396 protein-coding genes, 6 tRNA genes, 1 other RNA gene, 6 pseudogenes and 2 riboswitches (1 of these 411 cut by a window edge) are annotated in these 461,373 nt (G+C 72.2%); of the genes and pseudogenes, 209 read left to right on the forward strand and 200 right to left on the reverse strand.

Annotation, left to right across the window (positions count from 1 at the left end):
• The 9 genes from CP967_RS23250 to CP967_RS23290 all read left to right on the forward strand — a co-directional run.
• Positions 1-1,024: the 3' portion of a bifunctional cytidylyltransferase/SDR family oxidoreductase gene (locus tag CP967_RS23250; protein WP_150489827.1), read on the forward strand. Its footprint begins 479 nt before the window's first position; only the last 1,024 of its 1,503 coding nucleotides appear in the window; the start codon falls outside the window, past its left edge; the stop codon is at positions 1,022-1,024.
• Between the two features lie 138 nt (positions 1,025-1,162).
• A complete protein-coding gene (locus tag CP967_RS23255; RefSeq protein WP_150489828.1) occupies positions 1,163-3,364 on the forward strand; it encodes a hypothetical protein in 2,202 nt (733 codons plus the stop codon).
• Between the two features lie 278 nt (positions 3,365-3,642).
• Complete coding sequence (locus CP967_RS23260) at positions 3,643-4,863, forward strand: glycosyltransferase family 2 protein (protein ID WP_150489829.1); 1,221 nt, start codon at positions 3,643-3,645, stop codon at positions 4,861-4,863.
• Between the two features lie 218 nt (positions 4,864-5,081).
• The gene (locus CP967_RS23265) at positions 5,082-7,793 is read left to right on the forward strand and encodes a CDP-glycerol glycerophosphotransferase family protein (protein WP_150492002.1); all 2,712 of its coding nucleotides are present in this window, start codon (positions 5,082-5,084) and stop codon (positions 7,791-7,793) included.
• 391 nt (positions 7,794-8,184) lie between these two features.
• Positions 8,185-9,333 carry a glutamate 5-kinase gene (proB, locus tag CP967_RS23270; protein ID WP_150489830.1) on the forward strand — a complete coding sequence of 383 codons (1,149 nt, stop codon included), beginning with the start codon at positions 8,185-8,187 and terminating at the stop codon, positions 9,331-9,333.
• Between the two features lie 120 nt (positions 9,334-9,453).
• Positions 9,454-9,939 (forward strand): hypothetical protein, encoded by a 486-nt coding sequence (locus tag CP967_RS23275; RefSeq protein WP_150489831.1) that lies wholly within the window; start codon positions 9,454-9,456, stop codon positions 9,937-9,939.
• A 370-nt stretch (positions 9,940-10,309) separates the two neighbouring features.
• A complete protein-coding gene (locus CP967_RS23280; RefSeq protein WP_150489832.1) occupies positions 10,310-11,593 on the forward strand; it encodes a glutamate-5-semialdehyde dehydrogenase in 1,284 nt (427 codons plus the stop codon).
• A 111-nt stretch (positions 11,594-11,704) separates the two neighbouring features.
• Positions 11,705-12,301, forward strand: coding sequence for an SCO2584 family spore wall biosynthesis protein (locus CP967_RS23285; RefSeq protein WP_150489833.1), 597 nt, complete (start codon positions 11,705-11,707; stop codon positions 12,299-12,301).
• Positions 12,302-13,005: 704 nt separating this feature from the next.
• Positions 13,006-14,136 carry an SCO2583 family membrane protein gene (locus tag CP967_RS23290; RefSeq protein ID WP_150489834.1) on the forward strand — a complete coding sequence of 377 codons (1,131 nt, stop codon included), beginning with the start codon at positions 13,006-13,008 and terminating at the stop codon, positions 14,134-14,136.
• Here the strand turns inward: CP967_RS23290 and CP967_RS23295 are convergent.
• On the reverse strand, positions 14,066-15,232 hold the full coding sequence (locus CP967_RS23295; RefSeq protein ID WP_150489835.1) for a M48 family metallopeptidase: 1,167 nt from the start codon (positions 15,230-15,232) through the stop codon (positions 14,066-14,068). The genes CP967_RS23290 and CP967_RS23295 overlap by 71 nt on opposite strands.
• A gap of 109 nt (positions 15,233-15,341) precedes the next feature.
• On the opposite strand from CP967_RS23295, the gene CP967_RS34115 reads away from it, so the two are divergent.
• From CP967_RS34115 to CP967_RS23375, 16 genes are all read left to right on the forward strand, one after another.
• A complete protein-coding gene (locus tag CP967_RS34115; RefSeq protein ID WP_167535424.1) occupies positions 15,342-15,494 on the forward strand; it encodes a hypothetical protein in 153 nt (50 codons plus the stop codon).
• Positions 15,495-15,578: 84 nt separating this feature from the next.
• The gene (locus CP967_RS23300; protein ID WP_150489836.1) at positions 15,579-15,740 is read left to right on the forward strand and encodes a hypothetical protein; all 162 of its coding nucleotides are present in this window, start codon (positions 15,579-15,581) and stop codon (positions 15,738-15,740) included.
• 38 nt (positions 15,741-15,778) lie between these two features.
• Positions 15,779-16,396: a nicotinate-nucleotide adenylyltransferase gene (gene nadD / locus CP967_RS23305; protein WP_150489837.1), complete on the forward strand. Its 618-nt coding sequence runs from the start codon at positions 15,779-15,781 to the stop codon at positions 16,394-16,396.
• Positions 16,397-16,415: 19 nt separating this feature from the next.
• Complete coding sequence (locus tag CP967_RS23310) at positions 16,416-18,158, forward strand: LCP family protein (RefSeq protein ID WP_150489838.1); 1,743 nt, start codon at positions 16,416-16,418, stop codon at positions 18,156-18,158.
• 68 nt (positions 18,159-18,226) lie between these two features.
• Complete coding sequence (gene rsfS, locus CP967_RS23315) at positions 18,227-18,658, forward strand: ribosome silencing factor (RefSeq protein WP_150489839.1); 432 nt, start codon at positions 18,227-18,229, stop codon at positions 18,656-18,658.
• The gene (locus CP967_RS23320) at positions 18,655-19,308 is read left to right on the forward strand and encodes a histidine phosphatase family protein (protein ID WP_150492003.1); all 654 of its coding nucleotides are present in this window, start codon (positions 18,655-18,657) and stop codon (positions 19,306-19,308) included. The genes rsfS and CP967_RS23320 overlap by 4 nt, the downstream gene beginning before the upstream one ends.
• Before the next feature lie 212 nt (positions 19,309-19,520).
• Positions 19,521-19,593, forward strand: a tRNA-Ala gene (locus tag CP967_RS23325).
• Between the two features lie 403 nt (positions 19,594-19,996).
• Positions 19,997-20,230 carry a hypothetical protein gene (locus CP967_RS23330; RefSeq protein ID WP_150489840.1) on the forward strand — a complete coding sequence of 78 codons (234 nt, stop codon included), beginning with the start codon at positions 19,997-19,999 and terminating at the stop codon, positions 20,228-20,230.
• 130 nt (positions 20,231-20,360) lie between these two features.
• A tRNA-Ala gene (locus CP967_RS23335) sits at positions 20,361-20,433 on the forward strand.
• 351 nt (positions 20,434-20,784) lie between these two features.
• Positions 20,785-23,652, forward strand: coding sequence for a leucine--tRNA ligase (gene leuS, locus CP967_RS23345; protein ID WP_150489842.1), 2,868 nt, complete (start codon positions 20,785-20,787; stop codon positions 23,650-23,652).
• A 149-nt stretch (positions 23,653-23,801) separates the two neighbouring features.
• Positions 23,802-24,557, forward strand: coding sequence for a hypothetical protein (locus CP967_RS23350; protein WP_150489843.1), 756 nt, complete (start codon positions 23,802-23,804; stop codon positions 24,555-24,557).
• A 214-nt stretch (positions 24,558-24,771) separates the two neighbouring features.
• Entirely contained in the window at positions 24,772-25,617 is an 846-nt protein-coding gene (locus tag CP967_RS23355) for a DegV family protein (protein WP_150489844.1), read from the forward strand.
• Between the two features lie 1,325 nt (positions 25,618-26,942).
• Positions 26,943-27,410, forward strand: coding sequence for a ComEA family DNA-binding protein (locus tag CP967_RS23360; protein ID WP_308436071.1), 468 nt, complete (start codon positions 26,943-26,945; stop codon positions 27,408-27,410).
• Positions 27,411-27,607: 197 nt separating this feature from the next.
• Positions 27,608-30,115 (forward strand): ComEC/Rec2 family competence protein, encoded by a 2,508-nt coding sequence (locus tag CP967_RS23365; protein ID WP_190175022.1) that lies wholly within the window; start codon positions 27,608-27,610, stop codon positions 30,113-30,115.
• 179 nt (positions 30,116-30,294) lie between these two features.
• Positions 30,295-31,089 carry an arylamine N-acetyltransferase family protein gene (locus CP967_RS23370; protein WP_150489846.1) on the forward strand — a complete coding sequence of 265 codons (795 nt, stop codon included), beginning with the start codon at positions 30,295-30,297 and terminating at the stop codon, positions 31,087-31,089.
• Positions 31,090-31,361: 272 nt separating this feature from the next.
• Positions 31,362-32,246, forward strand: coding sequence for a YceI family protein (locus CP967_RS23375; RefSeq protein ID WP_150489847.1), 885 nt, complete (start codon positions 31,362-31,364; stop codon positions 32,244-32,246).
• Between the two features lie 41 nt (positions 32,247-32,287).
• Here the strand turns inward: CP967_RS23375 and CP967_RS23380 are convergent, their stop codons facing one another.
• Complete coding sequence (locus tag CP967_RS23380) at positions 32,288-32,533, reverse strand: hypothetical protein (protein WP_190175005.1); 246 nt, start codon at positions 32,531-32,533, stop codon at positions 32,288-32,290.
• A gap of 223 nt (positions 32,534-32,756) precedes the next feature.
• Between CP967_RS23380 and holA the strand changes: the two genes are divergently transcribed.
• Positions 32,757-33,746 (forward strand): DNA polymerase III subunit delta, encoded by a 990-nt coding sequence (gene holA, locus CP967_RS23385; protein ID WP_150489849.1) that lies wholly within the window; start codon positions 32,757-32,759, stop codon positions 33,744-33,746.
• A gap of 361 nt (positions 33,747-34,107) precedes the next feature.
• Here holA and rpsT read toward each other — a convergent pair whose 3' ends face one another.
• Positions 34,108-34,374 carry a 30S ribosomal protein S20 gene (rpsT, locus tag CP967_RS23390; RefSeq protein WP_150489850.1) on the reverse strand — a complete coding sequence of 89 codons (267 nt, stop codon included), beginning with the start codon at positions 34,372-34,374 and terminating at the stop codon, positions 34,108-34,110.
• Positions 34,375-34,589: 215 nt separating this feature from the next.
• Here rpsT and lepA point away from each other — a divergent pair, with 215 nt between their 5' ends.
• The 4 genes from lepA (at position 34,590) to hemW (ending at position 42,222) form a co-directional block, all read left to right on the forward strand.
• On the forward strand, positions 34,590-36,464 hold the full coding sequence (gene lepA / locus CP967_RS23395) for a translation elongation factor 4 (RefSeq protein ID WP_150489851.1): 1,875 nt from the start codon (positions 34,590-34,592) through the stop codon (positions 36,462-36,464).
• Positions 36,465-36,815: 351 nt separating this feature from the next.
• Positions 36,816-38,705, forward strand: coding sequence for an AMP-dependent synthetase/ligase (locus CP967_RS23400; protein WP_150489852.1), 1,890 nt, complete (start codon positions 36,816-36,818; stop codon positions 38,703-38,705).
• Positions 38,706-38,947: 242 nt separating this feature from the next.
• Positions 38,948-40,978: an ATP-binding SpoIIE family protein phosphatase gene (locus CP967_RS23405; RefSeq protein ID WP_150489853.1), complete on the forward strand. Its 2,031-nt coding sequence runs from the start codon at positions 38,948-38,950 to the stop codon at positions 40,976-40,978.
• Between the two features lie 11 nt (positions 40,979-40,989).
• Positions 40,990-42,222, forward strand: coding sequence for a radical SAM family heme chaperone HemW (gene hemW, locus CP967_RS23410; RefSeq protein ID WP_190175006.1), 1,233 nt, complete (start codon positions 40,990-40,992; stop codon positions 42,220-42,222).
• Between the two features lie 300 nt (positions 42,223-42,522).
• Here hemW and CP967_RS23415 read toward each other — a convergent pair whose 3' ends face one another.
• The 3 genes from CP967_RS23415 to CP967_RS23425 form a co-directional block, all read right to left on the reverse strand.
• Entirely contained in the window at positions 42,523-45,402 is a 2,880-nt protein-coding gene (locus CP967_RS23415) for an ABC transporter substrate-binding protein (protein WP_150489854.1), read from the reverse strand.
• A gap of 189 nt (positions 45,403-45,591) precedes the next feature.
• Positions 45,592-46,410, reverse strand: a complete 819-nt coding sequence (locus CP967_RS23420; protein ID WP_150489855.1) for a DUF3097 domain-containing protein — start codon at positions 46,408-46,410, stop codon at positions 45,592-45,594.
• A 25-nt stretch (positions 46,411-46,435) separates the two neighbouring features.
• Positions 46,436-47,158: an MBL fold metallo-hydrolase gene (locus tag CP967_RS23425; protein WP_150489856.1), complete on the reverse strand. Its 723-nt coding sequence runs from the start codon at positions 47,156-47,158 to the stop codon at positions 46,436-46,438.
• 163 nt (positions 47,159-47,321) lie between these two features.
• On the opposite strand from CP967_RS23425, the gene hrcA reads away from it, so the two are divergent.
• From hrcA to CP967_RS23460, 7 genes are all read left to right on the forward strand, one after another.
• Positions 47,322-48,338: a heat-inducible transcriptional repressor HrcA gene (gene hrcA, locus CP967_RS23430; RefSeq protein WP_150489857.1), complete on the forward strand. Its 1,017-nt coding sequence runs from the start codon at positions 47,322-47,324 to the stop codon at positions 48,336-48,338.
• Complete coding sequence (dnaJ, locus tag CP967_RS23435; RefSeq protein WP_150489858.1) at positions 48,339-49,478, forward strand: molecular chaperone DnaJ; 1,140 nt, start codon at positions 48,339-48,341, stop codon at positions 49,476-49,478. It begins immediately after the preceding gene.
• Positions 49,479-49,644: 166 nt separating this feature from the next.
• Complete coding sequence (locus CP967_RS23440; protein ID WP_150489859.1) at positions 49,645-50,718, forward strand: nitronate monooxygenase; 1,074 nt, start codon at positions 49,645-49,647, stop codon at positions 50,716-50,718.
• Positions 50,715-51,458 carry a 16S rRNA (uracil(1498)-N(3))-methyltransferase gene (locus CP967_RS23445; RefSeq protein WP_150489860.1) on the forward strand — a complete coding sequence of 248 codons (744 nt, stop codon included), beginning with the start codon at positions 50,715-50,717 and terminating at the stop codon, positions 51,456-51,458. Before CP967_RS23440 ends, CP967_RS23445 begins: the two co-directional genes overlap by 4 nt.
• 371 nt (positions 51,459-51,829) lie before the next feature.
• A complete protein-coding gene (locus CP967_RS23450) occupies positions 51,830-52,189 on the forward strand; it encodes a histidine triad nucleotide-binding protein (RefSeq protein WP_150489861.1) in 360 nt (119 codons plus the stop codon).
• 15 nt (positions 52,190-52,204) lie between these two features.
• Positions 52,205-53,116, forward strand: a complete 912-nt coding sequence (locus tag CP967_RS23455) for a ribonuclease Z (RefSeq protein ID WP_150489862.1) — start codon at positions 52,205-52,207, stop codon at positions 53,114-53,116.
• A gap of 17 nt (positions 53,117-53,133) precedes the next feature.
• Positions 53,134-54,126, forward strand: a complete 993-nt coding sequence (locus CP967_RS23460) for an adenosine deaminase (protein WP_150492006.1) — start codon at positions 53,134-53,136, stop codon at positions 54,124-54,126.
• Positions 54,127-54,184: 58 nt separating this feature from the next.
• Here the strand turns inward: CP967_RS23460 and CP967_RS23465 are convergent, their stop codons facing one another.
• Positions 54,185-55,516 carry an MFS transporter gene (locus tag CP967_RS23465; RefSeq protein ID WP_150489863.1) on the reverse strand — a complete coding sequence of 444 codons (1,332 nt, stop codon included), beginning with the start codon at positions 55,514-55,516 and terminating at the stop codon, positions 54,185-54,187.
• 379 nt (positions 55,517-55,895) lie between these two features.
• Between CP967_RS23465 and CP967_RS23470 the strand changes: the two genes are divergently transcribed.
• The 7 genes from CP967_RS23470 to era all read left to right on the forward strand — a co-directional run bounded on the left by CP967_RS23470 (position 55,896) and on the right by era (position 61,880).
• The gene (locus CP967_RS23470) at positions 55,896-57,014 is read left to right on the forward strand and encodes a carbohydrate kinase family protein (RefSeq protein ID WP_150489864.1); all 1,119 of its coding nucleotides are present in this window, start codon (positions 55,896-55,898) and stop codon (positions 57,012-57,014) included.
• Between the two features lie 208 nt (positions 57,015-57,222).
• Entirely contained in the window at positions 57,223-58,245 is a 1,023-nt protein-coding gene (locus CP967_RS23475) for a PhoH family protein (protein WP_150489865.1), read from the forward strand.
• A gap of 12 nt (positions 58,246-58,257) precedes the next feature.
• Positions 58,258-58,755: an rRNA maturation RNase YbeY gene (gene ybeY, locus CP967_RS23480; protein WP_150489866.1), complete on the forward strand. Its 498-nt coding sequence runs from the start codon at positions 58,258-58,260 to the stop codon at positions 58,753-58,755.
• The gene (locus tag CP967_RS23485) at positions 58,752-60,035 is read left to right on the forward strand and encodes a hemolysin family protein (RefSeq protein WP_150489867.1); all 1,284 of its coding nucleotides are present in this window, start codon (positions 58,752-58,754) and stop codon (positions 60,033-60,035) included. The genes ybeY and CP967_RS23485 overlap by 4 nt, the downstream gene beginning before the upstream one ends.
• The gene (locus CP967_RS23490) at positions 60,032-60,385 is read left to right on the forward strand and encodes an MmcQ/YjbR family DNA-binding protein (RefSeq protein WP_150489868.1); all 354 of its coding nucleotides are present in this window, start codon (positions 60,032-60,034) and stop codon (positions 60,383-60,385) included. Before CP967_RS23485 ends, CP967_RS23490 begins: the two co-directional genes overlap by 4 nt.
• Positions 60,386-60,501: 116 nt before the next feature.
• The gene (locus tag CP967_RS23495) at positions 60,502-60,855 is read left to right on the forward strand and encodes a cytidine deaminase (RefSeq protein ID WP_150489869.1); all 354 of its coding nucleotides are present in this window, start codon (positions 60,502-60,504) and stop codon (positions 60,853-60,855) included.
• Positions 60,856-60,905: 50 nt separating this feature from the next.
• Positions 60,906-61,880 (forward strand): GTPase Era, encoded by a 975-nt coding sequence (gene era / locus CP967_RS23500; protein ID WP_373300330.1) that lies wholly within the window; start codon positions 60,906-60,908, stop codon positions 61,878-61,880.
• A 133-nt stretch (positions 61,881-62,013) separates the two neighbouring features.
• Here era and CP967_RS23505 read toward each other — a convergent pair whose 3' ends face one another.
• The gene (locus tag CP967_RS23505; RefSeq protein ID WP_150489871.1) at positions 62,014-62,280 is read right to left on the reverse strand and encodes a protealysin inhibitor emfourin; all 267 of its coding nucleotides are present in this window, start codon (positions 62,278-62,280) and stop codon (positions 62,014-62,016) included.
• Between the two features lie 129 nt (positions 62,281-62,409).
• Positions 62,410-63,486, reverse strand: a complete 1,077-nt coding sequence (locus tag CP967_RS23510; RefSeq protein ID WP_150489872.1) for a M4 family metallopeptidase — start codon at positions 63,484-63,486, stop codon at positions 62,410-62,412.
• A 292-nt stretch (positions 63,487-63,778) separates the two neighbouring features.
• Between CP967_RS23510 and leuA the strand changes: the two genes are divergently transcribed.
• The 4 genes from leuA (at position 63,779) to CP967_RS23530 (ending at position 68,318) form a co-directional block, all read left to right on the forward strand.
• Positions 63,779-65,572 carry a 2-isopropylmalate synthase gene (gene leuA, locus CP967_RS23515; RefSeq protein WP_150489873.1) on the forward strand — a complete coding sequence of 598 codons (1,794 nt, stop codon included), beginning with the start codon at positions 63,779-63,781 and terminating at the stop codon, positions 65,570-65,572.
• Positions 65,573-65,808: 236 nt separating this feature from the next.
• The gene (locus CP967_RS23520; RefSeq protein WP_150489874.1) at positions 65,809-66,507 is read left to right on the forward strand and encodes a TerB family tellurite resistance protein; all 699 of its coding nucleotides are present in this window, start codon (positions 65,809-65,811) and stop codon (positions 66,505-66,507) included.
• Between the two features lie 230 nt (positions 66,508-66,737).
• Complete coding sequence (recO, locus tag CP967_RS23525; protein WP_150489875.1) at positions 66,738-67,484, forward strand: DNA repair protein RecO; 747 nt, start codon at positions 66,738-66,740, stop codon at positions 67,482-67,484.
• A 21-nt stretch (positions 67,485-67,505) separates the two neighbouring features.
• The gene (locus CP967_RS23530; protein WP_150489876.1) at positions 67,506-68,318 is read left to right on the forward strand and encodes an isoprenyl transferase; all 813 of its coding nucleotides are present in this window, start codon (positions 67,506-67,508) and stop codon (positions 68,316-68,318) included.
• An 80-nt stretch (positions 68,319-68,398) separates the two neighbouring features.
• Here the strand turns inward: CP967_RS23530 and CP967_RS23535 are convergent, their stop codons facing one another.
• From CP967_RS23535 to CP967_RS23550, 4 genes are all read right to left on the reverse strand, one after another.
• A complete protein-coding gene (locus CP967_RS23535) occupies positions 68,399-68,836 on the reverse strand; it encodes a Fur family transcriptional regulator (RefSeq protein WP_150489877.1) in 438 nt (145 codons plus the stop codon).
• A gap of 65 nt (positions 68,837-68,901) precedes the next feature.
• A complete protein-coding gene (locus tag CP967_RS23540) occupies positions 68,902-69,798 on the reverse strand; it encodes a metal ABC transporter permease (protein WP_150489878.1) in 897 nt (298 codons plus the stop codon).
• 2 nt (positions 69,799-69,800) lie between these two features.
• Complete coding sequence (locus CP967_RS23545) at positions 69,801-70,541, reverse strand: metal ABC transporter ATP-binding protein (protein WP_190175023.1); 741 nt, start codon at positions 70,539-70,541, stop codon at positions 69,801-69,803.
• A gap of 74 nt (positions 70,542-70,615) precedes the next feature.
• On the reverse strand, positions 70,616-71,620 hold the full coding sequence (locus CP967_RS23550; protein WP_150489880.1) for a metal ABC transporter substrate-binding protein: 1,005 nt from the start codon (positions 71,618-71,620) through the stop codon (positions 70,616-70,618).
• Positions 71,621-71,838: 218 nt separating this feature from the next.
• Between CP967_RS23550 and CP967_RS23555 the strand changes: the two genes are divergently transcribed.
• From CP967_RS23555 to CP967_RS23580, 6 genes are all read left to right on the forward strand, one after another.
• Positions 71,839-73,221, forward strand: a complete 1,383-nt coding sequence (locus tag CP967_RS23555; RefSeq protein WP_150489881.1) for a glycine--tRNA ligase — start codon at positions 71,839-71,841, stop codon at positions 73,219-73,221.
• 281 nt (positions 73,222-73,502) lie between these two features.
• Entirely contained in the window at positions 73,503-73,748 is a 246-nt protein-coding gene (locus CP967_RS23560; RefSeq protein WP_150489882.1) for a DUF6243 family protein, read from the forward strand.
• A 163-nt stretch (positions 73,749-73,911) separates the two neighbouring features.
• On the forward strand, positions 73,912-75,060 hold the full coding sequence (gene dusB, locus CP967_RS23565) for a tRNA dihydrouridine synthase DusB (RefSeq protein ID WP_150489883.1): 1,149 nt from the start codon (positions 73,912-73,914) through the stop codon (positions 75,058-75,060).
• Between the two features lie 607 nt (positions 75,061-75,667).
• The gene (gene ppdK / locus CP967_RS23570) at positions 75,668-78,379 is read left to right on the forward strand and encodes a pyruvate, phosphate dikinase (protein ID WP_150489884.1); all 2,712 of its coding nucleotides are present in this window, start codon (positions 75,668-75,670) and stop codon (positions 78,377-78,379) included.
• 608 nt (positions 78,380-78,987) lie between these two features.
• On the forward strand, positions 78,988-80,004 hold the full coding sequence (locus CP967_RS23575) for an ArsR/SmtB family transcription factor (RefSeq protein ID WP_150489885.1): 1,017 nt from the start codon (positions 78,988-78,990) through the stop codon (positions 80,002-80,004).
• A 188-nt stretch (positions 80,005-80,192) separates the two neighbouring features.
• On the forward strand, positions 80,193-80,609 hold the full coding sequence (locus CP967_RS23580; RefSeq protein WP_190175025.1) for a VOC family protein: 417 nt from the start codon (positions 80,193-80,195) through the stop codon (positions 80,607-80,609).
• Between the two features lie 123 nt (positions 80,610-80,732).
• Here CP967_RS23580 and CP967_RS23585 read toward each other — a convergent pair whose 3' ends face one another.
• The 4 genes from CP967_RS23585 to CP967_RS23600 form a co-directional block, all read right to left on the reverse strand.
• Positions 80,733-81,899 (reverse strand): alkaline phosphatase PhoX, encoded by a 1,167-nt coding sequence (locus tag CP967_RS23585; protein ID WP_150489887.1) that lies wholly within the window; start codon positions 81,897-81,899, stop codon positions 80,733-80,735.
• 218 nt (positions 81,900-82,117) lie between these two features.
• Complete coding sequence (gene nirD / locus CP967_RS23590) at positions 82,118-82,477, reverse strand: nitrite reductase small subunit NirD (protein WP_150489888.1); 360 nt, start codon at positions 82,475-82,477, stop codon at positions 82,118-82,120.
• The gene (nirB, locus tag CP967_RS23595) at positions 82,477-85,062 is read right to left on the reverse strand and encodes a nitrite reductase large subunit NirB (RefSeq protein WP_150489889.1); all 2,586 of its coding nucleotides are present in this window, start codon (positions 85,060-85,062) and stop codon (positions 82,477-82,479) included. The genes nirD and nirB overlap by 1 nt, the downstream gene beginning before the upstream one ends.
• Positions 85,062-86,285: an NAD(P)/FAD-dependent oxidoreductase gene (locus CP967_RS23600; RefSeq protein ID WP_190175007.1), complete on the reverse strand. Its 1,224-nt coding sequence runs from the start codon at positions 86,283-86,285 to the stop codon at positions 85,062-85,064. The genes nirB and CP967_RS23600 overlap by 1 nt, the downstream gene beginning before the upstream one ends.
• Before the next feature lie 138 nt (positions 86,286-86,423).
• On the opposite strand from CP967_RS23600, the gene CP967_RS23605 reads away from it, so the two are divergent.
• Positions 86,424-87,215 (forward strand): sulfite exporter TauE/SafE family protein, encoded by a 792-nt coding sequence (locus CP967_RS23605; protein ID WP_150489890.1) that lies wholly within the window; start codon positions 86,424-86,426, stop codon positions 87,213-87,215.
• Between the two features lie 19 nt (positions 87,216-87,234).
• Here CP967_RS23605 and CP967_RS23610 read toward each other — a convergent pair whose 3' ends face one another.
• The 4 genes from CP967_RS23610 to CP967_RS23625 form a co-directional block, all read right to left on the reverse strand.
• Entirely contained in the window at positions 87,235-87,867 is a 633-nt protein-coding gene (locus tag CP967_RS23610; RefSeq protein ID WP_150489891.1) for a class F sortase, read from the reverse strand.
• A 22-nt stretch (positions 87,868-87,889) separates the two neighbouring features.
• Positions 87,890-88,624, reverse strand: a complete 735-nt coding sequence (locus CP967_RS23615; protein WP_150489892.1) for a hypothetical protein — start codon at positions 88,622-88,624, stop codon at positions 87,890-87,892.
• Positions 88,625-88,957: 333 nt separating this feature from the next.
• Complete coding sequence (locus CP967_RS23620) at positions 88,958-89,434, reverse strand: DUF5990 family protein (RefSeq protein WP_190175008.1); 477 nt, start codon at positions 89,432-89,434, stop codon at positions 88,958-88,960.
• A gap of 54 nt (positions 89,435-89,488) precedes the next feature.
• Complete coding sequence (locus CP967_RS23625) at positions 89,489-90,280, reverse strand: aminotransferase class IV (protein WP_150489894.1); 792 nt, start codon at positions 90,278-90,280, stop codon at positions 89,489-89,491.
• Positions 90,281-90,349: 69 nt separating this feature from the next.
• On the opposite strand from CP967_RS23625, the gene CP967_RS23630 reads away from it, so the two are divergent.
• Entirely contained in the window at positions 90,350-90,940 is a 591-nt protein-coding gene (locus tag CP967_RS23630) for an NADPH-dependent FMN reductase (protein ID WP_150489895.1), read from the forward strand.
• Between the two features lie 51 nt (positions 90,941-90,991).
• Entirely contained in the window at positions 90,992-91,330 is a 339-nt protein-coding gene (gene cutA / locus CP967_RS23635) for a divalent-cation tolerance protein CutA (protein ID WP_150489896.1), read from the forward strand.
• 149 nt (positions 91,331-91,479) lie between these two features.
• Here cutA and CP967_RS23640 read toward each other — a convergent pair whose 3' ends face one another.
• Together CP967_RS23640 and CP967_RS23645 are read right to left on the reverse strand one after the other, a co-directional pair.
• On the reverse strand, positions 91,480-93,558 hold the full coding sequence (locus CP967_RS23640) for a molybdopterin oxidoreductase family protein (protein ID WP_150489897.1): 2,079 nt from the start codon (positions 93,556-93,558) through the stop codon (positions 91,480-91,482).
• Between the two features lie 67 nt (positions 93,559-93,625).
• Positions 93,626-94,333: a SanA/YdcF family protein gene (locus tag CP967_RS23645; RefSeq protein ID WP_308436082.1), complete on the reverse strand. Its 708-nt coding sequence runs from the start codon at positions 94,331-94,333 to the stop codon at positions 93,626-93,628.
• Positions 94,334-94,766: 433 nt separating this feature from the next.
• Here CP967_RS23645 and CP967_RS23650 point away from each other — a divergent pair, with 433 nt between their 5' ends.
• The 5 genes from CP967_RS23650 to CP967_RS23670 all read left to right on the forward strand — a co-directional run bounded on the left by CP967_RS23650 (position 94,767) and on the right by CP967_RS23670 (position 101,915).
• A complete protein-coding gene (locus CP967_RS23650) occupies positions 94,767-95,684 on the forward strand; it encodes a sirohydrochlorin chelatase (RefSeq protein ID WP_150489899.1) in 918 nt (305 codons plus the stop codon).
• Positions 95,685-95,767: 83 nt separating this feature from the next.
• Positions 95,768-97,126 carry a deoxyguanosinetriphosphate triphosphohydrolase gene (locus tag CP967_RS23655; RefSeq protein ID WP_150489900.1) on the forward strand — a complete coding sequence of 453 codons (1,359 nt, stop codon included), beginning with the start codon at positions 95,768-95,770 and terminating at the stop codon, positions 97,124-97,126.
• 140 nt (positions 97,127-97,266) lie between these two features.
• Positions 97,267-98,526, forward strand: coding sequence for an NAD(P)/FAD-dependent oxidoreductase (locus CP967_RS23660; protein WP_150489901.1), 1,260 nt, complete (start codon positions 97,267-97,269; stop codon positions 98,524-98,526).
• Positions 98,527-98,620: 94 nt separating this feature from the next.
• Positions 98,621-100,534 (forward strand): DNA primase, encoded by a 1,914-nt coding sequence (dnaG, locus tag CP967_RS23665; protein ID WP_150489902.1) that lies wholly within the window; start codon positions 98,621-98,623, stop codon positions 100,532-100,534.
• Between the two features lie 250 nt (positions 100,535-100,784).
• Positions 100,785-101,915 (forward strand): RNA polymerase sigma factor, encoded by a 1,131-nt coding sequence (locus CP967_RS23670; protein ID WP_150489903.1) that lies wholly within the window; start codon positions 100,785-100,787, stop codon positions 101,913-101,915.
• Between the two features lie 17 nt (positions 101,916-101,932).
• Here CP967_RS23670 and CP967_RS23675 read toward each other — a convergent pair whose 3' ends face one another.
• The 4 genes from CP967_RS23675 to CP967_RS23690 form a co-directional block, all read right to left on the reverse strand.
• Positions 101,933-103,855 carry an ABC transporter ATP-binding protein gene (locus tag CP967_RS23675; RefSeq protein WP_150489904.1) on the reverse strand — a complete coding sequence of 641 codons (1,923 nt, stop codon included), beginning with the start codon at positions 103,853-103,855 and terminating at the stop codon, positions 101,933-101,935.
• Positions 103,855-105,588 carry an ABC transporter ATP-binding protein gene (locus CP967_RS23680; protein ID WP_150489905.1) on the reverse strand — a complete coding sequence of 578 codons (1,734 nt, stop codon included), beginning with the start codon at positions 105,586-105,588 and terminating at the stop codon, positions 103,855-103,857. The genes CP967_RS23675 and CP967_RS23680 overlap by 1 nt, the downstream gene beginning before the upstream one ends.
• Positions 105,589-105,759: 171 nt before the next feature.
• Positions 105,760-107,205 carry an FGGY family carbohydrate kinase gene (locus tag CP967_RS23685; protein WP_150489906.1) on the reverse strand — a complete coding sequence of 482 codons (1,446 nt, stop codon included), beginning with the start codon at positions 107,203-107,205 and terminating at the stop codon, positions 105,760-105,762.
• Positions 107,206-107,319: 114 nt separating this feature from the next.
• Positions 107,320-107,631 (reverse strand): YtxH domain-containing protein, encoded by a 312-nt coding sequence (locus CP967_RS23690; protein ID WP_150489907.1) that lies wholly within the window; start codon positions 107,629-107,631, stop codon positions 107,320-107,322.
• A gap of 181 nt (positions 107,632-107,812) precedes the next feature.
• On the opposite strand from CP967_RS23690, the gene CP967_RS23695 reads away from it, so the two are divergent.
• From CP967_RS23695 to CP967_RS23705, 3 genes are all read left to right on the forward strand, one after another.
• Positions 107,813-107,885, forward strand: a tRNA-Asn gene (locus CP967_RS23695).
• Between the two features lie 5 nt (positions 107,886-107,890).
• Positions 107,891-107,963 (forward strand) — tRNA-Asn (locus tag CP967_RS23700).
• A 258-nt stretch (positions 107,964-108,221) separates the two neighbouring features.
• A tRNA-Ile gene (locus CP967_RS23705) sits at positions 108,222-108,295 on the forward strand.
• A gap of 233 nt (positions 108,296-108,528) precedes the next feature.
• Here the strand turns inward: CP967_RS23705 and CP967_RS23710 are convergent.
• Both CP967_RS23710 and CP967_RS23715 read right to left on the reverse strand, forming a co-directional pair.
• Entirely contained in the window at positions 108,529-108,792 is a 264-nt protein-coding gene (locus tag CP967_RS23710) for a Txe/YoeB family addiction module toxin (protein ID WP_150489908.1), read from the reverse strand.
• On the reverse strand, positions 108,789-109,079 hold the full coding sequence (locus CP967_RS23715) for a type II toxin-antitoxin system Phd/YefM family antitoxin (protein ID WP_150489909.1): 291 nt from the start codon (positions 109,077-109,079) through the stop codon (positions 108,789-108,791). The genes CP967_RS23710 and CP967_RS23715 overlap by 4 nt, the downstream gene beginning before the upstream one ends.
• A 558-nt stretch (positions 109,080-109,637) precedes the next feature.
• Here CP967_RS23715 and CP967_RS23720 point away from each other — a divergent pair.
• Entirely contained in the window at positions 109,638-110,579 is a 942-nt protein-coding gene (locus tag CP967_RS23720) for a N,N-dimethylformamidase beta subunit family domain-containing protein (RefSeq protein WP_167535426.1), read from the forward strand.
• Here CP967_RS23720 and CP967_RS23725 read toward each other — a convergent pair.
• Positions 110,519-111,712 (reverse strand): phage baseplate protein, encoded by a 1,194-nt coding sequence (locus tag CP967_RS23725; RefSeq protein ID WP_150489911.1) that lies wholly within the window; start codon positions 111,710-111,712, stop codon positions 110,519-110,521. The genes CP967_RS23720 and CP967_RS23725 overlap by 61 nt on opposite strands.
• A gap of 406 nt (positions 111,713-112,118) precedes the next feature.
• Here CP967_RS23725 and CP967_RS23730 point away from each other — a divergent pair, with 406 nt between their 5' ends.
• Positions 112,119-113,384: an MFS transporter gene (locus CP967_RS23730; protein WP_150489912.1), complete on the forward strand. Its 1,266-nt coding sequence runs from the start codon at positions 112,119-112,121 to the stop codon at positions 113,382-113,384.
• Positions 113,385-113,438: 54 nt separating this feature from the next.
• On the opposite strand, the gene CP967_RS23735 is transcribed toward CP967_RS23730, so the two are convergent.
• Positions 113,439-116,228, reverse strand: coding sequence for an AfsR/SARP family transcriptional regulator (locus tag CP967_RS23735; RefSeq protein WP_150489913.1), 2,790 nt, complete (start codon positions 116,226-116,228; stop codon positions 113,439-113,441).
• 142 nt (positions 116,229-116,370) lie between these two features.
• Here CP967_RS23735 and CP967_RS23740 point away from each other — a divergent pair, with 142 nt between their 5' ends.
• Entirely contained in the window at positions 116,371-116,676 is a 306-nt protein-coding gene (locus CP967_RS23740) for a beta-Ig-H3/fasciclin (protein ID WP_150489914.1), read from the forward strand.
• An 18-nt stretch (positions 116,677-116,694) separates the two neighbouring features.
• On the opposite strand, the gene CP967_RS23745 is transcribed toward CP967_RS23740, so the two are convergent.
• From CP967_RS23745 to CP967_RS23755, 3 genes are all read right to left on the reverse strand, one after another.
• Positions 116,695-118,059, reverse strand: a complete 1,365-nt coding sequence (locus tag CP967_RS23745; RefSeq protein WP_150489915.1) for a carboxyl transferase domain-containing protein — start codon at positions 118,057-118,059, stop codon at positions 116,695-116,697.
• A complete protein-coding gene (locus CP967_RS23750; RefSeq protein WP_150489916.1) occupies positions 118,052-119,506 on the reverse strand; it encodes an acyl-CoA synthetase in 1,455 nt (484 codons plus the stop codon). Before CP967_RS23750 ends, CP967_RS23745 begins: the two co-directional genes overlap by 8 nt.
• 75 nt (positions 119,507-119,581) lie before the next feature.
• A complete protein-coding gene (locus CP967_RS23755; RefSeq protein WP_150489917.1) occupies positions 119,582-120,793 on the reverse strand; it encodes an MFS transporter in 1,212 nt (403 codons plus the stop codon).
• Positions 120,794-121,056: 263 nt separating this feature from the next.
• On the opposite strand from CP967_RS23755, the gene CP967_RS23760 reads away from it, so the two are divergent.
• On the forward strand, positions 121,057-121,488 hold the full coding sequence (locus tag CP967_RS23760; RefSeq protein ID WP_150489918.1) for an Lrp/AsnC family transcriptional regulator: 432 nt from the start codon (positions 121,057-121,059) through the stop codon (positions 121,486-121,488).
• On the opposite strand, the gene CP967_RS23765 is transcribed toward CP967_RS23760, so the two are convergent.
• The 3 genes from CP967_RS23765 to CP967_RS23775 all read right to left on the reverse strand — a co-directional run bounded on the left by CP967_RS23765 (position 121,466) and on the right by CP967_RS23775 (position 124,722).
• On the reverse strand, positions 121,466-122,971 hold the full coding sequence (locus CP967_RS23765; RefSeq protein ID WP_150489919.1) for a GAF domain-containing sensor histidine kinase: 1,506 nt from the start codon (positions 122,969-122,971) through the stop codon (positions 121,466-121,468). The genes CP967_RS23760 and CP967_RS23765 overlap by 23 nt on opposite strands.
• Positions 122,972-122,988: 17 nt before the next feature.
• Positions 122,989-124,026 (reverse strand): rod shape-determining protein, encoded by a 1,038-nt coding sequence (locus CP967_RS23770; protein ID WP_150489920.1) that lies wholly within the window; start codon positions 124,024-124,026, stop codon positions 122,989-122,991.
• 258 nt (positions 124,027-124,284) lie between these two features.
• Positions 124,285-124,722 carry a MarR family winged helix-turn-helix transcriptional regulator gene (locus tag CP967_RS23775; RefSeq protein WP_150489921.1) on the reverse strand — a complete coding sequence of 146 codons (438 nt, stop codon included), beginning with the start codon at positions 124,720-124,722 and terminating at the stop codon, positions 124,285-124,287.
• A 154-nt stretch (positions 124,723-124,876) separates the two neighbouring features.
• Between CP967_RS23775 and CP967_RS23780 the strand changes: the two genes are divergently transcribed.
• Together CP967_RS23780 and arfA are read left to right on the forward strand one after the other, a co-directional pair.
• Positions 124,877-125,896: an NADP-dependent oxidoreductase gene (locus CP967_RS23780; RefSeq protein WP_150489922.1), complete on the forward strand. Its 1,020-nt coding sequence runs from the start codon at positions 124,877-124,879 to the stop codon at positions 125,894-125,896.
• A 244-nt stretch (positions 125,897-126,140) separates the two neighbouring features.
• A complete protein-coding gene (gene arfA / locus CP967_RS23785; protein ID WP_150489923.1) occupies positions 126,141-127,658 on the forward strand; it encodes an arabinosylfuranosidase ArfA in 1,518 nt (505 codons plus the stop codon).
• A gap of 90 nt (positions 127,659-127,748) precedes the next feature.
• On the opposite strand, the gene mmsB is transcribed toward arfA, so the two are convergent.
• The 6 genes from mmsB to CP967_RS23815 form a co-directional block, all read right to left on the reverse strand.
• Positions 127,749-128,990 (reverse strand): multiple monosaccharide ABC transporter permease, encoded by a 1,242-nt coding sequence (mmsB, locus tag CP967_RS23790; RefSeq protein WP_150489924.1) that lies wholly within the window; start codon positions 128,988-128,990, stop codon positions 127,749-127,751.
• The gene (mmsA, locus tag CP967_RS23795) at positions 128,987-130,537 is read right to left on the reverse strand and encodes a multiple monosaccharide ABC transporter ATP-binding protein (RefSeq protein ID WP_150492008.1); all 1,551 of its coding nucleotides are present in this window, start codon (positions 130,535-130,537) and stop codon (positions 128,987-128,989) included. The genes mmsB and mmsA overlap by 4 nt, the downstream gene beginning before the upstream one ends.
• A 32-nt stretch (positions 130,538-130,569) precedes the next feature.
• Positions 130,570-131,679, reverse strand: a complete 1,110-nt coding sequence (gene chvE, locus CP967_RS23800; protein WP_150489925.1) for a multiple monosaccharide ABC transporter substrate-binding protein — start codon at positions 131,677-131,679, stop codon at positions 130,570-130,572.
• A 128-nt stretch (positions 131,680-131,807) separates the two neighbouring features.
• Positions 131,808-132,791 (reverse strand): hypothetical protein, encoded by a 984-nt coding sequence (locus CP967_RS23805; RefSeq protein WP_150489926.1) that lies wholly within the window; start codon positions 132,789-132,791, stop codon positions 131,808-131,810.
• An 88-nt stretch (positions 132,792-132,879) separates the two neighbouring features.
• Positions 132,880-133,899, reverse strand: coding sequence for a zinc-dependent alcohol dehydrogenase (locus CP967_RS23810; protein WP_150489927.1), 1,020 nt, complete (start codon positions 133,897-133,899; stop codon positions 132,880-132,882).
• A complete protein-coding gene (locus tag CP967_RS23815) occupies positions 133,896-135,050 on the reverse strand; it encodes a mandelate racemase/muconate lactonizing enzyme family protein (RefSeq protein ID WP_150489928.1) in 1,155 nt (384 codons plus the stop codon). Before CP967_RS23815 ends, CP967_RS23810 begins: the two co-directional genes overlap by 4 nt.
• A gap of 110 nt (positions 135,051-135,160) precedes the next feature.
• Here CP967_RS23815 and CP967_RS23820 point away from each other — a divergent pair, with 110 nt between their 5' ends.
• The gene (locus CP967_RS23820) at positions 135,161-135,964 is read left to right on the forward strand and encodes an EI24 domain-containing protein (RefSeq protein WP_150489929.1); all 804 of its coding nucleotides are present in this window, start codon (positions 135,161-135,163) and stop codon (positions 135,962-135,964) included.
• A 38-nt stretch (positions 135,965-136,002) separates the two neighbouring features.
• Here the strand turns inward: CP967_RS23820 and CP967_RS23825 are convergent, their stop codons facing one another.
• The 3 genes from CP967_RS23825 to CP967_RS23835 form a co-directional block, all read right to left on the reverse strand.
• On the reverse strand, positions 136,003-137,943 hold the full coding sequence (locus CP967_RS23825; RefSeq protein ID WP_150489930.1) for a flavin monoamine oxidase family protein: 1,941 nt from the start codon (positions 137,941-137,943) through the stop codon (positions 136,003-136,005).
• Positions 137,944-138,095: 152 nt separating this feature from the next.
• Positions 138,096-139,088, reverse strand: coding sequence for an aldose epimerase family protein (locus CP967_RS23830; RefSeq protein ID WP_150489931.1), 993 nt, complete (start codon positions 139,086-139,088; stop codon positions 138,096-138,098).
• 11 nt (positions 139,089-139,099) lie between these two features.
• Positions 139,100-140,062 carry a GDSL-type esterase/lipase family protein gene (locus CP967_RS23835; RefSeq protein ID WP_150489932.1) on the reverse strand — a complete coding sequence of 321 codons (963 nt, stop codon included), beginning with the start codon at positions 140,060-140,062 and terminating at the stop codon, positions 139,100-139,102.
• A 352-nt stretch (positions 140,063-140,414) separates the two neighbouring features.
• On the opposite strand from CP967_RS23835, the gene CP967_RS23840 reads away from it, so the two are divergent.
• The gene (locus CP967_RS23840) at positions 140,415-140,909 is read left to right on the forward strand and encodes a DUF3145 domain-containing protein (protein ID WP_150489933.1); all 495 of its coding nucleotides are present in this window, start codon (positions 140,415-140,417) and stop codon (positions 140,907-140,909) included.
• A 42-nt stretch (positions 140,910-140,951) separates the two neighbouring features.
• Here CP967_RS23840 and CP967_RS23845 read toward each other — a convergent pair whose 3' ends face one another.
• From CP967_RS23845 to CP967_RS23870, 6 genes are all read right to left on the reverse strand, one after another.
• Positions 140,952-141,386, reverse strand: a complete 435-nt coding sequence (locus CP967_RS23845) for a VOC family protein (protein WP_150489934.1) — start codon at positions 141,384-141,386, stop codon at positions 140,952-140,954.
• 83 nt (positions 141,387-141,469) lie between these two features.
• A complete protein-coding gene (fabF, locus tag CP967_RS23850; RefSeq protein WP_150489935.1) occupies positions 141,470-142,732 on the reverse strand; it encodes a beta-ketoacyl-ACP synthase II in 1,263 nt (420 codons plus the stop codon).
• A gap of 80 nt (positions 142,733-142,812) precedes the next feature.
• Positions 142,813-143,061: an acyl carrier protein gene (locus CP967_RS23855; RefSeq protein WP_150489936.1), complete on the reverse strand. Its 249-nt coding sequence runs from the start codon at positions 143,059-143,061 to the stop codon at positions 142,813-142,815.
• A 63-nt stretch (positions 143,062-143,124) separates the two neighbouring features.
• Entirely contained in the window at positions 143,125-144,126 is a 1,002-nt protein-coding gene (locus CP967_RS23860) for a ketoacyl-ACP synthase III (RefSeq protein WP_150489937.1), read from the reverse strand.
• 13 nt (positions 144,127-144,139) lie between these two features.
• Positions 144,140-145,054: an ACP S-malonyltransferase gene (locus tag CP967_RS23865; protein WP_150492009.1), complete on the reverse strand. Its 915-nt coding sequence runs from the start codon at positions 145,052-145,054 to the stop codon at positions 144,140-144,142.
• An 89-nt stretch (positions 145,055-145,143) separates the two neighbouring features.
• A complete protein-coding gene (locus CP967_RS23870; protein ID WP_190175009.1) occupies positions 145,144-146,343 on the reverse strand; it encodes a PucR family transcriptional regulator in 1,200 nt (399 codons plus the stop codon).
• A 203-nt stretch (positions 146,344-146,546) separates the two neighbouring features.
• Between CP967_RS23870 and CP967_RS23875 the strand changes: the two genes are divergently transcribed.
• A complete protein-coding gene (locus CP967_RS23875) occupies positions 146,547-147,215 on the forward strand; it encodes a pirin family protein (RefSeq protein WP_150492010.1) in 669 nt (222 codons plus the stop codon).
• A 120-nt stretch (positions 147,216-147,335) separates the two neighbouring features.
• On the opposite strand, the gene CP967_RS23880 is transcribed toward CP967_RS23875, so the two are convergent.
• Positions 147,336-147,740, reverse strand: coding sequence for a hypothetical protein (locus CP967_RS23880; protein ID WP_150489939.1), 405 nt, complete (start codon positions 147,738-147,740; stop codon positions 147,336-147,338).
• 78 nt (positions 147,741-147,818) lie between these two features.
• Positions 147,819-148,994, reverse strand: a complete 1,176-nt coding sequence (locus CP967_RS23885) for a macrolide family glycosyltransferase (protein WP_150489940.1) — start codon at positions 148,992-148,994, stop codon at positions 147,819-147,821.
• A gap of 436 nt (positions 148,995-149,430) precedes the next feature.
• Between CP967_RS23885 and CP967_RS23890 the strand changes: the two genes are divergently transcribed.
• Complete coding sequence (locus tag CP967_RS23890; RefSeq protein ID WP_190175026.1) at positions 149,431-150,666, forward strand: PP2C family protein-serine/threonine phosphatase; 1,236 nt, start codon at positions 149,431-149,433, stop codon at positions 150,664-150,666.
• 47 nt (positions 150,667-150,713) lie between these two features.
• Here the strand turns inward: CP967_RS23890 and CP967_RS23895 are convergent, their stop codons facing one another.
• From CP967_RS23895 to CP967_RS23915, 5 genes and pseudogenes are all read right to left on the reverse strand, one after another.
• Positions 150,714-151,514 (reverse strand): ABC transporter permease, encoded by an 801-nt coding sequence (locus tag CP967_RS23895; protein WP_150489941.1) that lies wholly within the window; start codon positions 151,512-151,514, stop codon positions 150,714-150,716.
• Between the two features lie 5 nt (positions 151,515-151,519).
• Positions 151,520-152,380, reverse strand: a complete 861-nt coding sequence (locus CP967_RS23900) for an ABC transporter permease (RefSeq protein WP_229888233.1) — start codon at positions 152,378-152,380, stop codon at positions 151,520-151,522.
• A complete protein-coding gene (locus CP967_RS23905) occupies positions 152,377-153,348 on the reverse strand; it encodes an ABC transporter ATP-binding protein (protein WP_150489942.1) in 972 nt (323 codons plus the stop codon). The genes CP967_RS23900 and CP967_RS23905 overlap by 4 nt, the downstream gene beginning before the upstream one ends.
• Before the next feature lie 86 nt (positions 153,349-153,434).
• A pseudogene (locus CP967_RS23910) lies at positions 153,435-153,644 on the reverse strand (DUF397 domain-containing protein); the annotation flags it as partial.
• A gap of 166 nt (positions 153,645-153,810) precedes the next feature.
• Positions 153,811-154,635, reverse strand: a complete 825-nt coding sequence (locus CP967_RS23915) for a serine hydrolase domain-containing protein (protein ID WP_150492013.1) — start codon at positions 154,633-154,635, stop codon at positions 153,811-153,813.
• Between the two features lie 90 nt (positions 154,636-154,725).
• On the opposite strand from CP967_RS23915, the gene CP967_RS23920 reads away from it, so the two are divergent.
• Positions 154,726-155,178 (forward strand): MerR family transcriptional regulator, encoded by a 453-nt coding sequence (locus CP967_RS23920; RefSeq protein WP_150489943.1) that lies wholly within the window; start codon positions 154,726-154,728, stop codon positions 155,176-155,178.
• Positions 155,179-155,183: 5 nt separating this feature from the next.
• Entirely contained in the window at positions 155,184-156,206 is a 1,023-nt protein-coding gene (locus tag CP967_RS23925) for an aldo/keto reductase (RefSeq protein ID WP_150489944.1), read from the forward strand.
• 126 nt (positions 156,207-156,332) lie between these two features.
• On the opposite strand, the gene CP967_RS23930 is transcribed toward CP967_RS23925, so the two are convergent.
• The 5 genes from CP967_RS23930 to CP967_RS23950 form a co-directional block, all read right to left on the reverse strand.
• A complete protein-coding gene (locus CP967_RS23930) occupies positions 156,333-157,022 on the reverse strand; it encodes a response regulator (RefSeq protein ID WP_150489945.1) in 690 nt (229 codons plus the stop codon).
• The gene (locus CP967_RS23935) at positions 157,019-158,410 is read right to left on the reverse strand and encodes a sensor histidine kinase (protein WP_190175010.1); all 1,392 of its coding nucleotides are present in this window, start codon (positions 158,408-158,410) and stop codon (positions 157,019-157,021) included. The genes CP967_RS23930 and CP967_RS23935 overlap by 4 nt, the downstream gene beginning before the upstream one ends.
• A gap of 305 nt (positions 158,411-158,715) precedes the next feature.
• Positions 158,716-159,633 carry a DUF4429 domain-containing protein gene (locus CP967_RS23940; protein WP_150489947.1) on the reverse strand — a complete coding sequence of 306 codons (918 nt, stop codon included), beginning with the start codon at positions 159,631-159,633 and terminating at the stop codon, positions 158,716-158,718.
• Between the two features lie 86 nt (positions 159,634-159,719).
• Entirely contained in the window at positions 159,720-160,931 is a 1,212-nt protein-coding gene (locus tag CP967_RS23945; protein ID WP_150489948.1) for an alpha/beta hydrolase, read from the reverse strand.
• A 112-nt stretch (positions 160,932-161,043) separates the two neighbouring features.
• A complete protein-coding gene (locus CP967_RS23950) occupies positions 161,044-161,733 on the reverse strand; it encodes a TetR family transcriptional regulator (protein WP_150489949.1) in 690 nt (229 codons plus the stop codon).
• Between the two features lie 116 nt (positions 161,734-161,849).
• On the opposite strand from CP967_RS23950, the gene CP967_RS23955 reads away from it, so the two are divergent.
• Together CP967_RS23955 and CP967_RS23960 are read left to right on the forward strand one after the other, a co-directional pair.
• A complete protein-coding gene (locus CP967_RS23955; RefSeq protein WP_150489950.1) occupies positions 161,850-163,460 on the forward strand; it encodes an MFS transporter in 1,611 nt (536 codons plus the stop codon).
• A 220-nt stretch (positions 163,461-163,680) separates the two neighbouring features.
• Positions 163,681-164,184, forward strand: coding sequence for a peptidase inhibitor family I36 protein (locus tag CP967_RS23960; protein ID WP_150489951.1), 504 nt, complete (start codon positions 163,681-163,683; stop codon positions 164,182-164,184).
• A gap of 130 nt (positions 164,185-164,314) precedes the next feature.
• On the opposite strand, the gene aceE (CP967_RS23965) is transcribed toward CP967_RS23960, so the two are convergent.
• Entirely contained in the window at positions 164,315-167,056 is a 2,742-nt protein-coding gene (aceE, locus tag CP967_RS23965) for a pyruvate dehydrogenase (acetyl-transferring), homodimeric type (RefSeq protein WP_150489952.1), read from the reverse strand.
• 479 nt (positions 167,057-167,535) lie between these two features.
• Between aceE (CP967_RS23965) and CP967_RS23970 the strand changes: the two genes are divergently transcribed.
• The 6 genes from CP967_RS23970 (at position 167,536) to CP967_RS23995 (ending at position 172,354) form a co-directional block, all read left to right on the forward strand.
• Positions 167,536-167,973 carry a DUF3052 domain-containing protein gene (locus CP967_RS23970; RefSeq protein WP_150489953.1) on the forward strand — a complete coding sequence of 146 codons (438 nt, stop codon included), beginning with the start codon at positions 167,536-167,538 and terminating at the stop codon, positions 167,971-167,973.
• Positions 167,974-168,177: 204 nt separating this feature from the next.
• Positions 168,178-168,636, forward strand: a complete 459-nt coding sequence (locus CP967_RS23975) for a peroxiredoxin (RefSeq protein ID WP_150489954.1) — start codon at positions 168,178-168,180, stop codon at positions 168,634-168,636.
• Positions 168,637-168,942: 306 nt separating this feature from the next.
• Positions 168,943-169,518 (forward strand): TerD family protein, encoded by a 576-nt coding sequence (locus CP967_RS23980; RefSeq protein ID WP_150489955.1) that lies wholly within the window; start codon positions 168,943-168,945, stop codon positions 169,516-169,518.
• Between the two features lie 147 nt (positions 169,519-169,665).
• Complete coding sequence (locus CP967_RS23985; RefSeq protein ID WP_150489956.1) at positions 169,666-170,241, forward strand: TerD family protein; 576 nt, start codon at positions 169,666-169,668, stop codon at positions 170,239-170,241.
• Positions 170,242-170,313: 72 nt separating this feature from the next.
• A complete protein-coding gene (locus CP967_RS23990) occupies positions 170,314-171,462 on the forward strand; it encodes a DUF475 domain-containing protein (protein ID WP_150489957.1) in 1,149 nt (382 codons plus the stop codon).
• Between the two features lie 157 nt (positions 171,463-171,619).
• Positions 171,620-172,354, forward strand: coding sequence for a TerD family protein (locus CP967_RS23995; protein WP_150489958.1), 735 nt, complete (start codon positions 171,620-171,622; stop codon positions 172,352-172,354).
• 40 nt (positions 172,355-172,394) lie between these two features.
• On the opposite strand, the gene CP967_RS24000 is transcribed toward CP967_RS23995, so the two are convergent.
• Positions 172,395-173,216 carry a TerD family protein gene (locus CP967_RS24000; protein ID WP_150489959.1) on the reverse strand — a complete coding sequence of 274 codons (822 nt, stop codon included), beginning with the start codon at positions 173,214-173,216 and terminating at the stop codon, positions 172,395-172,397.
• A gap of 254 nt (positions 173,217-173,470) precedes the next feature.
• Between CP967_RS24000 and CP967_RS24005 the strand changes: the two genes are divergently transcribed.
• From CP967_RS24005 to CP967_RS24020, 4 genes are all read left to right on the forward strand, one after another.
• The gene (locus tag CP967_RS24005) at positions 173,471-174,634 is read left to right on the forward strand and encodes an HpcH/HpaI aldolase/citrate lyase family protein (protein WP_150489960.1); all 1,164 of its coding nucleotides are present in this window, start codon (positions 173,471-173,473) and stop codon (positions 174,632-174,634) included.
• 83 nt (positions 174,635-174,717) lie between these two features.
• Positions 174,718-177,267 carry a phosphoribosyltransferase gene (locus CP967_RS24010; protein ID WP_229888252.1) on the forward strand — a complete coding sequence of 850 codons (2,550 nt, stop codon included), beginning with the start codon at positions 174,718-174,720 and terminating at the stop codon, positions 177,265-177,267.
• A 272-nt stretch (positions 177,268-177,539) separates the two neighbouring features.
• Positions 177,540-178,445 carry an HAD family hydrolase gene (locus CP967_RS24015; protein ID WP_229888253.1) on the forward strand — a complete coding sequence of 302 codons (906 nt, stop codon included), beginning with the start codon at positions 177,540-177,542 and terminating at the stop codon, positions 178,443-178,445.
• A complete protein-coding gene (locus CP967_RS24020; RefSeq protein WP_150489962.1) occupies positions 178,442-179,101 on the forward strand; it encodes an O-methyltransferase in 660 nt (219 codons plus the stop codon). Before CP967_RS24015 ends, CP967_RS24020 begins: the two co-directional genes overlap by 4 nt.
• A gap of 36 nt (positions 179,102-179,137) precedes the next feature.
• Here CP967_RS24020 and CP967_RS24025 read toward each other — a convergent pair whose 3' ends face one another.
• From CP967_RS24025 to CP967_RS24035, 3 genes are all read right to left on the reverse strand, one after another.
• Complete coding sequence (locus CP967_RS24025) at positions 179,138-179,353, reverse strand: FmdB family zinc ribbon protein (RefSeq protein WP_150489963.1); 216 nt, start codon at positions 179,351-179,353, stop codon at positions 179,138-179,140.
• A 327-nt stretch (positions 179,354-179,680) separates the two neighbouring features.
• On the reverse strand, positions 179,681-181,048 hold the full coding sequence (locus CP967_RS24030) for a hypothetical protein (RefSeq protein ID WP_150489964.1): 1,368 nt from the start codon (positions 181,046-181,048) through the stop codon (positions 179,681-179,683).
• Positions 181,049-181,118: 70 nt separating this feature from the next.
• Positions 181,119-181,889, reverse strand: a complete 771-nt coding sequence (locus CP967_RS24035) for a DUF4097 family beta strand repeat-containing protein (protein ID WP_150489965.1) — start codon at positions 181,887-181,889, stop codon at positions 181,119-181,121.
• 181 nt (positions 181,890-182,070) lie between these two features.
• Between CP967_RS24035 and CP967_RS24040 the strand changes: the two genes are divergently transcribed.
• Positions 182,071-182,142, forward strand: a tRNA-Val gene (locus CP967_RS24040).
• 227 nt (positions 182,143-182,369) lie between these two features.
• Positions 182,370-182,636, forward strand: coding sequence for a helix-turn-helix transcriptional regulator (locus tag CP967_RS24045; protein WP_167535427.1), 267 nt, complete (start codon positions 182,370-182,372; stop codon positions 182,634-182,636).
• 41 nt (positions 182,637-182,677) lie between these two features.
• On the opposite strand, the gene CP967_RS34120 is transcribed toward CP967_RS24045, so the two are convergent.
• The 3 genes from CP967_RS34120 to CP967_RS34130 are packed head-to-tail and all read right to left on the reverse strand — an operon-like array spanning position 182,678 to position 183,131.
• The gene (locus CP967_RS34120; RefSeq protein ID WP_167535428.1) at positions 182,678-182,821 is read right to left on the reverse strand and encodes a hypothetical protein; all 144 of its coding nucleotides are present in this window, start codon (positions 182,819-182,821) and stop codon (positions 182,678-182,680) included.
• Positions 182,818-182,979, reverse strand: a complete 162-nt coding sequence (locus tag CP967_RS34125) for a hypothetical protein (RefSeq protein ID WP_167535429.1) — start codon at positions 182,977-182,979, stop codon at positions 182,818-182,820. Before CP967_RS34125 ends, CP967_RS34120 begins: the two co-directional genes overlap by 4 nt.
• Positions 182,976-183,131 carry a hypothetical protein gene (locus CP967_RS34130; RefSeq protein ID WP_167535430.1) on the reverse strand — a complete coding sequence of 52 codons (156 nt, stop codon included), beginning with the start codon at positions 183,129-183,131 and terminating at the stop codon, positions 182,976-182,978. Before CP967_RS34130 ends, CP967_RS34125 begins: the two co-directional genes overlap by 4 nt.
• A 173-nt stretch (positions 183,132-183,304) precedes the next feature.
• Here CP967_RS34130 and CP967_RS24050 point away from each other — a divergent pair, with 173 nt between their 5' ends.
• From CP967_RS24050 to CP967_RS24060, 3 genes are all read left to right on the forward strand, one after another.
• Complete coding sequence (locus tag CP967_RS24050) at positions 183,305-184,549, forward strand: NsdA family TPR-like regulatory protein (RefSeq protein ID WP_167535431.1); 1,245 nt, start codon at positions 183,305-183,307, stop codon at positions 184,547-184,549.
• Positions 184,550-184,557: 8 nt separating this feature from the next.
• Positions 184,558-184,863, forward strand: coding sequence for a 4a-hydroxytetrahydrobiopterin dehydratase (locus CP967_RS24055; RefSeq protein WP_150492015.1), 306 nt, complete (start codon positions 184,558-184,560; stop codon positions 184,861-184,863).
• 68 nt (positions 184,864-184,931) lie between these two features.
• Positions 184,932-185,180: a hypothetical protein gene (locus CP967_RS24060; RefSeq protein WP_150489967.1), complete on the forward strand. Its 249-nt coding sequence runs from the start codon at positions 184,932-184,934 to the stop codon at positions 185,178-185,180.
• A 421-nt stretch (positions 185,181-185,601) separates the two neighbouring features.
• On the opposite strand, the gene CP967_RS24065 is transcribed toward CP967_RS24060, so the two are convergent.
• On the reverse strand, positions 185,602-186,021 hold the full coding sequence (locus CP967_RS24065) for a WYL domain-containing protein (RefSeq protein ID WP_150489968.1): 420 nt from the start codon (positions 186,019-186,021) through the stop codon (positions 185,602-185,604).
• A gap of 112 nt (positions 186,022-186,133) precedes the next feature.
• Between CP967_RS24065 and CP967_RS24070 the strand changes: the two genes are divergently transcribed.
• Complete coding sequence (locus CP967_RS24070) at positions 186,134-186,355, forward strand: hypothetical protein (protein ID WP_150489969.1); 222 nt, start codon at positions 186,134-186,136, stop codon at positions 186,353-186,355.
• Positions 186,356-186,380: 25 nt separating this feature from the next.
• A pseudogene (locus CP967_RS35465) lies at positions 186,381-186,590 on the forward strand (HNH endonuclease); the annotation flags it as partial.
• A gap of 188 nt (positions 186,591-186,778) precedes the next feature.
• Here CP967_RS35465 and CP967_RS24080 read toward each other — a convergent pair.
• Positions 186,779-188,026 (reverse strand): IS701 family transposase, encoded by a 1,248-nt coding sequence (locus tag CP967_RS24080; RefSeq protein ID WP_150489970.1) that lies wholly within the window; start codon positions 188,024-188,026, stop codon positions 186,779-186,781.
• A 120-nt stretch (positions 188,027-188,146) separates the two neighbouring features.
• Here CP967_RS24080 and CP967_RS24085 point away from each other — a divergent pair.
• Both CP967_RS24085 and CP967_RS24090 read left to right on the forward strand, forming a co-directional pair.
• Positions 188,147-189,011, forward strand: a pseudogene (locus tag CP967_RS24085) (IS5 family transposase).
• Positions 189,012-189,073: 62 nt separating this feature from the next.
• Positions 189,074-189,790 carry a VOC family protein gene (locus CP967_RS24090; protein WP_150489971.1) on the forward strand — a complete coding sequence of 239 codons (717 nt, stop codon included), beginning with the start codon at positions 189,074-189,076 and terminating at the stop codon, positions 189,788-189,790.
• Positions 189,791-190,106: 316 nt separating this feature from the next.
• Here the strand turns inward: CP967_RS24090 and CP967_RS24095 are convergent, their stop codons facing one another.
• From CP967_RS24095 to CP967_RS24125, 7 genes are all read right to left on the reverse strand, one after another.
• Positions 190,107-190,943, reverse strand: a complete 837-nt coding sequence (locus CP967_RS24095) for an alpha/beta fold hydrolase (RefSeq protein ID WP_150489972.1) — start codon at positions 190,941-190,943, stop codon at positions 190,107-190,109.
• 245 nt (positions 190,944-191,188) lie between these two features.
• Positions 191,189-191,485 (reverse strand): hypothetical protein, encoded by a 297-nt coding sequence (locus CP967_RS24100; RefSeq protein ID WP_150489973.1) that lies wholly within the window; start codon positions 191,483-191,485, stop codon positions 191,189-191,191.
• 492 nt (positions 191,486-191,977) lie between these two features.
• Positions 191,978-192,445 carry a DUF4240 domain-containing protein gene (locus tag CP967_RS24105; protein ID WP_150492016.1) on the reverse strand — a complete coding sequence of 156 codons (468 nt, stop codon included), beginning with the start codon at positions 192,443-192,445 and terminating at the stop codon, positions 191,978-191,980.
• Between the two features lie 159 nt (positions 192,446-192,604).
• On the reverse strand, positions 192,605-193,939 hold the full coding sequence (locus CP967_RS24110) for a TerD family protein (protein WP_150489974.1): 1,335 nt from the start codon (positions 193,937-193,939) through the stop codon (positions 192,605-192,607).
• Positions 193,940-194,138: 199 nt separating this feature from the next.
• Entirely contained in the window at positions 194,139-196,529 is a 2,391-nt protein-coding gene (locus CP967_RS24115; RefSeq protein ID WP_150489975.1) for an ATP-binding cassette domain-containing protein, read from the reverse strand.
• A gap of 210 nt (positions 196,530-196,739) precedes the next feature.
• Entirely contained in the window at positions 196,740-197,159 is a 420-nt protein-coding gene (locus tag CP967_RS24120; RefSeq protein ID WP_150489976.1) for a VOC family protein, read from the reverse strand.
• A gap of 23 nt (positions 197,160-197,182) precedes the next feature.
• Complete coding sequence (locus CP967_RS24125) at positions 197,183-197,593, reverse strand: helix-turn-helix transcriptional regulator (RefSeq protein ID WP_167535432.1); 411 nt, start codon at positions 197,591-197,593, stop codon at positions 197,183-197,185.
• Between the two features lie 191 nt (positions 197,594-197,784).
• Between CP967_RS24125 and CP967_RS24130 the strand changes: the two genes are divergently transcribed.
• From CP967_RS24130 to CP967_RS24150, 5 genes are all read left to right on the forward strand, one after another.
• On the forward strand, positions 197,785-198,000 hold the full coding sequence (locus CP967_RS24130) for a hypothetical protein (protein WP_150489977.1): 216 nt from the start codon (positions 197,785-197,787) through the stop codon (positions 197,998-198,000).
• 5 nt (positions 198,001-198,005) lie between these two features.
• Positions 198,006-198,350: a DUF8108 domain-containing protein gene (locus CP967_RS24135; protein ID WP_190175012.1), complete on the forward strand. Its 345-nt coding sequence runs from the start codon at positions 198,006-198,008 to the stop codon at positions 198,348-198,350.
• Positions 198,351-198,482: 132 nt separating this feature from the next.
• Positions 198,483-198,911 carry a DUF7144 family membrane protein gene (locus CP967_RS24140; protein WP_150489978.1) on the forward strand — a complete coding sequence of 143 codons (429 nt, stop codon included), beginning with the start codon at positions 198,483-198,485 and terminating at the stop codon, positions 198,909-198,911.
• Between the two features lies 1 nt (position 198,912).
• Positions 198,913-200,316: a DUF1254 domain-containing protein gene (locus tag CP967_RS24145; RefSeq protein ID WP_229888234.1), complete on the forward strand. Its 1,404-nt coding sequence runs from the start codon at positions 198,913-198,915 to the stop codon at positions 200,314-200,316.
• 74 nt (positions 200,317-200,390) lie between these two features.
• On the forward strand, positions 200,391-200,615 hold the full coding sequence (locus CP967_RS24150) for a DUF2277 domain-containing protein (protein WP_150489979.1): 225 nt from the start codon (positions 200,391-200,393) through the stop codon (positions 200,613-200,615).
• A 52-nt stretch (positions 200,616-200,667) separates the two neighbouring features.
• On the opposite strand, the gene CP967_RS24155 is transcribed toward CP967_RS24150, so the two are convergent.
• The 3 genes from CP967_RS24155 to CP967_RS24165 all read right to left on the reverse strand — a co-directional run bounded on the left by CP967_RS24155 (position 200,668) and on the right by CP967_RS24165 (position 203,810).
• Positions 200,668-201,336 (reverse strand): DedA family protein, encoded by a 669-nt coding sequence (locus CP967_RS24155; RefSeq protein WP_150489980.1) that lies wholly within the window; start codon positions 201,334-201,336, stop codon positions 200,668-200,670.
• Between the two features lie 301 nt (positions 201,337-201,637).
• Positions 201,638-202,099 (reverse strand): DoxX family protein, encoded by a 462-nt coding sequence (locus CP967_RS24160; RefSeq protein ID WP_150489981.1) that lies wholly within the window; start codon positions 202,097-202,099, stop codon positions 201,638-201,640.
• Positions 202,100-203,165: 1,066 nt separating this feature from the next.
• Complete coding sequence (locus CP967_RS24165) at positions 203,166-203,810, reverse strand: HNH endonuclease family protein (protein WP_150489982.1); 645 nt, start codon at positions 203,808-203,810, stop codon at positions 203,166-203,168.
• Positions 203,811-204,121: 311 nt separating this feature from the next.
• Here CP967_RS24165 and CP967_RS34805 point away from each other — a divergent pair.
• Positions 204,122-204,337: pseudogene (locus tag CP967_RS34805) on the forward strand (ABC transporter permease); the annotation flags it as partial.
• Positions 204,338-204,634: 297 nt separating this feature from the next.
• Here CP967_RS34805 and CP967_RS24175 read toward each other — a convergent pair.
• Entirely contained in the window at positions 204,635-205,297 is a 663-nt protein-coding gene (locus tag CP967_RS24175) for an HAD-IA family hydrolase (RefSeq protein ID WP_150489983.1), read from the reverse strand.
• A gap of 197 nt (positions 205,298-205,494) precedes the next feature.
• Entirely contained in the window at positions 205,495-205,644 is a 150-nt protein-coding gene (locus tag CP967_RS35265; RefSeq protein WP_341874674.1) for a peptidoglycan-binding domain-containing protein, read from the reverse strand.
• 28 nt (positions 205,645-205,672) lie between these two features.
• On the opposite strand from CP967_RS35265, the gene CP967_RS35270 reads away from it, so the two are divergent.
• Complete coding sequence (locus CP967_RS35270; RefSeq protein WP_341874675.1) at positions 205,673-206,137, forward strand: hypothetical protein; 465 nt, start codon at positions 205,673-205,675, stop codon at positions 206,135-206,137.
• A gap of 572 nt (positions 206,138-206,709) precedes the next feature.
• The gene (locus CP967_RS24185; protein ID WP_150489984.1) at positions 206,710-208,752 is read left to right on the forward strand and encodes an MDR family MFS transporter; all 2,043 of its coding nucleotides are present in this window, start codon (positions 206,710-206,712) and stop codon (positions 208,750-208,752) included.
• Positions 208,753-208,845: 93 nt separating this feature from the next.
• On the opposite strand, the gene CP967_RS24190 is transcribed toward CP967_RS24185, so the two are convergent.
• Both CP967_RS24190 and CP967_RS24195 read right to left on the reverse strand, forming a co-directional pair.
• The gene (locus CP967_RS24190) at positions 208,846-209,322 is read right to left on the reverse strand and encodes a GNAT family N-acetyltransferase (RefSeq protein ID WP_150489985.1); all 477 of its coding nucleotides are present in this window, start codon (positions 209,320-209,322) and stop codon (positions 208,846-208,848) included.
• Between the two features lie 114 nt (positions 209,323-209,436).
• Positions 209,437-210,555: a DUF2330 domain-containing protein gene (locus tag CP967_RS24195; protein ID WP_150489986.1), complete on the reverse strand. Its 1,119-nt coding sequence runs from the start codon at positions 210,553-210,555 to the stop codon at positions 209,437-209,439.
• 252 nt (positions 210,556-210,807) lie between these two features.
• Between CP967_RS24195 and CP967_RS24200 the strand changes: the two genes are divergently transcribed.
• Positions 210,808-212,937, forward strand: a complete 2,130-nt coding sequence (locus CP967_RS24200; protein ID WP_190175013.1) for a bifunctional glycosyltransferase 87/phosphatase PAP2 family protein — start codon at positions 210,808-210,810, stop codon at positions 212,935-212,937.
• Between the two features lie 199 nt (positions 212,938-213,136).
• Here CP967_RS24200 and CP967_RS24205 read toward each other — a convergent pair whose 3' ends face one another.
• The 5 genes from CP967_RS24205 to CP967_RS24225 are packed head-to-tail and all read right to left on the reverse strand — an operon-like array spanning position 213,137 to position 218,838.
• Entirely contained in the window at positions 213,137-213,958 is an 822-nt protein-coding gene (locus CP967_RS24205) for an ECF transporter S component (protein WP_150489987.1), read from the reverse strand.
• Positions 213,955-215,757, reverse strand: coding sequence for an ABC transporter ATP-binding protein (locus CP967_RS24210; RefSeq protein WP_150489988.1), 1,803 nt, complete (start codon positions 215,755-215,757; stop codon positions 213,955-213,957). The genes CP967_RS24205 and CP967_RS24210 overlap by 4 nt, the downstream gene beginning before the upstream one ends.
• On the reverse strand, positions 215,754-216,905 hold the full coding sequence (locus CP967_RS24215; RefSeq protein ID WP_150489989.1) for an energy-coupling factor transporter transmembrane protein EcfT: 1,152 nt from the start codon (positions 216,903-216,905) through the stop codon (positions 215,754-215,756). Before CP967_RS24215 ends, CP967_RS24210 begins: the two co-directional genes overlap by 4 nt.
• Complete coding sequence (locus tag CP967_RS24220; protein WP_150489990.1) at positions 216,902-217,588, reverse strand: SCO2322 family protein; 687 nt, start codon at positions 217,586-217,588, stop codon at positions 216,902-216,904. The genes CP967_RS24215 and CP967_RS24220 overlap by 4 nt, the downstream gene beginning before the upstream one ends.
• On the reverse strand, positions 217,585-218,838 hold the full coding sequence (locus CP967_RS24225; protein WP_150489991.1) for an SCO2321 family membrane protein: 1,254 nt from the start codon (positions 218,836-218,838) through the stop codon (positions 217,585-217,587). The genes CP967_RS24220 and CP967_RS24225 overlap by 4 nt, the downstream gene beginning before the upstream one ends.
• Before the next feature lie 126 nt (positions 218,839-218,964).
• Positions 218,965-219,039, reverse strand: a riboswitch (cobalamin riboswitch).
• A gap of 248 nt (positions 219,040-219,287) precedes the next feature.
• On the opposite strand from CP967_RS24225, the gene CP967_RS24230 reads away from it, so the two are divergent.
• Positions 219,288-219,749, forward strand: coding sequence for a hypothetical protein (locus CP967_RS24230; RefSeq protein WP_229888235.1), 462 nt, complete (start codon positions 219,288-219,290; stop codon positions 219,747-219,749).
• Positions 219,750-219,820: 71 nt separating this feature from the next.
• On the forward strand, positions 219,821-220,165 hold the full coding sequence (locus CP967_RS24235; protein WP_150489992.1) for a hypothetical protein: 345 nt from the start codon (positions 219,821-219,823) through the stop codon (positions 220,163-220,165).
• 53 nt (positions 220,166-220,218) lie between these two features.
• Here the strand turns inward: CP967_RS24235 and CP967_RS24240 are convergent, their stop codons facing one another.
• Positions 220,219-220,842: a TetR family transcriptional regulator gene (locus CP967_RS24240; protein WP_150489993.1), complete on the reverse strand. Its 624-nt coding sequence runs from the start codon at positions 220,840-220,842 to the stop codon at positions 220,219-220,221.
• A gap of 256 nt (positions 220,843-221,098) precedes the next feature.
• Here CP967_RS24240 and CP967_RS24245 point away from each other — a divergent pair, with 256 nt between their 5' ends.
• The 4 genes from CP967_RS24245 (at position 221,099) to CP967_RS24260 (ending at position 225,156) form a co-directional block, all read left to right on the forward strand.
• The gene (locus CP967_RS24245; RefSeq protein WP_150489994.1) at positions 221,099-222,412 is read left to right on the forward strand and encodes a glycosyltransferase family 4 protein; all 1,314 of its coding nucleotides are present in this window, start codon (positions 221,099-221,101) and stop codon (positions 222,410-222,412) included.
• A gap of 70 nt (positions 222,413-222,482) precedes the next feature.
• A complete protein-coding gene (locus CP967_RS24250; protein ID WP_150489995.1) occupies positions 222,483-223,223 on the forward strand; it encodes a class I SAM-dependent methyltransferase in 741 nt (246 codons plus the stop codon).
• Entirely contained in the window at positions 223,220-224,296 is a 1,077-nt protein-coding gene (locus CP967_RS24255) for a prenyltransferase/squalene oxidase repeat-containing protein (RefSeq protein ID WP_150489996.1), read from the forward strand. The genes CP967_RS24250 and CP967_RS24255 overlap by 4 nt, the downstream gene beginning before the upstream one ends.
• Before the next feature lie 77 nt (positions 224,297-224,373).
• Positions 224,374-225,156, forward strand: a complete 783-nt coding sequence (locus CP967_RS24260) for a maleylpyruvate isomerase family mycothiol-dependent enzyme (RefSeq protein ID WP_150489997.1) — start codon at positions 224,374-224,376, stop codon at positions 225,154-225,156.
• A 119-nt stretch (positions 225,157-225,275) separates the two neighbouring features.
• Here the strand turns inward: CP967_RS24260 and CP967_RS24265 are convergent, their stop codons facing one another.
• The 6 genes from CP967_RS24265 to CP967_RS24290 all read right to left on the reverse strand — a co-directional run bounded on the left by CP967_RS24265 (position 225,276) and on the right by CP967_RS24290 (position 231,831).
• Positions 225,276-226,085 (reverse strand): DUF5336 domain-containing protein, encoded by an 810-nt coding sequence (locus CP967_RS24265; protein ID WP_150489998.1) that lies wholly within the window; start codon positions 226,083-226,085, stop codon positions 225,276-225,278.
• A gap of 197 nt (positions 226,086-226,282) precedes the next feature.
• Entirely contained in the window at positions 226,283-227,218 is a 936-nt protein-coding gene (locus tag CP967_RS24270) for an N-acetylmuramoyl-L-alanine amidase (protein ID WP_150489999.1), read from the reverse strand.
• A gap of 105 nt (positions 227,219-227,323) precedes the next feature.
• Entirely contained in the window at positions 227,324-227,980 is a 657-nt protein-coding gene (locus CP967_RS24275; RefSeq protein ID WP_150490000.1) for a class I SAM-dependent methyltransferase, read from the reverse strand.
• Positions 227,981-228,155: 175 nt separating this feature from the next.
• Positions 228,156-229,463, reverse strand: coding sequence for a M20/M25/M40 family metallo-hydrolase (locus tag CP967_RS24280; protein ID WP_150490001.1), 1,308 nt, complete (start codon positions 229,461-229,463; stop codon positions 228,156-228,158).
• Positions 229,460-230,878: a cytosine permease gene (locus tag CP967_RS24285; RefSeq protein WP_229888236.1), complete on the reverse strand. Its 1,419-nt coding sequence runs from the start codon at positions 230,876-230,878 to the stop codon at positions 229,460-229,462. Before CP967_RS24285 ends, CP967_RS24280 begins: the two co-directional genes overlap by 4 nt.
• Positions 230,878-231,831, reverse strand: coding sequence for a DUF1177 domain-containing protein (locus CP967_RS24290; RefSeq protein ID WP_150490002.1), 954 nt, complete (start codon positions 231,829-231,831; stop codon positions 230,878-230,880). Before CP967_RS24290 ends, CP967_RS24285 begins: the two co-directional genes overlap by 1 nt.
• A 142-nt stretch (positions 231,832-231,973) precedes the next feature.
• Here CP967_RS24290 and CP967_RS24295 point away from each other — a divergent pair, with 142 nt between their 5' ends.
• From CP967_RS24295 to CP967_RS24305, 3 genes are all read left to right on the forward strand, one after another.
• Positions 231,974-232,807 carry an IclR family transcriptional regulator gene (locus CP967_RS24295; protein WP_373300332.1) on the forward strand — a complete coding sequence of 278 codons (834 nt, stop codon included), beginning with the start codon at positions 231,974-231,976 and terminating at the stop codon, positions 232,805-232,807.
• A 225-nt stretch (positions 232,808-233,032) separates the two neighbouring features.
• Positions 233,033-233,761: a dipeptidase PepE gene (gene pepE, locus CP967_RS24300; RefSeq protein ID WP_150490004.1), complete on the forward strand. Its 729-nt coding sequence runs from the start codon at positions 233,033-233,035 to the stop codon at positions 233,759-233,761.
• Positions 233,762-233,832: 71 nt separating this feature from the next.
• Positions 233,833-235,344, forward strand: a complete 1,512-nt coding sequence (locus tag CP967_RS24305; RefSeq protein ID WP_229888237.1) for an MFS transporter — start codon at positions 233,833-233,835, stop codon at positions 235,342-235,344.
• Between the two features lie 20 nt (positions 235,345-235,364).
• On the opposite strand, the gene CP967_RS34135 is transcribed toward CP967_RS24305, so the two are convergent.
• Both CP967_RS34135 and CP967_RS34810 read right to left on the reverse strand, forming a co-directional pair.
• Positions 235,365-235,541, reverse strand: coding sequence for a hypothetical protein (locus CP967_RS34135; RefSeq protein WP_167535433.1), 177 nt, complete (start codon positions 235,539-235,541; stop codon positions 235,365-235,367).
• Positions 235,542-235,668: 127 nt separating this feature from the next.
• Positions 235,669-237,168 carry a hypothetical protein gene (locus tag CP967_RS34810; RefSeq protein WP_373300333.1) on the reverse strand — a complete coding sequence of 500 codons (1,500 nt, stop codon included), beginning with the start codon at positions 237,166-237,168 and terminating at the stop codon, positions 235,669-235,671.
• A gap of 564 nt (positions 237,169-237,732) precedes the next feature.
• On the opposite strand from CP967_RS34810, the gene CP967_RS24315 reads away from it, so the two are divergent.
• The 4 genes from CP967_RS24315 to CP967_RS24330 all read left to right on the forward strand — a co-directional run bounded on the left by CP967_RS24315 (position 237,733) and on the right by CP967_RS24330 (position 241,782).
• Positions 237,733-238,770 carry an ABC transporter substrate-binding protein gene (locus CP967_RS24315; protein WP_150490005.1) on the forward strand — a complete coding sequence of 346 codons (1,038 nt, stop codon included), beginning with the start codon at positions 237,733-237,735 and terminating at the stop codon, positions 238,768-238,770.
• Positions 238,771-238,922: 152 nt separating this feature from the next.
• The gene (locus tag CP967_RS24320; protein WP_150490006.1) at positions 238,923-239,759 is read left to right on the forward strand and encodes a Nif3-like dinuclear metal center hexameric protein; all 837 of its coding nucleotides are present in this window, start codon (positions 238,923-238,925) and stop codon (positions 239,757-239,759) included.
• Positions 239,756-240,499, forward strand: a complete 744-nt coding sequence (locus CP967_RS24325) for a zinc ribbon domain-containing protein (RefSeq protein WP_229888255.1) — start codon at positions 239,756-239,758, stop codon at positions 240,497-240,499. Before CP967_RS24320 ends, CP967_RS24325 begins: the two co-directional genes overlap by 4 nt.
• Complete coding sequence (locus tag CP967_RS24330) at positions 240,499-241,782, forward strand: bifunctional RNase H/acid phosphatase (protein ID WP_150490008.1); 1,284 nt, start codon at positions 240,499-240,501, stop codon at positions 241,780-241,782. The genes CP967_RS24325 and CP967_RS24330 overlap by 1 nt, the downstream gene beginning before the upstream one ends.
• A 57-nt stretch (positions 241,783-241,839) precedes the next feature.
• On the opposite strand, the gene eda is transcribed toward CP967_RS24330, so the two are convergent.
• Positions 241,840-242,526: a bifunctional 4-hydroxy-2-oxoglutarate aldolase/2-dehydro-3-deoxy-phosphogluconate aldolase gene (gene eda / locus CP967_RS24335; RefSeq protein ID WP_150490009.1), complete on the reverse strand. Its 687-nt coding sequence runs from the start codon at positions 242,524-242,526 to the stop codon at positions 241,840-241,842.
• A gap of 75 nt (positions 242,527-242,601) precedes the next feature.
• On the reverse strand, positions 242,602-243,402 hold the full coding sequence (yaaA, locus tag CP967_RS24340) for a peroxide stress protein YaaA (RefSeq protein WP_167535435.1): 801 nt from the start codon (positions 243,400-243,402) through the stop codon (positions 242,602-242,604).
• 188 nt (positions 243,403-243,590) lie between these two features.
• On the opposite strand from yaaA, the gene rnpB reads away from it, so the two are divergent.
• From rnpB to CP967_RS24355, 3 genes are all read left to right on the forward strand, one after another.
• Positions 243,591-243,990, forward strand: an RNA gene (gene rnpB / locus CP967_RS24345) — RNase P RNA component class A.
• 374 nt (positions 243,991-244,364) lie between these two features.
• Positions 244,365-245,717 carry a hypothetical protein gene (locus CP967_RS24350; protein ID WP_150490011.1) on the forward strand — a complete coding sequence of 451 codons (1,353 nt, stop codon included), beginning with the start codon at positions 244,365-244,367 and terminating at the stop codon, positions 245,715-245,717.
• Positions 245,718-245,756: 39 nt separating this feature from the next.
• Positions 245,757-247,862 carry an AIPR family protein gene (locus CP967_RS24355; RefSeq protein ID WP_150490012.1) on the forward strand — a complete coding sequence of 702 codons (2,106 nt, stop codon included), beginning with the start codon at positions 245,757-245,759 and terminating at the stop codon, positions 247,860-247,862.
• Between the two features lie 27 nt (positions 247,863-247,889).
• On the opposite strand, the gene CP967_RS24360 is transcribed toward CP967_RS24355, so the two are convergent.
• The 3 genes from CP967_RS24360 to CP967_RS24370 form a co-directional block, all read right to left on the reverse strand.
• Positions 247,890-249,506, reverse strand: coding sequence for a serine/threonine-protein kinase (locus CP967_RS24360; protein WP_150490013.1), 1,617 nt, complete (start codon positions 249,504-249,506; stop codon positions 247,890-247,892).
• A 79-nt stretch (positions 249,507-249,585) separates the two neighbouring features.
• The gene (locus tag CP967_RS24365; protein ID WP_150490014.1) at positions 249,586-249,777 is read right to left on the reverse strand and encodes a hypothetical protein; all 192 of its coding nucleotides are present in this window, start codon (positions 249,775-249,777) and stop codon (positions 249,586-249,588) included.
• Positions 249,778-249,788: 11 nt separating this feature from the next.
• Entirely contained in the window at positions 249,789-250,640 is an 852-nt protein-coding gene (locus CP967_RS24370) for a helix-turn-helix domain-containing protein (RefSeq protein ID WP_150490015.1), read from the reverse strand.
• 242 nt (positions 250,641-250,882) lie between these two features.
• On the opposite strand from CP967_RS24370, the gene CP967_RS24375 reads away from it, so the two are divergent.
• Positions 250,883-251,296, forward strand: a complete 414-nt coding sequence (locus CP967_RS24375; RefSeq protein WP_150490016.1) for an ATP-binding protein — start codon at positions 250,883-250,885, stop codon at positions 251,294-251,296.
• A gap of 44 nt (positions 251,297-251,340) precedes the next feature.
• Here the strand turns inward: CP967_RS24375 and CP967_RS24380 are convergent, their stop codons facing one another.
• From CP967_RS24380 to CP967_RS24395, 4 genes are all read right to left on the reverse strand, one after another.
• Positions 251,341-254,544 (reverse strand): type I restriction endonuclease subunit R, encoded by a 3,204-nt coding sequence (locus tag CP967_RS24380; RefSeq protein ID WP_150490017.1) that lies wholly within the window; start codon positions 254,542-254,544, stop codon positions 251,341-251,343.
• 215 nt (positions 254,545-254,759) lie between these two features.
• Positions 254,760-256,031 carry a restriction endonuclease subunit S gene (locus CP967_RS24385; protein WP_150490018.1) on the reverse strand — a complete coding sequence of 424 codons (1,272 nt, stop codon included), beginning with the start codon at positions 256,029-256,031 and terminating at the stop codon, positions 254,760-254,762.
• Complete coding sequence (locus CP967_RS24390) at positions 256,028-258,124, reverse strand: type I restriction-modification system subunit M (RefSeq protein WP_150490019.1); 2,097 nt, start codon at positions 258,122-258,124, stop codon at positions 256,028-256,030. The genes CP967_RS24385 and CP967_RS24390 overlap by 4 nt, the downstream gene beginning before the upstream one ends.
• A gap of 79 nt (positions 258,125-258,203) precedes the next feature.
• Positions 258,204-260,327 (reverse strand): N-6 DNA methylase, encoded by a 2,124-nt coding sequence (locus CP967_RS24395; protein ID WP_150490020.1) that lies wholly within the window; start codon positions 260,325-260,327, stop codon positions 258,204-258,206.
• A 189-nt stretch (positions 260,328-260,516) separates the two neighbouring features.
• Between CP967_RS24395 and CP967_RS24400 the strand changes: the two genes are divergently transcribed.
• Entirely contained in the window at positions 260,517-262,211 is a 1,695-nt protein-coding gene (locus tag CP967_RS24400; protein WP_150490021.1) for a TIGR04141 family sporadically distributed protein, read from the forward strand.
• A gap of 93 nt (positions 262,212-262,304) precedes the next feature.
• On the opposite strand, the pseudogene CP967_RS35470 reads toward CP967_RS24400, so the two are convergent.
• The 4 genes and pseudogenes from CP967_RS35470 to CP967_RS24415 all read right to left on the reverse strand — a co-directional run.
• Positions 262,305-262,420: pseudogene (locus CP967_RS35470) on the reverse strand (IS630 family transposase); the annotation flags it as partial.
• 222 nt (positions 262,421-262,642) lie between these two features.
• Positions 262,643-263,788, reverse strand: coding sequence for a Fic family protein (locus CP967_RS24405; protein WP_150492024.1), 1,146 nt, complete (start codon positions 263,786-263,788; stop codon positions 262,643-262,645).
• Between the two features lie 443 nt (positions 263,789-264,231).
• A complete protein-coding gene (locus CP967_RS24410) occupies positions 264,232-264,957 on the reverse strand; it encodes a DUF981 domain-containing protein (RefSeq protein ID WP_150490022.1) in 726 nt (241 codons plus the stop codon).
• A gap of 245 nt (positions 264,958-265,202) precedes the next feature.
• Positions 265,203-266,741: an MFS transporter gene (locus CP967_RS24415; protein WP_229888238.1), complete on the reverse strand. Its 1,539-nt coding sequence runs from the start codon at positions 266,739-266,741 to the stop codon at positions 265,203-265,205.
• 210 nt (positions 266,742-266,951) lie between these two features.
• On the opposite strand from CP967_RS24415, the gene CP967_RS24420 reads away from it, so the two are divergent.
• The gene (locus CP967_RS24420; protein WP_150490023.1) at positions 266,952-267,818 is read left to right on the forward strand and encodes an AraC family transcriptional regulator; all 867 of its coding nucleotides are present in this window, start codon (positions 266,952-266,954) and stop codon (positions 267,816-267,818) included.
• A 179-nt stretch (positions 267,819-267,997) separates the two neighbouring features.
• Here the strand turns inward: CP967_RS24420 and CP967_RS24425 are convergent, their stop codons facing one another.
• Positions 267,998-268,588 (reverse strand): TetR/AcrR family transcriptional regulator, encoded by a 591-nt coding sequence (locus tag CP967_RS24425; protein WP_150490025.1) that lies wholly within the window; start codon positions 268,586-268,588, stop codon positions 267,998-268,000.
• A gap of 250 nt (positions 268,589-268,838) precedes the next feature.
• Here CP967_RS24425 and CP967_RS24430 point away from each other — a divergent pair, with 250 nt between their 5' ends.
• Positions 268,839-269,762, forward strand: coding sequence for an alpha/beta hydrolase family protein (locus tag CP967_RS24430; protein ID WP_150490026.1), 924 nt, complete (start codon positions 268,839-268,841; stop codon positions 269,760-269,762).
• Positions 269,763-269,840: 78 nt separating this feature from the next.
• Here the strand turns inward: CP967_RS24430 and CP967_RS24435 are convergent, their stop codons facing one another.
• Positions 269,841-270,638, reverse strand: coding sequence for an SAM-dependent methyltransferase (locus CP967_RS24435; protein ID WP_150490027.1), 798 nt, complete (start codon positions 270,636-270,638; stop codon positions 269,841-269,843).
• A 342-nt stretch (positions 270,639-270,980) separates the two neighbouring features.
• On the opposite strand from CP967_RS24435, the gene CP967_RS24440 reads away from it, so the two are divergent.
• On the forward strand, positions 270,981-273,014 hold the full coding sequence (locus tag CP967_RS24440) for a serine/threonine-protein kinase (RefSeq protein ID WP_150490028.1): 2,034 nt from the start codon (positions 270,981-270,983) through the stop codon (positions 273,012-273,014).
• Positions 273,015-273,073: 59 nt separating this feature from the next.
• Here CP967_RS24440 and CP967_RS24445 read toward each other — a convergent pair whose 3' ends face one another.
• The 4 genes from CP967_RS24445 to CP967_RS24460 all read right to left on the reverse strand — a co-directional run bounded on the left by CP967_RS24445 (position 273,074) and on the right by CP967_RS24460 (position 276,277).
• A complete protein-coding gene (locus CP967_RS24445; RefSeq protein WP_150490029.1) occupies positions 273,074-273,622 on the reverse strand; it encodes a GNAT family N-acetyltransferase in 549 nt (182 codons plus the stop codon).
• Between the two features lie 178 nt (positions 273,623-273,800).
• Complete coding sequence (locus CP967_RS24450; RefSeq protein WP_150490030.1) at positions 273,801-274,655, reverse strand: PhzF family phenazine biosynthesis protein; 855 nt, start codon at positions 274,653-274,655, stop codon at positions 273,801-273,803.
• A gap of 224 nt (positions 274,656-274,879) precedes the next feature.
• Positions 274,880-275,347, reverse strand: coding sequence for a lamin tail domain-containing protein (locus tag CP967_RS24455; RefSeq protein WP_150490031.1), 468 nt, complete (start codon positions 275,345-275,347; stop codon positions 274,880-274,882).
• A 174-nt stretch (positions 275,348-275,521) separates the two neighbouring features.
• Complete coding sequence (locus tag CP967_RS24460; RefSeq protein WP_150490032.1) at positions 275,522-276,277, reverse strand: SDR family oxidoreductase; 756 nt, start codon at positions 276,275-276,277, stop codon at positions 275,522-275,524.
• Positions 276,278-276,448: 171 nt separating this feature from the next.
• Between CP967_RS24460 and CP967_RS24465 the strand changes: the two genes are divergently transcribed.
• The gene (locus tag CP967_RS24465) at positions 276,449-278,131 is read left to right on the forward strand and encodes an alkaline phosphatase D family protein (protein WP_150490033.1); all 1,683 of its coding nucleotides are present in this window, start codon (positions 276,449-276,451) and stop codon (positions 278,129-278,131) included.
• A gap of 86 nt (positions 278,132-278,217) precedes the next feature.
• Here the strand turns inward: CP967_RS24465 and CP967_RS24470 are convergent, their stop codons facing one another.
• On the reverse strand, positions 278,218-279,222 hold the full coding sequence (locus tag CP967_RS24470) for a Gfo/Idh/MocA family protein (protein ID WP_150490034.1): 1,005 nt from the start codon (positions 279,220-279,222) through the stop codon (positions 278,218-278,220).
• Positions 279,223-279,308: 86 nt separating this feature from the next.
• Between CP967_RS24470 and CP967_RS24475 the strand changes: the two genes are divergently transcribed.
• Positions 279,309-280,718, forward strand: a complete 1,410-nt coding sequence (locus CP967_RS24475) for a multidrug effflux MFS transporter (protein WP_150490035.1) — start codon at positions 279,309-279,311, stop codon at positions 280,716-280,718.
• Between the two features lie 195 nt (positions 280,719-280,913).
• Positions 280,914-281,693: a phosphotransferase gene (locus tag CP967_RS24480; protein WP_150490036.1), complete on the forward strand. Its 780-nt coding sequence runs from the start codon at positions 280,914-280,916 to the stop codon at positions 281,691-281,693.
• 81 nt (positions 281,694-281,774) lie between these two features.
• On the opposite strand, the gene CP967_RS24485 is transcribed toward CP967_RS24480, so the two are convergent.
• Entirely contained in the window at positions 281,775-283,097 is a 1,323-nt protein-coding gene (locus tag CP967_RS24485) for a hypothetical protein (RefSeq protein ID WP_150490037.1), read from the reverse strand.
• A 253-nt stretch (positions 283,098-283,350) separates the two neighbouring features.
• On the opposite strand from CP967_RS24485, the gene CP967_RS24490 reads away from it, so the two are divergent.
• Complete coding sequence (locus CP967_RS24490; RefSeq protein ID WP_150490038.1) at positions 283,351-284,370, forward strand: small ribosomal subunit Rsm22 family protein; 1,020 nt, start codon at positions 283,351-283,353, stop codon at positions 284,368-284,370.
• Here CP967_RS24490 and ddaH read toward each other — a convergent pair.
• Positions 284,367-285,272 carry a dimethylargininase gene (gene ddaH / locus CP967_RS24495; protein WP_341874676.1) on the reverse strand — a complete coding sequence of 302 codons (906 nt, stop codon included), beginning with the start codon at positions 285,270-285,272 and terminating at the stop codon, positions 284,367-284,369. The two genes, CP967_RS24490 and ddaH, sit on opposite strands and share 4 nt — an antisense overlap.
• A 321-nt stretch (positions 285,273-285,593) precedes the next feature.
• Here ddaH and CP967_RS24500 point away from each other — a divergent pair, with 321 nt between their 5' ends.
• Together CP967_RS24500 and CP967_RS24505 are read left to right on the forward strand one after the other, a co-directional pair.
• Positions 285,594-286,235, forward strand: coding sequence for a TetR/AcrR family transcriptional regulator (locus CP967_RS24500; protein ID WP_150490039.1), 642 nt, complete (start codon positions 285,594-285,596; stop codon positions 286,233-286,235).
• 141 nt (positions 286,236-286,376) lie between these two features.
• Positions 286,377-287,120: a bifunctional DNA primase/polymerase gene (locus CP967_RS24505; protein WP_150490040.1), complete on the forward strand. Its 744-nt coding sequence runs from the start codon at positions 286,377-286,379 to the stop codon at positions 287,118-287,120.
• A gap of 163 nt (positions 287,121-287,283) precedes the next feature.
• Here CP967_RS24505 and CP967_RS24510 read toward each other — a convergent pair whose 3' ends face one another.
• The 5 genes from CP967_RS24510 to CP967_RS24535 all read right to left on the reverse strand — a co-directional run bounded on the left by CP967_RS24510 (position 287,284) and on the right by CP967_RS24535 (position 293,859).
• Positions 287,284-288,300 carry an SCO2278 family lipoprotein gene (locus CP967_RS24510; protein WP_167535437.1) on the reverse strand — a complete coding sequence of 339 codons (1,017 nt, stop codon included), beginning with the start codon at positions 288,298-288,300 and terminating at the stop codon, positions 287,284-287,286.
• A gap of 186 nt (positions 288,301-288,486) precedes the next feature.
• Positions 288,487-290,499, reverse strand: a complete 2,013-nt coding sequence (locus tag CP967_RS24520; protein WP_229888239.1) for an FG-GAP-like repeat-containing protein — start codon at positions 290,497-290,499, stop codon at positions 288,487-288,489.
• 251 nt (positions 290,500-290,750) lie between these two features.
• Positions 290,751-291,593: a heme ABC transporter ATP-binding protein gene (locus CP967_RS24525; RefSeq protein ID WP_150492028.1), complete on the reverse strand. Its 843-nt coding sequence runs from the start codon at positions 291,591-291,593 to the stop codon at positions 290,751-290,753.
• 2 nt (positions 291,594-291,595) lie between these two features.
• Positions 291,596-292,792, reverse strand: coding sequence for a FecCD family ABC transporter permease (locus CP967_RS24530; RefSeq protein ID WP_373300335.1), 1,197 nt, complete (start codon positions 292,790-292,792; stop codon positions 291,596-291,598).
• Positions 292,789-293,859, reverse strand: a complete 1,071-nt coding sequence (locus CP967_RS24535) for a heme/hemin ABC transporter substrate-binding protein (RefSeq protein ID WP_150490043.1) — start codon at positions 293,857-293,859, stop codon at positions 292,789-292,791. The genes CP967_RS24530 and CP967_RS24535 overlap by 4 nt, the downstream gene beginning before the upstream one ends.
• A gap of 112 nt (positions 293,860-293,971) precedes the next feature.
• Here CP967_RS24535 and CP967_RS24540 point away from each other — a divergent pair, with 112 nt between their 5' ends.
• From CP967_RS24540 to CP967_RS24550, 3 genes are all read left to right on the forward strand, one after another.
• Positions 293,972-295,393, forward strand: a complete 1,422-nt coding sequence (locus CP967_RS24540) for an HtaA domain-containing protein (RefSeq protein WP_150490044.1) — start codon at positions 293,972-293,974, stop codon at positions 295,391-295,393.
• A gap of 82 nt (positions 295,394-295,475) precedes the next feature.
• Positions 295,476-297,107: an HtaA domain-containing protein gene (locus CP967_RS24545; RefSeq protein ID WP_150490045.1), complete on the forward strand. Its 1,632-nt coding sequence runs from the start codon at positions 295,476-295,478 to the stop codon at positions 297,105-297,107.
• A gap of 116 nt (positions 297,108-297,223) precedes the next feature.
• Complete coding sequence (locus CP967_RS24550; protein WP_150492029.1) at positions 297,224-297,904, forward strand: PhzF family phenazine biosynthesis protein; 681 nt, start codon at positions 297,224-297,226, stop codon at positions 297,902-297,904.
• On the opposite strand, the gene CP967_RS24555 is transcribed toward CP967_RS24550, so the two are convergent.
• The gene (locus CP967_RS24555; RefSeq protein WP_150490046.1) at positions 297,894-298,568 is read right to left on the reverse strand and encodes a biliverdin-producing heme oxygenase; all 675 of its coding nucleotides are present in this window, start codon (positions 298,566-298,568) and stop codon (positions 297,894-297,896) included. The genes CP967_RS24550 and CP967_RS24555 overlap by 11 nt on opposite strands.
• A gap of 291 nt (positions 298,569-298,859) precedes the next feature.
• The gene (gene map / locus CP967_RS24560; RefSeq protein ID WP_150490047.1) at positions 298,860-299,717 is read right to left on the reverse strand and encodes a type I methionyl aminopeptidase; all 858 of its coding nucleotides are present in this window, start codon (positions 299,715-299,717) and stop codon (positions 298,860-298,862) included.
• Between the two features lie 58 nt (positions 299,718-299,775).
• Between map and CP967_RS24565 the strand changes: the two genes are divergently transcribed.
• Positions 299,776-300,006 (forward strand): hypothetical protein, encoded by a 231-nt coding sequence (locus CP967_RS24565; RefSeq protein ID WP_150490048.1) that lies wholly within the window; start codon positions 299,776-299,778, stop codon positions 300,004-300,006.
• Positions 300,007-300,190: 184 nt separating this feature from the next.
• Here CP967_RS24565 and CP967_RS24570 read toward each other — a convergent pair whose 3' ends face one another.
• Entirely contained in the window at positions 300,191-300,793 is a 603-nt protein-coding gene (locus tag CP967_RS24570; RefSeq protein WP_150490049.1) for a hypothetical protein, read from the reverse strand.
• 213 nt (positions 300,794-301,006) lie between these two features.
• Here CP967_RS24570 and npdG point away from each other — a divergent pair, with 213 nt between their 5' ends.
• Positions 301,007-301,717 carry an NADPH-dependent F420 reductase gene (gene npdG, locus CP967_RS24575; protein ID WP_150490050.1) on the forward strand — a complete coding sequence of 237 codons (711 nt, stop codon included), beginning with the start codon at positions 301,007-301,009 and terminating at the stop codon, positions 301,715-301,717.
• A gap of 93 nt (positions 301,718-301,810) precedes the next feature.
• On the forward strand, positions 301,811-302,002 hold the full coding sequence (locus tag CP967_RS24580; protein WP_150490051.1) for a hypothetical protein: 192 nt from the start codon (positions 301,811-301,813) through the stop codon (positions 302,000-302,002).
• 142 nt (positions 302,003-302,144) lie between these two features.
• Here the strand turns inward: CP967_RS24580 and CP967_RS24585 are convergent, their stop codons facing one another.
• Positions 302,145-302,954 carry a site-2 protease family protein gene (locus CP967_RS24585; RefSeq protein ID WP_150490052.1) on the reverse strand — a complete coding sequence of 270 codons (810 nt, stop codon included), beginning with the start codon at positions 302,952-302,954 and terminating at the stop codon, positions 302,145-302,147.
• Between the two features lie 394 nt (positions 302,955-303,348).
• Here CP967_RS24585 and CP967_RS24590 point away from each other — a divergent pair, with 394 nt between their 5' ends.
• Complete coding sequence (locus CP967_RS24590) at positions 303,349-303,774, forward strand: hypothetical protein (RefSeq protein WP_150490053.1); 426 nt, start codon at positions 303,349-303,351, stop codon at positions 303,772-303,774.
• A 160-nt stretch (positions 303,775-303,934) separates the two neighbouring features.
• Here CP967_RS24590 and CP967_RS24595 read toward each other — a convergent pair whose 3' ends face one another.
• Together CP967_RS24595 and CP967_RS24600 are read right to left on the reverse strand one after the other, a co-directional pair.
• Entirely contained in the window at positions 303,935-304,138 is a 204-nt protein-coding gene (locus CP967_RS24595; protein WP_150490054.1) for a hypothetical protein, read from the reverse strand.
• Complete coding sequence (locus CP967_RS24600; RefSeq protein ID WP_150490055.1) at positions 304,135-304,317, reverse strand: hypothetical protein; 183 nt, start codon at positions 304,315-304,317, stop codon at positions 304,135-304,137. Before CP967_RS24600 ends, CP967_RS24595 begins: the two co-directional genes overlap by 4 nt.
• A gap of 166 nt (positions 304,318-304,483) precedes the next feature.
• Here CP967_RS24600 and CP967_RS24605 point away from each other — a divergent pair, with 166 nt between their 5' ends.
• From CP967_RS24605 to CP967_RS24615, 3 genes are all read left to right on the forward strand, one after another.
• A complete protein-coding gene (locus tag CP967_RS24605; RefSeq protein ID WP_150490056.1) occupies positions 304,484-305,833 on the forward strand; it encodes an NsdA family TPR-like regulatory protein in 1,350 nt (449 codons plus the stop codon).
• Positions 305,834-305,981: 148 nt separating this feature from the next.
• Entirely contained in the window at positions 305,982-306,344 is a 363-nt protein-coding gene (locus CP967_RS24610; RefSeq protein ID WP_150490057.1) for a YciI family protein, read from the forward strand.
• Positions 306,341-307,594, forward strand: a complete 1,254-nt coding sequence (locus tag CP967_RS24615; RefSeq protein ID WP_150490058.1) for an RNA polymerase sigma factor — start codon at positions 306,341-306,343, stop codon at positions 307,592-307,594. Before CP967_RS24610 ends, CP967_RS24615 begins: the two co-directional genes overlap by 4 nt.
• Before the next feature lie 123 nt (positions 307,595-307,717).
• Here CP967_RS24615 and CP967_RS24620 read toward each other — a convergent pair whose 3' ends face one another.
• Complete coding sequence (locus tag CP967_RS24620) at positions 307,718-308,074, reverse strand: beta/gamma crystallin domain-containing protein (protein WP_150490059.1); 357 nt, start codon at positions 308,072-308,074, stop codon at positions 307,718-307,720.
• A gap of 473 nt (positions 308,075-308,547) precedes the next feature.
• Here CP967_RS24620 and CP967_RS24625 point away from each other — a divergent pair, with 473 nt between their 5' ends.
• The gene (locus tag CP967_RS24625) at positions 308,548-309,030 is read left to right on the forward strand and encodes a hypothetical protein (protein WP_150490060.1); all 483 of its coding nucleotides are present in this window, start codon (positions 308,548-308,550) and stop codon (positions 309,028-309,030) included.
• A 113-nt stretch (positions 309,031-309,143) separates the two neighbouring features.
• Positions 309,144-312,668: an AfsR/SARP family transcriptional regulator gene (locus CP967_RS24630; RefSeq protein ID WP_150490061.1), complete on the forward strand. Its 3,525-nt coding sequence runs from the start codon at positions 309,144-309,146 to the stop codon at positions 312,666-312,668.
• On the opposite strand, the gene CP967_RS24635 is transcribed toward CP967_RS24630, so the two are convergent.
• From CP967_RS24635 to panB, 3 genes are all read right to left on the reverse strand, one after another.
• On the reverse strand, positions 312,669-313,517 hold the full coding sequence (locus CP967_RS24635; RefSeq protein ID WP_150490062.1) for an ABC transporter permease: 849 nt from the start codon (positions 313,515-313,517) through the stop codon (positions 312,669-312,671).
• On the reverse strand, positions 313,514-314,536 hold the full coding sequence (locus tag CP967_RS24640) for an ATP-binding cassette domain-containing protein (RefSeq protein ID WP_150492030.1): 1,023 nt from the start codon (positions 314,534-314,536) through the stop codon (positions 313,514-313,516). Before CP967_RS24640 ends, CP967_RS24635 begins: the two co-directional genes overlap by 4 nt.
• Before the next feature lie 132 nt (positions 314,537-314,668).
• Positions 314,669-315,556, reverse strand: a complete 888-nt coding sequence (gene panB / locus CP967_RS24645; protein WP_150490063.1) for a 3-methyl-2-oxobutanoate hydroxymethyltransferase — start codon at positions 315,554-315,556, stop codon at positions 314,669-314,671.
• Positions 315,557-315,819: 263 nt separating this feature from the next.
• On the opposite strand from panB, the gene CP967_RS24650 reads away from it, so the two are divergent.
• The 3 genes from CP967_RS24650 (at position 315,820) to CP967_RS24660 (ending at position 319,552) form a co-directional block, all read left to right on the forward strand.
• Positions 315,820-317,439 carry an MFS transporter gene (locus tag CP967_RS24650; RefSeq protein ID WP_150490064.1) on the forward strand — a complete coding sequence of 540 codons (1,620 nt, stop codon included), beginning with the start codon at positions 315,820-315,822 and terminating at the stop codon, positions 317,437-317,439.
• Positions 317,440-317,555: 116 nt separating this feature from the next.
• Positions 317,556-318,359 (forward strand): TetR/AcrR family transcriptional regulator, encoded by an 804-nt coding sequence (locus tag CP967_RS24655; protein ID WP_373300336.1) that lies wholly within the window; start codon positions 317,556-317,558, stop codon positions 318,357-318,359.
• A 167-nt stretch (positions 318,360-318,526) separates the two neighbouring features.
• The gene (locus CP967_RS24660) at positions 318,527-319,552 is read left to right on the forward strand and encodes an endonuclease/exonuclease/phosphatase family protein (RefSeq protein ID WP_150490066.1); all 1,026 of its coding nucleotides are present in this window, start codon (positions 318,527-318,529) and stop codon (positions 319,550-319,552) included.
• A gap of 75 nt (positions 319,553-319,627) precedes the next feature.
• On the opposite strand, the gene CP967_RS24665 is transcribed toward CP967_RS24660, so the two are convergent.
• Genes CP967_RS24665 through CP967_RS24675 form a run of 3 tightly spaced genes read right to left on the reverse strand, consistent with a single transcriptional unit; the run spans position 319,628 to position 321,838 of the window.
• Positions 319,628-320,647, reverse strand: a complete 1,020-nt coding sequence (locus CP967_RS24665) for a TIGR03571 family LLM class oxidoreductase (RefSeq protein ID WP_150490067.1) — start codon at positions 320,645-320,647, stop codon at positions 319,628-319,630.
• Positions 320,644-321,279 (reverse strand): pyridoxamine 5'-phosphate oxidase family protein, encoded by a 636-nt coding sequence (locus tag CP967_RS24670; RefSeq protein WP_150490068.1) that lies wholly within the window; start codon positions 321,277-321,279, stop codon positions 320,644-320,646. Before CP967_RS24670 ends, CP967_RS24665 begins: the two co-directional genes overlap by 4 nt.
• Before the next feature lie 7 nt (positions 321,280-321,286).
• Positions 321,287-321,838 carry an HPP family protein gene (locus CP967_RS24675; protein ID WP_150490069.1) on the reverse strand — a complete coding sequence of 184 codons (552 nt, stop codon included), beginning with the start codon at positions 321,836-321,838 and terminating at the stop codon, positions 321,287-321,289.
• 143 nt (positions 321,839-321,981) lie between these two features.
• On the opposite strand from CP967_RS24675, the gene CP967_RS24680 reads away from it, so the two are divergent.
• Positions 321,982-322,635, forward strand: a complete 654-nt coding sequence (locus CP967_RS24680) for a CGNR zinc finger domain-containing protein (RefSeq protein WP_150490070.1) — start codon at positions 321,982-321,984, stop codon at positions 322,633-322,635.
• 27 nt (positions 322,636-322,662) lie between these two features.
• On the opposite strand, the gene CP967_RS24685 is transcribed toward CP967_RS24680, so the two are convergent.
• Together CP967_RS24685 and CP967_RS34815 are read right to left on the reverse strand one after the other, a co-directional pair.
• Entirely contained in the window at positions 322,663-324,063 is a 1,401-nt protein-coding gene (locus CP967_RS24685; protein ID WP_150490071.1) for a vanadium-dependent haloperoxidase, read from the reverse strand.
• A 220-nt stretch (positions 324,064-324,283) separates the two neighbouring features.
• On the reverse strand, positions 324,284-324,922 hold the full coding sequence (locus tag CP967_RS34815) for a CGNR zinc finger domain-containing protein (protein ID WP_229888241.1): 639 nt from the start codon (positions 324,920-324,922) through the stop codon (positions 324,284-324,286).
• 237 nt (positions 324,923-325,159) lie between these two features.
• On the opposite strand from CP967_RS34815, the gene CP967_RS24695 reads away from it, so the two are divergent.
• The 6 genes from CP967_RS24695 to CP967_RS24720 all read left to right on the forward strand — a co-directional run bounded on the left by CP967_RS24695 (position 325,160) and on the right by CP967_RS24720 (position 332,500).
• On the forward strand, positions 325,160-326,077 hold the full coding sequence (locus tag CP967_RS24695) for a LysR family transcriptional regulator (RefSeq protein ID WP_150490072.1): 918 nt from the start codon (positions 325,160-325,162) through the stop codon (positions 326,075-326,077).
• Between the two features lie 216 nt (positions 326,078-326,293).
• On the forward strand, positions 326,294-326,710 hold the full coding sequence (locus CP967_RS24700) for a cupin domain-containing protein (protein ID WP_190175017.1): 417 nt from the start codon (positions 326,294-326,296) through the stop codon (positions 326,708-326,710).
• 192 nt (positions 326,711-326,902) lie between these two features.
• Positions 326,903-327,418 carry a cobalamin B12-binding domain-containing protein gene (locus tag CP967_RS24705; RefSeq protein ID WP_373300337.1) on the forward strand — a complete coding sequence of 172 codons (516 nt, stop codon included), beginning with the start codon at positions 326,903-326,905 and terminating at the stop codon, positions 327,416-327,418.
• A gap of 5 nt (positions 327,419-327,423) precedes the next feature.
• On the forward strand, positions 327,424-328,746 hold the full coding sequence (locus CP967_RS24710) for a methylaspartate mutase (protein WP_150492034.1): 1,323 nt from the start codon (positions 327,424-327,426) through the stop codon (positions 328,744-328,746).
• Positions 328,747-328,787: 41 nt separating this feature from the next.
• The gene (locus CP967_RS24715; protein ID WP_150490073.1) at positions 328,788-330,803 is read left to right on the forward strand and encodes an FAD/NAD(P)-binding protein; all 2,016 of its coding nucleotides are present in this window, start codon (positions 328,788-328,790) and stop codon (positions 330,801-330,803) included.
• A complete protein-coding gene (locus tag CP967_RS24720; protein ID WP_150490074.1) occupies positions 330,800-332,500 on the forward strand; it encodes an AMP-binding protein in 1,701 nt (566 codons plus the stop codon). Before CP967_RS24715 ends, CP967_RS24720 begins: the two co-directional genes overlap by 4 nt.
• Positions 332,501-332,590: 90 nt before the next feature.
• On the opposite strand, the gene CP967_RS24725 is transcribed toward CP967_RS24720, so the two are convergent.
• Positions 332,591-333,166 carry a CGNR zinc finger domain-containing protein gene (locus CP967_RS24725; RefSeq protein ID WP_150490075.1) on the reverse strand — a complete coding sequence of 192 codons (576 nt, stop codon included), beginning with the start codon at positions 333,164-333,166 and terminating at the stop codon, positions 332,591-332,593.
• A gap of 159 nt (positions 333,167-333,325) precedes the next feature.
• Here CP967_RS24725 and CP967_RS24730 point away from each other — a divergent pair, with 159 nt between their 5' ends.
• The 6 genes from CP967_RS24730 to CP967_RS24755 all read left to right on the forward strand — a co-directional run bounded on the left by CP967_RS24730 (position 333,326) and on the right by CP967_RS24755 (position 339,688).
• Positions 333,326-333,781 (forward strand): VOC family protein, encoded by a 456-nt coding sequence (locus CP967_RS24730; RefSeq protein WP_150490076.1) that lies wholly within the window; start codon positions 333,326-333,328, stop codon positions 333,779-333,781.
• Positions 333,782-333,949: 168 nt separating this feature from the next.
• Positions 333,950-334,870, forward strand: coding sequence for a pyridoxamine 5'-phosphate oxidase family protein (locus CP967_RS24735; RefSeq protein WP_150490077.1), 921 nt, complete (start codon positions 333,950-333,952; stop codon positions 334,868-334,870).
• Between the two features lie 145 nt (positions 334,871-335,015).
• Positions 335,016-335,210 (forward strand): ferredoxin, encoded by a 195-nt coding sequence (locus CP967_RS24740; RefSeq protein ID WP_150490078.1) that lies wholly within the window; start codon positions 335,016-335,018, stop codon positions 335,208-335,210.
• Positions 335,207-336,427: an NAD(P)/FAD-dependent oxidoreductase gene (locus tag CP967_RS24745; RefSeq protein ID WP_150490079.1), complete on the forward strand. Its 1,221-nt coding sequence runs from the start codon at positions 335,207-335,209 to the stop codon at positions 336,425-336,427. Before CP967_RS24740 ends, CP967_RS24745 begins: the two co-directional genes overlap by 4 nt.
• Before the next feature lie 549 nt (positions 336,428-336,976).
• Positions 336,977-338,179 carry a Cmx/CmrA family chloramphenicol efflux MFS transporter gene (locus tag CP967_RS24750; protein ID WP_150490080.1) on the forward strand — a complete coding sequence of 401 codons (1,203 nt, stop codon included), beginning with the start codon at positions 336,977-336,979 and terminating at the stop codon, positions 338,177-338,179.
• A 300-nt stretch (positions 338,180-338,479) separates the two neighbouring features.
• Positions 338,480-339,688: an MFS transporter gene (locus CP967_RS24755; RefSeq protein ID WP_150490081.1), complete on the forward strand. Its 1,209-nt coding sequence runs from the start codon at positions 338,480-338,482 to the stop codon at positions 339,686-339,688.
• Between the two features lie 27 nt (positions 339,689-339,715).
• Here CP967_RS24755 and CP967_RS24760 read toward each other — a convergent pair whose 3' ends face one another.
• The 6 genes from CP967_RS24760 to CP967_RS24785 all read right to left on the reverse strand — a co-directional run bounded on the left by CP967_RS24760 (position 339,716) and on the right by CP967_RS24785 (position 346,992).
• Complete coding sequence (locus CP967_RS24760; RefSeq protein ID WP_150490082.1) at positions 339,716-340,915, reverse strand: Rieske 2Fe-2S domain-containing protein; 1,200 nt, start codon at positions 340,913-340,915, stop codon at positions 339,716-339,718.
• Positions 340,916-341,155: 240 nt separating this feature from the next.
• Positions 341,156-342,910, reverse strand: a complete 1,755-nt coding sequence (locus tag CP967_RS24765) for an NAD+ synthase (protein WP_150490083.1) — start codon at positions 342,908-342,910, stop codon at positions 341,156-341,158.
• Between the two features lie 145 nt (positions 342,911-343,055).
• Positions 343,056-344,648, reverse strand: coding sequence for a multicopper oxidase family protein (locus CP967_RS24770; protein ID WP_150490084.1), 1,593 nt, complete (start codon positions 344,646-344,648; stop codon positions 343,056-343,058).
• Between the two features lie 235 nt (positions 344,649-344,883).
• A complete protein-coding gene (locus CP967_RS24775) occupies positions 344,884-345,309 on the reverse strand; it encodes a CBS domain-containing protein (protein ID WP_150490085.1) in 426 nt (141 codons plus the stop codon).
• Positions 345,310-345,613: 304 nt separating this feature from the next.
• The gene (locus tag CP967_RS24780; RefSeq protein ID WP_373300338.1) at positions 345,614-346,312 is read right to left on the reverse strand and encodes a DUF305 domain-containing protein; all 699 of its coding nucleotides are present in this window, start codon (positions 346,310-346,312) and stop codon (positions 345,614-345,616) included.
• On the reverse strand, positions 346,309-346,992 hold the full coding sequence (locus tag CP967_RS24785) for a DUF3105 domain-containing protein (RefSeq protein ID WP_150490086.1): 684 nt from the start codon (positions 346,990-346,992) through the stop codon (positions 346,309-346,311). The genes CP967_RS24780 and CP967_RS24785 overlap by 4 nt, the downstream gene beginning before the upstream one ends.
• 242 nt (positions 346,993-347,234) lie before the next feature.
• Here CP967_RS24785 and glnA (CP967_RS24790) point away from each other — a divergent pair, with 242 nt between their 5' ends.
• Together glnA (CP967_RS24790) and CP967_RS24795 are read left to right on the forward strand one after the other, a co-directional pair.
• Positions 347,235-348,596 (forward strand): type I glutamate--ammonia ligase, encoded by a 1,362-nt coding sequence (gene glnA / locus CP967_RS24790; RefSeq protein WP_150490087.1) that lies wholly within the window; start codon positions 347,235-347,237, stop codon positions 348,594-348,596.
• A 288-nt stretch (positions 348,597-348,884) separates the two neighbouring features.
• On the forward strand, positions 348,885-349,637 hold the full coding sequence (locus tag CP967_RS24795; RefSeq protein ID WP_150490088.1) for a 5-formyltetrahydrofolate cyclo-ligase: 753 nt from the start codon (positions 348,885-348,887) through the stop codon (positions 349,635-349,637).
• A 23-nt stretch (positions 349,638-349,660) separates the two neighbouring features.
• Here CP967_RS24795 and CP967_RS24800 read toward each other — a convergent pair whose 3' ends face one another.
• Positions 349,661-350,110: a hypothetical protein gene (locus tag CP967_RS24800; RefSeq protein WP_150490089.1), complete on the reverse strand. Its 450-nt coding sequence runs from the start codon at positions 350,108-350,110 to the stop codon at positions 349,661-349,663.
• A 128-nt stretch (positions 350,111-350,238) separates the two neighbouring features.
• Positions 350,239-350,763: a GNAT family N-acetyltransferase gene (locus CP967_RS24805; protein ID WP_208838877.1), complete on the reverse strand. Its 525-nt coding sequence runs from the start codon at positions 350,761-350,763 to the stop codon at positions 350,239-350,241.
• Positions 350,764-350,954: 191 nt separating this feature from the next.
• Here CP967_RS24805 and CP967_RS24810 point away from each other — a divergent pair, with 191 nt between their 5' ends.
• Positions 350,955-352,052, forward strand: a complete 1,098-nt coding sequence (locus CP967_RS24810; protein ID WP_150490090.1) for a hypothetical protein — start codon at positions 350,955-350,957, stop codon at positions 352,050-352,052.
• Between the two features lie 18 nt (positions 352,053-352,070).
• On the opposite strand, the gene CP967_RS24815 is transcribed toward CP967_RS24810, so the two are convergent.
• Positions 352,071-352,604 (reverse strand): NUDIX hydrolase, encoded by a 534-nt coding sequence (locus CP967_RS24815; RefSeq protein WP_150490091.1) that lies wholly within the window; start codon positions 352,602-352,604, stop codon positions 352,071-352,073.
• A 125-nt stretch (positions 352,605-352,729) separates the two neighbouring features.
• On the opposite strand from CP967_RS24815, the gene CP967_RS24820 reads away from it, so the two are divergent.
• Positions 352,730-353,974, forward strand: coding sequence for a septum formation family protein (locus tag CP967_RS24820; protein WP_167535438.1), 1,245 nt, complete (start codon positions 352,730-352,732; stop codon positions 353,972-353,974).
• Between the two features lie 106 nt (positions 353,975-354,080).
• Here the strand turns inward: CP967_RS24820 and CP967_RS24825 are convergent, their stop codons facing one another.
• Entirely contained in the window at positions 354,081-354,671 is a 591-nt protein-coding gene (locus CP967_RS24825) for an acyl-CoA-like ligand-binding transcription factor (protein WP_150490092.1), read from the reverse strand.
• Between the two features lie 189 nt (positions 354,672-354,860).
• Here CP967_RS24825 and CP967_RS24830 point away from each other — a divergent pair, with 189 nt between their 5' ends.
• The 4 genes from CP967_RS24830 (at position 354,861) to CP967_RS34145 (ending at position 361,077) form a co-directional block, all read left to right on the forward strand.
• Complete coding sequence (locus CP967_RS24830; RefSeq protein WP_190175029.1) at positions 354,861-356,360, forward strand: MDR family MFS transporter; 1,500 nt, start codon at positions 354,861-354,863, stop codon at positions 356,358-356,360.
• A 254-nt stretch (positions 356,361-356,614) separates the two neighbouring features.
• Positions 356,615-357,508 (forward strand): putative protein N(5)-glutamine methyltransferase, encoded by an 894-nt coding sequence (locus tag CP967_RS24835; protein WP_150490094.1) that lies wholly within the window; start codon positions 356,615-356,617, stop codon positions 357,506-357,508.
• Between the two features lie 191 nt (positions 357,509-357,699).
• Entirely contained in the window at positions 357,700-360,696 is a 2,997-nt protein-coding gene (locus CP967_RS24840) for a bifunctional [glutamine synthetase] adenylyltransferase/[glutamine synthetase]-adenylyl-L-tyrosine phosphorylase (protein WP_150490095.1), read from the forward strand.
• A 243-nt stretch (positions 360,697-360,939) separates the two neighbouring features.
• The gene (locus CP967_RS34145; RefSeq protein WP_167535439.1) at positions 360,940-361,077 is read left to right on the forward strand and encodes a hypothetical protein; all 138 of its coding nucleotides are present in this window, start codon (positions 360,940-360,942) and stop codon (positions 361,075-361,077) included.
• A gap of 145 nt (positions 361,078-361,222) precedes the next feature.
• Here CP967_RS34145 and CP967_RS24845 read toward each other — a convergent pair whose 3' ends face one another.
• A complete protein-coding gene (locus tag CP967_RS24845) occupies positions 361,223-362,287 on the reverse strand; it encodes a phosphatase PAP2 family protein (RefSeq protein ID WP_150490096.1) in 1,065 nt (354 codons plus the stop codon).
• Between the two features lie 190 nt (positions 362,288-362,477).
• Positions 362,478-363,512 (reverse strand): LacI family DNA-binding transcriptional regulator, encoded by a 1,035-nt coding sequence (locus tag CP967_RS24850; RefSeq protein ID WP_150490097.1) that lies wholly within the window; start codon positions 363,510-363,512, stop codon positions 362,478-362,480.
• A gap of 358 nt (positions 363,513-363,870) precedes the next feature.
• Here CP967_RS24850 and CP967_RS24855 point away from each other — a divergent pair, with 358 nt between their 5' ends.
• The 6 genes from CP967_RS24855 to CP967_RS24880 all read left to right on the forward strand — a co-directional run bounded on the left by CP967_RS24855 (position 363,871) and on the right by CP967_RS24880 (position 370,530).
• Positions 363,871-365,145 carry an extracellular solute-binding protein gene (locus CP967_RS24855; RefSeq protein ID WP_150490098.1) on the forward strand — a complete coding sequence of 425 codons (1,275 nt, stop codon included), beginning with the start codon at positions 363,871-363,873 and terminating at the stop codon, positions 365,143-365,145.
• A 20-nt stretch (positions 365,146-365,165) separates the two neighbouring features.
• A complete protein-coding gene (locus CP967_RS24860; RefSeq protein WP_150490099.1) occupies positions 365,166-366,182 on the forward strand; it encodes a carbohydrate ABC transporter permease in 1,017 nt (338 codons plus the stop codon).
• Positions 366,179-367,084, forward strand: coding sequence for a sugar ABC transporter permease (locus CP967_RS24865; protein ID WP_150490100.1), 906 nt, complete (start codon positions 366,179-366,181; stop codon positions 367,082-367,084). Before CP967_RS24860 ends, CP967_RS24865 begins: the two co-directional genes overlap by 4 nt.
• A gap of 105 nt (positions 367,085-367,189) precedes the next feature.
• Positions 367,190-368,866, forward strand: coding sequence for a glycoside hydrolase family 13 protein (locus CP967_RS24870; RefSeq protein WP_150490101.1), 1,677 nt, complete (start codon positions 367,190-367,192; stop codon positions 368,864-368,866).
• Positions 368,851-369,909, forward strand: coding sequence for a LacI family DNA-binding transcriptional regulator (locus CP967_RS24875; RefSeq protein WP_150490102.1), 1,059 nt, complete (start codon positions 368,851-368,853; stop codon positions 369,907-369,909). The genes CP967_RS24870 and CP967_RS24875 overlap by 16 nt, the downstream gene beginning before the upstream one ends.
• Positions 369,910-370,098: 189 nt before the next feature.
• Positions 370,099-370,530, forward strand: coding sequence for a hypothetical protein (locus CP967_RS24880; RefSeq protein WP_150490103.1), 432 nt, complete (start codon positions 370,099-370,101; stop codon positions 370,528-370,530).
• Between the two features lie 43 nt (positions 370,531-370,573).
• Here CP967_RS24880 and CP967_RS24885 read toward each other — a convergent pair whose 3' ends face one another.
• Complete coding sequence (locus CP967_RS24885) at positions 370,574-371,575, reverse strand: GlxA family transcriptional regulator (RefSeq protein ID WP_229888243.1); 1,002 nt, start codon at positions 371,573-371,575, stop codon at positions 370,574-370,576.
• Between the two features lie 187 nt (positions 371,576-371,762).
• Between CP967_RS24885 and CP967_RS24890 the strand changes: the two genes are divergently transcribed.
• On the forward strand, positions 371,763-372,353 hold the full coding sequence (locus CP967_RS24890) for a cysteine hydrolase family protein (protein WP_150490105.1): 591 nt from the start codon (positions 371,763-371,765) through the stop codon (positions 372,351-372,353).
• Positions 372,354-372,446: 93 nt separating this feature from the next.
• Here CP967_RS24890 and CP967_RS24895 read toward each other — a convergent pair whose 3' ends face one another.
• Both CP967_RS24895 and CP967_RS24900 read right to left on the reverse strand, forming a co-directional pair.
• Positions 372,447-373,730, reverse strand: a complete 1,284-nt coding sequence (locus CP967_RS24895; RefSeq protein WP_150490106.1) for a hypothetical protein — start codon at positions 373,728-373,730, stop codon at positions 372,447-372,449.
• Between the two features lie 66 nt (positions 373,731-373,796).
• Positions 373,797-374,306 carry a SigE family RNA polymerase sigma factor gene (locus CP967_RS24900; protein ID WP_150490107.1) on the reverse strand — a complete coding sequence of 170 codons (510 nt, stop codon included), beginning with the start codon at positions 374,304-374,306 and terminating at the stop codon, positions 373,797-373,799.
• Between the two features lie 292 nt (positions 374,307-374,598).
• Here CP967_RS24900 and CP967_RS24905 point away from each other — a divergent pair, with 292 nt between their 5' ends.
• A complete protein-coding gene (locus CP967_RS24905) occupies positions 374,599-375,486 on the forward strand; it encodes a hypothetical protein (RefSeq protein ID WP_150490108.1) in 888 nt (295 codons plus the stop codon).
• Positions 375,487-375,647: 161 nt separating this feature from the next.
• Here the strand turns inward: CP967_RS24905 and CP967_RS24910 are convergent, their stop codons facing one another.
• The gene (locus CP967_RS24910; protein WP_150490109.1) at positions 375,648-376,358 is read right to left on the reverse strand and encodes an SDR family oxidoreductase; all 711 of its coding nucleotides are present in this window, start codon (positions 376,356-376,358) and stop codon (positions 375,648-375,650) included.
• A 167-nt stretch (positions 376,359-376,525) separates the two neighbouring features.
• Here CP967_RS24910 and CP967_RS24915 point away from each other — a divergent pair, with 167 nt between their 5' ends.
• Entirely contained in the window at positions 376,526-376,894 is a 369-nt protein-coding gene (locus CP967_RS24915; RefSeq protein ID WP_150490110.1) for a MerR family transcriptional regulator, read from the forward strand.
• A 147-nt stretch (positions 376,895-377,041) separates the two neighbouring features.
• Here the strand turns inward: CP967_RS24915 and CP967_RS24920 are convergent, their stop codons facing one another.
• Complete coding sequence (locus CP967_RS24920; protein WP_150490111.1) at positions 377,042-378,235, reverse strand: MFS transporter; 1,194 nt, start codon at positions 378,233-378,235, stop codon at positions 377,042-377,044.
• A 110-nt stretch (positions 378,236-378,345) separates the two neighbouring features.
• Between CP967_RS24920 and CP967_RS24925 the strand changes: the two genes are divergently transcribed.
• Positions 378,346-378,903 carry a TetR/AcrR family transcriptional regulator gene (locus CP967_RS24925; protein ID WP_150490112.1) on the forward strand — a complete coding sequence of 186 codons (558 nt, stop codon included), beginning with the start codon at positions 378,346-378,348 and terminating at the stop codon, positions 378,901-378,903.
• Between the two features lie 234 nt (positions 378,904-379,137).
• Here the strand turns inward: CP967_RS24925 and CP967_RS24930 are convergent, their stop codons facing one another.
• Complete coding sequence (locus CP967_RS24930) at positions 379,138-379,968, reverse strand: DUF8017 domain-containing protein (protein WP_150492038.1); 831 nt, start codon at positions 379,966-379,968, stop codon at positions 379,138-379,140.
• A gap of 787 nt (positions 379,969-380,755) precedes the next feature.
• Here CP967_RS24930 and CP967_RS24935 point away from each other — a divergent pair.
• From CP967_RS24935 to CP967_RS24945, 3 genes are all read left to right on the forward strand, one after another.
• Positions 380,756-382,495 carry a carbohydrate-binding module family 20 domain-containing protein gene (locus CP967_RS24935; RefSeq protein WP_150490113.1) on the forward strand — a complete coding sequence of 580 codons (1,740 nt, stop codon included), beginning with the start codon at positions 380,756-380,758 and terminating at the stop codon, positions 382,493-382,495.
• A gap of 98 nt (positions 382,496-382,593) precedes the next feature.
• Entirely contained in the window at positions 382,594-387,906 is a 5,313-nt protein-coding gene (gene pulA / locus CP967_RS24940; protein ID WP_150490114.1) for a pullulanase-type alpha-1,6-glucosidase, read from the forward strand.
• A 210-nt stretch (positions 387,907-388,116) separates the two neighbouring features.
• On the forward strand, positions 388,117-388,467 hold the full coding sequence (locus tag CP967_RS24945; protein WP_150490115.1) for a 5-carboxymethyl-2-hydroxymuconate Delta-isomerase: 351 nt from the start codon (positions 388,117-388,119) through the stop codon (positions 388,465-388,467).
• Here CP967_RS24945 and CP967_RS24950 read toward each other — a convergent pair.
• The 5 genes from CP967_RS24950 to CP967_RS24970 all read right to left on the reverse strand — a co-directional run bounded on the left by CP967_RS24950 (position 388,452) and on the right by CP967_RS24970 (position 393,998).
• Positions 388,452-389,198: a TetR/AcrR family transcriptional regulator gene (locus tag CP967_RS24950; protein ID WP_150490116.1), complete on the reverse strand. Its 747-nt coding sequence runs from the start codon at positions 389,196-389,198 to the stop codon at positions 388,452-388,454. The two genes, CP967_RS24945 and CP967_RS24950, sit on opposite strands and share 16 nt — an antisense overlap.
• Positions 389,199-389,321: 123 nt before the next feature.
• Positions 389,322-391,319: a hypothetical protein gene (locus CP967_RS24955; RefSeq protein WP_150490117.1), complete on the reverse strand. Its 1,998-nt coding sequence runs from the start codon at positions 391,317-391,319 to the stop codon at positions 389,322-389,324.
• Positions 391,320-391,491: 172 nt separating this feature from the next.
• A complete protein-coding gene (locus CP967_RS24960; protein ID WP_150490118.1) occupies positions 391,492-392,028 on the reverse strand; it encodes a hypothetical protein in 537 nt (178 codons plus the stop codon).
• Between the two features lie 66 nt (positions 392,029-392,094).
• On the reverse strand, positions 392,095-392,742 hold the full coding sequence (locus tag CP967_RS24965) for a LuxR C-terminal-related transcriptional regulator (protein ID WP_150490119.1): 648 nt from the start codon (positions 392,740-392,742) through the stop codon (positions 392,095-392,097).
• Entirely contained in the window at positions 392,727-393,998 is a 1,272-nt protein-coding gene (locus CP967_RS24970) for a sensor histidine kinase (protein ID WP_150490120.1), read from the reverse strand. Before CP967_RS24970 ends, CP967_RS24965 begins: the two co-directional genes overlap by 16 nt.
• 297 nt (positions 393,999-394,295) lie before the next feature.
• On the opposite strand from CP967_RS24970, the gene CP967_RS24975 reads away from it, so the two are divergent.
• A complete protein-coding gene (locus tag CP967_RS24975; RefSeq protein WP_150490121.1) occupies positions 394,296-395,057 on the forward strand; it encodes a MerR family transcriptional regulator in 762 nt (253 codons plus the stop codon).
• Positions 395,058-395,166: 109 nt separating this feature from the next.
• Here CP967_RS24975 and CP967_RS24980 read toward each other — a convergent pair whose 3' ends face one another.
• From CP967_RS24980 to CP967_RS24990, 3 genes are all read right to left on the reverse strand, one after another.
• Positions 395,167-395,772, reverse strand: a complete 606-nt coding sequence (locus tag CP967_RS24980) for a winged helix-turn-helix domain-containing protein (protein WP_150490122.1) — start codon at positions 395,770-395,772, stop codon at positions 395,167-395,169.
• A 370-nt stretch (positions 395,773-396,142) separates the two neighbouring features.
• Positions 396,143-397,177: a glutamine synthetase gene (gene glnII, locus CP967_RS24985; protein WP_150490123.1), complete on the reverse strand. Its 1,035-nt coding sequence runs from the start codon at positions 397,175-397,177 to the stop codon at positions 396,143-396,145.
• A gap of 342 nt (positions 397,178-397,519) precedes the next feature.
• A complete protein-coding gene (locus CP967_RS24990; RefSeq protein ID WP_150490124.1) occupies positions 397,520-397,879 on the reverse strand; it encodes an arsenate reductase family protein in 360 nt (119 codons plus the stop codon).
• A 124-nt stretch (positions 397,880-398,003) separates the two neighbouring features.
• On the opposite strand from CP967_RS24990, the gene CP967_RS24995 reads away from it, so the two are divergent.
• Positions 398,004-398,285, forward strand: a complete 282-nt coding sequence (locus CP967_RS24995; protein WP_373300340.1) for a hypothetical protein — start codon at positions 398,004-398,006, stop codon at positions 398,283-398,285.
• A 258-nt stretch (positions 398,286-398,543) separates the two neighbouring features.
• On the opposite strand, the gene CP967_RS25000 is transcribed toward CP967_RS24995, so the two are convergent.
• Positions 398,544-399,182, reverse strand: a complete 639-nt coding sequence (locus tag CP967_RS25000) for a TetR/AcrR family transcriptional regulator (protein WP_150490126.1) — start codon at positions 399,180-399,182, stop codon at positions 398,544-398,546.
• Between the two features lie 121 nt (positions 399,183-399,303).
• Here CP967_RS25000 and CP967_RS25005 point away from each other — a divergent pair, with 121 nt between their 5' ends.
• Positions 399,304-400,128: an SDR family oxidoreductase gene (locus CP967_RS25005; protein ID WP_150490127.1), complete on the forward strand. Its 825-nt coding sequence runs from the start codon at positions 399,304-399,306 to the stop codon at positions 400,126-400,128.
• 117 nt (positions 400,129-400,245) lie between these two features.
• Here CP967_RS25005 and glnA (CP967_RS25010) read toward each other — a convergent pair whose 3' ends face one another.
• Positions 400,246-401,655, reverse strand: a complete 1,410-nt coding sequence (glnA, locus tag CP967_RS25010) for a type I glutamate--ammonia ligase (protein WP_150490128.1) — start codon at positions 401,653-401,655, stop codon at positions 400,246-400,248.
• A gap of 220 nt (positions 401,656-401,875) precedes the next feature.
• Between glnA (CP967_RS25010) and CP967_RS25015 the strand changes: the two genes are divergently transcribed.
• The gene (locus CP967_RS25015) at positions 401,876-402,343 is read left to right on the forward strand and encodes an RDD family protein (protein WP_150490129.1); all 468 of its coding nucleotides are present in this window, start codon (positions 401,876-401,878) and stop codon (positions 402,341-402,343) included.
• A gap of 111 nt (positions 402,344-402,454) precedes the next feature.
• Here CP967_RS25015 and CP967_RS25020 read toward each other — a convergent pair whose 3' ends face one another.
• From CP967_RS25020 to lipB, 4 genes are all read right to left on the reverse strand, one after another.
• Positions 402,455-403,162, reverse strand: coding sequence for a DUF4191 domain-containing protein (locus CP967_RS25020; protein ID WP_150490130.1), 708 nt, complete (start codon positions 403,160-403,162; stop codon positions 402,455-402,457).
• Between the two features lie 30 nt (positions 403,163-403,192).
• Complete coding sequence (locus CP967_RS25025) at positions 403,193-403,393, reverse strand: SCO2195 family GlnR-regulated protein (protein WP_150490131.1); 201 nt, start codon at positions 403,391-403,393, stop codon at positions 403,193-403,195.
• Positions 403,394-403,671: 278 nt separating this feature from the next.
• The gene (lipA, locus tag CP967_RS25030) at positions 403,672-404,652 is read right to left on the reverse strand and encodes a lipoyl synthase (RefSeq protein ID WP_150490132.1); all 981 of its coding nucleotides are present in this window, start codon (positions 404,650-404,652) and stop codon (positions 403,672-403,674) included.
• 168 nt (positions 404,653-404,820) lie between these two features.
• Positions 404,821-405,633, reverse strand: a complete 813-nt coding sequence (lipB, locus tag CP967_RS25035) for a lipoyl(octanoyl) transferase LipB (protein WP_150490133.1) — start codon at positions 405,631-405,633, stop codon at positions 404,821-404,823.
• A 306-nt stretch (positions 405,634-405,939) separates the two neighbouring features.
• On the opposite strand from lipB, the gene CP967_RS25040 reads away from it, so the two are divergent.
• Positions 405,940-407,631 (forward strand): NsdA family TPR-like regulatory protein, encoded by a 1,692-nt coding sequence (locus tag CP967_RS25040; RefSeq protein ID WP_150490134.1) that lies wholly within the window; start codon positions 405,940-405,942, stop codon positions 407,629-407,631.
• A gap of 69 nt (positions 407,632-407,700) precedes the next feature.
• Here the strand turns inward: CP967_RS25040 and CP967_RS25045 are convergent, their stop codons facing one another.
• Together CP967_RS25045 and CP967_RS25050 are read right to left on the reverse strand one after the other, a co-directional pair.
• On the reverse strand, positions 407,701-409,014 hold the full coding sequence (locus CP967_RS25045; RefSeq protein WP_150490135.1) for an NAD(P)/FAD-dependent oxidoreductase: 1,314 nt from the start codon (positions 409,012-409,014) through the stop codon (positions 407,701-407,703).
• A 356-nt stretch (positions 409,015-409,370) separates the two neighbouring features.
• Positions 409,371-410,270 (reverse strand): TIGR01777 family oxidoreductase, encoded by a 900-nt coding sequence (locus tag CP967_RS25050; RefSeq protein ID WP_150490136.1) that lies wholly within the window; start codon positions 410,268-410,270, stop codon positions 409,371-409,373.
• 97 nt (positions 410,271-410,367) lie between these two features.
• On the opposite strand from CP967_RS25050, the gene CP967_RS25055 reads away from it, so the two are divergent.
• Complete coding sequence (locus CP967_RS25055) at positions 410,368-410,895, forward strand: GNAT family N-acetyltransferase (protein ID WP_150490137.1); 528 nt, start codon at positions 410,368-410,370, stop codon at positions 410,893-410,895.
• 228 nt (positions 410,896-411,123) lie between these two features.
• Here the strand turns inward: CP967_RS25055 and CP967_RS25060 are convergent, their stop codons facing one another.
• The 7 genes from CP967_RS25060 to CP967_RS25090 form a co-directional block, all read right to left on the reverse strand.
• Positions 411,124-411,645: a DUF4240 domain-containing protein gene (locus CP967_RS25060; RefSeq protein WP_150490138.1), complete on the reverse strand. Its 522-nt coding sequence runs from the start codon at positions 411,643-411,645 to the stop codon at positions 411,124-411,126.
• Between the two features lie 60 nt (positions 411,646-411,705).
• Positions 411,706-412,680, reverse strand: coding sequence for a helix-turn-helix transcriptional regulator (locus CP967_RS25065; protein ID WP_150490139.1), 975 nt, complete (start codon positions 412,678-412,680; stop codon positions 411,706-411,708).
• Positions 412,681-412,781: 101 nt separating this feature from the next.
• Complete coding sequence (gene aceE, locus CP967_RS25070; protein ID WP_150490140.1) at positions 412,782-415,448, reverse strand: pyruvate dehydrogenase (acetyl-transferring), homodimeric type; 2,667 nt, start codon at positions 415,446-415,448, stop codon at positions 412,782-412,784.
• Between the two features lie 289 nt (positions 415,449-415,737).
• Positions 415,738-416,361 carry a GntR family transcriptional regulator gene (locus CP967_RS25075; protein ID WP_150490141.1) on the reverse strand — a complete coding sequence of 208 codons (624 nt, stop codon included), beginning with the start codon at positions 416,359-416,361 and terminating at the stop codon, positions 415,738-415,740.
• Between the two features lie 188 nt (positions 416,362-416,549).
• Positions 416,550-418,346, reverse strand: a complete 1,797-nt coding sequence (gene sucB, locus CP967_RS25080) for a 2-oxoglutarate dehydrogenase, E2 component, dihydrolipoamide succinyltransferase (RefSeq protein WP_150490142.1) — start codon at positions 418,344-418,346, stop codon at positions 416,550-416,552.
• A gap of 57 nt (positions 418,347-418,403) precedes the next feature.
• Entirely contained in the window at positions 418,404-419,792 is a 1,389-nt protein-coding gene (gene lpdA / locus CP967_RS25085; protein ID WP_150490143.1) for a dihydrolipoyl dehydrogenase, read from the reverse strand.
• A 356-nt stretch (positions 419,793-420,148) separates the two neighbouring features.
• Positions 420,149-421,690, reverse strand: coding sequence for a leucyl aminopeptidase (locus tag CP967_RS25090; RefSeq protein ID WP_150490144.1), 1,542 nt, complete (start codon positions 421,688-421,690; stop codon positions 420,149-420,151).
• 202 nt (positions 421,691-421,892) lie between these two features.
• Between CP967_RS25090 and CP967_RS25095 the strand changes: the two genes are divergently transcribed.
• Positions 421,893-422,747 (forward strand): endo alpha-1,4 polygalactosaminidase, encoded by an 855-nt coding sequence (locus tag CP967_RS25095; protein WP_150490145.1) that lies wholly within the window; start codon positions 421,893-421,895, stop codon positions 422,745-422,747.
• A gap of 20 nt (positions 422,748-422,767) precedes the next feature.
• Here CP967_RS25095 and CP967_RS25100 read toward each other — a convergent pair whose 3' ends face one another.
• Complete coding sequence (locus tag CP967_RS25100; RefSeq protein WP_150490146.1) at positions 422,768-423,547, reverse strand: adenosylcobinamide-GDP ribazoletransferase; 780 nt, start codon at positions 423,545-423,547, stop codon at positions 422,768-422,770.
• Positions 423,548-423,716: 169 nt separating this feature from the next.
• Between CP967_RS25100 and CP967_RS25105 the strand changes: the two genes are divergently transcribed.
• On the forward strand, positions 423,717-424,487 hold the full coding sequence (locus CP967_RS25105) for a hypothetical protein (RefSeq protein WP_150490147.1): 771 nt from the start codon (positions 423,717-423,719) through the stop codon (positions 424,485-424,487).
• A gap of 31 nt (positions 424,488-424,518) precedes the next feature.
• Here CP967_RS25105 and cobT read toward each other — a convergent pair whose 3' ends face one another.
• Both cobT and CP967_RS25115 read right to left on the reverse strand, forming a co-directional pair.
• Positions 424,519-425,640, reverse strand: coding sequence for a nicotinate-nucleotide--dimethylbenzimidazole phosphoribosyltransferase (gene cobT / locus CP967_RS25110; protein WP_150490148.1), 1,122 nt, complete (start codon positions 425,638-425,640; stop codon positions 424,519-424,521).
• Between the two features lie 206 nt (positions 425,641-425,846).
• Complete coding sequence (locus tag CP967_RS25115) at positions 425,847-427,049, reverse strand: bifunctional adenosylcobinamide kinase/adenosylcobinamide-phosphate guanylyltransferase (protein WP_150490149.1); 1,203 nt, start codon at positions 427,047-427,049, stop codon at positions 425,847-425,849.
• 119 nt (positions 427,050-427,168) lie between these two features.
• On the opposite strand from CP967_RS25115, the gene CP967_RS25120 reads away from it, so the two are divergent.
• Positions 427,169-427,372: a hypothetical protein gene (locus CP967_RS25120; protein ID WP_069173098.1), complete on the forward strand. Its 204-nt coding sequence runs from the start codon at positions 427,169-427,171 to the stop codon at positions 427,370-427,372.
• Between the two features lie 86 nt (positions 427,373-427,458).
• On the opposite strand, the gene CP967_RS25125 is transcribed toward CP967_RS25120, so the two are convergent.
• The 3 genes from CP967_RS25125 to CP967_RS25135 all read right to left on the reverse strand — a co-directional run bounded on the left by CP967_RS25125 (position 427,459) and on the right by CP967_RS25135 (position 430,036).
• A complete protein-coding gene (locus CP967_RS25125; RefSeq protein WP_150490150.1) occupies positions 427,459-428,535 on the reverse strand; it encodes a S1C family serine protease in 1,077 nt (358 codons plus the stop codon).
• Positions 428,536-428,642: 107 nt separating this feature from the next.
• A complete protein-coding gene (locus CP967_RS25130) occupies positions 428,643-429,350 on the reverse strand; it encodes a class I SAM-dependent methyltransferase (protein ID WP_229888643.1) in 708 nt (235 codons plus the stop codon).
• Between the two features lie 86 nt (positions 429,351-429,436).
• Positions 429,437-430,036, reverse strand: coding sequence for a DUF3043 domain-containing protein (locus CP967_RS25135; protein WP_150490152.1), 600 nt, complete (start codon positions 430,034-430,036; stop codon positions 429,437-429,439).
• Positions 430,037-430,332: 296 nt separating this feature from the next.
• Here CP967_RS25135 and CP967_RS25140 point away from each other — a divergent pair, with 296 nt between their 5' ends.
• The 5 genes from CP967_RS25140 to CP967_RS25160 all read left to right on the forward strand — a co-directional run bounded on the left by CP967_RS25140 (position 430,333) and on the right by CP967_RS25160 (position 436,855).
• Entirely contained in the window at positions 430,333-431,115 is a 783-nt protein-coding gene (locus CP967_RS25140; protein ID WP_150490153.1) for a PspA/IM30 family protein, read from the forward strand.
• Positions 431,116-431,125: 10 nt separating this feature from the next.
• Positions 431,126-431,404: a PspA-associated protein PspAA gene (pspAA, locus tag CP967_RS25145; RefSeq protein ID WP_150490154.1), complete on the forward strand. Its 279-nt coding sequence runs from the start codon at positions 431,126-431,128 to the stop codon at positions 431,402-431,404.
• 128 nt (positions 431,405-431,532) lie between these two features.
• Positions 431,533-432,849 carry a sensor histidine kinase gene (locus CP967_RS25150; RefSeq protein ID WP_150490155.1) on the forward strand — a complete coding sequence of 439 codons (1,317 nt, stop codon included), beginning with the start codon at positions 431,533-431,535 and terminating at the stop codon, positions 432,847-432,849.
• Positions 432,846-433,541 carry a response regulator gene (locus CP967_RS25155; protein ID WP_150490156.1) on the forward strand — a complete coding sequence of 232 codons (696 nt, stop codon included), beginning with the start codon at positions 432,846-432,848 and terminating at the stop codon, positions 433,539-433,541. The genes CP967_RS25150 and CP967_RS25155 overlap by 4 nt, the downstream gene beginning before the upstream one ends.
• 170 nt (positions 433,542-433,711) lie before the next feature.
• Complete coding sequence (locus CP967_RS25160; RefSeq protein ID WP_150490157.1) at positions 433,712-436,855, forward strand: efflux RND transporter permease subunit; 3,144 nt, start codon at positions 433,712-433,714, stop codon at positions 436,853-436,855.
• 64 nt (positions 436,856-436,919) lie between these two features.
• Here the strand turns inward: CP967_RS25160 and CP967_RS25165 are convergent.
• Positions 436,920-437,124, reverse strand: a pseudogene (locus CP967_RS25165) (DUF397 domain-containing protein).
• 147 nt (positions 437,125-437,271) lie between these two features.
• Here CP967_RS25165 and CP967_RS25170 point away from each other — a divergent pair.
• Positions 437,272-437,580: a hypothetical protein gene (locus tag CP967_RS25170; RefSeq protein ID WP_229888644.1), complete on the forward strand. Its 309-nt coding sequence runs from the start codon at positions 437,272-437,274 to the stop codon at positions 437,578-437,580.
• A gap of 27 nt (positions 437,581-437,607) precedes the next feature.
• Here CP967_RS25170 and CP967_RS25175 read toward each other — a convergent pair whose 3' ends face one another.
• The 3 genes from CP967_RS25175 to nadA all read right to left on the reverse strand — a co-directional run bounded on the left by CP967_RS25175 (position 437,608) and on the right by nadA (position 445,369).
• Positions 437,608-442,641: a tetratricopeptide repeat protein gene (locus CP967_RS25175; protein ID WP_229888645.1), complete on the reverse strand. Its 5,034-nt coding sequence runs from the start codon at positions 442,639-442,641 to the stop codon at positions 437,608-437,610.
• Positions 442,631-444,049: an esterase/lipase family protein gene (locus tag CP967_RS25180; RefSeq protein ID WP_150490158.1), complete on the reverse strand. Its 1,419-nt coding sequence runs from the start codon at positions 444,047-444,049 to the stop codon at positions 442,631-442,633. The genes CP967_RS25175 and CP967_RS25180 overlap by 11 nt, the downstream gene beginning before the upstream one ends.
• Positions 444,050-444,169: 120 nt before the next feature.
• Positions 444,170-445,369 carry a quinolinate synthase NadA gene (gene nadA, locus CP967_RS25185; RefSeq protein ID WP_167535441.1) on the reverse strand — a complete coding sequence of 400 codons (1,200 nt, stop codon included), beginning with the start codon at positions 445,367-445,369 and terminating at the stop codon, positions 444,170-444,172.
• 262 nt (positions 445,370-445,631) lie between these two features.
• Between nadA and CP967_RS25190 the strand changes: the two genes are divergently transcribed.
• The gene (locus CP967_RS25190) at positions 445,632-445,988 is read left to right on the forward strand and encodes an iron-sulfur cluster assembly accessory protein (protein WP_018103583.1); all 357 of its coding nucleotides are present in this window, start codon (positions 445,632-445,634) and stop codon (positions 445,986-445,988) included.
• Positions 445,989-446,060: 72 nt separating this feature from the next.
• Here the strand turns inward: CP967_RS25190 and CP967_RS25195 are convergent, their stop codons facing one another.
• Entirely contained in the window at positions 446,061-447,497 is a 1,437-nt protein-coding gene (locus CP967_RS25195) for a hypothetical protein (protein WP_150490160.1), read from the reverse strand.
• 123 nt (positions 447,498-447,620) lie between these two features.
• Positions 447,621-447,818 (reverse strand): hypothetical protein, encoded by a 198-nt coding sequence (locus CP967_RS25200; RefSeq protein ID WP_150490161.1) that lies wholly within the window; start codon positions 447,816-447,818, stop codon positions 447,621-447,623.
• Between the two features lie 158 nt (positions 447,819-447,976).
• On the opposite strand from CP967_RS25200, the gene CP967_RS25205 reads away from it, so the two are divergent.
• Complete coding sequence (locus CP967_RS25205) at positions 447,977-448,951, forward strand: carbohydrate kinase family protein (protein ID WP_150490162.1); 975 nt, start codon at positions 447,977-447,979, stop codon at positions 448,949-448,951.
• 18 nt (positions 448,952-448,969) lie between these two features.
• On the opposite strand, the gene CP967_RS25210 is transcribed toward CP967_RS25205, so the two are convergent.
• Complete coding sequence (locus CP967_RS25210) at positions 448,970-450,352, reverse strand: cysteine desulfurase/sulfurtransferase TusA family protein (protein ID WP_150490163.1); 1,383 nt, start codon at positions 450,350-450,352, stop codon at positions 448,970-448,972.
• 274 nt (positions 450,353-450,626) lie between these two features.
• On the opposite strand from CP967_RS25210, the gene ctaC reads away from it, so the two are divergent.
• The 4 genes from ctaC (at position 450,627) to CP967_RS25230 (ending at position 455,089) form a co-directional block, all read left to right on the forward strand.
• A complete protein-coding gene (ctaC, locus tag CP967_RS25215; RefSeq protein ID WP_150490164.1) occupies positions 450,627-451,595 on the forward strand; it encodes an aa3-type cytochrome oxidase subunit II in 969 nt (322 codons plus the stop codon).
• Positions 451,592-453,328, forward strand: a complete 1,737-nt coding sequence (gene ctaD, locus CP967_RS25220) for an aa3-type cytochrome oxidase subunit I (RefSeq protein WP_150490165.1) — start codon at positions 451,592-451,594, stop codon at positions 453,326-453,328. Before ctaC ends, ctaD begins: the two co-directional genes overlap by 4 nt.
• Positions 453,325-453,723, forward strand: a complete 399-nt coding sequence (locus CP967_RS25225; protein ID WP_150490166.1) for a cytochrome c oxidase subunit 4 — start codon at positions 453,325-453,327, stop codon at positions 453,721-453,723. Before ctaD ends, CP967_RS25225 begins: the two co-directional genes overlap by 4 nt.
• 112 nt (positions 453,724-453,835) lie before the next feature.
• Positions 453,836-455,089, forward strand: coding sequence for a L,D-transpeptidase (locus CP967_RS25230; protein WP_150490167.1), 1,254 nt, complete (start codon positions 453,836-453,838; stop codon positions 455,087-455,089).
• A gap of 47 nt (positions 455,090-455,136) precedes the next feature.
• On the opposite strand, the gene CP967_RS25235 is transcribed toward CP967_RS25230, so the two are convergent.
• On the reverse strand, positions 455,137-455,538 hold the full coding sequence (locus tag CP967_RS25235; protein ID WP_150490168.1) for a DNA-binding transcriptional response regulator: 402 nt from the start codon (positions 455,536-455,538) through the stop codon (positions 455,137-455,139).
• 187 nt (positions 455,539-455,725) lie between these two features.
• On the opposite strand from CP967_RS25235, the gene ctaE reads away from it, so the two are divergent.
• The 5 genes from ctaE to trpD all read left to right on the forward strand — a co-directional run bounded on the left by ctaE (position 455,726) and on the right by trpD (position 461,083).
• Complete coding sequence (gene ctaE / locus CP967_RS25240) at positions 455,726-456,346, forward strand: aa3-type cytochrome oxidase subunit III (RefSeq protein WP_150490169.1); 621 nt, start codon at positions 455,726-455,728, stop codon at positions 456,344-456,346.
• A 54-nt stretch (positions 456,347-456,400) separates the two neighbouring features.
• Positions 456,401-457,210, forward strand: coding sequence for a cytochrome bc1 complex diheme cytochrome c subunit (qcrC, locus tag CP967_RS25245; RefSeq protein ID WP_150490170.1), 810 nt, complete (start codon positions 456,401-456,403; stop codon positions 457,208-457,210).
• Positions 457,207-458,259, forward strand: a complete 1,053-nt coding sequence (gene qcrA, locus CP967_RS25250) for a cytochrome bc1 complex Rieske iron-sulfur subunit (protein ID WP_150490171.1) — start codon at positions 457,207-457,209, stop codon at positions 458,257-458,259. Before qcrC ends, qcrA begins: the two co-directional genes overlap by 4 nt.
• Entirely contained in the window at positions 458,256-459,893 is a 1,638-nt protein-coding gene (gene qcrB / locus CP967_RS25255) for a cytochrome bc1 complex cytochrome b subunit (RefSeq protein ID WP_150490172.1), read from the forward strand. Before qcrA ends, qcrB begins: the two co-directional genes overlap by 4 nt.
• 125 nt (positions 459,894-460,018) lie before the next feature.
• A complete protein-coding gene (trpD, locus tag CP967_RS25260; RefSeq protein WP_150490173.1) occupies positions 460,019-461,083 on the forward strand; it encodes an anthranilate phosphoribosyltransferase in 1,065 nt (354 codons plus the stop codon).
• 83 nt (positions 461,084-461,166) lie between these two features.
• Positions 461,167-461,284, forward strand: a riboswitch (SAM riboswitch).
• The last annotated feature ends 89 nt before the right edge of the window (positions 461,285-461,373 follow it).

Consider the following 461,373-nt stretch of genomic DNA (forward strand, 5'->3'; position numbering starts at 1 on the left):
GGACGGCGAGTTCATCACCGACGTCCCGGACCGCTCGCGGCTGCGCCGCGGCCAGACCCCGCAGGCGTTCAAGCTCTCCACGATCCGCAAGGCGTACGCGGTCGCGGCCGGCGACCCGAACTTCCAGGCCACCGACGACTGCTCGGTGGTCCTCAAGTACCTCCCCGACGTGCCGATCCACGTGGTCGCGGGCGACGAGTACAACATGAAGGTGACCCAGCCGGTCGACGTCTTCATCACTGACAAGCTCTTCCAGCTGGCCTCCACGGCCGCCCCGCGCCAGGCCGACGAGGCCGCGTACCGCGAACTGCTGTCCGGCAGGACCCTGGTGGTCTTCGGCGGTTCGTACGGCATCGGCGCCGACATCGCGTCGCTCGCCGAGAGCTACGGAGCCACCGTCTACGCGCTGGGCCGCTCCACCACCGGTACCCACGTGGAGAACCCCGAGGACATCGACGACGCGCTCTCCAAGGCGTACGCGGAGACCGGGCGCGTCGACTACGTCATCAACACCGCGGGTGTGCTGCGCATCGGCAAGCTGGCCGAGACCGACAACGCGACCATCCAGGAAGCGCTGAACGTCAACTACCTGGCGCCCGTCCAGATCGCCCGCGCCTCGTACAAGTACCTGGTCGAGACCAAGGGCCAGCTGCTGCTCTACACCTCCAGCAGCTACACCCGCGGCCGCGCCGAGTACAGCCTCTACTCCTCCACCAAGGCCGCCATGGTGAACCTCACCCAGGCGCTCGCGGACGAGTGGGCCGGCGAAGGCATCCGGGTCAACTGCGTGAACCCGGAGCGCACCGCGACCCCGATGCGCACCAAGGCGTTCGGCAAGGAGCCGGAGGGCTCCCTGCTCTCCTCGGAGGCCGTGGCCCGCACCTCGCTGGACGTCCTGCTCTCCGCACTGACCGGCCACGTCATCGACGTGCGGCAGCAGGATCCGACCCGGGACGCCGTCGACGCGTCCGGCTTCGAACAGGCCCTGGCCTCCGTGCTGGACCGTCAGGAAGATGTGTCATAATTCCTGACAAATGAACATCTTTTTACGGGCCTCTGTGATCGCCGGAAAGCGACCGCAGAGGCCCGTATGCGTGAAGCCGCACCTTCACATTTCCCTCAATACGTGAAACAACCGGCACCCCTCTGGAGCAGGTTCCTCGTGATTTCGAAAGCCATTCGCCTGGCCCGTGTGGGCAGCCGGTCAGAACTCGCGGCGGCGGTCCTGATGCTGCTCGGCTACCCGTGCATCATGGTCGCCGCGCTTCTTCCCGGTATCTGGCTCTTCGCGGCGGCCACAGCGGTCACGTACGTCTGCGACTGGTATCTGCACCAGCGCGGCAGCTACCTCGTCAACAGGCTCGGCAAGGTGCGGGCCGGACTGCCGATCCGCTTCCTGCTCCGCCAGCTGATGATCGTCCTGCTGCTGGCCCGGCTGGACCTCGCCGAGGAACCCCTCTTCTTCGTCGCGGTGGCCTGCTTCCTGCTCTTCTACGGCCTCCAGGCCCCGCACGGCGCGCTGACCACCCTGATCCGGCTGCGCCGCACCATGCCGATCGTCACCCGCAACGTGGACCTGCACGCAGTCCGCATCCCCGACGCACCGCCGCAGACCCTGCTGCACCGCTCCGCCGAGAAGATGCTGCACCTCGACATCCCCGCGGTGGCCGGCATCCTGTTCGCGGCCGAGACGGGCCGGAACGTCTTCGGGTACGCCGGCGCCGCCGCGACGCTGGCGCTGGGCATCGCGTACAACGCGCTGCTCCTGCCGTACGTGCGGCGCGGCCGCCTGGTGCCGCCGGCCCCGGTGGTGCTGAAGGCGCTGGACACCTGGCTGCGCGAGTACCAGCCGACCGTGGTGCTCTACTTCTCCGGCTCCAACGAGTCCGCCTACCAGGGCAACATGTGGCTGGAGACCATGGCCGCCGTCGAGGGACGGCCGCTGATCGTGATGCGTGAGCGCAACCTCGTGCCGCAGCTGGCCGAGACGTCCGTGCCGGTGGTGTGCGTCCCCGGCGGGACCCATCTGATGAACATGGACCTGTCCACCGTCCGGGTCTGCCTCTACCCCGCCAACGTCGGCAAGAACATCCACATGCTGCGTGTGCCGACCATGAAGCACGTCTTCATCGGACACGGCGACAGCGACAAGCTGGCCAGTGTCAACCCGTACTCCAAGGTCTACGACGAGGTATGGACGGCGGGCCGGGCCGGCCGCGACCGGTACGCGCTGGCCGACGTCGGCATCCGCGACGAGGACATCGTGGAGGTGGGGCGTCCTCAGCTGGCCCCCATCCAGAGCTGGACCGGGACGACGAGGAACCCCGTCCCCACGGTGCTCTACGCCCCCACCTGGGAGGGCTGGGACGACAACCCCGGCAACACCTCGCTGCTGCTGGCGGGAGAGAACATCGTCCGGCGGCTGCTGGAGGCGGACCGGCCGGTCCGCGTGATCTACAAGCCGCACCCGTTCACCGGCATCCGCAGCGCCCGGGCCAAGGCCGTCGACGCCCGGATCAAGGAAATGATCACCAAGGCCGCCCAGGACCGCGCCGCCGACCCCCGCTGGGCGAAGGAGGCGTCCGCCGCCGCGTCCGGCCGGCAGGCCGCGAAGGCCGAGCTGGCCAGGATCGAGGCCCGGCTGGCCGAGCTGGAACGGTCCGGCCACACGGGCGGCGACGACTCGGAGATCTCGCGCGTCTCGCTCGCCGACCCCGCGCGGCACGCCGAGATCAGCCGCCTGCGCGCCGAGTGGAACGACGCCTACTGGAGCTCCTTCGGCTGGTGGGAGCACCGGACCGTGAGCGGGGCCCAGCCGAAGCTCTACGACTGCTTCAACCAGTCCGACGCGATGGTCTCCGACATCTCCAGCGTGGTGTCCGACTTCATCGCGAGCGGCAAGCCGTACGCCGTCACGGACTCGGCGCAGCTCGGCGCGGAGGAGTTCAAGCGCCAGAACACCGCCGTACGCGCGGCCGTCATCCTGTCCAACAGCGCGGCCGAGCTCGGGCAGCTGCTCGACGCCGTCACCGACCCGGCGGCGGACCCGCTGGCCGGGGCCCGGCGTGAGCTGAAGGGCTACCTGCTGGGTCCCGACGAGCCGACCTCGATGGAGCAGTTCAACGCCGCGGTACGGGCGCTGACCGCCCGGGCCGAGGCGCGCAACGCGGGCGTCGCCCAGCGGGTCGGCGAGCAGGCCGCCCCGCTGCCCGACGCGGAGGCCGCCACCAGCGGCGCGGGAGACGGCGCGGACCAGGCCGTGGCCGCCGCCGCGGAGTCCGCCGACCCCGACGCCCTGACGGGCGCGCCCGGGGCCGACGCCTCCGGCACGGCGATCGGCGCGGGACCCTCCTCGCTGCGCTGACCGGTCCGGCCCCGGGGGCCGCCGCGGCGGCCGGTACCGCTTCCCCCCGGGGAGCGCCGTGCCGGCCGGTATCGCCCCGAGGTCTCCGCGCAGGCCGGTACCGCCCCGGGGTCTCCGCGCAGGCCGGTACCGCTCCCGGCTGGTCCGTCCGACGGCCCGTACACCCCTCCTTCGGGAGGGACGTACGGGCCGTTTCGCGTGTCTTTCCGTACAACGCGCTGTGAATCGTCGTTCCATCGTTCATTCCGAACAACAAGGAAATGACGGACCGGGGAACGATGAGCAGCAGCACACCGGATGTCAGCATCGTCATCGGCGCCTATCAGGCCATGCCTTATCTGAGGCACTGCCTCGCGTCCGTCGAGGCGCAGACGCTCGGAGCCGGGCGGATCGAGATCATCGCCGTGGACGACGGTTCCACCGACGGCACCGGGGAGTACCTGGACGAATTCGCCGCCCGCTCCGCCGTCCGGACACGGGTCGTCCACCAGCCGAATTCCGGCGGCCCCAGCGGTCCGCGCAACGTCGGTCTGGGGCTGGCCCGCGGCCGGTACGTCTTCTTCCTGGACGCCGACGACTACTTCGGCGAGGAGGCCCTGGAACGGATGGTCGCGATGGGTGACCGGGCCGGTACGGACGTCGTCCTCGGGAAGATCACCGGGGTCGACCGGGGCGCCGCGAAATCGATGTGGAAGCAGACCGTCGAACATGCCGACATCTATTTCTCACAGGTCAAATTCACACTGAGCGCCCAGAAACTCTTCCGCCGTGAACTCCTCGTACGGCTCGGGATGACGTTCGACGAGAAACTGAGGACCGGAGAGGACGCCCTCTTCACGATGGAGGCGTACCTGCGGGGCAACGGTGTCTCCGTCGTCGCCGATTACCCCTGCTACTACCTCGTCGGCCGCGACGACGGAAAACACGTGACCAAGAGCGGGAGCTACGAACTCCGCTTCGATTCGGCCCGGGCCCTGATGGACCTCATCGCCGAGTACGTGCCGCCGGGACCCGAACGGGACGCGCTGATGGTGCGGCCGTTCGTCATCACCCTGCTCCCGCAGTTCGGACCCGGACTGCTGAAGCAGTCCGCCACGGTGCGCCGGCGGAAGATGGAACTGGCCGCCCCGCTGATGGAACGGTACTGGACGCGCGGCCTGGCCCTCCGGCTCAAGGTCCAGGAGCGGCTGCGGCTGATCTGCGTCGCCAAGGGGCGGACCGATCTCCTCCTGGACCTGCTGCGGTTCATGAAGGAGGGGCGGCAGCCGGAGATCGTGCGCGGCCGGCGGCCGGCCCGGCTCTTCCTGGCGTACCCGCACTTCGGGGAGGGCCCCGCGCTGCCCGAGTCGGCGTACCGGATGACGGTGGCGGAGTGGGTGGGCGGACGGCGGATCGAGCCGCCCGCGACGATGCGTTCGTCACTCATCGGACGGGCGCTGCGCAAGGCGGGCCGGACGGTCCGGGGCGTCACGCCGGCGCACGGGGCGCGTCGGACCTGACCGGCCCGGCCCCAAAGCCGCCCGGCCGGCGGCGCGGGAGGACGGCCATGAGCCGTGTGAGGGATGTCACGGCTTCCTGTGCGGCAACCGTGAGGCTCTATTATGCGTCTCATTCACGCCCCGTCTTCCAGGGGTTCACCTCCGCAGTCCCTCGGAAAGGCCCTCTCGCTGTGGCGTCCCGAACCGTCGAAACCATTCCTGCCGAGCTCAACCGGCTCATGAAGTACTTCCCGGAGACGCCGGTCGAGGAGCGCCCCGCCTTCCACAGCGCGGCGAAGGAGTTTCTGGCACAGGCCGCCCCGAAACTGATCCGCAAGTTCTCCCCCGTCACCCGGGTCAAATGGCACCTCGCGGCCACCGGGCGGGGGGAGGAGCTCGTCAGACTCCTGGAGTACGAGCGGGCCAACCCGGGGGCGTTCGCCGTCCGGGGCCTGCGGCGGGCCCGTATCGAGCTCCCCGGGATAGCGAGCTCCTCGCTCCCTCCGGCGGTACGCAACTTCACCCGCAGGGAACTCCCGGTCCGCAGCAAGCTGCTCGGCCTGGCCTGGCGCGACGGGCGCCTCGAGGTCCGCGGCTACGCCTACATCCCCAACGTCCCGGCCGCGACCGGCAAACGTTCGCTGCGGGTCGCCGTGCTGCGGCGCCAGGGCAGCCGGAGCACCGTGCCGCTGCGGCTGCGCACGGTGCTGGAGCCGAGGGCCACCGCCGAGGCCAAGAGCGCCCACCACCACTACGACTGGTCCGGCTTCGAGATCGCCGTCGACCCGGCACGGCTCCGGACACGCGGCCAGTGGCAGGCGGGCACCTGGCGCCTGGGCATCGGCATCCCCCGCCCCGGCGGGATGTCGGTGGGCAGCGTCCTCAAGGGCAACTCGGGGGCCACCGGGCACAGCTCGGTCCGGGTCGTCGACGACGGCGTGCGGATCGTCACCGGCTTCGACCGCAACCGGCTGAAGCTCACCGTGGACGTCGTCCCCGCCGAGGTGGAGTCCCAGGAGACCGACGCCGAGGGCCTGACGGTGACCCTGCGCTCCCGCGCGGACGGCAAGAGGCCCACGGCGCTGCGCTTCGACCACGCCGCCACCGAGTACGCCGAGGACTTCCCGCTCCAGGAGAGCGGCGCCGGCGGCGACGGATGGACCCGCTTCACCGGACGGGTGCCGTTCGCCCAGCTGCCCGTCGACGGCGTCGTCCCCGGCAAGGCCCGCTCCTACCGGGTGCTCATCGTGTTCGAGGACGGCAAGACGCGCCGCGCCACGATCTCCCAGAGCCTGCGCACGGGCGTCCAGCCGCTCCCGGGCAGCCTCGAATTCGCGGTGCGCACCGACGGCGCGGGCAACTTCACCCCGCAGATCCGGGTCCCCCAGCCCCTCGTCGACCGGGTCGAGTGGTCCCGGAGCGGCGAACTGCTGCTGGCCGGCACCTACCCGGGGGCCGCCCCCGAGAGGATGAAGTTCGTCCTGCGCCACAGCGGACGCAACGAGGACAAGCCGTTCCCCGTCGAGTTCGAGGACGGGCGGTTCACCGCCCGGGTGACGCCGGACGAGATGCCCGCGTACGACGGCACCCTCTCCCTGCGGGCGGGGCGCTGGCTGCCCTTCCTGCGCGCCAGGGACGAGTGGGACCACCGGCACGACGTCCCCGTGTCGATCCGCCCGGACCTCATCGGGAGCCTGCCGCGCGTCCACCAGGGCGAGAAGCGCACGTACACCGTGGAGCGGATCGACTACGACCGGATCTTCCTGGAGTCCGGCCCGGTCCTGGACCCGGCGCTCCGGGGCGCCTACCGGCAGGCGCGGCTGCGTGAGGAGTTCACCGCCGAGATGCGCAAGCTGCCGCTGCGCGAGGCCGTGCTCTACAACAGCTTCGGCGGCAAGCAGTTCTCCGACTCCCCGCGCGCGGTCTACGAGGAGCTGGTGCGCCGCGGCGCCGAGGTCGAGCACATCGCGATGGTCCACGACCAGCAGGTCATCCTGCCGCCCGGTGTGCGTGGTGTGGAGTGGGCCAGCAAGGAGTGGTACGAGGCGCTGGCCCGCAGCCGCTACATCGTGACCAACGGCGGCATCCGGGAGTGGTTCGTCCGCCGGGAGGGCCAGGTCGTCGTCCAGACCTGGCACGGCACCCCGCTCAAGCGGATCGGCGCCGACCTGCTCGGCACCCCGCAGGCCAACCTCGCGTACATCGGGAGCCTGCCCCAGCGGTCGCGGCAGTACAGCCTGTTCATCACGCCCAACGCCTTCACCACCCCGATCATGACGAACGCCTTCCGGCTGCAGTGCGAGGTGCTGGAGGCCGGGTACCCGCGCAACGACGTGTTCCATGCCCCGGACCGGGTGGAGCGCGCGGCGGCGGTGAAGGAGAAGCTGGGCATCCCCGCGGGCAAGAAGGTCGTCCTCTACGCGCCGACCTGGCGTGACGACCAGCGTTACGGCGGACGGCGCTTCAAGCTGGACAACCGCATCGACGTCGACGAGGCGCGCAAGCGGCTCGGCGACGACCACGTCCTGCTCTACCGCAAGCACCACAAGGTCCTCGACAGCATCCCCGGGGCCGGACAGGGCTTCGTCTGGGACGTCACGTACTACCCGGACATCGCGGACCTCTACCTGATCGCCGACGTGCTCATCACGGACTACTCCTCCGTGCTGTTCGACTTCGCGCACTCGGGCCGGCCGATGCTCTTCTTCACCTACGACCTGGAGCACTACCGGGACACCCTGCGGGGCTTCTACTTCGACTTCACCTCGCGCGCCCCGGGCCCCCTGATCAAGACGTCCGAGGAACTCGTCGACGCCATCCGCAACATCGACGACGTGTCCGCGAAGTACCAGGAGAAGTACGACCGGTTCAAGGCCGACTTCTGCGAACCCTCGGACGGCCTGGCCTCCGCCCGCGTCGTCGACCGGATGCTGACCGTCGGCAAGGACTGAGGGCCCGGGAAGACCGGTGGCCGGCGGCCCGATGGCCTCCGGTCGCCGGTCGGCTGTGGCTGACCGGCCGGGCCGGCGGCTGCGTCCGGCCGGGCCGGTCACAGGGTCCGGGCCGGTGCCGGACCGGCCGCTGCGTCCTGACGCCGTGCCGCGGGGCGCCGTGCCGTGGCCGCCGTGCCGTGGCCGCCGCGCCGCGTGTCGCCGTGTCGTGGTCGCCGTACGGCCGGTGTCCACCGGGCGAAACGGGAGGCGCCAAAGGCGGCCGCTCGCGTACTGTGCTGTGTGCTCGCCGGAGGCCGCCCCGGACCATGAAGCGGCCCGGGGCCCAGGTCACGGCGCCACGCCTGGCCCTCCGGCCGGACAACCGAGTGGCCAGAGTGTGAGGAAGCACGTGTCAGCTGCCAGGCCGGGCGTCACCGACGCCCGCAGGATCGTCGTCAAGGTCGGCTCCTCCTCCCTCACCACCGCGGCCGGCGGCCTCGACGCCGACCGGGTGGACGCCCTCGTCGACGTACTCGCCAAGGTCAGGGACGGCGGGGAGCGGCAGATCGTCCTCGTCTCCAGCGGCGCCATCGCGGCCGGCCTCGCCCCGCTCGGCCTGGTCCGCCGGCCCAACGACCTGGCCCGCCAGCAGGCGGCCGCCAGTGTCGGCCAGGGGCTGCTCGTCGCCCGCTACACGGCCTCCTTCGCCCGGTACGGCGTACGCGTCGGCCAGGTCCTCCTCACCGCCGACGACACCAGCCGGCGGGCCCACTACCGCAACGCCTACAGCACCCTCGACCAGCTCCTGGAGATGGGCGCGCTCCCCGTCGTCAACGAGAACGACACCGTCGCCACCGACGAGATCCGGTTCGGCGACAACGACCGGCTCGCCGCGCTCGTCGCCCACCTCGTCCACGCGGACCTGCTCGTCCTCCTCTCCGACGTCGACGGCCTGTACGACGGCGACCCCAGCTCCCCGGGCACCTCACGCATCGCCGAGGTGAGCGGGCCCGGCGACATCGAGGGCATCACGATCGGCAGCGCCGGGAAGGCGGGCGTCGGCACCGGCGGCATGGTCACCAAGGTCGAGGCGGCCGGAATCGCCACCGCCGCCGGGGTCCCGGTCGTCCTCACCTCCGCCAGCCGGGTCGCGGACGCCTTCGCGGGCCGCGACACCGGAACCTACTTCCACCCCACCGGCCGGCGCTCCGCCGACCGGTTGCTCTGGCTGGCCCACGCCTCCGCCCCGCGGGGCGCCCTCGTCCTCGACGACGGGGCCGTGCGCGCGGTGGTCGACCGCCGCACCTCGCTGCTGCCGGCCGGGATCTGCGGGGTCGAGGGGGAGTTCTCGGCGGGCGACCCGGTGGAACTGCGGAACACCGCCGGTCACGCGGTCGCCCGGGGACTCGTCAACTTCGACGCCAAGGAGATTCCCCAGCTCCTCGGGCGCTCCACCCACGACCTGGCGCGGGAACTCGGTCCCGCCTATGAGCGCGAGGTCGTACACAGGGACGATCTTGTCGTCCTCACGTCCCGGACGGCCCCCCGAAACGGCTGAAAGTCCAGCCTTCGAGCCGAGACCTTCACCAAAACCGCCCCAAGCCGGCCCTGGGACTGGTCAACTTTGTCGTGGGGACACAAGGGGTCAGCTCAGCTACGCATTCACAGGAGGCCGCCGGTGAGACGAGCGCGCTCGGGGGCGCCGCCCCGTGGAACGGGCAGCCGCGCCCTGACCAGCGTCGGGGCCGGAACCGACTTCGTCGGCCCGCGTACCGACCAGATCTTCGAGCAGGAACCGGCGGTGAAGGACGAGCCGCAGAGCCGTTCCAAACTGTGGCACATCACCCTCAGCGTCTCCGGCGGTGAGATTCCGCTGGGTGAGGTCAGGCGAGGGCTCGAACAGCTGGCACACGACCACCCCTTCCTGCTGACCAGCCGGTATGCCAACGACCACGCGGAGATCCGCTACTGGGAAGAGGCCCGCGACCTCCACGACGCCGCCGCCGTGGCGCTGCGGCTGTGGGGGGAGCACCGCTCCAGCGCGGGGCTGCCGCCCTGGGAGATCGTCGGCCTGGAGGTCATCGACCGGGAGACCTACCACCAGCGCGTCGCCGAGGGCTACGGCCCGCCGCCCGCCGCACCGGTCGGCGTACACCCGTACTGACCCGGCGCCCCGCACCGACGTCTTCCCGCACCGGTGCCTCCCCGCACCGGTGCCTCCCCGCACCGGTGTCTCCCCGCACCGGTGTCCTGGGCCGGGCGAGGCGCACCGGTGCGCGCCGGGCGTGTGCTGGGTGTGGGCGCGGGGCATGGGGGCCGGCTGCGGGTGCCGCTGGGGTGACGATGCGGCGCGGGAGCGGGGTGCGGGTTCGCAGCTGGTGGGCGCTGTCCCGGCGCCGGTGGGACGGGCGGAGGCGTGAGGGTGCGGAAGCGCGGGAAGCGCGCGGGATGGGCGGGGTCCGTGCACCGGGACACCTGTCTCGCATCACGAAATACCGGACGGAGAGCCGTCGCCGGAGCACTACCCTGCAGGCATGACCACGCTCTCGCCGTACGACAACCTGTCCCCGGTCGTCCAGGCCGCCTACCGGGCCCGCTCCGCGGCCGCCGAGATCGCGCCACTTCCGCGTGCGGCGAAGGACGACGCCCTCCTGGCGATCGCGGACGCGCTCGAGGTACGCACAGGTGAGATCGTCGCCGCCAACGCCGAGGACGTCGCCCGTGCCCGCGAGGCGGGGACCAGCGAATCCGTCGTGGACCGGCTGACCCTCACGCCGGAGCGGATCCGTGCGGTCGCCGCCGACGTCCGGGACGTGGCGGCGCTGCCCGACCCGGTGGGCGAGGTCGTCCGGGGCTCCACCCTCCCCAACGGCATCGATCTGCGTCAGGTGCGGGTGCCGCTCGGAGTGGTCGGCATCATCTACGAGGCCCGTCCCAACGTCACGGTCGACGCCGCAGCCCTGTGCCTGAAGTCCGGCAACGCCGTACTGCTGCGTGGCTCCTCCTCGGCGTACGCCTCCAATTCCGCGCTGGTACGGGTCCTGCGCGACGCGGTGGGCGGGTCCGGCCTGCCGGCCGATGCGGTGCAACTGGTGCCGGGGGAGAGCCGCGACTCCGTACGCGAACTGATGCGTGCCCGCGGGCTGGTCGACGTACTGATCCCGCGCGGCGGCGCCTCGCTCATCCGGACCGTCGTGGAGGACTCCACCGTCCCCGTGATCGAGACCGGTACGGGCAACTGCCATGTGTACGTGGACGCGCAGACCGACCTCGACATGGCCGTCGGCATCCTGGTCAACTCCAAGGCCCAGCGGCCGAGCGTCTGCAACGCCGCCGAGACCCTCCTGGTCCACAAGGACATCGCCGCGGACTTCCTGCCCCGGGCGCTGGACGCACTGGCCGACGCCGGTGTGACCGTGCACGGCGACGAGCGGGTGCTCGCCTACGCGGAGGGGTCCAAGGCCACCGTGGTGGCGGCGGAGCCGGAGGACTGGGAGACCGAGTACCTCTCGTACGACATCGCGGCCGCGGTGGTGGAATCGCTGGACGCCGCCGTGGCCCACATCCGGCTCTGGTCCTCCGGCCACACCGAGGCGATCGTCACGACCTCCCAGGCGGCGGCCCGCCGGTTCACCCAGTTGGTGGATTCCACGACGGTCGCGGTGAACGCCTCCACGCGCTTCACGGACGGCGGCCAGTTCGGTTTCGGCGCGGAGATCGGCATCTCCACCCAGAAACTGCACGCCCGCGGCCCCATGGGGCTGCCGGAGCTGACGTCGACGAAGTACATCGTCACCGGCGACGGCCACATCCGATAGGCCGCGGGAGGACGGCGGCCACCGGACGGCCCGGGCGGCCCGGGCGGCCTTCTGGTGGCCGAGTTCGCGGACTCCCTGCCCAGAACGTCCCGCCGGGGCTACGCTGATTGCGTGCCGGACGACGTGGGGGGCAGGCCGTTCCCGGACGGCTGGGAGCCCGACGACGACCGCGGGGGCGCGGACGAGGACTTCGCCTCCGTGGTGTTCGACGAGGACTTCGTCCGGTCCGCCGAGATCCACGAACCCACCGCGGTCGAGCGGCTGCTCGCCGCGGCACAGGCGCGCGCCGAGGCGGAGGCGAGCAGAGCCCGCTCCGGTGGCGGCACCATGGACGACGACCTCCACGGCGACGGGCCGGACGGCCTGTACGGCCGTGAGAGGGGTTATGGCGACTCCTTCGACCCCGAGGGTTTCTACGACCCCGACGAGGACGACGACGGCCCGTACGGGCACCATGGCGGGTCCCTGCGGCCCTACCGAGGCACCGCCCACTGGCACCGGCCGGTCGCCTGGCTGCTCGCCGTGCTGATGGGGGTCGGGATGGTCGCGCTGGCGTTCAGCGCCGTCTACCGGGGTGCTTCGGGCAGCAACCGCCCCGAACAGGTCCCGTCGCCGGTGACGAGCGGTGTGGACGGGCCGGGGGCGCCCCCCTCCGCCTCGCTGGGCCACCCCCGCCCGGCCGTCTCCGCCGTTCCCCGCACCCCCTGAGCCTCCGCCCCCTCCGCCCCCGCCGCCGCCCCGGGTATCCGGCGCCCGGAGCCCGGTGTCCGGGCCGAGGCGCCCTGCCCGGACAGATGCGCACTGCCCGCCCGGCCCGAGCCCGCCTGCGCCCCCACCTGCGCGGCGTTTACCGTGAGGTGGATCGACCCACTCTGAAGACATGACCTTTTCCCTCCTTCCGCCGTCGGCGCCGTCGTTCCCGCCGTCGTCGTCACCGTCGGCGGGAAGAGGGGGATGCCTCCCTTTCCGCGCCGGGACGACTCCCCCGACTGCCGTACCCCGGGCCGCCCCTCACCGGGTCCCGGACCCGCTGCCGGGCACCGGGTCCGGCCTCCGGCAGCGGGAACACGGTGGGGCGGGCACCGGCGACGGAGCCGGTGAGCTGTTCCGATGACGCGCTCATGCCGCCTGGTGCCTGCCGCCCGGCGACAGCGACCCGAGCACTACGGGCAACGCCGGTCACCACTGGAGCAACGCCGGTCACTACTGGAGCAGCGCCGGTTACCACCGGAGCAGCGCCGAGCGGCGTCTGATGTCGCAGTGCAGAGTTTTCCTGTGTCGAATGTTCCTCAGTCGCATGTTCCTGTGTCGAACCCGTGACGGACAGTCCGCTCGAAGTCTTCCGGCCGAAGCGGATGCGGAGGTGAATCCCGCGCCCGCTCCCGCCGGGGGCGCGGAGATCGGGAGAAGCCATGACAGGCCGTGGAGAACCGCCGGACGGCCCCCCGGAGAACCCGCCGGGGGGCGAGGACGAGTACCGCTCGCTCGTCTTCGACGAGTCGTTCGTCCGCGCTGCCCGGCTGCAGGAGTTCTCCGCCCAGGAACGGATGGGCGAGCCGGCCCGTGCCGTCCGGTCCGTGCGGAACGTCTCCGGACCGGGCACCCGGCGGCGCTCCAGAGCAGCCGTCGCCCTGGTCGTGCTGATCACCCTCGCGTTCGCCACCGCTGTCTACATCGGCTTCCGCAACCCCTACCGGGCGCCGGCCGTCCGCCACGCCGAACCGCTGCGGACCACCGTGGTCCCCCTGGCGCCCCGGGGAGCCGTCCCGGGCGGGACTCCCGAGGATCTGTTCGCCACCGGCCCGGCGGCATCCCACCGGTCCGGTGCCGCCGGCATCAGCCTGCCCCCGGTGCGGAGGACCGAGAACTTCTCCAACAGCCAGGTCACCGCCGCGCTGAGCACCGTCAAGGACTACCTGGTGGCCTCCTCCGTCGACCCCGACGTACTCACCGGCCGGATGGTCCGCCCGGTCGGACGCCTGCTGGACCCGGACCAGACGGCACAGTTCGACCGGAGCGTGAGCACACCGGCCGACGACGGCGAGCACGCCGCCACCGGCTGGCTGGTCCGCTTCGACCCCGCCGACACCGAGCTGGCCGACACCGACGTCCGGGTGGAGGGCTCCCTGTCCTACGCCGAGACGGGGTCGGACACCCTGGAAGTGGTGTCCGACCACACGTTCACCTACGCCCTGCGGCCCGCCGCCCCCGGCCCCCATCGCGCCGACGACGCCTCACTGTTCACCGTGCGCCGCGAACTGCACTTCGTGGTCGACCGTGAGGACCTCAGGCTGCACCGGCTGGAGGTGCGCAGCGCCTACGTCCAGGCCGGACCGCAGTCCTGTTCCGCCGAGGACGCCGGATCCCTGCGCCCGCTGCTCGCCGGCGAGCGTACGGACAGCAGGGGGCCGGACGGCACCGACCCCTACGCCACGGGCCTGCCCAGGGCGGAACTGTGCGGCACCCTGGCCGTCAGCTCTCCGCCCCAGGGCCCTCCTCCTCCGGGCCCGGACGACGCCACGTCCCCTGGGAACCGTCCGTAGCCTCCGAGGAGCCCGCGGGCCCGCCGCCCTTGCCCCCGGCGGGGCCGGCCCCCCTCGCGCCGCCGTTCCCCCCGCCCGCACCGGTGAACCGGTCGCGCAGCTTGCCGCCCAGGTCGCCCGCCCCGCCGGCGATGTCGCCGACGAGCTTCATCAGCGGATCCTTGCTGGTGCGCACCGTGTCGGCGTAGTGCGACGCGGACTCGCGGAAGGAGCCCGTCACCGAGGTGTCCTTGTCCTCCTCGCGCCTCGGGTAGTGGCCGTCCATGACGCGCTGGTAGTCCCGGGTCTCCGACCACTTCTTCAGCTCGGCGGCCCGCACCGTGGTGAAGGGGTGGGAACGCGGCAGCACATTGAGGATCTTGAGCACGGAGTCCCGCAGATCGCCGCCCTTCTCGTACTCGTCGGCCTGGGCGAGGAAGGCGTCCACGTTCATCTCGTGCAGGTGGTTGCCGCCCGCGATCTTCATCAGACCGCGCATCGACGCCTGCAGATCCTGGCCGACCAGCAGACCCGCCCGGTCCGCGGAGAGCTCCGACTTGCGGAACCACTCACGCAGTGCCGTCACGATCGCCATGATCGCGACATTGCCGAGCGGAATCCACGCCACCTTCACGGCGAGGTTGGTGAGGAAGAGAAGTATCGTCCGGTACACCGCGTGCCCGGAGAGCGCGTGGCCCACCTCGTGCCCCACGACGGCCCGCATCTCCTCCTCGTCGAGCAGCTCCACGAGGCCGGTGGTCACCACGATGATCGGCTCGTCGAGGCCGATGCACATGGCGTTGGGCTGCGGGTCCTGCTTGACGTACATCGGCGGGACCTTCTCCAGGTCCAGGATGTAACAGGCGTCCCGCAGCATGTCGTTGAGGTGCGCGAACTGGGCGTCGCCCACCCGAACCGAATCCGACAGGAACAGCAGCCGGAGGCTGCGCTCGGGGAGCAGGCCGCTCAGGGCCTTGAACACGGTGTCGAACCCGCTGAGCTTGCGCAGGGCCACCAGGGCCGAACGGTCCGCCGGGTGTTCGTAGGCCCGGGAGGAGATCCCCGGGAACCGCCTGCGCTGCCTGCTCGGCACGCTCTCGTGACTGTTGTCGGTCATGGATGCCCCCTGTTCGTACGAGACTCGCTCGTCCCCCTGACAGATGCCAGCGTAGGTGCTGGCGCTACGGTGTGCGGGGGGCTGTGGATAACCATGAGGAGCGCCCGAAATGCCGTACACCGCCGCACTGCTCGCCGCCGTCTCCGAGGAGCAGGGGCCGGGCAGCACCCTCCGGATCGTCCTGGTGGTCTCGATCGTCGGAGCGGCGCTGCTCGCGTGGTTCCTGCTGCGCGGATACCGCAACGACAACGAGAACGACTGAGTCGGCGTGAGCGTGCCCGGGACGCCCGCATACGATGTCCGGGACGTCTTCCTTCCGACTCCCGAGCGATAGGTCCCGCAGAAGATGAGCCTCACGAGCACCGCACAGCAGCTGGTCACCCTTGCTTCCGAAGGCGGTGAAGGCGGCAACCACGAAAGTCTCAGCCCCTACCTCACCGGAGTCGGCGCGTTCGTCGCCCTGATGCTCCTGCTGTGGATCACCACACGCTTCAACCGGGACCGCTGAGGCAGAGGCGAACAGCCGTGCCAGTAGGGTCTGCACGCATGGGAGAGCAGGAAGTGCCTACCGGCCGCGGCAAGCGCAGACTCGGCGTGATGGGCGGGACATTCGACCCGATCCATCATGGACACCTGGTGGCGGCCAGTGAAGTGGCCGCCCAGTTCCATCTCGACGAGGTCGTCTTCGTCCCGACCGGTCAGCCGTGGCAGAAGAGCCACAAGCAGGTGTCCCCGGCCGAGGACCGCTATCTGATGACGGTCATCGCCACCGCGTCCAATCCGCAGTTCTCGGTCAGCCGCAGTGACATCGACCGTGCCGGTCCGACCTACACGATCGATACGCTGCGGGACCTGCGCGAGGTCCACGGAGACGCGGACCTCTTCTTCATCACCGGCGCCGACGCGCTCTCCCAGATCCTCACCTGGCGGGACGCCGAGGAGCTGTTCTCGCTCTCCCACTTCATCGGTGTGACCCGGCCGGGCCACCTGCTGACGGACGACGGGCTGCCCGAGGGCGGGGTCTCGCTCATCGAGGTACCCGCGCTGGCGATCTCGTCCACGGACTGCCGCGCCAGGGTCGCGCAGGGGGAGCCGGTCTGGTATCTGGTGCCGGACGGTGTGGTCCGCTACATCGACAAGCGCCAGTTGTACCGCGGCGAATGAGCCACGGAGAGGGGCACCGGTGAACGACCGACCAAACCCGTACGACCCGTACTACCAGCAGCAGCCGCAGATCATCGGCTACGACGAGTACGGTCAGCCGGTCTACCAGCAGCAGGAGCAGAGCCGGCCGCAGCCGTACGACCCCTACGCCCAGCAGCCGCAGGAGCCCCGGCAGCCGCAGGGCGGGCAGACACAGCACGGCTACGGGGACGCCCAGGGATACGGCTACGACCCGTACGCGGGCACCGGGCAGGGCTACGACCCGTACGCCCAGCAGCAGCCCGTCCCCCCGCCGGCGCAGCAGGGCTACGACTACGGCGACGGCGGTTACGGAACGTACGGGGCGTACGGCCAGAGCACCGGCACACAGCCCGCCGCGGACAGCACGGGGCAGTGGGCGGCCCAGGCCGCGCCCTCCGCCCCGACGGCCGCGCCTTCCGGACCGCGGCCGGACTTCGGACAGACGCCCGAGCCCGTCGTCCCCGAACAGCGCCGCGCCGACCGCGACCACCGGGGTGAGCAGTTCTCCTTCATCGAGGAGCCCGACGAGGACTCCGAAGACGTCATCGACTGGCTCAAGTTCACCGAGAGCCGCAGCGAACGCCGTGAGGAGGCCCGGCGGCGCGGACGCAACAGGCTGGTCGCGCTGATAGTCGTCGCGGCCCTCGTCGTGGTCGGCGGCGCCGGCTACCTGTGGTTCGCGGGCAAGATCCCCGGAATGTCCGGCGAGGACGGGCGTACGGCCACCGCGAACGGGCCGCAACAGCGGGACGTCATTGTCGTCCACCTGCACAACACCAAGAAGGGCGGCACCTCCACGGCGCTGCTCGTCGACAACGCCACCACGAAGCAGGGCACCACCGTCCTGCTCCCCAACTCGCTCGCCCTGGCCGCGGACGACGGCACCACCATCACCCTGGGCGATTCCGTCGACGGTGACGGCTCCACCGGGACCCGCGAAGCCGTCGACACCCTGCTCGGCACCAAGATCACCGGCACCTGGCGGCTCGACACCCCGTATCTGGAGAACCTCGTCGAACTCGTCGGCACCATCGAGGTCGACACCGACACCGACGTGCCCGACACCAAGAAGGGCGCGGCCCCGGTCGTCCGGAAGGGCGAGGCCCAGACGCTGAGCGGGCAGATGGCCGTCGCGTACGCCACCTACCGAGGCCCCGGCGAACCCGAGGCCAAGCAGCTGACGCGCTTCGGAGAGGTCCTGCGCAGCACCCTGCGCAAGATGTCGGAGGACCCCGAGGCCGCCACCGTCACGGTGCAGACCCTCGCGCAGATCCTCGACCCGTCGCTGCCCGAGCAGGACCTGGGAGCCTCGCTGGCGAAGCTCGCCGGCCACGCCAAGGTCGGCGACTACACCACGACGGTGCTGCCGGTACAGGAGGACGGGACCCTCACGGAGAAGGCCGAGGAGACCGTCGTCAAGGAGGTCCTGGGCGGCACCGTCAAGGCCCCGGAACAAGGCGCGGCGGTACGGGTCGGCGTCACGAACGCCACCGGTGTCCCCGGCGTGGGCCCCAAGGCCCGGGTACAGCTGGTCAACGGAGGTTACGCGTTCGTGGACAGCGGGGAGAAGGACACCGTGCCGGCGTCCGAGGTCCGCTACCGCACCGAGGAGGACAAGGCGAAGGCCGTCGAGGTCGCCAAGACGCTCGGCCTCACCGCGGACGCGGCGAAGAAGGGCGAGCTCCCCGCCAACGCCGACGTGTCCGTCGTCCTCGGACAGGACTACAAGATCCCGAAGTAGGCGTCGCCGGGTTGTCGGCGGTCCGTGAGACCCTAGAGGTTGATCTGACCGCCGACGAAAGCCTGCATGTGACCGCCACGGACCGCTCCACCGAGCTCATCAAGACCGCAGCCCAGGCCGCGGCCGACCGGCTCGCGCACGACATCATCGCCTACGACGTCAGCGACGTCCTGTCGATCACCGACGCCTTCCTGCTGGCCTCGGCTCCCAACGACCGCCAGGTCAAGTCGATCGTCGACGAGATCGAGGAGCGGCTGCAGAAGGAACTCGGCGCCAAGCCGGTACGCCGCGAAGGCGACCGCGACGCCCGCTGGATCCTCCTCGACTACGTCGACATCGTCGTCCACGTCCAGCACAGCGAGGAGCGCGTCTTCTACGCCCTCGAACGCCTGTGGAAGGACTGCCCCGAGATCGACCTCCCCGAGGACGCTGTGAAGACCCACGGAAAGGCCGAGGAGCACGCCCGGCTCAACGGCGGCACGGAAGGGGAACAGAGCTGAACGGCAGCAGAGGCGGCAGAGGCCGCAGGATCGTCCTCTGGCGGCACGGCCAGACGGCATGGAACCTGGAACGGCGTTTCCAGGGGTCCACCGACATCGATCTCACCGAGACGGGCGTCAGCCAGGCGCGCAGGGCCGCCCGGCTGCTCGCGTCGTTGAAGCCCGACGCCATCGTCGCCTCCGATCTGCGGCGTGCCGCGGACACGGCGGCCGAGCTGGCCGCCGTCACCGGTCTCGACGTCGTCCATGACGCCGCGCTGCGCGAGACGTACGCGGGTGCCTGGCAAGGGCTCACCCACGAAGAGATCATCGAGCAGTACGGCGAGCAGTACGCCGCGTGGAAGCGCGGTGAACCCGTGCGCCGAGGCGGCGGCGAGCTGGAGACCGAAGTCGCCGACCGGGCCGCACCGGTGGTCCTCGGGCACGCCGACAAGCTGCCCGACGCCGGCACGCTGGTCGTGGTGAGCCACGGCGGCACGATCCGGACGACCATCGGACGTCTGCTCGGGCTGGAGTCCCACCACTGGGAGGGCCTCGGCGGGCTCTCCAACTGCTGCTGGTCCGTGCTCGGCGAGGGCGTACGAGGCTGGCGCCTGCTCGAACACAACGCGGGGACCCTTCCGGAGCCGGTCCTGGGGGACGACACCTAGGGTCTCCCGTCCGGATCGTGCCGGCTCCGTGCGCCCCCACCGGGCCCACGGGCGAGGCGGCACTTCGCGGACGCGGGCCGAGGCCGCCGCCCCGACCCGGTCGGCGCCCGGTCCGGAAACCTCCCCCCGGGGCCGGATTTCACTTTCCGGCTGGTCGCAGGCTAAAGTTCTTCTTGTTCGCAGCGCGGAAACGCGAGAAGCAAGCGAACAGCGGGGCTATAGCTCAGTTGGTAGAGCGCCTGCATGGCATGCAGGAGGTCAGGAGTTCAATTCTCCTTAGCTCCACAGAAGAAGATCCCGTCCCCTATGGGGGCGGGATCTTCGGCGTTCAGGCGGCCTCTGGGAGGAGGCCGGTCCTCCGGCCGCCGGCGCGTCTGCTTCCTGACGGGGCCGGTGCGCTTGTTTCCCGGCGGGGTGGGGAGGCGCAGGTCCGTACCCCGCCCGCGCCGGGCGACTCCTTTCGGACAAAGAGGGGCAGCCCGGCCCGCGAGCAGGCTGACCCTCTTGCGGGCGCATGGCAGAATCGGAACGCCGGAGGGGGCGACGGACCGATCGGGAGGGGGCGCGATGCCTGCGAGCCGCGTGAGAGTCCCGGACCTGCCCGTCCGCCCCTCGACGTCCCCCGGCTCCGCCGCCCCGCAGGAGGGCTCCCGCGTGTGCACCGCCTGCTGTATCCGGAGCTGACGCCATGGGTGCACACAGGCGGAAGTGCGACTGGTGCGGCAGTGGTACGCCCATCGTCCGCGACATGGATCCCGTCAACGCGAAGTACCAGTACTGGTGCGAGGAGTGCGCGCGGGCGCTGATCATAAAAGGCGACCCCATCGAGACCTACCGGGAACTGGAGGGGGAGCCCATCTACGGCAGGCTCCTGGAGGAGCACTGCACCCTCAAGCGCTTCTACTCCTTCGCCACCGCCTGACGCCCGGAACCGGGTTGTCCCCCTGGGGTGTCGGCGACGAAACCGGGACAGACCGGAAACGATTTTTGATGCACCGGGTGGACCGTGTAATGTTCTCGATGTCGCCGGGGGAACGCGGAGACAAAAGCAAGGGGCTATAGCTCAGTTGGTAGAGCGCCTGCATGGCATGCAGGAGGTCAGGAGTTCAATTCTCCTTAGCTCCACAGTGAAGAAGCGGGTCATCCTGAACGGGTGGCCCGCTTCTTTTCGTCGTGGGGCCCCGGGCGCGCACCGGTCCGGCGGGTGGCGGCGAGGACGGTGCCGCCGAGGGTGGTGGCGGCGGAACGCGCGGGCGTGGGGGTGGCCCGTGCGGTACCCTGGCGCCATGCGTGCCGTACGCCTTCTGCTTAGCGAGCCGCGCTGATCACTACCGACCGGTGAGAATGCCTGGTCGGACTCGGCGCGGCGTCCCCTCCTGTGCGAGGGGATTTTTCGTTTCCGTAGACGTGTGTCCGTAAGACGTGTGTCCGTGGACGTGGGCGCCGGCAGATGACGATCGATGGAGCTTGAGGATCATGAGCGAGACGAACACCGCGGCCGAGGTGGCCGCGCCGCACCGCTACACGGCAGCGATGGCCGCCGACATCGAGGCACGCTGGCAGGACTTCTGGGACGCCGAGGGTACGTACGAGGCCCCCAACCCGAGCGGTGATCTGGCGGGCGACCCGGAACTGGTCGCCAAGCCCAAGAAGTTCATCATGGACATGTTCCCGTACCCGTCGGGTTCAGGACTGCACGTCGGTCACCCGCTGGGCTACATCGCCACCGACGTCTACGCCCGCCACCAGCGGATGACCGGGCACAACGTGCTGCACACCCTGGGGTTCGACGCCTTCGGCCTGCCCGCCGAGCAGTACGCCGTGCAGACGGGCACCCACCCGAGGGCCTCGACCGAGGCCAACATGGAGAACATGAAGGCCCAGCTGCGCCGGCTGGGCCTGGGCCACGACAAGCGCCGCTCCTTCGCGACGATCGAAGCGGACTACTACAAGTGGACCCAGTGGATCTTCCTGCAGATCTTCAACTCCTGGTACGACACCGAGGCCGACCGCGCCCGCCCCATCGATGAACTGGTCGCCCAGTTCGAGAGCGGCGAACGCCCCACTCCGGACGGCCGCGACTGGGCCGCGCTGAGCGGGGCCGAACGCGCCGACGTCCTGGGCCGGTACCGCCTGGCGTACGCCTCGGACGCCCCGGTCAACTGGGCGCCCGGTCTGGGCACCGTCCTGGCCAACGAGGAGGTCACGGCCGATGGCCGCTCCGAGCGGGGCAACTTCCCGGTCTTCAAGGCCAAGCTGCGCCAGTGGAACATGCGCATCACCGCCTACGCCGACCGGCTGCTGAACGACCTGGACGGGCTGGACTGGCCGGAGGCCATCAAGCTGCAGCAGCGCAACTGGATCGGCCGGTCCGAGGGCGCGCGCGTCGACTTCCCCGTCGACGGTGCCGGCGACATCACCGTCTTCACCACCCGCCAGGACACGCTGTTCGGTGCCACCTACATGGTGCTGGCGCCCGAGCACGACCTGGTGGAGCGGATCATCCCCGCGGCCTGGCCCGAGGGCACCCACCCGGTGTGGACCGGCGGCCACGCGACCCCGGCCGAGGCGGTCACCGCCTACCGCAAGCAGGCCGCGGCCAAGTCCGACGTGGAACGGCAGGCGGAGGCCAAGGACAAGACCGGTGTCTTCACCGGGGCGTACGCCACCAACCCGGTCAGCGGGGCGAAGGTCCCCGTCTTCATCGCCGACTACGTGCTGATGGGATACGGCACCGGCGCGATCATGGCCGTACCGGCGCACGACGCGCGCGACTTCGCTTTCGCGCGCGCCTTCGAGCTGCCGATGCGCTGTGTCGTCGAGCCGTCGGACGGCCGCGGTACGGATCCCTCGACGTGGGAGGACGCCTTCTCCTCGTACGAGGCGAAGCTGGTCGACTCCGCCAACGACGAGATCTCGCTGAACGGCCTGGGCGTCACCGAGGCCAAGGCCAGGATCACCGCATGGCTGCGGGAACACGGCGTCGGTGAGGGCACCGTCAACTTCCGGCTGCGGGACTGGCTGTTCAGCCGGCAGCGCTACTGGGGCGAGCCCTTCCCGATCGTGTACGACGAGGAGGGCACCGCCCACCCGCTGCCCGAGTCGATGCTGCCGCTGGAGCTGCCCGAGGTCGAGGACTACTCGCCGCGGACCTTCGACCCGGAGGACGCCGAGGCGCAGCCGGAGACCCCGCTGTCCCGCAACGCCGACTGGGTCCATGTCACCCTGGATCTGGGCGACGGGCCGAAGAAGTACCGCCGCGAGACCAACACCATGCCCAACTGGGCGGGCTCCTGCTGGTACGAGCTGCGCTACCTGGACCCGCACAACGACCAGCGGCTGGTGGACCCCGCGATCGAGCGGTACTGGATGGGTCCCCGTGAGGGGCAGCCCACGGGCGGTGTCGACCTGTACGTCGGCGGTGCCGAGCACGCCGTGCTGCATCTGCTGTACGCCCGGTTCTGGTCCAAGGTCCTGTACGACCTGGGGCACATCTCGTCGGCCGAGCCCTTCCACAAGCTGTACAACCAGGGCATGATCCAGGCCTTCGTCTACCGGGACAGCCGCGGGATCGCGGTACCGGCCACCGAGGTCGAGGAGCGGGACGGCGCCTACTACCACCAGGGCGAGAAGGTCAGCCGCGTCCTGGGCAAGATGGGCAAGTCCCTGAAGAACGCGGTGACGCCGGACGAGATCTGCCGTGAGTACGGTGCCGACACCCTGCGGCTGTACGAGATGGCGATGGGTCCCCTGGACGTCTCCCGCCCCTGGGACACGCGCGCGGTGGTGGGCCAGTTCCGGCTGCTGCAGCGGCTGTGGCGCAACATCGTCGACGAGGAGACCGGTGAAGTCACCGTCGTCGACACGGAGCCCGACGAGGAGACGCTGAGGGCACTGCACAAGGCGATCGACGGTGTCGGCCAGGACATGGCCGGAATGCGTTTCAACACGGCCATCGCGAAGGTCACCGAGCTGAACAACCACCTGACCAAGACGGGCGGCCCGCTGCCGAGGCCGGTCGCCGAGCGGCTGGTGCTGCTGGTCGCCCCGCTGGCCCCGCACGTGGCGGAGGAGCTGTGGCGTCGGCTGGGCCACACCGGGTCCGTGGTGCACCAGGACTTCCCGGTCGCCGACCCGGCGTACGTGGTGGACGAGACGGTGACCTGTGTGGTGCAGATCAAGGGCAAGGTGAAGGCGCGCCTGGAGATCTCCCCGTCGATCACCGACGAGGACCTGGAGGCGCTGGCCCTGGCCGACGAGAACGTCGTCGCCGCCCTGGGCGGGGCCCAGATCCGCAAGGTGATCGTGCGGGCGCCGAAGCTGGTCAACATCGTTCCCGCCTGACACGGGCGTCCCGGGCGCGGCCACGGGACGGCAGGGCTTTCCCCTACGGGCAGGTTGGGGGTTCCGGAGGAACCCTCGGCCTGCCCGTTCCGTTTACGGTAGAAGGGCGACCGCACACCGGCAGCCGAGTCGAGACCCGAGGGGCGTCCATGGAAGCCGCGATCCTGATCCTGACGCTGCTGTTCGTCGCGTTCATCGCCCTCGGGGCGTACGCGGGGGTGAAGGCGGTGCGGGCGGCCAAGAGAGGTGTGGACCGCACGATCACCCAGGCCCGCCGTTCCGTGGAGGACACCACGCTTCGGGCCAAGAGCTACGGGCAGGTGGGTGTGCCGGGGGAGCTCGCGCAGTTGCGGCTCGCCCTGCGGACCTCGATGCGGGCCACCCAGGAAGCGCTGAACGCCGGGGTGGCGGATGATCCCTCGCTCCGTGAGTCGCTGGGCCTCTTCGAGCGCCTGAGCGCCCACGGCCGCGAACTCGACAACGCACTTAAGGGCCTGGAGCGGGAACCGGACCGGGCGACGGTGGCCAGGATGCTGCCGAGTCTGAAGGAACGCACCGAACGCATCACGCACTCCGCCGAGTCGTTGCGCTGGGCAGCCCGTGACCGGGCCAGGCAGTTCGCCGCCGACGACCTCGCCGCGCTGAACGCGCAGATCGATGTCGAAGCGGGCGCACTGCGGCACTGGACGACCGAGGACACACCGGCGCCGGCCTGGGAGGCGGCTCCCGGCCCGGAGGAGAGGGGCCGGACGGCAGAGGACGGGGCCGCGACCGGACGAACCGGCGGGAACAGCGGCACTGCCGGGGAGCAGGAGACGGGACCGCAGGCCCTGACACGCTCCGACCCGCGGCAGAAGAACGCCTACCCGTGGCAGAAGTCCGCCCGGCCGGAAACCACGAACTGACCGGGCCGGTGATCGCGGTCCGGCCGGAAGAGTGTGAGCCGGTCCGTGAACAGGGCTGCGGCCCGTCCGGGCCGCAGCCCTGGCACCGCCGGACGCCCCGGGGGCAGAACGCGCCGGGGTACGGGACGTCGGGGGAACGACCGGGCACAACGGAATGGCCGGTGGGCCAGGGCCGGGCTGCCTCGCCCCCGTCCCGGAGGGTAACCTCCGGCTCATGTCCCGCCATGTCGCGATCGTCACCGATTCCACGGCCTACCTGCCGCGCCAGACGATGGAACGGCACGGCATCACCACGGTGCCGCTGACCGTCGTCCTGGGAGACCAGGCACTTGAGGAGGGCACGGAGATCTCGGCCCGGTCGCTCGCCCTGGCCCTGCAGAAGCGCCACTCCGTGACCACCTCCCGGCCGAGCCCCGAGGTCTTTGCCGCCGCCTACCGCGCCGCGGCGGATGCGGGGGCCACCGGCATCGTCTCCCTGCACCTGTCCGCGGAGATCTCCGGCACATACGACGCCGCACGGCTGGCGGCCAAGGACGCGCCGGTGCCGGTACGGGTGGTCGACACCGGAATGGTTGCCATGGCCCTGGGCTTCTGCGCCCTGGCCGCCGTGGAGGTGGCCGAGTCCGGCGGTGGGCCGGACGAGGCGGTCGCCGCGGCGGAGAAGCGGGCCGCGGGCACCTCCGCTTTCTTCTACGTCGACACGCTCGATTACCTGCGGCGCGGTGGACGGATAGGCGCGGCGCAGGCGTTGCTGGGATCCGCGCTCGCCGTGAAGCCGCTTCTGCAGCTGGACGCCGGACGTATCGAACTGCTGGAGAAGGTACGGACGGCGTCCAAGGCGATCGCACGGCTCGAGGAGATCGTCGTCGAGCGGGCCGGAGCGGGCGCCGTGGACATCGCGGTGCATCACCTGGCCGCCTCGGACAGGGCGGACCGCCTTGCCGAGCGGCTGAGGGAGCGGGTGCCCGGCCTGGGGGACCTCCATGTGAGCGAGGTGGGCGCGGTGATCGGTGCGCACACCGGACCCGGACTGCTGGGCGCCGTGGTGTCAGCACGCTGAACTTCACCCCTCCGGAGGGGTGAAGTTATCCACAACTGGCGAGTTATCCACCGGAATTGACGCGGCTCGGTGCGTTTCGGCAGAAGTGTCTAGCGTCGTGAGGCATGACCTTCCGATCAGCTCAGGCACCCAGTCGCGTCCTCGCAGCCCTCAGACCGGAGGACGGCCCCACCCATCGACCGGCTCAGCAGGCAGGCCAGGACAGGCCCGGTCGGGACGCGCGCGTCCGGACGGGAGCGGGCACCGGCCCCGGCGGCAGAGCGGGCACGGGTCCCGGTTCCCGAGGAAGCCGCTTCGGCGGCCGGGGGAACCACAGGCGGACCGGGCGGGGGAGGGACACGGAAGCGGTATCGGCTTCGCGGCACCGTGCGGACGCGTTGATGACGGAGCGGCGAGGGGCCGGGCCAGAAGCGCGGGAGGGAACGACGGCGCCCGGCGGATCCACATCGCTCGGTGGGCCCGTGCCGCTCGGCGGCAGGATGCGGCCCGGGCCGGAGGAAAGGCCCGACGCGCCGGTGCCGCGTGGCGGGGAGCCGGGGCCCGGCGGCGCGGTCCGAGCCGGAGCCAGGGGGCCCGCGGACCCTCGCACCGGTCCGCAGGCCGGTACGGCAGACGGCGGAGGAGGAGCGTGTTCGGGGCGGGGACCGGATAGCGGACCGCTACGGGCCCCGGGGGACGCGAGGCCATCGCGAGCAGAAGCGGTCCGCAGGCCGGGGGCGAGCCGGGAGCAGGCAGGCCCGGTACCAAGGGCGTCAGGGTGTGCGGGGGTGCCCTCTCAGGAGACATCACCCCTACTGGGGCTTCGGGGGACGCGCCGGGTGCCTTCCTGGGCACCGGCCACCCCGCCCGGCCGTGGGCCGGGGCACGGGACCGGGAGACCGGCGGGGGCGCGGATGCCGGGGCCGCCATCCCTCCCCGTCCCGCAGTCCGCTCCGGAGCGCGCTGAACCCCTCACGGTCCGCGTCGAACCACCTGCGGTCTGCGTCGAACCACTTGCGGTCCGCGTCGAACCGCCTGCGGTCCGTGTTGAATCTCTTGCGGTCCGTGCCGCGCGTCCGCCTTGGTGGCAATCGCTGGGGCATGGACTGCGGGACCGGTTACCCCTGTGGATCCAGCTCCGGTGCGGCCTGGAGCCGAAGTCGCTGGCCGCGCTCGCCGTCGTCCTGGTCGTCGCGGCCGTATTCGCGGGGACACACTTCTGGTCGGCCCGCCCTCAGGCGGTCAGAGTCCCGGAGCCGGTGGTGGAGGCGGTGACAGGCCTGGCAGGCGCCTCGGCGCCCGTCGATCTGCCGGCCGGGCCGTCCCCGGCAGCCGTACCGTTCGCCATGGCATCCGCACCCGGTGCGCACATCGTCGTCGACGTGAGCGGCAAGGTGCTCCGGCCGGGGATCCAGGAACTGCCCCCGGGTTCCAGGGTTGCCGACGCCCTGCGCGCCGCCGGAGGTGTACGTGAGGGCGCGGACACCACAGGTCTCAACCGGGCCCGGGTCCTGACGGACGGGGAACAGGTGGTGGTCGGAGTGCCGGGGGCGCAGCCTGCCCAGGCGGGGCCGGCGGGTGGCACCGGAGGTTCCGCAGGAGGGGGCCGTGCCGGTCCGGTGGCGCCGATCAGCCTGAACGCCGCCACCCCGGAACAGCTGGAGACCCTCCCGGGGGTCGGCCCGGTGCTCGCCGGGCACATCATCGACTACCGCACCGAGCACGGCGGTTACCGGTCCGTCGACCAACTCCGTGAGGTCAGCGGCATCGGAGACCGGCGCTTCGCCGAACTGCGCCCGCTGGTCCGGCCGTGACCCGCACCGGGGACCGCGCCCAAAGGCTTCCCGGCACCCCTGTTCCGACCCCTGTCCCCGGGGTTCCTGCGGGTGCGGCCGTCACCGCCGTCCCCTCGGAGCCCGCCGGTTCCGCCGGGGCCACGGCCACTGATGTCCACACGGCACCCAGCCACCGGCCGACGGCTGCTGACCAGCGGTGGGACGAGTCGCTCGACCTGCGGCTCGTCCCACCTGCCCTAGCGGCCTGGGCAGCCGCCGGAACCGCTCTCGACTTCTCGGGCCGGTGGGTGGCGGTGGCGGTCACCCTGTGTGTCTGTGCCGCCCTGGGAATCATGGCAGCGGGGCGAAGGGTGACGTACCGCCGAGGAACGGAAGGAGCCGGGCGGCGGGGCGGTGGCGGACGTATGCGCACGCGATGGGGCGGCACCGTGGTCGCGGCCGCGCTGCTCTGTGGCGCGGCCGGCGCGACCGCCGCCGCGCTCCACGGAGCGGAGGTCCGGAGCGGACCCGTACCGGGGCTGGGCCGGGACTTCGCCCGGGCCGACGTGGAGGTGACGGTCAGGTCCGATCCCCGCAGAACCCGCCCTCAGGTCCGGGGCGACCACAGCGTGCCCGGTTCCCTGCTGCTGGACGCGGACGTCACCCGGATCACCGCCGCCGACGGCTCCGTCACACGGCTGAGCACCCCGGTGCTGGTCATGGTGTCGCCGGGAGGGGCGGCCACCCGGTGGGAGAGGCTGCTGCCCTCCACCGGCCTGCGGATCAGCGGACGGCTGGCACCACCGCGCCACGAGGGTGAGCGCGTGGCGGCCGTGCTCCGCACCGACGCGGACGAACCACCGGAGGTGACCAGGGAACCCACCCGTACACAGCGCCTCGCGGGGAGCCTGCGCGCCGGGCTCCGGGAAGCCGCCAACGGTCTCGACGCCGATGCCCGGGCGCTCCTGCCGGGGCTGGTGGTGGGGGACACCTCTCGGGTGCCGCCCGAACTGCACGACGCCTTCAGGGCCACCGATCTCACGCATCTGCTGGCCGTATCCGGTGCCAACCTGTCGATTCTGCTCTTCCTGCTCATCGGGCCCCCGAGTTCCGCGCTGCGCAGCGAGCGCCGTGGGCTCGCGCCCCGCCTGGGGATCTCCCTGCGTCTGACCGCACTCACCGGCGGCGCCGTCGCTCTCGCCTTCGTGATCGTCTGCAGACCGGAGCCCAGCGTGCTGCGCGCGGCCGCGTGCGGACTGATCACCTTGCTGGCCATCGGCACCGGCCGGCGCAGATCGCTGATTCCCGCCCTGGCCACGGCGGTTCTGCTCCTGGTGCTCCACGACCCGTGGCTGGCCCGGAGTTACGGCTTCCTGCTCTCCGTGCTGGCCACCGGCGCCCTGCTCACTCTCGCCCCGCGGTGGAGCGGTGCCCTGCGGCAGCGCGGGATACCGCCGAAGCTCGCCGAAGTGCTGGCGGCGGCGGGAGCCACCCAGGCGGTCTGCGCACCGGTGGTCGTCGTCCTCGCCTCGCGGGTCAGCCTGGTCGCGATCCCCTGCAACCTGCTGGCGGAGTTCGCGGTCGCGCCCGCCACGGTCCTGGGTTTCGCCGCGCTCGCCGCGGCTCCGGTGTCGATGCCGGCGGCCGAAACCCTGGCCACCGTCGCCGGTTGGCCCGTGGGATGGATCGCGTCGGTCGCCCGTACCGGAGCGGCGCTGCCCGGTGCGGAAGCCGACTGGCCTGGCGGATGGCAGGGGGCCGCGCTGCTGGCCGTCATCACCGCCGTACTGGTGCTCTCGGCGAGCCGGCTCGCCCGGCATCCCTGGATCTGCTCGGCCGCCGCACTCCTCCTGGTCCTGGCCGTGCTCAGACCGGTACCGCTCACCAGGATCATGACCGGCTGGCCGCAGCCCGGCTGGACGTTCGCACTGTGCGACGTGGGACAGGGAGACGCCATGGTGCTCGCCGCCGGTGAGGACGCCGGGGTGGTCGTCGACACGGGACCCGACCCCGAGCCGGTCGACCGCTGCCTGCGCGAGCTCGGCATCACACGTGTACCGCTCCTGCTGCTCACGCACTTCCACGCGGATCACGTGCGGGGACTGCCGGGTGTGCTCCGGGGCAGAGAGGTCGCAGCTATCCGGACGACGGCTCTGCAGGAACCGGCGGACCAGGCGGCGTTCGTACGGAGGACGGCCGCGGCGGCCCATGTCCCGGTCGGGCAGGCCGTGCCGGGGGAGCGCAGGCGTATCGGGTCGCTCGACTGGCAGGTTCTCTGGCCGCCTCCCGCCCCCGCCCCGCCCGTGCCGGGCAGCCCGGTACCCGCTGCTCCCGGTGCCGCTCCCGCGGCCACGGGGACCGCCGCGGAATTCGTGACGGAGGAGCCCAACGACTCCAGCCTCACCCTCCTCGTGAGAACCGGCGGGCTGAGCCTGTTGCTGCTCGGCGACCTGGAGCCGCCGGCCCAGCAGGGACTCCTGCGCGTACACCCGGCATTGCCCCGGGTGGACGTGCTCAAGGTGGCGCACCACGGATCGGCGTACCAGGACGACGCCCTTCTGCACGGTCTCCGGCCCAGGCTCGCGCTCATCAGCTGCGGTGCGGACAACCCGTACGGGCACCCGGCCGCCCGCACGGTCGGGGCGCTCCGGACGGCGGGAGCGAGGGTGCTGCGTACGGACACCGACGGGGCGATCGCGGTGTCCGGAGCGGGTGGCGGGCTGACCGCGGTGGGCCGGTCATGAACGCGGTAGGCACCGACAGGCGGGAACCGGTGAGGCCGGTAGGGAGCGGAGGGGAGCAGGAAGCCGGACTCGGCCATTGTCTCGGTCCTCGGGCTTCGGTCTTCGTCCAGGACCCGGGCCCTCGGACCGAGGACCTGGGACCCATGACACGGAGCCCGCGACCGGGGCAGACTCCGACCATGTTCGACAGTGACTGGGCCGACGCCTACCTGGAACGTATCGGTGCGACCCGCCCCCGCCGGGCGGACGCCGAGGCTCTGTGCGGCCTCCAGTGGCACCACCTGACTACCGTCCCGTTCGAGAACCTGTCGGTTCATCTGGGTGAGGACATCGTCCTGGAGGACGGGAAACTCGTCCACAAGATCGTGACGGATCGCCGGGGCGGCTTCTGCTACGAACTCAACGGTGCCTTCGCCGCACTGCTGCGGGAACTCGGCTTCCGCGTCACGTTCCTGCAGGCACGGGTCTTCGACGACGGCGGACGCCTCGGCATTCCGTACGGCCACATGGCACTCCGGGTGGAGACCGGCGACGGCACGGGCCCATGGCTGGTCGACGTCGGATTCGGCGACCACGCACTCAAGCCCCTCGCGCTGGACGAACGCGGCGAGCAGGAAGACCCGTGCGGAGTGTTCCGTCTCCGGGTGGCTCCGCAGGGGGACCTGGATCTGTCGCGTGACGGCAAGCCGCAGTTCCGCCTGGACCCGCGGCCACGGGAGCAGGCCGACTTCCGGGCCGGTGCCTGGTACCACCGGACCTCCCCCGAATCCCACTTCACCCGCTCGCTGGTCTGCTCGCGGCGCACGGAGGCCGGACGTATGACGCTCAGCGGGCGCACCCTGATCACCACCGTGGGAGACGAGCGCCACGAGAGCCCCCTCGGTACCGACGCGGAGGTGCTGGACGCCTACCGGGACCACTTCGGCCTGCACCTGGCGACCGTGCCCGTGGTCCGCAGGGACCCGAACGCCTGAAGCGCCGGGGCCGCCCGCCCATGGGCAGCGGGCGTACGGGGCGTCGGCCACCCGCCCCGGCACACGGCGTCCCGGCACCCGAACCGCATACAAGCGGAACTATCAATTCGGACCTTCGGTAACACCTCGGTGCAACCCGCGTCCAGCTGCCACGTTTGCCTCGAAGGTTGCAACAGTGATCGAATATCCATTCGTCGGTGGGCCGCTGCTTCGACAAAGACGTTCATCCGTCAGGGGCCCGAGGTGAGAAGTGCCCTGGGGAGTACGTTCAGATGTTCGGTCGTTTGCTAGGTGGTAAGGCGAAATCCGGCGCCGGTTTCAGCAGTGGCGTTCCGGGCCTTCCTGTGCCGAAGACGGCGGGGCTGCTCAGTTGCCGGGTGCTGGACCCCGTGGGCGAACCGGTACGGCAGGCCGAGTTCGTCGTCACCGACGGTATGGGCCGCAAGGTCATCGGTGGAGAGACCGATCCGTTCGGCAGCGTCGTCACCGCGGTGCCGTCCGGTGACTACCGGCTCGCCGTCACCGCCGAGGGCTTCACTCCCTTCCACAGCCCGGCCGTGGTGGCCGAGGGAGGGCATGTCGGCCTCGGGGACGTGACCCTCCAGGTGGCTCACCCGCCGCAGTTGCCGACCCCCGGCGACTGGGAGATCGAGCCGATGCACTCCCAGATCGGCTTCACCGCCCGCCACATCGGTATGGCGCGCATCCACGGCAGGTTCAACACCTTCGCGGGGGCGGTCCGTATCGCCGACCGCATGGAGGACTCCGCCATGCACGTCGTCATCGACGCCGCGTCGATCGACACGAACGTCCAGATGCGCGACGACCACCTGCGTTCGTCGGATTTCCTGGACGTCGGGCGGTACCCGACCCTCGAGTTCTACAGCGACCGGTTCGTCCACCGCGGTGGCCACCGCTGGTCGGTCAGCGGTGCGCTCACCCTGCACGGCGTGAGCCGTACCGTGACGCTGGACACCCGTTACCTGGGCCTCGGCAACGGCCTGGAGGGCGAGGTCAGGGCCGCCTGCCGGGCCACCACGGAACTGCACCGGGAGGACTTCACCCTCACCTGGCAGACCATGCTGGCCCGTGGGATCGCCGCCGTGGGATCCAGCATCGAGATCGACATGGACATCCAGATCGTTCCGAAGGGCTGAGCCCTCGGGGCCTTCCGCGGCCCCCGGACCCGGCGAGCGGCCTACGGGGCCTCCAGCCACCCCTCGTACTCCCCGGCGAACTCGTCGAGAGCGTCCGCGTCCAGCCGTCCGGCCGGGTCCTCGACCACGACCAGCCACTGGGCGTCCTCGGCGTCGTCCTCGCCGGCCAGGGCATCGCGTACGAGCTGGGGCTCCTCGGCGACGCCGAACCGGTCGGCCAGTTCCCCGGCCGCCTCCTGGGCCGAGTCGCGGTCGGGCAGCACCAGCACATGTCTCACATCACTCACCCGCACATTCTCCGGCATGCGGGGTGCCCGTATACCCGGGAGGGCCGTACGCCAGGGAGGCCCGTATGCCCGGGTGGGACTCCCGGGCGGGGAGAGCCGCGGCCGCCGTCGTACGAACGGGTGCCGGGCAGACGGCCGGTCCGGGCAGACGGCCGGCCCGGTTCGGCCGTTCCGGCAGGTGTGCCCGGTTCGTTGTCACCGGTGCGTGGGATGCTGGACGGCGATGGCCACCAGAAGGAATTCCACCGACGATCCGCTCGCCCCCGTCACGCTGGCCGTGGGCCAGGAGGACCTGCTCCTGGACCGTGCCGTGCAGCATGTGGTGGCCGCGGCCCGCGCGTCCGACGCCGACACGGACGTACGCGACCTCACCCCCGACCAGTTGCAGCCCGGCACGCTCGCGGAGCTGACCAGCCCCTCGCTGTTCGCGGAGCGCAAGGTGGTGATCGTCCGCAACTCCCAGGACCTTTCCGCCGACACGGTCAAGGACGTCAAGGCGTACCTCACCGCGCCCGCCGAAGAGATCACTCTGGTGCTTCTGCACGCGGGCGGGGCCAAGGGGAAAGGTCTGCTGGACGCGGTGCGCAAGGCCGGGGCCCGCGAGGTCGCCTGCCCCAGGACGACCAAGCCCGCGGAGCGGCTCACCTTCGTCCGGTCGGAGTTCCGGGCGCTGGGGCGTTCGGCCACCCCGGAAGCGTGCCAGGCGCTCGTGGACTCCATCGGGAGCGACCTGCGCGAACTGGCGAGTGCGGTCTCCCAGCTCGTCGCGGACATCGAGGGGACCATCGACGAAGCCGTCGTCGGGCGTTACTACACGGGCCGTGCGGAGGCGTCCTCGTTCGCCGTCGCCGACCGTGCGGTCGAGGGCCGGGCGGCGGAGGCGCTGGAGGCGTTGCGCTGGTCGCTGTCGACGGGGGTGGCACCCGTGCTCATCACCAGCGCCCTGGCCCAGGGTGTCCGCGCGATCGGCAAGCTGTCCTCGGCCCGTGGAGGCCGGCCGGCGGATCTGGCACGTGAACTCGGCATGCCGCCCTGGAAGATCGACCGGGTGCGCCAGCAGATGCGGGGCTGGACACCCGACGGGGTATCGGTGGCACTGCGGGCCGTCGCGGCTGCCGACGCCGGGGTCAAGGGCGGTGGAGACGATCCGGAGTACGCCCTGGAGAAGGCCGTGGTCGCCGTGGCCCACGCGGCCCGTTCCGGCGGGCGCTGAGCCTGCCGGAGAACCAGCCGAGCGGCAGGAACAGCTGAGCCTGCCGGAACAGCTGAGCCCGTCAGCCGTGCGGGCCTTCAGCGCTCGCCCGCCCGGCACCGGCAGCGGCACCTCGCCGTCCCGCCCCGCCCCGGCATCGCTGATCCCCGCGCCGGTACCGCGAGAACCCCGTACCGCGAGAACCCCGGGCAGCGCGAAGGCCCCGGGCGGTGTCCTGGGGAAGGATGGCCCGGGGCCTTCACGTTCGTACGTTGTGCGCCGCACCCGCGTGGCGAACGCAGGTTCGGTGTGCGGCGCGGGGTGCCGGTCAGGAGCGGGAGAGAGGGCCCGCTGTGTCCTGCCCGGCGTTCACATCACGAGCTCAGCCCTGGAGGGTGGCGACCTTGGCAGCCAGCGCCGACTTCTTGTTGGCGGCGGCGTTCTTGTGGATGACACCCTTCGAGACGGCCTTGTCGAGCGCCCGCGAAGCGTCGCGAGTGGCCACGGAGGCCTTCTCGACGTCACCGGCGGCGACGGCCTCACGGGCCTTGCGGATCGCGGTCTTGAGCGAGGACTTGACGGCCTTGTTGCGCAGGCGCGCCTTCTCGTTCGTCTTGTTCCGCTTGATCTGGGACTTGATGTTCGCCACGAAAGAGCCTTTTCAGGTTCGTTGGATCTTCTAGGTGCGCCGCGCCGCTCCGAGGAGCCACGAGGCACAGCTGCCCACGGTACCAGTGACCCTCCGACCGGCCCAAACCGCTCCCTGCCGCCCAGGCGTGGGACGATGGGGGCTACGTATCGATCCGTCCGACCCGACTTCGACCCGAGACACGGCGTCCGGCGTCTCAAGAATCAGGACCCTGCGTGCCCGCGACTCCTACCAACGTGCCCGAGCCGAGCCGTACCGACCCGGCGCTGATCCGTAACTTCTGCATCATCGCGCACATCGACCACGGCAAGTCGACCCTTGCCGACCGGATGCTCCAGCTGACGGGCGTGGTCGACCAGCGGCAGATGCGTGCTCAGTACCTCGACCGGATGGACATCGAGCGCGAGCGCGGCATCACCATCAAGTCCCAGGCGGTCCGTCTGCCGTGGGCCCCCACCGAGGGGGAGGAGACGGGCAGGACCCACATCCTCAACATGATCGACACCCCGGGCCACGTGGACTTCACCTACGAGGTCTCCCGGTCCCTCGCCGCCTGCGAGGGCACGGTCCTGCTGGTCGACGCCGCCCAGGGCATCGAGGCGCAGACCCTCGCCAACCTCTACCTGGCGATGGAGAACGACCTCACCATCGTCCCGGTGCTGAACAAGATCGACCTGCCCGCCGCCCAGCCCGAGAAGTTCTCCGAGGAGCTGGCCAACCTCATCGGCTGCCAGCCGGAGGACGTGCTGAAGGTCTCGGCGAAGACGGGTGTCGGCGTGGACGCCCTGCTCGACCGGGTCGTCCGTGACATCCCCGCCCCGGTCGGCCGGGCCGACGAGGCCGCCCGCGCGATGATCTTCGACTCGGTGTACGACCCGTACCGCGGTGTCGTCACCTACGTCAGGGTCGTCGACGGCCAGCTCAACAAGCGTGAGCGCATCCGGATGATGTCCACGGGCGCCACGCACGAGCTGCTGGAGATCGGGGTCTCCTCCCCGGAGATGACCCCGGCCGACGGCATCGGCGTCGGCGAGGTCGGCTACATCATCACCGGCGTGAAGGACGTGAGGCAGTCCAAGGTCGGTGACACCATCACCAGCCTCAGCAACGGCGCGACCGAGGCGCTGGGCGGGTACAAGGACCCCAAGCCGATGGTGTTCTCGGGCCTCTACCCCCTCGACGGGTCGGACTACCCCGACCTGCGCGAGGCCCTGGACAAGCTCCAGCTCAACGACGCCGCCCTGGTGTACGAGCCGGAGACCTCGGCCGCCCTCGGCTTCGGCTTCCGTGTGGGCTTCCTCGGACTGCTGCACCTCGACGTGATCCGCGAGCGCCTGGAGCGCGAGTTCGGCCTGGAGCTCATCGCCACCGCCCCCAACGTGGTCTACCGCGTCGAGATGGAGGACGGCACCGAGCACGTCGTCACCAACCCGAGCGAGTTCCCCGAGGGCAAGATCGACAAGGTGCACGAGCCGGTCGTGAGGGCCACGGTCCTGGCGCCCAGCGAGTTCATCGGCGCGATCATGGAGCTCTGCCAGAGCCGGCGCGGCACCCTGCTCGGCATGGACTACCTCTCCGAGGACCGGGTCGAGATCCGCTACACCCTGCCGCTGGCCGAGATCGTCTTCGACTTCTTCGACCAGCTGAAGTCCAAGACCCGGGGCTACGCCTCGCTCGACTACGAGCCCACCGGCGAGCAGGCCGCCCAGCTCGTCAAGGTCGACATCCTGCTCCACGGCGACAAGGTGGACGCGTTCTCCGCGGTCACCCACAAGGACAAGGCGTACGCCTACGGTGTCCGGCTCGTCGCCAAGCTGCAGAAGCTCATCCCCCGGCAGAACTTCGAGGTGCCGATCCAGGCGGCCATCGGCTCCCGGGTCATCGCCCGTGAGACCGTCCGCGCCATCCGCAAGGACGTCCTCGCCAAGTGCTACGGCGGTGACATCTCCCGTAAGCGGAAGCTGCTGGAGAAGCAGAAGGAAGGCAAGAAGCGGATGAAGATGGTCGGCAGCGTCGAGGTGCCGCAGGACGCGTTCATCTCGGTCCTGTCCACCGACGAGTCGGCCGGCGAGGGCAAGGCCAAGAAGTAGCCCGCACCCCGGGCCCGCCGCCCCCGGACCGGCCTCCCGGGCCAGCACCCCCGGGCCGGTGCGGCCGGCCCGGCGCCCCCGGGTCCCGCTCACCCGCCCGGCAGGCCCCCGGGCCGCGCATCCCGCGGCCCGGGGGCCTGCCCGCCGTCCGGGACCCGGCCCGGGGGCCTGTTCGTTATGAAGCGGCGGCCTGTAGCCCCTTACGCCGCAGACCGGTGCGCTCTAGTCTGATCAGCACCCCGTTAGTTACTCGCCAGTTAAGCAAGCAGGCCGAGCGGGAACGCACAGCAGGAAGACAAGCAGCAGCATCGATAAGCCGGTCGTAGCAGCGCCGCAGGCCCGGAGGACGTCGTGAGCGACACACAGACCTTGATCGATAGCCGGCCGCCCTCCGTGGCGACCCTCTTCATCGACCGCGTGGCGGCCACCCCGGACGGTGAGGCGTACCGCTACCCCGTCCCGCCGGCCTCCGGGCAGGGGCCCGACGCGTGGAAGTCGCTCACCTGGGCCGAAGCCGCAACCCGGGTGTACGCCGTCGCGGCCGGTCTGATCTCCCTGGGCGTACGGCCGGAGGAGCGGGTGGCGCTCGCCTCCTCCACCCGGGTCGAGTGGATCCTCGTCGACCTCGGGGTGATGTGCGCGGGTGCCGCGACCACCACGGTCTATCCCTCGACCAACACCGAGGAGTCCGCCTTCATCCTGGCCGACTCCGAGAGCCGTGTCCTGATCGCGGAGGACGCCGCCCAGCTGGCGAAGGCGCGGGAGGCCAGGGCGGAACTCCCGCACCTGCGCCATGTCGTGGTCATCGACCCGGCCGGCGCGGAGCCCGCAAAGGGCGATCCGGAGGGCTGGCTGCTCACGCTCGCCGAGCTGGAGGCGCGGGGCGCCGAGCACCTCGCGAAGAACCCCGACGTGATCACCGAGCGGGTCTCCGCGATCACCTCCGACCAGCTGGCGACACTGATCTACACCTCGGGCACCACCGGCCGCCCCAAGGGCGTACGGCTGCCGCACGACAACTGGTCGTACATGGCCAAGGCGACCGTCGCGACCGGGATGATCAACGCGGACGACGTCCAGTACCTCTGGCTGCCGCTCGCCCACGTCTTCGGCAAGGTCCTCACCTCCGGCCAGATCGAGGTCGGCCATGTGACGGCGGTCGACGGCCGGGTCGACAAGATCATCGAGAACCTGCCGCTCGTCCGGCCGACCTACATGGCCGCCGTCCCCCGGATCTTCGAGAAGGTCTACAACGGGGTCGCCTCCAAGGCGCGGGCCGGCGGCGGCGCCAAGTACAAGATCTTCCAGTGGGCGGCCGGGGTGGGCCGGGAGTACGCGAGGGTCTCCCAGGACAACTTCCGCCGCACCGGCAGGGCGTCCGCCCCGCTCGGCCTCCGGACCAAGCACCGGATCGCGGACGCCCTCGTCTTCGCGAAGATCCGCGAGGCCTTCGGCGGACAGCTCCGCGCCTGCATCTCGGGCTCCGCGGCCCTCGCCCCCGACATCGGCTTCTTCTTCGCCGGCGCGGGCATCAACATCCTGGAGGGCTACGGCCTCACCGAGTCCAGCGCCGCCTCCTTCGTCAACCGCGGCGAGTCCTACCGCACCGGTACCGTCGGCAAGCCGCTGCCCGGCACCGAGGTGCGGATCGCGGACGACGGCGAGATCCTGCTGCGCGGCCCCGGGATCATGGAGGGCTACCACCAGCTGCCGGAGAAGACCGCCGAGGTGCTGGAGCCGGACGGGTGGTTCCACACCGGGGACATCGGCGAGCTCTCCCAGGACGGCTACCTGCGGATCACCGACCGCAAGAAGGACCTCATCAAGACGTCCGGCGGCAAGTACATCGCCCCCGCCGAGGTCGAGGGACAGTTCAAGGCGGTGTGCCCGTTCGTCTCCAACATCCTGGTCCACGGCGCCGACCGGAACTTCTGCACCGCGCTCATCGCACTCGACGAGCCGACCGTCCTCGGCTGGGCGAAGGAGAACGGCCTCGGCGGCAGGTCCTACGCCGAGGTGGTCGCCTCCCCGAAGACCGTCGAGCTGATCGCAGGGTACGTGGAGCGGCTCAACGAGGGCCTGCAGCGCTGGCAGACCATCAAGAAGTTCCGGCTGCTGCCCCGCGACCTGGACATCGAGCACGGCGAGCTGACCCCCAGCCTCAAACTGAAGCGGCCGGTCGTCGAGCGCGAGTACAAGGGCCTCATCGAGGAGATGTACGAGGGTTCGCGCGAGGCGTAACACCGCGCGGCGCGGGCGGCCCGGGGCTTCGGGCACGCACGTCAGGGCCGGGCCGGACGGGGGCGGAGGCACCCGCCGGGTCCGGCCCTTCCCCGTTCCGGGGGAACCTGTTGCGTCACTCGGTGCTTATGGGCGCGCCCGGTCTGTCACTCTGTCTCCCGGGGCCTTTCGTTCGCGGCGCGAGCCGGGCGGAAGGTCCTGAAACGTCAGCGGCGTTTCGCGAGACCGTCAGGAGCCGCACCGTGGGACCCATCCCCTTGCAGCGGGACATCGTGCACCGTCCCGGAAGTACCGTCGCCGGTCAGGGCGACGACCCTCGTTCGGTTGCCCGTACGAGCCTGCCCGGCATCCCGCTGGCCTCCTCCGCGGGCCGCCGGTTCGTCCGGGCCGCCCTGGCCGAGTGGGCCTCGCTCGGCCTGCCGCGCGCCGGGGGCTTCGGCGACCGCGTCGTCGACGACGCGGTGACCGTGGCCAACGAGCTGGTCACCAACGCCGTCGTGCACGCCGGTACGGCGGTCGAACTGCTCCTCCGCCTGGAGGAGGCGTCCGGCGCCGAGCCCGCCGCTCTGGTCCTGGAGATCACCGACCACCACCCAGCCCGTTCGGTACGCGACGAGACGGACGGGCGCCCGGACCCCGCCGAGTACGGCCGGGGGCTCCAGCTCGTCGCCACCCTCGCCGAGTCCTGGGGCATCACCTACCGCACCGGTCTCAAGACGGTGTGGGCCCGCCTCCCCGCCGACGCGTGGGAGAGCCTGCCCGCGGTGCCCCCGCCGGCCGGTGCCCTCACCGGGCCGGCGGCCGGCGCCCCGGCCACCCGCGCACCCGGGGCCGCCACCGGCGGGACGGCGGGGGAGGCCGGGGGAGCGGGGGAGACCGAAGGGGCGCAGGACGGGCGGGACGCCCTGCTGGCCGGGCGCGGGGCGCTCTCCTTCCTGGCCGAGGCGTCCGACCTGCTCGCCGGTCTGCTCGACGAGGAACAGGTGACCGCGACGGCGGGCCGGCTGGTGGTGGACCGGCTCGCCGACTGGTGCGCCGTCTGGCTGGAGAGCGAGGGCGGCGGGCCCGGGGCCGCACCACGGCTCGCCGGGGTCTGGCACCGGGACGCGGAGATCGCCGAGCGGCTGCGCCCGGCGCTGGAGAAGGAACCGTTCCGGTTACCCGCGGGCGTGGGACCCGGCGCCGTCCCCGTGCCGTGGCCCCGGGACGTCCCGGAGGGGCACGCGGGCCCCGGCACCGTCCTCGCGCACGGCATCTCCTCCGGCGGGCGCACCCTCGGCGCCGTCCTCGTCGGCCGGGAGGGCGTCACCCACTTCCCCGGCGAGGTCGCCGCCCTGGTCGCCGACTTCGTACGCCGGGTCGGCCTCGCCGTCGGCGCCGCGCGCGCCTACACCCGGCAGGCCACCATCAGCCGCATCCTCCAGCGCGGCCTGCTGCCCAGCAAGGTCGCCGACATACCCGGTGTGACCAGCGCCCTGGTCTACGAGCCCGGCGACGACGGCGTGGTCGGCGGCGACTTCTACGACCTCTTCCCGTGCCCCGGTGGCCGCTGGTGCTTCGTGCTCGGCGACGTCCAGGGCAGCGGGCCCGAGGCCGCCGTCGTCACCGGGCTGGCCCGGCCCTGGCTGCGGCTGCTCTCCCGGGAGGGCTTCGGCGTCGGCGAGGTCCTGGACCGGCTCAACCGCCTGCTGCTCGACGACGCCATGGAGGCGGCCGAGGCCGCCGCGCTGATGGTCGCCGCCGCGGGCGGACAGCAGCTCCAGGACGGCACCCAGTCCCGCTTCCTCTCCCTGCTCTACGGCGAGATCGTGCCGCTGCCGGGCGGGGGCGTCCGCTGCACCGTCGCCAGTGCCGGACACCCCCTGCCGCTGCTGCTGCGCCCCGACGGCTCCGTACGCCCGGCCGCCGAACCGCAGGTACTGCTCGGGGTCGTCGAGGACGTCGCGTACGAGAGCCAGAGCTTCGGCATGGAGCCCGGCGACAGCCTGCTCTGCGTGACCGACGGGGTGACGGAGCGGCGCTCGGGGCGGCTGATGTTCGACGACGGCGACGGGCTCGCGCACGTCCTGGCCGGCTGTGCGGGACTACGGGCCGACGCGATCGCCGAACGGATCAGGCAGGCCGTCCACGGCTTCGCCGAGCAGCCGCCCGACGACGACCTCGCACTGCTGGTGCTCCAGGTCGGTGAGGCCGGGGACACCCGGACCGGGCCGGCCGGGGGCGGGGGGACGGCCCCGGCCGGGGGCGGGGAGGAAACGTCCGGCGCCGGGTGACAATGGACGGTATGCCTTCCGTACTGCCCGATGGTGAGCCCGTGCCCGACGACGGGGCGTTGCCCCGCCATGCCCTGGAAGGCGCCGCCGGCCGGCCGCTCGGCTTCTACCTGCACGTGCCCTACTGCGCCACCCGCTGCGGGTACTGCGACTTCAACACCTACACGGCGAGCGAGCTGCGGGGTTCCGGCGGCGCACTCGCCTCCCGGGACAACTACGCCGCCCACCTCACCGAGGAGGTGCGCCGGGCCCGCAAGGTCCTCGGTGACGACCCCCGGCAGGTCCGCACGGTCTTCGTCGGCGGCGGTACGCCGACGCTGCTGCCCGCCGCCGACCTGGTCCGGATGCTGGCCGCGATCCGCGAGGAGTTCGGCCTGGCCGAGGACGCGGAGATCACCACCGAGGCCAACCCGGAGTCGGTCGGCCCGGCCTATCTGGAGGCCCTGCGCGAGGGCGGCTTCAACCGGATCTCCTTCGGGATGCAGAGCGCCCGGCAGCACGTCCTGAAGATCCTGGACCGCACCCACACCCCCGGCAGGCCCGAAGCCTGTGTCGCCGAGGCGCGCGCCGCCGGGTTCGACCACGTCAACCTGGACCTGATCTACGGCACGCCGGGCGAGTCCGACGACGACTGGCGGGCCTCCCTGGACGCCGCGATCGGCGCCGGGCCCGACCATGTGTCCGCGTACGCGCTGATCGTCGAGGAGGGCACCCGGCTCGCCCACCGCATCCGGCGCGGCGAGGTCCCGATGACCGACGACGACGTCCACGCCGACCGCTACCTGATCGCCGACGAGGCGATGGCCGCCGCGGGCTTCTCCTGGTACGAGGTGTCGAACTGGGCCCGTACGCCCGAGGGCCGCTGCCTGCACAACGAGCTCTACTGGCGCGGGGCCGACTGGTGGGGCGCGGGCCCGGGGGCGCACAGCCACGTCGGAGGCGTGCGCTGGTGGAACGTCAAGCACCCGGGGGCGTACGCCCAGGCGCTCAGCGAGGGACGCTCGCCCGGGGCCGGCCGCGAGATCCTCACCGAGGAGGACCGGCGGGTGGAGCGCATCCTGCTGGAACTGCGGCTGCGGGACGGGTGCCCGCTGTCCCTGCTCGCGCCCGCCGGGCTCGCGGCGGCGGGCCGGGCGGTGACGGACGGGCTGCTGGAGGCCGGTCCGTTCGGGGAGGGCCGGGCGGTCCTCACCCTGCGCGGGCGGCTGCTGGCCGACGCGGTGGTCCGGGACCTCGTCGACTGACGGCGCACGCCGGAGCACGGACGCGGTGCGGAGCCCCGGCACACGGCTGCGGCCCCTCGCGTCCGGGCCCGCGCACACCGGGCGCACAACGGACGTACGCCGACCCGGCCCGCGCACACCGGACGCACGCCGCCCCCGCCCCGCGTACGCGGGGTGTACGCCGACCCGGCCCAAGGCCCGGCGACCGTAGGCCGACCCGACCCGACCCGGTGAATCCGCGGGCCGCGGTGCCCGCCCGCCGACCCGGCCCGGGGAATCTGCCGGCCACGGCTCACGTGCCACCGGCCACCGCCGCCCGGGTCACTCCACCGGGCACATCGCAGCGGTGAGCTCCACCCGTGAACCCGCCGCACGCCCGCACACGATGTCCGTCCGGGCGTCCGGCCCCGGCAGGGTGACCCGCACGATGTTCAGGCCGTGCACCTTCTGGTCGGCGTACGGGATCGTCCCCCGGAACGTCACGGTCCCGGTCGGCATGTCGTGCAGGGCGACCGAGTACAGCGTGGCCCAGGTCTCCGCCGCGCTCTGCGGCTCGTCGCCGCGGGCCGCCGCCGCGTACAGGGCGGCCGTCGCCTGGTAGGAGATGACCGTCTGGCCCCCGGCGAACAGCTTGTCCTCGTACGCGGGGCGGTCCCCCGGCAGCGGCGGGACCGGCCGCCCGTCCGGGAGGAGGTCCTGGAGGGCCTTGCGCGAGTCCTCGTAGAACGTCCGGCCGCCGCCGCGGTTCATCGGGGCCAGCGAGCCGTGGTAGAGCGTGACGTGCTCGGCCAGCTTGGTGGAGTCGTCGAAGCGGGCCTTGGTCATGTCGTCGCCCGCGAACACGGTGATGTCCTTCTTCGAGCAGCCCTCGATCTGTCCGAGGCCGGACATCAGGGTGTTGACGTCCTCCACCCGGCCGGCGAAGTACAGGGCGTCGGGGACGCGCTCGGCCCCGCATATCTCGTGCAGCGGGGCGTCCAGATCGGCGGAGCCGCCGTCCCGGGCGAGGGAGTAACGGGTGTCCGCCGTCACCGTGAACCCGGCCTCGCGCAGCATCTCCAGGCCCACCCGGCGGTGCTCGGCGGTATAGCGGTCCTTGTCCTCGTTGCCCACCTTCCGGGACAGGACCACCGCCTGCGGGTGGTCGAGGCGCCCGGCGAGCTGTCCGGCTATCAGCCCCAGTGCCTTCGCCTGCTCCTCGTCGGTCGCGGCGAGACCGAAGTAGTTGGAGTACCGCCTCGCCAGGTCGCTGCCGGAGTTGGTGGTGTCCACCAGCGGCAGCCCGGCGCGCTGGAGCATCCCGGTGGCCTCGGCGCTCTGGGTGGTGTTCCGGCCGAGCCCCACCACCCCGACCACCGACGGGTCCCGCTCGGCCACCTCGATGATCTTCTCTACGGCCTCCGTCTGCCGCAGCATGTCCTGGCCCCCGTTGGCCGTCAGGACCCGCAGCTTGACGGAACGGTTCGCCGTCTCGTTGACGAAGCGCTGGTGGAGGTAGACGCCGGTCAGCTCCTCCAGGCCCTTGCGGGTGTCCTCCCGGTTCCTGCCCGTGCCGGTGAGGGGGCCCGCGTAGACGATGGTGACGAAGTCGTCACCGGGGTAGATACCGGCGTTCTGCTCCCTGACCGCCCGTTCGATCCGGTCGAAGGTGACGCCCTCGCCCACCCCTCTCAGCTCCAGGGAGTTGCCCTTCGCGAAGCGCACCTCGGGCACGGTGGCCACCCCCACGCACTCCTCGGCCCCCCGGGGGCCCTCCAGCAGGACCGCGTCCGTGCTGCGGCCGGTCAGCGGACCGTGGCAGTACGTCGCCTTCCAGTGCTCGCTCCACAGGAAGGTCCCCAGCAGCGCCCCGACCAGCGCCAGTGCCACCGTCGTCCGTGACATCACCCACCACGCCCAGGTGCGGTGCACCCGGCGGGTGACCAGCTGGGCGTGGGCGTGCTCGTGGGTCAGCTGCCCGGTGGACAGCGGCAGCCGCAGCACCCACGCCAGCGACACCGCCGCCGCGGGCGCCTGCCCGACGCTCAGCGCGTCGACCCATGCCTCGTAACGGGCGCGCGCCCCCGACCTGGCGCCGCTGTGCGGGGCGGGCTCCGGCGGCAGCGGCGGGGTGTGCCGCATGATCTGCGCGGCCGGCAAGGAGGCCAGGAGCAGCAGCGGGTCCACCTCGCTGCGACGGGAGCGCACGTTGTTGATCGCGTTGATCAGCAGGACGCCGCCGTTGTCCTGGGTGGCGGTGGGCAGCAGCACCACCGGCGGGACCGTGCGCTTGCCGCGCCGCCAGTCCCAGGCGTGCGGCCGGTAGTTGTGCAGCAGGTCCTCCAGCAGGGCCTGCACCCGCAGCTCCAGATGGAACTGGCACGCGTGCGCGTCGCCCGCCCGCGCGTCGGCCACCCGTCCGGCGACCGCCGCCGCCCGCGCCTGGATCACCCGCCACGAGCGGCTCGGTGAGAAGCGCGACCAGCCGTCGGACGGATAACCGGTGCTGGAGGCGGCCAGCGAGGAGGTGGTGGCCAGCCACCGGCTGGCCCGGCGCAGCCACAGCAGCGGCGGGGCCGCCGTGGTGACCAGCCGGGCCACCGCCAGACCGCACAGGGCGCCCACGGCGACCAGGACGGTCAGCAGCCAGCCGATCTCGCCCAGCAGCACACTGAGTACGGCGATGAACACGGCCCCCAGGAAGGTCTCCGGCCGCACCGACGCGATCAGCGAACTCCACCAGGTGCCCGGCCCCGAGGCGGACGCCCGCCAGCGCAGCCGCCGCAGCTCGGCCAGGATGCGCTCGTCGCGGACCCGGGGCGGGAGGCCGCCGGGCAGCGCGGAGGCGGCCTGCTCGATGGCGTCCAGGAGACGGGAGCGGGGGAAGGAGAAGGGCTTGTACTGCGAGCTGCCCCGGGTCTCCCACGGTTCACGGGTCAGCTCCCGCACCAGGGAGAGCGCCGCCTCGTACGGGGTCCCCCCGGACCCGTGGGGCATCTTCACCGGGACCCGGCGCAGCCGGTTCGCCCGGTGGACCAGGTGGACGATCTGCTCGACCCGGCCGTCGATGTCCGCACCGGCCCCCGCGTCGGCGGCCTGGGCGACCACCAGCGGCATCACCGGCCGGTTGACCCGGTACTGGTCGATCAGCTCCTGTACGAGGTGGAAGACGGCGGACGCCGCCTCGTTCTCCGCACTGTCCCGCCACACTTCGCGTGCCATCCGCCCCCTGCCTCCCCGGGGCCCGCGAACAGGATCGGTCCCGCGATCCGGAGGAAGGGCCCCAGCCCGTCCAGCTCCTCAGAAGCTGCCGTCCAACTCCTCGCCTCACCTCTCAATAACCGATGGTGCGCATGTGGCGCAGGCAATCATCCCGATCGGTACCGGATCCTCTTCGACGGACCCGGGACATCACGCAGGAACAGTGACGAAGTCGATCAATTCCTCGACGCGGCCGAGGAGTTGGGGCTCCAGGTCCTTGTAGGAGTGGACCTTGGAAAGAATGTGCCGCCAGGCGGCACCGGTGTTCGGCGGCCACCCCAGCGCCCGGCACACCCCGGTCTTCCAGTCCTGGCCGCGCGGCACCGCCGGCCAGCCGGGAATGCCCACGGAAGCGGGCTTCACGGCCTCCCACACGTCGATGTACGGGTGCCCGACCACCAGCACGTCCGGACCCGTGACCCCGGCCGCGATACGGGACTCCTTGGAACCCGGCACCAGATGGTCGACCAGCACCCCGAGCCGGGCGTCCGGGCCGGGGGCGAACTCGCGGACGACCGCGGGGAGGTCGTCGACACCCTCCAGGTACTCCACCACCACGCCCTCGATGCGCAGGTCGTCGCCCCAGACCCGCTCCACCAGCTCGGCGTCGTGCCGGCCCTCCACGTAGATCCGGCCCGCCCGCGCCACCCGGGCCCGCGCCCCCGGCACCGCCACCGAGCCCGACGCCGTACGGGAGGGGCGGGCCGGGCCGCCCGCCGACGGGCGTACCAGGGTGACCACCTTCCCCTCCAGCAGGAAGCCGCGCGGCTCCAGCGGGAACACCCGGTGCTTGCCGAAACGGTCCTCCAACGTCACCGTCGGCCCCTGGGCCGTCTTCTCGCACCGGATCACCGCACCGCAGAAACCCGTCGTCACCTCCTCGACCACCAGATCGGGCTCGGCGGGCACCTCGGGGGCGGCCGACGGCTTCTTCCACGGAGGGGTCAGATCCGGCTGGTAGCTGCGCATGCGCCGACGATACGACGCGCCCCGGTCACGACACGCCGAACCGCTCGGCCAGCCGGTCCCGCTGGGCCCGCACGAACGCCGCGTCCACCACGGCCCCGTGCCCCGGCACGTACAGCGCGTCCTCACCGCCCAGTTCCAGCAGCCGGTCCAGCGCGGCCGGCCAGCGGCGGGGCACCGCGTCGGGGCCCGCCTGCGGCTCCCCGGACTCCTCGACCAGGTCGCCGCAGAGCACCACCACGGGAGAGCCCGGCACCAGCACCGCCAGGTCGTGGCCGGTGTGCCCCGGGCCCACGTTGGCCAGCAGCACCTGGAGGCCGCCGCCCAGGTCGAGCGTCCACTCGCCGCTCACCTGGTGGCGCGGGACCACCAGCGCGTCGGTCGCCGCCGTGGCCTCGTGCTCGCCCATCCCGTGGCGCACCGCGTCCTCCCGCAGCCGGGCGGCGCCTTCCGCCAGCAGCTCCGCCGTGCCGACCGCCCCGTAGACCTCCGCCCCGGCGAAGGCCGCGGTACCCAGGACATGGTCGAAATGGGGGTGGCTCAGTGCGATGTGCGTCACCCTCCGGCCGAGCAGCCGCTCCGCCTGGGCCCGCAGCTCGGCCCCCTCCCGGAGCGAGGAACCCGTGTCGTGGAGCAGCACCCCCTCCGTCCCGGCGACCAGCGCGGCGGTCGCGTCCCAGACGGGAAGGCGCCTGCGGCCCACACCGTCGCCCAACCGCTCCCAGCCGAGGTCTTCCCAAGAGACGTCCATACGGCGACGCTATCGGGACGGCCCGCGCCCTCCCGCGACGGCGTGGCCGGTCGCCCTTGCCCCCGGACCGCCCCGCCCCCGTACACTGACCGGGGAGTTGTTGGCACTCGCCCGCACAGAGTGCCAGGCAGGCACCGGAGAACCACAGCTGGAGGTGTGCGCGATGCTCAGCGAACGCAGACTCGAGGTACTGCGCGCCATCGTCCAGGACTACGTCGGCACCGAGGAGCCCGTCGGCTCCAAGGCGCTGACCGAGCGGCACAACCTGGGAGTCTCCCCGGCCACCGTCCGCAACGACATGGCCGTGCTGGAGGACGAGGGCTTCATCGCCCAGCCGCACACCAGCGCGGGGCGCATCCCCACGGACAAGGGGTACCGGCTCTTCGTCGACAAGCTGGCGGGCGTCAAGCCCCTGTCGTCGCCGGAGCGCCGCGCGATCCAGAACTTCCTGGCCGGCGCGGTCGACCTGGACGACGTCGTGGGCCGTACGGTCCGGCTGCTGGCGCAGCTGACCCGGCAGGTCGCCGTCGTGCAGTACCCCTCGCTGACGCGTTCGACGGTGCGCCACGTGGAACTGCTCTCGCTGGCCCCCGCCCGGCTGATGCTCGTCCTGATCACGGACACCGGCCGGGTCGAACAGCGTATGATCGACTGTCCTGTTCCGTTCGGCGAGACCTCTCTGGCCGATCTGCGTGCCCGGCTCAACAGCCGGGTCGTGGGGCGCCGCTTCGCGGACGTCCCGCAGCTGGTGCAGGACCTTCCGGAGTCCTTCGAGGCAGAGGACAGGGGGGCCGTGTCCGCGGTCCTGTCCGTCCTCCTCGAAACTCTGGTCGAAGAGACGGAGGAGCGGCTGATGATCGGCGGCACCTCCAACCTCACCCGCTTCGGGCACGACTTCCCTGTGATGATCCGGCCGGTGCTGGAGGCACTGGAGGAGCAGGTCGTGCTGCTGAAGCTGCTGGGTGAGGCCAAGGACTCAGGCATGACCGTACGGATCGGGCACGAGAACGCCCACGAGGGCCTCAACTCCACGTCCGTCGTCGCGGTCGGCTACGGTTCGGGCGACGAGGCAGTCGCCAAACTCGGCGTGGTCGGACCGACCCGCATGGACTACCCCGGAACGATGGGAGCGGTACGCGCAGTGGCACGTTACGTCGGACAGATCCTGGCGGAGTCGTAAGTGGCCACGGACTACTACGCCGTACTCGGCGTGCGCCGCGACGCGTCCCAGGACGAGATCAAGAAGGCATTCCGCAGGCTCGCCCGCGAGCTGCACCCGGATGTCAATCCCGATCCGAAGACCCAGGAGCGGTTCAAGGAGATCAACGCCGCCTACGAGGTGCTGTCGGACCCGCAGAAGAAGCAGGTCTACGACCTCGGCGGCGACCCGCTGTCCGCCTCGGGCGGCGGCGGTGGCGCCGGCGGCTTCGGGGCCGGCGGCTTCGGCAACTTCAGCGACATCATGGACGCCTTCTTCGGCACGGCGTCGCAGCGCGGGCCCCGCTCGCGCACCCGGCGCGGCCAGGACGCCATGATCAGGCTGGAGATCGACCTCAACGAGGCGGCCTTCGGCACGACCAAGGACATCCAGGTCGACACCGCCGTCGTCTGCACCACCTGCAGCGGCGAGGGGGCGGCCCCCGGCACCTCCGCGCAGACCTGTGACATGTGCCGCGGCCGCGGTGAGGTCTCCCAGGTCACCCGGTCCTTCCTCGGCCAGGTCATGACCTCGCGCCCCTGCCCGCAGTGCCAGGGCTTCGGCACGGTCGTGCCCACCCCGTGCCCGGAGTGCGCCGGCGACGGCCGCATCCGCTCGCGGCGCACCCTGACCGTGAAGATCCCCGCGGGTGTCGACAACGGCACCCGGATCCAGCTCGCGGGCGAGGGCGAGGTCGGCCCCGGAGGCGGCCCGGCCGGCGACCTGTACGTCGAGATCCACGAGCTGTCGCACCCGGTGTTCCAGCGCCGCGGCGACGACCTGCACTGCACGGTCACCATCCCGATGACGGCGGCGGCCCTCGGCACCCAGGTGCCGCTGGAGACGCTGGACGGCCTGGAGGAGATCGACATCCGCCCCGGAACCCAGTCCGGGCAGTCGGTCCCCCTGCACGGGCGGGGCATCACCCACCTGCGCGGCGGCGGGCGCGGCGACCTGATCGTGCACGTCGAGGTGACCACCCCGACGAAGCTGGACCCCGAGCAGGAACGCGTACTGCGCGAACTGGCGCAGATGCGCGGCGAGGAGCGGCCCACCGGGCAGTTCCAGCCGGGCCAGCAGGGCCTGTTCTCCCGGCTGAAGGACGCCTTCAACGGCCGCTGACCCCGGTCCCGCCCTTCCCGCGCCGCCCGCCGGTCCCGTACCGGCGGGCGGCGCGGCGCGTTCCGGCGGGGGACGGGCCCGGGGCGGGACCGGGGCGCACCCCGGTACGCCGGGGTGCCTCCGGGCCGCATTCGGTACGCCCCACCGGACGTGGGACGATTCGTCCATGTCCCTGGCGCTGAACGGCCTCTGCCGCTACCCCGTCGTACAGGCCCCGATGGCCGGTGGTGCCTCCGGTCCGCCGCTGGCCGCCGCCGTCTCCGACGCCGGAGGGCTCGGTTTCCTCGCCGCCGGCTACAGGACGGCCGACGGGATGCGCGACGAGATCGGGCGGCTGCGCGGGATGACCGGGCGGCCCTTCGGCGTGAACCTCTTCATGCCGCAGCCCCCGCCCGCCGGCACCGACGCCGTCGAGGCCTACCGCCGGCGGCTCGCGGACGAGGCCGTCCGGTACGGGACCCCGCCCGGCGACCCCGGGGGCGACGGCGACGACGGCTACGAGGCCAAGATCGCGATCCTGCTCGACGACCCCGTGCCCGTGGTCTCCTTCACCTTCGGCTGCCCCGCGCCCGAGGTCCTCGGCGCGCTGGCCGGGGCCGGTACGTTCACCATGGTGACGGTCACCTCGGTCCAGGAGGCCCGCGACGCCCGGCGGGCGGGCGCCCAGGCGGTCTGCGTCCAGGGCACCGAGGCCGGCGGCCACCGCTCCACGCACCGGGACGACCCGCAAGGCGGGCTCACCGGGACCGGGCTCCTCAGCCTCCTCGCCGAGGTCCGCGAGAGCGTCCGGATCCCGGTCGTCGCGGCCGGCGGGCTGATGCGCGGCTCCCAGATCGCCGCGGTGCTGGCCGCCGGGGCCGAGGCCGCGCAGCTGGGGACGGCGTTCCTGCCCTGCCCCGAGTCCGGTGCCCACCCGCTGCACAAACAGGCCCTCACCGACCCGCTGTTCGTGACGACGGCCCTGACCCGGGCCTTCTCCGGCCGCCCCGCACGCGGGCTGGTCAACCGCTTCGTCCGCGAGCACGGGGCCTGCGCCCCGGCCGCCTATCCGCAGGTGCACCGGATGACCGGCCCCCTGCGCAAGGCCGCCGCCCTGGCCGGGGACGCGCAGGGCATGGCCCTGTGGGCGGGCCAGGGCCACCGGATGGCACGCGCGCTGCCCGCCGGTGAACTCGTGGAACTGCTCGTCGCGGAAATGGACGCCGCAGCCGCGGCCGTGAGTGGGAGGAGCGCCCGGTGACCGCACCGGTCTTCGTCGTCGGACAGCTGCCCGGAGGGCCGGAGTTCGTCCTGGACGGCCCGGAAGGGCGGCACGCCGTATCGGTCAAGCGGCTGGCCCCCGGGGAGGAGGTCGTCCTCACCGACGGGCACGGCCGCTGGACCCGGGGCCTGGTCCGCGCGGCCGAGGGGAAGGACCGCCTGGTCGTCGAGGTGGGCCCGGTCCAGGAGGACCCCGCCCCCGAACCCCGCGTCACCGTCGTCCAGGCCCTCCCCAAGGGGGACCGGGGCGAGGTCGCCGTCGAGACGATGACCGAGACCGGGGTCGACGTGATCGTGCCCTGGCAGGCCGCGCGCTGCATCACGCAGTGGAAGGGCGACCGCGGCCTCAAGTCACTCGCCAAGTGGCGCACCACGGCACGCGAGGCCGGCAAGCAGTCGCGCCGGACGCGCTTCCCGGAGGTGACCGGGGCGATGACGACCAAGCAGATCGCAGCCCTGCTGGCCGGGGCGGACTTCGCAGGGGTCCTGCACGAGGACCGCGAGGCCCCGAGCGCCGCGCTCGCCACCGCCGAACTCCCCGCCCGCGGCTCGATCGTGCTGGTCGTGGGCCCGGAGGGCGGTGTCTCCCCGCAGGAGCTCGCCGCCTTCGCCGAAGCCGGCGCCCCGGCCTACCGGCTCGGCCCGAGCGTGCTGCGCACCTCGACCGCGGGGACGGCCGCCGCGGCGCTGCTGATGGGGCGCACGGGCCGCTGGGGCTGACCCCGGCCCGGGTCCCGGGACCCGCCGCGGCTCCCGGGACCCGCCGCAGCCCGCTCCCGGACCCGCCGCGGTCCGTCCCGGGTCCCGCCGGACCCGTCGCAGGCCGCCCTGGATCCCGCCGGGCCCGCCGCGGCCCGCCCCGGGTCCCGCCGGGCCCAGCGACCGGGAGCCCCCGGATCCCGCGGGGCCCGGCACCGGGAGTCCGCCGCGGCCCCCGGACCCCCCCGAGCCCGTCGCGGCCCGCGCCGGGCTCGGGGCGCGGAGCCGGATAGCATGCCGGGGTACCGAGAGCACGCCCACCGGGCGCGTCGCACGCGAGTGCCCCGCACCGCGCGTACGACCGCTCACCACGCGACCGAGGAGGCCGGACCATGGCGGGAGAGCCGCAGACCGACTGCCTGTTCTGCAAGATCGTCACGGGGGACGTCCCGGCGACCGTCGTGCGCGAGAGCGACACCACCGTCGCCTTCCGCGACATAAACCCCCAGGCCCCCACCCATGTCCTGGTCATCCCCAAGGCGCACTACCCGGACGCCGCCTCCCTCGCCGCGGCCGAACCGCTGGTCGCCGCCGACGTGCTGCGCGAGGCCGGACAGATCGCGGTGGAGGAGAAGCTCACCGAGACCGGCTACCGCATCGTGTTCAACACCGGCGCCGGTGCCGGGCAGACCGTCTTCCACGCCCACGCCCACGTCCTCGGCGGCCGCGGCCTGCAGTGGCCCCCCGGCTAGGTCCGGGGCCCTCTCGTGTCCGTACGCGAACTCGTCGTCCTCGGCACCGCCAGCCAGGTCCCGACCCGGCACCGCAACCACAACGGCTACCTGCTGCGCTGGGACGGCGAGGGCATCCTCTTCGACCCCGGTGAGGGCACCCAGCGCCAGATGCTGCGGGCCGGCGTCGCCGCGCACGACATCGACCGGATCTGCGTCACCCACTTCCACGGCGACCACGCCCTGGGCCTCGCCGGGGTGATCCAGCGGATCAACCTGGACCAGGTGCCGCACCCGGTCACCGCCCACTACCCGGCCTCCGGGCAGCGCTTCTTCGACCGGCTGCGGTACGCCACCGCCTACCGGGAGACCGTCGGGCTGGACCGGGTGCCGCTGGACGGCGAGGGCGGCGTCCTCGCCGTCACCGACGCGTACACCCTCCAGGGCCGCAGGCTCTCGCACCCGGTCGAGTCCTACGGCTACCGCCTCACCGAACCCGACCGGCGCCGCATGCTCCCGGCGAAGCTGGCCGGCCACGGCATCACCGGACCCGACGTCGGACGGCTCCAGCGGGAGGGGGAGCTGCGCGGTGTCACACTGGACGAGGTGTCCGAGCACCGGCGCGGGCAGCGGTTCGCGTTCGTCATGGACACCCGGCTCTGCGACGGCGCGTTCGCCCTGGCCGAGGGGTGCGACATGCTGGTCATCGAGTCGACCTTCCTCGACGAGGACGGCCGCCTCGCCGCCGACCACGGACACCTCACCGCCGGCCAGGCGGCCCGGGTGGCAAAGGAGTCCGGCGTACGGCACCTGGTGCTGACGCACTTCTCCCAGCGCTACCACGACCCCGCGGTCTTCGAGGAACAGGCCAGGGCAGCCGGCTTCGAAGGGGAACTGACCATCGCCCGGGACCTGATCACGGTCCCCGTACCCACCCGCCACCAGTGACGAGTTACGAGAACCCCGTGCACCTCCCCAAAGCAGAACTCCACCTCCACATCGAAGGGACCCTCGAACCCGAGCTGGCCTTCACGCTCGCCGCGCGCAACGGCGTCGAACTGCCCTACGCGGACACCGAGCAGCTGCGTACCGCCTACCTCTTCGACGACCTCCAGAGCTTCCTCGACCTGTACTACGCCCTGATGACGGTGCTGCGCACCGAGGACGACTTCACCGAGCTGGCCGACGCCTACCTCGCCCGCGCCGCCGCCCAGGGCGTCCGCCACGCGGAGATCTTCTTCGACCCGCAGGCCCACACGGCCCGCGGCGTGGAGATCGGCACCGTGATCGAGGGACTCGGCAGGGCCCTGGAGGCGTCCGAGGAGAAGCACGGCGTCTCCACCCAGCTGATCATGTGCTTCCTGCGGGACGAGTCCGCCGAATCGGCCCTGGCGACCCTCCGGGCCGCCGAACCGTATCTGCACCGCATCAGCGCCGTCGGCCTCGACTCCGCCGAGGTCGGCCACCCGCCCGCCAAGTTCCGCGAGGTGTACGAGGCGGCCGCGGCCCTCGGCCTGCGCAAGGTCGCCCACGCCGGCGAGGAGGGCCCGCCCGCCTACATCCGCGAGGCCCTGGACGTCCTCGGCGTCGAACGCGTCGACCACGGCCTGCGCTGCATGGAGGACCCGGAACTCGTGGCACGGCTGGTCGCCGACCGGGTGCCGCTGACCCTCTGCCCGCTGTCCAACGTCCGGCTGCGCGCCGTCGGGGTACTGGAGGAGCACCCGCTGCCCGCCATGATGGACGCCGGACTGCTCTGCACGGTCAACTCCGACGACCCGGCCTACTTCGGCGGATACGTCGGTGACACCTTCCACGCCGTCCACGAGGCGCTCGGTCTGGACCGTGAACAGCTGCGCACCCTGGCCCGCAACTCCTTCGAGGCGGCCTTCCTCGACCACGACGAGGAGCGCAGGGCGCGCTACCTCGCCGAGGTCGAGGCCTACGAGTTCGACTGAGCGGCCGTCCGGCGGCCTTCGGGAGGGGCCGGTTCCCGGCCCGGCGGGCGGGCCCCCGCTACGGGCGCCCGCCCTGCCCGGCCCCGCCGGCCGTACGGAACGCGCTCCGCACCAGCCGCCTCCGCCGCAGCGCGGGCACGTCGATCTCCGCGACGGCCTGCTCCGGGGCGCCCAGTTCGGGCACCGCGCCGGGCAGGCTGTTCGTGGTGGCGGCCAGCAGGGCCGCCGGGGCGCCGCCCCGGCGCCGCACCGAACCGGGGACCAGCGGACGGCCGCCGGTGTGCAGGGCGACGGCGGTGACCGGGGCGGCGACCAGCAGGGTGGCCGCGCCCAGGATCAGCCCCATCGCGGTGTAGCCCGCCTGCTGGGACAGCACGCTGCCCAGCACCGGGCCGCAGGCCGTACCGACGGATGACGCGGACCCCGCCAGGACCGCCCAGCGGCCCCGTACGTCCAGCGAGGCCGCCAGCCCGATCAGATAGGACAGGACCACCGGGTAGAAGGCGTTCCAGAGGATCTCGCCGGTCGCGAAGGCGCCGAGGCCGTCCGCCGACGAGCTGAGCACGATGCTCCCCGCGATGACCATCGTCCCGACGCCGATCGGTACCGCGCGGCCGAGCCGGGCGCCCAGCATCCCGGCACCCGCCACCCCGAGCAGTCCGGCGCCGAGCGCCGCGGCGAACACCACGCCGATGGTCACCTCGGACAGCCCCACCTGCTCGACGCCGATACGGCTGCTCACCCCCCACAGGGCGTTCTGCGCCATGGACCACACCAGCATGCCGGCGGCGAGCACCAGGCCCGAGCGCCGGTGCGGCAACCGCCCCCGGGCCGCCGCGGCCGCACCGGCCGGCGTGCCGCCGTCCAGACGCGCGGTGGCCGGCCAGGCCAGCAGGGCGACCAGGGCGATGGAGGCGAACGGGAGCCGGTGCCCCCCGCCGAGGTGGGGGATCGTCAGGTAGAGCACCCCGGCCGTCGCGGAGACGCTCAGCAGCCCCAGGGACGACGTCCGGTGCGGGTCGCGCTGCGCCGCGATGCCCGCCGCCGCGACCGCGGTGGCCGTGCCGGAACCGAGGCCGCCGGCCACCACACCGGCGACCACCAGCGGCACCGAGCCGCTCAGCGCGGCGCAGCCGTACCCCAGCACGGCGAGCACCAGCCCGGCACGCGCCGGTCTGCGCGCCCCGTACCGTTCCACGCGCCCCGCGAGCGCGAAACCGGCCGAGGCCGAGCTCAGCAGCAGGGCGCTGCCGACCAGCCCGGCCTGGGCGGTGGTCAGCCCCAGATAGACGCTGAGGCGGCCGACGACGGTGGGGAGCAGATAGGCGGCGAGGTAACCGGCGGTGAACACGGCGACCAGGGGCCACGCGGCGCGCGGGCGCGAGGACATGGGCGTTCCTGAAGACATGCCTGAGCAGGCAGAAGAAGGCAGGGGAGGGTGAGGCGAAGGAGGCGCAAGCCTGAAGAAGCGGGAAACGCGGCACTCGTCGTCAACGGTCCCGAACGGTGCTCGCGGGCCAATTTGTATCAAGTACGCACAGCGGACGGAAAGACGACTCTATGTGATCTAGATCACAGATTGGTTTAGAGCCGTGACCTCCGGGTAGCTCTCCAGGTTTTCGCAGGTCGGGGAAGGTGTGTCAGGGGACGAGGTGAACCGGTGACCTGGCCGCGGGCCGGGCGCGCACGGGCTTACCGGGCGCTCCGGCGTATCGGGCACACTGGCCGGAATCCGCAGGTTCGTAATCCGCCACGGCAGGAGGCGCACGGTGAGCACAGACAACCCAGGCATCGACCCGCTGCTCGGTCTGCGTGTCCCCGAGGACCCGGCCTGCGACGTCTTCCTCACCGGCACGGTCTTCCTGGACATCATCTTCACCGGCCTGGACAGCGCGCCCGTACGCGGCACCGAGTCCTGGGCCAGGGGCATGGGGTCCAGCCCCGGAGGCGTCGCCAACATGGCCACCGCGCTCGCCCGGCTCGGACTCCACACCTCGCTCGCCGCCGCGTTCGGCGACGACCACTACGGCGAGTACTGCTGGGACGCCCTGGAGCAGGGGGAGGGCATCGACCTGTCCCTCTCGCGGCGGATCCCCGGCTGGCACTCGCCGGTCACCGTCTCCATGGCCTACGAGGGTGAGCGCACGATGGTCTCGCACGGCCACGAGGCCCCGGTCCCCCTGCCCGGCTGCGCCTTCCCCACCCGCCCGCCCCGGGCCCGCGCGGCCGTCGCCTCGCTCACCCCCGGCCGCAGTGAGCCGTGGGTGGCCGCCGCCGCCCGCGACGGCGCCCTGATCTTCGCGGACGTCGGCTGGGACGAGACCGGCCGCTGGGACCTGGACGCCCTGCCCGGCCTCGGCCACTGCCTCGCCTTCCTCCCCAACGCCGAGGAGGCCATGCGCTACACCCGTACCGATTGCCCCCGCGCCGCCGCGCACGCGCTGGCCGAACGGGTCCCGCTCGCCGTCGTCACGCTGGGCGCGGAGGGGGCCTACGCCGTGGACGGGGCCACCGGGGCCGCCGCCTCGGTCCCCGCCATCGCGGTGGAGGCGCTCGATCCCACCGGGGCGGGCGACGTCTTCGTCGCCGGATTCGTCACCGGCACCCTGGCCGACTGGCCCCTGGCCGACCGCATCGCCTTCGCCGGGCTGACCGCCGCCCTCTCGGTGCAGGAGTTCGGCGGCTCGCTCTCGGCCCCCGGCTGGACGGAGATCGCCGGCTGGTGGCAGCAGGTACGCGGCTGCGCCGGCCAGGACCCCGCCGCCCTGGAGCGCTACGCCTTCCTGGACGACCTGCTGCCCGCCGCCGGCCGCGACTGGCCGCTGCGCAGGGCCGTGCCCACCATCGGTTTCGGCCGCGGCGGGGAGGGACTCCCGGCTCCACGGTGAGGGTCCGTGGCGAGCGGCCGTGGCGAGGAGCCGCAGTGAGGGCCCGTGGCGAGCGGCCGTGGCGGGAAGCCGCGCGAGGGATCACGGCCCATCCCGCCCGCAAAACCCCTCGGCCCTGTCGGCAGGTGGTCGTACGCTGGTAGCCGGGAGGCCGTCGAGCGGCGACGGCCCTGCAACAGGAGGTATGCGCAGGCCCGAGGGCCGGCCCATGACTCAGTCATCCACACAGCCACAGGCGCGTGCCCAGATAAAGGTCCCGGCCGCACACCCCATGGTGATGCTCCTCGGGTCGGGGGACTCGCTTCTGCGCGTGATCGAATCGGCGTTCCCGGCCGTCGACATCCATGTCCGGGGCAATGAGATAAGCGCGACTGGAGACGCGGCGGACGTCGCCCTCGTCCAGCGCCTTTTCGACGAGATGGTGCTGGTGCTCCGCACCGGGCTGCCGATGACGGAGGACGCGGTGGAACGCTCGATCGCCATGCTCAGAGCGAGCGGCGAGGGAAACGGCGACGGGGCGGAGACCCCCGCCGAGGTGCTCACCCAGAACATCCTCTCCAACCGCGGACGCACCATCCGCCCCAAGACGCTCAACCAGAAGCGCTACGTCGACGCCATCGACCGGCACACCATCGTCTTCGGCATCGGACCCGCGGGCACCGGCAAGACCTACCTCGCCATGGCCAAGGCGGTCCAGGCCCTCCAGTCCAAGCAGGTCAGCAGGATCATCCTGACCCGGCCCGCCGTCGAGGCGGGGGAGCGGCTCGGCTTCCTGCCCGGCACCCTCTTCGACAAGATCGACCCGTATCTGCGCCCCCTCTACGACGCGCTGCACGACATGCTCGACCCGGACTCCATCCCCCGGCTGATGGCCGCGGGCACCATCGAGGTCGCCCCGCTCGCGTACATGCGCGGACGCACCCTGAACGACGCGTTCATCATCCTCGACGAGGCGCAGAACACCAGCGCCGAGCAGATGAAGATGTTCCTGACCCGCCTCGGCTTCGACTCGAAGATCGTCATCACCGGTGACGTCACCCAGGTCGACCTGCCGAGCGGCACCAAGAGCGGTCTGCGCCAGGTCCAGGAGATCCTCCAGGACGTGGACGACGTGCACTTCTCCCGTCTCACCTCCCAGGATGTGGTCCGGCACAAGCTGGTCGGCCGTATCGTCGACGCGTACGAGAAGTACGACAACGCCAATGGCCCGACCGGCCGCAACGGGAAGTAGTCGCAGCGCACCATGTCGATCGACGTCAACAACGAGTCCGGAACCGAGGTCGACGAGCAGGCGATCCTCGACATCGCCCGCTACGCCCTGGCCCGGATGCGGATCCACCCGCTGTCCGAACTCTCGGTGATCGTGGTGGACGCCGCGGCCATGGAGCAGCTCCACATCCAGTGGATGGACCTCCCGGGTCCGACGGACGTCATGTCCTTCCCGATGGACGAACTGCGTCCGCCGGCCAAGGACGACGAGGAGCCCCCGCAGGGGCTCCTCGGTGACATCGTGCTCTGCCCGGAGGTCGCGGAGAAGCAGGGCGAGGACGCCCCCACCCGGCACTCCATGGACGAGGAACTCCAGCTCCTCACCGTCCACGGGGTGCTGCACCTCCTCGGGTACGACCACGAGGAGCCGGACGAGAAGGCGGAGATGTTCGGCCTGCAGGCGGCCATCGTCGACGGCTGGCGGGGCGAACGCGGACTGACCGGCCCGTCCCCGGCTCCCACGGTCTCGTGAGCATCTCCCTCGTATCCGGGGCGGTCCTGCTGGTCGTCGTGGGCTGGCTGGCCGCCTGCGCCGAGGCCGGCATCGCCCGTACGTCCAGTTTCCGGGCCGCCGAGGCCGTCCGGGCCGGCCGCCGCGGCAGCGCCAAGCTGGAACAGGTCGCCGCCGACCCCACCCGCTACCTCAACGTGGCCCTGCTCGTCCGGGTCGCCTGCGAGATGGCGGCGGGGGTGCTGGTGACCTACGCCTGCCTCCAGGAGCTCCCCGAGACCTGGGAGGCGCTCGCCGTCGCCATGGGGGTGATGGTCCTCGTCAGCTACGTCGCCATCGGTGTCTCCCCGCGTACCATCGGCCGCCAGCACCCGCTGAACACGGCCACCGCGGCCGCGTACGTCCTGCTGCCGCTCGCCAGGATCATGGGACCGGTACCGCAGCTGCTGATCCTCCTCGGCAACGCGCTGACCCCGGGGAAGGGCTTCCGCAAGGGGCCGTTCGCCAGCGAGGCCGAGCTGCGCGCCATGGTCGACCTCGCCGAGCAGGAGTCGCTCATCGAGGACGAGGAACGCCGCATGGTGCACTCGGTCTTCGAGCTCGGCGACACCCTCGTCCGCGAGGTGATGGTGCCCCGCACCGACCTGGTCTGCATCGAGCGCCACAAGACGGTCCGCCAGGCGCTGACCCTCGCCCTGCGCTCCGGTTTCTCACGGATCCCGGTCACCGGGGAGAACGAGGACGACATCGTCGGCATCGTCTACCTCAAGGACCTGGTCCGCAAGACGCACATCAACCGCGACGCGGAGGCCGACCTGGTCTCCACGGCGATGCGCCCCGCCGCCTTCGTCCCCGACACCAAGAACGCCGGTGACCTGCTGCGCGAGATGCAGAAGGACCGCAGCCACGTCGCGGTCGTCATCGACGAGTACGGCGGCACGGCGGGCATCGTCACCATCGAGGACATCCTGGAGGAGATCGTCGGCGAGATCACCGACGAGTACGACCGCGAACTCCCGCCCGTCCAGGAGCTGGAGAACGGCTGCTACCGGGTCACCGCACGGCTGGACATCGGCGACCTCGGAGACCTGTTCGACCTCGACGAGTACGACGACGAGGACGTGGAGACCGTCGGCGGCCTGCTGGCGAAGGCGCTCGGACGGGTCCCGATCGCCGGCGCCTCCGCGGTCGTCGGGCTGCCCGACGGACGCGCCGTCAGACTGACCGCGGAGTCCCCGGCGGGCCGCCGGAACAAGATCGTCACGGTCCTGGTGGAACCGGAGAAGACGGAGCCGTCGTGACCCCTCAGGAACTGCGCTCCCTCTGCCTGGAGTTCAACGGGAGCACCGAGGAGTTCCCCTTCGGCCCGGAGACCTCGGTCTTCAAGGTCCTGGGAAAGATGTTCGCCCTCAGCGCGCTCGACGGCAGCCCGCTGACGGTCAACCTCAAGTGCGACCCGGACGAGGCGGTGCGGTTCCGCGAGAAGTACGAGGCGGTCGCGCCCGGATGGCACATGAACAAGCGCCACTGGAACACCGTCACCGTCTCCGGCCTCCCGGCCCCGGTGCTCCGGGAGATGATCGAGGACAGCTACGACCTGGTGGTCGCGGGACTGCCGAAGGCGGAGCGCCTCCGGCTGGACCGCCCGTAGAGCTCCGGACCGGAAGGGGGCCGGCCCGCGGGGGCCGGCCCCTCTCCCGTCCGCGGCCGACCCGTCCGGGGGCCCCGTCGGCGGACGGGCCGCAGCCGTCTTCGTATGCTCGGCGCATGACTGACACCACCGGGCTCGGCCCCGAGGACCGCAAGATCATCACGCTGGCCCGCAGCGTCCGTGCCCGCAACGGGGTGCCGGAGGGCGCTGCCGTACGCGACGAGACGGGGCGCACCTACGCGGCCGGCACCGTGGCCCTGGAGTCGCTGAAGCTCAGCGCGCTGCAGACCGCGGTCGCCATGGCCGTCGCGAGCGGCGCGACCTCGCTGGAGGCCGCCGCCGTCGTCTCGGCGGCCGAGGACCTCTCCGACCTGGACCGGGCCGCCGTACGCGACCTGGGCGGGGCCGGCACCCCCGTCCTGTTCGCCGGTCCCGACGGGACCCTCCGGGCGACCGTGTCCGCGGGCTGACCGGTGCGGCGGTGCCCTGCTGTGCACCGCCGCTCCCCGGATCGGGGAGAATGGGCGTCATGAGCGCTCGACCGAACAATGAAGCCGCTGCGCGGCAGGCGGAAGACACGGCCTCCCACCGGGCCGGTTTCGCCTGCTTCGTGGGCCGCCCCAACGCGGGCAAGTCCACCCTCACGAACGCTCTGGTCGGCCAGAAGGTGGCGATCACCTCCAACCGGCCCCAGACCACCCGGCACACCGTGCGGGGCATCGTGCACCGCCCGGAAGCCCAGCTGATCCTGGTGGACACCCCCGGTCTCCACAAGCCGCGCACCCTCCTCGGCGAACGGCTCAACGACGTCGTGCGGACCACCTGGGCCGAGGTCGACGTCATCGGTTTCTGCCTGCCCGCCGACCAGAAGCTGGGTCCCGGCGACAAGTTCATCGTCAAGGAACTCGCGGGCATCAAGAAGACGCCGAAGATCGCGATCATCACCAAGACCGACCTGGTCGACTCCAAGACGCTCGCCGAGCAGCTCCTCGCCGTGTCCCGCCTCGGTGAGGAACTCGGCTTCGAGTGGGCGCAGATCGTGCCGGTCTCCGCCGTCCAGGACCGCCAGGTCGGCCTGCTGGCCGACCTCATCGTCCCGTTGCTGCCGAAGAGCCCGCCGCTCTACCCGGAGGGCGACCTCACCGACGAGCCGGAGATGGTCATGGTCGCCGAGCTGATCCGCGAGGCCGCGCTGGAGGGCGTACGGGACGAGCTGCCGCACTCCATCGCGGTGGTCGTCGAGGAGATGCTGCCCCGCGAGGACCGCCCGGCGGACAAACCGCTGCTGGACGTCCACGCCAACATCTACATCGAGCGCCCCAGCCAGAAGGGCATCATCATCGGCCCGAAGGGCAAGCGGCTCAAGGACGTCGGCACCAAGTCGCGCAAGCACATCGAGGCACTGCTGGGCACCCCGGTCTTCCTCGACCTCCATGTGAAGGTCGCGAAGGACTGGCAGCGCGATCCGAAGCAGCTGCGCAAGCTGGGGTTCTGAGGACGGGACCCGCGTACGCCCGGTTCCGGGCCCCGGGTCCCACCTGTCCCGGGCGTCACCGGCCCCCAAGCATGACCGGGCCGCCGGGTGCCACCGGTCCCGGACGTCACCGGAGCCGGCGGCACCCGGGAGCTCAGGCGCCTTCCTTCAGGACCCGGGTGATCAGCGTCCGCTGTGCCTCCGTCAGCCGCGGGTCCGCGCAGTGGACCGTGCGGCCGTCGACCGTGATGCCGTAGCGGAAGCCGTCCGGCACCCCCGCCGGCGGGGCGTCCCGGCCGGCGGCGAGCGCCGCCTCGGCCAGAGCCTCCCACTCCGGGGCGTCGGCCCGCCCCGAGGTGTCGATCTCGCCGTGACGCGCGATACCGGCGAAGCCGCCGGTCCTGCTCACCCTGATGCGCATGTGTACCGGCTCCTGTCTGGCCCGCCCGGACGGGCTTCCCGGGCCGGATCCGCGCGGTCCGCCCGCCCCTCGGGCGTACGGCGGTACCACGCGGACCCGGCCGCACCCACTGCTCTACGCTCTACCCGCTCACCTGGTCGGGACTCCCACCTCCGACCACGCCTTCAGTACCGCCTCCACCTCGTCGCCCTCGCCGAACCTGCTGCGCGCCGCGGCGACCGTCAGCCGGGCGAAGGAGGCGAAGTCCGCGTCCTGGGCCAGCTCACCACCGGTCAGCACGTCGAACCAGATCCGCCCTGCCCGCTCCCACGCGTTGCCGCCGAGCGCCGTGGCGAGCAGGTAGAAGGCGCGGTTGGGGATGCCCGAGTTGATGTGCACCCCGCCGTTGTCCTCGTCGGTCTCGACGTAGTCGTCCATCGAGGCCGGCTGCGGGTCCTTGCCGAGCACGTCGTCGTCGTACGCCGTGCCTGGGGCCTTCATCGAGCGCAGGGCGTCCCCGGTCACCCGGGGGGCCAGCAGACCGGCGCCGATCAGCCAGTCGCCCTGCTCGGCGCTCTGGCCGAGGGAGTACTGCTTGACCAGGGAGCCGAAGACGTCCGACACCGACTCGTTGAGCGCGCCCGGCTGGCCTTCGTAGTCCAGGTTGGCCGTGTACTGGGTCAGGCCGTGGGCGAGTTCGTGGGCGATCACGTCGATGGCGAGGGTGAAGTCGAGGAAGATCTCACCGTCACCGTCCCCGAAGACCATCTGCTCGCCGTCGAAGAACGCGTTGTTGTACTTCTCGTCGTAGTGCACCGAGCCGATGAGCGGCAGACCCTTGCCGTCGATGGAACTGCGGCCGAACTCCGTGAGCAGGAGGTCGAAGGTGGCGCCGAGGCCGGCGTACGCGCGGTTCACGCTGGCGTCCCCGGTGGGCTCGTCGCCCTCGCCGCGGACCTTGTGCCCGGGCAGACCGGTGCCGTGGCGGCAGTCGTACAGGGTGCGCTGCGGCTTGGTGGGGACGGGGTCGGAGGTGCGCGGCGGACGGGGCCGCAGGGCCAGCGCGGTCACCCGCCGGTGCTGGCGGCGGGACCCGTCGGTCTCCAGGGTGCGACGGGCGGGGTCCGCCAGCAGGGGGTCGTCGGTCTGGGACAGCTTGTCGAGGAGGTGGGGCGGGACGATGGTGCAGAAGACGGGCCGGGGCCCGTGGTTCGGTCGAGGCTGCATGTCTTCGACTGTGGCACTCCGTCATCATCGTGTCACCGGTTGCGACGGTGATTGACGAAATAGAGTGATGAGTCACTGTTTTGTCCTCATGCTCGGGTGATCCCGCATACTGATACGGGCCGACGCGTCCGGCCCCCCTCGGTTAATGTGGCCGCATCATGCGTTTCGGGCTGCTTCTCCTTAGCTGCCGCGGCGAGGGCCTGTAGTCGTAGGCCGACCCCCTCCCCGCGGAGTTCGCCGTTGGAGCGACACAGTCGGCCACATCCGCTGGACCTCAGAGGAGCCCTACGCCATGACCGCCGCGCATTCCCCCCGGAACACCCCCGCCCCCGTGGGCGGACCCACCCCGGTCACCAACGCCACCCAGCTGCAGAAGCCTTCCGGGATGCCGGTCCACAAGTACCGCGGTTACGAGAGCGTGGACATCGCCGACCGCACCTGGCCCGACAACCGGATCACCCGGGCGCCGCGCTGGCTGTCCACCGACCTGCGGGACGGCAACCAGGCCCTGATCGACCCGATGTCCCCCGCCCGCAAGCGGGAGATGTTCGATCTGCTCGTACGCATGGGCTACAAGGAGATCGAGGTCGGCTTCCCCTCCTCCGGCGAGACCGACTTCGCGTTCGTGCGCTCCATCATCGAGGAGGGCGCGATCCCCGAGGACGTGACGATCTCCGTCCTGACGCAGGCCCGTGAGGAACTGATCGAGCGGACCGTGGAGTCGCTGCGCGGAGCGCACCGCGCCACCGTCCACCTGTACAACGCCACCGCCCCCACCTTCCGCCGGGTCGTCTTCCGCGGCTCCAAGGAGGAGGTCAAGCAGATCGCCGTGGACGGCACCCGGCTGGTCATGGAGTACGCCGACAAGATCCTGGGCGACGAGACGGTCTTCGGCTACCAGTACAGCCCGGAGATCTTCACCGACACCGAACTGGACTTCGCCCTGGAGGTCTGCGAGGCGGTCTGCGACGTCTGGCAGCCGGAGGAGGGGCGCGAGATCATCCTCAACCTGCCCGCCACCGTGGAGCGTTCGACGCCGTCCACCCACGCGGACCGGTTCGAGTGGATGTCGCGCAACCTGTCCCGCCGCGAGTACGTCTGCCTGTCGGTCCACCCGCACAACGACCGCGGCACCGCCGTCGCCGCCGCCGAACTGGCCATCATGGCGGGCGCCGACCGCATCGAGGGCTGCCTGTTCGGCCAGGGCGAGCGCACCGGCAACGTCGACCTGGTCACCCTGGGCATGAATTTGTTCTCCCAGGGAGTCGACCCGCAGATCGACTTCTCGCAGATCGACGAGATCCGCCGCACCAGCGAGTACTGCAACCAGATGGAGGTCCACCCGCGCCACCCCTACGCGGGCGACCTGGTCTACACCGCCTTCTCCGGCTCCCACCAGGACGCCATCAAGAAGGGCTTCGACGCCATGGAGGCCGACGCGGCCGCCCAGGGCAGGACGGTGGACGAGATCGAGTGGGCGGTGCCCTACCTGCCGATCGACCCGAAGGACGTCGGCCGGTCCTACGAGGCGGTCATCCGGGTCAACTCGCAGTCCGGCAAGGGCGGCATCGCGTACGTCCTGAAGAACGACCACAAGCTGGACCTGCCCCGGCGGATGCAGATCGAGTTCTCCCGGATCATTCAGGCCAAGACCGACGCCGAGGGCGGCGAGGTCACCCCGGCCCAGATCTGGTCGGTCTTCCAGGACGAGTACCTGCCCAGCCCGGACGAGGCCGCGGACCGCTGGGGCCGTGTCCGGATCCGGTCCGGCCAGACGACGACCGGTTCCGACGGCCAGGACACGATCACCGTCGAGGCCACCGTGGACGGCACGGACACCGTGCTCACCGGCACGGGCAACGGTCCGATCTCGGCGTTCTTCGAGGCGCTGCAGGCCATCGGCATCGACGTACGGCTGCTGGACTACACCGAGCACACGATGAGCGAGGGAGCGAGCGCGCAGGCCGCCTCCTACATCGAGTGCGCCATCGACGGCAAGGTGCTGTGGGGGATCGGTATCGACCCCAACACCACCCGGGCCTCGCTGAAGGCGGTCGTCTCCGCGGTCAACCGCGCGACCCGCTGACCTCCCCGGAGGGACATCCGGGACACGGCCCCACGAACAGGGCCGAACCGTCCCGCGCCGCGACCCCGTTCACCCGCCGAGGGTGGGCGGGGTTCGGCCATCTCCGGTGTTTGTGACGGACGGGCTACTGACGCCGTCTCACGCATGTGGCTAACATCACGTCCAACACGGCAACGTTGCCGTGGGGGTACCTCCCGTATCCGGAGGGTCACGGGGGAGTTACGGAGGTGTGCGACGTGCGGTCATCCAGGGGACAACGCGCCACGGGGCCGCGCATGTGCGGCGTCCGCACCGTCTGGGACACCGTCGGCGACGGCGAGTTCTTCTGCCCCGGCTGCGGAGGCGACCGCAACTACCGCCACCTCACCGGCCGCCACCGCTTCACCGTGCTCGGCCTCCCGCTGGTGCCGCGCGGCAGCGCGGGCCCCGTCGTCGAATGCGCCGCCTGCCACGCGCACTTCCCGACCGACGTCCTCGACCACCCGACCACGACCCGCTTCTCCGCCATGCTGAGGGAGGCCGTGCACACCGTCACCCTGGCGGTGCTCGCGGCCGGCGGCACCACCTCGCGCACGGTCCTCCAGGCGGCCGCGGCCGTCGTCCGGGACGCCGGGCTCGACGACTGCACCCAGGAGCAGCTCTACACCATCGTCGAGGTGCTCGCCGCGGACGCCGGGCACGGCGGCACCGACCCGGCCGCCGAGGCGTGCGGAGCGGCCCTCGCCATCGAACTGCACGAGGTGCTGGGGCCGCTCGCCCCGCACCTGGCCGTGCCCGGCAGGGAGAAGCTCCTGCTCCAGGGGGCGAGGATCGCGCTCACCGACGGCCCCTACAGCCAGGCCGAGCGCGAGGTGCTGACCGCGGTGGGCGGCGCGCTCCAGCTCTGTCCGGCCGATACCGCCAAGCTGCTGGAAGCGGCCCGCACGCCCTCCTGAGCCCGCGCACACCCGGCGTACGGGCCGGGGACGCCCCCAGGGGTGGTCCCAGGGTGCTCCGGGGCGCGCACGGCCCCACAGGGCCCGCACGCGCCCTTCTCCGCCCCTGCTGCGGCCCTTCCGTTGCCTCTCCGCAGCCTTCCCGCCGTCGGCGTACGCTCAGGCGGCCCCGCGCGCCCTCGCCCGGCCCGCCCCGGCCGCGCGGTGCGCCGGTACGCGACAATGGACCCATGAGCTTGTTCCGGGACGACGGCGTCGTGCTGCGTACGCAGAAGCTGGGCGAGGCCGACCGGATCATCACGATCCTGACCCGCGGCCACGGGCGGGTGCGCGCCGTCGCCCGTGGGGTGCGCCGCACCAAGTCCAAGTTCGGGGCGCGGCTCGAACCCTTCTCCCATGTGGACGTGCAGTTCTTCGCACGCGGCAGCGAGCTGATCGGCCGCGGTCTGCCCCTGTGCACCCAGAGCGAGACCATCGCCGCGTACGGCGGCGGCATCGTGACCGACTACGGCCGCTACACCGCCGGCACCGCGATGCTGGAGACCGCCGAACGCTTCACCGACCACGAGGGCGAGCCCTCCGTCCAGCAGTACCTGCTGCTCGTCGGCGCCCTGCGCACCCTCTCCCGCGCCGAGCACGCGCCGCACCTCATCCTCGACGCGTTCCTGCTGCGCTCCCTCGCCGTCAACGGCTACGCCCCCAGCTTCGACGCCTGCGCCCGGTGCGGGATGCCCGGGCCGAACCGGTTCTTCTCGGTCGCCTCCGGCGGTGTGGTCTGCGCCGACTGCCGGGTGCCCGGCAGCGTCGTACCCTCGGCGGAGGCCGTCGGGCTGCTGAGCGCGCTGCTCACCGGTGACTGGGAGACGGCCGACGCGTCCGAGGCGCGTCATGTCAGGGAGGGGAGCGGGCTGGTGTCCGCCTATCTGCACTGGCATCTGGAGCGCGGCCTGCGCTCGCTCCGGTACGTAGAGAAGTGACACAGGGAGACGATCAAGTCCATGGCAGTACGCGGGATGCTCGGCGGCCGTAACCGGCGTGAGTACAAGACCCCCGAGCCGCACCCCTCCGGCGCCGTCCCGCCGAGGATCCCCGGCGAGCTGGTGCCCAAGCACGTCGCCGTGGTGATGGACGGCAACGGCCGCTGGGCCAAGGAGCGCGGCCTCCCGCGCACCGAGGGCCACAAGGTCGGCGAGGGCGTCGTCATGGACGTCCTCAAGGGCTGCATCGAGATGGGCGTCAAGAACCTCTCGCTGTACGCCTTCTCGACGGAGAACTGGAAGCGGTCTCCCGAAGAGGTGAAGTTCCTGATGAACTTCAACCGGGACGTGATCCGCCGCCGCCGCGACGAGATGGACGAGCTGGGCATCCGGATCCGCTGGGTCGGGCGCATGCCGAAGCTGTGGAAGTCCGTCGTCCAGGAACTCCAGGTCGCCCAGGAGCAGACCAAGGACAACGACAGGATGACGCTGTACTTCTGCGTCAACTACGGCGGCCGGGCCGAGATCGCCGACGCCGCCCAGCGCATCGCCCAGGACGTCGCGGCCGGGCGGCTGGACCCGTCGAAGGTCAACGAGAAGACCTTCGCGAAGTACATCTACTACCCGGACATGCCGGACGTGGACCTCTTCGTACGCCCCAGCGGCGAGCAGCGCACGTCCAACTACCTGATCTGGCAGAGCGCGTACGCCGAGATGGTCTTCCAGGACGTCCTGTGGCCCGACTTCGACCGCCGGGACCTGTGGCGGGCCTGCCTGGAGTACGCCCAGCGCGACCGCCGCTTCGGCGGGGCGGAAGAGGTCACCGGGACCTGAGCCCGGGGTCCCCGGGGGCCGGCCGCCCCCGGGGACCCCGCCCGAGCGGAGATCAACCGGAAGAAATCACCCGGAAGAAATCACCCGGAAGAGGGAATGGCGCACTCCGCGCAGGTGCCGAAGATCTCGACGGTGTGGGCCACGTTGACATAGCCGTGCTGCGAGGCGATGGACTCCGCCCACTGCTCCACCGCGGGGCCCTCGACCTCGACGGCCTTGCCGCAGACCCGGCACACCAGGTGGTGGTGGTGCTCGCCGGTCGAACAGCGGCGGTAGACCGCCTCGCCGTCCGTGGTGCGCAGCACGTCGACCTCGCCGGCGTCGGCGAGGGACTGCAGGGTCCGGTAGACCGTGGTCAGGCCGACGGAGTCCCCGCGGTGCTTGAGGACGTCATGGAGGTCCTGGGCACTGCGGAACTCGTCCACCTCGTCCAGGGCGGCGGCGACCGCCGCCCGCTGCCGGGTCGAACGGCCGCGCACCGGTGCCGCGTTCGTGCCACTGATCGGCGCCGTCGCCACAGCTGCCTCCTCATGTCGCCCGTACGTATGTCGGGCCATTGTGCCAGCCCGGCCACGCCGCACGGTCATACCCTGACGTCGTCCGCGCCGGGGCGGGCCGCAGGCACCTCCAGGGTGCACCCGGCCGGATCCGCGGCGCGTGCGCGGGCGGCCCGCCGGCGGGCCAGCGGCGCGGCGAGCGCCGTCAGGGCGACGAACGCGGCGATCGCCAGCAGCACGATCGTGGCGCCGGGCGGGACGTCCTGGTAGTAGGAGGTCACGGTGCCCGCCAGGGCGACGGCCGTGCCGATGACGACCGCCACGACGAAGGTCACCTTGAAGGACCTGGCGATCTGCTGCGCGGCGGCGACGGGCACCACCATCAGGGCGCTGACCAGCAGCAGTCCCACGACCCGCATCGCCACGGTGACCGTGACCGCGGCCGTGACGGCGACCAGCAGGTTGAGCAGCCGCACCGGCAGTCCGGTGACCCGGGCGAACTCCTCGTCCTGGCTGACCGCGAACAGCTGGCGCCGCAGTCCGACGGTGACGAGGACGACGAAGGCGGCCAGGACGACGATCGCGGTGACGTCCTCCTCGGAGACGGTCGAGAGCGAACCGAACAGGAACGACGTGAGATTGGCGTTGGAACCGGTGTCGGAGAGGTTGATCAGCATCACCCCGCCCGCCATGCCCCCGTAGAACAGCATGGCCAGCGCGATGTCGCCGCGGGTGCGGCCGTACCAGCGGATCAGTTCCATGACGACCGAACCCGCCACGGCCACCAGGGTGGCCATCCAGACGGGGTTGGCGGACATCAGGAAGCCGAGGCCGACCCCGGTCATGGCGATGTGCCCGATGCCGTCGCCCATCAGGGCCTGGCGGCGCTGCACCAGGTAGATGCCGATGGCCGGCGCGGTGATGCCGACGAGGACGGCCGCGATCAGCGCCCGCTGCATGAAGGGGGGAGAGAGGAATTCCATGATCAGCTCAGCAGTCCGGTCCGGACGGGCTCGGAAGCCGCGTGGGGGTGTACGTGGTCGTGGCCCGGCAGGGCGTGCTGGCCGACGGCCTTGGGCGGCGGACCGTCGTGCAGGACGCAGCCGTCCCGCAGCACGACGGCCCGGTCGATCAGCGGTTCCAGGGGGCCGAGTTCGTGCAGGACGAGCAGCACGGTCGTCCCGGCGGCGACCTGCGCGCGCAGGGTCGCGGCGAGGATCTCCTGGCTGGCCAGGTCGACCCCGGCCATCGGCTCGTCCATGATCAGCAGCTCGGGGGCGGCGGCGAGCGCGCGGGCGATCAGCACCCGCTGGTGCTGGCCGCCGGAGAGGGCGTCCACGGAGTCCTTGGCCCGGTCGGTGAGCCCGACCAGCTCGATGGCCCGGTCGACGGCCTCCCGGTCCGCCCCGCGCGGCAGCCGCAGCTTCGTACGGGAGAGCCGGCCGGAGGAGACCACCTCGTGGATCGTGGCGGGGACCCCGCCGGCCGCGGTGGTGCGCTGCGGTACGTAGCCGACGCGCGCCCACTGCCGGAAGCGGCGCAGCGGGGTGCCGAAGAGTTCCACGCCCCCGCCGGTCAGCGGCACCTGGCCGATGACGGAGCGTACGGCGGTGGACTTGCCGGAGCCGTTGGCGCCGAGCAGGGCCACGACCTCCCCGCGGCGGACGGTGAGGTCCACGCCGCGCAGCACCGGGCGGCCGCCGAGGGCCGCCGTCCCCGCGCGCATGCTGATCACGGCTTCGGGCGTACTGGACTCGGACACGGTCGCCTCCGGTGCGGGGGTTGCGGGCGGGACGGGGGTCACTTCGCGCCGAGCGCCTTCTGCAGCGCGGCCAGGTTGGATTCCATGACCTCCAGGTAGTCAGCGCCCTCGGAGGTGTCCGTGATTCCCTCCAGCGGGTCCAGGACGTCCGTCTCCAGTCCGAGGTCCTTGGCCAGGGTCTTGGCGGTCCTGTCGCTGGCGAGGGTCTCGAAGAAGACCGTGGTGGCCCCGCTCTCCTCCGCGACGCCGTGGATCTCGCTGATCCGGGCGGGGCTGGGCTCGGCCTCGGGGTCGAGCCCGGCGATGCCCTCCTGGGTGAGGCCGTAGCGCTCGGCGAGGTAGCCGAAGGCGGAGTGCGTGGTGATGAAGGTCTTCGTCGCGGTGTCCTTCAGCCCGGCTTCGTACGCCGAGTCGAGCGTGTTCAGCTTGCCGACCAGGGCTTCGGTGTTCGCGCGGTAGTCCGCGGCGTGGTCGGGGTCGGCCTTCTCCAGGGACTTGCCCACGCCCTCGGCGACCTCGGCGTACTTCACCGGGTCCAGCCAGATGTGCGGGTCGGTCCCGCCCTCGTGGCTGTGCTCCTCCTCGGCGTGCTCCTCCTCGGCGTGCTCCTCCTCGGAGTGGCCCTCCTCGCCGTGGCCGTGGTCGTGGCCGCCGACCTCGGCGCCGTGGCTCTCCAGGGTGGTGAGCTCCGCCGCGTCCACGGTGTGCTCGACCCCCGCCTGGTCCACGGCGTCGTCCACGGCGGGCTGGACGCCCTTGAGGAAGAGGATGTAGTCGGCGTCGCTCAGCGAGCCGGTCTGCCGGGGGGAGAGCTCCAGGTCGTGCGGCTCCACGCCCGGCTTCGTCAGGGTGGTGACGGAGACGTGCGATCCGCCTATCTCCTCGGCGAGGAACTGCATCGGGTAGAAGGACGCCACCACGTCCAGCTTGCCGTCGCTCCCGGGGCCGGCCGCGTCGGAGGAGGAGCAGGCGGAGAGCGCGGTGAGACCGAGGGCGGCTGCTCCGGCGACGGCGGTGGCGGGTATCAGACGGCGTACGTTCATGACATCCATTTTCAACAAAACTGGAAACGATTGTCAACAAGACTGATGAGATGACCGGAAGGCCGTTCCCGGGCTCCAGGAGCCCCCACCGATTTGATCCAAGGGGTACGCGCGCCGCTAACCTGAGACATTCGCCCGCACGTCTTCGGAGCAGCTGTTCCCACCGAGGCGCTTCGAGCCGTCCATGTCCGTTTCGCCGTCGCAATGAAGAGAGCACCGTGGCCGCCGACAAGATCGACACCATCGTCAGCCTGAGCAAGCGCCGTGGCTTCGTCTACCCCTGCAGTGAGATCTACGGCGGCCAGAAGGCCGCCTGGGACTACGGGCCGCTGGGCGTCGAGCTGAAGGAGAACCTCAAGCGCCAGTGGTGGCGCTACATGGTCACCTCGCGCGAGGACGTGGTCGGTCTCGACTCGTCGGTCATCCTGGCCCCCGAGGTCTGGGTCGCCTCCGGCCACGTCGCCACCTTCTCCGACCCGCTCACCGAGTGCACCTCCTGCCACAAGCGCTACCGCGCCGACCACCTGGAGGAGGCGTACGAGGAGAAGCACGGCAAGCCGCCGGTCAACGGCCTCGCCGACCTCAACTGCCCCAACTGCGGCAACAAGGGCACCTTCACCGAGCCCAAGCAGTTCTCCGGCCTGCTCTCCACCCACCTCGGCCCGACCCAGGACTCCGGCTCCGTCGCCTACCTGCGCCCGGAGACCGCCCAGGGCATCTTCACCAACTTCGCCCAGGTGAAGACCACGTCGCGCAAGAAGCCGCCGTTCGGCATCGCGCAGATGGGCAAGTCCTTCCGGAACGAGATCACCCCGGGCAACTTCATCTTCCGCACCCGTGAGTTCGAGCAGATGGAGATGGAGTTCTTCGTCAAGCCGGGTGAGGACGAGGAGTGGCAGGAGTACTGGATGCAGCAGCGCTGGAACTGGTACACCGGCCTCGGCCTGCGCGAGGAGAACATGCGGTGGTTCGAGCACCCGCAGGAGAAGCTCTCCCACTACTCCAAGCGCACCGCTGACATCGAGTACCGCTTCCGCTTCGGCGGCAGCGAGTGGGGCGAGCTGGAGGGCGTCGCCAACCGCACCGACTACGACCTCACGGCGCACTCCAAGGCGTCCGGCGCGGACCTCGCCTACTACGACCAGGAGAAGGGCGAGCGCTACACGCCGTACGTCATCGAGCCCGCGGCCGGTGTGGGCCGGGCGATGCTGGCCTTCCTCCTCGACGCCTACAACGAGGACGAGGCCCCCAACGCCAAGGGCGTCATGGAGAAGCGCGCCGTGATGCGCCTCGACCCGCGCCTGGCCCCCGTCAAGGCCGCGGTCCTGCCGCTCTCCCGCAACGCGCAGCTCTCCCCGAAGGCCAAGGGCCTCGCGGCGGACCTGCGGCAGAACTGGAACATCGAGTTCGACGACGCGGGCGCCATCGGCCGCCGCTACCGCCGCCAGGACGAGATCGGCACCCCGTTCTGCATCACCGTCGACTTCGACACCCTGGACGACAACGCCGTCACCGTGCGCGAGCGCGACACCATGAAGCAGGAGCGCGTCTCCCTGGACCAGATCCAGGGTTACCTCGGCTCCCGCCTGCTGGGCTGCTGACGCCGCCCGGCGACCGCCCGTGACGGGGCCCCCGGATCCGCGACCCGCGGCCGGGGGCCCCGCGCGTACCGCCGCCCCGCCGCGGGGGGCGGCGGGAAAACGGGTGGGGGGCGCCCCGCGATCCGGGGTACCTTTCCGTCATGTATTCGTTCTTCCAGATCTACGAGTGAGCGCGCGACGGGCCCGGGGCCGGACCCCCGCCCGTCGGCCGTCGGACCGCTCCTCGTGACCGGTCCCCGATCAGTTCGAACCTCACGTCTCACCACGAATGGGAGAACACCGTGGCCAAGAGCCGCAACAACCTTCTCGGCGTCGGCGGACAGCGCAAGAAGCTGTCCCGCGCGGACCGGCAGGGCGCCGGCCCGGCGCGTGACGCGGACCGCAAGAACGCGGCCGACCAGAAACAGGAACTGCTGCGCAAGATGCGTGAGCGCGCCCAGGGCGCCGCGGCGGACGGCACCGTGACCGACGGGACCGCGGACACCGCGCCCGCCGGAACCCCTGACCAGGGGACCGCGCAGAGCTGACCCCTGCCGCAGGACCGGGGGCCCGGACCACCCGAGGTGGTCCGGGCCCCCGCGCGTCCGGGTCCTGCGCGTTGCGCGTCCGGGTCCTGCACGTCCGGCCCTGTGCGTCCGGGCCCGTACGGTCCCCGGCCGGGCCGTCCCGCGCGTGCGGGACAATAGGTGGATGACCACGCTCGCCCCCGCCTCCGCGCCGCTCAGAATCGGCCCGCACACCGTGCAGCCGCCGGTGGTCCTCGCCCCCATGGCAGGCATCACCAACGCCCCGTTCCGCACCCTGTGCCGTGAGTTCTCCGGGGGCAAGGGGCTGTTCGTCAGCGAGATGATCACCACCCGGGCCCTGGTCGAGCGCAACGAGAAGACGATGCAGCTCATCCACTTCGACGCGAGCGAGACCCCGCGCTCCATCCAGCTCTACGGAGTGGACCCGGTCACCGTCGGCAAGGCGGTCCGGATGATCGTCGAGGAGGACCTCGCCGACCACATCGACCTGAACTTCGGCTGCCCCGTGCCCAAGGTCACCCGCAAGGGCGGCGGCTCCGCGCTCCCGTACAAGAGGCCGCTGCTCCGGGCGATCCTGCGGGAGGCGGTGGCGGCCGCGGGGGACCTGCCCGTCACGATCAAGATGCGCAAGGGCATCGACGACGACCACCTCACCTACCTCGACGCCGGCCGGATCGCCGTCGAGGAGGGCGTCAAGGCGGTCGCCCTGCACGGCAGGACCACCGCCCAGCACTACGGCGGCACCGCCGACTGGGACGCCATCGCCCGGCTCAAGGAGCACGTCCCGGAGATCCCCGTCCTCGGCAACGGGGACATCTGGAACGCGGACGACGCCCGGCGGATGATGCGCGAGACCGGCTGCGACGGTGTGGTCGTCGGCCGCGGCTGCCTGGGCCGCCCCTGGCTCTTCGGCGACCTGGTCGGCGCCTTCGAGGGCACCGGAGCCCGGCAGGCCCCCTCCCTGCGGGAGGTCGCCGCCGTCATGCTGCGCCACGCCACCCTGCTGGGGGAGTGGATCGGCGACGAGAGCCGGGGCGTGATCGACTTCCGCAAGCACGTGGCCTGGTACCTCAAGGGCTTCGCCGTCGGCTCCGAGATGCGCAGGAAGCTCGCCGTCACCTCCTCCCTCGACGAACTGGGCACCCAGCTGGCCGGGCTGGACCTCGACCAGCCCTGGCCGGACGGTGCCGACGGGCCCCGCGGACGTACGTCGGGCAACAACCGGGTGGCGCTCCCGGACGGCTGGCTGAAGGACCCCTACGACTGCGCCGGGGTGGGCGCCGACGCGGAACTGGACACCTCCGGGGGCTGAGATCCGGCCACGGAAGCCGCGGCACGCAGTGCCTGACGACGGCTTGCCCAGACCGGAGAACGGACTCCCTGACGGCCCGCTCATACGAGCGGGCCGTTCGTCGTCTCCTGCCGGAAAGTCGGCCGGATTTCTCTGGTCGCGCTTGGGCGTATGCACGGATCGGGCCCAGCTGGTCGCCCTGGGTGATCAACTGGTGACCGAATGGCGATCCGCCGTCACCCGAGAGGCGTCCGCATAGTGACATCTGAGCGGGAGGGGATGAGTGATTCTCGCCACGCCTGAGGTGTGTGTAGCTCAGATGAGCGCTCTCATGGTTGCTGCATTTCTCAAATGACGGCACTGGGTGCCAAGGTGCTTCGTTTTGATCGATCAAATCAAAAACTACTCTCCGTAAGTGAGAAGAGCCCATCCTGCGCCTCTCCGCATTCATCGCTTCGAGAGGTGAAGGCAGTACGGGTTCCGGTGCGATCGACCCGTCACTTTAGATCTGCTGGCGGATGGGTGGCCGCGCCCTCATGACGCACAAGTGGGCGTACCCGGGTGCCTTCGATATGGGTATGTTCCTCGCCGTCAGGGCAGCCACCGCGTCCTCGAGGAGTCGAGACCCGTGTCGGAAAACAAAGATCCTCAGAAGTTCGTCTACGACTTCACCGAGGGCAACAAGGATCTGAAGGACCTCCTGGGTGGCAAGGGTGCCAACCTCGCGGAGATGACCAATCTCGGTCTTCCGGTCCCTCCGGGTTTCACCATCACCACCGAGGCGTGCAAGGTCTACCTCGACAGCGGTGAGGAGCCGGCCGAGCTGCGTGACGAGGTCGGTGCACACCTCGCGGCGCTCGAGAAGCACATGGGCAAGAAGCTCGGCCAGGCCGACGACCCGCTGCTGGTCTCCGTCCGCTCCGGCGCGAAGTTCTCGATGCCCGGGATGATGGACACCGTCCTCAACATCGGCCTCTCCGACGCCTCGGTTCTCGGCCTCGCCGAGCAGGCCGGCGACGAGCGGTTCGCCTGGGACTCCTACCGGCGCCTCATCCAGATGTTCGGCAAGACCGTCCTCGGGGTCGACGGCGACCTCTTCGAGGAGGCGCTGGAGGCCGCGAAGGAGGCCAAGGGCGTCACCGTCGACGTGGACCTCGACGCGGCCGACCTGAAGAAGCTGGTCGAGCGGTTCAAGAAGATCGTCTCCCGCGACGCCGGGCGCGACTTCCCGCAGGATGCCCGCGAGCAGATGGACCTGGCCATAAGGGCGGTCTTCGACTCGTGGAACACCGACCGTGCCAAGCTCTACCGCCGCCAGGAGCGCATCCCCGGCGACCTCGGCACCGCCGTCAACGTCTGCTCCATGGTCTTCGGCAACCTCGGCCCGGACTCCGGCACCGGCGTCGCCTTCACCCGCGACCCGGCCAGCGGCCACCAGGGCGTCTACGGCGACTACCTGCAGAACGCCCAGGGCGAGGACGTCGTCGCGGGCATCCGCAACACCGTCCCGCTCGCGGACCTGGAGTCGATCGACAAGCAGTCGTACGACCAGCTCATGAAGATCATGGAGACGCTGGAGACCCACTACAAGGATCTCTGCGACATCGAGTTCACCATCGAGCGCGGTCACCTCTGGATGCTCCAGACCCGGGTCGGCAAGCGCACAGCCGGCGCCGCCTTCCGGATCGCCACCCAGCTCGTCGACCAGGGCCTCATCGACGAGGCCGAGGCGCTGCAGCGCGTCAACGGCGCCCAGCTCGCGCAGCTGATGTTCCCGCGCTTCGACGACCGGGCGCAGACCGTGCTGCTGGGCCGCGGCATCGCCGCCTCCCCGGGCGCGGCCGTCGGCAAGGCCGTCTTCGACTCGTACACCGCCGTCAAGTGGTCGCGGTCCGGCGAGAAGGTCATCCTGATCCGCCGCGAGACCAACCCGGACGACCTGGACGGCATGATCGCCGCCGAGGGCATCCTCACCTCGCGCGGCGGCAAGACCTCGCACGCCGCGGTCGTCGCCCGCGGCATGGGCAAGACCTGCGTCTGCGGTGCCGAGGAGATCGAGGTGGACACCAAGCGCCGCCGGCTGACGGTCGGCGACACCGTGGTGGAGGAGGGCGAAACCGTCTCCGTCGACGGCTCCACCGGCAAGGTCTACCTCGGTGAGGTCCCCGTCGTGCCCTCCCCGGTCGTCGAGTACTTCGAGGGCCGGATGCACGCCGGCGCCGACGACGCCGACGAACTGGTCGCCGCCGTGCACCGGATCATGGCCTACGCCGACCGGGTACGCCGGCTGCGCGTACGCGCCAACGCGGACAACGCCGAGGACGCCCTGCGGGCCCGCCGCTTCGGCGCCCAGGGCATCGGCCTGTGCCGCACCGAGCACATGTTCCTCGGTGAGCGCCGCGAGATGGTCGAGAAGCTGATCCTCGCCGACACCGACGCCGAGCGTGAAGCCGCGCTGGAGGCCCTGCTGCCGCTCCAGAAGGCCGACTTCATCGAGCTGTTCGAATCGATGGACGGCCTGCCGGTCACCGTGCGCCTGCTCGACCCGCCGCTGCACGAGTTCCTGCCCGACATCACGGAACTCTCCGTCCGGGTGGCGCTCGCCGAGTCCCGCAAGGACGCCAACGAGAACGACCTGCGCCTGCTCCAGGCCGTGCACAAGCTGCACGAGCAGAACCCGATGCTGGGCCTGCGCGGGGTCCGTCTCGGCCTGGTCATCCCCGGCCTGTTCGCGATGCAGGTCCGGGCGATCGCCGAGGCCGCCGCGCACCGCAAGAACGTCAAGGGCGACCCGCGCGCCGAGATCATGATCCCGCTGGTCGGCACCGTGCAGGAGCTGGAGATCGTCCGGGAGGAGGCCGACCGGGTCGTCGCCGAGGTGGAGGCCGCCACCGGCACCGACCTCAGGCTCACCATCGGCACCATGATCGAACTGCCGCGCGCCGCCCTGACCGCCGGCCAGATCGCCGAGGCCGCGCAGTTCTTCTCCTTCGGTACGAACGACCTCACCCAGACCGTGTGGGGCTTCTCCAGGGACGACGTGGAGGCATCGTTCTTCACCGCCTACCTGGAGAAGGGCATCTTCGGGGTGTCGCCGTTCGAGACGATCGACAAGGACGGCGTCGGTTCGCTGGTGCGCAGCGCCGTGGCCGCCGGCCGGGCCACCCGGCCCGACCTCAAGCTGGGCGTCTGCGGTGAGCACGGGGGCGACCCCGAGTCGGTGCACTTCTTCCACGAGGCGGGCCTGGACTACGTCTCCTGCTCACCCTTCCGGATCCCGGTCGCCCGGCTGGAAGCGGGCCGGGCCGCCGCCCGGTCGACGGGCAGCGACAGCCGCTGACCCCTCCCGGCCCGCGGCCGGCCCGCCGGCCGCGGGCATTCCGGGAGCCCCGCCGGGCCGGACCACCCTCACCGGCCCGGCGGGGCCCCGGACAACCCGGAAGCGGCGGCACCCTGTGCGGGGGTGCCGCCGCTTCGTCGTGGAACGGGGATGCCGCCGCCTCCTCGCGGAAAGCGGGACTTCCGGACCGCTCCGGAGTACGAGAATCTTGTCCGGGGCATGACGAGTTCATGTGACAGGGGCGAGTTCGCGTGACGGGCGGCCGTGTAAAGGGCCGACCGGCCCCGTTTTCTTCGTTGAGTGAGCAAATACCGGGAGGCCGGGACCAGGGTGCGGTCCATGGATCCCCACCCATGGACCGCACCCGGCTTACCCCCGCCGGATGCGGAGCCGCACCGGACGCCACCGCCGCCGAGCGGAGGAAGCCCCCCACGGCCCTCACCCGCTCTTCCGGCAGCGCCGGTAACGCACCCGACGTCGTACAGCTTTTCCCGTGTCGGCCTGGTGGGCGAGACGTTTCAACTCTGGCCGAAACCCCGTGGTGACCTCTTGTGACGGCCCGCATACCCTTTGACGGGGCGATTGCGGTTGCAACAGGTGGGGGTTCGGTGCTGCGCATCCATATGTCCGGGGCGGACCTTTCCCGCGTGCGGATGGCCACCCGGCCGGACGCATTGTGGGAAACGGTTCTCAGCTTTCACCGGCTGAGGGACCGGAGGGGTTCCTCGGTCTTCGGGAAATGGCGTACGGAATCCCGTGCCCGGCTGAATGGCGAAACGCGCCTGCTGTCGGCGATGGTGCCGCTCCACGGTTATTTCCCGGACTTCCTGACACCCGCCGGGGAGGGCTCCGAGCCCTACGGCCTGGACGCCGGGATGGAGGCGCTGCGGGACACCCCCGGTGAGCGCCTGCACGGCGAACTCGCCCTGCTCGCCGCCGGTCCGGCCGGGCAGCGCCGGCGGCCGGACGGCCCGCGGCCGCACCTCGCGCTGCCGGCCGCGCTCGCCGAGGGGCGCGCCGAGCCGCTGGGCCGGCTCATCGGCGCCCTGCGCGCCTACCACCGGGCCGCCGTCGAGCCGTACTGGACGCACATCCGGGCCGCCGTCGAGGCGGACCGGGCGGTGCGGGGGCGTGCCCTGCTGGACGGCGGGGCGCAGGAACTGCTGGCCACCCTGCCCACCTCGATCCGCTGGCGGCCCCCGGTCCTGGAGGCGGACTACCCCGTCGACCGGGACATGCGGCTGGACGGACGCGGTCTGCTCCTCCAGCCCTCGTTCTTCTGCCGCGGCACCCCGGTCGTCTACCGCGACCCGGACCTGCCGCCGGTGCTCGTCTACCCCCTCACCCACCCCGCCGCCCCGGTGTTCGCCGAGCCCGGCCCCTGGCTCGGGCGGCTCGTCGGGCACACCCGCTCCGCGATCCTCCGGGCCGTCGAGGACGGCTGCACGACGAGCGAACTGGCCCGCCGGACAGGGGTGTCCATGGCTTCCGCGAGCCAGCACGCCTGTGTGCTGCGCGAGGCCGGCCTCGTCCTGTCCCTGCGCCACGGCAGCTCGGTGCTGCACACCCTCACCCCGCTGGGCTCCTCCCTGCTCAGGGGCGGCGCGCCGGTGGCAGTGTCCTGAGGCGGTGCCCCGGGGGCGCCTCCCGGGACGGACGGGGGCACGCCGTAAGGGGCGCGCGGAAGCCGGCCCCCTCCGGGCGATGAGTTCCGGGAGCCGGGGCCGTCTACCTCTCAGAGGCGCTCGCGGCGGGTGCCGTGGAGCACACGATGCGCCGGGACGGAAGAGACGGAAGAGTGGGAACCATGACCATGCCCCAGATGATCTTCGTGAACCTGCCGGTCAGGGATCTGGAGGTGTCGAAGAACTTCTTCTCGAAGCTGGGCTACGGCTTCAACCCGAAGTTCAGCGACGAGACCACGGCCTGTCTGGTGATCAGCGACACGATCTTCGCCATGCTCATCACCGAGCCCCGCTTCAAGGACTTCACCAGGAAGGACATCGCCGACGCCTCGAAGACCACCGAGGTCCTTCTCGCGCTGAGCGCCGAGAGCCGGGAGAAGGTCGACGAGCTCACGGACGCGGCGCTCGCCTCCGGCGGCTCCCCGGCCAACGAGACGATGGACATGGGCTTCATGTACGGCCGTTCCTTCCAGGACCCGGACCACCACATCTGGGAGGTCGTCTGGATGGACCCGGAGGCCGCCGAGAACGGCCCGGAGTCCTGAGGACGGGCGGTCCTGACGGACGGCCGTTCCTGACGGACGGACGGACCGGCCGGGTGGCCGGCCGCACGGCCGGACACGGCCCGGCGGGGCTGACGGCCGCCGGGCCGTGTCCGGGGGGTGGGATCAGCTCCGGAAGGGTCCGCTGACCTCGTAGGTGATGCCGCCGGAGGAGCTGCCGCTCGTCCCGCGCTGCGAGGAGAAGTAGAGCCGGCTGCCGTCCGGGGAGAAGGCCGGGCCGGTGATCTCCGAGCCCGACTGCCCGCTGATCCGCAGGAAGGGCGCCACGGTGTCCTCCGGGGTGATCAGGCAGATCTCCATGTTCCCGCCGTCCTCGGCGACGTACAGGTCACCGGAGGCGGCGCGGGTGACGTTGTCGACGCCGGTGAGCGGGGCGCCGCCCCCGGTGACCAGCGAGTCGTCGTAGGCGAGCGAGAGCGACGAGGTGTCCGCGTCGTACGCCCACACCCGGTTGTCGCCCTTGGTGGTGAACCAGCAGGTGCCCGCCGCGTAGAAGCAGCCCTCGCCGCCGTTGAACACCTTGGCGCCGGAAACCTGCCGGCGGGTCGGGGTGGACGAGCCGGCCGGGTCGGGGACCGTCGTCCAGGTCACCGGGCCCGAGGTGCCGGTGCCCGCCACCAGCACCTGGAGCGTGCCGGACGACAGATCGCCCCAGGTGGCGGGGCGGAAGCGGTAGAAGCGGCCGTCCGTCTCGTCCTCGGTCAGATAGACGTAGCCGTGGTCGGGGTCCGCGGCCGCCGCCTCGTGCTTGAACCGGCCCATCGCCGGCCGCCGCACGGCGGCGTCCACACCCCACGGGTCCGTCTCGTACACGAAGCCGCGGCTGACCTCCTCGCAGGAGAGCCAGGTGTTCCAGGGGGTGCGGCCGCCCGCGCAGTTGGTGTTCGTGCCGGACAGGATCCGGTAGGCGGAGGTGACGGTCCCCGAGGAGTCGAAGCGCACCGCGCTCGCCCCGCCGCCGCTGCTCGCGGACACCTCCGCGTTGGAGACGTAGATCCAGCCGCTGCCGTCGGCGAAGGTGGCGCCGCCGTCGGGCGCGCTGTGCCAGGTGTACGAGGTGCCGGCGACGGCCCGCCCCGAGCGGGCGATGATCCTGCTGGTGAAACCGCTCGGCAGCAGGATGCCGTCACTGTTGGCCGCCCGCAGCGCGCCGTAGGGGCCGGCGGCCGGCTGGGCGGGGTCCGCGAAGGCGGCCCCCCGCCACAGGGTGCCGCCGAATGCCGCCGCCGAGCTGCCGATCACCGCTGTGCGCAAGAAGGTCCGACGTTCCACGACCACTCCATGGGTGACGTGAGGGCCCGCCGGCCCGGTCGGTCCGGCGGGGCGAACGTCAGGATAGTAAAGGTACGCAGTTGACGGAGCGTCAACACGACATGAACGGAACGGAGCGGCCGCCTCCAGGAGCGGCCGCCTCCAGGAGCGACCGCCTCCAGGACCGGCCGTCCCGTCACCGGCCGTCCCGTCACCGGCCGTCCCGTCACCGGCCGGTCTCAGTCGGCGCGGACCTCGAAGACCGGCACGGTGACCTCGTCGTCGTCCAGGCAGACGCCCGTCGCCAGGTCGAAGCGCTGCTTGAGCAGCGGCGAGGCGACGAACGGCCGCCCCCCGTCCGAGCCGACCAGCCCGCGGGAGAGGACGTACGCCCCGGTGAACGGGTCCCGGTTGTCGATCGCGTACGCGCGCCCCGCCCGGTCCATGAACAGGGCCACCTGCCGGCCGTCCGGGAGGAGGGCCGCCACCCCCCGGCCCGGGGTCAGCAGCGCGCGGTCGCAGACCGGCAGCCAGCCGTCCCCGGCCGCGAGTTGGATCGTCCCGGTGTCCCGGGCGGTTTCCATCGTCGGGGTCGTCATCAGGAGGGGGTCCCTTCAAGAGTGCGGACGGCGAGCACCGGTCCCGCGAGGATCTCCAGGTCGGGCTTGACCTGGTCACGCTCCGGGACGAACTTCACCGAGGGGTCGGGCACATCGGGGTCGTTGACGAAGGTGACGAAGCGGCGGAGCCGTTCCGGGTCGTTGATGGTCTCGGCCCACTCGTCGCGGTAACCGGAGACGTGGTCGGCCATCAGCCGCTCCAGCTCGTCGCAGATCCCCAGCGAGTCGTGGACGACGACGTCCCGTACGTGCTCCAGGCCGCCCTCGATCCGGTCCAGCCAGGCCGCGGTGCGCTCCAGCCGGTCCGCCGTGCGGATGTAGAACATCAGGAACCGGTCGATGAGCCGCACCAGTTCGGCGTCCGACAGGTCCTGGGCGAGCAGGTCCGCGTGGCGCGGGGTGGCCCCGCCGTTGCCGCCGACGTACAGGTTCCAGCCCTGGGCGGTGGCGATGACCCCGAAGTCCTTGCCGCGGGCCTCCGCGCACTCCCGGGCGCAGCCCGAGACCGCCGACTTGAACTTGTGCGGCGCCCGCAGCCCCCGGTAGCGCAGCTCCAGGTCGATCGCCATCTTCACCGAGTCCTGCACGCCGTAGCGGCACCAGGTCTGCCCCACACAGGACTTCACCGTGCGCAGCGCCTTCCCGTACGCGTGCCCCGACTCGAAGCCCGCGTCCACCAGCCGCGTCCAGATCAGCGGCAGCTGGTCCACCCGGGCGCCGAAGAGGTCGATCCGCTGGCCTCCGGTGATCTTCGTGTAGAGCCCGAAGTCCCGGGCCACCTCGCCTATCACGATCAGCTTCTCCGGGGTGATCTCACCGCCCGGGATGCGCGGCACGACCGAGTACGAGCCGTTGCGCTGGAGGTTGGCCAGGAAGTGGTCGTTGGTGTCCTGGAGCGCGGCCTGCTCGCCGTCCAGGACGTATCCGCTGGCACCGACCGTCGGCGCGAGCGAGGCGATGATCGAGCCGACCGTCGGCTTGCACACCTCGCAGCCCTCACCGCCGCGGGCCTGCTCGCGGCCGTGCGAGTCGAGCAGGGAGGCGTAGGAGGTGACCCCGAGGGTGCGGACGATCTCGTACAGCTCGCTGCGGCTGTAGGAGAAGCAGCCGCACAGCCCCTGGTCCTCCGGCTGCGGCAGCAGCTGCCCGATGACCTTGACGCAGCTGCCGCAGCCCGTGCCGGCCTTGGTGCACTTCTTCACCTCGGGCAGGGTGGTGTGCTCGCAGATCGCGCCCTTGGTGACGTTGTGGCAGGAGCAGATGACCGCCTCGTCCGGCAGCGACGACGGGCCGAGGGTGACCGGGCCGCCCGCGCCGGCCGGCAGCACCAGCTGCTCCGGGGCGACCGGCAGGACCGTCCCCGTCATCGGCCGCAGCGTGCCGTACTGGTCGGCGTCACCGACCAGCACCCCGCCGAGCAGGGTGCCGTCCCGGCCGACCACCAGCTTCTTGTAGACACCCGAGCGGGAGTCCGCGTACACCACGTCGAGGCAGCCCTCGGCGGCGCCGTGCGCGTCACCGAAGGAGGCGACGTCCACGCCCAGCAGCTTCAGCTTCGTGGACAGGTCGGCCCCGGTGAACGAGGCCGTGCTGCCCGCGATCACCTCGGCGGCGGCGAGGGCCATCTCGTACCCCGGGGCCACCAGGCCGTACACCCGGCCGTCCGAGGCCAGCGCGCACTCGCCGATCGCGAAGACGTCCCGGTCCGAGGTGCGGCACTGCTCGTCCACGACGATGCCGCCGCGCGGGCCGACCTCCAGACCGCAGTCGCGGGCCAGCTGGTCGCGGGGCCGCACCCCGGCGGAGAAGACGACGAGGTCCGTGGCGAGCGCCGAACCGTCCGACAGCGCCATCCCGGAGACCCGGCCGTCGTCGCCCGTGGTGACCTCCTGGGTGCCGACGCCGGTGTGGACGGAGAGGCCCATGCCCTCGATGGTGCGCAGCAGCGCCGCACCGCCGCCCTCGTCCACCTGCACCGGCATCAGCCGGGGCGCGAACTCCACGACGTGCGTGTCGAGCCCGAGGCCCTTCAGCGCGCCCGCCGCCTCCAGGCCGAGCAGCCCGCCGCCGACGACCGCGCCGGTTCTCGCGGTCCTCGCGTACTCCTCGATGGCGAGGAGGTCCTCGATGGTGCGGTAGACGAAGCAGCCCTCCGCGTCCTTGCCGGGCACCGGCGGGACGAACGGGTAGGAGCCGGTGGCCAGCACCAGCGTGTCGTACGGGAACGTCCGCCCGGAGCGCGCGGTGACCGTGCGCGCCTCACGGTCGACGCTCTCGGCGGGGTCGCCGACGTACAGCTCGATCCCGTGCCGGTCCATGAAGTCCGGCTCGGCCAGCGCGAGGTCCTCGGGCGTCCTCCCGGAGAAGTACGAGGTCAGCTGGACCCGGTCGTAGGCGGGGCGGGGCTCCTCGCAGAGCACCACGATCCGGGCCGTGCCCGCGGCGGCGGTCAGCCCGCGCTCGGCGAGCGCTTCCAGGAACCGCTGGCCGACCATGCCGTGCCCGACGACCACGATCGTCGGCACGCCCCCGGTGGGGGCGGTCGGGGGAGTGGACACCGGCATCAGAAGCCTCCGTCGTTGGTGAGCAGGTGGAGCAGGGACATGTCGGCGGGGAGCGGGTCGTCGTCCTGCCAGGTACGGGCGAGGGTGCCGACCGCGGCGAGATCACCGAGGAGCACCCCGCCCGCCAGCCGGTCGCCCCGGACGACGACCGTGCGGTACGCGCCCCGGGTGGCGTCGGCCAGCCGGATCACGTCGTCGCCGGGCATCGGGCGGGAGTCGCCGAAGGCGGCCAGGTCGAGCGCGCCGGGGGCGTCCGTGGCGGGGGAGCGCAGCGTCAGCCGGGTCAGGGCCCGGGTGCCGTCGTACCGGGCGGGCCGGCCGGCCAGCACCTCGGCCAGCACGTCGGCCTGCTCGATGGCGGCCTGGGCCAGCCCGTAGACGGTGGAGCGGTGCTCGGCGCAGTCACCGACCGCGTGGATGTACGGGTCCGAGGTGCGCAGCTCGTCGTCGACGAGGACGCCCTTGCGGATCTCCAGCCCGGCGGCCCGCGCCAGCCCCGTACGGGGCCGTACCCCGCAGGCCAGCACCGTCACCTCGGCCGCCAGCTCGTAACCGTCGGCGAGCTCCACGGCCCGCACCGCCGGGGCGGAGCCGTCCGTGCAGCGCAGCCCGCGCACCCGGCACTCGGTGTGCACCTCGACACCGAGGGCCTCCAGATGGCCGCGGAGCAGGCCGGCCGCCTCGGCGTCCAGCTGGCGCTCCATCAGGTGCTCGCCCTGCTGGGCCAGCACCACCTGGGCACCGCACTCGGCCAGCGCACGGGCCGCCGAGACCCCGAGGAGCCCTCCGCCGATGACCACCGCCCGCGTCCCGGGGCGTACGGCCTCGCGCAGGGCGAGGCAGTCGTCCAGGGTGCGGAAGGCGTGGACACCGTCCGGCAGGGTGTGACCGATGCCACGCAGCGGCGGCAGCACCGGGTTGGAGCCGGTGGCCAGCACCAGGTGCCCGTACCCGATGACGCTTCCGTCGTCGCAGTGCACCAGCCGTGCGGCACGGTCGATCCGCACGGCCCGCACCCCGCGCCGCACCTCGGCGGGCGGCAGCGCGATGACGTCCGGCTCGTACCGGCCGGCCAGCACCTCGGCCAGCAGCACCCTGTTGTACGGTGCGTGCCGCTCCTCGCCGACGACGGTGACACCGGGGACCCGGGCGGCGAGCCGCGCGCCCGCCATCCCGGCGCCGATCACCACCACACGCGCCCTGTTCCCGCTCTGTGTCCTCATGACGAAGAGCGTGCGCGGCGGGTGTTACCCGACCGCATCCCTCCTGTTTCCCCGGAGGAACCTTGCGCTCAGCGCACCGGCCCGCGCCGTGTGAGGGTGGCGGCGGGCCGTTTCGGGCGTGGTCGTAAGGTCGCGGACATGCCCGAGACAACACTCACCACCCTCGTCCTGCTGTGCCTGGCCGCAGCCGCGGCGGGCTGGATCGACGCGGTGGTGGGCGGTGGCGGACTCCTCCTGCTGCCGGCCCTGCTGCTCGGCCTGCCGCACGTCCCGGCCGCGCAGGTGCTGGGCACCAACAAGGCGGTCGCCATCGTCGGCACGACGGGAGCGGCCGTCACCTATGTGCGCAGGGCGCCGGTCCAGGTGGCCACCGCCCTGCGCATCGGGCTGATGGCGCTGGCCGGGTCGATGACCGGCGCGTTCTTCGCCGCCGGGATCAGCAGTGAGGTGCTGCGCCCGGTGATCATGGTGGTGCTGCTCGGTGTGGCGGCCTTCGTGCTGGCACGGCCCTCCTTCGGCACCGCGGCGGCGGGCGACGTGACGGGCAAGCGGGTCACCCGGGCCCGGCTGGTCACCGCGACGGTGCTGGTGGGCGGCGGCATCGGCTTCTACGACGGGCTGTTCGGCCCCGGCACGGGCACCTTCCTGGTACTGGCCCTGACGGCCGTGCTCCACCTCGACCTGGTCACCGCGTCCGCCACCGCCAAGATCGTGAACGTCTGCACCAACGGCGGCGCGCTCGCGATGTTCGCCTACCAGGGCACCGTGCTGTGGCAGCTGGCCGCGCTGATGGCCGTATTCAATCTGGCGGGCGGCCTGTTCGGGGCGCGGATGGCGCTCCGCAAGGGCAGCGGCTTCGTCCGCGGGGTGCTGCTGGTCGTGGTCTTCTCCCTGGTCGCCAAACTGGGCTTCGACCAGTGGACGGGCTGACGGTCCGCCCCGGGTGCCCTCAGCGCACCCCGGTGAGATGGGCGTACACCACCACGTTGCCCTGGTAACCGGTCTCCCGGCTGTAGCCGCCGCCGCAGGTGATCAGGCGCAGGGCCGCGTGCCCGGACGGGCCGTAGACCCGCTCGTCGGGGAAGGCGTCGTTGTCGTACACCTCGACCGCGTCGACCGTGAAGACGGCGGTACGGCCGTCCGCGCGGTCGATCTCGGCCCGCGCGCCCTTCTTCAGGGACCCCAGGCCGTAGAAGACGGCGGGACCCTCGGCGTCGTCGACGTGGCCGGCCACGATCGCGGTGCCCTTCGCGCCGGGCGGGGTGCCACCGCCGAACCAGCCCGCCCGGTCGCTCTCCTCGGGTGACGGCGCCTCCAGGCGCCCGTCGGCACCGAGCGCCAGTCGTGTCATGGGCGCGTCCACGCCGATGCGCGGGATGCGGATACGGACGGGCTCGGAGGCGCCCAGCGGCTTCGCGACCGCGGAGCCCGGCCGGGGCCCGGAGGCCGAGGCGAAGGCCTGGGCGGTGGCGGGCTGAGGGGCGACGACCCGGGCCGCCGTGCCGTTCTGGACCAGCCAGATCCCGGACAGCGCGGCGATGCCCGCCAGCCAGGCCCTGGCCCTGAGGGCCGTACGGTCCACGACGTGCTCCTCGCCGTCCGGATCAGACGCGCGTCCGCACGCCGTCCGCGCGGCGGCGGCGCGCCAGCCACACGCCGCCGGCGGCCGCCGCCGCGACGAGGCCGCCTCCCACGGCGAGCTGGACCGTGTCCGGCCCGGTGCTCCCGCCGACCCCCGTGCTGATGTGGCCGGAGGGCCGCTCGGTGGGGGCGGGAGCGGGCCGGGTCACGGGAGGCCGGCGGGGCGGCGTCTCCCCTCCGGCACCGGCACCGGCCGAGGGGACGGGAGCGGGCCGCTCCCCGGGATGTGCGGCCGGATCAGGCCCTGCCCCGGTCCCCGTACCCGCCTCCGCGCCCGGCTCCGTGTCCCACTCCTCGTCGCCCGTGCCCGGGACCCCGGCCGGCGAGTCGGCCTCCACGGCCCACTCCTCGTCCTCCTCCAGGGAGCCGGTGAGCGGGTCGGGGCCGGTGGCCGTGGCCCACGGGTCCTCCTCCGTCCCGGGCCAGGGCTCCGTCCCGGCCCCCGCCACGGAACCGGCCCCCGCCACGGAACCGGCGGCCGGAGCGCTCTCCTCCGCCGGCCCGTCCGGGCAGTCCACGTCGGCGGTCCCCGTACCGCCGGGGGCGCAGCCGTCCGCGTCCGGGGCGGGTGCCGAGGCCGCGAGCCGCGGTCTGCCGGGTCCGTCCGCGTAGGCGGTCGGGGCGGGCGCGAGACCGAGCGCGGCGGCGGTGAGGGCCGCGGCGGCGGTACCGGTCACGAGGCGGGCGGGGCTGCGCATGGGATTCCTCCGGGCAGACGGATGTGTCCTGCCTCTGAGCCAAGGGCCGGCGGCGTGCCGCCGCACGCTGACACCGCATCAGCTTTCACCCGTACGGGCGTTCACGGCGGACCCGCGCGTACGGACCCGCGCAGGTCGCGGCCGGAGCGGGAGCGGCGCGGCCCGGACGGCGCCGAACGAGTGAGGGGCCCCTCGAAGATGTGATGCAGGTCACATGTATGGGGAGCCGGGGGCGGGGCACACGCAAGACACCCCCCCACGGGACGGTTCCCCCGCCGTTCCCATGGCGACCGCCCCCGGCGGCCTACCCCCCCCAGGCCGCCGGGGGCGGTGTCACGCCCCGGCCGCGGCCGGCCCCGGTGTGGCGGACCACTCGATGTCCCCGGGCCGCACCCGGGCACACCGCGGCCGTCCCAGCTCGTCGGTCAGCCGCAGCCGCGCGGTCAGGTGGCCGGTCAGCGCGGCGGCGCTCAGGATGCCGGGGTCGATGTCGGCCAGCATCAGCTTGGCGCGCCGGAACATGCTGAAGACGCCGTCCCCGTCCACGGTGCCCCAGGACAGATAGACGAAGCGCCCGCCCAGCCGGTTCTGGACGTACGGCCCCGACACCACGATGCCGTCGGCGGTGGACACCGCGTCGCACTCCAGGGTCCAGCCGGCCGAGGGGGCGTCGCCGGGGTGCACGCCCAGCAGCTCCCCGGGCCTGTCCTTGCGCTGTACGCCGACGTGGACGCCCGTGCGGCCGGGGAAGCCGGGGCCGGGCGCGCAGTCGCGGCCCGGGAGGTGGGTCGCCTCGATATGGATCTGCATGGTGCCCATGGTGCTGCACGCGAGGCCGCCGCCGGACCGTGCCCGCCGGGCGCCTCAGACGGTACTCGCGGGGGCGGCCCCGTACGCGGCCGCCAGGTCCTCCATCAGGGCCTCGTCGACCTCGAACACGGTGCCGTCGATCCGGTGGACGGGGGCGATGCCCTGGGAGTTGGTGACGAACGCCGCCCGGTAGGCGCCCAGGCCGTCCAGGGTCACCGTCCGCCGGACGAAGGGGCGGCCCGCCGCCGGCCGGTCCTCCAGCAGCGCCATGGTGACGCCGGTCAGTGCCGGGGCGTCCGGCAGGACCACCGAAGTACCGTCCCAGAAGCCGATGCTGGTGACGGCGCCCTCGGTGACCACCCCGCCGGGAGCCGTCAGCAGCGCCTCGTCGAACCCCGCCCTCCTCGCCCGCGCCAGGTGGTACATCTGGCCGAAGTCGCCGGGGCGCTTCAGCTCCGCGGCCGTGCGCGCGTACGGGACGGACATCAGGCCGCGCGGGGCCGAGGGCATCCGCGCGGGTCCGGCCACCGTCACCATCACGGCCGTCCCGGACCTTCCCGGGGGGAGGTAGCCGTGGACGCGGACCGCCGCGTCCACGGCCCCGGCGCCGTCGAGGGCGTGCCCGACCAGGGCGCGCACCCGCTCACCCTCCAGGGGCAGCCCGAACAGCTCGCGGTTCGCCGCGTCCAGCCGTTCCAGGTGCCGTGCGAGACCGCGCACCCGCCGCTTCCTCACCTGGAACGCGGTGAAGTGGCCGTATCCGGCGAAGGCCGGGACCCGCAGGTCGGCCTCGGTGGCGGGGCGGCCGTCCATCTCGACGTACAGCGCCTCGGCGGGGGTCGTCATGCGGTCCACGGTAGTACGCGGAGTTCCGGGCTTGACCTCAACTTTGGTTGAGGGCCGAGGGTGTGGCGCATGGAACTCCACACGCTCACCAGCCCCGCCCACACCTCTGCCGACGCGCCGCTGAAGGTGGCGGTCATCCTCGGCAGCAACCGCGAGGGACGCTTCGGGCCCGTCGTCGCCGACTGGTTCCTCTCCCGGGCCGCCGCCCATCCCGGCATCGAGACCGGCCTGATCGACACCGCCGGAACCGAACCCCCGACCGCCCCCGGCCCCGTGGACCTCACGGACCGGCTGACGGAGGCCGACGCCTTCGTCGTCCTGACCCCGGAGTACAACCACTCCTACCCCGCCCCGCTGAAGCACCTCATCGACCGGCACTTCGCCCCGTGGCAGGCCAAGCCCGTCGCCTTCGTGTCGTACGGCGGGATCAGCGGCGGTCTGCGGGCGGTCGAGCACCTGCGCCAGGTCTTCGCCGAACTGCACGCCGTGACCCTGCGCGACACCGTCTCCTTCCCCAACGCCGGCGCGCTCTTCGACGACCGGGGCAGGCCCAGGGACCCCGCCCCCGTCGACGCCGCCGCCAAGACCCTGCTGGACCAGCTGGTGTGGTGGGGGCTGTCCCTGCGCGAGGCCAGGGCGCGCCGCCCGTACGGCGCCTGACGCCACGGCGGACAATCACCGGGACACCACCGAAGGAGCGAGGAGACCGCGATGACCGACCCCGCATGGCTGACCGTGCTGACCACGACGGACAGCGAGGAGAAGGCCCGCACCCTGGCCCGGGGGGTGGTGGAGGCGCGGCTCGCAGCCTGCGCCCAGGTCTCCGGACCGGTCACCTCGGTCTACCGGTGGCAGGACGCCGTCGAGACCGGCCAGGAATGGCAGGTGCTGTTCAAGACCACGGCCCTGCGCTACGACGAACTGGAGGCCCACCTCCTCCTGGCACACGACTACGACACCCCGGAGATCATCGCCACCCCCGTCGTGCGGGGCAGCAGCCGCTACCTCGCCTGGGTGGCCGCCGAGACGGCGCCCCCGGCCGCCCTCTGACGGACACCGCAGGCACGGGGCGCCGGCACGAGCCCGCCGGGGCGGCCGGGGGAGACCCGCGGGAGGCCGGTGGGAGAGACCTGCGGGAGACCGGTGGGAGGCCGGTGGGAGGCCGGTGGGAGGACCGTGGGGCCCCCGGCCCGGACCGGTCAGCCGGCGGCCTCGACCCGGACCGCGCACACCTTGTACTCGGGCATCCGCGACACCGGGTCCAGGGCCGGGTTGGTCAGCGTGTTGGCACGGCCCTCGCCCGGCCAGTGGAAGGGCATGAACACCGTGTCCTGCCGGATCGCCGTGGTGATCCTGGCCGGGGCCTCGGCCCGGCCGCGCCGCGAGGTCACCGCGACCGGGTCGCCCTCGGACACCCCGAGCCGCTCGGCCAGCCGGGGGTGGAGCTCGACGAACGGCCCCGGGGCCGCCGCGTTGAGCTCCGCCACCCGGCGGGTCTGCGCCCCCGACTGGTAGTGGGACACCACCCGCCCGGTGGTCAGCACCACCGGATAGTCCGCGTCGGTCTCCTCGGCGGCCGGCCGGTGCGTGACCGGTACGAACCGGGCCAGCCCGTCGTCCGTCGCGAACCGCTCCAGGAACAGCCGCGGCGTCCCGGCGTGGTCCTCGTCCGGACACGGCCAGAACACCCCGTCCTCCGCCACGATCCGGGCGTAGCTGATCCCCGCGTAGTCCGCCGGTCCGCCCGCCGACGCCCGCCGCAGCTCGTCGAAGACCTCCTCCGGGTCGGCCGGGAAGCCCTTGCCGTGCCCCAGCAGACCGGCCAGCGCGTGCAGCACCTCCAGGTCGCTGCGGACCCCCGGCGGCGGGGTGAGCGCCTGCCGCCGCAGCAGCACCCGCCCCTCCAGACTGGTCATGGTGCCGGTCTCCTCCGCCCACTGCGTCACCGGCAGCACCACATCGGCCAGTGCCGCGGTCTCCGACAGCACCACGTCGGCCACCACCAGGAAGTCCAGCGACCGCAGCCGCTCCTCGATGTGCCCGGCGCGCGGCGCCGACACCACCGGGTTGGACCCCATCACCAGCAGCGACCTGACGTCCCGCCCTAGGGCGTCCAGCAGTTCGTACGCGCTGCGCCCCGGACCCGGCAGGGAGCCGGGGTCCACCCCCCAGACTTCCGCGACGTGGCGGCGCGCCTCCGGGTCGGTGAGCTTGCGGTACCCGGGCAGCTGGTCGGCCTTCTGCCCGTGCTCCCGGCCGCCCTGGCCGTTGCCCTGCCCGGTCAGGCAGCCGTAACCGGACAGCGGGCGCCCGGCCCGGCCGGTGGCCAGGCAGAAGTTGATCCACGCGCCGACCGTGTCCGTGCCCTTGGCCTGCTGCTCGGGCCCGCGCGCGGTCAGCACCATCCCCTCCCCGGCGCCGCAGAACATCTCCACGGCCTCGCGCAGCAGGGGAACCGGCACCCCGGTCAGCCGTTCCACCAGCTCCGGCCAGTGCGCCATCGCCCCGGCCCTGGCCCCGTCCCAGCCGCTCGTACGCGTCCGGACGAACTCCTCGTCCACCCGCCCCTCCGCCACGACCAGGTGCAGCATCCCGAGCGCCAGGGCGAGATCGGTGCCCGGCCGGGGCGCCAGATGCAGGTCGGCCTGCTCGGCCGTCCTGGTACGGCGCGGGTCGATGACGATCAGCCGGCCGCCGTTCTCCCTCAGCTCCGTCAGGTAGCGCAGCGCGGGCGGCATCGTCTCCGCGAGGTTCGAACCCACCAGGATCACGCACCCGGTACGGGAGACGTCCTCCAGCGGGAAGGGGAGCCCCCGGTCCAGCCCGAAGGCCCGCTGGTGCGCGGCCGCCGCCGACGACATGCAGAAGCGGCCGTTGTAGTCGATCTGCGAGGTGCCGAGCACCACCCGGGCGAACTTCCCGAGCGTGTACGCCTTCTCGTTGGTGAGCCCGCCCCCGCCGAACACCCCCACGGCGTCCGCGCCGTGCTCCGCCCGGGTCCCGCCCAGCCGGCCGGCGACCAGGGCGAGGGCCTCGTCCCAGCCGGCCGGTTCCAGCTTCCCGGTGACCGCGTCGCGTACGAGCGGCTCCGTCAGCCGCGCCCCGGCGGCGAGCACGGCGGGAGCCGTGCGTCCCTTGCCGCACAAGGCGCCCCGGTTGACGGGGAAATCGGTGCGCTCCACGACCTCGGCCACCGCCGCGCCGGCGGCCGGGCGCAGCTTCATCCCGCACTGGAGCGCGCAGTACGGGCAGTGGGTGGGCGTCTCGGTGCTGGCCATGACCCCAGGGTGCGAGCACGGTATTACGGCAGCCGGTGCCCCCGGTTACGCCCCCGGTACACGCGCCTCAGCCCGCGTCCGGAGCGGCGGTGAGGTCCGCCGCGAGCGCCTCGGCCACCCCGGGCTCCCGGGGCCCCAGGAAGTGCGGATCGGGCTCGAACACGGCGTTCAGGAGGGCCTTGCCCGCCGCGAGCACCTCCCGCGCACCGCCGTAGTACCAGGTCGCGTCGTGCACGTCGTCCACCCCGACCCCGTACGCGTCGATCCCGGCGGTCCGGCACAGGGCGACGGCCCGGCGTATGTGGAAGCCCTGGCTGACCAGGACGGCCCGGTCGACCCCGAATATCCTCTTGGCCCGCACACAGGAGTCCCAGGTGTCGAACCCGGCGTAGTCGCTGACGATCCGCCCGTCCGGCACGCCGTGCGCGGTGAGATAGGCACGCATGGCGTCCGGCTCGTCGTACCCCGCCCGGCTGTTGTCCCCGGTGACCAGCACGACCTTCACCCTGCCGTCGTGGTACAGCCCGGCCGCCGCGTCCAGCCTGCGCGCGAGGTACGGCGACGGCCTGCCCTCCCACAGCCCCGCCCCGAACACGACCGCCACCTGGCGGGCCGGCACGTCGGCGACCGTGCGGACCCGCGCGTCGGCCACCGAGTGCTGCCAGGCCGCGGGCGCCAGGGCCAGCGCACACAGGACCATCACCGACTGCACCAGCCGCCGCTGCCCGCGCCGGGTACGCGGCAGCCGGGGCCGGACGGCGCCGAGCGCGCCCACCAGGGCGTGTTTCGGAGGCAGCGCCGTCCGCCCGGAGGACGGGGCTTTCGAAACACGCCCCAGGACCCGCGCCCCGCCGGCCGCGGCACCCGGCCGTCCGGACGGCGCCCCGCCGCGCTCCCGCCACCCCGGCCGCCCCCACAGCCGCATACGGCATCCCCCTCGCTCCGGCCGGCACACACCACCGGCGTCCCCATGGAGGAGGACGACCGGGCGCCCCGAAAGGTTTCCCGGCCCCCCGGCCCCCGCCCCCTGGCCGTGCCCGGCCCCCCGGCCGTGCCCGGCCCCTCCGCGCCCCAACAGGCCGCACCGGTCTTTGCGCGCCGTCGCCCCGGGCCCGCTGACACCCCCGCCCCGCGCCCGGTGAGGCCGCGGAAAACGTCCGTCACCACCGTGAAACGGCCCGGCAACGTCCGCCCGCCACCATCGGCGCATGACGGAGACGGCACCAGAACCCCCGCGCGAGCCCCTGCCCTCCGGCCCCGGGCGCAGTACGGCGTACACCACGGCCCGCGCCGCCGACCGGCCCGGGCCCGCTTCCCGTGACGGAAACCGCAGGCCCGCGCACCGCGTCCGGGCCACCGCCCGGCCCGCCGCCCCCACCCTGGTCGCCGTCGCCCACGGCAGCCGGGACCCGCGGGCCCTCGGCACCGCCCTGGACCTCCTGGACCGGGTACGGGAACTGCGCCCCCGGCTGGACGTCCGGCTCGGCCACATCGAGCTGAACCAGCCCCTGCTGCCCGCCACCCTCGCCGCCGTCGGTAGGGGCGAGGCCGTCCTCGTACCGCTGCTGCTCGGCCGCGGGCACCACGTCCGCCACGACCTGCCCCGGGCCGCCGGCGCCGCGAGCGCCCTGCGCACGAGCGTCGCCGCACCGCTCGGTCCGCACCCGCTGCTCGTCGAGACGCTGTACGAGCGGCTCACCGAGGCCGGCTGGCAGGACACGGACGGCACCCGCCGCGACACCGCCGTGGTGCTCGCCGCCGCCGGATCACGCGACCCCGACTCCGCCGCGGACGCCCGCCGCACCGCCGCGATGCTCTCCGACCGGCTCGGCGGGACACCGGTCGTCCCCGCCTACACCTCCGCCACCGCGCCCGACGTCCCCACCGCGCTGCGGGCCCTCGCCGCCCGGGGCCGCCACCGGGCCGCCGTGGCCGCGTACTTCACCGCACCCGGCCGGTTCGCGACGACGGCCGCCGCCGCCGCGCCGTGGATCGCCGCCGCACCGCTGGGCGCCCACCCGGCGATGGCCCGGCTGGTCCTGCACCGCTACGACCGGGCCCTGTCCGGTGCCGCGCCCGCACGGGCCGCCCGGCCGCACGGGGAACTGCTGAGGGCCGCCCCGTGACCCCCGGCGGAACCGCGCGCGACGACAGCCCCCCGGCCTCCGCCTGAGCGGTCCCGCCGGCCCGGCGGTCTACTGTCGGTGCCATGGACGGTACGCACGAACCCAGGGACACACCGGGCCGCACCGCGCCCGTGCACGGCGGCACGGAACACGGCACCACGCCCTACGGCCCCCGGGACACCGAGCGCTGGGACCCCGAGCCCGACAAGCGGCCCGGCCGCACCGCCTTCCAGCGCGACCGCGCCCGGGTGCTGCACTCCGCCGCCCTGCGCCGGCTCGCGGGCAAGACGCAGGTCGTCGCCCCCGGCACCCGCGGCCGGGCATGGGACGCCAGCCCCCGCACCCGGCTCACCCACTCCCTGGAGTGCGCCCAGGTCGGCCGGGAGCTCGGAGCGGCGCTCGGCTGCGACCCCGACCTGGTCGAGACCGCCTGCCTCTCCCACGACATGGGCCACCCGCCGTTCGGGCACAACGGCGAACAGGCCCTCGACGACTTCGCCTCGGACTGCGGCGGCTTCGAGGGGAACGCCCAGTCGCTGCGCCTGCTGACCCGGATCGAACCGAAGCGGTTCGTCCGCGACCCCCGCGGCGGCGAACTCGTCAGCGTGGGGCTCAACCTGACCCGCGCCGCACTGGACGCCTCCACCAAGTACCCCTGGGCCAGGGGGGAGCGGCCGGGCGATCCGGACTCACCCAAGTTCGGGGTGTACGAGGACGACCTGCCGGTCTTCGAGTGGATCCGCCAGGACGCCCCGCCCGGCCGCACCTGTTTCGAGGCCCAGGTGATGGACTGGTCCGACGACGTGGCGTACTCCGTCCACGACTTCGAGGACGGGCTGCACGCCGGGCACATCGACCCCGCCCGCCTCCTCGCCGACCCCGAGCGCGCCGAGGTCTTCCAGGTCGCGATCGGACGCTACGTCCCCGCCGGCACCGACCCGCAGGAACTCGCCGACGCCCTGGACCGGCTCCTCGCCCAGGAGTGGTGGCCGCACGGCTACGACGGTTCGGCCCTCGCCCAGGCCCGGCTGAAGGACGCCACCAGCCAGCTCATCGGCCGCTTCTGCCAGGCCGCGGAGACCGCCACCCGCCGGGAGCACGGCCCCGGCCCGCTCGCCCGGTACACCGCGGGGCTCGTCGTCCCGCCCGGGGCCCGCGCCGAGTGCGCCGTACTCAAGGCGGTCGCCGACCGCTACGTCATGCAGCGCGCCGAACAGGAGGCCATCCGCGCCGGCCAGCGCGTCGTCATCGCCGAACTGGCCGCCGCGCTCACCGCCCGCGCGCCGTACGGCCTGGAGCCCCAGTTCCGGCTGCTGTTCGACGAGGCGCCCGACGACCGCGCCCGCAAGCGGGTCCTCGTCGACCAGATCGCCGCGCTCACCGACGCCTCCGCCCGGAGCCTGCACCGCACGCTCACCGTCGCCCGGCAGACTGGAACGTGACGGGGACACATGACCACCGGGGTGCTCGCCGAGGACCCCGCATGTGACCCGCCGGGGGCACACCCCCTTTCGCCATCACGCCGCGTGCGGGACGCTCGCACCTGGTGGCGCCGCACAGCACAGCACCGAGGAGGCATCAAGTGGTCGACGCAAACCGGACGTTCGTCATCGTCGGCGGAGGACTGGCAGGAGCGAAGGCGGCCGAGACACTCCGTGCGGAGGGTTTCACGGGCCGGGTGATCCTGATCGGCGACGAGCGCGACCATCCGTACGAACGGCCGCCCCTGTCCAAGGGCTACCTGTCCGGCAAACAGGAACGGGACGGCGTCTTCGTCCACGAGACCCCCTGGTACGCGGGTGCCGACATCGAGCTGCACCTCGGCCAGACGGTCACCTCCCTCGACCGGCACGCCCGCTCCGTCCAGCTCGGCGACAACACCGTCGTCCACTACGACAAGCTGCTGCTGGCCACCGGGGCGGAACCCCGCCGCCTCGACATCCCCGGCACCGGCCTGGCCGGCGTCCACCACCTGCGCCGGCTCGCCCACGCCGACCGGCTGCGGGGCGTGCTGGCCGCGCTCGGCCGCGACAACGGCCACCTGGTGATCGCCGGCGGCGGCTGGATCGGCCTGGAGGTCGCCGCCGCCGCCCGCGGCTACGGCGCCGAGGTCACGGTCGTGGAGCCCTCGGCGACCCCCCTGCACCACGTCATCGGCCCCGAGCTGGGCCAGATCTTCACCGACCTGCACACCGCCCACGGCGTCCGCTTCCACTTCGGCGCCCGGCTCACCGAGATCACCGGCCAGGACGGCCTGGTCCTCGCCGCCCGTACCGACACCGGCGAGGAGCACCCCGCGCACGACGTGCTCGCCGCGATCGGCGCCGCCCCGCGCACCGCGCTCGCCGAGGCCGCCGGGCTGGAGATGGCCGGCCGCGAGCACGGCGGCGGGGTCGCCGTCGACCTCTCCCTGCGCACCTCGGACCCGCACATCTACGCCGCCGGGGACATCGCCTCCCTGGAACACCCGCTCTTCGGCACCCGGCTGCGGGTCGAGCACTGGGCGAACGCCCTGAACAGCGGGCCGGCCGCCGCCCGGGCCATGCTCGGCCAGGACGTCACGTACGACCGGGTCCCGTACTTCTTCTCCGACCAGTACGACCTGGGCCTGGAGTACTCGGGCTGGGCGCCCCCGGGCTCGTACGACCAGGTCGTCATCCGCGGTGACGCGGGCAAGCGGGAGTTCATCGCGTTCTGGCTGAAGGACCGCCGGGTGCTCGCCGGGATGAACGTCAATGTGTGGGACGTCACCGACAGCATCCAGCAGCTGATCCGCAGCCGCCGCGAGACGGACCCGGAGGCCCTCTCCGACCCGTCGGTGCCCCTGGAATCACTGCTCTGAGCCCACCGGGCGGCCCGGGGCTCCCCGGGCCGCCCGGCCCGTCCGCGTACGGCCGGGCGGCCGGGGGACCCCGCGGCGCCCGTAGACTTCACCCGTGGCAGGCAGGATCAATGACGACGACGTGAAGGCGGTCCGGGACGCGGTCCCGATCGACGCCGTCGTCTCCGAGTACCTCCAACTGCGCAACGCCGGCGGCGGCAACCTCAAGGGCCTGTGCCCCTTCCACGACGAGAAGTCCCCGTCCTTCCAGGTCAGCCCGGGCAAGGGTCTCTTCCACTGCTTCGGCTGCCAGGAAGGCGGCGACACGATCGCCTTCGTGATGAAGATCGACCATCTCACCTTCTCCGAGACGGTCGAGCGCCTCGCCGCCAAGGCGGGCATCACCCTGCGCTACGAGGAAGGCGGCTACAACCCCTCCCACCAGCGAGGCGAGCGCATCCGGCTGGTCGAGGCGCACAAGTTCGCCGCCGACTTCTACCGCGAGCAGCTGAACGGCCCCGAGGCGGAGACCGGCCGCCGCTTCCTCGCCGAGCGCGGTTTCGACCAGGACGCCGCCGCCCACTTCGGCGTCGGCTACAGTCCGGCCGGCTGGGACCACCTCACCCGCTACCTGCGCGGCAAGGGCTTCAGCGACAAGGAGCTCATCACCTCCGGCCTCGCCCAGGACGGCCGCCGGGGCCCCGTCGACCGCTTCCGCGGCCGGCTGATGTGGCCGATCAGCGACACCGCCGGGGAGATCGTCGGCTTCGGCGCCCGCAAGCTCCGCGACGACGACAACGGGCCCAAGTACCTCAACACCCCCGAGACCCCGATCTACAAGAAGTCCCAGGTGCTCTACGGCATCGACCTGGCCAAGAAGGACATCGCCAAGGCCAGCAGGGCCGTCGTCGTCGAGGGCTACACCGACGTCATGGCCTGCCACCTCGCCGGGGTCACCACCGCCATCGCCACCTGCGGCACCGCCTTCGGCAACGACCACATCAAGATCCTGCGCCGGCTCCTGATGGACAACGGCAGCGCCCGGGTGATCTTCACCTTCGACGGCGACGCGGCCGGGCAGAAGGCCGCCCTGCGCGCCTTCGAGGACGACCAGAAGTTCGCCGCCGAGACGTACATCGCGATCGCCCCGGACAACATGGACCCCTGCGACCTGCGGCTCGCCAAGGGCGACGACGCGGTCCGCGACCTGGTCGAACCCCGCACCCCGCTCTTCGAGTTCGCCCTCCGGCAGATCGTCGGCCGCTACGACCTGGAGACCCCGGCGGGGCGTGCCGCCGCGCTGGACGAGGCCGCCCAGGTCGTCGCGAAGATCAAGACGCACAGCGTCCAGCGGGAGGTCGCCGTCCAGCTCGCCGGCCTCGTCGGCATCCTCGACCAGGAATTCGTCGTCCACCGCGTCGCCCGGTTCGCCCGCTGGGCCCGTGACCGGGGGGAGCGGGGCGACCGCGGGCCCGCCGGCCGCGCCCCGGGCCGCCGCGCACCGCAGGCCGTCCCCGAGGCCCCGAAGCCCCCGTCCGGCCCCGCGCTCAACCTCCGCAGCCCCGCCCACCGCACCGAGCGGGAGCTGCTCAAACTGGCCCTGCAGAAGCCCGCCCTGGTCTCCCCGGCGTTCGACGCCTACGGGGAGGACGAGTTCACCGCCCCGCCGTACGCGGCGGTCCGCCGGTGCATCGCGGAGGCGGGCGGCGCCGAGCAGGGCCTGGCCGACGCCCGCGAGTACCTGGCGGCCGTCCTGGACGCCGCCCCCGACGACACCGTGCGCAGCCTCGTCACCGAGCTCGCCGTCGAGGTCTTCCACGGCAAGTCCATCGACGAGGCATACGCGGGCGACCACCTGGTCAAGGTCCGCCTGCGCGCCGTCGACCGCCGGATCGGCGACGTGCAGAGCAGCCTCGCCCGCCTCGGCAGCAATGTGGCCCCCGACCACCTGGCCGCCGCGCAGAACGAGGTCTGGGTCCTCCAGCAGTACGCCCAGTCCCTCCGCGGCCACGGCGCCGCCGCGCTCTGAGAGCACCGGCCCGAAGGGCCGCCCGGCGGGTCCCGGGCCCGGCCGCGGACCGCCCGGCGGGTCCCGGCAGCGTCCGGCCCCCTGCCGCGGGCCGCGCGGCACGCCCCCTTCCCAGAAAGTCACCGCACGCCCCTCGTGGCGGGGATGTGCCGTACCCCACACTGAGGGCGGTGCCCGAGTCATCGGAGCGCGGCCGGAGCGGACCCGCCCGTCCCCGCGGTCCGGCAGCGATCACCTGGAGGTCGCCCCCGTGCAGACCCGGACCGTGACGACGACCACAGGTGTGCCGGCGGTCCCCACGCGGAAACCGGCCGCGCACCACCCGGAGACGGCGGACCCGCCGGTGCCGTTACCGGAGGAAGCCGCACCAGAGGAAGCCGCACCGGAGGAAGCGGTACCGGAGGAAGCGGCATTGGCGGAGGCGGTACCGGAGGAGGCGCCGGAGCCGCCCGCCCGGCCGGGCCCCGGCGCACCCTCCTTCGACCCCTTCCGCCAGTACCTGCGCGAGATAGGCAGGATCCCGCTCCTCAGCGCCGCCGAGGAGGTGGAGCTGGCCCGGCGGATCGAAGCGGGACTGTTCGCCGGGGAACGCCTCGCCCGCGCCCCCGGCCCGGACCCCCGGCTCGCCGCCGACCTGGACCGGCTCGTCGTCCAGGGGCGTGCCGCCAAACGCCGGCTCATCGAGGCCAACCTCCGCCTCGTCGTCTCGGTCGCCAAGCGGTACGCGGGCCGCGGACTGACCGTGCTCGACCTCGTCCAGGAAGGCAACGTCGGACTGATCAGGGCCGTCGAGAAGTTCGACTACACCCGGGGCTACAAGTTCTCCACCTACGCCACCTGGTGGATCCGCCAGGCGATGTCCCGCGCCCTCGCCGACCAGGCCCGGACCATACGCGTCCCGGTCCACGTCGTCGAGCAGATCAACCGGGTCGTCCGCGTCCAGCGCCGCCTGCTCCAGGAACGCGGCCGCGAACCCACCGCCGAAGAGGTCGCCGCCCAGCTCGGCCTGACCCCCGGACGCGTCGGGGAGGTCCTGCGCCTCGCCCGGGAGCCCATCTCCCTGCACGCCCCCGTCGGCGAGGAGGACGAGGCCGCCTTCGGCGACCTCATCGAGGACGGCGACACCCCCTCACCCGCCGAGTCGGCGTCCTTCCTGCTGCTGCGCGAACACCTGGAGGCGGTGCTGGTCACCCTCGGCGAACGCGAACGCGAGGTCGTACGGCTGCGCTACGGGCTGCAGGACGGGCGGCCCCGCACCCTGGAGGAGATCGGCCGGATCTTCGGCGTGACACGCGAACGCGTCCGCCAGATCGAGGCCAGGACCCTCACCAGACTGCGGGGCCACGCCCACGCCGGCCAGCTCCGCGGCTACCTGGACTGACCGGTCCCGGAGGCCGGTCAGTCCACCTCCGCGAGCGCCTCGGCGAACTGCGCGGCGTACAGCCGGGCGTACGCGCCCTTCGCCGCCAGCAGCCCGTCGTGCGTGCCCTGCTCGACGATCGACCCGTTCTCCATGACCAGGATCACGTCGGCGTCCCGGATCGTGGAGAGCCGGTGCGCGATCACGAAGCTGGTACGCCCGTGGGCCAGACGCGCCATCGCCTTCTGGATCAGCACCTCGGTACGGGTGTCCACCGAGCTGGTCGCCTCGTCGAGCACCAGGATCACCGGGTCGGACAGGAACGCCCGCGCGATGGTGATCAGCTGCTTCTCACCCGCGCTGACCCCCGACCCCTCGTCGTCGATCACCGTGTCGTAACCGTCCGGCAGGGTACGGACGAACCGGTCGGCGTGGGCCGCCCGGGCCGCCTCCTCGATCTCCTCCCGGGTGACCTCGCGGGCGGAGCCGTAGGCGATGTTCTCCGCGATCGTGCCGCCGAACAGCCAGGTGTCCTGGAGCACCATCCCTATGCCCGACCGGAGTCCGTCGCGCGACATCCGCGACACGTCCACACCGTCCAGCGTGATCCGCCCGCCCGACACCTCGTAGAACCGCATCAGCAGGTTGACCAGCGTCGTCTTCCCCGCCCCGGTGGGCCCGACGATCGCGACGGTCTGTCCCGGCTCCACGCTCAGCGACAGATCCTCGATGAGCGGCTTCTCCGGGTCGTAGCGGAAGGACACCTTCTCCAGCGCGACGCTGCCGCGCAGCTCCCCGGGCCGCTCGGCCGGCACCGGGTCGGGCTCCTGCTCCTCGGCGTCCAGCAGTTCGAAGACCCGCTCGGCCGACGCGACGCCGGACTGGAGCAGATTGGCCATCGACGCGACCTGGGTCAGCGGCATCGAGAACTGCCGCGAGTACTGGATGAACGCCTGCACGTCACCGATCGACAGCGCGCCCGACGCCACCCGCAGCCCGCCGACCACCGCTACCAGCACATAGTTCAGGTTGGACACGAACATCATCAGCGGCTGCATGATCCCGCTGTTGAACTGGGCCTTGAACCCCGCCTCGTACAGCGCCTCGTTCTGCTCGGCGAAGTCCTTCGCGGACTCCTCCTGCCGCCCGAAGACCTTCACCAGGGTGTGGCCGGTGTACATCTCCTCGATGTGGGCGTTCAGCTTGCCCGTGCTCTGCCACTGCGCCACGAACTGCGGCTGCGACCGCTTGCCGACCCGCGCCGCCACCAGGGCGGACAGCGGGATCGTCACCAGCGCCACCAGGGCCAGCAGCGGCGAGATCCAGAACATCATGACCAGGACGCCGACGATGGTCAGCAGGGAGTTGATGAGCTGCCCCATCGTCTGCTGCATCGTCTGCGAGATGTTGTCGATGTCGTTCGTCGCCCGGCTCAGCACCTCTCCGCGCTTCTGCCGGTCGAAGTAGGACAGCGGCAGCCGCGACAGCTTGGTCTGGAGGTCCTCGCGGAGCTGGAAGACGACCCGGTTGATGATCCGGATCGACAGCCGCGTCGCCACCAGCATCAGCAGCCCGGCCCCGACGTACACCAGCAGGACCGCCAGCAGGACGTCGCCCACCGCACCGAAGTCGATGCCCTGGCCCGGCGTGAAGTCCACCCCGCCCAGCATGTCGGCGAGCCCGTCGTCACCCTGCTCGCGCAGACCGCCGACGACCTGCTCCTTCGACGTGCCCTCCGGCGTCTGCCGGCCGACGACCCCGGCGAAGATCAGGTCCGTCGCCGTGCCGAGGATCTTCGGCCCGACCACCGAGAACGCCACGCTCAGCGCTCCCGCCAGCACCATCAGGTACAGCCAGGGCTTCTCCGTGGAGAACCGGCCCAGCAGCCGCTTCCCCGACCCCTTGAAGTCCGCGGACCGCTCGGCGGGTCCCATGGCCATGCGTCCGCCCGGTCCGGCCATCAGGCGGCCTCCGCTTCCGTCAGCTGGGAGAGCACGATCTCCCGGTAGGTGTCGTTGCCGTCCATCAGCTCGTGGTGGGTGCCCGCCCCCACGACCCGGCCCTCGTCCAGGACCAGGATGCGGTCCGCGTCACGGATCGTGGACACGCGCTGCGCCACGATCACCACCGTCGCCCCCGCCGTCTCCCGCGACAGCGCGGAACGCAGGGCCGCGTCCGTCGCGTAGTCCAGCGCCGAGAAGGAGTCGTCGAAGAGGTAGATCTCCGGCCGCTGCACCAGCGTCCGCGCGATCGCGAGCCGCTGCCGCTGCCCGCCGGAGACATTGGTGCCGCCCTGCGAGACCGGCGCGTCCAGGCCGTGCTCCAGGCCCTCGACGAAGTCCCTGGCCTGCGCGACCTCCAGGGCCCGCCACAGCTCCTCGTCGCTCGCGTCCGGGTTGCCGTACCGCAGGTTCGTCGCGACCGTCCCCGCGAACAGGTACGGCTTCTGAGGAACCAGCCCCACCGTTCTCGCCAGCAGCACCGGATCCAGCGTCGTCACGTCCGTACCGCCGACGAGCACCTGCCCGCCCGTCGCGTCGAACAGCCGCGGTACCAGCCCGAGCAGCGTCGACTTCCCGCTGCCCGTCGAACCGATGACCGCGGTGGTCTCACCCGGCCGCGCCACCAGGGAGACCTCGCGCAGCACCGGCTCCTCGGCGCCCGGGTAGCGGAACTCCGCGCCCCGTATCTCCAGATGCCCGTGCGTGCGCAGCCCGGTGACCGGGTCGGCGGGCGGGACCACGCTCGACTCCGTGCCCAGGACCTCCTGGATCCGCTCGGCACACACCTCCGCGCGCGGCACCATCATGAACATGAAGGTGGCCATCATCACCGACATCACGATCTGCATCAGATACGCGATGAACGCGGTCAGCGCGCCGATCTCCATCCCGCCGCTGTCGATGCGGTGCGCACCGAACCAGACGACGGCGACGGACGAGACGTTCACCACCGTCATCACGGTCGGGAACATCAGCGCCATCAGCCGGCCCGTCGACAAGGCGACGTCCGTCAGCTCCGTGTTGGCCCCGCGGAAGCGCTCCTCCTCGTAGCCGTCGCGCACGAACGCGCGGATCACCCGGTTACCGGTGATCTGCTCGCGCAGCACCCGGTTCACCGTGTCGAGCCGCTCCTGCATCGTGCGGAACAGCGGACGCATCCGCTTCACGATCAGGCTCACCGCGACACCGAGCACCGGCACCACCGCCAGCAGCACCGCCGACAGCGGCACGTCCTGGCCGAGCGCCATCACGACACCCCCGACGCACATGATCGGGGCCGACACCATCAGCGTGAACGTCATCAGGACGAGCATCTGGATCTGCTGCACGTCGTTGGTCGTACGGGTGATCAGCGACGGGGCGCCGAACCGTCCGACCTCACGCGCGGAGAAGGCCTGAACCCGGTCGAAGACCGCCGCCCGCACATCACGCCCGAGCGCGGACGCCGTACGGGCGCCGTAGTACACGGCACCGATGTTGCACACGACCTGGAGCACGCTGACGGCGATCATCACACCGCCGAACTCCAGGATGTAGCCCGTGTCCCCCTTCACGACACCGTCGTCGATGATGTCCGCGTTGAGACTGGGCAGATAGAGGCTGGCGCAGGTCTGGAGGAACTGCAGCACCACCAGGAGCAGGATCGGTTTTCTGTACGGGCCCAGAAAGGCCCGCAGGAGTTGTATGAGCACGCTGCGTCTCTCGGAGTCGGCGTAGGGCAGAGGCCGCACCATCCTGCGGTACGCCGCCCCGCGACTTCCAACGCTTTAGCCCAAGCCCTGGTCAAATCGCCCGGGGCTCCTGCCCGCCGCGCGCGCCTTCCGTCCGGACCTCCCGGAGCCCCGGACGGAAGGGGAGCCCGGTCAGCCCGCGGACCCGAACGCCCCCGGGTGGATCTGGTCCCGGGTCGCCGCGTACTGCTGCCGTACGGCCTGACCGACCGCCAGCTCCTCACCCGGCTCCAGCACCTGCGCCGCGGCGCCCCGCCAGGCCGGCGGGGTACGCGGATCGAGGGCGCCCTGCGAGACCCCCAGCGCCCACGCCGCCTGCCGGGCCGCGCCCAGCGCCGCGTACTGGTCGGGCTGCGGTACGACGACCTGCGTGCCGAACACCGAGGGGGCCAGCGCCTGTACGGCGGGCAGCTCGGCCGCCGCGCCCAGCAGGAACACCCGCCGCACCTCCACGCCCCGCCCGCGCAGCACGTCCAGCGCGTCCGTGAGCGAGCAGAGCATCCCCTCGAAAGCGGCCCGCGCCAGGTGCTCGGGCTTCATCGACTCCCGCCGCATCCCGCTCAGCGTCCCCGCCGTGTGCGGCAGGTGCGGGGTGCGCTCACCCTCCAGGTACGGCAGCAGTACGAGCCCGGAGGCGCCCGGCGTCGACTTCAGGGCCAGCGCCGACAGTTCGTCCAGCCCCTCCAGCCCCAGCATCTCCGCGGTGCCGCGCAGGGCGCGTACGGCGTTGGAGACATGGACCACCGGCAGGTGCATCCCGGTCGCGTCGGCGAAGGAGGTGATCATCCCCCGCGGGTCGGCCAGCGCCTCGTGGTGCACGGCCATCACCGAGCCCGAGGCGCCCAGCGACACCACGGCGTCCCCGACGGCCACCCCCAGCCCGAAGGCCGCGGCCATCGTCTCGCCGGTCCCCGCGGAGATCAGCAGCCCCTCGGGCGTCGTCCCGGCGGCCTCGGCCGGGCCGAGCACCTCGGGCAGCGCGGCCTGACGGCCCAGCGCGAGCTCCACCAGGTCGGGCCGGTAGGCGCCCGTCGCCGCCGACCAGTAACCCGTGCCGGACGCGGCACCGCGGTCGGTGGTCCGGCGGGCGGGCCTGCCGAGCAACTGCCACACCAGCCAGTCGTGCGGCTGGAGCACGGCGGCGACGCGCTGCGCGTTCTCCGGCTCGGTCCGGGCCAGCCAGCGCAGCTTCGCCACCGGCTGCGCTGCCTGGGGGACGGCCCCGACGGCCTCGGCCCACGCCTGCCGGCCGCCCAGCCCGTCCACCAGGTCGGCGGCGGCGGCCTGCGCCCGCCGGTCGTTGCCCAGCAGCGCCGGACGGACGAGGTTGCCCTGGTGGTCCAGCGGCACCAGTCCGTGCTGCTGCGCGGACACGCCGATGGCCTGCACGCCCTCCAGGAGTCCCCCGGAGGCCGCCTCACCGAGCGAGAGCAGCCATGCCTGCGGATCCACCTCGGAGGCTTTGGCCTCGACGGGGTGCGCGGCGTATCCCTGCCGCAGCACCGCACCGGTGTCGGTGTCGCAGACGACGATGTGAGTGAAGGCGGATGAACTGTCCAAGCCGGCCACTATGCCCATACACAAGATTCTGCCGCACCGGCGGGCCTCTCCCGCACAGGGTGCCGAAGGACACCCGGTGGAGGAGAGGCCCGCCGGCGCGGCAGCGTCCGGAACGGACCGGCGGCGGGACCCTCAGGTGTTGGTGGTGCCCCAGTCGTCGCTCGCCCCGTGACCGTTGTGCCCGCTGCGCTCGCGCAGCGAACGCACCCGGCCGGAGACCGAGGCGGGGACCTTGTCGCCGACCTTCTCGCTCACCGAGTGGTAGGCCTTGCCCGCGAAGTCCCGGCTGCCCTGCGCCGCGGACTCCGCCGCGTTGCGGACGGCCGGATTCTTGGAGAACCGCTGCGCGGCCTTCTTCAGCTGTTCGTAACGCTCCCGCCCGGCCCGTGTCCCGAGCACGTAGCCCAGGGCCAGTCCGGCGATGAACGTGAGCCGGTACCGCATGGCTGCCACCCTTCCTTCGTGCTGTGCGACGTGTGCTGCCCGCCTACCCGCGGACACCCGAGATCACCCCGGGGGATACCGATTGGCGGAGCACCCCCCTGCTTGCGCTAATGTATGTGTCGCAGCGAACGCGCGCCGCTCGGCACCAGCCAGGCAGGTGCGTATCGCGGCGCAGCAGCAATCCCCTGTAGCTCAATTGGCAGAGCAGCCGGCTGTTAACCGGCAGGTTACTGGTTCGAGTCCAGTCGGGGGAGCGCGATCCCCTGTAGCTCAATTGGCAGAGCATTCGGCTGTTAACCGGAGGGTTACTGGTTCGAGTCCAGTCGGGGGAGCGAGACGGAAGAGGGTCCTTCGGGGCCCTCTTCCGCGTTCTGCGGGCCCGGGACCCTCCCGCGTCCGCCACGGTCCGCACCGGGCGCCCGCCGGGTCGCCGCCGGAACTCTTTCGGGGCAATCCCCGCCCGGCCGGAACCGGGCAGCACGCGGCGCGGTTTTCAAGGTCACGCGAAGCCGGGCACCCGCAGCAAGAGATCGTATGACCGGCTATGCTGCGGCAGACGGCGCGCACACATGTACGCGCCACGCCGAGACGGGGCGGTAGCTCAGCCGGTTAGAGCAGCGGACTCATAATCCGTCGGCCGTGGGTTCGAGTCCCACCCGCCCCACCGAGTGTCCCCAGGCAGAATCGATCTGACCTGGGGAAACGCGGTTTCTGGGGCGTTTTTGCGTGCGGTACCGACCAGCTCTCGTAGCGTGTCAGCGCATTCTCGGCGTCCGACACGACCCCGAGCAGACGGTCGCGCACCGGTCACGTGGATCGTGAGCCCGTGCCTGCGTCCTGCGAAGGCTGACGGGCGCCGTCGAGAGCCGAGGTATGGCCCATGGGTGTGCGCCCGGTTCACCGTTCGTAGTGGAAGCGGCACGCCACCACGTGGATGATGCCGTTCTCATCGATGCGGTACACCAGTCGGTGTTCGGAGTTGATCCGCCGCGACCAGTAGCCGGAGAGGTCGTTCCGCAGCGGTTCGGGCTTGCCGATCCCTTCGTTGCCGCCCCGGTCGATGTCGGCGATCAGCTGGTTGACGCGCTTCAGTATTTTGCGGTCGTTCCCCTGCCACCACAGGTAATCGTTCCAGCTGTCGTCGAGGAACAGCGCCTTCACGCGGCGCCCCGCCCGGCCTCGTCATCGGGATCCGCCAACTCGCGGAGCGCGCCCTGGCCGGCCCGGTCCTGCTCGATGGACCTGCGCAGGCGCTCGGCCATCGCGGGCGACCGCAGCAGGTAGTCGGTCTCTTTCAGTGCCTCGTACTCGGCGAGCGAGACGATGACCATGGGCTCATGGCCGGCCCGGGTGATGACCAGCTCCTCGGCGTCGTTCTCCACCGCGTCGAGGGCGTCGGCGAGGCCCGCGCGTAGCTCGGTGACACTCATCGTCTTCATGATGTACACGATAACGTACAGAGCGGATCGCCGTGCGGTTGATTGCGAACCGCCCCGGTCAGCCATGCAGTTCGGCCTGTCGGCCGGAAGTGAGACTTCCGCTCGGTGCGGTCGGGAGGGGCGTGACCGGACGGACCGGATGAGGCCTCATGTGCTTCTCGGGTCGGTGCGGCGAACGCTGCACCGCAACCTGCTGGAGTCGGATCGAGCGGGATGCGACCGGATGGAAACAGGTTGATCTGCCCGCTTCCGTAAGAAAACCGCAGGTGAGAGGCGTCCCTCTTATGGGGTCGAGTCCCGCCCCACCGAGTGTCCCCAGGCGGAATCGATCTGGCCTGGAGAAACGTGTTCTCCGGGGCACTTGGCGCGCGGCGGGCCCAAGCCTTGCGCGGCTGACCGCCGTCCATCGGCGACACCGCGGGGTCCGCGGGTGGTGCCCGGGGCGGGAGCTGCGGTGCGCCCTCGTTTTTTGTCGCACGGGGCGAGGGCGTGTGCCGGCCGTACGATGATCGCTCGATGCCGTTCGTTCCCGGAGGTCGGCCTGTGCCGGAGCTTTCCCGTCGTACGATGCTGGGCGTCCTCGGTGCGGGGGCCGTCGCCGGAGGGCAGTGGCAGGCAGGCGCCGCCGTCGTTCGTCCGGCGGCCCCGGTGCCCCGCACCGGTGACAACCCCGTCGTGGAGGAGAACCGCGCCGCCGGTTCCGACCAGTGGCTCGGGGGGAGGGCGGAGACCCGCGGCGTGGATCCGGTCCGTCCGCACATCCGGGGAAGGGTCTCCGCGAGTTCCGTGGGACCGGGGGAGTCCATCGGCTTCCACCTCACCTCGCGCGTCCCCCAGGACTGCACCGTCGCCGTCTACCGCTTCGGGTGCTACGCGGGTGCCGGTGCCCGGCATCTGGTGACCAGCGGAGGTTTCCCCGTCGGCCCGAGGACCGGCGGGAAGGCGGCCTGGACGCCGACCGTCCCTCAGGAATGGCTGTCCGGCGTCTTCCTGGGCGTGTTCACCTCTGCCGACGGCTGTCGCGCCTTCACGCCCTTCGTCGTCCGTGAACCCGCGAGACGTTCCGGTCTCCTGTTCGTGCTGCCCTTCACGAGGACGCCCGACCGCCCGTTCCCGGGCCTCGGTCTCCCCGAGGGCTTCGTCCGGGAGACCAGCGCGGCGGGGTGGCTGGAGGAGCGGGGATACGACGTGACGTATGCGACCGAGCAGGACGTCCACGAGGGGCGTGTCGACCTTGCCCGGTACACGGTGGTCGTCCTCGCCGGAACAGGCCGGGACGTCCGCTGGTCCCGCAGGACCCGTGTCGCGGTCGAGCGGGCGAAGCGGGCGGGCACGGAACTCGTCCACCTGCCACAGCCGCTCGCGCTCCACGAGCCCGAGTACCTCGACGAGGAGGTCCGCCGCGCCACGGCGGACCTCCTCGACCGCGCCTTGGGGACAGGCGCTCGTCAGCAGCGCCAGAAGCCGGCGTCGGCGCCGACCCAACTGGTCAGCGCCCGCTCGTCGTAGACGATGACGTTCCCGTCGGTCGTCACCTCGAAGCGGACGGCCATGGTGTCGGCGTCGACGCCGCCGCCGCCCACCACGCCCAGCAGGCGCTGCGTCCGGTTCGGCCGTGCCCGCAGGGGGAGCTGGAACAGCACCTCGCCGTTGCCCCACGGCTTCCCGTCGTTCCTGGACATCGAGAAGTGCAGATGGACCTGGTCACCGGCGAGCCGGTACTGCGGTACGTAGTTGGCGCTGTTCGCCGTGTACGTGGTCTCGTCGTAGGGGACGGCGACCCACGGACCGGTTCCGGGGTGCGGGAACCGGGCGACGTTGATCCGCCGGATGTTGTCGGTGTCGTAGTGGGCGATTCCGAAGGCGAGCGTGGCCTGCGGGTCCCCGGGGCTGTTCGCGAAGACGCATATGCCCTCGGGCTCCGCGTGGGGCAGGGAGCCGAAGGTGGTCAGCGGCTCGGTCTGCAGGATCTCGCCCGACGCCCAGTTCGCGCAGGTCACCAAGGTGTTGGCCTGGCCCTGCTCGCCGTGGAGCGTGTAGAGGTGGTCGCCCAGGCAGGCGTAGCCCTGGAGACTCCTGCCCGTAGCGGTGTACGGCAGCGTCTCCAGCGGTGTGAAGGTGCCTGCCGCGGCGGCGTCCAGGTCGTAACGGTCGAAGCCGCCGACCGCCTCGGTGGAGTTGATGTTGTTGGACTGCCAGCGGTAGACCAGGTGGCGGCGGGTCGGGTCGATGGTCGCGGAGACCCGGTACACCCCTGTCCGCGGGGTGTGGACGGCGGTCGCCGCGGGATCACCCGCGTCGGCGGTCCCTCCGGGGACGTACCGGATGCGGGCGATCGCCGAAGCCCAGTCGCCGTTCGGCATGGCGTCGGTCCAGAGGTACGCGGCTCCGGCGGAGCGCTCGACGCCGATGTTGGCCCCGTGCCCCGCGCGTGCGATCAGCATGCTGTCCTTGAGAGCGCCGTCGGCGGTGAGCCGCGAGACCTGGATCCGGTTCTGGTCGCCCGTGGTGCCGCGCCTCTGGCATATGTACCAGAGCTGCTCGACGGGCTCCCAGAAGAGGGACTGGGTGTAACTGCCCGTGTGCGCGAGGACGGCCCCCGACAGCAGGGCGGGGTGGGAGGGCGAGGCGAGGTTGATCAACGGAGATCTCCCGGGATCGTGAGGAAGAAGGTGAGCCTACGAGGCCGTGCGCCTTCCGCTCGCTCCGCATGCCCCCACCACGGCTGCCGCGACAGGCGCCACCCCGCGGGGAGCGCCGCCCGAAGCCCTTGACGGGGGTCTGGGCCGGCCCCCTCCCGGGCCACGCCGCAGGGGCCCGGAACCGGCACCCGGACCGGCCCGGCCCGGAACCGGTGCTCCGGCCCCGCACCGGCACCCGGACCGGCCCGGAACCGGTGTCCGGAGCCCTGCACCGGTGTCCGGGCCGGTACCGGCGCCCGGAGTCCCGCACCGGCGCCCGGAGTCCCGCACCGGCGCCCGGAGCCCCGCACCGGTACCGCGCACAGGACGGCCGTTCTCGCGGAAGAAGCGGCCGTTACGATCCCCCGTGACCGAAACAGCAAAGAAACGTGTATCCCGCACTCGCATACTCGCCGACCTGACCCCCCTGCGGACCTCGCCCGACTACCGGCGGCTCTGGTTCGGCAACACCGTCTCCTGGGTGGGCCAGGGCATGACCTCCCTGGCCGTCTCCCTCCAGGTGTACGACATCACCGGGTCCGCGTTCTCCGTCGGGCTGATCGGTCTCTGCTCCTTCGTCCCCCTCGTCCTCCTCGGGCTCTACAGCGGTGCGATCGCGGACACCGTGGACCGGCGCAAGCTGGGCCTCTACAGCGCGGCCGGGTCGTTCGTGCTCTCCGTAGCCCTGGCCGCCGTCGCCTTCTCCGGCATCGAGCACGTCGGTCTCCTCTACGCCGTCGTCGCGCTCCAAGCCGTCTGCTTCGCGCTCAACTCCCCGGCCCGCAGCTCGATGATCGCCCGGCTGCTGCCCGCCGAGCAGTTGCCGGCGGCCAACGCCCTCAACGCGATGACCTCCACCACGGGCGGTCTGGTCGGGCCGATGCTCGGCGGCCTCATCGTCGGCTGGTGGGGCTACCGCGCCGCCTACACCGTGGACGCCGTCACCTTCACCGCCTCCCTCTACGCGATGTGGCGGCTGCCGTCGATCCTCCCGGACCGCGCCGGGGGCAAGGAGGCCGGGCGGGCGTCCGTCATGGACGGGCTGCGCTTCCTGGGGACCCGGCCGAACCTCCGGATGACCTTCTTCAGCGACCTCTGTGCCATGGTGCTGGCCCAGCCCCGTGCCCTCTTCCCGGTGGTGGCCGTCCTCTGGTTCGGCGGCGACGCGAAGACGACCGGACTGCTGGTCGCCGCCCCCGCCCTGGGGGCGCTGCTGGGCAGTGTGTTCTCCGGGTGGCTGGGCAGGGTCCGCCGGCACGGGCTCGCCGTGCTGGTCGCCGTCTGCTGCTGGGGCGGTGCCGTCGCCGTGTTCGGGCTGACCCGGCAACTCTGGCCCGGACTGGCCCTGCTGGCGGTCGCCGGGTGCGCGGACTCCATCTCCATGGTCTTCCGCAACACCATGCTCCAGACCGCCGTACCCGACGAGATGCGCGGCCGGCTCCAGGGTGTGTTCATCGTCGTCGTGGCGGGCGGCCCCCGCCTCGGTGACCTGGTCGCGGGCTCCGCGGCTGACCTCGCCTCCCCGGCCGCCGCGGTGACCGGCGGAGGGGTGGCCTGCGTGGTGGCGGTGTGTCTGCTGGCCCTGCGGTGGCGCGGTTTCGCACGGTACGACGCCCTGGACCCGCGGCCCTGAGGGCCACCCGTTCCGGCACGCCCCGGCCGCCCGTGCAGCCCGGCGGAGCCCCGGTCACCCCTCCCGGCCCGGCCCGCCCTCCCGGAGCCGGGCGATCCGTTCCCGTACGGCACCGGCCTCCGGGTCCCGCAGCGTGTCGAAGATCGCCGCGGCGCGGAGCCAGACCTCCTCGGCCCGTGCCGTGTCGCCCGTCGCCGTGAGGGTGTCGCCGAGCCGGGCCAGGGTCTCCGCCTCGTGGTAGCGGTCGGCCGAGGCCCGGAACAGGGCGACCGCCTCGTCGTAGCTGGCGACGGCACGGTCGTACCGGGCCAGGTGGTGGTAGGCGAAACCGAGGCTGTCCAGGGTGGCGGCCTGGCCGTTGCGGTCACCGGCCTGGCGCTGCCGGTCCAGGGCCTGGGAGCAGTGCTCGATGGCCCGCCCGTGATCGCCCTGTACCGCGTACAGCCAGCCGATCGCGTTCAGGGTACGGGCCTCGCCGTCGTGGTTTCCGGCGAGCCGGTGCAGGCGCAGGGCCTCCCTGCCGTGGCGCAGGGCCTCCGCCGGCCGCCCGGCCATGTGACAGAGCTCGACGTAGTTGTGCAGGGTCTGGGCCTGCCCGGTGGCGTCGCCCAGCTCCGCGTACAGCCCGAGGGCGCGGCGGAGCCGGTCCTCCGCGGCCTCCGGGTTGCCGAGCCGGGAGTCGGCGCGGGCGAGCAGACGGCAGGCCATGGCCTGGCCCACCGGGTCGCCGGTCCTCTCGGCGGCGGCGAGCGCGGTCTCCTGGACCGTGCGCTGGTCCTGCCACAGGCCGTGCGGCGCCAGGTAGGCGGTGAGCGCCCAGGCGAGCTGCCAGCTGTACGTCCCGAAGCCGTGTCCCGCGGCCTGGGACACCGTCCGCAGCAGCACCTGGTGCTCGGCGGTGAACCAGGCGAGGGCCGCGCCGGCGTCCTGGGCGTGCCCGCCGCCGTGGGACGGCAGCGGGGCCACGGGCGTGACGGCCGGCCACTGCGGCTGGAGGAGCACGGCGGCGGCGTGCGCACGGTGCAGGTAGTGGTCGTACAGCCGCTCGCGGGCCGCCCGGCGTTCCCGGGGCGGCTCCACGGTCCGGACGAGTTCGGCCGCGTAGGCCCGCAGCAGGTCGTGGAAGAGGTACCGCCCGGGGGCCTGTTCGGTCAGCAGGTGCAGCCGGGTCAGTTCCCGGAGCAGGGGCCGCACCGGGCGTTCCGGGCACCCGGCGAGCGCCGCCGCGGCGTCCGCCGTCAGATCGGGGCCGGGATGCAGCCCGAGCAGGCGGAACAGGCGGGCCGCTTCCTCGGTGAGGGCGTGGCAGGACCAGGACAGGACCCGCCGCGCGTCACCGTCCTCCAGCGCGTCCAGCAGCGCCCCGGCGGGGCGGAGTTCCTCCGCGAAGGCGCGCAGCGGGAAGGAGGGGTGGCCGGCCATCCGGGCGGCGACGACGGCGAGGGCGAGCGGCAGCCGCCCGGTCGCGGCCACGATCTCGGCCGTCGCCGCCGGTTCGGCCTCGACCCGGGGGCCGAGCCGGCGGGCCAGCAGGCCCGTCGACTCCCGCTCGGTCAGCACGTCCAGGGGGAGCGGCCGTGCCCCCTCCGCCGTCACCAGCCCCTGCAGCCGCTCCCGGCTGGTGACGACCACCACGCTGTGCCCGGCGCCGGGCAGCAGCGGCCGTACATGGGCGGAGTCCCGCGCGTTGTCCAGGACGACGAGTACCCGCCGGGAGGCCAGCAGACTGCGGTAGAGCCCGGTACGGGCCTGGACGCCGGGCGGTATCCGGGACCGCGGTACGCCCAGCGCCTCGATGAAGACCTGGAGGGCGTCGGCGGCGGGCAGGGCGCCCTCCTCGTCGTACCCCCGCAGGTTCACATGGAGCTGGCCGTCGGGGAAGCGCCCGGCGGCCCGGTGGGCCCAGTGCAGCACGAGCGCGGTCTTGCCGACACCGGCCATCCCGGAGACGGCGGTGACGGCGGCGGTCGCCGGGCTGGCGTCCTGCCGGCCAGGACAGGAGTCGAGTACCGCGAGCGCGGCCTCCCGCCCGACGAAATCGTTGGTGACGACAGGGAGCTGGCGGGGGACCGCCGGCGCCGGCGCCGGTACCGGTGCCGGGAGCGGGCTCCGGCCGAGGACCTCCTCGTGCAGCCGCCTCAGTTCGGAGCCCGGTTCGAGACCGGTCTCGCGCACCAGCACCTCCCGTGCCCGCCGGTACGTCTCCAGGGCCTCCGCCACGTCCCCGGCCCGGTGCAGGCCCAGCATCAGATGGCCCCAGGCCCGCTGCCGCAGCGGGTGGCGTCCGACCAGCCGCCGCATGAGGGCGACCGCCTCGGGGAAGCGGCCCTCCGCGAGAAGCGCCTGGCCGTAGTCCTCCTCGGCGAGGCACCGGCGCTCCTCCACCCCGCTCGCCCAGCGGACCAGTACGTCCGGCAGCGGCAGTCCCTCCAGGACCGCCCCCCGCCACAGGCCGAGCCCCCCGGCCAGCTCCTCGCAGGCCAGGGCGGAGTCACCGAGCGTCAGGGCCCGGCGGCCACGGGCGGCCGCCGCCTCGAAGAGGTCGACGTCCCGCCGTCCGGGCCCGACCCGGAGCAGATAGCCGCCCCGGGTACGGGGCATCCCCTCCCAGGGCCCGCCGCCGCCCAGCGCGCACCGCAGCCCGCGTACATAGGTCCGCAGGTTCGCCGGGGCGGACACCGGGGGGTCCTCACCCCACAGGGCCGCCTCCAGGACGGCGGCCGGCACCGTCTCGGAGGGGCGGCTGAGGAGGGTCGCCAGCAGCAGCCGCTGCTTGGCCGGGCCCAGGCCGACGGGGTGGCCGGCGCGGGTGACCTCCAGAGGACCGAGAAGACCGAAACGCATGGATACCACCCGTGTCGCCGGGGCGACGGCTCACAACGCCAGTCGTCGAACGCCAAGTTGTACACGCGCTGTGCGTGGATTGTGCGCTGGTCAGCCTAGCCTTCCGCCTGTTGCCAACCACTCTCTCTGCAAGGAGTTCCTGATGCGTATGTCCCGGAGGGCGGCCCAGGCCGCGGTGACCGCGGCGGCTCTCGGCGGTTCCCTGATCATCTCGGCGACACCGGCGGCCGCGGCGACGACGGCGCCCAGCTGCATCGGCCGCATGGTCACGCAGACGACCGACGGCTTCGACGTCCTGCTCACCAACAAGTGCAGCGGCACCCGCGCGGTGAAGGTCGTCGTCTCCCTCGCCCCCGACAGCCCGTGCTACGTCATGTCCAAGGGCACCTCGCACCTGTACGTCTACCACGGCATCCTGGGCAACTACGAACGTACGGTCAACTGCTGACGGCCCTTCCGCCCGGGCTCACGGGGCCGGTTCGCCGGCCGGCCCCACCACCGAGCGGGCCACCCCCAGGTCCACCAGGTCCTGGGGGCGCAGCCGGAGCTGGCCGGCGGTGGCACGGACCTCGTCCGGCCCGCGCTTCAGGATCGCCGCGGCGAGCTCCGGTGCGATCACCGAGAAGTAACTGTCCGCGGTGACATGGGTGTTGCCCGGCGCGGCGAGGGCGAGCGCGCCGCCCGAGCCGCCCTCGCCGATGACCAGGCTGGTCACCGGGACCCGCGCGGACGCCACCGCCGCGAACACCTCGGCGATGGCCGGACCCGCGCCGGCGCGCTCCGCCTCGGCGTCGTTTGCCGCCCCCGGGGTGTCGATCAGGGTGAGTACGGGCAGGCCCAGCCGGTCGGCCAGCCGGATCACCCGTGCCGCGGTGCGGTATCCCGCCGGCCGGGTCGCGGTGCCGCACTGGGCGGCGTACGCCACCGGCCGGCCGTCCCGTATCCCCACCCCGCAGAGCATCCCGGGGTCGGTGCCGCCGCACCGGTCGCCGTGCAGCGGCAGCCGGTCCTCGAAGTAGGCGTCCAGATAGGCCCCGGCCCGCGGCCGTTCCGGGGCGCGGGCCTGTTCCACCGCGTCCCACCCGGTCTCCGGCAGCCCGGCCGGCGACAGGGCGCCCGGCACCGGCGCGGGCCGCGCCGGACCGGTGACGGTGAGCGCGGCCAGCCAGCGGCCCAGCGTCGGGCGCAGCAGCTCCGGCGCCACCACCGCGTCGACCTGGCCCGCCTCGAACTGGCCCTCGGCCGTGTAGGCGTACGGATCCGCGTCCGCCGGCCGCACCCGCGACCCGGCGAAGCCGATCTGGGCCCCCGGCACCGCCAGCACCACATCGGCGCCCGCGCCCAGGGTGGCCCAGCCGCCCCCGGTGGAGGGGTCCCTCAGCACGGCGATCTGCGGCAGCCCGGCCGCCCGCAGCCGCGCCGACGCCCCGGCCACCCGCTGGAGCTGTATCAGGGCGATCATGCCCTCCTGCATCCGGCTGCCGCCGGTCGCCACCAGCGAGACCAGCGGCAGCCGCCGCTCCTCGGCCAGGGCGTACGCGGCCTCCAGCCGGTCCCCGGTCCGCCGGCCCAGGGACCCGCCCAGGAAACCGAATTCGAAGGCGGCCAGCACACAGGCCCGGCCGTCGACCTCGGCCGTGCCGTAGAGGACCGACTCCTCCTCGCCGGTCCGCCCGGCCGCCCGCGCCCGCGAACGGCCGTAACCCTCCCACCCCAGCGGCCCGTCCCCGGTCTCCGGGGCGCCGGGCGGGCGGTGCTCGGTGAAGCGGCCGGTGACCGCGGCGATCGCGGACCGGGCGGGGAGCCGCCCGCCGTCCGGTGCCTCAGACACCGAGCGACCGCTTCATGATCTTGCCCAGCTCGTTGCGGGGCAGCACATCGAGCAGCCGGACCACGCGCGGGCGCTTGTGGGGGGCCAGCAGCCCCGCCACGTGCTCCGCCAGCTCCGCCTCGCCGGGCGGCGACGCGGGATCGTCCGGCACCACCCAGGCGACGATCCGCTCACCCAGGTCCGGGTCCGGTTCGCCGGTGACGGCCGCCTCCCGCACCCCGGGATGCTCCAGCAGCGCGTTCTCGATCTCACCCGCGCCGATCTTGTAGCCGCCGCTCTTGATCAGGTCGGTGGCCTTGCGCCCGACGATCCGCACATAGCCGTCGGGGTCGATGGTGGCCATGTCCCCGGTACGGAAGAAACCGTCCTCGGTGAAGGCGGCGGCCGTGGCGTCGGGCCGGTTGAGGTAACCGGAGAAGAGGTTGGGCCCGCGGACCTGGATCTCGCCGATCGACTCCGGGTCCCGCAGCACGGTGCCGTCCTCCTCGACGAGCCGCAGCTCCACCCCGGCCAGCGGCGGCCCGACCGTCCCGGCGCGCGGTGCGCCGTCCGCCCGGACACCGGTGTTCATCAGGGTCTCGGTCATCCCGTACCGCTCGACGACCCGGCGGCCGGTGGCCGCGGCGATCCGCTCGTGGTCGTGGACCGGCAGCGCCGCCGAACCGGAGACGAGCAGCCGCGCGCCCGCCAGCGCCTCGGCGAGCCGCCCCGGGTCCGGACCGTCCAGCGCCCCGGCCAGGCGGTGGTACATCGTCGGTACGCCGAAGAGCATCGTGCCGCCCGACAGCAGCTCCGCGGCCACCCCCTCCGGGGAGAAGCGCCCGAGGTGGCGCACCGAACCGCCCCGGCGCAGCGGGCCCAGGATCCCCAGGACCAGCCCGTGCACATGGAACAGCGGCAGCGCGTGCACCAGGACGTCCTCGGCGGTCCACCCCCAGGCGTCCTCCAGCGCGTCCAGCGAGGCGGCGACCGCCCGGCGCGGCAGTACCGCGCCCTTCGGGGGGCCCGTCGTGCCCGAGGTGTAGACGACCAGCGCGGGGGCGTCGCCGGCGGGCTCGGCGAAACCGGTGGCACGGGCCCGGACGGAGGGGTTCACATCGAGCCGCTCCACCCCGTCGAAGGCGCCCGGCAGCACGTCGTCCGCCCCGGCCAGCACCGCCGAGGGCGTGCTGTCGGCGAGGATGTGCGCCAGCTCCCGCCCGCCCGTCCGCGGGTTCAGCGGTACGGCGGGCACCCCGGCCAGCAGCGCCGCCACCACGGCGACGACCGTCCGGGGGGTGGGCGTGGCCCAGACCGCCACCCGCCCCCGCCCCGCGATCCGGTGGGCCACGGCGGCCGCGGCCCCGGACAGCTCGTCGTAGGTCAGGGAGTGCCCGTCGAACCGGACGGCCTCCGGGGAGTCCGTCCGGCCGGACATCTCGCGCAGTGCGGGGAGAAGAGAGGTCACCCGCGAAAGCCTAGGCCCTGGGCGGCGGCCTGCCCATGGAGCACCGCTGGAGCCCGCGCCGGGCGGACGCCCGGATCAGGTGTCCGCCCGCACGTTCCGCATCCGGCCGTACGCGTACACACAGCCCGCCAGCGCCAGGTCGGAGAGCAGCATGAAACCGATCGAGTAGGAGTCCTTGGCGCTGTAGATCGCGCCCATCACCAGCGGCGGCACGAAACCGCCGAGGCCGCCCATGGCGCCGACGATGCCGGTCACACTGCCCACCTGGGCCTGCGGGGTCGCCTGGGAGACCAGGGCGAACACGCTGCCGCTCGACAGACCGAGCCCCGCGGCCATGCCGAGCAGCGCGATCGTACCCAGCGGGTCCAGCACCGGATCGAATGCCTGCACGATGGCCATCAGGGCGGCCAGCAGCAGCGCCACCGCCGTGACGAGGGCCGGATGGAACCGGTCCGAGAGCCAGCCGCCGACCGGCCGGAAGACCACCGTGACCAGGGCGAACCCGGCGGCCTTGGTGCCCGCCTCGGTCGGGGACATCTCGTACCAGGTCTTGAGGTACGTCGGCAGGTAGACGCCGAACGCCACGATGCCGCCGAAGCCGATCGCGTACAGCGCCGACAGCTCCCAGGTGACCCGCAGCCGTCCGGCCCGCCCCAGCCGGGTGCCGAGCGACTCGGTGGGCACCTTGCGGTCCGGGCGGTCGGTGATCAGCACCGCGGCCAGCAGCGAATACACCACGAGCGCGCCGGCGACGATCCAGAACGGCAGGTTCTCGTCGTGCTCGGCGATCCGGGGTGTGAAGTAACCGGACAGCGCGACACCGCCCATGCCCATACCGAACACACCGAGCGCCAGGCCCCGTTTGGCCGGGGGGAACCACGAGTTGACGAGCGGGATGCCGATCGCGAAGGTCGTGCCGCCGAGGCCCAGCAGGAAGCCCACCGCGAGCATCGCCCCGTAGGAGTTCTTCGCCGGGATGAGCAGCAGCACCGGGACGACCGTCAGCGCCGACACGAGGGGGAACATCAGCCTGGCGCCGAACCTGTCGGTCAGCGCGCCCGCCGGGATACGGCCCAGGGACCCCACCAGCACGGGGACGGCGACCAGGAGTGACTGCTGGAAGGAGCTCAGCCCGAGCTGTTCCTTGAAGTCCCCCGACAACGGCGAGATCAGGTTCCACGCCCAGAAGGTCAGCGCGAAACCGACCGTCGCCGTGATCAGGTTCCGGTAGGCGGCGGCGGAGTCCGTCCGCCCGGGGGCCGGGGTCTGCTTGCTGGCGGTGTCCACACGGCAAGTCAAGGGGGCACCGGGGGCCGGGGCCCGCCGGATTACTCCATCCGGGCAGCCCCCGCCGGTGACGGGGAGAGGGGTGTTCCACACTCCCGCCGGTGACGGCCGGTGACGGGGAGAGGGACGCTCCACCGCTCCCGCCGGTGACGTGGAGAACGGCGCTCCACCCCCCCCGCCGGTGACCGGGAGAGGGACGCTCCACGCCCCCGCCGCCCCGCGCCCGGCCGCCGGATCCGCCCCCGGCTGCGACAATCGACGACATGGACCGACTGGACAGAGAGATCCTCTCCATCCTCCAGGAGGACGCCAGGATCTCGTACCGCGACCTGGGCGCCCGGGTGGGACTCAGCGCCAACGCGGCCGGCGACCGGGTGCGCCGCCTGCGCCAGGAGGGGGTGATCCGCGGTTTCACGGTGATCCTCGACCCGGCCGCCGACACCCGGTCCGGGCTCGTCGTCTTCATCGACGTCTCACTGCGCCTGGACACCACGGACGAGGAGTTCGAACGCGCGGTGCTCACCCTCCCGGGCATCACCGAGGTCGTGCACGTGACGGGCGGTCACGACTACCTCGTACGGGCCGCCGTCGCCGACACCGGCTCCCTGGACGCGCTGCTGCGCCGGCTGAAGCGGGACGCGGGCGTCGCCCACTCCAACACCCGGGTCGCCCTCAGAGCGGCGCCTGCCAGATGACGGTCGGCGACCGGGTCCCGCTCTCGGTACGCCCGTCGTCGGCGACCACGAGGCGCACCGCGCCCCGCCCCCCGGGCAGTCGCGCCGTCGCGTCCACCTCGACCTCGACGGCTGACACACCGGCCCGCCGCCGTGCGGTGGCCAGCGCCCCGCGCAGCACGGTCAGCAGCTGGTCGGCGACCGGTTCCGGCACCAGCGCGTCCACCGCCCCCGTGAAGTGCACCGACGGCTGGAAACCCAGTGCCGGGGCCGCCGAGCCGGTCTCGCGCAGCACCCGGCTGCGGAAGGAGCCCGGCGCGTCGGAGGGCGGCTGCTGCAGGGTGAAGATCGCGGTCCGTACCTCCTGGATGGTGGAGTCCAGCTCGTCGACGGCCCGGGTGAGCAGCTCCGCGGTCTCCACGTCCCCCGAGGTGTCCTTGCGCAGCGTCGACTCCAGCATCATCTCCGTCGCGAACAGCCGCTGGACCACGAGGTCGTGCAGGTCGCGGGCGATACGGTCCCGGTCCTCGTAGACCGCCAGCTGCTCCCGGTAGTGCTGGGCGTCGGCCATCACCAGGGCCAGCGCCGCCTGGGAGGCGAACTGCGAGGCGAGCTGCCGCTCGGCGGGGGTGTACAGGCGGTCGCCGCGGCGGCGGGGGAGGGCCAGGGTGCCGATGAGCCGGCCGCCGCTCTGCAGCGGCAGCATCATGCTGGGTCCGAACCGGGACCGCACCGGGGTGGTCATCCGGGGGTCGGTCGCCGAGTCGTCGAGGAAGACGCCCTCGCCGCCCAGCAGTTGGACCAGGACCGGTGCGCCGGGCTCGATGACGGTGCCGATCAGGCCCGCCGGGTCGTCGTGGGTGGAGGCGGCGACGATCTCCATCCCGCCGTCCACCGTCGGCTGGAGGATCACCCCGGCCGCCGCCCCGGCCAGCACCCTGGCCTGTTCCGCCACGGTCATCAGCGCGTCCGGTGTGCCCGCGCCGGCCAGCAGCGCCCGGGTCACCGCGGCGGCCCCCTCGATCCAGCGGGCCCGCTGCTTCGCCGCATCGTAGAGATGCGCGCCGCCGATCGCCGCACCGGCCTGCGAGGCCAGCAGCCGCAGCAGTGCCAGATCCGTGTCGGTGAAGTCCCCCGACGCCTTCCCGGTGACACAGAGGCTGCCGAGCACCTCGTCCCGGACCTGGACGGGCGAGCCCGCGAAGGACCGCGCCCGGGGGTGGCCCTCCGGGACCCCGGAGGAGCACGGATGGTCCGTCAGGTCGCGCAGCAGCATCGGGCATCCGTCCTCGGCGAGGGCGCCGACGACCCCGGCGTGCGTCTCGGGCAGGGCGCCGGCCCGCTGCCTCTCGGCCTCGGTCATGCCGGTGGTGAACAGATCGGTGACGCGGCGGCGGTCCGGGGCCAGGAGTGTCAGCGCGCCGTACCGGGCTCCCGACAGCGAGGTGGCGGTGTCCACGATGTGCTGGAGGATGGCCCGCAGTTCGAGGCCGCTCGCGCCCACGGGGTGCCCGGCAGCCCTCAGCCGGCGAGCGGGTTCAGGACCAGCGGCTGGATCTGGCCGTCCAGCATCGCCCCGAGCCCGAGCACCGCGCACACGTCGGGCCGCTCGGCGATGTGCACCGGTACGCCCGTCGCCTCGCGCAGCATCCGGTCCAGGCCGGGCAGCAGGGCGCTGCCGCCGACCATCATGATCCCGGAGTCCGCGATGTCGGCGACCAGGTCCGGCGGGCACTCGCGGAGCACCTTGCCCAGCCCGTCCAGGACCGAGGTCAGCGGGGCGTGGATCGCCTGCCGCACCGCGGCGGTGTCCACCTGCACGGACCGGGCCAGCCCGGTGGCCACGTCCCGGCCGTGGATCTCGGTGACCGCGGGGCCGGAGGGGGTCAGCCCGTTGTCGCTGAGGGCGAGCTGGAGGGGCCGTACGGACTGGCTGGGCAGCACCAGGGCGTGGTGCTGGCGCAGGTACTGGATCACCGCGTGGTCGATGGCCTCGCCGCCGATCGGGATGCGTACGGCCGTCACGATCGCGCCGAGGGAGAGCACGGCGATCTGGGTGGTGGCCGCGCCGCACACCATGATCATCGTCGCGGTGGGCTGCTCCACGGGCATCCCGGAGCCGACGGCCGCCGCGATCAGGGTGTCGACCAGCTCCACACGGCGCGCGCCGAGCCCGACCAGGGTCTCCACGGTGGCCCGCTGGGCCAGTGGGTCGCAGTCGTGCGGGGTGCAGGCGGCGGCCCGCAGCCGGGGCTTGCGGCGCAGCTGGCGGCGGAGTTTGTCACCGAGGAGGTGGCGCAGCATCCGCTGGGCCATGTCGATGTCCACGACGGACCCGCCGGAGACGGGGCGGGCGACCCGGATGTAGCCCGGGGTGCGGCCGGTCATCTGCTCGGCCAGGGCGCCCACCGCGATGAGCGAGCCGGTACGGGTGTTCACGGCGGCGACACTGGGCTCGTCCACGACGAGGCCCAGCCCTTTGACGTACACACGGGTCCTGGCGGCCCCGAGATCGACGGCGACATGGCAACGGCGCAACTGATCGAGACTGACGGTCACGGCGGGTTCTCCCGGAACGGACGGGGCACCGGCAGCAGCCGGCCTTCCTGGCATCGTCGCGCCGGGGCCGGGGCGACGCGCGCCGGGTGAGCCGTCGGGGGGACCCGTATCTGACGGGCCGCCAGATAACGGGAGCGGCCGGGCCGGCGGAGGTGCGCCCGGCGGCCGGGCCGCGTCCGGCGGGCGCGCGGTGTCGTCCGTGCGGGTGGGCGCGGGGGCGGGCCCCGCCCGGGTCGCCCGGTTCCCGGTGCGTCCGGGTCAGGCTTCCCGCTGTGTCCCCAGCATCCGGCGGAGCAGGTCGCGCAGCACGGTCCGCTCCTCCTCGGACAGCTCGGCGAGCGGTTCCCGGGCGAAGCCCAGGGCGTCCCGCAGCTGCCGGGCGGTGCGGTGGCCCTCCTCGGTGGGGGCGGCCAGCTTCACCCTGCGGTCGGCCGGGTCGGGGCGGCGTTCCACCAGGCCGCGCAGCTCCAGCCGGTCGACGATGCCGGTGATGTTGGAGGGCTCGCACTTCAGTGTGCGGGCGACCTTGCGCATCGGCATCGGGTCCACGGAGAGCAGGCTCAGGACCCTGGCCTGCGCGCCGGTCAGGGCGTGGTCGGCGGCGGCGCGGTCGTACTCCTCGTGGTAGCGGGCCACGACCGCGCCGATGAGTTCGATCACATCGAGGGTCAGCGGGTCCGGGTGCGGAGTGGTCATGACACCCAGGATACCGAATTACTTGACAAGGTGAAATATCGATGCGCATGGTTGTTTCAGGTAGTGAAGCATTTGACCTCCCCGCGGGGCCCCCGCCCGCGAGGCGCTCCCGGTAACCGAACCCCCGAACGAGACATCGAGGAGACCCCAGCCCATGTCTGCACTTCCCACGTCCGGCCGTGAATGGCATCTCGTCGCCCGCCCGCACGGCTGGCCGGAGGCATCGGACTTCGCGCTGCGCGAGGTGCCGGTGACCGCTCCCGGTGAGGGCCGTGTCCTCGTCCGCAACCTGTACTTCTCGGTCGACCCCTACATGCGCGGGCGCATGAACGACGTGAAGTCCTACACCCCGCCCTTCAAGCTGGACCACCCCATGGACGGCGGGGCCGTCGGTGAGGTCGTCGCGTCGGAGGCCGAGGGCTTCTCCGTGGGCGACCACGTGCTCCACGGCCTCGGCTGGCGCGAGTACGCGAGCGTCCCCGCCCGGCACGCGGTGAAGGTGGACGCCTCGCTGGCCCCGCTCTCCGCCTACCTCGGTGTGCTCGGCATGACCGGCCTCACCGCCTACGCCGGACTGTTCGAGGTCGCCTCCTTCAAGGAGGGCGACGCCGTCTTCGTCTCCGGCGCCGCCGGGGCGGTCGGCAGCCAGGTCGGCCAGATGGCCAGGATCAAGGGCGCCTCCCGGGTCATCGGCTCCGCCGGGTCCGACGAGAAGGTCGCGCGCCTGGTCGAGGAGTACGGCTTCGACGCCGCCTTCAACTACAAGAACGGCCCCGTCAAGGACCAGCTGGCCGAAGCCGCCCCGGACGGCATCGACGTGTACTTCGACAACGTCGGCGGGGAGCACCTGGAGGCCGCGATCTCCTCGTTCAACGTGCACGGCCGCGCCACCATCTGCGGCATGATCGCCCAGTACAACTCCACCGAGCCCACGCCCGCCCCGCGCAACCTCGCGCTGGTCATCGGCAAGCGGCTGCGCCTGGAGGGCATGCTGGTCGGCGACCACTCGGCGCTCCAGCCGCAGTTCGTCAAGGACGTGGCCGACTGGATCGCCTCCGGCGAGCTGAAGTACGACGAGACGAAGGTCGACGGCATCGAGCACGGCTACGACGCCTTCATGGGCCTGCTGCGCGGCGAGAACACCGGGAAGATGATCGTCTCCCTCGACGCCTGAGCCGCCCCGCGGGGCAAGGCCCCCCGCCCGGCCGGGGCCTCTCCCGTACGGCCGAGGGCCGCACCCCGTGACACCGGGGAGCGGCCCTCGGCCGTTTCCGGGTGAACGGCCGGGCGTGCGGGGGGCATTGACGCCCGCGGAGGTTCGCGTCTACGGTCCGTTCGAAGTTACGAGCAGCATTCGAAATACCGAACGTATGGCGTGTACCTCCACGCCCCGCAGGCAGTCGACCCGTGAGGAAGTCATGACCCGCACCGCGCGCTTCACCCTCGACCCGGCCTTCACCGTCGGTGAGGTGAACCCCAGGCTCTTCGGCTCCTTCGTCGAGCATCTCGGCCGCTGCGTCTACGACGGCATCTACGAACCGGGCCACCCCTCGGCCGACGAGGACGGACTGCGTACGGACGTCCTGGACCTCGTCCGCGAACTCGGGGTCACCGCGATCCGCTACCCCGGCGGGAACTTCGTCTCCGGCTACCGCTGGGAGGACAGCGTGGGGCCGGCCGGGGAGCGGCCCCGCCGGCTCGACCTGGCGTGGCGGTCCACCGAGACCAACCGCTTCGGCCTCTCCGAGTTCATCGGCTTCCTCCGGAAGATCGGCCCGCACGCCGAGCCGATGCTCGCCGTCAACCTCGGCACCCGGGGCGTCCAGGAGGCCATCCGGCTCCAGGAGTACGCCAACCACCCCGGGGGCACCGAACTCTCCGACCGCCGGATCGCGCACGGCGACAAGGACCCCTTCGGGATCTCGCTGTGGTGCCTGGGCAACGAGATGGACGGCCCCTGGCAGACCGGGCACAAGACAGCCGAGGAGTACGGGCGGCTCGCCGCCGAGACCGCGCGCGCCATGCGCCAGATCGACCCGTCCGTCGAACTCGTCGCCTGCGGGTCCTCCAGCCGCGCCATGCCGACCTTCGCGGCGTGGGAGGCGACCGTCCTCGCCGAGACCTACGACCTCGTCGACCACATCTCGCTGCACGCCTACTACGAGGAGACCGACGGCGACCGGGACTCCTTCCTCGCCTCCGCCGTCGACATGGAGTCCTTCATCGAGAGCGTCGTCGCCACCTGCGACCACGTCGGCGCCCGGCTGAAGTCCGACAAGAGGATCAGCCTCTCCTTCGACGAGTGGAACGTCTGGTACCAGGCCCGCTTCCAGCAGGAGGCCGAGGAGAACCCGCTGGACTGGCCGGAGGCCCCGCGCCTGCTGGAGGACAACTACAGCGTCACCGACGCCGTCGTCTTCGGCAGCCTGCTGATCGCCCTGCTGCGGCACGCGGACCGGGTGACCGTGGCCTGCCTCGCCCAGCTGGTCAACGTGATCGCCCCGATCATGACGGAGCCGGGCGGCCCGGCCTGGCGGCAGACCACCTTCTTCCCCTTCGCCCAGGCCGCGCGGTACGGGCGGGGCCAGGTCCTCGACGTACGGGTGGACTCACCCACGTACGGGACGGCGAAGTACGGCGAGACGGACCTGCTGCACGCCACCGCCGTGCGCGACCCGGAGACGGGCGCGGTCACGGTGTTCGCCGTCAACCGCGGCCAGGACGCCGCGCTGCCGCTCGAAGCCGCCCTGGCGGGGCTGGGCCTGGACCGGGTCGCCGAGCACCTGGTCGTCGCGGACGCCGACCCGGAGGCCCGCAACACCCTCGCCGAGCCCGAGCGGGTCGTCCCGCACGCCGCCGAGGGCACCGAGCTGGCCGGCGGCACCCTGAAGGCCGTCCTGGAGCCACTGTCCTGGAACATGATCCGGCTGGTCTGACGGCGACGGGCGGCCGCACGGTGTGCGCGGCCGCCCGTCGTGTGCGGGGCGGTGCTCCGGGAGAGGGCACCGCCCCCGCGCGGCCGGACGTCAGGAACCGCCCTTGCGCTTGTTCCACACGTCGAAGCCGACGGCCGCCAGCAGCACCGCGCCCTTGATGACCTGCTGCCAGTCGGTGCCGATCCCGACGAGGTTCATGCCGTTGTTCAGTACGCCCAGGACCAGACCGCCGATGATCGCGCCGAGGACCGTGCCGACGCCCCCGCTCATCGACGCGCCGCCGATGAACGAGGCGGCGATGGCCTCCAGTTCGAAGTTGAGGCCCGCCTTGGGCGAGGCCGCGTTGAAGCGGGCGGCGAAGACCAGCCCCGCCAGGGCGGCGAGCATGCCCATGTTCAGGAAGACCAGGAAGGTGACCTTCCGGTCCTTCACCCCCGACAGCTTGGCCGCGGGCAGGTTGCCGCCGATGGCGTAGATGTGGCGGCCGATGACCGCGTTGCGCATCAGATAGCCGAACCCGACGACCAGCACACCGAGGATGAGCAGCACGACCGGGGCGCCCTTGTAGCTGGCGAGCAGCAGGGTGACGACCAGGACGGCGGCGACCAGGGCGACCAGCTTGAGCACGAACAGCTTGGCCGGCAGCACCTCCAGGGCGAACTCCTGCTGCCGTGTGCGGTCGCGGACCTCCTGGAGCACCACGAAGGCGATCAGGGCGAAGCCCAGCAGCAGGGTGAGGTTGTGGTAGTTGGTCTCCGGCCCCACCTCGGGCAGGAAGCCGTTGGCGATCTTCTGCAGGTCCTTCGGGAAGGGGCCGAGCGTCTGGCCTTTCAGGAAGATCTCCGTCAGCCCGCGGAAGAGCAGCATGCCCGCGAGGGTCACGATGAACGACGGTATGCCGAGATAGGCGATGAAGAACCCCTGCACCGAGCCCGCGACGGCGCCGATGGCCAGGCACAGGACCACCGCGAGCGGCCAGGGGAGATCGTGCTCGACCATCAGCACGGCGGCCATCGCGCCGATGAACGCGGTCAGCGAGCCGACCGACAGGTCGATGTGGCCCGCGATGATGACGAGCATCATGCCGATCGCGAGGATCAGGATGTAGCTGTTCTGCAGGACCAGGTTGGAGACGTTGCGCGGCAGCAGCAGGTCGCCGTCCGACCACACCGCGAACAGCACCACGATCAGGCCGAGGGCCATCAGCATGCCGTACTGGCGCATGTTGCGGCGCATACCGCCGAGCACCAGCCGGAGCAGGCCGTCGCCCGAGGCCGTGCCGCCGCCGGGCGGCACGGGGGCCGGGGCCTTGTCGGTCACGTCCGTGCTCATCGTGTTACCTCTTTGTCCTTCGTCATCTGGCGCATCAGCGCTTCCTGGGAGGCCTCGGCCCGCGAGAACTCGCCCGTCAGCCGCCCCGCGGCCATCGTGTAGATGCGGTCGCACATGCCGAGCAGCTCCGGCAGTTCGGAGGAGATGAAGACGACCGCCTTGCCCTGGGCCGCCAGCTGGTCGATGACCGTGTAGATCTCGTACTTGGCGCCCACGTCGATCCCGCGTGTGGGCTCGTCCAGGATCAGCACCTCGGGGCCCGCGAAGATCCACTTGCTGAGGACGACCTTCTGCTGGTTGCCGCCGGACAGCTTGCCCACCGGCTCGAAGACGGTCGGCGCCTTGATGTTCATGGACGTGCGGAAGCCCTCGGCGACCCGCCGCTCCTCGTGCTCGTCGACCACGCCCCGCCGGGCGACCTTGCCCAGCGCGGTCAGCGAGATGTTCCGGTTGATGGTGTCGATGAGGTTGAGGCCGTAGTGCTTGCGGTCCTCGGTTGCGTACGCGATGCCGTGCCGTACCGCCTGGGGGACGGTCTTCGTACGGACCTCGGTGCCGTCCCGCAGGACGGTACCGCCCGCGTAACGGCCGTAGGAGCGGCCGAAGACGCTCATCGCCAGCTCGGTGCGGCCGGCGCCCATGAGTCCGGCGATGCCGACGATCTCGCCGCGCCGCACCTCGATCGAGACGTCGTCGACGACCTTGCGCTGCTGGTCGACGGGGTGGTGCACGGTCCAGTTGCGGATCTCCAGGGCGGGCGCAGTGCCCTCCTCGGGGTGGTGGGGGGTCCGCTCGGGGAAGCGGTGCTCCAGGTCGCGGCCCACCATCCCGCTGATGATCCGGTCCTCGGTCGTCTCCGGCGCCTTCACGTCGAGCGTCTCGATGGACCGCCCGTCGCGGATGATCGTGACCGAGTCGGCGACCCGGCGTATCTCGTTCAGCTTGTGCGAGATGATGATCGAGGTGATGCCCTGTTCCTTCAACGAGAGGATCAGGTCGAGGAGTTTGCCGCTGTCCTCGTCGTTGAGCGCCGCCGTCGGCTCGTCGAGGATGAGCAGTTTCACCTTCTTCGACAGCGCCTTGGCGATCTCCACCAGCTGCTGTTTGCCCACGCCGATGTCGGCGACGCGGGTCTCCGGGTGCTCGGCCAGGCCGACCCGGCGCAGCAGTTCGCTCGCGTGCCTGAGGGTGTCGTTCCAGTTGATCAGTCCGCGCGCGGCGTGCTCGTTGCCGAGGAAGATGTTCTCCGCGACGGACAGGTACGGCACCAGCGCCAGCTCCTGGTGGATGATCACGATGCCGTGCTCTTCGCTCGCCCGGATGTCCTTGAACCGGCAGATCCCGTCCTCGAAGAGGACGTCCCCTTCGTAACTGCCGTGCGGGTGCACACCGGAGAGCACCTTCATCAGGGTCGACTTGCCGGCGCCGTTCTCACCGCAGATGGCGTGGACCTCGCCCCGGCGGACGGTCAGGGTGACGTCCGAGAGCGCCGTGACGCCGGGGAAGGTCTTGACGATCGAGCGCATTTCCAGGACGGGTCCCGCCATGGTCGTGCCTTCCAATCCTTGAGGGTGCCCGGTTACTTGAGGTCGTCCGCGGTGTAGTAGCCGCCGTCGACGAGCTCCTTCTCGTAGTTGTTCCTGTCGACGCTGACCGGCTGCAGCAGGAAGGCGGGGACGACCTTGGCACCGTTGTCGTAGGACTCGGTGTCGTTGGTCTCGGGCTCCTTGTCGTTCAGGACCGCGTCGACCATGTCCGAGGCGACCTCGGCGAGCCGCCGCAGGTCCTTGTAGACGGTCTGCGTCTGCTCGCCCGCGATGATCGACTTCACCGAGGCGACCTCGGCGTCCTGCCCGGTGACGACGGGCAGCGGCTTGGCCTTCGTGCCGTAGCCGTCCGACTTCAGGGCGGAGAGGATGCCGATGGAGATGCCGTCGTACGGCGAGAGCACGGCGTCGACCCGGGCGCTGCGGTAGCTGGAGGTCAGCAGGTCGTCCATGCGCTTCTGCGCGGTGCCGCCGTCCCAGCGCAGGGTGGTGACCTGGTTGAGCGCGGTCTGCTTCGACCTGACGACCAGCTTCCCGTCGTCCATGTAGGGCTTGAGCACGTTCATCGCGCCCTGGAAGAAGTACTTGGTGTTGTTGTCGTCGTTGGAACCGGCGAACAGCTCGATGCTGAAGGGGCCCTTCTCGCCGTCCTGGAGACCCAGCTCGTCCACGATGTAGGTGCCCTGCAGCTCGCCGACCTTCTCGTTGTCGAACGAGGCGTAGTAGTCGACGTTCTCCGTGCCGAGGATCAGCCGGTCGTAGGAGATCACCGGGATGTCGGCGTCCTTGGCCTGCTGCAGCACGTTGTCGAGGGACTTGTTGTCGATCGCGGCGATGATCAGGGCGTCCACGCCCTGCGTGATCATGTTCTCGATCTGGGAGACCTGCTGGTCCGGGTCGTCCTCGCCGTAGACGAGCTTCGTCCTGTACCCCTTGGCCTTCAGCTCCTTCTCGACGTTGGCCCCGTCGGAGATCCAGCGTTCGGAGGACTTGGTCGGCATCGCGATGCCGATCGTGGCGTCCTCGGACCCCTTCTTGTCCTCCTCGCTGCCGCCTTCGCTGTTCTGGCCGCAGGCGGTCAGGACGAGGGCGAGGGAGGCGGCGGAGGCCATGGCGGCAAGTGCGGCTCTGCGGTTGCGCATGGTGATCATCCTTGGTGTGGGTCGCGGCTCGGTCCGGGGCGCGGTGGCGCCGAGAAGACTCGACCGAGAACGGGTGTGTGGGATTGTGCGCGGCTGTGTCTTCTTCTGTGGGAGGTGTTTCCGGAACGTTATGAGGAGGTCCGGAAGCGGTTGAGCGGGCCCGGCAGCCGGCTGCCGGGCGCGGCCATGTCCCCGTCCGCCCCGTGGCGGGCGAGCAGGTCCAGCGCGAGCCGGCCGCGCCGCACCCGCTCCCTGGCGGTGGTCAGGGCCAGTTCCCGCAGGTGTCTGCCGTAGGGGTAGATCCCGGGGGCCTTGGCGAGGCCGAACTTCAGGTACAGCGGCGCGCCGCGCCGGATCAGTTCGGCGACCTCGTACATCCGGACGTACCCGCCGAGGTCGTCGGGCGCCTCGATGTAGAGGTCCATCGGCGCGGCGGACACCCTGCGTATCTCGGTGAACTGAGCGAGGGTCAGGTCCGAGGGCACGTTGACCGAGTCGGCGCCGAGCTGCTCGAAGACCGCGTACGAGGCCGGGTTCACCGGACCGATGAGGGCCGACACCTTGAAGGTGGTGTCCGCCGGCAGGTCCCCCCGCTCACGCAGCCGGTGCAGGGTCCACAGCACGCCCTCGTCCGCCACCAGCAGGCATCGCACCCCCAGCGCCGAGGCGCGCAGCGCGTCCTCCACGCACCCGGCCAGGGCGTCGTGCCCCCGGGAGCGCAGCCCGGCGCCCCCGGAGTCGGTACGGACGGACGCCCCGGTGTCCCAGGTGCCGCGCGGACCGGTGAACAGGCAGAGTTCGACGGAGTGTTCGGCGCACCGGGTGACCATCTCGGTGATCTCGGCGTCCGTCAGCATCCAGATGCCGCTGCCCTGGCTGACGCGGTGCACGGGGACCTGGAGCTGGGCGGACTCCTCCAGGACCACGTCGAGGGCCTCCGGCCCCTCCACCGACGGGACCTCGGTACGCCACTTCCCGCCGTCGGGGAAGGCGTGCGGGGAGGCGTCGGCGGGGGAGAGGGGCGCGGCGCCGAGGCCGAGCACGGTGAGCGCGGCCTCGCCGGGCCGGCGGGGCCCCGCGGAGGGAGCGGCAGAGACGGGGGTGTCGGTCACGAGAGGTCCTTCGTGTTCGGTATATCGGACGAGGTTCGGTTGTTGAGTGGTGCCCGGGCGCCGGGCGCCCGCGCCGGACGGCCCGGTCTCAGGGGCGCAGCAGCACCTTCCCGGTCTCCGGGTCACCCGCCCCCACCAGCGCCACGGCCTCGGCGAACCGCTCCAGCGGGAACTCGTGGGTGATCAGCGGGGCCGGGTCGAGCACCCCGGCGGTGAAGGCCCGTACCGCGTAGGTCCAGGCCGCCGACGACGCCCCGAAGACGCCCCGGACGGTGAGCCGGTTCAGCGAGAGGTGCACCGGGTCGATGCCCGCCGCGCCCGGTGCGAACATCCCCGTCAGCACCACCCGCCCGCCGCGCCGGGCCAGCAGGCAGGCGTCGGCCGCCGTGGTGGGCGCCCCGGCCGTCTCCACGACCAGGTCGTAACGCCCGCGCACCTCCTCGGCCTCCCCCGGTCCGCGGGCCTCCGACGCGCCGAACCCCAGGCCGGCGGCGGCACGCCGGCGGCGCGGGTCGATCACGGCCAGCTCGGCGGGGGAGTACGCGGCGAGCAGCTGTACGGCGAGCAGGCCCAGGGTCCCCGCCCCCAGTACGGCGACGCGTTCCCCCGGCTCGGGAGCCCCGGCCCGCACCGCGGCGGCCGTCACCGCGGCGGGCTCCAGCAGGGCGGCGGCCCGCAGGTCCGCGTCGTCGGCGAGCGGGTGCAGCAGCCGGGCCGGGACCACCAGGTGGTCGGCGAACGCCCCCGGCCGGGTGAAGCCCGTCTCGTCGTACCCCGCCGTGCACAGGGAGGTCTCACCCTCACGGCACCGCGCGCACCGCCCGCAGGCCCGGAAGCCCTCGGCGACCGTACGCCGCCCGAGCAGCGCCGGGTCCACGCCCTGCCCGACCGCGTCCACGGTGCCCGACCACTCGTGGCCCGGCACGAGCGGATAGCGCACGAAAGCCGGGTCGCGGTGGCCGTCGTACACCTCGCGGTCGCTCATGCAGATGCCGGCCGCGGCCACCCGGACCCTGACCTCCCCGGGCCCCGGCTCGGGGAGGGGGCCCCGGCCGAGGCGGTGCACACCGGGCCCCTCGACGGTCAGGGAACGGGACAGGGGCGTCACTTCGGCTGCCTCTTCTCCCAGCCTTCCGCCCACAGGTCGAACCGTGCCCGCTGCTGCGGGAACTCGGCCGCGGCGTCCACGTCCAGCTCCACGCCGAGGCCCGGGGCGTGGGAGAGCTCGAAGCAGCCGGTGGCCGGATCGACCTGGGGGGCGCCCTTGACGACCTTCTTGATGCCGGCGTCCGCGAAGTCGTTGAAGTGTTCCAGGATCTTGAAGTTGGGCGTGCAGCCGGCGAGTTGCAGACTCGCCGCGGTGAGCACCGGACCGCCCACGTTGTGCGGGGCGACGAGCGTGTAGTGGGTCTCGGCGGTCGCGGCGAGCTTCCGGGCCTCCAGGATGCCGCCGATGTGGCCGATGTCCGGCTGGATGATGTCGGCGGCCTGCGCCTCGAAGATCTCGCGGAACTCGATCCGGTCGTGGATGCGCTCCCCGGTGGCGATCGGCTGGTCCACCTTCTCCGCGACCCTGGCCAGCGCCTTCAGGTTCTCCGGGGGGACGGGCTCCTCCAGCCAGGCCGGTGCGAACGGCGCCATCTCGCGGGCGATCCGCACCGCCGTCGACGGGCTGAACCGGCCGTGCATCTCCAGCATCAGCTCCGTGTCCGGGCCGATCGCGTCCCGTACCGCCTCGATGAGCGAGACCGCGTACCGGGTCTCGGCCGGGCCGAGTTCCAGGTGCCCGGTCCCGAACGGGTCTATCTTCAGGGCGCGGTAGCCCCGCTCCACCACGGCCCGCGCCGCCCCGTGGTACGCCTCGGGGGTCCGCTCGGTGGTGTACCAGCCGTTGGCGTACGCCTTCACCCGGTCGGTGACCTTCCCGCCGAGCAGTTGCCACACCGGCACCCCGAGGGCCTTGCCCTTGATGTCCCAGCAGGCCATCTCGACGACCGCGACACCGGACATCACGATCTCACCGGCCCGCCCGAAGTCTCCGTACTTCATCCGGCGCACGAGGTCCTCCACCGCGAACGGGTCGGAGCCCTCGATGTGGTTGACGGAGGCTTCCCCGAGGTATCCGAGCAGTGCGTCGGTGTGCCCGAGCATGCGGGTCTCGCCGACCCCGGTGAGACCCTCGTCGGTGTGGACCTGGACATAGGTGAGGTTGCGCCACGGCGTGCCGACGACATGCGTGCTGATTCCGGTGATACGCACGGGAGTTGCCTCTCCACTGTTCGGTATATCGTCACTCGTTCGAAATTCTGGCGAGACGGTAGGACGCGGCCCGGAGCAGTGTCAATGGTTCGCACAAGTACTCTGACGCCATGAGTGATCTCCGGGTGGGAATCGGTTGCCTGTTCAAGGGGCAGCGCTGGGTCTTCGGTCACGGGAAGTGGCTCGGTCTCGGCCTGCTGCCCGGCCTGATCACCCTGATCGTCTACGCCGGCGCGCTGTTCGGACTCGCCTACGGCGCCGACGACCTGGTCTCCTGGGTGACCCCGTTCGCCGACGGCTGGTCCTCGCCCTGGCAGGGCCTGCTGCGCACCACCCTGACCGCCCTGGTCTTCCTGTTCGGCCTGTTCCTCGCGGTCATCACCTTCACCGCGGTGACCCTGCTGGTCGGCCAGCCCTTCTACGAGTCGCTCTCCGAGGAGGTCGACCGAGCCGAGGGCGGCGAGGCCCCCGAGTCCGGACTGCCGTTCTGGCGCGAACTGTGGGTCTCCGCCCGCGACTCCGTCCGCATCCTGGTGCGCGTCGCGTGCTACGGGGTGCTGCTCTTCGCCGCCGGCTTCATCCCGGTCGTCGGGCAGACCGTCGTCCCCGTGATCGGCTTCTGCGTCTCCGGCTACTTCCTCTGCGAGGAGCTGACCGCCGTCGCCCTCCAGCGCCGGGGCATGGTGCTGAAGGACCGCCTCGCCCTGCTGCGCGGCCACCGCGCCGCGGTCCTCGGCTTCGGCGTGCCGCTCTCGCTCGCCTTCCTGGTGCCGTTCGTCGCGGTGTTCCTGATGCCGGGCGCCGTGGCCGGGGCCACGCTGCTGGCGCGCGAGTTCACCGGGGCCCCGGAGCCCGCCCCGACTCCCGCCCCGGAGCCGGCCCCGGAGTCGGCTCCCTCCCTCCGCAAGGACTGAAGAAGGGGCGGCCCGGGGACCCGGACCGCCCCCTCCCGTCAGGCGCGGTGCACCTCCAGCGCCGCCCTGACCGCCGACTCCAGCGCGCCCTCGATCCAGGCGGGCTTGACCGAGGTGTGGCAGCCGGCGAAGTGCAGGGTGCCCTCCGGCGTGCGCACGTCGGGGAAGAGCTCGGTGTGCTGGCCGGGGAGCAGGACGGACGCCTCGCCGTACGCGTACGGGTCGCGCATCCAGGACTGGGTGCGGCCCACGCCCGTGTAGAACACCTCGATCCGCTGCCCGTACACGTCCTGGACCCCGCCCAGGGTGCGCGGGTAGCGCTCGTCGTCGTCCAGCGAATCCCACTTCAGGGCGTCGTCGGCCCAGCTGTACGAGGCGAGGAGCACCCCGCCCCGGCTGCCCTCGACCGGGTGCGAGGGCTGGTACATGAAGCGGTTGGCGTTGTCGGTCACCGAGCCGCCGCCGACGACCCCGGCGGCCTCCGGCTGACTGCGGGCCGTCGCCCGGCACGCGGCGTAGTGCACCCGCTGGCCGGGCGGGATGTGCCCGCCGGGGACGGAGGGGTGGGCGCCCAGCAGCGAACCGTCGGCCGGGGCCTTCCCGAGCCGGTAGGCGTCGTAGAGGCCGGGGCGCACGGCCTCCAGCTCACGCTTCCACTCCGCCTCGTCGAACTCCCACCAGCGGCGGCTGAATTCGAGCAGCACCTTGGTCGCCGCGTCGTAGTGGATCTCGGTGACCGCCCGCCGCTTGCCGTACGAGAGGGCCGGCGTCACCGGGATGTGCCGCAGCCCCGAGAAGGGCACCGTGATGATCGCCCGGTCACCGGTGAAGGTCTCCCGGACGACGGGGCCGCCACGCCCCTCGGAGACCGTCTCGACCTTCACACCGTCCTCCGTACGGCTGATCCGGGTGGCCCGGCGGTCCAGGCGCACCAGGTCCTTCACCGGGGCGTACATGGCGTCGGCCAGCGTCGCGGTGCCGCCGGGGAGTTCGTAGAAGCTGGTGGCCGGGCTGATCAGCGAGGCCCCGATGAAGCTGTGGAGGAAGGCGAGGTGCAGCCGCGAGGTCATGTTCTCGACCGTGCCGATGAGGTCGACGGTGCGTTCGTCCAGCCCGGCGGCCTCGGTCAGGTACCGGAACATCGACCAGTGCCCGTACCGCTGGAGCACTCTCGCCCAGCCCTCGACCAGTGCGCTGCCCTCCTTGCCCTCGATCTCCGCGCGCACGGGCGCGAAGGCGTCCCTGACGATCTGCGAGGCGGGGGTGCTCTCGTAGGCCGCGGGCACACCGAAGGAGCGGTTCACCGCCTGCGGCTTCGCCGCGTAGTCGGCACGGCGGACCCGGACGCCGTTGACGTGGATCCAGGTGCGGTTGGCGGGGCGGCCCCCGGCGTCCACGTCGACCAGGTGGAAACGCCGGCGCTTCAGGCCCAGGCCGTCCATCAGCCCGGTGACCAGCGGATGGCTGTCCGGGATGCGCATCGCCCCGGCCTCGGCGTACTGCTTCGGATCGGCGAACGGCGGCTTCGACCGCTCGTGCCCGCCCGCCCGGAAGGTCTTGATGCGCCCGCCGACCCGGTTGCCGTTGGCCTCGATCACGGTGACGGTGTGACCGGCGTCCCTGAGCAGCCGGGCGGCCGCGAGCCCGGCCGGACCGGCCCCGACGACCAGCACCTTCTTGGCCGCGCCCCCGGACCGCGGCAGCCCCTTCCCCAGCAGGATCTCCCGGTAGGAGGGCACCAGCGGCCGGTCCTGTTCGTCCCGTACGAGGATGGCGCGGGCGACGGTGAGGCAGGCCTCCCAGTCCGCACCGGGCGCGGCGGCGGGAGCGGCGGAGGGGACGGCGGCGGGAACGGCGGCGGCGGGTGCGGCGGCCGGACCGGTCACCGCGAGGGCGGCGGCACCGGCCGTGGCGCCGGCGAGCAGCGAACGGCGGGACGGCGAGGCGGAGGGCGTGGTGACGTCATCGGAATGGATCATGACGGCCACCCTGCTGCGCCACATCGGCCAACACCCTTGCGGGCGCGCCGAATTCACCTGGAATCACCCGCAGGTGTGTACCGCGCCGAAATCCCCGCCGGATCGCCGCGACTGTGCACCGGGACGGCCCGGGGAGGGGCCGGGCGGGCGCGTCAGCGCACCGAGAAGCCGTACACGGTCGTGGACGTGAACTCCTCGCCCGGCCGCAGCACCGTACTCGGGAACGCGGGCCGGTTCGGGGAGTCGGGGAAGTGCTGGGTCTCCAGCGCGATCCCGGCGCACGCCGCGAAGGACCGGCCCCCGAGGTGGTCCCCGGTGTACAGCTGCATCCCCGGCTCCGTCGTCCACACGGTCAGCGCCCGCCCGGACGCGGCGTCGTACAGCTCGGCCACCGGCGCGTCCCCCGGCGCGTCCAGTACGTAGTTGATGTCGTACCCGGGGCCCACCGGCTTCGCCTCCCGGAAGTCGAAGCGGGTCCCGTCCACCGGGGCGGTCTCCCCGGTGGGGATCGACTCCCCGTCCACCGGCGTGATCCGCCCGGCCGCGATCCGCAGCTCGTGGCCCAGCGCGCTGCCGCTGTCCGCGCCGGCCAGGTTCCAGTACGTGTGGTTGGTCAGGTTCACCACGGTCGGGGCGCCGGCCGTCGCCCGGTAGGAGATCCGCAACGCCCCGCCCGGGTCCAGGGTGTAGGCCACCGAGACCGCGAGCCGCCCCGGGAAGCCCTCCTCGCCGTCCTCGGCGACCAGGGACAGCCGCACACCGTCCGGCACCTCCTCGGCGTCCCACACCCGCTTGTCGAAGCCCCGGGGCCCGCCGTGCACCTGGTTGCGGCCCTCGTTGGGCGCGAGGTGGTACCGCTTCCCGTCGAGCTCGAAGGAGGAGCCCGCGATCCGGTTCGCGTACCGCCCGACCAGCGCCCCGAAGTAGGGCCCCGGGTCCGCCTCGTACCCGGCCACGTCCGGCAGCCCGAGCGCGACCCGGGCGGTCCGGCCGTCCCGTCCCGGCACCTCGACGGACTGCACCACGCCGCCGTACGTCAGCACCCGCACCCGGGTGCCGTCGCGCTCCAGGGTCCAGCGCCGCACCGGGGTGCCGTCGGAGCAGGGGGTGAAGTCTTCACTGTGTGTCGCGGTGCCTGTCGTCATGACCGGCGATTTTACGCGGGCGGTCCTGCCGCGGTGACGTTGCGGTAAGCGATTTCTGCCAGCCTGGCCTGTCCGTTCCGGCCCGGGTGGAACCAGTCCCAGCGGCTGAGCTGCTCCCCGGTGAACCGGTAGTCGAACACCGCGTCCCCGTCGTACCGGCAGTGCCGGTCCTTCGCGCAGACGTCCCGCAGCACCCCGTTGAACGCCACCACCCGTTCCCGTACGGCCTCGCGGCGCGCGACGGCCGCCGCCCCCATGTCGTCCGCGTCCTGGAGCATCGAGCGGCAGATGCCCAGCTTCCAGATCTGCTTGCCCAGCGGGTTCTTCCGGCCCGTGGACCAGAGCCGCTTCAGGTCGGGCACGCTCGACACGTAGACCTGCGCCTTCGGCGCCGCGGCGCGCAGCTGACGCAGCGAGACCTCGAAGAAGTGCCGGAAGTCCTCCACCGGGGTCATCAGTTCCACCGAGTCCCGGCACGCGTCGTTGGCGCCGATCATCACCGTGACCAGCTCGGGCCGCTCCTTCGCCGCCAGCGCCATCTGCTCCGGCAGCTGGGCGATCCGCGCCCCGGACACCGCGTGGTTCCAGCTGTGCGAGGCGGCCCTCGACGCGCCCAGGAGCCGGGTCGCCAGGCTGCGCACCCCCTCGTCGGTCCCGGTGGCCCAGGAGACCTCCGGGCAGTCGGCCAGCACCGCGCAGGCGTCGAACCCCGTGGTGATGGAGTCCCCGACGGCCGCGACGGACGCGGGGCTGACGTCCCACGCCGGGGCGGCGGGCGACGGGCCGGGGGAGGCCGCCGCCGTGCTCCCGGAGGAACCGCCGTCCGCGCCCCCGCCGCAGCCGGCCAGCGCGACGGCACCGGCCACGGCCGCCGCCACCACGGACCCGGCGCGACGGGGACGGCGGTGCGGACCCCCGGACGGGCGGCGGGCGGACGGGTCTGCCGGAAGGCGATCCGGCGCACTCCTGGACATCCCTGGTTCCTTCCGGTCGCACCCGTGACTTTGCCCCCGGCAACCCCCGGCAGCCGCAGGTGGCGGGCCGGAGCCCCTCCCGGGTGAACGAGGGGGCCGGGACCGACGGTACGTCACACACCCGGCCCCGGCGCACGGTAGCTTTTCCCCCGTCGAACCAGTGACATCTTCCCGGCCCGTGTACACGAAGGCAGACCACCGGTAAGTTATCTCGTGTCACATATTGTCCCTTTTCAGGAGATTCGCTCCCGATGCTGTGTACTGTTGACGCCCTCGGGAGCCGTCCGGGAAGGGACGGCACGGGCGCGAGGCCGCTGGGGAAGGCGAACCTCGTCCCACACTGGAGGTCCCGGTGACGACACGTGGAGTCCTGTACGTCCACTCCGCACCGCGCGCGCTGTGTCCGCACGTCGAATGGGCGGTGGCGGGCGTGCTCGGCGTGCGGGTGCAGCTCGACTGGGTCAGACAGCCGGCCGCCCCCGGCACCTGGCGCTCCGAATTCTCCTGGCAGGGCCGGGCCGGCACGGGCTCCGAGCTCGCCTCCGCCCTCCGAGGCTGGGACCTGCTGCGCTTCGAGGTGACCGCCGAGCCCTGCGCCACGGCGGAGGGCGAGCGCTACAGCGCCACGCCCGGCCTCGGCATCTTCCACGCCGTCACCGGGATGCACGGCGACATCCTGGTCCCGGAGGACCGGCTGCGGGCGGCGCTCGCCCGCTCGCTCGGCGGCGAGAGCGATCTGGCGGCCGAGGTCGCCAAACTGCTCGGCAAGCCGTGGGACGACGAACTGGAGTCCTTCCGGCACGCGGGCGAGGGCGCGCCGGTGCGGTGGCTCCACCAGGTGGTGTGAGCCCGCACGCCTCGCTCCGCCCCCTGCCGTCCCCGCCGCCTGTCAGGCGGAGGCCGCGCAGACGCAGAACTCGTTGCCCTCCGGGTCGGCCATCAGGACATGGTGGCCGACGAACTTCTCCAGGGTGGCCCCGCCCGCCCGCACCAGGCGTTCGGACTCCGCCTCGATCCGTGCCCATCGCTCGTCGGGACTGCCGTGCCCCGGCACCCGGACGTCGATGTGGAGCCGGTTCTTCGCCGTCTTGGGCTCGGGAACCTTGAGGATGCAGAGGCGCGGGCCGGCGCCGTCGGGATCGCAGAGCCACGCGCCGTCGTCCACGGAGTCCCCCTCCGGCAGTTCGAACTGCGCGCTCCACTCCTCGCGTGTCCGGAAGGGGGCGGGCGGCGGCTCGTCGACGTAGCCCAGGGCCGTTTTCCAGAAGGCGGCAAGGCTCTGCGTGTCCGTGCTGTCGAGCGTCAGATCGATTCTGGCTGCCATGGAGGGACCGTACCGCGTACATGCGGAAGGCCCGCCTCCCCGGGTGGGGGAGGCGGGCCTTCGGGCCGTACGGTGACGCCGGGTCAGACCGAGCGGAACGCCAGCACCACGTTGTGGCCGCCGAAACCGAACGAGTTGTTGATCGCGGCGATCGTCCCCTCCGGCAGGGCGCGCGGGGTGTCGCGCACGATGTCCGCCTCCACCTCCGCGTCGAGGTCGTCGACGTTGATGGTCGGGGGCGCCGTCCGGTGGTGCAGGGCCAGCACCGTGGCCACCGTCTCGATGCCGCCCGCCCCGCCCAGCAGGTGGCCGGTCATCGACTTCGTGGCCGAGATCGCCACATGGTCCAGGTCGTCGCCGAGCACCTTGCGCAGCGCCTTGATCTCCGCCACGTCGCCCTGCGGCGTGGACGTGGCGTGCGCGTTGAGGTGGACGACCTCCGACGGCTTGAGGTCCGTGGAGTCCAGCAGGTTCTGCATGGCGGCGGCGATCCCGCGCCCGGTGGGCTCGGGCTGCGCGATGTGGTGGGCGTCCGCGGACAGGCCCTGGCCCAGCACCTCGCAGTAGACCCGGGCACCGCGGGCGGCGGCGTGCTCCGCCGACTCCAGGATCACGACGCCCGCGCCCTCACCGAGGACGAAGCCGTCCCGTGCGGTGTCGTAGGGACGCGAGGCCTTCTCGGGCTCGTCGTTGCTCTTGGACATCGCCATCATGTTGGCGAACGCGGCGATCGGCAGCGGGTGGATGGCCGCCTCGGTACCACCGGCGACGACCACGTCGGCACGGCCGGTACGGATCATCTCCACGGCGTAACCGATGGCCTCGGCCCCCGACGCGCAGGCGGACACCGGGGTGTGGACACCGGCCTGGGCGTTGACCTCCAGACCGACGTTGGCCGCCGGGCCGTTGGGCATGAGCATGGGAACGGTGTGCGGGGAGACGCGGCGTACGCCCTTCTCCTTCAGCACGTCGTACTGGTCGAGCAGGGTGATCACGCCGCCGATGCCGGAGGCGATGACCGAGCCCAGACGCTCGGGGCGGATGTTCCCGTCCTCACCGGCCTTGCCGGTGAAGCCGGCGTCCGCCCACGCCTCACGGGCCGCGATCAGCGCGAACTGCGCCGAGCGGTCCAGCTTGCGGGCGAGCGGCCGGGGCAGGACGTCGCCCGGGTCGACGGCCGCCAGGGCGGCGATACGTACGGGCAGTTCGGCGAAACGTTCGCCCTCGAGAGGCTTGACGCCGGACCGGCCGGCCATCAGACCTTCCCAGGTCGATGCGGAGTCGCCACCCAGCGGAGTGGTTGCGCCGATACCGGTGACGACCACGGTGCGATTGGTCGGGCTCACTGGAAAATCTTCTCCACGTGTAGAGGGTCGTGAATCAGCGGCGCCACCGCCGGGTGGCGACACACGGATCAGAGCCTGTGTCAGCTCTGGTGCTTCAGGATGTAGTCGGTGGCGTCGCCGACCGTCTTGAGGTTCTTGACGTCCTCGTCGGGGATCTTCACTTCGAAGCGCTCCTCGGCGGCGACGACGACCTCGACCATGGACAGCGAGTCGACGTCCAGGTCGTCGGTGAAGGACTTCTCCAGTTCGACGTCCTCGACCGGGATACCGGCGATCTCGTTGACGATCTCGGCGAGACCGTCGAGGATCTCCTTCTGCGTGGCGGCCATGTTGGCGCTCCTTCGATGGGTTTCTACGGGGTTGAGGCGTACGGGCCGGAAGGTCCGGTGCGCCTAGGGGAGGGTAACGACCGTCGCGGCGTAGACGAGACCCGCCCCGAAGCCGATGACGAGCGCGGTGTCGCCGCTCCTGGCCTGGCCGGTCGCCAGAAGCCGCTCCATGGCGAGCGGAATCGAGGCGGCCGACGTGTTGCCGGTGGTCTCCACGTCACGTGCGACCGTGACGTGCTCCGGCAGCTTGAGCGTCTTCACCATCGAGTCGATGATCCGCATGTTGGCCTGATGCGGGATGAAGACGTCAAGATCCTCCGGGGACACCCCGGCGGCGTCCAGCGCCTGCTGGGCGACCTTCGCCATCTCGAAGACGGCCCAGCGGAAGACCGCCTGGCCCTCCTGCGTGATGGCGGGGAACTTCTCCGGCCGGTCGGTGTGGAAGACGTCCCAGGCCACGGTCTGCTTGATGGTGTCGGACTTGTCGCCCTCCGACCCCCAGACCGTGGGGCCGATGGCCGGCTCCTTGGAGGGGCCGACGACGACCGCGCCCGCGCCGTCACCGAACAGGAAGGCCGTCGCACGGTCCTCCAGGTCGGTCAGGTCGCTGAGCCGCTCGACACCGATGACCAGGACGTACTCCGCCGAACCCTCGACGATCATGCCCTTGGCGAGGGTCAGGCCGTAACCGAAGCCCGCGCAGCCCGCCGAGATGTCGAAGGCGGCGGGCTTGCCCGCGCCGATCTTGTGCGCGATCTCGGTCGCCACGGCCGGGGTCTGCTTGAAGTGCGAGACGGTGGAGACGATGACCCCGCCGATCTGGTCCGGCGTGATCCCGGCGTCCGCGATCGCCTTGCCGGCGGCCTCCACGGACATCGCGGACACGGTCTCCTCGGGGGAGGCCCAGTGACGGGTGGCGATACCGGAGCGGGAGCGGATCCACTCGTCGGACGAGTCGATCGTCTCGAGGATCACCTCGTTGGGCACGACCCGGGTGGGGCGGTACCCGCCGACACCCATGATCCGTGCGTACGGGGCGCCCTTGCTGGGCTTGATCTTCGACATGCTCTCGGGCTCCTTAGGCGTCCGCGTGCTCGGAGACGAGCGCGCGGGCGGCTTCGAGGTCGTCGGGGGTCTTGAGCGCGAGGGTCTTCACACCGGGCAGCGCGCGCTTGGCGAGCCCGACCAGGGTGCCGCCGGGCGCCACCTCGACGAGGGCCGTGACACCGAGCTCCTTGAAGGTCTCCATGCACAGGTCCCAGCGGACCGGGTTGGCGACCTGGCCGACCAGCCGGGAGATGACCTCGGCGCCGTCGGCGACCGTCTTCCCGTCGGCGTTGGACACGTAGGTGACCTTCGGGTCGGCGACCGTCAGCGTGGTGGCCGCTTCCCGCAGCCTCTCCACGGCCGGGGCCATGTGGTGCGTGTGGAACGCGCCGGCGACCTTGAGCTGCACCACGCGGCGCACGCCCTCGGGCATGTCCTCGGCCAGCGCGGCGATCTGCCCGGCCGTGCCGGCGGCGACGATCTGGCCGCCGCCGTTGACGTTCGCCGGGGTCAGCCCCAGCTTCTCCAGGTGCGGGACCGTCACCTCGGGGTCACCGCCGAGGAGCGCGGCCATGCCGGTCTCGGTGACCGCGGCGGCCTCGGCCATGCCGAGCCCCCGGGTGCGTACGAAACGGAGTGCCGCGTCGTCCTCGATCACACCGGCCAGCGCGGCGGCGGTGATCTCGCCGACGCTGTGGCCGGCGACGACGGTGGGCGAGGCGTCCAGGGCCGCGGCCGAGAGGAGACCCGCGGCGACCAGCAGCGGCTGGGCCACCGCCGTGTCGCGGATCTCGTCCGCGTCGGCCTTCGTGCCGTAGTGGGCGAGGTCGAGCCCGATGGCGTCGGACCAGCCGGCGATGCGGTCGGCGGCACCAGGGAGTTCGAGCCAGGGAGTCAGGAAGCCGGGCGTCTGAGCGCCTTGGCCGGGAGCGACGAGTACGAGCACACTCACACTCTCTCTTGGGGACGGCTCCCTACGCCCGTGGGGACAGGGACCAAGAACCGTCAGGGGAATTGTTGGAGTCCGACAAAAGTCTAGGACTGCGGGTCCGCCTCGGCCAAGCGTCCCAGGATGAGGGCGATCCGCAGCGTGAAGGCCGAACGGACGTCGGAAGGGGACCATCCGGTGACGTCGGTCACACGTCGCAGCCGGTAGCGCACGGTATTGGGGTGCACGAACAGCATCCTGGCCGCGCCCTCCAGGCTGCTCGCCTGTTCCAGGTAGACGCTCAGGGTCTCCAGCAGAGCCGAACCGGCTTCCTCCAGCGGTCTGTAGATCTCCTCCACCAACTGATCCCGCGCGGCGGGATCGCCCGCCATCGCGCGCTCCGGGAGGAGATCGTCCGACAGAACCGGCCGCGGGGCGTCCTGCCACGCCGAACACGCCTTGAGTCCGGCCGCCGCGGCCTGCGCGGACCGGGTCGCCGCCAGCAGGTCGGGCACCACCGGACCGGCGACGACGGGACCGGCCGCGTACGGGCCGATCAGCGCCTTCGCGACGTGCAGCGGGTTGTCGCTGCCGCCCGCGATCACCACCAGCCGATGGCCGAGCACCCCGGTCAGCACCTGCAGCTTGGCGTGCCGGGCGGCCCGGCGGATCGCCTCCACCGTCAGCTCGCTGTCCCCGTCCGGTGCCGTGCCGAGGACCACGCAGACGTGCTCGGGGGAGTTCCAGCCGAGGGCCGCCGCCCGGGACACGGCCCCTTCGTCCGCCTCGCCGGAGAGCACCGCGTTCACCACGAGGGACTCCAGCCGGGCGTCCCACGCGCCACGGGCCTCGGCGGCCTGCGCGTACACCTGGGCCGTCGCGAAGGCGATCTCCCGGGCGTACACCAGCAGGGCCTCGCGCAGCACGGACTCGTCGCCGGGCGCCGCGACCTCCTCGATCGCGGTCTCCATGACCTCGATGGTCGTACGGACCATCTCGACGGTCTGGCGCAGCGTGATCGCCCGGGTCAGCTCGCGGGGGGCCGTGCCGAACACGTCGGTGGAGATCGCCTGCGGGGTCTCCGGGTGCCGGAACCACTCGGTGAACGCCGCGATACCGGCCTGGGCGACCAGGCCGATCCAGGACCGGTTCTCGGGTGGCATCGCCCGGTACCAGGGCAGCGTCTCGTCCATGCGGGCGATGGCGTTCGCGGCCAGCCGGCCGGAGGACCGCTCCAGCCGCTTCAGGGTCGCGGCATGGCGGTGGGCGTCGTTCGCAGCGGGCTGCTCAGGATCGGATCGGGGCACGGACACAAGACTGCCTTATCGGGACGACTGCCCGGAGGGGCGGGGCGCCGGGTCGCCCGTCGGGGGGACGGAGGGGCCGGAGGACGCGGGCGGGGGAGGGCGTGGACACGGCGGGAGGCGCCGGAGCACGGCGGGGGCGCGGACACGGCGGGGAGGCGCCGGGGCACGCCGGGGCCCGCGCCGGGGATACGGTAGGGCGTGTGATGGACGTACGCCGCTCCGGCGACCGCTTCCGCGGAGGGGACCCGGCCACCGGTGGCTCCGCGGGCATCGAGACCCTGCACGCCTTCTCCTTCGGGCGGTTCTACGACCCGGACAACCTGCGGTTCGGTCCGGTCATCGCCTGCAACGAGGAACGCCTCGCCCCGGGCGCCGGCTTCGACGAACACCCGCACAGCCACACCGAGATCGTCACCTGGGTCGTGGAGGGCGAACTCACCCACCGCGACTCCACGGGGCACGCCACCGTCGTACGGCCCGGCGACGTCCAGCACCTGAGTGCGGCCGCCGGTGTCCGTCACGTCGAACGCAACGACGGCGACGTCCCGCTGACGTTCGTTCAGATGTGGCTGTCCCCGGTGGAGTCCGGCGGGGAGCCGTCCTACACGCACGTCTCCGGCCTCGCCGACACCACACCGTTCGTCCTCCCGGAGGCCGGTGCGACGCTCCATGTGCGCCGGCAGGCGCGGGGCGGGCGCACGGCGGTGCCGGAGGCGGCGGGGGTGTACGCGCACGTGGTGCGGGGCGAGGTGCTTCTGGGGGGCGAGACGCTGGAGCCGGGGGACTCGGCGCGGATCACCGGTTCCCCGGGGCTGGAACTGGTGGCGCTGACGGACGCCGAGGTGCTGCTCTGGGAGTTCGGGGCGGTCTGAGGACCGTGAGGGCCGGGCCGTCCCCGGTCCCGCCCTGGGAATCGCCCCGGCCCTGGCCCCGGTCCTGTCTCCAGTCCTGACCCGGCCCCGGTTCCGCCCCGTCCCGGCCCCGTGTCCGCCTCAGGACTGTTCCCGGCGGTCCGCGACCGCGTCCAGCTCGCGCATCGCCTGGCTGTGGGCGCTCATCCGGCGGGATACGGTGCCTATGGTGAAGAGCCCCGCGCCGACGGTGGAGACGGGCACCGACAGGCCGAGCAGTGCGACGACCTCCGGCCAGTCACGCTCGTTCTCGCAGTAACTGTGGCGGAGGAGGCCTTCGTTGGCCGTGCCGCCATCGGTGAACAGTCGCGATTCGCACTCCGCCGGGTACTCGTCGCCGGGCTCCCGGTCGACCTCGTACGGCATGAGCACCAGGACCGCGCACCAGACCCACAGGAGTGCGGCCAGGGACAGCAGGACGACGCCCCAGGCGCGGGTGCGGGCGGCCCGCTCGCGGAACTGGACGTCGTAGACAAGTGAGCGCATGGCGGGTGAATCTAGCAACACCCGTACGCCGGGCGGCCCCCGGTACCGCGGCGGCACCGGGGCCCGCCCGGGAGGGCGTCAGCCCAGCGCCGCCTCGATCAGGCCGGCCGCCCTCGTGGTACCGCCCTCGGCCCGTGCCCGGGCCTTGAGCCCGGCCGACCGGCGGGCGACCCCGGGGTCACCGGTCAGTTCCAGCAGAGCGGCCCGCAGGGCCTCGGCGGTGGCGTCCCCGGTGTCCAGGCGGCGGGCCACGCCCAGTTCGACGAGCCGGTCCGCGTTCATGAACTGCTCGGCGCCCTGGGGGACGGCGATCATCGGGAGCCCGGTGTACAGCCCCTCGCTGCTGCCGCCCATCCCGGCATGGGTGACGAAGGCGTCCGCCTGTTCCAGAATCGCCAACTGCGGTACCCAGGAGTGCACTTCGACGTTGGCCGGAAGGGTGCCGAGTTCCCGCGGATCGACGTACTTCCCGATCTGGAGGACGACGTGCCAGCCGGGCAGGTCGCCGAAGGCGGCCAGGCAGCGGCGGTAGAACTCCGGCTGCCGGGTGTACGCCGAACCCAGGGAGACCAGCAGGACGTTCTCCGCGCCGGCGGGGCGCGTCCAGGTCTTCCGGTCCTCGCGCGGACCGAAACACGGACCGACGAAGGTCACCGTGGCGGTGTCGACCCGGTCGGCCTGCGGCTGCATGGCCCGGGGGATGAGGGCCAGGGTGGTGTCGGGGCGCCCGCAGAAAGCGTCCATGTCCGTGGTCGTCGCCCCGCACCCGGCGAGCCAGCGGGTGAACCTCTCCCGGTACGCGTCGGCGCCGGGGAGCCGCCACAGCGGGGCCGCGACCTCCTCGGCGTACCCCTCCCAGCCCACGAACGTCGGGGAGAGCTGGACCAGGGGCCGCCCCTGCGACTCGGCGAGGACACGGGCGGAGTAGGCCCCGATGTCGTACAGGTACAGATCGGCGGGGTCGTCGTCGTAGACGGCGCGGACCTGCGGAAGCCCCTGGACGGCGTCGTCCAGGAAGAGGCCCATCGCGGCGACGGGGTCCTCGGGCCAGTTGTTGCCGGCGACCGGCAGCGTCGAGCGGACGGGCACGAACTCGGCCCCGGTGGCGGTGATCAGCCCGGCCACGGCGGGGTCGTTGGCATAGGTCACCCGGTGGCCGCGGGCCACCAGCTCCCGGATGATCTCGATGCTCGGCAGGACGTGCGAGACGGCCGGGACACCGATCATCGCGATATGGGCACGGCGACGGGACATGGGGGAATCACTCATTTCAGCTCTGCGGCGGATGGCGTGGCGAACCGGTGCGCCGGCCTCCGGGACCGATCCACCGGAGGCGCGCACGGTGCGCGGGACGGAGGCGGGGGCGCTGCCCCCTCCGCGTCAGCCGTAGAGCTGTCTGAACTGCATGCCGGGCACCCTAGTCCGCGTGCCGCCCGCACGCGAGGGGTTTTCGCCCGCCGGGGGGACGCCGAGGGTGTGCGGGCTCCGGGCGCGGGCTCCGGGACCGGAGGAGCCGCGCGGCCCCGGGAGGGTGCCGGGGGCGGGCTGCTCTGGCCGCCCCGGCCGGGTCGCGGGAGACTGGGAGGCGGTGCGGGGGTGACACGTGGGCTCCGGCGGGCGGAGTCCTCCGGCGCACGACAGGACCTGCGAGGTGAGAATCGCGGTGATTCGGGACCGGGACGTGCGGCGGATGCTGGCCGGGCTGCTGGCCGAGAGCCATGTGATGTCCTTCGAGGACCTGCCGGACGGGATCGCGAAACACGCGGCGGCCGCCGGTTTCGCCGAGACCCTCGTCTACCTGGGAGATCTGCAACGGGACGTGCTGCGACTGGTCACGGGCAAGGGCCTGGACGCCGCCCGGGAGCCGGAAGGACACCAGGCGGAGTTCCCGGTGGAGGGCACCGTGGCTGGCCGGGCCTACCAGTACGGCGACATCACCGCCGCGGCCGACAGCTCCGGGCCCGCGTACCGGTGGTGGGTCCCGCTCCTGGACGGGACCGAACGTCTGGGCGTGCTGCACCTGAGGACCGCGACGGACGACCAGGAGACCCGGGAGGCCATGTTCGCGCTCGCGTCCCTGGTGGCGATGCTGGTGGTCGGGGCCCGTGACACCAGCGACTCCCACGCCCGGCTCACCCGGGTGAAGCCGATGAACGTGGCCGCGGAGATGCAGTGGCAGCTGATGCCGCCCCGCACCTATGTGGACGGCCATGTGTCCATCGCCGCGCTGATGGAGCCGGCCTACGAGGTCAGCGGCGACGCCTACGACTACGCCACCGCCGGTGACGTCGTCCACCTGTCCCTGTTCGACGCGATGGGGCACGACACCGCCGCCGGCCTGACGGCCAACCTGGCCGTGGGCGCCTGCCGCAACCACCGCCGCCAGGGCACCGGCCTCGCCGATCTCGGCGACGCGATCGAGAGGGTCCTCCTCGGACAGTTCCGCGGCGACCGCTACGCGACCGGCGTCCTCGCCGAACTGGACGTCACGACCGGCGTGCTCACCTGGACCAACCGGGCCCACCTGCCGCCGGTCGTGATCCGCGGCGGACGCTGGACCACGCTCCTGGCCTGCCCTCCGGCCCATCCGATGGGCAGCGACCTGGCGCTGCCGACCACCGTGTGCCGCGAACAGCTGCAACCCGGGGACCGCATCGTCCTCTACACCGACGGCATCACCGAGGCCCGGAACGCGGCCGGCGAGGAGTTCGGGGAGACCGCCTTCCTCGACTTCCTCATCCGCCACCACTCCGACGAACTGCCCGCCGCCGAGACCCTGCGCCGTCTCATGCGCACCCTGCTGGCCCACCACGAGGGCCGTTTCCAGGACGACGCCACCATCCTGCTGTGCGAGTGGTTCGGCCCCACCAACCGCTCCACCCGGAGTGTCGCCGCGGTGGCCGGCCTGCCCCGGACAGAGGTGTGACCGCAGGCGCGGTCACACCGTCCGCCGGGAACGCGGGTCCCCGCCCCTCAGTGCCCGCTGCTCTCGTAGTGGCGGGCCTGGCGCTCCCAGAAGCGGTACGCGGCGTACATCAGCAGGACGCCGATGCCCGGAGCGCCCCAGGCCAGCCAGGCGGGCACCGAGAGTTCCTGCTCGCGGTCCAGCAGCACCGCCGCCGGCAGATAGGCGACGAACGCCAGCGGGAAGACGAAGGTCAGCCCGAAACCGGCGACCGGCCCGAAGATCTTCAGCGGGTAGTTGCCGAAGTCGCTGAAGATCATGTCGATGGCGAACTTGATGGGGGAGACCCGCTTCATCCTGAACACCAGTGCGGAAGCGGCGAGTTGCAGCGAACCTTCCACCAGCGCGCCGCCCACGACCGCCAGCAGGAGGAAGCCGGCCGCGCCCGGTGACCAGTCGACCGGCGCGGAGGCCGAGGCGATGGACAGCAGGACCACCCCGCCCGCCAGGTCGCCGAGCGAGCTCAGCCGCACCCGGCGGGTGAGGAGCTGGACCAGCGGCGGTACCGGGCGGACGAGATAGCGGTCGTACTCGCCCTCCACGACGACCTCGTCGACGTGGACCAGCTGGTGGCCCGGCAGCAGCCACAGGCCGTGGGCGGTGAGCCGCAGCCCGTAGAGGAAAGCGATCTCCCCCAGACCCCAGCCGCCGACCTGCCCGAAGCGGTCCAGGACCGCCCAGATGAAGGCCAGTCCGACGCCCTGGTAGAACAGGCCGCCGATGATGTTGACGAACAGGTTCCCCCGGTACTGGAACTCGGCACGGAACGCCGCGCCGGCCAGCAGCAGATAGACACGCAGACCTCGCACCGCGCTCACCCGCCCTGCGACATGACGCGGTGCCGGGCACGCGACCAGACGAACGCGGCCAGAGCGCCGAGGACGGCGATCCACGCCAGCTGGACCCCGAGGGCGACGGCGATGCCGGCCCCCTCGACCTGGCCCAGGTAGACGGCGGCCGGGGTGTACGCCGTGGCCTGGAAGGGCAGCCACTGCGCGACGGCCTTCACCGGCCCCGGCATGAAGAACAGCGGGACCAGGGCCCCGGAGAAGAACTGCGCGACGAAGCGGTAGGCCATCAGGGCGCCGCTCACCTCCAGGGTCCAGAAGGAGACCATGCCGAGCAGCAGCCCGAGCAGCTGGTTCACGAGCACCGCGCCGGCCAGCGCCACGGGGTAGGCGAACCCGGCGGCCGTCGAGGCGGGCGCCTGGCCCGCGCCGATCAGCAGGGCGAACGGCAGCGCCACCACCAGGACCGGCAGCGCGGCCGAGGCCCACCCGAGCTGCCCGGCGAGCATCTGCCCCGGGAACCCGACCGGCCGCAGCAGGTCCACCGCGACCTTGCCCTCACGTACCCGCTGGTCGATGGGCGAGGACCGCCACGGGCTGACCAGCTGGTACTGGAGGGTGGTCAGCGTCGCGTACGCCGTCATGGTGCCGAGGCCGAGGCCGTCCACCTCCGCGCGGCCGTCGTAGAACGCCCGCCAGACCACGGTCAGCAGATAGATCTGCAGCAGCATCATCACGAACGACGACAGATAGGCCGTGCGGTAGGTCAGTGCGGCACGGAACTCCATCCGGGCGCACGCGAGATGGGCCTTCAGCCTCGACCTGGACGGATACCGCGCGGCGGTGTCGGCCCCGGTCGTCGCGGCGGCCGCGGGCGGGGCGCTCACGGGCGGTCCGCGTAGATCCGGTGGATGACGCTCTCCAGCTCGGGCTCCACGAGCGACAGGTCGGTCACCCGGTGCTCCGCCAGCACGGAGGCCACCAGTTCGGCGGGCGGCGTACGGACGGGGTCGAAGCGCAGCCACACCTTGCCGCCCTCGCGGCGGACGACCTCCGCGCCCTCGACGCTCTCCAGCCCGTCGGTCTGCACGACGAGTTCGCGGTGCGGGGCGTAGCGGGTCTTCAACTCGTCCACGGTGCCGTCGTAGGCGACCTTGCCGTGGTCGATGAGGACGATCCGGTCGCACAGCTCCTCGACGTCGTCCAGGTCGTGGGTGGTGAGGACGACCGTGGTGCCCAGCTCGCGGTTCAGCTCCCCGACGAAGGCGCGTATCCGCTCCTTGGCGATGACGTCGAGCCCGACGGTCGGCTCGTCCAGGTAGAGGATGCTCGGGTCGTAGAGCATCGCGGCGGCCAGGTCGCCGCGCATCCGCTGGCCCAGCGACAGCTGCCGCACCGGGGTGTCGAGGAAGGAGCCGAGATCCAGCACCTCGGTGAACTGCCGCTGTTTCCGCTCGAACCGGTCCGCCGGCACGTCGTAGAGCCGGCCGATCAGCCACAGCGAGTCACGCAGCGGCAGGTCCCACCAGAGCTGGCTGCGCTGCCCGAAGACCACGCCTATCCGGCGGGCGTTACGGGACCGGTCCCGCCAGGGCGTGGCCCCGGCGACCCGGACGGTGCCGGAGGTGGGCACCAGGATGCCGGTGAGCATCTTGATGGTGGTGGACTTCCCGGCGCCGTTCGGGCCGAGATAACCCACCATCTCGCCCTGCTCCACCTGGAAACTCACACCGTCCACGGCGCGCTTGACGGTCTGCTCGCGGGTCAGCAGCGTACGGAGGCCCGCGAACGCGCCCTCCTGCCGCTTGGGTCTGCGGAACTCCTTGACGAGGTCTGCCACCTCGATGACGGGCATGTGCGCCTCTCCTGGACCTGGACGGGCCCCGAGGGGCGCGATTGATCAGAGAGTGTGCACAGGGCGGCTTGGTCTAGTCCAATCAATTACGGTGAGACGTAACGGAGTCGGGGCCCGGACGGCCCCCGGCGGAGCCCGTCCACGAAGGCGTGCCAGGCGCCCGCGCCCACGACGAACACGGGTCCGGCCGGGTTCTCGCTGTCGCTGTCGCTGTCGCTGTCGCTGTCGCTGTCGCGGACGGGGGCGGAGCAGCCGTCGGCGGCCTCGACGCGGTCGCCGCCGGTGCTGCCGCCGCAGGAGGACTTCCGCGCCTGCCCGCCGTCGTCTCGGGGCGTGGACCCGACGACGGCGGGCGGGGGGCGCTGAGCGCCGCGGCCGTCACCGACCGCTGGGGGCGGGCCCCCGGGCCGGCGGTCCGGGCAGGTCGGTGCGGTCCGAGTGCCCGGCCGACGGCAAGGGGGATCAGCGGGACGACGCGGCCAGCTCCGCCAGTACCGCGTCGGTGAACGGCGTCCAGACCTCGGCCGCCCACGGGCCGAAGTCCCGGTCGGTCAGGGCCACACAGGCCGCGCCCGCCGCCGGGTCCACCCAGAGGAAGGTGCCGGACTGGCCGAAGTGGCCGAAGGTCGCCGGGGAGGAGTTCAGACCGGTCCAGTGCGGTGACTTGGAGTCACGGATCTCGAAGCCGAGGCCCCAGTCGTTGGGGTTCTGGTGGCCGTAGCCCGGGAGCACGCCCTTGAGGCCGGGGTGGACGACGCTCTGGGCCTCCAGCACCGTGCGCGGGTCCAGGATGCGCGGGGCCTGGAGCTCGGTGGCGAAGCGGACCAGGTCGTCCACCGTGGAGACGCCGTCCTTGGCGGGGGAGCCGTCCACCGTGGTCGATGCCATGCCCAGCGGCTCCAGGACGGCCTGGCGCACGTACTCCGGGAACGGGATGCCGGTGGCCTTCGTGATGTGGTCGCCCAGCACCTCGAAACCGGCGTTGGAGTAGAGGCGGCGGGTGCCGGCCGGGGCCGTGACCCGGTGTTCGTCGAAGGCGAGACCGCTGGTGTGGGCGAGCAGGTGGCGGACCGTGGAGCCCTCCGGGCCGGCCGGCTCGTCCAGCTCCACCGCCCCCTCCTCGTACGCCACCAGCGCCGCGTACGCCGCCAGCGGCTTGGTGACCGAGGCGAGCGGGAAACGGTGTGCGGTCGGGCCGTGGGTGCCGGCCACGGTTCCGTCGGCGCGCACGACGGCGGCCGAGGCGGTGGGGACGGGCCAGTTCTCGATCATTGCCAGGCTCTGCATGCTCTGCATGGGAACGAGCTTACGGCCGCCCGGAGGGCCCTCCCGGCCCTGCTTGCTTCGAGTGCACTCGAAGGTTCTAGCGTGGAGGGCATGACGGTGATGGAGAGCACTTCCGCACGGACCGAGACCCGAGCCGACCCGAAGGCGCATCCCCGCCCGGACGGCGCGGACCGCTACACCATCAGCGAGGTGGCCGCCCTCACCGGCCTCACCGCCCACACTCTGCGGTGGTACGAGCGGATCGGGCTGATGCCGCACGTGGACCGCTCCCACACGGGCCAGCGCCGCTTCACCAACCGGGACCTGGACTGGCTGGCCTTCGTCGGCAAGCTCCGGCTGACCGGGATGCCGGTCGCCGACATGGTCCGGTACGCCGAACTGCTGCGCGAGGGCGAGCACACCTTCGAGGAGCGGCAGGAACTGCTGGAGGCGACCCGGCGCGATGTGAGGACGCGGATCGCGGAACTCCAGGACACCCTCGCCGTACTCGACTTCAAGATCGATTTCTATGCGGGCGCCCGTCCGGCGCCGGAAAAGGCGTGACGAACATGAGTGCAGGGACCGAGAAGACCGCGACCACGGAGCTCGGGAAGGGCGGCCCCCGGGTCGGCGTCCAGGGCCTCGGGTGCATGGGCATCAGCGAGTTCTACGGGGACACCGACGAGGCCGCCGCCCGGGACACCCTGGAAGCGGCCCTGGAGGCCGGTGTCACCCTCTTCGACACCGCCGACATCTACGGGAGCGGCGCCAACGAGACCTTCCTCGCGCCGTTCGTCGCGGCGCACCGCGACGAGATCACGCTGGCCACCAAGTTCGGCATCGTACGGAGCGAGGAGGACCCGGGCTACCGGGGGATCGGCAACGACCCGGCCTACATCAGGCAGGCCGTCGAGGCCAGCCTGCGGCGGCTGGGCACCGACGTCATCGACCTCTACTACATGCACCGGCGCGACCCGCTCGTCCCGCTCGCCGAGTCCGTGGGCGCCATGGCCGAGCTGGTCCGGCAGGGCAAGGTGCGGCAGCTCGGGCTGAGCGAGGTGACCGGGGCCGAGCTGCGCGAGGCGCACGCGGTGCACCCGATCGCGGCGCTGCAGTCGGAGTGGTCGCTGTTCAGCCGGGACGTGGAGCGCAGCGCGGCGCCCGCGGCAGCCGAGCTCGGGGTGACGGTGGTGCCGTACTCGCCGCTCGGCCGGGGCTTTCTGACCGGGGCGTTCGCCGACGCGTCCAAGGACCTGGGACCGGGCGACTTCCGGGTGCACCAGCCGCGGTTCACCGGCGAGAACGCGCGGACCAACGCGGCGCTGCTGGAGCCCGTCCACACGGTCGCCGCCGCTCACGGGGCGAGTGCCGCCCAGGTCGCGCTGGCCTGGGTGCACCAGCGGGCGCAGGTGCACGGGCTGTCCGTGGTGCCCATCCCGGGGACCCGGAAGCGCGGCCGTCTGCTGGAGAACGTCGCGGCGGCCCGGCTCACGCTGAGCGCGGCCGAGCTGGAGCTGCTGGAGCCGATCGCCGGGCAGGTGGCCGGGGACCGGTACCCGGACATGAGCAGCACGGCGACCGCGCGGGAGTGAGCCGCGGGCCCGCCGGCCTGCCCGCGGGCCGGGGCCGGGCCTCCGGGCCGGGCCTGCTCGGCGGGCCGGGGCGTCCGGGACCTCCTCCCGGGCGCCCTGCCGGGGAGCCCTGCCCGCCCGGAGGCCCTACCCCTCCGCGTCCCCCGGTGTCACCAGCCCCGACTCGTACGCGAAGATCACCGCCTGGGCCCGGTCCCGCAGGTCCACCTTGGCGAGTATCCGTGAGACATGGGTCTTCACCGTCTGCTCCGCCACCACCAGCCGTCCCGCGATCTCCTGGTTGGACAGCCCCCGGGCCACCAGCTCCAGCACCTCCGTCTCGCGGGGCGTCAGACCCTTCAGCCGCCGGGCCGGGCCGCCCCGGAACGCCCCGGACGGCCGCTGGCGCGCGAAGTCCGCGATCAGGCGCCGGGTCACCGACGGCGCGAGCAGCGCGTCACCCGCCGCCACGACGCGTACCGCGGCGATCAGGTCGGCGGGCGGGGCGTCCTTGAGCAGGAAGCCCGACGCGCCCACGCGCAGCGCCTCGTACACGTAGTCGTCCACGTCGAAGGTGGTGAGCATCAGCACCTTCGGGAGGTGGCCGGACCCCGCCGGAGGGGCCAGCAGCTCACGGGCCGCCGCCAGCCCGTCCATCTCCGGCATCCGGACGTCCATCAGGACCACGTCCGGGCGCCGGTCGCGGCTGACCTCGACGCCCCGCCGCCCGTCCGGCGCCTCACCCACCACCTCGATGTCGCTCTGCGCCGACAGCAGCGCGGCGAACCCCGCACGGACCATGGCCTGGTCGTCGACGATGATCACGCGGATGGTCAAGAGTCCTCCGGGGCGAGGGGATCCGACGAGAGGTGACGGAGCGTCAGCGGTAGTCTCGCGGCCACCCGGAACCCCCCGTCCGGCAGTGGACCGGTGTCCAGCGTGCCGCCCGTCAACCGTACGCGTTCCCGCATCCCGACCAGCCCGTGCCCCGTGCCGGCCGAGGACTCCACCGGCGAAACGGGCTCGTTCGCCCGGTCGTTGACCACCACCACCGTCAGATGGTCCTCGTCCGCCGACACGGAGACCCGGGTACGCGCCCCCGGGGCGTGCCGCACCACATTGGCCAGCGCCTCCTGCACGATGCGGTACGCCGACAGGTCCACCGGCTGCGGTACGCCGCCCCGGGCGGCGGCCCCGGCCGCTTCCGGGGTGACCGACAGCTCCGCCGGCAGCCCCGCCCGCACCGTCGTCTCCACCAGCTGCCCCAGCCGGTCCAGACCCGGCTGGGGCGCGCGCTCGCCCGCCGTGTTCTCGCTGCGCAGCACCGAGAGCAGCAGCCGCATCTCCGTCAGGGACTGCCGGGCGTTCGCCGCGATCGTCCCGAACTCCTCGCGTGCCTCGTCGGGGAGCCCGGCGATCCGGTACGGCGCCGAGTCCGCCTGCACCGTGATCACCGACATGTGGTGCGCCACCACGTCGTGCAGCTCCCGGGCGATCCTGGTCCGCTCCTCCAGCAGGGTCCGCCGGGCGCGTTCCGCCTCGCTGATCGTCTCCTGCTCGACCAGTCTGCGCTGGGTCTCGCCCCGTTCCCGTACCGTCGCCGTGATCACCAGGACCACCGCGCCCAGCACCGGCAGCAGCACCGCGCCACCGTTGCCCCGGCCCGGGGCGACCAGGGTCAGCAGCAGGCCCGCCAGCCCCGTCGTCAGCCAGACGGCGAGCAGGGTACGGCGGGTCTCCCGCAGTCCGAGGGCGAGCAGCACGAAGAGCTGGGCGACGAGGACCGGAGGCGTCCAGGGCCAGAGAGAGGGGGCGGGGCCCGCCGGGGGCGTCCACGGCCCGGCCACGGTCTCGCTCGCCGTCAGCAGCACCAGCGCGCCCACGACATCAGCGCCGAAGATGATCCACCAGGCCTGCAACGGCCGGTGCGCCAGCATCAGCAGCGGCCCCGCCTGCGCGAGGGCGAGCAGGAACGCGAGGCCGTCCGCCAGGCGGTACTCCGTACGCAGGACCTGGTACGTCACCGGCAGGAACAGGGCGCAGAGCAGGACCACGGCCGCGTACGGCAGCAGGCGCTGCCACCGCCGCGGTGCCTCGGCCCAGAGCGGCGTCGGCGGGTGGGACGGATGGGACAGGGCATGGGTGAGCGCGCGTACCTGGCGGCGCGTGGCGCTCAGCAGGCCGTCGGCGGGTGGGGCGGACCCCGTGGCGGGAGAAGAGGGCATGGCCCGGTCAGAGTAGGCGGCGCCCCGGGGCGGTGGCGTCATACCGGGGTCCCGATCCCGGGCCGCCCGCCCCCTACCCCGGTACGGGGGGCGAGGCGACGGCGAGGGCGTGCGGGACCGGGACGGCGCCGGGAGCGGGACGGCGGCGGGACGCTGGCGGGCGGTGCCCCGGTGCCCGGGCGGGCGCCGAGCGTACGGTGCTGGGCGGGGCGGGGCGGGGCGGGGCGGGGCCGCGCCGCACGTACGGTGCCGGGGCGGGGCCGCGCCGAGCGTGCGGTGCCGGGTCAGGGCCGTGCCCGTGGTCCCTACAGCTCCGCCAGCAGTTCCGCCTTCTTGGCGCCGTACTCCGCGTCCGTCACCAGTCCCGCCCGGTGCAGCTCCCCGAGGTGCCGTATCCGCTCGGCGACCGCCGCCGGGTCGTGGGCCGCGCCGCCCACCGGGACCACAGCGGGTGCCTGAGGGGCCGGGTGGGTGCGGCGTACCGACTCCAGGACCGCCGCGGCGAAGGGCAGCGACTCGTGCACCGGCCCGTAGCCCAGACCGAACAGCACGGTCGCCGGATCCTGGTCGGCCTGGACCCGCGGCGGCCCGGCCGGCTGCGGCCCGGACGGGCTGCCGGGGCCGCCGGGCCCGTCGGCTTCCGCGGCACGCGGAACCAGCCGCAGATAGCCCTCCGCCGCCTCCGGCGAGCGCCACTCCACGCCGCTCAGCTCCGCCACCGGGAACGTCTGGTCCCCTGCTTTCCACTTGGCGCTGGACGCCCCCGTCCACGACCACCGGAAGGAGACCCGCGACCCGTCGAAGCCCGCCCGGCCGTCGTACGCCTTGAACCGCAGCGGCGCCTCGGGGGCCGCCACCAGGAACCGGTCGGCGGGCAGGGAGGCATCGGGCCCGAGGACCGACCGCAGCGCGTCCGCGCAGGAACCGGCGAGGGCCTCCCGGTCGGCGGGCAGGACCAGCCGGTAGGGGTCCGCCCCCTCCTTCAGCTGCCCGGCGGCCGCCTCCAGCAGCGGGTCGGCACCCGGTCTCGGCACCGCGTGCAGCACCACCGTGCCCCGCTTGCCCGGGAACAGCCGCACCGAGGCCAACGCCGCATACGGAATGCGGCGTTCACGCAGACTCTGGAAAAGTCTGGGCGTGCGGATCCCCCGTTCGAAGCGGATGAGCACGGAGTCCGAATCGAACTCCCAGGTGGCATGATTTCCGGCCAGCACATCACCCATGCGGCTCATCGTATGGGGCACGCGCCCTCACGTCTCCCCTCGGTACGGGCATTCCCGGCTCGGCTTTCCGCAGTGATCTACGCGCGTCAGGCTCTCGCGTCCTCGGGGATCTCGCGGTGGCACGCCTGGTCGGTACTCGCGCAGCTGACCGTGTCGTAGGCGCCCACGCCGATGGCCGCGAAGTTGCTGAGACTCTCGGTGCCCGGCTCGAAATAACCGCTGTGACCGATCGCGCCGTCCGCCGACACGATCCGCGCGCCGAATTCCGGATCGACCGGATCGGCACCGTGTCCGAGCCCGCCGACCTCCATGTTCGGTACGTCCTCGATCCAGTCGCCGCTGTCCCGCATGGCCCACACCCGGGCCCGGGTGTCCAGCCCGGCGGCACTGTCCGCCCGCATACCGGGGCTCCCCGCGACCGCGATGTCCGACACCCGGTCCGGCAGCCCCCGCGCCGCCAGACCGCACAGCACCGAGCCGTAACTGTGGCAGAACAGGGAGACGGCCGACGCGCCCGGCAGCGCGCCCAGCAGCGCGTTCAGCCGCACCGCGCCGTTCGCCGCCAGACCGCCCAGGGCCGCGTCCACCCCGAGACCGGCGGGCGCGGTGTAGTCGGCCCACGCGATCACCGCGGTACGGGCACCGGGCAGGGCCTCGCGCTCGGCGCCGTACAGGGAACGCGCCATGCCGACCGGCGCGGCGTTCCGCTTGTGGCCGGCGCGTTCCAGCGTCAGCAGATTCGTGTCGACCCCCGGGACGACGACGGACACCCGCTCCGCACGGTCGAGGTCCCCGAAGACCTCGGCCACGCGCCCCCGGCCCGACGGGTCGAAGGCGAGGATCTGCCGGTCCTTCGCGAGCAGCGACCGGAAGCGTTCCAGCCGCAGCAGGGCCTGATGGCGGCCGTCCGGCGAGAGTCTTCCGTCCGTGGTCCGCCGGCGCTCCTCCCGTTCGGCCCGCGACAGGGCGTGCCGGTTGGCCCGGTAGCGCAGCATCACCGGGGCGCCGTTCATATTGCCCACCACCAGCGGGTACTTGTCGGCGAGAGCCACCTGCTGCCTGGCGGTGAGTGTCGCGAAGAAGCGGGCCAGCCGGTACGCCGGGGCGTCCGTCGCCGGCAGCGCGTGACCGGCGATCCGGTCCCGCGCCCAGGCGGCGAACGCGATCTCCCGCGGCGCGTCGGCGTGTTGCCGCCGCACGGCGGTCCAGCCGGTGGTCGCCAGCATCACGAACACGACGGCGAGGGCCAGCACCGCACGCCACGCGGAGAGTGTGGGGGAGGAGTCGAAGGAAGTCACTGCGCCCCACCCTAGGACGCGCCCGCCGGACCCCGGGGGAGGGGTGACGCAGATCACCCGGGTGCGGGGACCGGAAGGTCTCCGGGCCGGGTACGGCGCGCGGGCCCGCGGCTCAGAGGTCCCGGCGGTCGGTACGCCAGGAGCAGACCAGGGCCGGCCGCAGCAGATCCAGGTGGAGTTCGGTGAGTTCGCGCAGCGCGTCCGCGCCCGCGTCGGGGCGGCGGCCCCAGAGCTGTCCGGTCAGCCGCATCACCCCGGCGAACGCGGCCACCGCGACACGCGGACGCGGGTCGGCCTCGACGTCCAGGCCCTCACGCTCCGCGATGAGCAGGGCCGTCCGGCGCTCCAGTTCGACGCTGCGCCGCATGTGCGCGGCGATCAGCGAGGGCGTCGACTCGATCATCCGGTAGGTGCGCAGCTGGAGTTCGGCGCCGACGCCGGACCCGACGGGGCCCGCCTCGCTCTTCCAGGACTCCAGGGCGGCCCGGCGCAGGGCCTCGAACGGGGCCTCGGCGGGCGGGCGTCGGCGCAGCTCCCCCAGGAAGCGCGATTCCACCGCGTCCTGCACGGCGAAGGCGGCGGCCTCCTTGTTGGCGAAGTACCGGAAAAAGGTGCGCTGGGAGACCTCGACGGCCTCGACGATCTCGTCGACGGTGGTCCGGTCGTAGCCCTGGGAGTCGAAGAGGCCGAGAGCGGTGTGCAGCAGTGCCTCACGGGTGCGCTGCTTCCTGCGTTCGCGCAGCCCGGCAGGGGGCGCCGGGGGTCCGCACGGGGGTCCCCCGGGTGTCTGCCTGCGTGTCACGTACCGGACCTCTTCCTGCCACTTCTTCCTGCTCAGCCTACCTGTGAGCTACGTGACAGTTACTGTCATGTGAATTGGTTTGTTAACTGTCAGAAGCTGTCACTACTGTCACCGATATGACTAGTCAGACCACTGTCGAGAAGGCGCCGCGGGAGCCTGAAGACACCCTTGCCCCCGCCCCGGCGAAAGGGCTGCGCGGCCACCCCTGGCTGACGCTGTTCGCCGTCGCCATCGGCGTCATGATGGTGGCGCTCGACGGCACGATCGTCGCGATCGCCAACCCCGCCATCCAGCAGGACCTCAACGCCTCGCTGGCCGACGTCCAGTGGATCACCAACGGCTACATGCTGGCGCTGGCGGTCTCGCTGATCACCGCGGGCAAGCTGGGCGACCGCTTCGGCCACCGCCAGACCTTCCTGATAGGCATAGCCGGGTTCGCCGCGGCCTCGGCGGCCATCGGCTTCTCCGACAGCGTCGCCCTGGTCATCGTCTTCCGTGTGCTCCAGGGCCTCTTCGGCGCCCTGCTGATGCCGGCGGCACTCGGTCTGCTGCGGGCCACCTTCCCCGCCGAGAAGCTGAACATGGCGATCGGCATCTGGGGCATGGTGATCGGTGCCTCGACCGCGGGCGGCCCGATCCTCGGCGGTGTGCTCGTCGAGCACGTCAGCTGGCAGTCCGTCTTCTTCATCAATGTGCCCGTCGGCGTGATCGCCCTGCTCTTCGGCCTGGTGATCCTCAAGGACCACCGTGCGGAGAACGCCCCGAAGTCCTTCGACATCGGGGGCATCGTGCTGCTGTCGCAGGCGATGTTCTGTCTGATCTGGTCGCTGATCAAGGGCTCCGAGTGGGGCTGGGGCGACGTGAAGACGCTGGGCTTCCTCGGCGCGGCGCTCGTCCTCTTCGTCGTGTTCGCCCTCTCCCAGAAGAACGTCCGCGAACCGCTGATCCCGCTGGCCATGTTCCGCTCCGTGGCACTGTCGGCCGGCGTGGTGCTGATGGTGCTGATGGCCTTCGCCTTCATGGGCGGCCTGTTCTTCGTCACCTTCTACCTGCAGAACGTCCACGGCATGAGCCCGGTCGACAGCGGTCTGCACCTGCTGCCGCTGACCGCGATGATGATCGTCGGCTCGCCGCTCGCGGGAGCCGCGATCACCAGGTTCGGGCCCAGGGTGCCGCTGGTCGGCGGCATGGCCTGCGTCGCCGTCGCCATGTTCGGCATGTCCCAGCTGGCCGTCGGCACCGGGACCCTGACCATGTCGCTCTGGTTCGCGCTGCTCGGCTTCGGTCTGGCACCGGTCATGGTCGGCGCCACCGAGGTCATCGTCGGCAACGCCCCGATGGAGCTCTCCGGGGTCGCGGGCGGCCTCCAGCAGGCCGCGATGCAGGTCGGCGGCAGCCTCGGTACGGCCGTCCTGGGCGCGGTCATGGCGACCCGCGTCGACGCGGACCTCGCCGACAACTGGAAGGCCGCCGAACTCCCGCCGGTGGACGAGGCCCAGCTGGACCAGGCGTCCTCGGCCATCGAGGTCGGCATGCCGCCGGTCGCGCCGGGCACCCCGACGGAGATCGCCGTCAAGATCACGGATGTCGCGCATGACACCTTCGTGTCAGGGATGAGCTTCGCGTTCATGACAGCAGGTGCGGTCGCGGTGGTCGCCGCACTGGTCGCCATGCTGACCAAGCGCGGCGAGAACGCGCAGGCCGGCATGGGTGCGGGACACATCTGACCCTCCGGCCGCCACAGGCGTACGCCGGGCGTGAACCGCTGCACCCTGTGCGCCCCGGCGTCAACATCACACATACGACAGCCCCGCCGGACCCGTCCGGCGGGGCTGTCCCCTATCAGGGTGGTCCCTCACCGCACCCCTTCCAGGTCCACGTTCGCGCAGGTCAGAGTGCGGATACCGCGGGCCGCCCGGTCCGCTCGACCACGGGGGTTGACCCACCATGCGTACGACCGTCCTCGCCGCCGTCCTGGCGGCCACCGCGATCCTCCCGGCCACCGCGCTCGCCCCGGCCCACGACGCGTCGGCCGGCACCACGTCCGCCGTCCGGGAACCGGCCCACCCCGGGGCCCACCGCGCCGGCCCGGTCCGGCCCGGCGGATCCGCCGGGCTCCCCGGGCCCGCCGGACGGGCGCGCCCGGGGCAGCCGGCCGCGCCGAGGGGACTCGCGCCCTGCGGGGCGGGGCAGCTCTGCCTCTGGCCGAAGCCCGACTTCGCCGGGGCCGTGCAGACCCACGAGCTGTCCGCCGTGGACATCGAGAGCTGCGTCCCCCTCGCCTCCGGCTCCGCCGCCCAGGCCCTCGTCAACCGCACGGGCCGCCCCGTCACCACCTACCAGTCGGCCGAGTGCGGTGAGACCGGGGAGTTCGAGACCTACCCCGGCGGCGGTACCTGGGTGCCCCGCTCGCCGTACACGGTGAGGGCCTTCAAGATCTGGGAGAACTGACCGGCAGGCCCCGGCACCGTCCGGCCCTCCGGGGGGCGCCCCGGCCCTTCTGGACGTACCGCCCCCGGATACGCCGGAGGGCGGCGGGACCGTGAAGTCCCGCCGCCCTCCGTCCCCTGCCGGGAAAGCCCTATGCGTCGCCGCCGGCCGGGCCGGGGTCGGCCGCGGCCACGTCCAGCAGCTCGTAGCGGTCGACCGCCGTCTTCAGCGCGGAACGGTCGATCTTCCCCTCCTTCGCCAGCTCCGTGAGGACCGCGAGCACGATCGACTGCGCGTCGATGTGGAAGAAGCGGCGGGCCGCCCCCCGCGTGTCGGCGAAACCGAAACCGTCCGCACCCAGCGACTGGTAGGTGCCGGGCACCCAGCGCGCGATCTGGTCGGGTACCGAACGCATCCAGTCCGAGACCGCCACGAACGGGCCCCCGGCACCGGACAGCTTCCGCGTCACGTACGGGACGCGCTGCTCCTCCTCCGGGTGCAGCAGGTTGTACCGCTCGACGTCCACGGCGTCCCGGCGCAGCTCGTTCCAGGAGGTCGCCGACCAGACGTCCGCCTTCACGTCCCACTCGTCGGCGAGGATCCGCTGCGCCTCGACGGCCCACGGCACCGCCACGCCCGACGCCAGGATCTGCGCGGGGATCTGCCCCCGCTCACCGGCGCTGTAGCGGTACACGCCCTTGAGGATGCCCTCGACGTCCACGTCGGACGGCTCGGCGGGGTGCTGGATCGGCTCGTTGTAGACGGTGAGGTAGTAGAAGACGTCCTCGTTCTCCTCGGGCGTCCCGCCGTACATCCGGCGCAGACCGTCCTTGACGATGTGCGCGATCTCGTACCCGAACGCCGGGTCGTACGCGACGCAGCCCGGGTTGGTCGACGCCAGCAGCTGCGAGTGGCCGTCCGCGTGCTGAAGGCCCTCACCGGTCAGCGTCGTACGGCCGGCGGTCGCGCCCAGCACGAAACCACGGGCCAGCTGGTCGGCCATCTGCCAGAACTGGTCACCGGTGCGCTGGAAACCGAACATCGAGTAGAAGACGTACACCGGGATCAGCGGCTCACCATGCGTGGCGTACGCCGAACCCGCGGCGATCAGCGAGGCGGTGCAGCCCGCCTCGGAGATGCCGTCGTGCAGCATCTGCCCGGTCGGGGACTCCTTGTAGGTGAGCAGCAGCTCGCGGTCCACCGACTCGTACTGCTGGCCGAGCGGATTGTAGATCTTCGCGCTCGGGAAGAACGCGTCCATACCGAAGGTGCGGTACTCGTCAGGCGCGATCAGCACGAAACGCTTGCCGATCTCCTTGTCCCGCATGAGGTCCTTCAGGACACGGACGAACGCCATGGTCGTGGCGATCGACTGCTGCCCGGTCCCCTTCTTCGCAGCCGCGTACGCCTTGTCGTCCGGCAGCGGAAGCGGCTTCGCACGCACCACCCGGGTCGGGACGTAACCGCCCAGGCCCTTGCGGCGGTCGTGCATGTACTGGATCTCCTCCGAGTCACGGCCCGGGTGGTAGTACGGCGGGGCGCCGCCCTCCAGCTCCTTGTCGGTGATCGGGAGGTGCAGCCGGTCACGGAAGCGCTTGAGGTCCTCGACCGTCAGCTTCTTCATCTGGTGGGTCGCGTTGCGGCCCTCGAAGTTGGGGCCGAGCGTCCAGCCCTTGACCGTCTGGGCCAGGATCACCGTCGGCTGGCCCTTGTGGGCCTTGGCCGCCGCGTAGGCCGCGTAGACCTTGCGGTGGTCGTGCCCGCCGCGGCCCAGGTGCAGGATCTGGTCGTCGGACATGTCCTTGACCATCTCGCGCAGCCGCGGGTCGTCACCGAAGAAGTGCTCGCGGATGTACGCCCCGGTCTCGGTGGCGTACGTCTGGAACTGGCCGTCCGGTGTGGTGTTCAGCTTGTTGACCAGGATGCCCGTGCGGTCCTGGGCGAGCAGCGGGTCCCAGGTGCGGTCCCAGACCAGCTTGATCACGTTCCAGCCGGCGCCGCGGAACTGCGACTCCAGCTCCTGGATGATCTTGCCGTTGCCGCGTACCGGGCCGTCGAGGCGCTGGAGGTTGCAGTTGACCACGAAGGTCAGGTTGTCCAGGCCCTCACGGGCCGCGATGGAGAGCTGGCCCAGCGACTCCGGCTCGTCCATCTCGCCGTCACCGAGGTAGGCCCACACATGGGAGGCGGAGGTGTCGGCGATGCCGCGCGCCTCCATGTAGCGGTTCATCCGCGCCTGGTAGATCGCGCCGAGCGGACCGAGGCCCATCGAGACCGTCGGGAACTCCCAGAAGTCCGGCATCAGCCGCGGGTGCGGATAGCTGGACAGGCCGTTCGGCGCCTTCGACTTCTCCTGGCGGAAGGCGTCCAGCTGCGCCTCGCTCAGCCGGTCCAGCAGGAAGGCGCGGGCGTAGATACCGGGGGAGGCGTGCCCCTGGAAGAAGATCTGGTCGCCGCCGAGGCCGTCGTCCTTGCCCCGGAAGAAGTGGTTGAAGCCCACGTCGTACAGCGAGGCGGAGGAGGCGAAGGTCGCGATGTGGCCGCCGACGCCGATCCCGGGACGCTGGGCGCGCGAGACCATCACGGCAGCGTTCCAGCGGGTCGCGTTGAGGATCTTGCGCTCGATCTCCTCGTCGCCGGGGAAGAACGGCTCGTCCTTCGTGGCGATCGTGTTCACGTAGTCCGTGCTGCGCATCTCCGGCACGGCGACGCGCTTCTCCCGCGCGCGCTCGATGAGCCGGAGCATCAGGTAGCGGGCCCGCTCACGGCCTCGCTCGTCGACGGCGGCGTCGAGGGAGTCGAGCCATTCCTGGGTCTCTTCAGGATCGAAGTCCGGGACCTGGCTCGGAAGGCCGCCAATGATGATCGGGTTGCGATCGGATCCGGAAGCCACGCTGTTCCTTCGCTGTTCGGTGCTGCACTTCGGGGCCTGGTACGGGGAACGTTCCCCCCGGATGGCTGCTGTACGCCGCCTCCATCGTGTACCGCGAGATCTCAAACGTCATCTCTACTGTGGGGTAACACAAGGTTCCCGCCGGGTCCGTCCGGGCAGGGATTCCGGCGGCGCGCGGGCGGTCCGGCCCAAAACGCAACCATACGCCCAAGTCGTCCAAGCGCTCCCAAAGGCCGTTCGACTCCGAATGCCGGGCCGAAACGGCATAAGCTGAGGGAGGACGTAAAAGGATCCGGGTACCGTCCGGGTCCGCAGGGGACATGCCGGAAGTTGCGGTGACGTGGCAGGGAACGTCACCGTTTAGGCGGTCTCGTACGCCGGGTACTTGCGCGATTCGCCGTGCCCGTGTGGACTACGGCCAACGCCCCGCGCACGCGCGTGGCTGAAGCATTTTCCGAAACATGATCAGGAGGCAACCCGTGAGCGCGACCGCGGACCACGCGGAGGAACGGACCAACACGGCCGCAAGGCTTGGGTTCGAGCCCGGACAGGTGGTCCAGGAGATCGGCTACGACGACGACGTCGAGCAGGAGCTCCGTGAGGGCATTGAGGCCACAATCGGCCAGGATCTCGTCGACGAGGACTACGACGACGTCGCTGACGTCGTCCTGCTCTGGTTCCGTGACGAGGACGGCGACCTTACGGACGCGCTGGTGGATGCCATTGGCCTGATCGAGGACGGCGGGGCGGTCTGGCTCATGACGCCCAAGACCGGCCGTGACGGATACGTCGAGCCGAGCGACATCAACGAGGCTGCCCAGACAGCTGGTCTCGCCCAGACCAAGAGCATCAGTGCCGGCAAGGACTGGACGGGCAGCCGTCTGGTCACGCCCAAGGGCGCGAAAGCCAAGCGCTGAACTGCTTCATCACGACCGAAGGCCCCCGGGTGGCACCACCCGGGGGCCTTCGTCGTACCCGGCGGGGGCCCGGAGGACTCCGCGCGGAAGCCCGGAGGACTCCGCGCGGGGCGGTGCGGGGACCCGGATCGCGCTGCGTAGGCTGGGCGTCACCCGGGCGGCCCAGGCCGGGTCAGTGACGACGTTGCGAAGGGAAGCTCTCTCATGGCGATCGAGGCCGGCACGAAGGCTCCGGATTTCGAACTCAAGGACAACCACGGCCGGACGGTGAAGCTCTCCGACTTCCGCGGTGAGAAGAACGTGGTCCTGCTCTTCTACCCGTTCGCCTTCACCGGCGTGTGCACCGGAGAGCTCTGTGCGCTCCGTGACGAGCTGCCGAAGTTCGAGAACGACGACACCCAGCTGCTCGCCGTCTCCAACGACTCCATCCACAGCCTGCGCGTCTTCGCCGAGCAGGAGGGGCTGGAGTACCCGCTGCTGTCGGACTTCTGGCCGCACGGCGAGACCTCGCGCGCGTACGGCGTCTTCGACGAGGACAAGGGCTGCGCGGTGCGCGGCACCTTCGTCATCGACAAGGAGGGCGTGGTCCGCTGGACGGTCGTCAACGGCCTGCCCGACGCGCGCGACCTGAACGACTACATCAAGGCCCTCGACTCGCTCTGACGGCCGGGCGGCCCCTCGGCCGGAGCCCGGCGACCCCCGGCCCCGGCCCCGGGGTCCGCGGGGCCGGGCCCGCACCGGGCCCGGGAGTTCAGGCGGCCGGATCCGCGAGTCCTGGCGGCCGGATCCGGAGGTCCTGCGGCCGGATCCGGAGGTCCCCGGTACCGGATACGGTAATTCGCCGGTGGCACCCGGCCAAAAGCCTGTTTTGGCCGGGAACCGGTCACTAGGATCCAATCGTTGATCCGATGCCAACGCACGACGGGGGCGCTGGTGTCTGCCGGCCCTCTCAACACTCTTGGAGGACTCGTGGGAGTCAGCCTCAGCAAGGGCGGCAACGTCTCGCTGACCAAGGCCGCGCCGAACCTGACCGCGGTCATCGTCGGTCTGGGCTGGGATGCCCGGACGACCACCGGCGGTGACTTCGACCTCGACGCCAGCGCGCTGCTGACGAACGCCGAGGGCAAGGTCGGCAGCGACGGTAATTTCGTCTTCTTCAACAACCTCAAGAGCCCCGACGGTTCCGTCGAGCACACCGGTGACAACCTCACCGGTGAGGGCGAAGGGGACGACGAGGTCATCAAGGTCAACCTCTCGGCCGTCCCGGCCGACGTCGACAAGATCGTCTTCCCGGTCTCGATCTACGAGGCCGAGTCCCGCCAGCAGAGCTTCGGCCAGGTGCGCAACGCGTACATCCGCGTGGTGAACCAGGCGGACAACAGCGAGCTGGCGCGCTACGACCTCAGCGAGGACGCCTCGACGGAGACCGCCATGGTCTTCGGCGAGCTCTACCGCAACGGCGCGGAGTGGAAGTTCCGTGCCATCGGCCAGGGGTATGCATCGGGTCTGCGCGGCATCGCGCAGGACTTCGGCGTCAACGTCTGAGCCGCACACCCGGGGCCCGCGGGCCCCGACCGCACCACCGCGTCCGGCGCCGCACCTCGTGCGGCGCCGGACGCGCTCGGCGGAGCCCCCGCGCCACCGGTGCCGGGCGTCCGTACGACCGAATCATCGACTCGGGGAGGACACAGCATGGGCGTCACACTCGCCAAGGGAGGCAATGTCTCCCTCTCCAAGGCCGCACCGAATCTCACCCAGGTGCTGGTGGGGCTCGGCTGGGACGCGCGATCCACGACCGGAGCGGACTTCGACCTCGACGCCAGCGCGCTGCTGTGCCAGTCGGGACGGGTCCTGGGGGACGAGTGGTTCGTGTTCTACAACAACCTCACCAGCCCCGACGGTTCGGTCGAGCACACCGGTGACAACCTCACCGGTGAGGGTGACGGCGACGACGAATCGGTCATCGTGAACCTCAACCAGGTCCCGGCCCACTGCGACAAGATCATTTTCCCGGTCTCGATCCATGAGGCCGACAACCGCGGTCAGACATTCGGACAGGTCAGCAATGCCTTCATCCGCGTGGTGAATCAGGCCGACGGTCAGGAACTCGCGCGGTACGACCTGAGCGAGGACGCGTCGACCGAGACGGCGATGATCTTCGGCGAGCTCTACCGCTATGGCGGGGAGTGGAAATTCCGTGCGGTGGGCCAGGGGTACGCGTCCGGGCTGCGCGGCATCGCTCTAGACTTCGGGGTCAACGTTTCGTAAAACCGCGCACGGGCGCGGGGGAGCCCCTTACACAACCAGGGGAGACCCGTTACATACACGATGGGGTAGCCAGTGCTTCTGAAAACCTTCGGCTGGTCGTTCGCGGTGACCGCGCTCGGCCTGGTCGCAGCGGTGTTCTACGGGGGGTGGCAGGCTTTCGGGGTGGTCGCGATCCTGTCGGTCCTGGAGATCTCGCTGTCCTTCGACAACGCGGTGATCAACGCCGGAATCCTGAAGAAGATGAATGCCTTCTGGCAGAAGATCTTCCTCACGATCGGTGTGCTCATCGCGGTCTTCGGTATGCGGCTGGTCTTCCCTGTCGTGATCGTGGCCATCAGCGCCCAGCTCGGCCCGATCGAGGCCGTCGACCTGTCGTTCAACGACCCCGACAGGTACAAGGAACTGGTGACGGACGCGCATCCGTCCATCGCCGCCTTCGGCGGGATGTTCCTGCTGATGATCTTCCTCGACTTCATCTTCGAGGACCGGGACATCCAGTGGCTGCGCTGGATCGAGCGTCCGCTCGCCAAGCTGGGCAAGGTCGACATGCTGTCGGTCTGCGTCGCGCTGATCGTCCTGCTGATCGCCTCGATGACGGTCGCCACGCACGCGCACCAGCACGGGGGCGGTCACGCCGACAAGGCGGAGACGGTCCTGCTCTCCGGTATCGCGGGTCTGATCACCTACCTCGTCGTCGGCGGTCTCTCCGGATTCTTCGAGAACAAGCTGGAAGAGGAGGAGGAGCGCGAACAGGAGGCCGAGGAAGAGGCCAAGAAGGCCGGCAAGCCGGTCTCCGGGGTCCTGCTGGCCGGCAAGGCCGCGTTCTTCATGTTCCTCTACCTCGAAGTCCTCGACGCCTCCTTCTCGTTCGACGGTGTCATCGGCGCCTTCGCCATCACCAACGAGATCGTGCTGATGGCCCTCGGCCTCGGTATCGGCGCCATGTACGTCCGTTCGCTCACCGTGTACCTGGTCCGCCAGGGCACCCTGGACGACTACGTCTACCTGGAGCACGGCGCGCACTACGCGATCGGCGCGCTCGCCGTCATCCTGATGATCACCATCCAGTACGAGATCAACGAACTCATCACCGGTTCCGTGGGTGTGGTGCTGATCGGCTGGTCCTTCTGGTCCTCGGTCCGTCGGAACAAGGCCCTCGCCGCCGCCGGCGGCGAGGGCGGCAGCGGCGATTCCAAGGCAGAGGTGTCCTCCGGGGTGTGACCCGGCCAGGATTGCGGAACGCTCTTTCTGCGGGGCGGCCCACGAGGCGGTTCTCCGGGGAAACCCGGACCCGGCCCGATGGTCCGCCCCGCGGTGTCGTGTGCGGGGTGTGTGCCGGGCCGGGAAGCGGCCCGGCGGAATCATGTGGGGGGTTGGGATGGGCTTCTGGGACGGCCTGATGCCGGGACGGGCCGCGCAGTTCGACACGGGGCAGTCGGCGACGAGTTCCATCGTGCTCACCAGGCGCAACGCCACCGTCTCGCTGGACAAGCAGGGTGCCGTCTCGGGCAATCTGCGGGTCAACCTGTCGTGGCGGATGCGCACATCGGACATCGGCGGCCGGTCGAGCCAGAGCGGCCGGCTGCTGCGCCCGTTCAAGCTCTTCCAGCCCGACGTGGTCCAGGCGCACACGCAGGGCATGGTCAACGTGGACCTGGACCTGGGCTGCATGTACGAACTGACCGACGGCACCAAGGGCGTGGTACAGCCCCTGGGGAACCTGACCGGCGACCTCCAGGGGCCGCCCTACATCAGGCTCAGCGGCGACGACCGCTTCGGTGCGCCGTCCGGTGAGACGCTCTACGTGAACCTCGACCACCGGGACGAGATCAAGCGGCTGCTGTTCTTCGTCTACATCTACGACCAGACGCCCGCCTTCGACCGTACGCACGCCAAGGTGACGCTCTACCCGGGCAACGGCCCGAGGATCGAGATCGAGCTGGACGAGCGGGCCCCGGAGGCCCGTTCGTGCGCCGTCCTGACGGTGGAGCGGGTCAAGGACGAACTGATCGTGCGGCGCGAGGTGAAGTTCGTCTACGGCTTCCAGTCGGAGCTGGACCGGATGTACGGCTTCGGCATGCAGTGGGGGCGCGGCTACAAGACACGGACCTGACGTGCCCGCCCCGGGGCGCGGGCCCGTCCGCGGCCGCCGTTCACGGCCGGATGAACTGCGGGCCCTGCGGGGGGAGTACGAAGTTCGGATCGGCGGCGTACGCGGCGGCCGCCGCGGGCTGCGGATAGCCGTACGCGGGCTGCGGGTAGCCGTAGGCGGGCTGCGGCGCCTGGGCGGGCTGCGGGTAGCCGTACGCCGGCTGCTGGTGCTGGACGGTGGCGTGCTCGTCCGGGGAGGACACGGCGACCGGTGGGGCCGGAGTGAAGGACGTGGGGGACGCGGAGGGCTCCGGCGCGGGCTCCGGCCCGGCCCCGGCAGCGGACTCGTCGACCGAGATCCCGAACTCGGTGGCCAGCCCGACCAGGCCGGTCGGGTAGCCCTGCCCCACCGCGCGGAACTTCCAGGAGTCGCCGCGCCGGTAGAACTCGCCGCAGATGACCGCGGTCTCCTCGCCCGTCTCCGCGCGCACGTCGAAGACGGCGAGCGGCTCACCGTCCGCCGCGGCCGCGTCGTACAGCGATATCCGCAGGTCCCGGACCTGCTCGAACGCCGCCTCGTCGCAGGACGCCGCGATGACCACCTGGTCCACGGAGGGATCGAGCGACGCGAGGTCCGCCTCGACGGTGTCCGTGAGCCCGTCCGGGGTGCTGCGCTTGGGCAGCCTGCGGACCAGGCCCGAAGGGTGCCGGGGCTGGTTGTAGAAGACGAAGTCCTCGTCGGAGCGCACCTTGCCCGTGGAACCGAGCAGCAGGGCGGAAGCGTCCACGTCGGGGACCCCCGGCCCGGGGGTCCAGCGCAGCACGGCCCGTACGGCCGTGGCGTCGAGGGGGACGTTCGATCCCTTCAGCATCGCGTGCGTCATGCCGGTCATCCTGCCTGCTGGTGGTCTGCCCGGACAACGCGGGGGTACGGACCAGTAGGCCAGGAACATCCGGAGCAGAGCGTTCCGGCGCGCCGCCGCGGAGCGGGAACGGACGCGGAAGGAGGTACGGAAAAGGCGGGGCGCGGTACCGGGTCATCTGAAGTTCACATGGCCGGGGAACTCAGGACACCTCTCCGAACGTACTATTACCGGCCATACCTTGTCCGATCTGTCAGCCAGTACGGGGGAAGCAAGTGCGTCATTTCGGGCATATATCACCCGTTGTGCGTCAGAGCCTGTTCTTCAAGGAGCCGTGCGAATTCAACGCGGCCTCCCAGCCGCACCTGCTCGCGGCGGCTCTCGGGGCCACGCTCTACAGCCCCGCGACCCGGCCGCACCTGGCCGACGACGTGATCAAGCAGGCGGACCGCGGAGTGGTCTCCATGGTCCTCTGCCTGGAGGATTCCATCGACGACTCCGAAGTCGTCGGCGCGGAGGCCAATCTCGTACGGCAGTTCGCGGATATCGCCGCACGGGGCGCCGAGGCGCCACTGCTGTTCATCAGGGTCCGTGAACCCGGGCAGATCACCGACCTCGTGGACCGCCTCGGGGAGTCGGCGCGGTGGTTGTCCGGATTCGTACTTCCCAAATTCACCGAGGAGCGTGGCGCACTCTTCCTGGAGGCCCTCGCCGAGGCGGAAGCGGCGAGCGGGCACCGGTTGTTCGCGATGCCGGTCCTCGAATCCCCCGAACTGCTGCACCTGGAGAGCCGGGGCGAGACGCTCCGGGGAATCGCCCGCACGGTCGACAAGCACCGGGAGCGCGTCCTCGCCCTCCGGCTCGGCGTCACCGACTTCTGCTCGGCCTACGGTCTGCGCCGGTCCCCCGAGATGACGGCGTACGACGTCCAGATCGTCGGATCCGTCATCGGCGACGTCGTCAACGTGCTGGGCCGTGCGGACGGCACCGGGTTCACCATCACCGGACCCGTATGGGAGTACTTCCGGCTCCAGGAGCGCATGTTCAAGCCACAGCTGCGCCGCAGCCCCTTCACCGCCGGGGCGGCCGACGAACTGCGCACCGCCCTCATCGAGCACGACCTGGACGGGCTGCTGCGCGAGATCGAACTCGACCGGGCCAACGGGCTCCTCGGCAAGACCTGCATCCACCCCTCCCACGTCCTGCCCGTGCACGCGCTGTCCGTCGTCAGCCACGAGGAGTACAGCGACGCCCAGGACATCCTGCGGCCCGAACGCGAGGGCGGGGGAGTGCTGCGCTCGGCGTACACGAACAAGATGAACGAGGTGAAACCGCACCGCGCCTGGGCCGAGCGGACCCTGCGGCGGGCGGAGGTCTTCGGCGTGGCCCGGGAGGACGTCGGCTTCGTGGAACTCCTGGCGGCGGGGCTGGCGAACTGAACAGGACCATGGACGGGCACGCCGCGACAGCGACAGCGGCGGGACCGGCAGGGGCAGCGGCGGACGACGAGACAGCGGAGGCAGTGGACGTGGAGTGGTCGGGCGACTGGGTGACCGAGCGGCTGGGAGTCGAACTCGCCGGTGACGGGGAACTCCGCGAACTGCTGGGCCTCGCCCTGCGCCGCAACCCGAAACGCGCCCACCTGCTGGTCTCCAACGTGCTGGGCAAACACGTGCCGCAGCTGCCGTCCGTCGTCCACGGCGCCGGGTACGAACTCGGGAAGCGGGTGCGGGACCTGCTGGGCGAGGCCGGGGCCCGCCGGGCGGTCGTCCTCGGATACGCCGAGACCGCGACCGGCCTCGGCCACGCCGTCGCCGACGGGCTCGGGACGGCCGCCTACCTGCACTCCACCCGCCGCCCCGTCCCGGGCGTCCCACAGGCGGGCGGGTTCGAGGAGGCCCACTCCCACGCCACTTCCCACCTGCTGCTGCCCGAACGGCCCGGCCTGCTGAGCGCACCGGACCGGAGCGCCCCCCTGGTCCTCGTCGACGACGAGTTCTCCACCGGCAACACCGTCCTCAACACCGTCCGCGCCCTCCACGGGCGCTACCCCCGCGACCGGTACGTCATCGTGGCCCTGGTCGACATGAGGTCCGAGGCCGACCAGGGGCGGCTCACCGCCTTCGCCGAGGAGATCGGCGCCAGGGTCGACCTGGTGGTCCGCGCCCGCGGCACCGTACGGCTCCCGGACGGGGTCCTGGAGAAGGGTCGCGCGCTGGTCGAGGCCCACGAGCGGGAGGCCGGGGCGACCGCACCCGCCGCCCACGAGCGGGGGACCGCGATACCCGCCCCCGCCGCCCACGACGGCGTACGCCCGGCGGCCGGGGAACGCCCCGGGCCCGCCCCGGCCCCCGTACGGGTCGAGCTGGGCTGGCCCGCAGGGGTGCCCGACGGCGGCCGGCACGGCTTCACCCCCGCCCACCGCGCGGCCCTGGAAGCCGCCCTGCCGGGCATGGCGGCCCGTCTCGCCGACGCGCTGGGGGAGGCCCGCCGGATACTCGTCCTCGGCTTCGAGGAGCTGATGTACGCGCCGCTGCGGCTCGGCACCGCCCTCCAGGCCGCCACCACCGCCGAGGTCCGCTACTCCACCACCACCCGCTCACCCGTCCTCGCCGTCGACGACCCCGGCTACGCGATACGCACCCGCCTGGTCTTCCCCGCCCATGACGAACCCGCGGACGGCCCCGGCGACCGGTACGCCTACAACGTCGCGGGAGGCGGCTTCGACGCCGTCGTCCTCGTCGTGGACTCCGTCGCCGACACCCCCGCCCTGCACGCCCCCGGCGGCCTGCTCGACCAGCTGACCGCGCACACGGAACGCGTCCTGCTCGCCGTCGTACCGTCCTACCGGCCGGCGGCCCGCACCCCGTCCGGCGTACCGGCGCCCCCCACCGAGCCCCGCGAAAGGCTGGAAGCCGCCATGCTCCCCGAACCCCTCAGGGGTCCCGCCTTCTCCTCCTACGCGCCCGACGAGGTCGGCTGGCTGCTCCAGGACCTCTCGGACACCGTGCTGGAGGCGCCCACCGAGGAACGCGAGGAGGCGATACAGAGCGGTGGCGCGCACTACGCCGAATCGCTGCCCGTCGAGTACCAGCCCACCGCGCAGTACCAGGAACTGTTCAAGGCGGCCCTGGACACCTCCGCCACCCGTATCGCCCGGGCCGTCGGAACCGTCACCGAGACCGTCCTCGCCGAACGCGGCCACACCGGCTCCCGCCCGGTCCTGGTCTCCCTCGCCCGGGCCGGCACCCCCGTCGGGGTCCTCATGCGCCGCTGGGCCCTGCACCGCCACGGCATCGACCTGCCGCACTACGCCGTCTCCATCGTCCGAGGCCGGGGCATCGACGCCAACGCCCTGCGCTGGCTGGCCGCCCATCACGACCCGGCCGACGTCGTCTTCGTCGACGGCTGGACCGGCAAGGGGGCCATCACCCGCGAACTCGCCGCCGCCCTCCAGGACTTCGAAGGCTTCGACCCGGAGATCGCGGTACTCGCCGACCCCGGCGGCTGCGTGCGCACCTACGGGACACGCGAGGACTTCCTCGTCCCGTCCGCCTGCCTCAACTCCACGGTCTCCGGGCTCGTCTCCCGTACGGTGCTGCGCGCCGACCTGGTCGGCCCGCGGGACTACCACGGTGCGAAGTTCTACCGCGAACTGGCGGACGACGACGTCTCCGGCCTCTTCCTCGACACCGTCGCCGCCCGCTTCGACGAGGTGACCGACGCCGTGGACACCGGCACCAAGGAACTGCTCGCGGCCGACCGGGCCCCCACCTGGGAGGGCTGGGCCGCCGTGGAACGGATCAGCGAGGAGTACGGCATCCACGACGTGAACCTCGTCAAGCCCGGCGTCGGCGAGACCACCCGGGTGCTGCTGCGCCGCGTGCCCTGGAAGATCCTGGCCAAGCGCGACGCCGGACCCGACCTCCACCACGTACGGCTGCTCGCCGAACAGCGCGGCGTGCCGGTCGAGGAGGTCGACGGACTCCCGTACACCTGCGTCGGGCTGATCCACCCGAAGTACACCCGCGGCGCCACCGGCGCGGACGGCACGGCGGTGACGGCCCGATGACCACCCCCCAGGCACCTTCCGCGGACGCACCGGACGCACCGGACGCACCGGACGCACCGAACGCACCGAACGCACCGGACGCACCGGACGCACCGGACGCACCGGACGCACCGGACGCGCCGGACGCGCTGGACACCCCGGATACCGCGGCCCCCGGGGCCTCAGCAGGCGTTCCCCTGCCCGCCGCCGTCCTGGCTCCCGCCGCCCCGGCCCCCGCCGCCGTCCCCGGCGCGCCCGCTGTTCCCGCCGTCCCCGGCGCGCCCGCCGCCCCGGTGACGCTGGTCGCCAGCGACCTCGACCGCACCCTCATCTACTCGGCGGCGGCCCTCCAGCTCGGCGTCCCCGACGCGCAGGCCCCCCGGCTCCTGTGCGTGGAGGTCTACGGCGGGGCGCCCCTCTCCTACATGACGGAGGAGGCGGCCGCCCTTCTCGACGAGCTGGCCCGCACCACCGTCTTCGTCCCCACCACCACGCGGACCCGCGAGCAGTACCACCGCATCCACCTCCCCGGCCCCCCGCCCCGGTACGCGATCTGTGCCAACGGCGGCCACCTGCTGGTCGACGGCGAGTCCGACCCGCACTGGCAGCGACAGGTGACCGGCCGTCTCGCGGCGGAGTGCGCCCCCCTCGCCGAGGTCCGCGCCCGCCTCCTCGCCACCGCCGATCCGGCCTGGCTGCTCAAGGAACGGGTCGCCGAGGACGTCTTCGCCTACCTCGTCGTCGACCGGGCCGCGCTGCCCCCGGACTGGGTGGGGGAGCTGGCCGGCTGGGCGGAACCCCGCGGCTGGACCGTCTCCCTCCAGGGCCGCAAGATCTACGCCGTACCCGCCCCGCTCACCAAGAGCGCGGCGATGCGGGAGGTCGCCCGCCGCAGCGGGGCCACCACGGCCCTCGCCGCCGGGGACTCCCTGCTGGACGCCGATCTGCTGCTGGCAGCCGACCGTTCCTGGCGCCCGGCCCACGGCGAACTCGCCGACAACGGCTGGAACGCGCCCCGCACCGAGGCCCTCGGCCTGCGGGGCGTCGCCGCCGGCGAGGAGATCCTGCGCCGCTTCCTGCACCACCGCGATCACCCGCCGGCTCGTCCGGCGAGTGGACCGGTGGGCGGGAAAGCCGTGCGGTCGTACGGTGGCACACACGGGGGCCACCCGGGCCCGGACGAGGGAGCGGCGCCATGACCCAGGGAAACCAGACCAAGATCACCGACGAGCTGTACGCCTACGTGCTGGCGCACAACCCGCCGCTGGACCCGGTGCAACTCGACCTCGTGGAGACGACCCGCCACCGCTTCCCCGACCACGCGGGCATGCAGTCGGCCCAGGAACAGGGACCGCTGCTCGCCTTCCTCGTCCGGCTGACCGGCGCACGGCACATCGTCGAGATCGGTACCTTCACCGGCTTCTCGGCCCTCTCCATGGCCCGGGCCCTCCCGTCGGACGGCCGGCTGATCGCCTGTGACGTCTCCGAGGAATGGACCGCGTACGGACGCCTGGCCTGGCAGAAGGCGGGCGTCGCCGACAGGATCGACCTCAGGATCGCACCCGCCCTGGACACCCTGCGCGCGATGCCGGAAGAGCCGCACATCGACCTGGCCTACCTCGACGCGGACAAGGGGAACTACATCGCGTACTGGGAGGAACTGGTCCCGCGGATGCGCCCCGGCGGGCTCGTCGTCACCGACAACACGCTCTTCCACGGGGGCGTCGTCGACCCGCACGCGACCGGAGCCCCGGCGGCGATCAAGGAGTTCAACGCGCATGTGAGCGCCGACGGCCGGATGGACAGCGTCCTGCTCACCGTGGCGGACGGCCTGACGCTCTCCCGCCGGAAGTAACCGCCTCCCGGCGGGAGCGGGGCCCCGGGCCTGCACTCAGCCGCAGCAGCCACCACCGCAGCAGCCTCCGCCACCCGAGGCGGAAGACGGGGCGGCGGACTCGGCGGAACCCCCGACGGCCACGGTGGACAGCAGCTTCACGGTGTCCTCGTGCCCGGCCGGGCAGACGGCGGGGGCGGACGATTCGGTCATCGGACGGCTGACCTCGAAGGTCGCGTCACAGGGGCGGCAGCGGTACTCGTAACGAGGCATGGCCCAAGGCTACGGGACGGCCCGCGGCCTCTCACAGGATCGCGCCACACAGAACCCCACGGTTTTCAGGGCCTCGCAGCCTCCCCGGCCACCGCAGCCTCTCCAGTCACCGCCGCCCCTCAGGCACCGCCGGATTTCCGGTCACACCGCCGCCGCCCCTCAGCCACTGCCGGATCCCCGTTCGCACCGCACTCCCTCTCCCGGGCCCGCAGCCTTTCCGGTCACCGCAGTCCCCGGACCTCGCGGCCTCCGGACCCCGTAGCCCCCGGCCCTCACGGCCCGGGCCCGCAGCCCGCAGACCTCGCGGCCCTCAGCCCTCGCGGCCTCTCAGGCGCCGCCGGAGCCCCGTTCCTCGCGGATGGCGGACACCACACGGGCCGCCGTCTGCCGGACCGCTTCCGTCTCCGTCAGGAAGTGCCAGTAATCGGGGTGACGGCCCTCCAGCCCGGTGACCGCCCGTTCCAGCCGGGCCACCGCGTCGTCCAGCGGGCGGGCGTGCCGCGGGTCGGGGGTGTGGCGCCCGGCCATGGCGAGGCGCTGGGCGTCACGGATCGCGAACCGGGTGCGTTCGATCTCCGCCTGCGGATCCTTGGCCACGGCGTTCAGCCGCTGCAACCGGTCACCGGCGGCGGACACCGCGTCGTCCGTGGTGTTCAGCAGGGCACGGACGGTGCTGAGCCGGGAGGTGGCGTCGGCCCAGCGCTGGTCGGCACGCGCCTCGGCGGCCTCGGCCAGCTTCCTCTCCGCCTGCGCGACATCGGCCGCCGCCTGGTCGGGCACGGGCTGGAGGTCCTGCCAGCAGGCCGCCGCGAACCGCCGCCGCAACTCGCTCAGCACCGGTTCGACCTGCCCGGCGCGGGTCGTCAGCGCCTGGGCGCGCGTCCGCAGCGACACCAGCCGGCGGTCGATCTCGGCGGCGCGCTCCGGCAGCCGGTCCGCCTCCGCCCGTACCGCCTCCGCGTCCCGCAGCACCCGGTCCGCCCGCTGGAGGGTCTCGGCCACGCCGTGCTGCCCGGCCCCCTGGTTGAGCTTGGTCAGCTCCGGGGCGAGAGCCGCCAGCCGGGCCGCCAGATCATCGGCCCGCAGCCCGGAACCCCGCACCGCGTCCAGGGCGTTGCTCGCCGCCAGCAGGGCCTGGCGGGCCCGCTCCACGGCCGGGGCCAGCCTGGCCAGCTGCGTCTCCGCACTGCCCAGCAGCGGCCCGATACCCTGGGCGAACCGGTCCAGCTCACCCTTCACCCGGACCAGATCGTCCTTGGCCCGGGTCAGCTGCGTCTTCGCCGAAGCCGCGACCGACGGCTCCAGGTCGTCCCGGTCGAGGTCGTGCGCGTCGACCGCGGTGATGTACGCATGGCTGACCTCGTCGATCCGGCGGCCCAGCGCGGCGAAGTCCTCCACCGCCTTACGGGCCCGCGGTGAACTGTCCACCGCGGTGATCGTCTCGATCGAGATCTTCAGGTCCCGCTGAGCGGTGTCCAGCTCGTAGAAGGCGTTCGCGGCCCCGTCCTTCGCCGCCTGGGCCTCCGCCCGCTGGCCCTCGCCCCGGCCGCCGAACCAGCGCCTCGTACCCCCGCCGGCGAACGCGCCCGGCAGGGCCGCGGCGACCAGCGGAACCGGCAGCAGCATCAGCGCCAGGACGTCCCTGACGGCCCAACCACTCGCCTGCGCTCCCGGCCGCGTGTGCGTCGCCGTCACATCCCTCTCCCGTGCCGAATCGCCCTGCCCGGTTCATTCTCCCACCAGTAAGGACGAACACGGGGTCCGGTTAGTTCGCGCTCCGTACGGTGACTTCCCCGTTGTCGCTGTGCGCCTTCACCACGTGCGGGCTGTCGTCGCCGCGGGGCACCCGCACCGACACGTCCCCGTTGTCGGCCGTCGCGGACACGGCGTACCGCTCCTTGCCCGCCGGCAGGTCGATGGTGATACCGCCGTTGTCACTCACCGTGTCCACCAGGTCGGGGACCGCGGAGAGCCCGATGTCGACCGACCCGTTGTCCGAGCGCGCGACCACGGTCGGCCCGGAGATCCGCTCGGCCAGCACGGACCCGTTGTCGCTCTTGAGGTCCAGCGGTCCGCTGCAGTCCTGTACGACGATCCCCCCGTTGTCGGACGCCAGCGTCAGCCGGCTGTCGAACCCGGACGCGGTGACCTTCCCGTTGTCCGCGTTCACCGTCAGCGCGAGCCCCCGGGGGACCTTCACCTCCAGACGGGAGCCGCAGTCGCTGATCAGCGCCTTGCACCCCACCTTGAACGTCAGTGTGTCCCCGTCCAGCCGCCACGAGGGCTTCGGCCCGCTGCCGAGCAGCGCCCACCCGTCGACCCGGCGCGTCACCTCCACGGCCTCCACATCGGCGGGAACGACCTCCACGGTCGCGTCCTCCGCCTCGATGGTGAGCGACGAACCGTCGTACGCGAACGACTTGCTCTCGGCGGGCGCATCCTCCACATCGGTGCTGCCGCACGCGCTCAGCGCGGCGACGAGAAGGGCGGTTCCACCGGCCGCGACGAGTGCCCTTGTACCGGTACGGATGGTCATGGTGATCGTGTCCCCCTGAGGTGCGCTGCCGATGTCACCTCACGGTATGCGGCGCCTCTACATCGCCACGATCCGGACGGCTACCGTCTCCGGGGTAGGGATATCCCCCGCACACCGCCCCGCCGCCGGTAACCGATTGCCACCCCGGGGCGCGGGCCATGTAACCTGTTGCCTCATCCACGGGTGCGTAGCTCAGGGGTAGAGCGCTGCTCTTACAAAGCAGATGTCGGCGGTTCGAAACCGTCCGCGCCCACAGTAGGAACTAGCAGGTGAAAGCCTGTTTCGGCCTCCCGGTCCAGTCGGATCGGGGGGCCATTTACATGATCGATGCCACATGGATGCCACATCCCCACACGGCAAGACCTTTTCGTCACCTGTTCGAGGGGCGGACTACATGGCGCTGACACGTAGGCTCCTGGGCAGGGAGGGGCAGGCACGTCTCCCTGCGCGCGCCTGAGACGCGCCTCCCGAAATTCTGTGGTGTGCCGGCGGGGAGGCCGGTCCCACGGAAGCAAGGCCCCCCGCACAGCTCGGCGGGGGTCTTCGGCTGTCCAACGTAGACCGCTCCGCACCCGAGCTGCCCGGCGGGCGGCCGGTCTCACCCAGGAGCAGGTTGTCCTCCGCATCGAGACGGACCGGGCCACGTACAACCGGATCGAGATGGGGCACTCGGCCGCGCTGCTCGACTCCCTGATCCTCATTGCCGACGCGACCGGTGTGTCCTCCTCGGACCTGGTGGGGGAGTAGCCCTGCCCGCGGCCGGATCGGCGGCGGCCGCGGGCAGGGAGTCAGCGCTGGGCCCGTGCCCGGTCGAGGGCGCGGGCCTCAGCGAGGCGGGCTTCGCGGGTCTTCTGCAGCCAGATCAGATTCGCCAGCACGGGATCCGAAGGCGGGGTCGGCGTGGGGGCGGGGGCCGGGCGACGGCTGGTCATCCCCCCGCCCCCCGCTCTGCTGCCTGATACGCGGCCCGGAGCTCCTCGCCGGTGGGGCAGATCGTGTCGGTGGTGCGGCAGCCGGTGGTGCACTCCTGGAGGTGGACGATGTACGACCGGTACGCCGCGGCCAGCTCTATCGCCTGGGCCTCGGTCACGAGGGTGCCTCCGTGAGGCAGCGGGGGCACTGGCACACCGGGAAGCGGGACGACTGCTCGACCTCGGCGAGCGGGGCGACTTCGGCCTCCTCCCGCACCACCCGGCGGGCGCCGTCGCGCCCCACCTCGTACACCTTCATCGTCATTGCCACGACCCGACTCCCAACCCGATTGGAGGGGCTGCACCCATTCCGCCGCGCGGCCCGCTGTCACACCCTGATGATGTGTGTGCACGTCAGGTAGCGAATAGGTCGCCGGACGGCCATCCGTGGCCACGTAGCGGCCATGGCCGGGAGCGCGGACGATGACCCCTCACACTGGATCCGTGGGACGTAACGACGCGCTGCGGGCAGCCCGCTTACACAAGGGGTGGCGGACCATCGAAGCTGCCGCGGGCGCACTCACCGAGCACGGTCAGCAGCTCCTGGACGACCGGCAGTTCACCGTGTCCCCGCGGACTTGGCGGCGGTGGGAAGGCGACCGCCCCGGCTGGCCGGCCGAGGAGACCGCAGTCGTCATCCACGACGCGCTCGGCCGGTGGCCCGAGGACCTGGGCTTCACCACTCCGCCGAGCTGGATCCGGCCCGAGCACCACGAAGAGGCAGATGTGAACCGACGCGCATTCGTGAGCGTCACCGCGGCCGCGCTCGTCGCCGGCCCTGTGGCCTCGCAGCATGTCGACCCCGCCCTGATCGACTACTTCCAGCAGCAGCTGGAAGGGCACTACCGGGCAGACATGTTCCTCGGACCCCACGACCTCATCGGCACAGTGTCCGCCCAGTACCAGCTCATCGACAAGTTGGTCCGCTCGGCAAAGGGAGAGACGCGACGCGGACTCCTACGCGTCGGCGCCGCCTACGCGGCGCTGGTGGGCTGGCTGTACCAGGACGCCGGAGACATGGACGGGGCGGCGTTCTGGAGGGGGGTGACGCAGGAGATCGCCATGCGGTCCCGTGACCCGCACCTCATCGGGTACAGCCTCGTGAACCAGGCCCAAGTCCGTACCGACCTGGGCGACGGACGCGCAGTCGTCGACCTGTGCGAGGCCGCCCTCGACGACGCCGACAGGCTCGTTCCGAAGGTGCGCATCATGGCGATGCAGCAGCAGGCCCATGGCGCCAGCCTCACGGACGATCGCCGATCGGTAGACCAGCTCCTCGACCAGGCCGACCTGCTGCTGCCCCGCGTCGACGACGACCTGCCGTGGGGCAACGCCTGTCGGCGGACGCCCGGGTATCTCGAAGTGCAGAGGGCCACCTGTTACGGACGCCTCGGCCTCGGCGCCGAGGCCGGGGCTCTGTGGTCGCAGGTCCTTACGGCCGTGCCGGAGACTGCCCGCCGGGACCGTGGGGTGTACATGGCCCGGCAGGCGACCGCAGCCGCCGCCGCACGGGAGCCGGACCAGGCGGTGGAGATCGCCCGGACTGTGGCGACGATTGCTGCCGAGACCCGGTCCGCCCGCATGCGCAGGGAGTTGACCACTCTGGAGCAGGCGATGCGCCCGTGGCACGATGCACCGGTCGGCCGGGATCTTGCCGAGATCCTGGCCCCCGTGACCGATAGGAGCTGATTGTGGCCGTGGTGCTGACGGACGAGGAGATCACCGCCCACCTGGCCGGAGTGCCGGGGTGGGTCCGCAACGGTGACGAGATCACCTGCCGGTTCGGGATCCGGTACCACGGCGGCGTTGCGATGATCGTCCACGTCGCGGACATCGAGCGACTCATCGGCCACCATGCCGACATCGATCTGCGGTGGGACCACGTGCGGTTCGGCATCACCACGCACGACGCCGGCCACCGGCTGACAGCCGCAGACTTCGACCTCGCCGCCCGGATCGATCAGATCGCCGCAGCCCACGGCGCTGAGCCCTTCGGTGACTGACCAGCGTTTCCGGAAGCAGGGCACAAGGGGGAGCGGACCGCCTCTGACGTGTCGGCATGTTGAGGAAGTTGCTGAAGAAGATCGCGATCAAGGGCATCGACGAGGCTGCGGCAGAAGCATGGGACCGCGGGGACACCACCTTCACGAACCGCTTTTTCCCGTCGCCGTCTCCCCGGAACAGGGACGCGGATGTCGCCGCTGCCATCGGGCGCGTGGAGTCGCTCGGCTGGAAACTCCACAGCCGGACCCTTGAGGGGGCGGGACTTCAGCGGTGTTGGAACCTGCTCTTCGTCCGCCCGCCGGCTTCCGACGCCTGATCTAGGTTTTCATGGACCTCCGTGAAAATTCCGGGCATGACAGAACCGCCCCCACCCGGTACCGCCGGGCGGGGGCGCTGTCACCTGCTAAACGTTGGCGGCGGTGTGTTCCTTCCCGTCACACGAGGTGCACGGCCTCGGGGCCGGAACGCATGAAACGCCCTTTGCCCGGCAGCAGCCAGGCAAAGGGCGACGTGGCCGACGGTTCTTCCAGGCTTCCACGAGGCGAAGCAGAGACGTAACCAAGCCGACAGCGGCAATGCAGGCGTGGAGGATTTCGGTTGGGGCCATGTAGCACTCCGGTGTACGCACGGTGCCCGGCCCAAAACCAGCGGCACCAGCAGCGTAACCGCGACGGCTCGACCGCACCATCACCTAGACGAGTGGTCGGCGGAGGGGAATGAGGAGGCCGGTCGCTGAATCAGGCGGCGAGGGTGGCGTACCGGTCGGCGTGGTGCGCGGCATCATCGCGGGCAAGCTCCCGGCCGATGACCGTGGCCGGGCAGCTCGGGACCGGGGCGACGGGGGCCGGCTCGGTGCTGGGGCGGGCGACGGTGTAAGCGGTGCGGTGCACGGTGTACGCCTGGATGCGGTCGAGGCGGAAGGTCCGGGACTCGCCGGTCTCGCGGTTCATCGCGCGGAAGGTGACGTTGCCGGCCTTCGTGGTGCGGACGTCGTGCACCTCGATGGTGCGGATCGTCTCGACGAGGTGGCCGGTCTTGCAACCGTTCTCGTCTTTCTCTTCCTTGAGGTAGGTGACGGTGACGGGGTGTTGGCGGGCGGCGGCGGCGAGGAGGCGGGTGAGGGTCTGGGCCTGGGTCTCGTTGATGGTGTTCTTCACCGGGTTCCCCTCGTCGTCACTTCCTTACGGGAATAGTGTTGGCCTAGTCAGTTGGCTTTTGTCAACGGTATAGGCATATGGAGTTGGCCTATCGTGTGGGATGATAGGCGTCATGGACACAGCCCGACTCGAACTCTCAGCCCAGCGGTACCGCGAGGCAGAGCAAGCGCTCGAAGCCGCTCGCGAAGACCTTCAGGCCGAAGCCGTCGCCGCCCTCCAGCAGGGCGAGGAGCGCGGCAACCAGGCGACCGTCGCCCGCATCACCGGGTGGACCAGGGAGTACGTGCGCCGCCTGAAGAAAAAGGCGGACGAGAACTCGACAGGACAGGCGTAGCCCGCACTTGAGCCCCTTCCCGCGCTTGACGGAAGAGGGCTCAGGGCACACCAAGCTCAGCGGTCTTGCTCTCATCTGTGCCAACTGTCACCGCATGATCCACCGGCAGGCGTCATGGCCGGCTCCCGAGGAGCTGCGAGCCTCGATTGAGTAGAAGCATGCAAACGACAGGCGTGCTGCCGCGGCTTTGTCGCGACCGCGCAGGCCGGCTGACGAGCAGATGCCGAACCTGTGAGCTGACATCCACTCCTGACATCAGCGTCGGTGTGCAACGGCAGCTGTGGGGAGCCCGGCACGGCAGCCGTGACGGAATCCGCCAGGGCGCTTAGTACTCCAGTCAGATTTTGTGTCCTGAGCTGGCTCTTTTCAGGTAGTGGCATCGTTGGGCGATGGCTTGGTGGCGTCTGCGCCAGTGGGACCATCTCAGGGCGTGCTGACGTGGTTCGAGTTCGTCTCTGGGGTGGGGTAGGAGAGCGTCCAGGAGCCGTCGGATTTCCGCCACGGTGAGGGAGACGAGGCTGTTCGGTTCGTTTCTGCGGTTTCCCGGTGGGCGGCTTGGGCGGCCAGAGCGGTCAGGAAGGCATGGGCGAGCATGGCCAGGGTGATGTGCCGGTACCAGCCCGGATAGCGGCGGACCTCGTACTCGTCCAGGCCGCACTCGTTCTTTGCGGCCTGGAAGCATTCCTCGACCGCCCACCGGCTGCCGGCGATCCGGGTGAGTTCGTCGATCTCGATGCCGACGGGTGCGTGGGCGAGGTAGTAGGCGATCTCGGTGGGATCGGACAGGCTGCGGCGGGCCAGCACCCAGCGATGACGGGTTGGCGGATCCGGGTCGAAAATGATGTTGGCGGGCAGTTTCGCCGCGGCCCAGTCATAGACACGTGGGCCCTTCGCTCCGTCGCCGCAGGACAGCCGTTGCCAGGCATCGGCGGGGGCTTCGTCGATGAGCTGGTCGATGCGCCAGCAGCCGGCCAGGGACTTGATCTGCTGGGACTTGGGCACCGCAACGACGTAGCCGATGTCGAGTTGCTCGAGCAGGCGCCGGAAGTTCCAGTCCTGCCCGTAAGCCTCGTCCGCAGTCACCCAGGCGGCCGGCAGGCCCGCGGCCAGGCAGCGGCGCACGATGTCCCGGGCAAGCTCCCCCTTGGTTGCAAAGCCGCGTTCATCAGGGATTTTCGCTGCCCGGCACCGCTCACGGTCGGACGTCCAGGCCTTGGGCAGGTAGAGCTCCCGGTCCACCAGGGCCCTGCCCGAGCTGGTGGCGTAGGCGGCGAACACGCCGATCTGGCAGTTGTCGATCTTCCCCGAGGTGCCGGTGTACTGCCGGCCCACCCCGGCCGAGGTGGTGCCCTTCTTCACGAACCCGGTGTCATCGATGATCAGTACCCCGCCCGGACCGAGCCGCTCAGCGGCGTAGTCCCGCACGTCGTCGCGAACGGCATCGGCATCCCAGCGGGCACCGTTCAGCAGGTGTTGCAGGCCCGCCGGATCACGGTGGCCGGCCCATTCCGCCAGCTGCCAGCCGTTCTTCCGCCCGACCGGCGCCAGCAGACCCCGCACGTAGTCCCGCATCCGCCACCGCAGATCCGCCCGCCCAAACCGGCCTGCCACCCGAGCGAAAACCGTCTCCAACTCGGCCTTCCAACAATCGACTTCAGGTATCACGTCCATACCCGGACAACGACAACCAGCACCTCAGGACACAAAATCTGACTGGAGTATTAGAAGCCCTAACGAAATGATCTCCGAGGTGATTGGATCGTTCCAGGATCGACGATCTGGGGGTGCGGGGTGGCACGGCCGAAGCCGTGGGAAGTCGACGACGAGCTGTGGGCAGTGATCGAACCGCTGCTGCCCAAGATCGAGCGCCGGACCCGGCATCCAGGGCGCAAGCGGCATCCGGACCGGCTAGTGTTCCAGGGCATCCTGTTCGTGCTGCATACAGGGATCGCCTGGGAACATCTGCCGCAGGAACTCGGCTTCGGCTCGGGCATGACCTGCTGGCGCCGCCTGGCCGAATGGACCGAGGCCGGCGTGTGGCGTCAGCTGCACCAGGCCCTCCTCGCAGAGCTGCGCGCCGCGAATGCCCTGGACTTCTCCCGAGCGGCGGTCGACGGCTCCCACGTCCGAGCGTTAAAGGGGGAGCCAAGACCGGACGAAGCCCCGTTGATCGGGGCAGGAGGGGCAGTAAGCATCATCTGATCACTGACGCCACTGGCATCCCGCTTGCTGCCACCTTGACCGGCGGCAACCGCAACGATGTCACCCAGCTGATTCCGCTCCTCCAGGCCGTGCCTCCGGTACGAGGCAAGCGTGGCAGGCCCCGGCGCCGCCCGGACGTGATCCTTGCTGACCGCGGCTACGATCACGACAAGTACCGCCGTCTGGTCCGAGCCCTCGGCGTGAGGCCGCTGATCGCCCGCCGCGGCACTGAACACGGCTCTGGACTCGGCACACAACGCTGGGTCGTCGAGCGTGCATTCGCCATCTGCACTGGTTCCGCCGCCTGCGGATTCGCTGGGAGATCCGCGACGACATCCACGAAGCGTTCCTCACCCTCGGATGCGCTCTCATCTGCTGGAGACGGCTGGTGTCACTGCATGCGCAGCACAGACCTGCGGCTTCCCGTCGGAGTTCTGACACGGCTAGCAGCTGAAACCCGCTTGCGCAGTCGCCCGGCGAGCCGATACCCAGCACTTGAAGGACAAGGAGGACACGATGACCCCCCTCGGTTCGTTGAACGAGTTCTGCTGGATGGACCTGAAAACCCGCGACCCATCGGGCACCGCTGCCTTCTTATCGCAGGCACTGGGCTGGTGTTTTGCAGTGGATGAGGAGGACTGGCGCCAGGCCACCAAGATAACCATCAGCGGGTACCAGATCGGCGGCGTCAGCGATCTTGCGAACCCGATCTACCCGCCGGACACGCCCGCCCACGTCGCCTACTACCTGGCCGTTGACGACGTCGACCGCCGCGCCGAAGCCGCGACGGCGAACGGCGCGCGTCTTGTCGTGGCTCCCTTTGACGCGGGCGATCAGGGCCGTACGGCGACGCTGATCGACCCGGTGGGTGCCGCCTTCTCCCTGTGGCAACCCCGTAGGTTCACCGGGTGGTCATTTCCGCCCCACTTGGCAGGCGCACCACACCACATGCTCCTGGCCTGCGACCAACCCGACCGGGCCCGGGACTTCTACCACCAGTTGACAGGCACGCCTTTGGCGGCTGCCGCATTCATCGCAGCACGTGAACCCATCGCTGCCCCGCAGTGGGAACTCTCCGTCGGGGTCGATGACGTGGATGGCGTCGTTTCCCGCGTGCAGATCGGTGGCGGTGGCCAGAGTCTCGCTACCTGGATCCGAGAGACCGACCAGTCCAATATGAGACTACACAGCCCAGAAGGGCTGTCATTCCGAGTTCAATCTCTGGGGCAATGACGCCTGGAGCACACACGGTGCCTTCGGGCACGTTGAGCCGACGGCACCTCATTTCGTTAGCAGTTCTTAGGCACCTCCGGCCGAACTCGCAAAGCAGATGTCGGCGGTTCGAAACCGTCCGCGCCCACCAGTGCGAAGGCCCCCAGCCGATCATGGCTGGGGCCTTCGGCCGACTCGGCCATCGGGATTCCACCGGCCCAAGGGCTGTCCCGTACGTTGCTGCCCTCCGGGTCCTGCGGCCGGCTGGAGAGGGGTCGCGCTCGCTCCCGGTATCAGGAGGGGCGCCGGGCGCCGCCGAACCGCTCGGACGTCGAACTCATCCCTTGATGAACTCGATGATCTGCGGGGCGATTTTCCTCGGGGCCATGACGACGGCTCCGTGGTTGAGTCCGGGCAGGGTTCGGTGGTCGGCCTGCGGCAGGATCTCGGTGACGGCGAGGGCGGCGCGCTGGAACGCGGCGGGACTCTTGCTACCGGTCAGCACACGGGTGGGTACGGCCACCCCCTTCCACTCGTCGGCATCGAGCGGCTTGCCTTGCTGGGTATCGCCCATGACCGCGATGTCGTAGGGCAGGGTGCCGGCCAGCTCGGTCAGGTTCGCCCACATCTTCGGCATGAGCTTCATGAAGAACACAGCGAAGCCGGGCATGCCCTGCACCCTGGTCATGAAGTACTTCACCGCGTCACTGCGCCGGCCTTCCGCGAGCAGCACGGTGATCTGCCGTGCGAGGTCCTCGGGCGGCCCGTCGTCGCCCTCTTCGACGACGAACGGCGGTTCGTACAGAGCCAGGCGGTCGACGTTCACCCCGGCAGCGGCCGCGCGCAGCGCGAGGACCGCTCCGGAGGACGAACCGAACAACGAAGCCGAACCGCCGACGTGTCCGACCAGCGCGGCGATGTCCTCGATCTCGCGGCCGGGGGCGTAAGCGGTGGCGTCACCGCTGCCGCCCCGTCCGCGGCGGTCGTAGTTGATCACAGTGAAGTGCTGTGCGAGGAGAGCCGCGAGTCGGGCCGTGTCGGAGCGGTCTGCCAGTGCCGAGCCGACCAGGACGACGGCCGGCCCGTGGCCCGACTGCTCGAACGCTATCTTGGTGCCGTCGGCCGAGACGACACGGGCCTCGGTTCCGGCCGGCTGCTTTCGGGCTGTCGACATATTCATCTCTCCGGTTCGCGTGGGGCCGTACTGCTGTGGTGTGTGTTGCTGCCGGTAGGACCCTCGTAGGGCGTGGAACTCATCGGTGTGCCGGACGCTCGGTGCCAGAGCCCTCATATCTCAGAGAGGACGAACTCCCTCGCGCGGGATCGAGGACATGCAGGGGCAGCGGCGGCCGTCACGGAGGATCCTCCGGGACCGCCGCCGCGGAAGGGCTGTCCCGCCAGGAACTACCGGGACAGCCCTCACCCCTGGATCGGCAGGTCCGGATGCGTGAAGACGAAGATCATGTAAGCGACCGCCGCCGCCGTCCCCACCACCGCGAGCACCAGGCCGGTCAAGGGCCGGGCGCGACTGACACCCCGATGAGAGGCGGCTCGGCACTCGATGACACCCCGGACGACTCCTGTAAGGCCGATCGGCAGGGCAAGCGGCCACACGATCATCCAGAAGGGGCAGCAGAACCAGCACACGACGGAAGCTCCGCCGAAAAGGACGGCCGATTCGGCTCTGCCGCCGGTCACATCATCGGTACGGGTCACACGCTGATCAAAGCAGCACAGGTATACAGCCCGACAACCTCCCCGCCCACCGGCTCACTTGGATTGAGCGGCCCGGAGGGCCATCGTGCGTCCCTGTTCCAGCGGCGGCGGTGTCGCGGTAGGGCCGTGCAACGCGGCAACCGGGGCACACCGTTGGCGCGTCACGCGTGGCCGATGAGAAGGGGAGGGGGAACGCCTGCCCGGACGAGGAGTTGCCGGTGGCGGGCGGCAGTCCGTGCGCGTGCCGGTCGACGGGTTCGGGAACGCCTCGACGGCCGCCGGGGAGGGCCAGGCACCCGCACGCGTCGGTCACCCGCACGCGTCGGCGTGCCTCCGGAACCAGGCGACACGTTTCCGGCGTCGCACTCCCATGGCGCCTCCCCGCCACTGCCTGTGGGTCTCGGGCCGCCGGAACACGTCCCCCGGAGGACCGCCGCACCCGCCGCCCCGTACGGGATCGCCCACGGGATTTCCGCCTGCCCGCGGGCCGGTTCAGTCCCGCAGATGCGGCCAGCCGTCCCTGTTGGAGTAGCTCTCGAAGCAGTACCGGGTCAGGCGGTGCCACTCCTTGCCCGTCGCCAGCTGATAGGCCTGGTCGGGTACGTACAGCAGCCATTCGCCGTCGTACTCGGCCGAGGTGTACGGGGCGAAGGTGCCGGCGTCGGAGAAGGCGCCCTCCCAGATGTCCTGACCTGCGGCGACCACAGCACAACGCGCGTACAGGAACGTGTCGGCGGACTGGGGGAAGGGGGCGCCGGCCTCGTCCGTCATGCCGGCGACGGGAAGCGTGCCGAACTTCTCCTGGTCCAGGCGGTAGAGGGCCTCGGCATGGCGTTCGGCGAAGCCGATGATGCCGGGTACGGGGCGGCGGCTCAGCTCCTCGGCGAGACGCCGGCAGTTCGCTCGGGTGGCTTCGCCGTTCAGGATGGATATCAGCGACCAGAAGTCGGCCCATGTCATCGTCACGGGGGCAGCATGCCAGGGCGGTCCGACATCCGTGGCCGACGTCACGGTGGCGGACGAACCGGCCGTGGACGCGTGTGGGCCGTCTGCCCGAACCCTCCGGCGCGCCCCGGATCTGCCCGGACCGGCCCCGGGTACGCCCTGCCCCCGGGCCCGTCAGCGTCTCTTGAACTCCACCGGGCCGGCGTTCATCTGGATGGCTCCGTCCGGGTGCAGGACCGGGCGGCGTTCGGACATGCGGCCGCTGTACGCCTCGATGTGGTGGATCGCCGCCCCCTCGGGGCCGGTGAAGTCGACGAGGGCGATGGCCACCCAGTAGCGGGTCTTGGTGTTCTCGTAGAGAGGGACGGTGACGGTCGAGCCCTGGCCGTCCGTGACGACGACCTTCGCGCCGAAGCTGCGGAAGGAGCCGAAGCCGTTGCTGACGGCGGAGTAGGCGCAGAGGAGGACGTATCCCTGTTCGTCGGGGCGGACGATACGGACCGACTCGCACCCCGGGGCCTTCGCGTCACCGTCCAGGCAGATGTAGGGCGGACCGCTCACCGAACCGAGGCGCTTGTAGTAGACGACGTCGGCCTTCTCGCCCTTGAGTGCGGTGTCCGGGGCCGAGGAGGGGGCGGGGGCCCCGGGGCGGAGCGGCTCGCCCCGGGCGACATGGCCGGAGGAGACGATTGTGCCGGGTGCCGTGGGTCCGCGCAGCGCCTTCGCGGCGGGCACGAACAGCGCGTACAGGTCGAGGTCGGCGCCCTGCCGGCGCCGCCGGTCACTGCCGCCGTCCCACTCCAGGGAGGCCGTCACCACCAACCGGCGGTCGTTCTTGTCCAGGCTGATGGAGACCTGGCTGCCCTTGTCCAGGCTGACCTTGCCCAGAGGGGGCTTCGTCAGGCTCATGGGGGCAGGGGCAGGGGCAGGGGCAGGAGGCGGCGCGGGCGCCGCTGTGGGTACGGGCGCGGGGGCAGGGGCGGCGGGCCGGGCCTCGTCCACCTGGATCCCGAAGTCGGTGGCGAGGCCCGCCAGGCCCTCGGCGTACCCCTGGCCGATGGCGCGGAGCTTCCAGCCCGTGCCCCGGCGGTAGAACTCCACCAGGAGGACGGCGCGTTCGCCGTCGGTGAGGGCGGGCGGGCTGAAGGACACCGGGTCGGCGCCGTGCTGGACCGCGTGGACCGTGAGCCGCTCGACGTCACGGAAGGTGCGCGTCGTGTCGTCGGGATCGCAACTGCCCACCAGGACGACCCGGTCCACGTCCGCGGGGAGGGCGGCGGGGGTCACCTCGACACGCTCGGGCCCCTGTGCGTCGGAGGGGCGGTGCCGGACTGAACCGGAGCCGTCGGACGGCTGGTTGTAGAAGATCAGGTCGTCGTCGGACCGGACCCTGCCGTCCGCGGCGACCAGCAGGGCGCTCAGGTCGACCTGGCCGCCCGTGAGGTGCAGCTCGGCCGTGATGAGGCCGGCGCCCACCGCCGCGTTCTCGCCCTTCCGGAGCTCAGACATGCCACCCGCCAACCCCGTAGACCACCTCTGGTGTGCGTACGTCACCTTGTCACACCGCCCCTGGACCGGTGAAGACCTCCCGCGGACGCTGCGGAGGGCGGGCGCTGTGGAGGGCGGATGTCACGGAGGCGGCGGGCGCCAGGGTGGCCGGCCCGGGGAATGTGCCGCCGCCCCCGCCTCGGGCCGGTCACCGGAGACCTCAAGCCTCCACGTACGCCGCCAGGTGCTCGCCCGTGAGTGTCGACCGGGACGCGACCAGGTCCGCCGGGGTGCCCTCGAAGACGATCCGGCCGCCGTCGTGCCCGGCGCCGGGGCCAAGGTCGATGATCCAGTCCGCGTGCGCCATCACCGCGAGGTGGTGCTCGACGACCACGACCGACTTCCCCGAGTCGACCAGCCGGTCGAGCAGGCCGAGCAGCTGCTCGACGTCCGCGAGGTGCAGACCGGTGGTCGGCTCGTCGAGGACGTAGACGCCGCCCTTCTCGCCCATGTGCGTGGCCAGCTTGAGCCGTTGGCGCTCGCCGCCGGAGAGCGTGGTGAGCGGCTGACCGAGGGTGAGATAGCCGAGGCCCACGTCGGAGAGCCGGCCCAGGACGCGCTGCGCGGCCGGCGTACGGGCCTCCCCGGAGGCGAAGAAATCCTCGGCCTCGGCCACCGGCATCGCCAGCACCTCGCTGATGTCACGGCCGCCCAGGCGGTGGTCGAGCACCGACGCCTCGAACCGCTTCCCCTCGCACTCCTCACAGGTCGTCGCGACCCCCGCCATCATCGCCAGGTCGGTGTAGACGACCCCCGCGCCCTTGCAGGTGGGGCAGGCCCCCTCGGAGTTCGGGCTGAACAGCGCGGGCTTCACCCCGTTGGCCTTCGCGAACGCCTTACGGATCGGGTCGAGCAGTCCCGTGTACGTCGCCGGGTTGCTCCGCCGCGAGCCGCGGATAGGACTCTGGTCGACCGAGACCACCCCCGCGCCGACGGCACCCGCCCGCTGGAACAGCGCACCGTGCACCAGCGAGCTCTTGCCCGACCCGGCGACACCGGTGACGACGACCAGCGAACCCAACGGGACGTCCACGTCGACGTCCTGGAGGTTGTGTGTGCCGGCGCCGCGGATCTCCAGGACGCCGGTGGGCTCGCGTACCGACTTCTTGAGCGTGGCCCGGTCGTCGAGATGACGGCCGGTGACGGTGCCACCGGCGCGCAGGCCCTCCACCGTGCCCTCGAAACAGACCGCGCCGCCCGCCGTACCGGCACCGGGGCCGAGGTCGACGACGTGGTCGGCGATCGCGATCGTCTGCGGCTTGTGCTCCACGACCAGCACCGTGTTGCCCTTGTCCCGCAACCGCAGCAGCAGGTCGTTCATCCGCTGGATGTCATGGGGGTGCAGGCCGGTGGTCGGCTCGTCGAAGACGTACGTGATGTCGGTGAGCGGAGAGCCGAGGTGCCGGATCATCTTGACGCGCTGCGCCTCGCCGCCCGACAGGGTGCCGGAGGGCCGGTCCAGCGCGAGATAGCCCAGACCGATCTCGGTGAAGGAGTCGAGGGACTGCTGGAGCGCGGTGAGCAGTGGTGCCACCGAGGAGTCGTCGAGCTCCCGGACCCATGCGGCGAGGTCGCTGATCTGCATCGCGCAGGCGTCGGCGATGCTGATGCCCTTGATCTTCGAGGACCGGGCGCCCTCGCTGAGCCGGGTGCCCTCGCACTCGGGGCAGGTGGTGAAGGCGACCGCCCGTTCCACGAACGCCCGGATGTGCGGCTGCATCGCTTCCTTGTCCTTGGACAGGAACGACTTCTGGATCTTGGGTATGAGCCCCTCGTAGGTGAGGTTCACACCCTCGACCTTCACCTTGGTCGGCTCCCGGTGGAGGAAGTCCCGCATCTCCTGCTCCGTGAAGTCACGGATCGGCTTGTCCGGGTCGAGGAAACCGGACTCGGCGTAGACCTTGACCGTCCAGAAGCTGTCGGACTTCCACCCGGGGATGGTGAAGGCGCCCTCGGAGAGCGACTTGGAGTCGTCGTAGAGCTGGGTGAGGTCGATGTCGGAGACCGTGCCGCGGCCCTCGCAGCGCGTGCACATGCCGCCGGTGCGCTCGAAGGTCGCCTTCACCGCCTTCTTGCTGCCGCGTTCGACGGTGATCGCGCCGCTCGCCCGTACGGAGGCGGTGTTGAAGGAGTACGCGCTGGGCGGTCCGATGTGCGGCGAGCCGAGCCGGCTGAAGAGGATGCGCAGCATCGCGTTCGCGTCGGTCGCGGTCCCGACGGTGGAACGGGGGTCGGAGCCCATCCGCTGCTGGTCGACGATGATCGCCGTCGTCAGTCCTTCGAGCACGTCGACCTCGGGCCGCGCCAGGGTCGGCATGAAGCCCTGGACGAAGGCGCTGTACGTCTCGTTGATCAGACGCTGCGACTCCGCGGCGATCGTGTCGAAGACCAGCGAGCTCTTGCCCGACCCGGAGACGCCGGTGAACACCGTGAGCCGCCGCTTCGGGATCTCGACACTGACGTCCTTGAGGTTGTTCTCGCGCGCACCGTGGACGCGGATCAGGGCCTGTCCGTCGGCGATGTGCGGCGGCTGCGGGTTCTTGGTCGTCATGGTGTCTCCATCTGGCGGACGGGCGGTGCCTTGCGGCTGGTACGGGGCTCGGTGCTCTGCGAGTGGGACGGGTGAGCGGCGCTCTGCGGCGGGTACGGGTGGGCGGTGCTCTGCGGCGGGTACGGTAACCGGTGCTCGCGGAACCGGCCCCGCTGTCCGCAGGACCGGCCCGCTGCCGTGCGGGGCCGGCTCACTCCCCGTGGTGCCGGTTCACCCCTCGACGGGCCGGCTGAAGCGGATCATGTTGCCGGCGGGATCGCGGAAGGCGCAGTCGCGGACGCCGTACGGCTGGTCGATGGGCTCCTGAAGCACCTCGCCCCCCGCGGCACGGACGCGCTCGAAGGCGGCGTCGCAGTCGTCGGTGCCGAAGACGACCCCGCGCAGCAGGCCCTTGGCCAGCAGCTCCGCCACGGCCTCCCGGTCGGCGGCGGACGCGTTCGGGTCCGCGAGGGGCGGTTCGAGCACGATGTTCACCCCGGGCTGCGACGGTGCCCCGAGGGTCACCCAGCGCATCTGCCCGGATCCGACGTCGTTGCGGACCTCCAGGCCGAGGGCGTCGCGGTAGAAGGCCAGGGCCTTGTCGTGGTCGTCGACGGCGATGAAACACTGTGAGAGCGTGATGTCGTTCATGCGGCTCACGCTACGGACGGGTCTCACGCCGGTGCTTCTCCGTTTCTGACCGGTCGTGTGTGGATCTTCGCGACGCACGCGGGGACCGCCGTCCCCTCGTCGTGGACGCGGGCGCGGTAGGCGCTGGGGCTCTCGCCGACCAGCTCGGTGAAGCGCGAACTGAACGATCCGAGCGACGTACAGCCCACGGCCATGCAGACGTCCGTCACACTCATGTCCCCTCGCCGCAGCAGCGCCTTGGCGCGCTCGATCCGGCGCGTCATCAGATAGCTGTAGGGCGTCTCGCCGTAGGCGGCGCGGAAGCTGCGGGAGAAGTGGCCCGCCGACATGAGCGCGGCACTCGCCAGTGCCGGGACGTCGAGGGGCTCCGCGTAGTCGCGGTCCATCGTGTCCCGGGCCCGGCGCAACCGGACAAGATCCTCCAGCGTCGTCACCCGCCCAGCCTGCCACAGGCGTGCGCGCCCGCGTGGGGAGTCGCCCCACCCCGGCCGTCCCGCGCTCTCCCGCGCGCTCTGTCTCTCTCCCTGCCCGTCCCGCCCCGGCGCCGGAGGGGAGCCCGTGCCCCGGCCGGGTCCGGGTCCGGGCCCGGGATGCGCGGCGGGGAGGGGAGGGGGACCGTGGAGGCATGTCCGGACACCCGCCTGTGATCGTGTACCCGCCCTCCGCGAACGGCGCGCGCCGGGTCACCGTGCGCGGCCGGATCGTGGGTCTGGCGCGCGGGCGCGGGGACGTCGCGGCGTTCCTGCGCGAGGCGGGGTTCGCCGAGGGCGTCGAGGAGATCGACCTGGACCGGTCCGAGTCGGTCGAGTGGCGAGGCGGAGACCTCGACACCTGGAGGTGAGCCCCATGAGGTTTCGTGGAGCGTCCCGGGCCGGGATGTCACTGGAGCCGCCACCCGGCTACTACGGAGTCTGCGGGAACGCACCCGACGCCGAACGGCGCGGGCTGATACTCGACTGGGTGGTGAACCGCCGGATCGCCACCGGATGGCGGGTGGAGTCGCGGTCGGGGAGCCAGGCCGTACTGGTGCGGGGGCAACCCGTCAACCATGTGCTGCACGCCCTCCTCGCGCTCCTCTCCTGCGGGCTGTGGGCCGTCGCGTGGGCCGGGCTGTCGGTGGTGAACAAGGTCGAACGCATCGCCCTCACCGTCGACGCGCAGGGGCAGGTCGTGACGGTGCGGGCCCCGTGAGCCCCGTCTCCGGGTCACCCGGACGGGTGCGTCCAGGTCGACCGGCCGGAAGGTGTCGCGCAGGGTCGGATCTGCCCGGCGGCCCGCCGGGCCGAGTGCCGGCACCGAGTGCCGGCGGATCGGAGGACACCCATGGCCCAGTCAGCACCCCCGCCCGGAACCACCCGGCCGCCCGAGCGGAACAACGCCTGGGCGGCGGGCGGCACGATGTTCGCCGGCGTCCTGCTGCTCGTGGACGGCGTACTGGACATCTTCAAGGGCATCGCGGGCATCGCCTCCGACGAGGTCTACGCCCGTATCAGCGACTACACGTTCCGCTTCGACGTGACGACCTGGGGCTGGATCCACCTGATCCTCGGTGTGATCCTCGTGCTGGTCGGCCTGGGCATCCTGAGAGGTGCCGCCTGGGCGCGCGGTTTCGGTGTGGCGATCGCGGCGCTCAACCTGATCGCGAACTTCGTGTGGCTGCCGTACCAGCCGGTGTGGGCGATCGTCTCCATCGCGATCGACACGTTCGTGATCTGGGCCCTGTGCACCGATCGCTCGAAGCCGGTCCTCTGACGTGAACGGCGGGCGGGGCGGCCGGGGAGCGTACGGTCCGGATCCGGACCGTACGGCCGCCCTCGCCGCCGAGGCGTACGTCTACGGCGTACCCCTGGTCCGCCAGATGTCGGCGGTGCGGGAGTTCCTGCAGGAGGGGTACGGGGCGCTGGGCCCCGCCCCCTTCAACGCCTTCGCCCACGCGGACGGTCCCGCCGTTCCCGGTACGCACGTCCCGGGAGCGGCGCCCGACCTCGTCGACGCGATCGCCCAGCTCGACCTGTCCGGCGGGCCGGTGCGGCTGCACGTGCCGGACACCGCCGGCGAGTACTACGTCCTGCAGTTCGTGGACGCCTGGAGCGGCACCTTCGCCTATGTCGGCAGCCGGGCCACCGGCACCCGGGAGGGCGACTGGCTGATCGTTCCACCCGGCTGGGCCGGGACCGTCCCCGACGTCGTGACCGGGGTGATCGACGCCCCCACCTCCGTGGTCACGCTGGCCGGCCGGATCGCCTGCCACGGGCCCGGCGACCTGCCGAGGGTGCGAGCCCTCCAGCAGGAGCTGACCCTCACCCACCTCGGCGACCGCGCCCACCGGACCGGGGTCCCCGCGCCGGACTCCGACGTGCCCGAGGCGCTCGGCTTCTACGAGCGGATGCGGGTGTGGACGGCGGACTTCCCGCCGTCCGCGGCCGACCGCGCCTACCAGGACCGTTTCCAGCCGCTCGGTCTGCTGGAGGAGGGGCTCTCGCCGTACGTGGCGGCCGGGCCCGCCCTCACCGAGGCGCTGACCCGCGGGCTCGTGCTGGGCCGGGCGCGGGTGGAGGCGGCGAGCCGCCCGGTGGAAGACGCCCATCGGCGGCCCGGGGCCCGGCGGCCCGGGGCCTGGGAGGTCCGGCCGCACCCGCACGGCCTCCCTCCGGGCTGCCCGGGCACCGGCGCGCCGGACTTCCCGCAGTGGCGGACCGAGGACGGGGAGGCCGCCCGTGTCCTCCGGGCGGTGGCGGCACGGCGGGACCTGTGGAGACCGCACGGCTACGAGTCCCTGCAGGCGTCCACCGCCCGCGACTCGCGGGGCCGCCCGCTCGACGGGGGCCGTACCTACCTGCTGCGGCTCGCACCGCCACCGCCCGTACGGGCCTTCTGGTCGGTGAGTCCGTACGGGGTCCCCGGGGACCACCTGGCGGCCGGGGAGCCGCAGCGGTACGCGGTGGGCGACCGGACACCCGGTCTGGAGTACGGTCCGGACGGCTCGCTGACCCTGCGTATCGGCCGGGAGCGTCCCGCCGACCGGGCGGGGGCGGCGAACTGGCTGCCGGCCGGCGAGGGGGAGTTCCGGCTCGTGATGCGGATGCACGTCCCCGACCAGGCGGTTCTCGACGGGGAGTACGTCCTTCCGGCCGTCGAACGGGCCGAGGATGCCTAGGCCACGGACACCCTGCCGGCCGGGAAGGTACAGGCCACGGACGTCCTGTCAGTGGTGCGGGTCACACTGGGGGCATGTGCCGCAGCATCAAGACCCTTCGTCCGCCCGCCCTCCCCGAGGAAGCCACCGAGGAGGAGATGAGAGCCGCCGCCTTGCAGTACGTCCGCAAGGTGTCGGGCTTCCGCGCGCCGGCCGCGCACAACCAGGAGGTCTTCGACCGGGCGGTCGCCGAGATCGCCGGGGCGACCCGGCGGCTGCTGGACGGCCTGGAGATACGGGGCACGGCCCCCCGGGGGTGAACCGGGCGGGGCCGTCGAGGAGCCCGGCCGGCACGGGCGGCGGGGGCGTCCGTCAGGAGGGGGAGGAAGCGGTGGCGGAGGAGGCGGTGGCGACGGGCCGCTTCCGGCCGGGCCGCTTGACGACGACCGCGGCCAGGGAGCCCGCCAGGAACAGAGCGAGCACCGAGACGGCGGTGCCCAGCCAGGAGGCGCCCAGCCACTGGCCGCCGAAGTAGCCGAGGCTCACGCTGTAGGCGGCCCAGGCCAGACCGGCCAGCGCCGACCAGGGGAGGAAGTCCTTGGCCCGGCGGTGTGCGGCGCCCGCTCCCAGCGACACGATCGAGCGCCCGGCCGGGGCGAAGCGCGCCACGACGACGAGGGCGCCCCCGCCGCGGCTGAGAGCCGTGCCGAGGCGCTCCTGGGCCGCGGTCAGACGCCGGGAGCGGGCGATGGCCCGGTCCAGGCGTTCGCCACCCCGCCAGGCCAGCCGGTAGGCGACGAGGTCGCCGAGCACGGAGGCGGTGGCCGCGCAGAGGGTCAACACCAGGAGGGAGGGCACCTGCCGGGTCGCCTCGCCGGCCGCGGCGGTGACGGTGGTCGTACTCGCGGCGGCGGCGGTCGCGGCCGCGATCACCAGCACACCGCTGGGCAGAAGCGGAAGGAAGACGTCCAGGAGTACCGAGAGGGCGACCACGACGTAGATCCATGGGCTGCTTGTCAGCGCGCCCACACTCTCCAGCACTCTCTACTCCCCGTTCCGTGTCATCCGATGCGAACACCGCGTCGTCGCAGGGGAGCGGCCGGAGCGGCAGGGCCGACGGTAGGCCAGCACTCCAGAATACGCCTGTGGTTTACCTGGAATTCCCGGCCCGGGGTGCGATGTCACGCAGGTCACGCCCCGGGTCGCGGACGGCGGGTCATCGCGGAAGGCGGGGCATCGCGGGCGGTGGGGGAACGCGGACGCCCCGCCTCCGTGCCCGGCGCTCCGGAGGGCGTCGGGACGAGGGACGGGGCGTTCGCGGGATACGGGCGTGCCGGTGCTGTCAGACGGAGACGGCCCGTGCCTTCCCGTGTGCGTCGTGTTCCCCCCGGTCCGCCGTGGGAGTGCGGGAGGAGAACAGCCGGTCCACGGCCACGGCGCCGGGGCCCGTGAAGACCAGCAGCAGGAAACACCAGCAGAAGATCGCCGAGGCCTCGCCGCCGTTCTGCAGGGGGAAGAGCGACTCCGGCTGGTGGACCTTGAAGTACGCGTACGCCATCGAGCCGGAGGATATGAAGGCGGCTATGCGGGTGCCGAAGCCGACGGCGACCAGGATGCCGCCGACGAACTGGATCAGCGCGGCGTACCAGCCCGGCCAGGTGCCGACGGGGACGGTGCCGCCGCCGTGGGCGCCGCCGAGCACACCGAAGAGGGACGCCGCGCCGTGGCAGGCGAAGAGGAAGCCGATCACGATGCGGAAAAGGGCCAGGGCGTAAGGCTGCGCCCTGTTCAGGTGAGTGAACATGTGGGGGTCGGGCTCCTTCGGTCTGGGGACGTGAACCGATTGGACCCACAAGGTTAGGTAAGCCTCACTTGTGCTTGCAAGTTCAACATTTTGTCGACTGGCCGAAAAACAATGACCTGTTCAGGGGTGTGTCCGTCCTTGGACCGAATCCAGCCGGACCTCGGGTGATGCCCGTTTGGTCTAAACCAATGAGGGGCGGGATTCCGGCCATGCGGAGGGGTGCTGCGCGCCGTCGGCCGCCCGCGGCCCGCCCCGCCCGCGTCGGCGCCGGTGCCGGTGCGCCGGCGGTGCCGGGATGTCCGGCGGCACCCGCGGTACGCCGGCTCCGGCCGCGCCCGGGACGGGTGGCGGCCTGCCGCGGGTGAGGGCCCGTCCAGGGGCAGGTCAGCCGTGTGATCCTTGGGGCACCGGTGACTCGGGAAGGCTCATGGGGTGCGTGGGGGCCGATGGGCGTGCCGGGGACGCATCGCCTGGGAGCGGATAAAGCGTGGTGTATCCGCCCAGACCCTCCGTGGTGACCGGCGCCCGGCCGGGCGGGAGGGCGGAGACTGCGGCCCGATGTTCCTGGTCACCAGCGCGCCGGGCCTTTTCGCGGGCGGGGCCGGGCGGTCGCCCCGGTGCGCCGGGCCGGGGGCGGCCTCTTCTGTCCCGCGCCCCGGGTGGGGCGGGCGCCGGGCGGGCGGGGGCCTGCCGTGCCCGGGTGCGCGAGGGGTGGACCATCCGCCCGGCCCGAGCCCCCGGAAGGGGTGTGGGCGGCCGTCCCCGCTCCGGGCGCGTGCCGCCTGGGTGATCGTTCTCGCCCGCATACTCGGCCGAAAGGTGCCGGTGTTCCCCCTGGGGCGATCCGTGGTGCGTTCCGTGGTGCGCGAGGGGGCCGTGACGCCTGTTCCGGCGGGTCCCGTGGCCGCCGGCGCCGTCCGGTGAACGGTCCGCGGAGCGGGGCGGCGGTGCGTGCCCGCGCGCCCGCGCCGGGCCGGCGCGGCCCGGCGCGGGAAGGGGTGGTCCGGCGCGGGAAGGGGTGGTCCGGCGCGGGAAGGCGCGGCCCGGCGCGGGGAGGGGCGGCCGGTCAGCAGGCGTTCAGCACGGACTGGAGCGCGCTCTTCTCGGCGGAGTCGACGCGGAGGTCGTAGTGGTGCTTCACGTGCACCCAGGCGCGGGCGTAGGTGCAGCGGTAGGCGGTGCGCGGGGGGAGCCAGTCGCCGGGGTCCTGGTCGCTCTTGGACTGGTTGACGTTGTCGGTGACCGCGATGAGCTGAGGGCGGGTCAGGTCGTTGGCGAAGGACTGGCGCTGGGCGTTGGTCCAGCTGCTCGCGCCGGAGCGCCAGGCCTCGGCGAGCGGGACCATGTGGTCGATGTCCACGTCGGACGCGGCCGTCCAGGTGGCTCCGTCGTACGGGGAGTACCAACTGCCGCTGGTCGCGGCACAGGAGGAGTCCTGGACCACCCCCGTGCCGTCGCGCTTCAGCACGACCTCGCGGGTGTTGCAGGCGCCGGACTGGGTGATCCAGTGCGGGAACTTGTCGCGGCTGTAGCCGGACGAGGAGCCCTCGGCCGCGACGGTGAGCTGGCTGAGGTATGTGCGCGCGGTCGATGCGCTGACCGGCGTGGGCATCGCGGCCTGGGCGGACGGGGCGGTGAGGAGACCCGTGGTGGCGGCGAGTGCGGCGGCGGAGGCGGCGACGGCTATGTGACGCGCGTAGATGCCGGGCATGTGAACTCCCTCGATGTGGGGGGCGCGGATGCGGACGACCTGTGGAAGCCCGGCCATCAAAACGGGGCGGGATTTCCGTGGGGTGGTCGTCAGGTAACAGACTGACGACATGCGCACGTCACATCAAGGGGTCCGGCGGTAGTTCTGACGTTCCGTCCGTAGCCCGTTCGGGCGGGTGAGTTGACGGAACGCCAGGTGGAGGGCGGCCCGCTCGCCCGGCGCGCTTCCGCTCACGGTGCTCGTTCCGGTGCGGGATCCGCCCTGGTCCCGTTGTCGCGGGGGTTCTCGCCGGCGGTACTCCGGCCGCGACCGTGCCCGCCGGACGGCATGCGCCGGGCGAGTTGTGGGCCCGCCGGGGCGAGGCGGGGGAGGGGGCGGCGCTCGGTCTGCCCGGCCGTGACGCCCGGGTGGGGGCGATCCGTACGGCCGCTTCGGACGTCTTGCTGCCGGGGCCGGACCGGACCCGGATCGTGGGCCCGGTGACTCTGCCGGGGGTGTCCACGGGCATGCCGCTGGGCGGCGCCTCGCCCGTGGAGGCGGGCGCCGTGCGGCTGTTCGCCCTGGTGGTGGTGTGGGTGGTGGCTGCCCTGTTGGCAGCCGGTGCCGATGGCTCGGGGTGCTGTACCGAGAGCGGCCCGGCCGGCGCGCGAGGCGCGTCGGCCGGGCCGGGCGTTCGGGTGCCGCCGTGCGTTCGTTGTCACCCGCCGTGCGCCTTCGTGTCCTGCCGGGCTCGCGTCGGTGTGCCGGAGCGCGGCGGAGCGGCGGAAGCGGTGGGTGTGCGGGGCGCGGCGGGTGTGCGGGAGGTGGTGGGAGTGCCGCAGGTGTCAGTGGGCGGCGAGGTGCAGACGGATCCGGCCGTCGGGGGCGGACTCCACCCGCAGTCCGTTCAGGTCCGCGATGTGGGCGTCGGGGGAGAGGGCCGCCGCGCGCGGGCCGATGCCCACGACGCGCATGCCGGCCGCGCGGCCGGCGGCGATGCCCGCCTCGGAGTCCTCGAAGACGACGCAGTCCGCAGGCTCGAAGCCCAGCTGGGCCGCGCCCTTCAGGAAGCCCTCGGGGTCCGGCTTGCTGGCGCCGACCAGTTCGGCGGTGACCCGGGTGACCGGCACGGGGAGCCCCGCGGCCGCCATCCGGGCCTGGGCGAGCGCCTCGTCGGCGGAGGTCACCAGCGCGTGCGGCAGCGCGGCGATCGAAGCCATGAAGGCGGCGGCCCCGCCGATGGGCACCACACCTTCGGTGTCGGCGGTCTCCTCGGCCAGCATGATCCGGTTCTCGGCGTGGTTCTGCTCCATGGGCCGGTCCGGCAGCAGGACGGCCATCGTGGCGTACCCCTGGCGGCCGTGCACCACGGTGAGGACGGCCTCGGGGTCCAGGCCCTTGGCCAGGGCCCACCGGCGCCAGCAGCGCTCGACCACCGCGTCGGAGTTCACCAGGGTGCCGTCCATGTCCAGCAGGAGGGCGCGGGCTTCGAGGACGGTGGCCGGCATCGGCGACTCCAGAACGCGGTGGTGGTGCGGGCAGCGCGCGGCTGCGGGCCAAGAGGTCAAGCAGCCCCGCCCGCCGGTCAGGGAAAACGGGCGAGGGCTACTTTGTTCCTCCACGATACAAAAAGCGTGGCCAGAAAGCCAGTCCCGCCACCGCTGTCCCGTCGGCACCCGTCGGCACCCGCCGGCACCCGCCGTGGTCAGTTCCCGTGTCCGCCGCCGGACGACCACGCCTCCAGCGCCAGGCGGGTGTCCGGGCCGTACACGCCGGGCGGATCGGTCCTGATCGACGCCCAGCGCTGGAAGTCGCGGACGGCGTCCTCCACCTTGTCCGAGTAGGAGGCGTCCACCGGCCCCTGGTAGACTCAGATCTTCCGCATGCGCCGTTGCAGCTCCTCCACCTCCGGGCCGCGGTCCCCGCGCCGCAGTGTCGGGGCGCCCTCCTGGGCCGGCGGCGAGGGTGACGGGGAGTTCCCGGACGGAGTGGCGGACGGGGAGGGCGGTGTCGGTGAGGCGGACGTGGGCGAGGGGGAGGGGCTCTTCGACGCGGACGCGGACGCGGAGGCCGACGCGGAGGGTGTGGCGGACGGGGACGCGGAAGAGGCGGAGGGGGAGGCCGAAGGGGACGGGGAGGCGGAGACGGAGGCGGCCGGGCCGCCGGTCGACACCGGGACGCTCGTCGTGACCTCGGGCAGGGCGGTGTCCTCGCCGCCGTCCCCGCCGAACAGTCCGCCCGCGAACGCGGCGGTCCCCACCACCGCCACCACGGCGGCACCCGCCGCGACGACCGCGAGCGGACTGCGGCGCCGGGGCTGGACGGGGTCCGCGCCACCGCCCGCGTAGGCCGCCGCGGTGCGCCGCCGGCCCCGGTCCCCACCGCCGGTGGCGGCGGGGACGGCCGCCGTGGGGTGGTCCGGGCCGCGGCCCGGGGCCTCGCCGGCCGCGGCGCCGCCGAGGAAGAGAGGCATCGTGGTGGCCTCGGCCGGGGCCGCGTCGTGCGCCGCCGTACCGCGATCACGGCCGTCCGCGCGTGTGCCGGTACCGTCGTCTGCGCCTTCGGTGCCCGGACCGTTCGGCAGCGTCACGTACGGCCGGATCCGCAAGGGGTCGAAATCCTCCGCGGCCGCCGCCTCCGCCGCGCGGCCGGCCCGGTGCCCCTCACCCGGCCCGGTCCGGGGCCCCGGCCCGCCGCCCTGCCGGGCCGCCCCGGCTCCGCAGGCGCACCCGGGTCTCGCGCCCCGCTCGCCGCCGCACTCCGGGCATATATGTCCGGTCATGGTGGGTCCCCTCCCCTGTGAACTGCCTGCGATTATGCAGGCCGCTCCCGGGAAGCCCAACGGCCGTGCCCCTGCTCGGCAGGCCATAACAGGGCACAGACGCCAGGATGGGGAGGAAGCGGACCCGAGGAGAAGCGCATGGCCCAGCAGCTGAGCCCCTCACCCCCTGCACCGGGCGAGGGGAGGTCCACCCGGAGCATTCTGGTGGCCATCGGGGCACTTCTGCTCGGCATGCTGCTCGCGGCACTCGACCAGACGATCGTCTCCACCGCGCTGCCGACGATCGTCAGCGAGCTCGGCGGCCTCGACCACCTGTCCTGGGTCGTCACCGCCTACATGCTGGCCGCGACCGCCGCGACCCCCCTGTGGGGCAAGCTGGGCGACCAGTACGGGCGCAAGAAGCTCTTCCAGACCGCCATCGTCATCTTCCTCGTCGGCTCCGCGCTCTGCGGCATGGCCCAGAACATGCCGCAGCTGATCGGCTTCCGCGCCCTCCAGGGCCTCGGCGGCGGCGGGCTGATGGTGCTGTCGATGGCGATCGTCGGCGACATCGTCCCCCCACGCGAACGGGGCAAGTACCAGGGTCTGTTCGGCGCCGTGTTCGGAGTGACCAGTGTGCTCGGACCGCTTCTCGGCGGTTTCTTCACCGAGCACCTCAGCTGGCGCTGGGTGTTCTACATCAACCTGCCGATCGGCGTCGTCGCACTGCTCGTCATCGCCGCGGTCCTGCACATCCCCGTCGCGCGCACCAAGCACACCATCGACTACCTCGGCACCTTCCTCATCGCCTCGGTCGCCACCTGCCTGGTCCTCGTCGCCTCCCTCGGCGGCACCACCTGGGCCTGGGGCTCCGCGCGGATCATCGGACTGGCCGTGCTCGCGCTCGTCCTCCTCGCCGCCTTCATCCGCGCCGAGCGCCGGGCGGCCGAGCCGGTGCTGCCGCTGAAGCTCTTCCGGATCAGGACCTTCACCCTCGTAGCGGTCATCAGCTTCGTCATCGGCTTCGCCATGTTCGGGGCGATGACCTATCTGCCGACCTTCCTCCAGGTCGTCCACGGCATCACCCCGACCATGTCCGGTGTGCACATGCTGCCGATGGTCTTCGGCATGCTCATCACCTCGACCGGTTCGGGCCAGATCGTCAGCCGTACCGGCCGCTGGAAGGTCTTCCCAATCACCGGCACCGCGATCACCGCGATCGGCCTGCTCCTGCTCCACCAGCTCTCGGTGGACAGCTCCACCTGGACGATGAGCGTCTTCTTCTTCGTCTTCGGCGCCGGCCTCGGCCTGGTGATGCAGGTGCTCGTGCTGGTCGTCCAGAACGCCGTCGGCTACGAGGACCTCGGTGTGGCCACCTCCGGCGCGACGTTCTTCCGGTCCATCGGCGCGTCATTCGGGGTCGCGGTCTTCGGCACCATCTTCACCAACCGGCTGACCGGCAAACTGGAGACGGCCCTCGCCGGCCGGCCGCTGCCGCCCGGCGTCGACGCCGGATCCCTCGCCGCCGACCCCCGGGCCATCGGCCGGCTCCCCGCCGCTCTGCGCCCCTCCGTCCTGGACGCCTACTCCACCGCCATCACCGACGTCTTCCTCTACGCGGTACCGATCGTGCTGCTCGCCTTCGTCTTCGCGTGGTTCCTCAGGGAGGACCCGCTGCGCGGCTCGGTCACCGCCCCCGACCACAGCGAGACCTTCGCGTCGAACCCCGTCGAGCGCTCCTCCTACGACGAGTGCGCCCGTGCCCTGTCGGTGCTGACCACCCGCGAGGGCCGCCGCGAGATCTACGAGAAGATCACCGCCAGGGCCGGGTACGACCTGCTCCCCGCCGCCAGCTGGCTGCTGCTGCGCATCAAACGGCACGGCACCGTCGAACCCGGCCGGCTCGCCGAGGTCGCCCCTGTGCCCATCCGGGTCATCACCGAGGCCGCCCGGCAGGTCGAGGAACGCGGCCTGGCCCGCCGGGAGGGCCTGGAGCTGGTGCTCACCGAGAGCGGCGCGCAGGCCGTGGTGCGCCTGGCCCGGGCGCGCGAGGAGTCACTGGCCGAACTGCTGGGCGACTGGTGGGACCCGGACCGGCCCACCGACCTGCTCCGCCTGGTGTCGGAGCTGTCCAGCGAGGTGAGCGGATCGAGCCGGGAGCGGCCGCACATGCCCGAGCCGCGGCGCGACCACTCGGCCTGAGCGGTGGGCGGGCGGCGGCACGGCGGGCGATGGCACGGCCGGGCGGCAGTGGCACGGCTGGCGGCGGTGCCACCGCCCGGCGGGCGCGGGTGCTCAGAGGTCCTTGGCGAACCAGTGCTCCGCGTACGGACCCCGGTTGAAGGCCGGGACCTCCCGGTAGCCGTGCTTCGCGTACAGCCCACGGGCCTCGACCAGGTCGTTCCGGGTGTCGAGCCGGACCCGGGAGACCCCGGACCCCCGCGCCGCGCTCTCGACGGCGGCCAGCAGCAGCCCGCCGCCTCCCGTGGAACGGAACGCCGGACGTACGAACACCCGGGTCACCTCCGCGGTCCCCGCGTCGATCAGCAGCAGCCCCGCGCAGGCCGCGGCCCTGCCCCCGTGACGGCCCACGACGAACAGGCCGGTGGGCGGGGCGAGGCGCTCGGCACCGTCCCCGGTGAGCCCCGCCACGATCTCCTCGCCGGTCGCGGGACGCCCCCAGTAGCGGCTCGCCACCTCGTCGTAGTAGTCGCGCCGCAGGAGCGCCGCGTCGGGGGTGTCGAAGGATTCGGGGGCAACGGTCCAGGCCATCGGGCCATTCTCGGGCGGGTACGACGAGAGGACGAACGAATATCCGGATGCCGGGCGGGACGGGGAGACCCGTGCCCGTATGCCGCCCGGCGGCACCCGGCGCGGCGCACGGCGTCAGGCCGGGACCGCTCCCCGCCGCCGGCGCAGTGCCACGGCCACGGCGGTGACGGCCGCCCCCGCCACGACGAGCACGGTCAGCAGCCACACGGGGAAGCCGCCCACCGTCAGCAGCTCGCTCCGGTGGATCACCGAGCGGTACGGGGTGTCGGCGCCGGCCGCCCGCAGCTCGTGGTCGCCGTCGATCCGCGACGGATCGGGGAAGTCCTGCACGACGGCGGTGAGGAAGGCGGGCCCCCCGCCGGCCAGGTCACCGACCGCGCCCCCGGCGTCCGCGCCCTCCAGCCGCCCCGCGAACGTCACACGGGGCTCCTGCCCGCCGATCCGCCCGGCCGGCTCCATCCGGTGGTCCGCGAGGACGTACAGGCCCAGCGACTGGGCGGTCGTGGCCAGCCGCGACAGCCGCATGGGGTAGACCAGCCGGTCACTGGCGAACCTCAGGTGCAGCGGCTCCAGCGCGCCCGCCAGGACCTCCCCTTCCTTCCGCGGGGCCAGGCGCACCGCGACGTACTCCCACCCCTGGTCGACGTACGGCTCCAGGGCGCTCGCCAGCGGGCCGGGGAGCGTGAAGCCGTGGCCGTCCAGCCAGTCCCGCAGGGCCTGCGGATCGGTCGCCGTCAGCCGGGCCACGTCGAAGGGGCCCAGCCGCTGCCGGTCCACCACCCCGACCGGCGGCGCGGCACCCGGCGCCGGAGCGCCCGCCCCGTCAGGCTGCGGGAGCGGCCAGTCGCCCTCACGCGGCCAGAAGTAGTGCCGGGTCTCGGTCACCGGCGCGGTGATCGCGGCCAGCTCCTCGAAGAGCGCGGGGTCGCCGAGCCCGACGGAGGCGCGGTGCGGGACCGGCATGATCCAGGCGGCCTCCCCGGCGTCACCCCGCACGGTCAGCCGCATGACGATCTGCTCCGTCCGCCCGTCCCAGTGCACCACCGAGGTCTCCTGGCCGACCGTGATCCGGGTCCGCTCGGAGGGGACCATCGCCCCGCACCCGCAGGCGTACGCCGGAGAGACCAGCGAACCCAGCTGAAGTGCCGCCAGGACCAGCAGCAGTGACAACGCCCGCCGGTACCAGGGGCCGCCGCCCCGCCCGTACACCCGCCCCGGTCCTTGCCCCCGCATGCTCCGCTCCCCCTTCTCGCCGGCGCGTACGCGCGGCCGGATACGGCTTCGGACGCACGGACGGATCACACGGTTCCGCCGGCCGGTGCGGACAGCCGTACGGGATCCGCGTGTCCTTCCGCACAAAAGCGTGGTGACAGTCAGGCGAAGAGGGGGTTGATTGGGTCTGCCCGAGAGGGCAATGGCAGGCTTCATCCGCACATACCCGACCGGACGGGACAGTGCATCGGACTTGTGGGAGGGGCGGCGCCAGTGGCAGAGGCGGAGCACGGTGTACGGGGCGACGCGACGGCGGACCCGAGGGCGCGGGCCCGGCTGGCCGGAGCCGCCCTCTGGCTGCTCGTGGCCGTGCTCGGGGTGCGCCAGATGGCGGTGGTGCTGCGCGGTGAGCCGGGGGAGCGCCTCACCGACCTGGTGGCCTGGACCGGCGCGGACGGCATCCTGCGTCTCGCCGGGTCCCTCTACGAGCCCGGGGGGTTCACCGGCGCGCCGTTCGCCGGACTGGTGCTGAGACCCCTGACCGCCTCGGCCGAACAGACACTCGGCGTCGTGTGGACCTTCGGCACCCTGCTGCTGGTCGCCGCGCTCGGCCTCGTCGTGGCCCGCGCGCTCCCCGGACCGGCCGGCCGGCGCACCGCGCTCCTCGCTGCACCCCTCGCGATCACCCTCCTCATGGTGTCGCTGCCCGTCCGGAACACCCTGCACCTGGGCCAGACCAGCATCCTGCCGGTCCTGCTGGTGCTGGCCGCCTGCTTCGTGGCGCGCGGCGAGCGCCTGCCCGGTGTGCTCACCGGGGTCGCCGCCGCCCTCCAGCCGGTCGTCCTGCTCTTCGCCGCGCTGTTCTGGCTCACCGGGCGGCGCACGGCCGCAGCCTCGGCCGCCTCGGCGTTCGCCGTGTGCACGGCACTGGCCTGGGCGGTGATGCCCGACGACTCGTGGGCCTACTGGGTGCACCACCTCGCGGGCACGGGACTCGGCGAGCGCCCGGACGGCCTGGCCAACCAGTCCCTGCACGGAGCCCTGCTCCGGTTCGGCCTCCAGGGACCGGCCGAGATCGCCCTCTTCCTCGTCCTGGCCGCCGCCGTCACCGTCGTCGGCCTGCGCCGCGCGGTGCGCTACGCGCGGGACGGGCAGCTGCTCCTCGCGGTCGCCGTCACCGGGTGCGTGGCCGTCGCCGTCTCACCGACCGCCTGGCAGCACCAGCTGCTGTGGGTGCTCCTCGCGGTCGTCGGCCGGGTCGGCACCCGGGCCTCGGACCGGCTGGTCTGGCCCGCCGTCGTGGTCCTCGTCCTCACCCTGCCGGGGAAGATGCTGCTGCCCAACATCGGGATCCTCCTCCCGGTACGCGACAACGTGGTGCTGATCGCCGCGCTCGGCACGGCCTGCGCGGTCCCGTTCCTGCCGAGTACCTCGCCGTACTGGTCGAAGCCCGTGCCCACCGACCACGCCCGGCCGGCCGGGTCGCGGTTCGCGTGGGTGCCCCTGCTGCCGTTCTGGCGCAGGGTGCTCACCCGCCCCAACCTGCTGCTGGAACTCCTGCTCATCCGGGTCGTCTACTCCGCGTACGCCAAGGTCCGCCTGGCGGCCACCGCGGGCCGGGCCACGGCCGAGGAGCACGGCCGGCAGATCCACTCGATCGAACAGTGGCTGCACATCGACATCGAGCACTGGGTGAACCACACGGTCGCCGGGATCTCCTGGCTGCGGGAGTTCTTCGACTACTACTACTCGACGTTCCACTTCATCGTGCCCCTCACGATCCTCGGCGTGCTGTACGTGCGCCGGCCCTCCGACTACCGCTGGGCGCGCAGCTCCATCGGCTTCGCGACCGTCCTGGCCCTGGTCGGTTTCTGGCTGTACCCGCTGGCCCCGCCGAGGCTGATGCCGGGGCTCGGCTTCATCGACACCGTCCACGGGGTGCAGGACCTCGACAGCCCGGACTTCGGGGCGCTGACGGCGGTCACCAACCAGTACGCCGCGATGCCGTCCCTGCACTTCGGCTGGTCGCTGTGGTGCGGGGTGGTGATCCTGCTGCTGGCACCGAAGGCGTGGATGAAGGCGCTCGGCCTGCTGCACCCGCTGTTCACCGTCTCGTGCATCGTCGCGACGGGGAACCACTGGGTGCTGGACGCGGTCGGCGGGGCCGCCGTGGTGGCGCTGGGCTTCGGACTGACGCACGTCCTGGCGGGGCCGCGCAGGCTGCTGCCGAAGGACACCGGACCCGCCGGGGAGGCCCCGGGGGCGGAGCGCGTGGAGGGCAGCGGTACGGCGGGCAGCGGCAGGGAGAAGAGCGGTACGGCCGGGGGTGAGGGCACGTCCGGCGCTCCGGGGGAGCCCGGTCCGGAGGAACCGGCGGCCGAACCGGCGGGCAGCCGGACCTGACGTCCGCAGGGCGGACGCGCCGAAGGGGCGCCCGGGAGGAATCCCTCCCCGGGCGCCCCTCCGGCTCGGATCGCCGCGTGTCCCAGGATCCGCCCCGCTCGTCCGGTCCGCCACCCGGCCAAACCCGCCGGCACCGGACCGCGGGCGCCGGGCGGGCCCCCGCACCGTCACTCCCCGGGCGCCGCCGCCCCGGGCGCCGTCACTTCTCGGGAGCGTCGAAGGCGGGCCGCGCGTCGAAGGCCGCACGCCGGGTGGCCCGGCGCAGCGCCCTCAGCAGCGACGGGCCGACGGCGAGGACCAGGACCACGGTGAGCACGGCCCGGCCCAGGTCCCAGCCGAGCGAGGTCACCAGGCAGTACGTGACGAAACGGACCAGGTTCTCGTGCAGCGGGCCGCCGGGGTCGTAGGAGATCCCGGACGCCTGCCCCTGCAGCAGGGTCCAGCCCTGGAGGTTCATCAGCGTGCCGTAGCCGAACGACGCCACGAAGCCGTACGCGGCCAGCATCAGCACCTCGCCACGGCCCCGCAGCCGCTCCGGCGCCGGCAGCAGGCCCGCGCCCATCGTGAACCAGCCCATCGACAGCATCTGGAACGGCATCCAGGGCCCGACCCCGCCGGTGAGCAGCGCGGAGGCGAACATCGTCACCCCGCCGAGGACGAACGCGAAGCCGGGGCCCAGCACCCGGCCGCTCAGCAGCATCAGGAAGAACATCGGTTCCAGCCCGGCCGTCCCCGCCCCCAGCGGGCGCAGCGCGGCGCCGACCGCGGCGAGGACCCCCAGCATCGCCACCGACTTGGAGTCCAGACCGTCGTCCGCGACGGCCGCGACGGCCACCCCGACCAGCAGGACCAGCAGCGCGGCGAAGAGCCACGGCGCGGCCTGCCCGTGGGAGAGGCCGGAGTCCCGCCCGGCCAGCAGCGGCCAGCAGAAGGCCATCAGACCGACCGCGCCGACCAGGACCAGTGCCACGACGGCGCGCGGCCCGAGCCGGACGGGACGGGCCCCGCGGGAGGCCCTCATACGGACCCCTTCGCCGGTCCGGCGGCGCTCGCGGACGGGTCCGCCTCCGCCGTCTCCAGAGCGGTGCGCACCTGGGTGACGGTCAGCCATTCCCGCGGGGCCAGGATCTTCGCGGTCTGCGGGGCGAATGCGGGGGAGGAGACCACCACCCGGGCGGTCGGGCCGTCGGCGACGACCTCCCCGTCCGCGAGGACCACCACCCGGTGGGCCAGCTCCGCCGCCAGTTCCACGTCGTGGGTGGCCATGACGATGGCGTGGCCCGCACGCGCCAGCCCGCGCAGGACGCCCACCAGCCGCGCCTTCGCCGCGTAGTCGAGGCCGCGGGTCGGCTCGTCCAGCAGCAGGAGCGGGGGCCGGGCCGTCAGGACCAGGGCGAGGGCCAGCGCGAGCCGCTGCCCCTCGGACAGGTCCCGGGGGTGGGTGCCGTCCGGCACCCCCGGCAGCAGCTCGGAGACCAGGGCACGGCAGCTCCCGGCGGGCGCGCCCGCGTCGGAGTCGGCCGCCGCGCACTCGGCGGCGACCGTGTCCGCGTACAGCAGGTCGCGGGGCTCCTGGGGGACCAGGCCGACGCGGCGCACCATGTCCCGGGGGGCCGTGCGGGCCGGGGGCAGGCCGCCCACCGCCACGGAACCGGTGGTCGGTTCCAGCATCCCGACGAGGGTGGCCAGCAGGGTCGACTTGCCCGCGCCGTTCCGGCCCATCAGCGCCACCGTCTCACCGGGCACCACGGACAGGGTGATCCGGCACAGCGCCTCGACCCGGCCGCGCCGTACGCCCATCCCCTCGACCCGGGCGACCGCCTCCGCGCCGCTTCGGGCACGGGTCCCGCCGGACCCCGCGGTGTCCGCCGGTCCCCCCGCCTTCCCCGGGGACGCCCGGCGGCCGAAGAGCCGGCCGAGGATCCCGGCGGGCGCGGCGGGAGGCAGGGGAGGCAGCGCGGTGACGGCCGCCCCTCCGGGACCGGCCGGGGACGGGACGGGCACATGGGCGAGCCGTTCCCGGAGGGCCGCCGAACGGCGGCGGGCGTCGCGCACCGACAGCGGCAGCGGGTCCCAGCCCGCCAGCCGGCCCAGCGCCACCACCGGGGGCCGCACGGGCGAGACCGCCATGACCTCGGCCGGCGGGCCCAGCACCGGTGCGGCGCCGGGCGAGGGCAGCAGCAGGACCTGGTCCGCGTACTGCACCACCCGCTCCAGCCGGTGCTCGGCCATCAGCACGGTGGTGCCCAGGTCGTGCACCAGGCGCTGCAGCACCGCCAGCACCTCCTCGGCGGCCGCCGGGTCCAGGGCGGACGTCGGCTCGTCCAGGACCAGCACCTTCGGGTGCGGGGTGAGGACCGAACCGATCGCGACCCGCTGCTGCTGGCCGCCGGAGAGCGTGGAGATCGGGCGGTCCCGCAGCTGCGCCAGGCCCAGCAGGTCGAGCGTCTCCTCGACCCGCCGGCGCATCACGTCCGGCGGCAGCCCCAGCGACTCCATCCCGTACGCCAGTTCGTCCTCGACCGTGGCGGTGACGAAGTGGGAGAGCGGGTCCTGGCCCACCGTGCCGACCAGGTCGGCCAGCTCGCGCGGCTTGTGGGTGCGGGTGTCCCGGCCGCCGACGGTCACCCTGCCCGTCAGCCTGCCACCGGTGAAATGCGGTACGAGACCCGAGACGGTGCCCAGCAGGGTCGACTTGCCGACACCCGACGGGCCGACCAGCAGGACGAGTTCGCCCTCCGGCACGGTGAGGTCCACGCCCGAGAGGGTGGGCCGCTCCGCGTCCTCGTACCGGACGGAGACATGGTCGAAGCGGATCACTGCTGCTCCTCGGGGGCCGTGGGGGAAGCCGGCGGCGGGACGGGCGCGACGGCGGCGGGCAGCAGCCCGGCCAGCACCGCCGCGGCCGGCCACAGCGGCAGGACGGGGGCGGTCAGCGGGATGACACCGGGGCGCAGCGCCTCCGGGTCGGTGACGCCCGCGGCGATCATCGCCGCCGCGACGGCCGCACCCGAGCCGGCGACCAGCCAGGCGCGCACCCCCCACCGGTCCGGGCGGTAGCGGGTACGCACCGAGCGGCGGCCGCCCAGCCGCAGTCCGGCGAGCGCCGCGACCAGCCCCGCCAGCAGCAGCGGCAGCCCGTAACCCGCCCCCTCGGCGGACAGCAGGCCGTACGTGCCGGCGCACACGCCCAGCAGCCCGCCGAGGGTCAGGGCGTTGGTGGTGCGCCGGACGGCGGGCGGGACCCGGGCGGTACGCCCGTACCCCCGCGCGTCCATCGACGCCGCCAGCGCCACCGAACGCTCCAGCGCGCCCTCGACGACGGGCAGCCCGATCTGCAGCACCGCGGCGACACCGCCGGCCGGCCGGCCGCGCAGCCGGCGGGCCCGGCGCAGCCGCACCACGTCGGCGACCATGTTCGGCGCGAAGGTCATCGCCACGACGACGGCCACCCCCGCCTCGTACAGCGCGCCCGGCAGCGACTTCAGCAGCCGGGCGGGATCGGCCAGCGAGTTCGCCGCGCCGACGCAGATCAGCAGGGTGGCCAGCTTCGCCCCGTCGTACAGCGCGAAGACCAGCTGTTCGGCGGTGACCGTGCCGCCGATCCTGATCCCCTGGGCCCAGTCGGGCAGCGGCACCTCGGGCAGGGCGAACAGCGGGTGCACCCCCGGCAGCGGCGACCCGAGCACCACGGAGAACACCAGCCGCACGCCGACGACGAACAGCCCCAGCTTCACGAACGCCCCGTACGAACGGGCCCACGGCGCGTCCGTACGGCGCGCCGCCACCACATAGCCCGCCACGCCGACCAGCAGGCCCAGCAGCAGAGGGTTGGTCGTCCGGGACGCGGCGGTGGCCAGCCCCAGCGCCCACAGCCACCAGGCACCGGCCGGCAGGGCGTTGCCCCGGGACGCCCGGGGCGCCCGCAGGGCACGGCGGACCCGGGCGGCACCCGTGGAGGGACTCATCGGCTGCGGCGGGCCCGCAGGACGGCGGCGACACCGAGCAGGAGCACCGCGCCGACACCGGTCAGGACACCCGCCGAAGGGCCGCCCCCGGAACCGTCCGAGCCCTGGGCGGAGACCGGGTCCCCGGAGGGGGCGGCACCGTCCGCCGGGCCGCCGGAGGCCCCGGAGGCTCCGGCGACCTGCTCGCCGCAGCCGGTGCGCGGGTAGTCCGATATCGCGCAGAGCATCGCGGAACTGTCGTACCGCAGGGGCGTCGCCACCGACGCCAGCGCCTCGGCGGCGCTCGACCCCGGGGCGACCCGCGCGCACGCGGTGCGCAGCGCGGGAGGCCGCTCGCCCTCCGGGGCGTCCGCGGCCGTACCCGGATCGATGACCAGGGCGATCCGCTCGGTGCCGCCCTTCGGCGGCGTACCCGCGCAGATCGTGGAGAAGTCCGGAGCGCGCCGCGGCTGCGCGGAGTCCTGGGAGTCCTCGCTGACCGAGAAGCGGAAGCCCCACACCGTCCCGTCGTCCGGCCGGACCAGGGAGGGGCCCTGCGTGGCGTACGTCCACCCCGTGCCGCCGTCGCCCTCCCAGAACGACCAGTAGCGGTAACCGGCCGCCTGCGCGCTGCCCGCGCCGGACACGGTCAGGACAGCGGCGGCCAGGAACAGCGGCACGGCGGTGCGCCCCGGACGCCTCACAGCTGCTGGTTCTTCCGGCGCCCGCTCAGCAGGAAACCGATGCCCGCGCCGAAGGCCAGGCCGATGCCGACCAGCCACCAGACACCGAGCCCGCCGTCGTCGCTGGTGGTGTCCTCGGGCTCGTCCTGGGTCGCCGTGGGGGAGGGGACGGCCGTCGCGGCGGGCGCGGGGCCCTGCGCGTTGAGCTGCCTGACCAGGTCGACGCCGCCGAAGTCCCGGGCGTCGGTACCGGTGGCGTGGGCGGCCAGCACCAGCTGGGCGGTGGCGGCCGGGCCGCCCTTCTCCGCCCAGTCCCCGGCGTTCTTCTCCAGATAGGCGACGGCCTTCTCCGCCTGGTCCTTGTGCCCCGAGGCGGCCAGGGCCACGACCGCGTCGGCGGTGTTGCCGAAGTCCGGCTGCGGCTCGGACTCCTCGGCACCGGGCATCGGCGGCAGCTGGAGGTGACCGGAGCCGGCCAGGGCCTTCGCCAGGTAGAAGGCGCCGTTCTGCGCGGTCTGCTCGACGGTCAGGCCGTCGCCCTCGTGGCAGACCGGCTTCCGCACCGCGTTGGAGTTGCCGGCCGCCATGCCCTTGCCCATCGCGCCGAGCACCGCGGCCGCGGTGGCGTCCGCGTTGGCGGTGAGCTTGCCGTCCTTGTCCGGCTGGTAGGCGAACGCGCCGGCGCCCTCGCCGTCGCACGGCAGGGCGAAGGACTGCAGCGCCGTGTAGGGCGAGGCGCCGTCGTCGGTGGTGATGTCGGCCAGCGGGACACCCGCCCGGGCCAGGGCGCCGGTCACCACGGCGGTGGAGTTGGCGTCACTGGGGCTGCCGGGGTTGTAGCCCCAGCCGCCGTCCTCGTTCTGTACGGACTTCAGCCAGCTGACCGAGTTGTCCACCGTCGGCCGGTGGGAGTTCAGCTCCATCAGCGCCTGGACGGCCGCGGCGGTGGCGTTGGTGTCGGCCACCGTCTTGTCGTCGCAGGGCTTCGAGGCGTCCCGGTAGGAGGCGTAGGCACCGCTGTCGCACTGCTGGGCCACGAGCCAGTCCACGGACTTCGTGGCGGGGGTGACCAGCTCTATCTTCTGGGCCAGGAAAGCCATCGACTGGCGCCAGACCCCGTCGTAGGTGGGGTCCGCGGTGCCGTACAGGCCCTCGGGGAGCTTCGTGGACGGGGACGGCGACGGGCTCGGGGCGGCGGACGCGGCAGGTGCGGCCGCGGCCGAGAGCACGGCGGTGATCGCGAGCGCTGCCGCGCGGCGGCGTACGGTCATGGCTGGCTGGGCCTCTCCTGGAGGACCGGGACACGGGCACACGGGTGCACCGGGCTCCGGCCCCGTATACCTCGACGGTGCCGGCCACCGGGGTTCCGGCGGCACGAGCCGGTCATCGCACGCGCGGGGCATTCCGGCTCGTCCGCTCCGGGGAGCGGACATACGGCTGCGGGCCAGCGCCGGATTCGCACCGGCTTCCCCCCGTACGGGCATGATGACGACCCCCTCACTCTACCGGGGGACACGGCGGCTCCCCCGGTCGCACCGTGCCGCCTGCCCGGCGGTCTGCCGCGGAAGGCCGGGTGCGGGGGCTTCCCAGCAGGTCAGGGTGCGTGCGAGACTCCGGCGGACATCACACGGGCACCGCTCGTGGAAGGGACGAGACGGAGCGGGAAGCACCTGTGCGCAGAAGAGGTACGGCGGCCGTGGCCGCCGGGGTGAGCGTGTTCATGGCCGTGACCACGGGCTGCGGGCTCATCGGGCCGGACGAGGAGAAGACCCCCGCGAAGGCCTCGCCCTCGCCCCTTCTGCCGTTCACCAAGGAGACGGTCGCGGACGAGATAGCGGCTTACACTTTCGCCGCCGGGCTTCCGGACGGCGACACCTCCGCCGCCGGCATGCCGGAAGGCGCCTGGCGGGAGTGCGTGACCCCCTGGCACGGGACCGTCCCCGCGGACCGGGCCGCCGAGGGCTTCGAGGGAACGGTCAAACGGCTGCGCCAGCACGACTGGGAGATCGTCTCCCGCCACGCCGAGGGCGACGTCTCCTTCCGTACGTTCGCCAAGCGCGGCTGGAAGCTCTACGCCCGGCACCAGGCCCTGGGGGACACCCAGGCGGTGGCCTTCACCGGGGTCGAGGACGGCTGCGAACTGCCCGAGGGCCTGAAGGACGAGGTCCTGGACCCGGCCTGACCGGCGGAGCGGCGTCCTGGACCCGGCCCGGCGGGCGGAACCGCAGGGCCGGACGGAGCGTCACGGCAGACATGAAGCAGTTGAAATATGAACAGGATTACGCGGGGTGCCTGCTCGCCGTCGTGGGTGCCACGGCCGCCCTCCTCGCCTGGGCCCCGCTCGCCCGGATCAGTGTCACCGGCGGCTTCGAGGGCATGCACCGCGATCTCAGCGTGTTCTACGTCGACCTCCCGCTGATCGCCCTCGGCGGGGCGCTCCTGCCCCCGCTCGTCCGGAGCCTGGCGCGGCGCTGCGCGGTCCGGCCGTGGGGAGCGCTGGCCCTGGCCCTCGCCGCGCTCGCGCTCGGCGTCTGGGGGCTCATCAGCTGGTGGGAGCCCTACCGGCAGCCGGAGTTCATGGGACTGGGCGCCCGGTAGGACGCCGGGCGGCCGGGCCGGATCCCCTCGTGCCCGGACCGCGGCCGGCCCGGTCAGCCGGCGCCGGGCCGCCCGGGGCCGTCCCCCGCCGGGCCGATCAGTCGGCACACCGTCTCGATGTCCCGCCCCACCTGGGCGATCGACTCCCGGCCCGACAGCCAGGTGATCAGCGCGGAGTGCCAGGTGTGCTCGATGACGCGGACCGCGGCGAGCTGCTCCCGGGTGGGCTCCCGGACCCCTATCGCGTCCACGATGATCGCCGTGGTCAGCCGGGAGACCGCGTCCACCTCGGGGCTCACCCCGCGGTCGGCGAAGGTGAAGGCCCGCACCATGGCGTCCGCCAGGTGCGGCTCCCGCTGGAGCGCCCGGAAGGCCCGCATCAGGGTCTCGGCGACCCGCTGCGCGGCGTCCTGGCCGGCGGGCGGGCGCCTGCGGAGTGTGACCCGCAGGCGCTGGAGCTGTTCCTGCATCAGCGCCACCAGCAGATGGACCTTGGAGGGGAAGTAGCGGTACAGCGTGCCCAGGGCGACCCCGGCGGCGTCCGCCACCTCGCGCATCTGCACCGCCTCGAAGCCGCCCCGGCCGGCCAGCTGGGCGCCGGCCCGCAGGATGGAGCGCCGGCGGGCTTCCTGACGTGCCGTCAGAGCAGGCGCCGCAGGTCCGGTCTCCGCTGTCATATCTCCCACCCAAGGCTCCCTGCCGTGCCACGGGGACCGGAGCGGAAACGGGTTCCCTGTCCCCCGGAAGGAGGTTCCGGCGGCGGCCCGCGCCGGACGCCCGCCTGTCGTGGCGTGAATCACCTGCTCGGGCCGTCACACTGACGCTACCTGCCGGTAGATTCGGTGGCTGCTGTACCGACCAGTCTGAAACTTGTTCTAGATTAGCGCGACCGGTTACGCTCCGGCGAACACCGCAGTGAGAAGGGGGCCGAGTGTGACCGCTGAGGCCATGGAGTCCGGTCCCCCCATGGGCGGTGCCCTCTCCGGTGCGGGCGGCGACCGGCCGCTGCGCATCGCGCTGCTGACCTACAAGGGCAACCCCTTCTGCGGGGGCCAGGGCGTCTACGTACGCCATCTCGGCCGTGAACTCGCCCGGCTCGGCCACCGCGTCGAGGTGATCGGGGCCCAGCCCTACCCCGTGCTCGACGAGGGCGTCCCGCTCACCGAACTGCCCAGCCTCGACCTGTACCGGCAGCCCGATCCCTTCCGCACGCCCAAGCGCGGCGAGTACCGCGACTGGATCGACGCCGCCGAGGTCGCCACCATGTGGACCGGGGGCTTCCCCGAGCCGCTCACCTTCAGCCTCCGGGCCCGCCGCCATCTGCTCGCCCGACGCGGCGAGTTCGACGTCGTGCACGACAACCAGACGCTGGGATACGGCCTGTTGGGGGACCTCGGCGCCCCGCTCGTCACCACGATCCACCACCCCATCACCGTGGACCGCCGGCTCGACCTGGACGCCGCCCGGTCACGGCGCCGGCGGCTCTCGGTCCGCCGCTGGTACGCCTTCACCCGGATGCAGAAGCGGGTCGCGCGCCGGCTGCCGTCCGTCCTCACCGTGTCCGGCTCCTCGCGGGCGGAGATCGTCGAGCACCTCGGGGTGCGCCCGGACCGCATCCGGGTCGTGCACATCGGCGCGGACACCGCTCTGTGGTCCCCCGACCCGTCCGTCGCCGAGGTGCCGGGCCGGATAGTGACCACCTCCAGCGCCGACGTACCGCTCAAGGGCCTCGTCCACCTCGTCGAGGCGCTCGCCAAACTCCGTACGGAGAACCCGCGGGCGCACCTCGTGGTCGTCGGCAAGCGGGCCGAGGACGGACCCGTCGCCCGTGCCATCGAGCGCTACGGCCTCACCGACACCGTCGAGTTCGTCAAGGGCATCAGCGACGAGGCCCTCGTCGACCTGGTCCGCAGCGCCCAGGTCTCCTGCGTCCCCTCCCTGTACGAGGGCTTCTCGCTGCCCGCCGCCGAGGCCATGGCCACCGGCACCCCGCTGGTGGCCACCACCGGCGGGGCGATCCCCGAGGTCACCGGCCCGGACGGCGAGGCGTGCCTGGCCGTGCCGCCCGGCGACGCGGGCGCCCTGGCCGCGGCGCTGGGCCGGCTCCTGGACGACGCCGCACTGCGCGCCCGCCTCGGCGCGGCCGGCCGCGCACGGGTGCTGGCCAACTTCACCTGGGCCAGAGCCGCCGCAGGCACCGCCGAGCTGTACCGTCAGGCGATCGCCGCCCGCGGAGCGCGCAGGTGACCCCTCCCCCGGCTTCCCCGAATTCCGTGGCTCCCGCAGCCTTTTCCCCCGACCTCGAAGGCAGGCACCCGTGCTGACCGTCGACTTCACCCGCTTCCCGCTCGCCGCAGGCGACCGGGTGCTCGACCTGGGCTGCGGCGCCGGGCGCCACGCCTTCGAGTGCTACCGGCGCGGCGCCCAGGTCGTGGCGCTCGACCGGAACAGCGAGGAGATCCGCGAGGTCGCGAAATGGTTCGCCGCCATGAAGGAGGCCGGTGAGGCCCCCGTGGGCGCCACCGCCACCGCGATGGAGGGCGACGCCCTCAACCTGCCCTTCCCCGACGCCTCGTTCGACGTGGTCATCATCTCCGAGGTGATGGAGCACATCCCCGACGACAAGGGCGTCCTCGCCGAGATGGTCCGCGTCCTCAGGCCCGGCGGCCGCATCGCGGTCACCGTGCCCCGCTACGGTCCCGAGAAGGTCTGCTGGACCCTCTCGGACGCCTACCACGAGGTCGAGGGCGGCCACATCCGGATCTACCGGGCCGACGAACTGCTCCGCAAGATCCGCGAGGCCGGACTCAAGCCCTACGGCACCCACCACGCGCACGCCCTGCACAGCCCCTACTGGTGGCTGAAGTGCGCCTTCGGCGTCGACAACGACAAGGCGCTGCCGGTGCGCGCCTACCACAAGCTGCTGGTCTGGGACATCATGAAGAAGCCCATGGCCACCCGGGTCGCCGAACAGCTCCTCAACCCCGTCGTCGGCAAGAGCTTCGTGGCCTACGCCACCAAGCCCCACCTGCCGAGCCTCGCGAAGGCCGAGGCGTGAGCACCCCCGAGCGGACCGAACACCTCGTCCTGCCCGGAGTCCTCACCGCCGAGCAGGCCGCCGAGACCGTCGCCGCACTGCTGGCCGTCCAGCGTGAGGACGGGGCCCTGCCCTGGTTCCGCGGCCACCACCTCGACCCGTGGGACCACACCGAGGCCGCGATGGCCCTGGACGCCGCGGGCGAGCACGAGGCCGCCGCCCGCGCCTACGACTGGCTCGCCCGCCACCAGAACGGTGACGGCTCCTGGTACGCCGCCTACCACGACGGCGACCCCGGCCGGCCCACCGACCGGAGCCTGGAGACCAACTTCTGCGCCTACGTGGCCGTCGGCGTCTGGCACCACTACCTCGCCACCGGCGACGACGCGTTCGCCGACCGGATGTGGCCGACGGTCTACGCCGCCGTCGAGTTCGTCCTCGGACTCCAGCAGCCCGGCGGCCAGATCGGCTGGAAGCGCGAGGCCGACGGCACCCCCGTCCCCGACGCCCTGCTGACCGGCTGCTCCTCCATCCACCAGGCGCTGCGCTGCGCCCTCGCCCTCGCCGAACAGCGCGAGGAACCGCAGCCCGACTGGGAACTGGCGGCCGGTGCGCTCGGCCACGCGATCCGCAGCCACCCGGAACGCTTCCTGGACAAGAGCCACTACTCCATGGACTGGTACTACCCCGTCCTCGGCGGCGCGCTGACCGGCCGGGCCGCCACCGAGCGGATCGACGAGGGCTGGGACCGCTTCGTGGTGCCCGGACTCGGTGTGCGCTGCGTCCTGCCCAACCCCTGGGTGACCGGCGGCGAGAGCTGCGAACTGGCCCTGGCCCTCTGGGCGACGGGCGAGTCCGACCGGGCCCTGGAGATCCTCCAGTCCATCCAGCACCTGCGCGCCGACGGCGGCCTGTACTGGACGGGGTACGTCTTCGAGGGCGAGCGGGACTTCTGGCCGCAGGAGCTCACCACCTGGACGGCGGGTTCGCTGCTGCTGGCGGTCGCCGCGCTCGGCGGGGACGAGGCCACCACCGCCGTCTTCGGCGGCGAGCGGCTCCCGGCCGGCCTGGACCCCGACTGCTGCGCGCGCTGACCCGCGGCGAAACGCGCGCGCCGGCCCGCGGCGGAAACGGAATGGGCACGGCCGGACGCGCTGCGTAGGGTTCGGGCATGACTGTCCTCCCGTACGCCCGTTACTGCGACGAGATACTCGTCCAGACCGCCCTGCTGGCCTCGCTCCTGGACGGCGCCGACCTGGCCGCGCAGGTCCCCACCTGCCCCGACTGGACCCTGCGCGATCTCGCCGTCCACGTCGGCGGCGCGCACCGCTGGGCCGGCGAGATCGTCCGCCGCCGCGCCACCGAGGAGATCTCCGCCAAGGAGGTGCCCGGCGCCGAGGGCCCGGAGGGCGACGACCCCGCCGCGCTCGCCGCCTGGCTGAACCGGGGCGCGGAGGAGTCGGTACGGGCGCTGCGCGAGGCCGGCCCGGACGCCGGGGTGTGGGCCTGGGGCTGGGAGCGCAGTTCGTCCTTCTGGGCCCGCCGGATGACCCACGAGACCCTCGTGCACCGGGCGGACGCCGCCTTCGCCACCGGGAGGGCCTTCGAGGCGGACCCGGAACCGGCCGCGGACACCATCACGGAGTGGCTGCAGATCATGTCGTTCGTCCAGTCCACGGGCTACGTCCCGGAAGCCGCCGAACTCCGCGGCCCCGGGCGGTCCTTGCACCTGCACGCCACGGACGTGCCGGGGGCGGAATGGCTCGTCGAGCTCGGCGAGGACGGCTTCACCTGGCGGCACGCCCACGCGAAGGCCACGGTCGCCCTGCGCGGTCCGCTGACGGAGCTGATGCTGGCGTTCAACCGCAGGCAGAAGCCGGACGAAGGGGGCCTGGAGGTGCTGGGCGACCGGGAACTGCTCGACTTCTGGCTGGAGCGGTCCTCCTTCGGCTGATCCGCTTCCGCTCCGGGGCACACCGCGGCCCCCGGACATACTGCGGCCCCGGCCCCGGACACACCGCGGCCCCCGCCCCTCCGTTTCCGGGGGCGGGGGCCGCGGTCCGTGCGGAGGGCTCAGCCGCGCTGGATGCCCGTCGTGTCCTGGAGCACACCACGGCGGCCGTCCTGGGTCTGGGCGACGAGGCCGGGGCCGCGCTGCTCGACCGCCAGGTACCAGGTGCCCGGGGCGAGTTCGGCGATCGGGGTCGGCGCACCGTCCTCGCCGTACAGCGGGCGGGCCACCGGCACGGCGAACCAGAACGGGGTGAAGTCACCGGCCGGGGCACCGCCACCGGTCTGCGGGGACTGCTGGGCCTCCGGCCCGCCGGCCTGCTGGCCGTACGGCTGGGACTGGCCCGGCTGCCCACCGTAGGACTGCTGGCCCTGGGCGCCGGGGTAGCCGTAACCCTGGCCGGGCTGCTGGCCATACTGCTGCGGTCCCGGCTGGGCCGGGCGCGGGGCGCCCATCAGGGGGGCCTTCAGCGCCGGGACCAGCGGGGTGGCGATCGCACCGCCGGCCAGCACGATCGTCGCGAGGAGCCCGAGGATCAGACCGGCACCGGCGTTACTGGCGTCGATGATCGTCCAGAACATCGTCCAGAGCGAGTAGACGGTGAACGCGGCGCCGAACTGGCCGAGTTCGAACCCCACGACCTTGCGGCCCGGCACGGCACGGCTCACGATCAGCAGCGCCGCGCCGATGATGCCGGCGAGGTAGATGCTCATCAGGAGCGGAAGCGAGTCCCAGGCGTTCGAGCTGTAGCCGGAACAGTCGATCCCCGAGGGGCAGTCGACGCCGAAGAGGTCGAGGAAAGAGGCGATGAACAGCACGACCGCTGCTCCGATCACCACGCCGTCGCCTCGAGTGAGGGAGCGGATATTCACGTGAAGGTCCTTAGTCGGTCGTCTCGTCGGGGCGGTCGTCGGTGCCGCCCGGAACGGCGGGTACAGGCGAAGCTCGGGGGCGGCTCCCCATCGTACGGATGAATCTATCGTTTGCCGGGGCGGGTTGTATCACTGCCCGGAACCCGGGCGCCATATCCCCCGGATGTTCCCGAACTCGCCCCGTTCCCGCCGCAGATCTACCTTTTCAGGTAGCTGCTGATGCCCTCGGCGATACCGGCCGCGGCCCGCCCGCGCCAGTCCGCGCTCATGAGCAGGGCGGCGTCGTCCGGATCACGCATATTGCCGCATTCGATGAAGACTTTGGGCACGGTGGAGAGATTCAGCCCGCCCAGATCCCCGCGGGTGTCCAGTCCGGTATTGCCGCCGATGTAATTGGACGGCGAGCTTCCGGTAGCGCGTACGAATTTCCCGGCAATGCGTTCGCCGAGGTCACGTGAGGCGGCCACGATCCCGGAGGTGTCCGCCGCGCCGCCGCGGACCGCCGCGGGCAGGATCACGTGGAAGCCCCGGTCGCCGGCCGCGGAACCGTCCGCGTGGACGGACACCACGGCGTCGGCACGCGCCTCGTTGCCGATACGCGCCCGCTCGTCCACACACGGGCCGAACGCGCGGTCGCCGTCCTGGGTGAGTACCACCTCCGCCCCCTGCGCCCGGAGCAGTGTGCGCAGCCGGCGGGAGACGTCGAGGGTGAAGAGGGCCTCCGCGTAACCGGAGCCGGTGGCGGTCCCGGTGGTGTCGCACTCCTTGCGGCCGGTCCCGATGTCCACCTGCCGGCTGATCTCCCGGGTGTGGTCACGGTTGTCCGGGTTGTGCCCGGGGTCGATGACCACCGTACGGCCGGAGAGCGGCCCGCCGGGCGGCGGCTCCGCGGAACTCCCCACGGGCGCCAGGGAGGCGGCGGACGGGGACCCGGCGGCCGGGGGCACCGGGGAGGAGGGACCGTCCTGCGCCCCGGAGCCGGGGGACACCTGGCCGGCGGCCGGACCGGCCTGGCCGCCGCCCCCGCCGCAGCCGGCGGTCAGGCAGACGGCCGCCAGCGCCACGGCGGCGGCCAGGGGCCCGCGGTGCACGGCCGGACGGGAGGCGGGGGGAGAACTGTCGTCGTCACGCACGGGGCGATGGTAGGGCCTCCCGCCCGGACACCGGGCCGCCGGGCCCGTCCGGATCCCGGGGCGTACCGGGCGCCGCCGGAGAGGCGGGACCCTCACCGCACGGCCTCAGATCCCCGGGCCCGTGCGCCGCAGCACGCGCAGCGAGTCCGTCACCGAGATCTCCGTGAACGCGCCCGAGCCCAGCGCCCGGCGGTGGATCCGGTACGGGGCCTGGCCGCCGTCCGCCGGATCGGGGAACACGTCGTGGATGACCAGCAGACCACCGTCGGCGACCTTCGGGGCCCAGCCCTCGTAGTCGCCCGTGGCGTGCTCGTCGGTGTGCCCGCCGTCGATGAACACCAGGCCGAGCGGGCCGCCCCAGACGGCGGCGACCTGCGGGGACCGGCCGACGAGTGCCACCACGTGCTCCTCCAGGCCCGCCCGGCGCAGGGTCCGGCGGAACGTCGGCAGGGTGTCCATCAGACCGTTCTCCGGGTCCACCACGGACGGGTCGTGGTACTCCCAGCCGGGCTGCTGCTCCTCGCTGCCCCGGTGGTGGTCGACGGTCAGCGCCGTCACCCCGGCCGCGCGGGCGGCGTCCGCCAGCAGGATCGTGGAACGCCCGCAGTAGGTGCCGACCTCCAGCAGGGGGAGTCCCAGCGCCGCGGCCCCGGTGGCGGCGGCGTACAGGGCGAGCCCTTCGTGTACCGGCATGAAGCCCTTGGCGGCCTCGAAGGCGGCGAGGACCTCCGGCTCGGGACGGGCGGCGGACTCGGCGGTCACGGGGTTCCTCCTGGTGGGGCGGCGGATCGGACGGCGTCCCATCGTGCCGTACGCCCCCGCGGCACGGACCGGCGGGGGCGTACGGGCGTGGCGGGCCCGGGCGGGGGCCTCCGGCAGGGCTGCCGGGGCCCTTGGCAGGGCTGCCGGGGGCCCCTGGCAGGGCTGCCGGGTCAGGTCAGCAGCTCTGCCAGAGCCTGGTCATGACGCGGACGCCGAAGCGCAGCCCCTCCAGCGGGACACGCTCGTCCACGCCGTGGAAGAGGCGTCCGTAGTCCAGGTCGTGCGGGAGCTTCAGCCCCTTGAAGCCGAAACAGCGGATGCCCAGGCGGGTGAAGGCCTTGGCGTCGGTGCCGCCGGGGTTGCAGTACGGGACGGGGTGACCGTCGGGGTCCTCCGCGCGGACCGCCTCGCACATCGCCTCGACCAGCGGACCGTCGAACGCCGTCTCCAGCGCGATGTCGTGGTTGACCCACTCGCGGCTGACGGAGGGCGCCAGCAGCCGGTCGATCGTGTCGGTCAGCTCCTGCTCGTGTCCCGGCAGGAAGCGGCCGTCCACCCGCGCGGTGGCCTTCCCGGGGATCACGTTCGTCTGGTAACCCGCGGTGAACATGGTGGGGTTGGCGGAGTTGCGCAGCACCACCTGCATGAAGTCCGCGACCGGCCCCAGCCGGGACAGGGTGCCCTCGATGTCGTCCTCGTCGAACTCCACACCGTAGAGGCGGGCCGCCTCCTCCAGCAGGGCGCGGACCGGTTCGATCAGCCGGACGGGGAAGGTCTCGCGGCCGATGCGGGCCAGCGACTCGGCGAGGTCGGTGACCGCGTTCTCGTCGTTGGGGGAGGAGCCGTGGCCGGCCCGGCCGGACGCGGTGAGCTCCATCCACGCCATGCCGCGCTGGGCGTTCTCGATCGGGTACAGCCGGCGGGTGCCGTCGATCGCGAAGGAGAAGCCGCCCCCTTCACCGATGGCCTCGGTGACGCCCTCGAAGAGCTCCGGGCGGTGCTCGACCAGCCAGTGCGCGCCGAACTTCCCGCCCGCCTCCTCGTCGGCGAGGAAGGCCAGGACCAGGTCGCGCGCGGGCCGCGTACCGGTGCGTGCGAGGTGGCGGGCGGTCGCCAGCACCACCGCCACCGTGTCCTTCATGTCGATCGCGCCCCGGCCCCAGAGGTAACCGTCGCGGATCTCGCCGGAGAACGGGGGGACCCGCCACTCGGAGGCGTCGGCGGGTACGACGTCGAGGTGGCCGTGCACCAGCAGGGCGCCCCGGGACGGGTCCGCGCCCGCGACGCGCGCGACGACACTGGCCCGGCCGGGGGCCGCCTCGACCAGCGTCGAGGCGATGCCGGCCTCGGCGAGCCGCTCCACCACCCAGTCCGCGGCGGCGCGTTCGTCGCTCGTCGGGTTGGAGGTGTCGAAACGGATCAGGTCGGCGCAGAGGGCGACGGCCTCCTCCTGGGCCTCTTCGGAGGCGGGGACGATACTCATGCTGCTCCTGCCGGGGTGGTGGTGCGGGCGGCGGGCGCGGGGGTGTGCGCGGTCCCGTCGTCCAGGGCCGAGGTGCCGTACGGCCTGATCCAGCCCGCCAGACCGAGCACGGAGTACAGTGCGAAGGCCGTGATCAGCGAGTTGAGGGCCGGGATGCCGCCGTCGTAGAACTTGCCGACGCAGAACGCGGCGGCCCAGACGACCAGGGACATCGGCACCCAGGCCGGCGAACTCGCGGGCAGGGTCTGGGCCTCGCGGGTCTCGTCCAGCGGCCGCCGCATCCGCTTGACGACCCAGTACTCGGCGACGATGATCCCGCCGATCGGCGGGATCATCACGCCCAGCAGGGAGAGGAACTCCGTGAAGTGGGCCATGATGCCGACCGCGGAGAGCGCCGTGCCGGCGACCCCGAGGACGACGGTGACCGCCCCGCGGTGCATCCGCTTGCCGAAGACGACCTGGAAGAAGTTCACGACGCCGAGCGAGGAGCCGTACAGGTTCCAGTCGTTGATCTTCGCGGTGGACATCAGGACCACGATCACGCCGAACGCGCCCGAGGTGGAGAGCACGATGTGCGAGACCTCGCCGGACTTCACCAGGTGGCCGAGGAGCACACCGGTCATGCCGACGATGTACTCGGAGAGGATCATCGAGGAGGCGCTCTGCACGAAGACGTGCGAGCCCTTCCTGTTGTAGCGGGTCATCTCGGGCGACACGATGGCGCCGGTCATGTAACCGCCCGCGATGGCGGTCGCGGCGACGGCCAGCGGGATCGTCTCGCCGGGCGGCGGCGAGCTGATCAGGTCGCCGAGCGAGTGGTCGTTCAGCGTGGTGACCACCGACCAGGCGACCATGGCGAAGAACAGCGGGGTGACGATCTTCGCGAAGAGGGCCATGTACCGGAAGCCGAAGATCACCAGCGCGGTGATGGCGGCGCCGGCCAGGACGCACCACATCCAGGACGGGCCGCCGACCAGCTCCGAGACGCTGTCGCCGAAGATCGTGTTCTGGACGCCGAACCAGCCGACCAGGCTGACCGCGATGACGAAACTGACCAGGGCGGAACCGTTTCTGCCGAAGCCCGCCCAGCGGGTCAGCATCGGGGTCGCCAGGCCCTCGCGCATCCCGGCCATGCCGATCGCGAAGATCACGATCTCCAGGATCACCGCGCCGAGCGTGAAGGCGAGGAACGCGCCCTGGAAGGTCATCCCCACGCCGATGGTGGCGCCGAGGGTGAACTGGGAGATCGACCCGGACTGGGCCAGCCACTGCAGGAGCATCGACCAGAAGCCGAAACGCTTGTCGCGCGGCACCCGGGAGAGCGAGTAGTCGTCGCTGCCGATGCTCTTGCCCCCGGAGATCTCGGGGGCCTCGGGGGTTGCGGGGGCCGCGGCGGCCCGGCTGTCGGGTGCCATCAGGACTCCTGGGGGGTGCGGCCGAAGGTCTGCAGGTGTGCCAGCGACCCGTAGCGGCCGACGAGGGCGTCGAACTCCACCGCGTCGTGGAAGTCCAGGGTTCCGGCGCCGAAGGCCTTGGCGACCTCCACGGCGTACCGGGCGGCGGAGGCGATGTCACCCTCGTGACTCGCCCCCGTCTGGCAGCCGGGCACCGCCGCGGCCGAGGTGACCGCGAGACCGACGACCGGGGCGGCGGTCGCGGTGGAGGGCTGCAGGATCGAATTGATGTGGTGGGCGCCGTTGCCGTACGGAGTGATGTCCTGGGTGGTCACGGGGTACGTGACCAACGGCTCACCGGTCACCACCGCGAGCAGTTCCCCGAGCTGCTCGGAGACCCGGAGCACCCAGCCCTCCTTCACGGTGGGCGAGAGGGCCAGCCCCTTGTGGTTGATGATCCGGTTGCCCTTGGTGGTGTCGATGGAGAGCACGGCCTCCATCTCGCCGGTCACCTCGTGCCGGTTCATCGTGGCGATGTCCACCGGCGACCCCATGAAGGGCACCGGGTCGTGCGGCTCGGTCGGGGCGTCCGGGCAGATGTGCGTGGCGACGACCACGTCGCCGGGCAGCGCGTCGCCCCGGCGGCGCATGTCCAGCAGCTTCGCCGCCGCGGCCAGCGCCGACACCGCGCCGTCGGCGTCGGACACCAGCCCGGTCACCTCCGGCCGCGCCCCCACCCCGCCGAGCCGGCCGACCACCCCGAGGGTGCGGGCGGTGCCGCCCGACATGCGGCCCCGGGTGCCGGGCACGCGTACGAGGACGAAGTCCGTCGCACCCCGGTCACCGGTGACGGTGGTGACCCGGGCGGACGAGCCCTCAACCCCCGCGACGGAATCGAGGTAGGCGACGACCGCCTTGCCGTCGGCCTGCGGATCGTCCAGCAGCTCGACGAGATCCAGTACGTACTTGAGCATGGGGGGCCTTTCTCCGGAGCGGGACACCCGCCCGGCGCTCCGGCGGAGAAGCGCGGGGCGGGGTGCTGGAGCAACATTCGGGATCGGATAACGTGGAACGCAATAGTTTCCCGTTATCTGCAATTGACGTCTGAATGGTGAGATGGCGATGGCCGGACCCGAGCTTGACCGGAGCACCCCCGCGGGTGCCCTGCAAACCGTCGACCGGGCGCTCCTGGTACTGCTCGCCTTCGAGCGGACCAGGCCGGACTGGGGGGTCACCGAGGTCGCCGAGGAGTTCGGCTGGGACACCTCGGTCGCCCAGCGCCTGCTGGCCACGCTCGCGGGCCGGGGCTTCCTGGTCTCCGACCCGGCCACCCGCCGCTACCGCATCGGCCCCGCCGTACTGCGGCTCGGCCGGCTGTGGGAGCGCTCGGGGTCGCTGGAGCTGCTGGCCGCGCCGGTCCTGGAGGAGCTGCGCCGGACCACCGGCGACACCGTGCTGTTCTGCCTGCCGGACAGCTTCCACATGCGGTGCGTGGCCGCGGAGGAGGGCGAGGCCGGGCCGCTGCGGTACTACCCGCTGGTCGGCGAGCTGTACCCCGCGCACGCGGGGGCCACCAGCAAGTCGTACTACGCCTGCCTCCCCGACGACCAGCGCCACCGGCTCTTCCGGGGCCGGCCCATGGCCCGCTTCACCGACCGGACCGTCACCGACCCGGACCTGCTGGAACAGGAGTTCCTGAAGATCCGCGCCCAGGGGTACGCCTGGACGGTCGGCGAGTACGACACCGGTATCGCCACCGTCGCCGTACCGGTGTTCCTGGGGCGCGAGCCCTACGGCAGCCTCAGCCTCGGCGGCGGCGAGGACCGGTTCCGCGGGGCGCCCGAGGACCGGCTCGACGCACTCCGCCGTGCCGCCCGGCTGCTGGAGCAGCGGCTCACGCACCCGCCCCAGCGGCCGAAGTCGCGCGCGGGGCGTCCACGCCCCGCCTGACCCCGCGCCGCCTGCTGGGCCCCTGCTCCCTGCGCCCGGTCTCCGTGTCCGGCTGAATCCCGCGCCGTGCCACCCGGTTGACGTGCCCGGTCGGCCTCCACGCCGCCCGCCCGGCCTCCGTGTCCGGCTGAACCCCGTAACTGCCCGGTCCACGCGTCCGGCTGCCCCCGCCACCCGTACACCGGCCTTCCGGCTGCCCGGCCGGCCGACCTCCCGAGGAACCCCGTGAATCTGCTGCTTCTCTCCAACTCCACCCAGTACGGCCGTGGTTACCTGGAACACGCGCTCGACACCGTCTCGGCCTTCCTGCCCGCGGGCACACGTCTGGCCTTCGTCCCCTACGCCCTCGCGGACCACGACACCTACACCGCCCGGGTGCGTGAGGCGCTGGAACCGGTGGGCGTCACCGTGCGCGGCGTCCACGAGAGCGCCGACCCGGCCGCCGGACTCGCCTGTGCCGACGCGGTGTTCATCGGCGGGGGCAACTCCTTCCGGCTGCTCGACGCCCTGTACCGCACCGGTCTGCGCGAGGCGGTGCGCGACGCGGTACGCGGCGGGCTGCCGTACATGGGAGCCAGCGCCGGGACCAACATGGCCGCGCCGACGCTCCGTACGACCAACGACATGCCCATCGTGCAGCCGCCGTCGTTCGGGACGCTGGGCCTGGTGCCGTTCCAGATCAACCCGCACTACCTGGACCCGGACCCGGACAGCACCCACAAGGGAGAGACCCGGGAGGAACGGCTCACCGAGTTCCTGGAGGAGAACGACGTCCCCGTGCTCGGACTGCGCGAAGGCACCTGGCTGCGGGTCCGGGACGGCGAGGCACACGTCCAGGGGGCCGCCCCCGCCCGGCTGTTCACCCGCGCCGCCCGGCCCCGGGAGCTCCCGGCCGGCTCGGACGTGTCCCGGCTGCTGACGGTCCGGCCGGGCTTCGACGTCCCGGCGCGGTAGGCCCTACGCCCAAGGGCCCAGAACCGTACGGGACCTCAATCCGATGTACGGGGCACCGGGCACCTGGGAGCATGACACCCATGGCTGACGCTTCCGCACGCCCCCGCACACCGTCGAGAACCCGCACCGGGGCTGTGGTCGCGGCAGCCTGCACCGGGCAGTTCCTGGTCGTCCTGGACGTGTCCGTGGTCAACGTGGCGCTGCCGTCCATGCGTGACGACCTGGCGCTCAGCACCTCGGGGCTGCAATGGGTCGTCAACGCCTACTCGATCGCCTTCGCCGGCTTCATGCTGCTCGGCGGGCGCGCCGCCGACATATACGGCCGCAAGAGGATGTTCCTGGTCGGCCTCGGCCTCTTCACCGCCACCTCACTGGCGGGCGGCCTCGCCCAGGAGGACTGGCAACTCCTCGCCGCCCGCGCCGGACAGGGCCTCGGCGCCGCCGTGCTCTCCCCGGCGACCCTCACCATCCTGACCGCCGCCGTCCCCGAAGGCCCCGCGCGCACCAGGGCGATCGGCACCTGGATGGCGGTCGGCGCGGGCGGCGGCGCGGCCGGCGGGCTGATCGGCGGGGTCCTCACCGACGCCCTGTCCTGGCGGTGGGTCCTCCTCGTCAACGTTCCGGTCGGTGCCGTGGTCCTGGCCGGAGCGGTGCTGTGGATGGCCGAGGGCCGGGCCGGCGACCGGCGCCGGGTGGACCTGGCCGGGGCCGTGCTCGTCACGGCGGGGCTGGCGGCGGTGGCGTACGGCATCGTCCAGACCGAGGCGGAGGGCTGGACGGACCGGGCCACCCTGGTGCCGCTGGCCGGGGGAGCGGTACTGCTCGCGGTGTTCGTCCTCGTCGAGGCACGGACCGCGGCCCCGCTGATGCCGCTGCGGGTGCTGGGGGTCCGGGCGGTCGCGGCGGCCAACGTGTCGATGCTGGTCATGGGCTCGGCGACCTTCTGCATGTGGTACTTCATGACCGTCTACGCCCAGAACGTGCTGGGATACACGCCCCTGGAGGCCGGCCTCGCCCTGATGCCCACCTCCGCCGCGGTCGTCCTCGGCTCCAAGGCCGCGCCCCGGCTCATGGGCCGTTTCGGTGCCCGGACACTCGCCGTCGCCGGGGTCCTGGTCACCGCCTCGGGGTTCGGCTGGCAGTCCACGATGGGGCCCGACGGCACCTACCTCACCTCGGTCTGCCTGCCGGGCGTCCTGATGATGGCCGGCGCGGGGCTCGCCTCCACCCCGCTGGCCACGCTGGCCACCTCCGGTGCCGCCCCCGGGGACGCCGGGCTCGTCTCGGGCCTGGTCAACACCTCCCGGACGATGGGAGGCGCACTCGGACTCGCCGTGCTGTCCACCGTCGCGGCCGCCCGCACCGGGGGCTCCACCGGACCCGCGGAGATCACCGCCGGATACGCACTGGCCTTCCGCACGGCCACCGGGGTCCTGCTGGGCGGGGTGGTGATGATGCTGCTGTGGCTGCCGGGGCGCGTACGGCACATCGAGCACCCGTCGGAGCCCGTGGCCGGAGGCGGGGAGGAGCCGGGGCGCACGGACACCGTCCCGGCACGCCCGTCGGCGGACCCGCGCGGCTGAGGGCCGCGCGGGCGGTGGTGTCAGGCCGCCGCGCCACCGCTCCCGTCGGAGGGACGGCGGTGGCGGCCGTGCGGCCGGTCGGCGGTGTCCTCCGCCGACGCGCCGCCCCGGTGCTTTCCGGAGCTGTCGGCGCCGGCCCGTCCCGCGTCCGCCTCCGGCGAACGCGTCCGGGCCGTGTCGGTTCGGGCTTCAGGCATGGGGAAGTCACTCCGTCGTCGTCGCTTGTGTGTGCCACGGCCCGCCACCGCCCCCGGGAGGGAGACGTCCGGTGCGGTCCCCGCCGGCACCCGCCCGGCTCGGCTGCACAAGGGCCGTGGCCAGAGTTTATCCAGGCCCGGAACCCTCGGTGAGAGGCGCCTCGCCGAGCGGAACGGGCCTGCGCGCCGGAGGAGTCGAGTCCGCCGCGGACGGTTCCGTTCCGCCCGCGGCGGCCCGGCAGGGGGCGTCCGCGGGAGCTCCGCACGGGTCGTCCGTGAGGGCTCTGTACGGGGCGTCCGCGGGGGCCGGGAGGAGTGCCACGGCGCAGGGGGTGTCCCCGTCGGCGTACGGCAGATGAAGGACGCCCTCCCCCGACCAGAAGCCCGAACCGGTCAGCCACCCGGCGGGCGGTGCGACATGGTGCAGCCTGCGGCCGGCCGGGCGCCAGATCCCCACCCAGCTGTCCGACGCCCCGTCGACCCGGAGCGCCACCGCGCAGCCCTCAGGCATGAGGGCCTGCCCCGGCTGCACCGCGAACGGCGTCAGCGTCACGCCGGGGACGCGCAGGCACTCCGGGAAGCGCACCGGCAGGCAGCTGCCCAGGACCCCCCAGCCGAGCCGGTCCTCGCCGGGCGCGTCCGAACCGATCAGCAGCAGGCCGCTGTCCGGATCGGCCAGCAGCAACCGGTCGTCGCTGTCCGGCGTGATCTGCAGCAGAGGCGTCACCTCGCCGCGCCCCAGGTCCACCGCGACGGCCTTCACCGGGCCACCGCCCGGCAACCGCCGGTCCAGGGCGAGCAGCCGGCCGGCGCGGTCCAGCCAGGCGCCGCCCGAACAGCGGCCCGGTACGTCCGCGACGTGCTCGGGGCCGTACCGCCCGCCCGCCACCAGCCATACGGAGCTGGTGTGTTCACCGGGAACCAGGGCGTAGGCGCTCATACCGTCCGGAGGCGGCGGCAGCAGGACCAGTTCCGCGCAGACCAGATCACCCAGCGGCAGTTCACCCGTGCCGGGGCCGGTCGGGTAGAGCAGCGAGAAGGTGTGCCGGCCGGCCACCCGGCGGCGGATCAGCACCCGCCCGTCGGACAGCGGCAGCACGTCCGAGGCCGCCTCCTCCGGCCGGTCCAGCGGAAGGGACACGGCATAGGGCTCCGGCCCGTCGAGCGTCCAGCGTTCCGCGAACCAGGCCGGCCCGGACCCGTCGTCCGTACCGGCCGCCACGGAGGCCGCGGTGAGGCGCGCGGCGTAGGTGTGATCGGCCGTCACGGCCAGGGAGGGCGGCACCCGGCGGGCGGGCCGGCCGCCCCCGCCCGCCGCCGTGTCCCGGGAGAGACCCGCCGGGGGCACGAGGCTCCGGCCGCTGCCCGTACGGAGGGAGGAGGGGGAGGGGACGGGGGCGGGGGCCTGGCGGACGCCGGGCGGGACGTGGGCTCCGGTGGAGGGGGCGTCCGTTCCGGTGGGCGTACCGGCGGTTCCGGCGGACGGGACGCCGGCCTCGTTCCCGTTTCCACCGGCCGGTGCCGGCCCGTCGGCAGGCAGGGGCGCGCCGACCGAGACCGTCCCGCCGGGGGCGAGGAAGCCGACCCGCAGGGCGCTCCCGCCGTACGACGTGATCCCGCCGGACACCGGGGCCACGGTCACCCGGAACCGCCCGCTCCCGGGGGCCGGCGGGGTCCCGGGCCGCCCACCCGCCCCGCCGGCCGCGTCCGCGGCGCCCGCCACGGACGCACCGGGCCGCCCGGGAGCGCCGGGGGGAGCGGACGGTACGGGAGGAGCGGACGGTGTGGGGGGAGCGGACGGTGTGGGGGGAGCGGCCGTACGCAGGGGGCCGGGCGCCGCCAGGTCCCCGTTCCGCACCGGTCCGGCGCCGGGTTTCTCGGGTTCCGCCGGTTCCGCCGGCCCGGCCGTCTCCGCGGGGCCGGGCGGGGAACCCGCTGTCGCGTCACCCCCGGCGACCCCGGTGGTCTCCTTCTCGATCGCACAGGCAGTCATGGTGCGGTCACCTCCGGCAACAGAAGCTAGATTTCGCGCTTCCAGCCGGACAACACCACCTTCTGCACTTCACACATAAGGGTGGCGATGTCCCGAACCGGCTGAACTGGCAGGGGCGAGTGTGCTGTAGATGACACGCGTGACTAAGGTGAGCCTTCCCTGAGTATTTCCTGTGGGATCCCTGAACTGGAGAAAGAAATGTCCCTTCGACGTCGCGGAGCCTCCGCGGTCGGGCTGGCCGTAGCCGCCGCACTCACCCTCTCGGCCTGTGGCCAGGACGCGACGGACGGCGCGGCGGGCACCGATGCCGGCGGTGACAAGAAGGCCGCCGTCGCCACGGGCGGCAAGGACTTCGGGGACGCGGCGAAGAAGACGGCGGAGTACGGCACGGACGCCGACGCCGGCGAGTTCCCCCGCACGCTCACCCACGCCATGGGCAGCACCGAGATCAAGACCGCGCCGAAGCGTGTCGTCGTCCTGGACGTCGGCGAGTTCGACAACGTCGTCTCGCTCGGTGTGAAGCCGGTCGGCTACGCGCCGAGCGAGGGTGACGCGGCCATCCCCTCCTACCTGGCGAAGGGGGCCGGCGAGCCGAAGAACGTCGGCACCATCAACAACCTCAACCTCGAGGCGATCGCCGCCCTGAAGCCCGACCTGATCCTCGGCAGCCAGCTCCGGGCGGCCGACAAGTACGACGAGCTCTCCAGCATCGCGCCGACCGTGTTCTCCATCCGCCCGGGATTCACCTGGAAGGAGAACTACCTCCTCAACGCCGCCGCGCTCGACCGTACGGCCGAGGCGAAGGCCGAGCTGGCCTCCTACGAGGCGGAGGCGCGGAAGCTCGGCGAGGACATCGGCCCCGACAAGCCGACCGTCTCCATGGTCCGCTACCTGCCGGACCGGATCCGCCTCTACGCCAAGGCGTCCTTCATCGGCACGATCCTCGAGGACGTCGGTCTGCCGCGCCCGGAGAACCAGCAGATCGACGACCTGGCGGCGGAGATCAGCCCCGAGAAGATCGACGAGGCCGACGCCGACTGGATCTTCACCGGTGTCTACGGCGACCCGAAGGCCACCAAGCGGGACACCGCCCGGTCCAACCCGCTGTGGAAGAACCTGGAAGCGGTCAAGGCGGGCCGGGCCAAGGACGTCTCCGACGAGACCTGGTACCTCGGCCTCGGGGTCACGGCCGCCGGCCTGGTCCTCGACGACCTCCGGGCCGACCTCGTGAAGTAGACCGGACACGGCCCGGCGGCCCGGAGGCCGGCCCCGTCACGTAGCCGGATGTGAGCCTCCGGTAACGGGCGGGCAGGTGTCCCCGGGCCGGTCACCGGGGGTTGTCCACAGGCAGGGACGCCGGGGCACGCGGGGCAGGTAGCCTTTCCTCCGTGCCCCGTCTGTCTGAAGTCATCGCCGAGCTCGACGCCCTCTGGCCCCCCGGACGGGCCGAGGGATGGGACGCGGTCGGCACGGTCTGCGGCGACCCCGGCGCGGAGATCGACCGGGTCCTGTTCGCCGTCGACCCCGTGGAGCGGATCGCCGACGAGGCCCGTGCCCTCGGCGCCCAGCTGATCGTCACCCACCACCCGCTCTACCTGCGCGGTACGACGACGGTCGCCGCCTCCACCTTCAAGGGCCGTGTCGTGCACGGACTGATCAAGCACGACATCGCCCTGCACGTCGCGCACACCAACGCGGACACCGCGGACCCCGGGGTCTCCGACGCCCTCGCCGGCGCGCTCGGCCTGCGGGTCACCGGCCCCCTCGTGCCCGACGCCTCCGACCCCGAGGGCCGCCGCGGTCTGGGCCGTGTCTGCGAGCTCGACCACCCCGAGACCCTGCGCGACTTCGCCGCCCGCGCCGCCGCCCGGCTGCCCGCCACCGCGCAGGGCATCCGGCTGGCCGGCGACCCGGACGCCACGGTGCGGCGGGTCGCGGTGAGCGGCGGCTCCGGTGACAGCCTGTTCGACGCCGTGCGCGCCGCCGGTGTGGACGCCTTCCTCACCGCGGACCTGCGCCACCACCCGGCCTCCGAGGCCGTCCAGCACTCGCCGCTCGGCCTGGTCGACGCCGCGCACTGGGCCACCGAATGGCCCTGGTGCGAGCAGGCCGCCGCGCAGCTCGACGCGATTTCCGACCGCCACGGATGGGGCCTGCGGGTCCACGTCTCGAAGCAGGTCACCGACCCCTGGACCACCCACCACTCTTCTGGAGCCCCCAACTGAACGCCGCGCCCGCCGACCAGATCCGACTCCTCGAAGTCCAGGCCCTCGACGTACGCCTCTCGCAGCTCGCCCACAAGCGGTCCGCCCTGCCCGAGCACGCCGAGATCGACTCGCTCACCGGCGACCTCGCGCAGCTGCGTGACCTGCTGGTCGCCGCGCAGACCGAGGAGAGCGACACCGCCCGCGAACAGACCAAGGCGGAACAGGACGTCGACCAGGTCCGCCAGCGCGCCGTCCGCGACCAGCAGCGGCTGGACTCCGGAGCCGTCTCCTCGCCCAAGGACCTGGAGAGCCTCCAGCGTGAGATCGCCTCGCTGGCCAAGCGCCAGGGCGACCTGGAGGACATCGTCCTGGAGATCATGGAGCGCCGTGAGTCCGCCCAGGAGCGCGCCGCCGAGCTGACCGAGCGCGTCGCCGCCGTCCAGGCCAAGACCGACGACGCGACCGCCCGCCGGGACGCGGCCACCCAGGAACTCGACGCGGAGGCGGCCGGTGTCGCCAAGGACCGCGAGGTCGTCGCCCAGGCCGTCCCCGCCGACCTGCTGAAGCTCTACGACAAGCTGCGCGCCCAGCAGGGCGGGGTGGGCGCCGCCCGCCTCTACCAGCGCCGCTGCGAGGGCTGCCGCCTGGAGCTGAACATCACCGAGGTCAACGAGGTGAAGGCGGCGTCCCCCGACACCGTGCTGCGCTGCGAGAACTGCCGCCGCATCCTGGTCCGTACCGCGGAGTCGGGCCTGTAATGCCCGCTGCCCGCCGGCTGGTCGTGGAGGCCGACGGGGGTTCCCGGGGCAACCCGGGCCCCGCCGGGTACGGCGCGGTCGTCATCGACCCGGACACGGCACAGACGCTCGCCGAGGCCGCCGAGTACATCGGCGTCGCCACGAACAACGTCGCCGAGTACCGGGGCCTGATCGCCGGCCTCACCGCGGTGCGGGAGCTGTTCCCCGACACACCCGTGCGGGTCAGGGTGCGGATGGACTCGAAGCTGGTCGTGGAGCAGATGTCGGGGCGCTGGAAGGTCAAGCACCCCGGCATGAAGCCCCTCGCCGAGGAGGCGGCCCGGATCCTGCCCGCCTCCTCCGTCACGTACGAGTGGATCCCGCGCGCCGAGAACAAGCACGCGGACCGGCTCGCCAACGAGGCGATGGACGCGGGCACGCGGGGCCGGTCCTGGGACCCGGCCGCCTCGACGGCCGGACCGGAGGCGCCGCGCACGCCCGCGCCGCCGGAGCCCGCCGGGCCTCCCGGGGACGCGGCGGCGGGAGCCGCGAAGGTCCGGGCCGCGATGGCGGCGGCCCGGCCGTCCGGAACCGGTCCGTCCGGGCCCGTGCCGTCGGGCCCCGCGGCCCCGCAGGCGGCGAAGACACCGCAGGTGGGCTGGGGCGCAGCCCCCGACCTCGGGGCGCCCGCCACCTTCGTCCTGCTTCGGCACGGCGAGACGGCCCTCACCCCCGAGAAGCGGTTCTCCGGCAGCGGCGGCAGCGATCCCGGGCTCTCCGGGACCGGCCGCCACCAGGCCGCCCGTGCCGCCGACGCCTTCGCCGCCCGCGGCACGGTCCAGGAGATCGTCAGCTCCCCGCTGCGCCGCTGCCGCGAGACGGCGCAGGCCGTGGCCGACCGGCTCGGCCTGCGCGTCGTTGTCGAGGAGGGCCTGCGCGAGACGGACTTCGGTGCCTGGGAGGGGCTGACGTTCGGGGAGGTACGCGAGCGTTTCGGCCCCGACCTGAGCGACTGGCTCGCCTCACCCGAAGCGGCCCCCACCGGCGGTGGCGAGAGTTTCACCGAGGTCGCGGAGCGCGTGTCGGCCACCCGTGACCGGCTGATCACCCGCTACGCGGGGCGCACGGTGCTGGTGGTCACCCATGTCACCCCGATCAAGACGCTGGTCCGGCTGGCACTGGGCGCCCCGCCGGAGTCCCTGTTCCGCATGGAACTCTCGCCCGCCTCGGTCTCGACGGTGGCGTACTACGCGGACGGCAACCCCTCGGTCCGGGTCCTCAACGACACGTCACACCTGAGCTGAGGGCCGCCCGCCCCCGGCGGGCCGGGGGCGGTACCCGAAGCGAGTCCCGGGCCCGGGTCATCGGCCTCCCGCGAGCGCGGACGCCTCACGGGCCAGCCGCTCCACCCGCGCCCAGTCCTTCGAGGCCACCGCGTCCCCGGGAACCATCCAGCTGCCGCCCACGCAGCCCACGTTGGGCAGGGCGAGGTAGGCAGGCGCGGAAGCGGCCGAGACACCGCCGGTCGGGCAGAACCGGGCCCGCGGCAGCGGCGAGGACAACGCCTTGAGATAGGCGGTGCCGCCGGCCGCCTCCGCGGGGAAGAACTTCATCTCCGTCACCCCGCGCTCCAGCAGCGCCACCACCTCGGACGTCGTCGAGACCCCCGGCAGGAACGGCACCCCCGAGGTCTTCAGCGCGCTCAGAAGGGTGTCCGTCCAGCCCGGACTGACCAGGAAACGGGCCCCGGCCGCGACTGCCGCGGCCACGTCCGCCGCCGAGACCACGGTCCCGGCCCCCACCACGGCCCGCGGGACCTCCGAGGAGATCGCCCGGATCGCGTCCAGGGCCGCCGGGGTGCGCAGCGTCACCTCGATCGCCGGGAGCCCGCCCGCGGTCAGCGCCCTGGCCAGCGGGACCGCGTCGGCCGCGTCCTCCAGGACGACGACGGGGAGCACAGGGGCCAGGTCCAGCACGGAGGTGGAAGCGGAAGCCCCGGCGGGGGCGGGGACGGAAGCGGGCGCGGCGGACGGCACGGAGGAGGTCATGGGGGCCATCCTGCCGCGCGAACCGCGCTCTACGCAACGCGCGTTGCGTATGCTGCAACGATACTGTGCCGTAGCTCAGTGGATCTCGGTGACCACCACGTCCAGGGACCAGGGCCGGCCGGCCCGTACCGGCGCCTGCGCCTCGACGACGTACCCCAGGTCGCGCAGCGCCTCCACCAGCCGGGCCGGGTCTTTCGGCCGGGCGCCGGCCGTCAGCAGGTCGCGGACCATCCGGCCCTTGGTCGCCTTGTTGAAGTGGCTGACCACCGACCGCTTCTCCACCCCGTCCACCAGCTGGGAGTGCAGCACCCGCACACTCGCGGTGCGCCCGGCCACCTCACCGGCGGGCTTCCACGCCGAGGTGTACGCCGACGACCGCAGATCCAGCACCAGCCCGTCCCCGGCCGCTTCCGGCATCACCGACGCCATCGGGGCCCGCCAGTACGCGCCGAGAGCCCCCAGGCCGGGCAGCTTCACCCCCATCGAACAGCGGTAGGAGGGGATGCGGTCGCCCACGCGCACCGCGCCCCACAGCCCCGAGAACACCAGCAGCGAGTCCTCGGCCCGCCGCCCGGCCGCCGCGTCCAGCGACGCCAGGTCCAGCGCGTCGTACAGCACCCCGGTGTAGATCTCCCCGGCCGGCCGGGTACCGGCGGTGCGCAGTTCCGCGTTCTTCGCGACCTCGCCGCGCAGCCCCTCGCTCAGGCCCAGCACCTCGCGGGCCCTGTCCTCGTCACCCAGACACAGTCCGACCAGCTCGTCCAGCACCGCGGCCCGCGCCTCGGCCAGCCCCGGTAGGGACAGCCCCTCGGCCTTCAGCGGCGCCCCGCGCCCCGGGGCGGCCTTTCCTTCGGAAGGCGGCAACAGCACGAGCACAGACGTTCTCCTTCGGACATGGCGTGATGCGTACGAGGGCACGGGGCCGGGCGGACACGGCGTACGGCCGGACAGGCGCGGGCCACCGGTCACAGGCCGGACCCGCGCACGCGAGAACCCTCCGCCCAGGGTACGGGCCACGGGTGAGGCCCCCCGCCCCCGCCGGGTAGCATGGGCGGCACGGCAGACGAGCCGGGCGGACGGCCGCGTGGGGATCCCCGGATCCCCCCGAGGAACGTCCGGGCTCCACAGGGCAGGGTGGTGGCTAACGGCCACCCGAGGCGACTCGCGGGACAGTGCCACAGAAAACAGACCGCCGGGGGCCTCGGCCCCCGGTAAGGGTGAAACGGTGGTGTAAGAGACCACCAGTGCCCAGGGTGACCTGGGCAGCTAGGTAAACCCCACCCGGAGCAAGGTCAAAAGGGAGCACCCCGGTGCTCCTGCGCGGACGTTCGAGGGCTGCCCGCCCGAGTCCGCGGGTAGACCGCACGAGACCGGCAGCAATGCCGGTCCTAGATGGATGGCCGTCTCCCCGGCCGCCGCGAGGCGACCGGGCGACAGAACCCGGCGTACAGCCCGACTCGTCTGTCGTCTAAGACCCATGACTAGGAAAACATGCTGGTCATGGGCCCTTTCGGCCAGGTTAGGAGCTTGGTCGCACCCCGGTCAGCACTGGTTCAAACCGGACCTTGGTAGCTACGAACATAGCCACCAAGGTAGCCACCCACGGGGCCGCTGTGGGCACTCGTTCTGATCACTGGCCAGCGGTGATTCTCTGCGGACTACAGTCCGGCTGGCCCGAACGTGAGACACCTGAGGACCGTAGCCGGGGGGTGGGAAGGGACGTAAAGGAGCCAGCCGGGGTGGCGAGAACTGGGGACGTGTAAGCCGGACGCTGGAACTGCGCGTTACGATCCCCCTGAGCCTGGCTCGGTGTGGTGGCAGGCGGTTCGGGGGAGTGGATGACATTCGCACAATCAAGGCGGGTAGATTTCCCGTCTTCGGCGCGATCGCCGCGGCTGGCGATTCTGCGCCCTGACAAGGACTTTCTTCGTCTACTCAAAGCCGATCGCACCAAGGAGAGGTCCTACTCCCAATCCTGCCGTGACTGGCCCGAGGTCAAGTCACACCTCGCAATCCTGCTTGCCCCTGCTGACCAGCGGGGTGAGGAAGGCAGCGGGGAGCAACCGGAGCGGATCTGGGGGTTGGGTATCGTGCGCCCTGCTCGTGAGACCGACCGAGACCGGAAGGTCATCGTCACCAGTACGCGAGGTCTTCAAGGCCTGGTGCCTGCCTCAGGGCTCTGGTGCGGTGGCGGCGAGCGAGACGCCGCACTCTACGAGGCCTTACCGGAAAGCGGTCCTGTCACGGTCGGCTCAGACACCGTGTTGGCCAATCTCCGGCGGATCTCTCCGGACGTTGAGGCCGAAGTCCAGAGACTGATGCCTTTGCTCGACGACGCCGAAGGCTGGAGCGAGGGGGAGCTTCGCTGGCGTGATGAGCGTGACGCTCTTCTGCTCTTCGCCAAGATAGCCGGGTTGGCCCCGAACGACTTCTCGGAGGTACGTCTCTGGGACAGGACAGCTGCCGGGGCAGCGTTTATCAACGGGCTTGTCGGGACTGCGGTCCAACCGATGCTCGACGACGTTCGCGGGCGGGCAGCGACGAGGTTCAGCGCCATCGGTGAGACCGTCGTCCGAGCGTTTGCGAGTCGCGGAGGTAACCGAAGCTATGACTTCGAGGCCACGTCGATAACCGATCAGTCGGTGCTGGATGGTCGGGAGGGCTCCCTCGACGCCTACTACTACCACGTCGACACTCGGACGCTTGTCATGCTGCGTTACGTGCGTCCCGGCCCGAACGGGCTCTTCTCGCCTGACGCCCGGCACACTCTGGACGAGTTCCACAGCTGTGTTCACCGCCTGCCGAGACGCGACCGGCGGAGCGCCGACGCTTACAGCTTGCTGGATGACCCTCTCTTTCTCCGCATTCATGAGCCGGAGCCCTTCACTGCCGCTCTGCACCGGACAAGCTCCGGTGCGATCTACCCCTACGGCCAGGTCGTCGCAGCGATCTCGGCCGCGGCGGAACCCGGTCTCCCAGGCCCTTCCGTGGGCGCGTTCACCCGCCACCTGGTACCGACCCATTTCGCCCAGCTGGTGCGCGACGGTTGGTTCGGCGCGAGCGGGGTGCCCTTCGAAGTGGTTTTGGACTGGGTGGAGGCCACGATCGGCACAGCTGGTGTTGCTTTGATGGTTGTGGACTTCAGTCTTCGGCAGCGTGGCAACGGCTCAGGGATGAAGGCGCGGGCCTAGGCCATCAACAAGACACCAGTACTGGGAAGGCAACTATTCATGGCCACCTCGGGAGCGGACACACCTCGCCAGGTCACGCAGGTCCGCGAGCAATTGCACGAGACATTCGACGGAGTGATAGACGACAGCGACATCGCCCACTTCCGAGGGGGCAACTACGAACAGCGGTTCCTCTCCCGTGCCCTGGCAGCCCTCGCGGTTCGACGCCTGGCCCAGTGCACCGTGGCGGAAGCGGCTCGGTTCGTCACGGACGGCATCGCGGACCAGGGATTGGATGCCATCGCCCCCTTGCCGGAGAGCGGGCAGGCTCTTCTCGTCCAGGCGAAGTGGAGCGACAAGGGATCAGCGACCTTCGACGTGGATGCCGCCAAGGCAATGGTGGACGGCCTGAACCGCATCGAGAACGAGCTGTACGACCAGTTCAACCAGCGTGCCGGCGCCCTCGCGCTGGAAGCCAGGCCGTTCATCATCAACAAAAAGGCCACCCTGCTCATCGCGCTTATGGGCACGGTGGAGCCTTCTCCGCCGGCGCTCGAGGTTCTCAACAACGCTCTCGACGAGTTCAACAAGCACGGTGCCCGCTTGAGCGTCGAGGTGCTGTACGCCGCAGATTTCCACGACCAGATCCACGCGGATCTTCGACCGGAGCCGATCTGCCTAGACGTCCGCCTTGACGACTGGTACCAACAGAAGGGACCACTCAAGGCCTATCAGGGCACGGTCTCCGCCGAGAGCGTCGCCGAGTGGTACGAGACGCACGGTACGGGCCTGTTCGAGCAAAATCTCCGGGCCCCGCTCGGGACCACCGTCACCAACGCGGAGATCGGTCAGACCCTTACGTCCGACCCCACGAGATTCTGGCACCTGAACAACGGCATCACCATGATCTGCGACTCGCTCACGGCGAGGAACGACAGCGCCAAGGCACCGCAGAGCAAGCCGACCACTCTCACTGTCACGGGGGCGAGCATCGTCAACGGCGCTCAGACGGTACGTGCTGTCGCCAGGGCCATGCACGACGACGGTGAGGCCGCGGCCAACGCCACACTGAGTATCAAGGTCATCAACACGCATGAAGACCGGGAGTTCGGAGTCCAGGTCTCGCAGGCGGCGAACCGGCAGAATGCCATCGAGCAGCGCGACCACATCGCGCTGGAACCCGTGCACCAGGCGATCAAGGCCAACCTGCGCGCCGAACTGCGCAAGCAGTACGTGATCAAGCGCGGCGAGCCGGTGGCCGCGCCCGAGACCGGTTGTTCACTGGACGAACTCGCTCTCGCACTCGCGTGCCTGTACCCGGATGCGGAACAGGCTGCCCGGGCGGCCAGTTCGACGGAGAACCTCTGGGAGCAGGGCCCCAAGGGCAGCCACACTCTGCTGTTCAAACGCGAACCCTCTCCACAGAAGGTGTGGCGTTCCGTACTCACACTGCGAGCAGCACGGAGTGCGGTCTACGAACTGGGCAGCGGGCAGAACAGCCGTGAGGCAGCCACCGCGGAGCACGGTGGTTTTCTCGTCACCCACCTGCTTTTCCAGCATCTCGGCGCCACGAGCATCGATGACCCCGATTTCGACTGGGAGAGCGAGGTCCTGGAGAAGATCCCCGCTCTCGTACCGGATCTGGTGCGTCGGCTGACGCACCAGATCGTCACGCGTTACGGGCCACGTCCCCAGATCAGGACCGCCTTCCAGACCGTGGAGACGTGCCGGGAGCTCGCGAAGCATGTCCTCGGCGACCTGGCCGATGGTGTCGCCGTTCCTGCACCTCCCGTGAAGGAGCGCAAGCCGCGTCGTCCGAACACCGTGCCGCTCCTGGTGGACCGCCGTGTCATCAAGGACGGATCTCCTCTTCGGTACGTGGCCCAGACCGAGCCCGAGCGTGACGCCATGGAGGAATGGCTTGCCGAGGACGAGAGCCGACGCCAGGCGACCTGGGTCAATCACCGGACCAAGCCCATCCTGTGGGCGTACGACGAGCAGCAGTACTCGCCGTCCGGGCTGGTGTCGAAGATGTGGGCGGACGCCGAGTGGGACGAGCGCCCCGTGGCCAACCAGGGAACGGCTCGCTGGTTCCAGTCGGATGACCTGAGCCTGTGGGATCTGGCTCAGCGCATCCACAGTGAAGAGGCCGAGGACGAGGCCTGACGGCGTGTGCACCGCACCGGCAGGACGTCAGTAAGGACGTGGTCCCTCCGGGCCGCGCAGCCGGGCGAGGAGATCGGCGATCTCGCGGGTCTCCTCGTGGTCCTCGCCGAGGAGGACGCACATGTCCTCGTGGAGGGCGTCGAGGACCCCCTCGGCCTCGGTGCGGCGCCCCTCGGAGAAGAGGAGCACGCCGACACTGCGCCGTAGGTCGAGAGCGGTTTCGGAGGCGTCCCCGGCCGCGTCGGACACGACCTGCAGAACCTCCTGGAATTCCCGTAGGGCGACGGTGGCCTGGCCTAGGTTGGCCCGGCAGTAGGCGGCGTGCCGACGGCACTCCAGCGTGCTTTCATTGCCTGGTCCCGCCGTGCGGGCGTAGACGGCGGCCAGGGCGTCGAACTCCGGCAAGGCACGCTGGAAGTCCTCGCCGGCCATGAGGACTGCCGCGCGCTGCCTTCGAAGGCCGAGCACACGTGAGTTGTGTGCGCCGAGGGCGGTGGCCGCTGTGGCGATCACTGCCTTGAGGACGTCCGCGGCCTGGGCGAACCGTCCGCTCTCGGCGAGGTCCGCGGACCGGGCGTAGGCGTCTCTGATCGCGTCCCGCAACGCGGTGTCGACGCGCGCCGGGATCGGTACGGGCGCCACCGGCCCGAGCGAGGGCGCGGGCGGCGTGGTCCGTCGCAGAGGTGCGTTCGGCTGTCGGTAGACCACCGTCGGGTCGGGAAGTCCGGAAGGGGAGCCTCCATGGGTGAGGGCCAGGGAATCGGCTGCGGATCCCGGTTGTGGCAGGTGCGGCGACAGGCGCTCGTACACCGCGTAGGCGTCGACGGGACGCTGCTCCGGCACCTTCGCCAGCAGGTCCAGGGCCAGCGCCTCCAAGCCCTCCGGCACCTCGGGCCGCAGGGTGCGCAACGGCTTCGGCGGCACCTTCATGTGCTGGTGCAGAAGCTGGTACTCGTTGTCACCACTGAACACCGGCTCTCCGGCGAGGAGTTCGTGCAGCACGCAGCCGAGCGCGTAGAGGTCGCTCAGCGGGGTGATCTGCGCGCAGTCGATCTGCTCGGGCGGCATATAACGGCTGGTGCCGATCCGGCTGCCCGTGGCCGTGAGCCGGGTGACATCCGTGCGCAGCAGTTTCGCGATGCCGAAATCCAGCACCTTGACCGTGCCGTCAGCGGCGACCAGGACGTTGTCCGGCTTCAGATCGCGGTGCACCACCGGAATGGCGTGCGCGTACGACAGGACTGTGCAGATCTGCGCCACGATCGACGCGGCCCAGCTCACCGGGAGCAGCGCCACCCTGCCGTCCCCCGGGCCCGTGAGCACCCTGCGCAGGGAGATCCCGCGCACGTACTCCATCACCAGGTACAGCCGGTCGTACGACGCCTCGTCCAGCACCGCGTCGAACACCTGCGGCACTCCGTGATGCCCGATCCGAGCGGTGACGCGCGCCTCGCGTTCGAAACGACGGGCGAACTCTTCCGCCTGTGCCGGCGATGCGACGACGTCGGGCCGGATGAGCTTGACCGCGATCTCACGGTCGAGAACGGCGTCGTAGCCGCGCCAGACCGTGCCCATACCGCCGGATTCGATCTCCTCGATCAGCTCGTAGCGGCCCTGCTCGCCGATTCTCCGTGCCTGCGCCACGCGTCATGTCCCCGTCGTCCTGATGTCACGTCAGTCGATCGCTGTACACGGTACCTATCGGCGGGGCGTACGGCAGGGGTTACAGCAGGTGGTCGGCTTTGCCGGCCTTGATATCGATGATGAGGGTGCGCAGGGCTTCAAGGGAGTCGGTGAGGTATCGGTCCTCTTGGCCGTTGACGGCTATGTAACCGTTGCCCTCGGTGTCGGTGCCGAGGCGGAAGCAGTTGCTCGCATCCTGGCAGAAGGGGGCTTCCCAGCTGATGTCAGACATGGCCAACTCTCCTAAAGACTAAGGGAAATGGTGTGCATGAGATCGAGGGTCTCCTCAGGCTTGAGCGCGATCCTCTGCATCTCGTCGAGTTGCAGACGGTACTTGCACAAATGGGCGCCTGAGTGCAGGAATTCTCCTGCGGTGGTGCGGTCCAGTTGCACGGTGTCGAGCGGGGGCATCTGGCCGAGGGCGTACAGGATCGCCTGCCCCGAACCGGGGAACGCCCCTGCGGCGAAGGGAATGGCCTGGATTGTGACGTTGTCGCGGTCTGCGGCTGCCATGAGGTGACCAAGTTGGTTTCGTAGCACCGCGCGTCCACCGACTTCGATTCGCAGGGCGGCTTCGTGGATGACCAGTACGTAGTCCGGAGCCCCTGGCCGGTCGATGGCCTGGTGCCTTTGCACGCGGTGGGCGACTCTGGCCTCGAACTCCTCGGCGGGCAGCGGCGGGATGGCAGCTTGGAAGAGAGCGTGCGCGTATGCCTCGGTCTGCAACTGTCCCGGCATGTGCGTCATCGTGCTGACGCGCAAGCCCTGGGCGTGCCACTCCAACTCGGCGATGTCCAAGAATGTCGCGGGCAGGAGGTCGCGATACGCCTCCCACCAGCCGAGCGTGCGGTCGCCGCACATATCGACCAATGCATCCACCAGGGCCTGATCAGTGCACTCATACCGGAAGGCGATGCGCCGGACACGCTCCGGACTGACGCCGTGACGTCCCGCCTCGGTGCTGGTGATTACGGTCCGTTTCGTGTCCAGCAGCACGGCGGCCTGTTCGGTGGACAGTCCCGCCGCTTCCCGTAGCTTGCGAAGCTCTGCGCCCAGACGCTGCTGGCGTGCGGTCGGATTGCTCCTCGGCGGCATGCGTTCCCTCTCGTCGCGTGCGGCTCAGTCTGCCGCGAAGCGAAGTTGGTTCCAATGGACCTTCGCAACTTGGTAGCACATGTATCCCTGTTGCTCTACCGTGAGTATCGCGCAAGTTACACACCGCAATGCCGGAAGTGCACCGCGCGAGCATGCCCGTCCGCCCTGGGGCGGGTGTGCCCGCGACCAGGGCGGTAGGCCACCGGAGACCCCAAACCCCTCACTCAGTCGCGGAGTTCGTCATGCCCGAAATTCCTCTCGTCCCTTCCCACTGGCGCTTCCCCGCCCATCCCGCCTCCGTACGCCGGGCCCGGCACGCCGTCACCGAATCGCTGCCGACCGTCCTCCGCCCCCAACTCGGCGACAGCCTCAGTTTGTTGACCTCAGAGCTGCTCACCAACGCAATCCGTCACGGTGCCTGTGGGGAGGACGGGAGCCTCGTCGAACTCGTTCTGTGGTCGGCCGACGGACACTACTGGCTGGCCGTGTCCGACCCGGGGACCGGCACACCCGTTCCGGCCCGCCCGGGCCCTGACTGCGAGAACGGTCGGGGGCTGCTCCTCGTCGAGAGCCTCGCCACCGCCTGGACCGTCCGGCCCCGCCCCACGCGCGGAACGTCCGTGATCGCGGGGCTCTCGTTCCACCAGGGAGGCTGACCCGGGGGAAGTGGTCGGCAGGGAAGGGCGGAGGACCGGGCGGGTCAGGCGGCGTCGTCGTCGATGTTCTCCTCCCGGCGGATCATTCGCCACGCCGCCCGCCGCGCACTCTGGTTGAGCGACTGCTTGAAGCTGTCGTCGTGGCTGAAGTACTGCCGCCCCATGTCGGCGATAGTGTCGATGTGTTCGGCCATCTTGTCCTCGAAGACCTCGTCGAAGACGAGCCCGAAGTTCTCCTCGTCGTTGACGGCGGCGGCGCGGACCTTCGGGTCCGCCTTCGCCTCCGAGAACGGCGTGATCACGTCCTGATCGGTGAAGTCGGTGCCGAACTTGTCGTTGAACTTCTCGATCAGTTCCGACAGCAGCGACTTCTCCTGTTCCTTGGCGCCGCCCCCGCCTTCGCCGAAGCCGCGCAGCTCCGCGGCTCCCTCGGCGGTCAGCGCGAGGTCGTGCTGGCCGGTCCTCTGGATACGCAGGTGGCTGAGGTCGACGTCTCCTATGTCCACGCCGCCGTCTCCGCGTCGCGGCAGGCGGTTGAGCAAGTGGCGGCCGTAGAGGTAGAGGCATTCGAGGTCGGCGTCGCGGTAGGGCACGATCTGCGAGAGGAAGCCGTACTTCCGCACGTAGTCGTTGAGATCCGCGCGGAACTGTTCGGCGGCCTCGGCGGCTTCCTCGTCGGGATCGCCCGCCTCGTCCTTGCGGTCCAGCAATTCGGTGAACCGTTTGACGGCGGGGTCCAGATGCCGGTACAGCTCCGCGTGGAGCTTCTCCCAGCGGGCGGCCGAGCCTGCTGCCTTCTCCTCGGCTGCCAGATAGGCGTCCGCGAACCTCCGCATCTCCTCCTCGACGAAGATGTCGACCCGCATTACGTGGCTCTGCGCGGTGTAGAGGAGATTGGGGTCGGAAGGAAGGGTGTTCGCCTCCTCGAAGTACGGGCGGAAGGACTCCTTGATGTCCTCGGCGTCGTTGACGAAGTCCAGTACGGCCAGGTCCGCCTGCGACTTGCGGTCGGCGGTGCGGTTCAGACGGGAGAGGGTCTGGACGGCGCTGATGCCCGCGAGCTTCTTGTTCACGTACATCGTGGTGAGCAGCGGCTGGTCGAAGCCGGTCTGGTACTTCTCGGCGACGACGAGGATGCGGTACTCGCGCTGCGTCGCCGTTCCGCCCGTGCGCACGGCCTTGTCGTCCTTGCGCGTGTACGCGAACGCCTTCGGCAGCGCGGACTCGGAGAGGCCGCCGTTCTCCTTCGGCTCGGTGGTCTCCTCGCCGTCATACGTCAAGCTGCCGGAGAACGCCACCAGGACGCCGGGGTCGGCGTACGCGTTGTCGCCGATGTACTTCCTGATGGCACGAGCCATTTGTACGGCGCTGTGCCGGGAGGCCGTCACCACCATGGTCTTGGCACGCCCGCCGAGCCGGCCGGTGGTGTGCGTGCGGAAGTGTTCGACGATCACTTGCGCCTGTTGCGTCACGGTGGAGTCGTGCGTGAGCGCGTACCGGGCGAGCAGTGGGTTCGCCTTGGACGGGTCCACCTCGCGCTCGTCCGGGTTCTTGTTCACCAGCTTCCAGTACGTGTCGTACGTGACGTAAGTGCGCAGGGGATCGAGGATGAAGCCTTCCTCAATGGCCTGGCGCATCGAGTACGTGTGGAAGGGAACGTACGTCGGCTTGCCGTTGACGGTGTCCAGGGTGCCGAAGAGTTCGAGCGTCTTGGCCTTGGGCGTGGCCGTGAACGCGAAGTAGGAGAGGTTGGAGGCCTTGCTGCGTTGAGTGGCCTTACGGATGAGCTTGGCATCGGTGGTGGCAGTCGCCGCTTCCACCTCGGTTGCCCCGGCGTCGGTGGAGTCCGAGTCCAGGCCGAGGTCACGCAATGCCGCGCGTACGGCTGTGGCTGCGTCGCCGGACTGCGAGGAGTGGGCCTCGTCCACGATGATTGCGAAGTTGCGACCCTGGATCTCGGTGGGGTTGCGGCGCAGGTAGTCGATGAGGGCGGGGAAGGTGTGCAGCGTGACTGTGATGATCTTTCCGGTCTCGCGGGACAGCGCCTTGGCGAGCTGGTCGGACTTCGCGCCGTGCTTCTCGTCGATCTTCACGACCAGGCCGGCCGTCTTCTCGAAACTGCCGACTGTCTCGCGCAGTTGGGCGTCGAGATTACGACGGTCGGTGATGATCACGACCTTGTCGAAGACGGGCACACCGGGCTTGAGTCCGGCGGCCAGGGCGTCGGGGTCGATCTCGGCTGGATCGGTGGGGGTGTGCAGCGACGACAGGCGGTGCGCCAGCCACCCGATGGTGTTCGACTTGCCCGAGCCTGCGGACGCCATGCCGAGGTAGTTGTGACCGGCGCCGTGGCGGGCCGCGTGGTCGGCGAGCTTCTTGACGATGTCCCACTGGTGGTAGCGCGGGAAGATCAGCTTCTTGCGTGTCCGCCCGTCCGGGCTCTTCTCCTTGCTGAGGTGCACGAACCGCTCGATCAGGTCGAGCCAGGTGTGCCGCTCCCAGATCTGCTCCCAGAGGTACGAGGTCGCGTACGTCCCCGGGACGGTGGGCGCCGGATTCCCGGCACCACCGGGCTTCCCCGGGCCCTCCGATCCTGTATTGAACGGGAGGAACCGCGTCAGCTTGCCGCGTAGTTCGGGCGCGACGTACACCATGTCCGTGTCCACGGCGAAGTTCGCGATGACGCGGCGGGCGAAGATCAATTCAGTGGGGTCCCGCTCGAGTCGGTACTGCTCCTTGGCGTGCTCCGCCCCCTGCCGCGTGAGGGCGTTCTTCAACTCGGCGGTTGCCAGCGGGATCCCGTTGAGGAACAAGGTGAGGTCCAGCTCGTTGCCCTTGTCCGCCTGCTTCGCCGCGTACTGCAACTCCTTGACGAAGGTCAGCCGGTTCGCCCGGTAGTCGTCCAGGACGGCGTCCGACGCGACGAGCGACGGCTTGAAGTAGGCGAGCCTGATCAGGACGCCGTGGTCCTTCACGCCCTTGCGGAGTACGTCCAGCACACCGTCGGTTCCAATCGCCTGGTCCACACGCTTGGCGAACCCGGCCTGGGCTGTGTTGGGATCCCCGCCGTACAGGGCAATCAGCTCGGCCCAATCGTCGGCCTGGGTTTTGCCGATGAAATCGAAAAGCTGGGCTGTGTCCAGGCCTAGTTGGGGGCGGTAATCCTGTCGGTTTCCTTCAGACCAACCGCGCTTGAGCAAAGCGGCGACTATTGCGTTTCCGAAGGCTGCTTCGTCGTGGACGGGCATGAGCGGTTATTCCCCCCGGCTTCCGGTGGCCTGATAGGTGATGTCGCGGCAGAAAACTGTCGATGGATGCAAGTTGGTGCGGACAAGGTCGAGGTCCGTGTCTTGGGCCTGACCTTGCCGTCGCGTAACGTCTAGCGATGGGTTTGTGGTTGTCTAGCCGAACACGTGCGATGAACGGAGGTGGTCGGCGGAGCGCGGCGGGGCTAATGGCACGATCATTCCTCGATTCCTCGTCCGCTGGCGGTGGACACGTCGATCTGACCGGTGACGGCGGCGATGATCAGGGCTTGGCGCCGTTCGGCGAGGACCGATTTCTGACGCTCCAGGTTGCTGCTCAGGCGCCTCATGGAGTCCTGAATGCGAGTGATCTCCCGGACCAAGTGTTTCCGTTCCTTCGGGTCTGATGGCCAGGTCAGCGCGAAATTGCCCAAGTCTTCCATGCCGAGCGTCGGTTGAGCCGTATCTGTGCTCGTGGCGACGAGGGCTTGCTGGTGGAAGGCGCTCGTGCCGAGCCAGGACTTGACGAGTTCCACCTCTACCTCGGGAACGAAACGCATCGAACACACGGCTCGCGCGATGTTCGCACCATCCAGGCTCGCGGGGGCGATCGCCGCACGTCCGAGCGTTCCCACAACGCTCATCAGCAGATCGCCTGGCTGTACGACGCTTCTGGCGTACTGCGCTGACAGTTCGCTCGGAATATTGCGCAGGCCGTCGGCCCGCCCCTCCAGATCCAGGAGGTCGTTGACTCGGATGAACGGGACGCCTTCGTCCGTGAACACCGGAACCAGAACGCCGTAGCGCGGGCGCACAGAGAAGAGGTATTTGAGCCGCGTCGGAGTTGCGGATCGCGCCTCTCGGAACGATAGGTCGAGCATCGCTCGTTCGCGTGCTGCGAGGAGGTTCAGCTGCGCGGACCGAGTGGTGTCCAAAGAATCGATGCTGGCGGTCTCGGCGTCGAGGAAGTCTGCGATGCGGCGCTGTTCTTCCAGTGGCGGCACTGGAACGGGCGCATCGCCTAGACTCTCGCGGTTCAACTCGATCTGGTTCGTGGCCCCAACTGCGAGCGCTGCGTACACGTACTCCTGGAACGGCTGTGAGCCAAGCCAATAATAGGCGAACCTGGGATGCAGTTCATCACTTTTCGTTCGCGCGATTGTGACGTGACTGTCGGCCATGCATGGAATGTCATCGGGTGCGCCAGTGAAGAAACCAACTCGACCGAGAGTTCCCGTCCCAGTTGAGTTGATCAGGACGTCTTCCTGCCGCAGGTATCCCTTCAGCTTCGTCGCGTTACCGTCATAGTTATGAAACCGGGTACGAGACCAGTCAAGTCCGGCACTTTGATTTGCAGCCTGGCTGATTGCGCGTACTGGTCCGTTGTCCACGTAATTCGGGGCGGATCCGCGATTCAGCAGGCACGTCATGTGCTTTAGTCGCGACGCTCCCCACCTGTTCGGCAAAGAGGCTCCGAGTACAGAAGTCATTCCGTCATCTCCCCAAGCAGCGCCTGGATCTCGGCCTCCAGAGCCTTCAACTCCCCGTCGATCTCCGCCAACGGTCGCGGCGGCTTGTACACGTAGAAATGTCGCGTGAACGGGATCTCGTACCCCACCTTCGTTTTGGTGTGGTCGATCCACGCGTCCGGGACGTGCGGCAGGACCTCCCGCCGCAGGTACACCTCCACGTCCTCCTCCAGCGGGACATTCTCGTAGTCCCGCAGCTCCGGGTCCGGTTCCGGTTCGCCCTTGATACGCTGGACCTCGCCCTCCGGGTCGCGGACGCCGACCGCCTCCCGCAGCGCCTTGCCGAACGGCGCACCCGTCGGCCACAACAGGCCGGCCGCGACGATCGCGTCCTTGAGGTCGATCCATGCGTCGGACTTCGTCGACCAGGACTTGCCGACCAGCGGGCGCAGCGCCTCCGCGAACGCCTCGGCGTCCGTGGCCCGTGTGATCGGCTTGGACGCGGTGATCGCCGCCAGCGTCTCCTCCGTAACCTCGAAGCGGAGCCTCAGCGGCCGTTCGACGGTGATGCGGTGATACCCGAAGTCCTCATTTCGGAAGACCTTGATCTTCCCGGCCCGGTCGACCAAGTCGTGGCCGCCGCCCTTTTCCGCCGCGTCAACGACCGCCAGCGCCTCCGTGTAGAGCCTGGTGATCTCGGAGATGTGCTGCTCGCCCAGTTCCTTGCGCTTGTCGCCGAGCGACTTCCGCATCTTGCGCCAGTAGTCGCGTGCGTCCAGCAGGACCACCTTGCCGCGCCGGTCCCTGGCCTTGCGGTTGCTCAGTACCCAGAAGTACGTGGAGATGCCGGTGTTGTAGAAGAGTTGGTCGGGCAGGGCGACGATGCCCTCCAGCCAGTCATTCTCGAGGATCCACTGCCGGATCTTGGACTCACCCGACTCCGCCGCCCCCGTGAACAGCGGGGAGCCGTTGAAGACGATGGCGATCCGGCTGCCGCCCGCCCCCGACGCGTCGACCGGCTTCATCTTCGAGATCATGTGCTGGAGGAAGAGCAGCGAGCCGTCATTGATGCGCGGCAGGCCGGCCCCGAACCGACCGCTCTCACCGAGGCGTTCGTGTTCGTCCTCGACGGTGCCCTTGACCTTCTTCCACTCCACGCCGAACGGCGGGTTGGCCAGCAGATAGTCGAAAGTGGTGGGCGTGTTCTTGTCCCTCTTGGAGTCGTCGCTGCTGAAGCCGTCGTCACTGAAGGAGTTGCCGTACTTGATGTTCTCCGGGTCCTGACCCTTGATCATCATGTCCGACCGGCAGATGGCCCAGGACTCGGGGTTGAGTTCCTGGCCGAAGACCTTGACCGTGGCGTCCGGGTTATGGGCGGTGATGTACTCCTCGGCCGCGCTGAGCATGCCGCCGGTCCCGCAGGCCGGGTCCATGACCGTACGGACGGTGCCGGGCAGGACCAGGGCGTCACTGTCCGGCGCGATGAGCAGGTTGACCATCAGCCGGATGACTTCCCGAGGCGTGAAGTGCTCACCGGCCGTCTCGTTGGACTGCTCGGCGAAGCGCCGGATCAGCTCCTCGAAGACGTATCCCATCTGGTGATTGGTGACGATCTCGATCGGCTTGCCATGCTCGTCGAGCACGACATTGCCTTCTGCGTCCCTCTTCACCGGCCGCAGGTCGAGGTCGGCGAACCGTCCGACCACCTGATATAGCAAGTCCGCCGCGTCCAACCGCTTGATCTGCTGGGCGAAATCGTACCGCTCCAGGACTTCCCGGGCATTGGGAGAGAAGGCGCCGTAGTACTCGCTGAGGTACTTCGCCGCGTGCGAGGCGTCGCCCGCGATGGCCTTCAGCGTGTAGGCGCTGGTGTTGTAAAAGCTGTGGCCGGACGCCTTGCGCAGGAAGCGGTCGGGGTTGATGTCCTGGCCCTCGTAGCGGGCGGCGACCTCCAGGACCTTGTCCTTGGTCGGTGCGAGGACGCACTCCAGGCGCCGCAGCACGGTGAACGGCAGGATCACCTTGCCGTAGTCGGACTGCTTGTAGTCGCCGCGCAGGAGGTCGGCGACCGACCACGCGTGGTTGGCCAGTTCCGTGTGCTTACTGCTGTTCAACGCTGTCCTTCCGGAGTTTCGCCGTCCCCGAGGGACGGAGAGGTCAAGTCTGGCCGTTCGCGGTGCCGGGCCGCAGGTTTCACGCCGATCCGTGACCGCGTGGCAACAGCGCGCCGCCGGTGAGTCCGGTGCTGAGGAGACGTGTGACGTCCTCGGCGGCCCGGTCGGCCCGGCGCGCGGTGGTACGCAGTTCGTGCAGGCTGCGGAACGCGGCGCCGTAACGCTGCTGCTCCGCGAGTGGAAGCAGGGGAACGCGTAGTCGCCGGGGGTCCACCCGGATGATGGATGTGCCGGTGGCCGCGGCGTTGACGTTCTGCTCCGCCGCGAGGAACCCAGCGAGGAACCACGGGTTGAGCCGACGCTGATCCGGGCGGAACAGCAGCAGATTGGGCCCCAGAAAGCAGCCTGTCTCGCCCGGCTCGACGACCCGGGCCACGGCCGTGCGTCCCACGCGGAGGAGCTCTGTGAGAAGCACGTCACCTGCCTGCACTGAGGGAAGGACGACGTCGGCGGGCAGGTCGGCTTCAGTTCCGGAGGCGGGCCGGTTCTCGAAGACGTCGGCAGCCGTGAGCGCCGGTCGTGCGCCGGGTTCTGCTTCGGGCCGAGGCTGCGGTTGGCCGCTACGGGTTCGGCGGCCCGGGGGCGCGGTGTGGAGCAGACTGAGTGCGCCGCCGCGCAGAAGGTCCGAAACCGTTGCAGTGCGCCAGTCGCGGGGCCGGTCATCGGCCGGCGGCCAGTCGCCATCGTTGCTGAGGTCGACCAGGTCTGTTGCCGTTCGACGGAGTTGGTCGTACAGCTCCGATGCCTGCCGGGCCAGCAGGGCGGGGCGGAGTGCTTGCCGGGAAGCCGTCCGGATGCGGCGGGCCGGGGTCAGGTCCACCGCTTCGTCCAGGAGGTCGGTGACCGGCATGGCGGCGGCGATACCCGGGGCTCCGGTGTAGCCGTCCTGCTCGGCGAGGTACGGACGCCACGCCGAGAGCACGGTGTTGTCGATGGTGGCCCAGTCCAGATCCCGGTTCTCGGAAGGGGCCGCGTCGACGAGCAGGATCGTCCCCGGGGCTTCAGCCTGCGGATCGTGCCGTTCGAGCACCCACAGGTGCAGACCGATGTGGAGAGGGGTGGCCGCGCCCTGGGGAAGCGAGACGACCGCGCGGAGAGCTCCGTCCCGTACGAGCTGAGCCCGGATGCGCCGACCGGCGGTACGCTCCGCGACGGCGGGCGGCATGAGCAGTACGGCACGTCCCCCAGGCGCGAGATGGGCCAGGCAGTGCTGGACCCAGGCGAGTTCGGGCTCACCCTTGGGAGGCACGCCGTAGGCCCAGCGTTGGTCGTAGGCCAGGTCATTGTGTCCCCATTCACGGACCCCGTAGGGGGGATTGCACAGGACGGCGTCCGCGGTGAGGCCCTTGAAGGCGTCGGAGCGCAGGCTGTCTCCCGTACGTACGGTGATGGCCGCCTCGGGGGCGCTCAGCCGGAGCCGCACGGCGGCCTGGGCGGCCTGGGCGGGCAGGATGTCCTGGCCGTGCAGGTCGGTCGCCCCTGCCGATGCCGCCGCGGCGAGCAGCGATCCGGTGCCGCACGCGGGGTCGAGAACGCTCACGGGGAAAGCACCCGCGCTGTCGGTCAGGAGCCGGGCCATGAGGTCGGCCAAGGGGCGCGGCGTGAGGTAGGTGCCGGCGCCCCCTGTGTCCTCCAGCAGGCGCTCGGCCAGGACATCCGTCGCAGCCTCGGCGCCGTCCGTGGCGACGCACTGCAGCAAGGCCCTCAGCGGTCCGGCCGCCTCGGGGGTGTATATGGCGTCTTCGGTTCCCGGGAAGCCCTTGGCCCCGTCGTCCGCAGCTGACCGCACCCATCGCAGCAGTCCGTCGTCACGCAGTGCGGGAAGGGCTTCGCGTTCTCCCCGGTCCAGCCGGGCAGCCGCGAGCACCACAGGGAGCAGGTGCAGGGCCAGTTCGCCGTCGCCGGGGTGGGTGCGCAGTGCGGTGCGAAGCCGGTCCGCAGGTGTGTCCTCGGGGAGTTGGCCACGGGCAGAAAGCCAGGCGCGTACGGCGTCGAGGTCATAGGTGGGGCTGGTGTCCGTGCCTCCCGCAGGGGCCGGAAAGTCCGGGTGCCGACGACGCCAGTTGCTCACCGTGGCGCGAGTGACTCCGGCCAGCCGGGAGATGTCGGCGGCGGTCACGAAGGCACTGGCCTGCTGATTCATGGGCTCCTGCCGGGTGACGTGGGGGCGGGCGTGCTGGACGGCTTCACTCTATACCGACATCTAACTGGTGTGAACTGTTTGACAGTGCTTTCAGTTGCCGCTCTACTGGTTGTGCTTTCACTTGGCTTCCCGGCTTTCCTGGATCTCCCGGGCTGCCCCCTGCTCACAAACGTCGAATGGAGCGGCATCATGGCCACCAGCACCTCCGGCACGTCCAAGCGCACCCTGTACCGGCTCACGGGTGTCGCTCCCACGGTCGACGCAATGTTCGACGTCCTCGACCCGGATCGGCTCGAAGCCGTTGACGCGGGACTGCACGTCCCGGAGGAGCGGTTGGGCGTTCCGGCGCTGCTGGTCACTGGCAGCTTCGAGCAGCCTGTCGCCAGCTGGTGCAGCGAGATCAATCGCACGACCGGGTGCGAGGTGTCGCGGCCGGTGAACCGGTCGGCCGGACTGCTGATGCTCGTGGTCGACGGCGAGGTGTATGCCATCGGCTACGACCAGGGTTTCCGTCTGGTGCCCGACCGGGTCAAGGACCGGAGGTTCGGGCTGAGTTTCGTTATCCGCAGGGTGGACCCCGTCCAGATCCGGGACATGGTCTCCCATACGCCGGGCGGTGGCCGGACCGACATCACCCTCGTGCCCGGCGGCGCTCCGGTCTGGAGCCTGGGTGTCCAGGAGCACGCGCAGATCGTGCGGCGGCTGGGCGGTCGGCTGGACGGGATCCAGTTGACGATCGCGCAGAACGACCGTACGAAGATCTCCAGTGTCGAGGGCGGTACCGGGCTGCGGATGCACCTTGGTATCGACGCCGCGGACCTGGTCGCCGACATCCGGGCCATCGCCCGTGTCATCCGGGACGAGGCCCCGGCTCCGGAACTGGAGTTCGTCGAGCACATCGTTCCGGTCAATGACACCGGCCTTCTCACACGGCTGGAGGATCGGCTCGACGACATGCTGGGTCAGGTACCGGACGGACGTATCGCGGTCGCCGTCCCGTCCGATCACTGGGAGGACTACGGCGCCGCCCAGGCGTTCGCCACCAAGGTGCACAGTGCGGAGGCGCGCCTCACCGACGACTTCAGCCTGGAGTACGTCCTCAACCGGGCTCGCGTGCAGAGGGCGGGAACGCGTTTCGCCGCGCTCCGGGACGGCACCATCACTCTCTACGCGCACACCCGGGCGGAGAAGGATGACGTCATCCGGACGTCGAGCGTGCTGCGGTGGATCGAGGCGGAGGTGGCGCTCGGTGCCCGCCGGTTTTTCCTGCTGGACGGGCAGTGGTACGAGATCGGTGAGGCGTACCTGGAAGCCATCCGTTCGCAGGTGGAGCGGCTCATCACCGCCACGCCCTCCGTCGACCTCCCGGCCTGGGTGCTCGGGGACAAGGAGCGGGACTACAACGAGTCGGTGCCCGACCTGCGGCCCGGGTACGTCTGCTTCGACCGCGACAACGTCCGGACGGCGCTGCACCGGGGCAACGGCGTGGAGATCTGCGACCTGCTCAGCCCGGACGACGTCCTGGTGATGGTGAAGCGGGCCAAGGGGTCCGACGCACTGAGCCATCTGTTCGGTCAGGCCGTGGTCGCCGTGCAGACTCTGCTGCACTCGCCGGAGGCCATGGACAGGTTCGCTAGGAAGGTGGCTGAGGCCCGACCTGGCGGAGGGCTTCCGGAAGGCTTCCGGCCTTCGAAGGTCACTTTCGCGATCCTGCTGAAAAACGGAACCGATCTCACTGCCGAGACACTCTTCCCGTTTTCCCAGGTCACTCTTGTGCAGACGGCCAAGCTCCTTGAGGCGTGGGGCGTCGCCGTCGAGGTCGTCGGGATCCAGGCCACGGTAGCGCCCCAGAGCCAGACGGGAATCCGTCACATGGCCGCGTAGCGGGGCCCATCTGACACGTCCACGGGGACTTGGTCGGGCCGTAGTCCATGATCAGACTGGCGGCTGACGGGTAGCTTTCGGTGAGCCTTCCGGCTTCCGCTTGATCACATGGGTCAGGTGCGGGAGATCGGCCGCGGAAAAGTCGGCCAGGTGCCGTTTGAGGAGCGATCGGGCCCCTCAGCGGGGTTCAGCTCCGGTGCGTAACTCGGTTCCTTTCGAGCGCATAGAGCAAAGCGTCTTACCCAATGTCGACGAAGACTGAGGCCGGCCGGTGCAGGGCGTGGCGTCGTCTTACGTAGCCATCAAGATAGCCACGCAAGCGCACTTTGGATATGTTTGCCCAGGTCATTGCGCTGTGGCGACGCTCCCCGGCGTACAGCCCGACTCGTCTGCCGCTCAGCTCCGCCGACCGGCGAAACCGCGACCCCCCGTCAGCCGATGTCCTCGTAGGGGTTGCGGACCGTGTGACGGGCTGCGGCCGTGTCCAGCACGTTCTGCGGGTAGCGGGAGCCGGGCACGTAGTAGCGGCCCTTGGTGTTGCCGATGGGCGTCAGCAGGTTCTCCCGGGTCAGGTGCCGCATGTCCCGCTGGGCTTGTTGTTCACTGATCCCTTCGGCCCTTTCGTAGCGGGAGCGGCGTACCCGGCCGGTTACGGCGACTTCGTGCAGGGCGGTGATCTGGTGCTCGGTGACGCCGAGCGCCCCGCGTCGCTCGTCGAGCTGGATCCAGCACTTGTTGGAACGGTCCACGCGGTGGCGGACGCTCTGGGTCTGCTCGTGATAGGCGCGCAGGTTGAACCGTACCCACAGGGCGGTGTCCCGCACCGGGCTGTAGACGGGGCCGCCGACCTCGCGCAACACCTTGTAGTAGTCCCAGGTGTGACCAGGCATGCCCAGCCATGCCTCGATGGAGGAGAACTCGGGGGCGAGGACGCCTTCCCGGGCGATCAGCAGAGTTTGCAGGGAGCGGGACATACGGCCGTTGCCATCGGCCCACGGGTGGATCTTGACGAGGTTGAAATGGGCCATCGCGGCGCGGACGAGCGGATCGGAGTCCATGTCGCCGGAGTTGAGCCAGTCGATCAACTCGTCCATCAGAGTGGACACATCGTCTTCGTGAGGGCCCTCGTACTCCGTGGCGTGGGGGTCGCCGGCGGCAGTGATGAAGACCGGACCCCGCCGCCATTGACCGGCGGGTTTGTGAGGGTGGTGACCCTGCAGCATCCAGTGCAGCGCGTTGAGCAGACCCTTGCTGTACTCGAAATCGGGTGCGGCGTGCAGTGACTGGATGTAGGTCATGGCCTGCTGGTAGGCGACGGTCTCCGCGCGGTTCGCCTCGGAGACGTCCACCTTCTCCTGTGCGTCGTCCATGAGGTCGGCGACATCGCGGGCGTCGACCCTGTAGCCCTCGATGGCATTGGACGCGGCGATGGCCGAAGCCGTCAGATGACGGCGCAGACCGAGGGTCCACTTGGTGGGGACCTGCTGCACGGCATGGTGCAGGGCGCGACGCATGCTGGCGACTTCGGCCAGGACATGCTGGTCGGCGGTGGAGAGGCGGGGCGTTCTGTGCAGTATGACGGGATGATACCCACTCGGTGTCATTCCGTCGGCTGGGCGACCGGTGACGTCTTACGCGACAGAATCCGGTGTACGGCCCGGTCGCGTCCGCCCCCTCCTCCGGCCGGGGTCACCGTTCCGGTCTCTGCCGCGGCGACCGGTCCCCGCGCGGGCGCGGTGCTTTCGAAGACCTCGCCGGCCGCCGTGGACGAGCCGGGCGAGGTGTCGAACGCGGCGATGGGCGAGGCCGTCGAGACTGCAGTGCCGGAGGTGGTCGCTTCTGCGGTGAACTCGTCCTCACAGGGCCGGGCGTCGAGTCCCAGCTCGCCACCGGCCGTCGTCCGCTCCGACGACCGGCAGCCCTTCACTTCCCGCTCGGCCGCGTCGAGGCCCCGGGCCTCCGGGCGGACCGTCGCGGCTGCCCTGCGGGACCGTGCTTTCCGGCCCGCGCCCGGACACGCTCACATGGTGTTGACGATGAGGCCGATGTGGGTGAAGTAGTTGAGCCCGCCGAAGAACAGGAAAGCGAGACCGGCCAGCGCCCACACGACGCCGACGACCGTAGCCAGCCAGGTCCTGGGCCGGTGCAGGGCGAACGGGAACAGGAGCGCGCCGATGCCCACGAGGACGTACAGCCCGGACATGAAGCTCGCTTCGAGCAGCGGCCAGTCGGCGAACTCCCCGGAGATCGGCTCCTCGGGCGGGGCGGCGAAGAGGGTGTACTTCCACCCGGCGGCGGCGATGCCGAAGCAGGCGAGGCCGAGTCCGAAGACGAAGAGCGAGATGGGGGTGGCGACCGTGGCCGTACGGGCGACGCGGTCGGGGGCGTCGGCGAGTTCTCTGCCGCGCTTCCAGAGGTAGAAGCACGCGGCGAGGAGGAACACGCCGAAGGCGAGAGCCGGTTCGCCGAAGATGATGTTGTCGAACGGGAAGCCCTGTCCGGCGAGAGGCCAGGTCAGGGTCATATGGAGGCCGGTGGTGACGAGCGTGAAACCGAGGGCGCCGAAGGCCAGCACCCAGCCGTCGGGGGCGATGGTGCGGCCCGGCGTGAGGAGTTGGCGCCCGAGGGCCACCACGAGCAGCAGCCCGGCACCGGCCGCCACCGACATGATCGTGTTGTACGTCGGCATCTGATTCCAGTCGATCTTCAGACCGGATGCCGCGAGGGGGGTGAGATGAGGAACCATGCGCGGAGCATAACGCCGCATATTCGCCATTTATTGCACATATGGGTTGTGCCGAAATGCCCTGCGCGCCGCACCACTTGCCGGACCATGTGCTTGTCGTAGAGCGGGGTGCCCGGTCGGACGGACCGGCCGTGGAGCCCCGTCACCGGAGACCGCCGGTCGCGGATGCGGTACGCGGCCTTCGGGGGCCGTGTGAGGGGGAGGGGGGCCGGCGTTCCCCGCGCACGGCCCGGCCCGTCTGCCGCTCAGCTGCCCACGCCGTCCTTCCGCCCCCGGGGCGCGGTGTCCGTCCCGGGTTCCAGGGGCGGGCAGGTGAGGGAGAGGTGGGAGCGGCAGGCGGGGCGCGGGGCGGGGCCGGTCCGGTGGTGGACGCGCCGGGGGCGGACGAAGAGGGCGGCCGTCGCCGAGGCGGCGAGGAACAGCACGGCGGTCACCACGGCGGCGCGGTGGAACGAGCGGTTGACCGCGTCCCCGGAGGTGTAGGCGTCGCCGGAGAGGCCCACCAGGAGCGGCAGAGCGGCGACGATCAGCAGTTGGGCCACCCGCGCCGCGGTGTTGTTCACCCCGCTCGCCAGCCCCGCGTGCCCGGCGTCGACGGAGGCCAGGACCGTCGCCGTGAGGGGGGCCACGAACACGCTCATCCCCAGGCCCATCACCAGGATCGGGGGGAGTACGTCCGGCACGTAGGCGGAGTCCGGGCCGACCCGTAGCAGCAGCAGCGCTCCGGCCGCCGCCACGAGCGGGCCCGTGACCAGGGGGACCGCGGGACCGACGCGTTCGGCCAGCGCGCCCGCGCGGGCGGAGAGCAGGAGCATCAGCACGGTGATGGGCATCGTCGCGAGGCCGGCCCGCAGCGCGTCGTACCCGAGGGCCGTCTGCAGTTGGAGGGGCAGCAGGAACAGCACCCCGCCGATGGCCGCGTACAGGCAGAGGGTCATCCCGTTCGTCGCCGAGAACAGCCGTGAGGAGAACAGGGAGAGCGGCATCATCGGGTTCCCGGCACGGCGCTGGACCCGGAGGAAGGCCGCCCCCGCGATCACGGCGACCGTAGCCGGAAGCACGATCCGGACGGCACCGCTGCCCGACGAGGCGCTGATCAGGGCGTAGCTCACGCCGCCCAGCGTGACGGCCGCCAGACACGCCCCCAGGGTGTCGAAGGGGCGTCCGGCGGCGGCGGGGTCACGGCTCTCCGGTACGAAGGTGGCGGCGAGGAACAGAACGGCGACCGCGAGGGGCACGTTGATGAGGAAGATCCACCGCCACCCCGGGCCGTCGATCAGCCAGCCCCCGAGGAACGGGCCGAGAGCACCGGCCATACCGGTCAGACCGGACCAGGCCCCCACCGCGCGCGACTGGTCGTCGGGGTGGAAGGAGGCCCGTACCAGCGCCAGCGAGCCGGGCGTGAGCAGCGCGCCGCCCACGCCCTGGAGCGCGCGGGCGCCGATGAGCACGTACTCGTCCGGCGCGAGACCGCACAGGGCCGACGCCCCGGCGAACCAGGCGACACCCAGCATCAGTGTGCGCCGTCTGCCCAGCCGGTCGCCCAGCGCGCCGCCCCACAGGAGCAGGGCGGAAAGCGTCAGCATGTAGGCGTTGACGACCCACTGGAGCACCGACAGGGAAGCGCCCAGGTCCCGGCCCATCCTGGGCAGGGCCACATTGACGACCGTGCCGTCGAGCATGGCGGTCCCGGACGCGAGCACCACACAGGCCAGCACCCAGCGCCCGCGTGCCGAGGCCAGGCGCAAACCGCCCGCGCCGTCTCCCTCTCCGTCTCCGTTCACGCCCCCAGCCTGCCGGGGACCGTGGGCGGAGGCCCGCCGAAGCCCTCCGGCGGCCCCGGGCCGGCGCACCGGACGTCTCCGGCCGCCGGCCCGGAGCGCGAGTGCCCCGTGCGTAGCCGGGGAGGCCCGACCGTGCCGGGCACAGGATGTCGGGTCCGGCACAGTGGGTCCTCCCTAGCGTGGAGACCGTTGAGGGAAGGACGGCCAGGAGTGCTGGAACGGCTGAATCAGGCCATGGACCACATCGAGGACCACCTCATGGGGGCCATCGACGTGGCCGAGCTGGCCCGTATCGCCATGACGTCGGAGTACCACTTCCGGCGGATGTTCTCCGCTCTGGCGGGCATCCCGCTCTCCGAGTACATCCGCCGCCGGCGGCTGACGCTCTCCGGGGCCGAAGTGCTCGCCGGGGAGCGGACGCTGCTCGATGTGGCGGTGCGGTACGGCTACAGCTCGGGCGAGGCGTTCGCGCGGGCCTTCCGCGCCGTGCACGGGGTCGGCCCCGGCGAGGCGCGGCGGACGGGCGCGGCGCTGCACTCCCAGCCACGGATGTCCTTCCGGTTGATCGTCGAAGGGAGCAGCAGCATGCGGTACCGGGTCGTGGAGAAGGACGGGTTCAGGCTCGTGGGCCGGGGGACACGGGTCCCCCTGGTCCACGAGGGGATGAATCCGGCGATCGTGGAGTTCGTCAGGGGCATCGGCATGGAGACGCTGAGGCTCTGGGAGGAGCACGCGGACGGGGAGCCCGGCGGTGTCCTGGCCGCCGTCAGCGACCACTCCGCAGAGGACGCGGAGGGCACCGAGATCGGTTACTTCCACGGGGTGGTGAGCGACACGGAGGTGCCCCGGGCTCCGGAGAGCCTCGCCGTCGAACCGGGGACGTGGGCGGTGTTCGAGTCCTCGGGTGAGTTCCCGCTGGCGGTCCAGTACCTCTGGCGGGACGTGTACACGCAGTGGTTCCCCTCGAACCCGTACCGGAGCCGGCCGGGCCCGTCGCTCTCGCGCACCCGGGTGTCCGAGGACGGCACGCATGCGGACGCGGAGGTGTGGATCCCGGTGGAACGCACCGGCGGCTGACCCCCGCGGGGGGCGGCACGGGGCGGCGGGCCGGGGAGCGGTCTCCGGTCCGCCGTACCGAGGCGGTTCCCAGGGCCATGACCCCGTGGACCGTGCCGGCGGTACCGGGGCCGGGGCGGTGGTGCGGGGCGCGGGGGGCGCGTACGCACGTGCCTGCGCCGTACCGGCTCCGGCCTCCGTCAGTCCGGCCGGCGCAGTCCGGCGACGAGGACCCCGACCAGGAGGCGTGCGTCGTAACGGGGGTCGCTCTCGGCGCCGACGCAGAGGTTTCCGATGCCCCGCATGAGCTGGTAGGCGGTGACGTCCGGGCGGATCTCGCCGGAGGCGGTGGCGGCGTCGAGGAGCTGGGCGCACACCGGCAGGAGGCGGTCGAGGAAGTAGGCGTGCAGGGTCTCGAAGCCCGCGTTGTCGCTCCGCAGGGCAGCCGCGAGGCCGTGCTTGGTGACCAGGAAGCCGGTGAAGAGGCCGACCCACTCCTCCAGGGCGGCGTACGGGGCCGGGGCGGTCGCCAGCAGGGCAGGCCCGGCCTCGGCGCAGGTCTCTACCTGGTGGCGGTAGACGGCGATGACGAGGTCCGCCCGGGTGGGGAAGTGGCGGTAGACGGTGCCCACCCCGACCCCGGCCCTGGCCGCGATGTCGCGTACCGGGGCCTCCACGCCCGAGGCGACGAAGACCGCCGCCGCCGCGTCGAGCAGGACCCGCTGATTGCGGCGGGCGTCCTTGCGCTTGGACCCGGCGGCGCTGTCCGCGCTCCGGCCGCTGTCGTTCATCGCTGGGCTCCTTCTCCGACGGCACCGCTCCGGCGGTACTTCCCGACGTCCCTTGCAAAGCGGAACGCTGCTCCGTATTGTTTGCGGAGCGAGGTTCCGTTTTGTTCATGATGGCAGAGCGGGGCGCGGCCACCAAGCCGTGCGCCGGCCGCCACCCCACGCCCTCGCCCCATCCCCGTGCCGTGCGGTCCTCCGCCGTGCGCGGGGCCCGCCGCCCACCCATCCGGACAGACCGAACGGGAGCACCGCCATGCCCGACCTGAACCCCATGAACGCACCCACCACCGTGGTCTCCGCCCGACCGGTCGTCCTGGCCGCCCCGGGCCGCGGTGAGGACCTCCAGGTCCGGGTGACCGCCCCCGCGGCCGGCGACGGCCTGCCCGTCATCGTCTTCTCGCACGGCTTCGGCTCGTCGATGAACGGCTACGGCCCCCTGGTGGACCACTGGGCCGCGCGGGGCTTCGTCGTCCTTCAGCCCACCCACCTCGACTCCCGGACGCTCGGCATCCCCGCCGAGGACCCCCGCACACCGCGGATCTGGCGCTTCCGGGTCGAGGACCTCGGGCGCGTGCTGGACGGACTCGACGTCCTGGAAGCCGCCGTACCGGGCCTCGCCGGACGCGTCGACCGCGCCCGCGTCGCCGTGGCCGGCCACTCCTGGGGAGCCCAGACGGCGAGCACCCTGCTGGGCGCGCGCGTCCTGGACGCCGACGGCGTCCCGGGCGAGGACATGTCCGACCCCCGCGTCAAGGCGGGCGTCCTGCTCGCGGCGACCGGACTGGGCGATGACCTGACGCCGTTCGCCGCCGCGCACTTCCCCTTCATGCGGCCGTCCTTCGCCGCCATGACCACGCCCGCTCTGGTCGTCGCGGGCGACCAGGACCGGTCCCCGCTCTCGACCCGGGGCCCGGACTGGTTCACCGACCCCTACACCCACAGCCCGGGCGACAAGAGCCTCCTCACGCTGTCCGGCGGCGAGCACTCCCTCGGCGGGGTCTCCGGCTACGAGGCCGCGGAGACGACGGACGAGAACCCCGCGCGCGTCGCCCTGCTCCAGCGGGTCAGCACGGCCTTCCTGCACGGTGCGCTCCAGGACGGGGGCACCGGCTCCGGGGCCGCGGCCACCGCGCTGGCGGCGGACCCCGGACCGCTGGGGACGCTGGTGAGCAAGTAGGCGGGGAGGCGGGCCCCCGCCCGGGTCCCCCCGTCCCGGCCCGCCCCGGGGAGTGAGAAGCGGGCCGGGACCCGGCTCTCAGGGCTTGCGGGCCACCGCCACGTACTCCCCGCTGTGCGCGCCCTCCTGGCCCGGGACCGGCTCACCGAGCTCGGGGTGCCACTCCTCGGCGGCCACGATGCCGGGCGCGACCAGGTCGAAGCCTTCGAAGAAGCGGGTGAAGCGGTCACGGTCGCGCATGTCCAGGGTGAGCCCGTTGGCCTTGTACATGTCGCGGACCTTCTGCGACGCCTCCTCCGGGTGGAAGTCCGGCGTGAGGTGCGAGATCACCAGGTAGCTGCCCGGTGCCAGCGCGGCCGTCAGGCGCTCCACCACCTCGTAGGCCCCCATCTCGTCGCTCAGGAAGTGCAGCAGGGCGTTCAGGGAGAGGGCGACCGGCCGGTCGAAGTCCAGGATCCCGGCGGCCTCGGCCAGGATGCGGTCGGTTTCCCGTACATCGGCCTGGATGTAACCGAGGACGCCCTCGGGAGTCCCGTTCAGCAGGGCCTGGGCGTGGCTGAGGACGACGGGGTCGTTGTCGCAGTAGACGACCCGGGCGTCCGGGGCGGTTGTCTGGGCCACCTGGTGGAGGTTGGGCTCGGTGGGGATCCCGGTGCCTATGTCCAGGAACTGGCGTATCCCCTGGCCGGCCGCCCACCGGGTCGCCCGGTGGGTGAACGCCCGGTTCATACGCGCCATGACGGGGATGACCGGAGCGAAGGCGGTCAGCTTCCTCCCCAGTTCCTCGTCCACCGGGTAGTTGTCCTTGCCCCCGAGATACCAGTCGTACAGCCGGGCCGGGTGCGGTTTGCTGGTGTCGATGTCTACGGGGGTCATCGCCGTCTCGCTCTCCGATACGGGCATCACCGGCCACCGGGCGTGCGATGCCGAGCAGTTGATCGAACTGGGAGCAGCATAAGCACGCCGGGGAACGGCCGGCCGCCCGGTGCCGCAGCCGGAGACACCGCGCTCCGGGGCCCGTTGCCCCCGTGCTGACGGCCCCTCACCGGCGAAGGGGCCGGGTCGGCGGCGGACGGCGGACGGCGGACGGCCCGCGGCCTCGCGCGGGCATGTCACGGGGCGGCGGGATGGTTGTCACCGGCGCGTCACGTGCCGTCACCCCGCCCGCCGGGCCGTCTACAGTGCTGCCCATACGAAGACCGGCTCTTGGGGGGTTGGATGCACAGCGAGGGCAAGGCCGGCAGGGGACCACAGGACGGGCCGGACACGGTGATCGCGGGCCGCTACAGACTGCTGCGCCAGCTCGGGCGCGGTGGGATGGGAGTGGTCTGGGAGGCACTGGACACGAGCCTGGACCGGAAGGTGGCCGTTAAGGGGCTGCTCTACCCGGGCGCCGCGAGTCCCGAGGCCCAGGCGAACTGGGTGAGCCGGGCACGCCGTGAGGCGCAGGCCATCGCCAGGATCGGCCACCAGAACGTCGTCGCCGTGCACGATGTGATCGAGGACGGCAACCAGGTCTGGATCGTGATGGAGCTGCTCAACTCGCGCTCCCTCGCCGACCTGTTGCGCGAGCAGCAGCAGCTGTCCGTGCCGCACGCGGCGCGGATCGGCCTCCAGGTGCTGCGCGGGCTGGCCGCCGTCCACGAATCCGGCGTACTGCACCGCGATGTGAAGCCCCACAACGTCCTCTTCCGCCCCGACGGGCGCGCGCTCCTCATGGACTTCGGGATCGCCACCTTCGAGGGCGCGGCCCAGGTGACCCGCTCGCACGAGATCATCGGGACGCCGCAGTACCTCGCACCCGAGCTGCTCAGCCACACACCGGCCAACCCGCGCCCCGCCTCCGCCGCTTCCGACCTGTGGGCGCTGGGCGTCACCCTCTACGAGATGGTGGAGGGCAGGCGCCCCTTCGACGGGGGCGGGAGCTTCGAGATCCTCATCGCCGTACGCGAGTCGCCGCTGCCCCCGATGAGATACGCCGGTCCGCTCACCGCGCTGATCGGGGCACTGCTGGAGAAGGACCCCGCACGGCGCCCGGACGCCGCCGAGGCGGAGCGGATGCTGCGGGCCGTGACCCAGGACGTCGCCGCGCTGGACACCCCGGCGGCCCGGCCGAAGCCCCCGGAGCCGGAGCCCCAGGAGCCCTCGTCGCCCCAGGAGCCGCCGAAGCCCTCGGAGCCGGAGGCCCCGGAGTCCGCGCCCCGGCGGTCCACGGCGGGCACGGCATCGGCCGGGCCCGTGGGGACCGCCGGGGCGCGGGTCGTGGAGCCCGGGGCACCGGCCGGTACCGGGACGCCGGCGGGCCGTGGACGCCGGGAGCGCTGGAAGGTCCCGGCGGCCGTCCTCTGCACGGCACTGCTGGTCGGCGGGGGCCTGTTCGCCTGGGGCGAGTGGGGCGGAAGCGCATCGGAGGCCGAGGGCGCCGGGACGGACAAGGGGGCGGCCGTGGCCGGGGGGACGAAGGCCCCGAGGTTCAGCGACACGCACGACGAACTGCGCATCGGCGTCAAGAAGGACCAGCCCGGCCTGAGCGTGCAGGTCGGGGACGGCTACAAGGGGTTCGAGGTCGACCTGGGCAGGGAGATCGGCCGGAGCCTGGGATTCGACGACGACAAGGTGAAGTTCTCCACCGTGAACTCGGGTAACCGCAGCGAGCGGCTGGCAGCCGGGAGGATCGATCTCGTACTGGCCTCGTACAGCATCAGCGAGCAGCGCGAGGCGGAGGACGGGGTGAAGTTCGCCGGTCCCTACTTCGAGGCGCTCAAGGGGCTCCTGGTGCGCAAGGGGCGGCCGTACAACGATCTCGGCGACCTGCAGGACACCCCCACCGCCGACGTCTGCACCGCGCGGGAGTCGGTCTACGTGCCCTGGATCAAGAAGGAGGGGCTGGAGGACCAGATGGTGCTCCGCGCGGGGTACGAGGACTGCGTGAAGCTGCTGCTGGACCCGGGATCCGCCGTCTACGCGGTCGCCACCGACGACGTCATCGTCGCCGGACTCGCCGACAAGTACGCCGAGAAGACGAAGGCGCTCGACAGCATCGGGGACCCGGACGGCCCCGGAGTGGAGGGCTACGGAGTGGCGATGGCGGAAGAGGAGACGGGGCTCCACCGGGAGGTGTGCCAGGCGCTGTCCACCCTCATGGGGGAGTCCGCCGGGAAGACCTCGCGGTGGGCGGAGATCTACTCCAGGCACCTGGAGCCGGTCATGGGGCAGTCGGCGCCGAAGAAGCCGGGGCTGACCTCGTGCTGAGGGGGGTGCCGGCCTCATGCTGAGGGGGCGCCGGCCTCGTGCTGAGGGGCGGCGCCGGTTCAGTCGTCGTCCAGCCGGGAGTACATCAGCATGTCCCGGCGGACGCCGCCGATCCGCTGCCAGCCGCGCAGCAGTCCTTCGCGCCGGTAGCCGGCGCTCTCGGCGGTCCGTACGGACGCGTCGTTCCACGGTTCGATGAGCATGTGCAGGCGGGCCAGGCGCAGTTCGTGCAGGGCCCAGGCGGTGACCGTGCGCAGGGCGGCGCCGGTCGCACCCTGCCGGCGGCCGGGGGCGGCCGTCCAGTAGCCGACCGTCGCCCGGCCCTCCGCCGCGTCCTTCAGCCAGAGGCCGATGGAGCCGACCGGCCGCCGGTCCCGTACGCGGGCGATCACGAACGGGTACCCGCTGCCGGTGGCGGCCTGCTCCCACTGGCGCCGGACGTAGACCTGGGCTGCCTCGTCGGAGTACGGCGAGGGGATCGTGGTGATCAGCGGGATGTACGCGTCCTCCGACGCCTCGCGTACGAGGGGGAGGTCGCTCAGTTCCCAGGGCCGGAGCACGAAGGCGGTTCCGGCGGTCAGGCTCGGTACGGTCAGCGGTTCTGCCATGTCCGCCATCCTGGCGTGAGCGCGGCGCACGGCCGGGTCCGACTCACCCGGCGGCCGTACCGGGAGGGCGTACCGGAGCCGCGGGGTCCGGTACGCCGGCGGCCCCGGACCGTGCGGCCGGGGGCGGGACGGTACGCGGCCCGGTGCGGACCGGAGGCCGTGCGCCCACCCGGCCCCGTCAGCCGATGCGGGTACCGGTGCCGCTCACCCTCACCCGGGGATCGCCGGGGCGCAGCTCGACGGTGAGGGTGCCGGGACGGCCCATGTCGGCCCCCTGGTGCAGGGTGAGCACGGCGTCGTCCGGCACGAGGGCCAGCTCACGGGCGTACGCGCCGAAGGCGGCGGCCGCCGCGCCCGTCGCCGGGTCCTCGACCACCCCGCCGACCGGGAACGGGTCGCGGACGTGGAAGACGTCCGCCGACTCCCGCCACACCAGCTGAAGAGTCGTCAGATCCAGTCGGTGCATCAGGGTTTCCAGCCGCGTGAAGTCGTACGCCAGGCCGGCCAGCCGTTCACGGGTCGCCGCGGCCAGGACCAGATGGCGGGCGCCCGCGTAGGCGATGCGCGGGGGCAGGGCCGGGTCGAGGTCCGCGGCCGGCCAGTCGAGGGCGGCCAGCGCCTCGGCCAGATCGCCGTCGGTGACACCGAGGACGTGCGGTTCGACGCTCGTCAGGGTGGCGTGGAGCTCCCCGCCCGTCCGGACGACACCGACCGGGACCGGGCCGGCGGCGGTCGTGAAGACCAGGTCGCCCGGACCGTCGCGCTCGGCGAGGGCAAGGGCCGCCGCCACGGTCGCGTGCCCGCAGAAGGGCACTTCGGCCTTCGGGCTGAAGTAGCGGACGGTGTGGCCGCCCCGGCCGTCCGGCTCGGTCAGGAACGCCGTCTCGCTGTACCCCAGGTCCGCGGCGACGGCCAGCATCGCGCCGTCGTCGAGGCCGGCGGCGTCCAGGACCACGCCGGCCGGGTTGCCCCCGTCGGGGTCGGAGGAGAAGGCGGTGTACCGGAGTACCTCGGTGCGGGGGAGTCGGCTCATGCTGCCGACAACCAGGGCGTCCCGTGCCGCATTCCCGCCGCGCGGCGGGGCGCGGCGGAAGCGGTGTGGCCGGTACGGGAGCCGGGCGGGCCCGGATCCGGCGACCCGGGCCCGCCCGCCCGCGGAGACCGCCCGCCCGCGGAGACCGCCCGCCCGCGGAGACCGCCCGCCCGCGGAGACCGCAGGCGGGCGGCACTCCGCGTGCGGATCAGCGGATCAGCGGATCAGTGGCAGGACTTGACGCCGCTGCCGGACTTCGACCACGAGCAGGAGTCCAGGAGCTTCCCGGTCGGCTTGTACATCCGCGCCTTGTCGCCGGTGTTGTTCCAGACGTACGAACCGCGGTTCCAGTACACGTGGGCCCCGGAGTTCTTCCCCTTGCCGGTGTGCACCCGGACGGTCTTGCCCGCCGCGAGCGTGTAGCTGCCGAACGTGTAGGTGTAGCCGGTGTTGTCCTTCAGCTTCAGACCCTTGAGCTGGAGCTTCTTCTTGCCGTTGTTGTGGATGTCCACGTACTCGGCGTTCAGGGACGTGTTGGAGCGGGTGTCCTTGCCGGGGCTGTCGTACTGGATCTTCCCGAGGTGCAGGCCGCCCTGGTGGGGGGCGGCGGAGGCCGGGGCCGCGGCGAGGAGCGAACCGGCCAGGACCCCGGCGGCGGCCACGGCCAGCGGGGCGGCAACAGATATGCGCATGCTGCGTGTTCCTTCTGTGTGCATCTGGTGAAGGTCAGTAGCATACGGGCAGCAGTTGCCCACCCGGGACGGAAGTCGGGAAATCAGTAAATTACATGCCCCAGCGGCCTGTTGCCCTCGGAACGCGACGGCCGGGCCCCACCGGACGGACCCCCGCCGAAACCGGTGGAGGCGTCAGCCGCGGCCGACGTACGGCATCGCCGTCGCCATCACCGTCGCGAACTGCACGTTCGCGTCGAGCGGCAGCTCGGCCATGTGCAGGACGGTCCGGGCCACGTCCGCCGCGTCCATCACCGGTTCGACCGCCGTGGCACCACTGGCCTGGAGGACGCCGTGCCGCATCCGCTCGGTCATGTCCGTCGCCGCGTTCCCGATGTCGATCTGCCCGCAGGCGATCCGGTACGGACGTCCGTCCAGCGACAGCGACTTGGTGAGCCCGGTGACGGCGTGCTTCGTCGCCGTGTACGCGACCGAGTGCGGGCGCGGGGAGTGCGCCGAGACCGAGCCGTTGTTGATGATCCGGCCGCCCTGCGGATCCTGCTCCTTCATCAGCCGGAACGCCGCCTGCGCGCACAGGAACGCCCCCGTCAGGTTGACGTCCACCACGCCCCGCCAGTCCTCGTACGCCAGTTCCTCGACCGGCACCGAGCCCGGCCCGAAGGTGCCCGCGTTGTTGAACAGCAGGTCCAGGCGGCCGAAACGGTCCCGTACGTCCGCGAAGAGCGCCGTCACCGCCCGCGGGTCCGTCACATCGGCGGGTACGCACACCGCCTCCCCCGGACCGGCGCCGGCGGCGGCCGACTCCAGGGCCCCGGCCCGCCGGCCCGCCAGCACCACGGTCCAGCCCGCCCCGGAGAGCGTCAGCGCGACCGCCCTGCCGATACCCGAACCCGCCCCTGTCACCACTGCGATCCTCTGCGATGCGTTCATGGAGCGGCAGGGTAGCCGGGGTCCCGCGGCACCCGGCGCGCGCACCGGGACGAAGCGGCGTCCCGCACACGCTGCTCATCCCGCCGCCATCGAGATGTTGTGTACGTGCCAGCGGCAGGTCGTTCCCCCGGACTCCAATGCCTCTGACGACAATCCGGCAGTGGAGGGCACATGACACCCGCACAGATCAGCACCGCCAACAGCACCGGCGCTGCCCGGCAGGACGGCCATTCCGCCGCGTTCCGCGCCGCCGCCCGGCGGATCGGGTCCGGTGTGGACCGCCGCAGGTTCCTCACCGTCACCGGTGCGGCCGCCGCACTGGCCTTCGCCGTCAACCTGCCCGCCGCCGGGACCGCGAGCGCCGCCGAACTCGACGCCCGCAGGATCACCGAGGACCCCTTCACCCTGGGCGTCGCCTCCGGCGACCCGCTGCCCGACTCGGTCCTGCTCTGGACCCGGCTCGCCCCGCGCCCCTACGAGGCCGACGGCGGAATGCCCGCCCGGCGCGTCCAGGTCCGCTGGGAGCTCGCCCACGACGAGCGCTTCCGCCGGATCGTGCGGCGCGGATCGGCCACCGCCCACCCGGAGTTCGGGCACAGCGTCCGCGCCGAGGTGAAGGCGCTCGATTCCGGCCGCACCTTCTACTACCGCTTCCGCGCCGGCGACTGGACCAGCCCCGTCGGCCGCACCCGCACCGCCCCCGCCCGGGGCGCCCGCACCGGCTCGCTCACCCTGGCCGCGGTCTCCTGCCAGGCCTACCACGACGGGTACTTCACCGCCTACCGGCACCTGGCCGCCGAGGACGTCGACGTCGTCTTCCACCTCGGCGACTACCTCTACGAGTACGCCGTGACCGCCACCGGCGGAGCGCGCGCCTACACCGACCGGGTCCTGCCCGCGCACTTCAACCGCGAGACGGTCACCCTCGACGACTACCGGATGCGCTACGGCCTCTACAAGTCCGACCCGGACCTGCGCGCCGCACACGCCGCCCACCCCTTCGTCGTGACCTGGGACGACCACGAGACCGAGAACAACTACGCGGGCGACACCCCCGAGAACAGCGTCCCGCCGGAGGAGTTCCTGCTGCGCCGCGCCGCCGCCTACCGCGCGTACTGGGAGAACCAGCCCCTGCGCGCCCCGCAGCGCCCCACCGGACCCGACATGCGCCTCTACCGCAGACTCCAGTTCGGCCGGCTCGCCCAGTTCGACGTCCTGGACACCCGGCAGTACCGCAGCAACCAGGCGTACGGCGACGGCTGGAAGGTGCCCGGCCCCGAATCCGAGGACCCCTCGCGCACCATGACGGGCGCCGCCCAGGAACGCTGGCTGATCGACGGCTGGAAGCACTCCCGCGCCCGCTGGAACGTCGTCCCCCAGCAGGTCACCTTCGCCCAGCGGCGCGACGTGCCCACCGACGCCTACAAGCTGTCGATGGACTCCTGGGACGGCTACCCGGCCTCCCGGCAGCGGATCATGGACGGCGCCGAGGCCGCGGGCGTCGACAACCTGATGGTCCTCACCGGCGACGTACACGTCGGCTACGCCTTCGACCTGAAGAAGGACTTCGACGACCCGGCCTCCCGGACCGTCGGCACCGAGATCGTCGCCACCTCCGTCGCCAGCGGCAAGAACGGCTCCGAGAAGCCCGCCAACTGGAACAACCTCACCCAGGCCAACCCGCACATGAAGTTCTACGACGGGCGCCGGGGCTACGCACTGGTCACCCTGGACGACGAGCGGGCGCGCGCCGACTTCCGTACGGTCTCCGCCGTCACCACGCCCGGCGCGCCCGTCAGCACCGCCGCGTCCTTCGTGACCGAGGCGGGCAACCCGGGGCTCACCCCCGCGTGACCGGCCCGCGTGACCGGCCCGCGGGGCCGGGGCGTGCGACGGGCACGGGCCGGGGCACGGCGCCCCGGCCCGCGGCCGTCACACGTTCAGCGCTCGTCCGCCGGGTAGCGGACGCCGACCCGGGCGCGTACCGCGTCGAGCGTCCGCATCACCGCGAGGGAGCCCTCCAGCGGCACCAGCGGGGACTCCTTCTCGCCCGCCGACACCGCGCGCATCACCTCGGCCGCCTCGAACTGCATGCCCGTCAGGCCCTGGGGACCGGGGCCCGTGGTGACCTCCTCCGGCTCCCGGCCGTCCCGGTGCAGCACGAAACGCTCCGGGTGGAAGAAGCCCTGCGGGAAGTCGATCCGGCCGGCCGTGCCGGTGACCGACGCGACGGTCGGCAGGTTCCCGACGATCGAACAGCTCAGCAGCGCCGTGGCCCCCGACTCCCAGCCCAGCAGCATCCCGGTGTTCAGGTCCACACCCTCCGGCGACAGCAGCGCGTCCGCCTGCACCCGGTCCGGCTCGCCCAGCAGCAGCTGCGCGAAGGCGACCGGGTAGACCCCCAGGTCCAGCAGCGCGCCCCCGCCCAGCGCGGGGTCACGCAGCCGGTGCCCGGCGTCGAAGGTGCCCCCGAACCCGAAGTCGGCCTGCACCGTGCGGATCTCGCCGATCGCACCGTCCCGGACCAGCTCCGTCATCCGGCGGATCAGCGGATTGCAGTACGTCCACATGGCCTCCATCAGGAACAGCCCGCGCTCCCGCGCCAGATCCACCAGCTCCCGCGCCTCACGGGCGTTCAGCGTGAACGCCTTCTCGCACAGCACGTGCTTGCCCGCCTCCAGGGCGAGCCCGGCGGCCTCCCGGTGCGCGGAGTGCGGCGTGGCCACGTACACGACATCGATGTCGTCGTCCGCGACGAGCTCCGCCCAGCTGCCGTACGCCCGCTCGATCCCGAACCGCTCGGCGAACGCCCGCGCGGATGCCTCGGCGCGCGAGGCGACCGCCAGCACCTCGGCCCCGGAGCCCTTCATCGCGAGGAGGTCCGCCGTGAACGTCGCGGCTATGCCGCCCGTCGCCAGAACACCCCAACGCACTGTCCCGCCCATGCCCGCCCGCCTTCACCCGAAAAAGGTATCGACCACTACGACTGACCTGAGAGCATAGATGCGGTTTCAACGAAGCGGAGACGATGATGCCGGACAGCGGCGCGAGCCGGGCCCAGCGAGAACAGCACGAACACATACCGACGAGCAGTGACGGCGCCGTGACCGGCGCCCCGGCCGCCCCCACCGCAGCGGGCACGAAGGCCGCCCCCACCCCCACCGCCCCGGCCGCCCCCACCGCAGCGGGCGCCCCCACCACACCACCCCCCGCCGCCGCACGGCGGGCCGGACTCCTCGTCACCCTGGTACTGGGCGGGCTCACCGCGGTACCGCCCCTCTCGATGGACATGTACCTCCCGGCGCTCCCGGAGGTCACCGACTCCCTGCACGCACCGGCGTCCACCGTCCAGCTCACCCTGACCGCCTGCCTCACCGGCATGGCACTCGGCCAGCTCGTCGTCGGACCGATGAGCGACCGCTGGGGCCGGCGCAAGCCGCTGATCCTCGGCATGGTCGTCTACGTGATCGCCACCGCGATCTGCGCCGTCGCCCCCTCCGCGGAACTCCTCATCGGCTTCCGCCTCCTCCAGGGCCTGGCGGGCGCCGCCGGCATCGTGATCTCCAGGGCCGTCGTCCGCGACCTCTACGACGGCGACGAGATGGCCCGGTTCTTCTCCACGCTGATGCTGATCTCGGGAGTGGCCCCCGTCATCGCCCCCGTGATCGGCGGCCAGGTCCTCCGGTTCACCGACTGGCGCGGCATCTTCGTCGTCCTCGCCCTCGTCGGCGTCCTGCTCACCCTCGTCGTCTGGAAGTGGCTGCACGAGACGCTTCCCCTCTCCGAGCGGCACACCGGAGGCGTCGGCGACGCACTGCGCACCATGCGCGGACTGCTGGCCGACCGGGTGTTCACCGGCTACATGGTCGCGGGCAGCCTCGCCTTCGCCGCGCTCTTCGCCTACGTGAGCGCCTCCCCGTTCGTCATCCAGGAGATCTACGGGGCCTCCCCGCAGACCTTCAGCCTGCTCTTCGGCATCAACTCCGTCGGCCTGATCGCCGTCGGCCAGATCAACGGCAAGCTGCTCGTCGGCCGGGTCAGCCTGGACAAGGCCCTCGGCTTCGGCCTCGCGGTGATCTCCGTGGCCGCCGTCGCCCTGCTGCTGATGACCTCCGGGGTCTTCGGCGAACTCGGCCTGCTGCCCGTCGCCGCCGGCCTGTTCGTGCTGATGTCCGCCATGGGCCTGGCCATGCCCAACACCAACACCCAGGCCCTGATGCGCACCAGGCACGCGGCGGGCTCCGCCTCCGCGCTGCTGGGGACCTCGCAGTTCCTGATCGGCGCCATCGCCTCGCCGCTCGTCGGCATCGCCGGCGAACGCACGGCCGTACCCATGGCCGTGGTCCAGGTCGTCTGCGCCCTGTCCGCGGCGGCCTGCTTCCTGCTGATGTGCCGCCCGTGGCGCGGCGGCGCACGGACGGAGCGGCAGAGCACGGACTGAGGACGGGGCGGGGGCGGGCCGGGTAGGGGCGAGGGCGGGCCGGGACGGCCGCCGGACCGGCTGTGAGGACGGCGCGGGGGCGGTGCGGGGACTGCGCGAGGGCGGTGCGGGGACTGCGCGAGGGCGGTGCCGGGACGGCCGCCGGGCGGCGGAAACCGGTGGCCGCCGGCCCCGGGCGTCCACCACACTGCGGTGATGCCCACAGACCGGGAACAACCACTGTCCGGCGGGAACGTCAGCGAAGGCGTCGTCCGTCTCGGTGACACCGTCCGCCGCCCCGCCGGGCCGTGGACCCCCGCGGTGCACGCGCTCCTCACCCACCTCCACGAAGCCGGTTTCCGGGCCGCCCCCCGGCCGCTCGGGATCGACGAGCGGGGCCGGGAGGTCCTGAGCTTCGTGCCGGGCGAGGTCATCTGGCCCGACCGGTTCGCCCTGGTCGGGCCGGACGGCGGACTGGCGCGCGTGGCCCGCCTGATCCGCGGGTTCCACGACGCCGTGGAGGGGTTCACGCCCCCGCCCGACGCCCGATGGCAGCTCCTCATGCCCGTCGACGGCGCCGACATCATCGCCCACCACGACCTGGCGCCCTGGAACCTGGTGGCCGGTGACGACGCCTGGGCCTTCATCGACTGGGACAACGCCGGGCCCGGCACCCGCCTCTCGGACCTCGCCTACGCGGCCCACGGCTTCCTCCCGCTGTCCGCGCACCCGCACTGGCAGAGCCCCCGGGCCGCGGAACGCCTGCGGCTGTTCGCCGACGCGTACGGCCTCGACGAACAGGGCCGGCGGGACCTGGTGCCGCTGCTGGGCAGCCGCACACGCGCCATGCACGACTTCCTCCGCGACCAGGCCGCCCGGAACACCCAGCCCTGGGCCCGCCTCTGGGCGGAGGGCCACGGCGACAGCTGGCGCGGCGACGCCGAGTACACCGAACGGCGCGAGGAGCACTGGCTGACCGCCCTGCTCGCCCACTGAACCCGGGGCCGGCCCCGCACCGGCCGGCACGCCCCCTCATCCGCGCACGGGCGCCCTCCCGGCGGGGCACCCTCCCGCCGGTCAGCTCGTACGCGGGTACCCCAGCAGGTGCAGCCGGTCCTTGCGGTCGGTCCAGGTGAACACCCCGGTACCGGACGTCTCCATCTCCGGCAGCCGCACGTTCGGGGGGAGCGGCTCGACGTCCCCGGACACGAAGCTCATCTCCACCGGGGTGCCCCCGCCCTCCAGGGCGTCGGCGGCGTCACGGGCGTCCGCCGCCCCGTACGCCGTGCCGTCGTCCGTCACCGAGGCGAGCGTCACCCGCGCCGCGCCGCCCTCGGTCTCGAAGCAGAAACCCTCCTTCGCCTCCAGGTCGAAGGCGAGGTTCCCCGCCACCGCGTAGCGGCCCGACGGCGAGAACACCGCCTGCGGGTGGCTCCCCGGCTCTATGGCCGGCCGGTGGCACTCCACCGAGGCGACCGGTTTCCCGTTCGCCGCGTCGTGCACCGCCCACAGCTCGTGGGTCGCCGCCCGCTCCGCCTTCTTCCCGAGCTGCCACCTCACCAGGATCCGCCCCGGACCCACGGAGGTCGGCACCCCGGACCGGGGGTCGGCCCCCTTCGGCGCGACCTTCCTGCTGAACCAGCCGCCCCGCACCCAGAACTCACGCGCCCCGCTGAACAGCAGCCCCTTCTCGGTCTGCCCGCGCACCTCGGTCAGCTGCCCGCAGGCGGAACAGCCCTCGGGGTACGACGGCTTCGCCGCGGGGATCCCGGTGACGTCACCAGTGAGCGGATCCACCAGCGCACCGGTGGTCCGGCCGTCGGTGATCAGGATGTCCGGGCCGCTCGCCGTCACCACCGGCACCCCGGTCCACGGCACCTCGGCCCGCAGCCGCTCGCCGTCCGCCGCGTCGTACACGTCGAGGGAGACCAGCGTCCTCGCCGGCGCCAGGTCGTCGCCGACCCTCCCGTACGACCAGGTCACGAAGAACTGCCGGTCGGCCTTGGCGAGGGTGAGCAGCTTCGGGAAACGCGCGGGGTCCGGCGGCCGCCAGGCCTCACCGCTCCATCCGGCCCTGCCCGTCGGGATGTCCAGCGTCCGCAGCCGGTAGCGCTGCCCGGGGGCCCGTACCAGGTAGGCGAGTACGCCCGTCGGGTGCGACACGGCGTAACCGGGCCCGGCGTCCACGACCTCCCAGCCCCGGTCCGCCGTGTACGCGGGCGGAACCGTCAGCCGCGTCACCGGCCCGGCGCTCTCCTTCACCGGCTTCCGGGACTCCCCGCCCTTCCCGTCCCGCCCCGCGCCGTCACCGCCGCCCCCGCCGCAGGTCGCGAGCAGGAGCAGCAGGGCCAGGAACACCACCCCGCCGACCAGAGCCAGGCGCACGATCTTCTGTCTCACGGTTCCCCCGATGAGCCCGCGGTCTCCCGGCGGGCCGTCTCCTGAGCAGTCCCTGACCCGGATCCGGCGGGCGCTCCCGGCCCGGCGGCGATCAGCGTAGCAACAGGGCCGGTACGCAAAGGAGTTCGGTTCTGCCGCCGTTCCGTACCGGTGGTGTGCCCAGCGGCGCGGCCGTGGCCCCCGGCGGCCGCACACACCCGGCGCCGGGGCCGCGGCGGGCGGACCCCGGCCGGGGCGGCACTAGAATTTCCCGGTGAACGCCACCCTCCCCACCGCGGAAGCCCTGCGTACCGCCCTGGCCGTACTGCTCGACGGGCTGCCGCCCCGCAAGGCCACGCAGGCGGTCGACCGGCTGATCGCCAGCTACCGCGGGACCACCCCCACCGACACCCCCGTCCTGCGGGACCGCTCGGACGTCGTCGCCTACGCCGCGTACCGCATGCCCGCGACCTTCGAGGCCGTACGCGCCTGCCTGGACGCGCTGCGCGACGCGGCCCCGGCATGGGTGCCCGCCACGCACACCGACATCGGGGGCGGCACCGGCGCCGCCACCTGGGCCGTCGCCGGAGCCTGGGAGGGCGACGGCCCCCGGACCACGGTCCTGGACTGGGCGGAGCCCGCCCTGGCACTGGGACGCGAACTGGCCGAGGTGTCCGGGATCCCCGGGCTGCGGACCGCTGCCTGGCAGCGCGCCAGGATCGGCACGGGCCTGGAGCCGGCCCCCACGGACCTGGCGACCGTCAGCTACGTACTCAAGGAACTCGCCCCCGCCGACCGGGCCGTCCTCGTCGACACCCTCGCCGGCGCCGCCCAGGCCGTGGTGATCGTGGAGCCGGGCACCCCCGACGGCTACACCCGTGTCATCGAGGCCCGCGACCGCCTGATCGCCGCCGGTATGACCGTCGCGGCCCCCTGCCCGCACAGCGCCGCCTGCCCCATCGAACCGGGCACGGACTGGTGCCACTTCTCGGCGCGGGTCAGCCGCTCGTCCCTGCACCGCCAGGTCAAGGGCGGTTCGCTCAGCCACGAGGACGAGAAGTTCAGCTACGTCGTCGCGACCCGCTTCCCCACCACCCCGGTACCGGCCCGCGTCACCCGCCGGCCCCAGATCCGCAAGGGCCAGGTCCTGCTGGAACTCTGCACCGGGGACGACGCCCTCCAGCGCGCCACGGTCACCAAACGCCACGGCGGCCTCTACCGCACCGCCCGCGACACGGACTGGGGCGACCCGTGGCCGCCCCGGGACGCGCCCGAGGACGACCGGAACGGTTAGGAACCCCGCACGGGAGGGGCGCCCCGCAGTTCCTGCGTGCAGCACTTCACACTGCCGCCGCCCTTCAGCAGCTCTCCCAGGTCCATCGGCACCGGTTCGAAGCCGCGGTCCCGCAGGGGACCGAACAGGCCCGTCGCGGCCTGGGGGAGCAGGACGTGGCGGCCGTCGCTGACCGCGTTCAGGCCGAACGCCGCCGCGTCCCTCTCCCCGGCGATCAGCGCGTCCGGGAAGAGCCGGGCCAGCACCGACCGGCTGCCCGGCGAGAAGGCCCCGGGGTAGTACATGACCTCGCCGGCCGCCCCGTCCAGGACGCACAGCGCCGTGTCCAGGTGGTAGTAGCGCGGATCGACCAGGTCGAGGCCGATCACCGGCCGCCCGAAGAACTCCTGCGCCTCGGCGTGGGACAGCGGACTGGACCGGAAACCGCGTCCGGCCAGCAGACACGAATCCGTCACGGCGAAGTCGCCCTCGCCCTCGTTGACGTGGTCCGGCTCGCGGATCTCGGTGAAACCGGCGGCCCGGAACCACTCCCGGTGCGCCCCGGCCTCCGCGTACCGCTGCGGGTAGGCGAACCGGGCGCCGAGCACCCGGCCGTCGACCACGGTGGCACCGTTGGCGGCGAACACCATGTCCGGCAGGTCGGGGCGGGGTGTGAGCAGCTCGACGGTGTGGCCCAGGGACCGGTAGCGGTCGCGCAGGTCCTCCCACTGCGTGGCGGCCAGCGCCAGGTCCACGGGCTTCGAGGGGTCCATCCACGGGTTGATGGAGTACGTGACCTGGAAGTGCGCCGGGGCGCACATCAGGTAGCGACGAGGGGTGGCGTCACGGTTCAATGCGGGCTCCTCACGAACGGCGGCCTCGGCCGCGGAACGGTGGGATGCGCACGGGGTGTGTGCGTGCACTCATGGTGCGCCGGGCCGGACCGGATGCGCAGTGATCCGAACGGGTGGTTCCGCCGCCCCGGCCCGCCCTGCTCGTCCGCCCGCGCCCCCTGCTCGTCCGTCCGCGCTCCCGGTTCGTCCGTCCGGGCTCCCCGCTCGTCCGTCCGCGCCCCGACCCGCGGCCCGCCCCCGGCCTCGCTCTCGGCCCGTCCCCCTCCGGGCCCGCGTCCCCCTCCGGCCGCGCGGCCCTCCGCCCGCCTGCCCCTCCGCCCGCCTGTCCGTCGCTCGTGGGCGCTTCTGCAAGACGATACGTTTCGGCTTGTCAGCCGGTAGATTGGGGCCATGGCACCCCACAAGACCCCCGACGCCACCCGCCGCAGCGACCGCTCCCGGCGCGCGATCCTCGACTCCGCGCTCGCCCTGGTCGGCGAGGTGGGGTACCCGCGAACGACGATCGAGGGTATCGCCGCCCGCGCCGGCGTCGGCAAGCAGACCATCTACCGCTGGTGGCCCTCCAAGGCCGCCGTCCTCATGGACGCGTTCCTCGACCTGTCCGCCCGGCAGAACGCCGGCGGCGACGGCGCCCAGGACCCGGGACAGCCGGAGGCGGGGCCCGGCATCCCGGACACCGGGGACCTCGCGGCGGACCTCAAGCTGGTCCTGCGGGCCACCGTCGACGAGCTGAACGACCCCGCCACGGCCGCGCCCACCCGGGCGCTCACCGCCGAGGGCATCATCGACCCGGTGCTGGGGGCCCAGTTCACCGAGAAGCTGCTCGACCCGCAGATGGAGCTGTACGTCACACGCCTGCGGGCCGCCCAGGAGGCCGGGGAGGTGCGCGCGGACGTCGATCCGCGTACGGCGCTGGAGCTCCTGATCGCCCCGCTCATGCACCGCTGGCTGCTCAGGACGCTCCCGCTGACCCACGCCTACGCCGACCAGATCGTCGACCACACCTTGCGAGGCTTGTCACCCAGGTCCTGAAATCGCCTTATCCCATTACCGGATAATCGGTGTGAAAGGTCCCACCGGCGGGTGGTCCGGACACCCCGCTTGGGAACTTGTGCCCCCCGAGGCGCAGGATGGTGGGACCATGGACGGACAACCGCTGAGGTGAGGGGATAGATGGGCGCCGATTCCGGCCGCTATCGCGGCACAGAGAGCAGGATCTCCCAGTGGCTGCGCCGACGGCCCAAATCGCAGCCGGAGGCCGACGACGCGGCCCGGCTGGCGCTGCTCCTGGCCGTCGCGGAGGCAGGGATGCCGATCTCACCCGCCGCGTATCCGATCGGTTACCGGTGTTCGTGCGAGCGGATCGGCTGTCCCACACCGGCCCGGCATCCCGTCTCCTTCGCCTGGCAGACGCAGTCCACCACCGACCGCGCCCAGATCGAGCGGTGGGCCACCGGCCAGCCCCTGGCCAACTTCATCACCGCCACCGGCATGATCCACGACGTCCTGGACGTCCCCCTGCCCGCAGGCCTCGCCGCCCTCGAACGGCTGACGGCCGCGGGCATCGACGTAGGACCGGTCGCCCAGTCCGGCGACGACCGGCTGCTCTTCTTCACCGCCACCCGCGGCACCCCCGAGGACGAGGACGAGTGGTGGCCGTGCGAGCTGGACTGCCACCCCGAGACCATGGACGAGCACCCCGGCCTGCGCTGGCACTGCCGCGGCAGCTACGTCCTCCTGCCGCCCGCCCGGCTCCCCGGCGAGCTGGACGTGCGCTGGATCCGCGGTCCGGAACACCCGCTGCCCGACCCGCTGACCCTGCTGGAGACCCTCACCGACGCCTGCGCGCAGTACGCCGACTCCGAAGCGGGCAGCGGTATCGACCAGGCCGCGGTGGCCTGGCCGCTGGGACGCTGAAGAACCGTTCAGCCGTTCTGTCCGTGGAAGGCGCCCGCCCGGCGGGGGGTTCGTCCTCCTGTGGGCGAAGCGGCTCACTCCGCCGGTGAGCCCCCTCGTCCCGCGGCCGGGGCGCTCGCCCGGCCGGTGAGGGGCGCCCGCCCGCCGGTGAGGGCGCCCGCCGTCACGACCCCTGCGCCGCCACCAGGCCCGGCAGCCTGTTCAGCACGCGCACCTTGCCGGCGGTACCCCCGTCGGCCGCGTCCCCCGCTCCGGCGCCGGCCTCGGGGACGTACACCAGCTGGCTGGAGACCCGCTCCTTGGTCAGGGTGCTCTTCACCTCGCCGGTCAGCAGGGCCTCGACGTCCGGGGTGACCTCCGGGCGCAGGCCCCGGGCCGCCGTCTGGCGTTCGAAGTGCTTGCTGCTGAAGAAGACCAGCGCCCCGCCGTCCTTCGTCATCAGCCCCAGCGGGGCGAAGTCCCCGTCCTTCAGCGGCTGGTCGACGTACTGGTACGAGAACCCCGCCCGGCGGGTGTTCTCGCGGGCGTCCCGCCAGCCCGAGGTCGTCGCCCCCGGGGCGAACACGTCCGGGGCCCCCTCCTGGAGGTACTTCGTGTACGTGGTGCTCAGCCCGGCCGGTTCCGTGGCCAGTTCCCCGCCGCCCTCCGCGGGCACGGCCTCGGCCCACCCGTCGGCGTCCACACGGAACTCAGGAACCTGCGACGGGGCGACGGCCGCGAGATAGGCCGCCTTCCACGGGGCGTCCGGGCCGGTGCGCAGGAACATCAGCAGCCAGCGGGTGTCCGTCCCGCCGCCGTCCTTGTCGCGGTTGGAATCGGTGTCCGCGAGGAACCAGCGCGGCCAGCCCGCCTTCTTCGGTATGACGTAGGAGGCGTCGGTCAGCTCCAGCGGGTCGTGCGCCGGGTTGCCGTCCGGGCTGTTCTTGCCACGGGCCTTCAGCCCGGCCTGGTTGACCGCGCCGAGCGCACCGGTCACCCGGTCCGCGTCCAGCTCCGGATCGAACGCCTTGTCCGCCTTGTTGTACGCGGCGGTGAAATCCGACAGGGCCCGCGCGGCCTCGGACTTCGTCGCCGACGGCACCACCGCCAGCTCCCCGTGCACCGTCACGCAACCGCTCGCGCCGGCACACAGCACCGTCGCCGTCACGAGCCCCGCCGTCAGTCGACCCAGCCTTGTCATCCGCTGCCTTCTGCGCCTTTTCGAATCCGTCGTCATCCGTCGTCCGCACCGACCGCCTGAACCCTACCGGGGCGGCGGGTGGTACGGGCGGGGGGCCGGGACACCGGGCCGGTACGACGGGAGCCGTGCGCGGGGACGGCGGCAGGGGGCGGCGGCACCCGCCACCGCCCCCGCGCGTCCGGAACGTCAGACGCACTTCCCGTTCAGCCAGGACGCGAAGTCCTTCGTGTACGTGGTGGCCATCCGCGCCGAGGCGGTGGTGGAGCCGCGCTTCTCCCATTCGGCCTGCCACAGCGCGTAGTTGCCGGACGCCGCGGGAGGCGGCTCCTCCCAGCCGAGCTCCTTGCCCCAGGTGGGGTGGCCGCCGAGCGCGGCCCCGAGGCCCTCGGCCTCGACGCGCTCGATGAGTTCGGGCCTCAGCGTGGTGTCGTTCGTGGAGATCATGATCTCCTGCGTGGAGATGCGCTCCGCGATGGGCGCGAGGACCTCGTTCCACGCCGCCTCACGGATGGCCGGGTCGCTGTTGAGCAGCGACTGCTTGGCCTCACCCTTGAGTTCCACCAGCGGGATCATGTTCTGGGCCTTGGCGCTGTCGAGCCATTCGCGGAAGGTGTAGACGGTCTCACCCGCGTACGGACCACGGTCGATCGTGCGCCCCTTGAGCTGGTCCGCGCCGGACGCCCACCAGATCTCGGTGACGGCACGGCTGGTCCCCGTCAGTCCCCTGGTCGTGGTGTTGTGCCACATCACGGCCTTGGTCCCGTCCTTGGTGAGCTGGAGGTCCGCCTCCACGCCCTTCGCCCCCCAGCTCTTCTGCTGGGCGAGGCCCCTCGGGTGGTTCGGCTGGCGGACCTGGTCACGCTCCCAGGCGTTCGCACCGGTGGGGTAGCCGCCGTGCCCGAAGAGCTTCGGGCAGATGAGCGAAGCCTGGCTGTTGTGACGCTCGATCATGTGCACCCCGGAGAAGGTCCAGTTCCCGGCGGGGGACTCCCAGCTGTGCAGGGAGCCGTTGAGCTTCCCGTCGGCCTTGGCGGTGAAGGTGATGGTCTTCACCCGCCCGTCGCTGTAGCCGTACAGGGTGGCCAGGTCGTCGCGGCCGTCACCGTTGTAGTCACCGGTGACGATCTTCATCCGGTTCCGCTCGTAGCCGGAGCTCGCCGCGAGGTTCAGGATCTCGGTGCGGTCGCCGAACGCGCCGTCCGCGCCGAGGCCGAAGCTGATCACCGCGTCGTGGCCGTCGCCGTAGTCGTACCAGGCGGCCAGTTCGTCACGGCCGTCCCCGTCGAAGTCACCGGCGTGCATGCTGGCCTGGGTGAAGGTCCAGCCGGTGGACTCCCAGCCGCGGACGGGTTCGGCGAACCCGCCGTCGGCCTTCGCGAGGAAGGACATCAGCTTCACGGTGCCCGAGGCGTAACCGTAGAGGGCACCGAGGTCGTCGCGCCCGTCACCGTCGAAGTCACCGGTGGCGAACCGCATGCGCTTGATGTCCCACCCGTCGGCCTCGACGCGTTCGAAGGACGAGAAGTGACCGCCGAAGCGGCCGCCGGCGCCGGCCAGGAGCGTGAAGAGCTTGTCGTCACCGTTGCCGTAGGCGTACCAGACGGCGACGTCGTCGCGCCCGTCCCCGTTGAAGTCACCGGCGTGGGCGGTCATGTTGGCGAAGGTCCAGTTGCCGGGAGCGGCCGTCCAGGAGGAGAAGGGGGCGGCGAAGGTGCCGTCACCCTTGCCGAGCCAGGTGAAGAGGGTGACCCGGCCGTCGTCGTACCCCTGGAAAGCGGCGACGTCACCCGTCCCGTCCCCGTCGAAGTCCCCGGTGACGCGCTTCATGTCCTCGGCGCGGAAGTCGCCGACGCCCGACTCCCAGCCCACCAGCGGCGCGGAGAAGCCGCCGTCCGCCTTGGAGACGAAGGTGCGCAGGGCGTCGTGGCCGTCGCCGTAGTCGTACCAGGCGGCCATGTCGCTGCGGCCGTCGCCGTTGTGGTCGTGCCGGGGCGCGGAGCCGGCCACGGCGGTGTCCGCCTGCGCGGCGGCGGTGGCGGTACGCGCCTCGGTGCCGCCCTCCTCGCCCGTACCGCCGGACGCCGCACCCGCGACGACCGGCAGTTCCGCCTGCCCCACGGCGGCAGACGGTTCCCCGCCCACCGCGGCGGCCGCGCTGCCGGAACCCGTGTGCAGGCCCAGCACGGCGCACACGGCCATGGCACATATAACGCTGAAAGGTTTCCTCATTCGGCCTTTCGTCCCCCTCGTCACCGGACGGGGAGCGTGCCCCGCACCGGGGCCTCCGCTCCGCCGTGCCGCTCGGATGCCAACGCCGCCGGGACCGCGGGAGGTTGCCCCCGCGCCCCCGGCAAGGCGCCGATCATTAGATCATCCGGCCGGGGCCCCGGGGGCGGGGCGGGAGGAACCGCTTCGCCCCCGGGAGCCCGCCGTCCCGTGGCCGCCGCCCCTCACACCCCTCGCTCCGGCACCACCAGCGGCACCCCCGTCCGGGGATGCGGGAAGACCTCGACCGGCTGGCGGTAGACCTCGCCCAGGAGTTCGCCGGTGAAGACCCCGGCCGGCGGGCCGTCCGCCGCGACGCGGCCGTCGCGGAGGACCACCGCGCGGTCGGCGTAGGCAGCGGCGAGGCCCAGGTCGTGGAGGACCACGACCACCGCGTCACCGGCGGCGGCCCGTTCGCGGCAGACACGCAGGACGAGCTCCTGGTGGCGGAGGTCCAGCGCGGCGGTGGGCTCGTCGAGGAGGAGGAGCGGGGCGCGCTGGGCGAGGACGCGGGCCAGGGCGACGCGGGCGCGTTCACCGCCGGAGAGGGCGGAGAAGGGGCGGCCCGCGAAGCGGGTGACCTCGGTGGCGGCCATCGCGGCGGCGACCGCCGTGTCGTCCTCGCCCTCCAGCGGCGTACCGGCCCAGGGCGCGCGCCCCATCCGTACGACGTCCTCGACCGGGAACGGGAAGGAGAGCGTGGCGGACTGCGGCAGCACCGCCCGGCGCAAGGCCAGTTCGGCCGGGGTCCAGGCGGCGGCCGGGCGGCCGTCGATGCGGACGGCGCCGCTGTCCGGGGGCAGGTCGGCGGCGAGGGCGGCCAGCAGGGTGGACTTGCCGGCGCCGTTCGGACCGACCAGGGCCACCACCTCGCCCGCGTGGGCGGTGAGGTCCACGGCGTCCAGGACCGGACGGCGGCCGAGCCGCAGCGTCAGCCCGGCCGCCTCGGCGACGGGGGCACCCAGGGGCACGGGGGCGGGGAGCACGCGGTCGGCGCCCGCCGCGAACAGTCGTCTCAGGGCCTTCACGGTCACGCCCAGCCCCCTTGCTTGCGACGGGTCCTGCGCAGCAGCCAGAAGAAGAACGGGCTGCCGATGAGAGCGGTCAGTACACCGAGCGGCAGTTCGGCCGGGTCGGCGACGGTACGGGCCGCGAGGTCACCCGCGACCAGCACCAGTGCCCCGCCGAGCGCGCTACCCGGGACGAGGAAGCGGTGCCCGGGGCCGTTGGCCATCCGCAGCAGGTGGGGGACGAGCAGGCCGACGAAGGTGATGACGCCCGCGACCGCGACGGCGGCGGCCGTCAGCAGGGCGACGACCAGGACCAGCACGACCCGCAGCCGTTCGACGTCCACCCCCAGGTGCCGGGCGGGCCGTTCGCCGAGGGCCAGCAGGTCCAGCTTCCTCGCGTAGAAGGGGGCCACCAGCAGGCCCAGCAGCGCGCAGGGCAGTACGGCCAGCACCTTCGGCCAGGTCGCCTGGGCCAGCGAACCCAGCTGCCAGAAGGTGATCTGGGTGATCTGCGCGTTGTCCGCGAAGAAGATGAACAGGCCGATCAGCGCGCCCGCGAAGGCGTTCACGGCGATACCCGTGAGGATCAGCGTCACCACCTCCGTACGCCCGCCCGAGCGCGACAGCGCGTACACCAGGAGCACGGTGACCAGCCCCGCGGCGAACGCGCAGACGGTGCCGGTCCAGTTGCCGAAGAAGGTCAGCCCGAGCGCGATCGAGGCGACCGCGCCGACCGCCGCACCGGAGGAGATCCCGATGACCCCCGGTTCGGCGAGCGGGTTGCCGAACACCCCCTGCATCAGGGCGCCCGCGCAGCCGAGCGACGCCCCGACGAGCAGGGCCAGGACGACCCGGGGGAGGCGTACGTTCCACAGGACGCTCTCGCCGACCCGGTCCAGGGCGTGCCCGCCCAGGCCGGTCCGGTGCCGGACGGAGGACAGGACGTCCCCGAGCGGGATGTCGTACGCGCCCATGCCGGCCGACAGCAGGCAGCCGAGGAGCAGGGCCGCCGTGAGGGCGGCGGTGAGGACGTAGGTCCCACCGCGCCGCCGGGGCGGTGCGGTGGGCGCGCCCGTGTCCACGTCCGCGTCCGCCGGGGCGGGGGCACCTGCGTTCGTGCCTGTGTCTGTGCCCGCGCCCGTGTCCGGCTCCGTCGGGGCGGGGGCGCCCGCGTCCGTTTCCGCCGTGGCGGGTGTGCCGTGCGGGGCGGCCGTCATCGCTGTCCACCGCCCTCCGGGTAGAGCCGGCCGATCAGTTCGGCCAGTACGCGGTCGGTGCGCGGCCCGTAGTTCAGCAGCACCCCGTCGTCGACCGAGACCACCCTGCGGTCCATCCCGGCGGGCGTCTCCGCGATGCCGGGGATCTTCACCAGGCCGTCGACACCGCCCACCGAGTCCAGGCCCTTGGACATGACGAGGATCGCGTCCGGAGCCGCCTTCGCGAGGGCCTCGGCGGTGATGGCGGTGAAGTCCTTCGTCAGCCCGGACGCCTTGCCCGCGTCCACCGCACCGGCCGCCTCCAGCAGCGAACTCGCCCCGGACTCCGCCCCGCCCAGCAGGTAGACGGAGGCCGAGCCGCGCAGATAGAGGAAGGCGACCCGGAGGGCCGGCCCGTTCCGGTGCGCGGGGACCGTCTCCCGTACGGCGTCGATCCGGGCCTCCGTACGCGCCGTCAGCTCGTCGCCGGACGCGGGCACGCCCAGCGCGGCGGCCACGGCGCCGATCCGGCGGCTCACATCGGCGAGTTCCCCGGCCGGCTCGACGACGACCAGCGGGACACCCGCGTCCCGGATCTGGCCGATCGCCTCGGCCGGGCCGGTCGTGGTGTCCGCCAGGACGACGGTCGGTTCCAGCGACAGCACGCCTTCCGCCGACACGTCGTGGGCGCGCGTCACCACCGGGAGTTCCTCGGCCTGTTCGAAGGTGGCGGTGATGTCGCGGGCCACCACCCGCTCACCGAGGCCGAGCGTGAAGACGATCTCGCTGAGCGAGCCGGTGAGCGGAACGATCCGGTCGGCGGAGGCGACGGTGACCTTCGTGCCGTCCGCCGACTCCACCGTGACCGGGAGCTGCGGATCGGGTGCGGTGGTCAGTGGCTCGATCACGTCGGTGGCGGTCTTGGTCTTCGTCGCCGTCGCGGGGGTGCCGGACGTTTCTCCGGAAGGGGTGCCGCAGCCGCTGAGCCCTACGGAAAGCGCAACTACCGCTGCCAGGGCCCCGATACGCCCGGTGCGGGCTCGCGCGACTCGGCGTACCGATAGGGCCGGGTACAAGTGAAATCGCACGAATGCACCGTCCTGGGATGTTGCGAAGTGTTATGGGCCAGGGGGTTCCGGCCAAGATTGATTTCATCTTAGGTTAGCCTTACCTCACCTTCTAGCCCTTCGGAGGGTTCCCATGCCGTCGTCCGGACCGGTCCGCGCGCTCGCCGCAGCGCTCTTCGCGGTGCTGCTGGGCACACTGCTGCCCACGGCCTCCGCCCAGGCGGCGAGCCGCACGGTGCAGGGCGGCCGGCTGGACTGGGGCATCAAGTCCTCCTTCCAGAGCTACGTCACCGGGCCCGTCGCCCAGGGCGACTGGAGCCTGACCGGCGGGGCCGCCACGGTCGGCGGCAGCCGGTACCGCTTCCACTCCGCCACCGGTTCCTACGACCCGTCGAGCGGTGCCCTCCAGGCCGGCTTCTCGGGCGGGGTCCACTTCACCGGGCACCGGCAGGCCGACGGGAGCGACCAGCTCGACCTCACCCTCTCCCGCCCCACCGTCCGGATATCGGGCGGCGCGGGCACCCTCCACGCCGACGTGGTCAGCAAGGACCGGGAGAGCGGCCGGGTCACCCGCGCCGCCCAGGTACCGCTCGCCACCCTCGGCCTCGGTTCCGTCGACATGCGGGGCGCGACCACACCCGTCGTCCTCACCGATGTCCCGGCGACGCTGACCTCGCAGGGCGCCACCGCCTTCGCCGGCTACTACACGGCGGGCACCCCCCTGGACCCGGTCAGCCTGTCGGTGGACACCACCGGCCCGGTGGCTGAACCCGGCGCGCCGAAGTCCGCCACCCCGTCCGGGGCCGCCCCGTCGAAGTCCGCCCCGGCCACGGACGCGAAGAAGAAGCGGAAGGCCGTCCGCTTCGAGGACGCCGCCGTGGACTGGGGGGTGCGCCGCACCTTCCGTGAGTACGTCACCGGTCCCATCGGCCAGGGGGCGTGGGCGCTCACCGGCGGAGCCCGGGACGGCGGCGCGCTCTTCCGCTTCCCGCAGGGGGAGGGCACGTACGACGCGGAGAAGCGGGCTCTGGACGCCTCCTTCGCCGGCGGTGTCCAGTTCACCGGCAAGGGCGGTCTCGACCTGGCCATGACCCGCGTCACCGTCACCGTGGCCTCCGGCAAGGGCACCCTCCGCGCCGACGTCACCAACGAGGGCACCTCGCACCGGAACATCCCGCTGGTCACCTTCGAGGCAGAGGACTTCGCCCCCGAAGGCGGCCTCGCGGTCCTCACCGAGGCCCCCGCGACGCTGACCGCCGAGGGTGCCGAGGCATTCGGTTCCCTCTACACCGAGGGCACCGCGATGGACCCGGTCTCGCTGGCCGTCGCCGTGGACGAGAAGGCGGAACTGCCCGCACTGCCCGACCTGGGCAGCACCGCCGCACCCTCCGCCCCGGCCGCCGCGCGGCAGACGGCCGCCCCCGCCGCGCAGCCCGCCGGTTCCGGCACCGGCGCCGGTACGTACGCGGCCGTGGGCGGCGGAGCCGTCCTGCTGGCGGCCGTGGCCGCCGGACTGCTGACGGCCCGTCGGCGCAGGGCGGCGCAAAACCCCTGACCACCCCGGCGCCACCCCCGAACCGCTTCCCCCGTCCCCCCACGCCTTCCATCCACCCCCCGTAGGCCCAGGAGTCACCGCCATGGCAGCAAACCGCCGCCCCGTAGCCCTCGCAGCCGCCGTCGCCACCGCCGCCGCGCTCGGCGCCGCCTTCGCCCTCCCCGCGATCGCCGCCGACAGGACCACGCCCACCACCAGCGCGTCCCCCACCGCCTCGAAGCCCACGACCATGGAGCTGACGGACGGCACCCTGGACTGGGGCCTCAAGGAGTCCTTCCGCCGCTACATCGGCGGGGCCGGCAAGATCACCGCCTCGGACGGTGCCACCCAGGCCGCCGGGAACGGGGTCTTCACCTTCGGCAACGGCCGGGGCACCTACGACACGACGGACAACAGCACCGGCACGGCCTTCGACGGCAGCGTCAACTTCAACGCCCACGGCGGCGTGCTCGACATCACCCTGTACGACGTGAAGGTCTCCACGAGCGGCACCACCGGGGCCGTCACCGTGGACATGAAGACCCCCCAAGGAACCTCGGACGACGTCGAGTTCGCGAAGCTGGACCTGTCCTCGGTCCGGCCCGGCCAGGGTGAGGGCGGGGCGATGGTCTTCAAGGACATCCCCGCGACGCTGACCGAGGCCGGTTCCAAGGCGTTCAACGGCATGTACAAGGAGGGCGACGCCCTCGACCCGGCCACCCTCTCCGTCAAGGCCGTCCAGCCCCCGGTCACCGAACCCACCCCCGATCCCACCAAGGAGCCGACCCCCGGCCCGACCGACCCCACGACGGACCCGACCACCGGCCCCACGACGGACCCGACCACCGACCCGACGGGCCCGGCCACCGGCCCCGGCACGGACCCGTCGGCCGCCCCCACCGCCCCGGCCTCCCCGTCCGCCACGGCCACCGCCCCGGCCGCCCAGCAGGGCGCCCTCGCCGACGGCGCCCTGGACTGGGGCGTCAAGGAGTCCTTCCGCTCGTACGTCACGGGCTCCATCGCGCACGGCAGGATCGAGACCGCCGACGGAGCCGCCGCCACGGCCTCTGGCTACCGGTTCCCCGACGCCACCGGCCGCTTCGACGCCGCCGGGCAGACCCTCGACGCCGCGTTCGAGGGCAAGGTCCGCTTCCTCGGCCACAAGGAGGGCGGCGCCTACACCCTGGACCTCTCCCTCAGCAACCTGACGGTCCGGGCCGAAGGCGGCAAGGGCACCCTGCTCGCCGACGTCTCCAGCAAGGACCGCACGTCCAAGAAGGTCAGCACCTACACCGGCCTCACCCTCGCGGACCTGAAGCTCCCCGCCGGCGGCCTGGCCGCGAAGAACGGCGTCGTCACCCTGTCCGGTGTCCCGGCCGTCCTCACCGCCGACGGTGCCGCCAAGGCCTTCGGCGGCATGTACGAGAAGGGCGACCCGCTCGACACCCTGACGGTCTCGGTCGCCCTCGACGAGGACGCCGAACTCCCGGGCGCCACAGGCGGTTCCGGCTCCGCCGGCGGCAGCGGGACCACGGGCGGCGCCGGTACGGCCGGCGGAGCGGGCACGGCCGGTGGCGCCGGCACCGCGGGCGGCTCCGGGTCCCTCGCCTCCACCGGCGCCGGCGTGCCGGCCGGCGCGCTGCTCGCAGCCTCCGGCCTCGTCGTCGCCGCGGGCGCCGGAACGGTGATCGTGGCACGCCGCCGCCGCGGCGACGGCCCGGCCACCGCCGCCTGATCAGGCCCGACGCCGTCCCCGCCCGGCCGGGCGGGGCCCCGGGGCCGTACCGGTGACACCGCCGGTACGGCCCCGGTGGCGTGGGAGCGGTCCCGGACGGTGCTTGAATGCCCCACGTGAACGACTACGAGGTACCCGAAGGCATCGACGTACTGCGCGTGTTCTGCGGCCCCGACGGGCGCCACGGCAACCCGCTCGGTGTCGTACGCGACGGGCGCCGGTACCCGGACAACGACTCCCGGCAGGCGCTCGCCCGGAAACTCGGCTTCAGCGAGACCGTGTTCGTGGACGACCCCGAACGCGGCACCGTCGACATCCGCACCCCCGGGCTCCGCCTCCAGTTCGCGGGGCACCCGCTGGTCGGTGCGGCCTGGCTGCTGGACCTGGAGATCCTGGAACTTCCGATCGGAGACGTGTTCGCCCGCCAGGACGGCGAGTTCACCTGGATCGGCGCCCGCCCGGAGTGGGTCCCGCCACGGAGGCTGGAGCAGTACGCGTCGGTGGCCGAGGTCGAGGCGCTGACGGGGCCGCCGCCGGGGGAGGGCTGGCTCTACGTCTGGGCCTGGGAGGACGAGGCCGCCGGCCGTGTACGGGCGCGGGCGTTCCCGCGCCGCGACGACGGGATCGAGGAGGACGAGGCGACCGGGGCGGCGGCCCTGCTGCTCAGCGCACAGCTCGGCCGCGCCCTCAACATCGCACAGGGACGCGGCTCCCAGATTCTCACCGCACCCGGGCCGGACGGCACGGTGGAGGTCGGGGGCCGCGTCCTGCTGGCCGCACGAGGGGTCAGGCGCTGAGCGGGAACACCTCGCCCAGCTCACGGAAGACCGCCGTGTTCAGCGCGAAGGCGCGCTTGCACTCGTCGATGATCCGCTGCTTCTCCAGATCGTCGGCGTTCACCGCGTCCAGCAGTTCCCGGTAGTCCCGCTTGAAGGCGGCCGGGTTGGAGATCTGCTCGAAGACGTAGAAGCGGACCCCGTCGCCCTTGCGCTCGAAGCCCCAGGTCTTCTCCGCCGTGCCCCGGATGATCTGCCCGCCCGACAGGTCGCCGAGGTAGCGGGTGTAGTGGTGCGCTATGTACCCGGCCGGCCAGTCGCGGGCGCACTCGGCGACCCGCCCGGCGTACGCGGCGGTCGCCGGGAGCGGCTCCAGGCCCTCGCGCCACCCCTCGCCCCGCAGATGGGCCAGGTCCCGCTCCAGCTCGGCCCCGCGCATCAGCTCCGGCCGGACGAAGGGGCCCGCCACCGGGTCCTCGCGCAGCGCCTCGGCGCCGTCCTCCAGGGCCCGGTACACGAACCACAGCTGCTCCGTGTAGCGCGTGTACGCGTCCACCCCGAGCCGCCCGCCCAGCATGTCGCTCATGAAGGACGAGGACTCCGCCTCGGTGTGCTGCTCGTGCGACGCGGTGCGGATCAGCGTCGAGAAGGGCGTACCGGCGGCGGTTGCGGCGGTTGCGTCCAAGGGGGGCCTCCGGGGGAGCGGGGGGAGCGGACGTCCGTACGGACACGGACATGCCGGACGTGCGGATACGGGCGGGCGTACCGGAACGGTGAAGACGCGGGAGCGCATGGCCGTTCCGATAAGCTGATCCTCTTACTTAGGTTTACCTAAGTCAACATGTTCCCGACTCCTTGTCGGTAAAACGCCGGAAAGAAGGAGGGGGCGGTGACCGTCCTGACGGTCACCGCCCCCTCCTCGCGCGGCATCCGCCCACCCCGGCCCCGGCCGGGGTGGGGCCGGGGCGGGGGAGGCTCAGGGAAGGGTCAGGATGTCGGCCCCGGTCTCCGTCACCACCAGGGTGTGCTCGAACTGCGCGGTCCGCTTGCGGTCCTTGGTGACCACGGTCCAGCCGTCGTCCCACATGTCGTACTCGTGCGTCCCCAGCGTCAGCATCGGCTCGATGGTGAACGTCATCCCCGGCTGCATCACGGTCGTCGCCTGCGGACTGTCGTAGTGCGGGATGATCAGCCCGGAGTGGAACGAGGAGTTGATCCCGTGCCCCGTGAAGTCCCGCACCACGCCGTAACCGAACCGCTTGGCGTACGACTCGATGACCCGGCCGATGACGTTGATCTGCCGCCCGGGGCGCACGGCCTTGATCGCGCGGTTCAGCGCCTCACGGGTCCGCTCGACCAGCAGCCGCGACTCCTCGTCGACGTCCCCGCAGAGATAGGTGGCGTTGTTGTCGCCGTGCACCCCGTCGATGTAGGCGGTGACGTCGAGGTTCACGATGTCCCCGTCGCGCAGCACCGTGGAGTCGGGGATGCCGTGGCAGATCACCTCGTTGAGCGAGGTGCACAGGGACTTGGGGAAGCCCCGGTAGCCGAGGGTCGACGGGTACGCCCCGTGGTCGATCATGAACTCGTGGGCCACCCGGTCGAGTTCGTCGGTGGTGACCCCCGGCGCGATGTGCTTCGCGGCCTCCTCCATGGCCTGCGCCGCGATCCGCCCCGCGATCCGCATGCGCTCCACGGTCCCGGGGTCCTGGATCTCGGGTCCGGTGTACGGGGTGGGGGCGGGCTTCCCCACGTACTCGGGGCGCCGGATCTTCCCCGGAACGGAACGGATGGGAGTGATCTCCCCAGGTGCGAGAAGCGACTGACCAGACATGTCGGCGAGTCTAACCAGCACCCCCGGGGCACCATGGCTGCGAGGAAAGGAAGCGGCGATGGCCCTGTTCAAGAAGCGTACGGTCGGCAAACCGGGCGAATGGTACTACTGCCTGGTCCACAAGAAGGTCGAGGAAGGCCCCGAGTGCCCGGCGAAGGACCGTTTCGGCCCGTACACCACCCGCGAGGAGGCCCAGCACGCGATGGACACCGCGCGTGAGCGGAACCTCGAATGGGAGAACGACCCCAAGTGGCACGACCGCACGGACGAGACACCCGGCGGCCCCTGAGAGCCGGGCCCCGGGAGACGGCCCCTGAGAGCCGACCTCTGGGAGACGACCCCTGGGAGACGGCCCCTGAGAGGCGCCCCCCGGGAGTCGGCTCCTGAGGGCCGCCCCGCCGCCCCGGTGCGGGGACGGGGCGCGCGCCGTCACCGGCGGGGGCACGCGCTCTCACCGGCAGGGGGACGCGCTCTCACCAGCGGGGCGGCGGCGGTGCCGTCAGCTGGTCGGCCAGCCGGGACAGCCGGTCCCGGAACGTGCCGCGCCCCCGGCCGGCCGGTGCGACGTTCTCCCCGGCCGCCGCGCTGACCAGGTGCTGCACGGTGTCCAGATCCACCTCGTCCGCGTCGGTCACCGTCAGCGCCTCGTGGGCCAGCGCCTGGATCTCCGGATCACCGCCGTCCAGCGCCAGCACGGTCGCCCCCGCCCGGCGCGCGTCGTGCACGCGTTCCAGCAGCGCGCCGTCCGGGGCCGCCGGGGCGACCATCAGCAGCGTCTCGCCCCGGCCCGCCGCCTCGATCCGGCCCAGGCCCACCGCCAGATGCGCCGGGTCGTCGGGCCTGGCCCGGTGGCGCACCAGGGTGGGCCGCAGCTCCGGCAGGCCCGCCCAGGTGGACTCGTCCACCAGGTGGGCGGCCAGGTGCCACGGCTCGTACACCGGGGTCCCGACGAGCAGCAGCCCGCCGCCGTGCGGGACGACGGAGGAACGCAGGGTCCGGGCGAACTGCCGGGCGGCGGTGGGCCACCGGGTCCCGGCGAGCACCTCACGCAGCAGGGCTACACGTACGGCGTCCATGGCCCGGCATCATGCCGCCGCCTGCCGCCCCGCGGGGGCCCGACGCCGGTATCCCACCCGAACGGGGACGCGCCACGGCCGGTACGGGGACGCGCCACGGCCGACGGGGGAACGCGAGGGCGCGTGAGGGCGTGCGGGGCCGACGCGGTGACGGATCTCGCACAGCGGTAACAGCGCGCGGATCCTCCGGTACCCCGCAGTAGTGTCGAGGCCATGACTACGCATGACAGTGGAAGCGCACCCAAGCCCCCGGCCAAGGACCCCTGGGACCTCCCCGACGTCTCCGGCCTCACCGTCGGCGTCCTCGGCGGCACCGGCCCGCAGGGCCGCGGCCTCGCCTACCGCCTGGCCCGCGCCGGACAGAAGGTCGTCGTCGGCTCCCGCGCCGCCGACCGCGCCCAGGCAGCCGCCGCCGAACTCGGCCACGGCGTCGAGGGCGCCGACAACGCCGAGTGCGCACGGCGCAGCGACATCGTGATCGTCGCCGTCCCCTGGGACGGGCACGCCAAGACGCTGGAGTCCTTGCGCGAGGAACTCGCCGGGAAGATCGTCGTCGACTGCGTCAACCCGCTCGGCTTCGACAAGAAGGGCGCCTATGCCCTGAAACCGGAGGAGGGCAGCGCCGCCGAGCAGGCCGCCGCCCTGCTGCCCGGCTCCCGGGTCACCGCGGCCTTCCACCACCTGTCGGCGGTCCTGCTCCAGGACGAGTCGATCGAGGAGATCGACACCGATGTGATGGTCCTCGGCGAGGCCCGCGCCGACACCGACACCGTGCAGGCGCTCGCCAACCGCATCCCCGGCATGCGCGGGGTCTTCGCGGGCCGGCTGCGCAACGCCCACCAGGTCGAGTCGCTGGTGGCGAACCTGATCTCGGTCAACCGCCGCTACAAGGCACACGCGGGCCTGCGCACCACCGACATCTGAGGCGGAACGGACCTCCCCCAGGGCGAACCGAAACGGGCATGAGGGACACTGGACGGGACCGCGCACCATCCCCGGACAGGAGCGAACCCCCTCATGCCCCGCCTCGCCCTCTACTCCCTCGCCGTCTGTGTCCTCGCCGTCGTGGCCGCCGTGGTCTCCTTCGCCGAGGGCAGCTTCCTGGGCATCGTCTGGGTGCTGCTGGCCGGCCTCTCGTCCAACATGGCGTGGTTCTACTTCCGCAAGCACAAGGCGGAGAAGGCCGCCACCGCGGCCCCGGCGGCCTGAGCCCCCCGCCTCTCCCGGACACACCCGGGGCGCCTCTTCCGGAGGCCCGGGACGTTCCTTCCGGACGGTCCCGGGGCCGTTCCTTCCGGACGGTGCCGGGACGCGTCACCCGTCCAGGAGCGCCGCGCACCCCGGGTGTGTGTCACCCGTCCAGGAGCGCCGCGCACCCGGGGTCCTGGTCGCCGAACCACTCCTGCCAGAAGCGGTAGACGTCCAGCCCGCAGTACGTCTCGACCTCGCCGACCCCCAGCCCCCGCAGCACCGCGTCCACCGCGTCGAAGAACACCGCGTTGACCTCCGGGACCCACAGCAGTCCGAACACCGCGAGCAGCCCGAACGGCGCGAAGGGCTCCACCTGCCGCCGGATCCGGTACGGCAGCCACGGCTCGACCACCCCGTAACCGTCCAGCCCCGGCACCGGCAGGAAGTTCAGGATCGCCGCCGTCACCTGGAGCAGTGCCAGGAACCCCAGCGCGAACCGGAAGGCGAGCGGCACCCCGTCCAGCCCGCCCAGCCAGAACGGCGCCGTGCACACCACGGCGAACAGCACATTGGTCAGCGGCCCGGCGGCCGAGATCAGGCTGTGCTTCCACCGCCCGGAGATCCGCCCCCGCTCGATGTAGACCGCGCCGCCCGGCAGACCGATACCGCCCATGATCACGAACAGCACGGGCAGCACGATGCTCAGCAGGGCGTGCGTGTACTTCAGCGGGTCGAGTGTCAGATAGCCCTTCGCCTCGACCGACAGGTCCCCGCTGTGCAGGGCGGTCCGGGCGTGGGCGTACTCGTGGAGGCAGAGCGACACGACCCAGGCCCCGGTGACGAAGAGGAAGACCGCGAACCCGGTCTGCTCGGCGAACCCGGTCCACACCGCCCACCCGGCCACGGCCGTCACGGCGGCGATCCCCAGGAACAGCGGACTGATCCTGTTGTTCCTGCGTGTCACGCTCATGTGCCCTCCACCTCGGACGGACCGGGCGGCCCGCTCGGACGAGGCTAAGCGCTGCCCCGTGACTGAGGGACCCTGACGAGGAGGGCGTTCGGCCCGTGGTGCCCGGCACGTCCCTCGCGTGCGCCGCAGAGAAGGTGCCGCAGACGTGACGAACAGGATATTCGGGAATTCTGGAAAACTTCAAGATCAAACTTAAACATGACAGGTACGTGACATATGACACTCCCTCGCCTATCACGGTATGGGCACTTCGGGTCAGTTGTTCCGTTGCGGCTCCGTCTTTTCCTGCGCCAAGATCATCTCCCGTAAACGCGTCTCACCACTGGGAAGTCACATGCGACGGATTACTTCAATTCTTGCCGGAATTCTCCTGCTCCTGGGCGGAGGTCTCGTCATGGCGCCGTCCGCCAGCGCTGCGGCCGCCGGTGCCTACGGATGCGCCGGGAACCAGATCGACTCCTACCAGGTGAAGACCAGCGGTGGTGCGGTCTACGGCAACATCTACCTGTACTACGACTCCTCGACCGGGAAGAACTGCGCGGTCAACGTGGCCACGAGCGCAGGCGCGTACGGTAAGCCCACCTTCAAGTTCGTCATGCTCGTGAAGTGTGTCGCCGGTACCTCCGCGGGGTCCACCTGTGTGCAGGACACCTACATCCAGGACCCCACCAACACGGGCGTCAACTACAGCCAGTACGCCGGTCCCGTCAGCATTTCCGCTGCCGGCCGGTGCATCTCGGTGACGGGCATTATCAGCCTTTCCAGCGGACCGACCTCCTCGCAGGCCGCTTACACCGGCAATGCGACCCACTGCGGGTGATCACGCTTTCCTCCGGCGGCCCGGCGGTTTTCCGCCGGGCCGTTCTTTTCGGTGCCCGAGGGATTTTTCGGTGCCTCGGGGTCTTTTCGGTGCCTGAGGGGATTTTCGGGGGGCGGCGGCGCGGCCGGCCCGTACCTGGGCGCCGGATCGCCGGACCGCCTCAGGGCGCGGGCTCGATGTTGTCGGCGGAGGTGGCGAACTCGATGCCGCCCGCGGGCCGGATGTGGGCGATGCGGCGGATGCCGCCCCGGTGGTGTTCTCGGGTGACGGCGACGAGTTCGCCCTCGGTGCGGCTGGGGATGTCACGGACACGGGTGTGGAGCAGGGGATGCGGCTCGTGTCCGGTGCGCTCGGTGGGGCTCACGTCTCGTCCCCGGTCTCCGCGCTCCGGCGGTGGCCGTCCTCGTCGCACCGGTCCAGGAAGGCGGCCCACCCGCGTTCCGCGCGCGCCATGAGGGCGGGGCTCGGGGCGGACGGCGGTACGGGGGCTGCGAGTTCGTACACGTCGGTGTCATCGGGGTCGTGCGGCTCACACGGGTTCATCACGTGGGGTTCTTCCTTCGAGTGCCATGTCGGGCGGGGGCCGAGTGCCTGGTGGCCGGACGCCAACCGACTGCGGTGCGTGTAGACCTAACCGCGCTGCGTGCCCGCACGGGTACCGTGGAGAGGAGGGCACAACATAAATCCCATAAATCCGCGGGGAGATGACGTGACGGAAGCGTCCGGCAAGCAGCGGAACGAAGCACTCCGCGGCCTGCTCCGCCAAGCGGACTGGTCGGAGACGAAGCTCGCGCACGCGGTGAACAGGCTGGGAACCGAGGCGGGAATGAGCCTGACCTACAGCCAGCCGTCGGTGGCCGCCTGGATCAGGGGATCCCAGCCGAACGAGCGGGTCAGACCCCTGGTGGTCGCGGCGTTCGAACGCAAGCTGGGACGACCGGTCACCTACGCGGAACTCGGCCTGATCCGACCGGAATCGGCGGCGGGTGCCGAATCGTGTGACACCGTCGAGTCACTGCTCGATCTCGGAAAGGACGACATGAACCCTTCCCGGCGCAGCCTCCTGGCCGCGAGTGTCTACTCGGCCGCACTCTCCGTCCCGCTCTTCGCCGATGTCGCGAACGCGGAGGAACGGGAGCGCATCACCGGTCCCACCGCCCGCATCGGCCAGGGCGAGGTCGATGTCGTCCGGCGGATGACCGGCAAGATCGCGGACATCCTGGACGAACTGGGCGGCGGCCACGCCCGCCCCATGGCCGCCGCGTTCCTGGTGAACACCGTCGCTCCGTACCTCCGCGCCGGTGCACGCGAGGCGGTGCACCGGGACATGCTGTCGGCGGCCTCGGACCTCACGTACCTGACGGGCTGGATGGCCATGTACGAGCGGGCGCACGGGCTCGGCCAGAAGTACTACCACCAGGCGCTGAAGCTGGCCGGGGAGTCCCAGGACCAGCTCACCTACTGCCGGACGCTGCGGGGGATGAGCCTGCAGGCGTCCAATCTGCGCCATGGCCGCAAAGCCCTCGACCTCGCGGACTCCGCCGCCGAGGCCGCCCCCAAGGCGGGGCCCCGGCTGGTCGCCTTCCTTCGGGGCCAGCAGGCCCACGCGTCCGCCATGGTGGGAGACCACAGGACCGCGTTCGCCAGACTCCGGGAGACGGAGGCCGCCCTGTCGAAGGCGGACTCCCGGCGTGAGGCGGTGGGAGGCTACGACCGTGCCGCGTACCTCTTCCACGTCTCCCACGTCCACTACGAGGGGCGGGACCTCCTGGCCTCCATCAGCGCCCTGAAGCAGTCGGTCAGAGCCATGCCGCGCCAGGAGCGCCAGGGCCGTCTGCACGCCAACGCGGTGCTCGCACAGCGGCAGTACGAGCTGGGACACCTGGACGAGGCGTGCGCCTCGTGGGGCACCTTCCTCGACGACTACATGGTGCTCTCCACCTCACGGGGGGACGAGCACTTCGAGAAGATGCGCACGAGCCTCGCGCTGCACCCCCGGGCACGCCCGGTGCGCGGTCTGGCCGAGAGGGTACGGACGGTGGCGGCGCTGAAGGGGTGACCGGTCCCGGCGGGTGCGGTCCGGCCGACAGGGGCACGGAAAAAATTCCGGGAAAAGTTGTCGGGGGATGTCGAGACCGTGTTTCCTGCTCCGACCAAGGGGTGACAGCGCGCCGACGGGGCGCGCGGGACACGAGGGGACACCCGCAATGAAGTACGTCGCGATGATCTACGGCAACCAGGCGAAGTGGGACTCCTTCCCGGCCGAGGCGTGGCCGGAGGCGATCGCCAAGCAGGAGGCGTTCAACGCGAAGTACCGCGAGAGCGGTGAACTGCTGGGCGCCTACGGGCTGGCCGACGCGGCCGACGCCCAGCTGGTGCGGCGGCGGGACGGGGCGCCGGTGGTGACCGACGGGCCGTACCTGGAGACGAAGGAGTACATCGCCAGCTTCTACATGCTCGACTGCGCGTCCCTGGAGCGGGCGCAGGAGATCGCCGCGGACATGCCGTTCGCCGACACGGACCCGGTCGAGCTGTGGCCCGTACCGCACGAGTCCCCGGCGGACGTGTGAGCACCGTGCACCACGGGACGGAGGACCTGCTGCGCGAACTGGCGCCGCAGGTCCTCGGCGTGCTCGTCCGCCGGTACGGCGCCTTCGACACCTGCGAGGACGCCGTACAGGAGGCGCTGCTCGCCGCCGCCCTGCAGTGGCCCGGGGGCGGTGTCCCGGACAACCCGCGGGGGTGGCTCGTCACCGTCGCCTCCCGCAGGCTCATCGACCAGGTACGCGGCGAGGCCGCGCGCCGGCGCCGGGAGGAGGCGCTCGCCCTGGCCACACCGCAGTCGGCGCTGGTCGGGCACGCGGCCGACGAGAGACCGGCGGCGGACCGGGACGACTCCCTGGCCCTGCTGTTCCTCTGCTGCCACCCCGCGCTGTCCCCGGCCGGCCGGATCGCGCTCACCCTCCGGGCCGTCGGCGGACTGACGACGGCGCAGATCGCCGCCGCCTTCCTGGTGCCCGAGGCGACGATGGCCCAGCGCATCAGCCGCGCCAAACAGACGGTCAGGGGCGCGGGCGAACCCCTCGCCCTGCCCGAAGGAGCAGACCGGGCCGAGCGGCTGCGCGAGGTGCGGCACGTGCTGTACCTGGTCTTCAACGAGGGCTACACCACCACCGGCGGCACCGGCCTGACCGCGCCGGAACCGTCCACCGAGGCGATCCGGCTCACCCGGCTGCTGCACCGCCTGGTCCCCGACGACGCCGAGACGGCCGGGCTTCTCGCCCTCATGCTGCTCACCGACGCGCGCCGCCCCGCCCGCACCGGCCCCGACGGGGAACTGGTCCCGCTCGCGGAACAGGACCGCGGACGCTGGGACCAGGCACTCGTCGCCGAGGGGACCGCACTCATCAGCCGGGTGCTGCCACGCGGGGAGGCGGGCCCGTACCAGATCCAGGCGGCCGTGGCCGCCGTCCACGACGAGGCGGCGCGCGCCGAGGACACCGACTGGCCGCAGATCCTCGCCCTGTACGACCTCCTCGGACAGTTCGGCCCGAACCCGGTGGTCGCGCTGAACCGGGCCGTCGCCGTCGGCATGGTGCACGGCCCGGCCGCCGGCCTCGACGCGCTCGCGGATCCGGCGGCGGACAAGCGCATGGCCCGCCACCACCGGCTGCTCGCCACCCGCGCCCACTTCCTCGCGATGCTCGGGGAGACCGGCCCCGCCGCCGAGGCCTACCGCGAGGCCGCCCGCCACACCGCCGACGGCCCCGAACGCCGCTATCTCACCGCCCGCGCGCACCGCTTGGAGCACCCGGTGTGACCGGCCGGCGGCGGATGGATGATTCCGGCGGAGGAATACCGGTTGCCGCCGCCGGACCCGAAAAGGCGGCACCCGGAGGAATGCGGCCGGTCATCGGGTTTTCCGATTACGGAATCACACCGGTCACAGGATCTCGATCGCGTTGATCTTCGGAGGATTGTTCGGGTAGGTGACCACCCGGTGCCGCGGGATGTTCACCACGGAACCGTTGGCGTCATGGAGCCGGACGTCGTTGTTCCCCGTGGAGATCTTGTCGATCCACCAGCCGCCGAAGTCGGTCCTTCCGCGGTTCGCGTAGCAGTCCTCGCTGGTGATGCCGGTGCTGTGGTGCGACTTGATCCTCAGGAAGTCCCCCTGGTCGGCGCAGCTGACCTCGTTGATGGCGAAAGCCGTTCCGGTCGGAACGGTCAGGGTGAAAGCGGCGGCCGCGGCCAGTGCCGTGGCCATGGTGCGCGCGGTGGTCTTCAATGTGGAAATCATTTTTTATTCTCTTTCGGTGGCCTATGAATGCCCTGCACCGTGATTATGGCGCCGCACGGAGCGCGTCGGGCCTCTGCCGCACCCTGGAAAAAGAAATCCGCGGGAAAAGGGGATCCGCGGCCCGTCTCCGCCCACCGTCCCGCCCCCGCCGCCCCACCGTCCGGTGCCGACGCCTGCCGGAACGCGCGACACGGTCTCGCCGAAAGATTCCGGCCGATGGTGATCCGTGTCTGGATACGGTCGTTCGCGAGGGTGTGGGCCCCGTTGACCCGGTTGTGCCGTTCGGTCACTATGGCCCAATGGCTGGCCGGGCTGAACCCTCACTATTACGAGCCGTCACCCTGCTCGTCGTCCTGTCGGGGACGGTGGGCCTCTCCGGCTGCGGCGGCGGTGACAGCGGGAACAGCGGTGACGCCGCTCCGGGGCCATCCTCGTCCTCCCCGTCCGCGCCGGCGAGTCCGCCGTCCTCCGCCGTGGCGCCCCCGCCCCCTACGCCTTCCTGTGTCCCGGGCGACAAGGACTGGCTGGACAGCGCTCTGCTCGGGCACAGCGTGAGCGGCTATCTGCCCGTCGAGTTCGGCGGGCCGCCGGAACTCTGCGAACCCGTGACCGTCCACGTCGGCTATTTCGACGTCTTCTTCACCACTGCCATGGACGGGGCCGAACCGAAGCAGGGCTACACGGTGGAGACGGTCGACCGGCAGCGGTTCACCGTGGACGGCTCGGCACCGGTCAGGGCCGTCCCGCCCCCCGGCGGCGTCCCCGACTTCCCGTGCACCGGACGGCTGATGACCATCACGCTCGGCAAGCAGGTGGGACCCGGCGACATCGAGACCATCAGCTGGTCGCAGTACGAGGGGGACGACGTCGTCGGCAACGTGGGGATTTCGTTCAAGGAGAACGAGAGGATCGTCCGGTACGACCTGCAGACCCCCACCGGGCTCTCCGCCTGCTGACGCGGGGAACACCGACGGCGGGCGGGAAGGAAGGTGTCCGGGGAAGCGGCCCGGGATCCGCGCGGTCCGCCCTGCGTGCCACCCCGCCCGCACCCGTCGACCACAATGGGCGGGTGCACTACGGCATCCTCGGCACCACCCGGGCCCTTCGCGACGACGGCACCCCCGCGGCACTCGGCGGGGCGCGGCTGCGTGCCCTGCTGACCGTGCTCGCCCTGAGCCCGGGGCGTACCGTCCCCGCCGGGGTGCTGGTGGGCGAGGTGTGGGACGGGGACCCGCCCGCCGACGCGGCGGGCGCGCTCCAGGCGCTCGTGGGACGGCTGCGGCGGGCCATCGGGCGGGACGCCGTCGAGTCCGTGGAGAGCGGGTACCGGCTGGCCGCCGCCCCCGACTCCGTCGACCTGCACCGTTTCGAACGGCTCGCGGGGGAGGGGGCGCGGGCGCTGGAGGGCGGTGACGCGGTGAAGGCGCTGGCCGTCCTCGACGACGCGCTCGCCCTCTGGCACGGGCCGGCCCTCGCCGACCTGCCGGACCGGGCCGTGGCCGCCGCCCGCTGGGAGGCCCGGCGGCTCGACGCGCGGCGCACCCGGTGCGGGGCCCTGCTGGCCCTGGGACGGGCCGAGGACGCGCTGCCGGAACTGGCGGCGCTCTGCGCGGACCACCCCCTGGACGAGCCTCTGCAGGCGCTGCGGATCAAGGCGCTGGCGGGCGCCGGACGCGCCGCGCAGGCCCTCGCGGCCTACGACGAGGTGCGCACCCTGCTCGCCGACCGGCTCGGCACCGACCCCGGGCCCGGACTCCGCGCCCTGCACGAGGTGCTGCTGCACCAGGGCACACAGGGTCAGGGCCCACAACACCAGGGCCCACAGCACCAGGGCACACAGCACCAGGGCGCACAGGGCCCACAGGGCGCCGCCCGCACCGGACCCGAGCCCGCCCCGGCCCCCGCCCGGCGGGGCAACCTGCGGGCCCGGCTGACCAGCTTCGTCGGGCGGGAGGCCGAGATCGCGGCCCTGGGCGAGGACCTCTCCCGGGCCCGGCTGGTCACCCTGCTCGGCCCCGGCGGGGCGGGCAAGACCCGGCTGTCCCAGGAGGCCGCCGAGGCCGTCGCCGACGCCTGGCCCGACGGGGTGTGGCTGGTGGAACTGGCCCCGGTCGACGACCCGGCGGTGGTCACCGAGGCGGTACTGAGCGCACTGGGCGCCCGCGAGACCGTGCTGCGCGGAGCCGGGGCCGAAGGGCTCCGCGTGGCCGAACGCGGTACGGAGGGTACGGACGGACAGGCCCTGTCCCAGCTCACCGAGTACTGCTCCAAGCGCCGGATGCTGCTGCTCCTGGACAACTGCGAGCACCTGGTCGAGGCCGCGGCGCGGCTCGCCGAGCACCTGCTGGCCCGCTGCCCCGGCCTCACCGTCCTCGCGACGAGCCGTGAACCCCTCGGCGTCCCCGGCGAGACGGTACGGCCCCTCGATCCGCTGCCCGACCCCATGGCGCTGCGGCTGCTGGCCGAGCGGGGAGCCGCCGCCCGGCCGGGCTTCCGGACCGACGCGGACGAGGAGAGTGCCGCGGCCTGCGCCGAGATCTGCCGGCGGCTCGACGGGTTGCCGCTCGCCATCGAACTCGCCGCCGCGCGGCTGCGGATGCTCGGCCCGCGCCAGATCGCCGACCGTCTCGACGACCGGTTCCGGCTGCTGACCAGCGGAAGCCGTACCGTGCTGCCCCGGCAGCAGACCCTGCGGGCCGTCGTCGACTGGTCCTGGGAACTGCTGGACCCCGCCGAACGCGCCGTGCTGCGCAGACTGTCGGTCTTCGCCGGGGGCTGCGCGCTGGCCGCGGCGGAGGAGGTCTGCGCCCAGGAGGACGCGGCGGGGACCCCCCTCACCCCGGCCGAGGTGCCGGGGCTCCTCGGCTCGCTGGTGGACAAGTCGCTGGTCGTCGCGTCACCCGGGGACGACGGGGACATGCGCTACCGGCTGCTGGAGACCGTCGCGGAGTACGCCGCCGAGCGCCTCGACGAGGAGGGGGAGCGGGCCGCCACCGAGCGGCGCCACCTCGTCCACTTCCGCGAGCTGGCCCGCACCACCGACCCCCTGCTCCGCGGCGCGGGCCAGCAGGCGGCCCTCGCCCTGTTCCTGCGGGAGTACGAGAACGTACGCGTGGCGCTGCGGCACGCCGTGGCCGTCCGGGACGAACACGAGGCGCTCTGCCTGGCCCTGTCCCTCGCCTGGTACTGGCAGATGCGGGACCTGCGTGCCGAGGCCCGGCTGTGGACCGAGGCGGTCGCGGAACTCGGCCCCGACCCGTTCGCCGGACCCGTCGAACCCGCACCCTCCCTGTACGAACGCTGTACCGACAGCCCGCCGCCGATGGCCCCCGAACAGCTGGGGGAGGCGCGGCGCGGGCTGCGGCTCGTCCAGCTCGTCAACCGGGACCACACGGCGGACGACTGGATGTCCGAGGAGGGCAGGGGGCGGCTGAGGGCGATCGCCGCCACCTACCGGCCCGGCCAGCCGCAGACCTGCCGCACCCCGGGCTCGCTGTGGATGTTCGCCCTCCTGTTCACCGGTGACATCCAGCGGTTCCGCTCCGTTATGGACGAGACCGTCGCCACCTGCCGTGAGCTGGGATACGAGTGGGAGCTGGCCATGGCCCTCCAGATACGGGCCAACGCCCTCGCCAACCGGTCGGACTGGGAGAGCGAGGCACTCGCCGGCCCGCCGGCCGGAGCGGACAGCACGGGTGAAGCGGGCGGGACGGACAGGGCAGGCGGAGCGGACGGGGCTGGCGGAGCGGACAGGGCGGGCCGGGACGCCGACGAGAGTCTGGAGATCTTCGTCCGGCTCGGTGACGCCTGGGGCGCCGCGGAGGCCCTCGCCTCCCGGGGCGAGGCCAACGAACGCCGGGGCGACAGCGCGGCCGCCGCCGAGGACTTCCGCGCCGGGATCGCCTACGCCCGGCAGCTCGGCGCCCAGGCGCAGGTGGCCGTGCTGCGGGCCAGGTACGCCTCGGCGCTCTGCGAGACCGGCCGCGGCGAGGAGGGGGAGCGCATCCTGCGCGAGGTCCTCGCCGACGACCGGCACACGGGGTCGGAGTCCATGCCCGCGGCCCGGATCTATCTGGCGCTGTGGCTCGGCAACACCGGCAGGGTCACCGAGGCGCGGGAGCAACTGGACGTGCTTTCCGAGGTGTTCGCCTCGGACGCTGTCGCCCTCTTCGAGGGCTTCGTGACCGGACTGCAGGCCTGGCTGGACAACCTCGACGGCATCTACGGCCCGGCGCTGGCCGGATCGCTCCGCGCCCTGGAACGCTCCCAGGACGCGATGGCACAGATGGTGGCCCCCCACATGACCGCGCTCCACCTGGTCAGCGCGGCCTGGGCCCTGGCCGGTACGGGCGGCGCACGGCGCGCCGCCGACGCGGCCCGGCTGCTCGGGCTCCACGGGAAGCTGCTCCCCCCGGGGCACGCGCCGACCCTGGGCGAACGCCGGAACAGGGCCGTGGCCGAGGACATGGTGCGCGCCCAGCTGCCGGACGACGCGGCCTACGCGCGCGCGTACGCCGAGGGCGGCGGCCTCACCGTGGAGGAGGCCACCGCCCTCGTGGGCGCGTACGTCCGGGAGACGGACGCCGTGGGATGATCAGGTCTTCCTGCGGAACTTGCGGACCGCGAGCGGCGCCGTCACCGCGGTGATGCCGGCGGCCCAGGCCAGGGTCATCCACACCGAGTCGGCGACCGGGCCGCCCATCATCAGGCCGCGTACCGCGTCCGCCAGGTTGGACAGCGGGTTGTAGTCGGTGAACGCCTGGAGCCAGCCCGGCATGGTCTGCGTCGGGGCGAAGATGGACGAGCCGAACTGCAGAGGCATCAGCACCAGGAACCCCACTCCCTGAACCGCCTGCGGCGTCTTCATGGTCAGCCCCAGCAGGACGAAGATCCACATGATGGCGGCGCCGAACACCATGGCCAGCGCGACCGCTCCGAGCATCCCGGCCACCGAGGTGCCCAGCTCCATGCCGAGCGCGAAGCCCATGCCGAGCAGGATGACGGTGGCGACCATCATCCGGCCGAGCTCGACGACGATCTTCGCTATCAGGACCGAGGAACGGGCGATCGGCATCGTGCGGAACCGGTCCATGACGCCCTTGTTGAAGTCGTCGTTGACCCCGCTGCCCACCGCCGAGGCGATGTTCATGCCCATCATCGCCATCAGGCCCGGCACCAGGTAGTTCAGGTAGTCCTGCCGGTCACCGCCCAGGCTCCCGCCGATGGACCCGCCGAAGACGTACACGAAGAGCAGGGTGAAGACGATCGGCATCAGAAGGACGTCGAACATCGACTCCGGGTCCTTCTTGATCTGGAGCATGTTGCGTCGTGCGAGCGCGCCGATGTGCCGGAGGTTGGCACGCAGCCCGATCCTGCCCTCGCCCTGCACGGTCCTCACCGGAGCGGGGGCGGCGGGGGCGGGCTTCAGTGTCGTGGTGCTCATGCCGAGACCTCCTGGGGGACCGGGCCGGTGGGAAGCGTGTTCTTCTCGCCCGTGATGGCCAGGAACACCTCGTCCAGGCTGGGCAGCGCGGTGGCGACGTGGGCGAGGGAGAACCCTCCGGCGCCCAGCAGGCCGATGACCGCGGTGAGCTGTGCGTCGCTCAGGATCGGGACGTACAGCAGTCCTTCGTCCGGGACGGCCTGCGCGCCGCCGACCCCGTCCAGCCCCGCGTCCCGCAGTGACTGGGCCATGGCGGCCAGCTGGGCCGGGTCCGAGGGGCGGATCTGCAGAGTGCGGCCGCCGACCTTCGCCTTGAGCTCCTCCACCCCGCCGCCGGCGATGATCCGGCCCTTGTCGATCACCGTCAGCTCGTCGGCGAGCTGCTCGGCCTCCTCCATGTACTGCGTGGTCAGCAGTACGGTCGCCCCTTCGGCGACCATGCGCTGCACCTCGTCCCACACCTCGTTGCGGGTCCGCGGGTCGAGGCCCGTCGTCGGCTCGTCGAGGTAGAGGACCGACGGGTTGCCGATCATGGAGGCCGCCAGGTCGAGCCGGCGCCGCATGCCGCCGGAGTAGTCCATCGCGGGGCGCCTGGCCGCCTCGGTGAGGGAGAACCGTTCCAGCAGCTCGTCGGCGCGGGACCGGGCGGTCCTGCGGGACAGGTCGAGCAGCCGCCCGATCATGTAGAGGTTCTCCCGGCCGGAGAGCTTCTCGTCGACCGAGGCGTACTGCCCGGTCAGACCGATGGTGCGGCGCAGCTGCCGGGGCTGCCTGACCACGTCGTAACCGGCGACCACCGCGTGTCCGGCGTCCGGCGTGACCAGGGTGGACAGGCAGCGTACGAGGGTCGTCTTGCCGGCGCCGTTCGGGCCGAGCACACCGAGGACGGTGCCCTCGCGTACATCGAGGTCCACGCCGTCCAGCGCCTTGGTCCCGCCGTAGTGCTTGACCAGCCCCCGCACCTCGACGGCGTTCGGGCCGCTCCTGGGGTTCTTGTCGTTTCGCGTCATGTCCACCATGACAACAGCCGCCACCGACAAGTCACCGACATATCGCCGACAGTGCCACCGACAGTCTGCCGACACAGGCGACAGCCCGCCGATGGGGGATGTCGGCGGGCTGTCGGTGGTGCGGCAGTGGTCAGCTGTGCGTCAGTGGAACGTGTGCTCCGCGGCGGGGAAGGAACCCCCGACGACCTCTTCGGCGTACTGCTTCGCGGCGTCGCCGAGCACCTGGCGCAGGTTCGCGTACTGCTTGGTGAAGCGCGGCACCTTGCCGCCGGTCAGCCCCGCCATGTCCGTCCAGACCAGCACCTGGGCGTCCGTGTCCGGACCGGCGCCGATGCCGACGGTCGGGATGTGCAGGGTGCGGGTGACCTCGGCGGCCAGCTCGGCCGGTACGAGCTCCAGGACGACGGCGAACGCGCCCGCGTCCTGCACCGCCTTCGCGTCCCGCAGCAGCTGCTGGGCCGCCTCCTCGCCGCGGCCCTGCACCCGGTAGCCCATGGCGTTCACCGACTGCGGGGTCAGGCCGATGTGGCCCATGACCGGAATGCCGGCCTCGACCAGCAGGCGGATCTGCTCGTGGGAGCGTTCGCCGCCCTCCAGCTTCACCGCGCCCACCCCGGCGTCCTTGACCAGCCGGGTGGCGTTGCGCAGGGCCTGGACGGCCCCCTCCTGGTACGCCCCGAACGGCAGGTCGGCGACGATGAGGGCGCGCCTGGTGCCGCGTACGACGGCGGCGGAGAGCATGGTCATCTCGTCCATCGTGACGGGCACGGTGGTCTCGTAACCGAGGTGGCAGTTGCCCATCGAGTCACCGACGAGCATCACCGGGATGCCGGCCTCGTCGAACACGGACGCGGTCATCGCGTCGTAGGCGGTGAGCATGGGCCACTTCTCACCGCGCTCGGTGGCGGCGGTGACGTCGTGGACGGTGACACGGCGGGAGCTCTTGCCCCCGTACAGTGCCTTCCCCGCGGACGGGGCGGGGCCCCCGGGGGGAGGGGAGGGCTGATTCTGCGCAGCCTGAAGCGACATGGCCAACGGCTCCTTCGTCATCTCGAGGCGCCCTGACGGCGTCCCCGGATCCCTTCCATGGTGGCATCCCGCCTCCCCTCCCGGGAAGTGGGCCCGCACCGGTCCGCGGGAGGCCCCGCCGCGCGGGCCGGCGATGCGGGTTGGTGGCGCGGCCCGGCGGCGCGGGCCGGCCGGGGGCGGTCCGCGTGTCGGGACGGCGACGAGACGGTAAAGACTTTCCAATACGAGACGGTCTCGTATCGTATTGACGTTAGGGTCGTGGCATGTCCATACCGTCCGGCGCCCCTGTCGCCGCGCCCCGTGTCCCCGAGGCGGTCCACCGCCGCCGCTGGGCGATCCTCACCGTCCTCATGTTCAGCCTGCTCATCGTCGTACTCGACAACTCGATCCTGAACGTCGCGGTCAAGACGATCGCCGGCCCCGCGCCGACCGGCATCGGCGCCACCCAGAGCGAACTCGAGTGGGCGATCAACTCCTACACGCTCGTCTTCGCCGGACTGCTGTTCACGGCCGGACTGCTCGGCGACCGCATCGGCCGCAAGAAGGTGCTGCTCGGCGGCATCCTGGTCTTCGGCCTCGGCTCCGCCCTCGCGGCGTTCTCCGGCACCCCGGGCGAACTCATCGCCTGGCGGGCCGTGATGGGCCTCGGAGCGGCCTTCGTGATGCCGGCCACCCTCGCCGTCCTGATGAACGTCTTCGAACCCGACGAGCAGCCCAAGGCGATCGGGATCTGGGCCGGCAGCGTCGGCCTCGCCATCGCGATCGGCCCCATCACCGGCGGACTGCTGCTGGACCACTTCTGGTGGGGCTCGATCTTCCTGGTCAACGTGCCGGTCGTGGCCATCGCCCTGGTCGCGATGGTCGTGCTGGTACCCGACTCCAAGGACCCGGCGCCCGGCAGGATCGACCCGGTGGGCGTGCTGCTGTCCGTCGTCGGCCTGGTCCTGCTGGTCTACGGCATCATCCGCGGCGGCGAGCTCGCCGACTTCACCGACGTCACCGTGCTCGCCCCGGCCGTCGGCGGCCTGCTGGTCCTGGTGGTCTTCGTCCTGCACCAGAAGCGCAGCAGCCACCCCTCCATCGACATCTCCACCTTCCGCGACCCGGCCTTCTCCGCGGCCGTCGCCGCCATCGCGCTGGTCTTCTTCGCGCTGATGGGCGTCACCTTCTTCTCCGCCTTCTACCTGCAGAGCGTGCGCGGCTACAGCGCGCTCCAGTCCGGGCTGCTCATCCTGCCGCTGGCGGTCGCCCAGATGGTGTTCTCCCCGCGCGCCCGGCTGGTCGTGGACCGTTTCGGCGCCCGCGCCGTCTGCACGACCGGGATGCTGCTGGTCGCGGCGGGCCTCGCGGCGTTCGCCGTCTTCGACGCCGGCACCCCGGTCTGGGTGATGTGCGTGGTCTTCTTCGTCCAGGGCACCGGGATGGCGCACATCATGCCGCCGGTCACCGTCGCCGTGATGCAGGCGCTGCCCCGCGAACGCGCGGGTTCCGGCTCGGCGATCAACAACACCTTCCGCCAGGTCGGCGGGGCGCTCGGCATCGCGGTGCTCGGCTCGGTGCTCTCCACCGTCTACCGGGGCGACATCGAGGGCCACCTCGACGGGGTGCCGGCCGCCGCGAAGGACGTCGCGGGGGAGTCGATCGAGGCGACGCTCGGCGTCGCCGCACAGCTCGGCGAGGCGGGCAGGCCGCTGGCCGCCGCGGCGAACGACGCCTTCGTCGGGGCTATGCACGTGACGGCCCTCGGCTCGGCGGCGGTCGCCCTGATCGGCGCCCTCGTCGTGGGCCTCTTCCTGCCCGGCAGGGCCGGTGCGCAGGACGGCCCCCGGAAGAAGGAGGAACGGGAGCCCGCCCCGGCCGCCGGGGCCGGTTCACGCGGCTGACGGCCGGCGCCGCGGGCGGGCGGGTCGCCCCGCCCGCCCGCGGTCGGTGAGAATCAGGTCGGTACGGCGTGCCCGGCGCGGCGTACGGGTGAACGGCGCAGCGAGAGGTGACCCACGTGCAGGAGGCCCAGGACCAGTCGCGGGAACCGTCGCGGGACGGCTCACGCGATCACGCGCGGGACACCTCGCGCGGCCGGGCGCGGGGCACCGCGCCGGACCGGGCACCGGACCACGCGAAGGCCCCCTCGCCGCAGCCCCGCGGCGGCCGGGCGTGGGAGCCGTGCGGCGGACCGGACACCGGGCCCCGCCGGGGCCGCCCCCGCAGCGCCGCCGCCGAACGGGCCATCCTCGACGCGGTCACCGGCCTGCTGGAGGCGGGCGAACCGCTCGGAGCCCTGTCCGTCGAGCGCATCGCCCGGACCGCGGGCGTCGGCAAGGCCACCATCTACCGGCGCTGGAGCGGTAAGGAGGAACTCTTCGTCGACGTCCTGCGCGACATGGAACCCGCGGAACCCGTCCTCTCCGGCACCGCCGGCCTCGACGACCTGCGGATCCTGCTGGAATCCATGCGCACCCGCGGCGTCGCCCAGCGCTCGTCCGTCTTCCTGCACAACGTGTTCGCCCAGATGAAGAGCCACCCCAGGCTCTGGGCCGCCTACCAGGACACCGTCGTCGCCCCGCGCCGGGCCGCCCTGCTGGCCGCCGTGCGCCGGGCGGTGGACGCCGGGGAGCTCCGCGGCGACCTCGACGCGGAGCTGCTGAGCGACCTGTTCGCGGGCCCCGTCCTCGTACGCACCATCCACCGCCCCGACGCCCCGCTGCCCGAGGAACTGGTCGAGCACATCCTGAGTGCCCTGCTCCAGGGCCTGGCGCCGGAGGCGCGGGCCGCGGCGGACGGAGCGGGGCCCGCGCCCGTGTGACCGTTCTGTCACAGCGGCCCCCGCAGTCCCACCCGTCCGGAACCCGCCACGCCGTCCCGCTCGTCCTCGTGACAGAACAGTCGTCGTCGACGGCGGGAACGGCGTCGCCCATCGCCTAGGGTCATGAGGCGCGGCGATGTGTACGGCAAGGCAGTGAGGACAGCGCGATGGTGCAGGCGTACAGGGCGGAAACCGAGAACGCCGAGCCGGGCCCGGAGCGGCCCGGCGCCCGCCTGCGGGCCCTGTGCCACAGACTGGGCAGCGACCGCGGCATCTGGCGGCGCGGGATCGTCCTCGCCCTCTGCGCGGTCCTGCTGACCCTGGTGCTGGTCCTCCACGCGCAGATCCCCAACAGCGTCGGCAACGCCGGCAGCCTCATCGAGACGTTCCTGCCCTGGTTCGGGCTCCTCGTCCCCGTCCTCCTGCTCCTCGGGCTGCTCCGGCGCTCTGCCACCGCGGTGGTCTCACTGGTCCTGCCGGCCGTGGTCTGGCTCAACGTCTTCGGCGGCCTGCTCCTCACCGGCAAGTCCCATCCCGGCGGCGACCTCACCGTCGCCACCCACAACGTCAACGCCGGCAACCCCGACCCCGCGGGCACCGCCCAGCAGGTCGCCGGATCCGGCGCGGACATCGTGGCCCTCCAGGAACTCCCCGCCGGCAAGGTCGGGGCGTACGAGGACGCGCTCGCCGACCGCTACCCGCACCACTCGGTCCAGGGCACCGTCGGCCTGTGGAGCAAGTACCCGCTGGGCCGGTCCCGCCCCGTCGACATCAAGATGGGCTGGACCCGCGCCATGCAGGCCACGGTCACCACCCCCGAAGGCCCCGTCTCGGTCTTCGTCGCCCACCTGCCCTCCGTACGGGTCAAGCTGGACGCCGGGTTCACCGCCGGCCAGCGCGACCGGAGCGCCGACGCGCTGGGCGAGGCGATCGCCGACGCGCCGAACAGCCGGGTGGTCCTGCTCGGCGACCTCAACGGCACCATGAACGACCGCTCGCTGAACGCCGTCACCGCCCAGATGCGCTCCACCCAGGGCGCGGCCGGCGACGGGTTCGGCTTCAGCTGGCCGGCGTCCTTCCCGATGGCCCGCATCGACCAGATCATGGTCAGGGGCGTCGAGCCCGTCTCCTCCTGGACCCTTCCGGCCACCGACAGCGACCACCTCCCGATCGCCGCCCGTATCCAGCTCTGAGGGGCCCGGACGGGCCTGGGAGCCCTGGCCGGGAGGGCGAGTCCCGGCTCTCCGGGAGCCGCCCGCCGGGCGGGCCTACCCTCCGGGCGCGGCCTCCCCGGCGGGGAAGTGCGGCAGGAGGTAGGCGGCCAGCTCCTCCATCACCTCCGGCGCGGGACGCGTGTTGTGCCGGAGGTTGACCATCAGCTGGTCGACGCCGGCCTCCTCGTAGGTCTTGAAGAGGTCCAGCAGGGGCTCGCGCCCCATCGCCCAGCCCTGCGGCAGCGGGCGCGGCGACGCGCGCGGGTCCTCGTCGAGCACCAGATAGCCCGCCTGCGCGTACGGCTTGTACCCGGGGGAGCCCGGCTCACCGGTCAGCCGGCGCCAGCGCGCGGTGTTGGCCCGCTGCTGCTCCGGCGCGAGCGCCGTGTAGAGCCAGCCGTCCGCGTGCCGCGCGGTCCACTCCAGCGGCTGCCCGCCGCGTCCGGTCATCAGCATCGGCAGCCGTCCGCAGGCGGGCGGGGGCAGCACGACCTGTCCGGGCGGCACCGTGCCGAGCGGGGAGAGGAAGCCGGAGGGACCCGGCTCGGTGAGGTGGCGTACGTACTCCCACCCGTGCCGCAGCCCGGCCGCGAGGCCGGCCGGTTCGAGGCCGAAGGCGGGCACCTCCCCGGGGCGGTCGCCACGGGCGGCGCCGAGGAGCATCCGGCCGCCCGAGAGCGCGTCCACCGAGTTCGCGGCCTTGGCCACGTGGACCGGATGCCGCAGCGGCAGGACGGTGCTCGCCGTGCCGAGGGCGATGTGCCGGGTGGCCACCGCCAGCGCCCCCAGATAGACCCACGGGTCGAAGAGCTGCCCGCCGTCCCCCTCCCCGGGCACGAGCAGGGGCACATCACGCAGCCACAGGGTGGAGAAGCCCAGGTCCTCGGCCGTCCGGGCCAGCCGGAGGTGGCCGGCCATGGTCGGTACGTCCCCGGTGAACGACTCCAGCGGGGCGATGAGACCGAGTGTGGCCCGCCCGCCGGGGAAGGCCCGCAGCATCCCGGGGTGCCGCAGCAGCCCGGGATGCCGGTGCTCCCCGGCGGCGGGCCCGGCCGGGGAGCAGCCGGCGCTCACGGCGTCCGCCCGCCCGCCCGCGCGGCCTCCAGCAGCCGGGCGTTCTCCCGCTCCAGCTCGGCGATCCGCTCCCGCACCGGCTTCAGCGCCTCCTCCAGTTCGGCGACGGTGTAGCGCGGCTGGATGTGCTGGGGGCAGTTCCAGTCGTAGGCCTCCACGGTGATGAGGAGGACCCGCTCGGGCACGGCCCGGTAGCCCTCGGGGACCAGCGGGCCGGCCGAGGCGGGCCACCGGTCCGGGGTGCCGGTCCGGGCGCGCCCCAGGATCTTGAGCCGCCTGCGCGCGGGGTAGTCCATCAGCAGCAGGGAGACCCGGTCGTCGGTGTCCAGGTTCCCGGTGGTGATGTACTGCTTGTTGCCCCGGTAGTCCGCGAACCCCAGGGTCCGGTCGTCGACGACCCTCAGGAACCCCGGCGGTCCGCCCCGGTGCTGCACGTAGGGCCAGCCCGAGGAACCGGTGGTCGCCAGGTAGAAGCTCTCGGCCCGCGCGATGAAGGCGGCCTCCGAGGGGGTCAGCCGGTCGGCCTCCGCGGGCCCTTCGGCCATCGCGGCGTAGTTGCGCCGGCTGCCCTGTTCCTCCTGGTGCGCCTGGACCGGCGGCGTGAACAGCAGCTGCGCGTAACGGCTGGTCATCTGGGGCCTACCACCAGTAGGTGGGGTAGCGGGGGGTCCGGCCGCTGCGGCCCGCGAGGATGCCGACGCCGACGATCACCGCGGTGGCCAGGAGCAGCAGGAGGAGGAAGAGCACCGTGGAGGGCTGGGTGACGACCACGATGACGGCGGTCGCCGCCGCCGGGGAGTGGGGCGTCCTCGCCAGGGCCATCGCCCCGATCGCCAGACCGCCGGCGACCGCCGAGGTCCACACCGAGCTGCCGCCGACGGCCAGGCACACGAAGCCGACGACGGCCGAGACCAGCTGACCGCCGATCACACTGCGGGGCTGCGCCAGGGGGAGTGCGGGTGCGGCGAAGACCAGGGCGGCACTCGCGGCGAGCGGCGGGATGAGCACGGTCTGGTCGAGGAGCACGCCGAGCGCCACCAGGGCGACGAGGGCCGTGACGCCGCCGAGCGTGGCCACCGAGACGACGGGCAGCGCGGGCCGGGCCGGGGCCTTGCTCGTGAGCACGGAGCTGAGACGGCGCTGCGAGGGGAGCTCGGACACCTGGGTGTCGGACACGGACGTTCCTTCCATGGGGGACGTGATGAGCCGGGGAAGCGGGTACCGGGGATGCGCGTACCGAGGGGTGCGTGAACGGTGAGCGCATGAGCTAATGGATGCATCCTATGCGCATCCATTAGCTTCTGGCGGCGAAATCGAGACGGCAGGATGGGGACATGAGCGAGCAGACGGACCGGCAGCGCGGCCGGTCACCCATGGACGAACTCCCGTTGACGGGAGAGCCGCTGGCCCTGGAGCTGGTCAACACCACCTACATCAGGGGCGGGGTGAGGGGACACCTCGTGGATGCGCTCACCACCCCCGAGGACCTGCGGAACTGGCTCGTTTCACACCGGGAGGCCCTCCCCGCGGGGGCGGCGGAACGGATCGGGGCGGCGGCCCCGGCCGGCCCGGACCACCTGGAGGGGTTCCTGGAGCTGCGCGGGGCCCTGAGATCACTGGCGTCCGCGCTCACCGCGGACCGGCCCCCGGACCCGGCGGACCTGGCCGTGGTGAACAGGGCGGCGGGGCGGGGCGCGCGATGGCGCGAACTGAGGCCCGCCGGGAGGGGGGCGGGAGGCGGCGCCCTGCGGGTGGTGGACCGATGTCCGGAGCCCGATCCGTTCCTGGTGGCGCTCGGCGCGACGGCCGGCGCGGCGGTGGAACTCCTCGGCGGACCGGACGCCGGGAAACTGCGCGCCTGCGAAGCGCCCGGCTGCATCCTCTACTTCGTCCGGAGCCATGCCCGCCGCGCCTGGTGCACGGTCGGGTGCGGCAACCGCGTGCGGGTCTCACGGCACAGCCGCCGCTCCCGGGGGAGCGACGGCTGACACCTGCCACGGGCGTTGCGCCGCGGGTCAGTTCAGGATGTTCCGGTACACCTCGTCGGAGAGGTCGTAGCCCAGTTCGAGGGCGGCGGCGTTGTCCCACTCGAAGTGCACGCCGATGTACTTACGGCTGTCGGCCTTCTCCTGGGCCGCGGCGCTCAGGCTCGGGAAGGAGCGCGTGACGCCCTGGGCCAGCGGGTCGTCGGTGCCCCCGGTGAAGGAGAGATTGTCCGTGCCGAAGTAGTTGCGCACGATACCGGCCCAGGCGGCGCCGATCCCGGAGTGGCCGGAGACGTAGGTGGGGAAGTTGGGGCTGAAGCTGTTGCCCGCCAGGTCCTGCTCCTCGGGCTGCCAGGACGGGTCGGCGACGATGCCCGGGTTGGGGACCTCGTTCGCGCGGGTGATGGCGTCCACCGGGCGCCACACGTCCCAGTCGGTGCCGTACTTCGAGTCCCAGATCGCGATCGCCGCGTCGGCGAGGGCGACCGACGTCAGGCCGAACAGCTTGGCGCTCTCGAAGGAGCTCCCGTACGGGCGGTACTTCCGGAAGATCACGGCCGTGTGCTCGAACTGCTGGCCGACGGGCTTGTACGTGCCCTCGATGTCGTTGGCCCAGAAGTGGGCGATCTCCGTCTGGTCGGCCGTACGGGCGGTGGAGTTCTTCCCGCCGATCTGCTTGATCTCGTTGACCTGCGCGGCGTACTCGGGGCTCTTCAGGAGCTCCTCGGCGGAGGCGAAGCCACCGATGTTGCCCGGCCGGAACTGGCTGCCGGAGGAGATGCCGAAGGGCTTCACCTTGCCCCAGTTGGGCGCACCCGCGGGCTTGCCGGGGGCAGGCTGCCAGTGACCGGGGGCGGTGTTCACGACGTACGGCGTGGTGTCGTTTGAGCCGTCTCCCACCCGGTGGGCCAGCAGGGCCTTGGCGATCCTGGTCCCGAGGTCGCGGCCGAACGCCCGCTGGGACGAGTTGCCGAAGTCGGGCAGGGCCAGGGCGGCGTTCAGCTTGGCGTCGAGGTCGGCGACCGGGTAGGCGGGGAAGGCGCCCCGCAGCGCGGTGTACGCGGCGTAGTCGATGGCCGTGTTCAGGGACCCGTAGGCGCCGGCCGCCGAGGCGTCCTTGGTGAGGTACGGCTTGCCGATGGTGCGGATGGAGTTGACGGAGTCGTAGATCGAGAGGTCCAGGATCGCGCCGCCGCGGGTGAGCGGTCCGGGCGTCCCGCCGGTCTTGCGGAACACGTCCAGCAGCACGTTGTTCCAGTACAGGACGTGGTCCTGGGAGCCGCGCGCCGTGGAGGGCACGGAACTCTCGCCGGCGGGGGGCGTGACCTCGGCCGCGGCGGGGACGGAGGGGGCCAGCGTGGCGATGCCCGCGAGGGAGAGGCCGGCCACGGCCACGCGCAGAGTCCTGCCCTTGCGTATGGAGCGGAGCATGAGATGAGTTCCCTGTCTGTCGGCGCCCGGTGACGTTCCTGACGCGTCGTCACCGCGGCGGTGCCTTCTTCGCCGAGAAACGTAAGACGGCTCCGCCCCCGGTCACCGATGGCTCCCCAGATGCCAGCCATCGGGAATCCCGATGGGCCGCGGATGGCCAGGGGTTTCATGCGATGTCCACACTTCTCTAACGGCATGTTGGCAATGAACCGTTAGAGGCTCACTCGGCATGCCGGTCCGCCGGGTGGAGCTCCGCGGGATGGTGCCGGGCGTAGTGCCGGGCGGCGCGCGCCCTGTTGCCGCACCCCGTCGAACACCACTGCCTGCGGGAGCGCCCGCGGTCGAAGAAGAAGACGCACCCCGGCGCGGTGCACGGCGCGGGCTCCACGCCGGACGAGCCGGCCAGCAGCCCGATCAGGGCATGGGCGATCTCGGCCTGGGCCGCGACCACGGGCGTTGTCGTGCACCAGTGCCTCACGGCCGGCCGCTCCCCCGGTGCCCAGCACAGCAGCGGCAGTGAACGGCCCATGTTCGCAGCCCGGTTGACCTGCGCGACATCCCACGGTTCGGGGTCCTCGCCGCGCACATAGGAGTCGACCAGGCGCCGGCCCGCGTCCCTGAGCAAGGTGAAACAGAGGACGTCGGCCCCGTCGACGGAGGCGAGGGAGCCGTCGTCGAGCGGGGTGGTGAACAGGGTGCGACAGGAACGCAGCCACCAGGCGAGGTGCGCGGGTGACCGGAAACCGTCGTGGAGCTCCCCGCGCACCGGGAAGACGGTGTTGAGGAATTCGAGCGGCAACGGCTCGCCGTTCAGCGGCGGGACGTCCGGGGGAGCGGGGAACGGATCGGTCTGAGTCATCTGGGTCCTCGGACGGGGGAGGAGGTGGCGCTTGTTCGAGGCACATGCCCCATGGCAGGATCTAGCTAACGGGATACATACCTACAGCCCGTTAGCCTGGCTAGGCTAGCGGAGTGGGTGCCCGAAGTGTCCCGCTCGTCGAGGAGCGAGGGTTCCTGGGCCGGGGGGCGTGCGAAGAGGGGTGTCCCGCGCCGGGGACGGTTCCCGTACGACGCCGTTTTTTCTGTGGGGGAGAAAATGACATTGGATCTTGCGCTCTATCAGTTGAGAACTTTCCGTGAGGTCGCCCGGCTGGGCAGCTTCACGAAGGCTGCACGCAGCCTCGGATACGCACAGTCCAGTGTCACTTCACATATCCGGTCGCTGGAATCGCGTATCGGTATGCAGCTGGTGCAGAGATTGCCGCACGGTGTCCGGCTCACACCGTCCGGAGACATCTTCCATGAATACGCGAACCGTATCTTCCATGTGGTCGACGAGATGTCCAACGCCCTCAAACCGTCCGGCGAACTGGAGGGGCGCGCGACCGTCGGAGCCTCCGCGCTCCTCATGGAGACCCGGGTCGGGGCCCTGGTGCAGGACTGCCGCTACCGGTACCCCAAGGTGCAGGTGTCACCCCGGCAGCTCGTCATCAGCAACGCCGCCCGTGCCGTCCACGCCAACGAGGTGGACCTGGCGCTGGTGCACGGCGACTTCGTCGGGGCGGGGGACTTACCCGCCGGCCTGACGGTCGAGGAACTGCCGGACCTGGAAGTGGTACCGGTCGGATCGGTGGAGCTGGCCCACAGCGCGGACCGGGGGCGGGCGCTCTCGCAGGTGAAGGTGCTCGCGGTCGACCCCGACTGCTCCTCGCACCAGGTGATGGTGACCGCCCTCCGCGAGATCTACGGCATCGAACCGCAGGTCATCGAGGCCGGATCGGTCGGCGGCGCCCGGGAGCTGGCCCGCGTCGGATACGGGGTCGCGATGCTGCCCGCCGAGTCGGTGCGGGCGGAGGGGGAGGGCAGCGGGCTCGCCGTCATCCCCGGCCTGCCCCGCGTGCGGCTCGGCGTCCGCGCCCTGTGGGCCGGGCGTGAGCTCTCGGCGGCGGCGGTGTCCGCCTTCTGCGACGTGGCCGTCAGGGTGGGCAGGCAGCGGGAGACGCAGCCGGCCTGACCGGTCCGCAAACGACGCGGGGCGGGTGGGTGAAGAACGGGTGACCGTTCTTCACCCACCCGCCCCTTCCGCTTTTCCGGGGGACCGGCCGGCGCCGGTGGAACAGGCCCATCGAAAAAAGTGATGGCGCCCATCGAATACGGTGCGGATCGGCTGGGCGCAGCCGTACATAGCCTTCTCGAAGAGATGCAAGATAAACCTTTGAGAGGTGGGAATGTGTCCGACATCGCCTACATTCCGAATGTCTTTCGCAGCGGCTTCGAGCTGGACGACCTGAACTGGGTCACCTGGTCCGAGCCCGGCCGTACCGGGGTCGAGCACCACGTGCTGTGGGCCCCCGACGAGGCGAAGGGCGAGGACTCCGTCGGCCTGCTCCTGCGTTTCCCGCCGGGCGCGCACGGAGACTTCCACGAGCACCTCGGCCACGAGCTGATGCTGGTCCTGGACGGGGTCCTCGACCACAGCGACGGCATCTCGTACGTGAAGGGCGACCTCGTCGTCGAGGGACCGGGCACCGAGCACCAGATGTCCAGCCGCACGGGCTGCACCGTACTGGCGATCCGCACCGCGCCCGCCGCCGCGCGCACCCCCCAGAAGCCGCTCCGCCCGGTCGGCGTCACCGCCGCCCCCTGACCGGTGCGGGCAGGGCGTGCGCGTCCCCCCGCCGCGTGGCCCGCTCTGCCCGCACCACACAGCGCCGCCCCCCACCGCACAGCACCGCGCCGCACCGCGCCCCCACCGCACAGCACAGCACCGCACCACGGGCGTCCCGCCCGGCTCCATCGCCCCCCGTCCGACATCCCGCCGACCCGAAGAGAGCGGACCTTGTCCACGTACAGCCTCCAGAGCCCGCACGGCCCGACTCCGGCGGAGCCGGTGAAGGGGCCGGCCGCCGCCACCGAGCACGGCGGCCGCAGGGTCCTGGTCTCCAGCGTCTCCTCCGACTCGCACACCTGGAACCTCGTCTTCCTCCAGCTCCTCATGGAGGAGATGGGGCACGAGGTGACGAACATCGGCTCCTGCGTCCCGGACGACCTCCTCATCGAGGAGTGCCGGCGGGTCCGCCCCGACCTCGTCGTCATCAGCAGCGTCAACGGACACGGGGCCCTGGACGGCGCGCGCGCCGTGCGGCGGCTGCGCAGCCAGCCCGACCTGCGCGACCTGCGCGTCGTGATCGGCGGGAAACTCGGGGTCCGCGGTCCCGACGCGGAGCCCTGCGGACCCGAACTGGTCGAGGCCGGATTCGACGCCGTCTTCGAGGACACCTCCTCGGTCACCGAGTTCCGGAGCTACCTCGCCGGGACCGCGCAGCCCCGGCTCACCGCGTCCGGAGCCCGGTGACCACCGTGGAGCGCTCCCTACAGCACCGTCCCGGCACGCCGCCCGCCCCGCCCGCGCCGGGCACGTTCGCCGCCGCGGTGGCCGCGGGCGTCCGGGCCGGCGAACTCGTCGTACAGCCCAGAATGGGCTTCGCCGACATCCCCCGGATGCGCGAGGGCCTGCACGCGGTGAAGCAGGCCCGGGCCCGGACGGTGGGCACCCTGACGATCGACAGCTACACCCGGGTCGGCGACAACGAGTCGGCCCGCCAGGCACTCGCCGACGGCACGGACCTCAACGGCTACCCCATCGTCGCCCACGGCCCGCGGACCACCCGCGAGCTGACCCGCCCGCTCACCGGCTCCGGCTTCGCGGTCCAGGTACGGCACGGCTCCGCGGACCCGCACCACATCATCCAGGCCCTGCTGGACGCCGGCCTCGACGCGACGGAGGGCGGGCCGGTCTCCTACTGCCTGCCGTACAGCAGGACACCGCTGGACGACTCCGTCGAGGCATGGGCCCGCAGCTGCGAACTGCTCGCGTCCCGGCCGGGCACCCATCTGGAGAGCTTCGGCGGCTGCATGCTCGGCCAGCTCTGCCCGCCGGGACTGCTGGTCGCGCTCTCCGTCCTGGAAGGCGTCTTCTTCCGGCAGCGGGGACTGCGCAGCGTGTCGCTGAGCTACGCCCAGCAGACCCACCACGCACAGGACGTCGAGGCACTGCTGGCGCTGCGCACCCTGGCCGGCGAGTACCTCGACGGCATCGACTGGCACGTCGTCCTCTACACCTACATGGGCGTCTTCCCCCGGACCACGGAAGGGGCGCTGGGACTGCTGCGCGACAGCGCCCGCCTGGCGGTGCTCACCGGGACCGAGCGCATGATCGTCAAGACGCCCGCCGAGGCACACCGCATCCCCACCGTCCAGGACAACGTACGCGCCCTGGAGGAAGCCGCCCTGGCCGCCGCCGGATGCGCCGGCCCGGCCGCGCCGGCGGACCAGGAGTTCGGCGTCCTGGCCGAGGCACGCACCCTGGTGGAGACCGTCCTGGAGCTGCACCCGGACACCGGGCGGGCCCTGGCCGACGCGTTCCGGCGCGGACTGCTGGACGTGCCGTACTGCCTGCACGCCGACAACGCCAACCGGTCCCGCAGTTACATCGACGCCCGGGGCGCCCTCCAGTGGCACTCCACGGGCGCCATGCCGATCCGCGCGCTCCCCGCGCCGGAACGCGAACGGCTGCGGGCGGACGATCTGCTCGGCATGCTCTCGTACACCCAGGAATCCTTCGACCGGGCCGCCCTGGGCGAGCGCCGGTACGCCGTGGAGAGCACCCAGGCATCCAGCTGAGCGCACCCCGCGTATCACTTCTCACCCGTTAGGAAGTAGCTGTGTCCGGATTCCCCTCCGATACGCGCCCCCTCGTCATCGCCGTCATCGGCAGCGGCCCCCGGGGCATCTCCGTGCTGGAACGCCTCGCCGTGCGGACGGCGGCCGAGGCGGAGCAGGCCGGCGGCGGTACGCCCCGGCCCGTCCGCGTCCATCTGATCGACGCCACCGAGGTCGGTGCCGGCCGGGTCTGGCGCACCGACCAGGACGACTGGTTCACCATGAACACCGTGGTCAGCCAGGTGACCATGTACTCCGGCGACCCGGACGGCGGTCCCGACCGCCCCGGCGCCGGGCCCTCGCTCGGCGACTGGATAGCCCGGCGGGCACGGGACGCGGGCGAGGAACTCCTCGGCCCCGACGACTACGCGCCCCGGGTCCGCTACGGCCACTACCTCGCCCATGTCCTCGGCACCGTCGCGGCCGCGATGCCCGCCCATGTGGAACTCCTGCCGCTGAACGGCCGGGTCACCTCGCTGCGGCCGGCCGCCGGCGGCGGCTACCGCCTCGGCATCGACGGCCACGAGGCCCCCCTGGAGGCCGACCGCGTCGTCCTGGCCACCGGCCACCCGGTCAACGCACCGGGCGCCTTCGAACGCGAGATGCTCGGCTTCGCCGCGAAGACCCCCGGCACCCGCTACCTCTGCGGTGACTCCGCGGCGGACATGCCCCTCGGCGAGGACGACATCCCCGCCGGGAGCGTCGTCGGCGTCAAGGGACTCGGCCTCTCCTTCTACGACGTGATGCTCGCCCTGACCGTGGGCCGCGGCGGCGAGTTCCGCACCGGCCCGGACGGCGTGCTCCGCTACCGGCCGAGCGGCCGGGAACCCCGGATCGTCGCCGGATCACGCAGCGGACTGCCGATCCCCGCACGCGGCCGCAACCAGAAGGAGCCGGACTACAGCCACCGCGCGCTCTTCCTCACCCCCGACGCCCTGGAGCACGCCCGGCAGGCCCGCCGGGCCCTGAACGGCAGCGGGCAGCTGGACTTCGAGCACGACGTGCTGCCGCTGCTCCGCGCGGAGATCGACCACGTCTACTACACCACCCTGGTACGGCGGGCCCAGGGGGCCGCCGCGGCCGAGGTGTTCGCCCAGGCGCACGCGAAGGTGCTGCACGAGGGCGGGGACCGCCGCGCCCTGCTGATGGAGGCCGGACTGGCCGATGTGGAGCCGGTGGACCTGGACGCGCTGGCCCGCCCGTTCGGCCAGGAGGTCTTCGACTCGCCCGAGGACTTCCGCACCCACCTGCTGAAGGTGATGGACGAGGACCTGGCCGCCGCCGAACTCGGCACGCTCGACGGCCCGTTGAAATCGTCCCTGGACGTGCTCCGGGACATCCGCAACGTGGTCCGGCAGGCCGTCGACTACGGCGGCCTGCTGCCCGCGTCGCACACCGGGTTCTTCCACGGCCGCTTCCTGCCCGTCAACGCCCTGCTGTCGGCGGGCCCCCCGATGGCCCGGGTGGAACAGCTCAGGGCGCTGATCACGCAGGGTGTCGTCGAGGTCGCGGGACCGGACACCGTCTTCGAGGCGGCGCCGGAAGCCGGCGGTTTCCGGGTCGGCTCCCCCCGCGTCAACGGCTCCGAGCGGATCGCGCAGACCCTGATCGACGCCCGCATCCCCACCCCCGACCTGCTGCGCGACACCTCCCCGCTGACCCGGCAGCTGGTGGACGACGGCATGGTCCGCCCCTATGTGATCGAGGGCCCGGACGGGGACCGCCATGTGACCGGCGGACTGGACGTCACCGTCAGCCCCTTCCACGTCGTGGACTCCTCCGGCCGGTCCCAGCCCGACCTGTACGCCCTCGGCATCCCGACCGAGCACACCCGCTGGTTCACCCAGGTCGGCAGCAGCCGCCCGGGGGTCGGCACCCTCTTCTACCGGGACGCCGACGCGATAGCGGCGGACGCGCTGCGCCCGGCGGGGCCCGTCGTCCTGCCCCGGCAGGCGACCGGAGAGCGGCGCCCGGCCGCCCCCGCCCGTACCTCCGTCCGTGAGGGGGAGCCCGCATGAGCCGGGAACGGCACGAGGACCGGCGGGAGGACTCTGCCGCGCGGGAGTTCCTGCGCGCCCGGGACACCCTGCTGCTGCACCGCACCGACCTGGAGAAGGCGGTGGCCGAATTCAGCTGGCCCCGGCCGGAGTTCTTCAACTGGGCGCTCGACTACTTCGACGCCGTCGCCACCCGTACGGACCGGCCCGCCCTGCGGATCGCCGGCCCCGGCGGGCCGGAGACCGACGAAGTGTACGGCTACGGCGACCTGTCCCGCCGTTCCGCCCGGATCGCCAACGGCCTGCGCGCCGCGGGCGTACGCCGGGGGGACGTCCTGCTGCTGATGCTGGGCAACCGGGTGGAGGTGTGGGAGACGATGCTGGCCGCGGTCAAGACCGGTGCCGTCGTCATCCCCACCTACACGACGGCCACCCCCGCGGAGCTGGCGGACCGCGTCGGCCGGGGCGAGGTGCGGTACGTCGTCGCCGAGGCGGCGCTGGCGGACCGGTTCGCCGGCGTACCGGGCGGGTGGACCGGCTTCACCGTCGGGGGCGAGGCGGAGGGCTGGCTGTCCTACGACACCCTCGGGCAGGCGTCCGACGCCTTCGAGCCGGACGGTCCCACCCGGGCGGACGACCCGCTGTTCCGGTACTTCACCTCGGGCACCACCTCCAAGCCCAAGCTGGTGGAGCACACCCACACCAGCTACCCCGTCGGCCACCTGTCGGGGATGTACTGGAACGGGGTCCAGCCGGGCGACGTCCACCTGAACATCTCCGTGCCGGGCTGGGCCAAGCACGCCTGGAGCTCGCTCTTCGTCCCCTGGAACGCCGAGGCGACGGTGCTCGCGCTGGACGCCGCTCGCTCGGGTCCCGCCGAGATCCTCGACGCCCTGTGCACCCGCCAGGTCTCCACCTTCTGCGCCCCGCCGACCGTCTGGCGCGCGCTGGCGGGCCTCGGCCTGGGTGAACGCCCGCCCGCGCTCAGGGAGGCCGTCGCGGCGGGCGAGCCGCTGGAGGCATCCCTGATCGAACAGGTCGCCCACGACTGGGGAATCCACCTGCGCGACGGTTACGGGCAGACGGAGACCACCGGGCAGATCGGCAACCCCCCCGGCCGTACGCCGGTCCCCGGCCGCATGGGTTTCCCGCTGCCCGGGTACACCGTCGTCCTCGTCGACCCGGAGTCCGGCACACCCGTCCCCGACGGCACACCGGGGGAGATCTGCCTGGACCTGTCCACGGCGCCGCTGGGCGTCATGAAGGGGTACGTGGGCAACCCGGCCCGCACGGCCGAGGCGCTGGCCGGCGGCTACTACCACACGGGCGACCTGGCCGTACGGAACGCGGACGGCTCCCTCGGCTACCTGGCGCGGGCCGACGACATGTTCAAGTCGTTCGACCACCGCATCTCGCCGCGCGAGCTGGAGGAGGCGCTGCGCCGCCACCCCGCGGTGGCCGACGCGGCCGTGGTCCCGGTGCCCCACCCGGTCGGCCTGTGGGCTCCGAAGGCGTACGTGGTCCTGGCCCCGGGCAGTCCGGCCTCGGCCGGCACGGCACGGGACCTGCTCGGCCGCGCCTGCGCCGAGCTGCCCCCCGAGAAGTGGGTGCGCTCCGTGGAGTTCGCGAAGTCCCTGCCGCGCACGGCGTCGGGAAAGGTGCGCCGGGCCGAGCTGAGGGAGCGCCCGGCCGGCACGGAGTACCCGCTCGACGCCTGAGGGCGCGGCACCCGGGGACCGCTCCGGACGACCGCGGCGCCGGACCCCGTACGACCGGGGTCCGGCGCCGCGGTGCTGCGCCGGGCCGGTTCAGACCGTGCGGTGGCGGGCGTAGTGCCGCTGGGCCTTGGCCCGGTTGCCGCAGCCGGCCATCGAACACCAGCGGCGGGTGCCGTTCTTGGACACGTCGTAGAAGTGCAGGACGCACTCGTCGTTGGCGCAGGGGCGCACCCGGTCGGGCCGGTCGTCCATCAGCCGGAGCCAGTCCTCGGCGGCGTGCCAGGCCGGCAGCCAGGACGCGGCCTCCACCTCGACGGCCGACCCGGGCCGCCCGTCCGCGTCCATGCTCCGCAGGATCCGCCCGTGCGAGAGGACCTCGTTGAGGGCCGCCACCGCATCCGGGCCGGGCCGGCCGGGCGCCGTGACCAGCACGTCCAGGGCCCCGCGCACACGGAGCAGGTGGTCCAGGGTGGCGCGGTCCGCGGGCACCGGGGTGGTGCCGAGGTGCTCGCGTACGGCCGGGGACGCCAGCCAGAGCGCCAGACCGCCCGGACGTTCCAGCAGGTCGTGGGGGCCCTCGGCGTCGATCCACCGGGTGTTGAGCAGGTCGAGGGCGAGCGGTTCGCCGGTCAGCGGACGCGGGTCGGGCGCGGGGGAGGGCGGCACGGCGAGGTCCTTCCGGCAGAGGCAGAAACGGTTTCTCCTCCGATACTAACCAGCCAACCGCCCGTGAGCGGTTGACTCGCTTCGGTTCTAACCCCTAAAGTTCTTTTCAACGGTTACGAGATCGTCTCGTGGCTCCGACGAAGGCACAGGTGTTTGACGATGACCAAGGCACAGAACCTCCAGACCGGGCACGTCGGCGTGAACGTCACCGACCTGGACCGTTCTCTCGCCTTCTACCGCGAGGTCTTCGACTTCGAGGTCCTCGCCGAGGGCAAGGAAGGCGACCGCCGCTGGGCGTTCCTCGGCCGCGGCTCCCGGCTCCTGGTCACCCTGTGGCAGCAGAGCACCGGCACCTTCGCGACCGACCGCCCCGGCCTGCACCACCTCTCCTTCCAGGTGGACACCGTCGAGGAGGTCCGGGCCACCGAAGAGGTGCTGCGCGCGCTGGGCGCCGAGTTCACCTACCAGGGCGTCGTCCCGCACGGCGAGAACGCCACCTCGGGCGGCATCTTCTTCAACGACCCCGACGGCATCCGGCTGGAGATCTACGCGCCGACCGGCGCCGACCCGGCCGACGCCCCCACCACCGGCGCTCCCACCTGCGGCTTCTTCTAGGCCGCGGTCCAAAGGACCCGCCCGTCCGGCGGCGTCCGGCACCCGCGGTACCAGGGCGGCCCCCCGCCCCGCGACCGTACGCGCCGGACGCCGCCGGGCCCGCCCGCCGGGCGGACGACGCCACTTCTGAAACGCGCACCCGGCCGCCCCTGCCCCGAAAGGAACGCCGTGGCCACCTATCACAGCGGCGAGAGCGCCGTACAGGAACGAGCCGGCCTGGAACGCCAGGCGGACTTCTCCCGGGGCGGCATCGGCGACACCGTGCCCGACGTGGCGGCGGAGTTCCTCGCCGCACAGCCCATGCTGGTGGTCGGCGGGACGGACGCCGCCGGCCGGGTCTGGGCCACCCAGCTGACCGGGGAACCGGGCTTCCTCCGGGTCCCCGGCCCGCGCACCCTCCTCGTGGACGCGCTGCCCGAACCGGGCGACCCGCTGCACGAGACCCTCACCGGCGCGCACGGCACCGCCGTCCGGATCGGCATGATCGGCATCGAGCCCGCCACCCGGCGCAGGATGCGCATCAACGGGCGCGCGGTCCGGACCGGGGACGGCCTGCGGGTGGAACTGGACCAGGTCATCGCCAACTGCCCCAAGTACCTGCAGAAACGCGACCACCGGTTCCTGGGACCCGGTGAGACCGCCACCCCGCGCACTGTCACCGGGGCCACCGCCCTCACCGCCGGACAGCAGCGGGTGCTCCGCGAGGCCGACACCTTCTTCGTCGCCACGGCCTCCGACCGCGGTGACGCGGACGCCTCCCACCGGGGCGGCAACCCGGGCTTCGTCCAGGTGCTCTCCCCGACCCTGCTGCGCTGGCCCGACTACACGGGCAACGCGATGTTCCTGACCCTGGGCAACCTCCTCCTCAACCCGGCCGCGGGCATCCTCGTCCCGGGCTGGGACACCGGCACCGCACTGCACCTCAGCGGTACCGCCCGCACCGTCTGGGACGAGGAGGAGACCCGGAGCGTGCCGGGCGCCCAGCGGCTCGTCGAGTTCTCCGTCGAAGAGGTACGCGAGATCACCGCCGCGTCCGGCCTGCGCTGGTCCGAGCCCGCCTACTCCCGCTTCAACCCGGCCGTCGCCTGACCGCCCGGCCGCCCCCGGCCCGGCCCTCCCCTCCGGACACCCGGGGCCGGCCGGGCGGCCGCACCGGCCCCGGCGCCCCAGCCGGTCCCACCGGCCCCAGCAGCCCTGATGAACCCACCCACCCACGATCCCGAGGGAGTTCACGATGCGCGTCGCCGTGGACATGAAACTGTGTGAGAGCCACGGACAGTGCGTCTTCGCGGCACCCCAGGTCTTCTCGTTCGACGACGAGGAGTACCTCGTGTACGAGCCCGAGCCCGACGACGCCCTGCGCGACCGGGTGGAGAAGGCCGCGGCCGCCTGCCCGGTCCGCGCCATCACCCTGGGACCCGCCTCATGACCGGGGACGGCCGGCGCCACCTGGTGATCGTCGGCGCCTCCCTGGCCGGCCTGCGGGCCGCGCAGACCCTGCGCGCGGAGGGCTTCGAGGGTGAACTGACCGTCGTGGGCGCCGAACTCCACGCCCCGTACGACCGGCCACCCCTGTCCAAGCAGGCGCTCACCGCGCCCGGCGGCCCCCCGGACACGGCACTCCCGGTACCGGACGGCATCCGGGCCCGCTGGCTGCTCGGCCGCCCCGCGGTCGCCCTCGACCCGCGCGCCGCCACCGTGACCCTGGCGGACGGGACCACGCTGCCCTACGACGGACTGCTCGTCGCGACCGGCGCCGCCCCCCGCCGCCTCCCGCCGGACCGGGGTGCCCCGCCCCGGCGGGTGTTCACCCTGCGCGACCGCGAGGACGCCCACGCCCTGCGCGCCGAACTCACCCCCGGCAGAAGGCTGCTGGTCGTCGGCGCGGGTTTCCTGGGAAGCGAGGTGGCCGCCGCGGGCCGGGCCCTGGGCCTGGACGTCACCGTCGTCGAGGCGGGCCGGCTGCCCCTGGAACGCGTGGCCGGCAGTGCGGTCGGCGCCTTCGTCGCGGACCTGCACAGGACGGCGGGCGCCGACCTCCGGGTGGAGACCACCGCCGAGACGCTCCACTCCGGCCCCGACGGCGCGCTCACCGGGGCCACCCTCGGCGACGGCACCACCGTGACCGCCGACGTGGCGGTCCTGGCCCTGGGCGCCGTACCGGCCACCGGGTGGCTGGCCGGCTCCGGGCTGGACGCCGAGGGAGGCGTGCGCTGCGACCGGTGGCTGCGGGCCCTGGACACCGAGGGCCGGGTCGTCCCCGGGGTGTTCGCCGCCGGGGACGCCGCCAGGGTGCCGCAGCCGCTCGCCGACGGGCAGCCGATGGCCCTCGGCCACTGGAGCGACGCCCTCGACCAGGCGGCCACGGCCGCCCGTACCATGCTCACCCCGCACAGCCCGCACGCCCTCGACGCGGTGCCGTCCTTCTGGTCGGACCTCTACGGGGCCAGGATCCGCTCCGTGGGCCTGCCCGGCGCGGCCGACGAGGCCCGGGTCGTCGAACACGACGCCGTCGCCCGGCGCATGGAGGTCAGCTACCACCGCGAGGGCCGGCTCGTCGGGGCACTGACGGTGGGGCGCACCGCCCGCCTCGCCGCCTACCGCGAGGAACTGCACCGCCGGAGCACCACGGTACCGGCCGGCTGAGACCGGGCACGGGCCCGCCGCACCACCGCGGCGGGCCCGCGCCCGCGCGGTAACCCGCGCCCCGCGCGTACGGGCGGGACCCGCGACCCACGCGTACGGAGGCGTACGGAGAAGGAACCCGCGCCCCGCGCGTACGGAGAAGGAGCCGCGCCCCGGAGAGCGGGCGGGAAGCGTCCCGTTACGCCCCGCGGGGAGGTAAACTCCCGCCCATGTCCACCCCCGAGTCCGACAGACTCAGGCCGCCGGTCCGCCGGCGGCCGATCCGCGACACCCGGAACCCCTGACCCCCAGCGGTCACCGCCGTCGTGTCGCCGGTCGCAGGCCGCCGCCGGATCCCGCGGCGATGCGGGGGCGGCCTTCATGCCCGGTCGAGAACGGTCGGCGTACCCCGGCACACAGCCGGAGGACAGCCGACGGGCACCGGCATTCCGTCGCTCCGCCGTCCCACGCCTCATCGCGTGACGGGCGCGACCCGCATCCCCGCGTACCCCGATCGTTCCCGTCGGTTCCGTACAAGGGGTCTGTTTCCTCATGGTCCGCACCACTCGTATGCCATTCGCCGTCCACATGCTCGGGCTGGCGGTCTTCGCCCAGGGCACCTCGGAGTTCATGCTCTCCGGCCTGCTCTCGGGCATCGCCGGCGACCTGGACGTCTCCCTGTCCGCCGCAGGTCTGCTGACCTCCTCCTTCGCGGTCGGAATGGTGGTCGGCGCCCCGCTGACCGCCCTGGCCGCACGCACCTGGCCCCGGCGGCGGGCCCTGCTGTTCTTCCTGGCGGTCTTCGTCACCGTCCACGTCGTCGGCGCGCTGACGAGCAGTTACGGGGTGCTGCTCGCGACCCGGGTCGTCGGGGCTCTCGCCAACGCCGGATTCTGGGCGGTGGCGCTGGTCACCGCGACCGCCCTGGCCGGTCCGGAGCGGCGCGCCCGGGCCACCGCCGTGGTCGTCGGCGGAGTCACCGTCGCCTGCGTGGCGGGCGTGCCGGCCGGAGCGGCGCTCGGTGAACTCTGGGGCTGGCGCGCGGCGTTCTGGGCGGTCGCCCTGGTCTCCCTGCCGGCGGCGCTCGCCCTGTTCCGGGCGGTTCCCGGCGGGCGGCCCGAGGACGCCGGGAAGGTGGGCGTCCGCGCCGAGCTCCGTACCCTGGGCCGCCCGCGGCTCCTGCTCACCCTGCTGGTGATGGCCCTGGTCCAGGGCGCCACCTTCTGCGCGTTCTCGTATCTGGAACCGCTGGTCACCCGGGTCACCGGGTTCGGCGCCGGACGGGTCCCCCTGGTGCTCGCCCTGTTCGGCGCCGGCGCCTTCGCCGGGGTCACCCTGGCCGGGCGGCTGGCCGACGCCCGCCCGGCCGCCGTCATCGGCACCGGCATGGCGGCGCTGACCGCCGGATGGGCCGCCCTGGCCCTCACCGCCGCCCACCCGGCCGCCGTACTCGCCCTGGTGCTGCTGCTGGGCGCGCTCGCCTTCGGCACCGGGACCGCGCTGATCACCCGGGTCTTCCATCTGGCCCCCGAGGCCGGGACCCTGGGCGGCTCCTTCGCCACGGCCGCCTTCAACGTGGGCGCGGCGGTGGGCCCTTGGCTCGGCGGCCTGGCTCTCGGCGCGGAAGCCGGTTACCGCGCCCCGGTCTGGGTGAGCACCGCTCTGATGGGTGCGGCCCTCGTGCTGGCGGCGGTGCCGGCCGCGGTGACCGCCGGCACCGCACGCGTCCGGGCCGGATTCCCCGACCGGAGCGAACCGGCGCCCGAACGCTGACGGCGAGGCTCCGGTACGGGCGGGGAGCGAACGGCGGGGCGGGGCGCGGCAGATGGAGCGCGTCCCGCACCGCCGCCCCCGGCGGGCGGGCGGAGTGACGCGCACATCACACCCCGCCGCAACAGTTCGTTCACCTGCGGGCATAAAACGTCTGAGAGACTTTGTTCCGGACAGATACATAACCTGTCCGGCATGTGGTCCGGCGACGAAGCCGACGCTCCCGCACGATCCTCCACCTCCGCACGCAGTCGCCCGGCCCGTCACGAGCCGGGTGCCGCCCCGCCCGAAAGGTCACCCACCATGCCCCTGGCCCTGCTCGCCCTCGCTGTGAGCGCCTTCGGCATCGGCACCACCGAGTTCGTGATGATGGGCCTGCTGCCCAACGTCGCGGACGATCTGGGAACGTCCGTACCCACCGCCGGATACCTCGTCTCGGCGTACGCGATCGGCGTCGTCCTCGGTGCCCCGCTGCTCACCGGCCTCGGTTCCAGGATCCCGCGCAAGCGGATGCTCCTGCTGCTGATGGGCCTCTTCACCGTCGGCAACCTCGCCTCCGCCTTCGCGCCCGGCTTCGGCTGGCTGATGGCCGGGCGGTTCCTGGCCGGTCTGCCGCACGGCGCGTTCTTCGGCGTCGGCGCCGTCGTCGCCGCCCGGCTCGTGCCCCACGGCCGGCAGGCCCGCGCCGTCGCCACCATGTTCCTCGGCCTCACGGTCGCCAACGTCGTCGGCGTACCGGCCGCCACCCTGCTCGGACAGCACCTCGGATGGCGCGCCACCTTCATGGTGGTCGCGGTGATCGGCCTCGCCGCGATGGCCGCACTCGCCCGCCTCGTCCCACAGATCCCGGTGGAAGCACGCCAGGACGTACGCCACGAGATCCGCGCGCTGGGCAACCGCCAGGTACTGCTCGGCCTGCTGACCGCCGTCCTCGGGTTCGCCGGTGTGTTCGCGGTCTACTCCTACCTCTCGTCCATGACGACCGAGGCGATGGGCTTCGGGGAGTCCTCGGTGACGCTGGTCCTCGCCCTCTTCGGCATCGGGATGACGCTCGGCGCACTGGCCGCCGGCCCGCTGACCGACCGGGCGCTGCGCCCCACCCTGTACGGCTCGCTGGGAGCCCTGGCCGTCGTCCTGACGGTCTTCCCGTTCGTCGCCGATGTGCGGTGGGCGGCGCTGGTGGCGGTCGTGCTGCTCGGCGGGGTCGGCTTCATGACGACCACCCCGCTCCAGATGCTGGTGATGAGCAAGGCCCAGGACGCCCCCACCCTGGCCTCCGCCTCCAACCACTCCGCGTTCAACCTGGCCAACGCGGGCGGTGCCTGGCTCGGCGGGGTGGCCATCGCGGCCGGCTGGGGCTGGACCTCCCCGGCCCTCGTCGGCGCCGTCCTGGCCGCCGCCGGTCTCGCGGTGGCGGTCACGGCGGGCCTGCTGGACCGTACGCCGGGAACCTCGCGGATCGTCGCGGGCGGCGCGGTGGTGCGCGAGGAGCAGCGGACCGCCGTGCACTGACCCGGCCACACCGGCCCGGGTGCGCGCTCATCGGCCTACCGAGGGGCGCAGCACCGGCCCGGCCCCGGAGGGTGTCCCGGACCCGGGGGACGGACCTGATCCGGAGGGCGCTGCCGCGCCGAGGGGCGCCCCGGCCCCGGCCGCCCGTTCGCCGTGAGCGGTCCGCGCCGTCCCGCTGCCCCCAGCCTCCGCTTCCGGCGGGGGCGGGTAGAACCGCCGGGCCCAGTGCCGGAACGGACCGATCGGGCCGTCGCCGTGGGTGAGCCGGGGCGGCTGCCGGTACTCCTTGTGGTGCCAGACCGGGAAGTCGGCTGCGGTGAACTCGCAACTGGACCGGAAGACGGCGCGGTCCAGGAGCCGGGCCGCGGCCCGGCTCGCCGCCCGTGCGAGCGGCGCCGGCAGGGCGGACGGCTCGTCGAAGGCGATGCGGTTCCGCTGCCGGAACTGCATCCGGTTGGGCGCGATCGCCGTCGGCATCACCATCGTGCACATCCGCAGACCGATCCGGGCCGTGTACACATCGGCGTGCAGACAGCCGAGCCCGTAACCGTCCACCTCCACGTTCACGACGAAGTCACCCAGCAGCGGTGCCGACTCATGGGCGCGCATCGACACGTGGAAGGCGGAGTCGCCGTACACCACCGGTCCGCCCATCTCCGCCTTGGACCAGCCGTGCAGGGTGGCGAAGTGCCCGAGGTCGACGGAGTTCTCGATGACCTCCTGGACGTTGCCCGCGAACTCCCAGGCGGCGCTCCGGGCGGGCCGGTGGCCGATCTCGTGCCACTCGGGGACGAACCAGTCCGGGGCCCTGCCGTCATGGTGCCGCCAGACGAAGACGGCGCCGTTGACCTCGTGCACCGGCAGCCGGGTCAGCGGTGAACGCGGCGGCGGGGTGTCGTACCCCGTACGCACGCAGGCGCCGTCGGGGCCGAACGCGAAGAGATGGAAGGGGCACACGAGGTCGTCTCCCTCGACCTTCGCCAGGCCGAGGTGGGCGCCGAGGTGCGGACAGTACGGATCGACGGCGCGGACCGCTCCCGTACCGAGCCGGTAGAGCACCACGTCCCGCCCCGCCAGCGGCCGGGTGAGCACCGTGCCGGGGCGTAACTCCTCGGAGAAGGCCAGGGCGGACCAGCCGCTCGGGTACGGCAGCGCGGGCGTGCCCGCGGTGTCGGCCGGTGTCGGTCCCTCGGTGATGGCGTGCCTGCGAACGCGTGACAGTCCCACAGCTCCCCTCCAGGGTCGGATCACCTGGAGACTGCCCGGCCCGCCCGTGAATCCACCCGACACACCGCACACCACTCGAACGGGATGAAAAGTGCCATGAGTTGACGTCGGGGACGCGGGGACGCGGAGGTGCGGGGACGCGGAGGTGCGGCATGGAGGCGTACAGGCCGAGGCGCGAAGGCGCGGAGGGGCCGGGCACGCGGAGACCGGTCCGGCTCCCGCACGCACCCGGCCGGCCCCTCAGTCAGACTCGCGCCACCGGTTGGTGACCGGCAGGCGGCGGTCCTTGCCGAAGCCCTTGGGGGAGATCTTCGTGCCCGGCGGGTACTGGCGGCGCTTGTACTCCGCCGCGTCCACCATCCGCAGCGTCCTCGTCACCAGCTCCGCGTCGAAACCCGCCGCGACGATCGCGTCCCGCCCCTGGTCCCGGTCGACGTACAGCTCCAGGATCCGGTCCAGGACCTCGTAGTCCGGCAGCGAGTCCGTGTCCACCTGGTCCGGACGCAGTTCCGCGCTCGGCGGCTTGGTGATCGAGGACTCGGGGATCGGCGGAATCCGGCCGCGCTCCCCGGCGGCGCGGTTGCGCCACTTCGCGAGGCGGAGGACCGACGTCTTGTACACGTCCTTGATCGGCCCGTACGCGCCGACCGAGTCCCCGTACAGCGTGGAGTAACCCACCGCCAGCTCCGACTTGTTGCCCGGAGCGAGGACGATCTGGCCCTCCTGGTTGGAGATGGCCATCAGCAGCGTGCCGCGCAGCCGTGACTGCAGGTTCTCCTCCGCCAGCCCGGTCAGACCCAGCGAGCCCATGTAGGCGTCGAACATCGGCTCGATCGGTACCGTGCGGAAGCTCAGCCCGGTGCGCCGGGCCAGTTCCGCCGCGTCCTCTCTGGAGTGGTCCGAGGAGTACTTCGACGGCATCGACACGCCGTACACGTTCTCCGCGCCCAGCGCGTCGCAGGCGATCGCCGCGACCAGCGCCGAATCGATTCCGCCCGACAGTCCGACCAGGACGGTGCCGAAACCGTTCTTCGCGGCGTACGCCCTCAGGCCCACCACCAGCGCCGAGTACAGCTCCTCGTCGTCGTCGAGCCGGTCCGCGTGCCCGCCGGTGAACTCCGGCGCGTACGGGGCGAGGGGCTCCTCGGACAGCACCGCATGGTCGATCCGCAGACCGTCGTCGACGACCCCGGAAGGCGGCACGCCGGCCGCGGCGGGGAGTTCCAGGTCCACGATCACGCTGCCCTCGGAGAACTGCGGCGCGCGGGCGATGACCTCACCGTCCACGCCGACGACGATCGAGTCGCCGTCGAAGACGAGTTCGTCCTGGCCGCCGGTCATCGCCAGGTACGCCGTCGTGCAGCCGGCCTCCCGCGCACGCCTGCGGACCAGCTCCAGCCGGGTGTCGTCCTTGTCGCGCTCGTACGGCGACGCGTTGACCGACAGCAGCAGACCGGCCCCGGCGGACCGGGCGGCCGGGACCCGGCCGCCGTCCTGCCAGAGGTCCTCGCAGATCGCCAGCGCCACATCGACGCCGCGCACCCGCACGACGGGCATCGAGTCGCCCGGCACGAAGTAGCGGAACTCGTCGAACACGCCGTAGTTGGGCAGGTGGTGCTTGGCGAAGCTCAGGGCGATCCGCCCGCGGTGCAGCACCGCCGCCGCGTTGCGCGGAGAGCCCGCGGGCTGCCCGTAGCGCACCGCCGCGTGCTCCGAGCGGTCGAGGTAGCCGACGAGCACGGGCAGTTCACCGAAACCCTCGTCGTCGAGACGGACGGCGAGCGCGCGCAGCGCCTGACGCGATGCCTCGACGAAGGACGACCGCAGCGCCAGGTCCTCGACGGGATAACCGGTCAGCACCATCTCGGGGAACGCCACCAGGTGGGCGCCCTGCCCGGCGGCATGCCGTGTCCAGCGGACGACCGACTCGCTGTTGCCGGCCAGATCACCGACGGTGGAGTCGATCTGATTCAGGGCGAGACGTAGTTGAGGCACGCCCTCCAGTGTAATCGTCGTACTGACGCGATGTCCCGGCGACCACGTGCCCGGCGGCTGTGTGCCGTCGGATGCGTGCCGGGCGGGTGTGTGCCGGGCGGGCGCGTGCCCGCCCGGCGCGGGCCGCCGCCCGGCGCGGGCCGGCTCAGCGCAGATAGCCGAGGACCGTCATCATGCCCGCCTCCGCGTGGTACAGGTTGTGGCAGTGCAGCATCCACAACCCCGGGTTGTCCGCGTCGAGATCGACCGTCAGCCTGCGTCCCGGCAGGACGATCGCGGTGTCCTTGCGGACGCCCGGAGCCGCCCCCGCGGCCGTGGCCGCCAGCGCGAACGTGTGGCCGTGCAGATGCAGCGGGTGCCACATCCGGGTGCGGTTGGCGAAGACCAGCCGCACCCGTTCCCCGGCCCGGACGCCGCTGCGCACCGCCGGATCGTAGGGGGTGCCGTCGAAGGTCCAGTCGTACGCCTCCATGGAGCCGCTGAGCCGGAACCGCACCGTCCGGTCCGGCTCGCGCGCGGTGAGGGCGACCGACCCGTCCGGTGCCAGACGGTCCGCCGTGAGCACCTCGCGGGTCAGCTCGTCCGGGCGCGTGCCGGCCGGCGGCAGCGCGCCCGCCCCCGTGCGCAGCACGGCGAGGCCCGAGGCGCCCTTCCCCTCGGCGAGCGCGGTCAGCGGGAACACCCCGTCCCCGGCCGTCACCAGCACGTCGTACCGTTCACCCATCCCGATCAGCAGTGCGTCCGTCTCGGTGTGGCCCACCGGGAAGCCGTCGGAGTGCGTCACGGTCATCCGGTGGCCGCCCAGCGCCAGCCGGAAGGCGGTGTCCCCGCCGGCGTTGACCACCCGTAGCCGGATCCGGTCGCCGGGACGCGCCTCGAAGACCGAAGGGTCCTGTTCTGTACGGCCGTTGACCAGGTAGTACGGGTAGTCGACGTCACCGGCGTGCCCGCCGAGGAGATCGCTCTCCGCGCCCACCAGCAGGCGCGAGGGCGGGGCCTCGTCCGGCGCGGACGCCGTGTGCCCGGTGGTGCCGTGGATGCTTCCCCGGCCGCCGGTCAGTTCGTCGAGCACCGCGTCGGGGGTCGAGCCCTCCACCCCGTCGAGCCAGTCGTCGAGGACGACCACCCACTCCTTGTCGTAGGCGAGCGGTTCCCTCGGGTCGTCCACGACCAGCGGCGCGTACAGCCCCCGGTCGAGCTGCACGCCCGAGTGCGGGTGGAACCAGTAGGTGCCCGGGTGGGTGACGGCGAAGCGGTAGGTGAACTCCGCGCCCGGCTCCACGGGCCGCTGGGTCAGTCCCGGCACCCCGTCCATGTCGTTGCGCAGGGCCAGGCCGTGCCAGTGCACCGATGTGGACTGCGGCAGATGGTTGGCGAGGGTGAGCTCCAGGGTGTCACCCGCGGTGATCCGGACCGGGTCCCCGGGCAGCCGGTCGCCGTAGGACCAGGTCGGGACGGTGAGACCGCCGCCCAGTTCGAGACGGGACGCGGTGGCCGTCAGCGCGACACTCCGTACCGGGCCGCCGCCCCGCGCGGCCTCGGCCCGGGCGACCTCCGGGCCGTCGGGGAGCACATAGGGGTCGTCGTCGGCGGCCCGGCGGAGGTCCCGGACGGGGGCAGGTGCGGCCGGTGGCTTCGGGAGGGGCGCGGCCGTGGCGGGCGCGGAGGAGGCGGCCGACGCCGTCAGGGCGGCGATACCCGCGCCGAGTACGGCGCGACGATGGGGCATTTCAGACATGTTGCGCACCGTACTCCCGCCCGGTATAAGGAGGCGCCCCGACACCCGGCCTCCCGCGACGACGGCCGGTCTCCCGCACGACGGCCCGGTCTCCCGCAACGACTGCGGCCCGGTTTCCCGCGACGGCGGCCCGGCCTCCCGCGACGACGGCCCGGTCTCCCCGCCGATGTGCGGGGAGACCGGGCCGGGTACGCGAGAAGGGCAGTGGGCGGGTGGGGGAGGGGGGAGGTGCGGGTCAGGCGCGGGAGTAGACCCTCTCCGCCCAGCCGGCGACCTGCTCGTCGGAGAGGTGCAGGGCCAGATCCGCCTCGCTGATCATGCCGATCAGCCTCTTGTTCTCGATCACCGGAAGCCGGCGGATCCGGTGGCTCTGCATCTCGTCGAGGACCGCCTCGACATCGGCGGTCGCGTCGATCCAGCGCGGGGTGCCCTCGCAGAGTTCACCGGCCGTCACCTTCGACGGATCGTGCCCCGACGCCACACAGCTGACGACGATGTCGCGGTCGGTGATGATCCCGACCATCTTGTCCTGCTCGCCGTTGGCGGAGACCGGCAGCGCACCGACCTCGTGGTCCCGCATCATCTGGGCGGCGCGGTCGAGCGTCTCGTGGGCCGGGATCCACTGGGCCCCGGCGCTCATGATGTCCTTGGCGGTGGTCATGGGTTCTTCCTCCTGCGTGCCGGTGGGCATGCCGTACAACCCCGAGCACTGTCCATTGTGCTGGGGCCGTCCTGGGCCCGCCACCGCTGGACTTCACCCGCACGGGTGCACGCGGTACGGGGCGATCCGGTACACCCGGACGGGGGAGAGGCGGCCCGCAGCCGGCCGGCGGAGGCCCGGCCGACGGGGTCCAGGCCGGCGTGGTTCAGGCCGGCGGGGTCCAGGCCGGCGGAGACCCGCCCGGCCCGGGCATCCGCCCGCCCGGCCCGGGCCCCCGCCGACTGCTGGGCCGCCCGGCCTGCTCCTACGGCCGGGGCGCCGCGCCCCGCTCGGCGAGCATGTCCGCCATCAGGTCCAGCTCCGAGCGCTGCCCCCGCACCATGCCCTCGGCGAGCCGCTTCTCCGCCGGAACCGCGCACAGTCCGGCGCACCCCTCGGCCATCGCGACCCCGCCCAGGTGATGGTCGGTCATCAGCTGGAGGAAGAGGACCTCGGCCTCCACGCCGTCGGCCGCGCCCAGCTCCCTCAGCTCGGTCCTGGTCGCCATGCCGGGCATCAGCGCCCCGTCGCGCGGGGCGGACGAGGCGCCCGTGTGACGCCCCGGGTGCGTGTGATGGCCGGAGGACGGCATCCACGCCATCGGCTCCTGGCCGGCGGGCGCCGTCTTGGGCAGCCCCCACAGGTCCAGCCAGCCGAGCATCATGCCCCGCTGGTTCGCCTGCGTGTTCGCGATGTCGTACGCGAGCCGCCGCACCTCCTCGTCCTTCGTCCGGTCCCGCACGAGGAAGGACATCTCCACGGCCTGCTGATGATGGACGGACATGTCACGGGCGAAACCCGCGTCCGCCGATCCGGCGGCCGGGACGGCGAGGGTCCCGGCCGGGGCCGCCGCATCCCCGCCGCCCCGCCCCGAAGCGACCGCCGCCGCCCCGGCGAACAGCAGGGCGAGCAGCACCGCACCGCCGGCCGCCCACCGCACGCGCCCCTCGCGCACCCGGCTCACCCGTCGACCCCGCCCGTGCACGGCGCGCCGGGCTCCGGGGTCTGGGGCCCCTGGACGTACCGTGCGAGGAACCGAGCCACCCGGGGGTCGTCCGCGCCGTCGACGGCGACCTGCTTGCCCCAGGCGCTCAGCACGATCGCCCCGTCCTGCCCGTCGTACGGGCTCATCAGCGTGTACGGCGTACCGGCGACCTTCGACGCCAGCGCGCGCACATCGGCGTCCGTGGCCCGGTCGTCGTACGTCACCCACACCGCACCGTGCTCCAGGGCATGCACCGCGTGGACGTCCGGAACGGCCTTCTCGTATACGACGCCGTCGCAGTTGAGCCAGGCCGGATCGTGGTCACCGCCCACCGGCGGCCTCATCGGATACGTCACGGGCGTGGTGACGTGGTCACGGCCCAGCTTCTCCGGGTCCCAGGACCTCTCGCCCTCGACGGCCCCGGCGGCAGCCGCCTCCTCCGGTTCCGCCTGCTTGGCGTCGCCCGCCCGGGAGGCCGCCGTGGAGACCTCGCCCGCCGCGTCCGCCTCCGGTCCCTTCAGCAGCGTGTACGAGCCGAAACCGAGCAGACCGGCGACCACGGCGGCGCTCACCGCTATGACGGCGACACGGTTGCGGCGGTCGTGCGCACGGCCTGCACCGGGCGTCTGCTCCTCACGGGTCCTGCGGTCGAAACTCATGTCGGCGGTCCTTCTGCCAAGAGGTGGGAGGGACATGGAACGAGCCGGCGCACACGGGCCCGCGAAGCCCTCACGAGCCTTCGGACCCCCTGCGCACCGGGCGCGCCGATCGTAGTGGGTGGCTGAGTGCTCCCTCTCACACCGAGTGCGTAATCTGGGTGAAATCCCGGGTCGTGATACTGAGGTGTCCCCCTACCCCCGGGCGGTGATGCACGGACCGTCTGAACTGCAAGGATGTGGCTATGGACAAGCAGCAGGAATTCGTCCTCAGGACCCTTGAGGAGCGCGACATCCGTTTCGTACGGCTGTGGTTCACCGACGTGCTCGGTTACCTCAAGTCCGTCGCCGTCGCGCCCGCCGAGCTGGAACAGGCCTTCGACGAGGGCATCGGCTTCGACGGCTCGGCCATCGAGGGCTTCGCCCGCGTATACGAATCGGACATGATCGCCAAGCCGGACCCCGGCACGTTCCAGATCCTGCCCTGGCGCGCGGAGGCACCCGGCACGGCCCGGATGTTCTGCGACATCCTGATGCCGGACGGCTCGCCCTCCTTCGCCGACCCGCGCTACGTACTCAAGCGCATCCTGGCCAAGACCTCGGACCTGGGCTTCACCTTCTACACCCACCCCGAGATCGAGTTCTTCCTGCTGAAGGACAAGCCGGTCGACGGCACCCGCCCCACCCCGGCCGACAGCTCCGGCTACTTCGACCACACCCCGCAGAACGTCGGCATGGACTTCCGCCGCCAGGCGATCACCATGCTCGAATCCATGGGCATCTCGGTCGAGTTCAGCCACCACGAGGGTGCGCCCGGCCAGCAGGAGATCGACCTCCGCTACGCCGACGCGCTGTCCACCGCCGACAACATCATGACCTTCCGGCTGGTCATGAAGCAGGTGGCGCTGGAGCAGGGCGTCCAGGCCACCTTCATGCCGAAGCCGTTCTCGGAGTACCCCGGCTCGGGCATGCACACCCACCTCTCCCTCTTCGAGGGCGACCGCAACGCGTTCTACGAGTCGGGTGCCGAGTACCAGCTCTCCAAGGTCGGCCGGTCCTTCATCGCGGGCCTGCTCAAGCACGCCGCGGAGATCTCCGCCGTGACCAACCAGTGGGTCAACTCCTACAAGCGCATCTGGGGCGGCTCCAGCCGCTCCGCCGGAGCAGGCGGCGAAGCCCCCTCCTACATCTGCTGGGGCCACAACAACCGCTCCGCACTGATCCGCGTCCCGATGTACAAGCCCGGCAAGACCGGCTCCTCCCGCGTCGAGGTCCGCTCCATCGACTCCGGCGCCAACCCCTACCTGACGTACGCGGTACTGCTCGCCGCCGGACTCAAGGGCATCGAGGAGGGCTACGAACTCCCGGCCGGCGCCGACGACGACGTCTGGGCGCTCTCCGACTCCGAGCGCCGCGCCATGGGCATCGAGCCGCTGCCGCAGAACCTGGGCGAGGCGATCTCGCTGATGGAGAAGAGCGAACTGGTCGCGGAGACGCTCGGCGAGCACGTCTTCGACTTCTTCCTGCGAAACAAGAAGCAGGAGTGGGAGGAGTACCGCAGCGAGGTCACCGCCTTCGAGCTGAAGAACCTGCTGCCGGTGCTGTAGACACGGGCCAAAGGCCCAGGCAGTACTACGCGGGCGGGTCGCCTCCCGGACCACCGGGAGACGCCCCGCCCGCAGCCACACCGGTCCCGGGCCGTCCACGGGCCGTCAGACAGGAACGGACGGCCCGGACACACGCTGTCCGTGGCGACGTGGGCCCGCCCCCCTCGCCGCTCGGCAGCGAGGGGGCCGGGGCGTGAAAGAGCCCTACGCCCGCCCGTATCCGCCGAGGCCCTGACCGCCTGCCCGGATCGACGGCAGCGGCATAGAAGGAAGAACGGAGGGGCCGCCGTGGCAGCCAGCTCTTTGGACCAGGCCAAACAGGCGGTACGCACACAGGTCTGGGACTCCCTGACAGCCGCGGACGCCGTCCACGACGCCTCCGTCCACGGCCGAATCCCGGACTTCAAGGGCGCCGGGGAAGCCGCTGCCCGACTGGCGGCGCTCCCGTCCTGGCAGTACGCGAGTGTCGTCAAGGCCGTACCGGACAAGGCCCAGCTCCCGGTCCGGGCACGGGCGCTGGAGGAGGGCAAGACGGTCTACATGGCTGTACCGAAGCTGGCCACCCCCAAGCCCTTCTACCTCCTTGAACCGGCCGCCCTCACCGTCCCGCCGGCCGAGGCCGCCGACAGCCGCACGGCCGCCTCCATCGCCCCGGCCGTCGAGGTCGACGCACTCCGCCCGCTCGACCTGATCATCCTCGGCAGCGTCGCCGTCAACCGCGACGGCGCCCGCGTCGGGAAAGGCGCCGGCTACTCCGACATCGAGTTCGCCCTTCTCGCCGAGGCCGGCCTGGTGACACCGAAGACCCTCGTCGTCACCACCGTCCACGCACTCCAGGTGACCGAGACGACCGTCCCCACCAGCGGACACGACGTCGGCGTCGACCTCATCGTCACGCCCGCCGAAACCATCGTCTGCCCGAAATCCCAACGACCCTCCGGGATCCACTGGCCCGATCTCACGCCGGAGAAGATCGCCGCCATTCCGGCACTGGCGGCACGGTGCAGCGCCCGCCTGATGCCCGGGAAGGGAAGCACCTGATTCTGGCGCGGCAGAAATTTCTCTCATTCCATGCGGATCACACGCCACGTACCGTTCTGCCGGTCCACCAGGAGTCCGGTGTAACCGAAGGGCTCGGCGTCCAGGCGTACGGTGTGCCGCGTTCCCCGTTTCTCCGCTCTGGTGTCGTCGTCGGTCAGCTTCATGGCCGCCACGGCTTCGCGTTCCGCGGCGGTCAGCGAGTCGGCCAGATCCCGTACGGCGGAGGGGCAGTCGTCCTTTCCCCGCTGGGTGGCCAGAGCAGTGGCAGCGGGTTTCGCCAGGAGGCCACAGGCCTCTGCCCCGTCTCCTCGGCCGAGCGCGTGCAGCAGCGTGTCGGCGGTACCGGTGGCCGCGTCCTCATCCGCCTGGGCCTCCCGGCCCGACGGTATGACGAACACGGTGAAGGTGATGCCGAACACGACGACCAGGACACCGAGGATGATGAACGTTGCGGCGTGATCGCGGTTGCTCATGGCACGGAGCCTATAGAGAACGGGCCACCCGGTCACCGTCGGACGCCACGGGCATGGGGACGGGGCTGAAAGCGGCAGAGGCCGTCCTCTCGTACCGTGGGCGGCCGGGGCGGAACCCGGTCGGCCCGTCAGCGCAGTTCGCCCTCCAGCATGCCCATGAGGATGCTGTCGTGCCAGACGCCGCCGTCGCGGACGGTGTCGCGGGCCCGGCCCTCCTCGGTGAAGCCGGCCTTCCTGTAGGCCCGGATCGCGGCGGTGTTGGCGTCGGCCACCCACAGCATGACGCGGTGCAGACGCATCGTGTCGAAGCCGTACCGGCACATGAGGCGGGTGGCCTCGGTGCCGTAGCCCTTGCCCCAGCAGTCCTTCTCGCCGATGTAGATGTCGAGTTCGGCGCCCCCGGCCTCGGGCCCGTCCGTGGTCAGTCGGACGAGGCCGATCAGCCGCTCGTCCGCGAGGGTCTCGATGCCGAAGACGATCTGCGCGTAGGACGCGGCGGGGAACTCCGCCTTGTAGGCGCGGAACTGGGCGAGGGTCATCGGGTAGCCGTTGTCCATCCAGCGCATGACGTCCGGGTCGTGCTTCCAGCGCCAGTGCGCCTCCGTGTCGTCCTCGTCCATCAGCCGGAGCCGCACCGATTCACCTGTCAGCAATGTTTTTCCCTCAACTCTGTGTCGGGACAACGGGTTTCGCGCCTTCCTACCAACGAGGGCAGGACAGGGCAAAGGATTTCCGGGGAGCGGCGGCGCCGGTTCGTACTGCCGGGTTCCGGCAGTGAAGAGGGGCGGGAAGGTGCCTGTGACCGGCATGGTCCGGCAGCCGGCCGGGGGCGCACCATGCACCGGTGACCCTGGACAACAAGGCGGGGGCGACCCGCTCGAAGAACCGTTCGCTGATGATCGGCGCCGCCGTGTCGGCCGGTGTCTGCGCGCTGCTGGCGGCGTTCCTGCTGCTGGTACCGATGCGCGGGGCACTGGAGGACGAACGGGCCTTCCGGGCGGCTGTCGCGTGCGGCCCCGGCGACGGGGGCCGGGAGTGCCTGCGGACCGTGCGGGTGCGCGTCGAGGAGACCGCCAAGAAGAAGGGGAAGAAGACCCCCTCGTTCTGGGTGTACGTCACCGAGCCGGACGGGACGGCCACCCGCACCCGGCTGGAGGGCGCCGTCGAGGACGTACCGGGCATCCGCGAGGGCGGCACGATCCAGGTCACCTACTGGCGGGACCAGATCCGCTACGTCGACACCGGGGCCGAGCGGCGCTGGACGACCGCGGACCCGCGCGGGGACTACCGGCTCTACTGCGCCTGGGGTCTCGCCGTCGGCTTCTACGGCCTGGTCTTCCTGTGGTTCTGCTTCTGGCAGGCCAAGCTGAGCAGCCGGTCGCGCCTGGCCTACCCGTGGCACGCCGGGGTCCCCGCCCTGGGCGCCCTCTTCCTCACCGCGGTCGCGGCGGTCGCGCCGTGGTTCACCGACAGCCCCGGGCAGGCGCTGGGAGTCATCGGGCTGAGCGCCCCGGTGGTGGCGGCGGTCTGCGCGGTGATCGGACTGGTCATGGCGCGGCGGCAGCGGGGCGACGACACCCTCCGCCTGGAACGGGCCGTGCCCGGCAAGGAGTTGAGCTTCCAGGGCATGGTGCTGGGCGAGGTGTCCTACGCCGGCCGGGGCGGCTTCCTGGTGGCCGGCCCCGGTCTGCTGGCGTCGACACCCGACCCCACGGGTGTCGCGTACCGCAGAGAGGCGCCGCGCACCCTGACCCCCGTCCGGGTCCGGCCGCCCTACCGTACGGACCCCGAGGGCCGGCCGGACTACGACGGCAAGGCGCTGGTCCTGGAATGCGAGGACGACGGCGTCCCGGTGCTCGTCGTCACCCCCCGGAAGACCATGAAGTGGGTCCTGGGCGCCCTGCCACCGATCGGACCGGGCGGCGGGACCCCGCGCCCGTGACCCGCCCGGGTCCCCGGGTCAGGGCGCCGCCTCGTCCAGGAGCAGGTACAGCAGGCCCACCAGCGAACCGCTGCTCACGATCTCCCGGCGGTCGATCATGGACCGGACGCCGGACAGCGGGATCCACTCGACGCGGTCCGACTCGTTGCGCTCGGTGGGCGGCCCGGTGTACGTGGCGCCGTCGGCACGGAAGAGGTGGTGCTGCGAGTCGGTGATGCCGTTCGCCGGTTCCGCGTAGATCAGCGGTTCCAGCGAGTCCACCCGCCAGCCCGTCTCCTCCAGCACCTCCCGGGCGGCGGCCTCGGCCGGTGTCTCACCGTCCTCGACCAGGCCCATGGGGAGCTCCCAGGCCCAGGTGCCGGTGACGAAGCGGTGGCGCCACATCATGAGGACTTCCCGGCGGTCGTTGACCACGGCCGCCACGGCCAGGTTCCGGAGCCTGACGATCGTGTAGTCGACCCGGTGGCCGTCCGGCTGCTCGACGTCGGCCGACCACAGGTTCACCCAGGGGTTCGCGTAGAGCGGGCGCTCCCCGTACACCTTCCACCGCACTGTTACAGCCCCTCCCCGCAGAACTCCGACGTGGTGGCCAGCGTATGACGGCCCGCCCGGCGGGGGATACCGTTCCGTTACCCGGGGAAGGGCAACCGATCGGCGGGGTCCTTTGTCGAACCGGCGTGGTCAGAAGCCGTGTCAGCCCCCTGCGTGTGATCCTCGCCGTGTCCGCCCTGCTGCTGACGGCCTGCTCGGGCGGCTCCGGGGAGAAGGAGAAGGCCGCTCACCCGGTCTTCGGCGCGCCGCTCGGCCAGCAGCCCCGGCAGGCGCTGCTGGCGACCCAGGCAGAGGGGACGGCGCGCTTCACACAGACCCTGACGTTCGGTTCGCCGGAGGGGGACACGGTCCAGAAGGCCACGGGCCGTGTCGACTTCGCCGGTGGCCGCGCCGCCGGCTCGGTCGAGTGGACCCTCGCGCCGGACCTGCCGGAAGAAGCCAAGGACGAACTGCTGGGTGCCCGGCTGGGACCGGGGCGTTCCCCTGCCCTGACCCGGCTGGCGGTCGACCCGGACTCCATCCGGCTGCGCGCGGGCGAGGCGGATTACTGGCTGGACTACGCGGGATCCCTGGAGGTCTTCGGCGGGGAGGCCGCGATCAACGCGCTGCGGGGCACCGAATCCGCTTTCGGAGGCACCCTGCTGGAGGTGCTGAGCGGGGTGCAGGACGTACGGGAGTCCACGGAGACCCTGGAAGAGAAAGGCAGCCGCGCCTACCAGGCGGAACTCACCGCGTACAACGCGCTGCGGATGTTCTCCCAGGACCTGCGCGCCGAACTCACCAGCGACATCGACCCCGGTGGTACGAAGACCCCGGTGACGCTCGGGATCAGGGTGGACGCCGAGGGCCGCGTCACACGGGCCGAAGCGGACCTTTCCGCACTGCTCGACCGGAAGGACGGCGCTCTCGCCGGGATGACCGGCCTCCGGGCCGTCCTGACGGTGAGCGGACACGGGGACTCGGCTCCGGCCATGCCGGCGCCGACGGAGCGGACACTCGACGCGAAGGACGCCGTCACGGCGATCGGCGACCTGGAGGAAGGCGCCTGCGCCGACCTCACGACCGGCAACCGCACGCCCGGCACGGTCGTGGCTGTGCCCTGCGACCGGCCCCACGACGTCAGGGTGTTCGCCCACCCCCGCCTGGACACCGCGTACCCGGGGGACGAGGAGGCGGAGAGCGCGGTGGAGGAGAGGTGCACGGGGGAGTACCGCCCGCTGCCCGGGGCATGGAAGCGTGAGGCGGCCGAGGACGACCTGTTCTGGTACACCTGGCCGGCCGAAAAGGACTGGGGCGTCGGCGGTGAACCGACGGCCACCTGCTACATCGTCACCCGCGACCCGGTGACCACCCGGCTGTCGGCGGTCTGACCGCAACGGCCCCCGGCGCCACGCCCCCCGGCACCGGGACGCGCAGGCGGGCCGTGCTCCGCCGGACGCCGGCGGCCCCGTCGCCCGCGGGCGTCCGTACCGCCGCTCAGTCGAAACCGCGGCCCATCTCGTCCAGGATCTCCTCGATCACCGCACCCGGTCCGCGCGCCTCGTCCTCCTCGATCCACGTCCGCATCGCGATGCGGAGGGAGGAGAGGAAACCGGCGGCCAGCACCACCGGGCGCACCGTCCCCGCGGCCGGTCCGGTCCGGGCGGCCACGGCGTCGGCCAGGTCGCGCTCCAGCGCCGCGTGGTCGGCGAGCTGGCGGGCCAGCAGGGAGGGGTGGCGCAGGGCGAGGCGGGTGCGGACCGCCCACTCGCGCTCCGGAGGGGCCATCCGCTCGGTGAACTGGCCGACCGCCGCCCGGAGCGCCGCCCAGGCGGGCTCCTCGGCGGGGCGGTCGCGGACCGCCTGGACGAGGGCGCGGATGTGCTGCTCCTCGCCGTAGAGGAGGGCGTCCTCCTTGTTGGTGAAGTAGTTGGAGAACGTTCTGCGCGAGATGCCGGCCGCGTCCGCGACGGCCTCGACCGTCACATGGTCGAAGCCGTGTTCGACGGTCAGGCGCAGGGTCGCTTCGTGTACGGCCTGCCGGGTGGCGGCCTTCTTGCGTTCACGCAGTCCCGTGGAGCTCTCCATGGCTCCATTATCTATCGCCGGGTAAAGATTGCGCAATGTGCAAAATTTCCCACTGTGCATGTACAGTGAAGACTTCTCTTCCTGAGCGAAGCCTTGCCCTTCCCGAGTGAAGACCTTCCCTTTCTGCCTGAAACCTTCCGGAGGTTGCGCGTGAGCGCACAAACGGCCGCGCCCGCCGAGGCTGCACCCATGGATCACCGGCATGTGATGCGAGCCCTGAGCGGACTGCTGATCGTGCTGTTCGTGGCGATGATCAGCAGCACGGTGGTCTCCGTCGCCCTGCCGCAGATCATCGGCTCCCTGAACGGCACGCAGTCGCAGTACACCTGGGTCGTCACCGCGATGCTGCTGACCTCCACGGCCTCCACCCCGATCTGGGGCAAGCTGGCCGACCTGTTCAGCAAGAAGCTGCTCCTCCAGATATCCATCGGGCTCTTCGTCATCTCGTCGGTCGCCTGCGGATTCGCCCAGTCCACGGGGCAGTTGATCGCCTTCCGGGCCATCCAGGGCCTCGGCATGGGCGCGTTGCAGGTGCTGGTGCAGGTGATCATCGCCGCGATGATCAGCCCCAAGGAGCGCGGCCGCTACAACGGTTACCTCGGCGGGGTCATGGCCGTCGCCACCGTCGGCGGACCGCTGCTCGGCGGCTTCATCACCGACACCTCGTGGCTCGGCTGGCGCTGGTGCTTCTTCATCGCCGTCCCCTTCACCCTCGTCGCGTTCGTGATGCTGACCCGCACCCTGCACCTCACCGAGATCCGCCGGCCCGACGTGAAGGTCGACTACCTCGGCGCGTCCCTGATCGCCGCCGGTGTCAGCCTGCTCCTCCTCTGGGTCACCTTCGTCGACAACGACTTCGACTGGATCTCCTGGCAGAGCGCCGCCATGGTCGGCGGCAGCGTCGTGATCCTCGCCGCCGCCGTCATGGTCGAGGCGCGGGTCAAGGAACCGGTCGTCCCGCTCCACGTCGTACGCCGCCGGGACCCCGCCCTCGCCATCGTCGCGAGCCTCGCCGTGGGCATGGCGATGTTCGGCGGTGCCGTCTTCCTCGGCCAGTACTTCCAGATCGGCCGGGGCAACTCGCCGACCGAGGCCGGTCTGCTGACCATCCCGCTGATGCTCGGCGTGCTCCTCTCCTCCACCGTCGCCGGGCGCCTGGTCTCCAAGACCGGCAAGGTCAAGCCCTACATCGTCACCGGCGTCGTGGTGCTCACCCTCGGTTTCCTGGGCCTGTCCACGATCGACCACGAGACCTCGCTGGTCATCGTGTCGCTGGGCATGCTGGCCGTCGGCATCGGTGTCGGTATGTCGATGCAGAACCTCGTGCTCGTGCTGCAGAACACCGTCCCGCTCAGCGAACTCGGCGCCGCCAGCGGTGCGATCACCTTCTTCCGCTCGCTCGGCGGCACCATCGGCGTCTCCGTCCTCGGTGCGGTGCTCGCCAACCAGGTGGCCACGAAGATCGCCGACGGGCTGGCGAAGCTGGGCGTCGACCCGGCCGCCTCCACGTCGGGCGGCTCGACACTGAACGTGGCCGCCATGCCTCCGCAGATCCAGGAAGTGGTGCGCGCCGCCTACGGCGACGCGACCGGACACATCTTCCTGATCTCCGCCGGCATCGCGGTCATCGGTGTCGTCGCGTCGCTGTTCCTGACGCCGACCAAGCTGCGCGACAGCGTGGACCTGTAACACCCGCCCTGCCCACGGCATCCGTGCCCCCGCGCCGTTCCGGTGCGGGGGCACGGGCGTGATCCGGACGGTGCGGCGCGCCCGCCCGTTCCGGTAGGGTGACGCGTCCCGGCACCGGGACCGACTCCAGGAGGTGAGACCCATTACCGCTTCAGCAGGCTGGGCGCTCACCCCTCGCCGTCGCGTGGCCCACCGGACGACCCGGTAGGCCGGGCCGACCGCGGAGCGCCCATCGGGTTCCCGAAAGGCTCCGCATGTCGTCCTCCGCGTCACCGCTCACCGCTTCCTCCATCGCCGCCCGACTCCGCGCCGCAGGCTGTGTCTTCGCCGAGGACGAAGCCGCACTCCTGATCTCCGCCGCGGCTGACCCCGGCGGACTCGCCGCCATGGTCGGACACCGCGCCGACGGCCTCCCCCTCGAACACGTGCTGGGCTGGGCCGAGTTCTGCGGGCTCAGGATCGCCGTCGGACCCGGGGTGTTCGTGCCACGGCGGCGTACCGAGTTCCTCGTCCGGCAGGCCGCGGCCGCGGCCCCCGTACGCCCCGTCGTCGTCGACCTGTGCTGCGGGTCCGGGGCGCTGGGCGCGGCACTCGCCTCCCTGGCGGACCCGGCCGAACTCCACGCCGCCGACGTCGATCCCGCCGCCGTGCGCTGGGCGCGGCGCAACCTCTCCGGCCTCGGACAGGTGCACGAGGGCGACCTCTTCACGCCGCTGCCCCGCTCCCTGCGCGGCCGGGTGGACGTCCTGCTCGCCAATGTGCCGTACGTGCCGAGCGACGACGTGGGCCTGCTGCCCGTCGAGGCGCGGGTGCACGAACCCCGGGTGGCCCTCGACGGCGGCGGGGACGGACTGGACGTACTGCGCCGGGTGGCGGCCGAGGCGCCCGGCTGGCTGGCCCCGGGCGGCAGCCTGCTGGTCGAGACCAGCGAACGGCAGGCGGCCCGGGCCGAGGAGGCGGTCGGCGCCCACGGGCTGGAGCCGCGGGTGGTGGTCTGCGACGAGCTGTACGCCACCGTCGTGATCGGCACCCGGCCCTGCACCCCGACCGGCGCGCCCGCCGTGCCCGCCCCGTCCCCTGTGCCCGGCGCGTCCACCCCGCCCACCGTGCCCGCCCCGTCCGTCGCACCCGCCCCGCCCGGCGGGTAACTCCCGCTCCCCGGCGCGCTCCCCGCGCTCCCCGCGCTCCTCGCACCCTGTGCACGCCCCCCGTCCGCCCCGGAGCCCGGCACACCCGGCCGGGTACCGGCGTGCGCCCGCGGGGAGTCCCGGCGCGCGCGTCCCGGCGGCCCCGTAGTCTCGAAAGACACGGTTGGTCCGTCGGGCAGGGAGAGCGTGGGATGACATCGGTGCCGGGACGCAGAAGCAGTACCTTCACCCGGTTGCTGCGGCACGGATTCACCGACCCGTCCGCCGCGGAACGGCTGCTGGACCTCCCCGAGCTCGCCTCCGTACGCTCCGACCCCGTCCTGTTCGACGCGCTCGGGGCGACCGCGGACCCCGATCTGGCGCTGCACGGGCTCGTACGCCTCACCGAGGCGCAGGAACCCGGTGAGCGCCGGGTGCTGCTGGACACGGTCGTCACCGCCAAACCGCTCCGGGACCGGCTGCTCGGCGTCCTGGGCGCCTCCGAGGCGCTCGGCGACCACCTGGCCCGGCACCCCCGCGACTGGCAGGCCCTCGTCACCTACGAGGCGAGGGACCTGCACCCCGGCGTCACCGAGTTCGAGCGCATGCTCGCCGGCGCGGACGACCCGGACTCGCTGCGGGTCGCCTACCGCCGCGCCCTGCTCTCGATAGCGGCCCGGGACGTCTGCGGCACCACCGACGTCGCCGAGGCCGCGGCCGAACTCGCCGACCTGGCGACGGCCACCCTGCGGGCCGCGCTGGCCATCGCCGAGGCCGCCGCCCCCGCCGACGCGGCACAGTGCCGGCTCGCCGTCGTCGCGATGGGCAAATGCGGCGGCCACGAGCTCAACTACGTCTCCGACGTCGACGTCATCTTCGTCGGCGAACCCGTCGAGGGCGCCGAGGAGACCAAGGCCATGCAGGCCGCGACCCGCCTCGCCGCCCACATGATGCGCGTCTGCTCCGACACCACCGTCGAGGGCACCATCTGGCCCGTCGACGCCAACCTCCGGCCCGAGGGCCGCAACGGCCCCCTCGTGCGCACCCTGAGCTCCCACCTCGCCTACTACCAGCGATGGGCCAAGACCTGGGAGTTCCAGGCCCTGCTCAAGGCCAGGCCGGTCGCCGGGGACGCCAGGCTCGGCGCGGAGTACGTCGAGGCCGTCTCCCCGCTGGTGTGGCAGGCCGCGGACCGGGAGAACTTCGTCGCGGACGTACAGAAGATGCGCCGCCGTGTCGTCGACAACATCCCCGTCGACCGGATCGACCGCGAGCTGAAGCTGGGGCCCGGCGGGCTGCGGGACGTCGAGTTCGCCGTCCAGCTGCTCCAGCTCGTCCACGGACGCGGCGACGCCTCCCTGCGCTCCGGCTCCACCCTGGACGCCCTGCGGGCACTCGCCGACGGCGGCTACGTCGGGCGGGCGGACGCCGCCCAGCTGGACGAGGCCTACCGCTTCCTGAGGACCATGGAGCACCACATCCAGCTCCACCGGCTGCGCCGCACCCACCTCGTCCCGGAGGACGAGGCCGACCTGCGGCGGCTCGGCCGTTCCCTGGGGCTGCGCACCGACCCGGTCGCCGAACTCGACAGGGCCTGGCGGCGGCACGCCTCCGTGGTGCGGCGGCTGCACGAGAAGCTCTTCTACCGCCCGCTGCTGGACGCCGTCGCCCAGCTGACGCCCGGCGAGAGGCGGCTCAGCGCCGAGGCCGCCGTCGTCCGGCTGGAGGCCCTCGGATACGCCGACCCCACCGCCGCCCTGCGGCACCTGGAAGCCCTCTCGTCCGGGGTCTCCCGCAAGGCCGCCATCCAGCGCACCCTGCTGCCGGTGCTGCTCGGCTGGTTCGCGGACTCCGCCGACCCGGACGCCGGGCTCCTCGGCTTCCGCCAGGTCTCCGACGCGCTGGGCAAGACCCCCTGGTACCTGCGGCTCCTGCGGGACGAGGGCGCGGCGGCGGAGAACCTCGCCCGGGTCCTCTCGGCCGGCCGGCTCGCCCCCGACCTGCTGATGCGCGCCCCCGAGGCCGTCGCGCTGCTGGGCGACCCGGAAGGGCTGCGGCCGCGCGGCCGGGAGCACCTCGAACAGGAGGTGCTCGCCGCTGTCCGCCGCGCGCCGGGCGCCGAGGCGGCCGTCGCGGTGACCCGCGGGGTACGCCGCAGAGAACTGTTCCGTACGGCCGCGTCCGACCTGATCGGCTCCTACGGCACCGAGGACAGCCCCGCCGAGGCGGATCCCGGGGCGCTCGTGGACCGGGTCGGCCAGGCACTGACCGACCTGAACGCGGCCACCCTCTCCGGTGCGCTGCGCGCCGCCGTACGCGAGCAGTGGGGCGACACCCTGCCGGCGCGGTTCGCGGTCATCGGCATGGGCCGCTTCGGCGGACACGAGCTGGGTTACGGCTCCGACGCCGACGTCCTGTTCGTGCACCAGCCGCGTGAGGGGGTCGGCGACGAGGAGGCCGCGCGGGCGGCGAACACCGTCGTCACCCAGATGCGCAGACTGCTCCAGCTGCCCACCGCCGACCCGCCGCTGCTCATCGACGCCGATCTGCGCCCCGAGGGCAAGAGCGGCCCCCTGACCCGCACCCTGAAGTCGTACGCCGCGTACTACCGGCGCTGGTCGCTGGTCTGGGAGAGCCAGGCACTGCTGCGGGCCGAGCCGGTGGCGGGGGACGAGGAACTCGGCCGGGCGTTCGTCGAGCTGATCGACCCGCTGCGCTACCCGGTGGAGGGGCTGGGGGACGAAGCCGTACGGGAGATCCGGCGGCTCAAGGCGCGGATGGAGTCCGAACGCATCCCCCGGGGCGCCGACCCCACCCTCCACACCAAGCTGGGCCGGGGCGGGCTCAGCGACGTCGAGTGGACGGTCCAGCTGATGCAGATGCAGCACGGCTGGGCCGAACCGGGCCTGCGGACGACCCGCACCCGCGAGGCACTGGCCGCCGCGAGCGCGGCGGAACTGATCCCCCACGAGGACGCGGCCACCCTGGACGAGGCATGGGTGCTGGCGACCCGGGTACGGAACGCGGTCATGCTGGTCCGCGGCCGGCCCGGCGACACCTTCCCCTCCAACCCGCGCGAGCTGGCGGCGGTGGGCCGCTACCTGGGCTACGAGCAGGGACACGTGGGGGACATGCTGGAGGACTACCGGCGGATCACCCGGCGGGCGCGGGCCGTGGTGGAGGAGCGGTTCTACGGAGCCGCGGGGTGAGACGGCGGGATCCGCGCCCCGAAGCGGCAGGGGGCGGTGCGGAAGCGGCGGGAGACGGTCCGGAAGGGCCGGGAGACGGTCCGGAAGGGCCGGGGGAGGCGGTCCGGAAGCGGTGGGTGGCCGGCCTCGGCACGCCTGGGGCCGGCCCTCCGCGCCGGACGCGGTCTCCCCGTACGCAACCTCCCCCGCCGTGATCACGTCTGACCGGGAGAGACGGGAACGGCGCGAGGAGAGAAGGACGCGGTGGACGAGATCCTGGCGAAGGCGTGTACGTGGGTCGTGCGGGGCGTGGGGGCGGCTTTCGACTACGCCAGCCTGCGCACCGGTGTGGGGGTGCTCTCCGGGGCGACCCACCGGGACGGCGGCCGGAAGCGCCGCTGAGCGCGGACGGGGCCCGCACACACCAGGGTGCGGAGGGGGCCGCGTACCCGCCCGGGTGCGGACGGGCCCCGCGCACCCGGCGCGGACGGGGCCGCACGCTCCCGGTGCCGGACGGCCGGTACCGGGAGGGCCGGACGGCGGCCTCTCAGGCGCCGGGCGCGCTCGGGGGGACCGAGGCGGCCGCCTCCTGCGGGGTCCGCCCCTCCTGAGGGTTCCGGCGGGCCGAGGAGAGCCCCGGACGGGCCGTGTCCCGCCCCCGGCCCGGTGCGGGGCGCGGGGCGGGGCCGGAGGGACGGCGGCGGGCGGGCCGGCGGCCGAGGGCGGCCAGGCCACGCGGCGAGAAGCGCCTGCGGGCTGCGGCCGGGCCCGGCACCGCCTTCGGCAGGCGGTGCGGCAGCGATCCGTACCAGGTGTACGAGACGGCGTAGCCGAACGTCAGGCACGCCACCCCGCCCACCGCGTCCAGCCAGAAGTGGTTCGCGGTCGCCACGATCACCACCAGGGTCGCCGCCGGGTACAGCAGGCCCAGGACACGCGCCCACGGCGCACGCGCCAGCGCGAAGACGGTCAGCCCGCACCACAGCGACCAGCCGATGTGCATCGACGGCATCGCCGCGTACTGGTTCGACATCTCCTTGAAGTTGCCCGAGGCCATGGAACCCCAGGTCTGGTGCAGCGCCACCGTGTCGATGAACCCCCCGCCGTCCATCAGGCGGGGCGGGGCCAGCGGGAAGAGGTAGTAGCCGAGCAGGGCCACACCGGTGGTGGCGAAGAGGATCAGCCGGGCCGCCGCGTAACGGCCGGGGTGGCGGCGGAACAGCCAGACCAGCACCCCGATCGTCACGACGAAGTGCAGGGTCGCGTAGTAGTAGTTCATCGACACGATCAGCCATGTCACCGAATTGACGGCCCGGTTGACCGTCTCCTCGAAGGCCAGACCGACCGTGTGCTCCAGCGACCAGATCCAGTCCGCGTTGCGCAGCGCCGCCGCCTTCTGCTCCGGCACCGCGTTGCGCACCAGCGAGTACAGCCAGTAACTCACCGCGATCAGCAGGATCTCGAACCAGAGACGGGGACGGCGGGGCGAACGCAGCGAACGCAGCCGCAGGGCCGTCGACCTCGTCGCCCCGGCCGGCTCCGGGCCGTCCACGACGAGTGACGGGGTGACCGCCCCGCGGTTTTCCTGTGTGGTCACGTGCGATTCACCCATAGGCGCAGAGTCTGCCAGATACGTCCCCCTCTGCCCGATGATCCTCCGGTCGGGTACCGGTCGCACATCGGCTCCTTCACAGGGGAGATCACGGGCAGCGGGCCATGGCGGCAGACTACCGGCCGGGACACGGGCGCGGACGGGGGAGTGGGCACGGGCCCGGACCGGCGGCGGGCCGGGGCCGGAGAGGTCAGACCGGCGACGGGCCGGGACCGGGCCCCGAGGCCGTGGAACCGCGTACCACCAGCTCCGGCATGAAGACGAACTCGCTGTGCGGGGCGGGGGTACCGCCGATCTCCTCCAGCAGGGTGCGTACCGCGGCCTGGCCCATCGCCGTCACCGGCTGCCGGATCGTGGTCAGCGGCGGATCGGTGAACGCTATGAGAGGGGAGTCGTCGTACCCGACCACCGACAGGTCGCGCGGGACCTCCCGGCCCATCCGGCGGGCCGCCCTGATCGCGCCCAGCGCCATCATGTCGCTCGCGCACACCACCGCCGTACATCCGCGCTCCATCAGGGCGGTGGCGGCGGCCTGGCCGCCCTCCAGGGTGTAGAGGGAGTGCTGGATCAGCTCCTCCACCCCGGCCGCCGGCAGGTCCAGCTGCTCGCCCATCGTGGCGTGGAAGCCCTCGATCTTGCGGAGCACCGGCACGAAGCGCTTCGGGCCGACCGCCAGACCGATCCGCTGGTGCCCCAGCGCCACCAGGTGCGTCACCGCGAGCCGCATCGCGGCACGGTCGTCGGGCGAGATGAACGGCGCCTGCACCTTGGGGGAGAAACCGTTCACCAGGACGAAGGGGACTCCCTGTGCCCGGAGTTGTTCGTAGCGTTGCATGTCGGCGGAGGTGTCGGCGTGCAGACCGGAGACGAAGATGATGCCCGAGACGCCGCGGTCCACGAGCATCTCGGTCAGCTCGTCCTCCGTGGAGCCGCCCGGGGTCTGCGTCGCCAGCACCGGGGTGTAGCCCTGCCTGGTCAGCGCCTGGCCGATGACCTGGGCCAGAGCCGGGAAGATCGGGTTCTCCAGCTCGGGGGTGATCAGGCCGACCAGACCGGCGCTGCGCCGGCGCAGGCGCACGGGGCGTTCGTAGCCGAGGACGTCGAGCGCCGCGAGGACTGATTCGCGGGTGGCCGCTGCAACACCGGGCTTGCCGTTGAGTACGCGGCTGACCGTCGCTTCGCTGACCCCCGCCTGAGTTGCGATATCGGCAAGCCGTGCGGTCATGAGGGGACTGTACCGGGCGCGTGTCGGATTGCCCACCGTGTACCGGATCCGGGCGGCCCGGCCCGCAGGAACCGGCTCGCGGACGCCCCGGCCGAAACGTCTTGCAAAGTCTTGCGGTCCTCGCTCGTGTGATCCGAAAGAGCCGCCGGACCGGCTGTTCACGGGGCCTGGCCTGGGATGTGCAGGGGGAAACCGGTTCCGTCAAGAGTCTTGACGGCAACCTTGAGGACACGCCAATGTAACGATCGTCGGAGCTTGCAGAAATCTTCCGCAAGGTCTTTCGGTCGCCTTTCATCCTTGTTACGTTCACGTCGACCCGGCGCCGCGACGGAGCGGTACGGCAGTTGAAGGAGTTCAGATGCGACGTGGCATAACGGCCACCGCCCTGGTCGCGGCCCTGGCGCTCGCGGCGACCGCCTGCGGCAGTGACGAGGAGTCCGGCGGCGGCAGCAAGAGCTCGGGCGAGCTCTCCGGCACGGTGACGTGGTGGGACACCTCGAGCGTCGGCACCGAGGACAAGGTCTTCAAGAAGATCGCCGAGGGCTTCGAGAAGAAGCACCCGAAGGTCGACGTCAAGTACGTCAACGTTCCCTTCGGTGAGGCGCAGAACAAGTTCAAGAACGCCGCCCAGGCCGGCTCCGGCGCCCCCGACGTCATCCGCTCCGAGGTGGCCTGGACGCCCGAGTTCGCCGACCTCGGCTACCTCGCCCCGCTGGACGGCACCGCCGCGCTGAAGGACGAGAGCGACTTCCTGAAGCAGGCCGCCGCCTCCACGAAGTACGACGGCAAGACCTACGCCGTCCCGCAGGTCATCGACTCCATGGGCGTCTTCTACAACAAGAAGATGTTCAAGGACGCGGGCGTCGAGCCCCCGGCCACCGTCGCCGACCTGAAGACCGTCGCCGAGAAGATCAAGGACAAGACCGGCAAGACCGGCCTCTACCTCCGCGGCGACGACTCGTACTACTTCCTCTCCTTCCTCTACGGCGAGGGCGGCGACCTGGTCAACGCCTCCGACAAGACGATCACCGTCGACAAGGCCGAGGGCGTCAAGGCCTTCGGCGTCGTCAAGGACCTGGTCGAATCCGGGGCGGCGAAGACCGACGCCACGGACGGCTGGGAGAACATGATGCAGTCGTTCAAGAACGGCGATGTCGCGATGATGGTCAACGGCCCCTGGGCCGTGGCCGACACGCTGACCGGCGACCAGTTCAAGGACAAGGCCAACCTGGGCATCTCCACGGTCCCGGCCGGCTCCGCCGGCCAGGGCGCCCCGCAGGGCGGCCACAACCTCGCCGTCTACGCCGGCTCCGGGAACCTGGACGCCTCCTACGCCTTCGTCGAGTACATGACCTCGGTGGAGACGCAGGCGCAGACCGCCGGCGAGCTGAACCTGCTGCCGACCCGCACCTCCGCGTACGCCAAGCAGCAGGCCGTCGACAGCGAGATCGTCCAGTTCTTCAAGCCGGTCGTCGAGACCGCCGTGGAGCGCCCCTGGATCCCCGAGACCGGCAGCCTCTTCGCCCCGCTGAACACCGAGTACACCAAGGTGCTCACCGGCCAGACCACGCCGGAGAAGGCCGCCAAGGCCACCGGTGACTCCTACCGCAAGCTCCTCAAGGGCTGGAAGTAATCAGGAAGGCAGGCCGGCTGATGGCTGTCCACACCAGCCAGTCGGTGGCGAAGGCCGCGGGCGACGACGTCGCCCGCGGCCGGAGCCGCGGTACTGGTACCCCCCCGCCGCCCGGCAAGTTCCGGCGGGCCCTCTCGGTCCACTGGTACGCCTGGACCATGGTCGCCCCGGTCGTGATCGTGATCGGCGTGATCATCGGCTACCCGCTGGTCCGCGGTATCTGGCTGTCGCTCACCGACGCCAACGAGCGCAACGTCGCCCGTTCCATCGGTGTCAACGAACTGCCCGCCACCTACGAGTTCGTGGGCCTGGACAACTACGCCGACGCCCTGACCGGCGGCCAGTTCCTCGGCACGCTGGGCTGGACCCTGGTGTGGACGGTCTCCTGTGTGGGCATCACCTTCGCCCTGGGCATGGCCCTCGCCAACATCCTCAACCGCAAGATCGCCGGCCGTTCCGCCTACCGCATGGCCCTGATCCTGCCCTGGGCCATCCCCGGCTTCGTCTCGGTCTTCGCCTGGCGCTTCCTCTACAACGAGGAGCGCGGCCTGCTCAACAAGATCCTCGGGGGCGCCGGCATCGACGGCATCCCGTGGCTGAACGACCCCACCTGGGCCAAGTTCTCCGTCATCGCGGTCAACGTCTGGCTCGGCATCCCCTTCATCATGGTCGCCCTGCTGGGCGGCCTGCAGTCCATACCCTCGGAGCAGTACGAGGCCGCCGAGATGGACGGCGCCACGGCCTGGCAGCGGTTCCGCCACGTCACGCTCCCGGGACTGCGCCCGGTCTCCACGACCGTGGTCCTGCTCTCCACCATCTGGACCTTCAACATGTTCCCGGTGATCTTCCTGCTCACCCGGGGCGGGCCTGGTGAGTCCACCCAGATCCTGGTCACCCAGGCGTACAAATTCTCCTTCGAGATCAGCCCGCGCGACTTCGCGCAGTCCTCCACCTGGGGCGTGCTGATCCTCGTACTCCTGATGCTCTTCGCCGTGGTCTACCGGCGAGTGCTCCGCACGCAGGGAGACAACTGGTGACCACCGCCGCACACACCCCCACCGCCAAGGCCGCCGCACCCGCCGGCGCCCGGCACTCCAGCCGTACGCCCCGCAAGCGCGGCGAGCGTTCGCCGGTCGCCTCCGTGGCCCTGCACCTCACCCTGGTCATCGCCTCGGTGATCGCCGTCTTCCCGGTGCTGTGGGTCCTGCTGACCTCGCTCAAGCCCGCGAAGTACGCCACCACGACGGACTTCTTCCGCGAGACGACGTTCGAGAACTACACCAACCTGATCAAGGACACCGAGTTCCTGACCTGGTTCGGCAACTCCGTGGTCATCGCGGGGCTCACCACCGTCCTCGGTGTCTTCGTCTCCGCCACCACCGGCTACGCCGTCAGCCGCTACCGGTTCCCCGGCAAGCGCGGGCTGATGTGGACGCTGCTGATCACCCAGATGTTCCCGGTCGCGGTCCTCATCGTGCCGATCTACAACATCATGTCGACGATGGGCCTGATCAACCAGCCCGCCGGGCTGGTCATCACCTACCTCACCATCTCGGTGCCGTTCTGCGCCTGGATGATGAAGGGCTTCTTCGACACGATCCCGCGCGAGATCGACGAGTCCGGCATGGTCGACGGCCTCACCCCGTTCGGCACCTTCTGGCGGCTCATCCTGCCGCTCGCCAAGCCGGGCATCGCCGTCACCGCCTTCTACTCCTTCATCACCGCCTGGGGCGAGGTGGCGTACGCCTCCGCCTTCATGGTCGGCGACGAGAACCTCACCCTCGCGGGCGGACTGCAGAAGTTCGTCAACCAGTACGGAGCCCAGTGGGGCCCCATGACCGCGGCCTCCGTACTGATCGCGATCCCGGCCGCCCTGGTCTTCCTCTTCGCACAGAAGCACCTGGTCACCGGCATGTCCGCCGGAGCCGTCAAGGGCTGACGCACCCCAGTCCCGCACGACCGTACGACCGCATCCCGTCACGGCGGCGCCGGATCCCCGACCCGGTCCCGGCGCCGCTCCCCACCCAGACACCCCAGGGACGACATGACCCAGCACCTTGCTGCCCCCTCCACCGGCACGTCCGACGGCGCCCCGGGCCACCGCACCGGCTGGTGGCAGGACGCGGTGATCTACCAGGTGTACCCACGCAGCTTCGCCGACGGAAACGCCGACGGCATGGGGGACCTCGCGGGTGTCACCGCGCGTCTCCCGTACCTCCGCGACCTCGGCGTGGACGCCGTCTGGCTCAGCCCCTTCTACGCCTCCCCGCAGGCCGACGCCGGCTACGACGTCGCCGACTACCGGGCCATCGACCCCATGTTCGGCACCCTCCTGGACGCCGACGCCCTGATCCGCGAAGCCCACGGACTGGGCCTGCGCATCATCGTCGACCTGGTGCCCAACCACTCCTCCGACCAGCACGAGTGGTTCAAGCGCGCCCTGGCCGAGGGCCCCGGCTCCGCCCTGCGCGAGCGCTACCACTTCCGCCCCGGCAAGGGCGCCGAAGGCGAACTCCCGCCCAACGACTGGGAGTCCATCTTCGGCGGACCGGCCTGGACCCGGACCACGAACCCCGACGGCACCCCCGGCGACTGGTACCTGCACCTGTTCGCGCCGGAGCAGCCCGACTTCAACTGGGAGCACCCGGCCGTCGCCGACGAGTTCCGCTCCATCCTGCGCTTCTGGCTCGACATGGGCGTCGACGGCTTCCGCGTCGACGTCGCCCACGGCCTCGTCAAGGCCGAGGGACTGCCGGACCTCGGCTCCCACGACCAGCTGAAACTGCTGGGCAACGATGTCATGCCGTTCTTCGACCAGGACGGTGTGCACGAGATCTACCGCAGCTGGCGCACCATCCTCGACGAGTACCCCGGTGAGCGCATCGCGGTCGCCGAGGCGTGGACCCCCACCGTCGAGCGCACCGCCAACTACGTGCGTCCCGACGAGATGCACCAGGCCTTCAACTTCCAGTACCTCTCCACCGCCTGGGACGCCGCCGAACTCCGCGCGGTCATCGACTCCTCCCTCGCCGCGATGCGCCCGGTCGGCGCGCCCACCACCTGGGTGCTCTCCAACCACGACGTCACCCGGCACGCCACCCGCTTCGCCAACCCGCCGGGCCTGGGCACCCAGATCCGTACCGCCGGCGACCGCGACAAGGGCCTCGCCCGGGCCCGTGCGGCGACCCTGCTGATGCTGGCGCTGCCCGGCTCCGCCTACGTCTACCAGGGCGAGGAACTCGGCCTGCCCGACGTCACCGACCTGCCCGACGAGGCCCGCCAGGACCCGTCCTTCTTCCGCGCCGAGGGCCAGGACGGCTTCCGCGACGGCTGCCGGGTGCCGATCCCGTGGACCCGCGAGGGCAGCTCCTACGGCTTCGGCGACGGCGGCAGCTGGCTGCCGCAGCCCACCGGCTGGGGCGAGCTGTCCGTCGAGGCGCAGACCGGCGCCGAGGGCTCCACCCTGGAGCTGTACCGGGCCGCGATCGCCGCCCGCCGCGAGCACCCGGGCCTCGGCGCGGGTACGGACGTCGAGTGGCTCCCGGCCCCCGAAGGCGTCCTCGTCCTCGGCCGCCCCGGCTTCGTCTGCACCGTCAACACCACCGGCGCTCCCGTACGGATCGCCGCCCCGGGGACCCTGCTGCTCGCCAGCGCCCCGGTCTTCGCCGACGGCGACACCGTCGAGCTCCCCGCCGACACCACGGTGTGGTGGACGGTGTGACCGTCCCCGCACCGAGGACCGGGCAGACCCTGCGCCTCTTCGACATCGCCGCCCAGGCCGGTGTCAGCGAGGCCACCGTCAGCCGGGTCCTCAACGGGAAGCCGGGCGTCGCGGACACCACGCGCCAGCGGGTGCTCGCGGCGCTCGACATCCTCGGCTTCGAACGCCCGGTACCGCTGCGGCAGCGCAGCGCCGGGCTGATCGGGCTGGTGACGCCCGAACTCACCAACCCGATCTTCCCGGCGTTCGCCCAGTCCGTGGAGCAGGTGCTCGCCGGGCACGGCTACACGCCCGTCCTCTGCACCCAGCTGCCCGGCGGCGCCACCGAGGACGAACTGGTCGAACAGCTCGTCGAGCGCGGTGTCGGCGGGATCGTCTTCCTCTCCGGACTGCACGCCGACACCTCGGCCGACCCGGCCCGGTACGCCGCGCTCACCGAACGCGGTGTGCCGTTCGTCCTGATCAACGGCTACAACGAGCGCATCAGCGCGCCCTTCGTCTCCCCCGACGACCCGGCCGCCGTACGCATGGCCGTCGGCCACCTGGCCGAGCTGGGCCACCGCAGGGTCGGCCTCGCGATCGGCCCGCAGCGCTACGTGCCCTCCCGGCGCAAGCGCGAGGGTTTCGTCGACGCGGCCGTGTCCTTGCTGGGCATGGACCGGGAGGAGGCCGGACTCCTGGTCTGCTCCACCCTGTTCAGCGTCGAGGGCGGCCAGGTCGCGGCCGGTGCCCTCCTCGACGCGGGCTGCACCGGCATCGTCTGCGGCAGCGACCTGATGGCGCTCGGCGTGGTCCGCGCGGCCCGGGGGAGGGGCCTCCACGTCCCGCGCGACGTCTCCGTCGTCGGCTTCGACGACTCCCAGCTGATCGCCTTCACCGACCCGCCCCTCACCACGGTCCGCCAGCCGGTCCAGGCCATGGCGACGGCGGCGGTGGGCGCCCTGCTGGAGGAGATCGGCGGAAACCCCGTCCAGCGCACGGAGTACGTCTTCCAGCCGGAGCTGGTCGTCCGCGGCTCCACCGCGGCGGTACGCGGCGCCTGAGACGGGCGCCCACGGGGGCGTGAGGGCCGGGCCCGGAGGGGGGACCCGGCCCTCACGCATGCCGGCGCCCCGCGTGCCTCCGTGCGCGGGGTTCTTCCGCGCGCCGGGAGCTCCGTGTGCCGGGCCTTCCGCATGCCCGGGCCTCCGGTTCCGTTCCCGGTGCCGGTACCCCGGCCGTAGGGTTCGGCCATGTCCCTGAGCTGTGTCACCCTCTCGTCGCGCCGGACCGTCTCCCTCGTCGAGCTGCGGCTCTCCTCGACCTACGGCGGTCTGCTCGAAGGGGCCCCGACCGGGAGAGTCAACGACCGGATCATCAAGGGGCGTCTGCGCGTCGCCGAGGACGCCTACCCCGGCTGGCCCGTCCACCTCATACCCCCCGAGCGCACCGGGCGCGGCGGGACCACGCGTGTGGGCGAGCCGATCGAGGAGCTTCCTCCGGTGGCCTGCGTCGGGATGTTCCACTCGGGCGAGACCGACCCCGCTCACCGCTCGGGCTGGTACTTCTCGGCACTCGTCGTCGTCTGGTTCCAGCCCACGGCGGACCCCCCGTCGGACGCACACGCTCCCGCGGCCCTGCGCGGCCTGGCGTGGGAAGAGCTGGCGCGGGACTTCGAGGACTGAGGAGCCGGACCGTCGGGCACGTCCCCGGGCCCCGCCCCGGGGCTCAGGCGGGAACGGTCCGGAACCGGCGGCGGTACTCGGTCGGTGTCGTGTCGAGCCGGCGGCGGAACGCCCGGACGAGGGTGTCGACGGTGCCGAACCCGCAGGCGGTCGCGATGCGTTCGAGCGTGGCGTCACCGGTTTCGAGCTGGTTGCGGGCCACCTCGACGCGGGCCGCCTCGATGTAGGCGTGCGGGGTCGTGCCGAGTTCCGTCTTGAAGATCCGGGTGAGCTGCCGATCGCTGACCCGGGCGAACCCGGCGAGACGGGCGACGGTGAGGGGCTCGCCGATGTTGCGCATGACGTAGTGGCGGAGCTCCTCGGTACGCCGTGTCGTGGAGACCTGCTCCAGCGGCACGCTGAACTGGCTCTGGCCGCTCGGCCGTTTCAGGTACATCACGAGCTGCCGGGCGATGCGCAGCGCGACCGCCTCGCCGAGGTCCTCGGCGACCAGGGCGAGCGACAGGTCCAGGCAGGCGCTGATGCCCGCGCCCGTCCACACATCGCCTTCGCGGATGAAGATCGGGTCGGCGTCGACCTCGACCTCCGGGTGGTCGGCGGCGAGCCGCTGCGCCGTCGACCAGTGGGTGGTCGCCCGCTTGCCGTCGAGGAGGCCGGCGGCCGCCAGGAGGTGCGCCCCGACGCAGACGGACGTGATGCGGCGGGTCCGGGCGGCGAGTTGCCCGACCCGTTCCACCACGGCGGGATCGACGAGCGGGTAGACGCGGCGGTCGTCACCCACCTCCACCGCGCCGGGCACGATCAGGGTGTCGATGCTCCTCGCGGCCAGCCCGTCGAAGGTGAGGTCGGGCAGGACACGGACCCCGGCGCCGGTGGTGACCGGCTCCATGGTCTCGGCCGCGAGGACCACCTCGTACCCCGCCGCCTCACCCGTCTCGCGCCGGGCGAGCGAGAAGACCTCGGGGGGCCCTGTGACGTCGAGCAGGTCGACGCCTTCGAAGAGGACGAGGACGACCAGCCGTCCGACGGGGTTCGCGGTGGTCAAAGGGTTCACGGTGGTCAAAGGGCTCACGGTGCTCAAGGGGCCTCCGGGCGCGGTACCGGGCATGTCGGTATCTGCATGTTAGACGACATTGCCGACACGGGGCGAGGCCCGTAGCGTCGTAGGAGCAGGTCGCCGCGGTGGTGACCCCGCACTCCGATCACCCACACCAACCCTCAGGCGGTCACCCATGCCCAGGACCACACTGCGTCAGGTCAACGGTCTCCCGGACGTTCCCGCGAAGCTGGCCGAGTCGACCCTGGTCCTCGTCGACTACCAGAACACCTATACGGCCGGTGTCATGGAGCTGGACGGCTGGCGGGAGGCGCTCGACGCCGCCGCACAGCTGCTGGCACGGGCCCGCCGGGAGGGTGCCGGGATCATCCACGTCATCCACGACGGCGGCGAGGGATCTCCGTACGACATCCGGGCCGAGAGCGGCCGGATCCACCCCGACGTCGCACCGGCCGACGGTGAGCCCGTCGTCGTCAAGCAGGCGCCGGACTCCTTCGTCGGTACGGACCTGGACCGGCACGTCGAGGCCGCGGGCCGCAAGGACCTCGTCATCGCCGGGTTCATGACGCACATGTGCGTGACCTTCACCGCCCAGGGCGCCTTCCTGCGCGGCTACCGCCCCACGGTCGCGGCCGATGTCTGCGCCACCCGCGCGCTGCCGGTCCTGGGCACGGAGGTGGACGCCGGGCAGGTGCACCGCGCTGCCCTCGCCACCGTCGCCGACCTGTACGGGGTCGTCGTCCCCTCGCAGCGGGATCTCCCCTGACACCGGTGACCCGCCACCGGTGACCCGGCGACGAGGCGGTACGGGGACCGCCTCGTCGCGCTCCGGAACGGTGGTGCTGCGGCGAACCGGCCCTCAGCTCCGCCACACCGTGCTGGTGGCGATCTCCTCCAGCTCGGCCAGGGTCAGGGCGGGGAACTCGCGGCTCGCGGCCTCGTGCTGGGCCGCCGCGTTGTAGGCGGAGACCACCACCCGGAAACCGTCGGGGCGGATCGTGTCGACCTCCCGCATGTTCACACCCGCACCGCCCTTCTCGCCCGGCCCCTCACGGGTGGTGACCTTCGTGCCGTCCGCCAGGACCTTCGCGTCGGGACCGAAGAGGTCGCCCTCGACGTCGGACATGTCCGGCTGGACGTTGATCTGCACGAAGCTCCCGCCCTCGCCGTCGTCGACCACGGCGTACGCGTACTCCGCCTCCTGGTACCCGGACGCCTTCACCGTCAGGCGCTCGGGAAGCCGGCCGGTCAGCCTGCGCAGGATCTCCTCGCCGCTCAGCTGCCCCGGGTCCGGCTGCTCCAGCGGCGGCTTTGCCGGCTCGGGCAGGGACTCGATGACCGGGCGCCACTCCGCCGCCCGGACCAGATCCTCCAGCTGGTCCAGCGACAGCGGCGGTGCGGGACGGCTGACCGGGGCGCCCTTCTCCGCGGGCGCGTTCCACTCGGTCACCGTGATCCGGTGACCCGCGGGTGTCAGCAGGTCCGCGTACCACAGCCTGGTCTCCTCGCGCCGGTCCGGATACTCCCAGCCCTTGAACAGCAGGAGACGGGAACCGTCCTCCAGTGTCGTGCCGGAACACGCCTCGTACGCGGTCAGGTTCTTGTCCGGGCAGAGGAAGTCGCCGTCCGGCTGCCGGCCGGGGTACTGACGGCTCAGGCCCACCGAGACGGCGGCCTTCCCCCGGCCGTCGTCGTACACCACGGAGGCGTACGGGGCGTGCAGGTCCTTCAGCTCTCCCGTCCCCTTGGTCCCGCGTCCCTCCTGCCCGCTGAACTCCCCCTCGGGGAGCAGCCCTTCGAGCAGCTTGATCATCTGGTTCGCGGAGTAGTTCCCGCTGCCCGGCCGCTGCCCGGCCGGAGCCTCCTTCGCCGCCGGCGGGGCCCCGACCGCGGCCCCGCCGCCCTGGGAGCCGCCGATGCCCCCGGTGACGTACGACCCGCCGAGCCCGATCACGGCCAGCGTCGCCACGCTCCCGGTCACCACCGCGCCGCGACGTAGCACCGCCCGCCGCCGGCCGCGCGCGATCCCGCCGTCCACAAGAGGCAGGCCCGCGCTGGAGAAACCTTCCCCCGTCCGTTTCATCGCCGCGCCGAGCTCGTCCTCGAAGGGGCCGCGGCCCTCCCGGGCCCTGTTCTCGTACATGCCGTCCACCACCGTCCCCGCGTCCGCGGAAAGAGAGACAAAGAAGAGAAGAACGAAGAAGTCCGTTCAGTGCACGGTCAGTTCGCCGATGCTGCTGCCCAGCCGCTCGCGCAGCCGGGCGAGCGCACGGGTGCTGCGGGTGCGTACCGCCGCAGGGCTGGTGTGCAGCACGTCCGCGGTCTCCGCGACCGACAGGTCCTCCCAGTAACGCAGCACGATCACCGCGCGGTCCTTGGGCGGCAGCCCCCGCAGGGCGTCGAGGAGCGTCACCCTCAAGGATGAATCCGGCACCGGCACCTGTGCCCGGTCCGGCAGTTCGCCGCTCGGCCGTTCCTTCGACGACCTGCGCCGCCTGTATCCGAGACAGCACCGCACCAGTACGGTCTGCGCGTACGCCGCCGGGTTCCCCACGCGCGAGGCAGGCCCCCACACCCCGTACATCTTGCCGAGTGTCTCCTGTACGAGATCCTCGGCGAGATGCGTGTCCCCGCCGGTCAGCAGACATGCCGAACGGAACAGATGGCCCATGCGGGCTTTCGCGAACTCGCGGAAGGCGTCCTCCTCGGACTGCCTCATCCGCCACCCCCTCTCACCTACACCCCTCTAGATGCGGTGACCCCGGGGAAATGTTTCACCCCGCGAGGCGGCACGCGCCGCGGTGCGCGGATCCGGGACCGTCCCCTTCCGGCCCGCGGTCGCGTGGTCCGGCTCGTGCCGGCCGCCGTGCGACCCTGCCGCGGGAGGGAAGACCGGGAGCCGGGGGGCGACGGGTCTTCGGGCTTCCCCCTCCCGCCCCCGGCCACCGCCGCGACCGCGCCCGCCCACAGACAGCCGCATGACCCACGACCCACGACCGAACGGACCACCCATGGTCAGTGCACCCCACGAAGCGATGCACCGCGTCTTCCAGGAATACCCGGGCCTCTTCACCCGGCTCTCCGACGTCCTGGGGCTCGAACTCCCGCCCCTCGTCTCGGCGGAACCCCTCACCGTCGACCTCACCACGAACGAGCCCCTGGAACGGCGTGTCGACACCCTCCTGCGCATCGAGACCGAGGGCGACGGCCCCTTCCTCCTCGTCATCGAGGCCCAGGGCAAGAAGGACCCCGGCAAGACAGCCAGCTGGCCCTACTACGTCACCTACCTCAACAACAGGTACCGGCTGCCCGTCCTGCTCCTGGTCGTCTGCCAGGACCACGCCACCGCCGCCTGGGCCGCCCGGCCCCTGACCATCGGCCTGCCCCAGTGGCCGACCGTCATCACCCGGCCGCTTGTGGCGGGCCCGCACAACATGCCCGTCATCACCGAGGTCGCCGAGGTCCGCAAGGACCTCGCCCTCGCCACGCTCTCCGCCATCACGCACGCCGACGATCCGGACGTCGATGCCATACTGAAAACGATGTCCACCGCCCTGCGCGACATCCCGGAAACCATCGCCGAACCCGTCATCGAACTCATCGCACAAGGCCTGGGCAACCGCCCCGCCGCACAACAGTGGAGGAACCTGGTGGCCGTGGATCTCTCCTTCTACACCTCACCCCTCTCCGAGGAAATCCGGGACGAAGGCCGCGCCCAGGGCCGCACCGAAGACCTCCTGCTCATCCTCGACGTACGCGGCATCGGCATCACCGACGCTGTCCGCGAGCAGATCACCACCTGCGGCGACCCCGGCCTCCTGCGCCAGTGGCTCAAGCGCGCCGCTCTCGCCACCACCGCCGAAGAGGTCTTCGGCGAGGGGACCCCGGCCGGCGGGTGACCCCATCGCCCCGGGCCGATCCGGGCCGATGCCGGAGCCGCCCGGAGGACGGCCGTCACGGCCCGGGGTGACCGGGAGCGGCGCGGCCGTAAGGACCCTGCGGAGGCGTACGGCGCGTCCCGGCGGCCGGGACGGTCGGAGCGGTCGGGTGGCCGGGACGGTCAGACGCCCGGGACGGTATGCGGGTAGAGCACGCTCGGGTCGGCGGACAGGGCGGCCTTGAGCCGAACGCTGTCGTCGTCGGCGAGGACTTCGAGCTTCCCGGCCTCGATGCCGTCGAGCGCCGCGCGTACGACGTCGGCGGGATCGTTCTTCTCCACGTCCCACCCGGCCATCATGTCGGTGTCGGTACTGGCCATGTGCAGACCCGTCACCATGGTTCGCTGCCCGGCGAGTTCGACGCGGATGCCGTTGGTGAAGCTCCACGCGGCCGCCTTCGACGCGCCGTAGGCGTTGGCCCCGTCGTGGGCGAGCCAGGACATCGCCGACAGGACGTTGAGGATCGCCCCGCCCCCGTTGGCGGCCAGGACGGGGGCGAACGCCCGGACCGTGTGGAGGGTGCCGAAGTAGTTGGTCTCCATCTCCAGCCGGATCTTCTCCAGGTCTCCGGTGACGAGGTTGTGCCGGGTGGCGACACCGGCGTTGTTGATCAGGAGGCTGACGTCCGGGGCCGCTTCCGCCGCGGCGGCGACCGAGGCGGGGTCGGTGATGTCGAGCCGCAGCACCTCCACACCGGGAAGGTCCACCGGCCGGGGGGTGCGCGCCGTCGCGTAGACCTTGGCGGCGCCCCTCTCCAGGAGCTGCTGGGCGAAATGCCGGCCGATGCCGCGGTTGGCGCCGGTGACGAGGGCGACGGAACCGGCGATCTTCATGAATGCCTCCTGGCGGCGGTGGGGTGAACCCTGTGCGGACCGTTCGCGGGCTACGCTAAAACCTGACGCCTACGTCAGGGGCAAGCCGATACCGGGGGGCAAGTGGACGTCAGGGGACGAGCCGGCGCCAGGGCGGGAAGGGCGGTCCGGGCCATGAGGGGGCGTTGATGCGCATCGGCGAGCTGGCCGCCAGAGCGGGCGTGAGCGTACGGGCGCTGCGCTACTACGAAGAGCAGAACCTGCTGGTTTCCGTACGCAGCCCCAGCGGCCAGCGGCACTATCCGGACAGCGCCGTGGACCGGGTCGAGGTGATCCAGCAGTTGTACGCCGCGGGCCTGCCGAGCCGGGTGATCGTGGAACTGCTGCCGAGCGTCGAGACGGGCGAGGTGACCCCGGAGCTGCTGGTCCTGTTGGCGGCCGAACGGAACCGCATCGACGCACAGGTCGGCACCCTGGTGAGAACCCGGGACCGGCTCGACACCATCATCACCACGGCTGACACGGCCAGGCGCGCGGGTCTGCCCTGCCCCCGTTGAGCGGCGCGCCCGTTCCCCGGGGGCCGGGCCTGTCGCGGAGGTGACGGCCGCGGCCGGCGGACACGACCGCGCCACAGCGGTGGCGGCAGCGCGGCCCCGACGGCCCGGACAAACGTTTCCGCGGCCAGGTCTTCCCGGGGTGCGCCCTCAGGCCGGGGCGCGCTCGGCGGTCTTGGCGCGGGGAGCGACGGAGGGGGCCAGCAGCAGGGCGGCGGCCACGCACGCCAGGACGGGGATCAGCGCGTTGCGCAGTCCGAAGTACTCGCCGAGCACACCGAGCAGAGGCGGACCGACGAGGAAGGCGACATAACCTGCGGTGGCGACCAGGGAGACGCGCGCGGCGGAGTTCTCGCCCGAGTCACCCGCCGCCGAGAGCGCCACCGGGAAGCCGAGCGAGGCACCGAGGCCCCACAGCACCACGGCGGCCCCGGCGAGGAACCGGTTGTCCGCGAAGATCACGAGGGCGAGGCCGAGCCCGCCCGCCGCGGCGCCGGCACGCATCACGGCCACCCGGCCGAAACGCTGGAGGAAGTACCCGCCGGTGAAACGGCCGAGCGTCATCGACGCCGCGAACACCGCGAAGATGCCTGAGCCGAGAGCCGGATCGAAGCCGTGGCCGTCGACCATCACGAGGGGCAGCCAGTCGTTGGCGGCACCTTCGGCGAAGGCCATCGCCAGCACGACACCGCCGATCAGCAGGAGCCTGACGTCCTTCCACACCGCCGGCTTCCGGCCGCCCGTCCCCCCGGCCCGTGCGGTCCGCTCCTGCTTTCCGACCCCGGCGGGCACATACCGCACCGCTGCCGCGAGGACGAGGAGCGTGACGGCCCCGGCCGCCAGGAGGTGTATGACCACGGAGAAGCCGATGGCGGTGAGGACCAGGCCGACGACGGCGCCGACCACGGTCCCGAGACTGAAGAAGCCGTGCAGGAGCGGCATGATCGGCCGGCCCAGGAGCCGTTCGATGTCCGCCCCTTCGACGTTCAGGGCGATCTCCCCGCCTCCCATGCCCAGACCGAACAGGCACAGGCCCGAGGCGACGACCACGCTCTGGGACATCGCGGCCCCGCAGGCTATGAGCAGCAGGCCGAGAGCCACACCGAAGGTCCCCGCCGTCACGACGGGACGCGCACCGTAACGCGCGACGAGGAGCCCGGAGGAGAGGACCCCGGCCATCGAACCGACCGAGAGCCCGAAGAGCACCAGACCCATCTCCGCCGTCGAGGCGCCCAGCATGTCGCGGACGTCCGGGGTGCGGGTCACCCACGACGACATCCCCAGGCCGGGCAGGAGGAAGAGTGCGAAAAGCGCGTTTCGTCGTAGCGTCGCGGTTCGGTTCACGAGAGGGCCCCTTTGAAAGTGTGCACAATCGTACACACTTTTCGAAGGGGCGGGCCGAAGTGGGGTGCAGGATGGCCTTGCCACGGTCGAGCACGGTTGAGAGGGCGCCGATGAGCGGAGTCAGAAGAGTTCCCAACGATCCGCAGCGCAGGGAACGCATCCTTGACGCGGCCCTGGACGTCATCGCCGGGCACGGTGTGCACAAGGTCACGCACCGGCGCGTCGCGGAACACGCCGGAGTCCCGCTCGGCTCCCTCACCTACTACTTCGACGGGCTGGAGGACATCTTCGAGCAGGCGTTCACCCGCCTCTCGGAGAGCATGTCGCAGTCCTACCGTGCCGCGCTGGAGTCCGCGCGGGACCAGGACGAGGCGTGCGAGGTGGTCGCGGACCTCATCTGCGGCCAGGAGTACATCTCGCGCCGGGAGCTCTCGCTGATCATCGAGATGTACTCCTACGCCCAGTACAACCGGGCGGTCGCGGCGGTCGCGCGGCGGTGGCTCTTCCGGAGCAAGGACAGCCTGTCCCTCCATTTCCCCGAACCGGCGTGCCGCGCACTCGACGCCTTCATCGAAGGCTGGCCGATGCACCGGGCGTTCGAGGGCACCAGCCTCGACCGGGAGACCGTGCTGGCGACCGTCAGGGCGATCGCGCGGAACGTACGCTGAGGCCCGGGTACGGTCCGGCGTGCGACCCGGGGAGGGGGCGGCGCGGGGAGAGGGGGCGGTGCGCAGGCGCCGTGAACCGGAACGCCCGTGATCCGCTGGGGGCTCCGGCCGGGCCGCGATCGCCGTACACGCCCCGAGCGCGCGGATCGGGGCCTCGGGCCCGGGGCGCCCGCCCCGGGCCCGGAAGCGGGCGCCCCGGGCGGGCGCGGAGCCGGGTGTGCGGGGCGTGCCCGCTCAGCCCTCGCCGTCGCCGTCCTCGTGGAGCCGTACGGTGCTGAGGATCTCGCGGATCGTGGCGTCGGCCACCTCGTCGCTCACCCCGTGCGCCCCGACATAGGTCCACGAGACGAACGCGCCGTCCGCGTTCTTGAAGGCGAACGTCACCGCCTTGCCGTCGGTGTCACAGGTGCCCTTCGCCCGCGCACCGGACGAGGTGACGGTCACCAGGCTCCCCTCGACGCCCGTCTTCGTGCGGTACGACTCGGGCTCCCCGATGACGAGGTGGGTGCTGTCGGGCTGGGTGTAGGCGCCGTAGACCCACTTCTTCGCGGTGTCCTCGGCCGCCTCGGCGGCACTCCTGGCCCCCTTCTCCCCGGTGGTGCCCACCGAGGCGAGCGCGGTGTCCTCCGGGGAGCCGTCCTTGTCGTCGTCGGAGGTGCACCACTTCTCCTTGAGCACCGCCGGGGCCATCATCGCGACCAGCGGCTTCTGCTCGGGGTCGCTTTCCTCCGTGACGTAGCTCACCCAGCTCGCGGACTGCCGGGCCCAGGAGGCCGGCACGTCGAAGGTGATGCCGCGCTCGGCGTTGACCACCGTGTTCCAGCCAGGGACGAGAGGACTCGAACCGGCCCCGCCCGAAGGGGCTTTCGCGCCACCGGGGTCCGCCGAGCCCGTCACCGAGGGCTTCGCGTCGGTTCCGCCGCCCCCGCCGCTACCGCCGTCCCCGTCGCCCCGCAGTGCCAGGAAACCCGTCACCCCGCAGGCCACGACGACCGCCGTGGCGCCGGCCACGAAGGCGGTCGTGGTCCGGTCCCAGGGGCGGCGGCGCGGCTCGGCGGCCGTCACGGGCATGCCGGAGGCGGGCGCGATGTGCTGCCCGGGGGCCGGCCGGCCGGGTCGCGTGGGCTGCGCGTGATCCGAACCGGGGTACTCGCCCTGGGGGTTCGGCTGTCCGGAGGGCGACTGCTGTCCTGGCCACATGGCTGCCGAGTGTAATCAGGACCGTTCCGCACCAGCCGCCCCACCCGTCGAACGCGATCGCCCCGGGACGGCGTAGCCGGACCCGCCGGACCGCAGCCGGATCTGCCGGACCACAGACAGGAGACGGTCCACAGGCGGGAGGCGGGCCACGCGCGGAAAACGGAACACGCGCGGGAAGCAGGCCACGCGGCAAGCAGGCCGCGCGGGAAGCAGACCGCGCCGGAAGACGGGCCACGCGCGGGAGAGGCCCCGGTGATCGGCCCAGGGCGGGCCGGCGGGGAAGCGATCCCGGGGCCTCTCCGTGGCGTGACCGGCCCGGCCGGCCGGGCGCGTGGGACCCGGCGTGCCGGACCCCCGGCCGGCCGGGCCGGAGTCGGGACGAACTTAACAGGGCCGCAATATCTTGCGTAAGTCCTTGCAGGAAGAAATCTCCGAGATTTCGTCGATGTGAGCGGTGCGTAAGCGGGTTGTGTCCAGGGGGTTGACCAGGGCAGGTCAGGCTCGTACGGTCTGCTGCGCACGGCCTTTTTGCAGGCTTGCTGCAAGAACCTTCAAGCCGTTCAACCTTCATGAGCCTTCAGGGCACGGCGCGTTGCCATGCGAGGTCGCTCCGCCATCCCCAGCACTTCCCCCACAGCAGGAGGAAAGTCACATGGCACGCAGATCGCTGTCTGCCTCGCTCGCCCTGGCCACGGGCGCCGCCGTACTCGCCGTCCCCGCCGGCCTCGGTACGGCCACCACCGCCCAGGCCGCGCCGGGCGGCGAGAAGGACGTCACCGCGGTGATGTTCGAGTGGAAGTTCGACTCCGTGGCCAAGGCGTGCACCGACAGCCTCGGCCCGGCCGGCTACGGATACGTCCAGGTCTCCCCGCCCCAGGAGCACATCCAGGGCGGCCAGTGGTGGACCTCGTACCAGCCGGTCAGCTACAGGATCGCCGGGCGGCTCGGCGACCGCGGGTCCTTCGCGAACATGGTGAACACCTGCCACGGCGCGGGCGTCAAGGTCATCGCCGACTCCGTCATCAACCACATGTCGGCCGGGTCCGGCACCGGCACCGGCGGGTCCTCGTACAGCAAGTACAACTACCCGGGGCTCTACTCCGGCAACGACATGGACGACTGCCGTACGGAGATCGGCAACAACTACGGCAACCGCGACAATGTCCAGAAGTGCGAGCTCGTCGGCCTGGCCGACCTGGACACCGGTGAGGACTACGTCCGCGGCAAGATAGCGGGCTACCTCAACGACCTGCTGTCGCTCGGCGTGGACGGCTTCCGGATCGACGCCGCCAAGCACATGCCGGCCGGGGACCTCGCCAACATCAAGTCCCGGCTGTCCAACCCGAACGTCTACTGGAAGCACGAGGCGATCTACGGGGCCGGCGAGGCCGTCTCGCCCTCCGAGTACCTCGGCAGCGGTGACGTCCAGGAGTTCCGCTACGCCCGCAGCCTCAAGAAGGTCTTCAACGAGGAGAACCTCGCCTACCTCAAGAACTTCGGCGAGGGCTGGGGCTTCATGGAGTCGGGCAAGTCGGCGGTCTTCGTCGACAACCACGACACCGAGCGCAACGGCGAGACGCTGAACTACAAGAGCGGCGCCGACTACACCCTGGCGAGCGTCTTCATGCTGGCCTACCCCTACGGCTCCCCGGACGTCCACTCCGGCTACGAGTGGTCCGACAAGGACGCCGGCCCGCCCAACGGCGGCCAGGTGAACGCCTGCTACAGCGACGGCTGGAAGTGCCAGCACGACTGGCGCGAGATCTCCTCCATGGTCGGCTTCCGCAACACCGCCCGCGGCCAGGGGGTCACGAACTGGTGGGACAACGGCGGTGACCAGATCGCCTTCGGCCGCGGTTCCAAGGCATACGTCGCCATCAACCACGAGGGCTCCTCGCTGACCCGCACCTTCCAGACCTCGCTGCCCGCCGGCGACTACTGCGACGTGCAGTCCGGCAAGGGCGTCACCGTCAACGGGTCCGGCCAGTTCACCGCCACCCTCGGCTCGAACACCGCCGTCGCCCTGCACGTGGGCGCCCGTACCTGCACCGGCAACGGCGGCGGGGACGGCGGGGGCGACGGCGGCGGGACCGGGCAGTCCGGGGCCTCCTTCGGCGTCAACGCCACCACCGTCATGGGCCAGAACATCTACGTCACCGGCAACCAGGCCGCCCTCGGCAACTGGAACCCGGCCTCCGCGCCGAAGCTGGACCCGGCGGCGTACCCCGTCTGGAAGCTGGACGTCGCCCTGCCCGCCGGGACGTCGTTCGAGTACAAGTACGTCCGCAAGGACGCGAACGGCAACGTCACCTGGGAGAGCGGGGCCAACCGCACCGCCACCGTGCCCTCCTCCGGCCGCGTCGCCCTGACCGCCGACGTCTGGCGCAGCTGACCTTCCCACCGGCCGGGGTGGGCCGGGGCCGCGCGTCACACGGCCCCGGCCCGCCCCGCTGAACCACCCACCGCTGAAATCCCGAGGAGAACCCGCCCGTGTCCCGAACCACCCTCAGGCGGGGAGCCGTCGCCGCGCTGTGCGCGGTGCTGCTGCCCGTCGTGCCGGCGGCCTCCGCGTCCGCCGCGCCCAGACCCCCGTCCCCGCCCTCGGACGCGAAACTGGCGAAGGAGGACGCCCGGCACGACCTGACCCGCGAGCAGTTCTACTTCGTGCTGCCCGACCGGTTCGCCAACGGCGACACCTCCAACGACCGCGGCGGACTGACCGGCACACGCCTGGAGACCGGGTTCGACCCCACCGACAAGGGCTTCTACCAGGGCGGCGACCTCAAGGGCCTCACCGAGCGGCTCGACTACATCAAGGGCCTCGGCACCACCGCCATCTGGCTGGCCCCGATCTTCAAGAACCGGCCCGTCCAGGGCACCGGCGAGAACGCCTCCGCCGGCTACCACGGCTACTGGATCACCGACTTCACCCAGGTCGACCCGCACTTCGGGACCAACGCCGACCTGGCGAAGCTGATCGACAAGGCCCACGGCAAGGGCATGAAGGTCTTCTTCGACGTCATCACCAACCACACCGCCGACACCGTCGACTACGCCGAGAAGAAGTACGGCTACAAGCCCAAGGGCGCCTTCCCCTACCTCGACGTGGACGGCCGCCCCTTCGACGACAGCGACGGCATGGCGAAGGTCGACGCCGGCTCCTTCCCGTACACGCCGGCCGCCGGCAGCGCGGACAAGAAGGTCCCCGCGTGGCTGAACGACCCCACGATGTACCACAACCGCGGTGACTCCACCTATGCCGGCGAGTCCACCGAGTACGGCGACTTCTCCGGCCTCGACGACCTGTGGACCGAGCGTCCCGAGGTCGTGGAGGGCATGGAGAAGATCTACGAGAAGTGGGTCCGCGACTTCGACATCGACGGCTTCCGCATCGACACCGTCAAACACGTCGACCTGGACTTCTGGACCCAGTGGGCCACCGCGCTGGACACCTACGCGGCCAGGAAGGGCCGGGACGACTTCTTCATGTTCGGCGAGGTCTACTCCGCCGACACCGCGATCACCTCGCCCTACGTCACCCGGGGCCGCCTCGACGCGACCCTCGACTTCCCCTTCCAGGAAGCCGCCCGGCAGTACGCCTCCCAGGGCGCGCCCGCCTCGAAGCCGGCCGCCGTCTACCGTGACGACTACCGCTACACCACCGACAAGGCCAACGCCTACGAGCAGGTCACCTTCCTCGGCAACCACGACATGGGCCGCATCGGGACGTTCCTGAAGCAGGACAACCCGAAGGCGTCCGACGCCGAACTCCTGAAGCGGGCCCGCCTCGCCAACGAGCTGATGTTCCTCGGCCGCGGCAACCCGGTGATCTACTACGGCGACGAGCAGGGCTACACCGGCGCCGGCGGCGACAAGGACGCCCGCCAGCCCCTCTTCGCCTCGAAGACCGCCGACTACCTCGACGACGACCAGATCGGCACCGACCGCACCCACGCCTCGGCCGCCTACGACACGGCCCACCCGCTCTACCGGTCGATAGCGGCCCTGTCGAAGCTCACCCGGGAGCACCCGGCCCTGCGCGACGGCGTCCAGACCGAGCGCTACGCCGAGGGCCCCGTCCACGCCTTCTCGCGCACGGACACCGAGCGCCCCTACGAGTACGTCGTCGCCTCCAACAACTCCGCCGAGGCCAGGACGGTCGAGCTGCCCACCGAGTCGGCGGGCATGGACTTCCGTACGCTGTACGGCGGTTCCGGCACCGTCCGCAGCGCCGCGGACAAGACCGTCGAGGTCACCGTGCCGGCGCTGTCCAGCGTCGTGCTCCGCGCCGTGAAGCCGCTCGGCAGGCCCGCCACCGGGCCGGCCGTCACCCTGGCGGCCCCGGCCGCCGGAGCCACCGGCACCGTCGAGATCAGCGCCGACGTGGACGGCGGAGGCCTGAACCGCGTCGTGTTCGCCGCGCAGACCGGCAACGGCAAGTGGGTCACCCTCGGCTCCGCCGACCACGCCCCGTACAAGGTCACCCAGCACCTGGACGAGACGGTGAAGGCCGGGACCCCGCTGCGCTACAAGGCCGTCGTCATCGACCGCGCCGGACGCACCGCGAGCGCCCTCGCCTCCACGACCGCCGGCCAGGCCCCGCCCGCCCCGAAGCCCGTCGCCGTCGAACGCGACCACGCCGTCGTCCACTACAAGCGCGCGGACGGCGACTACGAGGGCTGGCAGCTGAAGTCGGGCGGTGAGACCGCCGCCTTCACCGGCCGGGACGCCTACGGCGCGTTCGCCTGGATCGACCTCGACGAGGGCGCCTCCTCCTTCCCGTACACGATCGAGAAGGACGGCACCGCCGACGGCCCCGAACGCACCGTCGACCTCGCGAGGACCGGACAGGTCTGGGTCGAGCAGGGCAAGGACGGACAGGCCACCGAGGCCCCCGCGGCCCCGCCGCAGGACACCGCCAAGGCGGTCCTGCACTACCACCGCGCCGACGGCGACTACGACGGCTGGGGCCTGCACACCTGGACCGGCGCCGCCGCCCCCACCGACTGGGCCAAGCCCCTCCAGCCCGTGAAGACCGACGCCTACGGCGCGACCTACGAGGTCCCGCTGACCGACGGCGCCACCTCGCTCAGCTACATCCTCCACAAGGGCGACGAGAAGGACCTGCCCAGCGACCAGTCCCTGGACATCGCCACCTACGGCCACGAGGTGTGGCTGCTCGGCGGCAGGCCCGGCTACCTGCTCCCGCAGACCGGCGGCGTCCCCGCCCCCGACCTCACCAAGGCCGAGGCCCAGTGGATCGACGAGAACACCGTCGTCTGGAAGGTGAAGGCCACCGACGCCACCAGCCAGCAGCTCGTTCACGCGAAGAACGGCGGCATCACCGTCACCGACGGCGCACTGAGCGACGAGGGCCAGTGGCTCAGGCTCGGCGCCACCGCGCTCACCGACGCGCAGAAGGCGAAGTACCCGCACCTGAAGGACTACCCGGCCTTCACCGTCGACCCCCGCGACCGGGACAGGATCCGCGCATCGCTGCGCGGCCAGCTGATCGCCACCCAGCGCGCCGCCAACGGCGCCCTGCTCGCCGCCACCGGCGTACAGACCGCCGGGGTGCTCGACGACCTGTACGGCAAGGCCGCGAGCAGCGCCGGCCTCGGCCCGGTCTTCCGCGGGAACAGCCCCACCCTCTCCGTCTGGGCGCCCACTGCCCGCACCGTCGCCCTCGAACTCGACGGCCGCACCGTCCCGATGCGGCGCGACGACCGCACCGGCGTCTGGTCGGTCAAGGGCAGGAAGAACTGGACGGGCAAGCCCTACCGCTACGTCGTGGACGTCTGGGCGCCCACCGTCCAGAAGATGGTCACCAACAAGGTCACCGACCCCTACTCCACCGCCCTGACCGCGGACTCCGCCCGCAGCCTCGTCGTCGACCTCGACGACCCGGAGCTGGCCCCGCGCGGCTGGTCCTCGCTGAAGAAGCCCGCGGCCGTTCCGCTGCGCGACGCCCAGATCCAGGAACTGCACATCCGCGACTTCTCCATCACGGACAGCACGTCGAAGCACCCCGGCGAGTACCTCGCCTTCACCGACACCCGCTCCGACGGCATGAAGCACCTGGCCGGGCTCGCCGACGCCGGCACCGGTTACGTCCACCTGCTGCCCGCCTTCGACATCGGGACCATCCCCGAGAAGAAGTCCGGGCAGACGAAGCCCGCCTGCGACCTGTCGGTCTACGCCCCCGACTCCGAGGAGCAGCAGGCCTGCGTCGCGAAGGCCGCCGCGAAGGACGCCTTCAACTGGGGCTACGACCCGCTGCACTACACCGTCCCCGAGGGCTCCTACGCCTCCGACCCCGACGGCACGAAGCGCACCGTGGAGTTCCGGCAGATGGTCCAGGGCCTCAACGGCGCCGGGCTGCGGACCGTCATGGACGTCGTCTACAACCACACCGTCGCCTCCGGCCAGGACGACAAGTCGGTCCTCGACCGCATCGTCCCCGGCTACTACCAGCGGCTCCTGGAGGACGGCACCGTCGCCACCTCCACCTGCTGCGCCAACACCGCGCCCGAGAACACCATGATGGGCAAGCTGGTCGTGGACTCGGTCGTCACCTGGGCCAAGCAGTACAAGGTCGACGGCTTCCGCTTCGACCTGATGGGCCACCACCCCAAGGCCAACATCCTCGCCGTCCGCGAGGCGCTCGACGCACTGACCCCCAAGAAGGACGGCGTCGACGGGAAGAACATCATCCTGTACGGCGAGGGCTGGAACTTCGGCGAGATCGCCGACGACGCGCGCTTCGTCCAGGCCACCCAGAAGAACATGGCCGGCACCGGCATCGCCACCTTCTCCGACCGGGCCCGCGACGCCGTACGCGGCGGAGGCCCCTTCGACGAGGACCCCCGCGTCCAGGGCTTCGCCTCCGGCCTCTACACCGACCCCAACACCTCACCCGCCAACGGCACCGAGGCCGAACAGAAGGCCCGGCTGCTCCACTACCAGGACCTGATCAAGGTCGGCCTCACCGGCAACCTCGCCGACTACACCTTCACCGACACCCGGGGCCGCACCGTCAAGGGCTCGGCCGTCGACTACAACGGCGCCCCCGCCGGATACGCCGCCGTCCCCGGTGACGCCCTGGCCTACGCCGACGCCCACGACAACGAGACCCTCTACGACGCGCTCGCCTTCAAGCTGCCCGCCGGCACCCCGGCCGCCGACCGCGCCCGTATGCAGGTCGTCGCCATGGCCACCGCCACCCTCGCGCAGGGCCCCTCGCTCTCCCAGGCCGGCACCGACCTGCTGCGCTCCAAGTCGCTGGACCGCAACTCCTACGACAGCGGTGACTGGTTCAACGCCCTGCACTGGGACTGCCGCAAGGGCAACGGCTTCGGCCGCGGCCTGCCCCCGGCGGCCGACAACCAGGACAAGTGGTCCTACGGCAAGCCGCTGCTGTCCTCGGCCGCCCTCACCCCGGGCTGCGCCGAGATCACCGGAGCGTCCGCCGCCTACCAGGACCTGCTCACCATCCGCACCACCGAGAAGGAGTTCGGCCTCGCCACCACCGAGCAGGTGCAGCGGAACCTGTCCTTCCCGCTCTCCGGCACGAAGGAGACCCCCGGCGTCATCACCATGCGCCTGGGCGGCCTGGTCGTCGTCATGAACGCGACCCCCGGCACCGTGACCCAGCGGGTCGCGGACCTGGCCGGCGAGCGCTACATCCTGCACCCCGTGCAGGCTAAGGGCGCCGACCGGACCGTCAGGAAGGCGGCGTACGACCGCGCATCGGGCGGCTTCACCGTCCCGGGCCGCACGGTCGCCGTGTTCACCACGGGCTGAGTCCCGGCCCGCCGCACCCCGGCCGGCCCCGGCTCCGTACCCCCCGCGGGGACACGGAGCCGGGGCCGGCCCGCGTCCCCGTCCGTACAACGGACCGTCCTTGTGCGGCCGCCACACGCACGGAAAGCTGAACGCCGTCGCGCCCACCGGCCGGGCGGGCGCGACGGCACCACCGGACCCGACGCGTACACCCTCACCCTGGAGCGCCTGATGCCGCAGATCACCGTCGACTACTCCGCCGGACTCCACGACAGCTTCGACCGCCGCGGCTTCGCCCTGGCCCTGCACCCGCTCATCGCCGAGACCGTCTCCACCAAGGCCGCCGGCTGCAAGACCCGCTTCCGCCGCGCCGAGGACAGCGTCGTCGGCGACGCACCGGAGGGCGACGCCGTCGTCGACGTGAACATCGGACTGCTGCCCGGCCGCACCGCCGAACTCAAACTGCGGCTCACCGAGGCCGTACTGGAACTGCTCACCCGGTACATCCAGCCGGCCGACGGGCTCACCGTCCACGCCTCGGCCGAGGTACGCGAACTCGACCCGTCCTACAGCAAGCGCTGAACCCGCCCGCCGGGCCCGCGCTGGGGCGGCACGGCGGCCATGTCCGGCAACAGGACCGCGAGCCGCCCCAGCAGGTCGCCGAAGGGGCCGTCCGCCGGCTCCTGGGCGAAGACCCGCAGCACGATCCGGGCCGTCTCCGCGTCGTACGCGGCACTCACGGCCGCCAGCGCCCCGAAGTCGTGCACCAGCCGCAACTCCAGCTCGGCACGCGGGACCCGCCGCCCGTCCAGCCACAGCAGGGCCGTCGCCTCGGCCAGCGACACCCAGGAGCGCACCACCAGTTCCAGCCGGGCGGGCGGCGACGCCACCTGGAGGTGGGCCAGGATCTGCTCGTAGGCGGCCTGCCGCACCCCGTCGACCATCGCGTCGGCCCGGGACGACCCGCCGGCCGGGCCGCCCCGCATCAACGCGGCGAACCCCGGCCCGTGTTCGTCGACGAAGTCGAAGAAGCGGCCCATCACCCGCAGCAGCCGCGTCCCCAGAGGCCCTTCGTGCGCCTCCAGGAAGCGTCCGGAGAGCTCGTCGGCCGCCCGGCCGAGCGCCGCCTCGTACAGACTCTGCTTCCCGGGGAAGTAGTGGTAGACCAGCGGACGCGAGATCCCGGCCGCGGCCGCGATCTCGTCGATCGACACCTCGTCGGGGGAGCGGCGGCCGAACAGCTCCAGGGCGACACCGATCAACTGGGCCCTGCGCTCGTCGACACCCATCCTGCGCCGCACCCCGGTCGTCATGCCCCCAGCCTATCGGGGCCCCCGCCCCACCGGCCGGGCCGGGAGAGCCGGGGGCAGGGCCGGGGGAGCCGGGGGCCGGGCAGGGAGAGCCGAGGGCCGGACCAGGGCACCCGGCACCGGAGTTCACCGCAGAGCACGCACCCGGCCACCGCCCGCCAGGAACCCGTCGAGCCGCACCCGGTCACCCGCCCGCGCCGGAAGCGCCAGCAACCGCCCCCGGGCACGCCCCTGGACGCCCCCCGCCGCCGACACCGCGGTGAACTGCCGCGAACCGGCGGCCAGGACGTACCACCGCCCCGCCCCCGACTTCCACAGCACCCCCGCCAGCACCCGCGGCCGGCGCGGCCCGCAGTCCGGCGAACCCTCGGCACGGGCCGCGACCGCACCCGGCGCGCCGCTCCCGCCCGACAGCTCCGGCGGCGCCTGGAACTGCGCCAGCACCCTGCTGCCCGTACCCCGCCAGGTCTCCGCCCGGGTGCACAGCCACAGCGCGGTCCCGCCGCCCTCGGGCAGCGACTGCTCCGCGTACGGCCAGGAGTTCACCGCCCGGACCCCGTGGGAGCGCACGGACCGCAGCAGACAGGCGGTACGCGCCCAGCTCGCCCGCTCCGCCGGACCCGACACGTCGTGCGGGGCCGCCGGCGTACCGGAGGTGAGGCGCGCCGGGGTCAGTTCACCGAGATCGGTCATCAGCCGGACCGCCGTGCCGTCCCGGAGCTCCAGCGCCGGCCAGGAGCCGCAGCCGGCCGCCCCGGAGGGCGGAACGGGCAGCGGGTCCGTCACCCCGTCCGCGCGCCGGGGCAGCGGACGCGCGGCACCGCGCGGATCCAGCAGGTCACGTACGGCGGTGCCCCGCACCCAGGGCGCGGTCAGATAGCGGACCAGGCCCGCCCGGCGCTGGACGACCACGGCCGCCGACGCCACCTCGTCCGCGCCGTCCACCCGGGCGAAGTCGAGCACCGCGCCCCGGGACGGATCGGCCTCCCGGGACTCCGCGTACCGCACGACGCGCAGCCCGTCGTGGAAGAGCACCACCGCCCACGCGCCGACCTCGCCCGCGTACAGCAGCTGCGGTGGCCCCATCGGCGGCCCGGCGGGCGTCCGGGGCGTCGCCGACGACACCACCGCCGGCCCCGGCCGCGCCCAGGTGGCCAGCGCCCGGCCCAGCAGCCGGGAATCCTCCGTACGGTCGCCGCGCGCCGGCCAGACCGTGAAGTCCTCGCGGGACGCGTTCTGCCAGAAACCCTCCGGCACCCGGCGCAACGCCGCCGGGTCCAGGGCCTGTTCGGCGGCCGGGTGACGGGAGTACAGGGGGGCGGTCGAGGCGCCGGGGCCGCCCAGGCCGTCCCCGGGCATCAGCACGAGCGTCCCGCACACCGCCAGGGCGGCGAGCCCCGTCCACACCGTCCGCACCCGCCGCCTCCGGCGCAGCAGATCGGCCGGCCTGGCCTGCAGGGAGCACGGGTCGAACTCGGGGGAGGCCAGCAGGGCGTGCGGCGCCGCCCGCGCCCCGGCCTCCGCCAGCGCGGCCCGGGGCTCGGCCACCCCGGCCGCGCCGAGCACCCGGCACACCTCCTCGTCCGCGAGCCCCTCCAGCCCGCGCAGCACCTGTGCCGCCCGGCCGGGGCCCGACATCCCGGCCAGCGCCCGCTCCAGGGCGAGCCCGTCCGCACCGCCGGACTGCGGGAACAGCCGCAGCCCCCACACCTGCGGCAGCGGCGACGGCAACCGCACCCGCCGGGGCAGCGCGAACCGGCGCGGCGGCAGCCCCGCCTCCAGCGCCGCCCGGACCACCCACAGCCGTACACGGGCGTACACACACCCCGGGTCCCGGCCCAGGGCCGCCGCCGGCTCCAGGGCGCGGGCCACTCGGGGCAGGGAGCGCTGGACGATCCGGTGAGCGGCCAGCACCCGGCGGTCGCGCCCCAGGGCGGGCGGCAGCACCAGGTACCCGATGCGGACCAGGCGGGCGTAGTGCTCGGTGAGGGCGGCCTCGGCCCGCTCGGCTCCGGTCCGGCCGGAGTCGTCCGCTCCGGCACCGGACCGGAGGACACCGGCACGCTCCGCCGGCTCCCCGGGCACGCGGGCGGCGGACGGCGGTACAGCTCGCAGTGGGGGCACATTCAGCTGAACGAGCGAATGGTGCGATGGTCACTCCGGCACGCCCCTCCGTGGCGCGGTCCGGGCGTGCTCCTGCCCGCCGTCAGCGGCCCTTCGAGGCGCCGGCGGCCGTCGCGCCGGTGGCGGGACCCCGGCCCCGCGGCCTTCCTGGACGCTTCTCAGGTCCTACTCCTCAGGGCCGGTCGAGGGCGTGTTCCCTGAGGAAGGCACCCGCGTGGGCCGCGGCCTCCTCCTTCGTCGCGTACCGGACGCCGGCGCCGGAGGCCCCCCGGGTCCCGTCCGCGCCTTCGCCGGTCCACCGCCAGCCGCCGGACGGTGCTTCCCGCACCAGTTCGGCGGTCCCGCCGCACAGCCCGAGCGCGCCGCTCGTCCGCGCCGCCGCGTCCGTCGGGCGGCTGACGGCTCCGGGCCACTTCTTACGGGCGCCCTGGCGGGTGATGCCCCATACGGCGCCCAGCTGCTCGTAGCTCGCGCCGTAGGCCCCCGCGGTGCCCGCCGCGATCTCCGTCAGCCGTTTGACCTCCGTGTCCACGACCTTCCACGCGGCCAGCACGGACAACGTCACCTCGACGGGATCCGCCTCCCACACGCGGTCGCCGGGGAGCCCCGAGGTCCGGGAGCGCACGGCCGACGCGAGAGGGGTGAGGGCGTCGTGCAGGGCCTTGTGGAGTTCCGCCTGTTCTCCGGGGGTGATCTCGAACGAAGTCATACGACAACTCTAGTTTACGAAAGTCGGCATGTAAACAAAAGTTGTCGCCATGGGGGGGCGGAGCCCTCACCCCCGGTCGAGATACGCCAGCACCGCGAGCACCCGGCGGTTGTCGTCGTCGGACGGGGGCAGCCCCAGCTTGCCGAAGATGTTCGAGGTGTGCTTGGCCACCGCGCGCTCCGTGATCACCATCTGCGAGGCGATCGCCGCGTTCGAACGGCCCTGTGCCATCAGCTCCATCACCTCGCGCTCCCTCGGCGTGAGCCCGCCGATCGGCTTGTCCCGCGCGCGCCGCGACAGCAGTTGCGAGATCACCTGCGGGTCCATCGCCGTACCGCCCGCGGCCACCCGGCGTACCGCGTCGACGAACTGGCCGGCGTCGAACACCCGGTCCTTCAGCAGGTAGCCGATGCCGCCGTCGCCGTCGGCCAGCAGCTCCCGGGCGTACAGCTGCTCCACGTGCTGTGACAGCACCAGGACCGGGAGGCCGGGGCGCTCCCGCCGTGCGGCGAGGACGCACTGGAGGCCCTCGTCGGTGTGCGACGGCGGCAACCGGACGTCGACGACGGCGACGTCCGGTTTCAACTCGGCCAGTGCCCGGGACAGTTCGGGCCCGCTCTCCACGGCGGCGGCGATCTCGAAGTCGTAGGCCTCCAGCATCCGCACCAGGCCGTCGCGGAGCAGGAAGAGATCTTCGGCTAGGACAACGCGCAAGGGATCTCCATGGTCACCATGGTGGGGCCGCCCGCGGGACTGCTGACGGCCAGGACGCCGTCGAATGTACCCAGCCGGCGTTCGATTCCGCTCAGCCCGGAGCCCGCTCCGACCACCGCGCCGCCCCCGCCGTTGTCCGTGACGGAGATCCGCAGCATCCCGTCCGCGTGGTGCACGTCCACCCAGATCCGGTCGGCGCCCGCGTGCTTCACCGCGTTCGTCAGGGTCTCGCTGACCGCGAAGTACGCCGCCGACTCGACCGGGGCACCGGCCCGGCCCGGGAGTTCGACGGACACCTCGGACGCGACGGGCAGCCGCAGCGCCAGCGCCTTCACGGCGTCCCCGAGGCCGCGTTCGGCCAGGACCGGCGGATGGATGCCCCGTACGAGGTCGCGCAGCTCCGTCAGGGCCTCGGCGGACGACTGCCGGGCCATGGCGAGCAGCTTCTTGGCCTGGGCCGGGTCCTTCTCCACCAGGGCCTCGATGGTGCCCAGACTCATCCCCATGGCGACCAGCCTGGCCTGGGCCCCGTCGTGCAGATCCCGTTCGATGCGCCGCAGTTCGGACGCGGCCGTGTCCACCGCCTCGTGCCGGGTCTCGGTGAGCCGGTCGATGCGCCGCGCCAGTTCCTGCTCGTGGGTCGGCGCCAGCACCGACCGGGCGAGCACGAAGTGCAGGCGCAGCAGCGGCCGGTTCGCCCACAGTCCGGCGACGAAGAGCGCGGCACCGAGCGTGAGGGCGTACAGCGCCGACGTCTGGCTGTCCACCGGCACGAAGGCGTACCAGTACCGGTGGTCCTCGTACACCCGCCACAGCCCGGCGGCCAGGACCAGTGCCTCCGCCGGGTAGACCGTCAGCCCGACCACCAGGACCAGCACGAACGCGCCCGCCGTCATGTCCACCAGCAGCCACTGGAGGTCGCGCCAGGTGGCCGGGTCCCTCAGCAGCAGCACGGTGCGCCGCACCTGTCCGGCGAGTCCCTCGCCCGTGTCCCCGGGGAGCGGCCGGTACGGGACGGGGATGCGCACATCCGACCAGGTGACGGCGAGCAGCCGGCGCCGGTTGGCGTGCGCGCGGACCTGCTCCGTCACCCACGGTGTGGTGAGCAGTCCCACGCCCAGCGGAATGAACGCGAGGGACAGCACCGACAGCACGAACAGGGTGACCGAGCCCGCGATGCTCGCGAACGTCAGGACGAAGGCCCGTCCGGTGGCCAGCAGAGAGCCCTGGACGCGGCTCTGTATCGCTTTTGTCATGGTTTCCCCCTGGGGCGGGTCCCCGGTGGATCCGCTCGCCGCCCAGTCTCACCCGTGCCCGCCCGCGAACGGCAGCCGGTTCCCCACCCGCCGGGGGTGTACCTACCCCCCCCACCGAGCGGTGCGCTCATGACGGGACGAGGGCTCCGGGGCCGCGGCCCGGAACCTCCCGCCCGGTGCCTGTCCCGGTGCCGGTCCCTGTGCCGGTTCGCGGTCCGGCTTGCGGTTTCCGCTGCGTCAACTCCTACCGTCTCCGGTGGGGCCGGAGAGACCGGCCCGGCGAGGGGAGGCGGGACGATGGCCTGGTCGATCGCGGATGTGGCCCGGATGTCCGGGGTGACGTCCCGGACGCTGCGGCACTACGACGAGATCGGCCTGCTGCCGCCGGCGTGGACCGGGAGCAACGGGCACCGCTACTACGAGGAGGCCGGCCTGCTGCGGTTGCAGCAGATCCTGCTGATGCGGGAGCTGGGCCTGGGGCTCCGCGAGATCCAGGCGGTCCTGGACAGCCAGGTGGACCAGCTGGCCGCGCTCCGCGAGCACCACCGGCGGCTGCTCACGGAACGCGACCGGCTGGAGACGCTCGCCCGCACGGTCGGCCGCACCATCGCCGAACTGGAGGAAGGCAGGGGTGACAGCGGTATGGCGAAGATCAACAGGCCGGAGAACCTGTTCGAGGGGTTCGAACCCGGCAGCCACGAGGAGGAGGCGCGCGAGAGGTGGCCGGAGCAGTGGGAGCAGTCCCGGCGGGCCGTCGCGGGGATGACCGCCGAGGACATGGAGCGGTGGCAGCGTGAGGCGACGGCGCAGATGATCCGCATGGCGGAGCTCATGGCGGCCGGCACCCCCGTCGCCGACCCCGCGGTACAGGCCGAGGTGGACGCCCACTACCAGGGCGTGTGCCTGTTCTGGACCCCGTGCGCGGCCGCGTACAGGGGGCTGGGCCGGACCTATGTGGACGACCCCGGGTTCCGTACGAACTTCGACCGGATCGCCGACGGGCTGGCCGCCTACCAGTGCGACGCGATGGCCGTCTACGCCGACGCGCGGCTGAGCTGACCGGCGGCCCGCACCACCGGGGGAGCCGCCCCCGGCGGTGCGGGCCACCGGCGGGCACCACGCGCACACCCGGCCCGCCGGAGCCCTCCCGGCAGGCCGGAGAACGCGCTCAGGGGATGTACTTGTACCCCACCCGCCGGACCGTCTGGATGGAACGGCGGTGCTCGGCGCCCAGCTTGCGGCGCAGCCGGGCGACGTGGACGTCGACGGTCCGGCCGTCACCCACGTGCCCGTACCCCCACACCGTCGTCACCAGCTGGTCGCGGGTGTGCACCCGGTGAGGGTGCGCCACCAGGTGGGCCAGCAGCTCGAATTCGAGATAGGTCAGGTCGAGGGCGGCACCGTCCACGGAGGCCGTGCGCCGGACGGGGTCGATCACCACCGGGCCGTCCTGCGCCCCGGCGGCGGCCCCGTCCGGCACGGAGCGGGCGTTCGGGGCGGAGGCCACGGCCCCGGCCAGGGCGGGCTGCTGGTCGGCGGGGACGAGGACCAGATAACCGACCATCGGAGGCCGGCCGGGCAGCGCCGGGAGCGTGTGCTGCGGCGCCGGCAGCCAGGTGGCCCCCGGCGGCAGGAGACCGGCGACGTCGGGGAGCTCCACGACCTCGTCACGGTCGACGGCACGCAGCCGGTGCCGGCCGGGGGAGAGGGTACTGCGGGAGGTGTCCGCGGCCACCGCGGCCGAAGTGGCGGGGAAAACACGGGTGTTCGCCATGGGAGTCAGCTCTTTCGCGCGAGGAGTCGTCGAGGGACGTACGTCGTACGCGCGGGCCGAAGACCGCCGGTGAGCGGCTTTAGAGGGCCTGCGCGTTCCACGCGCGGCAACACACCCGGTCGAAGTCGTGGTGCTGACGGGACGGCCAGAACGGCTCGAGGTCGCTGCGACCCGACGCGATGTTCCCGGAACCGGCCATGCCCCCATTGAAGCAGAGATCCCGGCCGCGAAGGAGGGGTCTCTCAGCCGTCGGTACGATCGCCTCTCCGCCGCCCCTCCCCGCACACCCGCGCCGCCCCTCCCCGCACATGCGAGTGGAGGGCGCCCGCCGGCAGGCGGGCGCCCTCCACATACGCGGACACGGGCGGGATCAGACCTGGCCGGCCTTCTCCAGCGCGGTGCAGCAGGTGTCGACGATCAGCCGGGTGACGACGTACGGGTCGACGTTGGCGTTGGGACGCCGGTCCTCGATGTAGCCCTTCCGGTCCTGCTCGACCTGCCACGGGATACGGACCGAGGCGCCGCGGTCGGAGACGCCGTAGCTGTACTCGTTCCACGGGGCGGTCTCGTGCAGACCGGTCAGACGGTCGTCGATGCCCGCGCCGTAGTTCTTGACGTGGTCCATCGGCTTGGAGCCCTCACCGAGCGACTCGCAGGCGGTGATGATCGCGTCGTAGCCCTCGCGCATCGCCTTGGTGGAGAAGTTGGTGTGCGCGCCCGCGCCGTTCCAGTCGCCCTTGACCGGCTTGGGGTCCAGGGTCGCGGAGACGTCGAAGTCCTCGGCGGTGCGGTACAGCAGCCAGCGGGCCACCCACAGCTGGTCGGAGACCTCCAGCGGGGACAGCGGGCCCACCTGGAACTCCCACTGGCCGGGCATGACCTCGGCGTTGATGCCGGAGATGCCCAGGCCCGCCTTCAGGCAGTTGTCGAGGTGCTTCTCGACGATGTCGCGGCCGAAGATCTCGTCCGAGCCGACACCGCAGTAGTAGCCGCCCTGCGCGGCCGGGAAGCCGCCCTCGGGGAAGCCCAGCGGGCGGTGGCCGTCGAAGAAGGTGTACTCCTGCTCGATGCCGAAGATCGCCTCCTGGCCGGCGAACCGCTCGGCGACCGGACGCAGTTCCGCGCGGGTGTTGGACTCGTGCGGCGTCATGTCGATGTTGAAGACCTCGCACAGGACGAGGATGTCGTCACCGCCGCGGATCGGGTCGGGGCAGCTGAAGACCGGCTTCAGGACCCGGTCGGAGGCGTGGCCCTCGGCCTGGTTGGTGCTCGAACCGTCGAAGCCCCAGATGGGCAGCTCCGCCACGTCCTGGGACGGGCTTCCGGCCATGATCTTCGTCTTGGAACGGAGCTTGGCGGTCGGCTCGGTGCCGTCGATCCAGATGTACTCAGCCTTGAACGTCACGGAAGCCATCCTTTGCGGGTGCTGCGGTCTATGCCACGCAGCTTGGCAAGACGCGATTTCCCGGCCGTTGCCCGTATGTGAACCCCGTGTTACCGGCGTTTCCCGAGGGTGTCGCGGGGCTGGTGCCCGCCGCCCGGAGGCGTCTCATCAGGCGGCGAACTGGATACGGTCCGCACCGGGGGACGGCCCGGGACGGCCACCGCGGCGGGCCCCGGAATCCGGCCGGAGGCAGGTGGAACCGCGGACTGCCGGCGTCACCGCGCCATCGGCGACGGGAACCCGGAAGCCGCCCCCGCTCCGCCGGGCACCCCCCGGGAGGAGGGACCCGCTCCGGGGATCCGCCTACCGCCCCAGCGCGTCCCGCACCGCCTCGTCCGTCCGCCCCACCACGGCGCTCCCGTCGTCGGCGGTGATGATCGGCCGCTGGATCAGCTTCGGGTGCTCGGACAGCGCCGTGATCCACCGCTCGCGCGCCCCGGCGTCCCGGGGCCACTCCTTCAGCCCCAGCTCCTTCGCGGCCGCCTCCTGGGTCCGGGTGATGTCCCACGGCTCCAGTCCGAGCCGCTCCAGGACGGCCCGGATCTCGGCGGGGGAGGGGACGTCCTCCAGGTAGCGCCGGACCGTGTAGTCGGCCCCTTCGGCGTCGAGCAGACTCACCGCGCTGCGGCACTTGGAACAGGCCGGGTTGATCCAGATCTCCATGGTGGCCAGGGTACGCGAGTGACTGCCTCAAAAGCCCCTGAACAGGGACGATTGTCAGTGGTGAGCGGTAAAATGGAAGCAGTTCGTGAGGGTCCCACCATGCGCCAGGAGGTTGCCGATGGCCATCACCACAGCCACAGCCACGACCCAGCCGCTCGACCAGCCCGTGTACCGGCCCCTGCGCAAGAAGCGGCTCCCCGCAGGCCGGCCCCGGGAGTGGTACGTCTCCCACAACCGCCGTCTCAAGGCCATGCGCCTGGCGATAGCCCTGCTCGACGCCGGTGTGTACCAGCCGTCGAGCGCCGGCAACGCCAGGATCCGCACGATGGCCGACCGCCTCGACATCCACCCGCCGTCCGACACCACCTGCCGTATGGTCCGCGCCCTGATCCGTTACGGCCGCTGACCGCCACCACCACCGGCCGCCACCGTCCGGTCCGTGCCCCGGGAACGCTCCCGGGGCACGGCCGTGCCCGCCCCGGAGCGCCCGCTCCGGCCCCGCCGGCTCGCCGTAACCGGCCGGCGCCCCGGCGAGCGGCATGCTCCCCCCGCACCCGGGCGGCGCCGAGTGCGACGACCGCCGCCGACAGGCTGACACCGAGCGGCAACGGCCCGGAGCCGGCGTCCGCCGGACCGTCCGCGCCCGCCGGGCACTCCCGCCCCGTCAGCCCCGTCCCCGCCCGGCGGTCTCCGCAAGAGGCGCCGGCCGGAACCCTTCGAGCACCGTCTCCACCAGATCCTCCGCCCGCGCGGCCGACGCGGCGGCGTTCCCGGTGAGCAGCTGGTAGAGCAGAGCGCCGATGAGCGCGTCGGCCACGGCGTCGAGGTCGCGGCCGGCCCGCAGCTGGCCGGCCGCGACCCCCGCCTCCAGGCGTGCGACCAGAGCCCGGTGCCGGGGGCCCGTGAGCCTGCGGTAGAGCGGTTCCCCCGCACCACCGGGACTCTCCGCCGCCGCGGCGGCCAGCGCCAGCACCAGGGGGATCTGGCCGGGAGCGGTCATCCTCTCCGCGTGCGCGCGGAGCCACGCCTTCACGTCGTGGCCCACGTCGCCGGAGCCGGCCGGCTCCTCGGGCTGCTCCCACGCGCCGAACGCCTCGCTCGTCAGAACGGCGTCGGCCACCAGCGCCGCCTTGGACGCCCAGCGCCGGTAGACGGTCGGCTTGCCCACCCCCGCCTCGGCGGCCACCGCCTCCATGGACACGCCCGCGTAGCCGCCACTCCCGAGCAGGGACCGGGTGGCCTCCAGGATGGCCTGATCGGCGGCCGCGCTCCGGGGCCGGCCGCGCCGGGTCGTCTCGCTCATGCAGAGGATTTTAGGGGCTTCCCTTCAGCCGGCGGACTGAATTAAATTACGAACCGTAACGTAATTAAATTTGGAGACCCCCGGCCCGCCGGGGCCGCACCGACCCGCCCAGGAGAGCACCATGGCCCAGCACATCGCAGTGATCATCGGAGTCGGGGGCATGGGACAGGCCATCGCCCGCCGCCTCGACCCCGCCTCCCACCTGCTGCTCGCCGACTTCGACGCGGAACTCCTGGAGAGCGCGGCCACCCGGCTCGGAGGCGAGGGCTACACCCTCACCCGGCAGCACGTCGACGTGTCCGACCACGCCTCGGTGACCGCGCTGGCCGAGAAGGCGGCATCGCTGGGCGAGGTCCGCACCGTCGTGCACACCGCGGGCCTCTCCCCGGTCCAGGCGCCGGTACCGGCGATCCTCGCCGTCGACCTGCTCGGAGTCGCGCTGGTGCTGGAGGAGTTCGGCAAGGTGGTCGCCGAGGGCGGAGCGGGACTCGTCATCTCCAGCATGGCCGGCCACGCCTACCCCGCCTTCACCCCCGAACAGGTCCAGGCCCTCACCGCGACCCCCGCGGACCGGCTGCTGTCGCTGCCGCTCACCGCCGCGGACAGCTTCCCGCACCCCGGGGCCGCCTACAGCTTCGCCAAGAAGGCCAACCAGCTCCACGTCCGGGCCGCCAGCACCACCTGGGGCACCCGGCGCGCCCGCGTCAACTCCATCAGCCCCGGTGTGATCTCGACCCCGATGGGACAGAGGGAACTCGCGGGGGAGAGTGGCGCACACATGCGGGCCATGATCGACTCCTCCAACGCCCGCCGCCCCGGCACCCCCGCCGACATCGCGGCAGCCGCCGAATTCCTGCTCGGCCCCGCCGCGGGCTTCATCTCCGGCACCGACCTCCTGGTCGACGGCGGCGTCACCGCCGCGGGAACCCTCGCCCCGCGCGGCTGACGCCCCCGCCCGGCCGCCCCTTCCACGGGCGCCGGACGCGGAAAGGGCCGCCCTCTCCTTCGCGGAGAGGACGGCCCTCGTGCCGTACCTGCGACGGGCCGGGACCGGCCCCGTCTTCTACAGGTCGAAGTACAGCTCGAACTCGTGCGGGTGCGGGCGCAGCTGGATCGGGGCGATCTCGTGGGTGCGCTTGTAGTCGATCCACGTCTCGATCAGGTCCGGCGTGAAGACGCCACCGGCCTGGAGGTACTCGTTGTCCTCCTCCAGGGCGTCGAGGACGGCCGGGAGCGAGGTCGGGACCTGCTGGACGCTCGCGTGCTCCTCGGGAGCCAGCTCGTAGAGGTCCTTGTCGATCGGCTCCGGCGGCTCGATCTTGTTCTTCACACCGTCCAGGCCGGCCATCAGCAGCGCCGAGAACGCCAGGTACGGGTTGGAGGACGGGTCCGGGGCGCGGAACTCGACGCGCTTGGCCTTCGGGTTGGAGCCCGTGATCGGGATGCGCATCGCGGCCGAGCGGTTGCGCTGCGAGTACACCATGTTGACCGGGGCCTCGAAGCCCGGGACCAGGCGGTGGTAGGAGTTCACCGTCGGGTTGGTGAAGGCCAGCAGCGACGGGGCGTGCTTCAGGATGCCGCCGATGTAGTAGCGCGCCATGTCCGAGAGGCCCGCGTAACCCTGCTCGTCGTAGAAGAGCGGGGAGCCGCCGGACCACAGCGACTGGTGGACGTGCATGCCCGAGCCGTTGTCGCCGAAGATCGGCTTCGGCATGAAGGTCGCGGTCTTGCCGTTGCGCCAGGCGACGTTCTTCACGATGTACTTGAAGAGCATCAGGTCGTCGGCCGCGGCGAGCAGCGTGTTGAACTTGTAGTTGATCTCCGCCTGGCCGGCGGTGCCGACCTCGTGGTGCTGGCGCTCGACCTGGAGGCCGTTCTTGTCCAGCTCCATGGAGATCTCGGCGCGCAGGTCGGCGAAGTGGTCGACCGGCGGGGTCGGGAAGTAGCCGCCCTTGTAGCGGACCTTGTACCCGCGGTTGTTCTCGAGGGCACCGGTGTTCCAGGCGCCGGCCTCGGAGTCGATGTGGTAGAAGCTCTCGTTCGCCGACGTCTGGAAGCGGACGTTGTCGAAGACGTAGAACTCGGCCTCGGGGCCGAAGAAGGCGGTGTCGGCGATGCCGGTCGAGGTCAGGTACGCCTCGGCCTTCTTGGCCACGTTCCGCGGGTCGCGGCTGTACTGCTCACCGGTGATCGGGTCGTGGATGAAGAAGTTGATGTTCACGGTCTTGTCGCGGCGGAAGGGGTCCACCCGGGCCGTCGACAGGTCGGCGCGCAGGGCCATGTCCGACTCGTGGATGGCCTGGAAGCCGCGGATCGACGAGCCGTCGAAAGCCAGTTCCTCGGCCGGGTCGAAGGTCGCCGCGGGGATCGTGAAGTGCTGCATCACACCCGGCAGGTCGCAGAACCGGACGTCGACGAACTTGACGTCGTTGTCGGCGATGTACTTCTGGACTTCGTCGGCGTTCTGGAACATCCAACTCCTCCTACTCCCGACCCGGGAACGGGCGGGGTTGCAGCTCGTTGTGCGGCCAGTGCGGTGGCACACGCTGGCCCCGACCATAGGCAGGCAGGATTTCTCCAGCATGACCCATTTGTTTCGCCCAAGTTAACCAGCCCGGTTGTGAGCGGGCACTCAGCGACGTTCCCGTGCCCCGCCGGGCCGGGGGCAAACAGGGGCGCAGTACCGTGGACGGGTGGACAACAGGCAAGCAATCGGATCGTGGCTCTCCGGCCCCCGCGCGGCCGCAGAGGAGATGGGCGCCGACTTCGGTTACCGGGGGCAGCGCCTCGGCCTGCCGCAGGAGGGCCCGGGCTCGGTGGCGCCCCTCGGGCGGCGTTTCGGCGCCCTCTTCATCGACTGGGCCGGCTGCATGCTGATCGCATACGGGCTGCTCGCTCGTGGTGACCAGCAGGCGGCCGGGAACTGGGCACTCGGCATCTTCCTCGTGCTCAGCCTGCTCACCGTCACGGCGGTCGGCTCCACCCCCGGCAAGCGCCTCTGCGGCCTGAGGGTCATCGCGGAGAACGGCGGCCGGCTCGGCATCGGCCGGGTCCTCCTGCGTACGGTCCTGCTCCTGCTGGTCATCCCGGCGCTGGTCTGGGACCGCGACAGCCGCGGCCTCCACGACCGCCTCTCGCGCTCCGTCCAGGTCCGTATCTGATCGGGATCCGGCACAGAGCACCGCATGTACCCGCCGTACGGCGGTACGGAGCATGAGGGCGGCCCCGGACGATGTACGTCCGGGGCCGCCCTCATGCTCCGTACCGTGCCGTCAGCGCATCTTCCCGCCGCGCGGCATCCGCATGCCCTTCGGCATGGGCCCCTTCGGCAGCGGCATGTTGCTCATCAGGTCCCCCATCGCCCGCAGCCGGTCGTTGGCCGAGGTGACCTGCGGGCCGGTCAGGACCCGCGGGAGCTTCAGCATGGTGGTGCGCACCTTCTTCAGCGGCACCTGCCCCTCGCCGTCGCCGACGATGATGTCGTGCACCGGCACGTCCACCACGATGCGCGCCATCCGCTTCTTCTCCGCGGCCAGCAGGCTCTTCACCCGGTTCGGGTTGCCCTCCGCCACCAGCACGATGCCCGCCTTGCCGACCGCACGGTGGATGACGTCCTGGCTGCGGTTCATCGCGACCGCCGGAGTGGTGGTCCAGCCGCGGCCCACCCGGTCCAGCACGGCCGCCGCGGCGCCCGGCTGCCCCTCCATCTGCCCGAAGGCGGCACGCTCGGCACGCCGGCCGAAGATGATGGCCATCGCGAGGAAGGCCAGCACGAAGCCCAGGATGCCCGCGTAGATGGGGTGACCGATCAGGAAACCGATCGCGAGGAAGACACCGAAGGTGACGATTCCCACACCCGCGACGACAAGACCCACCTTGGGGTCGCTCCGCCTGGTCATCTTGTAGGTCAGGGCGATCTGCTTGAGCCGCCCTGCGTTCTCGGCGCTGTCCGCGCCTTCAGATTTTGCCTTCCTCGCCATGTACCGAAGTTTACGTGGCGACCCGGCGGCCTAGGAACGCCGGTCGGCCACGGCGCTCAGCACGTGCTCGGCCTCGACCCGGTCCCTGGCCCGGCGGCGGTCCTCCAGGACGGCGTTCCAGGCGTTGCGGCGGGCGGTGCGCTGGCCGCTGCCCATCAGCAGCGACTCGACGGCACGCAGGGCGGTGGTGACGGCCGGCAGCGCGTTGGCCCGGACCGGTGCGGCATGCATGACGGTTGTTTCCCCTCGGGGCGGCGGCGCGCGCACCGGGCGCGCACGGGGTGGCGGGAAGCAGTGACGGCGGCGGCCCACGGGAGCCGCTGCCATCCGTGTACCTAGGGTCACTGCTCGGTGTTACCAGTGCATGACCGGTCGGTCAAACACCAATGAACCCCTGATTCCAGGGCCTTGCACGCCGAAGCGGCCCATACGGGCCCCCTGGCCTGCGGGGGTGCGTACGGGCCGCTCCGGTGCGGTGCTTACTTCTCGGTAAATCCTTGTGCGCGAATTCACACAGCCCCGGCGGCCGCCGGGGACGCCTCGGCGGTCTCGGCGCGCCGGTCCATGGCCTGCTGGAAGAGACGGCCCGCGCGGTACGAGGAACGCACCAGCGGCCCCGACATCACACCGGAGTAGCCGATCGCGTCGGCCTCGTCCTTCAGCTCCACGAACTCGTGCGGCTTCACCCAGCGTTCGACGGGGTGGTGCCGCGGCGTGGGCCGCAGGTACTGCGTGATGGTGATCAGCTCGCACCCGGCGTCGTACAGGTCCTTGAGCGCCTCGCTGACCTCTTCACGGGTCTCGCCCATGCCGAGGATCAGGTTGGACTTCGTCACCAGGCCGGCCTCGCGGGCGCGGGTGATGACCTCGAGGGAGCGCTCGTACCGGAAACCGGGGCGGATCCGCTTGAAGATGCGGGGCACCGTCTCGACGTTGTGCGCGAGCACCTCGGGGCGGGAGGAGAAGACCTCGGCGAGCTGCTCGGGGACCGCGTTGAAGTCCGGGATCAGCAGCTCGACCTTGGTCGCGCCGTCCGCCCGGCCGGCCGTCAGCGCGTGGATCCGGCGGACCGTCTCCGCGTACAGCCAGGCCCCGCCGTCCTCCAGGTCGTCACGGGCGACGCCGGTGATGGTGGCGTAGTTCAGGTCCATCGTGACGACGGACTCGCCGACGCGACGGGGCTCGTCCCGGTCCAGCGCCTGCGGCTTGCCCGTGTCGATCTGGCAGAAGTCGCAGCGCCGGGTGCACTGGTCGCCGCCGATGAGGAAGGTGGCCTCCCGGTCCTCCCAGCACTCGAAGATGTTGGGGCAGCCGGCCTCCTGGCACACGGTGTGCAGACCCTCGCTCTTCACGAGTTTCTGCAACTGGTTGTACTCGGGGCCCATCTTCGCCCGGGTCTTGATCCACTCGGGCTTGCGCTCGATGGGGGTCTGGCTGTTCCGGACCTCCAGGCGCAGCATCTTGCGCCCGTCGGGTGCGACAGCGGACACTCCGGCACTCCCCTTTGCTTTCACTGCACTGGTTACTTCGGCATTGGAATCTTCGGTGAACACCAGGGTACGCCCGTCGTTAGAACGGTCTTACGTCCGCCCAACCTGTGGCCGACAGGCCGTATTCCCGGGGCCGGGCGGTTTCGGGCGGTCCGGCCCCGGGGCCGTTCAGGCGGGGGCCGGGGCGGCCCGGCCGCCCTCCACGGCGCGGGGCGCGAGTTCCGCGCCCTCCAGGACCTCCCGCAGGTGCTTCTCCACGACCGGAAGGACGTCCGCGATCGTGATGTCGCGGCCCAGCTCGTAGGCGAGCGAGGTGACGCCCGCGTCCCGGATGCCGCACGGCACGATCCGGTCGAACCAGGTGTTGTCCGGGTTCACGTTGAAGGAGAAGCCGTGCATCGTCACGCCCTTGGCGACCCGGATGCCGATCGCCGCCAGCTTGCGGTCCTCACGGCGCTGGCCCGCGTTGGACGGCGCGTACTCGGGGCCGTTCAGACGTGCGTCGAACTCCTCGTCGTGCAGACGGGGGTCGAAGTCGAGCGAGAGCCCGCCGGACGACGGCCGTTCCCCGACCGGGTCGCCCAGCACCCAGACACCACTGCGCCCCTCGACCCGGGAGGTCTCCACACCGAACTCCGCCGAGGCGCGGATCAGCGCCTCCTCCAGACGGCGCACATGGGCGACCACGTCGACCGGGCGCGGCAGCTTCTGGATCGGATAGCCCACGAGCTGTCCGGGACCGTGCCAGGTGATCTTCCCGCCGCGGTCCACGTCGATGACCGGGGTGCCGTCCAGCGGACGCTCGCTGTCGGCGGTACGCCGCCCCGCGGTGTAGACGGGCGGGTGCTCCAGGAGCAGACAGGTGTCCGGGACGGTGTCCTCGAAGCGGGCGGCGTGCACCTCCCGCTGCATGTCCCAGGCCTTCTGGTAGTCGACGGCCTGTTCGCCGAATCCCACTCGGACGAACCGCAGCTCGCTCACTTCGGGTGCCTCCCTACGTGCGGCGCCGGGAGGGGTGTCCCCGGGACCGCGTCACCGTGCACTGATGTGCGCCCCGGGCCACTGTACGACCGGGGCCCCGCCGCGGGACCGGCAGGTTCACCGGGCGAAGGCCGGCCCGGGGCCGGTTCCCGGTCCCGGGGACCCGCTGTCAGCGAACTTCGCAATCCTCACACGATCGGATGAATGTGAAGCGAAGGTCGGTTGCATCGCTGGTGGGAGAGCTACATTCGCGCCGTTCCCGTAGGGCCGCCGGGCCGGCCCCGAAGGCAGGAGACCGTACAGCTGATGTCGGAACGACCTCCGCAGCGCACCCCCAACCGGCGGCTCGCTGCGCTCATCGCGGAAGCCGGATTCTCCCATGCGGGCCTCGCCCGCCGGGTTGATCAGCTGGGCCTCGAACACGGCCTCGATCTGCGGTACGACAAAACCTCGGTGACCCGTTGGCTGCGGGGCCAGCAGCCGCGTGGCACCACCCCCGCGCTGATCGCCGAGGTGTTCACCCGGCGGCTCGGGCGCAGACTCTCCGCACAGGATCTCGGCCTGGACGCGTGCGCGCCCGTCTACGCGGGACTGGAGTTCGCCGCCACCCCGGCCGAGGCCGTGGACATCGTCAGCGGTCTGTGGCGGAAGGACTCCGGCAGCCAGACGGAACTGCGCAAGATCGCCTTCACCCCCGCCGGGCTGGTCGTCCCCAGCCGCGACTGGCTGATCGGGCGGCCCGACGAATGGGTCGGCCGCGGCGAGGGGACGGGACCCGGGACCGGTGGCGCGGTCCCGCCGGCCGACCGCCCGGCCGAACCCCGCAGCGGTGCCCGCGCGGCGAGCGGCCCGCGCCCCGCGGGCGCGCCGGGCACGTTCCCCGCGGCCCGCCGGCCCGACGCCCCCCAGACCCCCGGCGGCCACGCCTTCGGCCCCCCGCAGGGGCCCGGCCCGCACGGTCCCGGCCCGCACGGGGCCGCGGCGCACAGCGGCAGGCCCGTGCCCAGGGGCCCCGCCCCCGCCCGGCCACCGGGCCCCTCCGCCACGTCCCACCCGGCCGTCCCCCGCCAGCGGGGCACGGAGCGCGGCCCCGGCCAGCGGGTCGGCAACGGCGACATCGCCGCGCTCCACTCGGTCGGCGACCTCTTCCGGGCCCTGGACAACGCCTACGGCGGCGGCCACGCCCGCCAGGCCCTCGTCAGGTACCTGGAACACGAGACCGAGCCGATGCTCCGCGGGACGTACACCGAGGCCGTCGGACGGCGGCTGTTCTCCGCCGCCGCGGACCTGACCAGGCTGGCCGGCTGGACGTCGTACGACATCGGCGCGCACGGACTCGCCCAGCGGTACTTCGTCCAGGCGCTGCGCCTCGCGCAGGCGGCGGGCGACCGGGCGTACGGGGCCTTCGTGCTGGTCACGATGAGCCGGCAGGCGGTCTACCTCGGGCACGGCAGGGAAGCGGTCCAGCTCGCCCGGGTCGCCCAGCAGGGCATCGGCTCGGCGGCCCCGCCCGTCGTGCTCGCCCTGCTGCACGCGGTCGAGGCCCGGGGGCACGGCGTCCTCGGCGAGACCCGGGCGTGCGTCGCCGCCCTCGTACGCGCCGAACGGGCCCTGCAGAGCACTCGCACCGGTGACGAGGCGCCCTCCTGGGCCCGCCACTTCGACGAGGCGCAGCTCGCCGACGAGTTCGGCCACTGCCACCGCGACCTCCAGCAGTACCGGGCGGCGGCACAGCACGCGGAGCGGTCGCTCCAGCTGCGCGCCCCGGCGTACGCCCGGAGCAGGCTGTTCTGCCGGGTGGTGCTGGCCACCGCGCGGCTGGGGCTGGGCGAGCTCGACCAGGCCTGCCTGCTGGGGGCCGAGGCCGCCCAGCAGGCGGCGGAGATGCGCTCGGTGCGGGCGGCGGAGTACGTACGCGACTTCGAGCGGCGCCTGGAGCCCTACCGGGACGCGGTCGCCGTGCGCGGCTACCGCGACCGGGTGGCGTCCCTGGGCTGACCCCGGGGGCCTGGGACCCGCCGGGCCCCGGTGCCCTCCCCGCGCGCCGTCGGCCCCGGCCCTTCCCGCTCACGCCGCGGCGGGCAGCGCCGTCCCGTCCGCCGGGTTCCGCCGTACGCCCAGGTCCGCCAGGATCGCCGCGGCCGCCCGCCGGCCCGAGTGCAGGGCGCCCTGCACGGTGCTGGTGTCCCGGTGGTCGCCGCACACGTACAGCCCGGCGAGCACCCGGACCGGCCGGCGCAGGTCGTGCGGCGGTGCCATCGCGGGGGCCGCCTCCGGGTCGTGGGTGGCCGCCAGGAGCTCCCAGTCGTGCGTGGGGGTGCCGTACAGCGTGGCGAGGTGGGACCGGACCGTGCGGTCCAGGTCGGGCGGCGGGGGACCGAGCACCGTCGAGGTGATCAGGGTCCGGCCCAGGGGCGCGCGGGACGGGTCGACCGCGCTCATCACCGCCGTGTGCGAGACCGGCCCCGACCGGTCCGCGTCCAGCAGCAGCCGGGCACCCGTCGGCGGGGGAGCGGGGGCGGTGTGGTGCAGCACCGTCACCGGGTGGAAGTCCGGTGTGCGCAGCCCCGGGAGCAGCTCGGCGGCGGCGCCCGCCCCCGTGGCCAGCAGCAGGGAACGGCAGCTCAGTTCCCCGTGCTCCTTGGTGCGTACGGAGGTGATGTCCGCGCCCGTGACGTGCACCCCGGTCCGTACCGTTCCCGCCGGCAGTGCGGCGGCCAGCAGCTCGGGCAGGGCCGAGGCCCCGCCCTCGGGCACGCACAGTCCGCCGCGCGCGTAGCTGCGCAGGACGAGATCGGCGCAGCGGCTGGAGGTGGCGAGCACGGGATCGCTGAGCAGCGCCGCGAGCAGCGGACGCAGGAACCCGTCGACCGTGCGGGGCGGGAGGCCGCGTGCCGACAGGGCGTCGAGCGCGGGCAGGTCGGGCCGGGCCAGGATCCGGGACGCCGGTGTGGTGGCGAGCCGGCTCAGCCAGGCGCCCAGCCTGGCCTGCTCGATGGCGCCGCCCAGCGGGGCCCGGGGGGCGCCCGACCGGGAGCGTGCCGCCCGCAGTGCGCCCCTTGCGCTCCGTACGTCGCCGGAACGGTAGCGGCGGCCCTGGCTGTGCACGAGCACCCCGGGGGCGAACTCCCGGAGCGCCAGGGAGCCGAGCCCCGGCGCGGTGCGCAGCTCCGGGTAGGAGGAGCTGAGCAGCGGACCGGTGCGGTCGAGCCGGAAACCGTCGGTCTCGTCGGTGGCCATCCGCCCGCCGACGCGGGGGGCGGCCTCCAGGACGCAGGTGTCCACCCCTGCGCTTATCAGCTGGTGAGCGGCTGTCAGACCGGCGATTCCGGCCCCGATGACCACCACGTCCGCGTGGTGTGCCGTATCTGCGGTGAGCACGTGCCCTCCCCGAGTCGGTACGACTGCTGGGGGGCTCCTGCCCCCACCAGGCCCCCGGAATACCGGAGTTCGCGCTTGAGGCTAAGTCGCGTGCCGCTCGGGGAGCAGTCGCGCGCGACCCGGGCACCGGTGCACGGGGTCGCACAGTCGTTCGTCGGACGGGAGTACCGGTGCGTGGCTGTGCCACCCGGACGCAGGACGGCCGAAGAGCGCGGACGGGGAGCACGGGCGGAGCACACGCGGCCGGGAGTACGCACGGAGAGCGCGGGCGGGCAGTACGGCCGGCGGGCCCGGCCGGGGAGCGCGGGCGGGCAGGACGGGCGGCGGACCCGGCCGGAGCCGTCCGGCCGCGCCGTTCAGCGCAGGGCGGCCCGGATGGCGGAGTCGATCCCCGGGAAGGCGAAGGTGAAGCCCGAGTCGAGCAGCCGCGCGGGGACCACCCGCTGACTGCCCAGGACGTCCTCGGCGAAGTCGCCGAGCGCGATCCGCAGGGCCGGCGCGGGCACGGTGAAGAGCGTCGGCCGGCGCAGCACCCGCCCCATCGCGGCCGTCACCTGGCCGTTGGTGACCGGGGCGGGCGCGGTCAGGTTGACCGGGCCGGACAGCGACCCGGTGTCCAGGATGTGCCGCATCGCCGCGATGTGGTCGTGCAGGGCGATGAAGCTCCAGTACTGCCGGCCGTCGCCGAGCCGGCCGCCCAGCCCCGCCTTGAAGAGGGGGAAGAGGCGTCCCCAGGCCCCGCCCCGCCGGGCGACGACCAGACCCGTCCGCGCGTGCACCGTACGGACACCGGCCTCCTCGGCGGCTGCCGTGGCCTCCTCCCACTCCACGCACACCGACGGCAGGAACCCGTCGCCGGGCGGCGCGCTCTCGTCGACCGCGCGGTCCCCGGTGTCGCCGTAGAAACCGATGGCGGAGCCGGCCAGCAGCACCCGGGGCGGGGTGTCGAGCGAGGCGACGGCCTCGGCGATCGCCGCCGTGCCCAGCACCCGGCTGTCCCGGATCTCCCGCTTGTACGCCTCGGTCCACCGGTGGTCGCCGACCCCGGCCCCGGCGAGATGGACGACCGCGTCGCAGCCCACCAGGCCCGCCGCGTCGACGTACTGGCGCCGGGGATCCCACTCCACCTCGTCACCGGTGGCGGCGGGGCGGCGCACCAGGCGCACCACCTCGTGCCCGTCGGCCCGCAGCGAGCGCACGAGCGCCGCTCCGATGAGTCCGGTCGATCCGCTGACGGCGATTCGGGAGTGCGGCATGGGCCCATCCTGCCCCATGTGGCGCGGCGGACGGAGGCGGCGTGACGGAACGGAAAGGGGGAAGACCCCCGCGGGGGCGCGTGAAACCATGATCCCCATGGCGAACGCTCCGCAGTCCCTCTCCCCGTACCCCGTCCGTCCCGCCGTGCTCGCGGACGGGCCGGCGCTCGGCGTACTCGACCGGGCCACCTGGTCCACGCTGCACGCCGTGCAGCCGGAACCGCAGCCGCCCTACGCGCCGTTCTTCGACGAACGGCACACCCCCGCCGACTTCCTCGTCGCCGAGGCGGACACGGAGGACGGAGAGCGGCACCTCACCGGCTACATCCACCTCGGCCGCCCCACCCCGCTCGCCTGCAACTCCCATGTGCGGCAGATACAGGGCCTCGCCGTGGCCGAACAGGCGCGGGGCCGCGGAGTGGCGCGGTCACTGCTCCGGGCGGCGTTCGCCGAGGCCCGGCGGCAGGGGGCCGTACGGATCACCCTGCGCGTCCTCGGGCACAACACGCCCGCACGGGCGCTCTACGCCTCGGAGGGCTTCGCCGTCGAAGGCGTGCTCCCGGGAGAGTTCTTCCTGCACGGCCGCTACGTCGACGACGTACTGATGGGCCGCTCGCTCACCTAAAGGCTGTCCCGTAATCCCTGGCGGGCGCGCGACGACAGCCACGGCACCTCGCGGCGTTGTCGGAACGTCCGCATACTCCCCCGGTGGCTTCGCCCGGGGGCACCCCCATACGTATGCGAACGCCCCTCCGCCTTGCGATGTACCGCGTCTGACGCCGCACGCTGCTCCACCACGGATTACGGGACAGCCTTAAGGTGTATTGACCCGCAGCGTTGTCGACGCGGCCTCTCAGAACACGCCGAAGCGGTCCCGGAGCAGGGGGAACCGTTCCGCCAGCGCCGCCTCGTCGCCCGGGTCGAGCGGGGTGCCCAGGGGCTCCGCCGGCTCGGGCGGCACCCCCGGATCGGGTGCGGCCACACCGGTCAGCTGCTCGTACGCCTCGTCCGCGGCATAGCCGAGCTCCTCGCCGTCACCGTCGAACTCCGGGTCGAAGTCCTCCAGGAGGCCGGCGAGGGAGTCCGCGTCCTGCACCGCCCCCTCGAACACCTCCCGGCCCTGCCCGATCAGCCAGCACCGGAAGGACTCGAACGCCTCGGCGTCCGCCTCACCCAGCAGCACGGCGGCGGCGCCCCACAGATCCCAGCGGTGGGCGCGGTTGTAGCGGGCCTCGAAGTGCCGTGCGAAATCCAGCACGGAGTCGGGATCGAGCTGCACCAGCCGTTCGACGAGCACATCGGCGTGTTCGTCGGGGTCGCCCCCGGCGGCCTCACGGGTGCTGTCGATGATCTCCCAGAACTCCGTCTCGTCCATCACCGCTCCAGCATCCGCCCTTGCGCCGGGTGCCGCACGCCCGGGGGCGGCGGACGGCCCTCAGCGGTACATGGCGTACAGGCGTGCGGCGGCCCGGCCGAAGCGCGCCCGCAGCGCGGAGGGCGCCAGCACCTCCAACTCCGGCCCCAGGCGCAGCAGCTGGTCGTAGGCGACCTCCTCCGACTCCACCGCCAGGGTCAGCGTGTGCAGCCCGTCCGCGTCCGGCCCGGCCGCCCCCGCCAGCGCCTCCTCGACGGCGGCCGGGTCCACGACGTGCGGCAACCGCGCCAGCCCCGCGCCGGACAGCCGTACGGTCACCTCGGCACGCAGGATCGACCGGGCGAACTCCGCCGCCCGCTTTGCCCAGAAGCCCGGCAGGTCGAAGTCGAGATCCCGCTCGAACCGGGTCTCCGACACCGCGACCGCCGTGAACCGGTCGATCCGGTACACCCGGACGTCCGCGTCCCCGGCGCGGGCGCACAGGTACCAGACACCGGCCTTCAGCACGAGGCCGTACGGGGCCAGCTCCCGCTCGGTCTCCTCCGCGCCCGCCGCCCGGCGGTAGCGGGCGCGGAGGAGCCGGTCGTCCCACACGGCCTGCGCGACCGCGGGCAGCAGCCCGGGGGTGACCGGCTCGTGGAACCAGCCCGGCGCGTCCAGATGGAAGCGGCGCGCCGCGGACCGGGGAGCGTCCCGGAGGGAGGGCAGCAGGGCGGCCGCCACCTTCAGACGGGCCGCCGACGCCGCGTCGTCCAGTCCCATCTCCCGCAGCGCGGACGGCAGCCCGGACAGGAACAGCGCCTCGGCCTCGTCCCGGGCCAGCCCGGTGAGCCGGGTCCGGTAGCCGCCGACCAGCCGGTAGCCGCCGGTCCGGCCCCGGTCCGCGTACACCGGGACACCCGCCTCCGACAGCGCCTGCGCGTCCCGCGTCACCGTGCGCTCCGACACCTCCAGCTCCTCCGCCAGCTCGGCGGCGGACATCACGGACCGCGACTGGAGGAGCAGGACCATCTTGATGAGCCGGGCAGCGCGCATGCGCCCATTGTGCGGGGCCGGAAACGCGAGGGCGGTGCGGTGGCCGGACACGCCCGGCCACCGCACCGCCTCGTTGTTCCCGCGGACCCGCGGACCCGGGATCAGAGCCCGTACTTCTCGCGGGCCTCCTTGACCTTCGAGGCGGGGATCTCGCCCCGGCGCGCCAGCTGTGCCAGCGCCGCGACCGCGACCGACTGCGCGTCGACGCCGAAGTGCCTGCGGGCGCCCTCGCGGGTGTCGGAGAGGCCGAAGCCGTCCGTGCCGAGCGAGGACCAGTCCTGCTCCACCCACTGGCTGATCTGGTCCGGGACCGCGCGCATCCAGTCGCTCACCGCGAGGACCGGGCCCGGTGCGCCGGACAGCGCCTGCGTCACGTACGGAACCCGCTGCTCGCCGCGGAGCAGGGCCTCGTCGCACTCCAGCGCGTCCCGGCGCAGCTCGCCCCACGAGGTGGCGGACCACACGTCGGCCGTGACACCCCAGTCGGCGGCCAGCAGCTCCTGGGCCTGGAGGACCCAGTGGATCGCCGTGCCCGAGGCCAGCAGCTGGAGACGCGGCGCGTCCGCGGCGGCGGGCACACCCTCCTTGAAGCGGTACAGGCCCTTGACGATGCCCTCCTCGACGCCCTCCGGCATCGCGGGCTGCGGCTTCGGCTCGTTGTAGACCGTCAGGTAGTAGAAGACGTCCTCGGCCTCGGGGCCGTACATCCGCCGCAGACCGTCCTTGACGATCACCGCGATCTCGTACGCGAACGCCGGGTCGTAGTTGAGCGACGCCGGGTTGGTCGACGCGATCAGGTGCGAATGGCCGTCCGCGTGCTGGAGGCCCTCACCCGTCAGCGTCGTACGGCCCGCGGTGGCACCGACGATGAAGCCCTTGCCGAGCTGGTCGGCGAGCTGCCACATCTGGTCGCCGGTCCGCTGCCAGCCGAACATCGAGTAGAAGATGTAGAACGGGATCATCGTCTCGCCGTGCGTCGCGTACGACGTGGCGGCGGCGATGAAGTCGGCCATGGCGCCGGCCTCGGTGATCCCCTCGTTGAGGATCTGGCCGTCCTTGGCCTCCTTGTAGTACATCAGCTGGTCGCGGTCGACCGGCTCGTACGTCTGGCCCAGCGGCGAGTAGATGCCGGCCGACGGGAACAGGGACTCCATACCGAAGGTACGGGCCTCGTCCGGGACGATCGGCACCCAGCGCCTGCCGGTCTCCTTGTCCCGCATCAGGTCCTTCACCAGGCGGACGAACGCCATGGTGGTGGCCATCTCCTGCTTGCCGGAACCCTTGTACAGGGCCTTGAAGGCACGCTCCTCCGGCTCCGGCAGGGCGAGGGCGTGCACCCGGCGGGCGGGGGCCGGACCACCGAGGGCCGCGCGGCGCTCCTGGAGGTAGCGGACCTCGGGGGAGTCGGCGCCCGGGTGGCCGTAAGGCACCAGCCCGCTCTCGAAGGCACTGTCCGGGATCGGGAGGCCGAGCAGCTCGCGCATGCCCTTGAACTCGTCGATCGACAGCTTCTTCATCTGGTGGTTGGCGTTCTTGGACTCGAAGCCCTTGCCGAGCGTGTAGCCCTTCACCGTCTGCGCCAGGATCACGGTCGGCGCGCCCTTGTGTGCCAGGGCGGCGCGGTAGGCCGCGTACACCTTGCGGGCCTCGTGGCCACCGCGCGAGGAGTAGAAGCACTCGGCGATCTTCGCGTCGCTCAGCAGCTTCGCCAGCTCGGCGAGCGCGGGCTCGGCGCCGAAGAAGTGCTCGCGGATGTAGGCCACGTCACGGGTCGCGTACGTCTGGAACTGCGCGTCCGGGACCTCCCGCAGGCGGCGGACCAGCGCACCCGTGGTGTCGAGCTGGAACAGCTCGTCCCAGGCACTGCCCCAGAGCGTCTTGACGACGTTCCAGCCGGCCCCGCGGAAGGCGCCCTCCAGCTCCTGGACCACACGGAAGTTCGCGCGGACCGGGCCGTCGAGGCGCTGCAGGTTGCAGTTGATGACGAAGGTCAGGTTGTCGAGCTGCTCACGGGCCGCGAGGGCGAGGGCCGCGGTCGACTCGGGCTCGTCCATCTCGCCGTCGCCCAGGAAGGCCCAGACGTGCGAGTTCGACGTGTCCTTGATGTTGCGGTTGGCCAGATAGCGGTTGAAGCGCGCCTGGTAGATCGCAGAGAGCGGGCCGAGGCCCATCGACACCGTGGGGAACTCCCACAGCCAGGGCAGCCGCCGCGGGTGCGGGTAGGACGGCAGGCCGTCACCGCCCGACTCCTGGCGGAAGTTGTCGAGCTGCTGCTCGCTGAGCCGCCCGTCGAGGAAGGCGCGGGCGTAGATACCTGGCGAGGCGTGGCCCTGGACGTAGATCTGGTCGCCGGAGCCGTCCCCCTCCTTGCCGCGGAAGAAGTGGTTGAAGCCGGTCTCGTACAGCCAGGCCGCCGAGGCGAAGGTGGCGATGTGGCCGCCGACGCCGAAGCGGGCGCCCCGGGTGACCATCGCCGCCGCGTTCCAGCGGTTCCAGGCGGTGATACGGGACTCCATCTCCAGGTCACCGTCGAAGGCGGGCTCCGCGGCGGTGGGGATGGTGTTGACGTAATCGGTCTCCAGCAGCTTGGGCAGCGCGATGCCGGCGCCCTCAGCGTGCTGGAGCGAGCGCCGCATCAGGTACGCGGCGCGGTGCGGGCCCGCGGCCTTGGTGACGGCATCCAGGGAGGCCGCCCATTCGGCGGTCTCCTCGGGGTCGCGGTCCGGGAGCTGATCGAGCTCGCTCGGCTTTGCTACGGGGTCGGTCATGATCGCCGCCTTCCGGAGTGGAGGGGGGTGGAGAAGTCCCTGACTGGCAGGACAGGGCGATGGGGCCGGTGGGCCCGCGACTGAACTGTAAGGCGCCGATCGATGATCGATCAAAGGGTGAAGGGTAAAACTTCTCGATATGAAGAAAAGTGGCATGCGGTGCCGCGAAAGGGGGCACGGAGTGACGGGATCAAAGGGAGGAAAGGGGCGCTCACCTGCACGGACGAGCGATCGGCACCCCAGATGGGCGCAGGCGCGCCGACCCCGCCGGGCGACGCGCGGCTCCGCCTCAGGCGCGCGGAGCGCACCCGAGGACGTGCTCCTTCACCAGTACCGCTATCCGCGGGTCCCGCCGCAGGAACGCCTCGATCAGCGCCTCGTGCTCCTCGGCGTACGACTTCTGCACCGTACCCAGCCAGCGGATCGACAGGGCCGTGAACACCTCGATGCCCAGCCCCTCCCAGGTGTGCAGCAGCACGGCGTTCCCCGCCGCCCGCACCATCTCCCGGTGGAAACCGACCGTGTGCCGCACCTGCGCCTCGCCGTCGGCCAGCCGGTCCGCCTCGTACAGGGCCGCCACGTGCGGGGCCAGCGCCGAGCAGTCCTCGGCGAGCGCGGGCGCGGCCAGTTCCGCCGCGATCTGCTCCAGCCCGGCCCGCACCGGGTAGCTCTCCTCCAGATCGGCCGCGGTCAGGTTCCGCACCCGGACGCCCTTGTTGGGGGCCGACTCGATCAGCCGCAGCGTCTCCAGCTCGCGCAACGCCTCCCGGACGGGCGTCTGGCTGACCTCCAGCTCGGTCGCGATCCGGCGCTCCACGATCCGCTCACCCGGCTTCCAGCGCCCGCTGACGATCCCGTCCACGATGTGCTCGCGGATCTGTTCGCGCAGCGAGTGGACGACGGGCGGGGTCATGAGGGGCTCCTTCGGGCAAACCGGTGCTACATACACCGACACGGCTGCCGGAATGACCGGTGGTGACTAGACAATACGGCGGCGCCCCCGCCCGGAGGTGTTCCGGACGGGGGCGCCGCTGGTGAGGCTCGTTACAGCCCGAGGGCTCTTAGCCGTGGCCCCGAGGGCTCAGCCGTGGCCCCGGGGGCTCAGAGGCCCAGCTCGACCTCGAACTCGCCGGCCTCCAGGATCGCCTTGACCGTGGCCAGGTAACGGGCGGCGTCCGCGCCGTCCACCAGGCGGTGGTCGTAGGAGAGCGAGAGGTACGTCATGTCGCGGACGCCGATGACGGTGCCCTCGGCGGTCTCGATGACCGCCGGACGCTTGACGGTGGCGCCGATACCGAGGATGGCCGCCTGGTTCGGCGGCACGATGACGGTGTCGAACAGCGCGCCGCGCGAACCGGTGTTGCTGATGGTGAAGGTCGCGCCGGACATGTCGTCCGGGGTGAGGCCGCCACCACGGGCCTTGCCGGCCAGCTCGGCGGTCTTCTTCGCGATACCGGCGATGTTCAGGTCGCCCGCACCCTTGATGACCGGGGTCATCAGACCCTTCTCGGCGTCCACGGCGATGCCGATGTTCTCCGAGTCGAAGTACGTGATGGTGCCCTCGTCCCCGTTGATCCGGGCGTTGACGACCGGGTGGGCCTTCAGCGCCTGGGCCGCCGCCTTCACGAAGAACGGCATCGGGGACAGCTTGACGCCCTCACGGGCGGCGAAGGACGCCTTCGCCTGGTTGCGCAGCTTCATCAGCTTGGTGATGTCGACCTCGATGACCGTGGTCAGCTGGGCCTGCGAGTGCAGCGCCTTCATCATGTTGTCGCCGATGACCTTGCGCATACGGGTCATCTTGACCGTCTGACCGCGCAGCGGGGACGCCTCCAGCTTCGGCGCGGCCTTGGCCGCGACGGGAGCGGCGGCGGCCGGAGCCGGAGCGGCGGCGGCCTTGGCGGCCTCCGCGGCGGCGACGACGTCCTGCTTGCGGATACGGCCACCGACGCCGGTGCCCTTGACCGAGCCCAGGTCGACGCCGTTCTCGGCGGCCAGCTTGCGGACCAGCGGGGTGACGTACGCGCCCTCGTCACCGGCGGACGCGGCCGGAGCCGGGGCCTGGGCCTGGGCCTGGGCCGGGGCGGCGGCCGGAGCCGGAGCCGGAGCGGCCGGGGCCTGAGCAGCAGGCGCGGGGGCCGGGGCGGCGGGAGCGGCCGCCGGAGCCGGAGCAGCGGCGGGAGCCGGAGCAGCGGCGGGAGCCGGAGCCGCGGCCGGAGCCGGAGCAGCGGCGGGAGCCGGAGCGGCCTGGGCCGGAGCAGCCGCCGGGGCGGCACCCGGAGCACCGATGACGGCCAGCTTGGCGCCGACCTCGGCGGTCTCGTCCTCGCCGACCACGATCTCCAGCAGCACACCGGCGACCGGTGCGGGGATCTCGGTGTCGACCTTGTCCGTGGAGACCTCGAGCAGCGGCTCGTCCTCCGCGACCTCCTCGCCGACCTCCTTCAGCCAGCGGGTGACGGTGCCCTCGGTGACGCTCTCACCGAGCGCCGGCAGGGTGACGTCGGTGCCGGCGGCGGAGGAGGCACCGGTGGTCTCCTCGGCCGACGGCGCCGGGGCCTCGGTCTCGGTCGACGGGGCGGCGGGCGCCTCCTCGGCGGCCGGGGCCGGGACGGCCGCCGGCTCGGCGGCCGGAGCCTCCTGGGCGGCGGGCGCGCCCGAACCGTCGTCGATGACCGCCAGCTCGGCGCCGACCTCGACGGTCTCGTCCTCGGCGACCTTGATGGAGGTCAGGACGCCGGAGGCGGGGGCGGGGATCTCGGTGTCGACCTTGTCGGTCGAGACCTCGAGCAGCGGCTCGTCGGCCTCGACGCGCTCGCCCTCGGCCTTCAGCCAGCGGGTGACAGTGCCCTCGGTGACGCTCTCGCCGAGCGCCGGAAGGGTTACGGAAACCGACATGGTTTCAGTTGCTCCTTACGAAAATGCGGAAGTGGTCGGTCGTCGCCCGGGACTGGATCAGTCGTGGGAGTGAAGCGGCTTGCCGGCGAGGGCCAGGTGGGCCTCGCCCATCGCCTCGTTCTGGGTCGGGTGGGCGTGGATGAGCTGCGCGACCTCGGCCGGCAGCGCCTCCCAGTTGTAGATCAGCTGGGCTTCGCCCACCTGCTCGCCCATACGGTCACCGACCATGTGGACGCCGACCACGGCACCGTCCTTGACCTGGACCAGCTTGATCTCGCCGGCGGTCTTGAGGATCTTGCTCTTGCCGTTGCCCGCGAGGTTGTACTTGAGGGCCACGACCTTGTCCGCGCCGTAGATCTCCTTGGCCTTGGCCTCGGTGATGCCGACGGAGGCGACCTCGGGGTGGCAGTACGTCACCTTCGGGACACCGTCGTAGTCGATCGGCACGGTCTTGAGGCCGGCCAGGCGCTCGGCGACCAGGATGCCCTCGGCGAAGCCGACGTGGGCCAGCTGGAGGGTCGGGACCAGGTCGCCCACGGCGGAGACCGTCGGGACGTTGGTCTGCATGTACTCGTCGACCAGGACGTAGCCGCGGTCCATCGCGACCCCGGCCTCCTCGTAGCCCAGGCCCTGCGAGACGGGGCCGCGGCCGATCGCGACCAGCAGCACCTCGGCCTCGAAGGTCTTGCCGTCGGCGAGGGTGACCCGCACGCCGTCCTGGGTGTACTCGGCCTTGTCGAAGAAGGTGCCGAGGTTGAACTTGATGCCGCGCTTGCGGAACGCGCGCTCCAGCAGCTTCGAGCTGTTCTCGTCCTCGACCGGGACCAGGTGCTTCAGGCCCTCGACGATGGTGACCTCGGTCCCGAAGGACGTCCACGCCGAGGCGAACTCGACGCCGATGACGCCGCCGCCCAGGACGATCGCGGACTTCGGCACCCGGTCCAGCTTCAGCGCGTGGTCCGAGGAGATGATGCGGTCGCCGTCGATCTCCAGGCCGGGCAGCGACTTCGGCACGGAGCCGGTCGCGAGCAGCACGTGGCGGCCCTGGACGCGCTGGCCGTTCACATCCACCGAGGTGGGCGACGACAGCCGGCCCTCACCCTCGATGTAGTGCACCTTGCGCGAGGCGATCAGACCCTGCAGGCCCTTGTACAGGCCCGAGATCACGTCGTCCTTGTACGTGTGGACGGCCGCCATGTCGATGCCCTCGAAGGTGGCCTTCACACCGAACTGGGCCGACTCACGGGCCTGGTCGGCGATCTCGCCGGCGTGCAGCAGAGCCTTCGTGGGGATGCAGCCGTTGTGCAGGCAGGTGCCGCCGACCTTTCCCTTCTCGATCAGTGCGACGTCCAGGCCCAGCTGCGCTCCGCGCAGGGCCGCGGCGTAACCGCCGCTACCACCGCCGAGGATCACTAGGTCGAAAACGGTGCTGGCGTCGTTCGCCACGTCACGTCCTCCATGCATGTGCGCCGTACGCCGGGCCCCGTCGCTGGGGTGTGACCGGCCGGTCGGCTGGTGTTCGGCCGCTTGCGTATGTCGGCCCTGTGGTGGGGGCCCTGTCCTGCCGAGAACCCATCTTCGCACTTGTTGGGGGCGGACGGGACGCGGGCCCCTGCTCCGGGACGGGCCGGCATCCGGCCCGGACCCCGGCGCGCGCGTACAGAATCGCGGAAACCGGCCGGTCAGGTACCGCTCAGGTGAACACGCACGGCCCCGGACGTATGCCCGGGGCCGTGTCACCGCCCGTGGACGGGCGCGCGTGGAGCGCGTACGGAGCCGGCGCGGGCCCCGGACGCGGCGGGTCAGCCCAGCTCGCCGTCGGCCGTACGCTCGGCCAGCCGGACCAGCGTGCGGACCGAGGAACCCGTGCCGCCCTTGGGCGTGTAGCCGTACGGCGCGCCCTCGTGGAAGGCCGGGCCCGCGATGTCCAGGTGGGCCCAGGCGATGCCCTCGCCGACGAACTCCTTCAGGAAGAGGCCGGCCACCAGGCCGCCGCCCATCCGCTCACCCATGTTCGCGATGTCGGCGGTCGGGGAGTCCATGCCCTTGCGCAGGTCGGCCGGGAGCGGCATCGGCCAGGACGCCTCACCGGCCTCCTCGGCGGTCTCGTGGACCGCGGTGCGGAAGGCGTCGTCGTTGGCCATCACACCGAAGGTGCGGTTGCCCAGCGCGAGGACCATCGCCCCGGTCAGCGTCGCCACGTCGACGATCGCGTCCGGCTTCTCCTCCGAGGCGCGGGTCAGCGCGTCGGCGAGGACCAGACGGCCCTCGGCGTCGGTGTTGAGGACCTCGACGGTCTTGCCGCTGTACATGCGCAGCACGTCACCCGGGCGGGTGGCGTTGCCGCCCGGCATGTTCTCGGCCAGCGCCAGCCAGCCGGTGACGTTGACCCGCAGGCCGAGACGGGCGGCCGAGACGACGGCGGCGAACACCGCGGCGGCGCCGGCCATGTCGCACTTCATCGTCTCGTTGTGACCGGCCGGCTTCAGCGAGATGCCGCCCGAGTCGTAGGTGATGCCCTTGCCGACCAGGGCGAGCGTCTTCTCCGCCTTGGGGTGGGTGTAGGCCAGCTTGACCAGGCGCGGGCCGTGGGCGGAGCCCTGCCCGACGCCGAGCAGACCGCCGAAGCCGCCCTTGACCAGGGCCTTCTCGTCGAGGACCTGCACCTTGACGCCGTGCTCCTTGCCGGCGGCGGTGGCCACGGCGGCGAAGGACTCCGGGTAGAGGTCGTTCGGCGGGGTGTTGACCAGGTCGCGGGCGCGGTTGATCTCCTCGGTGAGGGCGATCGCACGCTCGGCGGCGGCCTTGTACGCCTTGTCGCGCGGCTTGGCGCCGAGCAGGGCGACCTCGGCGAGCGGCTGCTTGGGGCCGTTCTTCCCGGCGCCCTTGGGCACGACCTTGTCCTCGCCGCCCTGGTAGGCGGTGAAGGCGTACGCGCCCAGCAGGGCGCCCTCCGCGACGGCCCCGGCGTCCTCGGCGGACTCCGTCGGCAGCGCGAAGCCGGCCTTCTTGGTGCCGGACAGCGCGCGGGCGGCGCTGCCCGCGGCGCGGCGCAGGGCCTCGGCGTCGTACGCACCGTCCTGCTCGGGGGCCTTGCCGAGCCCCGCCACCAGCACGAGGGGGGTCTTCAGGCCGGAGGGCGCGGGCAGCTTGGTCACCTCGCCCTCGGCACCGGAGGCACCCAGGGTCTCCAGGATGCCCGCCAGCTTGCCGTCGAACGCCTTGTCCACGGCCTCGGCGCCCGGCGCCACGACCAGGCCCTCGGCGCCCTTGGCGACCCCGACGACCACGGCGTCGGCACGCAGCGTCGCCGCACCGGATGTGCTGAGAGTGAGAGCAGTCACGGTGGTGAAATCTCGCTTCCGTTGAGTTCTGGAGTCGGTCGAAGGGGTGGGCCGACCGCGCCCGGCGCATCGTAGACCCCGCCGCGATGTGCCGGGAATGAGCCTACGCGCGCCATTGCGTCCGTCTTACAGGGGCAGGGCCGTCCGGGCGGACGGGGCGCGGATAGGGTCGTGTGCCAGGACGCACGGAGCGGGGGGACACATGGGCGACGGAACGCCGGCCAGGGGCGCGGGACGCCGGAAGGCCCTGCTGGTCCCCCTGCTCCCGCTCCTCCTGCTCATCGGCTGCGCCACCGGTACGGAGCCGTCCGGCGCGGGGGCGGCCGGAGGCGGGGGCGCCACCGGGAAGCCGGCCGCGGAGCGCTGGCAGCCGGAACCGGGCGTGGACTGGCAGTGGCAGCTCTCCGGCCGGCTGGACACGGACGTCGACGTCCCGGTGTACGACATCGACGGCTTCGACCAGGACGCGGAGACCGTCGCCCGGCTCCACCGCGAGGGCCGCAAGGTCATCTGCTACCTCTCCACCGGCGCCTGGGAGGACTTCCGCCCGGACGCGGAGGAGTTCCCCGCCTCCGTACGCGGCAGGAGCAACGGCTGGGAGGGGGAGTGGTGGCTCGACATCCGCCGCACCGACGTCCTGGAACCACTGATGGAGGCCCGGATCGAGATGTGCGCGCGAAAAGGCTTCGACGCGGTGGAGCCCGACAACATGGACGGCTACCTCAACGACACCGGCTTCCCGCTCACCGCCGCGGACCAGCTCCGCTACAACCGGCTGATCGCCCGCATCGCCCACGGCCACGGCATGGCCGTCGGCCTGAAGAACGACCTCCCCCAGATCCCCGAACTGGTCGGCGACTTCGACTTCGCGGTCAACGAACAGTGCGCCCAGTACGGCGAATGCGCGGAACTCACCCCGTTCATCGAGGCGGGCAAGGCCGTCTTCCACGCGGAGTACGAACTGCCGGTGAGCGACTTCTGCGCCGAGTCCCGGCGGCTGGAGCTGAGTTCCCTGCTCAAGAAGTACGAACTGGGGGTCTGGCGCCGGACCTGCTGAGGCACCGGCGGGAGCCGCGCTCAGCCGAGGGCCAGGGCCACCAGCACCGCTGTGGCCGCCGTCTCCTCCAGAGCCCCGAACACATCGCCGGTCACCCCGCCGAAACGCCGGACGCAGTGCCCGAGCAGCAGCCGCGCCGCCAGCAGGCCCGCCAGGGCCGCCAGGGCGAAGCGCAGTGCCCCGTGGCCGCCCGTCACCGCGCCCACCGCCGCGCAGCCGGCCACCACCACGGCCGCCAGGACCGCGGCCGCGCCCGGCGGGACGGTGCCCGCGACCGCCGCGCCGAGGCCCTCGGGCCGGGCCGCCGGGACACCGCGGCGCGAGGCCAGGGTGAGCGCCAGCCGGGCCACCACGGCGGCGGCCACGGCGCCCGAGGCACCGTGCGCCCAGCCCCGGCCGTACAGCTCGAAGAGCACCGCGACCTGGCCCAGCAGGACGAACAGCAGGGTGATGACCCCGAACGGCCCGATGTCCGACTGCTTCATGATCCGCAACGCGTCCTCGGCCGGCTTCCCGCTGCCCAGCCCGTCCGCGGTGTCCGCCAGTCCGTCCAGGTGCAGGCCCCGGGTCAGGACGGCGGGCACGGCGGCGGAGACGGCCGCGGCGAGCAGCGGGCCCGCCCCGGCGAGCAGGAGCAGCGCCCCGGGCGCCGCCGCGAGCAGACCCACGGCCAGCCCGGCGAGCGGCGCGCACAGCATGCCCGCGCGTGCGGCCGGCCGGTCCCAGCGCGAGACACGGACGGGGAGCGCGGTCAGGGTGCCGAAGGCGAAACGGACGCCGTCACTGTTCAGGGAGGTCACCGCGTGCAGGCTAGCGGCCCCCGGACACCGGCGTCCCGGGACCCCGGGGACCGGCCGGGACGCTAGGTTGAACAGGTCGCGGCAAAAGGCGCATAAGGGGTCCTGAGGGGCAGGGTGCCCGGCCCGCCTTCCGCCAGGAGCTGTGAGTGGATCACCGGGAGCGCGTGGGATGGGTCACTGGCTGTACCGGAACTTCGTCGAGCCGGGCCGTCTGCCCCTGCTTCTCGCACTGGCCGCCTTCGTGCTGACGTTCGCCGTCACACGCTTCGTCACCCGCATGATCCGGGCCGGCAAGGGCCCCTTCCGCGACATCAGGCCCGGAGGCCTCCACATCCACCACGTGGTGCCGGGCGTCGTGCTCGCGGTGACCGGAGGGTTCGGCGCGATCGCCAGCGACCGGCACGGGGTGGCGGCCTGCCTCTTCGCGGTCGTGTTCGGGACCGGGACCGGACTGGTGCTGGACGAGTTCGCGCTGATCCTGCACCTCGACGACGTGTACTGGACCGAGGAGGGCCGCCGGAGCGTCGAGGTGGTCGTCCTCACCGCCTCCCTCGTCGCCCTCGTCCTGGCGGGCTTCTCCCCGCTCGGCGTGGACGGGCTGAGCGACAGCGCGCAGCAGGGCCGGGCGGGCGTCGTCGCGACCTACACCGCCAACTTCGCCTTCGTGCTGGCCGCCCTGTCCAAGGGCAAGATCCGCATGGCGGTGATCGGCACCCTGGTCCCGGTCGTCGCGATGGTCGCCGCCGTCCGGCTGGCCCGGCCCGCCTCGCCCTGGGCCCGGCACCTCTACCGGCGGCGGCCCCGCGCCCGCGCCCGGGCACTGCTGCGGGCCTACCACCACGACGCCCGCTGGGCGGGGCCGCGCCGCCGGCTCCAGGACCTGATCGGCGGGGCCCCCGACCGGGCCCCGCTCCCGGGGCCGCCGTCCGGCCGGCCCTGACCGGGGCGCCCCCGGTCAGGGCCGGCCGGGGTCAGGCGGAAGTCTCCGCCCCGGCCGTCTCCGCGCCGCCGGACACCGGCTCCCCGTCCCCGTCCTGGTCTCCGTCCCCGTCCTCCTCCGCGCGCTCGGGCAGTTCCGCCGCCAGAGCGGCCGCCGCCTGGACGAGCGGCAGGGCGAGGAGCGCCCCGGTGCCCTCCCCGACCGTCACCCGCTGGTCCAGCAGCGGGGTCAGCGCCATCCGGTCCAGCGCCTTGGCCTGCGCCGGCTCACCGCTCACCTGGCCGGCCAGCCACCAGTCCGGAGCCCGGAAGGCCGCCCGCTGGGCCACCAGCGCACAGGCCGCCGAGACCACACCGTCCAGCACCACCGGCATCCGCCGTACCGCGCTCTGCAACAGGAAGCCGGTCATCGCCGCCAGATCCGCTCCGCCCACCGCGGCCAGCAGCTCCAGCTGGTCCCCGAGCACCGGCCGGGCCCGGCGCAGCGCGTCCCGGACGGCCGCGCACTTGCGCATCCACGCCAGGTCGTCGATGCCCGCCCCGCCGCGGCCGGTCACCACCGAGGCGTCCGTACCGCACAGGGCGGCGATCAGCGTCGCGGCGGCCGTCGTGCCGCCGACGCTCAGATCGCCCAGGACCACCAGATCGGTACCGGAGTCCGCCTCCTCGTCGGCGATCCGCATGCCCAGCCGCACGGCCTGCTCGGCCTCCCCGGCCGTCAGCGCGTCCTCGACGTCGATCCGCCCGCTGCCCCGCCGCACCCGGTGGCGTACGACCGGCTCCGGCAGCAGCTCCGGGTCGCAGTCCAGCCCGGCGTCCACGACCCGCAGCGGTACGGAGAACCGGCGGGCCAGCACCGCCACCGGACTCGATCCGTCCAGGACCGCCCGGACCAGCTCGTGCGCGCTTCCCGCCGCACGCCCCGACACATCCAGCTCCGCCACCCCGTGGTCACCGGCGAACAGCACCACACGCGGCCGGTCGACGGCCTTGACCGGCACCGACTGCTGGGCGGCGGACAGCCACTCGCCCAGCTCGTCGAGGCGGCCGAGGGAACCGGGCGGCACGATCAGCCGCTCCCGTCGTTCCTCCGCGTCGCGGCGCACGCCTCCGTCGGGGCGTTCGATCAGGTCGGAGAAGTCGTCCAGATTCACGGGGGTCTGCCTCGCGTGTCGTCACAGGGTGGGCGGGAGCCCGGCGGCGGGCCCCTCTGCGGAACAGTACCCGGCGGCCCGAGACCCACCCGGCCCCGTCGCCCCCGGCGGCCTGCGGCCCCCGGGGCACCCGCTCCGCCCGGCCCCGCACACCCGCCGGTCCGCGCCCGCCCGCCCCCGTACCCCCGGCCGGGCACCGGCGGCGGTCAGCCGCGCAGCACCAGCGCCTGACCCGCCACCACCAGCAGCACCTGCTCGCACTCGTCGGCGAACGCCGCGTTCAGGCGGCCCAGTTCGTCCCGGAAACGCCGGCCGGACGGTGTCGCGGGCACCACCCCCGAGCCGGTCTCGTTGGTGACCGCCACGACCGTACGGCGCGTTCGGCGGACCGCGCGGACCAGCTCCGCCACCCGGGCCCTGAGCTTCTCCCGGCCCCCGTCGGCCCACAGGGCGTTGTCCCAGGCGTCCACACGGTCCATCGCGTCCGTGAGCCACAGCGACAGGCAGTCGATCAGCAGCGGGGGACCGTCGGCCTCCAGCAGTTCCACCAGCTCGCACGTCTCCTCGGTGCGCCACGCGGCGGGCCTGCGCTCGCGGTGCAGCCCGATCCGGTCCGCCCAGTCGGCGTCCCCCTCACGGCTGCCGCTCGTCGCCACGTACACCACCGCGGGGAACGTCTCCAGGCGCCGCTCCGCCTCCAGCGACTTCCCGGACCGGGCGCCGCCCGTCACCAGGGTGCGCCGGGGGATCACCGGAGCCGCCCGGCGCCCGCCCACCGGCAGCGTCGTCCCGTCCGCGACGGCCCGCGCCCCGGCCGCCGCCAGCCGCCGGTCCAGCTCCGCCCCGGCCGGCGCGTCATGGTCCAGGTGGACGGCGACCACCTCGGTGGCGTCCCCGGCCGCGCCCGCCGCCCGCAGCCCGGCCACCGCGTCCGGCCGGCCGGTCACATCGCAGACGACCATGTCGTACGGCCCGGCCGCCCGCCCGGCCATACCGGCCGGGGCGCCGCCGGGCGGCAGGTACAGCAGCCGCTCACCCGTGGCGGACGTCACCTCGTACCCGGTGCCCGGGGCGTCCAGCGCCATCGCCCGCACCCGGTGCCCGCTGATCAGGGTCAGGGTCCGCCCGTCCGGCACCCGCCCGGCCGGCGGCAGCGAAGGGGGCAGCTCGACCGCCGGCCCGTCGTGCGGGTGGGTCAGCAGCACCTGCCGTACACCGGTGAGCGAACGGCCGGCCCGGGCCGCGGCGAACACCGCGCCCGGGGTGAGGTCGAGCAGCAGCGCGTCGTCGACGAGCAGGGAGGTCGCGGCGCGGGCCCCCGCACCCCGGGCCGACGCGCAGCGCGCGCAGGGGCAGGCGGGCCGCGGCAGTCCGGTGGGGGCCCCGGTGCCGAGCAGAGTCAGTTCCACGCCCACGATCTTCCCGCGTCCCCGCCCCGGCTGCGCGCCCGGGCCGGTCGCCCGCCGTCTCCCGCCGCCCGCCCGCCCCCGGCTAGGCTGCGGTCAGCAACACGACCCAGGAGGCGGACATGGCGTGGACGTGGCGGTTCGAGAAGTCCGACGGTACGGAGACGGAGCCGGCGCTGCAGCCGGAGGAATTCACCACCCAGGGGGACGCGGAGTCGTGGATCGGTGAGTTCTGGAAGGAGCTCCTGGAGGGCGGCGCGGACCAGGTGACGCTCTTCGAGGACTCGACGAAGATCTACGGCCCGATGAGCCTCCAGGCCGGCTGAGGAGCCGCCGGCCGGCACGGCACCGGCCGGAGGCGCCCCTGGCGGGCGGCCTCCGGCCGGTGCCGTGCCGGCGCGTCCGGGGCCGGTCAGACCTCGCCCAGGGTGACCTCGGCCGTCCGCTCGTCGCCGCCGCGGGTGTACGTCACCCGGACCCTGTCCCCGGGCTTGTCGCCCGCCAGGGCCTCCGAGAGGGACGTGATGGTGGTGACCGGGGTGTCGCCGACCCGGGTGATGATGTCCCCGACGCGCAGCCCGGCCTTCCGGGCCGCCCCGTCCTCCTCCACACTCACGATCGCCACCCCGGCCGGCCGGTAGTCGTCGTCGACGACCGTGCGGCCCGTGATCTCCAGTGCCGCCCGCCCCGAATCGGTGACCCGCCCCGACTCGATGATCTGATCGGCGACCGTCCGCACCATCGACACCGGGATCGCGAACCCGATCCCCGGCGCCGCGCTGCCGCCCAGCTGCGGGTCCGTCGCCGCCAGCGTCGGGATGCCGATCACCTGGCTGTCCAGGTTCACCAGCGCACCGCCGCTGTTCCCCGGGTTGATGGCCGCCGAGGTCTGCACCATGTCGGCGAGCGTCGCCCCCGTGCCGCCGCCCGACCGGCTCTCGCTGACCGTCCGGCCCAGGGCCGAGACGATGCCCTGGGTGACGCTGCTGGACAGACCGAGCGGCGAGCCCATCGCCAGCACGATCTGGCCCACCTCGACCTTGTCGGCATCACCGAACCGCGCCGCCCGCAGCCCGTCCGGGACCCTGTCCAGCTTGACGACCGCGAGATCCTGCTCGGGGTAGGAGGACACCAGCGACGCCTTGAGCGCCTTCTCACCGGTCGCGACGCTGACGTCGAACGTCTTCTCCTCGCCCACCACATGGGCGTTGGTGACGATGTGGCCCCTGTCGTCGTAGACGACGCCCGAGCCGAGGCTGTCACCGGCGGCGATCTGCACCACCGAGGGCAGCACGTCGTTGATCACCTTCTGGTACCGCTCCTGCAGGTCGTCCGGCGCGGCCGCGGCGGCGGCCTTCTGCACCGGAGCGCCGGAGGGGGGTGAGTCCGGCCCGCCCGCGCAGCCGCCCGCCAGGACGAGGGCGCAGGCACCGGCGGTCAGGGGCAGGAGCGACCGGCGCAGCCGGGCACGGGCGGGGGTTGTGTCCATGCCGGGAGTATCGCCACGCCCCACCGGCGGCGGCCTGCGCTGATCGGCCGATCAGGCGTACCGCCGGCCGGCGCCGAAGACCCGGACGGAAGGGGAGCCCCGGCCTCTCAGCCGCGTACCCCGCACAGGTGCAGCAGCGCGGCGACCCGCCGGTACGGGTCCGTCCGCCCGGCCCGGTCCTCGGCGGCCAGCACCCGCTCCAGCTCCCCGCCGCCCGGCAGTTCCGCCTCGTTGGGCACGTTGTCGGTGAAGACCCGCACGCCGTACCAGGCGTGCAGCGGGGCCGCGATCCCGGCGAGTGTGGCGGTCAGCGTCTCCAGCCGGTCCGCCCGCACGGCCAGGCCCAGCCGGTTGGTGTACGTGTCCGACTCGAAGGCCGCCAGCGCGGCGCCGAAGTCCCCCGCCGTCCCCGGCCGCATCGCCAGGGCGTCCGCGTTCCGTACGAGCAGGGACAGCAGGCCGTCGGGCGCCAGCACCCGGGCCAGTCCCGCCAGCAGGGCGTCCGGCTCGTCGATGTACATCAGGACGCCGTGGCAGAGGACCACGTCGAAACTGCCGGGCAGGAAGTGCACCCCGGTCTCGCGGCCGTCGCCCTCGATGATCCGCATCCGCTCCCGGATGCCCTCGGGCTCGACGGCGAGGGCCTCGCGCGCGACCCGCACCATCTCCGCGTCCGACTCCAGCCCGGTCACCGAGTGACCGGCCCGCGCCAGACGCAGGGCCTGCGTGCCCTGGCCCATGCCGACGTCGAGCACCCGCAGCCGCCTCCCCACCGGGAAACGGGCGGCTATCTGCTCGTCCAGCTGCCGTGCCACCAGCTCCTGGCGCACGACGTTGCGGAGCCCGCCGAGCCCCTCCAGCCACCGGGACGAGACCCCCGTGAAGCCGGAGGTCTCCGTACTCAGGGCCGCTCTCCCCGCTTGACCTGCGGCTTGGGCAGCCGCAGCCGGCGCATCTGTAGCGTACGCATCAGGCCGTACGCCACCGCGCCGCGCTTGGGCTGGTCCGGGAAGCGCTCGGCCAGCTGCTTCCTGAGCCGGAAGCCGAGACCGATGGAGTCCAGCACGATCAGCACGATCACGCCGAGCCAGAGCAGCAGCGAGATGTTCTGGATGCTGGGGATCTGGATGACGCTCAGGACCAGGATGACCACCGCGAGCGGGAGGAAGTACTCGGCGATGCAGAAGCGGGAGTCCACGAAGTCACGGACGAAGCGCCGCACGGGGCCCTTGTCGCGTACCGGCAGATAACGCTCGTCACCCGAGGCGAGCGCCTCACGCTGCCTGGCCAGGTCCGCGCGGCGCGCCTCACGCTGGCGCTTCGCCGCGGCCTTGCGGTCCAGCGGGGCGCCGCTGGAGGCACGCCGGCGCTGCGTCTGGGCCTCGCTGCGCTTGGGGGTAGGGCGACCCTTGGGTGCCTGCGGGTCGCGGGGCTGCTTGGAGAGGTCCGCCGTCACCTTGCCGGTGGGGGCCTTCTCTTCCTTGGAACGGCTACGGAACACAAGGCCCAAGGGTACGGGGTCGATCAGGACGGATGAGGACCGGGCGGGAACGATCCGGCAACGGCACGCGTCCTGATAAGCGTCCCGACAGGGGCAGAACGGACGTTGCCGACGCTTTCCCTGAGGGTCTTCTACACCCTGGGCGGGAGTGATCACCGGCGGCAGTCGTCCTTGGGGAGGAGCACATCCGCGCCCGAACAGTGCGGTAATGGAGACAGGGCCCGTACTGTGGGTTCTGTTGGAGTGCCGGAGCTCAGTCCGTCAGAAGGGGGCGCGCGAAGCCCATGAGCGGTGTCATGAAGCGTATGGGGATGATCTTCCGCGCGAAGGCAAACAAGGCCCTTGACCGGGCCGAGGATCCGCGCGAGACCCTGGATTACTCGTACCAGAAGCAGCTGGAGCTGCTTCAGAAGGTGCGCCGCGGCGTCGCCGACGTGGCGACCTCGCGCAAACGGCTGGAGCTGCAGCTCAACCAGCTGCAGGGGCAGTCGTCCAAGCTGGAGGACCAGGGCCGCAAGGCGCTCGCGCTCGGCCGCGAGGACCTGGCCCGCGAGGCGCTGTCCCGGCGCGCCGCCCTCCAGCAGCAGGTCACCGACCTGGAGACGCAGCACCAGACGCTGCAGGGCGAGGAGGAGAAACTCACCCTCGCCGCCCAGCGGCTCCAGGCCAAGGTCGACGCCTTCCGCACGAAGAAGGAGACCATCAAGGCCACCTACACCGCGGCCCAGGCGCAGACCCGGATCGGCGAGGCATTCTCCGGTATCTCCGAGGAGATGGGCGACGTCGGTCTGGCGATCCAGCGGGCCGAGGACAAGACCCAGCAGCTCCAGGCCCGTGCCGGGGCCATCGACGAGCTGCTGGCTTCCGGTGCCCTGGACGACCCCTCGGGAACCGCCAAGGACGACATCGCCGCCGAGTTGGACCGGATCTCGGGCGGCAGCGATGTAGAACTGGAACTGCAGCGCATGAAGGCCGAGCTGGCCGGCGGCTCCTCCGCGCAGCAGCAGGCGATCGAGGGCGGCACGCAGGACGCCGCGCCGCAGTCGCAGCAGTCCCCGCACAAGTTCGACAAGCAGTGAGGGCGGCGTCGTGATCGTACGGATCATGGGGGAGGGCCAGGTAGAGCTGGCCGACAGTCATGTCGCCGAGCTGAACACGCTCGACGACCTCCTGCTCACCGAGATGGAGCGGGGTGACGGGCCGGGGTTCCGCGGCACGCTGCACGCGCTCCTCCACCGGGTGCGCGAGCTCGGCACCCCCCTGCCGGACGACTCCCTGGAGCCGTCCGAGCTGATCCTGCCGTCCCCCGACGCAGATCTCGAAGAGGTACGCGCCATGCTCGGCGACGACGGGCTGATCCCCGGCTGACCGGCTCCGCCCCCGCGCACTCCCGCCGCGCCCCGCCCGGTCCCACCGGTGCGGGGCGCCGTGCCGGTGGGACCGATCCGCCGGGTACCGGGGCGCACAGGGTGCGACACGCCGTACCGTAGCTGGACGTGACCACCCTTCCGACAGGGTTCGCGCGTGCCCGCCGCTGGCTGCGCGGCCACCCCCTCGCCTTCGACGGGGCACTCGCCGCGGGCGTCCTCGTCTGCATGGTCTGCGCCTCGTTCGCCGAGCCGCACCCCGGGCACGGGCCCAGCTTCGGGGTCCGCGCCCCCGACACCTCCAGCGTCCTGCTCATGGTCCTCGGCGCGGCGGCCCTCGTACGGCGGCGGAGCCGGCCCATGGAGGTCCTCGCCGCCACCGGCGCGCTGAGCATCGCCGAGTTCCTGCTGAGCGACCCGCCCGCCCCCGTCGTGATGAGCGTGGTAGTCGCCCTGTACACCGTGGCCGCCCGCACCGACCGGCCCACCACCTGGCGGGTGGGCCTGCTGACCATGGTCTCGCTGACCATGGCCGCGATGGTGGTCGGCTCCTCCCCCTGGTACAGCCAGGAGAACGTCGGCGTACTCGCCTGGCTCGGGCTCGCGGGCGCCACCGGGGACGCCGTGCGCAGCCGGCGGGCCTTCGTCGACGCGATCAGGGAACGGGCCGAGCGCGCGGAACGCACCCGCGAGGAGGAGGCCCGCCGCCGGGTCGCCGAGGAGCGCCTGCGCATCGCCCGCGACCTCCACGACGTCGTCGCCCACCACATCGCCCTGGTCAACGTCCAGGCCGGGGTCGCCGCCCACGTCATGGACAAGCGCCCGGACCAGGCCAAGGAGGCCCTGGCCCATGTACGCCAGGCCAGCCGCTCCGCACTCGACGAGCTCAGGTCCACCGTCGGACTGCTGCGCCAGTCCGGCGACCCCGAGGCCCCCACCGAACCGGCGCCCGGCCTCGCCGTCCTCGACGACCTGGTCGCCACCTTCCGCAACGCCGGCCTGCCCGTCGAGGTGGCCCGGACCGACCGCGACGAACCGCTGCCCGCGGCCGTCGACCTGGCGGCCTACCGCATCATCCAGGAGGCCCTGACCAACGTCCGCAAGCACGCGGGGGCCCACGCCAGGGCGGAGGTCAGCGTCGTACGGGCCGGGGCGAGCGCCGAGGTCACGGTGCTCGACGACGGCACCGGGACCGCCGCCGGCGCGGACCGGGCCGACGGCGGCGGACACGGCCTCCTCGGCATGCGGGAACGCGTCACCGCGCTCGGCGGGGCACTGACCGCGGGCCCCCGGTACGGCGGCGGCTTCCGGGTCCATGCGATCCTGCCCCTCACCACCGGCGCGGACGGCGAACCGGCCCGGGACACGGGGCAGAGGGCGGGGGGATGCGTCCTGCGGGCGGCCCCCGGCGACAGCAGGACATCCACCACGGGGGAACGCGTATGACACCGATCAGGGTGCTGCTCGCCGACGATCAGGCGCTGCTGCGCAGCGCGTTCCGGGTACTGGTCGACTCCGAGCCCGACATGCGGGTCGTGGGCGAGGCCGCGGACGGCGCCCAGGCCGTCGAGCTGGCCCGCGCCACCCGGGCGGACGTGGTCCTCATGGACATCCGGATGCCCGGCACCGACGGACTCACCGCCACCCGCGCCATCAGCGCCGACCCGGAACTCGCCGGCGTACGGATCGTCATGCTCACCACCTTCGAGGTGGACGAGTACGTGGTCCAGGCGCTGCGCGCGGGCGCCGCCGGCTTCCTGGGCAAGGGGGCCGAGCCGGACGAACTGCTGAACGCCATCCGGCTCGCCGCCGCCGGGGAGTCCCTGCTCTCACCCGCCGCGACCAAGGGGCTCATCGCCACGTTCCTCGCCCAGGGCGGCAGCGCCGGCGAGGGGCCCGCCGACACCCCGGCCGCCTACGCCGAGCAGCTCGCCGCGCTCACCGGCCGTGAGCGGGAGGTGCTCGTGCTCGTCGCCGGAGGGCACACCAACGACCGGATCGCCGAACGGCTGGCGGTCAGCCCGCTCACCGTCAAGACCCATGTGAACCGGGCCATGGCGAAACTCGGCGCACGGGACCGCGCCCAATTGGTCGTCATTGCGTACGAATCGGGCCTGGTGCGCCCCCGGGCCGACTGACGGGTGGAGGCGGGGCGTACTCCAGCTGCGGTATGCCCGACATCAGAAAGCAACCCGGGGGGCGACGATTCCGTCACCCGGGCACGGCATCGTAGGGGTGGGCTGGCCGCGTCCCGTGCCGGCGAAGCGCCGCCCACCTGCCGCGTAAGCCACAGAAGAGAGACCCACCCATGTCCTGGCTGTCCAGATTCAGCCTCGCGCAACGGGCGCTGATCGGGCTGATCTCGATCGTCGCGCTCGTGTTCGGGGCGATCGCGATACCCCAGCTCAAGCAGCAGCTGATGCCGACCATCGAACTGCCGATGGTGTCGGTACTGGCCCCCTACCAGGGCGCTTCTCCCGACGTGGTCGAGAAGCAGGTGGTCGAGCCTCTGGAGAACTCCATCAAGGCCGTCGACGGCGTCGAGGGCATCACCTCGACCGCCGGCGAGGGCAGCGCCGTCGTCATGGCGACCTTCGACTTCGGCGACGAAGGCACCAAGCAGCTCGTCGCGGACATCCAGCAGGCGGTGAACCGGGCCCGCAACCTGCTGCCCGCGGACGTCGACCCGCAGGTCATCGCCGGCTCCACGGACGACATCCCGACCGTCGTGCTGGCCGTCACCTCCGACAAGGACCAGCAGGCGCTCGCCGACCAGCTCGACCGCACGGTCGTTCCCGCGCTGGAGGACATCGAGGGCGTCGGCCAGGTCTCCGTCGACGGTGTCCGGGACCTCCAGGTCTCCGTCGTCCCCGACGACAGGAAGCTGGCCGCGGCCGGACTGAACACCGCCGCGCTCTCCCAGGCCCTGCAGGCCGGCGGCGCGACCGTACCGGGCGGCTCCTTCTCCGAGGCCGGCAAGAGCCGCACCATCCAGGTCGGCGGCTCCTTCACCTCGCTGGAGCAGATCGAGGACCTCCAGGTCTTCGCCAAGGACCCGGCGACCGGCAAGGCCGGTGAGCCGGTCCGCGTCGGCGACGTCGCCACCGTGAAGCAGGAGGCCGCCACCGCGGTCTCCCTCACCCGGACGAACGGCAAGCCGAGCCTCGCCGTCATGGCGACCATGGACCAGGACGGCAGTGCCGTCGCCATCTCCGACGCCGTCCAGGACCTGCTGCCGGACCTGCGCGAGGACCTCGGCTCGGGAGCCGAGCTGACCGTGGTCTCCGACCAGGGCCCCGCCGTCTCCGAGTCGATCTCCAGCCTCACCACCGAGGGCGCGCTCGGCCTGGTCTTCGCGGTCGTCGTGATCCTGGTCTTCCTCACCTCGATCCGCTCGACGCTGGTCACCGCGGTCTCCATCCCGCTCTCCGTCGTCCTCGCGCTGATCGTGCTCTGGACCCGCGACCTCTCGCTGAACATGCTCACGCTCGGCGCGCTGACCATCGCGATCGGCCGCGTCGTCGACGACTCGATCGTCGTCCTGGAGAACATCAAGCGGCACCTCGGATACGGCGAGGAACGCGAGTCGGCGATCATCACCGCCGTCAAGGAGGTCGCCGGCGCGATCACCGCCTCCACGCTCACCACCGTCGCGGTCTTCCTGCCCATCGGCCTGGTCGGCGGCATGGTCGGCCAGCTCTTCGGCTCGTTCTCCCTCACCGTCACCGCCGCCCTGCTGGCGTCGCTGCTGGTCTCCCTCACCGTCGTACCGGTCCTGTCGTACTGGTTCCTGCGCGCCCCCGAGGGCACCGAGGGGAACCCGGAGGAGGCACGCCGCCTGGCCGAGGAGAAGGAAGCCGCCAGCCGGCTCCAGCGGATGTACCTCCCGGTGCTCCGCTTCGCCACCGGCCGCCGCGCCGCCAGCCTCGTCATCGCCCTCGTGGTGCTCTTCGGCACCTTCGGCATGGCACCGCTGCTGAAGACGACCCTCTTCGAGGAGGGCGAGCAGGAAGTCCTCACCGTCAGCCAGGAACTCGCCCCCGGCACCAGCCTGGAAGCGGCCGACGAGGCCGCGCGGAAGGTCGAGAAGGTCCTCGCCGCCGACGAGGGCGTCAAGGACTACCAGGTCACCGTCGGCTCCTCCGGCTTCATGGCGGCCTTCGGCGGGGGCACGGGAGCCAACCAGGCGACCTACCAGGTCACGCTCAAGGACGCGGCGGACTACGCGGCGGCCGAGAAGCGGATCGAGGAGGCGCTCGGCAAGCTGGACGGCATCGGTGAGACGACCCTGGCCGCCGCCGGCTCGTTCGGTTCCCAGGACCTGAGCGTCACCGTGAAGGCCGCCGACGCGGACGTCCTGAAGAAGGCGTCGGAGATGGTGCGCACCGAGGCCGCGAAGCTGGACGACGTCACCGACGTCCAGAGCGACCTGGCCCAGAGCGTTCCCCGGATCTCCGTCACGGCCAACGACAAGGCCGCGGCGGCCGGCTTCGACCAGACCGCCCTCGGCGGAGTGGTCGCGGGCGCGGTGCGCGGCACCCCGTCCGGCAAGGCGGTCATGGACGACACCGAGCGCGACATCGTCGTCAGGTCCGCGCACCCGGCCACCACCGTGGCCGAGCTGAAGGACCTGCCGCTCGGCCCCGTCACGCTCGGCGACGTCGCCGACGTGAAGCTGGTGCCAGGACCGGTCTCGATGACCAGGATCGACGGCCAGCGCGCCGCCACGATCACGGCCAAGCCGACCAGCGACGACACCGGCGCGGTCAGCATGGAGTTCCAGAAGAAGCTCGACGCCCTGGACCTCCCCGAGGGCGCCACCGCCACCCTCGGCGGCGTCACCGAGGAGCAGGAGGAGGCCACCGCGAAGCTGCTGCTCGCCATGCTGGCGGCGGTCGCGATCGTCTTCATCCTGCTGGTCGCGACCTTCCGGTCGCTGATCCAGCCGCTGATCCTGCTGGTCTCCATCCCCTTCGCCGCGACGGGGGCCCTCGGTCTCCTGCTCGTCACCGGCACCCCGATGGGCGTCCCGGCGATGATCGGCATGCTGATGCTGATCGGCATCGTGGTCACCAACGCCATCGTGCTGATCGACCTGATCAACCAGTACCGGGCCCAGGGCATGGGCGTCGTCGAAGCAGTCATGGAAGGCGGGCGCCACCGGCTGCGCCCGATCCTGATGACGGCACTGGCGACGATCTTCGCCCTGCTCCCGATGGCCCTCGGCGTCACCGGAAAGGGCGGCTTCATCTCGCAGCCGCTGGCGCTCGTGGTGATCGGCGGTCTGATCACCTCGACGCTGCTGACGCTGCTCCTGGTACCGACGCTCTACGCGATGGTCGAACTCCGCAAGGAGCGCCGCGCGAAGAAGAAGGCGGACAAGCGGGCGGCGAAGTCCGGCCCGCAGGCCACGGCGGAGACGGAGCGCACGGCGGAGCCGTCGGGCGTGTAACCGGCTCGGACACGACGACGGGCCTGTCCCACGCGAAGGCGTGGGACAGGCCCGTCGTCCGTGGTCAGGCGCCGTGCTTGAGGGAGTCGACGAAGCTGGTCCAGGCGGGAGCCCGGAGGAGGAGCGCGGGGTCGGCGGGGTTCTTGCTGTCGCGTACGGGGACGATGCCGGGGTAGCCGTCGGCGACCTCGACGCACTCGCCGCCGTTGGTGTTGCTGTAGCTGCTGGCGCGCCAGGGGGGCGGTGCTCAGCTCGGGGATGTCTCGCATGGTGTGTAAGCCTCCACAACCGGCCGGATCATGTGCGCGGCACCGCGCGGCACAGGGCGACGATGGCGGTACAAACCGTAATCACCGCGCAGCGCCCCGCGCAGCGGAACACCCGACCGGAGGACCGACGAGAGGGGCCTCGGCGACGTGGAGGGCCGCCCGCTGCGGCTGCTCCCCTGGACCAACGCCCAGGGCGCGCCCTGCTATCTCAGCACCGACGATCCGCACAGCAGGATGTCCCGGCTGGCCGACGAGGTGGAGGCGGACCTGCTGGATTCGGCGGAGTACGTACTGAAGGAAGCGCGGACCCTCCTGGCGGAACCGAAGGCGGGGGAGGGGGAGCTGAGGTTCGCGGGGGTGCGCCTCGCGGAGTCGCTGGAGGACACGCTGCGGATCGCGGCCGGCCGGGGTGTGCGGCTGGACGCGGAACTCATGCGGGAGGGCGACGGAGGATGACCGGCCGGGCGGCCGGGGCGGTGGCCGTCACGCCGCTCCGGCCAGGGTCTGGATGATCCGGGCCCACAGCGCGGAGTGCTCCGGGGCGTACCGGGCGCTGAGCGTGGCGGTCTCGGCTATCAGGCGGTTGCGGACCTCGGCCGGGGCGTCCGCGACGAGCGGGACGAGCCGCTCGGGGGCGGCCTCCCCGGCCGTGCCCGCCAGTACCAGGGCGGCCTGGGCGTGGACGGAAGAGGAGAGCGGATCGGCGTGGACGGTCTCCTCGATGACGGAGACATGGCGGAGCGCTTCGGCGTCCCCGGCGGCCACGGCGGCCCCCGTGTACTCCTGGAGGGCACCGGGATCACGGGCCAGGGCGTAGGCGGTGGCGATGTCCCGGGTGCGGGCGACATGGAGGAGCGCGGCCTGGAGGGGCGGGGCGTAGGCGGGGAGCTCGGCGTCCAGGAGGCCGGGGTCGGCACGGAGGAACCGCTCGGACTCCTCCCAGGAGGCGCACCGGCTCCAGGCGGAGAGCCGTTCGTCGACGAGGAGCGGGCGGAACGCCGCCTCCGCACCCTCGGAAGAGATCTGTTCCCGCAGTTGCAGATGCCCGGCCGCGACGCGGGGCGAGAGCAGGGTGTACTCGGTCAGGGCCACCACGGCTCCCGGGCCGCTGAGTACACCGGCGTGCTCGGCCCAGTAGGCGGATGAGGCGGCCCAGGTCGGGGTGGCCAGCCATTCCTTCACCGTGTTCATGACCTCCGGGGTGAGGGTCGCCCAGGGTGGGGCGGGCTCGCCGGTGGTGCTCTGCCATACGGAGTCGAGTACGGCGCGGTTGCGGGGGTTCTCCTGGACGTACGCGCGGATGGCGGTGTGAGCCCGCAGATCCGGCTCGCCGGTCCTGCCGGCGGACGAGCCACCGAGCAGGCCGGCGAGACGGGTGATGCCCTCTTCGGCCGGGCATTCCGGCCGGCGGAGCAGGAAGACGGCGTGCTCCAGGGCGAGAACACGGCCGGCCTCGGGCTGTACCGCGGTGAGATCCTCGGTCGCCGCGGTGTACGCCTGGAGTGCCGATGCCACGTCACCGGCGTCGGCGAGATGTCCGGCGAGACTGCTGAGGGAGACGACGAGGTCGGGGAGGAAGACGGCCGGGCGCTGTCCGGTGAGGGTGCGGTAGAGGGCCACGGCCTCCGTGGCGGGTGCGAGCGCCTCTTCCCGGTCCCCCCTCCTGACCAGGTGCGTGGCGAGGTCGTGGAGGGACATGGCGAGGCCGGGGAGGAAGGCGGCGGGACGCCCCTCGGCCAGGGAACGGTAGAGGTCAACCGCCTCCCGGGCGGGCGGGAGCGCGTGCTCACGGTCGCCTTTGCCGGACAGGTAGGCGGCGAGGGCGTTGAGGGACGCGGCGAGGTCGGAAAGAAACGTGGCGGGGCGCTGTCCGGCGAGAGTGCGGTGGAGGCCCACCGCTTCCCGGGCAGGCGCGAGTGCTCCCTCGAAGTCGTCGCTGCCGGCCAGGTGCGCGGCGAGGGCGTCGAGAGACGCGGCGAGGTCGGGGAGGAAGGCGGCGGGATGTTCCTCGGCCAGGGCGCGGCGGATGCGCACCGCTTCCCGCGCGGGCGCGAGGACGTCTTCACGCTCACCGGTCGCGGCGAGATGGTTGGCCAGGTTGTGCAGGGACATGGCGAGGTCGGGGAGGAAGGCTGCCGGATGCCGTTCCGCGAGGGCACGGTGATGGCCTACGGCCTCGCGGGAGATCGCGAGGGCCTGCGCGTGCTCACCGGCGTCACTGAGGTGGCTGGCCAGATTGGTGAGGGACTTGGCGAGGCCGGGGAGGAAGGCGGCCGGGTGCTGTCCGGCGAGGGCTCGGTAAAGGCCCACCGCCTCCCTCGCGGGCGTGAGGACGTCTTCGCCGTCGTCGGCGCCGGCCAGGTGCCTGGCGAGGTTGTGGAGGGCCATGGCGAGATCGGGGAGGAAGGCGGCGGGGTGCTGTCCGGCGAGGGTGCGGTAGAGGTCCACCGCTTCCCGCGCGGGTGCGAGCGCGCCCTCGCGGTCGCCGGTCTCCGCACGGTGGCTGGCGAGGTTGTGCAGGGACATGGCGAGGTCGGGGAGGAAGGCGGCCGGGTGCCGTTCGGCCAGAGCGCGCAGGATGCGCACCGCCTCCTGTACGAGGGCGAGCGCGCCTTCGCGGTCACCGGCGTCACCGAGGTGCCTGGCGAGGTTGTGGAGGGCCATGGCGAGGTCGGGGAGGAAGGCGGCGGGGTGCTGTCCGGCGAGGGTGCGGTAGAGGTCCACCGCCTCCCGCGCGGGGGCGAGCGCGCCCTCGCGGTCGCCGGTCTCCGCACGGTGGCCGGCGAGGTTGTTCAGGGACTTGGCGAGGTTGGGGAGGAAGGCGGCCGGGTGCTGTTCGGCCAGCGCGCGGTGCAGCACCACGGCTTCGTGCGCGGGGGCGAGCGCGCCTTCACGGTCCCCGGTGTCGGCGAGATGGCTGGCCAGCGTGCCGAGGATGCTGGCGAAGTCGGGGAGCAGGGCGGTGCGGTTCTCCTCGGCCAGCGGGCGGTAGGTCTCCACCGCTTCCCGGACGGCCGCGAGCGCGCCCTCGCGGTCGCCGGACGAGGAGAGGTGGTTGGCGAGGTTGTTGAGGGACTTGGCGAGTTCGAGGAGGAAAACGGCGGGGTGCTGTCCGGCGAGGGCGCGGTTGAGGGCCACCGCCTCCCGTGCGGTGGCCAGCGCCTCCGCGCGGTCACCCGTGTCGGCGAGACGATCGGCGAGTACGTTCAGCGCGCCCGCCAGGTCGGCCCGGTACTCCTCCGGACGCGATCCGGCGAGCCCCCGGTAGAGGGAGGCGGCCTCCCGGGAGTGGCGCAGCGCCTCGTCGCGCTCGCCTTCCCGGGACAGCACCAGCGAGAAGTGGACGAGCGCTTCGGCCAGCAGGCCGGGCGCACCCCCGGTTCCCCCGGCCGCCAGCTCGCGCAGCATCCCGATCCCGGGCTCCCCGGTCCGCACCGCGTGAAGGACCAGTCCGCGGGACAGATACGGGCCGTCCTCGCCCCCCGGACCCCGGCGCGCCGCCAGGTCCACCAGCGTCCGCGTCACCACCCGGTCCGCGTCCGCGCCGCCCGGCCCGGACCGGCGCATCAGGTGGGACACGAACTCCCGGTGGTACAGCCGGTACACCGCCCGGCCGTCCTCCGCGTCCTCCACGACGTAGCGGCCGTACGCGGACAGCAGCCAGTCCACATCGCTCCCGTCGTAGACGGCACCGCCGCCGAGCGCCCCGGCCACCGCCTCCCACACCCCGTCCGCCGGCATGCCCCGGCCCACGGACCAGGCCAGCGCGGTCAGCAGGTCCCGGGCGGCGGAGGGCAGCGCCGTGCCGTCCTCCCGGACCCGCACCGGTCCCGACCGCAGCTCGTTCTCGAACGCGGCACCGATGGAGCCGGGCAGGCCGGACAGCGGACCGCCCTCCCCGGTGCGCCCCTTCTCCCCGAGGTCCCTGAGGACCGTGCCGGTCACCAGGCGGGCGAAGAGGAAACCGCCGCCGAGCGCCGTCGCCCGCCCGGAGACCGCCGCCGCGACCTCCCGGGCCCGCGGCTCCGGGACGCCGGCCGCCGCGCACCGGAGGAAGACGTACGTGCCGATGTCCTCCCGGGTGCGGGGCTCGCGTTCGAGGTCCGCCGTGGTGACGTCCGCCCCGATCAGACGGGTCAGCGCCTGCGGAAGGGTCTCGCCCGCGTCCAGCCGGTTGCGGAAGGGCCGGTCCCGGGAACCGAGCAGGACCGGCACCGTCCGGCTCAGCGGGAAGACCAGCTCCTCGACCATGGCCTGGGCGTGCTCGGCGGACACCTCGTCCAGCCCGTCGAGCACCAGGACCGGCCGCAACGCCGACTCCCGCAGCTCGCCCCGGAAATCGTCGGCGTTACGGGGCTCGTGGAGCCCCAGGCCACGGGCCAGCTCCGCCGCCGCCTGCAACGGGGTCAGGCCGCGCAGATGGACGGCCGCGAGCGTCCGGCCGCCCCCGGACCCCGGATCGGTGTCGCCCTCGCGCAGGGCCCCCCGCTCCTCGGCCTCGGCCCGCAGCACCGGATCGAGGAGGGTGGCGACACGCCCCAGCACCGCCGACTTCCCGCACCCGGCCGGGCCGGTGACCAGGAAGAGCCCCGGCCGGTCCGTGCCCATCCACTCGGCGATCTCCCCGAGCACCCGGTCACGGCCGGTGAAGAACCACCCCTCCTCACGGTGGCCCACCCCCCGCGCGGCGAGCACCAGGTGCTCCACCAGCCCGGCCGGAGCGCCCGGCCGGTGCCGCGGGTTGGGGAAGACCGGGCGGCCGGTACCCAGCGTCGCGGGGACCGGGGTCTGCCCTTCGCCCCGCCAGCGGCCGGCCAGCGCGTCCAGCAGATCGGCGCCGCCGACGAAGGCGTTGTGACCGCTCCAGGCCGAGCGGTACCCGGTCGTCCCGGGGCCGTCCCGCAGGACCTCCGCGAACGCCGCCAGCAGCGGGCCGCTGCCGTCCGAGGTCTCGCTCCTCTGGCAACTGGCCATGATTCCGAGCCACTTGGTGCGCCCAGGAGGCATGGACACGGTCTCCCAGCGCTTCAGCGCCGTCTCCACGCTCCGCGCGACGGCGTCCCCCGCGTAACACGTGTCGATGATCACCAGTACGTGGTCGGCGCCGGTGGCCACGGCGGTGCCCACCAGCTCGTCGGCGTCGACTCCGTGCCTGGCCAGCTGCCGCCCCCGCATGAGGGGGTCGCCGCTCAGCTCCAGGTCCGGCAGCACCAGGCGCAACGCGCCGTCGGCCAGGACACCGTGCCCCGACCAGAGCACCACGGCCGGTCTCCCCGCCCCGGTGGCCAGCCACCCCTCGCACCAGGCGTCGCTCTCCTCGGAGTACCGCGCCGCCGACGGGTTGCCGCCCCCCACCTTCCGGGCCTCGTACCCCAGCCCCTCCAGCAGCCCGGCGATCTCGTCCATCTGGGCCACGGCCCCCGCCAGCCGGGGGAACCGCCGCCCGTCGGCGTACTCCTCGCACACCACGCACAGCGCGGTGCCGGCCGCCCCGGTGCCCGGGAGCTCAGAGCTCACCGTCCGCACCCCGCTCCACCACCAGCACCAGCGCGGTCATCACCACGTCCGACGCGGACCGGACGCCCACCCGCACCCGGTGCGCCCCGGGCGGGAGCCCGGCCAGCCGGGCCCGGTACCGGCCGCCGCCCAGATTGCTCATCCGGCGGGCCCGCCCGTCCTCCGGCGCGACGAAGACGGGCACCTCGTCATGGCCGGAGACATCTCCCGGGACGGTGGCCCGGATCTCGTACACCTCGCCCTCGGCGAGCTCCTCCGGGGCGTCCACCGACAGCGGTACGCCCTCGTCCCCCGAACCCCGGTGCACGGGAGGCTCCGGGGTGAGCCAGTTGTACAGCGCCTGGCGGACCGCCTTGTTGTTCTGGAGCGACCCGTGCTTCTCCCACGGGGTGTACGCGGCACGCCCCGGGCCCACGTGCGCGCTGGACAGCCGGGGGACGCGCCCGTCGCCGCCCTCGTCCGCGCCGTCGACGGTGTGCAGGGCCCTCAGGGTGCCCCCGTGGATCTCCGCCGTGGTCGGCGTCGGCTGGAGGACGCCGCTGACGGGCACGTACTCCACCGCGTGCTCCGCCCCCGCCCCGGACCCCCGCAGCGCCGCGTGGAACTCCCCGGCGTCCCGCAGCAGTTCCGCGTCGGCCCCGGGCAGGCCCGTGACCTCGCGCGCGTACCTGAGGGCGGGGTGGTCCGGGGTGCTCAGCGCCGCGTAGTCGGGGGTGAGCTGGTGCAGCGAGGGCAGGCTGCGGGCGAAGCCGGTGAGGTCGAGTCCGAGCGGGCCCGCCCCGTACCGCATGCCGTTGACCAGGTACACCAGGGCGTCCAGCGACCCCCGGTAGGGGGTGCCGAGGGTGATCACGCGCCGGGTGACCTCCGCGCCGCCGCACCGCTCGACGTACTGGCGGGTGACGAGGCCGCCCATGGAATGGCAGAGGAAGACCACCCGGGCCTCCCGCCGGTCCGCCCGGGACCCCCGCCAGCGGCCGAGCTCCTCGCTCACGGTGGCGGCCAGCCGGTCCGCGTTGTACCGGCAGGAGAGGCGCCAGTCGTACGCGAAACCGACCAGGTTGACCGGTGTGCCGGGGGCGTCGCCCGAAAGGCGCCGCCGGAGGGTGAAGTGCCGCTCCAGCCAGTCGAGCAGTCCGCTGTACCCGTCGACCAGGGCGCCGACGCCGGGCAGCGCGTGCAGATCGCGCATCAGCCCGACGGGCCGCACCCCGTCCCCCGGATGGGCGTCGCCCAGGTCCCGGGGGAGCGTGAGGCCGGTGACGGACCTGCCGAACGTACGGATGCCCCGGAGCAGGGGCGCGCCGGACAGCCCCCAGACCTCGTGGCCGCCCGCGTCCGCCAGCCGGCTGCCCAGAATGCCCGGCACGACGACCACCATGTCCTCGACCCGGCTGCGCTGTGTCATACGCCCTGTCCCCCCGTCACCGCCGCTGGAGACAGCAGGCTACTGAGCGGCGGGGACACCACGGGCCCGATGAGCCGATATCCGGCTCACCGGGCCCGTCCGGTCCGCCCGCCGCGACGCCTACGGCAGCGCCAGCATCCGCTCCAGCGCCAGCTTGGCGTACTTCTCCGTCTCCGGGTCCACCTGGATGCGGTTGACCAGGCTGCCCTCGGCCAGCGACTCCAGCGTCCACACCAGGTGCGGCAGGTCGATGCGGTTCATCGTCGAGCAGAAGCAGACCGTCTTGTCGAGGAAGACGATCTCCTTGTCCTCCGCGGCGAAACGGTTCGCCAGCCGGCGTACCAGGTTCAGCTCCGTACCGATCGCCCACTTCGAGCCGGCCGGAGCCGCCTCCAGGGCCTTGATGATGTACTCCGTGGAGCCCACGTAGTCCGCGGCCGCCACCACCTCGTGCTTGCACTCCGGGTGCACCAGCACGTTCACGCCCGGGATCCGCTCGCGCACGTCGTTCACGGACTCCACCGAGAAACGCCCGTGCACCGAGCAGTGGCCGCGCCACAGGATCATCTTCGCGTCACGCAGCTGCCCGGCGCTCAGCCCGCCGTTCGGCTTGTGCGGGTTGTAGACGACGCAGTCCTCCAGGGACATCCCCAGATCGCGGACGGCGGTGTTGCGCCCCAGGTGCTGGTCGGGCAGGAAGAGGACCTTGCCCGCCGAGGGCTCCCTCTGCTCGAAGGCCCACCCCAGCGCCCGCTCCGCGTTGGAGGAGGTGCAGATCGTGCCGCCGTGCCGGCCGGTGAAGGCCTTGATGTCGGCGGAGGAGTTCATGTACGAGACCGGGACGACCTGGTCCGCGACGCCCGCCTCGGTCAGCACGTCCCAGCACTCGGCGACCTGCTCGGCGGTGGCCATGTCGGCCATCGAGCAGCCCGCCGCGAGGTCCGGGAGCACGACCTTCTGGTCGTCACCGGTCAGGATGTCCGCGGACTCGGCCATGAAGTGCACACCGCAGAAGACGATGTACTCGGCCTCGGGCCGCGCCGCCGCGTCCCGCGCCAGCTTGAAGGAGTCGCCGGTGACGTCGGCGAACTGGATGACCTTGTCGCGCTGGTAGTGGTGTCCGAGGACGAACACCTTGTCACCCAGCTTCTCCTTCGCGGCACGGGCGCGCTCCACCAGGTCCGGGTCGGAGGGGGAGGGCAGGTCACCGGGGCATTCGACGCCGCGCTCGCTGCGCGGGTCGGCCTCGCGGCCGAGAAGCAGCAGCGCGAGGGGGGTCGGCTGGACATCCAGGGACTGGGCGGTGGTCACGACACGCACCCTTTCTTGTCATCGATACACGCGGCGAAGCCGCTCGGTGGAGCAGGGCCCGCGCCGTAGCGCCTTTTCGTCTATTTGACGTTATCTATCATAGCCGCTGCACCCACGGCTTGACGATGCCGATAGCGTCGATGTGACGCATCCCCCGCCCGGGCGGTGTGCGAGCATGAAGACACAAGTGACGCGCCCGGCCCGGAATGAATCCGCGGCTCCGGCGGTTGCACCGTCGGCAACCAGTCCGTACAACCCGGGAGAGAAGCAGATGTCCGTATCGGACGAGACCACCACCGTGAGCGACGGCATCCTCCTGTCCGACGCCGCCGCAGCCAAGGTCAAGGCCCTGCTGGAGCAGGAAGGCCGTGACGACCTCGCGCTGCGCGTCGCCGTCCAGCCCGGAGGCTGCTCCGGCCTGCGCTACCAGCTCTTCTTCGACGAGCGCTCGCTCGACGGGGACGTCGTGAAGGACTTCGACGGCGTCAAGGTCGTCACCGACCGGATGAGCGCCCCCTACCTGGGCGGTGCCTCCGTCGACTTCGTCGACACCATCGAGAAGCAGGGCTTCACGATCGACAACCCGAACGCCACCGGCTCCTGCGCCTGCGGTGACTCCTTCAGCTGAGCCGCACACCCGCGACGACGGCGGCGGCGCCCCCCACCCCGGGGAGCGCCGCCGCCGCCGTACCCCCGCGCGTCAGCCGCGCGGGATCTCCGCGCCGGTCACCGCGTCCACGACCTTCCGGCCGTCCAGCGGCGCGTCCAGGGCCACCGTGCGGGTCAGCTCCTTCGCGACGAGGATGCAGGGCCTGCCGGGCTCCCGCTCCGACTCCGTGATCCGGACCCGGACCGCGGAGGCGTCCTCCTCGGCCTCGGCCGTGTACGTGCTGCACACCCCGCCCCAGAAGGTCACGTCCAGCGTCCGGCCCTCCGCGCTGTAGGCGAGCACCCGCCGCTCCCCGGAACCGGTGTCCCCCGTGCCCGAGGTGGGCTGCGGCGCCGGGGTGCGCTCCCGCTCCAGGTGGGCGGGGTCCACCGCCACCCGCACCACCGTGCCGGCGGCACCGCCCGGCTCCTGCCGGACGGAGAAGATCCACGACGGTACGAGGACCTGCCGCCCGTCCGCGTACTGCGCGGAGAGCCCGAACACCGCCTTCTCGACCGCCACGGTGACCGCCTCACCGCCCCCGTCCGCCGGCCCGGTGCCGCAGCGGGCCGGGGGCTGTCCGCCCTCCTGGTGCGGTACTGGGGTCGCGCAGCCGCCGATACCGGTCTTCGCGCTCCGCCGGCTCTCCGCGTTCAGCTGCTCCAGCGCCTCCCCGGCACCCACCACGGGATAGTCGTCCGCCTTCTCCAGGGCCTTCAGGCTGCCGCTGCCGCCGACGACCTCGCCGTCCGGACCCACCTGGATCCCGGTCGTCCAGCCGTACGTGGGGAGCCCGCCGACCACCGGATCGGCGTTCACCACCCGTACGGAACCCATCAGCTGCCCGGCGTCCAGGGCCGCCCCCTCCTGGCCGACGGCCTCCAGCACCGGGGCGGCCGCGGCCTTCGCCTCCTCCTCGCCGACCGGGGACCCGGTGGCCGGACCGCGGTCCCGCTCGCCGCAGACGGCGCCGGGCTCGCAGGCGTCCGGCCCGCCGGAGGCGTACCGGGAGAAGGACCAGGTGCCCGGCGCCTCCTCGGACACCCGCAGCAGCGGCCCGGAGCCGTCCCCGCCGGCGCCCACCTTCCAGCTCGCACCCTCGGCGCGCGGGGTCCCCGGGAGTCCGAGGGCCTTCGCCAGGCGCGCCACCTCGTCCGCGGTGACCGGGCCCCCGGCGCGGTACACACCCGCCCTGCCGGGCCCCTCCGGCAGCTCACCCACCGCGCGGTGGACGACACGGCCGCCGCGCGGATCGGGCTCACCGGGGGCGATGCCGGGCGGGGCCGAACCGTCCGCCGCGACGTCCAGGGCCAGGGGCGAAGGGGCCGTGGCGCCGGTGCCCCCGGGGGCGGCTTTGCCCGGGGTGTGCGACGCCCAGAAGGCGACGCCGCCGCCCGCCAGCAGGACGGCCGCCGCGACCGAGGCCACCACCAGCGGTGAACGCCGCCGGGAGCCGGTCACATCGTTCTCGGGTTGCTCGGTGTCCACCGGATCTCTCCTTCGGCCGCGTCTCCTGGCCCCCCAGCGGGGACGACGGTGGGACGGGGCGAGGGAGCGTGCGGTTCCACCGCGCGGGTGCGGGGCGGTGACCGCCCCGCACCGGGGAGCGGGTCAGTTCCCGTAATCGGACATGGCGTCGACCATCCGTGCCGAGGAGGGCGGGACGGTCACTCCGTGGATACGGGACGGCGCCACCGGCTCGGAGCCGGCCTTCGCGGGTACGACCCAGTGCGGTGCCATCCGTGCGCAGTCACCGCGCAGTTCGGCCAGGTTCAATTCGGACTCACGCGGAGCGATGTTGTTCGACATGCCCGCACCGTATGCACGACAGCACTCGACTGGTAAGCCCTACTATCGGGTAGTTTTCACCTTTTCCTGTGCATGGCGCCACCGGGTAGCGTGAACTGTCATGCCGTCCCGGAGGGCGCCCCGCGCCCCCCTCCTTCTCCCGCAGGAGCATCCTCCCCGTGCGTATCGCAGTCACCGGATCCATCGCCACCGACCATCTGATGACCTTCCCCGGCCGCTTCGCCGACCAGCTCGTCGCGGACCAGCTGCACACGGTCTCGCTCTCCTTCCTGGTCGACAACCTCGACGTACGCCGCGGCGGGGTCGCCGCCAACATCGCCTTCGGTATGGGCGTCCTCGGCACCCGGCCGATCCTGGTCGGCGCCGCCGGGGCCGACTTCGACGACTACCGCGCCTGGCTCGACCGGCACGGGGTCGACACCGGTTCGGTCCGTATCTCCGAGGTCCTGCACACGGCCCGCTTCGTCTGCACCACGGACACCGACCACAACCAGATCGGCTCCTTCTACACCGGCGCGATGAGCGAGGCCAGGCTGATCGAGCTGCAGAGCGTCGCCGACCGGGTGGGCGGACTGGACCTGGTCTCCATCGGAGCCGACGACCCCGAGGCGATGCTCCGGCACACCGAGGAGTGCCGCGTCCGCTCCATCCCGTTCGCCGCGGACTTCTCGCAGCAGATCGCGCGCATGGACGGCGACGAGATCCGGATCCTGCTCGACGGCGCCACGTACCTCTTCTCCAACGAGTACGAGAAGGGGCTCATCGAGACCAAGACCGGCTGGAGCGACGAGGAGATCCTCGCCAAGGTCGGCCACCGGGTCACCACCCTCGGCGCCCGCGGGGTCCGCATCGAGCGCACCGGCCACGACCCGATCGAGGTCGCCTGCCCGGAGGAGGAGCGCAAGGCCGACCCCACCGGCGTCGGCGACGCCTTCCGGGCCGGTTTCCTCTCCGGCCTCGCCTGGGGCGTCGGCCTGGAACGCTCCGCCCAGGTCGGCTGCATGCTGGCGACCCTGGTCATCGAGACGGTCGGCACCCAGGAGTACACCCTGCGGCGCACCCACTTCATGGACCGCTTCACCAAGGCGTACGGCGACGAGGCCGCGGCAGAGGTCCGCACGCACCTCTCCTGACCCGGCGCCCCCGGGGGCTCACACCAGCCGGCGGACCACATGGGCCGAGCCCCGGTCCGCCGGCTCCTCGCCGACGTACTCCTGCTCGCGCATCTCGCACCAGGCGGGGATGTCCAGGCGGGCCGCCTCGTCGTCGGCGAGGACCGTCACCGTGCCGCCCACCGGTACCTCTCCGATCACTTTTGCGAGTTCGATCACCGGGACCGGGCAGCGCCTGCCCAGCGCGTCGACGACCAGGGGGGCCTCCCGTGCGGGAGAGGGGGACGCGGCCGCCGGGGCGCCGAGCTTCTCCCGTACCCCCGCCACCACCCCGGGCAGCACCTCCAGGAAGCGGCCGACGTCCTCCCGGGTGGTCCCGTCCGGCAGGGACACGCGGATGTTGCCCTCCGAGAGCACGCCCATCGCCTTCAGGACGTGACTCGGCGTCAGGGTGCTGCTGGTGCAGGAGGAACCGGACGAAACGGAGAAACCAGCCCGATCCAGTTCATGGAGAAGGGTCTCCCCGTCGACATAGAGACAGGAGAAGGTGACCAGGTGCGGCAACCGCCGCACCGGATCGCCCACCACCTCCACATCGGGCACCAGCCGGGGCACCTCGGCGCGGATGCGGTCCACCAGCGCGCGCAGCCGGGCGTTCTCGGCCCCGGCCTCCTCGCGCACCGCGCGCAACGAGGCCGCCGCCGCCACGATCGCCGGAAGATTCGGGAAACCGGCGGCCCGGCCCGGTCCGCGGTCACCGGCCGGACCCCGGGGTGCGAACCGCACGCCCTTGCGGACCGCGAGCAGACCGACCCCGGCGGGCCCGCCCCACTTGTGGGCACTGGCGGCCAGCAGCGACCAGCCGTCCGGCACGGGTCCCCGGCCCAGCGACTGCGCGGCGTCCACCAGGAGCGGAACGCCCGCCGCCGCGCAGAGCGCGGCCACCTCGGCCACCGGCTGCTCCGTCCCGGTCTCGTGGTTGGCGGACTGGAGGCAGGCCAGCGCGGTGTCCGGCCGCAGCGCCCGGCCGAACGCGGACGGGTCCACCGCCCCGTGCCGGTCCACCGCCACCTCGGTGGACGTCCCGCCCTCCGCCTCCAGCGCCGCGGCCGCGTGCAGCACCGACGAGTGCTCGACCGCGGACAGCGCCAGATGGCGTCCGACACGCCGACGGCCGGAAAGAGCGCCGGAGATTCCGGAGTGCACCGCCTCCGTCCCCGACGAGGTGAAGACGAGCTCGTCCGGCCGGCATCCGACGGCCTCCGCGGCGGCCTCCCGCGCGGCGGCCAGCAGCATCCCGGCCCGCCGCCCCTCCCGGTACAGCCGGGCGGGATCGGCCCACCCCTCGTCCAGCGAGGCGAGCAACGCCTGGCGGGCGACGGGGTGGAGGGGCGCGGAGGAGGCGGCGTCGAAGTAGGGCACACCGCCACGCTAGCCCGCGTGAAGGTCCCGCCCGGGCCCCGGGCCGCCGTGGCGGCGGGGAGAGGAGGCGTCAGATGGCGGCCGGAAGGCGGGATTCCACCCCTTCGGGGAGTCGGGCGGCGCGTTGGGCACCCTCCCCGCGCGACCCCAAATAGCGTCCAGTAGGGTTTGGTCCGCATAAACATCCAAACCCCTGCCCGCGTCAGGGCCGGCGACCGACCAAGCGAGACGGCCGCGCCGAACCGTGCGGGCGAGACTCTCGGGAAGGCGCTACGTGAGTCCCAACGGCTCCGACCGCTCGTCGCGGCGCCCGATGCGGCGGAAGCTGCCGCAGGTGCTGACTGCGGGCCTGATCCTGGCGACGGCCTCCGGTTGTTCATACAACTGGGAGGATTTCCCCCGCCTCGGAATGCCCACACCGGTAACGGAGGAGGCTCCCAGGATCCTCTCCCTCTGGCAGGGCTCGTGGGCGGCAGCGCTCGCCACGGGTCTCCTCGTCTGGGGGCTGATCCTGTGGAGCGTCATCTTCCACCGGCGCAGCAGGACCAAGGTGGAGGTACCTCGGCAGACCAGGTACAACATGCCCATCGAGGCGTTGTACACAGTGGTCCCCCTCATCATCGTCTCGGTGCTCTTCTACTTCACCGCGCGCGATGAGTCCAAGCTCCTCTCCCTCGAGGAGAAGCCCACCCACACCATCAACGTGGTCGGCTACCAGTGGAGCTGGGGCTTCAACTACATCGAGAACGTGGAGGGAGCCCCCTCCGCCGGCAGCGAGATCCCGAAGGAACTCGACGCCATCCCCGACAAGTACCGCAAGGACTTCCCGGCGGACGCCAACGGCGTCTACGACGTGGGCATCCCCGGTACGAGGAACCCGCAGAACGGCAACCCGGGCCCGACCCTGTGGCTGCCGAAGGGCGAGAAGGTCCGTTTCATCCTGACTTCGCGTGACGTCATCCACTCCTTCTGGGTGGTGCCGTTCCTCATGAAGCAGGACGTCATTCCGGGCCACACCAATGCTTTCGAGGTCACTCCGAGCAAGGAGGGCACCTACATGGGTAAGTGCGCCGAGCTCTGCGGCGTCGACCACTCCCGAATGCTCTTCAACGTCAAGATCGTTTCTCCGGAGCGTTACCAGCAGCACCTCAAGGAGCTGGCGGAGAAGGGTCAGACGGGCTACGTGCCGGCAGGCATCGAGCAGACGGACCCGGCCAGGAATGCGGAGACGAACAAACTGTGAGCATCCTCAACACATCCCAGGGTGCCGCGGCAGCAGACGACTCGTTCGAGGACGAGCTGCCGGTACGGCGCAAGCAGCCGGGGAGCGTCGTCATCAAGTGGATGACCACCACTGACCACAAGACGATCGGCACGCTCTACCTGGTCACCTCGTTCGCCTTCTTCTGCATCGGCGGTCTCCTGGCGCTCTTCATGCGCGCCGAGCTGGCCCGCCCCGGCACGCAGATCATGTCGAACGAGCAGTTCAACCAGGCGTTCACGATGCACGGCACGATCATGCTGCTGATGTTCGCGACGCCGCTGTTCTCCGGTTTCGCGAACTGGATCATGCCGCTGCAGATCGGCGCGCCCGACGTGGCGTTCCCGCGGCTGAACATGTTCGCCTACTGGCTGTACCTCTTCGGCTCGCTGATCGCGGTGGCCGGGTTCCTCACCCCGCAGGGCGCGGCCGACTTCGGCTGGTTCGCCTACTCCCCGCTGTCGGACGCGGTCCGCTCGCCGGGCGTCGGCGCCGACATGTGGATCATGGGTCTGGCCTTCTCCGGGTTCGGCACGATCCTCGGTTCGGTCAACTTCATCACCACGATCATCTGCATGCGCGCACCCGGCATGACGATGTTCCGTATGCCGATCTTCACGTGGAACGTCCTGCTGACCGGTGTTCTGGTCCTGCTCGCTTTCCCGGTTCTGGCCGCCGCGCTCTTCGCGCTGGAAGTCGACCGTAAATTCGGCGCACATATCTTCGACGCGTCCAACGGCGGCGCATTGCTCTGGCAACACCTCTTCTGGTTCTTCGGACACCCAGAGGTGTACATCATCGCCCTGCCGTTCTTCGGAATCGTCTCGGAGATCATTCCGGTGTTCAGCCGGAAGCCGATGTTCGGATACATCGGCCTCATCAGCGCGACGATCGCCATCGCCGGCCTTTCCGTGACGGTGTGGGCGCACCACATGTATGTGACGGGCGGGGTACTCCTCCCGTTCTTCTCCTTCATGACCTTCCTGATCGCCGTACCCACCGGGGTGAAATTCTTCAACTGGGTCGGAACGATGTGGAAGGGGTCGCTGTCCTTCGAGACACCGATGCTCTGGTCCGTCGGCTTCCTCATCACCTTCCTGTTCGGTGGTCTGACCGGCGTGATCCTGGCCTCGCCGCCGCTGGACTTCCACATCTCCGACTCGTACTTCGTGGTCGCGCACTTCCACTACGTCGTCTTCGGCACCGTGGTCTTCGCGATGTTCGCCGGGTTCCACTTCTGGTGGCCGAAGTTCACCGGCAAGATGCTGGACGAGCGCCTCGGCAAGATGACCTTCTGGACGCTGTTCATCGGCTTCCACGGCACCTTCCTCGTGCAGCACTGGCTCGGCGCCGAAGGCATGCCGCGCCGCTACGCGGACTACCTGGCCGCCGACGGATTCACCGCGCTCAACACGATCTCGACGATCTCCTCGTTCGTGCTCGGCCTGTCGATGCTTCCCTTCATGTACAACGTCTGGAAGACCGCCAAGTACGGCAAGAAGATCGAGGTCGACGACCCGTGGGGCTACGGCCGTTCGCTCGAATGGGCGACGTCCTGCCCGCCGCCGCGGCACAACTTCATCAGCCTGCCGCGCATCCGCTCGGAATCCCCGGCCTTCGACCTCCACCACCCGGAGATCACGGCGCTCGAGCAGCTCGACCACGTGTCCGAGGGTGACAAGGTCCTCGCCGGTGGCAAGGAGGACGTCAAGTGAAGATCCAGGGCAAGCTCTTCATCTGGCTGAGCGTCTTCCTCCTGATCATGGCCGTCACCTACGGTGTCTGGTCCCGGGAACCGGTGGGCACCACCGCGCTGGTCCTCTCCTTCGGACTGGCCATCATGATCGGCTTCTACCTGGCCTTCACGGCCAACCGGGTCGACGCGATGGCCCAGGACAACAAGGAAGCCGACATCGCGGACGAGGCCGGCGAGGTGGGGTTCTTCTCCCCGCACAGCTGGCAGCCGCTCTCCCTGGCCCTCGGGGGCGCGTTCCTCTTCATGGCCGTCGCCTTCGGCTGGTGGCTGGCCTACTTCTCGGCCCCCCTGCTCCTGATCGGCCTCTTCGGCTGGGTCTTCGAGTACTACCGCGGTGAGAACCGCACCCAGTAGCAGCACAGCGGCACCTTGACGGGGGTGCGGCCCGCTCGGCGACGAGCGGGCCGCACCCCCGTTTGCAGTCACTGCGCGCGCTGGATCGGATGAATCTTCTTAGCGTGGCTTCATGAACGACACGCCCCGCATCCGTACCGTCGTGAGCTGCACCGCGCTGGCCGTCACCCTGGTAGCGGGTGTGACCGCCTGCGGCGAGCCCGACGGACATCCGCTGTCCCTGAAGCCGTACGACGCCGCCGAACTGGTCTCGTTCAACGGCCCCGCCGAGGGCAGGAAGGCCGACCCCGGCAAGCCCATAGAAGTCACCGTCAAGGATGACGACGCGCGCATCACGGACGTGACGGCCGTCGATGCCGAGGGCCGTCACCTGGCGGGCGAGCTCGACGCCGACGGCAGGCGGTGGCACTCCACCACCTCACTCGCGGCCGGCACCCGGTACACCGTCAAGGTCTCCACCGAGAACGGCGACGGCGCGCCCGGCAGCCGGACGTACTCCTTCGGCACCGAAGCGGCGGAGAAGTTCCTCACGGTCTCGTTCGGGCCCCGGGCGGGCACCTACGGGGTCGGGCAGCCCGTCACGGCGGAACTCAGCGCTCCGGTCACCGAGAGGGCCGCCAGGGCCACCGTGGAGCGCGGCCTCCAGGTCCGCTCCACCCCCGCCGTCACCGGGTCCTGGCACTGGGTCGACGCCAAGACCCTGCACTACCGCCCGAAGGAGTACTGGCCCGCCGACGCCTCCATCGACGTCCGCAGCAACCTCATGGGCATAAAAGTGACCGGCGCCCTCTACGGGGCGGCGGTCAAGCCACTGAAGCTCACCACCGGTGACCGGATAGAAGCCGTCACCGACGCCGCGGAGCACACGATGACGGTCCTCCGCAACGGTGAAGTGATCAACACCATGCCGGTCACCACCGGCAAACCCGGCTTCGACACGCGCAACGGCATCAAGGTCGTGCTGGCGAAGGAGCAGTTCGTCCGGATGCGCGGGGAGAGCATCGGCATCGCGGCCGGCTCGTCGGAGTCCTACGACCTGGACGTCTACTGGGCCACCCGGGTCACCTGGAGCGGCGAATACGTCCACGCCGCCCCCTGGTCGACGGGCTCGCAGGGCAACGCCAACGTCAGCCACGGCTGCACCGGCATGAGCACCGCCGACGCCGAGTGGTTCTTCGAGACCGTACGCGAGGGCGACATCGTCAAGGTCGTCGGCAGCCAGGGCGAGACGATGACACCGTTCGACAACGGCTTCGGGGACTGGAACCTGTCCTGGGAGGAGTGGCTGGAGGGGAGCGCGCTGCACAGCGGCGCCCCGGACTCCGGTACGGACGTGGAAGCCGCCCGGCTGCGCCCGCAGGTCTGACCGGGCACAAGGCCCCCTGGGCGGCGCAACCGGGCCCTGAGAGGCCCTCAGGCTCCCACGGAGAGCCTCTGGCGCAGCAGACCGGCCAGGGCGTCGGCGAAGTCCACGGGGTCCACCGGATGCGTCACAGCGGCTTCGGCGCGGCTCCAGGTGGCCAGCCAGGCGTCCTGGGGCCGCCCGATCAGCAGCAGCACGGGCGGGCAGTCGAAGATCTCGTCCTTGATCTGCCGGCAGACGCCCATACCGCCCACCGGTGCCGTCTCCCCGTCCAGGACGCACACGTCGATCCCGCCGCGGTCCAGGGCGCTCAGCACCGCCGGCAGCGTGGCGCACTCCAGGAACCTCACCTCCGGCACGTCCGCCGCGGGCCTGCGCCCGGCAGCCAGCCTCACCTGCTCACGGGTGTTGGCGTCGTCGCTGTAGACCAGGACCGTGGCGGTCGGCTGCATTGTTCCTCCGTGACATCTGTGTCTTCGGGGCTCTCAGGGCATGAACCGATGGGCGGATCGTACTCCGCCGGACAGCCTGTCAGCACCGGTAATGACAGCGTTTCGCTGGGCTGTTCGGTGAGGACACACCCCACTGACACACCGAACAGCACCCCCCGGAGTGAGGGCGGGATAAGCGACCGACATAATGTCGGTCGTGGCGACAGCAACGACAGTAGAAACCGGGCACGCGCACCCGTCGGTCAATCGACCGAACCTCACCAGCGTCGGAACCATCATCTGGTTGAGTTCCGAGCTGATGTTCTTCGCGGCCCTCTTCGCGATGTACTTCACCCTGCGATCGGTGATGGGACCCGACCACTGGAAGGAGATGGCCCACCATCTGAACTTCCCGTTCTCGGCGACGAACACCACGATCCTGGTGCTTTCCTCTCTCACCTGCCAGCTCGGCGTTTTCGCCGCGGAGCGGGGCGATGTGAAGAAGCTCCGCGCGTGGTTCATCATCACGTTCGTGATGGGTGCGATCTTCATCGGAGGCCAGGTCCTGGAGTACACCGAGCTGGTCAAGGAGGCGGGTCTCTCGCTCTCCTCCGACCCCTACGGCTCGGTGTTCTACCTCACGACCGGCTTCCACGGTCTGCATGTGACAGGCGGTCTCATCGCCTTCCTGCTCGTCCTGGGCAGGACATACGCAGCCTCGAGGTTCACCCACGAACAGGCCACCGCCGCCATCGTCGTGTCCTACTACTGGCACTTCGTCGACGTCGTCTGGATCGGTCTGTTCGCCACGATCTACATGATCAAGTAACCGGGCTCGCACCCACCACCATCGACGCAGAAGATCCTGACACCGGGGTAATCCGTGAAAAAGCTCTCCGCACGACGACGCCATCCGCTGGCGGCGGTCGTCGTACTACTCCTCGCGCTGGCGGCTACCGGGGGGCTGTACGCCGCGTTCGCGCCTGCGGGTAAGGCGCAGGCCGACGACACCGCCCAGTCCCTCGCCATCGAAGAGGGCAAGAAGCTCTACTCCGTGGGCTGTGCCAGCTGCCACGGATCCGGCGGTCAGGGCACCACCGACGGGCCGCAGCTCGTTGGCGTCGGCTCCGCCGCCGTCGACTTCCAGGTCGGTACCGGACGTATGCCGGCCCAGCAGCCGGGCGCCCAGGTACCGAAGAAGAAGGTCATCTACACCCAGGCCCAGATCGACCAGCTCGCGGCCTACGTCGCGTCGCTGGGCGCCGGCCCGATCACGCCCACCAAGAGCCAGGTCGACCCCTCGGGCGCCGACGTGGCCAAGGGGGGCGAGCTGTTCCGCACCAACTGCGCCCAGTGCCACAACTTCACCGGCAAGGGCGGTGCGCTCACCGACGGCAAGTACGCCCCGGCGCTCGACGGCGTGAGCCCGAAGCACATCTACGAGGCCATGCAGACCGGCCCGCAGGCCATGCCCGTCTTCCCGGACAGCACCCTGCCGGAGCAGCAGAAGAAAGACATCATCGCGTACATCAAGACCGTGAACGGTGACGAAACCGCGAGCCCCGGCGGGCTCTCGCTCGGTGGCCTCGGTCCCGTCAGCGAGGGTCTCTTCGGCTGGATCTTCGGACTGGGCGGTCTGATCGCCATCGCCGTCTGGGTCGCGGCCCACACCGCTAAGGCCAAGAAGTCATGAGTAGCCAAGAGATTTCAGAAGAGGGCCTGCCCGCAGAGCAGGACACCGCGCACGGCGCGGTCACGGTCGCGGACGACCCGTTCGCCGACCCCGGGCTGCCGGCCCACAAGCCGCGCATCCAGGACATCGACGAGCGGGCCGCCAAGCGGTCCGAGCGCACGGTCGCCCTGATGTTCACGCTGTCCATGCTGGCGACGGTGGGCTTCATCGCCTCGTACGTCATCTTCCCCGTGGACAAGATCGTCTACATCTGGCCGTTCGGCCATGTGAGCGCGCTCAACTTCTCCCTGGGCCTGACCCTGGGGCTGGCGCTCTTCCTCATCGGCGCGGGGGCCGTCCACTGGGCGCGCACCCTGATGTCCGACGTGGAGGTCGCGGACGACCGGCACGCCATCGAGGCGACGCCCGAGGTCAAGGCCAAGGTCATGGCCGACTTCGCGGCGGGTGCCAAGGAGTCCGCGATCGGGCGGCGCAAGCTGATCCGGAACACCATGTTCGGCGCACTGGCCCTGGTGCCGCTGTCCGGTGTGGTGCTGCTGCGCGACCTCGGTCCGCTGCCGGAGAAGAAGCTCCGCAAGACGCTGTGGGCCGAGGGCAAGCAGCTCGTCAACATGAACACGATGGAGCCGCTGCGTCCCGAGGACGTCGTCGTCGGTTCGCTGACCTTCGCCATGCCCGAGGGCCTGGAGGAGGACGCGCACGACTTCCAGACGCAGATCGCGAAGGCCGCCCTGATGATCGTCCGCATCGAGCCGGACGACATCAAGGACAAGCAGTCGCGTGAGTGGGCCCACGAGGGCATCATCGCGTTCTCCAAGATCTGCACCCACGTCGGCTGCCCCATCAGCCTCTACGAGCAGCAGACGCACCACGTCCTCTGCCCGTGCCACCAGTCCACCTTCGACCTCTCCGACGGCGCCCGCGTCATCTTCGGCCCTGCCGGTCACCCCCTTCCGCAGCTGCGGATCGGCGTGAACAGCGAGGGCAACCTCGAGGCGCTCGGCGACTTCGCAGAGCCCGTCGGTCCTGCCTTCTGGGAGCGCGGATGAGTACTGCGACAGACACTGCGGAAAACACCCAGCGCAAGGCGCCCGCCGGTGAGCGGGTCGCCGACTGGGCGGACGGCCGGCTGGGCATCTACGGCCTGGCCAAGGCCAACATGCGCAAGATCTTCCCGGACCACTGGTCCTTCATGCTGGGCGAGATCTGCCTCTACAGCTTCATCATCATCATCCTCACGGGTGTGTACCTGACGCTGTTCTTCAACCCGAGCATGAACGAGGTCGTGTACCACGGCTCGTACGAGCCGATGCAGGGCATCCGGATGTCCGCGGCCTACGCGTCGACGCTGGACATCAGCTTCGACGTCCGCGGTGGTCTGCTGGTCCGCCAGATCCACCACTGGGCCGCGATCGTCTTCCTGGCCGGCATGTTCGTGCACATGTTCCGGGTGTTCTTCACCGGCGCGTACCGCAAGCCGCGTGAGATCAACTGGCTGTTCGGCTTCCTGCTGTTCGTCCTCGGCATGTTCACCGGGTTCACCGGCTACTCGCTCCCGGACGACCTGCTCTCCGGCACGGGTGTGCGCTTCACGCAGGGCGCCATCCTGTCGATGCCGATCGTGGGTACGTACATCTCGATGTTCCTGTTCGGCGGGGAGTTCCCGGGGACGGACATCATCTCGAGGTTCTACTCGATCCACATCCTGCTGCTGCCGGGCATCATGCTCGGGCTCGTGGTCGGCCACCTCATCCTGGTGTTCTTCCACAAGCACACGCAGTTCGCGGGTCCCGGCAAGACGAACAAGAACGTCGTCGGCATGCCGCTGCTGCCGGTCTACATGGCCAAGGCCGGGGGCTTCTTCTTCCTGGTCTTCGGCTTCATCGCGATCCTCTCCGCGATCGCCACGATCAACCCGATCTGGGCGCTCGGCCCCTACCGTCCCGACCAGGTGTCCACGGGCGCCCAGCCGGACTGGTACATGGGCTTCGCGGAAGGCTTCGTCCGTGTGATGCCGGGCTGGGAGATCAACCTCTGGGGCCACACACTGGTCCTGGGTGTGCTGATCCCGCTGGTCCTGTTCGGTGCGGTACTCGGGGCACTCGCCCTCTATCCGTTCATCGAGTCCTGGATCACCGGGGACAAGCGCGAGCACCACATCCTGGACAAGCCGCGCAACGCCCCGACGCGTACCGCGCTCGGTGTCGCCTGGGTGACGATCTACTTCGTCATGCTGATCGGCGGCGGCAACGACATCTGGGCGACCCACTTCCACCTGTCGCTCAACGCGATCAGCTGGTTCGTGCGCATCGCCTTCTTCGTCGGCCCGGTCCTGGCGTTCATCGTCACCCGGCGGATCTGCCTCGGCCTCCAGCGCCGGGACAAGGAGAAGGTGCTGCACGGGCGGGAGTCCGGCATCATCAAGCGGCTGCCGCACGGTGAGTTCGTGGAGATCCACGAGCCGCTCAGCCAGGAGCAGCTGCACACGCTCACGGCGCACGAGCAGTACAAGCCGCTCGAGATCGGCCCGACGGTCGACAAGAACGGCGTCGAGCGCAAGCCGTCGGCGCTGCAGAAGCTGCGGGCCAGGCTCAGCCGGAGCTACTACGGCGAGGGCAACCAGATCGCCAAGCCCACGGCAGAGGAGTACAAGGAGATCACCAGCGGCCACGGCCACCACTGATCCCGTCAGCTGACCGCCACAGCGGGAGCCCCGTCCATTCGCCGGACGGGGCTCTTCGCTGTCCCGGGCGCTGGATAGGGTGGGGGGCGGAACATCTTTGTCGGCTATGGACCCTGGAGCGGACCATGAACGTTGTGACCCGGGACGGCGGCGACAGCGTGGCGGCCCGGTCCTGGCCCGGCGTGCTGACCCCCCTCCTGCGCGGTGAGGACCTGACGGCCGAGGACACGGCGTGGGCCATGGACCGGATCATGAGCGGTGAGGCCACCGACGTGCAGATCGCCGGATTCGCCGTCGCGCTGCGGGCCAAGGGCGAGACGGTCGGCGAGGTCACCGGTCTGGTCCGCGCGATGTACGGCCACGCGCACACCATCCACGTGCCGGGCCGCACCGTCGACATCGTCGGTACCGGCGGGGACATGGCCAAGACCGTCAACATCTCCACCATGTCGGCGATCGTCGTCGCGGGGGCCGGGGCCAAGGTCGTCAAGCACGGCAACCGCGCCGCGTCCTCGGCGAGCGGGGCCTCCGACGTCCTGGAGAAGCTCGGCGTCAACCTCGACCTCACGCCGCAGCGCGTCGTCGAGGTCGCCGAGGAGGCGGGCATCACCTTCTGCTTCGCCGTCAAGTTCCACCCGGCCCTGCGGTATGCCGCCCGGGCCCGCAAGGAACTCGGCACGCAGACCACCTTCAACATCCTCGGCCCGCTCACCAACCCGGCCCAGGTGCGTTCCCAGGCGATCGGTGTCGCCGACCCCAGGATGGCGCCCATCGTGGCCGGGGTGCTCGCCGAACGCGGGAACTCGGCGCTGGTGTTCCGGGGGGACGACGGGCTGGACGAGCTGACCACCACGGCCACCTCCCGGGTCTGGACGGTCCGGGACGGCGAGGTGCGCGAGGAGGCGTTCGACCCGCGCGACGTCGGCCTGGAACTGGTGCCCGTCGAGGCGTTGCGGGGGGCCGACGCCTCCTACAACGCGGATGTGGCCCGCCGGCTGCTGGACGGCGAGCGGGGACCGGTCCGTGACGCGGTGCTCCTCAACTCGGCGGCCGCGCTGGTCGCGCTGGAGGGCGGGGACGGCACGCTGAACGAGCGCATCGCGGCTCAGATCGCACGGGCCGCCGAATCGATCGACTCCGGTGCCGCCAAGCGCGCGCTGGAGCGCTGGGCGGCGGCCAGCAACGCCTGAGCCGAACCGGTGCGTACGAGGGCGCGGTCCGCATGCCGGACCGCGCCCTTGCGTATGCGCGGACGTGTGGCAAGATGCTCCCAGGTCATGAGTGACAGCGACTACGGCCCCGGCCCGCTGTCCGGCAACCCTCCGTCCGTGGCGGGGTGCCCCGGGTGAAGACCGGGCCGCAGGCAGCGAGGTCTGCGGCAAGCGCGGGCCCCTCGGCGTCGTCTGACGACTGCCAGCCCCCGGGGTCCTGGTCCCTAGGGAGCCTTTTGTGAGCAAGCGAATGCGATAGGGCGTCCCGC

It is taken from the genome of Streptomyces nitrosporeus (assembly GCF_008704555.1).
GTDB lineage: Bacteria > Actinomycetota > Actinomycetes > Streptomycetales > Streptomycetaceae > Streptomyces > Streptomyces nitrosporeus.

What these genes read in the sequence shown, in the direction of transcription:
- CP967_RS23260 (WP_150489829.1), top strand. Translation starts at nt 3,643, where the DNA reads ATGAGCAGCAGCACACCGGATGTCAGCATCGTCATCGGCGCCTATCAG.
- CP967_RS23265 (WP_150492002.1), top strand. Translation starts at nt 5,082, where the DNA reads ATGAAGTACTTCCCGGAGACGCCGGTCGAGGAGCGCCCCGCCTTCCAC.
- CP967_RS23280 (WP_150489832.1), top strand. Translation starts at nt 10,310, where the DNA reads ATGACCACGCTCTCGCCGTACGACAACCTGTCCCCGGTCGTCCAGGCC.
- CP967_RS23290 (WP_150489834.1), top strand. Translation starts at nt 13,006, where the DNA reads ATGACAGGCCGTGGAGAACCGCCGGACGGCCCCCCGGAGAACCCGCCG.
- CP967_RS23295 (WP_150489835.1), bottom strand. Translation starts at nt 15,232, where the DNA reads ATGACCGACAACAGTCACGAGAGCGTGCCGAGCAGGCAGCGCAGGCGG.
- CP967_RS34115 (WP_167535424.1), top strand. Translation starts at nt 15,342, where the DNA reads ATGCCGTACACCGCCGCACTGCTCGCCGCCGTCTCCGAGGAGCAGGGG.
- CP967_RS23300 (WP_150489836.1), top strand. Translation starts at nt 15,579, where the DNA reads ATGAGCCTCACGAGCACCGCACAGCAGCTGGTCACCCTTGCTTCCGAA.
- nadD (WP_150489837.1), top strand. Translation starts at nt 15,779, where the DNA reads ATGGGAGAGCAGGAAGTGCCTACCGGCCGCGGCAAGCGCAGACTCGGC.
- CP967_RS23330 (WP_150489840.1), top strand. Translation starts at nt 19,997, where the DNA reads ATGGGTGCACACAGGCGGAAGTGCGACTGGTGCGGCAGTGGTACGCCC.
- leuS (WP_150489842.1), top strand. Translation starts at nt 20,785, where the DNA reads ATGAGCGAGACGAACACCGCGGCCGAGGTGGCCGCGCCGCACCGCTAC.
- CP967_RS23350 (WP_150489843.1), top strand. Translation starts at nt 23,802, where the DNA reads ATGGAAGCCGCGATCCTGATCCTGACGCTGCTGTTCGTCGCGTTCATC.
- CP967_RS23355 (WP_150489844.1), top strand. Translation starts at nt 24,772, where the DNA reads ATGTCCCGCCATGTCGCGATCGTCACCGATTCCACGGCCTACCTGCCG.
- CP967_RS23360 (WP_308436071.1), top strand. Translation starts at nt 26,943, where the DNA reads ATGGCATCCGCACCCGGTGCGCACATCGTCGTCGACGTGAGCGGCAAG.
- CP967_RS23370 (WP_150489846.1), top strand. Translation starts at nt 30,295, where the DNA reads ATGTTCGACAGTGACTGGGCCGACGCCTACCTGGAACGTATCGGTGCG.
- CP967_RS23375 (WP_150489847.1), top strand. Translation starts at nt 31,362, where the DNA reads ATGTTCGGTCGTTTGCTAGGTGGTAAGGCGAAATCCGGCGCCGGTTTC.
- holA (WP_150489849.1), top strand. Translation starts at nt 32,757, where the DNA reads ATGGCCACCAGAAGGAATTCCACCGACGATCCGCTCGCCCCCGTCACG.
- hemW (WP_190175006.1), top strand. Translation starts at nt 40,990, where the DNA reads ATGCCTTCCGTACTGCCCGATGGTGAGCCCGTGCCCGACGACGGGGCG.
- CP967_RS23415 (WP_150489854.1), bottom strand. Translation starts at nt 45,402, where the DNA reads ATGGCACGCGAAGTGTGGCGGGACAGTGCGGAGAACGAGGCGGCGTCC.
- CP967_RS23420 (WP_150489855.1), bottom strand. Translation starts at nt 46,410, where the DNA reads ATGCGCAGCTACCAGCCGGATCTGACCCCTCCGTGGAAGAAGCCGTCG.
- CP967_RS23425 (WP_150489856.1), bottom strand. Translation starts at nt 47,158, where the DNA reads ATGGACGTCTCTTGGGAAGACCTCGGCTGGGAGCGGTTGGGCGACGGT.
- hrcA (WP_150489857.1), top strand. Translation starts at nt 47,322, where the DNA reads ATGCTCAGCGAACGCAGACTCGAGGTACTGCGCGCCATCGTCCAGGAC.
- CP967_RS23440 (WP_150489859.1), top strand. Translation starts at nt 49,645, where the DNA reads ATGTCCCTGGCGCTGAACGGCCTCTGCCGCTACCCCGTCGTACAGGCC.
- CP967_RS23450 (WP_150489861.1), top strand. Translation starts at nt 51,830, where the DNA reads ATGGCGGGAGAGCCGCAGACCGACTGCCTGTTCTGCAAGATCGTCACG.
- CP967_RS23465 (WP_150489863.1), bottom strand. Translation starts at nt 55,516, where the DNA reads ATGTCCTCGCGCCCGCGCGCCGCGTGGCCCCTGGTCGCCGTGTTCACC.
- CP967_RS23475 (WP_150489865.1), top strand. Translation starts at nt 57,223, where the DNA reads ATGACTCAGTCATCCACACAGCCACAGGCGCGTGCCCAGATAAAGGTC.
- ybeY (WP_150489866.1), top strand. Translation starts at nt 58,258, where the DNA reads ATGTCGATCGACGTCAACAACGAGTCCGGAACCGAGGTCGACGAGCAG.
- CP967_RS23495 (WP_150489869.1), top strand. Translation starts at nt 60,502, where the DNA reads ATGACTGACACCACCGGGCTCGGCCCCGAGGACCGCAAGATCATCACG.
- era (WP_373300330.1), top strand. Translation starts at nt 60,906, where the DNA reads ATGGGCGTCATGAGCGCTCGACCGAACAATGAAGCCGCTGCGCGGCAG.
- CP967_RS23505 (WP_150489871.1), bottom strand. Translation starts at nt 62,280, where the DNA reads ATGCGCATCAGGGTGAGCAGGACCGGCGGCTTCGCCGGTATCGCGCGT.
- CP967_RS23510 (WP_150489872.1), bottom strand. Translation starts at nt 63,486, where the DNA reads ATGCAGCCTCGACCGAACCACGGGCCCCGGCCCGTCTTCTGCACCATC.
- leuA (WP_150489873.1), top strand. Translation starts at nt 63,779, where the DNA reads ATGACCGCCGCGCATTCCCCCCGGAACACCCCCGCCCCCGTGGGCGGA.
- recO (WP_150489875.1), top strand. Translation starts at nt 66,738, where the DNA reads ATGAGCTTGTTCCGGGACGACGGCGTCGTGCTGCGTACGCAGAAGCTG.
- CP967_RS23530 (WP_150489876.1), top strand. Translation starts at nt 67,506, where the DNA reads ATGGCAGTACGCGGGATGCTCGGCGGCCGTAACCGGCGTGAGTACAAG.
- CP967_RS23540 (WP_150489878.1), bottom strand. Translation starts at nt 69,798, where the DNA reads ATGGAATTCCTCTCTCCCCCCTTCATGCAGCGGGCGCTGATCGCGGCC.
- CP967_RS23545 (WP_190175023.1), bottom strand. Translation starts at nt 70,541, where the DNA reads ATGCGCGCGGGGACGGCGGCCCTCGGCGGCCGCCCGGTGCTGCGCGGC.
- CP967_RS23550 (WP_150489880.1), bottom strand. Translation starts at nt 71,620, where the DNA reads ATGAACGTACGCCGTCTGATACCCGCCACCGCCGTCGCCGGAGCAGCC.
- dusB (WP_150489883.1), top strand. Translation starts at nt 73,912, where the DNA reads ATGACCACGCTCGCCCCCGCCTCCGCGCCGCTCAGAATCGGCCCGCAC.
- CP967_RS23580 (WP_190175025.1), top strand. Translation starts at nt 80,193, where the DNA reads ATGCCCCAGATGATCTTCGTGAACCTGCCGGTCAGGGATCTGGAGGTG.
- nirD (WP_150489888.1), bottom strand. Translation starts at nt 82,477, where the DNA reads ATGACGACCCCGACGATGGAAACCGCCCGGGACACCGGGACGATCCAA.
- nirB (WP_150489889.1), bottom strand. Translation starts at nt 85,062, where the DNA reads ATGCCGGTGTCCACTCCCCCGACCGCCCCCACCGGGGGCGTGCCGACG.
- CP967_RS23600 (WP_190175007.1), bottom strand. Translation starts at nt 86,285, where the DNA reads ATGAGGACACAGAGCGGGAACAGGGCGCGTGTGGTGGTGATCGGCGCC.
- CP967_RS23605 (WP_150489890.1), top strand. Translation starts at nt 86,424, where the DNA reads ATGCCCGAGACAACACTCACCACCCTCGTCCTGCTGTGCCTGGCCGCA.
- CP967_RS23615 (WP_150489892.1), bottom strand. Translation starts at nt 88,624, where the DNA reads ATGCGCAGCCCCGCCCGCCTCGTGACCGGTACCGCCGCCGCGGCCCTC.
- CP967_RS23620 (WP_190175008.1), bottom strand. Translation starts at nt 89,434, where the DNA reads ATGCAGATCCATATCGAGGCGACCCACCTCCCGGGCCGCGACTGCGCG.
- CP967_RS23625 (WP_150489894.1), bottom strand. Translation starts at nt 90,280, where the DNA reads ATGACGACCCCCGCCGAGGCGCTGTACGTCGAGATGGACGGCCGCCCC.
- CP967_RS23630 (WP_150489895.1), top strand. Translation starts at nt 90,350, where the DNA reads ATGGAACTCCACACGCTCACCAGCCCCGCCCACACCTCTGCCGACGCG.
- cutA (WP_150489896.1), top strand. Translation starts at nt 90,992, where the DNA reads ATGACCGACCCCGCATGGCTGACCGTGCTGACCACGACGGACAGCGAG.
- CP967_RS23640 (WP_150489897.1), bottom strand. Translation starts at nt 93,558, where the DNA reads ATGGCCAGCACCGAGACGCCCACCCACTGCCCGTACTGCGCGCTCCAG.
- CP967_RS23650 (WP_150489899.1), top strand. Translation starts at nt 94,767, where the DNA reads ATGACGGAGACGGCACCAGAACCCCCGCGCGAGCCCCTGCCCTCCGGC.
- CP967_RS23655 (WP_150489900.1), top strand. Translation starts at nt 95,768, where the DNA reads ATGGACGGTACGCACGAACCCAGGGACACACCGGGCCGCACCGCGCCC.
- CP967_RS23675 (WP_150489904.1), bottom strand. Translation starts at nt 103,855, where the DNA reads ATGGCCGGACCGGGCGGACGCATGGCCATGGGACCCGCCGAGCGGTCC.
- CP967_RS23685 (WP_150489906.1), bottom strand. Translation starts at nt 107,205, where the DNA reads ATGGGCATAGTGGCCGGCTTGGACAGTTCATCCGCCTTCACTCACATC.
- CP967_RS23690 (WP_150489907.1), bottom strand. Translation starts at nt 107,631, where the DNA reads ATGCGGTACCGGCTCACGTTCATCGCCGGACTGGCCCTGGGCTACGTG.
- CP967_RS23720 (WP_167535426.1), top strand. Translation starts at nt 109,638, where the DNA reads ATGCTGGGCGTCCTCGGTGCGGGGGCCGTCGCCGGAGGGCAGTGGCAG.
- CP967_RS23735 (WP_150489913.1), bottom strand. Translation starts at nt 116,228, where the DNA reads ATGCGTTTCGGTCTTCTCGGTCCTCTGGAGGTCACCCGCGCCGGCCAC.
- CP967_RS23740 (WP_150489914.1), top strand. Translation starts at nt 116,371, where the DNA reads ATGCGTATGTCCCGGAGGGCGGCCCAGGCCGCGGTGACCGCGGCGGCT.
- CP967_RS23760 (WP_150489918.1), top strand. Translation starts at nt 121,057, where the DNA reads ATGGACCGACTGGACAGAGAGATCCTCTCCATCCTCCAGGAGGACGCC.
- CP967_RS23775 (WP_150489921.1), bottom strand. Translation starts at nt 124,722, where the DNA reads ATGACCACTCCGCACCCGGACCCGCTGACCCTCGATGTGATCGAACTC.
- CP967_RS23780 (WP_150489922.1), top strand. Translation starts at nt 124,877, where the DNA reads ATGTCTGCACTTCCCACGTCCGGCCGTGAATGGCATCTCGTCGCCCGC.
- arfA (WP_150489923.1), top strand. Translation starts at nt 126,141, where the DNA reads ATGACCCGCACCGCGCGCTTCACCCTCGACCCGGCCTTCACCGTCGGT.
- mmsB (WP_150489924.1), bottom strand. Translation starts at nt 128,990, where the DNA reads ATGAGCACGGACGTGACCGACAAGGCCCCGGCCCCCGTGCCGCCCGGC.
- mmsA (WP_150492008.1), bottom strand. Translation starts at nt 130,537, where the DNA reads ATGGCGGGACCCGTCCTGGAAATGCGCTCGATCGTCAAGACCTTCCCC.
- chvE (WP_150489925.1), bottom strand. Translation starts at nt 131,679, where the DNA reads ATGCGCAACCGCAGAGCCGCACTTGCCGCCATGGCCTCCGCCGCCTCC.
- CP967_RS23820 (WP_150489929.1), top strand. Translation starts at nt 135,161, where the DNA reads ATGAGTGATCTCCGGGTGGGAATCGGTTGCCTGTTCAAGGGGCAGCGC.
- CP967_RS23825 (WP_150489930.1), bottom strand. Translation starts at nt 137,943, where the DNA reads ATGATCCATTCCGATGACGTCACCACGCCCTCCGCCTCGCCGTCCCGC.
- CP967_RS23830 (WP_150489931.1), bottom strand. Translation starts at nt 139,088, where the DNA reads ATGACGACAGGCACCGCGACACACAGTGAAGACTTCACCCCCTGCTCC.
- CP967_RS23835 (WP_150489932.1), bottom strand. Translation starts at nt 140,062, where the DNA reads ATGTCCAGGAGTGCGCCGGATCGCCTTCCGGCAGACCCGTCCGCCCGC.
- CP967_RS23845 (WP_150489934.1), bottom strand. Translation starts at nt 141,386, where the DNA reads ATGGCAGCCAGAATCGATCTGACGCTCGACAGCACGGACACGCAGAGC.
- CP967_RS23855 (WP_150489936.1), bottom strand. Translation starts at nt 143,061, where the DNA reads ATGGCCGCCACGCAGAAGGAGATCCTCGACGGTCTCGCCGAGATCGTC.
- CP967_RS23860 (WP_150489937.1), bottom strand. Translation starts at nt 144,126, where the DNA reads ATGTCGAAGATCAAGCCCAGCAAGGGCGCCCCGTACGCACGGATCATG.
- CP967_RS23875 (WP_150492010.1), top strand. Translation starts at nt 146,547, where the DNA reads ATGGACGTACGCCGCTCCGGCGACCGCTTCCGCGGAGGGGACCCGGCC.
- CP967_RS23880 (WP_150489939.1), bottom strand. Translation starts at nt 147,740, where the DNA reads ATGCGCTCACTTGTCTACGACGTCCAGTTCCGCGAGCGGGCCGCCCGC.
- CP967_RS23885 (WP_150489940.1), bottom strand. Translation starts at nt 148,994, where the DNA reads ATGTCCCGTCGCCGTGCCCATATCGCGATGATCGGTGTCCCGGCCGTC.
- CP967_RS23890 (WP_190175026.1), top strand. Translation starts at nt 149,431, where the DNA reads ATGCTGGCCGGGCTGCTGGCCGAGAGCCATGTGATGTCCTTCGAGGAC.
- CP967_RS23905 (WP_150489942.1), bottom strand. Translation starts at nt 153,348, where the DNA reads ATGCCCGTCATCGAGGTGGCAGACCTCGTCAAGGAGTTCCGCAGACCC.
- CP967_RS23915 (WP_150492013.1), bottom strand. Translation starts at nt 154,635, where the DNA reads ATGCAGAGCCTGGCAATGATCGAGAACTGGCCCGTCCCCACCGCCTCG.
- CP967_RS23920 (WP_150489943.1), top strand. Translation starts at nt 154,726, where the DNA reads ATGACGGTGATGGAGAGCACTTCCGCACGGACCGAGACCCGAGCCGAC.
- CP967_RS23925 (WP_150489944.1), top strand. Translation starts at nt 155,184, where the DNA reads ATGAGTGCAGGGACCGAGAAGACCGCGACCACGGAGCTCGGGAAGGGC.
- CP967_RS23935 (WP_190175010.1), bottom strand. Translation starts at nt 158,410, where the DNA reads ATGCCCTCTTCTCCCGCCACGGGGTCCGCCCCACCCGCCGACGGCCTG.
- CP967_RS23940 (WP_150489947.1), bottom strand. Translation starts at nt 159,633, where the DNA reads ATGGGTGATGTGCTGGCCGGAAATCATGCCACCTGGGAGTTCGATTCG.
- CP967_RS23955 (WP_150489950.1), top strand. Translation starts at nt 161,850, where the DNA reads ATGACTAGTCAGACCACTGTCGAGAAGGCGCCGCGGGAGCCTGAAGAC.
- CP967_RS23960 (WP_150489951.1), top strand. Translation starts at nt 163,681, where the DNA reads ATGCGTACGACCGTCCTCGCCGCCGTCCTGGCGGCCACCGCGATCCTC.
- CP967_RS23975 (WP_150489954.1), top strand. Translation starts at nt 168,178, where the DNA reads ATGGCGATCGAGGCCGGCACGAAGGCTCCGGATTTCGAACTCAAGGAC.
- CP967_RS23985 (WP_150489956.1), top strand. Translation starts at nt 169,666, where the DNA reads ATGGGCGTCACACTCGCCAAGGGAGGCAATGTCTCCCTCTCCAAGGCC.
- CP967_RS23995 (WP_150489958.1), top strand. Translation starts at nt 171,620, where the DNA reads ATGGGCTTCTGGGACGGCCTGATGCCGGGACGGGCCGCGCAGTTCGAC.
- CP967_RS24000 (WP_150489959.1), bottom strand. Translation starts at nt 173,216, where the DNA reads ATGACGCACGCGATGCTGAAGGGATCGAACGTCCCCCTCGACGCCACG.
- CP967_RS24020 (WP_150489962.1), top strand. Translation starts at nt 178,442, where the DNA reads ATGACCCAGGGAAACCAGACCAAGATCACCGACGAGCTGTACGCCTAC.
- CP967_RS24025 (WP_150489963.1), bottom strand. Translation starts at nt 179,353, where the DNA reads ATGCCTCGTTACGAGTACCGCTGCCGCCCCTGTGACGCGACCTTCGAG.
- CP967_RS24035 (WP_150489965.1), bottom strand. Translation starts at nt 181,889, where the DNA reads ATGACCATCCGTACCGGTACAAGGGCACTCGTCGCGGCCGGTGGAACC.
- CP967_RS34120 (WP_167535428.1), bottom strand. Translation starts at nt 182,821, where the DNA reads ATGACCAGCCGTCGCCCGGCCCCCGCCCCCACGCCGACCCCGCCTTCG.
- CP967_RS24070 (WP_150489969.1), top strand. Translation starts at nt 186,134, where the DNA reads ATGGACACAGCCCGACTCGAACTCTCAGCCCAGCGGTACCGCGAGGCA.
- CP967_RS24080 (WP_150489970.1), bottom strand. Translation starts at nt 188,026, where the DNA reads ATGGACGTGATACCTGAAGTCGATTGTTGGAAGGCCGAGTTGGAGACG.
- CP967_RS24090 (WP_150489971.1), top strand. Translation starts at nt 189,074, where the DNA reads ATGACCCCCCTCGGTTCGTTGAACGAGTTCTGCTGGATGGACCTGAAA.
- CP967_RS24095 (WP_150489972.1), bottom strand. Translation starts at nt 190,943, where the DNA reads ATGTCGACAGCCCGAAAGCAGCCGGCCGGAACCGAGGCCCGTGTCGTC.
- CP967_RS24105 (WP_150492016.1), bottom strand. Translation starts at nt 192,445, where the DNA reads ATGACATGGGCCGACTTCTGGTCGCTGATATCCATCCTGAACGGCGAA.
- CP967_RS24110 (WP_150489974.1), bottom strand. Translation starts at nt 193,939, where the DNA reads ATGTCTGAGCTCCGGAAGGGCGAGAACGCGGCGGTGGGCGCCGGCCTC.
- CP967_RS24115 (WP_150489975.1), bottom strand. Translation starts at nt 196,529, where the DNA reads ATGACGACCAAGAACCCGCAGCCGCCGCACATCGCCGACGGACAGGCC.
- CP967_RS24120 (WP_150489976.1), bottom strand. Translation starts at nt 197,159, where the DNA reads ATGAACGACATCACGCTCTCACAGTGTTTCATCGCCGTCGACGACCAC.
- CP967_RS24130 (WP_150489977.1), top strand. Translation starts at nt 197,785, where the DNA reads ATGTCCGGACACCCGCCTGTGATCGTGTACCCGCCCTCCGCGAACGGC.
- CP967_RS24135 (WP_190175012.1), top strand. Translation starts at nt 198,006, where the DNA reads ATGAGGTTTCGTGGAGCGTCCCGGGCCGGGATGTCACTGGAGCCGCCA.
- CP967_RS24140 (WP_150489978.1), top strand. Translation starts at nt 198,483, where the DNA reads ATGGCCCAGTCAGCACCCCCGCCCGGAACCACCCGGCCGCCCGAGCGG.
- CP967_RS24150 (WP_150489979.1), top strand. Translation starts at nt 200,391, where the DNA reads ATGTGCCGCAGCATCAAGACCCTTCGTCCGCCCGCCCTCCCCGAGGAA.
- CP967_RS24160 (WP_150489981.1), bottom strand. Translation starts at nt 202,099, where the DNA reads ATGTTCACTCACCTGAACAGGGCGCAGCCTTACGCCCTGGCCCTTTTC.
- CP967_RS24165 (WP_150489982.1), bottom strand. Translation starts at nt 203,810, where the DNA reads ATGCCCGGCATCTACGCGCGTCACATAGCCGTCGCCGCCTCCGCCGCC.
- CP967_RS24175 (WP_150489983.1), bottom strand. Translation starts at nt 205,297, where the DNA reads ATGCCGGCCACCGTCCTCGAAGCCCGCGCCCTCCTGCTGGACATGGAC.
- CP967_RS35270 (WP_341874675.1), top strand. Translation starts at nt 205,673, where the DNA reads ATGCGCCGTTGCAGCTCCTCCACCTCCGGGCCGCGGTCCCCGCGCCGC.
- CP967_RS24185 (WP_150489984.1), top strand. Translation starts at nt 206,710, where the DNA reads ATGGCCCAGCAGCTGAGCCCCTCACCCCCTGCACCGGGCGAGGGGAGG.
- CP967_RS24190 (WP_150489985.1), bottom strand. Translation starts at nt 209,322, where the DNA reads ATGGCCTGGACCGTTGCCCCCGAATCCTTCGACACCCCCGACGCGGCG.
- CP967_RS24195 (WP_150489986.1), bottom strand. Translation starts at nt 210,555, where the DNA reads ATGCGGGGGCAAGGACCGGGGCGGGTGTACGGGCGGGGCGGCGGCCCC.
- CP967_RS24205 (WP_150489987.1), bottom strand. Translation starts at nt 213,958, where the DNA reads ATGAGGGCCTCCCGCGGGGCCCGTCCCGTCCGGCTCGGGCCGCGCGCC.
- CP967_RS24215 (WP_150489989.1), bottom strand. Translation starts at nt 216,905, where the DNA reads ATGAGTCCCTCCACGGGTGCCGCCCGGGTCCGCCGTGCCCTGCGGGCG.
- CP967_RS24225 (WP_150489991.1), bottom strand. Translation starts at nt 218,838, where the DNA reads ATGACCGTACGCCGCCGCGCGGCAGCGCTCGCGATCACCGCCGTGCTC.
- CP967_RS24230 (WP_229888235.1), top strand. Translation starts at nt 219,288, where the DNA reads ATGGCCGTGACCACGGGCTGCGGGCTCATCGGGCCGGACGAGGAGAAG.
- CP967_RS24235 (WP_150489992.1), top strand. Translation starts at nt 219,821, where the DNA reads ATGAAGCAGTTGAAATATGAACAGGATTACGCGGGGTGCCTGCTCGCC.
- CP967_RS24240 (WP_150489993.1), bottom strand. Translation starts at nt 220,842, where the DNA reads ATGACAGCGGAGACCGGACCTGCGGCGCCTGCTCTGACGGCACGTCAG.
- CP967_RS24260 (WP_150489997.1), top strand. Translation starts at nt 224,374, where the DNA reads ATGACTGTCCTCCCGTACGCCCGTTACTGCGACGAGATACTCGTCCAG.
- CP967_RS24280 (WP_150490001.1), bottom strand. Translation starts at nt 229,463, where the DNA reads ATGAGTATCGTCCCCGCCTCCGAAGAGGCCCAGGAGGAGGCCGTCGCC.
- CP967_RS24285 (WP_229888236.1), bottom strand. Translation starts at nt 230,878, where the DNA reads ATGGCACCCGACAGCCGGGCCGCCGCGGCCCCCGCAACCCCCGAGGCC.
- CP967_RS24290 (WP_150490002.1), bottom strand. Translation starts at nt 231,831, where the DNA reads ATGCTCAAGTACGTACTGGATCTCGTCGAGCTGCTGGACGATCCGCAG.
- CP967_RS24295 (WP_373300332.1), top strand. Translation starts at nt 231,974, where the DNA reads ATGGCGATGGCCGGACCCGAGCTTGACCGGAGCACCCCCGCGGGTGCC.
- CP967_RS24305 (WP_229888237.1), top strand. Translation starts at nt 233,833, where the DNA reads ATGACACCCATGGCTGACGCTTCCGCACGCCCCCGCACACCGTCGAGA.
- CP967_RS34135 (WP_167535433.1), bottom strand. Translation starts at nt 235,541, where the DNA reads ATGCCTGAAGCCCGAACCGACACGGCCCGGACGCGTTCGCCGGAGGCG.
- CP967_RS24315 (WP_150490005.1), top strand. Translation starts at nt 237,733, where the DNA reads ATGTCCCTTCGACGTCGCGGAGCCTCCGCGGTCGGGCTGGCCGTAGCC.
- CP967_RS24330 (WP_150490008.1), top strand. Translation starts at nt 240,499, where the DNA reads ATGCCCGCTGCCCGCCGGCTGGTCGTGGAGGCCGACGGGGGTTCCCGG.
- eda (WP_150490009.1), bottom strand. Translation starts at nt 242,526, where the DNA reads ATGACCTCCTCCGTGCCGTCCGCCGCGCCCGCTTCCGTCCCCGCCCCC.
- CP967_RS24350 (WP_150490011.1), top strand. Translation starts at nt 244,365, where the DNA reads ATGACATTCGCACAATCAAGGCGGGTAGATTTCCCGTCTTCGGCGCGA.
- CP967_RS24355 (WP_150490012.1), top strand. Translation starts at nt 245,757, where the DNA reads ATGGCCACCTCGGGAGCGGACACACCTCGCCAGGTCACGCAGGTCCGC.
- CP967_RS24365 (WP_150490014.1), bottom strand. Translation starts at nt 249,777, where the DNA reads ATGTCTGACATCAGCTGGGAAGCCCCCTTCTGCCAGGATGCGAGCAAC.
- CP967_RS24370 (WP_150490015.1), bottom strand. Translation starts at nt 250,640, where the DNA reads ATGCCGCCGAGGAGCAATCCGACCGCACGCCAGCAGCGTCTGGGCGCA.
- CP967_RS24375 (WP_150490016.1), top strand. Translation starts at nt 250,883, where the DNA reads ATGCCCGAAATTCCTCTCGTCCCTTCCCACTGGCGCTTCCCCGCCCAT.
- CP967_RS24380 (WP_150490017.1), bottom strand. Translation starts at nt 254,544, where the DNA reads ATGCCCGTCCACGACGAAGCAGCCTTCGGAAACGCAATAGTCGCCGCT.
- CP967_RS24385 (WP_150490018.1), bottom strand. Translation starts at nt 256,031, where the DNA reads ATGACTTCTGTACTCGGAGCCTCTTTGCCGAACAGGTGGGGAGCGTCG.
- CP967_RS24395 (WP_150490020.1), bottom strand. Translation starts at nt 260,327, where the DNA reads ATGAATCAGCAGGCCAGTGCCTTCGTGACCGCCGCCGACATCTCCCGG.
- CP967_RS24400 (WP_150490021.1), top strand. Translation starts at nt 260,517, where the DNA reads ATGGCCACCAGCACCTCCGGCACGTCCAAGCGCACCCTGTACCGGCTC.
- CP967_RS24410 (WP_150490022.1), bottom strand. Translation starts at nt 264,957, where the DNA reads ATGGTTCCTCATCTCACCCCCCTCGCGGCATCCGGTCTGAAGATCGAC.
- CP967_RS24425 (WP_150490025.1), bottom strand. Translation starts at nt 268,588, where the DNA reads ATGAACGACAGCGGCCGGAGCGCGGACAGCGCCGCCGGGTCCAAGCGC.
- CP967_RS24430 (WP_150490026.1), top strand. Translation starts at nt 268,839, where the DNA reads ATGCCCGACCTGAACCCCATGAACGCACCCACCACCGTGGTCTCCGCC.
- CP967_RS24435 (WP_150490027.1), bottom strand. Translation starts at nt 270,638, where the DNA reads ATGACCCCCGTAGACATCGACACCAGCAAACCGCACCCGGCCCGGCTG.
- CP967_RS24440 (WP_150490028.1), top strand. Translation starts at nt 270,981, where the DNA reads ATGCACAGCGAGGGCAAGGCCGGCAGGGGACCACAGGACGGGCCGGAC.
- CP967_RS24445 (WP_150490029.1), bottom strand. Translation starts at nt 273,622, where the DNA reads ATGGCAGAACCGCTGACCGTACCGAGCCTGACCGCCGGAACCGCCTTC.
- CP967_RS24450 (WP_150490030.1), bottom strand. Translation starts at nt 274,655, where the DNA reads ATGAGCCGACTCCCCCGCACCGAGGTACTCCGGTACACCGCCTTCTCC.
- CP967_RS24455 (WP_150490031.1), bottom strand. Translation starts at nt 275,347, where the DNA reads ATGCGCATATCTGTTGCCGCCCCGCTGGCCGTGGCCGCCGCCGGGGTC.
- CP967_RS24460 (WP_150490032.1), bottom strand. Translation starts at nt 276,277, where the DNA reads ATGAACGCATCGCAGAGGATCGCAGTGGTGACAGGGGCGGGTTCGGGT.
- CP967_RS24465 (WP_150490033.1), top strand. Translation starts at nt 276,449, where the DNA reads ATGACACCCGCACAGATCAGCACCGCCAACAGCACCGGCGCTGCCCGG.
- CP967_RS24470 (WP_150490034.1), bottom strand. Translation starts at nt 279,222, where the DNA reads ATGGGCGGGACAGTGCGTTGGGGTGTTCTGGCGACGGGCGGCATAGCC.
- CP967_RS24475 (WP_150490035.1), top strand. Translation starts at nt 279,309, where the DNA reads ATGCCGGACAGCGGCGCGAGCCGGGCCCAGCGAGAACAGCACGAACAC.
- CP967_RS24480 (WP_150490036.1), top strand. Translation starts at nt 280,914, where the DNA reads ATGCCCACAGACCGGGAACAACCACTGTCCGGCGGGAACGTCAGCGAA.
- CP967_RS24500 (WP_150490039.1), top strand. Translation starts at nt 285,594, where the DNA reads ATGGCACCCCACAAGACCCCCGACGCCACCCGCCGCAGCGACCGCTCC.
- CP967_RS24505 (WP_150490040.1), top strand. Translation starts at nt 286,377, where the DNA reads ATGGGCGCCGATTCCGGCCGCTATCGCGGCACAGAGAGCAGGATCTCC.
- CP967_RS24510 (WP_167535437.1), bottom strand. Translation starts at nt 288,300, where the DNA reads ATGACAAGGCTGGGTCGACTGACGGCGGGGCTCGTGACGGCGACGGTG.
- CP967_RS24520 (WP_229888239.1), bottom strand. Translation starts at nt 290,499, where the DNA reads ATGGCCGTGTGCGCCGTGCTGGGCCTGCACACGGGTTCCGGCAGCGCG.
- CP967_RS24530 (WP_373300335.1), bottom strand. Translation starts at nt 292,792, where the DNA reads ATGACGGCCGCCCCGCACGGCACACCCGCCACGGCGGAAACGGACGCG.
- CP967_RS24540 (WP_150490044.1), top strand. Translation starts at nt 293,972, where the DNA reads ATGCCGTCGTCCGGACCGGTCCGCGCGCTCGCCGCAGCGCTCTTCGCG.
- CP967_RS24545 (WP_150490045.1), top strand. Translation starts at nt 295,476, where the DNA reads ATGGCAGCAAACCGCCGCCCCGTAGCCCTCGCAGCCGCCGTCGCCACC.
- map (WP_150490047.1), bottom strand. Translation starts at nt 299,717, where the DNA reads ATGTCTGGTCAGTCGCTTCTCGCACCTGGGGAGATCACTCCCATCCGT.
- CP967_RS24565 (WP_150490048.1), top strand. Translation starts at nt 299,776, where the DNA reads ATGGCCCTGTTCAAGAAGCGTACGGTCGGCAAACCGGGCGAATGGTAC.
- CP967_RS24570 (WP_150490049.1), bottom strand. Translation starts at nt 300,793, where the DNA reads ATGGACGCCGTACGTGTAGCCCTGCTGCGTGAGGTGCTCGCCGGGACC.
- npdG (WP_150490050.1), top strand. Translation starts at nt 301,007, where the DNA reads ATGACTACGCATGACAGTGGAAGCGCACCCAAGCCCCCGGCCAAGGAC.
- CP967_RS24580 (WP_150490051.1), top strand. Translation starts at nt 301,811, where the DNA reads ATGCCCCGCCTCGCCCTCTACTCCCTCGCCGTCTGTGTCCTCGCCGTC.
- CP967_RS24585 (WP_150490052.1), bottom strand. Translation starts at nt 302,954, where the DNA reads ATGAGCGTGACACGCAGGAACAACAGGATCAGTCCGCTGTTCCTGGGG.
- CP967_RS24590 (WP_150490053.1), top strand. Translation starts at nt 303,349, where the DNA reads ATGGCGCCGTCCGCCAGCGCTGCGGCCGCCGGTGCCTACGGATGCGCC.
- CP967_RS24600 (WP_150490055.1), bottom strand. Translation starts at nt 304,317, where the DNA reads ATGAACCCGTGTGAGCCGCACGACCCCGATGACACCGACGTGTACGAA.
- CP967_RS24610 (WP_150490057.1), top strand. Translation starts at nt 305,982, where the DNA reads ATGAAGTACGTCGCGATGATCTACGGCAACCAGGCGAAGTGGGACTCC.
- CP967_RS24620 (WP_150490059.1), bottom strand. Translation starts at nt 308,074, where the DNA reads ATGATTTCCACATTGAAGACCACCGCGCGCACCATGGCCACGGCACTG.
- CP967_RS24635 (WP_150490062.1), bottom strand. Translation starts at nt 313,517, where the DNA reads ATGAGCACCACGACACTGAAGCCCGCCCCCGCCGCCCCCGCTCCGGTG.
- CP967_RS24640 (WP_150492030.1), bottom strand. Translation starts at nt 314,536, where the DNA reads ATGGTGGACATGACGCGAAACGACAAGAACCCCAGGAGCGGCCCGAAC.
- panB (WP_150490063.1), bottom strand. Translation starts at nt 315,556, where the DNA reads ATGTCGCTTCAGGCTGCGCAGAATCAGCCCTCCCCTCCCCCCGGGGGC.
- CP967_RS24650 (WP_150490064.1), top strand. Translation starts at nt 315,820, where the DNA reads ATGTCCATACCGTCCGGCGCCCCTGTCGCCGCGCCCCGTGTCCCCGAG.
- CP967_RS24660 (WP_150490066.1), top strand. Translation starts at nt 318,527, where the DNA reads ATGGTGCAGGCGTACAGGGCGGAAACCGAGAACGCCGAGCCGGGCCCG.
- CP967_RS24670 (WP_150490068.1), bottom strand. Translation starts at nt 321,279, where the DNA reads ATGACCAGCCGTTACGCGCAGCTGCTGTTCACGCCGCCGGTCCAGGCG.
- CP967_RS24675 (WP_150490069.1), bottom strand. Translation starts at nt 321,838, where the DNA reads ATGGAAGGAACGTCCGTGTCCGACACCCAGGTGTCCGAGCTCCCCTCG.
- CP967_RS24680 (WP_150490070.1), top strand. Translation starts at nt 321,982, where the DNA reads ATGAGCGAGCAGACGGACCGGCAGCGCGGCCGGTCACCCATGGACGAA.
- CP967_RS24685 (WP_150490071.1), bottom strand. Translation starts at nt 324,063, where the DNA reads ATGCTCCGCTCCATACGCAAGGGCAGGACTCTGCGCGTGGCCGTGGCC.
- CP967_RS34815 (WP_229888241.1), bottom strand. Translation starts at nt 324,922, where the DNA reads ATGACTCAGACCGATCCGTTCCCCGCTCCCCCGGACGTCCCGCCGCTG.
- CP967_RS24695 (WP_150490072.1), top strand. Translation starts at nt 325,160, where the DNA reads ATGACATTGGATCTTGCGCTCTATCAGTTGAGAACTTTCCGTGAGGTC.
- CP967_RS24720 (WP_150490074.1), top strand. Translation starts at nt 330,800, where the DNA reads ATGAGCCGGGAACGGCACGAGGACCGGCGGGAGGACTCTGCCGCGCGG.
- CP967_RS24730 (WP_150490076.1), top strand. Translation starts at nt 333,326, where the DNA reads ATGACCAAGGCACAGAACCTCCAGACCGGGCACGTCGGCGTGAACGTC.
- CP967_RS24740 (WP_150490078.1), top strand. Translation starts at nt 335,016, where the DNA reads ATGCGCGTCGCCGTGGACATGAAACTGTGTGAGAGCCACGGACAGTGC.
- CP967_RS24745 (WP_150490079.1), top strand. Translation starts at nt 335,207, where the DNA reads ATGACCGGGGACGGCCGGCGCCACCTGGTGATCGTCGGCGCCTCCCTG.
- CP967_RS24750 (WP_150490080.1), top strand. Translation starts at nt 336,977, where the DNA reads ATGCCATTCGCCGTCCACATGCTCGGGCTGGCGGTCTTCGCCCAGGGC.
- CP967_RS24755 (WP_150490081.1), top strand. Translation starts at nt 338,480, where the DNA reads ATGCCCCTGGCCCTGCTCGCCCTCGCTGTGAGCGCCTTCGGCATCGGC.
- CP967_RS24770 (WP_150490084.1), bottom strand. Translation starts at nt 344,648, where the DNA reads ATGTCTGAAATGCCCCATCGTCGCGCCGTACTCGGCGCGGGTATCGCC.
- CP967_RS24775 (WP_150490085.1), bottom strand. Translation starts at nt 345,309, where the DNA reads ATGACCACCGCCAAGGACATCATGAGCGCCGGGGCCCAGTGGATCCCG.
- CP967_RS24785 (WP_150490086.1), bottom strand. Translation starts at nt 346,992, where the DNA reads ATGAGTTTCGACCGCAGGACCCGTGAGGAGCAGACGCCCGGTGCAGGC.
- glnA (WP_150490087.1), top strand. Translation starts at nt 347,235, where the DNA reads ATGGACAAGCAGCAGGAATTCGTCCTCAGGACCCTTGAGGAGCGCGAC.
- CP967_RS24800 (WP_150490089.1), bottom strand. Translation starts at nt 350,110, where the DNA reads ATGAGCAACCGCGATCACGCCGCAACGTTCATCATCCTCGGTGTCCTG.
- CP967_RS24825 (WP_150490092.1), bottom strand. Translation starts at nt 354,671, where the DNA reads ATGGAGAGCTCCACGGGACTGCGTGAACGCAAGAAGGCCGCCACCCGG.
- CP967_RS24830 (WP_190175029.1), top strand. Translation starts at nt 354,861, where the DNA reads ATGGATCACCGGCATGTGATGCGAGCCCTGAGCGGACTGCTGATCGTG.
- CP967_RS24835 (WP_150490094.1), top strand. Translation starts at nt 356,615, where the DNA reads ATGTCGTCCTCCGCGTCACCGCTCACCGCTTCCTCCATCGCCGCCCGA.
- CP967_RS24840 (WP_150490095.1), top strand. Translation starts at nt 357,700, where the DNA reads ATGACATCGGTGCCGGGACGCAGAAGCAGTACCTTCACCCGGTTGCTG.
- CP967_RS24845 (WP_150490096.1), bottom strand. Translation starts at nt 362,287, where the DNA reads ATGGGTGAATCGCACGTGACCACACAGGAAAACCGCGGGGCGGTCACC.
- CP967_RS24850 (WP_150490097.1), bottom strand. Translation starts at nt 363,512, where the DNA reads ATGACCGCACGGCTTGCCGATATCGCAACTCAGGCGGGGGTCAGCGAA.
- CP967_RS24855 (WP_150490098.1), top strand. Translation starts at nt 363,871, where the DNA reads ATGCGACGTGGCATAACGGCCACCGCCCTGGTCGCGGCCCTGGCGCTC.
- CP967_RS24860 (WP_150490099.1), top strand. Translation starts at nt 365,166, where the DNA reads ATGGCTGTCCACACCAGCCAGTCGGTGGCGAAGGCCGCGGGCGACGAC.
- CP967_RS24870 (WP_150490101.1), top strand. Translation starts at nt 367,190, where the DNA reads ATGACCCAGCACCTTGCTGCCCCCTCCACCGGCACGTCCGACGGCGCC.
- CP967_RS24880 (WP_150490103.1), top strand. Translation starts at nt 370,099, where the DNA reads ATGTCCCTGAGCTGTGTCACCCTCTCGTCGCGCCGGACCGTCTCCCTC.
- CP967_RS24890 (WP_150490105.1), top strand. Translation starts at nt 371,763, where the DNA reads ATGCCCAGGACCACACTGCGTCAGGTCAACGGTCTCCCGGACGTTCCC.
- CP967_RS24895 (WP_150490106.1), bottom strand. Translation starts at nt 373,730, where the DNA reads ATGTACGAGAACAGGGCCCGGGAGGGCCGCGGCCCCTTCGAGGACGAG.
- CP967_RS24900 (WP_150490107.1), bottom strand. Translation starts at nt 374,306, where the DNA reads ATGAGGCAGTCCGAGGAGGACGCCTTCCGCGAGTTCGCGAAAGCCCGC.
- CP967_RS24905 (WP_150490108.1), top strand. Translation starts at nt 374,599, where the DNA reads ATGGTCAGTGCACCCCACGAAGCGATGCACCGCGTCTTCCAGGAATAC.
- CP967_RS24910 (WP_150490109.1), bottom strand. Translation starts at nt 376,358, where the DNA reads ATGAAGATCGCCGGTTCCGTCGCCCTCGTCACCGGCGCCAACCGCGGC.
- CP967_RS24915 (WP_150490110.1), top strand. Translation starts at nt 376,526, where the DNA reads ATGCGCATCGGCGAGCTGGCCGCCAGAGCGGGCGTGAGCGTACGGGCG.
- CP967_RS24925 (WP_150490112.1), top strand. Translation starts at nt 378,346, where the DNA reads ATGAGCGGAGTCAGAAGAGTTCCCAACGATCCGCAGCGCAGGGAACGC.
- CP967_RS24935 (WP_150490113.1), top strand. Translation starts at nt 380,756, where the DNA reads ATGGCACGCAGATCGCTGTCTGCCTCGCTCGCCCTGGCCACGGGCGCC.
- CP967_RS24945 (WP_150490115.1), top strand. Translation starts at nt 388,117, where the DNA reads ATGCCGCAGATCACCGTCGACTACTCCGCCGGACTCCACGACAGCTTC.
- CP967_RS24950 (WP_150490116.1), bottom strand. Translation starts at nt 389,198, where the DNA reads ATGACGACCGGGGTGCGGCGCAGGATGGGTGTCGACGAGCGCAGGGCC.
- CP967_RS24960 (WP_150490118.1), bottom strand. Translation starts at nt 392,028, where the DNA reads ATGACTTCGTTCGAGATCACCCCCGGAGAACAGGCGGAACTCCACAAG.
- CP967_RS24970 (WP_150490120.1), bottom strand. Translation starts at nt 393,998, where the DNA reads ATGACAAAAGCGATACAGAGCCGCGTCCAGGGCTCTCTGCTGGCCACC.
- CP967_RS24975 (WP_150490121.1), top strand. Translation starts at nt 394,296, where the DNA reads ATGGCCTGGTCGATCGCGGATGTGGCCCGGATGTCCGGGGTGACGTCC.
- CP967_RS24980 (WP_150490122.1), bottom strand. Translation starts at nt 395,772, where the DNA reads ATGGCGAACACCCGTGTTTTCCCCGCCACTTCGGCCGCGGTGGCCGCG.
- CP967_RS24990 (WP_150490124.1), bottom strand. Translation starts at nt 397,879, where the DNA reads ATGGAGATCTGGATCAACCCGGCCTGTTCCAAGTGCCGCAGCGCGGTG.
- CP967_RS25000 (WP_150490126.1), bottom strand. Translation starts at nt 399,182, where the DNA reads ATGAGCGAGACGACCCGGCGCGGCCGGCCCCGGAGCGCGGCCGCCGAT.
- CP967_RS25005 (WP_150490127.1), top strand. Translation starts at nt 399,304, where the DNA reads ATGGCCCAGCACATCGCAGTGATCATCGGAGTCGGGGGCATGGGACAG.
- glnA (WP_150490128.1), bottom strand. Translation starts at nt 401,655, where the DNA reads ATGTTCCAGAACGCCGACGAAGTCCAGAAGTACATCGCCGACAACGAC.
- CP967_RS25020 (WP_150490130.1), bottom strand. Translation starts at nt 403,162, where the DNA reads ATGGCGAGGAAGGCAAAATCTGAAGGCGCGGACAGCGCCGAGAACGCA.
- CP967_RS25025 (WP_150490131.1), bottom strand. Translation starts at nt 403,393, where the DNA reads ATGCATGCCGCACCGGTCCGGGCCAACGCGCTGCCGGCCGTCACCACC.
- CP967_RS25040 (WP_150490134.1), top strand. Translation starts at nt 405,940, where the DNA reads ATGTCGGAACGACCTCCGCAGCGCACCCCCAACCGGCGGCTCGCTGCG.
- CP967_RS25050 (WP_150490136.1), bottom strand. Translation starts at nt 410,270, where the DNA reads ATGCCGCACTCCCGAATCGCCGTCAGCGGATCGACCGGACTCATCGGA.
- CP967_RS25055 (WP_150490137.1), top strand. Translation starts at nt 410,368, where the DNA reads ATGGCGAACGCTCCGCAGTCCCTCTCCCCGTACCCCGTCCGTCCCGCC.
- CP967_RS25060 (WP_150490138.1), bottom strand. Translation starts at nt 411,645, where the DNA reads ATGGACGAGACGGAGTTCTGGGAGATCATCGACAGCACCCGTGAGGCC.
- CP967_RS25065 (WP_150490139.1), bottom strand. Translation starts at nt 412,680, where the DNA reads ATGCGCGCTGCCCGGCTCATCAAGATGGTCCTGCTCCTCCAGTCGCGG.
- aceE (WP_150490140.1), bottom strand. Translation starts at nt 415,448, where the DNA reads ATGACCGACCCCGTAGCAAAGCCGAGCGAGCTCGATCAGCTCCCGGAC.
- CP967_RS25075 (WP_150490141.1), bottom strand. Translation starts at nt 416,361, where the DNA reads ATGACCCCGCCCGTCGTCCACTCGCTGCGCGAACAGATCCGCGAGCAC.
- sucB (WP_150490142.1), bottom strand. Translation starts at nt 418,346, where the DNA reads ATGTCGGTTTCCGTAACCCTTCCGGCGCTCGGCGAGAGCGTCACCGAG.
- CP967_RS25095 (WP_150490145.1), top strand. Translation starts at nt 421,893, where the DNA reads ATGGGCGACGGAACGCCGGCCAGGGGCGCGGGACGCCGGAAGGCCCTG.
- CP967_RS25105 (WP_150490147.1), top strand. Translation starts at nt 423,717, where the DNA reads ATGGGTCACTGGCTGTACCGGAACTTCGTCGAGCCGGGCCGTCTGCCC.
- CP967_RS25120 (WP_069173098.1), top strand. Translation starts at nt 427,169, where the DNA reads ATGGCGTGGACGTGGCGGTTCGAGAAGTCCGACGGTACGGAGACGGAG.
- CP967_RS25125 (WP_150490150.1), bottom strand. Translation starts at nt 428,535, where the DNA reads ATGGACACAACCCCCGCCCGTGCCCGGCTGCGCCGGTCGCTCCTGCCC.
- CP967_RS25140 (WP_150490153.1), top strand. Translation starts at nt 430,333, where the DNA reads ATGAAGCGTATGGGGATGATCTTCCGCGCGAAGGCAAACAAGGCCCTT.
- CP967_RS25155 (WP_150490156.1), top strand. Translation starts at nt 432,846, where the DNA reads ATGACACCGATCAGGGTGCTGCTCGCCGACGATCAGGCGCTGCTGCGC.
- CP967_RS25160 (WP_150490157.1), top strand. Translation starts at nt 433,712, where the DNA reads ATGTCCTGGCTGTCCAGATTCAGCCTCGCGCAACGGGCGCTGATCGGG.
- CP967_RS25180 (WP_150490158.1), bottom strand. Translation starts at nt 444,049, where the DNA reads ATGACACAGCGCAGCCGGGTCGAGGACATGGTGGTCGTCGTGCCGGGC.
- CP967_RS25190 (WP_018103583.1), top strand. Translation starts at nt 445,632, where the DNA reads ATGTCCGTATCGGACGAGACCACCACCGTGAGCGACGGCATCCTCCTG.
- CP967_RS25200 (WP_150490161.1), bottom strand. Translation starts at nt 447,818, where the DNA reads ATGTCGAACAACATCGCTCCGCGTGAGTCCGAATTGAACCTGGCCGAA.
- CP967_RS25230 (WP_150490167.1), top strand. Translation starts at nt 453,836, where the DNA reads ATGAACGACACGCCCCGCATCCGTACCGTCGTGAGCTGCACCGCGCTG.
- CP967_RS25235 (WP_150490168.1), bottom strand. Translation starts at nt 455,538, where the DNA reads ATGCAGCCGACCGCCACGGTCCTGGTCTACAGCGACGACGCCAACACC.
- ctaE (WP_150490169.1), top strand. Translation starts at nt 455,726, where the DNA reads ATGTCGGTCGTGGCGACAGCAACGACAGTAGAAACCGGGCACGCGCAC.
- qcrA (WP_150490171.1), top strand. Translation starts at nt 457,207, where the DNA reads ATGAGTAGCCAAGAGATTTCAGAAGAGGGCCTGCCCGCAGAGCAGGAC.
- qcrB (WP_150490172.1), top strand. Translation starts at nt 458,256, where the DNA reads ATGAGTACTGCGACAGACACTGCGGAAAACACCCAGCGCAAGGCGCCC.
- trpD (WP_150490173.1), top strand. Translation starts at nt 460,019, where the DNA reads ATGAACGTTGTGACCCGGGACGGCGGCGACAGCGTGGCGGCCCGGTCC.